This is a genomic window from Streptomyces sp. BB1-1-1, assembly GCF_031597775.1.
In the GTDB taxonomy this organism is placed as follows: Bacteria; Actinomycetota; Actinomycetes; order Streptomycetales; family Streptomycetaceae; genus Streptomyces; species Streptomyces thinghirensis.
Map to the genome: position 1 here is coordinate 1 of NZ_CP134205.1, position 451,593 is coordinate 451,593.

Annotated in this window: 399 protein-coding genes, 1 tRNA gene and 16 pseudogenes; 262 read left to right on the forward strand and 154 right to left on the reverse strand. The window is 69.5% G+C overall.

Features of this window, described 5'->3' with window-relative positions; all coding sequences use genetic code 11:
- Positions 1-953: 953 nt before the first annotated feature.
- Together RI578_RS40555 and RI578_RS40560 are read left to right on the forward strand one after the other, a co-directional pair.
- On the forward strand, positions 954-1,580 hold the full coding sequence (locus tag RI578_RS40555; protein WP_310876027.1) for a hypothetical protein: 627 nt from the start codon (positions 954-956) through the stop codon (positions 1,578-1,580).
- A gap of 128 nt (positions 1,581-1,708) precedes the next feature.
- A complete protein-coding gene (locus tag RI578_RS40560) occupies positions 1,709-2,002 on the forward strand; it encodes a hypothetical protein (protein ID WP_310876028.1) in 294 nt (97 codons plus the stop codon).
- A 351-nt stretch (positions 2,003-2,353) separates the two neighbouring features.
- On the opposite strand, the gene RI578_RS40565 is transcribed toward RI578_RS40560, so the two are convergent.
- The 13 genes from RI578_RS40565 to RI578_RS40625 all read right to left on the reverse strand — a co-directional run bounded on the left by RI578_RS40565 (position 2,354) and on the right by RI578_RS40625 (position 11,983).
- Positions 2,354-2,830 (reverse strand): hypothetical protein, encoded by a 477-nt coding sequence (locus tag RI578_RS40565; RefSeq protein WP_310876029.1) that lies wholly within the window; start codon positions 2,828-2,830, stop codon positions 2,354-2,356.
- A 445-nt stretch (positions 2,831-3,275) separates the two neighbouring features.
- A complete protein-coding gene (locus tag RI578_RS40570) occupies positions 3,276-4,262 on the reverse strand; it encodes a hypothetical protein (RefSeq protein WP_310876030.1) in 987 nt (328 codons plus the stop codon).
- A gap of 57 nt (positions 4,263-4,319) precedes the next feature.
- On the reverse strand, positions 4,320-4,592 hold the full coding sequence (locus RI578_RS40575) for a hypothetical protein (RefSeq protein ID WP_310876031.1): 273 nt from the start codon (positions 4,590-4,592) through the stop codon (positions 4,320-4,322).
- Between the two features lie 523 nt (positions 4,593-5,115).
- Positions 5,116-5,640 carry a hypothetical protein gene (locus RI578_RS40580; RefSeq protein ID WP_310876032.1) on the reverse strand — a complete coding sequence of 175 codons (525 nt, stop codon included), beginning with the start codon at positions 5,638-5,640 and terminating at the stop codon, positions 5,116-5,118.
- 40 nt (positions 5,641-5,680) lie between these two features.
- Positions 5,681-6,262, reverse strand: coding sequence for a hypothetical protein (locus tag RI578_RS40585; protein WP_310876033.1), 582 nt, complete (start codon positions 6,260-6,262; stop codon positions 5,681-5,683).
- 226 nt (positions 6,263-6,488) lie between these two features.
- A complete protein-coding gene (locus RI578_RS40590) occupies positions 6,489-6,617 on the reverse strand; it encodes a hypothetical protein (protein ID WP_310876034.1) in 129 nt (42 codons plus the stop codon).
- A 385-nt stretch (positions 6,618-7,002) separates the two neighbouring features.
- Entirely contained in the window at positions 7,003-7,830 is an 828-nt protein-coding gene (locus RI578_RS40595; protein ID WP_310876035.1) for a hypothetical protein, read from the reverse strand.
- Positions 7,827-8,267: a hypothetical protein gene (locus RI578_RS40600; protein WP_047181660.1), complete on the reverse strand. Its 441-nt coding sequence runs from the start codon at positions 8,265-8,267 to the stop codon at positions 7,827-7,829. Before RI578_RS40600 ends, RI578_RS40595 begins: the two co-directional genes overlap by 4 nt.
- An 8-nt stretch (positions 8,268-8,275) precedes the next feature.
- Positions 8,276-9,289 carry a hypothetical protein gene (locus tag RI578_RS40605; protein ID WP_310876036.1) on the reverse strand — a complete coding sequence of 338 codons (1,014 nt, stop codon included), beginning with the start codon at positions 9,287-9,289 and terminating at the stop codon, positions 8,276-8,278.
- On the reverse strand, positions 9,286-9,459 hold the full coding sequence (locus RI578_RS40610) for a hypothetical protein (protein WP_275539179.1): 174 nt from the start codon (positions 9,457-9,459) through the stop codon (positions 9,286-9,288). Before RI578_RS40610 ends, RI578_RS40605 begins: the two co-directional genes overlap by 4 nt.
- A gap of 60 nt (positions 9,460-9,519) precedes the next feature.
- The gene (locus RI578_RS40615; protein ID WP_310876037.1) at positions 9,520-11,067 is read right to left on the reverse strand and encodes a DUF2637 domain-containing protein; all 1,548 of its coding nucleotides are present in this window, start codon (positions 11,065-11,067) and stop codon (positions 9,520-9,522) included.
- Positions 11,064-11,348, reverse strand: coding sequence for a hypothetical protein (locus tag RI578_RS40620; RefSeq protein WP_275539177.1), 285 nt, complete (start codon positions 11,346-11,348; stop codon positions 11,064-11,066). Before RI578_RS40620 ends, RI578_RS40615 begins: the two co-directional genes overlap by 4 nt.
- Positions 11,345-11,983 carry a WhiB family transcriptional regulator gene (locus RI578_RS40625; RefSeq protein ID WP_310876250.1) on the reverse strand — a complete coding sequence of 213 codons (639 nt, stop codon included), beginning with the start codon at positions 11,981-11,983 and terminating at the stop codon, positions 11,345-11,347. The genes RI578_RS40620 and RI578_RS40625 overlap by 4 nt, the downstream gene beginning before the upstream one ends.
- Positions 11,984-12,131: 148 nt before the next feature.
- Between RI578_RS40625 and RI578_RS40630 the strand changes: the two genes are divergently transcribed.
- The 26 genes from RI578_RS40630 to RI578_RS40755 all read left to right on the forward strand — a co-directional run bounded on the left by RI578_RS40630 (position 12,132) and on the right by RI578_RS40755 (position 45,578).
- Positions 12,132-12,908 (forward strand): GntR family transcriptional regulator, encoded by a 777-nt coding sequence (locus tag RI578_RS40630; RefSeq protein WP_310876038.1) that lies wholly within the window; start codon positions 12,132-12,134, stop codon positions 12,906-12,908.
- Positions 12,909-13,094: 186 nt separating this feature from the next.
- Complete coding sequence (locus tag RI578_RS40635) at positions 13,095-13,223, forward strand: hypothetical protein (protein ID WP_310876039.1); 129 nt, start codon at positions 13,095-13,097, stop codon at positions 13,221-13,223.
- A gap of 808 nt (positions 13,224-14,031) precedes the next feature.
- Positions 14,032-15,600, forward strand: a complete 1,569-nt coding sequence (locus tag RI578_RS40640; protein ID WP_310876040.1) for a hypothetical protein — start codon at positions 14,032-14,034, stop codon at positions 15,598-15,600.
- A gap of 2,412 nt (positions 15,601-18,012) precedes the next feature.
- Positions 18,013-18,966 carry a hypothetical protein gene (locus tag RI578_RS40645; protein ID WP_310876041.1) on the forward strand — a complete coding sequence of 318 codons (954 nt, stop codon included), beginning with the start codon at positions 18,013-18,015 and terminating at the stop codon, positions 18,964-18,966.
- A 180-nt stretch (positions 18,967-19,146) separates the two neighbouring features.
- Positions 19,147-19,413 carry a hypothetical protein gene (locus tag RI578_RS40650; RefSeq protein WP_310876251.1) on the forward strand — a complete coding sequence of 89 codons (267 nt, stop codon included), beginning with the start codon at positions 19,147-19,149 and terminating at the stop codon, positions 19,411-19,413.
- Positions 19,410-20,534 carry a conjugal transfer protein gene (locus RI578_RS40655; RefSeq protein WP_310876042.1) on the forward strand — a complete coding sequence of 375 codons (1,125 nt, stop codon included), beginning with the start codon at positions 19,410-19,412 and terminating at the stop codon, positions 20,532-20,534. The genes RI578_RS40650 and RI578_RS40655 overlap by 4 nt, the downstream gene beginning before the upstream one ends.
- A gap of 17 nt (positions 20,535-20,551) precedes the next feature.
- A complete protein-coding gene (locus tag RI578_RS40660) occupies positions 20,552-20,893 on the forward strand; it encodes a hypothetical protein (RefSeq protein WP_310876043.1) in 342 nt (113 codons plus the stop codon).
- Complete coding sequence (locus RI578_RS40665) at positions 20,890-21,453, forward strand: hypothetical protein (protein ID WP_310876044.1); 564 nt, start codon at positions 20,890-20,892, stop codon at positions 21,451-21,453. The genes RI578_RS40660 and RI578_RS40665 overlap by 4 nt, the downstream gene beginning before the upstream one ends.
- 42 nt (positions 21,454-21,495) lie before the next feature.
- Positions 21,496-24,099, forward strand: a complete 2,604-nt coding sequence (locus RI578_RS40670; RefSeq protein ID WP_310876045.1) for an ATP-binding protein — start codon at positions 21,496-21,498, stop codon at positions 24,097-24,099.
- Complete coding sequence (locus RI578_RS40675; protein WP_310876046.1) at positions 24,096-26,552, forward strand: hypothetical protein; 2,457 nt, start codon at positions 24,096-24,098, stop codon at positions 26,550-26,552. The genes RI578_RS40670 and RI578_RS40675 overlap by 4 nt, the downstream gene beginning before the upstream one ends.
- Positions 26,553-26,627: 75 nt before the next feature.
- Positions 26,628-27,299, forward strand: coding sequence for a hypothetical protein (locus RI578_RS40680; protein WP_310876047.1), 672 nt, complete (start codon positions 26,628-26,630; stop codon positions 27,297-27,299).
- Positions 27,292-28,749, forward strand: coding sequence for a peptidoglycan DD-metalloendopeptidase family protein (locus RI578_RS40685; RefSeq protein WP_310876048.1), 1,458 nt, complete (start codon positions 27,292-27,294; stop codon positions 28,747-28,749). Before RI578_RS40680 ends, RI578_RS40685 begins: the two co-directional genes overlap by 8 nt.
- Positions 28,750-28,972: 223 nt before the next feature.
- Entirely contained in the window at positions 28,973-29,458 is a 486-nt protein-coding gene (locus RI578_RS40690) for a hypothetical protein (protein WP_310876049.1), read from the forward strand.
- Positions 29,459-29,491: 33 nt separating this feature from the next.
- A complete protein-coding gene (locus RI578_RS40695) occupies positions 29,492-31,963 on the forward strand; it encodes an ATP/GTP-binding protein (RefSeq protein WP_310876050.1) in 2,472 nt (823 codons plus the stop codon).
- Positions 31,960-32,973: a replication-relaxation family protein gene (locus RI578_RS40700; protein ID WP_310876051.1), complete on the forward strand. Its 1,014-nt coding sequence runs from the start codon at positions 31,960-31,962 to the stop codon at positions 32,971-32,973. Before RI578_RS40695 ends, RI578_RS40700 begins: the two co-directional genes overlap by 4 nt.
- Positions 32,974-33,009: 36 nt before the next feature.
- The gene (locus RI578_RS40705; protein WP_310876052.1) at positions 33,010-34,353 is read left to right on the forward strand and encodes a ParB N-terminal domain-containing protein; all 1,344 of its coding nucleotides are present in this window, start codon (positions 33,010-33,012) and stop codon (positions 34,351-34,353) included.
- The gene (locus RI578_RS40710) at positions 34,350-35,465 is read left to right on the forward strand and encodes a DUF4417 domain-containing protein (RefSeq protein WP_310876053.1); all 1,116 of its coding nucleotides are present in this window, start codon (positions 34,350-34,352) and stop codon (positions 35,463-35,465) included. The genes RI578_RS40705 and RI578_RS40710 overlap by 4 nt, the downstream gene beginning before the upstream one ends.
- Positions 35,466-35,545: 80 nt before the next feature.
- Positions 35,546-35,947, forward strand: coding sequence for a hypothetical protein (locus RI578_RS40715; RefSeq protein WP_310876054.1), 402 nt, complete (start codon positions 35,546-35,548; stop codon positions 35,945-35,947).
- On the forward strand, positions 35,947-38,574 hold the full coding sequence (locus RI578_RS40720) for a hypothetical protein (RefSeq protein WP_310876055.1): 2,628 nt from the start codon (positions 35,947-35,949) through the stop codon (positions 38,572-38,574). The genes RI578_RS40715 and RI578_RS40720 overlap by 1 nt, the downstream gene beginning before the upstream one ends.
- Entirely contained in the window at positions 38,574-40,850 is a 2,277-nt protein-coding gene (locus tag RI578_RS40725) for a hypothetical protein (RefSeq protein WP_310876056.1), read from the forward strand. Before RI578_RS40720 ends, RI578_RS40725 begins: the two co-directional genes overlap by 1 nt.
- A 20-nt stretch (positions 40,851-40,870) precedes the next feature.
- Positions 40,871-41,338 (forward strand): hypothetical protein, encoded by a 468-nt coding sequence (locus RI578_RS40730; RefSeq protein ID WP_047181645.1) that lies wholly within the window; start codon positions 40,871-40,873, stop codon positions 41,336-41,338.
- 158 nt (positions 41,339-41,496) lie between these two features.
- A complete protein-coding gene (locus RI578_RS40735) occupies positions 41,497-41,925 on the forward strand; it encodes a hypothetical protein (protein ID WP_047181644.1) in 429 nt (142 codons plus the stop codon).
- Positions 41,926-42,170: 245 nt separating this feature from the next.
- A complete protein-coding gene (locus RI578_RS40740) occupies positions 42,171-42,674 on the forward strand; it encodes a hypothetical protein (RefSeq protein ID WP_310876057.1) in 504 nt (167 codons plus the stop codon).
- Positions 42,675-42,751: 77 nt separating this feature from the next.
- Complete coding sequence (locus tag RI578_RS40745; protein ID WP_310876058.1) at positions 42,752-43,189, forward strand: hypothetical protein; 438 nt, start codon at positions 42,752-42,754, stop codon at positions 43,187-43,189.
- Positions 43,182-43,955 (forward strand): GP88 family protein, encoded by a 774-nt coding sequence (locus RI578_RS40750; protein ID WP_047181766.1) that lies wholly within the window; start codon positions 43,182-43,184, stop codon positions 43,953-43,955. Before RI578_RS40745 ends, RI578_RS40750 begins: the two co-directional genes overlap by 8 nt.
- 264 nt (positions 43,956-44,219) lie before the next feature.
- Positions 44,220-45,578: a hypothetical protein gene (locus RI578_RS40755; protein ID WP_052659002.1), complete on the forward strand. Its 1,359-nt coding sequence runs from the start codon at positions 44,220-44,222 to the stop codon at positions 45,576-45,578.
- A gap of 169 nt (positions 45,579-45,747) precedes the next feature.
- Here RI578_RS40755 and RI578_RS40760 read toward each other — a convergent pair whose 3' ends face one another.
- Positions 45,748-45,990, reverse strand: a complete 243-nt coding sequence (locus RI578_RS40760; protein ID WP_047181642.1) for a hypothetical protein — start codon at positions 45,988-45,990, stop codon at positions 45,748-45,750.
- Positions 45,991-46,134: 144 nt separating this feature from the next.
- Positions 46,135-47,730, reverse strand: coding sequence for an ADP-ribosylglycohydrolase family protein (locus tag RI578_RS40765; protein ID WP_310876059.1), 1,596 nt, complete (start codon positions 47,728-47,730; stop codon positions 46,135-46,137).
- 306 nt (positions 47,731-48,036) lie between these two features.
- Here RI578_RS40765 and RI578_RS40770 point away from each other — a divergent pair.
- The 42 genes and pseudogenes from RI578_RS40770 to RI578_RS40975 form a co-directional block, all read left to right on the forward strand.
- Positions 48,037-48,510: pseudogene (locus RI578_RS40770) on the forward strand (HU family DNA-binding protein); the annotation flags it as partial.
- A gap of 87 nt (positions 48,511-48,597) precedes the next feature.
- Positions 48,598-49,413: a hypothetical protein gene (locus RI578_RS40775; protein WP_047181640.1), complete on the forward strand. Its 816-nt coding sequence runs from the start codon at positions 48,598-48,600 to the stop codon at positions 49,411-49,413.
- Between the two features lie 26 nt (positions 49,414-49,439).
- Positions 49,440-50,210 carry a hypothetical protein gene (locus RI578_RS40780; protein WP_310876060.1) on the forward strand — a complete coding sequence of 257 codons (771 nt, stop codon included), beginning with the start codon at positions 49,440-49,442 and terminating at the stop codon, positions 50,208-50,210.
- Positions 50,211-50,394: 184 nt separating this feature from the next.
- On the forward strand, positions 50,395-50,745 hold the full coding sequence (locus tag RI578_RS40785) for a hypothetical protein (RefSeq protein ID WP_310876061.1): 351 nt from the start codon (positions 50,395-50,397) through the stop codon (positions 50,743-50,745).
- Positions 50,742-51,347 (forward strand): hypothetical protein, encoded by a 606-nt coding sequence (locus RI578_RS40790; protein ID WP_275539145.1) that lies wholly within the window; start codon positions 50,742-50,744, stop codon positions 51,345-51,347. Before RI578_RS40785 ends, RI578_RS40790 begins: the two co-directional genes overlap by 4 nt.
- A 62-nt stretch (positions 51,348-51,409) precedes the next feature.
- Positions 51,410-52,393, forward strand: coding sequence for a hypothetical protein (locus RI578_RS40795; protein WP_310876062.1), 984 nt, complete (start codon positions 51,410-51,412; stop codon positions 52,391-52,393).
- Positions 52,390-52,848, forward strand: coding sequence for a hypothetical protein (locus RI578_RS40800; RefSeq protein WP_310876063.1), 459 nt, complete (start codon positions 52,390-52,392; stop codon positions 52,846-52,848). Before RI578_RS40795 ends, RI578_RS40800 begins: the two co-directional genes overlap by 4 nt.
- 69 nt (positions 52,849-52,917) lie before the next feature.
- Complete coding sequence (locus RI578_RS40805; RefSeq protein ID WP_310876064.1) at positions 52,918-54,279, forward strand: hypothetical protein; 1,362 nt, start codon at positions 52,918-52,920, stop codon at positions 54,277-54,279.
- Positions 54,280-54,299: 20 nt separating this feature from the next.
- Entirely contained in the window at positions 54,300-55,610 is a 1,311-nt protein-coding gene (locus RI578_RS40810) for an Eco57I restriction-modification methylase domain-containing protein (protein WP_310876065.1), read from the forward strand.
- 130 nt (positions 55,611-55,740) lie between these two features.
- On the forward strand, positions 55,741-56,298 hold the full coding sequence (locus tag RI578_RS40815) for a hypothetical protein (RefSeq protein ID WP_310876066.1): 558 nt from the start codon (positions 55,741-55,743) through the stop codon (positions 56,296-56,298).
- Between the two features lie 187 nt (positions 56,299-56,485).
- Positions 56,486-57,160, forward strand: coding sequence for a GNAT family N-acetyltransferase (locus tag RI578_RS40820; protein ID WP_310876067.1), 675 nt, complete (start codon positions 56,486-56,488; stop codon positions 57,158-57,160).
- Between the two features lie 93 nt (positions 57,161-57,253).
- A complete protein-coding gene (locus RI578_RS40825; RefSeq protein WP_310876068.1) occupies positions 57,254-57,487 on the forward strand; it encodes a hypothetical protein in 234 nt (77 codons plus the stop codon).
- Between the two features lie 219 nt (positions 57,488-57,706).
- Positions 57,707-58,174: a hypothetical protein gene (locus RI578_RS40830; protein WP_310876069.1), complete on the forward strand. Its 468-nt coding sequence runs from the start codon at positions 57,707-57,709 to the stop codon at positions 58,172-58,174.
- Positions 58,175-58,248: 74 nt separating this feature from the next.
- The gene (locus RI578_RS40835; protein ID WP_310876070.1) at positions 58,249-58,557 is read left to right on the forward strand and encodes a hypothetical protein; all 309 of its coding nucleotides are present in this window, start codon (positions 58,249-58,251) and stop codon (positions 58,555-58,557) included.
- A 119-nt stretch (positions 58,558-58,676) separates the two neighbouring features.
- Complete coding sequence (locus RI578_RS40840) at positions 58,677-59,042, forward strand: hypothetical protein (RefSeq protein WP_310876071.1); 366 nt, start codon at positions 58,677-58,679, stop codon at positions 59,040-59,042.
- 138 nt (positions 59,043-59,180) lie between these two features.
- The gene (locus tag RI578_RS40845; protein ID WP_310876072.1) at positions 59,181-60,194 is read left to right on the forward strand and encodes an N-6 DNA methylase; all 1,014 of its coding nucleotides are present in this window, start codon (positions 59,181-59,183) and stop codon (positions 60,192-60,194) included.
- 49 nt (positions 60,195-60,243) lie between these two features.
- Positions 60,244-60,597, forward strand: a complete 354-nt coding sequence (locus RI578_RS40850) for a hypothetical protein (RefSeq protein WP_310876073.1) — start codon at positions 60,244-60,246, stop codon at positions 60,595-60,597.
- Between the two features lie 13 nt (positions 60,598-60,610).
- Complete coding sequence (locus RI578_RS40855; protein WP_310876074.1) at positions 60,611-61,606, forward strand: DUF4007 family protein; 996 nt, start codon at positions 60,611-60,613, stop codon at positions 61,604-61,606.
- Positions 61,607-61,768: 162 nt separating this feature from the next.
- A complete protein-coding gene (locus tag RI578_RS40860) occupies positions 61,769-62,377 on the forward strand; it encodes a hypothetical protein (RefSeq protein WP_310876075.1) in 609 nt (202 codons plus the stop codon).
- 121 nt (positions 62,378-62,498) lie between these two features.
- On the forward strand, positions 62,499-63,170 hold the full coding sequence (locus tag RI578_RS40865) for a hypothetical protein (RefSeq protein WP_310876076.1): 672 nt from the start codon (positions 62,499-62,501) through the stop codon (positions 63,168-63,170).
- A 412-nt stretch (positions 63,171-63,582) separates the two neighbouring features.
- Complete coding sequence (locus tag RI578_RS40870) at positions 63,583-64,032, forward strand: hypothetical protein (protein WP_310876077.1); 450 nt, start codon at positions 63,583-63,585, stop codon at positions 64,030-64,032.
- Positions 64,029-64,388: a hypothetical protein gene (locus RI578_RS40875; RefSeq protein ID WP_310876078.1), complete on the forward strand. Its 360-nt coding sequence runs from the start codon at positions 64,029-64,031 to the stop codon at positions 64,386-64,388. The genes RI578_RS40870 and RI578_RS40875 overlap by 4 nt, the downstream gene beginning before the upstream one ends.
- A complete protein-coding gene (locus RI578_RS40880) occupies positions 64,385-65,155 on the forward strand; it encodes a DUF6884 domain-containing protein (RefSeq protein ID WP_310876079.1) in 771 nt (256 codons plus the stop codon). The genes RI578_RS40875 and RI578_RS40880 overlap by 4 nt, the downstream gene beginning before the upstream one ends.
- A gap of 1,036 nt (positions 65,156-66,191) precedes the next feature.
- Positions 66,192-66,764 (forward strand): hypothetical protein, encoded by a 573-nt coding sequence (locus tag RI578_RS40885; protein ID WP_310876080.1) that lies wholly within the window; start codon positions 66,192-66,194, stop codon positions 66,762-66,764.
- Positions 66,765-66,839: 75 nt separating this feature from the next.
- Positions 66,840-67,010 carry a hypothetical protein gene (locus RI578_RS40890; protein ID WP_310876081.1) on the forward strand — a complete coding sequence of 57 codons (171 nt, stop codon included), beginning with the start codon at positions 66,840-66,842 and terminating at the stop codon, positions 67,008-67,010.
- Between the two features lie 52 nt (positions 67,011-67,062).
- Positions 67,063-67,620: a hypothetical protein gene (locus tag RI578_RS40895; protein ID WP_310876082.1), complete on the forward strand. Its 558-nt coding sequence runs from the start codon at positions 67,063-67,065 to the stop codon at positions 67,618-67,620.
- A complete protein-coding gene (locus RI578_RS40900; RefSeq protein ID WP_310876083.1) occupies positions 67,617-68,522 on the forward strand; it encodes a hypothetical protein in 906 nt (301 codons plus the stop codon). The genes RI578_RS40895 and RI578_RS40900 overlap by 4 nt, the downstream gene beginning before the upstream one ends.
- Positions 68,523-68,600: 78 nt before the next feature.
- Entirely contained in the window at positions 68,601-69,260 is a 660-nt protein-coding gene (locus RI578_RS40905; protein WP_310876084.1) for a hypothetical protein, read from the forward strand.
- A 339-nt stretch (positions 69,261-69,599) separates the two neighbouring features.
- The gene (locus RI578_RS40910; protein WP_310876085.1) at positions 69,600-70,568 is read left to right on the forward strand and encodes an SAV_2336 N-terminal domain-related protein; all 969 of its coding nucleotides are present in this window, start codon (positions 69,600-69,602) and stop codon (positions 70,566-70,568) included.
- Between the two features lie 244 nt (positions 70,569-70,812).
- Positions 70,813-72,876: an NAD-dependent DNA ligase LigA gene (gene ligA, locus RI578_RS40915; RefSeq protein ID WP_310876086.1), complete on the forward strand. Its 2,064-nt coding sequence runs from the start codon at positions 70,813-70,815 to the stop codon at positions 72,874-72,876.
- Positions 72,877-73,109: 233 nt separating this feature from the next.
- Positions 73,110-74,873: a hypothetical protein gene (locus RI578_RS40920; RefSeq protein ID WP_310876087.1), complete on the forward strand. Its 1,764-nt coding sequence runs from the start codon at positions 73,110-73,112 to the stop codon at positions 74,871-74,873.
- A gap of 100 nt (positions 74,874-74,973) precedes the next feature.
- A complete protein-coding gene (locus RI578_RS40925) occupies positions 74,974-75,435 on the forward strand; it encodes a hypothetical protein (protein ID WP_047181620.1) in 462 nt (153 codons plus the stop codon).
- 175 nt (positions 75,436-75,610) lie between these two features.
- Positions 75,611-76,540 carry a hypothetical protein gene (locus RI578_RS40930; protein WP_310876088.1) on the forward strand — a complete coding sequence of 310 codons (930 nt, stop codon included), beginning with the start codon at positions 75,611-75,613 and terminating at the stop codon, positions 76,538-76,540.
- A gap of 148 nt (positions 76,541-76,688) precedes the next feature.
- Positions 76,689-77,303, forward strand: a complete 615-nt coding sequence (locus tag RI578_RS40935) for a TetR/AcrR family transcriptional regulator (RefSeq protein ID WP_052658995.1) — start codon at positions 76,689-76,691, stop codon at positions 77,301-77,303.
- Between the two features lie 45 nt (positions 77,304-77,348).
- The gene (locus tag RI578_RS40940) at positions 77,349-77,738 is read left to right on the forward strand and encodes a hypothetical protein (RefSeq protein ID WP_047181618.1); all 390 of its coding nucleotides are present in this window, start codon (positions 77,349-77,351) and stop codon (positions 77,736-77,738) included.
- A 112-nt stretch (positions 77,739-77,850) separates the two neighbouring features.
- Positions 77,851-78,249 carry a hypothetical protein gene (locus RI578_RS40945; protein ID WP_310876089.1) on the forward strand — a complete coding sequence of 133 codons (399 nt, stop codon included), beginning with the start codon at positions 77,851-77,853 and terminating at the stop codon, positions 78,247-78,249.
- 30 nt (positions 78,250-78,279) lie between these two features.
- Positions 78,280-78,636, forward strand: coding sequence for a hypothetical protein (locus RI578_RS40950; RefSeq protein WP_047181616.1), 357 nt, complete (start codon positions 78,280-78,282; stop codon positions 78,634-78,636).
- 252 nt (positions 78,637-78,888) lie between these two features.
- The gene (locus RI578_RS40955) at positions 78,889-79,536 is read left to right on the forward strand and encodes a hypothetical protein (protein ID WP_310876090.1); all 648 of its coding nucleotides are present in this window, start codon (positions 78,889-78,891) and stop codon (positions 79,534-79,536) included.
- A 205-nt stretch (positions 79,537-79,741) separates the two neighbouring features.
- Positions 79,742-80,719, forward strand: a complete 978-nt coding sequence (locus RI578_RS40960) for a hypothetical protein (protein ID WP_310876091.1) — start codon at positions 79,742-79,744, stop codon at positions 80,717-80,719.
- A gap of 131 nt (positions 80,720-80,850) precedes the next feature.
- Entirely contained in the window at positions 80,851-81,534 is a 684-nt protein-coding gene (locus tag RI578_RS40965) for an HNH endonuclease family protein (RefSeq protein WP_310876092.1), read from the forward strand.
- Complete coding sequence (locus RI578_RS40970; RefSeq protein WP_310876093.1) at positions 81,531-82,523, forward strand: hypothetical protein; 993 nt, start codon at positions 81,531-81,533, stop codon at positions 82,521-82,523. Before RI578_RS40965 ends, RI578_RS40970 begins: the two co-directional genes overlap by 4 nt.
- The gene (locus RI578_RS40975; RefSeq protein WP_256726305.1) at positions 82,516-82,893 is read left to right on the forward strand and encodes a heme biosynthesis HemY N-terminal domain-containing protein; all 378 of its coding nucleotides are present in this window, start codon (positions 82,516-82,518) and stop codon (positions 82,891-82,893) included. Before RI578_RS40970 ends, RI578_RS40975 begins: the two co-directional genes overlap by 8 nt.
- Positions 82,894-83,001: 108 nt before the next feature.
- On the opposite strand, the gene RI578_RS40980 is transcribed toward RI578_RS40975, so the two are convergent.
- From RI578_RS40980 to RI578_RS40990, 3 genes are all read right to left on the reverse strand, one after another.
- Positions 83,002-84,252 (reverse strand): hypothetical protein, encoded by a 1,251-nt coding sequence (locus RI578_RS40980; protein ID WP_310876094.1) that lies wholly within the window; start codon positions 84,250-84,252, stop codon positions 83,002-83,004.
- Positions 84,253-84,537: 285 nt separating this feature from the next.
- On the reverse strand, positions 84,538-85,242 hold the full coding sequence (locus RI578_RS40985) for a beta-ketoacyl-ACP reductase (protein WP_310876095.1): 705 nt from the start codon (positions 85,240-85,242) through the stop codon (positions 84,538-84,540).
- A 44-nt stretch (positions 85,243-85,286) separates the two neighbouring features.
- The gene (locus RI578_RS40990; RefSeq protein ID WP_047181612.1) at positions 85,287-86,105 is read right to left on the reverse strand and encodes a helix-turn-helix domain-containing protein; all 819 of its coding nucleotides are present in this window, start codon (positions 86,103-86,105) and stop codon (positions 85,287-85,289) included.
- 149 nt (positions 86,106-86,254) lie between these two features.
- On the opposite strand from RI578_RS40990, the gene RI578_RS40995 reads away from it, so the two are divergent.
- The 17 genes from RI578_RS40995 to RI578_RS41075 all read left to right on the forward strand — a co-directional run bounded on the left by RI578_RS40995 (position 86,255) and on the right by RI578_RS41075 (position 104,381).
- A complete protein-coding gene (locus RI578_RS40995; RefSeq protein ID WP_047181611.1) occupies positions 86,255-87,127 on the forward strand; it encodes a helix-turn-helix domain-containing protein in 873 nt (290 codons plus the stop codon).
- A gap of 70 nt (positions 87,128-87,197) precedes the next feature.
- Positions 87,198-88,169 (forward strand): MBL fold metallo-hydrolase, encoded by a 972-nt coding sequence (locus RI578_RS41000; protein ID WP_310876096.1) that lies wholly within the window; start codon positions 87,198-87,200, stop codon positions 88,167-88,169.
- A gap of 311 nt (positions 88,170-88,480) precedes the next feature.
- Positions 88,481-89,008: a hypothetical protein gene (locus RI578_RS41005; RefSeq protein WP_310876097.1), complete on the forward strand. Its 528-nt coding sequence runs from the start codon at positions 88,481-88,483 to the stop codon at positions 89,006-89,008.
- A gap of 438 nt (positions 89,009-89,446) precedes the next feature.
- A complete protein-coding gene (locus tag RI578_RS41010) occupies positions 89,447-90,025 on the forward strand; it encodes a hypothetical protein (RefSeq protein WP_310876098.1) in 579 nt (192 codons plus the stop codon).
- A complete protein-coding gene (locus RI578_RS41015) occupies positions 90,019-90,990 on the forward strand; it encodes an ATP-binding protein (RefSeq protein ID WP_310876099.1) in 972 nt (323 codons plus the stop codon). The genes RI578_RS41010 and RI578_RS41015 overlap by 7 nt, the downstream gene beginning before the upstream one ends.
- Before the next feature lie 18 nt (positions 90,991-91,008).
- Positions 91,009-91,704 (forward strand): SAF domain-containing protein, encoded by a 696-nt coding sequence (locus RI578_RS41020; protein ID WP_047181608.1) that lies wholly within the window; start codon positions 91,009-91,011, stop codon positions 91,702-91,704.
- The gene (locus RI578_RS41025; protein ID WP_047181607.1) at positions 91,704-92,525 is read left to right on the forward strand and encodes a hypothetical protein; all 822 of its coding nucleotides are present in this window, start codon (positions 91,704-91,706) and stop codon (positions 92,523-92,525) included. The genes RI578_RS41020 and RI578_RS41025 overlap by 1 nt, the downstream gene beginning before the upstream one ends.
- The gene (locus RI578_RS41030; protein ID WP_310876100.1) at positions 92,522-94,084 is read left to right on the forward strand and encodes a CpaF/VirB11 family protein; all 1,563 of its coding nucleotides are present in this window, start codon (positions 92,522-92,524) and stop codon (positions 94,082-94,084) included. Before RI578_RS41025 ends, RI578_RS41030 begins: the two co-directional genes overlap by 4 nt.
- A complete protein-coding gene (locus tag RI578_RS41035) occupies positions 94,081-95,010 on the forward strand; it encodes a type II secretion system F family protein (RefSeq protein ID WP_047181605.1) in 930 nt (309 codons plus the stop codon). The genes RI578_RS41030 and RI578_RS41035 overlap by 4 nt, the downstream gene beginning before the upstream one ends.
- Complete coding sequence (locus RI578_RS41040) at positions 95,007-95,906, forward strand: type II secretion system F family protein (protein ID WP_047181604.1); 900 nt, start codon at positions 95,007-95,009, stop codon at positions 95,904-95,906. Before RI578_RS41035 ends, RI578_RS41040 begins: the two co-directional genes overlap by 4 nt.
- A gap of 27 nt (positions 95,907-95,933) precedes the next feature.
- Positions 95,934-96,131, forward strand: a complete 198-nt coding sequence (locus tag RI578_RS41045) for a hypothetical protein (protein WP_310876101.1) — start codon at positions 95,934-95,936, stop codon at positions 96,129-96,131.
- Positions 96,131-96,550 (forward strand): pilus assembly protein, encoded by a 420-nt coding sequence (locus tag RI578_RS41050; RefSeq protein ID WP_310876102.1) that lies wholly within the window; start codon positions 96,131-96,133, stop codon positions 96,548-96,550. Before RI578_RS41045 ends, RI578_RS41050 begins: the two co-directional genes overlap by 1 nt.
- Positions 96,547-96,984 carry a TadE/TadG family type IV pilus assembly protein gene (locus tag RI578_RS41055; protein WP_310876103.1) on the forward strand — a complete coding sequence of 146 codons (438 nt, stop codon included), beginning with the start codon at positions 96,547-96,549 and terminating at the stop codon, positions 96,982-96,984. The genes RI578_RS41050 and RI578_RS41055 overlap by 4 nt, the downstream gene beginning before the upstream one ends.
- 12 nt (positions 96,985-96,996) lie before the next feature.
- Complete coding sequence (locus tag RI578_RS41060; protein WP_275539082.1) at positions 96,997-97,434, forward strand: hypothetical protein; 438 nt, start codon at positions 96,997-96,999, stop codon at positions 97,432-97,434.
- 5 nt (positions 97,435-97,439) lie between these two features.
- Positions 97,440-101,279 (forward strand): LysM peptidoglycan-binding domain-containing protein, encoded by a 3,840-nt coding sequence (locus RI578_RS41065; RefSeq protein ID WP_310876104.1) that lies wholly within the window; start codon positions 97,440-97,442, stop codon positions 101,277-101,279.
- A 190-nt stretch (positions 101,280-101,469) separates the two neighbouring features.
- Entirely contained in the window at positions 101,470-102,978 is a 1,509-nt protein-coding gene (locus RI578_RS41070; protein WP_310876105.1) for a DUF2637 domain-containing protein, read from the forward strand.
- A gap of 116 nt (positions 102,979-103,094) precedes the next feature.
- Complete coding sequence (locus RI578_RS41075) at positions 103,095-104,381, forward strand: hypothetical protein (protein WP_310876106.1); 1,287 nt, start codon at positions 103,095-103,097, stop codon at positions 104,379-104,381.
- Between the two features lie 95 nt (positions 104,382-104,476).
- Here the strand turns inward: RI578_RS41075 and RI578_RS41080 are convergent, their stop codons facing one another.
- Both RI578_RS41080 and RI578_RS41085 read right to left on the reverse strand, forming a co-directional pair.
- Positions 104,477-104,896 carry a DUF6233 domain-containing protein gene (locus RI578_RS41080; protein ID WP_310876107.1) on the reverse strand — a complete coding sequence of 140 codons (420 nt, stop codon included), beginning with the start codon at positions 104,894-104,896 and terminating at the stop codon, positions 104,477-104,479.
- Between the two features lie 67 nt (positions 104,897-104,963).
- The gene (locus tag RI578_RS41085) at positions 104,964-105,197 is read right to left on the reverse strand and encodes a hypothetical protein (RefSeq protein WP_310876108.1); all 234 of its coding nucleotides are present in this window, start codon (positions 105,195-105,197) and stop codon (positions 104,964-104,966) included.
- 292 nt (positions 105,198-105,489) lie between these two features.
- Between RI578_RS41085 and RI578_RS41090 the strand changes: the two genes are divergently transcribed.
- The 7 genes from RI578_RS41090 (at position 105,490) to RI578_RS41120 (ending at position 111,009) form a co-directional block, all read left to right on the forward strand.
- Positions 105,490-106,458, forward strand: coding sequence for an ATP-dependent DNA ligase (locus tag RI578_RS41090; RefSeq protein WP_310876109.1), 969 nt, complete (start codon positions 105,490-105,492; stop codon positions 106,456-106,458).
- A gap of 98 nt (positions 106,459-106,556) precedes the next feature.
- Entirely contained in the window at positions 106,557-106,997 is a 441-nt protein-coding gene (locus RI578_RS41095; RefSeq protein WP_310876110.1) for a hypothetical protein, read from the forward strand.
- Between the two features lie 98 nt (positions 106,998-107,095).
- Positions 107,096-107,578: a hypothetical protein gene (locus RI578_RS41100; protein WP_047181595.1), complete on the forward strand. Its 483-nt coding sequence runs from the start codon at positions 107,096-107,098 to the stop codon at positions 107,576-107,578.
- A 132-nt stretch (positions 107,579-107,710) separates the two neighbouring features.
- Positions 107,711-108,430, forward strand: a complete 720-nt coding sequence (locus RI578_RS41105; RefSeq protein WP_310876111.1) for an A24 family peptidase — start codon at positions 107,711-107,713, stop codon at positions 108,428-108,430.
- Between the two features lie 289 nt (positions 108,431-108,719).
- Positions 108,720-109,079 (forward strand): SH3 domain-containing protein, encoded by a 360-nt coding sequence (locus RI578_RS41110; RefSeq protein ID WP_256726299.1) that lies wholly within the window; start codon positions 108,720-108,722, stop codon positions 109,077-109,079.
- A gap of 245 nt (positions 109,080-109,324) precedes the next feature.
- Positions 109,325-110,167, forward strand: coding sequence for a tryptophan synthase subunit alpha (trpA, locus tag RI578_RS41115; protein WP_310876112.1), 843 nt, complete (start codon positions 109,325-109,327; stop codon positions 110,165-110,167).
- Between the two features lie 212 nt (positions 110,168-110,379).
- The gene (locus tag RI578_RS41120) at positions 110,380-111,009 is read left to right on the forward strand and encodes a GNAT family N-acetyltransferase (RefSeq protein WP_310876113.1); all 630 of its coding nucleotides are present in this window, start codon (positions 110,380-110,382) and stop codon (positions 111,007-111,009) included.
- Positions 111,010-111,680: 671 nt separating this feature from the next.
- Here RI578_RS41120 and RI578_RS41125 read toward each other — a convergent pair.
- Together RI578_RS41125 and RI578_RS41130 are read right to left on the reverse strand one after the other, a co-directional pair.
- Entirely contained in the window at positions 111,681-111,914 is a 234-nt protein-coding gene (locus RI578_RS41125; protein ID WP_031036245.1) for a DUF397 domain-containing protein, read from the reverse strand.
- A complete protein-coding gene (locus RI578_RS41130; RefSeq protein WP_047181592.1) occupies positions 111,911-112,816 on the reverse strand; it encodes a DUF5753 domain-containing protein in 906 nt (301 codons plus the stop codon). Before RI578_RS41130 ends, RI578_RS41125 begins: the two co-directional genes overlap by 4 nt.
- Before the next feature lie 182 nt (positions 112,817-112,998).
- Between RI578_RS41130 and RI578_RS41135 the strand changes: the two genes are divergently transcribed.
- Genes RI578_RS41135 through RI578_RS41155 form a run of 5 tightly spaced genes read left to right on the forward strand, consistent with a single transcriptional unit; the run spans position 112,999 to position 117,811 of the window.
- Entirely contained in the window at positions 112,999-114,483 is a 1,485-nt protein-coding gene (locus RI578_RS41135; RefSeq protein WP_310876114.1) for a hypothetical protein, read from the forward strand.
- Between the two features lie 49 nt (positions 114,484-114,532).
- On the forward strand, positions 114,533-115,534 hold the full coding sequence (locus RI578_RS41140; RefSeq protein ID WP_399063415.1) for an asparaginase: 1,002 nt from the start codon (positions 114,533-114,535) through the stop codon (positions 115,532-115,534).
- Between the two features lie 31 nt (positions 115,535-115,565).
- Complete coding sequence (locus RI578_RS41145) at positions 115,566-116,045, forward strand: PCC domain-containing protein (RefSeq protein ID WP_310876115.1); 480 nt, start codon at positions 115,566-115,568, stop codon at positions 116,043-116,045.
- 60 nt (positions 116,046-116,105) lie between these two features.
- On the forward strand, positions 116,106-117,302 hold the full coding sequence (locus tag RI578_RS41150) for a hypothetical protein (protein ID WP_310876116.1): 1,197 nt from the start codon (positions 116,106-116,108) through the stop codon (positions 117,300-117,302).
- Positions 117,303-117,313: 11 nt separating this feature from the next.
- Positions 117,314-117,811 carry an NUDIX hydrolase gene (locus RI578_RS41155; RefSeq protein ID WP_047181588.1) on the forward strand — a complete coding sequence of 166 codons (498 nt, stop codon included), beginning with the start codon at positions 117,314-117,316 and terminating at the stop codon, positions 117,809-117,811.
- Positions 117,812-117,833: 22 nt separating this feature from the next.
- On the opposite strand, the gene RI578_RS41160 is transcribed toward RI578_RS41155, so the two are convergent.
- Both RI578_RS41160 and RI578_RS41165 read right to left on the reverse strand, forming a co-directional pair.
- Positions 117,834-118,874: an aldo/keto reductase gene (locus tag RI578_RS41160; RefSeq protein ID WP_310876117.1), complete on the reverse strand. Its 1,041-nt coding sequence runs from the start codon at positions 118,872-118,874 to the stop codon at positions 117,834-117,836.
- Positions 118,871-119,272: an ATP-binding protein gene (locus RI578_RS41165; RefSeq protein ID WP_310876118.1), complete on the reverse strand. Its 402-nt coding sequence runs from the start codon at positions 119,270-119,272 to the stop codon at positions 118,871-118,873. Before RI578_RS41165 ends, RI578_RS41160 begins: the two co-directional genes overlap by 4 nt.
- Positions 119,273-120,118: 846 nt before the next feature.
- Here RI578_RS41165 and RI578_RS41170 point away from each other — a divergent pair.
- The 22 genes from RI578_RS41170 to RI578_RS41275 all read left to right on the forward strand — a co-directional run bounded on the left by RI578_RS41170 (position 120,119) and on the right by RI578_RS41275 (position 139,633).
- Entirely contained in the window at positions 120,119-120,760 is a 642-nt protein-coding gene (locus RI578_RS41170) for a hypothetical protein (protein WP_310876119.1), read from the forward strand.
- Positions 120,761-121,046: 286 nt separating this feature from the next.
- On the forward strand, positions 121,047-123,281 hold the full coding sequence (locus RI578_RS41175; protein ID WP_310876120.1) for a nitrate- and nitrite sensing domain-containing protein: 2,235 nt from the start codon (positions 121,047-121,049) through the stop codon (positions 123,279-123,281).
- Complete coding sequence (locus RI578_RS41180; protein WP_310876121.1) at positions 123,278-123,718, forward strand: roadblock/LC7 domain-containing protein; 441 nt, start codon at positions 123,278-123,280, stop codon at positions 123,716-123,718. Before RI578_RS41175 ends, RI578_RS41180 begins: the two co-directional genes overlap by 4 nt.
- A 5-nt stretch (positions 123,719-123,723) precedes the next feature.
- Complete coding sequence (locus RI578_RS41185; protein WP_310876122.1) at positions 123,724-124,080, forward strand: DUF742 domain-containing protein; 357 nt, start codon at positions 123,724-123,726, stop codon at positions 124,078-124,080.
- On the forward strand, positions 124,067-124,648 hold the full coding sequence (locus RI578_RS41190) for an ATP/GTP-binding protein (protein WP_310876123.1): 582 nt from the start codon (positions 124,067-124,069) through the stop codon (positions 124,646-124,648). The genes RI578_RS41185 and RI578_RS41190 overlap by 14 nt, the downstream gene beginning before the upstream one ends.
- 33 nt (positions 124,649-124,681) lie before the next feature.
- Entirely contained in the window at positions 124,682-125,941 is a 1,260-nt protein-coding gene (locus tag RI578_RS41195; protein ID WP_310876124.1) for a cytochrome P450, read from the forward strand.
- On the forward strand, positions 125,938-126,351 hold the full coding sequence (locus RI578_RS41200) for a hypothetical protein (protein WP_310876125.1): 414 nt from the start codon (positions 125,938-125,940) through the stop codon (positions 126,349-126,351). Before RI578_RS41195 ends, RI578_RS41200 begins: the two co-directional genes overlap by 4 nt.
- A 125-nt stretch (positions 126,352-126,476) precedes the next feature.
- Positions 126,477-127,181 (forward strand): hypothetical protein, encoded by a 705-nt coding sequence (locus RI578_RS41205; protein WP_310876126.1) that lies wholly within the window; start codon positions 126,477-126,479, stop codon positions 127,179-127,181.
- Between the two features lie 5 nt (positions 127,182-127,186).
- Entirely contained in the window at positions 127,187-127,873 is a 687-nt protein-coding gene (locus tag RI578_RS41210; protein ID WP_310876127.1) for an HAD family hydrolase, read from the forward strand.
- 239 nt (positions 127,874-128,112) lie between these two features.
- On the forward strand, positions 128,113-129,951 hold the full coding sequence (locus RI578_RS41215) for a glycoside hydrolase family 15 protein (protein WP_310876128.1): 1,839 nt from the start codon (positions 128,113-128,115) through the stop codon (positions 129,949-129,951).
- A 101-nt stretch (positions 129,952-130,052) separates the two neighbouring features.
- The gene (locus tag RI578_RS41220) at positions 130,053-130,574 is read left to right on the forward strand and encodes a LuxR C-terminal-related transcriptional regulator (protein WP_310876129.1); all 522 of its coding nucleotides are present in this window, start codon (positions 130,053-130,055) and stop codon (positions 130,572-130,574) included.
- Complete coding sequence (locus RI578_RS41225) at positions 130,571-131,926, forward strand: MFS transporter (protein ID WP_310876130.1); 1,356 nt, start codon at positions 130,571-130,573, stop codon at positions 131,924-131,926. Before RI578_RS41220 ends, RI578_RS41225 begins: the two co-directional genes overlap by 4 nt.
- Before the next feature lie 97 nt (positions 131,927-132,023).
- A complete protein-coding gene (locus RI578_RS41230) occupies positions 132,024-132,314 on the forward strand; it encodes a hypothetical protein (protein WP_310876131.1) in 291 nt (96 codons plus the stop codon).
- Positions 132,311-132,733 (forward strand): hypothetical protein, encoded by a 423-nt coding sequence (locus tag RI578_RS41235; protein WP_310876132.1) that lies wholly within the window; start codon positions 132,311-132,313, stop codon positions 132,731-132,733. The genes RI578_RS41230 and RI578_RS41235 overlap by 4 nt, the downstream gene beginning before the upstream one ends.
- Positions 132,730-133,032, forward strand: coding sequence for a helix-turn-helix domain-containing protein (locus RI578_RS41240; protein ID WP_310876133.1), 303 nt, complete (start codon positions 132,730-132,732; stop codon positions 133,030-133,032). The genes RI578_RS41235 and RI578_RS41240 overlap by 4 nt, the downstream gene beginning before the upstream one ends.
- Positions 133,029-133,640 carry a DUF6624 domain-containing protein gene (locus RI578_RS41245; RefSeq protein ID WP_310876134.1) on the forward strand — a complete coding sequence of 204 codons (612 nt, stop codon included), beginning with the start codon at positions 133,029-133,031 and terminating at the stop codon, positions 133,638-133,640. Before RI578_RS41240 ends, RI578_RS41245 begins: the two co-directional genes overlap by 4 nt.
- Positions 133,637-134,569, forward strand: a complete 933-nt coding sequence (locus tag RI578_RS41250; protein ID WP_310876135.1) for a hypothetical protein — start codon at positions 133,637-133,639, stop codon at positions 134,567-134,569. Before RI578_RS41245 ends, RI578_RS41250 begins: the two co-directional genes overlap by 4 nt.
- Positions 134,566-135,387, forward strand: a complete 822-nt coding sequence (locus tag RI578_RS41255) for an endonuclease/exonuclease/phosphatase family protein (RefSeq protein WP_310876136.1) — start codon at positions 134,566-134,568, stop codon at positions 135,385-135,387. Before RI578_RS41250 ends, RI578_RS41255 begins: the two co-directional genes overlap by 4 nt.
- A 400-nt stretch (positions 135,388-135,787) precedes the next feature.
- Positions 135,788-136,681, forward strand: coding sequence for an endonuclease/exonuclease/phosphatase family protein (locus RI578_RS41260; protein WP_310876137.1), 894 nt, complete (start codon positions 135,788-135,790; stop codon positions 136,679-136,681).
- 26 nt (positions 136,682-136,707) lie between these two features.
- On the forward strand, positions 136,708-137,604 hold the full coding sequence (locus RI578_RS41265; RefSeq protein ID WP_310876138.1) for an endonuclease/exonuclease/phosphatase family protein: 897 nt from the start codon (positions 136,708-136,710) through the stop codon (positions 137,602-137,604).
- Positions 137,601-138,320: a DUF6302 family protein gene (locus tag RI578_RS41270; RefSeq protein WP_310876139.1), complete on the forward strand. Its 720-nt coding sequence runs from the start codon at positions 137,601-137,603 to the stop codon at positions 138,318-138,320. Before RI578_RS41265 ends, RI578_RS41270 begins: the two co-directional genes overlap by 4 nt.
- A gap of 20 nt (positions 138,321-138,340) precedes the next feature.
- On the forward strand, positions 138,341-139,633 hold the full coding sequence (locus RI578_RS41275) for a transcriptional regulator (RefSeq protein ID WP_310876140.1): 1,293 nt from the start codon (positions 138,341-138,343) through the stop codon (positions 139,631-139,633).
- Positions 139,634-139,702: 69 nt separating this feature from the next.
- On the opposite strand, the gene RI578_RS41280 is transcribed toward RI578_RS41275, so the two are convergent.
- The 10 genes from RI578_RS41280 to RI578_RS41325 form a co-directional block, all read right to left on the reverse strand.
- Complete coding sequence (locus tag RI578_RS41280; RefSeq protein WP_310876141.1) at positions 139,703-140,806, reverse strand: class I SAM-dependent methyltransferase; 1,104 nt, start codon at positions 140,804-140,806, stop codon at positions 139,703-139,705.
- Between the two features lie 72 nt (positions 140,807-140,878).
- Complete coding sequence (locus RI578_RS41285) at positions 140,879-141,448, reverse strand: nitroreductase (RefSeq protein WP_310876142.1); 570 nt, start codon at positions 141,446-141,448, stop codon at positions 140,879-140,881.
- Positions 141,445-142,719: a cation:proton antiporter gene (locus tag RI578_RS41290; RefSeq protein WP_310876143.1), complete on the reverse strand. Its 1,275-nt coding sequence runs from the start codon at positions 142,717-142,719 to the stop codon at positions 141,445-141,447. The genes RI578_RS41285 and RI578_RS41290 overlap by 4 nt, the downstream gene beginning before the upstream one ends.
- 69 nt (positions 142,720-142,788) lie before the next feature.
- Positions 142,789-143,655, reverse strand: coding sequence for an arginine deiminase family protein (locus tag RI578_RS41295; RefSeq protein WP_310876144.1), 867 nt, complete (start codon positions 143,653-143,655; stop codon positions 142,789-142,791).
- 126 nt (positions 143,656-143,781) lie between these two features.
- The gene (locus RI578_RS41300; protein WP_310876145.1) at positions 143,782-144,216 is read right to left on the reverse strand and encodes a GFA family protein; all 435 of its coding nucleotides are present in this window, start codon (positions 144,214-144,216) and stop codon (positions 143,782-143,784) included.
- A complete protein-coding gene (locus RI578_RS41305) occupies positions 144,216-145,046 on the reverse strand; it encodes a DUF3865 domain-containing protein (RefSeq protein ID WP_310876146.1) in 831 nt (276 codons plus the stop codon). The genes RI578_RS41300 and RI578_RS41305 overlap by 1 nt, the downstream gene beginning before the upstream one ends.
- Positions 145,043-146,368 carry a JmjC domain-containing protein gene (locus RI578_RS41310; RefSeq protein ID WP_310876147.1) on the reverse strand — a complete coding sequence of 442 codons (1,326 nt, stop codon included), beginning with the start codon at positions 146,366-146,368 and terminating at the stop codon, positions 145,043-145,045. The genes RI578_RS41305 and RI578_RS41310 overlap by 4 nt, the downstream gene beginning before the upstream one ends.
- A 73-nt stretch (positions 146,369-146,441) precedes the next feature.
- Entirely contained in the window at positions 146,442-147,587 is a 1,146-nt protein-coding gene (locus RI578_RS41315; protein WP_310876148.1) for an inosamine-phosphate amidinotransferase 1, read from the reverse strand.
- Positions 147,588-147,700: 113 nt separating this feature from the next.
- Positions 147,701-148,747, reverse strand: a complete 1,047-nt coding sequence (locus RI578_RS41320; protein ID WP_310876149.1) for a fatty acid desaturase — start codon at positions 148,745-148,747, stop codon at positions 147,701-147,703.
- A 134-nt stretch (positions 148,748-148,881) separates the two neighbouring features.
- Positions 148,882-149,259: a hypothetical protein gene (locus RI578_RS41325; protein WP_310876150.1), complete on the reverse strand. Its 378-nt coding sequence runs from the start codon at positions 149,257-149,259 to the stop codon at positions 148,882-148,884.
- 501 nt (positions 149,260-149,760) lie between these two features.
- Between RI578_RS41325 and RI578_RS41330 the strand changes: the two genes are divergently transcribed.
- The 19 genes from RI578_RS41330 to RI578_RS41420 all read left to right on the forward strand — a co-directional run bounded on the left by RI578_RS41330 (position 149,761) and on the right by RI578_RS41420 (position 172,123).
- A complete protein-coding gene (locus RI578_RS41330; protein ID WP_310876151.1) occupies positions 149,761-150,639 on the forward strand; it encodes an amino acid--tRNA ligase-related protein in 879 nt (292 codons plus the stop codon).
- Positions 150,640-150,670: 31 nt separating this feature from the next.
- On the forward strand, positions 150,671-151,543 hold the full coding sequence (locus RI578_RS41335) for a TauD/TfdA family dioxygenase (RefSeq protein ID WP_310876152.1): 873 nt from the start codon (positions 150,671-150,673) through the stop codon (positions 151,541-151,543).
- 52 nt (positions 151,544-151,595) lie between these two features.
- The gene (locus tag RI578_RS41340) at positions 151,596-152,732 is read left to right on the forward strand and encodes a hypothetical protein (RefSeq protein ID WP_310876153.1); all 1,137 of its coding nucleotides are present in this window, start codon (positions 151,596-151,598) and stop codon (positions 152,730-152,732) included.
- 540 nt (positions 152,733-153,272) lie between these two features.
- On the forward strand, positions 153,273-155,138 hold the full coding sequence (locus RI578_RS41345; RefSeq protein ID WP_310876253.1) for an ABC transporter ATP-binding protein: 1,866 nt from the start codon (positions 153,273-153,275) through the stop codon (positions 155,136-155,138).
- Positions 155,139-155,245: 107 nt separating this feature from the next.
- Positions 155,246-156,721, forward strand: coding sequence for an NUDIX domain-containing protein (locus RI578_RS41350; RefSeq protein ID WP_310876154.1), 1,476 nt, complete (start codon positions 155,246-155,248; stop codon positions 156,719-156,721).
- 5 nt (positions 156,722-156,726) lie between these two features.
- Positions 156,727-157,248 carry an HIT domain-containing protein gene (locus tag RI578_RS41355; RefSeq protein WP_310876155.1) on the forward strand — a complete coding sequence of 174 codons (522 nt, stop codon included), beginning with the start codon at positions 156,727-156,729 and terminating at the stop codon, positions 157,246-157,248.
- Positions 157,245-158,279, forward strand: coding sequence for a phosphotransferase (locus RI578_RS41360; protein ID WP_310876156.1), 1,035 nt, complete (start codon positions 157,245-157,247; stop codon positions 158,277-158,279). The genes RI578_RS41355 and RI578_RS41360 overlap by 4 nt, the downstream gene beginning before the upstream one ends.
- Positions 158,263-159,654, forward strand: coding sequence for an MFS transporter (locus tag RI578_RS41365; protein WP_310876157.1), 1,392 nt, complete (start codon positions 158,263-158,265; stop codon positions 159,652-159,654). Before RI578_RS41360 ends, RI578_RS41365 begins: the two co-directional genes overlap by 17 nt.
- Complete coding sequence (locus tag RI578_RS41370) at positions 159,651-161,003, forward strand: protein-L-isoaspartate O-methyltransferase (RefSeq protein WP_310876158.1); 1,353 nt, start codon at positions 159,651-159,653, stop codon at positions 161,001-161,003. The genes RI578_RS41365 and RI578_RS41370 overlap by 4 nt, the downstream gene beginning before the upstream one ends.
- A complete protein-coding gene (locus tag RI578_RS41375; RefSeq protein WP_310876159.1) occupies positions 161,000-161,866 on the forward strand; it encodes a methyltransferase domain-containing protein in 867 nt (288 codons plus the stop codon). The genes RI578_RS41370 and RI578_RS41375 overlap by 4 nt, the downstream gene beginning before the upstream one ends.
- Positions 161,866-163,305, forward strand: a complete 1,440-nt coding sequence (locus tag RI578_RS41380; protein ID WP_310876160.1) for a phosphotransferase — start codon at positions 161,866-161,868, stop codon at positions 163,303-163,305. The genes RI578_RS41375 and RI578_RS41380 overlap by 1 nt, the downstream gene beginning before the upstream one ends.
- Positions 163,302-164,345 carry a GNAT family N-acetyltransferase gene (locus RI578_RS41385; protein WP_310876161.1) on the forward strand — a complete coding sequence of 348 codons (1,044 nt, stop codon included), beginning with the start codon at positions 163,302-163,304 and terminating at the stop codon, positions 164,343-164,345. The genes RI578_RS41380 and RI578_RS41385 overlap by 4 nt, the downstream gene beginning before the upstream one ends.
- Before the next feature lie 17 nt (positions 164,346-164,362).
- Positions 164,363-164,995, forward strand: coding sequence for a M15 family metallopeptidase (locus RI578_RS41390; RefSeq protein ID WP_310876162.1), 633 nt, complete (start codon positions 164,363-164,365; stop codon positions 164,993-164,995).
- Between the two features lie 43 nt (positions 164,996-165,038).
- Entirely contained in the window at positions 165,039-167,402 is a 2,364-nt protein-coding gene (gene fxlM, locus RI578_RS41395; protein WP_310876163.1) for a methyltransferase, FxLD system, read from the forward strand.
- A 2-nt stretch (positions 167,403-167,404) separates the two neighbouring features.
- Positions 167,405-168,265 (forward strand): hypothetical protein, encoded by an 861-nt coding sequence (locus tag RI578_RS41400; RefSeq protein WP_310876164.1) that lies wholly within the window; start codon positions 167,405-167,407, stop codon positions 168,263-168,265.
- Between the two features lie 26 nt (positions 168,266-168,291).
- Positions 168,292-169,176, forward strand: a complete 885-nt coding sequence (locus RI578_RS41405; RefSeq protein WP_310876165.1) for a glycosyltransferase family 2 protein — start codon at positions 168,292-168,294, stop codon at positions 169,174-169,176.
- 41 nt (positions 169,177-169,217) lie between these two features.
- The gene (locus RI578_RS41410; RefSeq protein ID WP_310876166.1) at positions 169,218-169,994 is read left to right on the forward strand and encodes a PIG-L deacetylase family protein; all 777 of its coding nucleotides are present in this window, start codon (positions 169,218-169,220) and stop codon (positions 169,992-169,994) included.
- Between the two features lie 44 nt (positions 169,995-170,038).
- Complete coding sequence (locus RI578_RS41415; RefSeq protein ID WP_310876167.1) at positions 170,039-171,142, forward strand: NUDIX domain-containing protein; 1,104 nt, start codon at positions 170,039-170,041, stop codon at positions 171,140-171,142.
- 87 nt (positions 171,143-171,229) lie between these two features.
- Complete coding sequence (locus tag RI578_RS41420) at positions 171,230-172,123, forward strand: carbon-nitrogen hydrolase family protein (protein ID WP_310876168.1); 894 nt, start codon at positions 171,230-171,232, stop codon at positions 172,121-172,123.
- A gap of 329 nt (positions 172,124-172,452) precedes the next feature.
- Here RI578_RS41420 and RI578_RS41425 read toward each other — a convergent pair whose 3' ends face one another.
- Positions 172,453-173,484, reverse strand: coding sequence for an XRE family transcriptional regulator (locus RI578_RS41425; protein WP_310876169.1), 1,032 nt, complete (start codon positions 173,482-173,484; stop codon positions 172,453-172,455).
- Between the two features lie 322 nt (positions 173,485-173,806).
- Complete coding sequence (locus RI578_RS41430) at positions 173,807-175,111, reverse strand: helix-turn-helix domain-containing protein (RefSeq protein ID WP_310876170.1); 1,305 nt, start codon at positions 175,109-175,111, stop codon at positions 173,807-173,809.
- A 211-nt stretch (positions 175,112-175,322) separates the two neighbouring features.
- Here RI578_RS41430 and RI578_RS41435 point away from each other — a divergent pair, with 211 nt between their 5' ends.
- From RI578_RS41435 to RI578_RS41455, 5 genes are all read left to right on the forward strand, one after another.
- Positions 175,323-175,457 carry an albusnodin family lasso peptide gene (locus tag RI578_RS41435; protein ID WP_310876171.1) on the forward strand — a complete coding sequence of 45 codons (135 nt, stop codon included), beginning with the start codon at positions 175,323-175,325 and terminating at the stop codon, positions 175,455-175,457.
- Positions 175,458-175,540: 83 nt separating this feature from the next.
- The gene (locus RI578_RS41440) at positions 175,541-177,346 is read left to right on the forward strand and encodes an albusnodin/ikarugamycin family macrolactam cyclase (protein WP_310876172.1); all 1,806 of its coding nucleotides are present in this window, start codon (positions 175,541-175,543) and stop codon (positions 177,344-177,346) included.
- Complete coding sequence (locus RI578_RS41445) at positions 177,339-178,067, forward strand: lasso peptide biosynthesis B2 protein (protein WP_310876173.1); 729 nt, start codon at positions 177,339-177,341, stop codon at positions 178,065-178,067. The genes RI578_RS41440 and RI578_RS41445 overlap by 8 nt, the downstream gene beginning before the upstream one ends.
- 4 nt (positions 178,068-178,071) lie before the next feature.
- Positions 178,072-178,635: a GNAT family protein gene (locus RI578_RS41450; protein ID WP_310876254.1), complete on the forward strand. Its 564-nt coding sequence runs from the start codon at positions 178,072-178,074 to the stop codon at positions 178,633-178,635.
- 175 nt (positions 178,636-178,810) lie between these two features.
- A complete protein-coding gene (locus RI578_RS41455; protein WP_310876174.1) occupies positions 178,811-179,548 on the forward strand; it encodes a phosphotransferase in 738 nt (245 codons plus the stop codon).
- A 181-nt stretch (positions 179,549-179,729) separates the two neighbouring features.
- On the opposite strand, the gene RI578_RS41460 is transcribed toward RI578_RS41455, so the two are convergent.
- Entirely contained in the window at positions 179,730-180,569 is an 840-nt protein-coding gene (locus RI578_RS41460; protein ID WP_310876175.1) for a sugar nucleotide-binding protein, read from the reverse strand.
- Between the two features lie 399 nt (positions 180,570-180,968).
- On the opposite strand from RI578_RS41460, the gene RI578_RS41465 reads away from it, so the two are divergent.
- The gene (locus tag RI578_RS41465; protein ID WP_310876255.1) at positions 180,969-183,698 is read left to right on the forward strand and encodes a DEAD/DEAH box helicase; all 2,730 of its coding nucleotides are present in this window, start codon (positions 180,969-180,971) and stop codon (positions 183,696-183,698) included.
- Positions 183,695-184,726: a hypothetical protein gene (locus tag RI578_RS41470; RefSeq protein WP_310876176.1), complete on the forward strand. Its 1,032-nt coding sequence runs from the start codon at positions 183,695-183,697 to the stop codon at positions 184,724-184,726. Before RI578_RS41465 ends, RI578_RS41470 begins: the two co-directional genes overlap by 4 nt.
- A 382-nt stretch (positions 184,727-185,108) precedes the next feature.
- Here the strand turns inward: RI578_RS41470 and RI578_RS41475 are convergent, their stop codons facing one another.
- The 4 genes from RI578_RS41475 to RI578_RS41490 form a co-directional block, all read right to left on the reverse strand.
- Complete coding sequence (locus RI578_RS41475) at positions 185,109-185,285, reverse strand: hypothetical protein (protein WP_310876177.1); 177 nt, start codon at positions 185,283-185,285, stop codon at positions 185,109-185,111.
- 393 nt (positions 185,286-185,678) lie between these two features.
- Entirely contained in the window at positions 185,679-187,271 is a 1,593-nt protein-coding gene (locus RI578_RS41480) for a hypothetical protein (RefSeq protein ID WP_310876178.1), read from the reverse strand.
- A complete protein-coding gene (locus RI578_RS41485; RefSeq protein WP_310876179.1) occupies positions 187,268-188,332 on the reverse strand; it encodes a bifunctional DNA primase/polymerase in 1,065 nt (354 codons plus the stop codon). The genes RI578_RS41480 and RI578_RS41485 overlap by 4 nt, the downstream gene beginning before the upstream one ends.
- Positions 188,329-190,701 (reverse strand): hypothetical protein, encoded by a 2,373-nt coding sequence (locus RI578_RS41490; protein WP_310876180.1) that lies wholly within the window; start codon positions 190,699-190,701, stop codon positions 188,329-188,331. Before RI578_RS41490 ends, RI578_RS41485 begins: the two co-directional genes overlap by 4 nt.
- A gap of 929 nt (positions 190,702-191,630) precedes the next feature.
- Between RI578_RS41490 and RI578_RS41495 the strand changes: the two genes are divergently transcribed.
- On the forward strand, positions 191,631-192,881 hold the full coding sequence (locus RI578_RS41495; RefSeq protein ID WP_310876181.1) for a Fic family protein: 1,251 nt from the start codon (positions 191,631-191,633) through the stop codon (positions 192,879-192,881).
- A gap of 175 nt (positions 192,882-193,056) precedes the next feature.
- On the opposite strand, the gene RI578_RS41500 is transcribed toward RI578_RS41495, so the two are convergent.
- Together RI578_RS41500 and RI578_RS41505 are read right to left on the reverse strand one after the other, a co-directional pair.
- Positions 193,057-194,271 (reverse strand): hypothetical protein, encoded by a 1,215-nt coding sequence (locus tag RI578_RS41500; protein WP_310876182.1) that lies wholly within the window; start codon positions 194,269-194,271, stop codon positions 193,057-193,059.
- A complete protein-coding gene (locus tag RI578_RS41505; protein WP_310876183.1) occupies positions 194,268-195,359 on the reverse strand; it encodes a ParA family protein in 1,092 nt (363 codons plus the stop codon). The genes RI578_RS41500 and RI578_RS41505 overlap by 4 nt, the downstream gene beginning before the upstream one ends.
- Positions 195,360-196,704: 1,345 nt before the next feature.
- On the opposite strand from RI578_RS41505, the gene RI578_RS41510 reads away from it, so the two are divergent.
- Positions 196,705-197,607 carry a hypothetical protein gene (locus RI578_RS41510; protein ID WP_310876184.1) on the forward strand — a complete coding sequence of 301 codons (903 nt, stop codon included), beginning with the start codon at positions 196,705-196,707 and terminating at the stop codon, positions 197,605-197,607.
- A 79-nt stretch (positions 197,608-197,686) separates the two neighbouring features.
- Here RI578_RS41510 and RI578_RS41515 read toward each other — a convergent pair whose 3' ends face one another.
- From RI578_RS41515 to RI578_RS41540, 6 genes are all read right to left on the reverse strand, one after another.
- Positions 197,687-198,442, reverse strand: coding sequence for a hypothetical protein (locus RI578_RS41515; RefSeq protein ID WP_310876185.1), 756 nt, complete (start codon positions 198,440-198,442; stop codon positions 197,687-197,689).
- Entirely contained in the window at positions 198,439-198,960 is a 522-nt protein-coding gene (locus RI578_RS41520; protein WP_310876186.1) for a hypothetical protein, read from the reverse strand. The genes RI578_RS41515 and RI578_RS41520 overlap by 4 nt, the downstream gene beginning before the upstream one ends.
- 77 nt (positions 198,961-199,037) lie before the next feature.
- Positions 199,038-199,352: a hypothetical protein gene (locus RI578_RS41525; RefSeq protein WP_310876187.1), complete on the reverse strand. Its 315-nt coding sequence runs from the start codon at positions 199,350-199,352 to the stop codon at positions 199,038-199,040.
- Positions 199,353-199,417: 65 nt separating this feature from the next.
- Complete coding sequence (locus RI578_RS41530; RefSeq protein ID WP_310876188.1) at positions 199,418-200,092, reverse strand: hypothetical protein; 675 nt, start codon at positions 200,090-200,092, stop codon at positions 199,418-199,420.
- A gap of 98 nt (positions 200,093-200,190) precedes the next feature.
- Positions 200,191-200,823, reverse strand: coding sequence for a hypothetical protein (locus RI578_RS41535; protein ID WP_310876189.1), 633 nt, complete (start codon positions 200,821-200,823; stop codon positions 200,191-200,193).
- A gap of 317 nt (positions 200,824-201,140) precedes the next feature.
- Positions 201,141-201,728, reverse strand: a complete 588-nt coding sequence (locus RI578_RS41540) for a hypothetical protein (RefSeq protein WP_310876190.1) — start codon at positions 201,726-201,728, stop codon at positions 201,141-201,143.
- Between the two features lie 249 nt (positions 201,729-201,977).
- On the opposite strand from RI578_RS41540, the gene RI578_RS41545 reads away from it, so the two are divergent.
- From RI578_RS41545 to RI578_RS41560, 4 genes are all read left to right on the forward strand, one after another.
- On the forward strand, positions 201,978-202,490 hold the full coding sequence (locus tag RI578_RS41545; protein ID WP_310876191.1) for a hypothetical protein: 513 nt from the start codon (positions 201,978-201,980) through the stop codon (positions 202,488-202,490).
- Positions 202,491-202,530: 40 nt separating this feature from the next.
- Complete coding sequence (locus tag RI578_RS41550) at positions 202,531-203,364, forward strand: hypothetical protein (protein ID WP_310876192.1); 834 nt, start codon at positions 202,531-202,533, stop codon at positions 203,362-203,364.
- Positions 203,365-204,127: 763 nt separating this feature from the next.
- Positions 204,128-204,466, forward strand: a complete 339-nt coding sequence (locus RI578_RS41555; RefSeq protein WP_310876193.1) for a hypothetical protein — start codon at positions 204,128-204,130, stop codon at positions 204,464-204,466.
- 29 nt (positions 204,467-204,495) lie between these two features.
- Entirely contained in the window at positions 204,496-204,717 is a 222-nt protein-coding gene (locus RI578_RS41560) for a hypothetical protein (RefSeq protein ID WP_310876194.1), read from the forward strand.
- 101 nt (positions 204,718-204,818) lie between these two features.
- Here RI578_RS41560 and RI578_RS41565 read toward each other — a convergent pair whose 3' ends face one another.
- From RI578_RS41565 to RI578_RS41575, 3 genes are all read right to left on the reverse strand, one after another.
- Positions 204,819-204,980 carry a hypothetical protein gene (locus RI578_RS41565; protein ID WP_310876195.1) on the reverse strand — a complete coding sequence of 54 codons (162 nt, stop codon included), beginning with the start codon at positions 204,978-204,980 and terminating at the stop codon, positions 204,819-204,821.
- A 101-nt stretch (positions 204,981-205,081) separates the two neighbouring features.
- Positions 205,082-205,474 carry a DUF6354 family protein gene (locus tag RI578_RS41570; RefSeq protein ID WP_310876196.1) on the reverse strand — a complete coding sequence of 131 codons (393 nt, stop codon included), beginning with the start codon at positions 205,472-205,474 and terminating at the stop codon, positions 205,082-205,084.
- 77 nt (positions 205,475-205,551) lie between these two features.
- Positions 205,552-206,184, reverse strand: a complete 633-nt coding sequence (locus RI578_RS41575) for a hypothetical protein (RefSeq protein WP_310876197.1) — start codon at positions 206,182-206,184, stop codon at positions 205,552-205,554.
- A gap of 265 nt (positions 206,185-206,449) precedes the next feature.
- On the opposite strand from RI578_RS41575, the gene tap reads away from it, so the two are divergent.
- The 16 genes from tap (at position 206,450) to RI578_RS41655 (ending at position 224,625) form a co-directional block, all read left to right on the forward strand.
- The gene (gene tap / locus RI578_RS41580) at positions 206,450-208,990 is read left to right on the forward strand and encodes a telomere-associated protein Tap (RefSeq protein WP_310876198.1); all 2,541 of its coding nucleotides are present in this window, start codon (positions 206,450-206,452) and stop codon (positions 208,988-208,990) included.
- 18 nt (positions 208,991-209,008) lie between these two features.
- The gene (gene tpg, locus RI578_RS41585) at positions 209,009-209,587 is read left to right on the forward strand and encodes a telomere-protecting terminal protein Tpg (protein WP_310876199.1); all 579 of its coding nucleotides are present in this window, start codon (positions 209,009-209,011) and stop codon (positions 209,585-209,587) included.
- Positions 209,588-209,625: 38 nt separating this feature from the next.
- A complete protein-coding gene (locus RI578_RS41590; RefSeq protein ID WP_310876200.1) occupies positions 209,626-212,034 on the forward strand; it encodes a Helicase associated domain protein in 2,409 nt (802 codons plus the stop codon).
- Positions 212,035-212,172: 138 nt separating this feature from the next.
- Positions 212,173-212,898 (forward strand): hypothetical protein, encoded by a 726-nt coding sequence (locus RI578_RS41595; protein ID WP_310876201.1) that lies wholly within the window; start codon positions 212,173-212,175, stop codon positions 212,896-212,898.
- Positions 212,899-213,150: 252 nt separating this feature from the next.
- Positions 213,151-213,432, forward strand: a complete 282-nt coding sequence (locus tag RI578_RS41600; RefSeq protein WP_047181531.1) for an HU family DNA-binding protein — start codon at positions 213,151-213,153, stop codon at positions 213,430-213,432.
- A gap of 199 nt (positions 213,433-213,631) precedes the next feature.
- The gene (locus RI578_RS41605; protein ID WP_047181530.1) at positions 213,632-213,838 is read left to right on the forward strand and encodes a cold-shock protein; all 207 of its coding nucleotides are present in this window, start codon (positions 213,632-213,634) and stop codon (positions 213,836-213,838) included.
- Between the two features lie 55 nt (positions 213,839-213,893).
- Positions 213,894-213,967, forward strand: a tRNA-Met gene (locus RI578_RS41610).
- Positions 213,968-214,037: 70 nt separating this feature from the next.
- Positions 214,038-214,712 carry a hypothetical protein gene (locus tag RI578_RS41615; RefSeq protein WP_310876202.1) on the forward strand — a complete coding sequence of 225 codons (675 nt, stop codon included), beginning with the start codon at positions 214,038-214,040 and terminating at the stop codon, positions 214,710-214,712.
- Between the two features lie 162 nt (positions 214,713-214,874).
- Entirely contained in the window at positions 214,875-216,413 is a 1,539-nt protein-coding gene (locus tag RI578_RS41620; protein WP_310876203.1) for a serine/threonine-protein kinase, read from the forward strand.
- Positions 216,410-216,814 (forward strand): hypothetical protein, encoded by a 405-nt coding sequence (locus RI578_RS41625; RefSeq protein WP_310876204.1) that lies wholly within the window; start codon positions 216,410-216,412, stop codon positions 216,812-216,814. Before RI578_RS41620 ends, RI578_RS41625 begins: the two co-directional genes overlap by 4 nt.
- A gap of 148 nt (positions 216,815-216,962) precedes the next feature.
- Positions 216,963-218,489 (forward strand): hypothetical protein, encoded by a 1,527-nt coding sequence (locus RI578_RS41630; RefSeq protein WP_310876205.1) that lies wholly within the window; start codon positions 216,963-216,965, stop codon positions 218,487-218,489.
- Between the two features lie 342 nt (positions 218,490-218,831).
- Positions 218,832-219,617 (forward strand): hypothetical protein, encoded by a 786-nt coding sequence (locus RI578_RS41635; protein ID WP_310876206.1) that lies wholly within the window; start codon positions 218,832-218,834, stop codon positions 219,615-219,617.
- 14 nt (positions 219,618-219,631) lie between these two features.
- Positions 219,632-220,057, forward strand: a complete 426-nt coding sequence (locus tag RI578_RS41640; RefSeq protein ID WP_310876207.1) for a hypothetical protein — start codon at positions 219,632-219,634, stop codon at positions 220,055-220,057.
- Between the two features lie 495 nt (positions 220,058-220,552).
- On the forward strand, positions 220,553-221,590 hold the full coding sequence (locus RI578_RS41645; protein WP_310876208.1) for a hypothetical protein: 1,038 nt from the start codon (positions 220,553-220,555) through the stop codon (positions 221,588-221,590).
- A 364-nt stretch (positions 221,591-221,954) separates the two neighbouring features.
- Positions 221,955-224,021, forward strand: a complete 2,067-nt coding sequence (locus RI578_RS41650; protein WP_310876209.1) for a hypothetical protein — start codon at positions 221,955-221,957, stop codon at positions 224,019-224,021.
- Between the two features lie 34 nt (positions 224,022-224,055).
- A complete protein-coding gene (locus RI578_RS41655; RefSeq protein ID WP_310876210.1) occupies positions 224,056-224,625 on the forward strand; it encodes a hypothetical protein in 570 nt (189 codons plus the stop codon).
- 405 nt (positions 224,626-225,030) lie between these two features.
- On the opposite strand, the gene RI578_RS41660 is transcribed toward RI578_RS41655, so the two are convergent.
- The 3 genes from RI578_RS41660 to RI578_RS41670 form a co-directional block, all read right to left on the reverse strand.
- On the reverse strand, positions 225,031-225,540 hold the full coding sequence (locus tag RI578_RS41660; protein WP_310876211.1) for a hypothetical protein: 510 nt from the start codon (positions 225,538-225,540) through the stop codon (positions 225,031-225,033).
- A 156-nt stretch (positions 225,541-225,696) separates the two neighbouring features.
- Entirely contained in the window at positions 225,697-226,335 is a 639-nt protein-coding gene (locus tag RI578_RS41665) for a GNAT family N-acetyltransferase (protein WP_310876212.1), read from the reverse strand.
- Positions 226,336-226,409: 74 nt separating this feature from the next.
- Positions 226,410-226,796 carry a hypothetical protein gene (locus RI578_RS41670; RefSeq protein WP_310876213.1) on the reverse strand — a complete coding sequence of 129 codons (387 nt, stop codon included), beginning with the start codon at positions 226,794-226,796 and terminating at the stop codon, positions 226,410-226,412.
- 235 nt (positions 226,797-227,031) lie between these two features.
- Here RI578_RS41670 and RI578_RS41675 point away from each other — a divergent pair, with 235 nt between their 5' ends.
- Genes RI578_RS41675 through RI578_RS41685 form a run of 3 tightly spaced genes read left to right on the forward strand, consistent with a single transcriptional unit; the run spans position 227,032 to position 232,441 of the window.
- Positions 227,032-230,874, forward strand: coding sequence for an SNF2-related protein (locus tag RI578_RS41675; protein WP_310876214.1), 3,843 nt, complete (start codon positions 227,032-227,034; stop codon positions 230,872-230,874).
- Positions 230,871-232,082 (forward strand): hypothetical protein, encoded by a 1,212-nt coding sequence (locus tag RI578_RS41680; RefSeq protein ID WP_310876215.1) that lies wholly within the window; start codon positions 230,871-230,873, stop codon positions 232,080-232,082. Before RI578_RS41675 ends, RI578_RS41680 begins: the two co-directional genes overlap by 4 nt.
- A 56-nt stretch (positions 232,083-232,138) precedes the next feature.
- Entirely contained in the window at positions 232,139-232,441 is a 303-nt protein-coding gene (locus RI578_RS41685) for a hypothetical protein (RefSeq protein WP_310876216.1), read from the forward strand.
- A gap of 63 nt (positions 232,442-232,504) precedes the next feature.
- Here the strand turns inward: RI578_RS41685 and RI578_RS41690 are convergent, their stop codons facing one another.
- From RI578_RS41690 to RI578_RS41705, 4 genes are all read right to left on the reverse strand, one after another.
- Positions 232,505-233,086 (reverse strand): hypothetical protein, encoded by a 582-nt coding sequence (locus tag RI578_RS41690; RefSeq protein ID WP_310876217.1) that lies wholly within the window; start codon positions 233,084-233,086, stop codon positions 232,505-232,507.
- A gap of 146 nt (positions 233,087-233,232) precedes the next feature.
- Positions 233,233-234,549 (reverse strand): hypothetical protein, encoded by a 1,317-nt coding sequence (locus RI578_RS41695; protein ID WP_310876218.1) that lies wholly within the window; start codon positions 234,547-234,549, stop codon positions 233,233-233,235.
- Positions 234,550-234,634: 85 nt separating this feature from the next.
- On the reverse strand, positions 234,635-234,952 hold the full coding sequence (locus RI578_RS41700; protein ID WP_310876219.1) for a hypothetical protein: 318 nt from the start codon (positions 234,950-234,952) through the stop codon (positions 234,635-234,637).
- Between the two features lie 251 nt (positions 234,953-235,203).
- Complete coding sequence (locus tag RI578_RS41705) at positions 235,204-235,770, reverse strand: hypothetical protein (RefSeq protein WP_310876220.1); 567 nt, start codon at positions 235,768-235,770, stop codon at positions 235,204-235,206.
- Positions 235,771-236,631: 861 nt separating this feature from the next.
- Here RI578_RS41705 and RI578_RS41710 point away from each other — a divergent pair.
- The 6 genes from RI578_RS41710 to RI578_RS41735 all read left to right on the forward strand — a co-directional run bounded on the left by RI578_RS41710 (position 236,632) and on the right by RI578_RS41735 (position 240,041).
- Positions 236,632-236,883: a hypothetical protein gene (locus tag RI578_RS41710; RefSeq protein WP_310876221.1), complete on the forward strand. Its 252-nt coding sequence runs from the start codon at positions 236,632-236,634 to the stop codon at positions 236,881-236,883.
- A gap of 110 nt (positions 236,884-236,993) precedes the next feature.
- Positions 236,994-237,161, forward strand: coding sequence for a hypothetical protein (locus RI578_RS41715; protein WP_310876222.1), 168 nt, complete (start codon positions 236,994-236,996; stop codon positions 237,159-237,161).
- Complete coding sequence (locus tag RI578_RS41720; protein ID WP_310876223.1) at positions 237,161-237,373, forward strand: hypothetical protein; 213 nt, start codon at positions 237,161-237,163, stop codon at positions 237,371-237,373. The genes RI578_RS41715 and RI578_RS41720 overlap by 1 nt, the downstream gene beginning before the upstream one ends.
- Before the next feature lie 438 nt (positions 237,374-237,811).
- Positions 237,812-238,285, forward strand: coding sequence for a hypothetical protein (locus tag RI578_RS41725; protein ID WP_310876224.1), 474 nt, complete (start codon positions 237,812-237,814; stop codon positions 238,283-238,285).
- Between the two features lie 160 nt (positions 238,286-238,445).
- On the forward strand, positions 238,446-239,555 hold the full coding sequence (locus tag RI578_RS41730) for a DUF4262 domain-containing protein (protein ID WP_310876225.1): 1,110 nt from the start codon (positions 238,446-238,448) through the stop codon (positions 239,553-239,555).
- Positions 239,556-239,597: 42 nt separating this feature from the next.
- Positions 239,598-240,041, forward strand: a complete 444-nt coding sequence (locus RI578_RS41735; RefSeq protein WP_310876226.1) for a hypothetical protein — start codon at positions 239,598-239,600, stop codon at positions 240,039-240,041.
- A 225-nt stretch (positions 240,042-240,266) separates the two neighbouring features.
- Here the strand turns inward: RI578_RS41735 and RI578_RS41740 are convergent, their stop codons facing one another.
- Together RI578_RS41740 and RI578_RS41745 are read right to left on the reverse strand one after the other, a co-directional pair.
- Complete coding sequence (locus tag RI578_RS41740; protein ID WP_310876227.1) at positions 240,267-241,106, reverse strand: hypothetical protein; 840 nt, start codon at positions 241,104-241,106, stop codon at positions 240,267-240,269.
- Between the two features lie 85 nt (positions 241,107-241,191).
- Entirely contained in the window at positions 241,192-241,737 is a 546-nt protein-coding gene (locus RI578_RS41745) for a hypothetical protein (protein ID WP_310876228.1), read from the reverse strand.
- A gap of 188 nt (positions 241,738-241,925) precedes the next feature.
- On the opposite strand from RI578_RS41745, the gene RI578_RS41750 reads away from it, so the two are divergent.
- Positions 241,926-243,275 (forward strand): XRE family transcriptional regulator, encoded by a 1,350-nt coding sequence (locus tag RI578_RS41750; RefSeq protein WP_310876229.1) that lies wholly within the window; start codon positions 241,926-241,928, stop codon positions 243,273-243,275.
- Positions 243,276-243,312: 37 nt separating this feature from the next.
- On the opposite strand, the gene RI578_RS41755 is transcribed toward RI578_RS41750, so the two are convergent.
- Complete coding sequence (locus RI578_RS41755; protein WP_310876230.1) at positions 243,313-244,113, reverse strand: GNAT family N-acetyltransferase; 801 nt, start codon at positions 244,111-244,113, stop codon at positions 243,313-243,315.
- Positions 244,114-244,356: 243 nt separating this feature from the next.
- Here RI578_RS41755 and RI578_RS41760 point away from each other — a divergent pair, with 243 nt between their 5' ends.
- The 4 genes from RI578_RS41760 (at position 244,357) to RI578_RS41775 (ending at position 249,317) form a co-directional block, all read left to right on the forward strand.
- Positions 244,357-245,397, forward strand: a complete 1,041-nt coding sequence (locus RI578_RS41760; protein ID WP_310876231.1) for a hypothetical protein — start codon at positions 244,357-244,359, stop codon at positions 245,395-245,397.
- 19 nt (positions 245,398-245,416) lie between these two features.
- Positions 245,417-246,493, forward strand: coding sequence for a 3'-5' exonuclease (locus tag RI578_RS41765; protein WP_310876232.1), 1,077 nt, complete (start codon positions 245,417-245,419; stop codon positions 246,491-246,493).
- Between the two features lie 336 nt (positions 246,494-246,829).
- Complete coding sequence (locus RI578_RS41770) at positions 246,830-247,402, forward strand: hypothetical protein (protein ID WP_310876233.1); 573 nt, start codon at positions 246,830-246,832, stop codon at positions 247,400-247,402.
- Between the two features lie 91 nt (positions 247,403-247,493).
- Complete coding sequence (locus RI578_RS41775) at positions 247,494-249,317, forward strand: RNA-binding domain-containing protein (protein WP_310876234.1); 1,824 nt, start codon at positions 247,494-247,496, stop codon at positions 249,315-249,317.
- A gap of 21 nt (positions 249,318-249,338) precedes the next feature.
- On the opposite strand, the gene RI578_RS41780 is transcribed toward RI578_RS41775, so the two are convergent.
- Together RI578_RS41780 and RI578_RS41785 are read right to left on the reverse strand one after the other, a co-directional pair.
- A complete protein-coding gene (locus RI578_RS41780) occupies positions 249,339-249,668 on the reverse strand; it encodes a WhiB family transcriptional regulator (RefSeq protein WP_310876235.1) in 330 nt (109 codons plus the stop codon).
- A 265-nt stretch (positions 249,669-249,933) separates the two neighbouring features.
- Complete coding sequence (locus tag RI578_RS41785) at positions 249,934-251,364, reverse strand: hypothetical protein (RefSeq protein WP_310876236.1); 1,431 nt, start codon at positions 251,362-251,364, stop codon at positions 249,934-249,936.
- A 374-nt stretch (positions 251,365-251,738) separates the two neighbouring features.
- On the opposite strand from RI578_RS41785, the gene RI578_RS41790 reads away from it, so the two are divergent.
- Positions 251,739-254,438: a hypothetical protein gene (locus RI578_RS41790; protein ID WP_310876237.1), complete on the forward strand. Its 2,700-nt coding sequence runs from the start codon at positions 251,739-251,741 to the stop codon at positions 254,436-254,438.
- Positions 254,439-254,605: 167 nt separating this feature from the next.
- Here RI578_RS41790 and RI578_RS41795 read toward each other — a convergent pair whose 3' ends face one another.
- The 10 genes from RI578_RS41795 to RI578_RS41840 all read right to left on the reverse strand — a co-directional run bounded on the left by RI578_RS41795 (position 254,606) and on the right by RI578_RS41840 (position 265,718).
- Positions 254,606-255,613 (reverse strand): hypothetical protein, encoded by a 1,008-nt coding sequence (locus tag RI578_RS41795; RefSeq protein ID WP_310876238.1) that lies wholly within the window; start codon positions 255,611-255,613, stop codon positions 254,606-254,608.
- Positions 255,614-255,844: 231 nt separating this feature from the next.
- The gene (locus tag RI578_RS41800; protein ID WP_310876239.1) at positions 255,845-256,207 is read right to left on the reverse strand and encodes a hypothetical protein; all 363 of its coding nucleotides are present in this window, start codon (positions 256,205-256,207) and stop codon (positions 255,845-255,847) included.
- A gap of 64 nt (positions 256,208-256,271) precedes the next feature.
- Positions 256,272-257,033, reverse strand: coding sequence for a GntR family transcriptional regulator (locus RI578_RS41805; RefSeq protein WP_310876240.1), 762 nt, complete (start codon positions 257,031-257,033; stop codon positions 256,272-256,274).
- Positions 257,034-257,122: 89 nt separating this feature from the next.
- Entirely contained in the window at positions 257,123-257,803 is a 681-nt protein-coding gene (gene lexA / locus RI578_RS41810) for a transcriptional repressor LexA (RefSeq protein ID WP_310876241.1), read from the reverse strand.
- Positions 257,804-258,041: 238 nt separating this feature from the next.
- Positions 258,042-258,935: a nucleotidyltransferase domain-containing protein gene (locus RI578_RS41815; protein ID WP_310876242.1), complete on the reverse strand. Its 894-nt coding sequence runs from the start codon at positions 258,933-258,935 to the stop codon at positions 258,042-258,044.
- Between the two features lie 332 nt (positions 258,936-259,267).
- A complete protein-coding gene (locus tag RI578_RS41820; protein WP_310876243.1) occupies positions 259,268-260,143 on the reverse strand; it encodes a hypothetical protein in 876 nt (291 codons plus the stop codon).
- 168 nt (positions 260,144-260,311) lie between these two features.
- A complete protein-coding gene (locus RI578_RS41825) occupies positions 260,312-261,175 on the reverse strand; it encodes a M48 family metalloprotease (protein ID WP_310876244.1) in 864 nt (287 codons plus the stop codon).
- Positions 261,176-261,258: 83 nt separating this feature from the next.
- Positions 261,259-263,034 (reverse strand): group II intron reverse transcriptase/maturase, encoded by a 1,776-nt coding sequence (gene ltrA / locus RI578_RS41830; protein WP_310876245.1) that lies wholly within the window; start codon positions 263,032-263,034, stop codon positions 261,259-261,261.
- 783 nt (positions 263,035-263,817) lie between these two features.
- Positions 263,818-264,333 (reverse strand): hypothetical protein, encoded by a 516-nt coding sequence (locus RI578_RS41835; protein WP_310876246.1) that lies wholly within the window; start codon positions 264,331-264,333, stop codon positions 263,818-263,820.
- A 26-nt stretch (positions 264,334-264,359) separates the two neighbouring features.
- Positions 264,360-265,718 carry a hypothetical protein gene (locus RI578_RS41840; RefSeq protein ID WP_310876247.1) on the reverse strand — a complete coding sequence of 453 codons (1,359 nt, stop codon included), beginning with the start codon at positions 265,716-265,718 and terminating at the stop codon, positions 264,360-264,362.
- Between the two features lie 122 nt (positions 265,719-265,840).
- On the opposite strand from RI578_RS41840, the gene RI578_RS41845 reads away from it, so the two are divergent.
- Complete coding sequence (locus RI578_RS41845) at positions 265,841-266,104, forward strand: hypothetical protein (protein WP_310876248.1); 264 nt, start codon at positions 265,841-265,843, stop codon at positions 266,102-266,104.
- Positions 266,101-266,466, forward strand: a complete 366-nt coding sequence (locus RI578_RS41850) for a hypothetical protein (protein ID WP_047181493.1) — start codon at positions 266,101-266,103, stop codon at positions 266,464-266,466. Before RI578_RS41845 ends, RI578_RS41850 begins: the two co-directional genes overlap by 4 nt.
- Positions 266,467-267,734: 1,268 nt before the next feature.
- Here RI578_RS41850 and RI578_RS41855 read toward each other — a convergent pair.
- Positions 267,735-268,647, reverse strand: a pseudogene (locus tag RI578_RS41855) (IS5 family transposase).
- 4 nt (positions 268,648-268,651) lie between these two features.
- A complete protein-coding gene (locus RI578_RS41860) occupies positions 268,652-269,050 on the reverse strand; it encodes a hypothetical protein (protein WP_079159903.1) in 399 nt (132 codons plus the stop codon).
- Between the two features lie 145 nt (positions 269,051-269,195).
- Between RI578_RS41860 and RI578_RS41865 the strand changes: the two genes are divergently transcribed.
- From RI578_RS41865 to RI578_RS41915, 11 genes are all read left to right on the forward strand, one after another.
- Positions 269,196-270,127, forward strand: a protein-coding gene (locus RI578_RS41865) for an IS5 family transposase (protein WP_399062982.1) whose coding sequence is annotated in 2 segments (ribosomal slippage) — positions 269,196-269,574 and positions 269,574-270,127 — 933 coding nt in all. Because the reading frame shifts where the segments join, the coding sequence is not laid out codon by codon here.
- A gap of 1,076 nt (positions 270,128-271,203) precedes the next feature.
- Positions 271,204-271,836: a hypothetical protein gene (locus RI578_RS41870; protein ID WP_310875611.1), complete on the forward strand. Its 633-nt coding sequence runs from the start codon at positions 271,204-271,206 to the stop codon at positions 271,834-271,836.
- Between the two features lie 590 nt (positions 271,837-272,426).
- Positions 272,427-272,723 carry a DUF3732 domain-containing protein gene (locus RI578_RS41875; protein WP_310875612.1) on the forward strand — a complete coding sequence of 99 codons (297 nt, stop codon included), beginning with the start codon at positions 272,427-272,429 and terminating at the stop codon, positions 272,721-272,723.
- 2,664 nt (positions 272,724-275,387) lie between these two features.
- A complete protein-coding gene (locus tag RI578_RS41880; RefSeq protein ID WP_310875613.1) occupies positions 275,388-278,258 on the forward strand; it encodes a CRISPR-associated endonuclease Cas3'' in 2,871 nt (956 codons plus the stop codon).
- A gap of 315 nt (positions 278,259-278,573) precedes the next feature.
- Positions 278,574-280,115 carry a type I-E CRISPR-associated protein Cse1/CasA gene (gene casA / locus RI578_RS41885; RefSeq protein WP_310875614.1) on the forward strand — a complete coding sequence of 514 codons (1,542 nt, stop codon included), beginning with the start codon at positions 278,574-278,576 and terminating at the stop codon, positions 280,113-280,115.
- On the forward strand, positions 280,115-280,744 hold the full coding sequence (gene casB, locus RI578_RS41890) for a type I-E CRISPR-associated protein Cse2/CasB (RefSeq protein WP_310875615.1): 630 nt from the start codon (positions 280,115-280,117) through the stop codon (positions 280,742-280,744). The genes casA and casB overlap by 1 nt, the downstream gene beginning before the upstream one ends.
- A gap of 206 nt (positions 280,745-280,950) precedes the next feature.
- Entirely contained in the window at positions 280,951-282,114 is a 1,164-nt protein-coding gene (gene cas7e / locus RI578_RS41895) for a type I-E CRISPR-associated protein Cas7/Cse4/CasC (protein WP_310875616.1), read from the forward strand.
- The gene (gene cas5e / locus RI578_RS41900) at positions 282,111-282,920 is read left to right on the forward strand and encodes a type I-E CRISPR-associated protein Cas5/CasD (RefSeq protein ID WP_310875617.1); all 810 of its coding nucleotides are present in this window, start codon (positions 282,111-282,113) and stop codon (positions 282,918-282,920) included. Before cas7e ends, cas5e begins: the two co-directional genes overlap by 4 nt.
- The gene (gene cas6e, locus RI578_RS41905) at positions 282,917-283,561 is read left to right on the forward strand and encodes a type I-E CRISPR-associated protein Cas6/Cse3/CasE (protein WP_310875618.1); all 645 of its coding nucleotides are present in this window, start codon (positions 282,917-282,919) and stop codon (positions 283,559-283,561) included. Before cas5e ends, cas6e begins: the two co-directional genes overlap by 4 nt.
- A gap of 24 nt (positions 283,562-283,585) precedes the next feature.
- The gene (locus tag RI578_RS41910; RefSeq protein ID WP_310875619.1) at positions 283,586-285,148 is read left to right on the forward strand and encodes a Mu transposase C-terminal domain-containing protein; all 1,563 of its coding nucleotides are present in this window, start codon (positions 283,586-283,588) and stop codon (positions 285,146-285,148) included.
- Complete coding sequence (locus RI578_RS41915; protein ID WP_310875620.1) at positions 285,145-285,954, forward strand: ATP-binding protein; 810 nt, start codon at positions 285,145-285,147, stop codon at positions 285,952-285,954. The genes RI578_RS41910 and RI578_RS41915 overlap by 4 nt, the downstream gene beginning before the upstream one ends.
- Positions 285,955-286,376: 422 nt before the next feature.
- Here the strand turns inward: RI578_RS41915 and RI578_RS41920 are convergent, their stop codons facing one another.
- Positions 286,377-287,603, reverse strand: coding sequence for a hypothetical protein (locus RI578_RS41920; protein WP_310875621.1), 1,227 nt, complete (start codon positions 287,601-287,603; stop codon positions 286,377-286,379).
- A 526-nt stretch (positions 287,604-288,129) separates the two neighbouring features.
- On the opposite strand from RI578_RS41920, the pseudogene RI578_RS41925 reads away from it, so the two are divergent.
- Positions 288,130-288,975: pseudogene (locus RI578_RS41925) on the forward strand (IS5 family transposase).
- Positions 288,976-289,148: 173 nt separating this feature from the next.
- Here RI578_RS41925 and RI578_RS41930 read toward each other — a convergent pair.
- Positions 289,149-289,313 carry a hypothetical protein gene (locus RI578_RS41930; protein ID WP_310869179.1) on the reverse strand — a complete coding sequence of 55 codons (165 nt, stop codon included), beginning with the start codon at positions 289,311-289,313 and terminating at the stop codon, positions 289,149-289,151.
- A gap of 543 nt (positions 289,314-289,856) precedes the next feature.
- On the opposite strand from RI578_RS41930, the gene RI578_RS41935 reads away from it, so the two are divergent.
- On the forward strand, positions 289,857-290,060 hold the full coding sequence (locus RI578_RS41935; RefSeq protein ID WP_310869178.1) for a hypothetical protein: 204 nt from the start codon (positions 289,857-289,859) through the stop codon (positions 290,058-290,060).
- Between the two features lie 10 nt (positions 290,061-290,070).
- Here the strand turns inward: RI578_RS41935 and RI578_RS41940 are convergent, their stop codons facing one another.
- Entirely contained in the window at positions 290,071-291,162 is a 1,092-nt protein-coding gene (locus RI578_RS41940) for a hypothetical protein (protein WP_310869177.1), read from the reverse strand.
- 458 nt (positions 291,163-291,620) lie between these two features.
- On the reverse strand, positions 291,621-291,890 hold the full coding sequence (locus RI578_RS41945; RefSeq protein ID WP_310869176.1) for a DUF6207 family protein: 270 nt from the start codon (positions 291,888-291,890) through the stop codon (positions 291,621-291,623).
- Between the two features lie 208 nt (positions 291,891-292,098).
- On the opposite strand from RI578_RS41945, the gene RI578_RS41950 reads away from it, so the two are divergent.
- Positions 292,099-292,602, forward strand: a complete 504-nt coding sequence (locus RI578_RS41950; RefSeq protein WP_310869175.1) for a lamin tail domain-containing protein — start codon at positions 292,099-292,101, stop codon at positions 292,600-292,602.
- Between the two features lie 91 nt (positions 292,603-292,693).
- Here RI578_RS41950 and RI578_RS41955 read toward each other — a convergent pair whose 3' ends face one another.
- Positions 292,694-293,353, reverse strand: a complete 660-nt coding sequence (locus RI578_RS41955; RefSeq protein ID WP_310869174.1) for an HNH endonuclease family protein — start codon at positions 293,351-293,353, stop codon at positions 292,694-292,696.
- Positions 293,354-294,790: 1,437 nt separating this feature from the next.
- Here RI578_RS41955 and RI578_RS41960 point away from each other — a divergent pair.
- Positions 294,791-295,027 carry a DUF397 domain-containing protein gene (locus RI578_RS41960; protein ID WP_310869173.1) on the forward strand — a complete coding sequence of 79 codons (237 nt, stop codon included), beginning with the start codon at positions 294,791-294,793 and terminating at the stop codon, positions 295,025-295,027.
- 84 nt (positions 295,028-295,111) lie between these two features.
- Positions 295,112-296,050, forward strand: coding sequence for a helix-turn-helix transcriptional regulator (locus RI578_RS41965; RefSeq protein ID WP_310869172.1), 939 nt, complete (start codon positions 295,112-295,114; stop codon positions 296,048-296,050).
- Positions 296,051-296,159: 109 nt separating this feature from the next.
- Here the strand turns inward: RI578_RS41965 and RI578_RS41970 are convergent, their stop codons facing one another.
- The 3 genes from RI578_RS41970 to RI578_RS41980 all read right to left on the reverse strand — a co-directional run bounded on the left by RI578_RS41970 (position 296,160) and on the right by RI578_RS41980 (position 298,514).
- Complete coding sequence (locus tag RI578_RS41970) at positions 296,160-296,963, reverse strand: SAM-dependent methyltransferase (RefSeq protein WP_310869171.1); 804 nt, start codon at positions 296,961-296,963, stop codon at positions 296,160-296,162.
- Between the two features lie 233 nt (positions 296,964-297,196).
- Entirely contained in the window at positions 297,197-297,985 is a 789-nt protein-coding gene (locus tag RI578_RS41975; RefSeq protein ID WP_310869170.1) for a hypothetical protein, read from the reverse strand.
- A gap of 313 nt (positions 297,986-298,298) precedes the next feature.
- Positions 298,299-298,514, reverse strand: coding sequence for a hypothetical protein (locus RI578_RS41980; protein ID WP_310869169.1), 216 nt, complete (start codon positions 298,512-298,514; stop codon positions 298,299-298,301).
- A gap of 729 nt (positions 298,515-299,243) precedes the next feature.
- Between RI578_RS41980 and RI578_RS41985 the strand changes: the two genes are divergently transcribed.
- The 4 genes from RI578_RS41985 to RI578_RS42000 all read left to right on the forward strand — a co-directional run bounded on the left by RI578_RS41985 (position 299,244) and on the right by RI578_RS42000 (position 303,979).
- Entirely contained in the window at positions 299,244-300,353 is a 1,110-nt protein-coding gene (locus RI578_RS41985; protein ID WP_310869168.1) for a hypothetical protein, read from the forward strand.
- 180 nt (positions 300,354-300,533) lie between these two features.
- Positions 300,534-301,130, forward strand: a complete 597-nt coding sequence (locus RI578_RS41990; RefSeq protein ID WP_310869167.1) for a helix-turn-helix domain-containing protein — start codon at positions 300,534-300,536, stop codon at positions 301,128-301,130.
- A gap of 24 nt (positions 301,131-301,154) precedes the next feature.
- Positions 301,155-303,257 carry a hypothetical protein gene (locus RI578_RS41995; protein WP_310869166.1) on the forward strand — a complete coding sequence of 701 codons (2,103 nt, stop codon included), beginning with the start codon at positions 301,155-301,157 and terminating at the stop codon, positions 303,255-303,257.
- Positions 303,257-303,979 carry a helix-turn-helix domain containing protein gene (locus tag RI578_RS42000; RefSeq protein WP_310869165.1) on the forward strand — a complete coding sequence of 241 codons (723 nt, stop codon included), beginning with the start codon at positions 303,257-303,259 and terminating at the stop codon, positions 303,977-303,979. The genes RI578_RS41995 and RI578_RS42000 overlap by 1 nt, the downstream gene beginning before the upstream one ends.
- Positions 303,980-304,961: 982 nt before the next feature.
- Here RI578_RS42000 and RI578_RS42005 read toward each other — a convergent pair.
- Entirely contained in the window at positions 304,962-305,615 is a 654-nt protein-coding gene (locus tag RI578_RS42005; protein ID WP_310869164.1) for a hypothetical protein, read from the reverse strand.
- Positions 305,616-305,785: 170 nt separating this feature from the next.
- Complete coding sequence (locus RI578_RS42010; protein WP_310869163.1) at positions 305,786-306,589, reverse strand: hypothetical protein; 804 nt, start codon at positions 306,587-306,589, stop codon at positions 305,786-305,788.
- Between the two features lie 434 nt (positions 306,590-307,023).
- Here RI578_RS42010 and RI578_RS42015 point away from each other — a divergent pair, with 434 nt between their 5' ends.
- Together RI578_RS42015 and RI578_RS42020 are read left to right on the forward strand one after the other, a co-directional pair.
- Positions 307,024-307,287, forward strand: coding sequence for a helix-turn-helix transcriptional regulator (locus RI578_RS42015; protein ID WP_310869162.1), 264 nt, complete (start codon positions 307,024-307,026; stop codon positions 307,285-307,287).
- A gap of 170 nt (positions 307,288-307,457) precedes the next feature.
- Positions 307,458-307,790, forward strand: a pseudogene (locus tag RI578_RS42020) (DUF6083 domain-containing protein); the annotation flags it as partial.
- A gap of 165 nt (positions 307,791-307,955) precedes the next feature.
- On the opposite strand, the gene RI578_RS42025 reads toward RI578_RS42020, so the two are convergent.
- Positions 307,956-308,246, reverse strand: coding sequence for a hypothetical protein (locus RI578_RS42025; protein WP_310875991.1), 291 nt, complete (start codon positions 308,244-308,246; stop codon positions 307,956-307,958).
- Between the two features lie 47 nt (positions 308,247-308,293).
- Between RI578_RS42025 and RI578_RS42030 the strand changes: the two genes are divergently transcribed.
- From RI578_RS42030 to RI578_RS42040, 3 genes and pseudogenes are all read left to right on the forward strand, one after another.
- Entirely contained in the window at positions 308,294-308,770 is a 477-nt protein-coding gene (locus RI578_RS42030) for a hypothetical protein (RefSeq protein ID WP_310869161.1), read from the forward strand.
- A complete protein-coding gene (locus RI578_RS42035; RefSeq protein ID WP_310875626.1) occupies positions 308,767-310,251 on the forward strand; it encodes a UvrD-helicase domain-containing protein in 1,485 nt (494 codons plus the stop codon). Before RI578_RS42030 ends, RI578_RS42035 begins: the two co-directional genes overlap by 4 nt.
- Before the next feature lie 61 nt (positions 310,252-310,312).
- Positions 310,313-310,539, forward strand: a pseudogene (locus RI578_RS42040) (IS5/IS1182 family transposase); the annotation flags it as partial.
- On the opposite strand, the pseudogene RI578_RS42045 reads toward RI578_RS42040, so the two are convergent.
- A pseudogene (locus tag RI578_RS42045) lies at positions 310,511-310,845 on the reverse strand (ankyrin repeat domain-containing protein). The pseudogenes RI578_RS42040 and RI578_RS42045 overlap by 29 nt on opposite strands.
- A gap of 73 nt (positions 310,846-310,918) precedes the next feature.
- Here RI578_RS42045 and RI578_RS42050 point away from each other — a divergent pair.
- Positions 310,919-311,278: pseudogene (locus tag RI578_RS42050) on the forward strand (IS5/IS1182 family transposase); the annotation flags it as partial.
- Between the two features lie 36 nt (positions 311,279-311,314).
- On the opposite strand, the gene RI578_RS42055 reads toward RI578_RS42050, so the two are convergent.
- The gene (locus RI578_RS42055) at positions 311,315-311,767 is read right to left on the reverse strand and encodes a TspO/MBR family protein (protein WP_310869160.1); all 453 of its coding nucleotides are present in this window, start codon (positions 311,765-311,767) and stop codon (positions 311,315-311,317) included.
- A gap of 194 nt (positions 311,768-311,961) precedes the next feature.
- On the opposite strand from RI578_RS42055, the gene RI578_RS42060 reads away from it, so the two are divergent.
- A complete protein-coding gene (locus tag RI578_RS42060; protein ID WP_310869159.1) occupies positions 311,962-312,285 on the forward strand; it encodes a hypothetical protein in 324 nt (107 codons plus the stop codon).
- Between the two features lie 167 nt (positions 312,286-312,452).
- A pseudogene (locus tag RI578_RS42065) lies at positions 312,453-312,654 on the forward strand (transposase); the annotation flags it as partial.
- Positions 312,655-312,684: 30 nt separating this feature from the next.
- Here the strand turns inward: RI578_RS42065 and RI578_RS42070 are convergent.
- The 4 genes and pseudogenes from RI578_RS42070 to RI578_RS42085 all read right to left on the reverse strand — a co-directional run.
- Positions 312,685-313,194, reverse strand: coding sequence for an SMI1/KNR4 family protein (locus tag RI578_RS42070; protein WP_310869158.1), 510 nt, complete (start codon positions 313,192-313,194; stop codon positions 312,685-312,687).
- A 357-nt stretch (positions 313,195-313,551) separates the two neighbouring features.
- Positions 313,552-315,451, reverse strand: a pseudogene (locus RI578_RS42075) (SMI1/KNR4 family protein).
- A 130-nt stretch (positions 315,452-315,581) separates the two neighbouring features.
- The gene (locus RI578_RS42080; RefSeq protein WP_310869157.1) at positions 315,582-316,121 is read right to left on the reverse strand and encodes a GNAT family N-acetyltransferase; all 540 of its coding nucleotides are present in this window, start codon (positions 316,119-316,121) and stop codon (positions 315,582-315,584) included.
- Positions 316,118-316,687, reverse strand: a pseudogene (locus RI578_RS42085) (hypothetical protein); the annotation flags it as partial. The pseudogene RI578_RS42085 and the gene RI578_RS42080, both read right to left, overlap by 4 nt.
- A 42-nt stretch (positions 316,688-316,729) precedes the next feature.
- Between RI578_RS42085 and RI578_RS42090 the strand changes: the two are divergent.
- Complete coding sequence (locus RI578_RS42090) at positions 316,730-317,002, forward strand: hypothetical protein (protein ID WP_310869156.1); 273 nt, start codon at positions 316,730-316,732, stop codon at positions 317,000-317,002.
- 54 nt (positions 317,003-317,056) lie between these two features.
- Positions 317,057-317,357, forward strand: a pseudogene (locus RI578_RS42095) (transposase); the annotation flags it as partial.
- Here the strand turns inward: RI578_RS42095 and RI578_RS42100 are convergent.
- The 6 genes and pseudogenes from RI578_RS42100 to RI578_RS42125 form a co-directional block, all read right to left on the reverse strand.
- Positions 317,329-317,896 (reverse strand): annotated as a pseudogene (locus tag RI578_RS42100) (formylglycine-generating enzyme family protein). The pseudogenes RI578_RS42095 and RI578_RS42100 overlap by 29 nt on opposite strands.
- 90 nt (positions 317,897-317,986) lie before the next feature.
- Positions 317,987-318,112 (reverse strand): hypothetical protein, encoded by a 126-nt coding sequence (locus RI578_RS42105; RefSeq protein WP_310869155.1) that lies wholly within the window; start codon positions 318,110-318,112, stop codon positions 317,987-317,989.
- 32 nt (positions 318,113-318,144) lie between these two features.
- The gene (locus tag RI578_RS42110) at positions 318,145-319,833 is read right to left on the reverse strand and encodes a WD40 repeat domain-containing protein (protein WP_310869154.1); all 1,689 of its coding nucleotides are present in this window, start codon (positions 319,831-319,833) and stop codon (positions 318,145-318,147) included.
- The gene (locus RI578_RS42115; RefSeq protein ID WP_310869153.1) at positions 319,830-320,138 is read right to left on the reverse strand and encodes a hypothetical protein; all 309 of its coding nucleotides are present in this window, start codon (positions 320,136-320,138) and stop codon (positions 319,830-319,832) included. The genes RI578_RS42110 and RI578_RS42115 overlap by 4 nt, the downstream gene beginning before the upstream one ends.
- 70 nt (positions 320,139-320,208) lie before the next feature.
- Positions 320,209-320,628: a peptidase inhibitor family I36 protein gene (locus RI578_RS42120; protein ID WP_310869152.1), complete on the reverse strand. Its 420-nt coding sequence runs from the start codon at positions 320,626-320,628 to the stop codon at positions 320,209-320,211.
- A gap of 591 nt (positions 320,629-321,219) precedes the next feature.
- Positions 321,220-322,368: a dihydrofolate reductase family protein gene (locus RI578_RS42125; protein WP_310869151.1), complete on the reverse strand. Its 1,149-nt coding sequence runs from the start codon at positions 322,366-322,368 to the stop codon at positions 321,220-321,222.
- Positions 322,369-322,594: 226 nt separating this feature from the next.
- On the opposite strand from RI578_RS42125, the gene RI578_RS42130 reads away from it, so the two are divergent.
- The 13 genes from RI578_RS42130 (at position 322,595) to RI578_RS42190 (ending at position 339,003) form a co-directional block, all read left to right on the forward strand.
- Complete coding sequence (locus tag RI578_RS42130; protein ID WP_399059184.1) at positions 322,595-323,278, forward strand: histidine phosphatase family protein; 684 nt, start codon at positions 322,595-322,597, stop codon at positions 323,276-323,278.
- A gap of 838 nt (positions 323,279-324,116) precedes the next feature.
- The gene (gene ribA / locus RI578_RS42135; protein ID WP_310869150.1) at positions 324,117-324,713 is read left to right on the forward strand and encodes a GTP cyclohydrolase II; all 597 of its coding nucleotides are present in this window, start codon (positions 324,117-324,119) and stop codon (positions 324,711-324,713) included.
- Positions 324,710-326,089 carry an FAD-dependent oxidoreductase gene (locus RI578_RS42140; RefSeq protein ID WP_310869149.1) on the forward strand — a complete coding sequence of 460 codons (1,380 nt, stop codon included), beginning with the start codon at positions 324,710-324,712 and terminating at the stop codon, positions 326,087-326,089. Before ribA ends, RI578_RS42140 begins: the two co-directional genes overlap by 4 nt.
- Before the next feature lie 64 nt (positions 326,090-326,153).
- Positions 326,154-327,392 (forward strand): glycosyltransferase, encoded by a 1,239-nt coding sequence (locus RI578_RS42145; protein WP_399059182.1) that lies wholly within the window; start codon positions 326,154-326,156, stop codon positions 327,390-327,392.
- 11 nt (positions 327,393-327,403) lie between these two features.
- On the forward strand, positions 327,404-328,669 hold the full coding sequence (locus RI578_RS42150; protein WP_310869147.1) for an MFS transporter: 1,266 nt from the start codon (positions 327,404-327,406) through the stop codon (positions 328,667-328,669).
- Positions 328,666-329,973, forward strand: coding sequence for a glycosyltransferase (locus RI578_RS42155; RefSeq protein WP_310869146.1), 1,308 nt, complete (start codon positions 328,666-328,668; stop codon positions 329,971-329,973). Before RI578_RS42150 ends, RI578_RS42155 begins: the two co-directional genes overlap by 4 nt.
- 55 nt (positions 329,974-330,028) lie before the next feature.
- Positions 330,029-330,604, forward strand: coding sequence for a disulfide bond formation protein DsbA (locus RI578_RS42160; RefSeq protein WP_310869145.1), 576 nt, complete (start codon positions 330,029-330,031; stop codon positions 330,602-330,604).
- Between the two features lie 51 nt (positions 330,605-330,655).
- Positions 330,656-331,807 carry a Gfo/Idh/MocA family oxidoreductase gene (locus RI578_RS42165; RefSeq protein WP_310869144.1) on the forward strand — a complete coding sequence of 384 codons (1,152 nt, stop codon included), beginning with the start codon at positions 330,656-330,658 and terminating at the stop codon, positions 331,805-331,807.
- Positions 331,713-332,990, forward strand: coding sequence for a DegT/DnrJ/EryC1/StrS family aminotransferase (locus RI578_RS42170; RefSeq protein ID WP_310869143.1), 1,278 nt, complete (start codon positions 331,713-331,715; stop codon positions 332,988-332,990). The genes RI578_RS42165 and RI578_RS42170 overlap by 95 nt, the downstream gene beginning before the upstream one ends.
- On the forward strand, positions 332,987-334,345 hold the full coding sequence (locus RI578_RS42175; protein WP_310869142.1) for a thymidine phosphorylase: 1,359 nt from the start codon (positions 332,987-332,989) through the stop codon (positions 334,343-334,345). Before RI578_RS42170 ends, RI578_RS42175 begins: the two co-directional genes overlap by 4 nt.
- 18 nt (positions 334,346-334,363) lie before the next feature.
- Positions 334,364-336,265: an ATP-binding cassette domain-containing protein gene (locus RI578_RS42180; protein ID WP_310869141.1), complete on the forward strand. Its 1,902-nt coding sequence runs from the start codon at positions 334,364-334,366 to the stop codon at positions 336,263-336,265.
- The gene (locus RI578_RS42185; protein WP_310869140.1) at positions 336,265-338,058 is read left to right on the forward strand and encodes an ABC transporter ATP-binding protein; all 1,794 of its coding nucleotides are present in this window, start codon (positions 336,265-336,267) and stop codon (positions 338,056-338,058) included. Before RI578_RS42180 ends, RI578_RS42185 begins: the two co-directional genes overlap by 1 nt.
- A 54-nt stretch (positions 338,059-338,112) precedes the next feature.
- Complete coding sequence (locus tag RI578_RS42190; protein WP_310869139.1) at positions 338,113-339,003, forward strand: fructosamine kinase family protein; 891 nt, start codon at positions 338,113-338,115, stop codon at positions 339,001-339,003.
- A gap of 59 nt (positions 339,004-339,062) precedes the next feature.
- Here the strand turns inward: RI578_RS42190 and RI578_RS42195 are convergent, their stop codons facing one another.
- Positions 339,063-339,965, reverse strand: a complete 903-nt coding sequence (locus tag RI578_RS42195; RefSeq protein WP_310869138.1) for a glycosyltransferase family 2 protein — start codon at positions 339,963-339,965, stop codon at positions 339,063-339,065.
- A 93-nt stretch (positions 339,966-340,058) separates the two neighbouring features.
- Between RI578_RS42195 and RI578_RS42200 the strand changes: the two genes are divergently transcribed.
- Positions 340,059-341,027 carry an LLM class flavin-dependent oxidoreductase gene (locus RI578_RS42200; RefSeq protein WP_310869137.1) on the forward strand — a complete coding sequence of 323 codons (969 nt, stop codon included), beginning with the start codon at positions 340,059-340,061 and terminating at the stop codon, positions 341,025-341,027.
- A gap of 5 nt (positions 341,028-341,032) precedes the next feature.
- Here RI578_RS42200 and RI578_RS42205 read toward each other — a convergent pair whose 3' ends face one another.
- On the reverse strand, positions 341,033-342,205 hold the full coding sequence (locus RI578_RS42205; RefSeq protein ID WP_310869136.1) for a glycosyltransferase family 4 protein: 1,173 nt from the start codon (positions 342,203-342,205) through the stop codon (positions 341,033-341,035).
- A gap of 202 nt (positions 342,206-342,407) precedes the next feature.
- Here RI578_RS42205 and RI578_RS42210 point away from each other — a divergent pair, with 202 nt between their 5' ends.
- Positions 342,408-342,767 carry a hypothetical protein gene (locus RI578_RS42210; RefSeq protein WP_310869135.1) on the forward strand — a complete coding sequence of 120 codons (360 nt, stop codon included), beginning with the start codon at positions 342,408-342,410 and terminating at the stop codon, positions 342,765-342,767.
- On the forward strand, positions 342,760-343,683 hold the full coding sequence (locus RI578_RS42215; protein ID WP_310869134.1) for a histidinol-phosphatase: 924 nt from the start codon (positions 342,760-342,762) through the stop codon (positions 343,681-343,683). The genes RI578_RS42210 and RI578_RS42215 overlap by 8 nt, the downstream gene beginning before the upstream one ends.
- A 4-nt stretch (positions 343,684-343,687) precedes the next feature.
- On the opposite strand, the gene RI578_RS42220 is transcribed toward RI578_RS42215, so the two are convergent.
- From RI578_RS42220 to RI578_RS42270, 11 genes are all read right to left on the reverse strand, one after another.
- Positions 343,688-344,749, reverse strand: a complete 1,062-nt coding sequence (locus tag RI578_RS42220; protein ID WP_310869133.1) for a hypothetical protein — start codon at positions 344,747-344,749, stop codon at positions 343,688-343,690.
- A 982-nt stretch (positions 344,750-345,731) separates the two neighbouring features.
- Entirely contained in the window at positions 345,732-346,532 is an 801-nt protein-coding gene (locus tag RI578_RS42225; RefSeq protein ID WP_310875625.1) for a glycosyltransferase, read from the reverse strand.
- Between the two features lie 66 nt (positions 346,533-346,598).
- Positions 346,599-348,032 carry a condensation domain-containing protein gene (locus RI578_RS42230; protein WP_310869132.1) on the reverse strand — a complete coding sequence of 478 codons (1,434 nt, stop codon included), beginning with the start codon at positions 348,030-348,032 and terminating at the stop codon, positions 346,599-346,601.
- A gap of 19 nt (positions 348,033-348,051) precedes the next feature.
- Complete coding sequence (locus tag RI578_RS42235; protein ID WP_310869131.1) at positions 348,052-350,154, reverse strand: carbamoyltransferase C-terminal domain-containing protein; 2,103 nt, start codon at positions 350,152-350,154, stop codon at positions 348,052-348,054.
- Positions 350,155-350,237: 83 nt separating this feature from the next.
- Entirely contained in the window at positions 350,238-351,401 is a 1,164-nt protein-coding gene (locus RI578_RS42240; RefSeq protein ID WP_310869130.1) for an AMP-binding protein, read from the reverse strand.
- A 343-nt stretch (positions 351,402-351,744) separates the two neighbouring features.
- A complete protein-coding gene (locus tag RI578_RS42245) occupies positions 351,745-352,443 on the reverse strand; it encodes a cyclase family protein (protein ID WP_310869129.1) in 699 nt (232 codons plus the stop codon).
- Positions 352,430-353,713, reverse strand: a complete 1,284-nt coding sequence (locus RI578_RS42250) for an argininosuccinate synthase domain-containing protein (RefSeq protein ID WP_310869128.1) — start codon at positions 353,711-353,713, stop codon at positions 352,430-352,432. Before RI578_RS42250 ends, RI578_RS42245 begins: the two co-directional genes overlap by 14 nt.
- Complete coding sequence (locus RI578_RS42255) at positions 353,667-354,800, reverse strand: TauD/TfdA family dioxygenase (protein WP_310869127.1); 1,134 nt, start codon at positions 354,798-354,800, stop codon at positions 353,667-353,669. The genes RI578_RS42250 and RI578_RS42255 overlap by 47 nt, the downstream gene beginning before the upstream one ends.
- A 27-nt stretch (positions 354,801-354,827) precedes the next feature.
- Positions 354,828-355,880: a Gfo/Idh/MocA family oxidoreductase gene (locus tag RI578_RS42260; protein WP_310869126.1), complete on the reverse strand. Its 1,053-nt coding sequence runs from the start codon at positions 355,878-355,880 to the stop codon at positions 354,828-354,830.
- Between the two features lie 25 nt (positions 355,881-355,905).
- Entirely contained in the window at positions 355,906-357,201 is a 1,296-nt protein-coding gene (locus RI578_RS42265) for an aminotransferase class I/II-fold pyridoxal phosphate-dependent enzyme (RefSeq protein WP_310869125.1), read from the reverse strand.
- A gap of 49 nt (positions 357,202-357,250) precedes the next feature.
- Complete coding sequence (locus RI578_RS42270) at positions 357,251-357,553, reverse strand: acyl carrier protein (protein WP_310869124.1); 303 nt, start codon at positions 357,551-357,553, stop codon at positions 357,251-357,253.
- Positions 357,554-358,052: 499 nt separating this feature from the next.
- On the opposite strand from RI578_RS42270, the gene RI578_RS42275 reads away from it, so the two are divergent.
- Positions 358,053-359,267 carry an MFS transporter gene (locus RI578_RS42275; RefSeq protein WP_310869123.1) on the forward strand — a complete coding sequence of 405 codons (1,215 nt, stop codon included), beginning with the start codon at positions 358,053-358,055 and terminating at the stop codon, positions 359,265-359,267.
- Between the two features lie 27 nt (positions 359,268-359,294).
- Here RI578_RS42275 and RI578_RS42280 read toward each other — a convergent pair whose 3' ends face one another.
- The 13 genes from RI578_RS42280 to RI578_RS42340 all read right to left on the reverse strand — a co-directional run bounded on the left by RI578_RS42280 (position 359,295) and on the right by RI578_RS42340 (position 372,783).
- The gene (locus tag RI578_RS42280) at positions 359,295-360,506 is read right to left on the reverse strand and encodes an MFS transporter (RefSeq protein WP_310869122.1); all 1,212 of its coding nucleotides are present in this window, start codon (positions 360,504-360,506) and stop codon (positions 359,295-359,297) included.
- A 14-nt stretch (positions 360,507-360,520) separates the two neighbouring features.
- Positions 360,521-361,468: a glycosyltransferase family 2 protein gene (locus RI578_RS42285; protein WP_310869121.1), complete on the reverse strand. Its 948-nt coding sequence runs from the start codon at positions 361,466-361,468 to the stop codon at positions 360,521-360,523.
- A gap of 30 nt (positions 361,469-361,498) precedes the next feature.
- The gene (locus RI578_RS42290) at positions 361,499-362,701 is read right to left on the reverse strand and encodes a Gfo/Idh/MocA family oxidoreductase (RefSeq protein ID WP_310875622.1); all 1,203 of its coding nucleotides are present in this window, start codon (positions 362,699-362,701) and stop codon (positions 361,499-361,501) included.
- A 316-nt stretch (positions 362,702-363,017) separates the two neighbouring features.
- Positions 363,018-363,761 carry a deoxyribose-phosphate aldolase gene (gene deoC / locus RI578_RS42295; RefSeq protein WP_310869120.1) on the reverse strand — a complete coding sequence of 248 codons (744 nt, stop codon included), beginning with the start codon at positions 363,759-363,761 and terminating at the stop codon, positions 363,018-363,020.
- Between the two features lie 61 nt (positions 363,762-363,822).
- The gene (locus tag RI578_RS42300) at positions 363,823-365,217 is read right to left on the reverse strand and encodes a condensation domain-containing protein (protein ID WP_310869119.1); all 1,395 of its coding nucleotides are present in this window, start codon (positions 365,215-365,217) and stop codon (positions 363,823-363,825) included.
- Positions 365,184-366,281 carry a hypothetical protein gene (locus tag RI578_RS42305; RefSeq protein ID WP_310869118.1) on the reverse strand — a complete coding sequence of 366 codons (1,098 nt, stop codon included), beginning with the start codon at positions 366,279-366,281 and terminating at the stop codon, positions 365,184-365,186. Before RI578_RS42305 ends, RI578_RS42300 begins: the two co-directional genes overlap by 34 nt.
- Complete coding sequence (locus RI578_RS42310; protein ID WP_310869117.1) at positions 366,278-367,294, reverse strand: aminoglycoside phosphotransferase family protein; 1,017 nt, start codon at positions 367,292-367,294, stop codon at positions 366,278-366,280. The genes RI578_RS42305 and RI578_RS42310 overlap by 4 nt, the downstream gene beginning before the upstream one ends.
- Positions 367,284-368,306, reverse strand: a complete 1,023-nt coding sequence (locus tag RI578_RS42315) for a Gfo/Idh/MocA family oxidoreductase (protein WP_310869116.1) — start codon at positions 368,304-368,306, stop codon at positions 367,284-367,286. Before RI578_RS42315 ends, RI578_RS42310 begins: the two co-directional genes overlap by 11 nt.
- Positions 368,303-369,499, reverse strand: coding sequence for a hypothetical protein (locus tag RI578_RS42320; RefSeq protein WP_310869115.1), 1,197 nt, complete (start codon positions 369,497-369,499; stop codon positions 368,303-368,305). Before RI578_RS42320 ends, RI578_RS42315 begins: the two co-directional genes overlap by 4 nt.
- 107 nt (positions 369,500-369,606) lie before the next feature.
- Positions 369,607-369,882, reverse strand: a complete 276-nt coding sequence (locus RI578_RS42325) for an acyl carrier protein (protein ID WP_310869114.1) — start codon at positions 369,880-369,882, stop codon at positions 369,607-369,609.
- Between the two features lie 5 nt (positions 369,883-369,887).
- Positions 369,888-371,003, reverse strand: coding sequence for a radical SAM protein (locus tag RI578_RS42330; protein ID WP_310869113.1), 1,116 nt, complete (start codon positions 371,001-371,003; stop codon positions 369,888-369,890).
- A 67-nt stretch (positions 371,004-371,070) separates the two neighbouring features.
- On the reverse strand, positions 371,071-372,333 hold the full coding sequence (locus RI578_RS42335; RefSeq protein WP_310869112.1) for an MFS transporter: 1,263 nt from the start codon (positions 372,331-372,333) through the stop codon (positions 371,071-371,073).
- A 54-nt stretch (positions 372,334-372,387) separates the two neighbouring features.
- Positions 372,388-372,783 carry a peptidase inhibitor family I36 protein gene (locus RI578_RS42340; RefSeq protein ID WP_310869111.1) on the reverse strand — a complete coding sequence of 132 codons (396 nt, stop codon included), beginning with the start codon at positions 372,781-372,783 and terminating at the stop codon, positions 372,388-372,390.
- 859 nt (positions 372,784-373,642) lie between these two features.
- Here RI578_RS42340 and RI578_RS42345 point away from each other — a divergent pair.
- From RI578_RS42345 to RI578_RS42365, 6 genes and pseudogenes are all read left to right on the forward strand, one after another.
- Positions 373,643-373,804, forward strand: a complete 162-nt coding sequence (locus RI578_RS42345; protein ID WP_310869110.1) for a hypothetical protein — start codon at positions 373,643-373,645, stop codon at positions 373,802-373,804.
- Complete coding sequence (gene rfbA / locus RI578_RS42350) at positions 373,801-374,685, forward strand: glucose-1-phosphate thymidylyltransferase RfbA (RefSeq protein ID WP_310869109.1); 885 nt, start codon at positions 373,801-373,803, stop codon at positions 374,683-374,685. The genes RI578_RS42345 and rfbA overlap by 4 nt, the downstream gene beginning before the upstream one ends.
- Before the next feature lie 23 nt (positions 374,686-374,708).
- Entirely contained in the window at positions 374,709-375,743 is a 1,035-nt protein-coding gene (gene rfbB / locus RI578_RS42355; RefSeq protein WP_310869108.1) for a dTDP-glucose 4,6-dehydratase, read from the forward strand.
- A 371-nt stretch (positions 375,744-376,114) separates the two neighbouring features.
- Positions 376,115-376,555, forward strand: a complete 441-nt coding sequence (locus RI578_RS42775) for a transposase family protein (protein WP_310875623.1) — start codon at positions 376,115-376,117, stop codon at positions 376,553-376,555.
- A complete protein-coding gene (locus tag RI578_RS42780; RefSeq protein WP_310869106.1) occupies positions 376,492-376,914 on the forward strand; it encodes a transposase family protein in 423 nt (140 codons plus the stop codon). Before RI578_RS42775 ends, RI578_RS42780 begins: the two co-directional genes overlap by 64 nt.
- A 116-nt stretch (positions 376,915-377,030) precedes the next feature.
- Positions 377,031-377,809: pseudogene (locus RI578_RS42365) on the forward strand (IS5 family transposase).
- Here the strand turns inward: RI578_RS42365 and RI578_RS42370 are convergent.
- Positions 377,804-378,091: a hypothetical protein gene (locus RI578_RS42370; RefSeq protein ID WP_310869105.1), complete on the reverse strand. Its 288-nt coding sequence runs from the start codon at positions 378,089-378,091 to the stop codon at positions 377,804-377,806. The pseudogene RI578_RS42365 and the gene RI578_RS42370 sit on opposite strands and share 6 nt — an antisense overlap.
- Positions 378,088-378,246: an adenylyltransferase/cytidyltransferase family protein gene (locus tag RI578_RS42785; RefSeq protein ID WP_399062979.1), complete on the reverse strand. Its 159-nt coding sequence runs from the start codon at positions 378,244-378,246 to the stop codon at positions 378,088-378,090. The genes RI578_RS42370 and RI578_RS42785 overlap by 4 nt, the downstream gene beginning before the upstream one ends.
- 275 nt (positions 378,247-378,521) lie before the next feature.
- Between RI578_RS42785 and RI578_RS42375 the strand changes: the two genes are divergently transcribed.
- The 3 genes and pseudogenes from RI578_RS42375 to RI578_RS42385 all read left to right on the forward strand — a co-directional run bounded on the left by RI578_RS42375 (position 378,522) and on the right by RI578_RS42385 (position 381,674).
- Complete coding sequence (locus RI578_RS42375) at positions 378,522-379,532, forward strand: LacI family DNA-binding transcriptional regulator (RefSeq protein ID WP_310869104.1); 1,011 nt, start codon at positions 378,522-378,524, stop codon at positions 379,530-379,532.
- Positions 379,533-379,880: 348 nt separating this feature from the next.
- Positions 379,881-380,484, forward strand: a pseudogene (locus tag RI578_RS42380) (helix-turn-helix domain-containing protein); the annotation flags it as partial.
- Positions 380,485-380,906: 422 nt separating this feature from the next.
- The gene (locus RI578_RS42385) at positions 380,907-381,674 is read left to right on the forward strand and encodes a phage Gp37/Gp68 family protein (protein WP_310869103.1); all 768 of its coding nucleotides are present in this window, start codon (positions 380,907-380,909) and stop codon (positions 381,672-381,674) included.
- Positions 381,675-381,685: 11 nt separating this feature from the next.
- On the opposite strand, the gene RI578_RS42390 is transcribed toward RI578_RS42385, so the two are convergent.
- The 4 genes from RI578_RS42390 to RI578_RS42405 form a co-directional block, all read right to left on the reverse strand.
- Positions 381,686-382,801 carry a three-Cys-motif partner protein TcmP gene (locus tag RI578_RS42390; protein ID WP_310869102.1) on the reverse strand — a complete coding sequence of 372 codons (1,116 nt, stop codon included), beginning with the start codon at positions 382,799-382,801 and terminating at the stop codon, positions 381,686-381,688.
- 164 nt (positions 382,802-382,965) lie between these two features.
- The gene (locus tag RI578_RS42395) at positions 382,966-384,099 is read right to left on the reverse strand and encodes an IS630 family transposase (protein ID WP_310869101.1); all 1,134 of its coding nucleotides are present in this window, start codon (positions 384,097-384,099) and stop codon (positions 382,966-382,968) included.
- A gap of 36 nt (positions 384,100-384,135) precedes the next feature.
- Positions 384,136-384,468, reverse strand: a complete 333-nt coding sequence (locus RI578_RS42400; RefSeq protein WP_310869100.1) for a glyoxalase superfamily protein — start codon at positions 384,466-384,468, stop codon at positions 384,136-384,138.
- Positions 384,469-384,535: 67 nt separating this feature from the next.
- Positions 384,536-385,467, reverse strand: a protein-coding gene (locus RI578_RS42405; RefSeq protein ID WP_399062982.1) for an IS5 family transposase whose coding sequence is annotated in 2 segments (ribosomal slippage) — positions 384,536-385,089 and positions 385,089-385,467 — 933 coding nt in all. Because the reading frame shifts where the segments join, the coding sequence is not laid out codon by codon here.
- A gap of 97 nt (positions 385,468-385,564) precedes the next feature.
- On the opposite strand from RI578_RS42405, the pseudogene RI578_RS42410 reads away from it, so the two are divergent.
- Positions 385,565-386,491: pseudogene (locus RI578_RS42410) on the forward strand (IS5 family transposase).
- Here the strand turns inward: RI578_RS42410 and RI578_RS42415 are convergent.
- Positions 386,486-387,265, reverse strand: a complete 780-nt coding sequence (locus tag RI578_RS42415; RefSeq protein ID WP_310869099.1) for an alpha/beta hydrolase — start codon at positions 387,263-387,265, stop codon at positions 386,486-386,488. The pseudogene RI578_RS42410 and the gene RI578_RS42415 sit on opposite strands and share 6 nt — an antisense overlap.
- 368 nt (positions 387,266-387,633) lie before the next feature.
- On the opposite strand from RI578_RS42415, the gene RI578_RS42420 reads away from it, so the two are divergent.
- Positions 387,634-387,816 (forward strand): hypothetical protein, encoded by a 183-nt coding sequence (locus tag RI578_RS42420; RefSeq protein ID WP_310869098.1) that lies wholly within the window; start codon positions 387,634-387,636, stop codon positions 387,814-387,816.
- Between the two features lie 56 nt (positions 387,817-387,872).
- Here RI578_RS42420 and RI578_RS42425 read toward each other — a convergent pair whose 3' ends face one another.
- From RI578_RS42425 to RI578_RS42435, 3 genes are all read right to left on the reverse strand, one after another.
- Positions 387,873-389,198, reverse strand: a complete 1,326-nt coding sequence (locus RI578_RS42425) for a UDP-glucose/GDP-mannose dehydrogenase family protein (RefSeq protein WP_310869097.1) — start codon at positions 389,196-389,198, stop codon at positions 387,873-387,875.
- Between the two features lie 71 nt (positions 389,199-389,269).
- Positions 389,270-389,707, reverse strand: a complete 438-nt coding sequence (locus tag RI578_RS42430) for an NUDIX domain-containing protein (protein ID WP_310869096.1) — start codon at positions 389,705-389,707, stop codon at positions 389,270-389,272.
- 28 nt (positions 389,708-389,735) lie between these two features.
- Positions 389,736-391,502 carry an asparagine synthetase B gene (locus RI578_RS42435; protein ID WP_310869095.1) on the reverse strand — a complete coding sequence of 589 codons (1,767 nt, stop codon included), beginning with the start codon at positions 391,500-391,502 and terminating at the stop codon, positions 389,736-389,738.
- Positions 391,503-391,827: 325 nt separating this feature from the next.
- Between RI578_RS42435 and RI578_RS42440 the strand changes: the two genes are divergently transcribed.
- The gene (locus tag RI578_RS42440; RefSeq protein ID WP_310869094.1) at positions 391,828-393,204 is read left to right on the forward strand and encodes a sporulation protein; all 1,377 of its coding nucleotides are present in this window, start codon (positions 391,828-391,830) and stop codon (positions 393,202-393,204) included.
- Positions 393,205-393,601: 397 nt separating this feature from the next.
- Here RI578_RS42440 and RI578_RS42445 read toward each other — a convergent pair whose 3' ends face one another.
- Positions 393,602-397,069, reverse strand: a complete 3,468-nt coding sequence (locus RI578_RS42445; protein WP_310869093.1) for a DNRLRE domain-containing protein — start codon at positions 397,067-397,069, stop codon at positions 393,602-393,604.
- 610 nt (positions 397,070-397,679) lie between these two features.
- Here RI578_RS42445 and RI578_RS42450 point away from each other — a divergent pair.
- Together RI578_RS42450 and RI578_RS42455 are read left to right on the forward strand one after the other, a co-directional pair.
- Positions 397,680-404,738: a polymorphic toxin-type HINT domain-containing protein gene (locus tag RI578_RS42450; protein ID WP_310869092.1), complete on the forward strand. Its 7,059-nt coding sequence runs from the start codon at positions 397,680-397,682 to the stop codon at positions 404,736-404,738.
- Positions 404,739-404,764: 26 nt separating this feature from the next.
- Positions 404,765-405,229: a hypothetical protein gene (locus RI578_RS42455; RefSeq protein WP_310869091.1), complete on the forward strand. Its 465-nt coding sequence runs from the start codon at positions 404,765-404,767 to the stop codon at positions 405,227-405,229.
- A gap of 177 nt (positions 405,230-405,406) precedes the next feature.
- Here RI578_RS42455 and RI578_RS42460 read toward each other — a convergent pair whose 3' ends face one another.
- Both RI578_RS42460 and RI578_RS42465 read right to left on the reverse strand, forming a co-directional pair.
- Positions 405,407-405,838, reverse strand: a complete 432-nt coding sequence (locus RI578_RS42460; protein WP_310869090.1) for a tyrosine-type recombinase/integrase — start codon at positions 405,836-405,838, stop codon at positions 405,407-405,409.
- A 724-nt stretch (positions 405,839-406,562) separates the two neighbouring features.
- A complete protein-coding gene (locus RI578_RS42465) occupies positions 406,563-406,841 on the reverse strand; it encodes a hypothetical protein (protein WP_310869089.1) in 279 nt (92 codons plus the stop codon).
- 296 nt (positions 406,842-407,137) lie between these two features.
- Here RI578_RS42465 and RI578_RS42470 point away from each other — a divergent pair.
- Both RI578_RS42470 and RI578_RS42475 read left to right on the forward strand, forming a co-directional pair.
- Positions 407,138-407,682 (forward strand): annotated as a pseudogene (locus RI578_RS42470) (IS5 family transposase); the annotation flags it as partial.
- 11 nt (positions 407,683-407,693) lie between these two features.
- On the forward strand, positions 407,694-408,461 hold the full coding sequence (locus tag RI578_RS42475) for a transposase (protein WP_310869088.1): 768 nt from the start codon (positions 407,694-407,696) through the stop codon (positions 408,459-408,461).
- Positions 408,462-408,545: 84 nt separating this feature from the next.
- Here the strand turns inward: RI578_RS42475 and RI578_RS42480 are convergent, their stop codons facing one another.
- The 8 genes from RI578_RS42480 to RI578_RS42515 all read right to left on the reverse strand — a co-directional run bounded on the left by RI578_RS42480 (position 408,546) and on the right by RI578_RS42515 (position 420,066).
- Positions 408,546-408,719, reverse strand: a complete 174-nt coding sequence (locus RI578_RS42480; protein WP_310869087.1) for a hypothetical protein — start codon at positions 408,717-408,719, stop codon at positions 408,546-408,548.
- Between the two features lie 288 nt (positions 408,720-409,007).
- Positions 409,008-409,634, reverse strand: a complete 627-nt coding sequence (locus RI578_RS42485) for a chorismate mutase (RefSeq protein WP_310869086.1) — start codon at positions 409,632-409,634, stop codon at positions 409,008-409,010.
- A 98-nt stretch (positions 409,635-409,732) separates the two neighbouring features.
- On the reverse strand, positions 409,733-411,052 hold the full coding sequence (locus tag RI578_RS42490) for a TIGR02679 family protein (protein WP_310869085.1): 1,320 nt from the start codon (positions 411,050-411,052) through the stop codon (positions 409,733-409,735).
- Entirely contained in the window at positions 411,049-415,287 is a 4,239-nt protein-coding gene (locus RI578_RS42495) for a TIGR02680 family protein (RefSeq protein WP_310869084.1), read from the reverse strand. The genes RI578_RS42490 and RI578_RS42495 overlap by 4 nt, the downstream gene beginning before the upstream one ends.
- Positions 415,284-416,555, reverse strand: coding sequence for a TIGR02678 family protein (locus RI578_RS42500; protein WP_310869083.1), 1,272 nt, complete (start codon positions 416,553-416,555; stop codon positions 415,284-415,286). The genes RI578_RS42495 and RI578_RS42500 overlap by 4 nt, the downstream gene beginning before the upstream one ends.
- A gap of 2 nt (positions 416,556-416,557) precedes the next feature.
- A complete protein-coding gene (locus RI578_RS42505; RefSeq protein WP_310869082.1) occupies positions 416,558-418,135 on the reverse strand; it encodes a DUF2397 domain-containing protein in 1,578 nt (525 codons plus the stop codon).
- A 222-nt stretch (positions 418,136-418,357) separates the two neighbouring features.
- Positions 418,358-418,897 (reverse strand): hypothetical protein, encoded by a 540-nt coding sequence (locus RI578_RS42510; protein WP_310869081.1) that lies wholly within the window; start codon positions 418,895-418,897, stop codon positions 418,358-418,360.
- Entirely contained in the window at positions 418,894-420,066 is a 1,173-nt protein-coding gene (locus RI578_RS42515; RefSeq protein ID WP_310869080.1) for an ImmA/IrrE family metallo-endopeptidase, read from the reverse strand. Before RI578_RS42515 ends, RI578_RS42510 begins: the two co-directional genes overlap by 4 nt.
- 564 nt (positions 420,067-420,630) lie before the next feature.
- Between RI578_RS42515 and RI578_RS42520 the strand changes: the two genes are divergently transcribed.
- The 5 genes from RI578_RS42520 (at position 420,631) to RI578_RS42540 (ending at position 430,577) form a co-directional block, all read left to right on the forward strand.
- Positions 420,631-422,532, forward strand: coding sequence for an ATP-binding protein (locus RI578_RS42520; RefSeq protein WP_310869079.1), 1,902 nt, complete (start codon positions 420,631-420,633; stop codon positions 422,530-422,532).
- Positions 422,533-422,604: 72 nt separating this feature from the next.
- Positions 422,605-423,774 (forward strand): exonuclease SbcCD subunit D, encoded by a 1,170-nt coding sequence (locus RI578_RS42525; protein WP_310869078.1) that lies wholly within the window; start codon positions 422,605-422,607, stop codon positions 423,772-423,774.
- Between the two features lie 41 nt (positions 423,775-423,815).
- The gene (locus RI578_RS42530; protein WP_310869077.1) at positions 423,816-427,169 is read left to right on the forward strand and encodes an SMC family ATPase; all 3,354 of its coding nucleotides are present in this window, start codon (positions 423,816-423,818) and stop codon (positions 427,167-427,169) included.
- Positions 427,166-428,200: a hypothetical protein gene (locus RI578_RS42535; RefSeq protein ID WP_310869076.1), complete on the forward strand. Its 1,035-nt coding sequence runs from the start codon at positions 427,166-427,168 to the stop codon at positions 428,198-428,200. The genes RI578_RS42530 and RI578_RS42535 overlap by 4 nt, the downstream gene beginning before the upstream one ends.
- A gap of 124 nt (positions 428,201-428,324) precedes the next feature.
- Positions 428,325-430,577 carry a Helicase associated domain protein gene (locus RI578_RS42540; protein WP_310869075.1) on the forward strand — a complete coding sequence of 751 codons (2,253 nt, stop codon included), beginning with the start codon at positions 428,325-428,327 and terminating at the stop codon, positions 430,575-430,577.
- Between the two features lie 433 nt (positions 430,578-431,010).
- Here the strand turns inward: RI578_RS42540 and RI578_RS42550 are convergent, their stop codons facing one another.
- Positions 431,011-431,283 carry a hypothetical protein gene (locus tag RI578_RS42550; protein WP_310869074.1) on the reverse strand — a complete coding sequence of 91 codons (273 nt, stop codon included), beginning with the start codon at positions 431,281-431,283 and terminating at the stop codon, positions 431,011-431,013.
- Between the two features lie 423 nt (positions 431,284-431,706).
- On the opposite strand from RI578_RS42550, the gene RI578_RS42555 reads away from it, so the two are divergent.
- Together RI578_RS42555 and RI578_RS42560 are read left to right on the forward strand one after the other, a co-directional pair.
- Positions 431,707-431,973 carry a hypothetical protein gene (locus RI578_RS42555; RefSeq protein ID WP_310869073.1) on the forward strand — a complete coding sequence of 89 codons (267 nt, stop codon included), beginning with the start codon at positions 431,707-431,709 and terminating at the stop codon, positions 431,971-431,973.
- Complete coding sequence (locus RI578_RS42560; protein ID WP_310869072.1) at positions 431,970-432,671, forward strand: restriction endonuclease; 702 nt, start codon at positions 431,970-431,972, stop codon at positions 432,669-432,671. The genes RI578_RS42555 and RI578_RS42560 overlap by 4 nt, the downstream gene beginning before the upstream one ends.
- A gap of 131 nt (positions 432,672-432,802) precedes the next feature.
- On the opposite strand, the gene RI578_RS42565 is transcribed toward RI578_RS42560, so the two are convergent.
- Complete coding sequence (locus tag RI578_RS42565) at positions 432,803-434,224, reverse strand: Twin-arginine translocation pathway signal (RefSeq protein WP_310869071.1); 1,422 nt, start codon at positions 434,222-434,224, stop codon at positions 432,803-432,805.
- Positions 434,225-434,431: 207 nt separating this feature from the next.
- On the opposite strand from RI578_RS42565, the gene RI578_RS42570 reads away from it, so the two are divergent.
- The 6 genes from RI578_RS42570 to RI578_RS42595 all read left to right on the forward strand — a co-directional run bounded on the left by RI578_RS42570 (position 434,432) and on the right by RI578_RS42595 (position 440,157).
- Positions 434,432-434,578, forward strand: a complete 147-nt coding sequence (locus tag RI578_RS42570; protein WP_310869070.1) for a hypothetical protein — start codon at positions 434,432-434,434, stop codon at positions 434,576-434,578.
- 15 nt (positions 434,579-434,593) lie between these two features.
- Positions 434,594-435,799: a JmjC domain-containing protein gene (locus tag RI578_RS42575; RefSeq protein ID WP_310869069.1), complete on the forward strand. Its 1,206-nt coding sequence runs from the start codon at positions 434,594-434,596 to the stop codon at positions 435,797-435,799.
- Positions 435,796-436,707, forward strand: a complete 912-nt coding sequence (locus RI578_RS42580; RefSeq protein ID WP_310869068.1) for an aldo/keto reductase — start codon at positions 435,796-435,798, stop codon at positions 436,705-436,707. Before RI578_RS42575 ends, RI578_RS42580 begins: the two co-directional genes overlap by 4 nt.
- Positions 436,685-437,539: a hypothetical protein gene (locus RI578_RS42585; protein ID WP_310869067.1), complete on the forward strand. Its 855-nt coding sequence runs from the start codon at positions 436,685-436,687 to the stop codon at positions 437,537-437,539. Before RI578_RS42580 ends, RI578_RS42585 begins: the two co-directional genes overlap by 23 nt.
- 130 nt (positions 437,540-437,669) lie before the next feature.
- Positions 437,670-438,938 (forward strand): hypothetical protein, encoded by a 1,269-nt coding sequence (locus RI578_RS42590; protein ID WP_310869066.1) that lies wholly within the window; start codon positions 437,670-437,672, stop codon positions 438,936-438,938.
- A 121-nt stretch (positions 438,939-439,059) separates the two neighbouring features.
- On the forward strand, positions 439,060-440,157 hold the full coding sequence (locus tag RI578_RS42595) for a hypothetical protein (RefSeq protein ID WP_310869065.1): 1,098 nt from the start codon (positions 439,060-439,062) through the stop codon (positions 440,155-440,157).
- 77 nt (positions 440,158-440,234) lie between these two features.
- On the opposite strand, the gene RI578_RS42600 is transcribed toward RI578_RS42595, so the two are convergent.
- From RI578_RS42600 to RI578_RS42625, 6 genes are all read right to left on the reverse strand, one after another.
- The gene (locus RI578_RS42600) at positions 440,235-441,305 is read right to left on the reverse strand and encodes a restriction endonuclease (RefSeq protein ID WP_310869064.1); all 1,071 of its coding nucleotides are present in this window, start codon (positions 441,303-441,305) and stop codon (positions 440,235-440,237) included.
- A complete protein-coding gene (locus tag RI578_RS42605; RefSeq protein WP_310869063.1) occupies positions 441,305-441,988 on the reverse strand; it encodes a hypothetical protein in 684 nt (227 codons plus the stop codon). Before RI578_RS42605 ends, RI578_RS42600 begins: the two co-directional genes overlap by 1 nt.
- Positions 441,985-444,828, reverse strand: a complete 2,844-nt coding sequence (locus RI578_RS42610) for an RNaseH domain-containing protein (protein ID WP_310869062.1) — start codon at positions 444,826-444,828, stop codon at positions 441,985-441,987. The genes RI578_RS42605 and RI578_RS42610 overlap by 4 nt, the downstream gene beginning before the upstream one ends.
- Positions 444,818-448,150 carry a hypothetical protein gene (locus tag RI578_RS42615; protein ID WP_310869061.1) on the reverse strand — a complete coding sequence of 1,111 codons (3,333 nt, stop codon included), beginning with the start codon at positions 448,148-448,150 and terminating at the stop codon, positions 444,818-444,820. Before RI578_RS42615 ends, RI578_RS42610 begins: the two co-directional genes overlap by 11 nt.
- The gene (locus RI578_RS42620) at positions 448,140-449,309 is read right to left on the reverse strand and encodes a hypothetical protein (RefSeq protein WP_310869060.1); all 1,170 of its coding nucleotides are present in this window, start codon (positions 449,307-449,309) and stop codon (positions 448,140-448,142) included. Before RI578_RS42620 ends, RI578_RS42615 begins: the two co-directional genes overlap by 11 nt.
- 1,139 nt (positions 449,310-450,448) lie before the next feature.
- Complete coding sequence (locus RI578_RS42625; protein ID WP_310869059.1) at positions 450,449-451,018, reverse strand: hypothetical protein; 570 nt, start codon at positions 451,016-451,018, stop codon at positions 450,449-450,451.
- Between the last annotated feature and the right edge of the window lie 575 nt (positions 451,019-451,593).

Below are 451,593 nucleotides of genomic sequence, written 5' to 3' on the forward strand. Positions count from 1 at the left end.
CCCGCGGAGCGGGTACAGAGGGGCGCAGAGCGCCCTCTGAAAGACCGTCAGCGCAGAGCGCTGACCGGCCGGCCTGGAGGCCGGCCGAGGAGCCGGCCCGCGGGGCGGGCCGGAGGGCGGTGCGGCCTCGAATGCGGTTTCTCTTTCGTGTGGTTGGTGTTAAGGAATGGCTGGCTAGGTGGGAGGGGGTTCCCTCGTGGTCCTGGCGGGCCTTTTCTGTGGTTTCTCTACGGGTTTTCGGGTTGTCCCGGTGGTGTTTCTCTGCGGGTGGTCCCGATTTCCTGTGCTGCCAGATAATTCTAGGGGTTCGAGCCCTTGAATTCAAGTTGTGCGGCGGGAATTGACGGGGTGTCCGCTCCCCGGTGCCCGGGGGCTGTTCCGGCGGGGCCGGGGTGCCCCTGTGTGGGATGTAGCAGCAGCCTACAGGGGTCATGGCGGTTGGGGAAGGGGTTCGGGTGTCGTGGCTTCACGGGGTCCTGTACGGCTTTCCGGGGCGCGTGTGGGGGTGGCGTTAGATTCAGGGTCCGGTATTTGGCGGCGTGTTAGATCCGATGGCCCCGGTGTGTTAGATCCGGGGCCGCTCCAATCGGCGCGTACGGGCTGGGCGTTAGATTCGCCGGTTGGGCGGAGGTGAGTTCCGGGGGTGGCGTTAGATTCGCGTTGCGGGACCGTCCGGGGGGTGGATCGGGGGTCGCACGAAAGTGCGGCCGGGTGGCCGCTGGTGACCCCGGCAGGGTCGGGATGAGCCGGGGGCGGGTGCGGTCGGTCGCCGGGCGAGGCGGTCCCAGGGGGGTGAGGTTTCTAGATGGGTACGGGTTTGGTTGAGCGTGTGGGGGTGATCCCGTTCCGATGTTGCGTATTCATGGTTCGGTGTGTATTGTAGTTATCACGAGGTCGGGGGAACGAAGAACCGGCCGAGAAACCACCTACTGACCCTGTTGGAGGGGATCTTCATGTCCGGTACCCAGACGTTCACCACCCCGGCCGGTAACACCTACTCGTACGCCGTCGAGACGGGCGAGAACGGCGAGGCGATCTACGACCTGTCCCGCGTCCTCCAGGACGGGGTGTTCCCCATCGGCACGGTCGTGGTCCACCCGAACTGGGAGCTGTTCCCGAAGACCGAGGGTCTGCTGAACGTCCAGTTCGGCAAGGGCAGCGCCACCGACCGCCACGAGCGGACCGACGCCCCGAAGCTGGGCGACATGGAGCTGCCGTACGTGGTCGGCAGCCACCTGGTCAACCCGGCCGACCTGACCGCCGAGACGGACAACGGGAACGCGCCGCTGCTCAAGTTCCGCAAGCGGATGCTGGGGGCCGCCTTCGAGACCAGCGCCCCGGCCGAGAACGCCAGCCCGGAGACCTTCGAGAAGGTCCGCGACCTCGTCACCGGCCTGATCACCACCTACCAGACCGACAAGGCCACCCCCGCCCGCCAGGCCACCTACACCAAGTTCCTCAACACCCAGCGCGCCGAAGCCGTCCAGGCCCAGATCAACAAGCTCGACGACAAGGCACAGGCCCTCGCCTTCATGCGCGCCGAACTGGTCGAGAAGCTGAACGGCTACAAGACCGCCTAACCCCCCAACAACCCACGGGGCGGCCCCCAACCCCCACCAAGGGCCGCCCCGCCCCCCACGCCCCCACCAGGGGCCCCAAGGGCCCCGCCCATGCCAACGGTCCATCACCATCCCCGTAAGGACTTCCAGTGACGCAGCCGATCTTCACCACGAGGGAATGCGAATTGCTCGACGAAGCGCTTGGAGCGTTCAGCGACACCTATGGTGAGGCACTCAGCGACGACGCTGCGACGGAGCTGGAAGAACTGGGCTTCAAGATCTGGCGCTTGGGGCCTGAGAAGCAGCGCTCCCCGCAGACTGAGGTACGCGTCTGCCCCGGGTGGGGTGAGGAGTGCGGCAACAAGACGGAGGGGAACGCGGACCTCTGCGCCGATTGCCGTATGGCACGGCTGGACACGCAGTCCCCCCGGATTCCCCTGTAGCCCTTCCGTGGGGCGGCGGTAGCTCCCAGACCAGGGCCGGGCGGCCTTGCCCTCCAAGGGCCGCCCGAGCCCGCCCCAGGCCCGGCCCTGGCCCCCCCACCACCGGGGCCGGGCCGCCCCCGCCCCCGATTACTGGTAACGCTCACCTGTCTGCACCGAAAGGCCCCCTGATGACCGATAGCGAGATCACGGAGTTGCTTGCCCGCGCAGCGGGTGGCGACCGCGAGGCTGCCGCAGCGTTCGCACGAGCGCGGGCGCTGCGACTCCATGCGGCGGAACGCGTCAGCGCCAGCGGCCGGGCGGCTGCTTGGCGGATGCTGCGGCAAGTTTCGTAGTCTCGCGTGCCGCGCGTCACCCGGCGCGCCCCCGCCCCCCTGCTCGCCCCCGCTCAGCGTTTCGCTGGGCGGGGCCGCTTGCGTTCCGCAGCTTCGGCGATCTGCTCAACTCCCTGGCGCCCTCGAACCCGTCTCGGCTCTCTACCTCGTGCTCACAGTCCCTGGCGCTTCCTCCGTTCTCTGTTCTCCCCGACTGTCTCAGTGCTTCGTGGTCTATCTGTGTCTCGTCTGTCGTTGTCTGCTTCGGCTGTTCCTCTACCTCCTCGGCTCTTGCGCTCCTCGGCTTCTTCCTCTCGCTTGCTGTTGTCGTTCTGGTTGCTCCCGCTCTTCGCTGCTCCTCCTTCCCTCGCTCCTTCCGTCCTGCTGCTCTCTCATCCGTCTCCCTTCCTCCTCCCTCCTCTGCCGGCTTCCTCCTTCCTGTCGTTCGTCTATGGCTCTTCGCTGTTGTCCTCAGTTCCCTTATGGGTCTTATAGAGAAGTAGTCGGCGCGCACCGGCCCCCTTGACCGTGCCGCTGAAGTGCAGTTTCACCTGTCGAGTGCGCAGCGTGGGGGCAAGTTGTGGGGCAAGGCGAAGGGCAAGTTGTAGGGCAAGTTGTGGGGCCTGTTGCAGGGCAAGTTGTAGGGCAGGATGGTCTTTTGGGGCTCTTAGCAGGGTTGAGTCGAGCCGTTGGGGGGGGGTGATTTCTCTCCCCTGTGGCATCTGCGTGGGGGAGAGAAATCACCCCCCTCCGGCTAGTGGGTTCTCTGGGGAGGGGGGAGAAATCTCCCTCCGTCAGGGGGGAGATTTCTCTGTTGCCGTGGTGGGAGAGATTTCTCCCCCACTTGGTCTTGGGGGGAGAAATCACACCCCCTTGGTGCGTGCCGGAGGGCGGGGCGCCGGCGCAGGTCGGGCGTGCCGCTCGGCACCGGCGGTCGTGCGGTCCTGGACGCGGTGGGGTCACGCTTCCTGCGGCGTCAGGGCGGTGGCTGGCGCGCCGTTGGGAGAGCGTCCGTCGAGGCAGAGTTCGCGGTAGCCGGGCGGGTAGGTGAAGCCGTGGCCATCGCAGGTGGCGCAGTCCGGGGCGTGGGCGGTGCCAGTGCCGAAGCAGAGGACCGGTTCTTGGTGGACCGGGGTGTAGATATCGTCGCCTTGGTGCTCCCAGGTGAGCACGGTGAGGACTTCGCCGGTGCCGTAGCAGTGTCCTGGACAGTCACGGGGGTGCGGGTCGTCGTCTTCCTCCTGGTCGTCGAGGTCGCGGAAGGCGTCGCGGAGGTAGGCGCGGGCACGGAGGTCATTCAGGGCGGCCCGGCGGTCGAAGGTCCGCAGGGCGTGGCCAGCGTTGGCGGCGGCCGCCGCTGCGGCGCTGTCGGTCGGAGCTGCGGTGGCGGCCCAGTCGAGAAGGAGTCCGCGGGTCATGAAGTGTCGCCGTTGCTCGCTGGCCACGTCGACGGCGTGGAAGCGGGAGGTGAGGCCGAGTTGGGCCCATGCGTAGGCGTCGAGCATGTGGCGCACCAGCCGGGGGCCGGATCGGCGGAAGGGGCGCTTGGTCGGCCGAGACTCGTCAGCGGGATGGGGTGCTCGGCATGCGTCGCTGTGGGTGTGGTGATGGAGCCGCGCGTATTGGGCTCGCAGGTGGTCGAGACCGTTGTGGGGGTGGTCGTCGAGGGCCAGGCCGTCGACCTCGCGGAGGGCGGCGCCGTGGTCGCGGGCGGCTTCGTAGAGGTCGGGGTCTCGGGTACGCAGGGCTAGGACGTCGATGAGAGCGCCGGCGTGCAGGAGCTTGAGGCGGCGCAGGGCGGGGACGGTGTTGCTGTCGGGGTCGTGTTCGAGAGTGTCGGTGAGGCGGTAGTGCGCCCACCGCGCTTCGAGGATGAGTCGGGTGACGGACGGTCGTTCGTCCTGGTAGGCCTTTACGGCGTGTTCGGGGTGGTGGCCGACGGGCACGAGGGTTCCCTTCAGGGTGATTGCTGGCGGTTGTGCTGGGCCTGGTCGGCCCACGCTTCAGCAGGGCGTTGCAGGCGAGGGCAGGATGGCGTCGGTCAGGCGGTGAAGGCGTTCGTCCTGCGGAGCTGCGGCCTTGAAGACGCTGTGCGCGGCTCCGGCGGGGGCGTGGGGCAGTGCGAAGACGCGACCGCGGTCGAGGACGGCGAGGAGGCGTGCGGCGTGGTGTTCGCATCCGTCGGCGCCGGCGTTGTCCGCGTCGAGCACGGTGACGACGGCGGGGCCGGCGCAGGGGGTGTGATCCGTCGGGAGTGCGGCGAGGCAGCCGGACATCGGTCCTCATCTGGTGGGCTGGGTGAAGTGACTGTGGGGTGGAGGGCTGGGGAGATGGTGGCGGGACGGAGCCTGCGCGGCGGCTAGCGCCGTTCTTCGTCGAGGAGGTGCGCGTGTCCCCAGGGGTTCGGTTCCGGAACCGGGCGTCCGTGTGCGATGTCGCGGAGGCGCTCGCGGCGGCGTTCTTGTACGTAGCCGCGGCAGTGCAGGGCGTCGTGCTGGGAGGTGGGCCAGGACGAGGCTGTGGCGCACCAGGGGCAGTGCGGTTTTCGGGTCAAGCGCCGGCTGAGGGCAAGAGCGAGCAGGGTGACGGCGACTCCGAGGACAGTTCCGAGAACGAAGGGGTGCATCTGGTGTCTCCCACTGGGTGATGCGGGGCCACCGGGTGGTGGCCCCGCATCGAAGGTCGTCGGGGGCGGGTGTGCTGGGGTGGGTAACTGATCGCGTGGCAGCGGGTCGCCCGGGAAGCGGGTCAGGTGTGCCTCGCGGGGGCTATGTGGCGTCGGTTTTCGTTCCGTTTCGATCACCACCAGTGCCGGAACAGGTAGTTACTGCGCGGGAGTTCGCCGCGTCGGATGAGATCGGCGAGGATCAGCTTCAGCGACGGGGAGAAGGCACGATCGGCGAAGAATCGGTTCTCGAATACGGCGTTCTCAAGGTCTTGCGTTTCAGGCGGGTTCGCCTCGACAGTGGCTGGCGTGTGCTCGTCAGCGACGCGGATACTCAGCCAGTAGTCCAGCTCGGTCATGCCGGTCTTGACGACGCTCTCACCGATGCGGGAGTCCCAGCCCAAGTACAGCTCGGCGTCGTCGAACTGTTCGAGTGCCTCCTCGTAGTCCCCGTCGGAGGCAAGTTCGTACAGCTTCACGCTGTCATTACCGATGTGCTCGTCGTCCCGCTGGCATCCGCGCAGCGAGTTGTACGGCTTGCCGTAGACGCGCTCGGCGATGGCTTCGATCGGGATGTAGCCGTTCCCGGCCGTCGCATGATCAGCGTGTGGCTCCAGCATGTAGATGCTGAACGACGTGTACTCCGGTACACGGGGCATGACGAATACTCCTGATAGGGGTCGAGGTCTCCGGGGTCGGTCAGATGTGGTCGTGGAGATCGGTGTCGTTGTAGGTGGTCTCGGAGACCGTGACCCAGCCGGTTCGGTCGCCGTCGCGGAGCTGGAGCTCCCACTTGCCCGGTTGCCAGCGCTGGCCGGTCTGCTTCCGGCCGACGTGGTGGCGCTGGCACTGCTTGGTGGGCTGGCTGCTGCCGTCTGTGGTCGAGCCGGAGGAGTCGGGCCTGGCGGTGCCGGAGGTGCCTCCGTTCGTGAGCGACTTGCCGGGCGGGGTGCCGCCGGACGAACCGCCGGAGCCGTCGGGGGTGGTGTCGTTGTTCTTCTTGCCGGTGCTGCCCGACGAGCTGGACTTGCCTCCGCTGGAATTGCCTCCGCTGGAGCCGCCGATGCGGCCCGCGAAGGCGGTGGTGGTGAACGAGCTGGTGCGGATGGTCGAGCAGTCTTGGCGGTACACGTCCTCGTACTCGGGGATCCAGCGACCGGCGTAGCCGCGCTTGTCGATGACTTCGCCGTGCTCGACGGGCTTGTTGGCGCAGCCGGTGAGGGCGAGGAGCGCGGCGGCCGCTATAGCGGTGCCGAGCGTCAGGGTGCGGGGCGTGGTCACGGTGGACTCCAGGAAGGGTGTGTGGGTGCGCTCATCTGCTACAGGTGTTGTGCGCGAGCGGCGTGTGACACAGAGGCGGAACTTTCTCCGTGAAGACCACAGTACACAGTGAAACATGAATAGGCAACGTTCGCTTGATGAGTATGAATCTGCTCTTCACCGTGAGACGTTGTTGGAACTGCCCGGTTGCGAGCGCGCCTGAGCGCCGAGCGGGCGATCGCGGGCGTCAGCGCATGGACTGGATGATCCAGGCGAGCAGGCAGACTGCGGCGATGGCCGCCCACATGCGCAGGGCGGCCGGATCCTTGGCGACTGGCTTGGCGTTGGACTCGAACACCTCAGCTGTCGGGATCATGCCGGGATGGTCGCTGTCGCGGTGCTCGTCGCGCTTGGCGGACGCCTGCTCCTTCGGTAGCCACCCGGTCGTGACCCCGCACGGGCCGCACTCATACCGCCATGCCACCGCGGGCTCCCCTTCCACCGGTCCTTTCGGATGTGGTTCGACGGTACCGGGCGGCGGCGCACTGCGGGAGGAGAACAAGCCGATAGGGCCCGGTAGATGAGATCGGTAGAGGCTTCTACCGTTGGGATAGATCCGCAGGTCAGACGGTCGTAGATGTGGCCGATAGATGGCCGGCGGGGCCCCTGTGGGGGAGGGGAGAGGCAGCTGGCCGAAGGAGGTTTCGGGCACCCGGGAGCTCCCTCTGGGCGGCGGCGAGGGGGCTCCCGGGTGGAGGGGATCAGTCGGCGTCCGCAGGGGCCGCGAGGAAGGCGACTTCGGGGGGCGGGGCGGGCGTCCCGACAGGGGGCGCGGCGGGGGCGTTCGGGGTGAGGTCGGGGACGAGCTGGGCGGGGATCCGTAGGGCTCTGCCGAGGGCCTGTTCGAGGTTCTCGACGTGCACCCCGAAGTAGTTCCTCCCCTGGATGCCCATCTGGGTTCGGACGGGGATGCCGAGGGACTTGCACTTCTGCCTGATCATGGGTTCCGTCCAGTCGGCCAGGATTCCCTCCTGGTGGATCCGCTTGAGGAGGGTGTCGGTGTGGACGCCCTTGCGGCCCTGGCGGACGGCGAAGGCGACGCTGTGCTCGATGAACACTGCGAAGGCGGCATCGGCTTCGGCTGAAGTGACCTGCGCCGGCGTCGTTTCGGGGTCCTGCTCCCCCGGCGTTTCATGATCGTTCTTGGTGGCGCTCCCCTGCGGCTCTTCCGCCGCGGCAGTGGCGTGTGCGACTTCCAGGTCCTTCACCGTGCGGCCGGCCGACAGACCGGTGCGAACGGCGACGGTCGTGACGATGACGAGACCGGCTGCGCCGTATACGTACCAGAGGCCGGGATGCTTCTCGGTGAAGTAGAGAGCGATGTAGCCGCCAAGGCCGAGTGCACCGAGGCGGACGAGGAACCCGCCTCGCTCTTGGTCGCCGGCGCGCAGCCAGGCGCCGACGTAGCGCAGGGCGACCATGGTGGCGCTGGCGACGACGGGCACCTCGCGTACGAACGGGATGTGCTCCACCCTGATCGTCCGCCGTTTCTGCTTGGCGGTGTTCGTCGTGTCTGACTTCCCGGTCATGCGCCCACCAGGGACAGTCCGGCAGTGGCGACGGCAACGACCGCCCGCCAGATGGAGCCCTGCGCGGCGGCCATGGCGGCTGCGGTGAGCATCCCCCACAGGGCGCCGGTGAACGGCACGATGGGGGCGAAGGCGGACAGCACGAGCAGGATGATCACCACGGCAGTCATGCCGATGGGTCCTAGGTCAGGGTTCGCGGCGATCTGGCGTGGGATGTCCTGGACAGCGGTGCCGAGGTCGTGGGGCCAGGAGTCGGCACGCAGGAAGGCGAGCTCGGCGAAGAAGCCGATGGCCTGGGCCGGTCCCCGGGCCAGCTTCTTCTTGCCCTTGCCCCAGATGCCGTAGATGAGCGTGACGATCAAGATGATGCTGACGGCGGTGGCGGACATCGGGCCGAGGGCGCTGGTTCCGGCCCCGGCGGCGAGCAGGCTGGTCACGGGAATCCTTAAAAGGTGGAGGGCAAGAACAGCAGGACGGCGATGCCGGCGGAGGCGACCGGGATATGAGTGAGGAAGCGGACCGCGGCGCAGAACGAGGGCAGCCGGTACAGCCATCTCTCCACGAAGGCGGAGATGCCGCCGCCCACGACTGCGGCGAGCAGGATCACGCCGCCACCGACGATGAACGGGGTGGACGGCTCGTTGCTGCTGGCGGCAGCGTCGTGCATGACGGCGAGCGTCCACTGAGGCAGCCCGGCGTCCCACTGGGCGGTGAACACGCCCCAGCTCCAGGCACCGGCGGTTGCGGCGGATCCGTTGTGGAGGATGAACCGCTGCAGCGGTGTGAGCGACGCCCACCAGGCGGTGAGAGAGCTGCGGTTGCGGCCCGGCCCGGTCCTCTCCCCTGCAGATGCCGACGGCTCCTGGCCAGTGCCGTAGTAGTGGTTGTGCACCTCGTAGGTGTCCGGGTCCGATGCCTGCGGATCGGCGCTCTTCCGTACGCGGAACCAGTCGGGCCCGTCGCCCTCCGCATCCGCGGCGGCCGGGTCTTCGGCCTGGTCGTCGCCCTTGCGCCGGCGCCGAGAGATGCGAGGCGGCCAGGCGCTCTTCGCCTGCTCGCCCGTGGACTGCGACTCCGATGGCCCGGCCGGGTCAGGTGTGGCGTCCTGATTCTCGGCGGGCATCGGCCCGTCGGCCGGGGCCTGCTGCTGGAGGTCCGTCAGGTCGATGGTCTGCCCGGGAACGGGCAGTCGTCCGCCGGGCGACATCGAGATCCGGCGGGTGGCACCGGCGGAGTCCAGGGCGTGGTCGGGGCGGGCAGCGCCTGGCTCGGGCTCCTCCTCGATAGGCTGCTCGGCGTGGCCGAGCGGCCGGACACCGATACGGGTCAGCAAGCGGCGCAGTTGCGTCTCGTCGTCCGGCGTGTCGCTGTCCGTCTCCGGGGTCTGGGGCGGTTCGTTGTCGGGGGTGCGGGAGTGGGCCCGGCTGGTCCGGCCGCGGGTGGAAGGGGTCGTGCTCACTGCTCGCTCCCTTCGTGGGAGGCGGGGCGTCGCACGAGGGCGAGGCGGGGCCGGCCGTGCTGCGGGGCGGCGGCGGATCGGGCCGGCCGGGCGGCTGTTGCCGGGCGGCGGGCCGGGGCGATGAGGGCGAGGGCCTCGTTGACGTGCTGGTCGAAGGTGGTGGCGGGCATGTGTGGTCCTCACGGTCGTGCTCGCGGGCAGCCCTCCTGGGCGCCCTGCGGAGCGGGGCGTCAGGGTCGGCTGCCGGCGGCGGGGACGAGGAGGCCGCTGTCGTGCTGTTCGAAGTGGTCGCCCACGGTCGGGTCGAGGTGGAAGAGCTCGTCGAGAGGCGGCTGCGGGCCGGCCGGTGCCGGGGCGGGCTGGAGGTCTTGAGGGCCCGCGGCCGACGGCGATGGCTCGTTCGCGAGGGCGAGGGCCTGGTCGAAGTGGTCGGGCTGCTCGCCGTCGGTGACGCGCGCGGCGGGATGGGCGGCCAGAGCCTTGGGCAGCCACTCGGCCCGTGTGTCCACGAACCTCTTGGCCCGCGGGTTCCCGATACCGAGAGCGGCAGCGATCCGGTTGATGCCCCAGGCGGGCTTGCCGTCATCCTTGAACGGGACGGTCTGGACGAAGGCGGCCATGACTTCCTCGTCGGTCTTGCGCCCGGCGGCCATGTCCTCATCCTGCTCGGCATCGACGTCCGCGCCAGACGACGTGACGTCCTCGTCGACGGTGTCCTTCCCGGACTCGTCTCTCTGCCCCATCCCGTCCTTGACCTGCACCTCTTCCTCGTCATCCGAGCGGGATGACGGAACGGGATGAGGGCCGGCCGCCTGGGATGGGATGGTCGGGATGGTGCCGATCAGGGTGTTGAGGATGCCCTCGAAGGCGACGGGATTGCGCAGGTTCATCCCGGCGATGTCGGACTGGCGTACGCGCAGCTGCAGCCGGGCGACGACGCGCTTCAGGATGGCGGGGTCGGAGCATCCCGCTCGCTCGCTGGCATCCTGGGCGCGGCCGTCGGCATGCATCTCGGCGAGGCGGTATGCCCAGCGGGTCATCCTGCCGGCCTGCTTGACCGCGTCCTGGGCACGGCGAAGCCGGTACCAGCGGTAGGCGGCCCGGGAGATCCGGACCTCGGCGGTGGCTTCCTCCTGGGCCAGGTCCTGGCGGGCGGCGAGCAGCAGCGCGACGCGGAAGGCCTCGACGGGGTGGAGCAGGCGCACCAGGGCGATGCGTCGGTCCGGGCGTCCGCCCTTGTTGCGGGCGGCGCGGCGCTCCTCGAGCGAGCCGATCTCCCAGAGCACGGCGGCCAGGACCGGCCAGACCGCGCGGACGACGCCGCCTAGGAGGGAGTCGGCTTCGGACGCGGAGAAGACCGAGCTGATGCCGGCGAGGATCCAGAAGAGGGCCCCGGACAGGCCTGATCCGTCGCCGTCGCGGGCGCGGCGGCGGGCTCGGCGGCCGCAGACCATCGCCGCGACATCGAGTGCGACGAAGGGCAGGAGGTCGAACGGGGCTTCCAGGCCCATCTGGTGCTGGCCGACCCGGCGCAGACCGGTGGCCGACAGGGCGGCCGCGGCCGCGGCGATGACGACGGTGAGGAGGTCCTCGACCCGGCGCCCGCGGCGGTCGACGGCCGCGGCGCGCTCGCTGTCGGCGAGCGCGGCCGAGGCGATGCGGCGCCGGCGCAGGGCGATCGCCGGCCCGAGGGTGAGGACGAGCGCCCCGAGGACGAACTGCCAGCTGCCGAAGAGGTCGGCGAGAGCCGCGCCGTGGGGGGCGAGGTCGGGTGTCACGGGGAGTCCCTCCGGGCGAGGTTGCTGGCCGCTTCGGCGGCCTGGGCGCGCAGCGGGTCGTCGTTGGGCGGGGCCGGGTCCTGGGTGACCCAGTTCCTGTAGGCGTCGCGCTCGGCCCTGGCCTGGCCGAGCAGGACCAGGAGCAGCAGGGTGAGCGGGTTGACGGGCGGTATGTCGGCGCCGGCCGGTACGAGGACGGGAAGTAAGAGGACGTCGTCGCGGCGGGCGAGGGCGCTGACCAGGGCGCGGTTGAGGGCGTAGACGTCGCCGGCGGAGTTCATGCGGCGGCTGTCCAGCCGGCGGTGAGACGGTGGGCGGCGACGAGCTCGTCGCGGTGACGGGCGGCCTCGCGGATGTTCTCGATGTTCTCCAGGCGCTTCTCGGGCTTCCCGGAGGTGCCGAGGTACTGGCCGGCGAGCCGCTGCAGTTCCGCCCCCGCAGCAATGCGGGCGCGCTGCTGCTCGCCGGCCTGCTCGTCGGCGGCGCGGGCGCGCTCGAGCCGGGTGCTCTCGGCCGCCAGCCGGCGGTCGAGCTTCTCCGGGTCCAGCCCGCCGCGAACCCCGACGGTGTCCTCGTCGCGGAGCGCGAGCTCGGCGCACGCGGCCCGCACCGGGCAGACGGTGCAGTGGTCGCGGACCGTGCGGGTGCGGCGCTGCTGCCAGTCGGCGTCCGGCTCGCCGTCCTCCTGGTAGAAGTTGTCGACGTCCGGCTGGACGGTGTGACACACCGAGTGGGCCATGGCCCGGCGCAGCTGCGGGGCCCGCAGCTGCTGTGCGATGAGCCGGCCGTCGTGACCGGCCAGGTATCGGCCGGCGACGAGGGAGTCGACCGGCACGCTCTCGGCGATGTACGCGGCGACGCCGTCCTCAGGGTTCACCCGCCGACGGGCCGGCGTCGGGGGGTGGGCTGCCATCATGGTGTTCACGCGATCTCATCTCCTGTGACGCTCTGGTGGGTGGTGAGGCGCGTTCGCGGCCTCCGGGGGGACCAGCCCCGGGGGTCGCTCTTGCTTTTCCACGCGCCATCTGCCTTAACTGCCTTAATGCAGATGCGTCAGATGATGCATGCTGTCGGCGATCACGTCAAGGAAGAAGGTCCAGCGGATGAGCCGTGAGCTCTGGCGGGTGCGGCAAGATGTGCCCATGCCCATGACGTCCCATCACCCGCACGAGCAGGTCGCGGCCGCGCTGCGCGCCGACATCCTGAGCGGCAGGCTGGCCCCGGGCGAGAAACTCCCCGGTCAGCGCGAGTTGGGTGAGAAGCTCGGCGTCGCACCGAACACCGTGGCCCAGGCGCTGCGGCTCCTCGAGGAGGAGGGCCTGGTCGAGACGGCCCCCCGCCGCCGCAGTCGGGTCCTGCAGCCGGCCGCCGCCATGGAGGTCTGGCTGCACGAGGACGGGCTGTTGCGGCCGGCGGATTCCGCCGGCGACAGCCACACCAACTTGAGGCGCGGAGACCCTGGCACCGATGCCCCTGCGGTCGAGGCTCTGGACTTGGCACCGAATGCCGTCCTGTCCATCCGGCAGGCGGTACTGCTGCAGGCCGGCACTCCGTGGGCGCTGCAGACTCTTTTCACCCCGGACCCGCTCGCGGTGAACTCGGCCGAGGCCGCCACCGTCGCGCCGTTCACGGTGGGCCCGCTGCGGCGCGAGGACAGCCACACCAGCAGCTGGGGCGCGAGGCCGGCCACCACCGAGGAGTGCTCGCTCCTCAAGTCCAAAATCGCCACCTCGGTGTTCGAGGTTCGAAGGACCGGTTTTATGAATGAACGCCCAACTTCATTCCTTTTGACGGTAGTACGGGCAGATCGGGTGACTATTCGTACGAGAAGCGCTAGTTAGCAGCTTTTGAGTCAAGTGCTCCTATTTCGCCTCGCTTTTCGACGTCGAATGGGCAACGCGCCGAGAGCATGTGCGCGGCGGCGGTCAGGGGATAGGGTGACTTCCGCTTGATCCAATACGCCTCACCTCGGGCCCCGGCGCACAGCGCCGAGGAGGAGCCCGGTGAACCGAGAAGGCGGTTCTCCCATGACCAGCACCGCACAGACCCCGAGCGGTTCCGCCGCGCCGGGCGCGGCGCTGCCGTGGGCGCTGCCCGGCGCGACCGGGCCCAGAAACGCGAAAACCCCCTGGAAGGGGGAGTTGCGGATGTCGTAGGTCTTCCGGGCGGGCGCCTCTAGCAAAGGCTGCTCCTCGCCCCTCTCCGCCGGCTTCGGAGTTAGCAGCTCCTCTGCCGGCCGTCACCGCTCAGTCCTGGGTTAGCGGCCCAGTTGAGCGAGGGCCAGACCGAATGGTCCGGCAATCACTGCCCTCCAGCAGCAATCCCCCCCGAAGGGGTTCGTCGTTTCCCGGGGCGACCCGGGAGAACGGGGTCCATCTTGCAGTACACCCATGCCCTTTGTCAGCTCGGACGCCATCGAAGCAGGTCGTTCACGGCGGTTTTTCGCCCATCCGTGACGCCAGCACCACGCTGCGTGCGCGCTCTCGCGGTCGGCGTTCCGGCCGGGATCGGCCGCGGCGCAGAGCGGTCCGGCGATCTGCCCTCGACCAGTCCCGGTCAGCCCCCCTTGACCAGCAAGGTCGGCGCCTCGCTCCCTACGCCCGGCCGTCGGGCCTTCACTGCCCCGGTCAAGGGGGTGGTCAAGGGGGTCTGCTGCCACCCCGGACGCCCCCTTGACCCGCAGGTCACAGGCTCGTCAGGGATTTTCTCGGCCGGACTGTCACACCGTCGGCTTTTTCGACACCCGTAGCAGCTGAAGGACCCGTTTCTTCAGCTTCCGCCCGAGTGCCCCTGGCCAGACCCCAGACCGCGTCCTTGCCGGACGCCGTCGAGACCCAGCGCACCCGAGTCGCCGCCCCGCGGCGCCGGTGCGCCAGGAGAAGTGTGCCCCGCACAGCAGCAGTACCGAGCAGCCCGCCGCCGGCGGGTGATCAGACGCGTCCGCAGCGTCGCCAGCGGGTCAAGGTGCCCCTGCGCCTCGTCGTCAACCCGCACTACGCCGACGTCGCGGTGACCGCGTACGTGAAGATCGCCGCGCTGGCGTTGCGTCCGGAGGGCTGCACGGCGGCGACCGTGACCATCGCGGAGTACGTCGGCCTGTCCAAGGCCTCCGTCGAGCGCGGCATGACGCAGCTGATGCACCCCGGGCCCGACGGCGTCGTCGAGCTGTCCTCGACCCGCCGTTCGCTGCCCGGCGGGTGCGGTACCTCGGCGGTGCGCCGTACCCGGCCGCTCTCCCCGGCCGAGCGGTTCGTGTGGATCCCCGTCGCGGCGTCCGAGGACCTCACCCCGCGACAGCTGCGCGCGTACGCACTCATCGCCTACGCCCAAGCCCAGAAGATCCCGCTCACCGAGTCGGAGATCGCAGGGGCGCTGCACCACTACAGCGGCCGACGGGCCGGCCAGCCGCTCACCACCGCGGCTGCGGGGGAGATCGTCGACGAGCTGGAGGCGACGCGGTGGATCACTGTGGAGCGGCGCGCCGGCGTACGCGGCCGCCACCACTTCGTCGCTCACGACATCCCGCCCGCCACTCAGGACCCGGGCTGTGGACAACCGTCCTCCACGGACGTCGCGCCCTCCTCCACTTCTGGTCCTGGTGAGGGATCGGGTTCGTCGGCTGGTGAGGGATCACTCGCGACTAAGGAAGAACCTAGGACTGACCGACCTGATGACGAGCGAGCCCTCTTCTCACCCGCCGTAGGCGAAGTACAGGTAGGTGAAGGTGTGGAAAACCGCGCTGCGCAACTACCGCGCGGCACGAACGAAGGCGAGCTCGCGCTTCGCGCGGATGACCACCAGACCCCGTTGACCAACCCCTTGACCAAGCCCTCGGGCACCCCCTTGACCAACCCCACCCGCGCCTACAGCGGGCCTCAGCTGACCATCAGTGCCCGGGTGCACGGCGTCCTCGAGCCGGTCCAGTGGCTCTACCGGCAGACCAGCATCTACATGCAGCGGCGCATCGCCCGGGAGGTCGGCCAACAGTTGCGCTCCGGCGTCGACGACGCCCGTCTGCGGCAGCGTCTCCAGACGCGGGCCGCCCGGGCCTTCACCGACGAGATCCGCGATCCCGGCCGGTGGATCCTCGGTGTCGGCCTGCCCCACTGGGGCTGCGGAATCTTCGACTGCGAGGCCGGCGTCCTGTGGAGCAGCGGCCGCCGGTGCTCCGTGTGCGAGGAGATCGTCCGCGACCGGCGCCGCGCCACGGCGCAGCCCGAGCCGCCCACCCCCGGCATCGTCCATTCCGTACCTGCTCGGGTTCCCGTCCAGCCGTCCACTCCTGCGGCTCCTCGGGGCCGGTGCCCGGAGTGCGGCTGCGCCGTCCTGGTGCTGAACCGCGCCAAGCCGGCCCCAAGGTGCAAGCCGTGCCGAGAGGAGCACGAGGGTGGACGGGCCAGCGGCCCGTTCCCGTCGACACACTTCGAAGTGTGCGCGGGATGGGACGGCAGTGGATGCACCCGGCCGGCCCTCGGCTCCACCGGGCTCTGCGTCCGATGCCGGACCCGCCGGATGGAGCGGGCCGCATCATGAGCCGCCCTCTCCCCCCGTCAAGGATCGACACTCCCAGGTGGCCCCGAGCCACAGCCACGGATCGCATTCTGTTCCGGCAGGCGCCGGCGGGCCGAAGCTGGGCCCGTCAACCGCACCGCGGCGCCCGGTCGGCCATTCAGACCAGGGATTCCACGTAGCGTGGAGGCCCCCTTGACCGGCTTCCCCCACCCGCCGGGGTCCTCCTTGACACGCGGTCCGGGTCAAGGGGAACTCCACCGTCCATCGCCTGGCGCCGCGGTACCTCGAAGTCATCGGCAGGGAGTGGGACCGAGGGCCGTGGCCACAGAATGAGTGGACACCACCGAGCCCGATGCGACGGCGATCTCCGTCCCGGTCCACTCGCACAACCCGCCATCCATCGCCCACTCCACTCCACTGAGTGGGCTCCACCGAGTGCGGGGTGGAGCCCACTCAGTGGAGTGGAGTGCGTCCCCACCCCCGCCATTGGCCATCGGCCACTCCTCCCGGTGGACGACACCCGATGGACCGGCCCGTTCCCTCCATTCAGTGGACTCCACTCGATGTCCCCGGGTCCCAGTGCATTGGTGGTGCCACCGATGGGAACCGGCGGACAAGGCGAGAGACGGCGTCTGCCCGGAGCCCAGAGGGCATCGTGGAGAAGCGGGAGCATTCCGCCCGCCCCGAGGTGCCCTCGCACTTCTCTCCCTCCTTGACCAGGTTCACCGCGCGAGCTCCCCACCCCCTTGACCGGCTTTGCCTCCCCCCTTGACCGCGGACTCGGGCCTGTTCATTTCCCCTTGACCTCGGCCCAGGTCAAGGGGAAACCCGGCGGCCGCTCACCGTCCAGGAACTGATGTGGCTGGGACGCAGCACCGACGACAGCGGTAGCCGATTCGACGCGGACCAGCCGACCAACGGACGAGCAATGGGGCGGACGGGCTTCCCCTGGGCGCGCATACCGGTGCACGCGGAACGCCGTGCAGGAGTGATGACGGTTCCGGGGCTTCAGCCCGACGTCGCGATGGCGTCCATCGTGATGGACCGAAGTGTGGGCGGCCGACGCCCCGCGGGCCTGAGTGTGGATGGGCCCGAACACTCCGCGATGGGTTCTGGTCCACCCACTCGATGTGCTCCATCCAATCCAGTGGGCGGAGCGGGCAGCCGGCGTCGAAGTCCACCCACTGGGTGGGCTCCATCCGGGACTCGGTTACACCTTGGTGCCCACCCGGGTGGAGTCGACCCACGCCACCGGGTGTCGTCCACCGACCCATGCAACTCCGGTGGGCGACACAGTGGCCATGGCCCACCCACGCAGTGGACTCCACTCGATCCCCCGGGGCCAAGGGGGAAGGCGGCGTCAGCCCGAGGTGTCGGTGGAAGGTGAAGCAGAGCGTGTCAGCTCACCGAGACGGCCCCGGCAAACGTCTTCTGATGACGTCCTTCTGCTCTCTCGCCCCCTTGACCGGGTTCACCGCGCGAGCTCGCCACCCCCTTGACCGGCTCCCTTCTTGGGGGGTCCATCCACTGCCGGTGGCCTTCACCCCAGCCTCCGATCGGAATGGGGCCCCCAGCCACCTCCCCCTGCGGACACCCCCTTGACCACTCCGCCCACCCTGTGGCCATGGCCCCTTGCCCACCCAGGTATCCGGAGCGGGCCGGGACTTCGGGAAGCGGCACGTGCCGCCACCCGGGCGGGTCGTACGCGGGCGGCTTCTGGTGACGCCCCCTTCTGCCCTGTCCACCCCTTGACCGGCCTCTCTTCCCCCCCCCTTGACCATGGGCCTGGGCAACTGCTGTTTCCCCTTGACCTCGACTCAGGTCAAGGGGAAACAGCATGGGCGTCCCCAACCCCGCCACCGCGGAGGCTGGCGTGCTTCACCGGCACCGGGGGCGGGTCCAAAGAGTGCGCGACGGCGTGCCCCGGGGGGCCGGGCAGCGACTCTCCCAGCGCACATCGGAGCGGTACAGAACGACGTCCAGATGTGAAGGCAGCCCGCGGGTCTCGAACCGAGTTGGCGATGGCGTCCATCGCGACGGCGATGGATGGATGGGTGGGTGGGAGCGCCAAGCCCACTGGGCGGCCGGTGCGTGGATGTACGCAGCCCTTCAACGAGGGCGCGCTCCATCCACTCGGTGGGCTCCACCCGATCCAGTGGATGAGCCGGCATCGGCCCCGAAGTCCCTCCACTGCCAGTGGCCCCCACCCGAGTGGGGGCCACTCCTTTCCACCCCACCCGGTGGGCATCACCCCCTTGACCACTCCGCCCACCCCTTGACCACGGCCCCCTTGCCCACCCGGGCCACCCAGGTGCCGAGGCCTGTTTCCCCTTGACCTCGTCGCGCCGCGAGAGCGGTCAGACCGCGGTCAAGGGGGGTGTCGGGAGTGTGAGCGCCATCGAGACCAGATGGCGCGAAAGGACGGACACGGACGTGGCCACCACCCAGCACACCCCGGCACTCGACTCCTCCGAGTCCACGACCCGCTACGACACGCTCACCGTGATGAACCGCGACTGGGTCGCGCTCTGCCGCGACCTCCGGGCGGCCGACCGCGTCAAGGCGTGGGCCGAGGAGCACCCGGACCTTGCCGGAGCGGCCGGTCCTCAAGACGTGGTCGACAAGATCTCCGCCTACCACCGCCGCGGGGACCTGGACGGCCACGACCGCGTGATGCACCTGCTGGTCGAGCGAGCCGGCGGGATCGGCTTCGACGCCCACCTCGCATGGCGGGTGGCCGTGCGAGTCCTGCTGCCCAAGGCGGTCTTGATGGCGAAGACGCAGCGGAGGTCCTACGGCCTGCCGTGGGACGACGTGTGCGCGACGGTGCTGGGCGCGGCATTCGAGGTCGTCCGCACCTACCCGCTCGACCGGCGGCCGCGGCGGATCTTCAACAACCTCGCGCTCGACACCCTGCAGCTGACCCGCCGCACTCTGGCCGCCTGCCTCGACGACGTGGAGGACGTCCAGGAGTTCGCCGCCGGCGTCGCGCCCCTGGCCGAAGCCGAGTGCCACGCCCGATACGCGCACGTCGTCTCCAGCGAAGACCCCGACACCCCGCACCGCACGGTCGAGCTCGCCGACCTGCTGGTGCGGGCAGCCCAGATGGAGCTCGTCGACGTCAACGAGCCGGCCCTGTCGCGTCATGAGACGCGGACGGAGGTCCTCGACCTGCTGCTGTGGGCCGTCGAGGTCGGAGCGCTCAAGGAGTTCGAGGCGCAGCGCATCGCCCGGTACTACCTGTCCACCTCGCAGCGCCCCGACCAGCGGCACATGACCACCCGGTCCATGGGCCACGAGGGAGACCTGCTGCGGCAGCACGCCAGCCGTGCCGTTCGCACACTGCGCGCGAAGTCGGACCTCGCGCAGTACCGCGCCGCGGCCTGAGAGCCGCCGACGCCCCTCGGATCGGGCGCCGCAGAAGTTGCTCGAAAAAACCTCAGCCCGACTGTCACACCGCGCGCTTCCTCAACACCTGTAGCAGGCGAGAGGGCCGCCAGATCGGTCCAGCCCCACCTGAACGCCCCCGCCCACCCTTTCGACTCCGGGAGAACCGACGTGACCACGATGTCCCCGGCCGGCACCGGCCGACAGCTGCTCGACGCCGACGAGGCCCGTGTGGCCCGTGCTTCGCGCGAACTGACCAAGATCGCCGCTGCTCTGGTGAGCCGGCCGATGGACCGTGACCTGCATGAGCAGATGCGTGCCTTCCTCGACAGGGAGTCGGAGGCATCTCTGGCGTCGTGGGACGTTCTGCTGCAGCGCACGCCAGACCAGCTCAAGGAGCGCATCTCAACGGTCCTGACCGTCCAGGCCCTGCGGACGGCGTCGTGAAGCGGCAGCGTCGGCCGCGCAAGGCGGCCAAGAAGCAGCTCGTCGAGGCGGAAGCCTGGGACGACGAGGTCGAGGAGCTCCCGGAGACGTCGGCGGACGAGCCGGATGAGACCGGGTGGAAGACGAGCACGGCCCAGATGGCCGGCCTCTCCCGGCTGGTCCGTGCCGGTGTCTGGGTGCTCGTTGTCTCCGGCCCGGCCCTCGGCGCACTCGCGTTCCTGTCCTCGTCCGCTCCCGCCCAGGGCGCGGCCAAGCCGGTCGCCGCGGCGTCGCCGGCATCACCGGTCGGGCCGGCCGGCTTCGCCGAGCTGTTCGTCGCCGCCTATCTGCAGGCCGGCCAGGGCACCGAACGGGACCTGGCGCCGTACTACTCCGGCTCCGTCGCGCTCGCGGTCAAGCCCGGGACCCGTACGGCCACGCAGTCCACCGTGATCGCGTCCCGCGAGGTTCAGCCCGGTTACTGGTCCATCACCGTCGCCGCGGACGTCACCGCCCACGACGACAAGGGCAAGTCCAAGCGGCTGGGCGTCCAGTACTTCCGCGTCGGGATCCAGGCCACTGGCCCGGCTGGTGCCGGCGGCACCGAGCCGGGTGCCACCGCCGGCTACGCAGCGACGTCGCTGCCGTCGCAGGTGGCCGCGCCCACCGCGCTCAAGCCGGGCGGCCTGGCGTACGAGACCGACCGCGGCTCGAGCAGTGCGGACCCGTCGGTCGAGACCTCGCGCGGGTTTCTGGCCGCCTACCTGACCGGTACGACCGAGCTCGACCGGTACACCTCGCCCGGTACGCGGCTCCAGCCGATCAGCCCTGCGCCGTACGCCGCGGTGAAGGTGACCGGCGTCCAGGACGACTCGTCCGGCCCGGGCCAGCAGAAGGTGCCGGCCGACGGCACGGTGCTGCACCAGCTGGTCCAGGTCGATGCCACGGACCAGGCCGGCAGCCCGGTCTCGCTGAGCTACGCGCTCACCCTCAAGTCCCGCGCCGGCCGCTGGGAGGTCGCGTCCGTCGACGACGCCCCGGCGATCCGCGCGAGCAGCCCGCCCTCGGCGGCGCCGCACACCACCACCCCTGGCCCCGACGCAGCTGCGGCAACTCCCTCGCCGTCGCCGTCGAACTCCTGAAGAAAGAGGAAACGTTCATGCACACCCTGGCAGCAGCCAACCCGGACCACGTCGTCCTTGCCGGCGACGTCCTCGACTGGGCCAACACCAAGACGGGCCAGGTTCGCGCGCTGGTTCTCACCGTGGCCGCGCTCATGGCGATCATCGCCGTGCTGATGGCCTGGTGGAAGACCCGCTCTTTCGTCGGCACCCTCGTGGCCTTTGTCCTGGCCGCCCTCGTGCTGTGGGGCATCAGCAACCTCAACGTCCTGCAGACCAAGGTCGGCTCGGAGATCAACGACACCGCGGGCTCGGCCTCCGTCGTCGACATCACCGGCGGCGCACCCGCGCTGGCGGGTGAGGGCTGGCGGGTCGCGTGAGCGCCTCGGAGGAGGAGCTGGTCGGGCACTCGTACACGCGAGCCCGTCGGCACCCGCTCGTCATCGGCAAGCTCCCGGGAGCCGGTCGGCTCCCGGGAGGGCCCTACACGATCACCCAGGTCATGACGATGGTGATCAGCTTCGGGCTCCTCGTCATGACCAGGGACCTGTGGGCCCACTTCGGCGCCATGAACTTCATCCTCATGGCACTGATCCCGTGGGGTCTGGCCTGGGTGCTGCGGTACGCGCGGCTCGACGGCCGGGACCCGGCCCGCGCCGTGCGCAGCCTGCTCATCTACTCCTCCACTCCGGCCCAGGGGCGCCTGGCCGGCAAGCCGCAGCGGGCCGCTCGACCGCGACTGGCCACCGCCACCTGCACGGTGCGCGTCCGGTCCGCCGAGCGGCCCGCCCCGGCGGCCGCCACGAAACCCGTCCCGCAGCCCGCTCCCGCGGCCAGGCGAGGTGCCCGCCCGGTCTCGGTACCAGCTGCAGCCACGGCGGGCCGGACAGAGCCGAAGACCGGGCTGCAAGCCCTCCTCGCCTCCCTCGACGAGCACTGACCCACCGCCTCGTCCCACCACCCGCACAGAAGGAAGAACCCCATGCGTCTCCCCGTCCGGCACATCAGCGGCCACCTGATCTGGACCACCGCCGCCACCGTGTGGGCGGTGTGGCGCGTCGACACCGAGAACTACACCCACGCCAGCAAGTCCACGAAGCGCGAGCGGCTCGACGCCCTGGAGTCCCTCTTCAAGTCCCTGCGGGGCGAGGCCCTCCTGCTCAGCCTGTGCCCGAGCGTCGACGCCGCGTCGGTCGTCACCCGCATGACCGCCGGCGTCGACCTCGACGCCTCCCCCGAGTACGTCGACCTGGCCCTCAAGGTCCTCGACCAGCTCCAGGACCTCGAACTCACCGGCCGCGTCGACTTCCTCGCCGTCCCCCTGCCCCACCTCGACTTCAAGCAGAGCACCAAGGCCGTCTTCTCCTCCCTCCAGGTCGAGGTCATGGGCGCCCTCGGCCTGCCGGTCGCCCCGATCTCCCTCGCCGAGGAACGCCAGCGCCTGGAGCAGGCCAACCGCCTGGCCGCCGGCTGGCCCTCCGGCATCAAGATGCGCCCCGCCACCGAGGCGGAAATCCTGTGGATCTACGGGCACAGCGCCCGCCGCGGCCTCGCCGAGCCGCTCCTGCCCGAGGACGGCGCCCCGCGCGCCCTGCGCGGCCGCGGCCACACGGTGACCGCCCACACCCAGGTGATCCTGGACGAGGGCGGCCGCGGCACCCGCGCCTCCAAGGGCCCCACCAACCCCTTCAAGCGCCGCTACCTGCGCGCCACCAGTGAACACGGAGACTCCTACCAGGCGTTCTGCGTTCTCTCTGAGATGCCGGAAGCCTTCCGGTTCCCCGGCAGCGAGTACCTGGCGGCGCTGGACGAATTCAACTTCCCCGTGGACTGGGCCGTCCGGCTGAACGTCGAGGCCGGCTCGAAGGCGGAGCCCAAGAGCCGGCGCCAGCAGCGCGAGCTCGCACACCAGCGCGGCGAATACGACGGCGAGACCTCCGGCGTGCCGGCCTCGCTCGACAAGGCCTCCTTCGCCTTGGACGAGTACCGCGACCGGCTCACCGCCTCCAGCACCGAGGTAGAGATCCGCGCCACCGTCGCCACCTGCGTGTGGGGCACGACCCCCGAGGAGGCGGACGAGAAGGCGACGTCGCTGGCCAACCACTTTGGCGGCAACGACTACACGCTCGTGAGGCCCACCGGCGACCAGGTCGCGCTCTTCCACGGAATGCTGCCCGGCACCAAGACCCCGGGGCCGATGCTCGACTACACCCAGTACCTGCTGGCCAGGGACTTCGCCATGTCGATGCCGTTCTGCGGCGCCGGCCTGGGCGACGACTCCGGCAGCCTCTTCGGCCTCCAGCTCAACGGCGGCGGCGTCCGCCCCGTACTGGTGGACTTCTCCCACGGCCCCCGCGTCAACGCCTCCGCGTCCGCCGCGTTCGTCGGCGAGCTCGGCTCCGGAAAGTCCGTCGCGATGAAGTGCGCGATGTACAGCATCCTGACCACCGGGCACCGCACCGGCCGGCGCAACTCCCGCGGCCGCGCCCTGGTCATCGACCGCACCCCGCAGCAGGAATGGTCGCGGTTCGCGCTCGCGTGCCCCGGCACGACGCAGATCATCAACGTCGACGAGAACGCCGGCGTCAGCCTGGACCCCCTGCGCGTCTTCCGCGGCCCGCGCGCCGCCCGCTACACCGAGTCCTTCCTCACCCCGCTCCTGGACATCGGCTCGATGAGCATCGAGGGCATCACCCTCGCCGAGGCGATCGAGGCCACCCGGCTCGGGCCCAAGCCGAGCATGACCGCGCTGATGAACACGCTCGCCGGTCGGGCCCGCACGCCCGACCCGGAGGAGCCGAACGACAACGCGGTACGCGCCGCCGCCTCCGAACTCGTCCGGAAGCTGCGCTCGCTGGCGAAGAAGGACCTCGGCCGCACCATCTTCGACCCGACGCTTCCGGTCGTGCGGATCACCGACTCCGACAGCATCGTCTTCGCCGTCGACCGCCTGGGCCTGCCCACCAAGGAGGAGCTCTCCGAGCACCGCCTCCCGAGCCTGGAGGTCGAGAAGCGGTTCGGCTGGCGGCTGATGTACCTGATGACGGCTCTCTGCCGCGAGATCGCGTTCGCCGACCCGAACGAGTTCGCCGGCGTCTTTCTCGACGAGTGCTGGTGGCTCACCTCCTCCGCCGAGGGCTCCAACCTCATGCTTGAGCTCATCGCCGACGGCCGCAAGCACAACGCCGGTGCCTTCGCCGGCAGCCACGACCCCTACGACATCGGCCCCAAGTCCGAGATCGGCGACAAGATCCGGGCGCTGCTCAGCCACATTTTCGTCTTCCGCCACCGCGGCAAGGCCCTGGCCGCGCGGTGCCTGGAGTTCCTCGACCTCGACCCGACCGACGACGAGATGCTCAAGGTCATCACCGAGAACCTCTCTCCGCTCAACGTCAGCGAGACCGAGCGCGCCCTGCGGGCCGGTGAAGGCCTGTATCGCGACCTCCGCAAGCGCATCGCGGGCATCAAGGTGCTGATCCCTGCGGACGAGAACGCGGCCGCCGCGATCACGACCACACCCGGGCAGGCCACCGAAGAGGACGACGAGGCCGTGGAGTTCGCCAAGGCGGACGGAGCCCTGGCATGAGTCGCATACAGGGAAGGGGCATCAAGCGGCGCCTTGGTCTGATCGCCGTTCTGCTGGCCGTGTTCACCGTGGTGCTGGCCCCTGCGGCGACGGCGGACCCGTCGCCGTCGCCCAGCACGTCCGCGCCGGCCGCCGGCCCGGCCGGCAAGAACTTGAACCAGAAGCCCAAGGACGGCAGCGACGGCCTCCTCCAGCCGTTCAACGTCACCGACAAGGACGGCGTCCCGATCAGCTCCTACACCGTCAAGACGGACACGGGCGGCTGGAAGGACATCGACCTCAAGATCTGGAACATCGTCGCCCAGCTGCTCTTCGGCGTCTCGAAGTGGGTCATCGGCTTCACCTGCTGGCTGATCAAGTGGGCGCTGAACTTCGGGCTGGCCAAGGTCATGGTCGGCCCCGTCGAGGACATCTCCAGCACCATTAAGAGTCAGGTCATCGACAGGCTGGGGCTCCCCGGCCTGTTCCTGACGTTCGCCGGCTTCTACTGCGGCTGGCTGATCCTGTTCAAGGAGCGCTCGCGCGGCTTCGCCGAGATCGGGGTCTCCTTGGTGGTCGCGGCGCTGACCACCACCGTGCTGGTCTCTCCGGCCCAGGTGCTGCTCGGCCAGCACGACCAGGCGCAGCCGCAGGGCTCCACCATGCTGCTCTCGGAGGAAGGTCTGCTGGGGAAGTCGAAGGACTTCACCCTGGAGGTCGCCTCCATCGTGCTGGCCGACGACCCCGCGAGCGCCCAAGGCAGCGCAGACCCCAACAACGTGGCCAAGCCGATCACCGACGCCCTCGTCGAAGCGTTCATCGTCAAGCCCAACCAGCTCATGGTGTACGGGCAGACCTTCGACGGAGCGTGCGACAAGGCGTTCCGCGAGTTCAAGCTCGCCGAGTTCAACCTCGACCAGCTCGGGGTGAACTACTGGGAAGCCGCGATGATGGACTCGGTCTACGACACGAACTTCATCGGGCAGCTCACCGAGAACTCGGAGAAGTTCGAGGCCGCATGCGGGGACGTGAAGCCCAAGGCCAAGCGGGCCTCGGCCGACCTCGCCTTCTCCGCTCTGTTTGTCGCGATCGCCGCCGTCATCGTGGCCGTCCTCATGATTCTGGTTACCGGCACGTTCCTTACCGCGCAGGGCTGGCTGGCCTTCGAGGCGATCCGCGGCCACTGGGCCCTCACGGCCGGCATCCTGCCCGGCGGTGGCCGCGCCACCCTGTGGCGATGGTGCTCCGCGATCACCAAGGCCGTCCTGGGCATCATCATCGCCATCCTCTTCCTGGCGATCTTCATCCTGATCATCTTGGCCCTGATCGACGCGGACACCGGCGACGTCCTCGCCGTGAAATTCATCGTCATCGACGTCACCGCCGTCGCCGGTCTGGCCGGTCACAAGCGCATCAAGCAGACCGCCCAGAGCATCGCGGTCAACCTCAATCGCAAGCTCGCCAACGCCCGCGTCGGTGGTGCCGGCCGCCGGTCCGTGTTCAGCAGCCCCGGCCGTTACGCCGAGACCGCCCCCGGCCTGAAGCAGATGTGGGGCGAGGCCCGCGGCGAGGCCCGGCGCGTGAGCAGGCCCGTCGGCCAGGGCCTGAAGGCCGCCAAGAACACCTGGGTCGGTTCGCCGCAGGCCAATCGCAAGGCCAGCCGGCTGCGGACCGCGGCCCGGCTCGCCACCAACGCCGCCGCGGCCGTCGGCACCGGCGGCGCGAGCACGGCCGCGAAGGTGGCGGCGCAGCAGGCGGCCAAGCAGACCCTGAAGAAGCGGCTTGCCACGGCCGCGGCGAACAAGATGTCCCAGACCCGGGGCGGTAGGGCCACCATGGCCACCGGCAAGGCGGCCGCCGCCACCGCCAAGTACGGGGCGAAGGCGACGAAGTTCGCCTTCATGGCCACCGTCGGCGCGCCCGTGGGCGTCCCGCGCGGCGTTGCCGCTACCAAGCGGGGCACAGCTGCGGCCACCGCCCGTGCGGGGCAGGTGCGCGACCAGCTCAAGGCCGTCAAGGAACGCACCGTCGACAAGAAGGTCCAGGAGGCCAAGGACTTCGGCGCCGAGTACAAGCGCAACGTCGCCACGGCCGGCAGGTTCGTCGCGCAGCAAGGGACGAAGGCGCAGGTCAACCTCGGCTTGGCACAGATCCAGTCGAATGGCAGCACTACGAATCCTCCCGGCCCCCGGGCCGGCGCCATCGCGCCGAAGACCCCCGGAGGCGCGCCGTCGGCGGCCGGAGCCAAGACGCCTGGCAAGCCCGCGTCCAAGTCAGCCGGCGCGAAGACACCAAGTTCGATGAAGCCCCCGGCCGCCGGGCCAACCGCGGTGCCGAAGATGCCGACCCCGCCCACCCCTGCGCCGCCGACACCGCCGGCTGCGAAGAAGTCGACGCCGGCCAAGCCGCCGGCTTCGCCCCGAGCCATCCGGCGCGCCACCCGGCCGCCCGGCCCGCCCAGGCCCCGGCCGTAACCGGACTGCGGCCGGGGTCCACCAGGCCCCGGCCGCCCAGATCACCGCACCAGAACCACCTCACAGGGGACCCCCATGCCCAAAACCGATGTCGCGCTTGTCCGCGCCCAGCGCGGAACGATCGCGCTGTTCGCCGCTGCGGCGGTCCTGGCAGCTATCGGTGTCGCCCTCTTCCTCGGACTCGGTGATGCCGATCGTTCCGCGGCCCCGCACTCCGCTCCGCGCACAGCCATGCCCTCGGCAACCACCGGGAGCAGCTCCGGCAGTGCAGACCCGGCGACAGCATCGCCCGTCGCCGAGCCGACCGAGTCTCCCGCCACCTCGGCGCCGAGTCAGCTGCCCGCTCCCATGCAGGAGGCAGCCCGGGCCTTCACGACCGCGTGGGCAAGCCACGACGCCCGCCCCGGTCACGACAGCACGTACGGCGACGCGTCCCGACGTGCCGCCGCCCTTGCCGACGGTGATCTCGCCGATGACCTGCGCAGCCACACCAGCGGCAGCGCCGGCGGGCGGCAGTGGCAGGACTGGAAGGACCGCCAGGTCCAGGTCACCGTGACGGTTCTGCGGGTCTCACTGCCGGACGGGGCGCCCGCCCCCACCGAGGACTCCGGCTTCGCCCGTGTGCTCTACAAGCTGACGGAGACGCCAGCCAGCGGCCCTGCCGTCGCGTCGGAAGAGCACGTGGCCCTCAAGCTCCGCCGTACCGCCGACGGGAGCTGGCGCGTCGTCGGGTTGCCCAATGTCTGAACAGGGCGAGCCCAAAACCCTGCGCCGAGTGCTGATAGCGGCCTTCCTCTCGTGCCTGCTCGGTCTCGGTCTGATCATGGCCGCGGTGCTGGCACTGACGTCGGCGATCGGTGAGGACAACACCAGCGACGCACTGGAGAACGCCGGGTTCGGCGGCGGCCTGTCGGACACCAAGGACATTCCCGACTGGCTGCGCCCGATCATCCTGGACGCGGTACGGGACTACGGCTGCGCCGAAGTCACACCGTCCCTGATCGCCGCCCAGCTCTACCAGGAGTCCACCTTCCGCAAGAACCCACCCGACGGCGGAGCCGGCGCACTGGGCATCGCCCAGTTCATCCCTTCCACCTGGGCAACAGAAGGCATCGACGCCAACAAGAAGGGCGGCGCGGATCCGCTGGACCCTGAGGATGCAGTCCCGTCGATGGTGTCTTACGACTGCAAGCTCGCCGATGAGATCCGCAGTGTGCCCGGCGATGTCGTCGACAACATGCTCGCCGCCTACAACGCCGGCGGGTACAAGGTGAAGAAGTACGGCGGGATCCCGCCTTACGAGGAGACCAGAAGGTACGTCCGCGAGATCCGCGACCGGGCCGAACGGTGGTCGGCGCCGATGGACGGCAAGGTCTCCGGCGGTCTCGACAAGGTCGTCGCCGGTGCCAGAGAGGCCCTCAACACTTCCTACCTGTTCGGCGGCAGTTGCAAGCCGAACTTCACCGGCGCCAACCGGTGCGACTGCTCCAGCCTGGTCAAGTACGCCTGGAGCAAGGTGGGCGAGAACCTCCCCCGCAGCACCTACGACCAGGTGAAGATCGGCAGCAAGGTGAAGTCGGTGAACGACCTGCGCCCCGGCGACCTCATCTTCTCCGACGGCAGCGCCTCCAGCCCGGAGCACGTCGCCATGTTCATCGGCGGCGGAAAGGTGATCGACGCGCCGCACACCGGCGCCAAGGTCAGGATCAAGCCCCTGTCGTACTGGAAGGACCGGATTCTGATCATGAAGCGTCCGGACTACACCGAACCCGCCACCGGCGGCAGCTCGGGCGGTTGGGTCGCCCCGGTCGCCGACAAGCACATCGGCACCGGCTACCGGGTCTCAGGGTCGATGTGGTCGAGCGGCTACCACACCGGTATCGACTTCCCGGTGCCCACCGGGACCGCGATCCGTGCGGTGGGCCCGGGAACCGTGGTCACAGCCGGCTGGAACAGCGCGTACGGCTATCAGGTGGTGATCAAGCACGGGGACGGCATGTACTCGCAGTACGCGCACCAGTCCTCGCTGGCCGTGGTCGACGGCCAGAAAGTGAAGGGCGGCGACCGGATCGGCTACTCCGGCGCCACGGGCAACGTCAGCGGTGCGCACCTCCACTTCGAGATACGCACCGGGCCCGAATACGGATCGGACATCGATCCGGTGGCCTACCTCCGTGGTCACGGCGTCAAGATCTGACCCGCCGGCCGGCGTCATGTGCCCTTGCGAGGGGTCGTGCCGCCGGCCGGCGCAACCTCGCGAAGAAATTCTCAGCGGAGTGTCACACCGAGCCGGATCTCGACACCTGTAGCAGGTGAAAGGCCCGTTTGCTCTCTGGAGGTGCCGCTGTGCTCCCGACTTCCCCCGTGCCCGCTCCGGCCGCCGCGGCACCGCCGCTCGCCTCGTCCTCAGGCGGTGAGCGATGAACACGACCGATCTCGTCAACGGCGCGATCGGCTTCCTTGGGGACCTTCCCGGCCATGCCGAGCGGCTGACGGACACGGTGATGGCCAACGCCTGGTGGGTCGCGCTGCTGGCCCTTGCTGTCGGTGGTGCCGCTGCCGCAGTCCGCTGGGCCCTTTCCCGCGGCCCGATGTCCGAGCGAACGGCTCTGGAGGTGCTGCCGACCACGGGCTTCGACCCGAATCCGGAGGAGGTCATCCGCTTCGGACACCAGATGGCCCGCGCGCACAAGAGCGTGTCGCGCTGGCTCGTCTCCTCGACCCGCACCAGTGCTCTGCGTGTCCGCTTCACGTGCTCCAACGGATCGCTGTCCATGAGGGTCGAGGGCCCGGACCGGGCGATGTCGGTGCTGCGCCACCAGGGCTACGCCCAGGTCGAGATGCGGCCCGTGGAGGCAGACGGCCGTGCTGCGCGCGAACGGCCGCAGATCCGGCTCGGCTCCTGACGCCCCGCGACCCACACCACAGACAGGTAGATCATGACCATCGCACCAGACACGACCGACGCTCCGCCCGTCGATCTTGCCAAACCGGAAGCGGACGACCGCGGCAAGTCGGCTACCCGGGAGATGCACTACGCCCGCGCCGAGCTCGCCCTTGCCCTCCCCGACCACCTCGCCCTACGCGAAGTGCCGCTCACCCCGGATCCGCTCGAGGCACTGGCCAACGCGGTAGCCGACGTCCGCGAGGACCTCGGCGAGAGCGCTGACGTTGTCCTGGACCTCGTTCCCGTCACTCCGAACCGTGTCAGCAGCCGCCGTCGGCGCCTGCTGGCCCATGCCCGCCGTAACCCCTCCGACGGGCCCGCCATACCCGGCATGCCGCAGCAGCGCACCAACCGGTTCGGCTTCGACCTCGGACAGGTGATGTCCGAAATCGCCACCGAGATGAAGGGCAACCAGGGCGGTGGCGCCCGCCAGCGCCCGCACCACCAGCAGCGTGCCCACCGCGTCACGGACATGAAGGCCGCCATGGGCAAGCTGGTCCCCGGTGCCGAACCCGTCTTCTCCATGCAGCTACTCGTCCGCACCTGCGCACGCGACGAGTACCGGGCCCGGATGCTGCTGGACCAGGTCCTCGCCGCTCTGGAGCCGTGGTCCGGCGACAACCACCTCCGCCCCGTCGGTCTCCACCTCGGTGTCACCCGCGTCCGTGCGGACCACTGGATCTATCGAGGCAAGTTCGACCGCCGCTTCGAGACCGGGCTCTTCGTGCCGCGCCGGCACTCCTGGGTGACCGCGCAGGAGATCGCCGGGCTGCTCAAGCCGCCCACCAAGCACAACATGGCCCCGAACATCACCCGCTCGGGCGGGGTCGTCCCGCCGCCCCCCGCAGCGCTCCCGACGTGGACGGGCCAGCGCGGTCTGCTGCCCCTGGGGTGGGTGACCAAGTCCGGCGGCGGGGAGCGTCTCGCCGGCGTCCCGCTGAAGTACCTGCTCTTCGCCCTCTTCCTCGGCAAATCCGGCTTCGGCAAGACCGAGATGTCGCTCGTGCAGGCGATCGCGATCGCCCACGGCGGGTTCGGCGTGCTCTTCCTCGACCCCCACGGTGACGGGTGGACCCGTGCCCGGCCGTACCTTGCGCACAAGGAACTGGCCGACCGAATCTGGGAGATCGACCTCACGAGCCCCGAGCTCGACAAGATGGTCGGTTCCTGGAACCCGCTGTCCATGGAGCGCCGGCGCGAGGCCGAGATCCCCGACATCGTCCAGTACATCGTCACCGGCTTCTCTGCCGCAGTGGGCTGGAACGATGCCTCAGCCCGCGCCAAGACCATCTTGACCCGGGCAGTGGAATCCCTGGTGTACCTGTCGTGGCAGGTTTGCCGGGCCGGACGGCCGGACCTGGCCCCCACTGTCTTCCAGATCCGCACGATCCTCACCGACGACGTATGGCGCATGACTGTTCTGCCGTACCTGCCAAAGGACGTGCGGGACTTCTGGGAGCAGACCTTCCCGGGGTACTCCAAGGAAGCCATTCCGATCGTCATCGGCATCATCGAACGGCTGTCCTCTTCCAACGCCGTCAAGGCGTTCCTGGGATCGAGCCGCTCGACGTACGACATCCGGCACGCCATGGACACAGGGAAGATCGTTTTCGTCTGCCCTGCGGGCACCGGTGACGTCGACCGCATCATCAGCTCCCTGCTGGTCTACGACCTCTTCCGCGCCGGCCTCTCGCGACGCGACACCGCGCCTGACCAGCGGCGCGACTTCTACGCCTTCATCGACGAGTTGACGAGCGTGGACGGCGCGGCCAAGGGCACCCTGGCTCAGATCACCGAGCAGTTGCGCAAGTACAACGTGAAGCTGCTTGCCATGACGCAGATGGCGCAGCGGTTGAGCCCCACCACGAGGCAGGGCCTGCTTCAGAACCTGTCCATCCTGTCGACGACCGCCTCCGACGTCGACGAGGCCGCTTTGGTGACCCGTCGCTGGGGCAAGAAGGTCGCCTCCGACACCATCGTTCAGCTCAACCGGTACAACTACGTGATGTCCGTGACGCTCGAAGGCGGCACGACCGATCCTTTCCGTGTCCGGGGCGCCTCGGTGGAGGACCTGTACGGCGACTACTACCGGCCGCAGAACGAGGAGCGGCTGGCGCGAGCCATCGACGAGAACCTGCAGCGGCGCTCGGTCCGTGAAATCCTCGCCGACCTGCGCCGCCTGGACTGGCGGCTGCGCCGGTTCATCGTCACGCTCGACGTCCCGCCGGACGACGACCCCGACGTCGACCTGCCGCCGGACGAGCCCGACTTCCGCGAGACCGCACCGCGCGCCCCCCAGGGCCCGAACGGACCGGCCAACGGCCCAGCGTCCGGCGGCGGGGCGGCCAAGCCGCGGGTCCACGACAGCGAAGGCCCCGTCATCAGCGGCACGGACCCGGCCCCGGCCGGTGAAGCCCCCGACAACGTCCACCCGATCAACCCCAACCAGTCGAGGCTCGGATGACTGTCCCCCCTGTCGAAGCTGCCGCACCAGCACCCACGCGCAGCTTCCACGCGATCGGCACTGAGGTCCTGGGGCTGCTGTATCAGCACCGGGTGCTCTCCACCCAGCAACTGCACGTGCTGCTGACGCTGCCCGAGAAGCGGCCGGCCCGTCCCGTGTACCTGCGCTGGCAGCTCGGCGAGCTGCACCAGGCCGGGCTGGTCGGCCGGATCCGGGCCCAGGGACCCGGCGGCCGCGGGCGTGTGCGGAGCCAGCCCTTCCTGTGGTTCCTCACCGACGCCGGTGCCGCGTCGGTGGAGGAGGCCGGAGAGTTGCCCTCCCGGCCGTACCGGGTCTCGCCCGAGTCGGTCGCCGGTGCCCGGCAGGCGCACACGCTCGGCGTGAACGAGGTCGGTGTTGCCTTCGTCGAGTGGGCGCGCCGGCTCGGTCACGAGTGCGGTCCGCTGGACTGGACCCCAGAGGTCGCCAACCGGATCCGTGACGGGCAGCGCCGCTTCGAGGACGACCACGTCATCAGCGACGCCGTCCTCAACTACGTGCACGTGGAGCGTGGTGGCCGACGCACGATGCTCAGCTTCTTCATCGAGTTCGACCGCGCCACGATGACCTCCGCGCGGCTCGCCGCAAAGTTGCAGGCGTACGGCCGGCTGTACGAATACGTTCCGCAGAGCGCGGACCGCAGGCGCCGGACCGTGAACGCGACCCGGCCGGCGTGGATGTACAACTACCCGGTCTTCCCCCGAGTGCTGGTGATCCTTGATGCGGCACCGCCGAAGGCCGGGGAGCCCGACCGGCGCCCGCAGCGCCTGGCCGCGCGCACCGAAGACCTCTACACGCGCGCCAGCGCGGATGTCCGCCTCGGCCGGCTCAAGGGTGACATCAGCATCGGCGTCACCACCCTGCAGCAACTCCAGGAGCACGGGCCCTTCGCCCCGATCTTCACTCCGCTGCTGCGCGGCACGCCGTCTGCCCGCCCTGCCCCCACCGACCTCTACCTGGCCACGAAGTGACCGGCCGCGCCCCGCGGCCCTGAAGGAAGCAGCGCCATGACCAGTACCTCGCTCGCGGCTCCGCCGGACGGCGGGAGCATGATCCGGCTCACCGAGATCCTGCACCGCAGCGTCAAGCTGCGGCAGCGGCGATTCGAGATGCTGCCGCTACGCGGGCAGGGTGCGCCCTTCACCGAGCCCCACGCCCGCAACCCCTCCGACTCACTGCCTCCGTCCGAGCTCGCCGACCTCATCTCCTCCATGTCCGTCATCGGCCTCCTGGAGCCGGTCCTGGCCGAGGAGATCGTCGTCGACGGCAAGGCGCCGACGATCCGCCTGGTCACCGGGGAGCGCCGCCTGCGCGCGATGCGCTGGGGCGCCGTCAACCGGCCGGACAACCCGCACTTCCAGGCGCTGCCGGCCGTGGTCTGCCCGGGCCCGCTGTCCGAGGAGGAGCGCCACATGTGGCGCTTCGTCGAAAACTTCGCCCGCGAGCCCCTCCGCCCGGGCGAGCAGGCTGCCGCATTGCTGTACCAGCGATGCGCCATCCTCGTCGGCAAGCTCCTGAAGGCCGGCAAGCCCGTGCCGCAGGAGGTCTACGCGATTCCTGACCCGGCCGAGCGGTTCCTTGCCCTGGAGAAGATCCGCGGCACCGACAGTTCCTGTGCCGCCCCCTGGAGCGAGGTGCTGGACCGTCTCGGTCTGCAGCTCAACGAGCGCAAGGCCGGCGAGCTCGTGCGGGCCTTCCGCGCGCTGCCTCGCGACCTCACCGAGGAGATGGACGAGGCCGCAGTCCGCCTGAACACCCGGATCCGGTTCGCCGAGCTTCGCAACGGCCGGGCCCAGGCCGCCGAGGGCATCTGGGCGGCGCTGAAGTCCACCAAGCGGCTCCACCTGCTGCCGACCGCCGTGAACGTCGGCCTGGAGGAGCCCGAGCTCGGGCCAGAAGAGATCATCACCGAAGCCGAGGAGCGGCAGGACGCGGCGAACGCCGACCGCCGGGCGAAGCTCACCCGGGTCCCCACCCGGATGGAGGGCCAGGAGGAAACCGAAGAAGGCGACGACGCTGCTGCTTCGCCCCTCGGCGTGGACGAAGCGGCAGCGACCGCGGAGCCGGACAGGCCGTTGCAGCCTGCGGCGCCGGCACCGGAAGCCGCCCCAGAAGCGATGCCGGCCGACGCCGCCCCGAGCCGTCCGGCTGTGGAGCCCAACACGATCCGCACCGCGCTGGACGGCATCCGCGGGCTGCTGGCCGAGGTCCGGGCCGGCAAGGAGATCGCGCGGTACGACCGCGGCTCCCTGCGCCTCGCCCTGCGCGAGCTCCACGCCCATCTCAACGACGCGTCCGCCGACGGCGCGACGGACGACGACGCAATCACCGAAGGAAGCGAAGCAGCATGACCAGTGTCTCCTTGCCCATCCCGACCGTCGGCGTTCCCCTCCCGGGCCGCGGCTGCGACTGCAACAGCTGCGCCTTCTACGCCGGACCCGACGGCCGGGGCGGTCCGGCCACCGTCGAGCCCTTGTGCACCGGCCAGAACTCGGACTGCCGGTTCTGCGGGTGCTCAGCAGCCGAGGCCGACGCACCGGCGAACGCGTGCGTGACCCGCAAGTGCCCGATCCGGTGCGGGAGCCGGACCGACATAGCCGGGTGGATGGCGGACGTCGGCGGCACCCTGACCTTCGACGACATCAGCGTCGACAGCACGCTGCCCGCCGGCCTGCCGTCCTTCATCCCCATGACCGACGGCTCCGCGGTCACCAAGCTCGACGCCAGCCTGAACTGGCCGGCCTACGGCGTCGGTCTGCGGCGCGTGTTCTCGCCCGACACCCACACGCTCTACAAGCGGTTCACCGAGCAGACCGCCCGCCAGGCCCTCGCCCTCAAAGACCACCAGAAGGCCGTGCTGGTCGGCTACGGCGAGGACCCGCTCGTCGAGGCCTTCTGGACCCGCCGCGGCACCGACAGGCTCATCGAGCGGATCGCCGAGCAGGAGTGGGACCTGGTCCTCTCGTGCAACTACAGCATCTACGGGGACTGGCCGCGCACGGAACACCTGCTCAACATGCGTCGATCGCTCCTCCTCGCGCAGGAGTTCGCCGAGGCCGGCGTGAACGTCGTGCCGAACTGCTATTGGTTCCGGCTCGAGGACCTCCAGCGCTACGTCTCCTGGATCGAGGACACCCAGCCAGCCGCCATCGCCATCAACGTGCAGACGGTCCGCGACAACGCCGACTGGGACAGCTGGGAGCGGCCCGGTCTGCACTTCCTGGCCGAGAACCTCCCCGAGGACATGCCGGTCTTCCTCACCGGTCTGTCCCGGGCCAACCGCATTGCCGAGATGGCGCAGATCTTCGGCCCCCGGCTGACCCTGATCTCGCAGAACCCGCACCAGTACGCCCTGCATGGCGCGATCATGACGGCCAACGGTCGCGAGGACGTCCACGCCCGGAGCGAGGACGCCTTCGCCGCTACGGTCCAGTACATGGCCTCGCTCCTGCCCGGCCGCTGAAAAATTCTTCGCGCGCACTGTCACACCGGCGGCTCCTCCCACACCTGTAGCAGGTGAAAGCACCTTTGGGAGGAGCCTCCGTGACGACCGAACCTGACACCACTGAAACCCAGACGGCGGAGCCGTCGACGGCCGCTCCGGCCTGGCGACTGTGGATCCTGCTCGTCTGGCACCCCGCGCTCGGCCTCCCCGTCGACCCCGTCGCCGTGCTCGGCCTCGACGAGAGCCGCCAGCCAGCCGAACGGGTCGTGCGCTGGGTCCCCCTCGTCTACGAGTCGGCCGCCCCCTGGCGCGAGCGCCTCGGCGAGACCACCACCAGCCAGGACATCGAGCGCTGGATCGCGCAATCCGGGGGCACGTGCTCGCTCGAACCGGCGGACGTTCCGGAGGGCGCGCTCGACCTCACGCACGCAGCCGACCTCGTTCTGGACGGACTGCTCGCCGAGGTCTTCCCTGCGCTCCCGCCGCGCGGTGATGTCTGATGGGCACCGGCAGCAAGTCCTCGCACGCTTCCTACGCGGTGGGACCCACCACGGCATCTGAGACCGACGATGTGGTGGCCGAGGCGCCTGCACAGGCGATGTCCGATGAAGAGGTCCAGGCCAAGGCCGACCTCATAGTCGCGATGGACCTCATGGGGGAGCTCGCCGACCCGCCGTTCGCCCTCGATCCCGAGGACGAGGTCCCGACGGACCCCGTCGAGCGGTACGACCTCTTCGTCGGCCAGGTTGAACAGGCTCAAGACGCCATCGAGAAACTGAAGGAGGCGGGCGCTTCCGACGAGGAGATCGAAGCCCACACCAAGGCGCTGAAGGCGCAGACCCTGGCCTACCTGAACTCGCTCGACGAGGATGACTTGCGCGAGATCGCCGAGGCCAAGGGCTTCGAGCACCCCGCTCTTGTGGGCCTGTCCGGCAAGGGCCAGCACCCCCTCATCCACTGGCTCGACCCTGCATACCCGGGCGACATCCCGTCCAAGGCGAAGATCCAGGCCGCCGCGCTCAACCGGTACAACGAGCTGCTCGCTGGCAAGACGGTCGGTGGAATGACGCTGGCCGACCTGCACGAGATCGAGGGCACCGACCCGCCCCTCAGTGGCGGCGCATGGAAGGCCACGCCGGACGAGGTCACGGCCTCCGCCCAGGCAGTAACCGCGTCGATCGACGCCTGGACCGACGCGTCGAAGACCTACGGGCCCCAGTGGCAGGGGAAACAGGCCGAGGCCCTCCAAACGATGCTCGCGGCCGAGCAGAAATTGGCCTCGGCCGACTGTCCTGAGCTCGGCGAGGACCTGGCCAAGGCCAAGGCCGAGGCCAAGTTGGCGGTTGACGAGGTCCTCACCCATAAGTACATGCACCCGAAGGTGGTCCAGCCCTCGGTGCAGGAGGCTCTCGCTACTGGCCAGCTGAGCGAGACCGAGGCGACGCACCTCAGTGGCCAGCAGCTCGTGACACTCATGCGGCCGAACACACCCGAGAGTGAAGTGGAGTCGCTGAAGGCCGTGGCGGCCAAGCGACAGGAGCAGCTGTCGAACCTCGACGCCGGGTACGCCGCGCACATTGCGGTGGCGCCCGAGGGCGGGCAGCCCCTGAACCTCCCGTCGGCCGGCGACCCGGGCGCACCGCAGACGATCGCCGCCTGGGCGAAGAACGCCGGCGACGTCCAAGACATGCAGATGGCCGTGAAGGGCTGGTACGCCTACACCCAGCAAGGGGGTGCCAGCGACACCCCGTACGCCGAGCATCCGGCCCTCGGGCCAGGGAAGTACCTCCACCCCAGCGATCTGACGAACGACTTCAAGGCGTGGGCCGCGAAGCAGAAGCTCTCCGACCTGCGCGGCGTCGCGGCCGAGCTGGGGATGGACAACAACGCCAAGGCCACGCGTGCCCAGGTCCAGAACTACATTGCCGCGAGCTTCAACGAGAAGTACGACCAGCAGGCGATCAAGGACAAGGTCACTGCGGACGTCGCCAAGAAGGAGGCGGCCAAGGCCGCCAAGGCTGCGGCCGCGGCAGCGCCTTCGATGAAGCCCGACGGCGGCTTGGCCTCGGACGAGGCGGTCCAGGCCCTGGCGAGCAAGCTGCCTGCGAATGCCACCGGCTCCGGAGCGAAGCCGGCCACTGCTGCGGCGAAGCCGCTGAAGGCGCCGAAGCCGGGCTCCTTCAACGCCAACGTCCAGGCCATGATGGCAGCAGTCCAGCACGCCAAGGCGACCCACCAGGACATGCCGGCCCGCGTGGACGCCAAAGAGGTCGCCAGCTGGGCCTTCGGCCCCGGCACCACAGCGTCGAACCTCGGCGGAACGTACGCCAAGACCATCCACGCTGCGCCCGACGGCTCGCAGTGGATGTTCAAGGCCGACCACAACCACGGCGGTGCCCTGGGGCACACCGAAGCCGCCGCGTCCCACGTCCTGTCGCTGGGTGGCGTGCCGGCTGTGCCGGTGTACCACCACAAGAAGGCCGACGGAACGGTCGGCTCTATCCAGCCGCTGCTCAAGGACGCCAAGCCGTTCACTTCCAGCCCGAGTCAGTGGACACAGTCCCAGGTCGACGCGATCGTCCGGTCGCACGTGGGGTCGTGGCTCGTCGGCGAACACGACGGTCACCAGGACAACTGGCTGAGCACGCCCTCCGGCGGCCTCGTGCAGATCGACCGCGGCCAGGCCTTCAAGCACTTCGGCGCGGACAAGCTGTCGGTCGACTACGCCCCCAGCGGCGGGGGCGGGTTCACTCCCGTCCACCAGAAGCTCTACCAGGCAGCCCTGGGCAGTGGTCTCGCCAGCGGGGTCAAGATCAACCCTGCCGCCGCGCACCCGGTGATCAAGAAGTTCGAGTCCATGCCGGACGCACAGCTGCGCTCCATCCTGCACTCCACCGCGCACGAGGGCGCCAAGAGTGGCGTGGCGTGGGTGCCGCAGATGCGCAGCCGGGCAGCGAAGGCACTGAAGATCCCGCAGTCCCAGGTCAGCAACGACCAGATCGCGACCGCGTTCCTGGACCACGCCGTAGAGAGGAAGAACAACTTGCGCCAGAACTTCTCCGACTTCTTCGTCAAGCAGCTGGGTCTGCCCTCCGGCGCCTCCCTCAAGCACGGCGGTGGTAACTGATGGGAACCGGATCCAAGTCGAGCCACCAGAGTTACGCGGTCAGTCCCACCGCGCTCGCCGAGGCCCCCGCTGCCCCGTTGGACATCACCGGCGCGCCGGCAGCGGCCGAGGCGGCAGACCTTGCGGGCGCGGCCGTGGGACCTGCGGGGGACCCCGCGTTCGAGGTGCCGGAACTGCCCGAGCCGCTTGTCGAGTCGGCTCCCCCTGCGGAACTTCCGGCCGGCGACGACCCGCTGGCGGAGCTGGACACGCTCGTGGGCACCGAACCCGAACCGGAACCCGAGCCGGCCGTGTCCGCCGCACCGCCGGAGGAGGAAACCGCAGAGGCGTCTGCCGAGGCCGAGGGCGTCGCAGCCGAGGGAGAGCTGCAAAGCGGCGGTGAGGAGCCGTCTGCGGAGGAAGCCGTGCTGCTCCAGGCCGAGGACATCGAGGAGGTCCAGGAGGAAGAGGAGGAGGAGGAGACGGACCCGCCGCTGACGCCGGTTCCGGCGGCGCCTCCGGTGGGCGAGCCCACTGGTACGCCGATCCTGGTGGGCGGCGACGACTTCATCAACTCCGAAGCAACCCTGGTCGCCTACGACTCCTCGGACGGTCCACGGGAGGTGCTGCTCACGCACATATCCGAGGAGGCCGAGGAGAAGCTGCTCGATGCGCTCAGCATCCCCGGCACGCACATGGAGGAGATCCAGGTCGAGGAGGAGGTCAAGGAGCGACTTGACCTCGACAAGCAGAAGAAGCTGGCCGAGCTGACCAAGACCGCCATCAGCTCAGTGCAGCACAAGCTGAAGACCGGCTCCGAGATGTCGGAAGCATCGATCGCCAAGCACCAGGCAGCCTACGACGCAGTCGCCGACGTCCTTCACAACCCGTCGATCAGCGACGACGAGAAGGCCATGGCCCTGCACTACCTGCACCAGCTGAACGTCGTGAAAGACAAGATCGACAACGGTGGGGCGCCCATGCCGTGGATGGACGCCTACGAAGTGACCTCAACCAAGATGGTCACCAAGCAGATACCGGTGCCCGACGGGGATCCGGAGCCCGGCACGCTCGCCGCGACAGTCCGCAAGGCGAGCCGGATCAAGGCAAACCTCGACCCGGCGACCGGGCAGACGTCGTGGGACGGTGTCACCCGCTCTTCCGCCAACGGCACGGAGTACGAGATCGACATGGGCGACGGCTGGAAGGCCGTCTACCGCCCGTACAAGGACAACGACCCGGCGAACACGGAGTTCTCGCTGCGGGGACAGCTCGAGGTCCACGCCCCTGCGGGCGCCGGCCACGGTAAGGACCTCGTGGAGCGGCTGGAGCAGCTGCACCTGATGAACAAGCCGATGACCGCGGCAGAGGGGGAGTGGACGTACCTGGCGAACAACATCCGGGCCCAGGGGTTGGAGGGCTCGGCCGGCATGAAGGGCGCCATGGAGACGGCCCAGGGTCTCCAGGATCTTCAGGTCCAGGAGATCGTTCACCAGCGCATGGAGTCCCTCATGGGTCTCGACAGCGACGCCCTGCAGACGGCGATGAAAAGGATCCACCTGGAGGCATCCCACAAGGTGCTGCCGATGAAGGTCGAGGTCGTCCGAGACGCCGTCGCAAAGGCCTCCGGATTCGCCAGCGGCGCCGAACTCGCGGCCAGCCCGGGCTACGAGCCGACGCCGTCGACCGGCGGCAAGTGGCTGACCTGGTCCCGCTTCGACGTGACCGGAAAGAAGGCGGAGGTCCAGGGCGCGTTCAAGGGCCGGTCGCTGACCCACAACCTCAACGGCGGCGATCTCGCCAGTCTCCTCGGAACGGGGGTCCTGGCCTCTACGGAGAAGCGTGCAGTGATGGGCATCGGTGGCGGGCTCGGCATGAGCGAGCAGTCCGACAAGATGACCGGTGGTGCCAACTCGGTGTTCCTGCGGGTCAAGAAGACGCCCAGCTCCCCGGGTGGAGGCCGGCTGATCTGGGACGACCCAAGCGTGCTCATGCAGCGCAGCGACTACTACGCCTACAACGGCGACCACTACGGCGCCATCAACCCCGCGCACCACAACTACAACGCCGGGGCGATCACGCGGGACCCGATGAAGATCGCCAAGTTCTCCGGCAGCAGCAACGAAATCATGTTCCGCAACGGGATCGACCTACTCGGGGCCGAGGCCCCCAGCCGAATCGTGTGCCACACCGCCGCGGAGCGCAACAGCATCCTCGCTTCCCTCACCTCGCGGGGCATCACCCAGCTCGGCGGGAAACCCGTCGAGGATGTCCTGTGCACGGAAGCCGACTACTAGATCTGACCAGGAGCGATTCGATGACAGCAACACAGCAGCAGTGGCGCCAGCGGCTCTCGGACCTCGTCGCGGGCAACCACAGCCCGACCGGCGACCCAGTGGACGCCGGCGCGCGCCTGGTCGTGTCGGACCCCGACGGGACGGAGGTCTTCCGTGCCGCCCTCGCCCGGCACCACCGCTACGAGGACGACGGCGACCAGGTCATATGGATCAGGCCCCTGGTCGGCGGCCAGGACACCGGGAGCGGCTACCTGTTCAACCTCGGCCTGGCCCGGCGGCGATCCCTTCCGGTGGCGCGTGCTGACGTCGTGGACGACGGAGTGGAGATAGACCTGACCACAGGGCAGAAGGCACGGATCGAGCCGGCCGACGGCCCCGAGCTCGAGCAGCTCACCCGCTGGGACGACTTCACCAACCGTCTCTCCCCGGAGGAGGACGCCGCACTGGGTCGACTGGATGCCGACTCCTGGCACGGACGCTATGCGTGAACGGCCCCGTCGCCGGTGCCGAAGAGCGACGGCGGGGCGTGTTGGCATGATGTCCCCGCGGCCGACGGCCGAGAAGACCACTGGCTGGCCCCCACGCGGGGATGGCCGGCTGAACGACCCGGCCGAAGAGCCGGCCCGCACTCGAGAGGAGGAGACCCATGGCAGACCGAGCGCACCCGGTGACCGAGCAGCGGCACGCTGACCTGCGGAGCCCACTCCTGGAACACGAGCGCGACCTTCCCGTCGACGTGAACTGGCTGCGCCGGCGCGCCAAGCTGTTCGCGACCGTGTCCGGGCGCGACTTCCACCTCGTCACCGATCTTGTGGCATACGCCTCGATCAGCGGCATGCCCTACCTCTCGCACTACGCCGCCCAGGTGTATCTGGGCCCGAAGACCGCACGGCTGCGGGTGCCGTTGATGGCCATCAACCTCAAGCTGGTTACCACGCGCGAGGAGGCCGATCGCGCCCTGGCGCACGAGACCATGCACCTGGTTGTTCCGTCGTACGGTCACAAGGCGGCCGCCTTCGCCCGGGCCCAGCTCTTGCTCGACCAGGTCGGACAACTCACCGCCGCGCCGGCGTAGACCCGCGGCAACCCGGCCGGCCGCCGCCGCTCCCCCTGTACGTCTTCCCGGGCAGAGCAGTGGCTGGCCGGCCACCCCTTCACTCTCAATGTTGCGTATTCTATTTCCAATATGTACTGTGATCTGTGTCGGGCGGAAGTTTCCGCCGACCGGAGCCGCTGTTCGCGGCCTCCGAATCCAGTCCCGGTGACCATGACGCGCGCCAGTGTGCCGATCACGGGCCGGTCCTTCTTCTCGGAGACGCCATGCCGAGCACCATGAGGAAGCCCTTCAACCCCATCGAGGCCGCAGCCGTCAAGGCCGCGGTGGAGCGCGCACAGACCGGTCAGGCCAGCCAGATCGGCCCGGACCCGGCCCTCCACAGCCATGACGCCGAGCTCCGCTGGGTCGAAGCGGTACTCCGCCACCGCCTCTCGCTCCACTCCCTTGGCCGCCCGATCGGTATCCGCACCAGGGACGACGACACCCACCCGCTGGTCGTGGACGGCGTGCACTTCCCCGCGGTGGCCCTGTCCATCTCCTTCGCGGACAGGACGCTGGACTTCCTGGCGACCTATGACGACCGCCGCCGCCTCGTCTTCGACCTCCTCGCCCCGTGCGCCCTGTGCGGCAAGCCGGTGCCCACTGAGGAGATCAACTCCCTGGGAGACCTGGGCGACTACCTCCTCCAGTCCCGTGGGCTCGGGGGGTCCGCCCGCCAGCGCACCTCCCCCGCGCACGCCGCCGACTGCCCCGCACGCGGCGACTGATCGCGCTTCCCCCTCCCCCAACGGGCGCCCCCGGCTGAATACAGCCGGGGGCGCCCTGCATGGAGCGACACCTCACCATGACGACAGCCACTCCCCCCTCCGATGCCAGCAAAGAGCCGGTGCAGCCCACCCCTGACACGCACGGCCCATTCGGCCGGGTGGTCACCGCCCCCGAAGACAGCCCGACGCCGGCGTCTTCGACGTGGGTGACGTGGCTGCTGTTCATGGTCCCGCTGTGCATCGCCGAACTGCGGGACCTCTCAGAACCCGACATCGAGCGCCTTTCGACGCGGGCCGCCGACCTGATCGCCAGCCACGGCGACGACGCCCAATACGGCGGCCACCACCAGCGCAGCGCGCGCACCGCCATCGCCCAGGGACTTGCCGTGCTCGCGAGAGCCGACGGCGGCGTGACCGCGCTCGGAATCCACGCGTGCATGCGCCCGCACGTCGGATGCCCCGGCACCTCACCCGCCCGCCCCTCCCCTTCGAAACACGAGGAACGAGATGTCTGAGAGCACGAAATCGACTGGCCGCACCACCCCTAAGCGGCTCCTCACCCAGAACTCAGACCTGAGGAGGATCGGTGTATTCAATTGGACTCTGCCAGCTTTTGTGATCGAAATGCCCGACGGAAGCCATTTCAACGTCTGCCCTCAGGCTGGCGTGTGTGCCCAATTGTGCTACGCCCGGGTCGGCACCTATCGGTTCAAGAATGTTCGCGCAGCACACATTCGGAATCTCCTCCTCTGCCGGGACAATCCGGAGGAGTTCGAGAGGCAGATGACGGAGGAACTCAGGCACAAGCGGTACGTCGACAAGTGGATTCGCGTACATGATTCAGGCGAGTTCTTTTCCGACGAGTACCTTCTCACCTGGATGCGCATCATGCGCAGCTCACCGGGCGTTCGCTTTTACTGCTACACCAAGGAAATCAGCCGTTTCAAGAGGCTTGTCGTAAACGATGCTCCTGATAATTTCCTCTGGTGCTACAGCCTCGGAGGGAAAGAAGACCACCTGATCGATGTGAGCACCGAGAGGCATGCGGACGTCTTCCCAGACGTCGAGGCACTGATCGCCGCCGACTATACCGACCAGACAGAGTCGGATCTTCTGTCGGTCCTGAGCGATTCCCCGCTCGTCGGAATCCCGGCGAATCGAATTCCGCACCTTCTCAAGAAGCAGGGGTCGGAGACATTTGGAAGCCTTCAGCGGGCGCGCGACGAGAAGCTGCGTGCGAAGAAGGCAGTCGCGGGCCAGAAGTTCACGCTGGCGCACTGAGTACTCGCGGGGGTGTTTTCGGGGCCGGGCGTATGTGCGCCCGGCCCCGAAAACCACCCCCGCGGGCGTGCGACGGCGCCACCTCGGGGAGGCGTTGCGTATTGTTCTACCGTGATGTACTTTAGCGCCTGCCCCTGCGCGATCGGGGCCGGCGCAGTGGAGCCGACGGTGCCGGCTCCACCTCGAGCTTGACCGACCAGGCCCCCACCCGCGGGGCCACGACCACGGCCTGCGGGTTCACTGCCGGTCCGACAAGGAGTAACGGTGATTCCCGCCGACGCTGATGAACTCGTGACCTCACAGGACATCGCGGAGAAGTATGAGGCCAATGAGGGCAATGTGGCCTACTGGACCACGCTCCCGGGTTTCCCTGAGGGCTGGCCGTCAGGTCCGGGACGGACCTTGGTCCGCGATGCCGCGCTGGTGGACGAGTGGCTGAAGGAGAACCTGCCGGTCCACTGGGCCAAGGGGCAGGACTCGGACAACCCGTTCGGTCTGCCCGCCGGCGGGCCGAAGGACTTGGTGACGCTATCGGACATCTGTGCCTGGGAGGGCAAGGCCCTCGGGCGGACGGAGCCAGTGCCGGAAGCCACTCTGCGAAGTTACATGTCCAAGAAGCCGCCGAAGATGCCCGGCCCTGACCGCGTGCCTGGAGACGGGAAGGCCCCCGAGGTCACGGAGCGAAGGTGGTTCCGCGAGACGGCCTACGCGTTCGTGAACCGCCCGCGGCGCATGCGCCGGCAGACGAAAGCCGAGGAACCGGTGAGCACCGCGCAGGCCCCTGCAGCCGGCAGTGCGCTTCCGAGCCGTTCGTCCACCGCGCGCACGGAGCACCTGGACGCCCAGGCCATCGCGACCACATACAGCGTCAGCGGGCAGACGGCCCGGGGGTGGATCCGCGCTGAGGGGTTCCCTGAGGCTGGCGAGCGCGGGTACAACGCGGCCGACGTCGACGAGTGGGTGCGCGAGAATCGCCGGCGGACCTGGGTCACGGCCCAGCGCCGCGCTCAGCTGTCCGGCCACGCGTGGGCTGGGCCGTCGGCAGCTGACGAGGACGCCGGCGCTGAGAAGAAGCGCGCCGCCCCGGCGCCGGCGGCAGAGCCGGCCGCCGAGGCGCAGGGCGAACAGGCGCAGCTCACTGCGGAAATGATCGGTCCGCGGTACGGCGTCTCCGAGTACACCGGCCTCCAGTGGACCAAGGTCAAGGAGAAGCGCGAGGGCGACAAGGTCGTTCGCCGGGCTTTCCCTGCACCTCGGAGCACGCAGCCGCGTACCTATGACCAGCGCGAGGTCGACGCGTGGGTGGAGAAGCACCGTCCGCATGTCTGGGCGGCGTTCAAGGGAACCGGGCCGGCTCTGGTCCACGATCTGCCCGAGGGAGATCCGCGGGACCTGCTGGACATCTACGACTTCGCCGAGGTGCTCGGTATGACCACCCGGGGCGAGGCACTCGCGCGCGAGACCATCCGCGCCTACCACGCCCGTGGACAGGTCCCGTACGCCGACCGGACTGCCGATGACGGCAAGAAGCCTCGGGTCTTCCAGGATCACTGGTATCGCGAGACGGTCTACGGGTTCGTCCTCAGTCGCAGGGGGTCCGGCCGCTTCGGTCCCAGGCGCTAAGAGGCTTTCATGGCCGCCGACCGGCTGCCGGCTGGCTCGGCGGGCCGGCCCCCGGGACGGGAATCGGTAGGGCGGACGGTCCTGGACATGCGAGAGCCCGCCGGTCGTCTGACCGGCGGGCTCTCGGCGTTCGCGTGCTGCTGGAGGCTTCGCTCTGGCGTGGGGTGTTCTATCGGGTACTCCCGGGTTCGTTGTCCGCCGAGACGACGAGGGCGTCGAGTTCCTCATCGCTGATGAGGACGAATGCGGTTGCCGGGACCCGAGCGACCTGCGCCTCGTAGCCGACGTTTCGTAGGCGCCGCGTGAGCGACTGTGCCTCGTACGGTGCGAGGACGTACTTGCTCTCCGGCGGATCGGCTAGAGCCGTGACGCGGTAGATCCATTCGTGACCTGCCTCGTGCGCGGGCATCATCGTTCCATTCGCTCGTGGTGACGACCTCGTGGTGACCGTCACCAGTTCTGTCCCCTGTGGGGATGTCGTGCGCGGGCATCGCTGAGCGCGGCCTCCGGGTAGAGGCCGCGCCTGTGGCTTCAGCGCTGTGGCGCACCGCCCGTGTCAGCTGCGCTTGCGGAAGAAGCGACGGCGGGGACGGGGCTGCGGCGGGTACGGCGGCTGCCCGGCCAGCTCATAGACGGCGTCGTGGAGCTGCGGGTGCGCCAGGAGGGTCCAGTGCTTGCCCAGGGCCGCCCAGACGTCCGTCAGGGCGGTGCGGGGGTCCGTTCCCAGGAGCGTGCTGTACGTCGCTGCCACGGCGGGGGTGCGCGAGCGGCCTGCGACGCAGTGGAGGAAGACCCGCTTGCCTTCCTTGCGGAGCCGGAGAACTTGGCGGGCCGCCTGGTCGAGGGCGTAGTGAAGGTTGGGGTTCTCGCCTTGCTTGTCGACCAGCCAGACGCGGACGTGTTCGACGTCGGTCCCGGAGAAGATCGGCCCCTGTCCGACTCGGCACAGGGAGACGACCGCATCGACCGGCGGTGTGCCAGCGAACTCAGTCATGGGGAGGTTCCCGAGCAGGACACCGGGGTCGTCAGGGTGCTGTGTGGCGTACTCCTTTCCGGCGTAGCCGGGGATCTTGACGCGCGGGGCCGAGGGCCATCCGTCGTTGTCGTCCATGCCCTTGCGGGCGGTCAGGACGGCCAGGCGGACGAGATCCGGGGCGGTCATTGTGGGCCAGCCATTCACGGCCTGCTGCCAGGCGAGCGGGATGGCCGAGACGCCCCAGCGCGCTCCCAGGAGGGCACCCGCGATCGCGGCCACGGTGTCCGTGTCGTTTCCCGCCCGGACGGCCGCTTCGGTGGCGAGCTGGAAGTGCTGGGCGGGGAACGATCCACGCTCCGGTGCCAGCTCGGGAACGGGCGTGCGGGTGATTGCGGACCACGCGGCCTGGAGGGCGGTGACGACATACCCGTTGCGGTCCCAGTGGTGCGGCGGGTTCGCCTCGGCCTCGTCCAGCCTCGCGTGCCAGATCTCCTGCCGGTCCTCGGGGAGCAGTGTGATGCCGTCGCGGACGCCGTCGAAAGTGCCTTCCAGCACGGCGGTCCGAATGCCCGCGCACCACAGGATGCACGCCTCGACGCACTCGGGGTCGCTGTGGGTGAGGGAGCTGATCACGGTGGCGGCCCGGACCATTCCGTCCACGTCGTCCAGGTAGGCGAGGGCCACGATGCCGGTCCGCATCAGCGAGCCGTTGCCCGCACTGAACCGGGTGCGGGCGGTGTAGGCGTCGGCTTCCGCCGTCATGGCCTGGGCGGGCGTGCCCGTCTTGTGGCTCTTCGCGGCGCGGAGCACGCCGCTGGTCTGGTTTCCGATGTCGCTTGCGCCCCCGTCGCGCCAGAAGTGGAAGTTGCGGGCGATCTGGTCGAGTGCGGTCGGGTTGGTGAGGTCGGTGCCGGTGGACGCGACGGCGGCGATGCACACGTGCATCTGAGTGTCGTCGGAGTACTCGCCTGGCTTGTAAGGGCCCAGCCCGCCACCGATCATGGCGGGTTTCTCATCGGAGCCCAGTCGGCGGGCGAACTCATAGGGAACGCCTAGGGCATCACCGCAAGCAGCGCCGAGAAGGACGCCGGCTGCGCGGTCGGTGGCGTGGATGTTGAGCGAGTGGGCCGCCGGGGCCGGGGTGGAGGTTGTGAGGGCAACGAGCTTGGCGTTCACGGGGGTTCTCCCGAAGTCATGTACTACGTGCGTGGTCTGAGGAGGGCGGGGGCGGGGAGGGCGGCGTGAACTCGCCTGGCGCTCAAACCCGCTGTCGCTACGTCAGAGTGACACGACCGAACTACTTTCGTCAACATGACGATTAGCGTTGCGTATTACCTATCCAATGTGTACTGTCATTGTTGTCGGAGGCGCTCGACCCGTCCTGGATGACGCGCCCCGCTTCCCTACGTCGGCTCCGCGCCCTGAACGTCAGCGGCCCCAGCTCCGGCATCGAAGTGCACGCCAACTCACAGGAGTTCCACCATGAACAAGGCCCAGCTCGTCGACGCGATCGCGGACAAGATGGGCGGTCGCCAGCAGGCCGTCGAAGCTGTCGACAACGTGCTCGACGCCATCGTCCGGGCCGTCGTCGCCGGAGACCGCGTCTCCGTCACCGGCTTCGGCTCGTTCGAGAAGGTCGACCGACCGGCCCGCTACGCCCGCAACCCCCAGACCGGGGAGCGGGTGCGGGTCAAGAAGACCTCCGTCCCCCGCTTCCGGGCCGGGCAGGGCTTCAAGGACCTGGCCAGCGGTGCCAAGAAGCTCCCCAAGGGCGGCGAGGTCTCTGTCAAGAAGGCTCCCAAGGGAAGCCTCACCGGTGCCTCCGCCGTGGCGAAGAAGGCGATGACCAAGAAGGCCACTCCGAAGAAGACGGGAGCGGCGGCCAAGAAGACGGGCCCGGCCATGAAGGTCGGGCCGAAGAAGCCCGTCAAGGCCGCCCCCAAGAAGTCGCTCGCCTGATCCACCCTCGCCGGGCCCCCCTCCCGGCATTCCCTGCTCGACGGCCGGGCGCTGGTGCGCCCGGCCGGACCGGAGAAACCTCTGATGAACTACTTCGTGATCGACGGCACCCGTGTCGTCTCCGCTCATCGGACGCTGGCCTCCGCCCGTTCCGCGGAAGCGCAGGGACCCGGGCGCAGTACTGAGCCCGGCCCGCTGTTGGACGGTGAACCGGCCTGGTGGACGCGGGCGCGCCCGAGCGGCGGTGTGATGGAGCTCGGCATTGTTCGGGCCGAGGCGACCGATCTCGGCCTCCGCTTCGAGTTGCGCGCCTGCCAGGCGCCGGCTGGCTCCTGCCGCCACAGGCCATGCGGCACCTACACCACGTGGGCCGTGAGCCGTTGGTACGGCCTCCTCAGCGAGCTCGCCGCCTTCGTGCCCCTGTCGTGGATCTGGGTCGGCAAACGCAGCAGCGACCCCCGTGGCGACGCCCCGCAGTTCCTTACCGAGGGCCAGGTCCTCGTCGACCGCCTGGTCGCAGAGAAGCAGGAACCCCTGCGGATCGTCGAACGGCCGCCGGCCGACTCCCGGACCCTGGACGAGCGGGCCGAGACAGCTCACGCCCTCGTCGTGCGGTTCCTGGCGAAGCATTTCGGCCCCGCTCCCGGGCAGGACTCTGTCACGGTCCGCCCGGTCCTCCACGGCCGGGATCTGCATCTGAGGCTGGACCCGTCCGTCTCGCCGGACCTGCCCGTCTGCGGAGCCATCCTGCCGGGCCGCGGCAGTGACACCGCCGGCACCGAACCGCATGTACGCACCTGCGACCAGTGCTTCGGGCGCGCCCCCATCGTCCCGCCCCCCGTTCTCACCGCCGCCGAGTACGACGCGTGGACCGCATACATCCACCAGCCCGGCTCGTGACCGGCGAACCGAGGAGGGACTCCGTCGTGACCGAGACTTCAACCGCCGTCCTTGCCGGCTCGCCCAAACAGTTGGCGCTTCGCCTGCTCCGGCGCAGGGCCTTCACTGCCGGGTACCTGACACAGGTGATCGACCTCGCCGTACGAGAGGTGGCTAGCAGCCAGTTCGACGAACCCGATGAGCGCGAAGCGGCCCAGGTCCATCGGCGGCTGACCCGCTACGCAGCGAACGGGCAGCCCGGCTCCGCCGAGCTCGCCCGCGCCATGCTCGACGTCAAGCACGCCCTGGACCTGGTGCAGCACAGGCACTACCGGGCCTCCGGCGTTCCCGAGAGCGGCATCACCACGACCGTCTCCGCGGAGCAGCTGCTGGAGCTGGTCACCGAAGCCGGCCGGGACCGAGCACTCGCTGCGCAGGGGGGAGCCCTGGTCGTCCTCGCGCAGAACGAGGAGACCAGCACCGTCTACCGTCCGGTGTCCGCCGTACAGGCAAAGGCTCTGCGGCAGGCGGCGCGCAGCGCGAAGGAGGAGGCGATCCGCCTCTACGAGGGGGCGGTTGAGGTGCTGCGCCCGCACGTGCGCATGGCCGACTGGAGCAAGGACGACGGATACGGAGTCGCCGTCGACGTGGCGCGCGACGGAGTGTCGGTGCAGTGGTGGCCGGCCGCGCTGCCCGAGTCCCGGGCGCTCTGGGAGCAGGGAGGCATCCGGCAGCTCTGTGTGTCGCTGCTGGCGTCCCGTTTCACCGTGTCCGAAGGAGATGACGGAGCACCTCACGCCGTGATGTTGCGTCTTTAGTTTTCAGTGTGTATTGTTCTGGTGTCTGGTCGATCGGCCGCTCTCCCCTTCAAGCCCGTGTTCCGGCCCGCGCCGGCGCCGTGAGGGCGGCCGCCAGGCACTGCACCGCTGCGTGGCCATCCCGCAGCCTTCCACCTCACCGCCCTGGGCCGCCGCAGCGCCCGCATCGAACTGGGAGACCGCCATGGGCCCGAGCAACCCCCAACCGCGCCGGACGGCGCCCCTCGACTCGCTCAGGAAGCTGGCGCCGGGCGCCGAACTCGTCAAGGTCCGCGCCAACCCGCACAACTGGAGCCAGGCCGAGCTCCTCGCCGCGTACACGTGGCCGCAGCACCAGGGCGACCGCCTGGTCCCCCTCGACCGCGGCACCTACCCGGACGACTCACACGACACCGCTCTGACCATCGGCGAGTTCCTCAGCCGGTACCAGCAGCTCCCGGTCGTGCGTGTACTCCAGGCCAGCGACGCCGCCTACACCTTCCTGGTCGAGCTCGCCCGCCCCTCCTGGGAGCTCGCCGGGGGTGATTCCCAGTGAGTGCCCCGGCGATCCCCGCAGCGTGCGCGCACCGTCCCACCCATGGCGGCCTGGTCGTCCCGTACGTCTCGTTCGAGCACAACGGTCTGCCGGTCTTCGGCGGGCTCGACCCGCTCAAGCGTGCCCGGGCCTTCGAGAACGGCCTGTGCCAGATCTGCGCACGGCCGCTGGAGCGGTGGTTCTACGTGCTGGTCCGCCCCCAGGACGTGAGTGTCGGGTATGCGCCGGAACCGGGGCTCCACCCGCCGTGCCTGATGTATTCGGAGAAGGCGTGCCCGATGCTCAACGGCACCAGCGCGACCTACCGTCCGGGCGGCGTCATCTCCCGGCACCCGGCGGGCCGTCCGTGCGACGACCCGGCCTGTTCCTGCCCCGCGACGGCGCCCACTGCGGAATCCCAGCTGCGGGCCGGGCGCAAGGCCGACGACTGGGACGCCTGGATGCTCTCGACGCCCCAGTACGAGCTGCGCCGGGATGACCGCGGCGGTGCCGTGGGAATCCAGCTTCCTTCCGGCCCGAAGCGCATCCGCCGCGTGCGGGTGTCTGCCGAGCGCAAGCGCGCCCTCGCCATGGTCGCGGCGCTCCTGGAACTGGGCGCGTAGCCCTCCCCCTTCAACGCCCGGCGGGCGCGCCCGTGCCCGCCGGGCCACCCACGAGGATGACCATGCTCGCTGAACGTTTCCGCCCCTCCGACATCGAAAGCCTGGTACGCATCGCCGGCGCCCTGGCTCACTCCCCGGCCGCCGCCGAACTTCCCCCGCAGTACCGTGAGCTCGCCCAGCGCGTTCACGCCGAGATCGTCGCCGAGAGCTCCGGTCGTAGGTCCCCGGCCGTCTCCGCCTTCCTGGGGCCTCGCCCCGGTGAGCAGGTCTGGATGCTGCGCCTCTGGACCCGCCACGAGGACACCACGGCGCCGTACGCCACCAAGGGCGCTGCCCTTGCGGAGCTCGCCACCCACGTGCGCAGCAGCTGGGCCAACGTGGGCGGCCAGGGCGACGTACCCGACGAACCTCCGGCCGACGACGCCGAGGCGATCGACCTCTACTACGGCCCCGACGGCGACGCGGTACCCGATCAGGGCTTCGAGCTGTACCCCGAGGAGATCGGACAGCCGCAGCGCTCTCGGGTTGTTCCCTTGGACTTCGCCTTCCCCAACGCTGTGACGGCCGAAGGCCTCAACCGCGGCGCCGTCTACTACGCCGCCGATGACGACGGACCGTCGTGCATCGAGGTGGCCGGGGTGCTCGTCTTCGGCTACGTGGACGCCGAGGACGGCGTCGTACGGGTCTCGGTCCACACCGACAGCGCCGATCCCGAGCATGTCGTCCGGCCGGACGGGTCCGTGCCGCTGCGCGTCGTCGTCGAGGACACCGTCGTTCTCGACGACAGCAACCACTACGCCCCGCATCCCCCCGTGCTGGAGCAGCTCCTGGACGCTGCCGACCCAGTGCAGGCAGCCGTGATCCGCATGGTGGCGGCCTCGGCGGGGCTGATGTGGAGCTGTCCGGACTGCCAGTGGCCGAACCCGCGGGCGACGGAGCAGTGCGAGCGCCCCGGCTGCGAACACAGGGTCAAAGCGGTGGCGATCGGTGCGCAGGCGGCAGCTCTCACCCCGGCGCCGACTCTCGCACTGGAGGGGCCGCGATGACCATCAAGGCCTACCCGCCGGCGCCCAAGCACCTCCGCGCCGCATGCGTCCATCCGTCGGGGCACCTCACGTCGCACGGCAGCCGCACGACGCTCCAGGTCTACCTGGACGATGGGCTGGTCTACCGCAACGACGCCGACGGCTACCGGCTCCCGGCGGCAGTGGCGCAGGAGCAGGGCGTCGGACCGTACGTCATCACCGGCGCCGGGCGGCGGGCGATCCTGAACGACTCCCAGCTGGCGGCCGTCGACTCCGCCGACGAGGGCAGCGCGCTGCGGGAGGTCAGCTGGCCCACTGCCGTCGCCCTCGCCCGCCTCGGCCTCGTCGAGTACCGCGACGCCGACGGTGTCCCGCAGCCCACCGACGGCGACGACGGCCGCAGCGGCCCGAAGCACCGGCCCTTCCTCACCCCCGCGGGCGTCGAGGCCGCACGCGCCGCCAAACCCCAGTCCTGATCCCCCGTTCCCCCGGCGGGTGCGGCCCTTCCCGGCCGCACCCGCCCTGATCCCCGCAGGTACGCGCCCATGACTTCCCTCACCCTGTTCGATCCCGACCTCGACGAGGCCGGTCCCACCACGTCGCCCGGCGGGTCGGCTCCGGCCGAGGTTGCCTCCGCAGAGGCTCTGCAATCCTTCCGCGCGACGAAGCACAAGTCGCTCAACTTCGGTCTTGGCGTCGACTCGACGGCCCTGGTCCTGGCGATCATCGACGATCCAACCGCCTTCGGGATCGCCGAAGACTTCTCCGACTTCTCGATCGTGACGGCGATGACCGGGTTCGAGTTTCCCGACACGATCGCCGACGTCGAGAACCACGTTCTCCCGCTGCTCCGGGGCAAAGGCATCCGGTACACGCAGGTCGCACGGGCCGGGCGTCCGGACTCGGCAGGTGTCGAAGTCCTCTCCGACACCACGAACCCCGGCAAGGTGTTCAGCAAGGGCCCGTGGACGCTCATGGACGAGATGGAGGAGAACGGCACGGTCCCCCAGTATGCCGGCGGCCACGTATGCAGCCAGAAGCACAAGGCCTTCCCGATCGACCGCCTCCAGCTCCAGCGGTCGGGCGGGCAGACCGTCGGCAAGCTCTTCGGTTACAACGCCGACGAGCACAAGCGCGCGGTCAAGGCCAACAAATTCCAGGCCGAGCGCAACCAGACGGCGGGCTACGAGACCTTCGCCCTGGACTACCCGCTGCTCAGGCTCGGCTGGGCTCGTCAGGACGTGCAGGGCTACGTGAAGGACCGCCTTGGAACTGACATGGCCAAGTCATATTGTCCGGTATGCCCGTTCTCCGGAGTCTGCTCGCCCCAGCCGGACCACCTGAAGCGGCTGCGGAAGTACCCCGACCTCGCGGCGCGCGTGCTACGCCTGGAGTACCTGGCGATGGCCCTGAACGACAACATGTCCCTCTACAAGGACGACACTCTGTTCAGGCGGGTCACCGACAACCAGAACGCCGAGGCGCTCGGCCGGTTCAACGCCCGGCTGGACGAGGAGACGTGGGCGGTCTACCGGCTGCGGCGTGCCTACACCCCCGGCCGCCGGCCCGAGTGCAAGACCGCTCACGGTGACCGTTGCGCCAAGCCCGAGTGCCGCGACAGCGGCATCAAGGGCACTGTCTACCGGTCCGTGGAGACCGTCCGCACCGGCAGCCGCACCGAAGTGGGCGCCTTCCTGCACAACGCCGCCACGGCCCTGGACCGCCCGGTCGAGCACTCCACGACAGCCCACGGCGTCGGCATCGACCGTGTCCGCACTCGCGTCCGCCCGGACTCCAAGACGTACGGCACGGTCGAGGACTTCTACGTGACCGCCCCGGCCGGCGTGCAGGACAAGGCCCGCCCCGGTTTCGCCGGGGTGTGGGCCTCGATGACCACCGACCAGTAACCCCACCCTTGCGAGGAGAGATGACCACCCGCACCCTGCCCCCGGCTTCCTACGACAGGCTCACCGCCACGGTCGCACGCGACACCGGAGAGCGGCGCACGGCCGCCCTATGGATCCATGCCGCGGCCCTCGTCCGCCACGCCTACGACCACGGCCTGGCCCCGGCCGACGACCGCCCACCGGGCCCGGACGGCCTGCTGAAGTCCCTGGAGAACCTCGCGAACTGCCACCCCGCCCTGGCCCCGCTCGCCGATCCGGCGGTACTGCCCCTGTGGGAGCAGCCGCTCGGCGCTGCGGCCTGGGCCGCCGTCGAGGAGTTCTGGGACCGGCACCCTGCCCTCGAAGACGAGCGTCGCGTGGACGGCTACGCGCTGGGCGACGCCTACCAGTTGCTGTCCGAGGAGGCCCGCAAGGGGCGCGCCCTGTGTCAGACGCCGCCCTGGGTCGCCCGTCTCCTGCTGCGCCTGTCGCTGGAGCCGGCCATGGAGGAATGGGGGCCGGCCGACGTCCGGATGATCGACCCCGCCTGCGGGACCGGGCACATCGCCGTGGCTGCATTCCACATGGTCCGCGTCCCGCCGGTGCACGGCCGCCGGCGCAGCCCGGTCGGGCACGGGCCACGGGCCGTCGAGCGGGCGCTCGCCGCGGTGTCTGGTGTGGACCTCGACGCGTACGCCGCCGCACTGACCGCCTACCGTCTTCTGGCGTGCTCCGCGCACGTCCTCGGTGTGGGCCTGGACCGCGTCCCGGCGTCGTGGCCCGTCAACGTGGCCGCCGCCGACTCCCTGCTGGACCGCACCGAGCCCCTGCTGGCAGCCGGCGCCTACCACGCGTGCGTGGCCAACCCGCCGTACATCACCCCGAAGGACCCTGTCGTCCGCGACCAGGTCCGCGCCGCCTACCCGCAGGTGGCGGCCGGGAAGTACTCGCTGGCTCTGCCCTTCACCGCGCTGATGCTCGAGCACTTGGCCGTCGCGGGTGGATTCGTGGCGCAGTTGACCGCGAACTCGTTCATGAAACGGGAGTTCGGCAGGCGCTACGTCACCGAGTTCCTTCCTCGCTTCGACGCGCGCTGGATCATCGACACCTCCGGCGCCTACATCCCGGGGCACGGAACGCCCACCTGCATCCTCGTGCACCGGGCCCGACCGCCGGTCGGCGAAACGGTCGCGGTCATCCGGGGCAACTGCGGAGAGCCCCACGTTCCGGAGGACCCCGCGCGAGGGTTGGTCTGGAGAGCGATCGAGGACGCGGTCGACAGCCGGTTGGCCTGGGACCGGTTCCAAGCGGGTGCGGAGCTCGCACGGCGCGGTGGAGACAGCACCACTTAGATTCGTTGCCTATTCTCGTTTCATTGTGTATTGTCATTTACAGGTCGGGCAACGCCCCACCACACCAACCCACTTGACGAGCGCAGCTCTAGGCGTCGCGCCGTCTCAGCGCATCCGGGGACTGATTCAAATGAAGCGGAACAAGCCGCTCATAAAGCGCCGCAAGGCGGGGACACAGAGCGAGCGGCGGAGGCCGTACCGGCGGCAGGAGAGCGCCACTTCCTACTGGGCGCTGGCCGTGCCTCAGGCGTTCACCGGGACCGGCCAGACTGTCCTCGACATGACCGGAGCGGTGCCCGCGGGCGCGGACGAGTCAGACCCCGACGACCCGCGCTACGGCTCCTCGCTGCGCTGGCGGCTCGACCGCGACGGCCAGACCCAGTTCGTCTACGGCACACAGGTGTGGGGGCGGTACCGGAGCGAGAGCCTGTCGGCCTACGGCAAGCGCATCTCTGAAGGTTTCCGCCGGTCACTCCCCACGTCGCCGGACGTCTACCACGTATTCGTCGCGGCCCGGCCGGGATGCGAACGCGGGACGCGGTGCCCTCTCACGCGGCACTGGTACACGGCCATCGAGGCCGACCTGTCGACACACCGGCCGGATCGATGCCCGATAGGCGTCCTGAACGACGGGCCGCCCTGGCGCCTGATCGGCCGTACCGTCCCTGACGGCCGCCACATCTACTGACGTCCCTCGGCACAGCGCTCCGGGCCGCACTGGCAGCCCCCTCGGCTCCGGTCGGCCCGGCCCCTGGGCCCGAATCCCGCGCACGATCCACCGTCACCGAGCCTGCCGTTGAGGACCCCTCCGGCCGCCCTTTCTTCCACCACCGCAGAGGCGACGTGCCGCGCCTCGCATCACCCCAGGAGCCTCCATGGGTACCACCCGCACGCGCCTGCCCGGCATCACCCTCCGCGACGCGGCGCCCGCCGACGCCGACGCCGTCATGCGGCTCCTCGCCGACGTGAACCCCGACGATCCCGACGCGTTCGAAGACGTCCGGCCGAACCTGTCCCTGCCTCAGGAAGGGCCCCTCTCCCACTTCCGGGCCCTGATGGTCGTGGCCGAAAGCAATGAAGGCGAGACGCTCGGCGTCCTCCTCGCAGGCCCCCCGCTGTGGCTCTTCGACCATCCCGGCGTCGACGTGGCGCTGGCGCACCTTCTGGCGGAACGCATCGCGATGATCACTGCGGTCGCCGTGACCCCCGAGCAGCGCGGGCGAGGCGTCGGGTCCGAACTCGTCCGGCATTCCGTACGTCGCTTCACGCGCGCCGGCTACGGCCTGCTGACCCTCAACTGCTTCCCTGGGCTGGAAAGCTACTACCAGGGCCTCGGCTTCTCGATCATGGACGGCCTGAACGTGTCCCTCGGCCCCCTGAACGCGGTCGGGCACCGCTGGGGCGACACCCGGGTGGCCGCCCGGCTCCTGGACCGATACACGACCTTCGCGGACGTCCCTGGTCTTACTTCCCCGGTCGTCTCGGGCATCCTTCCCAACACCCGGATGGCCCGTGGCGCGTACTTCGACGGGGAGCAGTTTCGTGCCTGACCCGATCACGGCCCGGGCTGCTTGCCCTCCCGGGCCGCAGAATTCACCTACGGATGCAGGTGTCGGCCGGCATCCAGAACTAAGGAGGAACTGATGCCGGTTGTCCACGGCAAGAGTCTGAACCCGTGGGGCCGTTGGGCGCTCCGATGGGGCGTGCCGAGTGCGGTCGTCGCCCTGGTGAGCGTGTGGGTGCCGGAGCCCGCGAGCGTTGTCGGCGCGATCATCGCGGTTGGGGTGGCGCTGGGTGCGCTCCTGGTCTTCGTCGGCACGATGCCCCGTCGGCAGCCTCCGGCCGAGCGGCGGGCGCGCAGGGGCGCCGGCGAGTAGGAAGGCTCCGGCGCCCCGGCTGGCGCGCCGCATACCCTGGGAACTCGGTTGGTGGGCCGGGCAGGTGATTGCCCGGCCCACCGTCCCGAGATTGACCCCGGACGCATGTACAACCACCCAAGATGTTGCTTATTCGCGTTTCAATGTGTAGATTGATTGCATCGCTGGCGGGCCTTCGAGGCCACGCCGCACAACCCCCTTACTGCTCTGGAGTACTCCGTGCTTGCTGTCGTCCACGAGGTAGAGGTAGACGCCGCCCTTCTCGCCTACCGGAGGGGCTGGGCCGACGTCTGGCTGACCTTGGTAGACGTCACCACCGACTTGATGCACCTGGCCAGTCACATGCGCGCCGACGTCGAACGCTGCCTCGACGGCGACGCGAAAGCGCGGCTCGACGAACGGCCCCTGGCCGCCATGCCGAACCTCGCCCCGTCCGTCGCCCCGATCCACAACACGGACGACTCCGCCGCCGGGGACCACCTCTTCGACGTGTACGTGCACGCCAGCGACGCCGCCGCCGCCCTCCGCGTGCACATGGCGGACGACGCCTACCCCACCTTCTCGAAGGCGCTGCACGTGCTGCTCAACGATCTGCGCGCCTACGCCCAGAACCTCGGTGTCGACTTCGACGACGTCATGCGCGCGGCATCCCAGGCCCACCGGGTCGACCAGCGCAAGGCCAAGTAGCCGGGCACCGCCCCGGCGCCGCAGCCCGCGGTGCTGCTACCCCACGAACGATCCCGTCAGGAAGGACTTTCACCATGACCACGCCCCTGATCCCCTCCACGGACACGGGATACCCTCCCCGCGGATCGATACGGATGTACCTCGACCGCGGTGAGCACCCCGCGACCCGGATGCCGCTCCTCGGTGCCGATCTCGACAACCCGCCCGCCGTCTGCGGAGGTTGCGCCAACAAGGTGGTGAGGCAGCTCGACGACGGTCGAGAGCGTCTCAAGTGCGGGCTTCGGGCTCACGGAAGGCGCAGAGGCCGCGGCCCCGATCTGCGTGACTCCATGCCCGCGTGCGTGAAGTACGCCGCCGCGTCCACCGCACCGCGCAACACCTGACCTGCCTGACCGCCGCGCCCGGGTCCCCTCCGCCGGAACCCACGCCGGTCCCATACGCCGAGAGGCGGTGGGCTCCGGGCGCGGCAGGTTCTTCCGCAACCGCCTCCGGAGACGTGATCATGCTGCCCGGCCTCACCCAGCACATCGACTTCCAGGCCGCCCACAACGACTACACCCGCGGGTTCCTCGTAGTGAGCAAGGCCGACCACTCCACCATGTACGGCTACGTGTGGGAACACACCCTCTCGGACGGCACCACCACGTGGGTCGCCCAGCCGGACGCGGCCAACGATGCTTCGCGCATCCCCGGGTTCCAGTCCCGGGAGTGGGCCGGTGAGTTCCTGTACGAGCGCGAATGGCCCAAGTTCATCCGTCGCGAAAACGCCGAGGCCGACACCCTCCGGCAGCCGGGGTGCACCGAGCGCGCTCCGTGCGGGACGTGCTCCCTGTGCGAACCCGACCTGGCCTGCCGCGGAATCCTCTGAAAGAGCCGGGTGCCGCTCGAACTGCATCCGTCACCCCAACGTGCAGGTCCGAGGGCCGCGAGCGACGCCTTCCGCTCGCGGCCCCGGCCTCGGCTTCCTTTCCTGACCACAACACCCCACCCATGCCCTGGAACCCTCATGTCCGCTGATTCCACTGCCACCGTCGTGACCGAGGCCATCGACCAGGTGCTCACCCACGGGGCACGCAAGTGCACCGATCCGAGCTGCGCCCGGCACGTCGGCACGACCGACTGCCCCCCGATCTCCATCAGCCGTAGCCCCGGCTCCGTCCTCGGCGAAGCGGTCGCCGAGGCCTGGCACTCCGCCGGCGGCAGTCGGCTCGACATCCCCGCAGGGGTCGTCGCTGCCCTCGCCCTGTGGCCCCAGAAGTCCCCCGGTGCCGAGGCCGCCGACACGATCGCCGCATACATCGCCGCGCAGCCCCCGCGCGTGCTGGTCCGAGGCCTGGCCGATAGCGCCAACTTCTACTGGGGCCTTCGCCCCGACCTGTGGACCGCCGCCCGCCCGCTGTTCGACTGGACCAGGGAGGACCTACACGACACCCACCTCGCGGGCGTACGCGCCGTGGCCCGTGCCGCGCTGCGCCACGGAGTCCTTCAGCACACGGGAGACACCGACCCCGCCGAGCGGTCCCGGACCGACCTCATGTCCTGGGTCATCACGAGCCTGCGCCACCACCACTCCCGGCGCAGCCTCGGCGAGTACCACACACCGCCCGACATCAGCGATCTGATGGCCAACGTGCTGGCCGAAGGCAGCATAGGAAAGCGACCCCGTCAACGCGGCGAGTGGGCGCTCGAGCCGGCCGCCGGCACCGGAGGACTCTTCCGCTCCGCCGCACAGGACCTGCGCCGCGACGGAGAGGACCCTGCGGAACGCGGCTGGGTCATGCTCGAACTCGACCCCCTGGCCGCCGCCGGAGCCGCCGTCAACACCCTCGTCTGGGAACTGGGCCCCCGTGCGTTCGTCGGCTGTGGAGACGTTCTCGCGCAGCCCGACCTGGCCGAGGAAACCCTCGCTCAGGCGCGCGGCATGGCCCGTCACTGCGACGACGTCAAAAAGCTGATCGGTTTCGCGATCGCCACCCGCACCACCAACCAGCTGCTGGACGCCCTTACGGCCAGCAGGTAGCCGCTCCGCCCGGCCCACAACCCCGTGGGCCGGGCCCGAAGGAGGAACCATGGCGGAAACCCACGACCACAGCGAAACCCAGGGCGTAGCCCGGGCGCTGCGCGTCGTCCTGCCCGCTCCCAGTCGTACCCGTGTGTACACGCTGTCCTGCGGATGCCCCGACGCCGAGGGCGATCTCTCCTGGTACATCGACACCGAGGCCCGGTCCTACGAACTCGACCTCTCCCCCGCCGCAGCCGACGCGAGGCAGGTCCGCCTTACCAGTCGACCGCTCATCGGTGACGGCACCACCTGGAGCGAGGAGTTCCTCATCTGCGACGCCCCGGCCCACTGGGCCCACCCCCTCGCTCGTCTCGTCGCCCGGCTCACCCTCTCCGACCGCAGCCCCCTCTCCCTCGACTGAGCAAAGGACCCCCGTGTCGAATCGCACCGCCATGACCGGTTGCCTGCCAGCCTTCGGCCGGCACCGCGGCTATCCACCGCGCTACGGGTGGCTGCGCAAGGTCTACGACGCCCTGCTCCAGGACCCAGCCGCCCTGCGCCGCCCCGACGCGACCGTCGTGCTCGGCGTCGGCAAGAGCATGGTCCCGTCCATGGCCTTCTGGTCCCAGGCCTTCGGGCTGGCCGCCCGCAACGGTCAGGATCTGGTCCCCACCGACCGCGCCCGCTGGCTCCTTGAAGACGAGACCGGCGCCGATCCCTACCTTGAACTCGACAGCAGCCTGTGGCTACTGCACTGGTGGTTGGTGAGCGCCGAGCAGTGCCACGTGCCCAGCTGGCGGTATCTCTTCGGATACTCCCCGCTCAGCCGGTCCAGCCGCGCGGAGACGCAGGGGCGCCTGGCGGCCGCCGCCGAAGCGGCCGGCCACAAGACCCCGGCCCCGTCGGTACTCGCTTCGGACATCGCCTGCCTGGTGACCATGTACGCTCCCGGCGACCACACCGCCGCGAACATCGAGGACGAGCTCTCCAGCCCTTTCCGCACCCTCCACCTGCTCGACTCCGAGCCTCCCGCCGACCGCACAGCCGACCGAAGCCACCTCGTGGCGCTGCTGCGCACGGCCGGCCGCCACTGTCCGGCGCCCGTTCAGGCATACGCGAGTCTGGACTTCGCGGCCCGGACCGCAGGCCCTGTGGCCGGCTCCATCAGCCTGGCCCGGCTCGCCTCCGACCCCCTCGGGCCAGGCCGACTCCTTCTCACCGGCACCGCCGACCTCCGCCGCGCCCTGCATCAAGTCGCCGATCGGCAAGCGGATCTGGCCGTCGTGCAGTCGGGCGACGGGCAGGAGACGCTCGCCTATTCGTGCTCGCCAGCTCTCCTCGCCGAGGACGTCCTGGCCGACGCCTTCCCCGCGCTGCGGCCGGCCCCCAGCAGTGCTTCGGAGAAGGCGAGTTCTCCAGCCCGGTCCTGATGGACTCCGGCTTACCGCAGGCGTAACCCGGCTCCGAAGAACACAACAAGCAACGTTGCTTATTCATATTTCTATGTGTATTGTCATCCGTGTTGGTGGCGCTCGCCTCCCGGCTTGAGCGCCCCGCCTTTCCCTACCGACGAGACAGGCCAGGAGACACGCATGCGCATCAAGACCGGCGGGCAGCACCAGGGTTGGACCGTGGTCCACCAGGCGCGGCGCGAGTGGCGCGGCTCCTTCGAGGGCGTGTGGCTCGGTGTTGACGAGTCCACGGGGCACTGGATCGTCGGCCGCCAGCACGACGGGCAGTCGATGGACGACGGCTTCGACGCGGATGGCAACTGGTCCACGTCCCGGCACTTCCGCGACGGCAACGCGTACCTCAACATGCGCCGAGCCCTGGCGGCGTACGACGAGGAGGCCAGGAACGCGAGCGACGTCTGGGACAGAATGTGGGACCAGCGTGCCCACGAGGCCGTCGCCCGGCACCTGGCGCACCGCGTTCCCTTCTCCGCGCCGGTCCAGCTCGCGGCCGGATGGATCGGGCGCGGCCTGACCGGTTTCCACCCCCCGATGGGGTCGACGATCCCGCTCGACGGGCCGGTCGCCAAGTACGAGCTGGTCCGCTACCTCCAGGGCCAGACCCGGTTCGACGAGATCGTGACGGAGCCGGGCTCGGTCTCCGAGCAGGAGGCGTACCAGCTGATCATCAACGCGACGGGGCCAATCCGGTTCGTTTGCCGCGGGGTGACCTTCTACCTGAGCAAGTGAGCCAGGCGGCACGGACGCGGTGCCGCCGCGAGCACCGCGTCCGTGCCGCCGGACCACAGGCCGCCAGCCACCACGTACACACCGAAGGCGAGGACGCTGCCCCTTGGGGCGGTCAGACGAAATGGAACACAAGAACATCACCGGCCACGACGGCGCCGTTCACGAGGGACTGCTCAACAGCCACACCGGCTTCCTGATTGACGTGGCCTGCGAAGCGGGCCGGTACTCGGTCGTCCACCACTACGAGAAGCTCGATCCAGCGCGCGTCACCGACGCCCCGCTGTCCTGCCCCGCATGCGTTGCCGCGAACTCCCCCGCCACCGCCCAGCTGCACCGCGGACGTCTGGCCCTCCGGTACGCCGAAGACGTCCTCGCCCTCGCTGACAGCCGCAAGCGCCCGCCCGCCCAGGACGACGAAGGGCTGCGGCTGGCCTTCGTGTCACTCGCAGCGGAGAACCCGCCGCCCCGGAGCCTTTACGAGCTGATCAGGGAGCATGTGAGCGACATGCTGACCGATCGGGCCCTGGCCGTGCCGGAAGGGGTCCCAAGGGTCCTCGTGCCCTACAAGCGGTACACCGGCGGCACGGTCCAAGCCCCCGTCGCCCCTGGGGACCGCCTCATGCACTACAGCGCGGCCGGCGGGTACTTCCAGTACGTCTGGGTCGATGGGCTCGAAGATTCTCCGGACGGAATCGTCGTCACGGTCCACGAGAAGGACCGGCGTCCGGTCACGTATTCGGCGTACGAGCTCGGCCGACGGTACTCGAAGCTCGACTGGGCGCCGCTGCCCTAGCAGGCGTCGCCGAGCAGTGATCGAAGCTGACGACCGCGGTCTGCCCGCCACCAGCCCGGGTCAGGCCGGGCACGTCATGTCTCCGCTGCTATCGCCCCCGGCCCGCCGGCGCGCGCTGGAGTAGCGCCCGTCCCTCGCAGCCAGGTCAGCACCGCATGCTGGGCGCCGCCCGAGACGGGCCCCGGGCCGCCGCGTTTCACTTCCGGATCCCGGCGAGGCGCCGTCGCCCGCCCGCCCGCCCGCCACCCGGCGTCTGCAGAGCACTCCGCGATGTCCACGGCCGGTTCCGGCCTGCTCGCCCGCGGCACGCGCCGGGATCCCTTCGTTCCCTCACACCACCGCAACGGATACGGCCCCCGACCGTCCCGTCACCGGGCCGTACCCTCGCCCGAATCCGGAAGCGCCCCACACCATGACCACCGACCGCCCGCACGTCGCCTTCCTGGCCCCTTCCGTGCCCGCCCGGCCCCAGCCCGGCCGGGCCAACGACGGGGAGGCGGACCGCTCGGAGGACGTGGTCCTGACCGCTTACCTCTTCCACCTGACGGCCAAGGGACACCGTGTACTGCGGCACCGCGTCGTCACGGATCCCGCTCTGGCGTCCACCGACCTCTTCGACGCGACCGCCGGAGAACTGGTGATGGCATGCCACCGCACCCACTATCGCGCGCTCATCACCGCGTACGGGGTGATCAGCGACTGCGAGCGGTTCTTCTCCCCCGCCCACTGTGCGCTGCTGTTCACGATGGAGCCGGGCCCGGTCGCACGGGAGTTCCTGTCCCGCTACAAGATCGTCGCGATCTGGCCCGAGGGCGAGACCTTCGTACGCGCGGACCCGGCAGCCGAGGCAGGCGGGGCGTGAACCGCCAGAGCTTCGGGCCGCCGTCGACGAGAGCGGAGGAACGCGCGTGGCGCGCGGCCGGTCTCCTCGTCGACGTCGCCGGGCGCGCACTGCCGGCCACGGTCCGGCCCTGCGCGTTCTGCGACGGCGCGGACATCGGCGACACCTGCCCGGCGTCCCTGATCTGCCCCACGTGCAAAGCCGCGCCCCGACAGCGGTGCCGCCGGCCGAGCGGCCACACTGCCGAGCAGTGGCACATCGGACGCGTCCGCGCCGCGGACCTGGAAGACCAACGCCGCGAGGAAGACGGCGACACCACCCTGCCCGCCCGCTGGGCCGACACCCAGCCGGCGCCGACCCCCTCACGAGGAACATGATGACCACCGACCACACCCACAACAGCCCTGCCGGCACGTCCCTTTCGCCAGGTGCCCGGGCCCGGCCGCGTACGGCCGGAACCCCCACACCCCGCATCACCACCGCCCAACGCCGCGCCCTCCTCGCCGGGGCCAAGGACCCTCTCGGGCTGCTGCCCAAGTCCGTCAACCTCCGGACCCTGGTGTCCCTCGCCGATGCCGGCTACGTCGGCCTGGACCAGAGCCGCGACATCCTTCGTGGACAGGAGGCGACGCGGGACCAGCTGGACGTCTGGGGCGGCACTCTGACCGAGGCCGGCTGGCAGCGGGCCCGCGCCGAGGGGGCGGGCAGGTTCCGGATCGTCGTCGTCGGCTGCGGAAAGGCCAAGCAGGACCGCCGAGTGACCGCCGGTGCGATGTACGTCGGAACCTTCCACGGCTCCTGCCGGGAAACGGCCAAAGCCCTGCTTCAGGACGGCGGCCGCCAGTACATCCTTTCCGCCGCCCACGGGCTTCTGGACCTGACCACGGAGATCGCCCCCTACGACATCACCGTGGGCGACCCCGGCAGCGTCAGCGCGGACTTCGTGCAGGCGCAGGTCTGGGAACGCGGCATCGAGTCGGCGGAGGTGACGGTACTGGCCGGCAGCAAGTACGTGGCCCTCGCCCGGCAGTCCTGGCCGGGCCTTGAGGCACCGCTCGCCGGAGCCGGCGGGATCGGGGAGATGAAGCAACGCCTCTCCCAGATCCGTCTCGCCGCGCGGGCCGAAGCCGGGCAGGAGCGGTGAGCGCGCCGCTCGGGCCCGCTCCGGCGCGGTGGGAAGCCATGGCTGCCGGCAGCGCCGAGGGCTGGGCTCAGCGGTGGAGCGGCGGTGTACCGACGTGGGTGCATACGTCGCAGGGCGGCTTTGACCGGCGTCGCTACGAGGTGGTCGAGCTGGCGGAGGCGCCCGCCCGGGAGTACATCCAGGCGAACCACTACCTGTCAGGGTGGCCGCCGGCGGTCCACCGGTTTGGGCTAGTGGACCTCGAGGCAGCAGGGGGCGACGACGGCCAGGTGGTCGACGGCCACCCGTTGGTGGGTGTCGTGGTCCTGGGTGTTCCGATGAGCCGCCGGGCTCTGACCAGGGTTTTCCCGTCGCTGGAGCCGTATACGGAGGCGTTGGAAATGTCGAGGGTGTGCCTGTCCCCCTCGGTGGCGAGCAACGGGGAGAGTTTCACGGTCGCTGCGGCTCTGCGTCTTGCTGCGGGCCACGGGGTGCGGGGGGTGGTCACCTACGCGGACCCCGTCGCACGGCTTCGGACCCTGCCGGATGGGCGCACCGCCGGCTCGCCCCGAGGGCACCTGGGTGTTATCTACCAGGCCCTTTCCGCAACGTATACGGGCCGCAGCACTGCGAGGACGGTCATCGTGCTGCCGGACGGCCAGGTGCTCCCGGCCCGGTCGATCGCCAAGTTCGTCACCGGAGACCGTGGTGCTGACGGGTTCGAGCGCCGCATCATGGCGCTGGGCGCCTCGCAGCGCCCTGCGGGGGCCGACCGGCGTGCCTGGCTGCGCACCGCGTTGGAACAGATCGGGGCCAGGCGCCAGAGGCACCCGGGGACATATAGGTATGCCCTGCCCGTTGGCCGTACTCGGGCCGAGCGGTCGAGGGCGGTCTTCGGCATGCCAGCACTCCCCTACCCGAAGTGGGTAGATGCCCGTCGACCCAGCTAAAGCATGTTGCGTATTCAGTAATCGATATGTAATGTGATTCTTGTGATCGAGCGACGTACCGCTCTCACGCACACCACCATCTTGAAACCTCACCCAGAGGAACGACCGTGGACACGTCCATCCCCGACCGCAAGGCTGCTCGCTTCACCGCAGCCGCGGAATCCGGCGTCAACATAAACCCCGCACGTGAGTGCACCCTCGCGGACCGCGCCGCATGGGCCCACGCGGCGCTGGAGGCCTACAACAGGCAGGCACCCAAGGCCCTGTTGCCCGTTCCCAAGCTGGCCGAGCGCGTACGGCTCGGCGTCCTCGCGGCCGAGGCCATGGCCCAGATCGCCTTCAGCATCCCCGACGACCGGGTCGTGGACGACCAGGAAAGCGCCGATCGCGTGATCGGAGATCTGGTCGCTCAGGTCTTCTGCCTGACGGACAGGCGGGTCACCCCCCATGAGCTCCACCAGGCCGCCGAGGGGCTGCGCAGCGAGGCGTACCCCGTGAAGCTCGATGTCCTGTGCGCCGTCGCCGCCGCCGGGGCCGAACGAGAGGCCGCCATGCTCGCGGCGCTCCTGGACGCGGCCGAGTCCTTCGGGTGCGACGTCCCCGGCATGGTGGACAGCGCTCGCAACTACTTCGAAGACCTCAAGGCAGAGGACGAGGAGGCCGAGGCGGCGCGCGCCTGAGCCACGCCTGGGAGCGAGGACCTCGGCCCAAGCGGCCGCGCTCGCTCCCGGCTGGGTCGCCACGGAGCACACCCGATGAAACTGATCATCCCCGCCTTCGACCAGCACACCGGACGTGAGCGGCAGAACACCGAGACCCGCAGGCGCATGGGCGAAGTCTTCGGCCTGGCCCGCGGCTTCGAGGTCGGCACCGTCCTCGGCCTTCACCGTGGCCGGCCCCTCCGCCACGACGCACCCCCGAACTGACCCGCTGGGCGCGGTACATCCGTCAGCGCCCGCCGCCCCCAGGAAGGGCCCCATGGACACCATGCCCCCGAACACCCGTACTCAGCAGCACTGGTACCTCGCCACCCTCGGTCACGAGGCGCTGTTGCGGGAGCTCGCCCCGCTGGATCTCCCCGCCTCCGTCACCCACGATCCGCTCACACTCGCCGGACGGTGCCTGATCGCCGACCCGATCGGCTACCCCGAAGCCCACCAGGCCGCAGAACGGGTCCTGACCCCGCTGCGCACCGCCCAGACGTTCACCGCCACAGTCCCGGACGAGGACAACGCCCTGGAGCACACCGGCGTCGTGCCGGTCCTTGAGGAGCGCCAGGCCGGAGCAGTCACCGGCTGGTACGCCGAACTCCTCCTCTTCGAGCACAGCTCGCTGCTCAACAAGGCCGCCTACCGCCTGTCCCGGATGCCCGGAGACCCGACCTGGATCATCGACAGCGACTTCCAGCACAGCGGCCGCCCCGGGGTGCTGCGGCCCTTCGGCTCCCGGCGCCCGGGCAGCAAGCGGACCCTCCTGCCGCCGTTCGTCGCCGAGCTCGACCGCCTCATCGCGCAGGGGCCGGGGAGCGCGGCGTGACCCTGTACGGCATCCCGCCCGGCGGCCTGCGCCGCGCCATGGCGCCCGAAAGCGGGCGGGACCACGCCCACGCCATCGCAGACGCCGCGCACGCCTGGTGGACATCCAACCGCGGGGGCTCCGGCGACCGGGCCATCGCGGTCGGCACCCTGGCCGCGCTCGCCCTCTGCGCGCCCTCACGACCGGACGGCCCCGACTACGGCCCGCTCCTGCTCCCCCTCGACGACGAACAGCTCGTCGACACCCTTCGAGCGGGATGGAACTCGTTCTGGACCTACGACCCGGACCTGACCGAGGCCGCCCGCCCGCTCCACGACTGGCTCTCCCACCCCACCGACAGCGACGTCCGCGGCCTGGCCGACTATGCCCGGACCCTCGTGCGCGCAGGGCTGCTGGAGTACTGCTCCGACACCGCCCGCGCCGAGTCCGACGATGTCCTCGGCCTGCTCATCACCCGGATGCGCAGCTACAGCGAACGACAGTCGACCAGCGAGTTCTTCACCCCGGCGATCGCCGCCGACAACGTCGGCGACATCCTTCTCTCCACCGACCGCAGGCCCGGCGATCTGCTCCTCGAACCCGCGGCCGGGACCGGCACGATGACCCGGGCCGCCGCTGCCACGATGCGGTACTTCGGCGCCGACCCCGCCGAGTACCGCTGGTGGCTGAACGACCTCGACCCACTCAACGCCGCGTGCTGCGCCGTGAACGCGCAGCTCTGGAGGCTCGGCCAGCACGTGACCGTCTCCTGCGGCGACGCCCTGAAGCATCCCCGGCTTCTGGAGGAGGCCGCACAAGGGCGTGCCGAGCGGGCGAGCGCCGAGCAGAAGGCCCGGCCGGTGCTGTATCCCACCACGACCCGTCCGCCGTTCTGGCCGTGGCAGTTCGTTCCGCCCTCCTGACCCGCCGCGGCGGCCGTGCCGCATCCCGCGGCCGGCCGCCGCTCACCTCCTCATCCCTGCACGAAACGGAGCCCTCTCATGGCCATCAACACCACACCGCCGCCCGCCATCGCCACCTTGGCCCCCGATTCCGAGGGACACGGGACGGTCTTGCGGATCGTCTACGCCCATCACCTGGACGGCGAGTCCCTGGCCTTCCAGCTCTTCCACCGGTACGTCCACCGCTTGCAGGCCGGCACCCAGCTCCCGGACGAGATCACCCGCGCCGAGGTGATGGCCCTCCTCGGCGAACAGGGCGCGGACTGTGCCGAGGGCTGGCACTCCTCTGCGAACGAGCCCACCGAGGAGGCATCGGACGAGGCGTGGCTGTGGGTCCGCGCGCAGGTGAACCGCTTGTTCCCCGGCCTGTCCTGGAAGGTCGAGCCCGACCGTCGCATGAACATCCCTGGTGTCGACGCCGACAAGGTCGCAGACATCGTGATCCGGGCACGCCCCCTGGCATCGGACGTGACCCGCCCCGCGACCATGTTCGATCCCACGCTCACCTACTACGCGGACGGAACGCACGTGGTCATGCGGGCCCGGGGGACGGAACGCTCCGGGCACACCTTCGGCATGGCGGAGGGCGCCGCCCCGTACGCCTTCCAGGCCGTGCGGTGGGATGACGGCGGCGCTGACCTCATCGCCCCGCACGTGCTGCATCGCGTCGAGGGCCAGACCCAGGACGGCGCGGCTTAGGCGACCACAGGGGCCGGCGTCGGGAGGGCCGCGCCGCCACTCCTGGGCTTTTCCGGCGACCAGGTTGGCCGAAAGGGTAGACGCAACGGGGCAGGGTGGGCAGGTACTTGTGACGACCCGACCCAGGAGTGAGTGTTGCGTATTTTTATTTCAGCATGTATTGTAGTTGTCGTGAGGGCGGGAAGCCGCCCACACCAAAGCCAATTCCGAAGGAGCCGCGCTTCGCGCGGCTCGCCCTGGCCGTGGCTCTCCCCTCGGCGGCCGGGGCCGTGAGGCCCGGACCGACACCCCCCGTCCGGTCCGGGCCTCGCCCCCTCACCAAGGCCCCAAGGAGACGACGTGACCATACGGACGAACACGGCCGCAGCCCTGAACAGGGCTCCGGCGGATCGCCTCCAGCTTGTCTTCGATGCCGGGCCCACGATGTCAATGTGGGGACCGCTGCTGCGGGAGCTGCGCCAGTCCCTCACCCGGAGTGGCCCTTTCCAGAGTGTGACGGTGGCCGTTCTCAAGGCCGATGGCACGCTGCGAGGACGACAAGGCGAGGACGACCGACTGGTGACCCTCGTGCTCAGCGACTGCTCCGGCCCCCAGTGGCACCCCGGCCCGGCCGGTGAACGCTGGTACAAGACTCTGCGCAGCTGGGCGCGTGTGCGCCCGGTGGCGGTGGTTCAGCCGCTGCCGGAGCGCATGTGGCAGCGCACGGCGCTGCCCGGGACGCCCGGCAGCATCTACGCCCCGGCCGCCGGAGCCGCCAACTCCGCACTGAGCTTCACGGCGTACGACAGTGCGCCCGACACGGGGGCGGACAGCATCCCTGTTCCGGTTCTGGAACCCGCCTCTCCTTGGCTGGAGAACTGGTTCGCGCTCCTCGGCGGCGGTGTCGAGGTCCCGGCGGCGGTCGCTTTCATTCCGCCCGCACTTCCGGCCGAAGGGACCGCCTCTCTGGCGGGGTGCGCTGCTCAGGAACTGGTCCTCCGCTTCCGCGCCACTGCTTCCCCCGAAGCGGTCCGTCTCGCGGGGTACTTGGCGGCAGGCGTCCCCCACTTGCCGGTGATGCAGTTGGTGCACCGCTCGATCGGGACGGCTCCGTGTCCGAGCCACTTGGCCGAGGTGATTCTGAGCGGCCTGCTCCGTGCCGTTCCCGGGCGCCCCGGTACTTACGCATTCCGAGACGACGTTGCCTCCGTGCTGCTGCGCTCAGTGCCGCGTTCCTCGCTCGCTCGCACGGTGGCTCTGCTGCGGCAAGTTGAGCCGTCGATGCGGCGCACCCTGGTGAGCGCGGAGGCTTCGCGACTCCTCGGTTAGGGACGCGGTTTCCGCATCCACTCGTCGGCGTCACCGTTCGCCGCCCTCTTCACCCCTCAGCACTGCCTGGCCGAACAATCCTCTGCTACCTCCTTCTCTTCACCCGCTGTATTCGGGGCGCTGGGCGTGAACCGCCCGTCCCGGCATCAAGCCAGCCGCTCATCTTCGGTGACCCGCGTTGCCCTATGTGCCCTTGCACCCGGGCGCGCGGCCACTGTCAGACCCTTAAGAGAGGATCACCCTCATGACGACTCTTCCCGCCGCTCAGGCGCAGTCTGCCGTGTCCAACCGCATCGAGTACGAGGCCGCGCTCCAGCTCCTGCGCGAGGCCTCGCAGGCGTACTACGGTGACGGCGACAGCGTCCTGGACGATGCTTCGTACGATCAGCTCCGACGGTCGGTGCAGGCCTGGGAGGAGGAGAACCCCGCCGAGGTCTCCCCGGACTCCCCCACGGGGCTCGTGGCCGACGGTGCAGCGCCCGTCGGCGACGTCGCGCACACCACTCGCCTCCTGAGCCTGGACAACGTCTTCGACGCCGAGGGCTTGGTGACATGGGGCGCCTCGGTCCAGCGCCGTCTGGGCCGCGCGCCGCAGGGCGGGTTCACCGTGGAGCCGAAGATCGACGGTGCTGCCGTGGCCGCTCGGTATCGCGACGGCCGTCTGATGCAGATCATCACCCGCGGTGACGGCAGTCACGGCGAGGACATCAGCCACGTCATCGGACAGATCGACGGCCTCCCCGAGCGTCTGGCCGATCCGGTCACCGTCGAGGTCCGCGGCGAGGTCGCCTTCACCCAGGAGCAGTTCGAGAAGGCGAACGAGGTCCGTGCCGCTCACAACGCCCAGGTCTTCGCCAACCCCCGCAACGGCACGGCCGGGACGCTGAGGGCGAAGGACCGGCCGTACCGGCTCCAGATGACGTTCTGGGCCTACGGCGCGGTCGAACTGGACGGCGTATCGTTCCTTCCCGCCGGAGCCACGCACGCCGAAACCCTGGCCGCCGTGGCCGCGGCCGGCATCCAGACGACCGCGGACTCCCCGGCAGGGCTCCACCTCGTCGCCGACCTGGCCGGAGCACAGGAGCAGGTTGACGCGATCGCCGCCATGCGTGCGGACCTGCCCGTCGGAATCGACGGGGTGGTGATCAAGCTGAACGACACAGGAGAACAGACGGCGGCCGGGTTCGGCTCCCGCTTCCCCCACTGGGCTATCGCGGTCAAGCTCCCCGCGGTCGAACGGCAGACCGTCCTGGAGGACGTCGTGTGGGAGGTGGGCCGCACCGGGGTCCTCGCGCCGACCGCGATCCTCACCTCGGTGGAGATCGACGGCTCCAACGTCACCCGGGCCACCCTCCACAACCCCGCCGACATTCGCCGGCGCGACCTCCACCTCGGCGATACCGTGACGGTCTACAAGGCCGGCGACATCATCCCCCGGGTGCAGGGGGCCGTGGTCCAGCTGCGTCCGGAGGGGGCGCGCGAGGTGCCGCTGCCCGAGGTCTGCCCGAACTGTGGTGGCGAGATCAACAAGGCGCAGAAGCGGTGGCGATGCGCGAAGGGCACCGCGTGCGCTCTCCCGGCGTTGATCGAGTACGCCGCGCAGCGCGAGATGCTCGACATCGACGGCCTCGGCAAGACTTACGTGGCGGCCCTGGTCGCGTCTGGCAACGTGGACGACGTCGCCGACCTGTTCACCTTGACGGCCGAGCAGCTCACCGAGGCGTCCAAGAGTGCCAAGCGGGCCGTCAAGCTCGCCGAGCAGATCGAGGCGGCCAAGACACTCCCTCTCAGCCGGGTCTTCTGCGCACTGGGCGTGCTCGGCACCGGGCGCAGCATGTCCCGGCGCATCGCCCGGCACTTCGTGACCATGGACGCCATCCGGCAGGCTGACGCTGCCGCTCTGCAGGGCGTCGAGGGCATCGGCCCCGAGAAGGCCCCGGTCATCGTCGAGCAGGTTGCCGCACTGGCGCCGGTCATCGACAAGCTGATCGCGGCGGGCGTCAACATGACCGAGCCCCAGGGGGCGCCGACGGCGGAGGATGCAGGTCCGCTGGCCGGGAAAGTCGTGGTGGTCACCGGCAAGATGAGCGGGCGACTGGAGGCCTACGGGCGGTCCGAGATGAATGCCCTGATCGAGAAGGCCGGCGGCCGCGCGGGCAGCAGCGTCAGTGCGAAGACGTCCATCCTCGTCGCCGCGCCGTCCACCGGAGGCAAGCCCAGCTCGAAGGCAGTCAAGGCGGCCACTCTCGGCGTCACGGTCCTCACCCCCGAGGACTTCGCCGACCTGGTCGCCGACTACCTGGCCTGACGCAAAGGGGCCGAGGCGGCCATCGCACGGTAAGCGCGATCCCGTCTCTCGGCCCCTGCGCGGTCCAGTGCATTGAATGGCCGCGCCATGGACGGGTGCTCACACCCGCCAGGCGCGGCCTCCACTTCAGTCGATGTTGCGTATTCCTATTTCAATGTGTACTGTCATGCCATCGCCTGGTGCTCGGCACCCGCGACCTCTCCCCAAACACCCCACGTCCAGGTAGGGATGACATGCACTCGAACATGCCCGAGTTGTCGGATTCCGAGCTTCTGGCGACCGTGGCTCGTGCCACCAAGCGGACTCCGGTCAAGCCCAACGACCTCCTGATCCTCACCGAACTCCAGCTGGAGCTGTACCGGGAGCTGCACGCCGCTGCCGGTCAGCTGGTGCGGCCGCCGGTCGCGGCAGAAGTCCCACCGGCATCCTCGGCGCGGGTACGGGGCGCCCTCGATCGCATCCTCACCGAAGAAGAGGAGATGGCCGTCTTCCGGCAGGTGTACGACCACCTTGCAAACGCGGCACTGGGCGACCAGCGGGCGGCGGATCAACTGCTGACGCTGTCCGGCGGCCAGCACGGCCCGGGCGGCGCGTTCCTCAAGCGCATACTGCGGTTCGCGGCGGCCGACGCGTACCCGAACACGGTCCAGCTGCTCGTTCTCGACTTCCTGAAGACGACGGACCAGCAGACCCTTCGCGCGGTGCTGGCGCAGCTCGCGGGCATGGAATGGGCACTCGATCCGAACGACAGGCACCAGCGGATGATCATCGACCCGCCGGACGTCGTCGTCGATGACGCCGACGCCGAGGTCCGCCGGTTCCGCGAGCTGGGGCTGCGCCCCGGGGAAGCCACCCCGGGCCGTAGTCTCGCACGCGCGGACAACGTGGCCTGGGAGACTCCCGACCAGCACCGCATCCGTACGTGGCGCCGCCGGTACGTGGAAGCCCACAGGCAGAGTCTCGACTGGGCGCAGACGAAGGCCGAGGTGTACCGGCGTGAGCGCGAGCGGCTGGCACCGTACGGACATCCGGACGGCCTGGAGGCGGCAGTGGTGACGCAGCTGCGCCAGGAAGCCGACCGGGCCTCCTCCGCCCGCCTCTTCCAGATCGGCGACTCCCTCGGCCAGATGGCACTGCGCCGCGTGGTGCGGCGAACGGAGAAGAGCACGACCCCGTTCGATCCCGCACACCTCCCCGCCTCGCGCGGCATGCTGTTCCTCGACACCCCCCTCGCGCTGCCCAACGGCCGACGCATCGTCGGCTATGTATGGGGCCCGTGGTCGCCCCCGGCGGAAGAAGGCTGGTTCCTTCTGCGTCCCGACCGGCTCCTGGAGCCGGTGGAACCTCCGTCCGATGACGCCCCCTGGACATGGGTCACCGCGCTGACATGCGACGAGTCGCTGCTACAGCTGCCCTTCTCGCCGTACGAGACCTTGCTGGCGCGCCCCGGTGAGGTTCTGGAGCCCGAGACCCGGCTTCGCGACCCGCACGCCCCGGAGCGGTACCTGAGCGGATCGGGCCGCCAGGGCGGCCAGGAGCTGATGCTCCGCCACGTGCGGGCCCTGTGGGAGCTGCTGACCCAGCACAAGCGGTCCACGGTGCGGGTCCTGGCCCACCAGGTTCACCAGCTCAAGCCCAGCAAGCGCGAGGCCGAACGGCGACGGGGCATCTGCGACTCCGGCCAGGTCGAGAACTGGTGGGTGGACCCGGACGCGGGCGAGCGCTTCCGGGAGGAGCAGCCGTGCCAGGCACGCGATGGCGGAACCGGCCGCACGCTGGCGGTCCGCTACTGGAGGGAGGAGCACGAGCGCCAACAGTGCCCGAACTCCCACCGACACGCCCTCCTGGAGACGGAGAAGCCCGGTAGCTGCCCGCACTACGAGATCACCATCCCCGAGCACCCCGTAGGGCCCGCCGACGCTCCTTGGTCCGACCGGCTGCGCCGCGCCCGGCTCCGCCGCCCCTCGGCGACGCCCCGGCGCGCCGCGAACGCCTGACACTCCCCCTTGTGGCCGGGCGGGCCCCGTCCCGCCCGGCCAGGTTGCACGACCCGTGCGCCAAGCCCAGCAACCCGATCGTCTTCAGCCGAGGAGAGCCATGTCCGAAGACTTCCGTCCCCGCACCGTCCAGCACCGCCGTTGCCAGCCGCTGCACACCGTCTACGGATTGGTGGCGCTGCTCGCCGGCTGCGGCGTACTGGTGGAGCAGCCCGTCATGTGGCTGTTCGTCGTCCCGGTCGCTGTCCTTGTCCTCGAAACGCGCCGGCTCGCCCGGCACCGGGCGTGCGCCGTCCTCCGCAGGCGGGACGAGCGCAAGGTAGCCCCGGCTCGCGCCCACTGGGTGTGGGGCGCTGCCGCGGCCGTTCTGGACACCGCGCTGGTGGCCGGAGCCTTCGCCGTCTGCACCGTGCTGCTGCTCGGCCATGGTGAGGCTCTCGTCCTGCGCGGACGGGCAGCGGACTACCTGGCCCTCGGCGCAGGGGCGGTGTTCGCCGGCGCGCATGCCCTCACGCACCGCATGTCCGCCCGGGCCCCGAAGGCGCCGCGGCCCGAGGCGTGAGAAGTGCCCCCGTCACTCTGTGCCGGGGCATCGCCCAGCATTCTCTTTTCTCAAGTCCTCGGGGGACCGTCACACTGCGCCTCGGCCGTGGTGTCCCTGATCCGCGTGTGGTGCTCCCTGCGCGATGCCGGCCCCGGGCGCCGACCGGAGCCCCCGGAGCTGGCCGTCGGAGGAGATGTTCGCCGGCCTCGGTCTGGATCCGGCCGGGCCGCCTGCACAGCTGGGACACGACCGCGTCGACGCGCTGCTGATCGCCGGTGTTGTTCCGGGCGAACACGCCACTGCCGCTGTCGAACTGAACGGCGGCGAAGGCGACTTCTCCCGGTGGATCGACACCTTCCACGCCGAGAACGCGGACGCAGCCGCCAGGGCCGCGCGAGCGCAGATCGAAGGCGGCGGGCCACCAACCCGCCGGATGTTGCGTATTTATATTTCAGTATGTACAGTCATGCGTGTCGGGCCCCCATCCATCCAGGCAGTGCGGCCGGGACGACTTCGACCCACTACGCCTAGGAGGTCTCTCATGGCAGGCGTCGAAGACACCTTGAGCGAGATGATCCGAGAGAGCCCCTGTTCGGTACTCAATCGCACCCAGGCCCTCCACCACGTCCTGGTGGTACTCGGCGCCGGCTACGAGTGGCGGGACGGCGAGGTCGTGCGGCGACACGGCCGGGACGGACGCGACTGCCGCAGCACGCACGAGCAGTTCAAGCTCCCCGCCGACCACGTCGCCCTCTTGCGCGAACACGGGAGGGCAGTTGAGCAGCAGTACGTGGACGGAACCTGTCCCGCCGAACATCTTCGTACACATGCCGCAGAACTGGCCCGCACACCCGGCCCGCTCGGACAGGACCCGTACCCGGCCAGCCCCGGCGCTCCGCTGTTCAACGTGCCGGCGGATGCCGCAGCCGACTGGGTTGAGGCTGCCCGCGAGATCGCCGCCGTCGTCGTCCCCCTCTGGGAGGCGCCGTCCGACTACGAGGTAGCCGTCCACGCCTCCCTCACTCCCGAGCAGCGCGCCTGGGTCGACGGCCAGTGCTCGCGTGCACTCGCCCTCCTCGAGCGCCGCTTCGGCTCTGAGGTGCTCCCCGCAGGCGGAAGCTGACCCTCGGCCGGCGGCGGGAGTTCGTGAATCCCTGCCCCGCATGTTGCCTATTAACTTTTCAGTGTGTAATGTGATTACTCGTCGGGTCCGGCGGCACCGCCCCAGACCTGGTCCGCTCCCCTTCCTCCCTCCAGCTCAGGAGACGGCTGTGCCCAACCGCATCGTGACCCGCACCCCCGAGCGCCGCGTGCCCAACCAGCGCGGCCTCCAGACCCGCCAGAAGCTGCTGGACGCGACGATCGAGCTTCTCGCCACTCGGCCCTACCGCGACATCAAGGTGATGGACATCGCCCGAGCGGTGGGCACGTCGCCCGCGACGTTCTACCAGTACTTCACCGACATTGAGGGCGTCGTCCTCGAAGCGTCCCGGCTCCTGGTCAAGGAGACGAACGCGGCACTCGCCGGTTTCGAGGACGGCGCCTGGTCCTCGGACGGACTGCCCGGCGCCGCCCGGCTCGTCGACGCCGTACTCGACGGCTGGAGCGGTCACCTGCCGGTCATGCGCGTGCTGACCGCCGTCGCGGCCGAGCGGGACCCCCGCTTCGTCAAGGCGTACTTCGCGGCCACCAGGCCCCTCGTCCGGGCCCTGACGGCGGCCGCGCCCAGCGGCGAGGGCAAGGAACTGGTCCACGCCCTCGTGTCCGGCCTGACAGCCGCCACCGGTCACGAGAACGCCGGAAGCGTGCAGGGACTGACCAAGCGCCAGCGACGCCGGGGGCTCGCCCGCCTGGTCCACGCCGCCGTGACCACCACCGGTGCCTAGAGCCACGCTCCACCACCAGCCCGGCCGCAACCCCAGGGGAACACCGTGATCCAGCCAGCCTCTCTCGCCATCGGCTTCGGCCTCGGCATCCTCAGCGTCCTAATCCGCGCCCTTGCTCTGCGCCTCCGGCCACCTCGCTGCCCACTTCCCCTCTCGGTCGCCTCACCGAGCCCGGAACTCGTCACCGCCCTGTCTGCGGCCGTCGCCGAGCGCTACCCGAATTACGGCGGGTTCGACTACGCCGTCATCAGCGTCTTCGAGCACAATGCACCGGGGAACACGGTGCAGCTCCACCCCTCGCGGGGCCCCCACCGGGGCGCCATACGCCTGGACCCCAGCGATCCGAGCACCCCTGACGGCAGGGCCGCCCAACTGCTGGCCGAGATGAGCCTGCCTCACGTCGGCGTCCTGGCCATCCCACTCGGCCCCCGCTGAAACGGCCCGCGCCGCCCCGACTCCGAGGTGGCGCCCGGCCGCCCCCGTGCCTGCCAGCCACCGCAACCCGCCCCCTTCCCCTCACCGATCCCCGACCCGTCAGCGAGAAACCGTGACCACCCCTTCCCTCCAGCTGTTCAAGTACGGACGCTGGCTGTTCGACATCGACGGGGCCATGCGCCTCCTGGAGAAGCGCCCCCGCACCGCAGAGCAGGCCCCCGTGGACAACTGGTCGGCCGCCTACCATCTGAGCCTGCTCAGGCCGGACTACGACGGCCCGTCCTGGTGCCCTGTCTTCGGCCCGGACCAGTCCCACTTCAGCGCCGAACACGCGATGGGCACCGACCTCGGCCAGCCGGTCATCATCGCCACCTTGGAGTTCGACAGCGGCCCGGCTCGCCTGCTGATCGACGGAGTGCACCGCATGTACCGGGCGATGGTCGAAGGCCGCCCAACGCTCCCCGCGCACGTCCTGACCGTCGCCGAGACCGCGACGATCCGCGTGCACTGACTCCGCCCTCCTCACCCTCGGGAGTTCCCCTTGACCTCCATCGGCACCGCCCGCCATTTCCAGCCCCACGGCACGCCCGGCCACGTATGCCGCGATCACAACCGGGCAGTCCTGGCCCCGGCCGTCGCTGTCGAGGCCCTCCGCCAGGGCCTTGGGCCCGACCTGACCGACGCCCAGCTCGACCAGTGCGCCGAGATCGCCGAGCGCAACCCGCTGTCCGACACCTCCCGCGCTGCCGTCCGTACCGCGCTGCAGCCCGCGCTGAGCGCGCGCCATTCCCCGGCGACCGTGCATCATCAGCTGTTCAATCTCCCGCCGGGGCACCCTCTGCGGGTCCGCGTCGGCGACCTCGAGTACTTCCTCGTCCCCATCCCGATCACCCTGTGAGTCGCAGCCGGGCGACCGGCTGGCCCTGACGGGTGGGCACCAGAGCAGGACCACGCTCACGACGGTGGCGGCCGGATCCTCGCGCTCGTCCAGCTCGCCGACCAGTACACCGAGAGGTCCGTGCGGAACCCGGTCTCCGATACCTCCCGCGCGGCCGTCCGTGCCGCGCTGGCGCCCGCCCTGTCCGTGGACAACTCCCCGCAGCGGCGCTTCACGTTCCCGTTGCACCACCTTGTGAGAGGACCGACTGTTATGACCCGCCTGATCAATACCGGAAGCTACGCCCGACAACTACTGAGCCACAGAGCCCGCGTTGTCATTGGGGATGCCCTGGTCGCGCTGGAACACAACTTCCACGAGGCCATCTCCTGGGGAAGCCTGCCGGTCACCTGGATGCAGATCCGCCTTCCGCATCCGGAGATGATCGGCCCACAGCCCGACCAGCCCGACAGCCAAGCTGTCGCAGTCGAGGAGCTGGACGTCCCTGGCTGGGCGCATGACGGCGGGCCGAAATTCCAGAGCGCTATGGAGAAGTACGGGCAGGCGCTGCTCGACGACTCCGCAGGGCTGGGCCCCGACTCCCGAACCGACCCGATGGGCCCGGTGGTAGGACTGCTCGCCCTCGCCGAGCGATGGTCACTCGAACCGGGCGGAGTCATCGAAGGCGTTGACATCGAGGACACTCCCGGGGCGCGGCGACAGCGCAGCCTGACCGCGGTGCTTGCCGACGGCACGGTCCTAGCCGTCACCCGCACCGCAGGCGTGGCAACGACGCACCGCGCCCAGAACCACATCTCCCGGATCGCCCAGGGCCGCACTCTGGCCCCCGCCCTGTGGCTGATGGGACAGGGCACGGGCGTCTTCCCGCTGGAAATGCCCCCGCCGGGGGAGCGCGTATGAGAGGCCGCCGGAGCAGACGATCACCGCGCTGCCCCCCACACGGGCCCCCGCAGCGCGGCATCACCGAATTACGCTGTGCCCCGCCGCCCTCGCAGGCGGCGGGCGGCCCGAACCAGACATCCCCCACCAGCGCGTCCGGCCCCGGCCTGACGCGTTTTGGCATGATCCCCCTCTACCGAAATCCGGTAGCTGACAAGGGGGACCCATGCCCGTGCGCCTTCGCCACGCCCTTCCGACCGTGCTCCTGGCTGGTGCGGTCCTGATTTCCGGCTGCGTCGGCTCCGACAGCGACCCCAAGGCCGACCGTCAGGCGACGGACAGCACCACCCCTGCGGCACGGCCCTCGACCTCGACGGCGTTGCCGGACGGCATCGTGAAGATCGGGACCGCGCTGCCGGTCAGTGACGGAGGGTGGACGGTGACGTTGCAGGGCCTCGAGCGGCTGCAGGCCGTGGCCGGCGTGCCGGCAGGCTCGAGCGCGTACACGGCGCGGGTGACCGTGGCCAACCAGCGCGCCCAGGTCGCGACCGCGCCGCGGACCACCGTCACCGCTCGGTACGGAGTTCTCGGCCGCACCGCTGCCGAGGCCACCGACAGCAGCGCATCCTCTTCCAGGGACGAGCCGCAGCAGGTGCGCCCCAACGGGTCCGTCTACAGGGACGTGAAGCTGGTGCTTCCCGACCAGGCCCAGGGTCTGCCGGTCACGGTGACCGTGGAGGCGACCGAGGAGGGGCTGGCCGAGCCAGAGCTGCTGTTCTTCGAGGGCGCCCTGCCGGGCGATGCCGCCGGCTCCCCGGCCCCGCAGGCGCCGCAGGGTGCGCCGGCCGGGCAGTCGGTCGCGCCGCTGGGGCAGTGGAACGGCCAGGTGTCCGTGGGCAAGGTGACGGTGAGCGGCAAAAGTGCTTCGCGCACCGGGAGCCTGGAGCTGAGCGTGGTCAACCGGTCCGGCGACCCGATGTCCGGCCTGGGCACCACCCTGCGGATCCTGACAGGTCAAGAGCTGCACCTGGCCGCGACCGTCCGGCCGGTGTATGGGTACCGCGACGCCGCGATCGCCCCATACCGCACCGCCACGCAGACCGTCTCCTTTCGCGTTCCGGAGACCGCGGTCGGGGGCCCGGTGACGGTCGAGGCAGTCGACGCGGGCGGCTCCAAGGTCACCTTCGAGGGGACGCTCGGCTGAAGGAACCCAGAAAAGTTCGGGCGGACTGTCACACCGCAGGACCTCGCCACACCTGTAACAGGTGAACGGTGCCCTCTCCGACCCGAACAGGACTCCCTTACATGGCCCCTCGCCTCCTGGCCGTCGGCCTCGTGCTCGCCGGCGCGCTTGCCGCCTCCGCCTGTGGACCGCTCACTACTCCCGGCTCCGCCGCCGATGCCGCGCCCGCTCGCGGCCCGGCCGCGGCCGGAGACGGAACCGCGCTGGCCCATCTGAACAACCTGACGGTCCGGGCCCAGACCTCCCTTGCCGGATACAGCCGCGACGCCTTCGGACCGGCATGGAGCGATGCGGGCACAGTCGAGATGTCGGGGAACTCCTGTCCGACGCGTCAGGACGTGCTGGCACGCGACTTGGACGACATCGTTCGGGCTGAGGACGGCTGCACCGTCATGTCCGGCGTTCTTCACGACCGGTATACGGGCCGGACGATCGACTTCAAGCGCGGCCCTCGCACGTCGATGACCGTGCAGATCGACCACGTCGTCCCGCTGGCGCTCGGGTGGCAGTCAGGAGCCCGGAACCTGACCGCCGAGCAGAGGCTGAACTTCGCGAACGATCTTGAGAATTTGGTTGCTACCGACGGTCCGACGAACGCCGGCAAGGGCGCCAAGGACGCCTCTGCGTGGATGCCTCCGCGCGCCGAGGTGCACTGCTGGTACGCGACCGCGCAGGTCCGCGTGAAGACCAAGTACCGCCTGTCGGTCACGCCGTCGGAGAAGACGGCCCTGCGTACCGCCCTGGAGTCCTGTCCGGCCGAGGCGGCCCGGCGATGAGGCCGGCCGTACAGCCGCTGCCCTTCGACGCAGACCTCCACCGGTGGAACCACGCGGTCCGGGAAGCCTCCCGGCTCCACCACGCCGTGCGCGCCGAGCTCGGTGGCCGGCTCCCGGACCCGGCCACCGAAAAGGCCGCCGTGGAAGCACTGCTGATACGCGAGCGGACCCGGGGCGGCTGGCTCCGCTGGGATACCTTCGGGCCGGACCGCGCGGGTGCGCTGCGTGAGGTGGGACTCTTCGACCCGGAACAGCACCGGCTGGGGCGCTGGGCGTGCCGGACGGTGTGGGGGCGTCGCGCTGCCCTGCGCATCTGGACGCTGGGAGGCCTCGGCCTTCCCCGCCCTCTCCCGGTCGGCCGGACCGCGCTGTTCACCGTGACCGCCTTCGCCGCTCTGGGCCCGGCGACCTCCCTGCTGCCGGCGGTCACCGGTCTCCTCACGGCCGGCGCGGTCGGCGTGGCCGCGGCCGTCGGACTGCCTTCGGCCGTCAGGCGCTTTACCCGGCGTCGCGTGCGCGTGGTCGAGACGAGCGAGGCGTACGCGGCGGTCTTCTTCGGGATGCTGGCTGACGAGCAGCGTTTGCGCATGCTCGCCGAGCGCAGCGAGCGCTATGAACTACTGCGTGTGGCGGCGGTACTGCCGCGACTGGTGTGGGACGCGGCCGGGCTCGTGCCGCTGGCAGCGGACGACGTGGAAGCCCGCGGCCTCCTCCTCGGATACGCGCAGGCGCTCGCGCTCCTGGTCGACCAGGCCGTCGAGGTCGAACGGCAGGAGGAAGCGGTGGAGTCGGCGATCCGTGACGACCGCGCTGCCGCCGCGCCCGTAAGGCCCGCGCTGCCCGAAGGGCTGCTGCCCCGGCACCTGCTGGACGAAGCGCGGCTGGAACTGGAGGAGTTGGAAGCGGGACTGCGCCATGCCCGGGAGGTACTGGGCGGGGCTCAAGACGACGGAGCTCGGCCTGCAAGGAGCGGAGAGAGCGATGAGTGAGCACGAGCAGACCGGCCGGTCCGTCCCGTGGCGGGAGGCGAATCCGGAGGCATACGCCGAACTGAAGCGCACCTGGGGGGTGATCGGGCACAGCAGCGTCCTGATGGTGCTCAGCCTGAGCCTGATCGGCACGTCGCTGACGCTGAGCTACCTGCACTGGCCGGGCTGGCTGGAGACCTTCGCGCGTCTGGGGACCAGCGGCGCGGCGGTGGGTTGTGGCGCGGTTGGTCTGTGGCGACTGGTCCGGGCCCTGTTCCGGTCGGTGCGGGCGGTCATCCGCACGCGCCGGCGCGGCGCCGAAGGCAAGGCCCAGGGGGCGACCAGCGAGGAGTCCGTGCCCGAGACCGCCCCGACGGCCGAGTCGTCCTGAACGGGGAAGGGGGCGCCGTGTTCCGGTCCGAGAGCTTCGCGGTCGGGTTCCTCACCGGCGCCGTCGCCTGGTGCGTGCCGTACGTGCGTGGCCTGGGTCGGCGCGGGTTCATTCGAGGGCTCGCTCTCGGGCGTCGCAGATGGCCTCCCACTCGGCGAAGGTGGAGCACTGCTCGGCGGTGCGCGCGCGGCGGGCCCGGTCCGCCTCCGCGAACGAGGCAAGGATCCGGTCGCGGATGACGAAGCCGGGCAGATCGGGTTCCGCCGCGACGGGCGGCGACAGGCTGGTGAGACGGGCGCGGACGGCGTCCATGGCCGCCAGGAAGTCCGCGTTTGGCGGGACCCCGCAAGGAGTGTCCTCTCCGGTGTCGGGGTCGGCGGTGGGCTCGTCCTGGCCGTCGGTCTCGCTCCAGCGGGCCATGATCACGCTGGCCGGTGAGGCCGGGCGCCGGGGCACGCGCCAGACCGAAAGGTCGGCGGCGATGTCGGCGGCGGAGAGGCCGGTGGCGATCCAGGGCCGTAGTGCGAAGGCGAGGCGGCGCAGGCTCTCCCCCTGGGTCCAGGGCACCCGGGGGCGTACCCAGGCGGCGACCGAGACGGCGTGAGCAGCCTGGTCGGGGCTGGCCCGGTAGGGCTCGGGGACTTCGTGTCGGCGGGGAGGTCGCGGCCGCGAGCCGCAGGGCGCGCTGGTGTTGTTCTTCTTCCCTCTCATCTCAGCTGTAGGACGTGGGTGGTTGGTCTTACAGGAAGGGGTGTCACGGTGATCGCGGCGGGCAGGGCGGGCGCGTCGGCGGGCGTCGGCGATGGCCATCTGGCGTCCGTGATCGGTGAATCCGATGTGCCGGGCGTGGTAGCCGTGGCCGCTCACGCGGTGGCCGAGGGCGTCGTCCCAGGCAGGCGGGACAACGGCGGCGTAGATGGTGGCGGTGCCGGCCCATTCGCCGCTTCCGGCGGGACGGGTGTTGGTACGGCTTCCGTGGACGGTCCAGACGAGGAGACCGAGCTCGCGCAGAACGGCGATGTGCCGCTCGAGGGTGCGCCGGCTGATGCCGAGGCGGCGCCACATGGTGTCGCGGCAGTAGGCGACGTGGCCGTCGGCGTTCAGGCGGGCGGCGAGGTCGCGTGCGACGCGCAGCGTGGTGTCGCCGGCCTTGGGGTGCAGGCGCTGGGTGATGGCCCAGGTGGCGGCGCGCAGGAAGTCACCGCGCCGGGTGCGCCGGGACGCGGTGGTGCCGACCTCCTGGTCCGCGTGCTCACAGACTGGGGTGAATCGGTTGTTCGGGGATATTCGGTTTTGTCCGCGCGGAGGGCACGGCGGAGCGGCGGCTGCGTGGACCGGCGCGTGGGCATGCTGCATCATGGGCAGGGCACGCCCTCCTTTCGGGCATGCGCGAGCCCCTCTTCGGTGGGGCCGGGTTCTTCGGGAACCAAGTGATCCGCCCTGGCTGGGGCGGTGTTGCCCGGTCTGCGGACCGGGTTCTTCACCTGGCGGGCTGGACACTCGCCGGGTGGTGGCAGAGGTACGGCGGGCGGGCCGAGGTGCTGGACACACCGAGGTCCTGCTGCCGCGGGGCAGCCCACGGGGGACTGCCTCCTGTCAGATCATGCGTTCATCGAACTCCAGGGTGGCGGGCGGTCACGGCGGTCAGTGGCCCATGCCGGCGCCGCCGTCGACGGGCACCACGGCACCGGTGATGTAGGCGGCCTGCTCGGAGGCGAGGAAGGCGACGGTCGCGGCGATCTCCTCGGCGCGGGCGAGGCGGCCGAGCGGGATCTGGGCCTTGAGGTTCTCGAGCTGCTCCTCGCTCAGCGCCTCGCTCATGGACGTCTCGGTGAGGCCGGGGGCGATCACGTTGAAGGTGATGCCGCGGGAGCCGAGTTCGCGGGCCATGGAGCGGGCGAAGCCGACGAGGCCGGCCTTGGAGGCGGCGTAGTTGGCTTGGCCGCTCTCGCCGCGCAGGGCGACGGCGGAGGAGATGTACACCACGCGGCCCTTCTTCGCGCGGAGCATGCCGCGCGAGGCACGCTTGGTGACGCGGAAGGCGCCGGTGAGGTTGGTGTCGACGACGGAGGTGAAGTCGTCCTCGCTCATACGCATCAGGAGCTGGTCCTTGGTGATGCCGGCGTTCGCGACGAGGACCTCGACGGGGCCGTGCTGCTCCTCGACCTCCTTGAACGCGGCGTCGACCTGGTCGGTGTCGGTGATGTCGCAGCGGACGGCGAGCAGGCCCTCGGGGGGTTCGCCCGAGCGGTAGGTGACGGCGACGCGGTCGCCGGCCTCGGCGAGGTGGCGGGCGATGGCGAGGCCTATGCCGCGGTTGCCGCCGGTGATCAGGACTGAACGGGACACGGAATGGCGCCTTTCTGTACTGCTCTGTGGGGGTTCGTAGTCAATCAACTGGCCCGGCGCGCGCCGGAGCGGGTGAGGTGTCCGCTCATCGCCGCGGCGGTGTCCATCACGGCGGTCACGTACCGGGCGCGGGTCGCGGCTCTTCGCATGGGCCCGTCCTTGGCCAGCAGTGCGACCGAACCGGCGACGGCCGAGCCGTACCAGACTGGCGCGGCGATCATGGTGCGGCCCGGAAGCGGGGAAGGGCTGATCGCGTGACCTTCCTCACGGACGTACGCGGTGTCGATCTTGTTGGCGCCGACGGAGCCGAGACAGGCGAGGATCGCCATCCCGGCGGCATCGGCCTCCAGCGGCGCTGACTCAAGAGAACGCAATGCGATCTGAGGGGATGTGAGGATCTCGTCAGCGTGTGGGCCGTATGCCCGTTCCGCGCAGATTCTCATCGGAGTGCCGATCAGGTGTGGTCGGTAAACAAATGCGACCTGGCCTGTTCTCGACTGTAGTGTGACGATCTCGGCCCTCACCGCAGGGGAGGGCGTGCCGGCCTGGAGGGGCTGGGAAGGTGTCGAAGGGGAGGAACCGTGCAGCGCGTCAGTCAGCGCGTACCGAGCACGCGGCCCCCGCTGTTCGACGGCGCCCTCCCGCATCAAGGCTTGCAGATACCGGTGAGCGGTCGGCGCGGGAAGGTCCGCGGACTCGGCAACCGAGGCCAGAGGGTGTTCACCCGGCCCGAGGCAGATCAGCGCTCTGAGCACCGCCATGGTGCGTGCCACGGCGCCGCCGGTGCGGTCGGGCGGGGTGGCAACGGGATGCAGCAACGCGAACTCCCCCTCGCGGTTGTGGAGGACCTTCGCGTCTCCCACAACGCGGATTCGATCCAGTGGCCGATTCTTACCGGCCAAGATCCTGCTCACCAGGCTCTGAATTTTCCGGTCCTCGAATTTCAGGAGCGAGCGCTTCCGGTATATCGCGGGGTCAGCACGGGGATGGCGACACGGGGAAAGGTTCGAAGTTGAATCAGAAGGAGGCGTTGCAGCAGCTGCTGCAATGGAAGCGTAAGCAGATAGACCCGGTCGAGCTCGGCTGGCCCAAGCGCACCGGCCGGGGCCGGCGCGCGCGCGGGCTGTCGCAGGCCCAGGTGGCGCAGGCGTTGTTCGTCACGGAGAAGACCTACGCCGAGTTCGAGCGCGGAAACACGTCCCAGCCGAGCACCTTGTTCCTCGACAGCGTGGCCAAGGTGCTGAACATGGAGGAGCGCGAGCGGACCGCGCTCTACGTCTACGCGATCGGCTACGAGCCCCCGTTCCCCATGGATCCGTGCGCGGGATCGAACGTCGACCCGGCGTGGCAGGTGGCCGTCAACGGCGTGTCCGGGCAGCCCTGTTACATCAACGACGTCGCCTGGAACGTGCTGGCCGCGAACGAGGACTTCAAGCGGATGTTCCCCCAGCCCGAGGGGAAGTCCCCGAAGCTGCCCGAACGCAACCTGATCCGGTGGATGCTCCTGCGTGAGGACGCCCGCGAGCATCACCTGGTCGACTGGGACACACGCTGGGCGCCGCAGGTCGCAGCCCAGCTGCGCACGGCGGTGGCCGCTCACCCCGAGAACGAGGATCTCCGGCTGCTGGACAAGGAGGTCAACGACGACGCGGTGGCGGGGCCGATCTACCGCGACCACAGCCTCGCGTACATCCACCCCGACGGCGATGCCCGACCGATGCGGCATGCCGGCTACGTGGCCCCGCGCGGCACCGAGGACCACCGCACCCGGTGCTGCGAGCGGCATGCGCCGTCCCAGCTGGGCACCGTCACCATGTGCGCCGCCCAGCCGTTCGGCAGCCCGGGCGCCCGCTTCTTCCTCCTTCCGTTCACACCCCACCCCTGACGCCTGGGCCCGCGGCCGCCGGGGCGGAGAGATTTCGTCCGGGCGGCCGCGGCCCGCACAATGCATGCCCATGGCTACCACTGACCTGAAGCAGATCGCGCCCGGCGTCTTCGTCTGGCAGCCCGGGCACGGGGCGACCTGGGGCCTGGCCAACTGCGGTCTTGTCGTCTCCGGGGGCCAGGCCCTCGTCATCGACACCCCCTACACACCCGCCCTGACCGATGCCTTCCTCACCGCGGCCCGCACCGCCGCGGGCCCCGGCGTCCCGCTGGACCGGGTCGCCGTCACCCACGCCAACGGCGACCACACCTGGGGCCTTCAGCAACTTCCCGGCGCGGAGGTCTTCGCCACCCACGCCGCACTCGCGCACCAGTGCCTGGAGCCGAAGCCGCAGCAGCTGCAGGCGCTCATCCACGACACCGACCCCGGTCAGCCGCTCGGCTGGTACTTCCGGGAGCACTTCGGCAGGTTCGACTTCGCGGGCATACAGGTTCTCCCGCCAACCACGACGTTCACCGGACGCCACGACCTCGGCGTCGGCGACATACCCGCGGAGCTCCACGAGGTCGGACCGGCCCACACCGTCGGCGACCTCGTCGTCCATCTGCCCGAGCAGCGCGTGGTCTTCGCCGGCGACATCGTCTTCGCGGGAGACCACCCCTCGCACTGGGCCGGCCCCCTGGAGCGCGTCTCCGCAGCCTGCCTGCGGATCCTGGACCTCGACCCCGAGTGGATCGTGCCCGGCCACGGCCCGCTGATGACCCCCGACGGCCTGCGACGCTACGTCGCCTACCTCGACGACCTCGCGGACCAGGCATACGTGATGCACGGCCAGGGCCGGACCGCCGTCGAGGCGGCCCGCATCCTGATCAAGGAGGACCGCTACCCCGGCCTCGGCCTTCCCGAGCGGCTCGCGATCACCCTCAGCACCGAGTACCGCCACCTCGACCAGGACTCCACCGCCCCGGACCTGCTGGAGCTGATGGACCACGCGGCACGCATCGCCTGGGACCGCTCCTCGGCCGGCCCCCTCACACCCTGATCTGATGCCCGGTGACGGCATCCCGCCAATTCCGGCTGGTGAAACAGCGCAGCCCACTCCGTTCCGATCATTGAAATATGAACCGCTTGGGGCGCGCGGGGCTTGCTCCGCGCCGCGCGGAGCCGGTCAACTACCGATGTCGGCGCGCCGTGCATGCACGGGGGAGCGCCCACCCAGGCACCGAGGGCACTCCCACGCCCGTTGACGTGCGCGGTCGAGCAGCACTCCGTTGCTGGACTCGATTCCGGATGCCGCCGCCGGCCCCCCGGCGGCGGCATCCGCTCGAAGCCGCCTCGCCCCAGGGAGAGTTCATGAGCCCCGCCACCGCCTTGCCGGTCCCCGCCACCGTCCCCGAGTTCCTCGCCCCACGCATCGAGAGCCTCCGCCAGATGCTGCGCGCCGGCCGGTGCGAGGAAGCCCTGACGGTCGCCCGGACGCTCAGCGAGGAGCTCGCCGAGAGCCACGGCCCCCTGCACAACTACACCCTCCACGCCTTCGAGCTCGTCGCCTTCTGCGCCCAGCTCGCCGGGCATCCCGCCATGGCCACCGAGGTCTCGGTGTACGCCGCCGGTGCCTGGCAGCGGGTTTTGGATGCCGAGCACAGCCAGATCCGCCGGCAGGCCCGCAACGGCGCGGCCTCCTGGCTCACCGTCACCAACGCGCACGACGCCGTCAGGACCGGCACGTCTCTCCTGGCGCTGCTGCAGTCGGTCTACGGCAAGGACCACCCCTCCACGCCCTTCGTCGAACGTCGACTTAACGCCATCACCGGCGCCGACCAGGAAGCCGCGCGGAACGCTCTGCGCGCCTCGGGACCGGCCTTGCTGATCAAGCCCTAACACCCTGGCCACGGCCTTTTCGAACCGCCCGCGCCAGCGGCATATACCGGAAGTGCGTCTACCGGAAAAAACGGAGCCTGGCAGCACCTGATCTTTCTGGCCAGAATCAGGCTCGGACTGATCGCGTTGTGGGAGACGCCCAGTCCCAGACCGCGAGGGGGACAGTCGCGTTGAACCAGACCACCGCCGGCTCCGCAAACAGCCTCGGCCACCAGGCCGCTCCTGCCGCGCGCCTCGGCGCGCCCGGAGCCGTACCTGTACCCCCCGGGCCGCAGCGCACCGCCGGCCTGCCGGCAGGCATCCGGTGCCCGGCGGAGCCCGGCCTCGCCGCACGTCCGGCCCCTGTCACCCCCGGCTTCGGCCGTGCCCTTGCCTGAGGCCACGCCTCCGTTTTCTACGATCCAAGCCGTCACCACTACTCACAAGGGGGATACGCCAGTGTCGATCTCAAACGCTTCCGGCACGAACCACTGGCTGCGTCGTGCGGTGGTCGCGGCCACGGCTCTCAGCGTCGCGGCCACGGCCGCCGGCTGCGGGAGCGGCGAGAAGGAGAAGCCCGAGGCCTCGAGCAGCCCGAGCGCGAGCAAAAGCACCGACCCGCAGGCCGCGGCCAAGGCCGACGTCCTGGCGGTCTACCGCAGCTACTGGGACGCGCAGGTCAAGGCGTACGCGAAGGCCAGCCCCGTCGGCACGGACCTGGACAAGTACGCCTTCGACAAGGCTCTCGGCAAGGCCGAGTCCGAACTCGTCGCGCTCAAGATCAGCGGCAACGTCATCAAGGGCGAGCCGAAGCTCTCCCCGGAGGTCACGGCGGTCAGCCTGGACGAGTCGCCGAAGAAGGCCACCATCACCGACTGCGTCGACGTCACCAACTGGAAGCTGCTCAAGGAGAAGACGGGCGACGAGGTCAAGCTGCCCAAGGAGCGGCTCACCCGCTTCGTCACCACGATCTCGGCCCGGACCGTCGGTGAGAAGTGGATGATCGTCGAAACCCAGCAGCAGGACCGCACATGCTGACCCGCAGGGCCGCGGCGGTCATATCCGCGCTCGCCGGCATCGTCTACCTCCTCCTCCCCGCTCAGGCGTGGGCGGACGGAGGCGACACGGACGTCGGCTCCTGCAACAGCTCCTGGGTCTGCGCCGGCGTCGAGGTACCCGGCACAGGCAGCGGGGGCGGCGGCAACGGCGGCACGGGCGGGCACGGCGGCGGAGGGGGCGGCGGAGGCGGCGGCAAGGGCGACGGCAAGACGTGTGCCACAGGCGCGACGACCGTTCCAGGAACCGCGGGATGGGAGTGCCACATTCCCGGCGTCGGCACCTGGAGCGAGGCCTACGCCTGCTACATCCGCAAGCTCGACCCGCAGCCCCCGAAGTCCGACCCGATCTGGGACGGCCACACCACCGGCGCCATCTACGGCTTCGCGTGCATGGCGCAGATCCACGCCCGCCCCACACCCACCGACGGTTTCGCCCGCTGGTCCGAAACCGATCCGCTGGGCCAGCAGGGCCCCACGGCAGCCGAACTGGCGCAGCGGGCCCTGAGCATGATGCGCCTGGACGGTGCCAAGGTCGGCAGCGCACCCCCCGCCGGCTCCAAGGGCTTGGTCGGCATGCCGGTGTGGCTGTGGACCGAGGAGACACCCAACACCTGGGGCCCGCAGTCCACGACCGCGGCCGCCGGAGGCCTCTCGGTGACCGCGACCGCCCACGTCAAGTCCATCACCTGGTCCATGGGCGACGGCTCGTCCGTGACCTGCACCAAGCCCGGCACTCCGTACCAGCAGTCCTTCGGGAAGAAGGAGTCCCCGGACTGCGGCCACACCTACACCAAGGTGCCCGACGGCGGCTCCTACAAGGTCACCGCGACGACTACCTGGGTGATCGACTGGACCGCCACCAACGGTGAGACGGGCACGCTGCCGAACGAGACGCGCAACGCCGGCACCGCGATCAACATCGGCGAACTCCAAGTCGTCAACTAACGAGGAAGCACAGCAATCATGGCGACGACATTCGCGAAGAAGAACACGGCTGCCCAGCCCGCCGCGGCAGCCCCCGGCGGCCCTGTCCCCATCACCCAGGACGCCCCCCGGCGCCGGCGCCGCCCGGTTGTCGTCGGCGCCGGCCTGGCCCTGGCGGCGGTCGGGGCGCTCCTCGCGGTGTGGCAGGTCGACGAGGCCGGGAACCGGACTCCGGTGATCGCCCTGGCGCACGACGTCAAGGCGGGCGAGAAGGTGAAGAAGAGCGACCTCGTCGTCGCACAAGTCGCTCCCGATGCCGCCCTCGCGCCGGTCCCGGTCAGCCGCAGCGGTGACATCGTCGGCAAGACCGCCGCCGCCGACCTGCCCAAGGGCACGCTCGTCACCGACTCCTCGGTGCGCGAGGGCAGTCCCGTCGCCAAGGACCGCGACACCGTGGGCATCCTCGCCAAGCCGGGACAGCTCCCGGCGCAGCGACTGCGCGCCGGCGACGCGGTCGCCCTCGTCCACACGCCGCAGGACGACGCCGATGTGGCGAAGGGATCGTCCACGCAGAAAACCGCGGACACCATCAACGCGATCGTCGTGGGTGTCTCGGCGCCGGACGCGAACGGTGCGGTCGTCGTCGATGTGGCGGTCGCGGGCACCGACAGCGCGCCCCTGGCCACCTGGGCCGCCCGGGGCGCGGTGACCGTCGTGCTGAAGGCGGCCGGCTGATGGCGGTCATCGCGCTGGTGTCGGGCAAGTCCAGCGGGGTCACGTGCTCGGCGCTCGCCCTCACCCTGGCCTCGCCGAAGCCGTCCCTGCTCGTGGAGGCCGACCCGGGCGGCGGCACGGTCCGTGCCGGATACCTGGGCGGCGAGGGCAGCGCAGCCGTCGGTCTGCACCGCCTGGCGGCCGCGGACCGCCAGGGCACCCTCGCCCGTGAGTTCTCCCAGCACTTCGTCAGCCTGGACCGCGACAACAGCGGGCAGCGGCTGCTCCTGCCGGGGCTCACCGATCCCACGCAGGCCGCTTCCCTCAGCCGCACCTGGGACCCGATCTCCCGTCTGTTGAGCGTGATGGACCAGACCGGCCACGACGTGATCATCGACGCCGGCCGCATCCTGACCGAGTCCGAGTCCCGGCTGAGCACGACCCGCTACCCGACGCCTCTGCTGCACCGCGCCGACGTCGTGCTCATGGTCGTGCGGACCACCCAGGCCTCCATCGCGGCCGCCGCGCCCGCGGTGCGGGTTCTGCGGGAGGAACTGGCTCACCACGGGACGGGTTCCGACGCGCTGGGGGTGCTCCTGATCGAGGAGGGCTCCTTCAACTCCAGCCAGGTCCAGCAGCACTTGCAGGCACCCGTGGTCGGCATGCTCGCGTGGGACCCCGACAGTGCCGACGTCCTCACGCACGGGGCCTACAAGAAGATGCCGCGGACCTTGCTGCGCTCCGCACGGACCGCCCACCAAACGATCAACGAACTGGTGACCAGGCGCCGTGTGCAGCTGCGGCCGGCCGGATTGCCGACGGTCGCCGGGAGGGCTTCATGACCGACATCAGGCCGGAGACCCCGGCCCCCGACTACACGACCCTTTTCACCCAGGCCCTCAGCGAAACCAGCCGGCAGAGCGCACCTGTCCTGCGACCGGTGCCCGCCCAGGTCTCTCCTGCCCGCCTGCCCGAGGACCTGCGCGTCTCCGACGCCTCCGGTCCGGCCGCGCTTCCGGTCGGGCATGAGGTGATCGCCGAACTGCGGTCCCGGGCCAGCATGAAGATCGGCGAGGCCGCGGGCGCAGACGCGTCCATGACCGAGCAGGACCGCCGGCAGCGCGGCCAGTCGATCATCAGGCAGGTCGTCTCGGAATGGGCGACAAAGTACGCGGCCAGCGGCACGGACCTGAGCCCCGAGCAGGAAAGGGCTGTACGAGAGGCCGTCTTCGACGAGCTGTTCCGCGCCGGCCGTCTCCAGCCGCTCCTGGACGACCCGCACGTCGAGAACATCATCATCTACGGCGACAAGGTGCGCGTCGACTACGCCGACCGCCCGACGATGACGTGGGACCCGATCGCGAAGACCGACCGGGACCTGATCAACCTCATCAACCACCTCGCGCGGATGCAGGGACAGGGTGAGCGGGCGCTGACGCCCGCCACGCCGAACCTGAACCTCCGACTGGCCGACGGCTCCCGCCTTGCCGCCTCGGCGTACGTCACGCCGAGGCCCAGCATCGTCATCCGCCGCCACCGCACCCGCGGGCAGGGCCTGGACGACCTGGTCCGCTGGGGCACCATCGACTCCTGCCTCGCGCACTTCCTGCGCGCTGCGGTCCGGGGCCGCAAGAACGTCATCGTGGTGGGCTCCCAGGGCGTCGGAAAAACGTCACTGCTGCGCGCCATGGCCCGGGAGATCCCGCGCACCGAGCGTGTGGGAACGCTGGAGTCGGAGTACGAACTCCACCTCCACGAGGACCCGGACGGTCCCGAGGTCGTCGCCTACGAAGGGCGCGAGTCGAACGGTGAGCGCGGCGCGGACGGCAAGCTCCAGGGCGAGCTGAACCTCTCCGACCTCTTCCCTCAGCTGCTGCGCATGTCGCTGCGGCGCGTGATCGTCGGTGAGGTCCGCTCCAAGGAAGTCGTGCCGATGCTGCACGCCATGAACGAGGGCGAGGGCGGGTCGATGGCCACCCTTCACGCCCGCAGCCCTCAGCTGTCGATCGAGCGTCTGGTCACCCTGTGTCTGGAAGCCGGCATCGGCATGACCGAGGCGCTGGCCAACCGGCTGATTGCCCAGGCCGTGGACTTCGTCGTCTACGTACGCCTGGTCGACGAGAGCGAACTCGTCGCCCCGGACGGCAAGCCCGGGCGCAAGCACCGCTTCGTGTCCCACGTCATGGAGGTCACGGGCATCGGCGAGGGCGGCCGGCCTTCGTACCAGATGGTCTTCGCCCCGCGCGAGCAGGACGGCCGACGCGAACCCCGGGCCGTCCCGCACGGGAACATCTCCCAGACCAACCTGGAAGACCTGGTGCGCGCCGGCCTGGACCGAAGTGTGCTGCAGCGCCCGTGGGGCGGCTGGGGCGCGCCGCTGGAGACGGTGGTGCCGCTGTGACGCTCACCCTCAGCTCCCTGCTCGCCGCGCTCGCGGGTCTTGCGGCTGTCGGCGGTCTCGTCGTGGCCGTGGCCGGCGGCGTGGGCTGGGCGCCCTCGACGACGGTCCGGCGCCGCAGCCGTCTGGAGCGCAAGGTCCGCGGCTTCTTCGTCAAGGACACCCGTACGCCGACGTCGTGGTGGGCGCGCGGCCAGGTCCGGCTGGCCGGCGCAGTGGTGGCGGGCCTGGGGGTATGGCTGTTCACCGGGTGGCTGGTCGGCGGCCTGCTCACCGTCGCTGTCGTGACCGGCCTGCCCTGGCTGTTGAACACCTCCGGCTCCGGCAAGTCGCAGATCGAGAAGCTGGAGGCGATCGAGGAGTGGGTGCGGCGCATGTCCGACATCCACACCGTCGGTGTCAGTCTGGAGGCCACCATTCAGCGCAGCCTGGAGACCGTGCCGAAGGCGATTCGCGAGGACGTGCGTCTCCTTGTCTCCCGTCAGCAGGCCGGCTGGGTTCCCGAGCATGCCTACCGGGCCTTCGCCGACGACCTGAACGACGCCATGGTCGACGAGGTCGCCGCCCTTTTGATCCTGCACGTCACGGACCGCGGCAGCGGCCTGAGCAAGGCCCTGCGCGAGCTTGCCGGCGCACTTCAGCACGAGGTCCTCTCACGCCGGGAGGTCGAGGCCGACCGGCAGAAGCCGCGCACCAACGACAGGTGGGTGACGATCTTCTGCCTGGGGATCTTCGGTGTCACCGCGTTCTCCGGCACCTACGTCGAGCCCTACAACACCGTCACGGGGCAGCTCGTCCTCGTCTTCGTCGCCATCGCCTTCGTCCTGGTCAAGGTCTGGATGCGCCGCATGGCGATCATCGAGCCCGCGCCCCGGTTCCTGTCTCCGGCCGACCGATCCGGCGGCCAGATCACCGAGGAGACGCCGTGAACCTCTCTCCCTACGCCGTCATCGGCGGCGCCGTCGCCGGTCTCGGCCTGGTGATCGCCGCTCGCGGCGTCCTCCCGGGCCGGCCCGACCTGGGCGACGTCCTGTCGAGGATGGACGCCACCCGGCTGGAGAACCTCGAACGCAACCGCGACAGCCAGGCCAACACCCTGATGGAGAAGGCCGGAGTCTTCCTGCTGCGCACCGTCGGGGACGGCACCCTTCGCCTGCCCCGTCAGCAGCTCGAACTCGTGGGCCGCTCCCCGGCCGCACACCTGGGCCGCAAGCTCGCACTCGCCCTGTACGGACTGCTGCTTCCCGTGCTGGTGGTGAGCCTGGCGAACCTGGCCGGCTACCCCTTCCCCGTGGCGATCCCGGCGATCGCCGGACTGGGGCTCGCGGTCATCTTCTGGCTGCTGCCCGATCTCCAGCTCAAGCAGCAGGCCGTGGAAGCCAAGGAGGACTTCCGGTACGCCGTCAAGGCATACCTGCGCCTGGTCCAGCTCGAGCGCGCCGCGGACGCCGCACCCACCCAGGCCCTGAAGAGGGCCGCGGAGGTCGGTGAGGGCTGGGTCTTCGCCAAGATCCGCGACACCATCACCCGCGCCGAACTCGAGGGCATCAGCCCGTGGGAGGGCCTCAAGCGTCTCTCTCTCGAACTCGACGTCCCCGAACTCGGAGCGCCGGCCGACATCATCGCCATCGCCGGCGAGGAGGGCGCAGCCGTTGGCGACACCCTCGGCGCGCAGGCCAAGTCGCTCTCCGGTGCCCTGGTCACCGCTGCGAAGGCCCAGGCCAACATGGCCTCGGAAAAAATGGTGATGCCCGTCGCCATGCTCGTGTTGATCATGACCGTCTACATCGGCTACCCCGCGATCTCGCGGATCATGGCCAGCTAACTCCCGCAAGAGACAAGGAAGAACACGATGGGTACCGACCCGAACTTCGCTTTCCTGAAGGCCTTCTTCGCCGCCCGCATCGACCGGCTGCGCGACGCCCGCGACGACCGCGGCGCCATATCCATCGAGACCATGATGATCATCGCCGGTCTCGTGGTCGCCGCCGGTGTGGCCGTCGCCGTGATCGCCACCAAGATCAGCGAGAAGGCGGCCACGATCAAGTGATGCCCCTCCGCAGGACTGTCCGCCGCTGGTCCCGCGCGCTCGCCCAACGCGACGCGCGGGACCGCGGAGCCATGTCCCTGGAGATGCTGATCATCTTTCCCGTCGTGGTGATGGCCATCCTGCTGGTCGTACACGTCGGGCTGTGGTGGCACGCCAAGAACGTGGCGATGTCCGCCGCCCAGCTGGGAGTGGAGTCGGCACGTGTCCGCGGAGCATCAGCGGGCGCCGGCACCACCGAGGCCCGCGAGTTCCTCTCCCGTGCCGGCGGCAGCATCTCCGGCACGTCGGTGAGCGGAAGCAAGGGAGCGACGGTGACGATCCGCGTGACCGGCTACGTCGACACGATGATCCCCGGTCTGAAGCTCAGGATCGACCAGCACGCCGACGCGGCCGCCGAGCGTGTCACGGAGGCCCGGTGACCATCATCCACAGACTCAGGGACGACCGCGGCTCGCTGTCGCTGGAAGCGGTCATCCTGTTCCCCGTCCTCATCATGGTGCTGCTCCTGGTCGTCGCATTCGGCCGGATCGGGTCCGCCAACAACGCCGTCGACACCGCAGCCCGCAACGCGGCGCGCGCCGCATCGCTGGAACGCACCGGCGGGTCCGCCAGCACCGCCGGATCGCAAGTGGCGCGCAGCGTGCTGACCCAACAGGGTCTGCAGTGCACCGCCACGTCCGTCTCCGTGTCCACCGGCGGGTTCGCCGCACCGATCGGTGAACCGGCCAGCACCACGGCCACAGTCACGTGCACCGTGCGGCTCTCCGACATCGGACTGCCCGGCCTGCCCGGCGCCAAGACGATGACCAGCACCTTCACCTCGTCTATCGACTCCTACCGCCAGCGCGGCTGACAGGACCACCGCATGACACCCGCCCGCTTCGCTCTCACCTCGCGGATCCGTCACGCCCTGCGCGACGACCGCGGTGCGATGAGCCTGTTCGTCCTCGTCACCATCGTGGCGCTCTTCCTCGTGGCCGCACTCGTCTACGACGGCGCCGGGAAGCTCCGGGCCCTCACCCACGCCGAGGGCGTCGCGCACGAGGCAGCACGAGCCGGCGGCCAAGCCGTCGACGCGGGCAAGGCCATCTCCGGCCAAGGCGTCAGCGTGGACCGCAACGCGGCCGTGGCCGCCGCCCGGACCTACCTCAGCCGCGAGGGCGTCAACGGCTCGGTCCGGGTGAGTGAGGACGGCGGGTCCCTGGAGGTGACCGTGACCGAGACGTACACCGCCCTCTACCTCGGGGGCGCCAGCGGAACAGTCACCGGCACCGGCAGCGCCAACCTCGTCTACCAGGGGTAGGGGTCATGAGAAACCGAAGCACCGCAGCAACGATCGCCCGCGCGCTCCTCGCCCTGGTCGCCCTGGTCGCCCTCGTGGCCGGCGTCCCCGCCGTGCTGCTCGGCATCGGCGTCCTGCCCGACCACGTCCCGGGCGTCGGCGAGATCACCACCGCGCTCACCAGCCCCGACACCGGCCAGCTGTTCCTGGGCGCGGTCACCCTCATCGGCTGGTACGGCTGGATCAGCTTCGTGATCTCCGTCGTGCTGGAGACGGGCGCCGCGCTGCGCCACGTCCGGGCGCCCCGCATCCGCATGCTGGGGGGCTCCCAGCAACTGGCCGGCGCCCTCGTCGGCGGCATCCTCATCCTTCTGCCCGCAGGGACGGCCATGGCCACCCCGGCCACCGCTGCGCCTGCCGCTTCGGCCACCGCGGCCACGGCATCCGTGAGCGCCGGCACGCAGACCGAGACGCCGGCCCCGGCTTCGTCGACCTGGCGCGGTCCGGTCCACCACGTCCAGGACGGCGACACCCTCTGGGACATCGCGGAGAAGCGCCTGGGCGCCGGAATCGAGTGGCACCGGATCGTCGACGCCAATGACGGCGTACGCCAGGCGGACGGCTCCCTCGTCACCGCCGACACCACCGTCCTGCAGCCCGGCTGGATCCTCCGCCTGCCCGCCGACGCTTCGCCCGCACCCTCCGCCGATCAGGGCGGAGCCCGGACACAGACCGCCGGCTCCAAGGCCGCGTCCGAGACCCACACCGTCCGCGCCGGCGAGACGCTGACCGGCATCGCCGAGGACGAGCTCGGCGACGCCGACGCCTACCCCCGGATCGTCGAGGCGAACAAGGGCGTGGAGCAGGACGACGGGCGCGCCCTCGGCGACCCCGACGAGATCTACCCCGGCTGGGAGCTGAAGATCCCCGCCGCGGCCGGCAGCGACCCAAGCGACTCGAAGCCGGACCAGGCGCAGCCCCCGCGTGAGCAGCCCGCCGACCAGGGCAAGGCCGAGGAACGGCCCGGCGCCGAGCAGACACAGCCGCCCGCCCAGGAAAAGCCGGGCCCGGGCGCCGACCAGGGGGAGAAGGGCGAGACGGCCCAAACCCCCGGCCAGGGCTCGGACCAGGACAGCCAGGACGGTGGACAGCCGACCGAGCAGCCGAGCGAGCAGCCGCCCGCGCAAAACCCGGCACCCGACCGCGAGCGGGAGCAGCACGGCACGCCCACCCAGGCGCCTGAGGCGCACGACACCGCGGAGGCCGCCGACAGCGGTGACCAGAGCGTGCAGAGCATCGCCGCGGCGGGCAGCATCCTGGCCGCAGCCGTCCTCGCGGTCGTCGCGGCCCGGCGCGCGCGCCAGCAGCGCCGCCGACGCCCCAAGCGGCGCATCCCGATGCCCTCCGGTGCAACCGCCGACTTCGAGAAGCAGCTGCGCGTGGCGTCCGACATCACCGGCGCCGCGCTCGCCGACCGCGCCCTGCGCACCCTGGCCGCCAACTGCCGTCAGGCCGGCCGGCCTCTCCCCGAGGTCGAGGCGATGCGCATCACCGCGCGCGGCATCGAGCTCCACCTGGCAGCCGTCACCCCGACCGTCGCACCGTTCACCGAGCACGAGACCAAGCCGACGGCGTGGGTGTGCCCCGCCCGCGGCGCGGCTCTCCTCAACGAGGACGAGGCCGCCGACATCACCGTGCCCTACCCGGCCCTGGTGAGCCTGGGCGAGACCGAGGACGGCGACACGGTCCTGGTCAACCTGGAGGCCATCGGCCTGCTGCGCCTGGCCGGCAGCCCGGCCGACGTCCGCGCGGTCATGCTCGCCCTGGCCGTCGAACTCGCCTCCTCCCGGCTGGCGCCCGACACGCAGATCGTCCTCGCCGGTGCCGGCAGCGACCTGCACCACCTCTACCCCGACCAGATCGAGCACCACGCAGACCTCGGCCCGGCCACCACCGACCTCCAGGCGCACGACGCCTTCCAGCGCCAGGCCCTTATCGACGGCGGCCACGACCACCTGCGGGCCGCCCGGCTGGGTGAGGACGGCGGCGACACCTGGATCCCCCGCATCCTCATCGCCACCGCCCCGCCCACCGGCCCGGCGGCCGCCGAACTCGAGGACCTCCTCGCCTCCCGGCCCCGCACCTCGGTCGCGGTCGTCACCGCCGCGGGCGGCGAACTCGACCTGCCCGGCGCCTGGACCCTGCCCGCCCAGCCCGGCACCCTCGTCGAACTGCCCGACCTGGACCTCGCGGTCAAGCTCCAGCACCTGGATGCCGACTCCTACGACCGGCTCGTCCAGCTGATCGCCACCTCCAGCCGCACCGACGACGTCCCCCCGCCGCCGTGGACGGGACACACCGGACCAGCCGACACCAACGGCCCCCGCTCCACCGTCCCGGTGGGCGAGGACTCTGCGCTCGCTCCGGAGACCACCGCCGCCCCCGCAGTGACCACCGCGGTCGCCACGCAGGGCAGCGGCCTGGCGACCGCTCTGCCGGCCTTCACCGCCTTCTCCCCCGCCCTGACGCCCGACGAGGGCCCGGCAGACCGTGGCAGCAGTGACGGCTGGGAGGAAGAGCAGGACGGCAGCGCTCTGTCCCCCGCGGTCGCGGGCTCCCCCACCCTCGACAAACAGCCCGACGAGGACGCCGACAGCAACTTTGCGGGCGAGCCCACCGGCTGGGAGGTGCCCGAGCCTGCCGAGGACGACGGCGCCCCCGAGGAGACGTCCGCGCTGGGTGCCGAGGTGTGGGACACCGCCGAGCCGGAGCAGGACTTCGAAACGGTCCTCGGCGAAGTGCTCGGCGAGCGGGACGACGACTCCCCGGTGCCGCCCGACGGCGAAGAGGCCGGCTCCGGTCTGTCCGCCGCCGCGCTCGGCGACGGCCCGGACGAGGAGGAGAGCCCGGAAGACGGCTCGGCCCTGGCCGACGACAAGGACGATGCCGAGTCCGGTCTGACCGCGGCCGCGTTCGCTGTGACCGCGCCAGCCGCGACAGCGACCGAAGCACGGATCATTCCCCGCCCCAGCGCCGCGACCTCCACCGTCCTGGCCGCGCTGGCCACCCCGCCGGCCGAGCCCGAAGGCCCCCAGGTCCAGGTCCTCGGCCCGGTGACACTGACCGGCGCGCAGGGCCGGGTGGGCAGCAACCGGCACAACCACCTTCTGGAGATCGCCGCCTGGCTCGTGCTGCACCCGGGCCTGGGCCGCCAGGACCTCGACAACGCGATCTGGCCCGGGCTGCGCAAGACCTCCAGCACCCGCAACACCGCGATCTCGCGGCTGCGCTCCTGGCTCGGCCCCAACCCCCATCTGCCCGCCGACGACCCCCAGGGCGCCTACCTTCCCGCGGTCACCGAAGGTGTCTACCGCCTCGGGCCCGCGGTCACCTCGGACTGGGACCGGTTCAAGGAGCTGTACCAGCAGGGCATGCACCACGACGGGCAGGACGCCGACGTCGCCCTCGCCCACGCTCTGGCCCTCGTGCGCGGCCGCCCCTTCGCGGACGTCGACCCCTCCAAGTACTGCTGGGCAGAGGCCGACATCCAGGAGATGATCAGCGCCATCGTCGACGTCGCCCACGAGCTCGCCGAGCGCCGCCGCCAAGTCCGCGACTACCGGGCGGCGGCCCAGGCCGTCACCAAGGGCATGCTCGTCGACTCCCAGAGCGAGCTGCTCTACCGGGACCTCTTCACCATCTGCCACGAGATGGGCGACCGCGAGGGCCTGGAGCGCGCCGCCGCCCAGCTGGCGCGGATCAACATGGAAGAGGGCGTTGATTCTTCGCCCGAGACCGTCGGCTTGCTCCGCACGCTCCTCAAGGGCGAGAGGATCAAGCCCACTCTGGGGTCCGCGGCCTCATGATCCGTCGCAGATTCACTGACCTCCGGTGTCACACCGCACCGCTCGATCACACCTGTAGAGAGCGAGGGGCCTCTTCGGCCGTTCATCCGACGAAGGAGACCGCGCACATGAGCCGCCGCCGGCAGCACGCCTTCATCCCGCCCGCCGGGCCCACCACCCCGGCAGGCCTCACCAGGGAAGGAGGCCGCCGATGACCACCTTCCAGTGGGCGCTGCCCGCCGGCCTCGCCGTGGGCGGGATCGGCGCTGCGGCCGCCGTCGCCATGGTGCTCGGCAACCGGCGCAGAGCCGCCGAGCAGAACGCCACCGCCGAGGAGCGCGCCCAGCTCGCCCTCCAGCGCCGCAATGCCTGGCAGCGCCGCCTCGCCGTGATCGCGCTCGGCATCGGCTGTCTGATGATGTTCGTCCTCGCGGGCATCGCCGCCTGGCTCTCCTTCGGGGCGCAGCGCGAGTACGCCCATGCGCACAACGGCGGTGACTGGGACGCGGCGACCGGGTTCGCGCTGCTCCTGGACGCCGGCGCCCTCAGCCTCTCCCTCATCCGCTTCTTCGAGGCCCTGACCCTGCGCTCCTCCGCGATCACGCGGATCCTGCTGATGGGGTTCGTGTCCGCCTCGGCGGCGATGAACCTGCTCCATGCCCCCGGGGCGGGGGCCGGCAGCGCGTTCCTCGCCGTGGTCCCGCCGCTGGTGTACGCGATCCTGCTCGAGATGCTGCTGTACAAGATCGAGCAGGTCATCATGGGCCGGCAGAAGCGCCGCAAGGCCGACCGGGACCGGGCCTACAGCCTGCTGCTGTGGTTGCCCTGGCCGATCGGCGCGCCGGTCAGGATGTGGAAGGCGTGGCGGGCCGAGCTCCTGGGGACCGTCGACAACGTCCGCGTGATCGGCTCCCACCGCCCTCGCCCCTCGGCCCCTGCGGCAGAGGTGACCGTGGAGCGCACCGCCCCGGCGCCCGTCATGGGCCCCGCCACGGCCGCCGCGGTCGGCGCGGCTCCGGTAAACGCGCTGCCGGTCAGCGGCCCGCAGGCCACCGCCGAGAAGGCCGAAGAGCCACCGGCGCGCGTGGCGGTGCCACCAGCCTCCCCGGCATCCGCGCCGCCGACCCCGCCGCAGGATGAGAAGGAGCCGGCCACGCAGGAGGTCCGGGAGGCCCCGGAGCCCGCTGCGGTGGCCGAACCGCGCTCCCAGGCCGCTGCCGAACCGAAGCCGGAGCCGGTGGCGGAGCCCGAGCCAGAAGCGGAGCAGGACCCGGAACCTGAGCCGGAGCCTGCCGCGGAGAGCTCCATGGCCGGTCAGTCCGATGAGGAGGAGCCGCTGCCGGGTGAAGGCGAGGACGCCCTCGGCGACGAGGAGGGGGAGGAAGAGCACGAGGGCGAGGAGCCGGACCCCGAGCACGACAACCCGCCGGACAACGAGGAAGACGAAGAGGCACGGGAGCGGCTGAGCATCGACATCGACCTTTCCGTGCTGCCGAAGAACCTCACCCAGCGGCAGCGGGCCGAGCGGATCTACGTCGCCCACCAAGCCGCCGGCGTAGCCCTGCTGCAGGCCGACCTGGGCAAGTGGGCCGGGTACAAGAACCCGAACTCCGGCGGCAACGAGTACCGCCGGCTGGAGAAGGAACACGGCCCCATCGTGGTCCGCGAGGGTGCCACGCACGTCGACCTGAACTGGTCCCACCAACCCGTGGCGGCCTGACTGCCCGGCTTCCGTCTCCCCCGGCCGGTAGGACCGAGCCGGGGGAGAATGCCGTGTCGGACCGTGCGGGTAGCCTCAGAGTCGACACCACACCGGGTACAGATAGGGGGCGGCCGGTGAGCAGCCGCTGGCATCGGGCGATCGCGGAGCTGAGCGCCCAGGGGGACGCGGCCCGGGCCGCCGCCCAACGCGTGCAGGATGTTCCTAGCGGGCAGCGCACGACCGCCGTCGCGATCTCCTACGCGGCCGAGACCGACTATCTGCGCAGCGCGAGCACGCTGCTGCGCGCGCACCTCACCGACCGGCGTCCGCCCCGGCGGCTGCCGGTCGCCCGCGTCTGGCCCTGCCTGCGCGATGTGTGGAAGGACCGGGCGCTGGACCGGCTCGGCGGGGTGTGGCAGGCCGTCCCCCGGGACGCCGCCCTGGCACGGATGCGCAGCGCCCCGTCCGATCCTCTCCTCACTGCCGTCATCGACCAGGCCGAGTCCCTGCAGGCCAGCCTCCGCGGCGACCGGCGGGTGGACCGGCTGTACGAGTCGTACATCCCTGACCGGACGGGCAGTACCGCCGGTCTGCTCGGCGCGGGGCGAACGGCCCCCACACTGCCCGGGTTCCCCGACCCCGGACACCCCCTAAACCGGGTCTTCCCCCGCGGCGGGGCGACCGGCACGCGGATCCAGCCCGGCCGGGAGGCCGAGTTCAACCAGCTGAGCACCGACCGCTTTGCTGTGCACGCCAGAGCTCTCGCCTTCGGCGACGCGGTTCTCGCTCTCCTTGCCGAGCACCGGGCGGAGGGCGCCTCGCCGGATCCGGGACGGCTGCGCGGTGCCGGCCGCTGGGTAGGGCGCGAGCAGCAGTTGGTAGCGGACCGGCCGAAGTGGCCGGCCAAGCTCAACGGCTACCAGGGCGCGACACTCGCCGGACTCGGCTGGCTGGTACTCGCATGCACCGGGCTGCCGCTCACCTTCGGGCAGCGAGCGGACATGCTGTCCCACTACACGCTGCTGTTCCTGGCGGCCGGCCTCATCGCCTGCACCGGAACAGCCCTGATCCACCGGCACGGCCCAAGGCTGATCGCCGCGCCCGGGCCCCAGGCCCTGTTCCCCGGAATCGTCGCGGCAGTGGTCGCCTTCACGGTGTGGCAGGGCCAAGGGCCCGTCGCCGACTACTACTTCGCCGGCCCGTACGACCGCTACGACCGCGAGTACGCGGACGGCTGCCTCGCCGCCAGCCCTTACCGGCACGACGCCGTCCGGGCCATGGTCGACGACGGCGTGCTGACCGTCACCCCCGTCGAGGGAGGCGCGACGCTGCGCCTGGGACCGGCCGAGGACGGCGGTACGCACCCACTGCGCCCGCTTGACCGGGCGACCCGGGCGGTGCTCGACGAGTACGGGTGCTGACCCTGTCCCGGCCGGGCGCCGGATTTGGCAGTGCTGAGGGCGCGGGACAGATCGCCCGGCCGGGGGTAGCGCACCGTGGCCGGGGTGCGTGAGGTTCAGCCGTAGCCCTGGCCCAGGTCCAGGGCGGGGATGAGTATCTCGGCGGCCGGGCAGTCATGGCACGCCTTGGCTCCGGGCCGCATCAGAGCATCCAGTGCTTCGAGGGCGCCGATCTCACGTCCGCCTCCGGCAGCTGCCGGGCAGGCGGCGTCATGGACGACCGTGCCGCGGCGGCCGGCGGGCCGGACGATCCAGCCGGTCGGCCTGGGCGGAGGCATGGTCCTGGGGTCTCGGTGGTTCGGGACGTTCGACAGGTCGACTCCGTCGATCGGCCGCAGCTGCTGGTCGGTGACCCACACCGTGTACTCGGCGGCATCGACGCCGTCCTCCGTAGCCACCCACGAGGGCACGCCGATGCGGTAGCGCCACGGGTGCCCCTGGGCGCTTTTGAACCTCTCGTACAGACGTACCTCCACGGTCTGCTCGTCGGGTAGGACGAGCAGTATCCGGGCAGGCAGAGATCCGGGGCGGTCGTTCACCGGGCTAGGCGGCGGGGGCCTGCTCCAGCGCCCGGGCCTGCCGCCGCAGGCCCTCAAGGTGGGCTCTGCCGACGGTTCCCGCCCAGTGGGGGTGGAACAGGACCCGGGCGGACAGGTGCAGCAGCTGACGGCGCCGCACGGTGGTGCAGGCGCGGGGGTCGGCCGCGAGCGCCCGGTAGGCGCGGAGAAAGGCGATCTGCGCCTGGACGAGGTCGGGGGGATAGATCTGCTGCTCCATGACGCAATTCAATCAGGTGTTCGAATTCTTCTTCGAGTCGGCGCGGCACTCGGGAGCCGTGGCGTCAGGACTGACCCTTCGCCGCAGGCCAAGGAGCCGTCGTTCCCCGAGGGAGCAGGCTTGCCGCGGCCCCGGCAGCCCTCCCTTCAGCGGGACGCGTGCGGATGGAGACCCCGCATCGTGCGCCGCCCGAGGCGAGAGTGCAGGATCCGTTCTCCCCGGAGCGCCGTGCCGGCGACCAGGCGGCCCGACACGACGAGCGAGCGGGACGCGCGGGGCGTAGGAGTGGAGGGTGCACCTGTCCCCGCCCATCGAGCCGATGCTCGCCCGCTCCGTCACCGCACTGCCGCCTGCGGGGGCCGGGCCCGCGCTGTTCGAGCAGAAAGCCGACGGGTTCCGGACACTGGTGTTCGCCGGCCCCAAGCCATTCCTCCAGTCCAGGCGGGGCGCGGATCTGGGTCCCGCGTTCCCGGAACTCGTCGCGGCCGCGGCCGCGCTCGGCGTCGAAGCGGTCCTCGACGCCGAGCTGGTCACGGTGGGAGCGGACGGGCTCGACTTCACCGCGCTGCAGGAACGAGCCCGGCGCCGGGGTGCCACCGCCAGGCGGGCGGCGCTGGAGCGGCCGGCCCACCTGATCGTCTTCGACGTGCTCGAGATGTCCGGTGCTGTTCTCCTCAATGAGCCGCTGTGGCGGCGCAGGGACGCCTTGGAGGACCTCTTCGCCGGACGCCGGCTGACAGCACCGTGGGCGCTGTGCCCGCAGACCTTGGACCGGGAGCTCGCCCTCGGCTGGCTGGACCCGGCCTGGGGAACGGCCGGGATCGAGGGAATCATGATCAAGGACCCGGGTTCGCGATACCGGTCCGGAGAGCGCGGGTGGATGAAGCTGCGGACCCGCCTCACGACGGAAGGGATCATCGGCGCGGTCACCGGCGCCGTGGCCGCGCCCCGAAGTCTCCTGCTCGGCCGGCTCGACGCGGCGGGCCGGCTCCGCCTGGTCGCCCGCTCCACCCCGCTGCCCCGCAAGGCGGCCGCCGAGCTGGGCGCCGCCCTGCGGCCGGCGGGAGCGGAGCACCCCTGGTGGGGCCGCACCTTCTCGGCCGGGTGGGGAGTGAAGGAGCCGTTGGCCTTCCACCCCGTGGCGCCCGACCTCGTCGCCGAGGTCGAAGCCGACACCGCTCTCGACCTGGGCCGGCACCGTCACCCGGTGCGCTACGTGCGAATCCGGGACGACATGACCCCCGGCGACGTCCGGGCGTGACCCCCTCCCCCGGCCGGCCGTGACGCCGCGGAACCCATTGCGCGCAAGTATCCGCAAACCCCTGGCTCCGCCGGACCCCGGCGGGCCAGACTCGCGGCATGTCCGTACGCGTCTTCCGCCACGTCCACCAGGAGCACAGCCACCGGACCCTCGCCGGCACCGTCGAGCCGCCGGCGGCCGAGGCCGCCCGGTGGGACGCCATGCTCCAAGCGGTCGCCATCGCGCGGGGACTGCCCGCGGACAGAGGGCAGGAGCTGTACGAAGCGTGGGTCGCAGCCGAGCGGCCGGCCGCATGCCCGTGCACGCTGTGCAGTACCGTCCGCCAGGCCTTCGAGACCGAGCGGGCCCGCGAAGCCGCAGGTGCCTACCGGGGAGAGAACGGATTTTGGATCTTCCCCAACGGGCTGCCCGACGGAGAGAAGCTGACGGGGTCCTACCAGGTCGCCGAGGGAGTCTGGGTGAACGCCGACGAGCCGCACCCGGCCTCTCCGGGCGGCACGGGGAGCGACGCTCAGCCTCACACCCCGGCCAGAGGATGAGAGTCGGGTCACAGTCGTAGCGTCCGATCCTGGACGCTGGCCCTGCCCTCCACTGGTCATGATCAGAGCCTCACCCGCGACCAGGAGGGGGTACCGCTGTGCCGGTCCTGCGCCAGATCACCACGTGCACCGAGCCGTCGACCGTCGTCATCGAACGCCGCGTCCGCGCACGCGACCGGTCGCTGGACTACCGGCTGGAGGTCTGCCGACGCCACCGCTGGCTGGCGAGCAACTGGACCGGACGGCGCAGCGCCGAGGGGGCCGGCGGACGGTGCGGCACGGTCACCGACTACCGCCCCTACACCCAGATCGTGCAGTCCCACGCCGCCCTGTGGCTGGTGCCGTTGACCACCAACGGCCCCCAGGACCACGACGGCGACCTCGCGGCCGCGCTGCGCGCGGGACACGAGTTGCTGACCGCGCACCGGGAACCGACCGGCGTGGCGATCGCGCTGGAACACGCGGCGAGGATCGCCGAGGCGGTCACCGCCGGCAGCCTGCCCCTGGCCGACGGGCAGGCCCAGGTCCTGGCGGCACTCAGCGCGGCGGAAACCCTCGATGCCGGAGCACGAGGCGCCTGACCTGCTGCCTCACGACGTCCACAGCCCGGCCACCGTCCCGGCAGCGCGGAGAAGGGGCACTCGCACGGGGGTCGTAGGGTTCAATCCGACCGGCCCGTCACGGGGAGGCCGGCCGTGAACGAGGAGTCCGTCTTGTCCGCCCTCAGTGTTGCCCTGACCGCCGCCGTCGGAGCCCTGGCCGGCGCTGCCGCGCGCCCCGTGATCTTCGCCCGGTCCGTGCCGGCGCCTACGGCCGCACGCAGCAACTGTCCGCACTGCGGCATCGCCGTCCTCGACCGCCGGCTGCCGCTCCTGCCCTTCTCCGGTCGCTGTCCGGCGTGCTCAGAAACGATCGGACCGCGCCCCCTTGCGCCGGAAGCGGCGGCCGCGATCGCGTTCGCCGTCGTCGCGGCGGGCGGGGCGAGCGGCTGGTTCGCCGCCGCTCAGTACTGGGTGGCCGCGTGCGGCGTCGCGCTGGCTCTGATCGACCTCGCCGTTCAGCGGCTCCCCGACATCCTCACCCTCCCCGCCTGCGCCGGAACGCTCATCCTGCTTTCCGCTGCTGCGATGGCGGGCGAGTCCGGGAGCCTGGGCCGCGCGGCAGCCGCCGCTGCCGTACTCACCCTCGTCTTCCTCCTCATCGCGCTCACCGGCGCAATGGGGCTCGGAGACGTCAAGCTCGCGCCGGCCATCGGCGCGCTCCTGGGCTGGAGCAGCTGGACGATCCTGTTCTGGGGAGCGGCTGCGGGCTTCGTCGTCGGCGCAGTCTCGGAGGTGGCGCGGATGGCGGCCGGCCGCGCCCGCCGCACGCACGTCTCCTTCGGCCCCTACATGGTCATCGGAGCCCTGGCCGTCTCCGTCGCCGCGGCCTGACCCCCGCCCCGAATTCCCGGAAGTGCCGCTTCCTGTAATTGCTCTTCCTGAATAGCGATTACCGGAACGGCTCTCACCTGACCCCGCTATTCCGGCATGCGATTTTCCGCAATGAGCGGAGCCTGGTCAAATTCTTTGCGCAGCACGAAGATCGAACCCGGAAACAGACACATCGCGTTCCGGACCATTCTTCGCCAGCCTTCGCCGCACCTCATCAGTGCCGAGGCGGAGAGGCCCTGCGCAGGTCCGGCGAGCGAATTCGGGCCGACGACACCAGGAAGAGCCGCCCATGCATACCCTCACCCGCCGCGTCGCGACCGTGGCCACCACCGGCGCGCTGCTCCTCGGCGGCGCCGTCGCCACCGCCTCCACCGCGAGCGCCGCGACGGTCGGCAGCGGAGCCTGCACCCACCAGATCAAGCTCAACACCGACGTGTACACCACGGTGAAGTTCCGCACCGGTCCCGGCACCGGCTACACCGCCACCGGCCAGCTCTCCCGGGGTACCGACGTGTACTGGCAGTGCAACAAGGGCGACAACGGCAAGCCCGGCGCCTGGGGCTACGTCACCGTGAAGTCCGGCGCTCACAAGGGCAAGAAGGGCTGGGTCGCCGCCCAGTACATCAACGTGCCCATGCAGCTGGACTGACCCCTCCACCCGGCCGGCAGAGACGACCTGACCCGAACTCTGCCGGCCCCTCCCACGCCTGAGCCGCCACCTTGTGCAGGCTCAGGACGACGCGACGGCGGCCCGGCCCACTGTGACCCCGGGCCGCCGTCGGCGTACCCGCATCCGGAGCCCGGCCCCCACCTCGCAGCCAGCCTCCGAGGCAGGCTCCCCCGCCCCGGACCGGACCACCGCCGACCGGGCGGCCGAACTCCAGGACGGGCACCATGAACCTCACCTCCTCCCCACCCGGCGTCCCGGCATCCCGTCTCGAGCAGGCACTGGCCAACGCCCGCGGCCACGGACGGGCCGCCCTCGCCGCCTACCTCCCCGCCGGCTACCCCACGCTCGACCAGAGCCTCGACGCCCTGCATCTCCTGGCGACGACCGCCGACGTGATCGAGATCGGTCTGCCGTACACCGACCCCCTCATGGACGGACCGGTCATCCAACACGCCGCCGCACAGGCACTCCGGGCCGGATTCCGCACCGAGCACCTCTTCACCACCGTGCGCGAACTCGCCGCCGCCTCCCGCACCGCGCTGGTCGTCATGACCTACTGGCAGCCCGTCCATCACCACGGACCCGCCCGGTTCGCCCAGCGACTCGCTGCCGCCGGCGGGGCCGGCGTCATCATCCCCGACCTGCCCGTCGAGGAGGCCACCGACTGGCTACGCGCGGCCCAAGAGCACGGCCTGGACACCGTGTTCGTGGTCGCCCCGAACACCACCGACCAACGCCTGACCCGCGTATGCGCCGCCGCCAGCGGCATGATCTACGCCCCCGCAACGGCCGGCGTCACCGGCAGCCAAGGCCCCCTCCACCCCGGCCTGCACACCTTCGTCGACCGCCTGCGCACCCTCACCCACCTCCCCATCGGCGTCGGCATCGGCGTCTCCACCCCACAACAGGCAGCGCTCGTCGGCTCCTACGCCGACGCGGTCATCGTCGGCTCCGCATTCATCCGCGCGATCGAGACCTCTCCCGGGCCAGCCGGTGCCCTCCAGGCCGCCCTCCTCGCCCAACGCCTCGCCGACGGACTGCGCCGAGCCGTGCCCACCGCGGCCTGAACGAACGCCAGCCGGGCCGGCCCGGCGGCCGGCGACTTCGTCGACCTGGACCGCTTTCCGGGCATCCCTCCACGTACCGGCATGGTTCATTCAGAGTTTCGAAGTGCTCCGGCGGGAAAGTTGTAGCTACCAGCCAGTAGGCCTCTAATGTTCCGCCCAGCACACCAACTTGTTGACCCGCTCGTGGACGAGCACACTCAGGAGCGGACCGCATGCTCGCGATGCGACCAGCCACACCGGACGACCAACCCCGCCTCGCCGAGATGATCCAGGCCCGCTCCGACTGGATGAAGGACAAGCAGCTCCCGAACTGGCACAGCTGGGGAAAGCACGTCCACGAACTGGCCAGCAACTGCACACGACACCCGAGCGAGATGTGGGTCCTCACCAGACACGACGACCACATCCTGGGCTGCACCACGATCCTTCGCACCGCCGCGCCCTGGACCTGGACCACGACCGAGGCCGCCGAAAGCGCCTACTACCTCAACGGCACCGTCACAGACCCTGCCGAACGCCACCGCAAGCTCGGCGCAGTCATCGCTCACTGGGTCGTCGACCGTGCTGCACGCGAAGGCATCAGCCGCGTACGTCGAGACTGCAGCTCCCCTGCTCTCGCCGAGTACTACCAGCAGCAGAACTTCCAACTCATCCGCCAGGTGTCGGCTCGCGGAGGACACACTTCGTACGCCTTGGAACGCAAAGCAACACGAATTCCCGAGCTTGCCAGCTGGGTTGCCTCAGAAATTTCTACTTCAGAAAGATCTGTGAAGCCGAGGACGCTTCTGCTCCCGCCCGAGAAACGAACAGTGGGAACGGCGCAATGCCTCTCGCGTTCCTGAGCAGTACGGGAGCGAACCGGGAGCGCCACCCCCCAAGCCTCGATCTTTCGTGACGTCCAATGGCTTCTTTGACGGGAGATGCGGCTGCGAGCGGAGCAAGGCAACCGAGGAGGGGTACCGCTGTGTCGGTCCTCGCCAGATCACCGCGTGCACCGCGCCGTCGGCCGTCGTCATCGAACGGCGCGCCCGCGCACGCGACCGTCGGTCGACTACCGGCTGAGGTCTGCCGACGCTACCGATGGCTCGCAAGCAACTGGACCGGACGGCGCAGCACTGAAGGAACTGGCGGGCAGTGCGGAACCGTCGTCGGCTACCGCCCCTACGCCGAGATCGTCCAGTCCCATGCCGCCGAATGGCTAGCACCATTGACCGCGAACGGCCCCCGAGGACCACGACGGCCTCGCGGCCGCGCAGCGTGCCGGGTACGAGTTGCTGACCGCGCACCGGGGGCCGGGGACCGACCGGTGGGACTATCACGCTGAAGCCGCCGCGCGGACCGTCGAGGCGTTCCGCGCCGGTGCCCTGTCCTTGACGGTGGGGCAGGCCCAGAGCCTGGCGGCACTCAGCGCGGCGGAAACCCTCGACGCCGGAGCACGAGGCGCCTGACCAGTTCGGGCCGGCCCCATCTGCCATGGGGCCGGCCCGTTGTCGTGCGGTGGTTCAGGCTGGAGTCACAGACCGAGGATGAAGTCGAAGTCCGTGTCCTTCGCGCCGAGCAGCCACGCCTTGGCCTCGGCCGGGGTGTAGACGTGGGGCAGTCGATCGGGGTTCTGCGAGTCACCGACCAGGACGTACCCGTCCACGACGGCGACCCGCACGCAGTTTCCGCCGCCGCCGCTGTACTTGGACACCGTCCAGTCGACCGATGCGAGGTCGAATGAGGACGGGTCCGGCTTTTCTGTCACTGTTCTAGCTCCTTGATCTCTTTCTTGAGGCGCGTGCGCGTCTCGTCGGGGTCCAGCGCCCGCTCCCACAGGTTGGTGAAAGCTGCTGTGTAGCGCTGCACATCTTCTTCTCCGTCGAAGTACAGCGAACTGACCATTGTCTCCACCCACACGACCTGTCGTGCGGCCTCGGGGAAGGCCATGACGACGAATGGACCTGCTGCCCCCGGGTGTAGTCCGACTGCCTCCGGCAGGATGCGGATGGTGTTGCGGGAGTCCTCGGACTCCTCCAGACTGCGCTCCAGTTGTCGACGTGCCACGGCTCGGTCGTCGACGGATGAGCTTAGGACTCGCTCGTCTACCAGGGCGCGGAACTCTGAGAGTGCGCCTTCTCGTACCTGCTGTTGACGGTCCATACGGACGTCGACAAGCGCCTTGACCTCGGAAGGGCGTAGATCGGGTCTCATCTGAGCGATGACACTGTAGGCGTAGTCCTCGATCTGGAAGAGGCCCGGCCAGATGTCGCGCTCGAAGTTCGACAGGGCAGTGGCCCGGCGCTCCATCTTCAAGAAGCCCTCGAATTGCATGGGGCCCAGGAGGTGAGCGTTACGCCGCCAGAGGGCGGGGCGCGGGCGGCCCGCGGGGGTGGTGTCCGCACTCAGAAGGGCCAGAATCTCTGACTGTTCCGTGGCGCTGGCCTGGTAGACCTCAAGCAGCGCCTCGACGAGGTCGCGGGCGACACGGCGGCGCTGTCCGCCCTCCAGCCTGCTCAGCCCGCTCTTGTCGATCCTGATACCGCGACGGACCAGCACTTCATGGCCGGCGACGTCACCTTGGGTGAGGCCGCGCCGCTCGCGCAACTCCTCAAGGCGCAGGCCGACTTCGCTGAGGGTCAACGACCACGGCGTCTTCGCTTCTGGCATGGTGGCCAGTCTGACGGCTCTCCACGGCACCTACAAGCAAAATGGCTAAGCAATTTGCTCGACCATATTGCTAAGGACTCGCCCCAGGGAGCATCCTAGCCATGGTCACGAAGTGTGCAGCGCCCGTCGCCACGCGTGGAGGCGCTCCGCTGCCCGTATACGCCCAGGGAGGAGCTTCCGCGATGCGCCGGACGCTGTTCAGCCTCCTTCTGAAGGACCGGGACCTTCTTGGGTGGGAGGCGTTCTGCGTCCACTTCGCGGCCACTGGTCGTGATCTCGCGCGGGAAACCGGCAACCGTCGGCTGGCCACAGCCAGCGTTGGGCGCACCACGTTCGACAGGTGGTCGTCGGGCACATGGTCCGGTCGTCCTCGCGGCGAGGCTGCTCAGATTCTGGAGCGCATGCTCGGGCACACTGTCGAGGAGCTGTTCAACCTGGCGCCCGAAGCGAGCGAGCCAACGGCACCGTTGGAATCGGTGGCTGCGCGGATCGGCGCACGCTGGCCCACATCCACGGTGCTGCTCCCTGCCGGCGGGCCTGCTGGGCTCTGGGAGATCTCCGGACAGCAGCGCCTGGACGGAACCAGCGCCGCCATCCATCTTCTTCCCGTCATCAGACGAGACGGGGAAGCCAGCGTGCATGGGCTGGACCCTGACGGACTACGCGACCTGGAGCGGTTCTTACGGCCGGCGCGCCGTGGGTTCCTTGTCGGCGTCGAGGACAGTCGGGACGATGTCAACGTGTACGTCCGCGACGCTGCGGGCGCTCGGAGGCCCACTCTCCCCGGATCGCCTGACACCGGGCCGATGTCGATCCCCTCGGCGTACCTCCTGGACGACCTCTCCTACGGCATTCTCTGGGCGCTCACTCAGCTCGATGACGGCCTCTTGTCCGATGATCAGGCGCTCGACGCAGAACAGAACCTTCTCGACGCCTACCTGTCCATGCCCCGCTCGGCGCCCAGCCAGCTGCTCGTTGACCTGTCGACCGTCGGCAGTAGTTGGATGGGATCGGCGTTCTGTGCCCGGCACATCCAGCAGGAACTGACGGACGCGAGCGAAGTTCCGATCTTCTGGACTCGTGAGCAGACCGGTGAAGAGGCGGCCTGCTGGCTGTTCTTCCGACACAAGCTGGAGTACCTGCGAGCACTTGAGCGATTCCACAGCGCGACAGCGCAGACCGTCCGGGTGTTCTGTCTGCCCGAGGCCGTGGTGGCGCGCTCGGAGAAGTACGAGCGGATCTTGCTGCTGCTGGCGATCGCTCTGATGGAGCGCTGCGGGATCCGCGTGAGGGTGGTGCCGAAGACGGAGTACTCGGAGATGGACGGGGTAGCCCTGGTGCCCGGTCAACGGGCCGTCGTGGCCAACTGGGTCCGGGCCCCGGGCGGTGCGCTGTGGGCGGCCCGCACTACGTCATCCCGCGGAGATCTGCGCTCCTACGCCACCGTGTTCGCCGACGCGCAGGGAGCCGACGTGCTCGCGGGCGAGGATCCGGCGAGCCGCCTACGGTCCCTCGCGGACTACCTCGGCCTCGACTGGAACTGGCTGACCGCCCGCTGCCACGCTCTGGGCGAGTACGGCGTGGCCGGCCTCGTTCGGCCCCGCAGTCGTCTGCTCACCGTAGAAGCGCTGGATGAGACCCTGCTCTTCCTCGGCAAACTCGGCTAGTCCCGCGATGACTGCCGTCCGCGCAGCCACCCCGTCCGAAAGGCCCTCCGTGCTCTCCGCAGACCCTGCCCCGAACCGCACCGTCCTGGTGCTCACCCTCGGCGGCACCATCGCCATGACGCGCACCGCAGCGGCCCCCGGCGTCACACCGACGCTGACCGGCTCCGACCTGGTGGGCGCCGTTCCCGACCTCCAGGACACCGCTGGAGTCACGGTGGAGGACTTCCGGCAGGTGCCCGGGGCCTCCCTGACGACCGGCGACATCGTCAGCCTCGCCGAACGGCTCAGCAGGGCCGAAGGAGAGGGCTTCGACGGGGTGGTGGTGACGCAGGGCACCGACACCCTCGAGGAGACCTCGTACCTCACCGACCTCTACTACCCGGGCTCGATGCCGGTGGTCTTCACCGGCGCGATGCGCAATGCCGCGTCGGCCGGAGCCGACGGTCCGGCGAACCTCCTGGCCGCCGTGCAGACTGCAAGCAGTTCAGAGGCTCGGGGCGCCGGGATCCTCGTGGTCCTGGGTGACGAGATCCATGCCGCCCGCCACGTCCGGAAGACGCACACGACCAGCCCGGGAGCATTCGCATCGCCGAACACAGGGCCGCTGGGCCACGTGGTGGAAGGGATGGTGCGGTTGCACCGGCTGCCGAAGCCGATCGCTCCCCTGCCGCTGCCGATCGCTCCCCTGCCGCAGGTGGAGATCGTCACCGCATCCCTGGGTAGCAACGGGACGCTGCTGAAGGGCCTGGAGAACGAGATTTCCGGCCTCGTGGTGGCCGCGTTCGGCGTCGGGCACGTCCCCAAGAGCTGGTGCGGCCCGCTGGAGGAGCTGGTGGCCGCCATGCCGGTCGTCCTCGCCACTCGCATCGGCGCCGGCCCCGTCCTGACCTCGACTTACGGCTTCGACGGCTCCGAGCGCGACTTGCTGGCCCGTGGCCTGATCGGGGCGGGAACCCTCGACCCGTACAAGGCCCGGCTGCTCCTGGCCGCCCTGCTGGCAGCCGACACGCCTCGCACGGAGATCGCGAAGGCGTTCCTCGACCGCTCCTGACCATCATCGACCAGCACAAAGGACACCCACCATGCGCTTCGCCCAGGTCCGCACCGGCAGGCAGTTCGTGCTCGCTCTCGACCACGGGGAGGACTTCCTGGAGGGCCTCACGCAGTTCTGCGCGGACCAGGACATCCGGGCCGGATACATCCCGACATTCGTCGGCGGCCTCCGGGCGGCCCGGCTGGTGGGCTCGTGTGAACCCCTCGCCGACCCCGAGGCCCCCTTGTGGGAAGAAGTACACGTCGAGACGCTTGAAGCGCTCGGCGGTGGGACGCTCGCCTGGGACCCCGAGAAAGACTGCCTGGCCCCACACATCCATGTCGCGGCCGGCCTCAAGGCGAAGTCCGCCGAAGGGCGGGTGTCGCACCTGCTCGGCGCGACGGTGCAGTTCATCTGCGAGATCCCCATCGTCGAAGTCGTCGGTGACGTCGACGGGCCGGCCCTGACTCGCCGGCGCAGCGCGGACCTGTACGACGTACCCCTGCTCGGCTTCGGCAAGAGCAGCTGAAGGCGGAGTGTGACGATGCGCAGGGCAATCCGATTCCCAGAGGTGGTGGAGACCCACCGCATGCGCATCTTCGAGACTTTCACGGTCCACTTCAAGCAGGCGGCCAAGGAGGTTGCCCAGCTCGACGGCAACGCCTCCCTTGCCTCCGTGTACGTCGCACGGTCCACCTGGGACCGCTGGATGGCCGGAGACATCAAGGGCCTTCCGCGACCGACGACGTGCCGTGTTCTGGAGCACCTGTTCGGCGAGCCGGCCAATCAGCTCTTCGGTTCGCTGGAGCCCGAAGTAACGACTACGGCTCCCATGGCGGGGAACGACTCGAGCTCGCCTCACCTGGCCGCCATGGAGTCGTTCCGCCTCGCTGACCGCCAGCTCGGCGGGGGGCACGTGTACCGGTCTGTGGTGCACTACCTCAACACGGTCGTTGCCCCGGCCCTCTTCGGTGCAGCGGACAGAGACGAAGACAGCGAGACCGCTTTCGGCGCGGCGGTTGTCCTCACCGAGATGGCAGCCTGGATGGCCCACGATGCGGGCCGAGACGACCTGGCATCCGGCCACTTCAATCGTGCCCGTCGGCTGGCGCAGAGTCTGACCGACGTGGCGGCGGGTGCGAACGTGATGGCCGGCATGAGCCACCTCGCCCTGCAGACCAGTCAGGTCGATGCCGCGGCAGATCTCGCCCGCAGCGGGCTCGCGCGCCTCGTGGCCGGCCCGCAGGTGCCGACCCTCAAGGCTCGCCTGCACGCCATGGAGGCCCGGGCGCTGGCGCAGCTCAATGCCGAGTCCGAGGCGCAGCGCGCGCTTGATTCGGCACGCGAAGCCCTGGCCCTCGCGCGGACGGCGCCGCCGTCCAGATGGGTCGCTCCGTTCGACGAGGCAGCACTCACCAGCGAGGCAGCTTCTGTTCTCCTGGATCTTGGCGCGCTCAAAGCGGCAGCCAAGGAAGCGGAGCACGCCTTGGCGCTGCGGGATGCGAGCCGGGTCCGCAGCCGCGCGTTCGGGCAGGTCACGTTGGCGCGAGTTCTCCTCGCGCAGGGGAGGCCCGACGCCGCTTGCTCGGTCGGCATGGAGCTGCTGAACGCCAGCCAGTCGGTGACGTCTCTGCGCCTCAGCCATCAACTCGACGCTCTGCAGGCTGATTTCGGCCCCTACCGACAGATCCGCGAGGTCCGCGAGCTCCTCTCACGGATGACCGCCACGGCACAGCACCGTAGATTGCTGCTCGGCAGTCTCGCGCTCCCGGAAGGTCCGCAGTGAAAGATGCACCCATGCCAGGCGATCCCGGCCGTGAGGCCTACCTGGCCGAGGGCAATGCCCAGCAGGCCCGGAAGCGTGCCGCTGCGGACGCGCTGATCCGGGATCACGCCGGGAGGCTGCTTCTGGTGAATCCGACCTACAAATCGGGCTGGGATCTGCCCGGCGGCATGGCCGAAGACAACGAGGCCCCCGAGGACGCCCTTCGACGCGAGCTCAGGGAAGAGCTCGACCTCGCGGTTGCCGATCTTCGGTTCCTGGTCGTCGACTGGGTCGGGCCCCATGGCCCGTGGGACGACCTCCTCGGGTTCGTCTTCGACGCCGGCGTCCTGTCAGCCGAGCAGGTTGCCGGACTCAAGCCGGTCGACGAGGAGATCTCCGAGCACCGCTTCTTCGAGATCCCGGAAGCGCTGCCGTTGTTGCCAGAGCGCCAGCGCGCTCGGACCGTCAACGCCCTCCAGGTCCTGGACGACGGGGTTCCGCGCTACCTCCGCGATGGAGTCGCTCTCTGAAGGAGCCCGTCCGCTCGGATGATCACACGATGACTTCCACGGATGGAGCGCGCTCGTCGGGCTTGAACAGCGCGCTCCGCACGCGGGCGAATACCTCTTCGGCGAAAGCGAGTTCCTGCTCGGTGAGGGGTTGGCCGAGGAGACCGTGGTCGTGCCGGTGCTGCTCGTCGCCGATGCCGAGAATTAGCACAGCGTTCTGGACACGCTGAAGGATGGCCCGCAGAGCGACCCGGGCCAGATCCTGCGGAGACGAGCCGAACCGGCCGGCCAGCTGTGCGAGACCGTGGGTGACTGCTGCAGTTACCGCCCCATGGCCGGGCTCCGTGTCCGGCCACACGGCCAGAGCACGCTCCACGCAGCCGCCCGCGAGCACCCCATGCGCCAGCGGGGAGGCGATCACCAGACCGACGCCGTGGCGCACAGCGAAGGCGCCGAGATCTTCACCTTCCCCGAGATCGGCCAGCGGCAGCAACGCGCTCGCCTGCGTCCAGAGCACGTCGGGGCGGATCCGGTCGAAAAGGTCCAGGAAGCGACCTATCGAGCGTTCTGAGGAGCGAGATCCTGGGCCTCGCAGCCCGATAGCTCGGATCTGGCCGAGATCGCGTAGGGCCCGCATCTGCTCGATCACAGGGTCGAGGTACCGGTCGCCAAGCCCGAAGTCGTAGGACTCCAGGGTGTAGAGGGCCAACTGGTCCAGATACAGGTTCTCCAGGGTCTGCTCGAGTTGGTGGCGGACCCGCGGGCCGGCGTAGGGGTGCGGAGCAGAACCCTGCATCCGGCCGACTTTGCTCGCGACTTGGACTCTGTGACCCGGGTGCTCCTTGAGAACTTTGCCGACCAGTCGCTCGGCGTGGCCGCACCGGTGGCTGTCGGCTGTGTCGAGCAACTGCATTCCGTCATCTTTGCCGCCGGCTTCCAGAGCGCGCCGCAGCCCGTCGAGTAGCCGTGCGTCCTGGGGGTGAGGGGCGCTCGGGGCCCAACGGGAGGTTCCGCTGCTGATGCCCAGAGGCCGCACCGTCAGGTCTGGGGCCAAACGGCGGGGCGCGAGATCGCTCAGTGTCATCGGTCAGCGTCTCCGGCCCGGTAGAGGAAGATCGCGATGACCCGCTTCCCCTTCTTGTCGCGCTGGACTCCCCAGGCGCTCGCCAGTACGTCCACCAGAAACAGGCCTCTCCCGCCTTCGTCGTATTCATCGGCGGCCGGTGGTACCCCCGGCACCGCGGTGGTGTCTTCACCGTCATCCCGAACCTGGATTGCCACTCCCCAGTCGTACACATCGAGGGAGATGTCGAGCGCTGCTCCCGCGTGCTCGACGGCGTTGCCCACCAGCTCGTCAGCCACCAGGACCACGTCGTCCGTGTATTCGCTGTCGGCCGTCCCCGCGAGAGCCGTGCGGACTATGTGCCGGGCGGCGCTCTGCGGGGCTTCGAGGCCGTAGAGGTCAATCGCAGCGTGCGTCACCTCGCGACCGCCGTCGCGTCCATGGACACATGGCAAGACAGTGCTGGTAGGACCAAGCACGGTGGGATCACTCCTCGCTGCAATCGCGATGCCCGGGGCACGGACGGGACGTCCTGCTGAATACCGTGGCGCATGTCGCGGCGAGGGTGATAGCGAAACCCGCCCCCACTTCTCCCCACTTCACCGACGCCTGATCGCTCTCCCGGCGCGCGCAGAGACGCACCAAGGGAACCGAAGCGGGAACAAATAGACGATATTCGTACGCTTGGCACGAGTCGAGATGTTTCAGTAAGCGGCTGCCGCCCATTCTCCCGTCCAGCAGCGATGCCCCCATTCGCGCGCCAGATGCCACCTCACCTGGGCAGATACCAAGATGGGGGTCTCAGAGGCCGCGCAGATCGCATTTACCTCACTTTCGGAAATCCTGTCAACCGCTTCCAGGGAAGTGGGGCGAAGTGGGGCGGCGAAGCTGATCTCCAGCGGCGGTGTCACGCAGAAGAGCATCAACGTCGGGGCGCGTGCCCGAATTCATCACTATTGTCCGTGCCTTTCTGGGATCTGAAGGGGGGTTTCAGTCGTCCTCCGTGCACTCGAAGTGGGGAGAAGTGGGGTCCGATTTCGCTATCGGAGCATGCCGGGGAACGGCAACGCTATTCGCAGCTCCTTCGCCCCGCCGTCCACGGAAAGGTTGCCGTGATCACTCTCATCGCGTCGGTTCTTGGCGTCCTGCCCGTTGCCGATGTCCGCGAGGGCAGTTCGGCGGGACAGCAGGATGCGGCACGGCTTCGCCTCGGCCGGCCTCGGCGTAGCGGTGCCGACACAGGCACCGCACTGAACCACCAGGTCGTGGAAGACCGACCGGCCTCTTCCCGCCCCTTGATCGGAGACAACGTGTACTCGGCATTGCGTCCGAAGCGCGACTCGCGTGGACGCCCCTCTTCCCGCGCCTTCGAGATCGGGCGGCGCCACCCCCTCGGCACCGTGCACGCTGTCGAGGACCTGGTGGAACGAGTGATGGGCACTTCGCCGCTGCCCCGCGACGACAACGACGTCATGCTGCTCCTCGTAGGGCTGCGCCAGCAGCTCCCGCACCTGGAGCAACTCCTGGAAGGCACGGACACGGCCCCGGCCCTGGTCATCCAGGCACGCCGTATCCGTGGGGAGCCGGTGCCGGATGGACGCATGCCCCTGGTGATCCTCACCATCCGGCTCGCAGAGATCGCCCAGGCCCTGATCGACGCTCTCCGTGTGAACGCCCTGCCGCGTCGCACGGACACACAAGGCCCCCTCCCCTCCGGTGGCCAGGCAGTGGACGCCCGCCAGAACCCGGGCGAGCCGGAACGGACGGAGCCGATGCTCCTCCCCGTGCCCGCCCGGATGCTGGAGTCCGGCCCCACCCGAACCCGTTCGCAGCACAAGTCGAGTCGCGTGGCCGAGTTGGTCAGTACCGCGGCGGGTTCGCCGGGGGACTGCAGACCGCCCGCATAGACCCGAGCTTGGCGACACACCACGCCCCGCCCGTCGCCGGTGCTCGCCCGTGGGCTTTCGGCTTCCGACTCTGGGGGATCGCTCGGCACACCGCCGGCCCGGTCCCGGAAGCCGAAAGCAAGTGGCAGATCCCCCGTGCTGCCGCCCCGGCTGCCGCGGTTCCCAGGCCCCCCGCGGCAGCCGGTCCACACCCTTGCCCGTTTCCCCCGACCCTTCGTCCGAGGACTCCATGACCCCCGACATCTCCCCCACTCAGCCCAGGCGGCGCAGAAGGCGCCGACTCGTCGTGACCGTACGCGCCCGGCTGGTGATGGTCGCGGTCATCACGGTCGCCGCCTTGATCGGCGCAGTCGCGGTGAACGCGTGGCCGGACTGGCAGCGGCAGGACAGCCTGCGGCGCGACTCGGCCACCGGCCGCCTCGGAGGAGAAGCGAGCCTGCCTCTCTTCGTGGGTGCGCAGAGCGAACGGAAGCTCACCGCGGCGTACCTGGCGCATCCCACGGCCACGAACAAGAAGGCGCTGGACAAGCAGCGGCAGTTGACCGACCAGGGCATCGCGAGCTTCAAGACGCTGTCCGGCACCACGCTCAAGACGGACGAGCGGCGCCGCTGGGAGTACGTCGAGGACATCTACACGCGGCTGGAGAAGCTCCCGCAGACCCGGCAGGGCGTCGACGCCCGTACGGAGACCACGGACGAGGCCACCGGCTACTACACCGACCTCATCGCGCGGATGATCGCCTTCTATCAGGCCCTGTCCGCGATGGATGACGGGCCGCTCGCGCTGGAGACCCGACCGCTCGTTGGCCTGTTCTGGGCCAGTGACGCGCTCGCCCAGCAGGACACCCTGCTGGCCGCGTCCGTGCCGTCCGGCCGGATGACCCCCGCCCGCCGAACTGCGTTCGCCTCCGCCTACGGCACGCAGCAGGTGATGTACGAGCGGTGGATCGCCCCATACCTCCCTGCGGCGGAGAAGGCGCAGTACGACGCCATCGTCGCCAGCGCGGACTGGAAGGCGCTGCTGCGCGCCGAGCAGGCCGTGATCAACGCACCCGACGATGGTGACGGCGCCGACCTGCAGAACATCACCGCGCTCAAGGACTGGGACGGAACCTACGCCCGGGTCAGCCAGAAGGTTGCCGCACTGAACCTGGCCCGCACTCAGGGGCTGCTCGCCCACGGCTACCAGCGGGCGGACGAAATCCGGGCCCAGGTGCTCTGGCTGGTGGGTGGCAGCCTGCTCGCCATCATCGTGATCTCCGCGCTGATCGTCGGCCTCCTGCGGACCGTCATCCGGCGCTCCCGCCAGGTCAGCGCCCAAGCGACAGCCGTGGCGACGGAGCACCTGCCGGCCATCGTCGATGCCCTGCAGCACGGCCAGGCTGCCGACATCGCCCTTCTTCCGGGGGAACCCGCCTACGTCGGGGATGAGTTCACGCGCATCGAGAGTGCGGTTCATTCCCTGGCTCACCAGGCCGCCGACGCGGCCCTCACGCTCTACCAGGAGCGACAGGGGTTCCAGCGGTTCAGCGGCATGGTCGCCACCCGGGCCGCGGGCCTTTCCCGCACCCTGCTCACCGACCTGGACGCCCTGCAGCAGCGGTACGACTCCGATCGCGAACTGGTCGGCCACCTCTACGCGCTGGAGTACACCGCCACCCGCGAGCGACGCCTGCTGGAGAACCTCCTGGTCCTCTCCGGGGGGTACCTGGACGAGGACTCCGACCGTCCCCTGTACATCGCGGACATCGTGATGAGCGCGATCAGCGAGAGCGCCGGCATGGGGCGAACCCGAGACGACGTGCGCGCCCAGGCATGGATCAAGGCCGCAGCGGCGCCCGAGCTGATCCACCTGCTGGCCGAACTCATCGAGAACGCAGTGAAGTTCTCCCCGAAGGAGTTTGAGGTCGTCATCCGTGTCACGGGCACCTCCGCCGGCATCGCCATCGAGGTCGAGGATCGCGGGCAGCCGATGTGGCCGGGTCACCTCGCCCAGCTCACCGCCCGTCTGGCGCACACCCCGCTGTACCGGGAGCTGACGGAGACGGACCAGCTCGGGCTGTTCGTCGTCGGCCAGCTCGCTCAGCGCATGGGCCTGACGGTGACGCTGCGGGACTCCCCCTACGGCGGGGTGACGGCCATCGTGCTGGTGCCCTGGGCCCTGCACGCCGAAGCCCCCGACCAGCCGGAGACCAAGTCCGCTCCCGCAGCGTCCGAGCTCGTCACCAGAAGCGGCCTGCAGCTCCGTCGGCCCCAGGAACCCACAACGGCACTGGGCGGGGCGCAGTCCCCGCCCCAGACGGCTGCCTTGCCCGCCCCGCGCCCAGCATCGGCCGGCGCGGACGGACAACTCCCTGAGCGGCACCCGGGTACTCACCTGGCCGCGCAGCTGCGCGCCGACGCGTCGGAGGGCTCCACCCCGCCGGCCACTACCACGCCCCCGCCCTCCGCCGCGCACGACGGCGGCATGTTCGACGCCCTCGACGACATCAAGCACACCAACCCAGGAGATCAGCGATGAGCCTCATGCAGTCCCCGAACACCGTGGCCCCGAAGAAGCCGGGCGAGGAGAAGCAGTTCGACAACCTCCGCGACCAGCTCGCGACGAACGTGCCCATGGCCATCGGCATGCTGCTGCTGTCCACGGACGGCCTGGCTCGGTGCGCGTACGGGCTGCCCGACGGCCAGGACGACACGCTCGCCGCTGCCGCCTCCGGCCTGGCCAGCCTCGCCAACGGAACGGCTAGGGCGCTGGAAGGCAACACGTCCAAGTTCAAGCACGTCAACCTCACGCTGGAGCGCAATCACGTGATCGCCACGACGTGTGGTGAGGGATCCGTGCTGGTCGTGGTGCTCCCCCTCGACGCCCGCCTCGGTGACGCCATGCGCGAGACGGTTCGCATCGCCGGCGCGTTCAAGCCCCGGATGGACACCGCGCCCCGCGCGGCCGGGAGCTGACCACGATGGCCCCGCACCGCGGGGTCCGTCCCTTCACCTGGACGGCCCCGCGCCTGGCCGCACCGAGCGCGGAAGACGGCAGGCGGATCACCATGCAGACCCTGATTCGTACGACCGCACCACCGGACCGGCTCGCCAGTGTCCCGGAGAAGTGGCAGACGGTCCTGCGTCTCGCCGACCGTCCCACCGGCATCGCCGTCGCTGAGATCGCCGCCAACCTCCGCATCAAGCTCACCCCCACCGCTGCCCTTGTCGCCGAACTCGAGAACCGCGCACTCGTCACCCACCAAGGCCTCGTCGGTGACAACGGCCCCGACACCGAACTCCTCCTCAGAATCAGGACCGGACTTGAAAACCTCTGATCACCGCGACCCGCCCGCGCAGAGCGTGAAGATCCTCATCGCCGGAGGCTTCGGCGTCGGCAAGACCACGCTGATCGGCGCCATCAGCGAGATCACCCCGCTGCGCACCGAGGAGCGCCTGAGTCAGCTCAGTACCACCGTCGACGACCTGGCCGGCACGCCGGACAAGGACACGACGACCGTCGCCATGGACTTCGGCCGGATCACCTTCGACTCGGACGTGCTCATGCTCTTCGGCACCCCGGGGCAGGACCGGTTCTGGTTCATGTGGCCGGACCTCGTCGAGGGTGCCAAGGGCGCGATCGTCCTGGTCGACACCCGCCGGCTCGAGGCGTCCTTCCCCGCCCTCGACTTCTTCGAGGAGAAGGGCGTGCCGTACATCGTCGCCGTGAACTGCTTCCACCGGCAGCAGGACTTCAACCGAAGCCAGATCGCCGCGGCCCTCAAGACGGTCGACGAGGACGACGTCGTCATGATCGACGCCCGTGAGCGCGCCTCCGTACGCGACGCCCTGCTCGCCGTGCTCGACCGGGCGATCTCCCGGTCCCGCGCCGCCACGACCGCATGACCATCGCTGACCAGCCCTCGACCGGGAGAAGCCATGCAGAACAGCACCGCGCCCACCAGCTCCCTTCGCTTGTTCGACGACCGCGTGCTGGCCGACCCGTACCCCGCGTACGGCGCCCTGCGGTGCACCGGCGCCGCCGTGCACCTGGAGGAATACGGCGTGTGGGCCATACCCCGGCACGCCGACCTCGACGCGATCCTCAAGGCCCCGGACGTCTTCAGCTCCGAGGGCGGGATAGCCCTCACCGCCCTCGCCAACCGGGAGATCCTCGCCGGTACGGTCCTCGCCTCCGACGGTGCGCAGCACGCCAAGCTCCGGCGCGTCCTGTCCAAGCAACTCGCTCCCCGCGCGATGAAGGCCCTGGCCCGCCGGATCACCGACCGCGCCGAACGCCTGGTGGACCAGTACACGCAGCCGGGCCGGTTCGACGCCGTCGCCCTAGCACGCCACATGGTCTGCGACACGGTGATGGAGCTGATGGGCCTGCCCGACGCGGACAGAAGAGTGCTGTTGTCCGGCGCGGCGGCGACGTTCGACGTGTTCGGCCCGCACGGCGACCGCTACCAGCAGGCGCTGCCGCTGGCGTCCCGCATGGTCGAGATGCTCCACGAGAAGCTGATCCGCGAGAACGTGCCCTCCGAATCGTGGATGGGGGCCATCTTCGAAGCCGTCGATGCCGGGCAGATCGAGGAGGACGACGCCGTACCGCTCGCCTCGGCCTACACGGCCGCGGCCATCGACACCACCGTCCTCGGCCTCGCCGACTGCCTCGTTCAACTCGCCCGGCACCCGGAGCAGTGGCAGGTCCTCCGCCGCGACCCCGTCCGCTGGGCCACGCCCGCCTTCCACGAGGCTCTGAGACTCGAGGCCCCGATACAGGGCTTCGGGCGGCTGCTGACCAAGGACGCCGACATCGGCGGCGTCCACCTGCCCGCGGGCGACCAGGTGTGGCTGCTGTACGGCTCCGCCGGCCGTGACCCCCGCCACTGGGGCGACGAAGCCGACGAGTTCAACGTCAGGCGCCTGCGTAACCACCAACACCTCGCCTTCGGCGGCGGACCGCACCTGTGCGCAGGCATCCCGCTCGCCGAGCTCCAGGCGCGAACCGTCCTGCGGGCCCTGGCCGCCCGCTGCTCCCACCTCACGCTCGACGGCGAGCCGGTCCGCGTCCTGAACAACCTCCTGCGCGGCTACAGCAGCGCGCCGCTCGCCGTCGAACTCGCCCCCCGCCCGTCCGCCTCCGGCGCCCCGGCCCGCTCGACCGAGACGTGCCAGCAAGGAACCGTGACATGACCCTCGCAACCCTCGTGACTCGCACCGCTTTGGAACCGGAACCCGATCTCGCCCTGGCCCCCCGGCCGCGCCGGGTGGGGCCCGACTGGGAGGTCCTGCTCATGTCCGAGCGGCTCGGCCGGCTCCTGACGAGCGCCCTGGCGGGAAGACCTGCCCGGACCGCTCCTCTGGGCTGGGTCTTCGCGCACGCCGGGCAGTGGGGGATCTTCCTCCCCCCGGAGTCCGACGAACCCGCCTGGCCGCCGGACACGACCTACCTCCAGGCGGGCACCAGTCTCACCCTCCCCACGCCCGGAGCCCGGCCAGACGCGTGGACCGGCGCATCCGGATGGGTGAGCCGGGACGGCAACCGGCTCAGCCGACCGCTGCTGGTCCACCCCGTCCTCACATCCCTCGCAGCCGACGCATAGGGCCCCGCCTCCGCTGCCCAACAGCAACACCCATAACCGCAGCCAGCCGACCCGGAGACGCGCCGGCCACCCGAGCGCACCGCAGACACCGAAGCCGATCCGCACCGTCTGACCAGGAGACGTCCGTGCAAGCCCTCAGCGCCCCACCTTCCACGAACCAGACCCCCGAGCGGCGCAGCCCCCTGTACATCGCCCCCCTCGCGGGCGAGTTCGAGTGCGACGTCACCGTGCTGTTCGACGAGAACGGGCACGTCTACTTCGCCGACGAACGGCCCGAGGACCGCGACGTCGACGGCCTGCTCTGGGAGCGGTGGGGCGGGAGTCCGACCGGCGAGCCGGACTGGGCCGCGCACCACCCCGCGCGTCAGCGCGAGGTCATGGACGGGCGGCCGTTGTGCGGGGTCTGCCAGGGCGACCCGGACCGCGACGAACGCGGAACGCTCTGGCTCCTGAACGCCGATGAGAACACCCAGGCGCTCGTGTCCTTCCCCACCAGCATCACGACCGCCACGCCCGCGGTCTGCGTCCCGTGCGCCCGGCGTGCCCTGCGCGCGTGCCGGGAACTTCAGGGCGGGTTCATCGCTCTGCGCGTGCGCGAAGCCCCAGTCATCGGCGTGCGGGGCACCCTGTACTCCCCCACCGACCCCCACCCGCAGCCCAACCAGGTCGTCCGCTTCGGCGATGACGCCCTGCACCGGCTGGTCGCCCGCCAGCTGATGCGCGAGCTGACCAACGCCGAACTCGACGTGACCACCCTGGTGGCGGCTGACTTCCCCACGGCCTGCCCAGCCGGGGTCGCGCTGTCGGGCCCTGGCCCGGTGTGGGGGTGACCACGATGCACAAAGCGGCACTCTTCGACCTGGACAGCACTCTCACCGACCACGCAACGGCCTTCGCCAGGTGGGCGGAGGAGTTCTGCGCTTCCACCGGCATCCCCTTGTCCGCGCTGATGAGAGCCGAGACGCTCCATGGCGGCGCCCGCCACGCGTTCTTCGCCGACCTCAAGAACACCTTCGGACTCCGGCGCTCCATCGCGTCCCTTCACGCCGACTACCGGCGACGCTCCGCCGAGCTCGTGCCCTACCGCCCCGAGGTCTGCACCGCCATGCAGCAACTCGCCGACGAGGGCTGGGAACTGGGCGTCATCACGAACGGATCGCCCGACGCGCAACGCCGCAAGCTCGAAACCGCTCACCTGACCCGCTACTTCGCCTCGGTCGTGATCTCCGGCGAGTACGGCATCCGAAAGCCGGACGAGGCCCTGTTCCAGGTCGCACTGGACGACCTGGGCGTCGACAATCCCGCCCACGCGGTGATGACCGGCGACAGTCTCATCGCCGACATCGGCGGCGGGCAGCACGCGGGGCTGCGCACCGTATGGATCGCCAATGGACGTACCCGCCAGCACCTCGACCCGGAACCCACCCACGTGGCGCACGACGTGGTTGAGGCGGCCACCTGGCTGCTCGCCAACCCGCCCCGTCCGGAACGACCCTCTCCCCTCGCTCTTGTGGGCGGGTGATTCACCTGTGCGAGGCAAGGACATCGCCCGGCTGGCCACCTTCCTGATCGCCGTCGCGGTGATCACCACCGCCGCGCAGCTGCCCACCCCGCTGTAATCCGCGCCGAAGCGAGGCCGCGCAGCATCTGCTCCGCCGGCCTCACCGCACCCCGTGGCTCCCGCGATCCGCGGGCGTCGAGCCGCACGACACGACAACCACCGCGGTCCCCCCGCAGGACCATCGAACAGAACGGACTTCCATGGCTGGGCGTATCGAGGACTACGCACTCATCGGCGATCTCCAGACTGCCGCGCTCACCGGCCGCGACGGGACGATCGACTGGTTGTGCCTGCCCCGGCTGGACTCGGAGGCCGTGCTCGCCGGACTGCTGGGCACCCCCGACAACGGCTACTGGCACATCGGGCCGTCGGTGCCCGAGACCAGCTCGCGCCCCGCGGCCGACCGCCGCTCCTACCGCGGCGACACGCTGATCATGGAAATGGAGTGGGACACCCCGACCGGCACGCTGCGCGTCACGGACTTCATGCCGCCGCGCACGCACGCCGACGACACGCCGCGCCTGGTGCGGATAGCCGAAGCCGTCACCGGAACCGTCGACGTCGATGTCGCCCTGTCCTTGCGCTTCGACTACGGCAAGGTCGTGCCCTGGGTTCAGAAGACCGCTGACAACCGCACCCGCGCGGTCGCCGGCCCCGACGCCGTCTGGCTGGATACCGATGCGGAAACCCACGGCGAGTCGCTGACCACACGCTCCCGCCTCACGCTCGCCGAGGGCGAGCGCAGTACCTTCACTCTGAGCTGGCAGCCCTCCTACAAGGGCGCGCCCGACAAGCTCGACATCGACCAGGCCTTCGAGGACACCGAGAAGTTCTGGACGGACTGGGTCTCGCGGTGCACCTACAGCGGCCCTTACCGGGCCGCGGTCATTCGCTCACTGATCACGCTGAAGGCACTGACGAACCCACTGACCGGAGGGATCGCCGCCGCGGCGACCACGTCGCTGCCGGAAGAGATCCGCGGTGTCCGCAACTGGGACTACCGCTACGTCTGGATCAGGGACGCCGCGAAGATCCTCTCCAGCCTCATGCGGGCCGGTTACCTCGACGAGGCCCGCGCCTGGCGCGAGTGGCTGCTGCGCGCGGTCGCCGGCGACCCGGAGAACCTGCAGATCATGTACGGCATCGCCGGGGAGCGCGAGATGCCGGAGACCACGCTTCACTGGCTCGTCGGCTACGAGGGGTCGGCACCGGTACGCATCGGCAATGGCGCCGCCGGCCAGCGCCAGCTGGACGTGTACGGCGAAGTGATCGGGACCCTGCACCTGGCCGCCCTGTTCGGTCTGGAACGCGACGAGACCAGCAACACCCTTCTGACCAAGCTCGTGGAGTCGGTCGAGACGCACTGGCGTGAGCCTGACGCGGGCATCTGGGAATCACGCGGTCCCGCCCAGCACTTCGTGCACTCCAAGGTGATGGCCTGGGTCGCGGTCGACCGGGCCGTCAAACTCGTCGACGACGGTCATGCCGACGGCCCCGTCGAGCAGTGGAGGACGCTGCGAGACACCATCCACCACGATGTCTGCACCAACGGATACGACGCCGAACGCAACACCTTCACCCAGTACTACGGCAGCCAGGACCTCGACGCCGCGCTGCTGCTCATCCCCCAGGTGGGCTTCCTGCCGGCGGACGACGAGCGGGTCATCGGCACCATCGAGGCCGTCCAGAGGGAACTCTCCACCTCCGACGGGTTCGTCCTGCGCTACCCGACCAACGGTGACGACGTCGGCATGGACGGGCTGCCGGGTGACGAGGGTGACTTCCTCGTCTGCGCGTTCTGGCTGGCCAAGGACCTGGCAATGATCGGCCGCTACGCCGACGCACGCACCCTGTTCGAGCGCCTTCTCAGCCTGAGCAACGACGTCGGGCTGCTGGCCGAGGAGTGGGACTCGAAGCTGCAGCGGCAGCTCGGGAACTTCCCGCAGGGCTTCAGCCACTTCGGCGTCGTGGAGGTAGCCCTCGAACTGGAACTCTGTGACCAGCGGGCATCGCTCCCCGCGCTCGAGGGAGCGGCCTGATGAGTCGGAACGCTCTTGCCGAGGGCTCGCCCCCAAGGGGCGCCGCGCCCGTTCCGGGTCCCGCAGGTGGCAGCTTCGTGGCCCCCCAGGGCGTCGTGGTCGTGACCGCCGACCGCATCGATCGAGCCTGCCATGACGCTCTGAAGTCCCACTACGAGCGCCACCCCGACGTCCCGGTCGTCCTGATGGCCGACCTCGTCGGCGCTCACGACATCGTCGCTGTCGCGCCGTACGGCGTGGCAGCGGTGGTGCGCACCTCCGAACTGCACGACGACCCGGACCTCCTTCAGCGCGTGAAGGCTCTGGCCGCCGATGGCGGGCACCGCCTCCCGCCTGGACTGGGAAGCAGCATTCGGACCGCCGCGGCCGAGCCGACGCGTCAGCAAACGCTCGGGCAGCCCGGCATCCTCTTGAAGCCCTCGGAGGTCGACGTCCTGCTCCTCGTGGCTGAGGGGCTGACGCGTATGGGCATCGCCCGGCGGCTCGGCCGAAACCCCGAGCAAGTCCGGTCCACGCTCAAGAACATCTTCGTTCGGCTGGGCGTACACCAGCGGGCCGAAGCAGTCGCTTACGCCGCCCGCGCGGGCCTTCTGTGGACCATGTCCGACCGGGAGGCACGGTGAGTCCTCTGCCCCCTCAGCCGGCATCCGTCGATGCTCCCGTTGCCCCTTCCTCGACACCGGCGCCCTCCCTGCGCGGACACCGCAGCTTCCGGACCTACTGGCTGGGCGAGGCAACAGCCCTGGCCGGCTCGTCGGTCTCCGCAGTCGCGCTCCCGGTGATCGCAGCGATGGAACTCGACGCCACTCCGGGCCAGGTCTCCACGCTCGCCTCCGCCATGATGGCGCCCGCGTTCCTCCTCGCGCTGCCCGCTGGCGTCGCGGGCGACCGCTTCTCCAAGAAGCAGCTGATGGTGGGCACCGACCTCGCGGCGGCCGCGGTGGTCACGGTGGTCCCCGCCTGCTGGGCCACCGGCACCCTGTCCATGCCGGTCCTGTACTGCGTGGCGCTCCTGCTGGGGGCGCTGACGGTGCTGCACCAGGCCGCGGCGATCGCCATCGTGCCCGAGCTGGTGGAACCCGAACTCCTGCCCGATGCCAACGCCCAGGCGATGGCGGCCTTCGCCGTCGCCGGATCCGCCGGAACCTACGTCGGGACCGCCGCGGTCAGTCTGCTGGGCGCCGCCCGCTGCCTGCTCCTGGACTCCGCGTCCTACCTGATCAGCGCCTGGTGCGCCTCGCGTATCTCCACCGTCCACGCAGCCCAGCATTCAGCCGTCCCGCACGCCGGGATGATCACGTCGATCCGTGAGGGCATGGCGCACGTACTGCGAGATCCGCTTCAGCGGCCCCTGGTCCTGACGATGGCCTACCACGCGTTCGCCGAGGCCATCGTCACGACGTACTTCGCGTACTACCTGCTGACCGAACTCGACTACGGCGACATCGGTCTCGGACTGGTGCTGGGCGCGGTCGGGGTCGGCAGCCTCGTAGGCGCCCTGGGTGCCAGCCGGATGGTGCGCCGGCTGGGACCCGGAATGGTCCTGCTCGTCGGCTTCGCCGCGTACCCCATATGCGGGATTCCGCTCCTTCTCGCCCGCTCCGGGCACGGATGGTTGATCACCTTGGTCGCCGCCAGCGCCGTCAAGGCGGTAGCGGTCACGGCGGCGGCCTCCACACAGCGGTCGCTCCGCCAGCAACTGTGCCCATCTCACCTTCAGTCCCGTGTCCAGCAAACCTCCGTGTGGCTGGTTGCCGGGGCCCGGCTCCTGGCGACCCTGGTGGCCGGCGCCGTCGCTGCCGTGGTCGGTGTGTGGGCCGCGCTGCTGACCGGCACGGTGCTCCTCCTCAGCCCCGTTGCACTGCTGTGGGTCTCGCCCGTCCGCCAGCTGCAGGTCATGCCCGGCGGCGCCGCCACAGCGCTGCCCGCTCAGATCAGTCGACCGATGGAAGAAGGCGGAGCCCGTGTCCGCTGATCGCGCTCGGTTCGACGCCGCCTCTTCCCTCGTGCGGCTGCAGAGCACTCGCCAAGCCTTCCCCACGTCCTGTGCCCCCGCATTGAAGGAACCTCCCGTGAAGGTCTCGATTGCACCAGACCGCATCCCCCTGGGCCGCCAGCAACAGGCCGCCGTTCCGCGACAGCGTCCGCGCGCTGAACACCGTGAAGAGGTGTCGGCGGCACTTGACCTGCGCGATCTGCCCTTACGCATCTCGGTGGCGGTGGCGGGCATTCTCCTCGCCGTGCGTGCTCCCCTTCCGGGGCTCGTCCCGACTGGGCAGTACGCCGTCTTCCACACCACCTCCGCACGGCCCCAACCGGTGTGGCCGTGGCCTGAGTTCAAGGTCGCTGGCGGCCCGGCATGACCACTGTGACGACTGCTTTGGACCGTGATGCCGCGGTGTCTCGCCTGGGCTTGCTGCGACGCGCGCAACTGGAGACGGTCCTGCGACGTGAATCGGGCGAGAAGCGGATCGCTCTGTACGTACTGGTCGGCTTCCGGGAGGATCCCGCTCCCCGTCTCGCCGCCGCGCAGGCCCTCGCGACCCGCCTGGGCTGGACGGTCGCCGATCGCACCTTCGACATCACGGGACCGACCGGCCCGGCCACACGCCCTCAGCTCGCCCGGCTGCTCGCCGCGGCCCTGCGCCGGGAGATCCACGGCATCCTCGCCGCCTCCCGGCTCGACATCAGCGACGACGACAAGGAGTACGAGGCGATGCTCGAGCACATCCGAACCCTCGGAGCGGGGCTTGCCCTCGCGCGTGAGGAGAGCGTCCTGTGACCTCACCGAGAACGCCCGCGGCCGCCGTGGCGACACGGAGCCCGGAGTCGACCCCTCCCCCCGGACGCCTCGATCTGCCCTTCATCGAGACAGGCAAGAAGCTCATCGGCGCCGCGCGGGCGAAGTTCGCGAAGAAGGTCGTGGCCGCCTACCGCACCCCGGGCCGCACGGTCACCATCCGGGAGATCTGCGAGGTGACAAACCGGTCCTACGGAGCCATCCATTCCCTCCTGAGCGAAGCCGGGGCCACCAAGCACGGGCGCCGCACCGCCGGCACGGAAGAGCAGGTGAGCTCGTGAACGACCCCCACCAGCCCGAACCGGGCTACCCCGCTCTCGCGGAGGACCTGCTGGACCGCGCGCAACGGGCCAAGGAGCACTGGCGCACACCCGGCGCCGAACGCCTCGGCATGTCACCGCACGCGCTGGCGGCCCTCGCCCAGACCCAGCACGACAACGCCGCCGGGCTGAAGCGGATCGTCGAACGGCTCGGGCAGTGGCCGGGCCGCAGCACCGTGGGGGCGGACGCCTGCCAGGCCGCCGTGGACATCGCGGTGCACGCCGACCACGACCCGGCGCTTCAGCGGACGCTACTTGGTCTGCTCCGGAGAGCCGTGGAAGCCGGTGACGCCACCAGCGCCCAGCTCGCTCACCTGCACGACCGCTGCCTGGTCAACGTGGGGCAAGCCCAGATGTACGGAACTCAGCACTGGTACCGCCCCGACGGGCTCCTCGAGCCGCACCCGATCGCCGATCGCGCGCAGCTCGACACCCGCCGGGCCGGCGCGGGCCTGCCGCCGTACACCGAACAGACCCGCCGTCTGCGTGAGCGGCACGGGCCGCTCGCCTCCTTATCCGTCTCCGCTGCAGCGGAGCCCGCCCCTCTGCCCGAAAGGAACGCGGCATGAACGCAAGCACGATCACCGCGCTGAACTGGAACGTCGAAAAGGGCATCAACTGGGAGGAAGCTGCGACCTGGGTGCAGCTGCAGGACCCGGACATCTTCTTCCAGCAGGAGGTCCAGCCCGGACAGCTCGACGTCCTCGCCGAGCGTCTGGGCATGGACGGGTACATCGCCGTCCACCGGCCCGGCAGCAACAACGACAACGCCATCTTCGTCAAGCGCGGCGGCCCGCTCGCCTTCGTCGAGGAGTACGAGCAGAGCTGGGCCCCCTGGCATGCCCCGGCCAACATCGCGGTGAGACTGCGCGACGACGATGGCACCTTCAGCCCGCGGCAGATCAACTGCGTCAGCGGGCACGCCTGCTACTGGTCCGCCGAGTACCGGCTGACCGAAGCGAAGTGGTGCTCCACCCTGGCCAAGCCCGGCTGGCTCGCCCTCCACTTCTGGGACTGGAACAGCTACCGCGCCGACGAGGGCGGTCCGTGGGAGGACTACGACGACCTCGCCTTCGTAGCCAACCGCACCTACTTCGACGGCGGCCGCCGTCACACCGACGACCGCCCGGACCGCGAGATGCTCGCCGCCGGATACGTCGAGATGGGCCGCCACGCTGCCGAGCACCTCGGTCAGCCGGATGCCCTGAACCCCTCCTCCGGCTACCGCGACCACCCCGGTCGGCCGAAGGGCCCCAGGTACTGCATCGACCGCGGATACCTCAGCGCGGAACTCGCCCCCGCCCTGACCAGCTACACCGTCTGCGACACCCCGGAACTGCGCCGACTGTCCGACCATCTGCCCCTGCGCGCCGAGTTCGACTTCGCGCAGATGCGCACCATCCTGCACCGGCCCGCCGCCATGTATCAGCCGCACGACAACCGGCACGCCGCGTCCGCCCACGGCCACCACCAGGCGGCTGCCGGCGGTGCGGCATGACCATCACCGTTCGGCTGGGTACGTACAACCTGCTCAACGGCGGCGGTGAGCGCTGGCGCGCCCAGGCGGAGTTCCTTCGGGCGCAGAACCTGGACGTCCTGTGCCTGCAGGAGGCGAAGAGGTGGGACGAGGGCGGTCACGCCCGCATGCTCGGCTTCGCCGAACTTCTCGGGATGCAATCCCAGTTCGCTCCGTCCAACAGCCACAAGTGTCACCTGGTCACCCTGTACCGGTGGCCCCGCGTGCGGTGTACGGCGTTCCACCCCGATGTCGCAGAAGGCACCTTCCACCATGCCGTCTCCCGTGCCCACCTCACTGTGGACGGTCACGAACTCACCGTGCTCAACACCCACCTGGCCCCGTTCAACGGCAGCAGCCGCACCCGCGAAGCCGACTGGCTGACCGAGTACGGCGCCGCCGGCCGACGCGTCGTCCTGGCCGGAGACCTGAACGTCCAAGGCCTCGTCGACGAGGAGCTGGAGGACTGGGGAGTCATTCCGGCCGAACTGCACTCCCGCCACCGGTCGCAACTGCCCGACGGCAGCTACGGCGCCAGTGACCGCCTGGCGATGGCCAAGCTCGTGAACGCCGGTTTCACCGATCCTGTCGCGGCGCTCGGCATCCCGGTGCCACGCACGGCCGGCTACTGGAGCGACGCTGAGCGGTGGGACCACCGCTCGGATCACATCCTCCTCGCGCCGGGCCTCGCTCCCGCCCTGACCGGGTGCGAGGTCCCCGATACCGAGGAAGCCCGGGGCCTGAGCGACCACCTGCCGTTCATCGTCACGCTGGAACTGCCGCAGGCGGGGGCAGCGTGATCCACTTCAGGCGCCCTGCCCCTTGTGCCGCCCTCACTGCCGGTGTGGCAGAGCAGACGTGGCGGCCCATGCGGGCGCGCTCCGGCCGCGTCAGCCGGGCGTGGAGACGATCGGACTCTCCTGGTGTCGTCGTGCTGAGTCCGATCCCGGCCGGGGCGTCACGGCCCGTCCCGTTCATCACCCTGCACGAGGGCGCACGACTGTCCCGGCAGTCCCTGACCTCGCCTCGGCCCTGCGGTGCCTGGAGGCCTTCGCCGACGACGCAGTCGCCGAGGTCTCCGACCGCTTCCTGGCCATGGCTCCCTTCGGCCACGCGATCTTCCACTGCGTCCTCACCCCCGCCCGGGTGAGCCCCGCCGCGTCCGCCCACTGTCGAGACCACGAACAGGGATTGCCGTCTGTGACCAATGAAGTGCGCATCGCCTGCTGGAACATCGAGCACAACGGCCGCGGCCGGAGCGGAGGGGAGGACCACCGCGACCTGGCCCGAGACATCCTCGCCTCCATCGAACCGCACATCGTGCTGCGCCAAGAACTGACCGGCGCGTGGGACCGCGGGAAGGCCGACCTGTACGCCGAGGCCAATCGGCTCGGCGGCCTGGTCCCGTTCATGCCCGCGCCGCGGGAGGGGCGCAGCAAGAACCCGGTCGGCGTCATGGTCGACCCCACCCTGTTCCTCATCGACGGCTACTTCGAGCACGACCTGCCGTGGAAGCCGATCTGCAACCCCCGCGTCCGCCTCAAGGGCTGCTCCAAGTCGCTCGACCTCGCCTCGGCGCACCTGTGCCACTACGACCCGGACCTGCGCGCGACCGAAGCAAGGCGGCTCACCACCCTCGCCGATCATGGCCGCAGCGCCCTGGTGGGGATGGACGCCAACAGCTACCCGCGCCAGACAGAGCTGGAGTCCGTGGCGCTCCCGGACTGGGACACGGTCGAGGACCGCGTCCACTTCCAGCACCGCACCATCGAGCGCGACGGCCGGCGTGTCTCGGACACCCGGCCGGACGAGATCCTCTCCGGCGGCAACCCCGTCTTCACCGACCTCGGCCTGCACGCCGGCACCATCCTCGGCCAGCCCGGCGCCCTTGCGGCGACGTCGAGCCTGAAGCGCAACGATCAGGGTCCCGCCCAGCGCATCGACCGCATGTACTGCACTCCCGACCTCGCCCCGGCCCTCCTCGCCTTCGACGTCCTGGCCACCGACGAGGTGCGGGAGGTGTCCGACCATGCCCTGCTGGTCGCGCGCTTCGATCTCGACGTCCTGCGCCAGGTCCTCACACCCGCCCGCTGACACTTCGACCTCTGGGGGAAAGCTCCATGCTCATCAACGCAGCGATCTGCAACTTCGAGAACAACGGCGGCGGCGACCGCGCACTGTGGCAGCGGATGCACGACAAGCTGTCCTCACTCGACCTGCATCTGCTCCTGCGACAGGAGATGTGGAACGCCCAGGACAACGGCAACGACCTCGCGAACGCGGCCGAAACCGTGCTCGGCATGACCGGCCTGATCGGCCCGGAGTGCTGCACCGCCCTCTACCACGACCCGGACCTCTTCACCCCGGTCAGCGAGTACCCCAAAACCGGCCCCGTGTGGGCGCTCCCGCCGACCGTCTGCAGCTTCCAGCTCGCCGGAACGGCCCCCGCCGCGGCCCCGCTGATCGTGGGCTCCTACCACCTCAACTACTGCTCCCCCACGACGCGCCTGGCGGAGGCCGAGTGGCTGACCAAGTGGAACGACAAGTGGGTGAAGGACGGCGACCGGTACGTCCACTACCCCGCGCTGCTCGGCGGCGACAACAACAGCTACCCCGTCGTCGGCACCCCGGGAGATCCGGCCCTGCCCGTCCTGGAGGAGATCCGGGACGAGCCCCACCGGGCGCACCGCTCCTACTGCGGGGCAGACGGCGTGCGCCGGATGGACGACCGACCCGACGACACCCTGCGCACCGCCGGTCTCCAGGACGTCGCCCGCCACCTCGTCGCGGCCACGGGCGACACCAGCGCGGTCGCGCCCACGGTCGACGCCTGCGACACCCACGGCCCGGACGCGCGGATCGACCGGATCTACGCCAGCAAGCAACTCCTGCCCGCCGTCCGCGAGGTCGAGGTCGTCGACATGAAGGGCCTGTCCGACCACCACACGGTTGTGGTGCGCCTGGACCGGGACACCCTCACCGAAATCCTCAACCACCCGCTCACCCGGGCGGCGTGACCGATGCCCACGATGCGAAGCCCGCACCTTCCATGCCCCGCTTCCCGCTGGCGCACATCGCCGCTCCGCTCTGCCGCCCTTCACCTGAAGAGTGCGCTGAGGACTACGCCTGGTTCTGGGAACGCCTCGCCGACCCGAACCTCCTCAACGGCGCGGTTGGTGTGAAGGTGGACGGCGCCGTACTCCTTGCGGTGCCCACCGGCGGTAGCCGCCGCGGCGGCTACCTGTCGGTGGGCACCGTGGCCGATGCCGTGCGCGTCTGGGCTGCCCTGCGGGGCCGGCCCGGATTCCCGCGCGTCCGCCTCGGTCTGTCGGTCCACCGAGACACCTGCCACACCGTCGACTGGGGCCCGGTCCAGCCCAGGGACGACGCCGAACGGGGCCGGCACTTCGGGTACGCACCGTCCGCCATCGACGCCTTCGTTCGCCGCCGCTCGATCCCCGACCGCCCGGCGGCCCAGGTAGAGCACGACTCGGACCAAGGCGACGGGCGGTCCTGGAACCAGGATCCGCTGAAGTCGACGCTCCGCGATCTCGGCGGCTGCCTCGCCGTGATTCTGCTGGGCGTTCTGATCACCCTGCTCGTCTCAGCCGCCAAGGTGAACGCCACCGGCCCCACCCCTACTTCCCCTCCTCCCCCGACGTGGGCGCCAACTTTCCCGGTTGGCGCCACTTCGCCCTCTCCACTGACCTCACGACGATGGGCGGCGCGATGACGAAGCCGGGATCAGCGAAGGTGGAGCGCAACGAGGTCTTACTCAAGCATCTGGAAACGCTGGACTGGTCCATCAGCGGCTTCGCCCGCCGGATCGCCGCTCGATGCAAGGCCATCCACCTGCCCTACACGGTGGTCACGAGCACCGTCTCGCGATGGTGCAAAGGCGCAACCCCCAGCGCCGACCTCGCGGCCGCCGCGTGCCATGTGCTGTCCAATGCCCTGCACCGGGTGGTGACGCCGGAGAGCCTGGGCTGGCCGTCCGACACCGGCCTGGTCGCGGCGCAGTCGCTGGAGTACCTGGATGTCCCTCACGCCGTGCGGATGCTCTCGAAGCTGTGGGCCCTGGACGCCATGCGCCGGCGCAACGTCGTCAAGAGCGCATTCTCTCCGAGCGTCTTCGGTCCCGCCTCGAGGGAAGCACTCGTCATGCCGGCCGACGCCGTGATCGGTGGTCACGGGCAGCACAAGGTGACTGCGGCGGACATCGACCTTCTCGACGAGCAGACGCGACTGTTCGGCAAGCTCGATTCCCAGCACGGCGGGGGCAAGTTCCGCGGCGCGTTCGCGTCGATGATGGACACGCACGCCACGCCGATGTTGAACGGGAGCTTCTCCGCCAGGACTGGGCGCCGACTGTACGGCAGCGTGGTGGACGCTGTCCTCGCGATGGCCTCGATGGCCTACGACGACCAGCTTCCCGGTCTCGCCCAGCGTTACGACCTTCAGGCGATGCGGCTGGCCCAGGCGATCGGCGACCGCGCCCGCGTCACCCGGGTCCACATCCATCAGGCTCGGTTGGCGGCGACGCAGGGAGGCCAGTCGGATGTGCTCGCTCACGCGCGTAGCGCTGTGCTGGCGGCCCAGGGGGCCCCTCCCTTGGTCAGGGCCTACGCGTGCGTGACCGAAGCCCGGGCGTGGGCGCTGAACGGGCAGGCGGACCAGGTCGTGGCGGCAGTGAAGCGGGCCCGCGAGTTCTTCATCCGCGCGCAGAGCAGCGCCGGCCCGGCCTGGCTTGAGTGGTTCGATCTGCGTGAGCTGGAAGGACAGGCGGCGTGGGCGTTCGCCGTCGCCGGCTTGGCCGAGCAGGGCACTCAGTCCCTCAAGGAGGCGTCGGCCCTTCCGTCGGACCGGACACGCGACACAGTGGAACTCTTGATCACGGAGGCCGTGCTGGCGCGGCTGCGCGGTGACTCGGCCGAGCACATGACGGCGGCGAGGCAGGCCTCCCGGGCGTCGCAGCACCTCATGAGCCGGCGGCTGTCCGAGCGCCTGGACCGCCTGAACGCGGGCGAGCCGCTACTCGACTTCTGAGGTTTTCGGCCCCCGCCAGCACGCCCCGCGCCCGGGGCCGCGATGTACCGGGCGCGGCCTGGCGGCCGGTCAGCCCGCGGGGAAGAGATCCTGGTAGATCGCGTGGGACCTGAAGGCGCCGCCGTGGTGCGGGGAGATCAGGGAGCCGCGGTGCTGTTGCCCGCCGACGGTGCGCAGGACAACCTGGAGCTGATAGTCCGGATGAACACGGTCGTCGCTGAGGGCGGCCGTGAAGGTGAGCTCCAGGACGTCCCCAGGCTCGACCGACACGGGGCTGTCGAAGAGCGGCAGGTAGATGGTGGCCCAGTTCGTCTTCATGCGCAGTGCGTCGAGCGGCTCTTCGTCCGGCATGCACCAGAGGTTGAGCCAGGTGAGCACGCCGTCCACAAGGCCGGGCCGCGTGATGGCCAAGTGCGTGGTCGTACGCTGCTGCGTCTGCAGGTCACCGTTGAAGTCGAGCACCTCCACGGGAGCGCCCTCGGAGAGCAGCGCGTCGGCGGGCGGGTTCTCGACCCTGAGCCGTACGTCGAAGGGGCTGCCGTGCCAGCCGAAGATGCTTCGCAGGTACGGGAGTGCGGCCTCGGCGAACGCCACGGGCTGTTCGGGGAGCAGGTCGGACAGGCGGACCGCGGCGGCCTGGGTGACGGCGCGGTGGGGGATGACCAGGCCGCCGGGTTCCAGGAGGCGGGTGCGGGCGTCGGCCAGGACGGCCGCCGCGCCTTCGGCGCCGGCGAGCGAGCCGATGATCTCGGCGACGCAGACATCGGCGCGGGGGGCGAAGCGGAGTCTGGTCGACTCGCCGAGCAGTAGCGTGATCCGGTCCGAGGGCTCGAGGGCCGGCAGGTTGGCGGCCGCCTTGTAGAACGCGTCCTCGATGACCTCGATGGCCACCGCGTGCCGGGCTCCGGCCTGCACGCCTTCTCGTGCCCAGAGCAGGTCCTGGCCCGTCCCGATGTCCAGGATGCGCCGGCCCGGTGCCAGGTACGCCAGTGCCGCCCGGAACCGGTGGTTGCGCTCGTCGTCGGTGATCATGGTCGTGTAGAGGAACGGGTCGTAGATCGGGTACTCCCCCACGCTCGGCCACAGGGCGGGGCGGCCCTCTCGCTCGGGGCCGGGGTCGACGCGCACGCCCACGGTGTGCCCGGGGATCTCGATGTGCTGGATGTCGCGCATGGTCTGCCTTTCGCGGAGGTATCGGCGTCCGCCCAGCCCCACTGCCGACGTGTCGTGTGCTGGGTGAAGGGTTCAGATGCCGGTGGTGTGCCAGGTGATCCTGGTGGGGGTGTCGAACGGCCGCCGGTCGGCGGCGTCGGAGGCGTACCGGGTCCCGACGTAGAGCCAACCCAGGAGCTGTTCGCCGTCGTCGACGCCGAGGTACTTGTGAACCTGGGGTGCCTGGATGGCGGCGCCGGTGCGCCAGATCGACGCGAAGCCGTGGCTGTGCAGGAGCAGCGAGAGGGTGGTGACCATGCCGGTGGTGGCGGCCAGTTGCTCCCACTCGGGGACCTTCGGGTGGTTGGGCACGGGCCGGTGCACGATCGTCAGGATCAGGGGCGCGCGCTGGGGCTTCTCGGTGGCGCGGCGGGCCTGTTCCGGGGTGTCGGCGGCTTCGCCGAGCGCGTCGCCGAGGCGGGCCCGCTCGTCGCCGCTCACCGCGACCAGTCGCCAGGGGCGAAGCCGCCCGTGGTCGGGTGCGGTGGCTGCGGCCTGGACGAGGCGCTCCAGGTCGGCGGGGCCGGGGGCGGGTTCGGTCAGGCGGGGTGCGCTGCGCCGGGTGAGGACCGCGTCCAGGACCGGGTTCGGGGAGCGGGTCATCGGATCGCCTTCCGGGCCGGGACGCTCTCGGGATTGTCGTGGGGTGCCGGTGAGGTCATTCGCGGGTCGTCGCCGGCCACGCGCCGGAGGATCGGGGCGGTGGCCGCGGTGGTGATGACGGTCATGATCACCAGGAGGGTGAACAGGGTCTCGGTGATGACGCCGGTCTGCAGGCCGATGCCGAGGACGACGAGTTCGGTCAGGCCGCGGCAGTTCATGAGCGTGCCGACGGCGGCCGACCAGCGCCAGTCGGAGCCGGTGAGCCGGGCGGCGCCGGCCGCGCCGCCCCACTTGCCGATGATGGCGACGGCGAGGATGGCCGCGCCCCAGGCCCACTGTCCGGCGGGCAGGTGGGAGAAGTCGGTGTGCAGGCCGGCGTCGACGAAGAACAGCGGCAGCAGGAGTGGCAGGACGACGGCGCGGATGCGTGCGGCGCTGCGCTCGACGGCCGGCAGGCCGCGGGGGGCGGCGGCGCCGAACAGGAACGCGCCGAAGGCGGGGTGCACGCCGATCTGGTCGGTGGTGTAGGCGCTGAGGCACAGCCCGACGAAGAGGAGGGCCAGGACGAGTTCGTCGCCGGTGCGGCCGGCGCGCTCGAGCAGGGTGCGCAGCAGGGGGCGTATGAGGGCGAGGCCGGCGGCGTAGGCGGCGGTGAGGGCGAGGGTGGTCAGGGCCGACAGGGCGGTGCCGGTGGTGGCCAGGGCGACGGCGGCGGTGAGCAGGCACCAGGCGAGGGCGTCATCGGTGGCGGCGCAGGCCAGGGCGAAGGTTCCCAGGGGGGTGGTCTCCAGGCCGCGGTCGGCGAGGATCCGGGCGAGGACCGGGAAGGCGGTGATGCTCAGGGCGACGGCGACGAACAGGATGAACGGCAGCCGCTCGACGCCGTCCGGTGCGAAGTGCGGGTAGAGGGCGGCGGCCAGGGCAGCGCCGAGGGCCATGGGGAGCAGGAGGCCGGTGAGGCTGACCGCGGCGACGGCGCCGCGGGTGGTGCGCAGGCTACGCAGGTCGAGTTCCAGTCCGGTCAGGAACAGGAAGGCCAGGAGGCCGAGGGTGCCCAGGGCGGAGGTGACGGGCAGGACCGAGGTCGGCAGGAGGTGGTGCTGGACGGTGGGGGCGAGCCAGCCGAGCAGCGAGGGGCCGAGCAGGATTCCGGCAAAGATTTCGCCGATGACCGGCGGCTGGCCGAGCAGCCTGACGGCGCGCCCGCCGGCCTGGCAGGCGAGGACCACGACCGGGACGGCGAGGAGCACGGGCAGCAGCGGGTCGGACACGACAGCTCCAGGAATCGGGCGAAGGACCGCACCGCGCGCGGCACGGCGGCGGGGCGGGATCGGGGTGGATCAGGCGCGGGTCAGCGGCAGGGTGGTGCAGCGCAGCGAGCCGGGAATCCGGGTGACCTCGCTGTAGTCGACGGGGAGGACCTCGAGTCCGCGTGCGGTGAGCTCCCGCGCGATGCGGTCGCTGCCGGCGGTGACGATCACGGTGTCCGGAGCGATCGCCAGGACGTTGGCCTGGACGGCGCGGGCCTCTGTCTCGGTGACGTCGATGAGGTCGAAGTGCTGCTCGAACCAGCGCAGTTCGGCGGGCGGGAAGACGTCGCGGTGGATGAGGGCGGTGCCGGGCGCGACGATGGTGAAGTGGTCGTCCAGGTGGACGATGCCGCGGGTGGCGAAGCGGACCGGGCGGACTTCGCGATCGACGCCGTGGTGGGCCAGCGCCCGCTGCAGCGCCCCCGCTCCCGCGGGGGACGTCTCCTCCCCGAGGCCGACCAGGACGGTGCCGGTGTGCAGAGCGATGTCACCGCCCTCGATGGTGCCCTCGTCCAGGTTGGCGACGTGCGGGGCGCCGGTCAGCAGCGGGGCGAGCGCGTCGGCCTCGGGGAGGCGGTGCGTGGAGTTCAGACGCGCCATGACCAGGACGTGGTCGATGACGAAGGCGATGTCGCGAGGGTAGTGCTGGACCGGGCAGCCCGGCGCGGCGTCGAGGAGGGTCACCGTGGTGCCGCGGCCGCGGAGGAGGCCAATCAGGGCGTCCTGCTGAGTGCGGACGGTGGCCGGGTCGTACGGCTTCCAGGAGCTGGTGGTCATCTGGCGGGTCAGGACGGGGTGGACGTCGGGGCCGTCGAGGTCGGGGGTGACGTCGCTCGCGTAGCGCATGGCGACGTGGCGCAGCGCGCCGTACTCGCTGGTGGCGTGCGGGGTGAGCACGATGGGTCTCCTGGGCCGGGGGCGGGACGGTCGGACGGTGAGCCGGACGCGGCGCAGACGGTCCCAGGAGGGTGCGGGCCCGGGGCCGGCAGGTCAGGACTGCCGGCCCCGGAGGTCTCGCGGGTGTCAGCCGACGGGGCTCTTCTTCTGCGTGTCCGGGACCTGGGGCAGCCAGTGCACGGCGTTGTCGCGGAAGGACTGGTTGATCGGCACGAGGTCGTCGCCGCTGGTGTCGTCCAGGGCCGTGACGACGATGCCGATCTCCGGGACGCCGTTGTCGATGGCGGCGAGGCGGCTGAAGCAGTTCGGGCAGCAGCTGCGCTTGGCCTCGCCCTTGAACGTCTCGAACCAGATCTGCTCGCTCTCACCGGTCCAGGTGATGTTCTCGGGGGCGAAGCCGGCCCACCACATCATCGGGCCGCCGCCGAGCTTCTGGCAGTGCGGGCAGCTGCAGGTGTGCGGGTAGACGGCTTCGCCCTTGACGGTGAAGCGGATCTTTCCGCACAAGCATCCGCCGGATCGCTCCTGGGCGGCGGCGACGATGTCGGGGGTGGCGTTCATCAGTTCATCTCCGAGGCGCGGTGGGCGAGTTGAGCCCACCAGTGTGTCATCCCCTCGGTGATCGTCAGCCAGCCGTCGAGGGCCTGGGGCAGGTCGATGTGGAAGAGTTCACTCTCCTTGATGAACCTGGCCAGGCCCTCGATGTGGGCGGCCTCGACGCTCATGCCGCCGACCTGGGCGGCCTCGTGCTCGTCGTCGAGGTGGAGCTCGTAGTAGTAGTGCAGGGCCTTGAGCTCGCTGCCGCTGCGGCCGATGGTCAGCTCGCCGTAGCGGTTGGTGATGTCGCGCAGGATCTCGGTCTCGGCGATCGCGACGGCTTCGGTGGCGTAGTAGGCGCCGGCGATGTGGCTGGGCATGTGCGAGCCGACCATCCACTGGTGGAGGTTGACCAGCGTCTCGGTCTCGGGGGCGGGCACGTGACCGTTGACGAGCAGGCCGAGGTCGGAGAGGAGCGCGTTGGTGTAGAGGACGTAGTGCGCGGGCACCTTGCCGCGCTCGCCGCCCTCCTCCAGGTGGTTTCGGCGCAGCTCGTGCGCGAGCTCGGGGCAGTAGCCCTCCACGGCCGTGGCGGCCGTCTTGAGGTACTGGGCGTTGTAGCGGGCGAACACCGAGAGCTCCTCGATGTACATCCGGGCCTGGGCCTCGTTGAGGTCGGCGGCGCCGACCTTCTCGGCGATCCGCGCGTACGTCCAGTCGACCAGCGGGGCCAGGTGCGCGGTGACCAGGGCGGTGCCGGAGGTGAACTTGCCCAGCAAGGTGCCGTTGACGGCGCTCTGCGTCTCGGGATGGGCCTTCAGATAGGCCTGGACGAGGCTGTTGTCGGGTGTCATGCGTCGGCGTCCTTCGGGTCGGAGGGGCGGGGGGTCAGGAGCAGGCCGCCGGTGGCTCCCAGGGCGCGGACGGCCGTCAGGAGCTCGGCGTTGTCGGGCAGGACGAGGGTGTCGCCGCGATTGAGGGCGGTGACGGTGTCCTGGTCCAGGCCCGCGCCGTCGAGGGTGACGCCCACCTGGTGGCCGCGCAGCAGGACCTGGTGGGAGTCGCCGTCGTCGCTGAGCAGGGTGGTCACCTGGTAGGGGGCGATCACGCGGATGCCGGCGCCCGGCGTGACCTGCTCGGGGTCGAAGGCGTCCGCGGCCTCCTGGCGGGAGAGGTCGCCCTCGACGAGTTCCCAGCCGCCGTTGCTCAGCAGGGTGGTCCACCGCTGCTCGGCGTGCTGGCGGGCGGCGCTGCGGACTCGGTCGGCGGCGAGGAGCAGGAGTTCGCGGCCGACGCCGACCAGCCGGTCTGCGACGGCGCCGGGCCCGGCAGTCGTGTCCGCCATCGCGGAGGGCTCGTTGAGCGGGTCGTCGGGCCCGTCCCCGGCCAGGTCGGCGAGGACGTCCGGGATGATGCGGCTCTGCAGGAGCTGCGCGTACGGGTAGGTGTACAGCGGCATGGCCACCGAGACGGAGAAGGTGTCCTGGGTGCCGACGTGGAAGACCCGGCGGGGCAGGAAGAGGGCGTCGCCCGGCTCCAGCAGGAAGTGCTCGGCCTCCTCCAGCAGCGCACGGTAGTCACCGTAGGTGGGCTTCTTGCCGCCGGTGAGCTTCTCGTACTGCTCGGCGGGCCAGCAGTAGAAGTTCTTGGCGTTGGGGCCGAGGTGGACGAGGAAGGCGTCCTCGTAGCCCTCGTGGATCCCGAAGGCGGTGCCCGCGTAGTTCCCGGCGAAGGCGACCTGTTCGGCGCCGCCCAGCGGCAGGCCCCACCCGTCGATGAGGGTCTTGAGGAAGGTGCCGAGACCGGCGGCGAGGGCAGGGCTGACGGTCTCCAGATTGTTGACGACCAGGGAGAACCGTTCGGCGCCGGCCAGGTCCTGCATCCACGGCACGAAGGCGTCCACGCCCCCGTCCCAGGATCGGACGGTCAGCGCCTGGGGCAGGAGGTCGTCGCGGCGGTCCTCGCCGACGTAGACGCGGGCGTGCGCCTTGATGTCGGTGCCGGCGGCGTGGGCCCGGCGGATGGCCTCGAACCCGGTCAGGACGTCGTCCGGGCCAGCCGCGGTGGCGGGGATGATGCCCTTGAACAGGAAGGGCGTGGTCCGCCCGGTGGTGTGGTCGGGGAAGGTGCTGGTCCAGAAGGTCTGGTCGGGTGGCCAGGGGTAGGCGGTGTCCATCGAGGATCTCCTGACGTCGGGGCGGACTGCCGTGTTCGGGGGTGCCGGGGCGCGGTGGCGAGGGGGTGCCAGGTCAGCTGAGGTAGTCCTCGGGGCCGCCGCGGCGGACGGTGTCGAGGGTGAAGCAGTGGAAGCCGCCGCCGAACAGCCGGCGGTGGCGGTGGCGGACCGGGACGACGGTGAACCCGCGGCGCTCCAGGACCTCGATCAGCTCCGGGTAGAGGGAGTTGACGACGACGGTGTTCTCGTCGATGGACAGCAGGTTGATGTCCATGTACCGGCTGCCGATGGGGATGACGAAGCCGAGGTCGCTGTAGTCCGGGAAGTTGCTGTCGTCGGTGTCGGGGGCGTAGATCACGTCCCAGGACTGCATGGCCTTGGGCAGGTACTTCAGGTAGGCCGGGGAGCGCAGCAGCATCAGGCCGGGGCGCAGCGGGACCAGGACGCTGTCGATGTGGTTGTCGGCCATGGCGTCCAGGCGGTGGAACCGCAGGTCGCGGATGTTGTCCCTCAGCCAGCGCAGGGCGAGTTCGTGGTTGTGGTTGGCGACGTTGACCAGGACGTCGCGGCCCAGGCGCATGCACTGCGCGCCGTCGAAGACCATCTCCAGACCCAGGCCCTCGATCGCGCCGGCGCTCTCGCCATCGGTGGCGCGGCTGACGTCCAGGTTCTGGCGGGTGAAGTAGGCGGTGTCCAGGGAGTCGCGGGTCAGAGCCGGGCGCGGCATGTTCAACCAGTTCGCCCCGGCCTCGTAGTAGCGGTAGAAGGCGGGCTTGAGCAGGTCGTTCTCGAAGATGCGGGCGCGGACGTGGGGCGCGGTCTCCACGATCGTGTTGCCGAGGATGATGGTCTGGTCGCGGACGTTGAGCGGCGGGGTGGCCCGGGCGTCCCAGTGCGGGGAGCGGATGTCGATGTCCTTGCCGGGCGCCGCCGGCCGCAGGACCTTCACCCCGCATCCGGTCAGGGCCTCGGCCAGGCCGGCGATGTCCTCGTTGAGCTCGTCGACCAGCTGTCCGGGGATCGGCAGCAGCTCCTCCCCCGACGGGCTGGCGTGCCGACGGAGGACCGGGGCGACGTTGTCGTAGAAGAACAACCGCCACGAGGTGTCGGTGTGGTGGGCGTCGTAGTACTCGGCGCGGCCGAGGAGGACTTCGTCGAGCCGGGTGAATTCGTCGAAGCTGTTCAGGGCCGGCGGCGAGGTGGGCGCGGGCTGGGGCATGGTGGGCCGCCTCCTCGGCGGCGAGTGACGGCGCGCCCTCGCCTGCGGCGCGCGGGTGCGCGGCCGGGGTGGGCGGTGCCGTACGGGGTTTCGGAGGTCGGGCGAGGACGAGGTCAGGCGGCTGAGGCGTGCCGGGGCGGGGTGCGGGCGGCACCGGGAGCAACGGCGAGCCGGGCGATGATGTCCTCGATCACGCAAGGCTGGTCGGGTGTGGAGCGCCGCCGGAAGAAGTAGCCGGAGCACCACGGCACTTCGCCGAAGCGCGGCAGGTGCTCGGCGGTGAGGGCCCGGGCCTCGGGCAGGCGCCGCCAGGGGATCTGTGGGCACCAGTGGTGGATGGGGTGGAACATGTCGTCAAGGTGGCCGCCGAGCAGGTGCCGGGTCAGCCGGTGGGAGGTCCAGCCGCGGGTCTGCAGGAGGACGTCGCCGTTCTCGATCAGCCCGGCGTGGTTGCCGAGGTCGGTGATCCAGGTGACGACGGGCCGCACCAAGACAAGGGGGAGCAGCCAGTAGAGCAGGAGGTAGGGCACGCCGCCCACGGGCCACAGCGCGGCAAGGACGCCGGCCCACAGCACGGCCCGGGTAGCGAGGGCCCGCCAAGTCTCCCCCGGCGCGCGGGTGAGCAGGGTCAGCACCGCGGTCTTCGGCAACCGCCACAGGGCGTTGCGCACGATGACTCGCAGGACGAAGGCGCGGCGGCTGGGCACCTGGCCCGCGGCGCGGATGTTGCCGGCGCGGTAGGACTGGAACATGGGGTCGTCGTCCGAGCCGAGCTTGGCGTGGTGGACGTAGTGGCTGCTGCGGTAGGGCTCGAAGCCTTCGCCGAGCAGGCCAGTCAGGAGGTAGCCGACGATCCGGTTGGCGCGGCGGGTGGCCATGAGTTTGGAGTGCACGCACTCGTGGCCGAGGTTGGACAGGTGGCGCTGGCGCACCCCGATGTAGCAGACGGCGAGCAGAGGACCGACGACGTGACCGATGAGGTGGCCGACTATCGCTGCGGCGGCGATCGCCATGAGGTCCCAGGCGACGTCCCACAGTCCGATGGTCGGGCGTCCGCAGAGCTTTTCCAGGTCGGTGATGAGCTGCTGGCCGAGGGCCTTGCGCACAGGGCCGGAGGCTCCGGTGCCGTTGCGGGTCCTGCCAGCGGCGGGGCTGCCCATCAGGTTCTCCAGTCGACGTGGTGCGGATGAAAGGAGGCCGGACTCCGGCACGCCCCCCGAGGGGCAGGCAGCACGGGCGACCTGCCGTTAGGCAGGCGCGCCGGAGCACGACGAAGGGGTGGATCAGCCGCGGGTCAGGCGGCGACGAGGGCGCTGTCGGGGCGCATGCCGGCCTTCAGGCCGGCGGCGTCCGGGCGCATCCCGAGCTTCAGGTCCGCGGCGTCCGGCCGCATGCCGGCCTTCAGGTCCGCGGCGTCCGGCCGCATGCCGGCCTTCAGGTCCGCGGCGTCCGGCCGCATGCCGGCCTTCAGGTCCGCGGCGTCCGGCCGCATGCCGGCCTTCAGGTCCGCGGCGTCCGGCCGCATCCCGAGCTTCAGGTCCGCGGCGTCCGGCCGCATGCCGGCCTTCAGCACGGGGGCGTCCGGCCGCATCCCGAGCTTCAGGTCCGCGGCGTCGGGGCGCATGCCGGCCTTCAGGCCGGTGTCCGGGGTCATACCAGCGGTAGTGGTCATCGAGTTCTCCCTGCTCGGTCGCGGGTGATCCGCGATTCCGGGTGATCGGGCTGTGGAACTGCCGGGCCGCGGGTCCGGTGAGGTGCTGAACCGTCGGCTCGGCACGCCGTGGCATGGGCGCACGCCGGTGGAGAGGGCCGCGCCGTAGCACGTCTTCTCCATCTGTGGAGGAGCGTTGCGTGGCGGTCAGCCGGGCGCTTGGCCAGTCACGCTAGAACTCGGCTGGGGAGGGCCGCAACGGCTCTGGCCGTTGCGTCGGTTGCACGGGACCGTTGCGCATGCGTTGCGCCCACAACTCTGTTGACCTGCAACAACGCCGAACTTTCTTCCTGAGCGAGCCCCATTTTGGGCTCGTTGGACGCGGCGGAGCGGGTGGGAGGGCTTCTGCTGCGTATGCGGGCGCGGCTACTTTGTGGCCTCGCCGAGAAGCCACGCGACAGATCACCGTGGGGCCCGGCTTCCCGCGAACTCCGCCCGGAAACACCGTCCTTGGGAGTGCCCGTGCTCAACCCCGTCGTTATGAAGTCCGACCTGCTGTTCAGCCTGCGGGACACCCTCCGCGCGGAGACCTTCGTCGAGGTGACCACCCCGACCATGCGCAGAGCCGACCTCGGCCCGGGACGCCGTCTGCCGGTGGACCACGGCAGCGGGCGTTTCCTGCGGGCGATGATCGGCCCGGCCCTGCGCGTGAACCTGGAGCACCACCGGCGAATCTTCGAGATCGGTGCGTGCTTCCGGCCGGAGAAGCCCGACGAGCTGCACGCGCCCGAGTTCCAGATGCTCGACCTCTACGCCGCCGGCGAGGACTTCAGCTTCCTCCTGACGCTCGCCGAGGCGCTGATCGGCCCGCACCTCCCGTACACCCTGCAGCGCGTTTCCGTCGCCGGCCACGTCCACGATCAGTTCGGCATCGACCTGCGCCGCGAGCCCCTCGGGGACCTTCCCGCTCAAATGGCCGCCCACCTGGGCATGAGCGCGGACGTGCCGTTCAAGACAGTGCTTGGGCAGTACGTGGAACGCGAGGTGGAGGTCCAGAGCACCGGCGCCGCGCTGTTCCTGACCGAGTACCCGGTCGGCGGGGACGAGCCGTGCGCCCGCCTGGCACCCGGCACGACGGCCGTCCTCAACCGCTTCGAGGTCCTGGTCGACTGCATCGAGGTCGTCCACGGCTACGAGGACGAGCCCGACGGGGCCGCGTTCATCGACCGGGCCCGCGCGGTGGACCTGTACGACGACGAGCAGGCCCTGGCCAGGGAGGCGATTGACTCGGGACGTGTGCCGGCCAGCAGCGTCGGACTCGGCATCGGCATCGAGCGGCTGTGCATGGCCGCCTCCGGCGTCAAGGACATCCGCGTCTTCCAGCCCTCGCTCCAGTTCTGACCACCCAGGTCACCGTCCGGAAGGAGTAGCGATGGACCTGTCGCTGCGCCCGCTCGACGAGAGCGGCTTCGGCGCCATCGTCGATGCCAACCTCGCGATCCACGCCGAGAGCCTCGCGCCCCAGCTGGCGACGGCCCTGCACCAGCACCGGCTGCTGATCGTGCCCCGCCAGCACCTGAACCACGCCGACATGCTGACCGTCGCCTCCTGTTTCGGGACGGTGGACACCAGCGTCGATCGCCGGTACGCCGTCGGCGGCTTCCCGGGCCTGACCGTCATCAGCAACATCGTCGAGGACGGCAAGCACATCGGCATCTACGACGGGGACAACGAGGAGGAGTGGCACGCCGACAACAGCTTCAAGCCCCAGCTCACCTCGGCGACGATGCTTTACTCGGTCATCACCCCCGCACGCGGCGGTGAGACCCGCTTCGCCGACGCGACCCGTGCCTACGCCGGCCTCCCCCCGGCGGTGCGACAGCGGATCGAGAAGATGCGCGCGGTGCACTCCATCGAGCAGCTCGGCGCGCTCCAGAGCCAGGCCAGCGGCGGACAGTCATCGGCAGCGGCCGGGAGCCTCGCCGGCCACCCGGAGGTCGAGCACCCTCTCGTCCTGACCCATCCGGTCACCGGAGCCCGCTCACTGCTGCTCGGCTCCATGGTGATCCGCTGCGTCACCGGACTCTCCGATCAGGACAGTTACGCCCTGATCGACGAACTGCTGGAGCACACGACCAGCGCGCCGTACCTCTACAGCCACCACTGGAGTCAGGGCGACCTCGTCGTGTGGGACAACCTCGCCACCCTCCACACCGCCTCCCCATGCGACAGCTCCCGCCACCCCCGCCTGCTGTATCGCGCTGCCGTTCGACAGCATGCGGATCCCCGTGGCTCCGAGGGATGACCGGCGGCGAGAACACGCTGTCTGCGCTCGTCGCCAGCCCTAGTGTTTGCCCATGACCGCGAAGGCCGTGAAGGTGCCCCTGAAGGAAACCGCCCTCAACCGCGAGCGCATCACCCAGATCGGACACCAAGTCCACAGCGTGTGCCCAGACTTCGACGCGGGCACGTTCGTACAGGACGTGATGTCCGACCTGCCCGGCCTGGAGCTGAAGGACCGGATCACTCGGACCAGCCAGGCACTGCACACCCACCTTCCGGTCACAGGCACCGAAGCCCTCGACGTCCTGCTGCGCTCGCTGCCGCCGACGCCCGAGGCCGCCGGCATCACGAACGACTTCGGATGGCACACCTACTCCCCGCACTCCGACTTCGTCGCCCGCTACCTGCGCACCGGCGAGTACCTGGCCCAAGCCCTCGACGCCCTCGCGCACTTCACCCGGTACTTCTCGGCAGAGGTCGCCGTGCGGGACTTCCTCAACACCTTCCCCGACGAGACGATGAAGGCCGTCGATGCCTGGTCCCGCGACGAGGACCACCGGACCCGCCGGCTCGCGAGCGAAGCCACCCGCCCTCTTCTGCCCTGCGCACCCCGCATCTCCCTGCCCGCCGATGCGGCGCTCCCCGTGCTCGACCGGCTCTACGCCGATTCCAGCGCCTACGTCCGCACCTCCGTCGCCAACCACCTCCACGACCTCGCCGGCACGCAACCCGAACTCGTCCTGGCCACCCTCAGGCGGTGGAAGGAGACCGCCGGCGCCTCCGACCAGCACTTCGCCTTCATCGCCCGGACGGCCCTGCGGAGCAGGCTCAAGAAGGGCTCGCCGGACGCCTACGCCTTCCTCGGCTACCCGCATGACGCACCGCTGGAGCTGACACCTCTCGTCCTGGAACGCACCGAGCTGGCCGACGGCGACGTGCTCAGCTTCTCCGCTGCCCTCACCGCCACCGTGGCCGTCCCGGTGGATGTCATGTTCGTGATCTCCTCCACCACGCCCACCGGCAAGCCGCGCGAGAAGGTCTACTTCCTCAGCCGCACCACCGTCCAACCCGGCCGGCCGCTCCTTCTGTCCAAGCCGCACAAGCTGCGGTCGACGGCCACCACGAAGGTCACTCCTGGCCCGTACACCGTCGCGATCCAAGTCAACGGCCGCCGCTTTCCCCCTGTGTCGTTCACGGTCATCTCAGCATGATCCGCGACCGGCCCCCCACCTGATCTGACCGCTCTCCGCCCAGGCCGTGCCTCTCCTCGCCACGGCCCGGTCAGCCATGCCCCGCACCGCGGCCCCGGTCGGCACGGCAATCCCCCGAAGGGGTGACCCGGCCGCGTCGAACAGATTTCACGGCCTGCCGCCGCACCCTGCCCGCCCCAACACCCCGATCAGAACATGTGTTCACGAAATGAGCCGTGACGGAGCCCGATCCGACGCGTTCTTAGAGCACCAGTGCCACTTACCCGCCCAGATGGAGAACATCGTGAATCCCGCCCCCGCCCCCGTGCATCAGCCCTCCGGATTCGAACGACGGCCTGCCCCCGCGACGGTGCGTCGTGTTGACGACACCCGCTCCTCAGCACGTCTGGATACGAGGTGGGCGGCATGAGTGAGTCGACAGATGAAACCGCCGAGACCGTCCCGGGGCCGCGCCCCACCCCCCTTCCGCCCGCCCCGCCGACCAAGGCGCCGGAAACGGCGCCTGCCGCCGGCGCGGAACAGAATTCCCCCGTCCCGGAGATGCGGTACGTGGACCTGACCGGCAGCCGGGAAGCGGCCGGCCGCTCCATCCGGATGCGCGACATGGCCCGGCGCCTGCCCCAGCTGGTCCGGCGCTCCCTGGCACTCGCCTGGCGCGTCGACCGACGGGCCACCACCGGTCTCCTGCTGTGCCAGACGGTCGCCGGCGTCATGCAGGCTCTGGGCCTCATCGCGATCAGCGGCACCCTTACCGCACTGCTGACCAGCGGCGACGTCTACCACCGGCTCCTGCAGGCATGGCCGTCCGTAGCCCTGCTGGCCACCGCCACCGGCGTGCGGGCACTGCTGGGGATCACCGTCAGCTGGCTCTCCTCCCGGCTGAGCCCCCTCATGTCGCGCGAAGCCGAGCAGATGCTGATCACCGGCTGCGCCGGGGTGGAGCTTTCCGCCTACGACGACCCCGACTTCAACCGCGACCGTGAGGCCGCCGATCGCGGCGCCCAGGTCACCGGCGACCTCATCGACGAGGGCCAGGACCTGATCGCCTCGGCCGCGTCCTTCCTCGCCGGAGCCGTCGTCCTGGCCGGGGTGAGCTGGGTGCTCCTCCCTCTCCTGGTCGCCGCAAGCCTTCCGCAGGCTCTCGCCCAGGTCAGCGCCGCCCGAGTCCGCTACCTGGCGAACCTGCGCAGCAACGGCGACAACCGCATGCTGTCGGTGCTGCGGTGGCACATCTTCACCCGCGAGGCCGCCGACCAGATCCGCGCCGGAACCATGGCCGGTTTCCTCTCCGGCCGCTACCGGCAGACGGTCGCCCGGATCAACCGTGAGGACCGGACAGCGGCCGACAAGGGCGCCCGCATGTCGCTGGTCGGCGCCCTGTGCGGCGGCCTCGGATCGGCTGTCGTGTGGGCGGCGGTGGTGTGGCTGCTGGCCACCGGCCGCATCAGCGTCGGCCACGCCGGCACGGCCGTGTTCGCTCTGCAGACGGTGGGCCAGTCGGTGCGCGGGCTGGTCGCCGTGGGGGCCCGCGCGGTGCGTACCGGCCTCTACATGGACGACTGGACACGGTTCCTCGACCTGGCCGGCGGCTACACCATGCGCCGCGGCGAGCACCGGCCGGCACCGCCGGACGAGATCGAGATCAAGCAGGTCTCGCACCGCTACGCCGGGAAGGACCACAACGCGCTGTCCGACGTCTCGCTCACACTGCGCCGGGGCGAGGTCACCGCACTGGTCGGCTTCAACGGCTCGGGGAAATCGACGCTGTCGAAGCTGGTCAGCGGCCTGTACCTGCCGAGCGGCGGACAGGTGCTGTGGGACGGCGTCGCCACCGATGATGCCGACCCGCAGGCGCTGTGGCAGCAGGTGGCCCTGGTGCCACAGGACTACGCGCACTGGCCGCTGACGGTCCGCGAGAACGTGACCCAGGGGCAGCCCACCGCCCGCGGTGACGCGGCGGTCCGCGAGGCATGCGAGGCCGCCGACGCGGATGAGGTCGTCGACAAGCTCGGCGCCGGCCTGGACACGCTCCTGGCCCGCGAGTGGCTGAACGGGGAGGAGCTGAGCGGCGGCCAGTGGCAGCGCATCGCACTCGCGCGGGCCTTCTTCCGCGAGGCCGGGCTCCTGGTCCTCGACGAGCCGACCGCGAACCTCGACCCCCGCGCCGAGTACCGGATCTTCCAGCGGCTGCGGGACCTGGCCCGGGACCGGATGGTTCTCCTGGTCACGCATCGCATCACCAACGTCGCCATCGCCGACCGGATCGTGGTCCTCGACGAGGGCAGGGTCGTGCAGGAGGGCACCTACAAGGACCTCGCCGCGCAAGAAGGCGGCCTGTTCCAGCAGTTGCTGTCCTACCAGGTGACCTCGGAGCCGGACGGCGAGAGGCACGGGACCCGCGCGTGAAGGATCCCGGCACCACTTCCCTCGCTTCGCCCGGGCTCACGGCCTCGGCTGCCCCGCCCGCCCTCGACCCATCCACCAGTCCTTCCGTGCTTCTTCGAGGTGTTGACGTGCCGATCACCCGCTCCCACATCCGCGCGACCCTCGACAGCTACCTGACCCGGCACCCGCACGAGCGAGAGTCTCTGGCCGGGCTGTTCGCCGTCCTGGAGGGGCCGGACGACCCGTCCAGTCGGACAACGCTTCCCGGGCACGTCACGTGCAGCGCGGTCGTCATCGACCGAGACCGGCGCGTACTGCACATCGTCCACAAGGCCACGGGGCTCCTACTCACCCCGGGCGGTCATGCCGAGGCGGACCGGAGCCTGCTGGCCGCGGCTCTGCGGGAGGTGTCCGAGGAGACGGGCATCCAGCCCGGTGACCTGTGTCTGACCCCGCAGTTCCTGGGGGCGCCGATCGATGTCGACGTGCACGGGATCGACGCCAATCCCGCCAAGGGCGAGCCGAGCCATCAGCACTTCGATTTCCGCTTCGCCTTCTACGTCAGCCCCGAGCAGCTGCCGCCGCTCAGGCTCCAGGACGAAGAGGTCTCGGGTGCCCGGTGGCTCGGGTTCGCCGACGTCAGGTCCCCGACGCTGCGGGCCAAGCTGCTGGACGCCCAGGCCGAGGGGCTCGACGGGCAACCGGAGCCCGTCAATGCGTCGGCTTTGGTCCATGACGGCTTCGGACGCTACCTGCTTCATCTCAGGGATCTGCGGGAGGACATCTGGGCGCCCGGGGTCTTCGACCTTCTGGGTGGCGGGCGGGAGATGGGTGACCGGTGCCTGGAGGCGACCTTGCGGCGGGAGCTCGCCGAGGAGGCCCCCGGCCTTGAACCTGTGGACCTGGCGCCTTACGCAGTCGAGGAGGCGACGAGCGTCGACGGCCTCGCGGTGCCGATCAAGGTCTACACGGCGCGCTGGAACGGGCACCCCGACACGGCGGACCTGCAAGAGGGCGTTCTGTTGCAGTGGTTCACCCCCGACATGCTGGACCGGCTGCGGCTGAGTCCCGGCCTCGGCAACCTGATCCGCCGCCATGCGGCCGAGCATCCCCCGGCCGGCAGCCCGCCGGACCGCATCCGCCCTCTGCACGAAGAGGCACCCGAGGGGACCGAGCTCCACATCGTCGGTGTCCACCTTCACCTCCAGGACGAACGGGGCCGGATCCTCCTCGGACTGCGCCATCCCGACTCGGTCTTCGCGCCGGACGAATATCACTTTCTGGCAGGTCACTGCGAGAGGGAGGCCGCCGTCAGCTGCCTGGTGCGCGAAGCCCGGGAGGAGGCCGGGCTGATCATCGATCCCGGCGACGTCGAGCTCGTGCACGTGATCCACCACGTCGACTCGCCGACGGCGCGGGCACGGATCGCGCTCGTCTTCCAGGCCCACACCTGGTCCGGCACCCCGCAACTCCTGGAGCCCGACCGGTGCGTGGCCTGGCGGTGGTTCAGCCCGCAGGATCTTCCGGCGAAGGTCGTGCCGTACACCCGCCTGGCGATCGAAGGCATCGTCGCGGGCCGCCCGTACACCCAGACGGGCTGGTGAAACCTGTGCCGCTCCCACCGACACCCAGCGCCTCCTGGCCTGACGACTTCCTCGCGCACCGTGCCGGCCACGACTGCCCGATGTGCGGCAACGACTGGACGGCCGACGACATCGGTTGGGGGATCCTTCTGCACCGCGGCGAGGTCTCCCAGTCCTACCTCTGGCGCTCCGGGCAGGTCCGGGGCTACTCGATCACCATCGTGACCGCGCGGCACGTCGCCGAGCCCACCGAACTCACCGGCGACGAAGCCGCCGCGTTCTGGCGCGACACTCTCGTCCTGGGCCGCGCACTCGAAGCGCACTACCAGCCTCTGAAGATGAACTACCTCCTGCTCGGCAACGCCATTCCCCATGCTCACCAGCACGTCGTTCCGCGACGCGAGGCGGGTGCGGACCCCGCGCCGGGCGGCCCTTTGCCCTTCGACGTGCTCGACTTCGGACGCCAGGACGAGGATCAACTGCAGTCGGACGCCCGAGCGCTGCGCCGGCTGATGAACGGCCCCGGCAGGCCGGAGGCGGGGCGATGAAACGGCAGTCCGACGTCATGGTCGCGGCGGGATTCCTGGCGATGCACTACGGCATCATCCCGACCGACGTCCGCGAGGGACCGTCAGGGACAGCCACGCGCAACTACGTGGCCAGGGACGGCGACGGCCGCCGGTGGTTTGTGAAGGTGTACCCGGACCATGCTGATCTGGGCGCGGAGCGGCGCGCCCTCGAGCTCGCCGAGTTCGCCGCGCTCGGCGGGGTCCCGGTGCCGACGATGCGCCGCACTCTGGACGGCGACCTCATCGCCGTCCACGGCGGCCCCGCGGTGTCCGTCGCCGCGTTCGCCGAGGATGCCGAGACGGCGGAGGGCGGTCTGTCCGGCGGGCGGTGGGCCTCCGTCGGTGCGATGGTGGGCCGACTGCACCGCACGCTCGCGCGGCATCCGGACGGGCCACCGCGCCGCGCCGCCTCGCATGAGGTCTGCGACGTCCAGCGAGGCCGCCGGCGCCTCGAACGGCTTATCGCCCGCTGGAAGGAGCAACCCCCGAGCTCCTCGTTCGGGACGTGGGCGAGGGACACCGCCCGGCAACGGCTGGATGCGCTTCCCGCCACGGCATCCCTGCTCGAAGCGCTCCCCACAACCCTCGCCACGCAGATCGTCCACGGCGACCTGTCCTCCCTCAACCTGATGCTGAGAGGCGAGGAGGTCGCCGCGGTCATCGATTTCCGTCCACCGACACATCGCAGCCCGATGTGGGAACTGGGTCGCATCGTGCTCGATCCGCGCACGGTCCTGACCGCATCGGACTGGCTCACCGGCCTGGTCACCGCCGTCGCCGCCTACCGGGGGACCAACCCGGCCATGCCGGACCAGGACCTCCTGACGGTGCCCCGGGTGGCGGCCGGCTACCTGGCCTGCTCGGTGTACCCGCTCTCCGAACCGCTCGACGACCCGCCCGCGGTCACCCCTCAGCTGGAGGCGTACGGGCGAGCCCGCCACGAAGCGCTGGGAGTGCTGTGCGCTCGCCTGGACGAGGCGGAGGAGGTGCTCCGTGACCTCCTCACCTGACTCCGCCGCACCACCCGAGCCGTCGCTGTGGAGGCACCGCAACTTCCGGACGTTCCTGATCGGACAGAGCGCCAATGTGACCGGCAGCTCGATCAGCTCGATGGTGATCCCCGTGATCGCCGTCCTGGAGCTGCACGCCACCACCTCTCAGGTGGCCTGGCTGGCGTTCCTGGGCTTGCTGCCACCCGCGTTGCTCGCCCTCCACGCCGGGGCGCTCGCCGACCGCCATTCCAAGAAGCGCCAGATGATCATCGGGGACCTGGTGAGTGCGGCCGCGCTGACCACGGTGCCGGTAGCAGCCGCCCTCGACGTCCTCACCCTGTCCCAGCTCATGGCCGTCGCCGCAGTGCAGGGTGCCGCGGGCGTGGTGCACGACGCGGCGGCCATCAGCATTCTGCCCAGCCTGGTCGACCGGTCCCTGATCCAGCGGAGCAACAGCCGCGTGGGCACTCTGTTCGCGATCGCCGCCACGGCCGGAAGCCACCTCGGTGCCGCCCTGACCGCCCTGGTCGGACCGGCCCGGGCCCTTCTTGGAGACGTCCTCTCCTACCTTGTCAGCGCCTGGTGCACCGCACGCGTTCACACTCCTGAGGCCGACCGGGTACAGGCCGGGGAACGCCGGCTGTGGGCGGAGATCGGCGACGGCCTGCGATACGTACGCGAGGACGAGCGCCTGCGCACACTGACGCTGGTCAACGCGACGACGTCCCTCGCACTCGCGCTGCTCAACACCTTGTGGGCGCTGTACCTGCTGCGGACCCTCGCGATGAGCACCACGGCGTTCGGTGTCGTGCTGGGGCTCGGAGCCCTGGGCGCGGCCACCGGGGCACTCCTCGCCCCCGCCCTCGCCCGACGGTTCGGGCCCGGGCCGATGATGCTCGCCGCGCTCGCCATCACGCCGGTGACCCAGGTTCCGCTGCTGCTCGCCTCCCCCGGTCTCGGATGGGAGATCGTGATCGGTAGTGCGCTGTTCGTGCAGTTGGTGTGCGCGGGCGCGGCAGGCACCACCCAGAGGTCGATCCGGCAGATCATCACCGACTCCGGCATGCAGGCGCGGATGCAGGCGGTGAGCACCTGGCTGACCGCCGGTGCCCGTCCGGTCGGAGCGCTGCTCGCCGGCGCGCTGGGAACATGGGCCGGCGTCCGGTCGGCCCTGTTCATCGGTGCCTGTCTGCTCATCGTGCCGCTGCTGGTCCTGGCCCTCTCTCCGCTGCGCGGCCTGCGGCAGATGCCCGAAGCCTCGCGCGCGCCGAAGGAGCCCGCGCCTGCCGAAGAGCTCCCGCGCGCCGGTCCCCCACGTCAGGTGCCTGCCCTTGGGACGGCACCCGCCGCAGACATCCACACCAAGAGTTCGTCGGACGGAGGCGCACCATGACCGAGCTGAACGCCGAGGACACCACACGAAGGCCCGCGGCTCCCGCCGCCCACGTTCCAGCAAGGCCCACCACCGCCGTGCTGCCCCGCACCAGGACCGCAGAGGCCGCGGAGGTCACTCGGTCCGGGGACGAGGCCCGAGATCATGGCGATGCTGCCGCGGCCCGGGCGGCGATGGTCGCTCGCCTGGAGCAGGCCGGCGACCTTGCTGCCGGACCGGTCCGCGAGGCGCTGCTGGCCCTGCCTCGCGAGGTCTTGATGCCGCAGGCGTATGTGCGGCGCAGCACGCCGGATGAGAAGCCGCCTCGATGGGACCTGCTGGACTGGGCCCGGCCCGGTGACCGGGAGGAGCTGCTGGGTGTCCTGTACAGCGGGGACAGTGTGTCGGTCCAGCACGAGGGTGAGCCGCTCCTCGGCCGGGACGGCGGGCCTCGGTGCGGGGGCTCCATGACGGCGATGTCGAGCACGATGGGCATGACCGCCGGTCTGTTGGACGTGTTGGACCTGCGGGGTGGGCAGCGGGTTCTGGATGTCGGGACCGGCGCGGCGGTCACCGCCGGGGTGATGTGCTTCGTCTGCGGGGACGGCGGGGTCGTCACGCTCGACGTCGACCGCCATGTCGGTGAGGCAGCACGGGCGCGGCTGGCCGACCTCGGATACCGGCCCGCCGTGGTGTGCGGGGACGGGACGGCCGGTTGGCCGAAGGGTGCGCCGTTCGACCGGATCTTCGTGTCCTTCGCCGTACCCTGCATCCCGCCTGCCCTGGTGGACCAGCTCTCCCCGGGCGGTCGCGCCCTGATGACGTTGGGCACCTCGTCGCCGTCCTGGCCGGGCCTCGCCGTGATCACCAAGACCCCCGCGGGCGAGGTGGTTCCGGAGCTCCGCGCGGTGGAGTTCGGGCATCGCGGCGGAGCGGGCTTCGAGCGGCTGTTCCTGTCCGCCGACTTCCGTAAACGGATCGCCACCGGCGAGGGTCGTTGGACCCAGCGCAGCCGCCTGGTGCCCCCGGCGGACACCGATCGCGGCATGTGGCTGGCCCTGGACCATCTTCACCCGGGCCTCGTCCGCAACTTCGGCGCGGACGACCTGACGATCGGCGCACCGGAGTGCGGGTCCTGGATGCGGGCGCGCCCGGTCGGGCACCGGCGCTGGGAAGTGACCGTCGACGGGCCGCGGGACATCTGGGCGGAGATCCACGACGTCGCAGAGCGATGGCGTGCGGCAGGCTCCCCCGATCGCTTCCGTCTCGTTTTCGACGAGGACAACGGGCAGAGAGCCGTCTCCTCTTGCGGACGCCTGTCCTGGCAACTGTCCGCCCCCCACCCGCTCGATGAGGAAGCCACCTCGTGACCTATCCCTACGGCCCTCTTCCGGACCTCTACCCGGAGCAGGAGGCACTGTTCGCGGCCGCGGCCGCGACGTATGCCCGCTACCGGCCCGGCCTGCCCGACACCGCGGCGCACCTGCTCGCCGACGTCCTGCGGGGCCGGCCCTCTCCGGTGCTGCTCGACCTGGGGACCGGAACCGGGCAGGTGCCCCTGGCGCTGCTGTCCGCCGGCGCACTCCTGACGCACATCGAGGCGGTCGACGTCAACGGGCAGATGCTGCACCAGACGGGGCAAGCCCTCAGACCCCTGCTCGGCGACTGCACCCTCACTCTGGCCCACGCGGTGGCCGACGACTACGAGCCGCTGGCGACGCTGCCCGGTGAACCCGACTCAGGACCGGACCTGATCACCTGCTGCCGGTCCTACCACTGGATGAACGGCTCCGCGGTCCTGGAGATGGCCGACCGGGTCGCTACACCGGGCGGCGCCGTGGCGATCATGAGCGACGGGAGTCTGTGGACCCACGACGCCGACTGGACCCGTGCGCTGCGCGAGGTGATCCAGCACTACCTCGGCCCCGAACGCAGGGCCGGCGCGCGCAGTTTCTACGCCCCGCCCCGTCGTCGATTCGAGGAGGACCTGGCCTCTTCGGCGTTCAGCGACGTCACCGAACACCTCTTCCCCGTCACTCGCACCTGGGCGCCGCAGGAGGTACTCGGCTACCTGCGCACCACGTCCTTCGCCGGACAGGAGCTGTTCGCCGAGCGGCACCGGGCGTTCGAGGACGAAGCCCTCGCGCTGCTTCACGCGCACGCCGCGGCCGGGGCTCTGGTCGAGGAAACCACGTTCAGGGTTCTGCTCGCCCGGCGCCCGGGGGATGCGTGATGAGCGCGGGAAGACACACCGAGGCGGTGGACGTCCACCTGATCCTGCGCAGGGACACCGCGCAAGGGCCGGAGATCCTGCTCTCACGGCGGGCCGGGCAGGTGTACGCCGCCGGCCTGTGGCACCTGGTCAGCGGGCACTTGGACGGTCCGCACGAGGATGTCGTCGCCGCGCTGGTCCGCGAGGCGCGGGAGGAGAGCGGCATCGTCATCGACCCGGCCGACGTACGGGCAGCCGTGACCGTGCACCACCGCGGCCCCGGCGGAGCCTCGCGCACCGGCTACTTCTTCGAGGTCCGGCAGTGGCAGGGCGAGCCCCGGATCGAGGAACCGGACGTCTGTGACGCGATGGACTGGGCGCCCTTGCACGCCCTTCCCTCTCCGATGGTGGCGTACTGCCGTGCCGGACTGGACGCCTACACCGCCGGTGCGTGTCTCGGTGTGCACTTCCAGCTGCCTGGCGACACCATCGCCTTCGACCCGAGCACCGACCGCTTGCGCATCGTGCCGGACGCAACCGGCCGGGCAGACTCCAGCCGTCCCGACCCCGCAGTCGTGGACTTCGCGGAGCGGGCAGTCGGCCGGATCAACCGCTGGGAGGACACCTCCTGGGCGCGAGCCAACAGCCGCGTGTGGCGGGCGACCGGCGCCCAGGGCGGCACCTGGTACGTGAAGATCCACCCCAGTGATCGTTTCCACGCGCGGGAAGTGCGAGGACTGCAGACCTGGGCGCCGGCGCTGCGCGGGGCCGCGCCGCGCCTGGTCGCCTCCGACACGGCGCTGCGGGCGGTCGTCCTGACCGCGGTGCCGGGCCGCCCGCTGCACGGCGCCGTCCTCGACCCGCGGGCCGAGCGCCAGGTGTACCGGCAGATCGGGGAGCTGGCCCGGCGGATCCACGATGTCCTGCCGCCGACGCCGGCGCCGGCCGGCAGCGGCCCGGCCGTCGGCAAGGCCGACCGGCACTTGGCCGGTGCCCGACCGTACCTGGAGGCGGGGGACGAGGAATTCGTCCGCGTGCTTGTCCGCCGAGCTGTCGACCTGCGCCCGCTGGAGTGGGTGGAGACCCACGGCGACCTCCAGCTCCGTAACGTGCTCCACTCCGCCGGCGACTCCCGCACGCCCGAGGGCTCTGTCGCGGTCATCGACCTTGAGCGCAGCGAGCCGGGACCGGCCGTGCGCGACCTGGTGAGGCTGTTCAGCGCCATCGACGGTCGCGACGACCTGATCGAGGCGTTCATGGCCGGCTACGGCAGGCCCTTGAGTCCCGACGAGTACGCCCGCCTCGTCATCGACTCGGCTCTCGACGCGGTGTCTGGGATCGCCTACGGCTGTGCGCACGGCGATCCGGAACTCGTGGAGCGCGGCCGGCGCACCTTGGCCCGGTTGCGCGCCGCCGGCCCACACCAGAGCGAGCCCCCGGCAACAGGAGATGCTTCATGAACGCTGACACGGCACTTACCCCAGCAACCGATCCGCAGGGCACCGCGGGCCGGCCGCCGGTCCGCGCCGCGACCACCACCGACGCCGAGGCCATCATCCGGATGCGCTCCGCGCACGTCCTGTCCAAACCCTTGGACGAGGACTGGATCCGGCGGTGCACGCAGGAGCTGGCACCGCGGCTGACCGATCAGGGGGACGCGCGGGCCTTCGTCATCGACGCACCCGACGGCACGATGGCCGCCTGCGCCCTCGGCCTGATTCACCCCGTGCTCCCGGCCCCGGCCTACCCCCGGGGCCTGGCCGCCCGCGTGCACGTGGTCGCCACGCACCCCGACCACCGGCGCCTCGGCTACGCGCGGGCCGTCGTCTCCGCGCTCCTCGACCACCTCGCCGACGTCGAGCAGGTGACTCTTTTCGAGCTCCACGCCAGCGTGGAGGCGCAGCCGCTCTACCGCGAGCTGGGCTTCACGGGCAGTCCGGCACTGATGCGGATGACGCGGCTCGAACAGTCGGCCGCGGCAAACACGGAGCTGGGCAGTCCTGGCCGGCTGCCGGCCGAGCAGTACGCCGAGACGGTCCTGAAGGCCACAGCGTTCGCCTGCCTGTACTTCACCGACGAGAACGACCGGCCGCTGCAGCTGCACTCCGTGTATTCCCCCGCGCATCCCTGGCAGCTGGTCGGCGGCACCATGGACCACGGGGAGCGGCCCTGGGAGACGGCCGTACGCGAGTGCCGGGAGGAGACCGGGCTGCCTGTGTCCGGCCCGCCCCGGCTGCTGGCCACCGTGTACGGGCTGCCCGGCGCCGAGTGGCCCTACAGCACGATTGGGATGATCTTCGACGGCGGCCGTCTCACCGCGGCGCAGATCCGCTCCATCACCCTGGATCCGCAGGAGCACGACGAGGTCCGCGTCCTGCCCCTGGAGCAGTGGGAGGGGCTGATGCCGACCCGTGACTTCGCACGCCTGAGCGCGGTGGAGGAGGCCCGGCGCACCGGGCAGGCAGCGTACTTCGGCACCTGGGACTGGGGAAACGCGTGAGCAGCAACGTCGTGTTGATGTCCGACCCGCGAGTGGCCGCGATTCCCGTGCAGGAGTGCGGCGAGGACCTCGTCGACGTCCGCGCGCACGGTCTAATAGTCGACGACCGCAAACGCGACGAGACCGGGGCCTTCGCCCACGTCCGGCGAGGGGTCCTCACCCGGCTGCTGCACGCCCAGTCGCTGCTGCCCGCCGGCGTGTCGTTGCTGTTCATCGAGGGCTTCCGGCCGCCGGCTCTGCAGGCGAGGTACTTCGAGGAGTACTCCGACCAACTCGCCCTCGCCCACCCGGCATGGTCGGCCGCCGAGATCCGGGAGGCAGCCAGCCGCTTCGTCTCGCCTCCGGAGATCGCGCCGCACTCCGCCGGCGCGGCCGTCGACGTGACGCTGATCGACCACGTCGGCCGTGAGCTGGACATGGGCACTCGCGTCAACGCCTCGCCGGAGGAGTCCAACGGGGCCTGCTACACCGAGGCACCCGGAATCAGCGACCGGGCGCGCACGAACCGAGCCACGCTGAGCCGGGCGCTGACCCCCGCGGGCTTGATCAACTACGGCACGGAGTGGTGGCACTGGTCGCTCGGGGACCGGTACTGGGCGCTGCAGACCCAGCAGACCGCCGCCCTCTACGGCCCCGTCGAACTGCCCTGACACCGCACCAACCGCCCTGCTTTTCACGAACAAGGAGCGATCTGTGGGACACACCCGGGCTGACTGGTCCGAGCACTACACCGAAGGGCGCAACTTCCGCCGGCTCGGAAACGAGGAGAGGAGCCTGCTCGCGGAGCACGCCCCGGCTCCCGAGGGGGGCCGCGCACTCGACGCCTGCTGCGGTACCGGCGAGCTGGCCGCCTACCTCGCGTCGCTCGGCTACACCGTGGACGCCGTCGACTTCACGGACAGTGCGATCGCCCGGGCCCGCGAGGAGCACGCCGGCATCGAGGGCGTGCGCTGGTTGCGGCTGGACATCGAGCGCGACGACTCGGCCCCGCTGCACGCCGAGGGGTACGACCTGATCACGATGCGGCTGGCGTATCCGTTCGTGAGGGACCGCGGCCGGATCGTTCACGGGCTGGGCGAGCGGCTGCGCGACGGCGGCGCGCTCGTCGTCATCACCCCGACCGTCGAGAACACCCCGTCGGAGCGGCGCGACATCGCCCTGGACGAGGACGAGCTCACGCTGCTTGGCGCGGGATGGGCGACGGTGGAGCGGCTGGACGCGGACGGACTGGCCTTCCTGGTGCTGCGCGGGCCGTGCCACCGCGACACCCGAGCCATCGAGAAGCGTCCGACCACCGGCCACGCGCTGACCGGCGCCCTCGCTGTCGTCACCGACGACGGCGGCCGGGTCCTTCTCGGCCGCTCCCACCTCGGCATGCTCGAGCTGCCCGGCGGCAAGACCACCGGCCCGGAGGACTTCGCCTCCGCCGCGGTGCGCGAACTTGCCGAGGAGACGGGCCTGGTCGCCGACCCGGGCGACGCGCACGTGGTGACGATGTTGGTCGATGACAGCCACGGCATTCCGCGGCTCACGGCCGTCGTCCGCATCACGACGTGGACGGGGACCCTGACCACTGCGGAGGCGGACAAGTTCGACCGCTGGGAGTTCTTCGACCTGCACGCTCTCGCCTGTGTCGGCGACGTCTTCGTCCCGGCCGCACTCGCCATCGACAGCGTGTGGCCCGGCGTCATCCCGGACCTGCCGCCGGTGGTCTCCTACCCGCTCGCCGCCGATCCGTCGCCCGTGCCGGGCGAGCCGGCCGAGGCCGTCCGGCTGCGGCAGGCGATGGCCCAGACGGTGATCGACGGAGGCTGGGCCCCGTCCGAGCCCGTCCGCAGCGCGCTGCGCACGGTGCCCCGCCATCGTTTCGCCCCGGAAGTGAACCTGGCGGACGCGTACGACGGCGGCGACCGGGCCGTCATCACCCGGCGCGACGAGACCGGGAGGGCCATCAGTTCGGTGTCCGCGGCCTGGCTCCAGGCCGACATGATCGAGAGCCTGCGTCTTCGGCCGGGCGCGATCGTGTACGAGGCGGGATCCGGTGGCTACAACGCCGAGCTGATCGCCCACGCCGCCAACGGTCGCGTGGTGAGCGTCGACATCGACCCGTGGGTCGTCCGCCGCACCCGCGCCTTCCTGACGGAGGCCGGCAGCGGACGCGTCACCGCCGTCGAAGCCGACGCCGCCCTCGGCGCGCCCGCCCACCTGGTACCCCGCGGCGGCTTCGACGGCAGCGTGATCACCTACAACTGCTGGGACATCAGTCCGCCATGGCGCGATCAGCTGGCCGAGGGCGGGCGCCTGGTCATGCCGCTGGAGATGGGCGGCTACACCCGGGCGATCGAGTTCGAGCGGCGCGGCGAGGTGCTGCACGCCCGCCGCTTCACCTACTGCGGCTTCGTCCGCGACCAGGGTCAGCAGGGCCGCCCGGCCCCGGTCGTCCCCCTGCTCGACGGAGCGCTGGCCCTGCGCTTCGACGACGGCCCCGCCGTCGGCGCTCAGGGCCTGGAGGAGGCGCTGCGCGGACGGCGGCACGAGGTCGCGACCGGCGTGACCATGAGGGCTGCGAACTCCTACTTCGGCTCCCTTCAGCTGTTCGCGGCCACCACCGTGCCGGGCTTCTGCCGGCTGGCCGCCCACCAAGAGCCCGCCGAGCCTGTGACCGGCATCGCGAAGGACCGCGACGCCCCCGCGATCCTCGGCGAGGCCTCGCTGGCCTACCTGATCCACGTCCAGACCAAGGACAGCGACCGCCGGGAAGACAAGGAGTGGGAGTGGTTCGCGTACGCCTTCGGCGAGCAGGGGCCCGAGCTCGCCGAGCGGCTGGTGGCCACGGTGCTGGCCTGGGACCGGCACATCCGCGCCGAGGCCAACGACGAGCACGCCGATCCCGTCCTGTCGGCCTACCCGGCCGGCACGCCCGACGATGCGTTGCCCGCCGGTGACGTCCTGGACAAGGTGAATTGCCGGCTGGTGTTCCGGTGGCCGGGGCGTGACGTTGTGCTGCCCGGGCCCGTTGAGCGTCCGGTGGCCGACGCCGTGGCGGAGGGGGTGTGACGGTGGGACGGACCTTGCGACAGGCGGTGTTCGTCGCCCCGGCGGAGCGCGACGAGCTCGACCGGATGCGGCGCGCGCACGCGGCCGCCGCCCAGCAGTTCCGGATGTCCGCATCGGGGCCGGAGGTATGGGGGTGGCAGGGCCGCACCCTAGGGCGCCGGGCCGGGGACTGCTGGCTGCGCATCGTCTCCGCCGAGGCCGGAAAGGCGGGCGGACGGCTGTGGGAGGGGACGGCGACTGCGGACACGCACCTACCCCGGTCGGTGCCACGGCCACGGCTTCGCGGCGTTCTCGACTGGGTCTCCCGGGACGTCGCTTACCGGGCGGAGCTCACCGAGTACGTCTCCGCCCCGCCGGTCACCAGCGGCACGCCCGTGCTCGACCAGGATGTCGCTCTGCCCGACTCGTGGTGGGCGGAGTTGAGGTCCGCGCTCGCAACGCTCGCGACGGTGCCCACCGGCCGGGAGTCGGTACGGCAGAACTGGGTCGACCGGAACTTCCGCCGCTTCCTCGGTATCGACCCCGTCCGGATCCGGCAGACGACGACCGGGCACGCCGATCTGCACTGGGCGAACCTCACCGGCGCGCCCCTGATCTTGCTGGACTGGGAGAACTGGGGTCGGCTGCCCGTGGGCTACGACCTGGGGCTGCTGCACGCGTACTCGCTGGCCGCGCCGGCGACCGCCGCCCGGATCCGGCGCGAGTTCGGCCACGTCCTGAACACGGACGCCGGCCGGGCCGGGGAGCTCATTGCCCTCGGGCAGCTCCTCCAGGCGTGCTCCCGGGGTGTTCACCCTCACCTCGCTCCGCTCGTCGCCCGCCAGGCCGAGCACCTGACCGGTATCCCCGTCCCCACGCCCTGACCGGCCCCGACGGCTTGGAGGAACCCATGTCCCGCCCGCGCGTCGACGTCGTCGTTCTGACCATGAACGATCGCCCTGCGGAGGAAGTAGCCGCGCAGTCGACCCTTCGTGCCCAGAGCGGCGTCGACGTGCGGGTGGTGGTGGTCGGCAACGGCTGCGCGCCCGAGGTCGTGCCACCCGGTGCACTTACCGTGTGCCTGCCCGAGAACCTCGGCATCCCCGGCGGTCGCAACGCCGGCGCCGACGCGCTACGTGAGGCGGGCGATCCGGCCGAGTGGCTGTACTTCCTCGACAACGACGCCAGCTTCCCCCGCGCGGACGTCCTCGTCCGGCTCGTCGCCGAGGCCGAGCGGCATCCCGAAGCCGCCTGGGTGCAGCCCCGGCTGACCGGACCGGACGATGGGACCACGCCGCGCCGCTGGGTCCCCCGGCTGCGCGCCTCGAAGCCGGAACGGCCGGGGAAGGTCGCCTCGATGACCGAAGGCGTCGTCCTGATCCGGCGCGACGCCTTCGACGCGGTCGGCGGGTGGGACGATCAACTCTTCCTGTATCACGAGGGGTTCGACCTGGCCTGGCGGCTGTATGAGGCGGGCTGGAGCGGCTGGTACGCGGCGTCGATCCGCATGCACCACCCCCTCACCGAACCCGCCCGCCACGCGCTGTACCACCGGCTCGCCGCCCGGAACCGGATCTGGATCGCCCACCGCAACCTCCCCGCCCCACTCCTCCCCCTCTACCTGAGCGCCTGGACCACGATCACCCTGGCTCGGGCCGTGCGCCGCGGCGGACTGGGCCAGACACTGCGCGGCATGCGCGAAGGGTGGACGAGCCGGGGCACGCAGGGGCGGCGTCCGATGGGCTGGCGCACCGTCTACCGGCTCACCGCCGCCGGACGGCCGCCGATCATCTGACCTCGCCGTCCCGTCCGCCCCTACGAGGAGTCCTCTTCGCCATGAACCAACCGCCGTTTCCCTCGCTGATGGGGGTGTTCGCCCATCCCGACGACGAGAGCCTGCTGGCCGGCGGTGTGCTCGCCCAGCACCACGCCGCCGGCGCCCGCACCGCAGTCGTCACCGCCACCTGGGCGCCGACGAGCCACCGAGCCCCCGAACTCGCCGACGCCCTGAACGCCTTGGGCGCCGGGGCCCCGCGGCTGCTCGGCTACGCCGATGCCCGCAACCCCGCCTCCGCCCCCGACGGCGCCGTACGCCTCGTCGACGCGCCCCTCGACGAAGCCGTCGGACGGCTGGTCGCACACATCCGGGAGATCCGGCCCGACGTCGTCGTCGGCCACGACGCCCTGGGCCAGCTCACCGGGCACCCCGACCACCGGCGCGCCCACCAGATCACCCTCCTCGCCGTCGAGGCCGCCGGCCTGCCGTACCTGTATCCCGACGCCGGCGAACTCTGGCAGCCAGCGGCCCTGTACGCGGCCACGCACTCGGATTCCGGTGTGGGCCGGCTCGGCCCGCTCCTCCAGAGCGTCGGGAAGACGCTCCTCGCGGTGCCGGAGGCGTACGTGACCACGACCGTCGACGTCTCACCGTGGGCCACGGTGAAGATGGAGGCGATCCTCGCGCACCGCAGCGAAGTCGTCCGCGAGCGGCCCCTGCCCGGTCTGCTCGCCCGCCTGCCCGAAGCAGAACGCGACGAGATCATCAGCACCGAGTACTTCACCCGGCTCACCCCCGGCCCCGCGCCGGGTGACCCTCATCGGCTTGTCGCCTGACCGACCGCCCTCCACATGGTCCCTCCCGCACGATCGGAGACGAGATGACCGTCACGCCTTCCCCTGACACGCCACCCAGCACGATGATGACCGACGAGGAGTACGGGGTCTTACGCGCCGCGGCCGCGCTATGGGCCGGAACGTCCGTGGTGATCACAGACGAACGCGGCCGGATCCTGGTCCAGCGCGTCGACTACCGCACGACCTGCCTCCTGCCCGGAGGCGCCGTCGACAAGAACGAGCCTCCGGCCCCGGGTGCCGCGCGGGAACTGCGCGAGGAACTCGGCGTCACCATGACCGTCGACCGCGGGCTCGCCGTGGACTGGGTCAGCGCCGACAGCCTCAACGCGCCCGCCAGCATGCGCTTCCCCGGCGAGATCCTGCACGTCTACGACGGCGGCACGTGGGACATCGAGCAGATCGCCGCCATGCAGCTGCCCGACCGAGAGATCACGTCCGTCGAGTTCGTCGAACCCGCCCGGCTGCCGGACCTGATGTCTCCCGGCGACGCCCGCCGGGCCCTGTCCGCCCTGCGCGCCCGCATCAACGCTGCCGGGCCCGTCCTGCTGGAGAACGGTCTGCCGATCGCCCCCACCGTCCTGGACCGGGCCGGCGCCCTTCGCACCGCCCGTGCCCGGCACCACCTGCCCTTCCACGCCGGCCCCGCCCCAGAGCAGCTCTCGGTGGTCCAGGTCTGGGGCTGGCTCCTCGGACCCGACGGCCGCGCCTTGGTGCTTCTGGAACCGGACACCGGCGCGGCCCTCCTGCCGGGCGGTGCCCCCGAACTCCTGGACCGCGGCGACCCGCTCGCCACACTGCGCCGGGAGGTACGCGAGGAAGCCTCGGCCGAGTTCGGTGCACCGCTGTTCCTGGGCCACCTCTGCGACCCCGACAAGCCGTACGCCCGCCTCCGCTATGCCGCGCCCCTCACCCGTCTGGGCCCGCCATCCGTAGACCCGGCCACCGGCCGCAACCACATCCGGGTCCTGGCCACACCCGAGCAGGCCCTGGAGCTCTTTGACTGGGGTCTCCCGGCGGCCGACCAGCTCGCCGCCGTCCACCAGGCCCGAGTGAGGCTCGGGATCCCCCGTGCCGCGCGGCAGCCCCTCACCGAACTGCCGGTCGCCACCGACCTCACCATCTTGTAGCCCCCGGCCCATCTCGAAGCGAGGACTCGCATGAGCAACACATCACCCGCCCTGGGCAGCAGTAGCGGGTCGCGTAGCGTCCGCTCCATGCCGAGGACGTTGCGACTGGCTGTCGCGCAGAGCACCGTGCCAGAGGACCCCACCGACCGCGGCGCACTGCGGGCGGCCGGGCAGGAGATCCGGGCCCTGATGGCGGAGGCAGCCGGGGCGGGTGCGCAGCTGGTGCAATTCCCCGAGGGGGCGATCGTCTATCCGAGCAAGCACGTGATGGCGGCTGGCACAGACGGCGAGCTGGTCCCGGCCGACTGGCGCCGTGCCGCCTGGGACGTCATGCGCGAGGAGGCCGAGTCGATCGCTGCGCTGGCTGGGGAACTACGGTTGTGGACGGCGTTCGGTTCGCTGCACCCGCTCACGCCGCCGAACAGGCCCCACAACAGCCTCTTCATCGTCTCCGACCGCGGCGAGCTGGTCGCCAGGTACGACAAGCGGTTCCTGTCGCATACCGAGGTCTCCTACCTGTACACCCCGGGGCGCGAGCCGTTGGTCTTCGAGGTGAGCGGCTTCCGGATCGGCTGCGCGCTGTGCGTGGAGGCGCACTTTCCGCCGCTCTTCGAGGAGTACGAGCGCTTGGGCGTCGACTGCGTTCTGCTCTCCGTGATGGTCGACGATGCTCCGAGGGCGCGCGTCGCCCAGGCCTACGGGACGCTGTACTGCTACTGGGTGGGCTACGCCGTGCCAGCCCAGTTCAGTGCCACGGTGCCGTCCGGGATCGTGGCGCCCGGCGGCCGGTGGCTGGCGCAGTGCCCCGCCGACGGGCAGCCCGCTCTGGCGGTCGCGGACATCGACCTCGACTCGGCCGACACGGACATCGACGTGGCCCTTCGGTACGCCCGACCATGGCGCCGCCGGGCGCAGGACGGGCTTTACAAGGACCGGCTCGTGGCTGGGGACCCGCGCAGCGACATTCGCACAGCCTTCTGAGGACAGCCCGTTCGCCCTCACCTCTGCCCCTGTGGCTAGACTCCTTGGTCATCCGGCAACGGACGCCCGTATGCCGCGGTCACAGGCACCCCCAGCCACGCACCATCCATGAGGGCCCGGCTGACCGGCGAGCCCGTAACGCCACTGCCCAGGGCTGCGGGCGTCCTGGAAGCTATGAGCCTCTGGTAGCCGAGCCGAAGGTCCTCTCGCGAGCTTCTCCACACTCAGCTTCACCCGGGCCAATCATCTGTGCACCGGTGTCCGCTCGCGGTCTGGGATGTTCCAGCAGAGTGCGCACCACCCAAGGGGGCCGGCTCAGTGCCTCCTCCTCAGGCGAGAACGCCGCTGCGTTCCGCGAGACCGCGCAGTTCCGTTGATGTAGGGCCGGAAACCAGCAGGCTGGAGATCAAGGACTTCGTCGCCGGACGGGCGTGGGTCTCCTGCGGAGCACATCGCTCGGCGGCGAGCAATGTGCGGACGCAGTCGTTGCGGCGGCCGAGGCGGTCATAGGTGACGGCGATGTCGCCGAGGGCACGAGAGCGGCGCTCGACGCTGGGCAGCGCCTTCAGCGAGATCGCGCGAGCGGCATCGAGTGCGGCCCGTGGATCACCTGCGTGATTCTCGGCGCTGATCTTGTGGAGTTGCACGGTGAGAGGGCTGAAGCCGCCCCCGTAATCGCGCAGAAGGGTCGCGCCGCCGAGTTCCTTGGCGATGGCGGCGGCTTCGTCGGTCAGCTCCCGCATCCCGTCCCGGTCTCCTCGGCGTGCGAGGGTGTACGACGCACTTTGGACCAGGAGCCCGCGTACTGCGGTGCCGGTTCGTCCGATGCCTCGTAGATCCGGGTGGTCAGCGGCGGAGAGCGCGATCGACAACGCTTGGTCGTGCCATCCTGCCTTCCTGGCGAGCACGGCCAGCTGACGGGCGGATTCGGCGACCGCGAGGATGTCTCCTGCTGCCTCGGCGAGCTGCCGCGCGCGGTCGGCGGCCATCCAGCCGAGCTGCTGCTCGTCCATCTTCACGAACATGCGGGTGGCCAACAGGTAGCTCTTGGCCAGGAGGGTGTGCGGCTCCGTGTCGGCGACGTTGGTGAAAAGCGCGTGGCCGCCGCGGATGAGGCGGGGCAAGCGCACGGCGAGGGATGCGTAGCGGCAGGCGTCGAAGTCTGCGAGCGCGCGTGTGAAGTCGCTGGAGAGCACCTCGGAGGACGGCGCGGCCACGGTCGTGCCCAGTCCGAGCATCGCGTCCCTGATGCGGGCGACGAGCAGCTCGCCGAGCAGGGCCTCGTCGGCCTGCGCGGTTCCGCTCTCGAGCAGTGGGTAGCCGACCGTTGCGGCGACTGTGGTCGTCAGGCCCGCGAGCAACTTCCGTCTGTGCACCGGATCATCACCGCCCTCCCAACCCGGTCTACCCAACCTACTGGCGGGGAGTCGAGGGAAGGCGTGGTTGCGCCGATCGGCGGACCAAGTCGAACTTTCGGCCGGGGCACGGGCGGCGCCAAGCCAAATGTTTCGTGCGGGAGTTCGAGAGCGTCTGCGAACGCACGCAGTACGTCGACGTCGGTAGCCCCTGCACCCCGCCGCTGGCCACGATCCCGGTACTCGACTGAACGAAAGTGCGGCGCTCCGCGCAGCTGAAGCCAGCTCGCGAGCCTGCTGTGTCCGAGTGATCGGCGCCGCTACGCGGCTACGACATGGCGCGTGTCCTGGTCGCGGCGACGAGTTCGCGAACGCCGCTGGTGTGTGGGTGACGCTGGGCGAGGTCGGTGACGATGGCGCGAATGCTGGGACGGTCGCGGACCTCGGCAGGAGCAGTGCGATGGGCAGCGAGGAGAGCATGGGCGGTCTGCTCGGGTTTGTTCCAGCGCCACCAGGCGCGAGCCATATCCGTGTGGAGTCGGCCGCGGCGTTCGGCGGTGGCGAACTGGCCGGCGTGGAGGTTCCGCCCGGCGTGGACGGCGGCGCCGGCGTCGCCGAGGGACCACAAGACACCGACCTTGTAGAGGGTCACGGAGGCCGGGCTGACGGCGAAGGTCGGCCCACCGGGTTGTTCCGGGAGAAGAGCTGCGGCGCGCTCGGCGTCGCGGATCATCTCCAGGGCCCGGTCGCGGTCGCCTGCCTCAGCAGCGGCGTAGGCGACGGTGCAGAGCATCTGTGCGAAGGTCCGGGCCTGCGCGGGGGTGGTGAGTCCGGTGGTCTCGACCTGAGCGGCGGCGTGGAGGGTGACGCGCTGGGCGGTGGCGGCGCGGCCGGCGTGGCGCAGGACGATGCTGAAGGCGCGGGCGGACGCCGCACCCGCCAGGGGGTCGCCGGAGATGCGCGCATAGGTGTTGGACCGGTCGGCCGTGATCCGGCTGGCGTCATAGCGGCCGACCTTGGACAGGGTTTCGGTGGCCAGGTCGTAGCAGGCGGCGAGTCGGGCGTAGTCGGCGGCTTCGCCTTGGTCGGCGCACGCCTCGGCGGTGGCCAGGAGGTCGGGCAGCGCCTTGATCAGGTCGGCGTGCGCGCCGCGATTGAACTGAGCGCGCGTCAGGCGGTACTGGACGGCCAGGCGGTCCGCGCTCGGTGCGGCTGCGGGCGCGGGCAGCAGAGCGAGGGCCTCGTCGAGGTGGTCGAGAGCCAGCGCGGGAACGGCCAGGCCGACGGCAAGGAGGGACCGGCGTTTCATCGGGTCCTCCTCGGATACGGCCGGGCGCTGGGCGCTGGCAACTGTAGTGTCCCGGAGCGGTGTTACGCCGAGAACCGCGGCAAGTACCCCCGCAGGGATGACGAGGGCTTCGGCGAACCGCTTGAGCATGTCCAGGTCGGTCGCCGGCCGCTCGGCGGTCTCGAGACGGCTGACGGCTGAGGCGGAATAGCCGGTCGCCGTGCCGAGGTCTGCCTGACGCCAGCCGTGCTGCTGGCGGGCCCAGCGGACCAGCCCCCCGACGTCGCCGTCGGCGACGAGCTTCTGGGCGCGCGGAGAGTTCCAGTCCGGTACCTGAGCACGCATGGCCGCCCCCTTCGGGAACACCGGACATCAGCCAGCTCACGGTAGCTGGACGGTGACACCCGGTCGAGGCCGTGTGCGCAGCGCGCAAACGGCTTGCTTGCGGCGGAAATTTGCTCGGCGTTCGGCCGAGCCGGCGGTGTCCTGGTGAGGCACCACCCGTCGGGCACCGCTCGGCGGCACCCATCTGCTCTTCCGTATGGAGGGAGTCGTCATGGACGACCGGACCGCACACCCCACCACCCCCGCCGAGCCGGAGCTCGTCGAGCTCGGTGACCTCGTGGCCCTGACCCAGGGCCAGGGCGGCGGCCAGAGCGAGGACAAGCGCCGCGCCTACAACTGCGCCTGACCGACTACCCCGTGCGGCGTGGCGCCCCGGTTCCCGGGGCGCCACGCCGCACGGCCAGCCACCAGACCAGGAAGGGGTTCATCGTGATCTTCGGAGGGTTCACGCGCGGATCCGGCAGCGGGCTCCGGCCGCCCGGAGCCGCATGTCTCGGCCCGGACGGTTTGCTCTGGCAGAACGGGACGTTCGGCGCCCGGTCGTTCGGCACGCCTGCCGGAGGCCGGGTCACGGTGCTGGGATGCTGCAGCGCCACCGACGCCGAGCTGCGCTCGCTGACCCACCGGCCGCTGCCTAAGGACGTCGCCTGGCGGTGGTCCGGCGCGTACACGGTGGTCGAGCAGCGCGGACGGCACACGGTCGTGCACACTGATCCGGCCGGAGCGCTGCCGCTGTATGCCACCCGCTACGAGGGCGGTTGGGCTTGGTCGAACTCGGCGCGCGTCTTGGCCGACCTCATCGGCGCCGGGGTGGACGCTGTACGGGTCGCCGTCGCGGTGCTCTTGCCGCACGTCCCTGCCGCGGTCGGCACCAGAACGTTCTTCGCCGGCGTGCAGCAGCTCCCTCCCGGCGCCCGGATCAAGCTCGCCGCGGGCCGGGACCTGCGGGGGGCGACGGTGTGGTGCCCCGATCCCGTCCCGGGGCCGGCCCACCAGCGGCTTCGCTCCGCGCTGAAGGACGCTGTCCGGCTGCGGGTTGCGGGTGATCCCGATCTGACCTGCGACCTGTCCGGCGGTCTGGACTCCTCCTCCCTCGCCCTACTCGCCGCGACCGCCCTGCCCGAAGGCAGAACGCTGAACGCGGTCACCGTCCACCCGGCCGGCCAGACGAGCGGCGCCGATCTCACGTACGCGCGCCTGGCCGCCGCCCACCACCCGCATTTCGCCCACCACCTTCTTCCCCTGGGCCCCGAGCACCTGCCCTACACCGACATCACCGCCGTTCCGGCCACGGACGAACCCGTTCCGTCCACCCTGACCCGGGCCCGGCTCGAAGGGCAGCTGCGGTGGATGCACGACCGGTTCGGCAGCCGGACCCACCTCACCGGCGACGGCGGCGACAGCGTGCTGTTCCTGCCGGCCGCGCACCTGGCCGACCTGCTGAGCCACCGCCTCTACCGGCGGGCCGCCGCAGAAGCCACAGGCTGGGCCCGGCTTCGCCACAGCCCCGTTCTGCCGCTGCTGCGCGACGCGCGTGCCCTGACCCGCATCAACCGCGCCCAGGCCCTGACCGACCTCGCCACCGCGCTGGAAGACGGCGCCTCGACGGCCCGGGGTGACGTCCGCTGGTTCCCGGCCCCGCCGCTGCCCCACTGGGCCACGGCCGACGCCGTCCGGCTTCTGTCCCGCGCCGCCCACCAGGTCGCCGCCGAGGCCGATGCGCTGCCCGGTCTCGACATCGCGGTACGGATCCTGGTGGACGAGGTCCGCGAAGTCGCCCGGACCGCGGCCGCCGACGCCCAGCTCGCCGCGGCGTCCGGCATCGAGCTGCACAACCCCTTCGTCGACCCCCGCGTCGTCGACGCCGTACTGCGCACCGATGTCCGGGCTCGGCCCCCGCTCCACGCCTACAAGCCGGTGCTCGCCCACGCCATGGCCGACGTCCTCCCGGAGACACTGGCCTCCCGGATGACCAAAGGCAGCTTCAACGCCGACCACTACACCGGGCTGCGCGCCAACCTGCCGGAGCTCCAGCACCTGGCCGACGGCCGCCTCGCCGCTCTCGGTCTCATCGACCCAGCCGGGCTACGGGCGCACCTGGCCCAGGCCGCCGCCGGCATCCCGATGTCCCTCGCACCCCTGGAGCAGGCCCTGGCCGCCGAAGCGTGGCTCCGCACTCTCGACCACACGGCCACCACCTGGTCGCGCCCCCACAATGGAGCCCGTCGTGGATGACCTGCCCTCGTTCGTCACTTGTCCGCCAACTGTCCGCGCGGTCGACTTCGGCCACGTCCTGGTCCTCATCGACTACCGCACCGGCAGCGTCCAGGCCCTCCAGCCCCCGGCCGCAGAACGGTGGAAAGCGGTCTCCCGCACCGGAGCCCTCGACCGCATCGCCCCTGCCCTCGCCCGTCGGCTCCTTACCCTGGGTCTGCTCACCCCCGCCAGCGGGCCGGGACCGTGGACGCCTGCGCTGACCGCTTCCTCCGCTCAGGCGAGCTGGGGCAGCACCGAACATCCCGCAGGTATCACCCGGCCGCCCCGCGGCCCGCTGGCCGAGACGCTCACGGCCGCGGCCGCGCTCGCCACCGCCTTCGGCGTCACCCGCCACTCCCGCACCGGCATGCTGCACGCCCTCGCGCTCCTGTCCGTTGCCCGCGCCACGACCGTCCGAGCCGCGACACTCCAGGAGGCGACCAGCGCCGTCAACGCGGTACGGCGCGCCGGCTGGTACTCCCCCGGCCGCACCGCGTGCCTGGAGGAGTCCGTCGCCGCCGTCCTGCTGCTGCGTACCCGGCGCCTCGGCGTCCGCTGGTGCCACGGAATCGCGTCCGACCCGATCCGGCTCCACGCCTGGGTGCAGACTATGGACGGCGACGACGTCGCCGAGCCGTCCTCGACCCGCGCCTACACCCCCGTGCTCACCATCGGAGACCGCCATCACCAGTCCCGCTGACCCGATCATCTGGCTACGCACCGAGACCTGCGGGCTCGGGCCCTACCGCGCCGACCTCGTCGAGACGTACTGGCGCTGGGAACAGGAACCCGCGCTCCTGGTCGGGTACGGGCGCCAGGCCCCCGAGTCCCTGGAAGCCCGCACCGAGGGCATGGCCCACCAGCTACGCGGCGAGAACATTCGCTTCACCATCTACGACCTCTCCGGCGACGAGCCCGCCCCGGCCGGGGTCGCGACCCTGCTACCCGATCCCAGCGTCCGCACGGCCGAGTTCGTGGTCATGGTGGGGCCGGAGGTCCGCGGCCGGGGCCTGGGCACCGCCGCGACCCGGCTGACGCTCGACTACGCGTTCCACGTCACGAATCTGCGGATGGTCTGGCTCAAGGTGCTCGCGCCGAACCTGGGTGCGATCCGCGCGTACGAGAAGGCCGGCTTCCAGCACGTCGGCCCGATCCGGCAGGCTGGGTACTGGCTCGGCCAGGTGTGCGACGAAATCGTGATGGACGCTCTGGCCGCAGAGTTCACCGGGACTTCGGCTATCACCCCTGCGGTGGGCACGTCGCCGTGAGCCAATGAGTCCGGCCGACGACGACGGCGATTGAGTCATCGGGCCGAGAAGGCTGCGTACGAGCGCCCTGTCGTGCGCGCATCGTCCAGTCGCTTGTCGGTGACGCAGCGCCATCGGTGCGGCGGTCGAGGTGGCTGCTGCGCCGATTTCAGATCTATGTACGAGGGTGACTGTCATGCCTGATGCGTCCAGTGGTGTGACCATGCTTTCCGGTGGGCGGATGACCAAAGGCGTCATTCGGGTTGATGATTCCGTGCTCAGGCCGGTGACGGAGTCCTCTGGTTTCGTCGCTGCCCTGCTGAAGACTTTCGAGCAGCAGGCATTCGATGGTGCCCCGAAATATCTCGGGCAGGCTGACGGAATGGACATTCTCAGCTTTCTCCCGGGTGAGGTCCCGGCGCGTTTCCAGGTGTGGGAGGACGGTCAGGTGGCGGCTGCCGGAGCACTGCTGCGGGCCATGCACGACGCGACGCGAGGCAGCAAGCTGGCCGGCCGCTCACCAGTGGTGTGCCACCACGATGTCGGCCCGAACAACGCCGTATTCGTCGACGGCCTGCCCACCGCTTGGATCGACTTCGACACTGCGGCGCCCGGCTCGCCCTTGGAGGACCTCGGTTACGCCGCGTGGACCTGGTGCATCGCGTCCAAGTGCACCGTCCCGGTGGAGCGGCAGGCAGAGCAAGTGAAGATCCTCACCGACGCCTACGGCCTCCAGGGCCCGGAGCGTGGCGCCGTGGTCGACGCCATCCTCGAGCGACAGGCGCGCAATGCACGGTTCTGGGCCGAGCTCATGGCCTCTTCCGAGACTGCCTCCGCCGAACCCGAAGTGCTGGCAGCGAGGATCGAGTGGAGCCGCGCGGAGTTCGCGTTCACGGCCGCGAACCGGTTGGTGTTCGAGGACGCGCTCGCCTGAGCTGTCCGTCGGGCTCACGCGGTGGGCTGAAGAATGACCGGCGTCGGCCGAGACCTGCTCGAACGTCTCCATCAGCTTGAACCGTCGCGGTCCCCAACGACCCCGCGCCAGCCGAGTTCCCACTGCGCGCAGGATCGTCCAGCACGCTCAGTTCCGGACTACGGCTATTCGCCCTCGGGAGTCAGCGGTCGAAGTCTGGGTGCCGAAGGAATTCCCGGGCTCCGCGAAGGCGGGTGGCGAGGTGCTTCTGGGTGACGCGGCTGTCGAGGCGCACACTGAGTCCGCCGGGGAGGCCGCTGTCGGCGCGGCGGCCGCTCGGCAACAACGACGGGTCAAGGCCGTCCCGTTGTGCGATGAGGGTGCCGAGTTCGAGGCGAGTGATGGCGTCCAGACCGGCGAGGTGAAAGACGCCAGCCGTATCGGACAAGGTGAGTTCCCACAGTGCGGCGGCCAGGTCGCCGACGTGGACTGGGCATCGAACATCGTCTGTGAACAGAGCCCCGTCCCGCGAGCCGGCTGCCAGGGCGTGCACCAGGTGTTCGTGCTCGGATTGGCCATCGCCGATGATCAGCGAGGTCCGCGCGACGACGGCGCCCGTGCTCAGGAGCCGCACGGCCGTCTCGGCTGCTGCTTTCGCTGCCCCGTACGGCGTTACTGGGTCGGGTGAACACATTTCGTCGTAGGGGCCGTTTCTGAGACCGGAGAACACGGCGTCGCTCGAGACGTGGATCAACTTGATGCCCCGTTGCGCCGCGGCTTGGGCCAGGCGCATCCCGCCCTCGGCCGTGACTGCCCACTCGGCTCCACCGCTGCTCGCGTTGATGATCGCCGTGGGGCTGGTGACATCCAAGACCTCGTGGAGGTTCGCAGGGTTGCGCAGGTCGAGGCGGTGCCACGACACACCGGTGCCCTCGCCGGGGCGCGAGCGGAAGGTGGCGGCTGTCTCCAAGCCCGCTGATCGTCCCTGGCGGGCCAGCTCTGCGCCGAGGAATCCGCTGCCGCCCACAATCAATACCGTCACGGCATCCCACGCTAGGACAAGGAAGCCCGTCCTGGGACGGAACCGCATGAAGTGCCTGACGGGCATTCTGGCAGCAGACTGCGACGGCCCGCGGGCCGTCGCTTCTCCAGGCGCCTTGTCGTCTTGAGCACCGGCGTCCGAGGTTCAGGCTTGTGTAGGTCGTGGACCTGCCAGTTGCAGCGCGGACAGGGGGCGTCATCGCGCCCTCTTCACTCGATCGGGTCTTTCCAACTGCATTTCGCCCTCCCAGGTCCGGAGCATCCGGCAAACTCCGCTTCGTCGTGTGCCCTTCGCGTAAGGGGTGTGGTGGTTGAGGGGAGTTCACCTGCTGTGGGTCGCTACCGCCTGATCGAGTACGCGGCGGTGTTCGACCCTGCCGATCCTCCGCGTGCGGGCCGGATGGTTTTCTTCAGGCCCGTGGCGTCGATGGGGGCGCCTGAGAAGGTGACCGTTCCCCAGGGCGCCGTGCTCGGGGAGCGGGAGACGACGGTGGTGCGGGCCCGCCGTGACGGTGTCCGCTCGGCCCGGGCACCGTACTGGTGGATGCCCATCGACGCCGCGCTGCCGGTACTCGCGCGCAGCCGTCTCGACAGTGAGGGTGACGAGAGTTGCCAGTTCTGGGGGGCAGCCTCCTTGTTCGCCCTCCAGCTGCTGGCGCGCGGCCGGCTCTTCCCGGACGTGACGGCCGCGGGTTTCGACACCTGGCGCAGCACGGCTCATCTGCCGGACGAGCAGGAGTACTTCGATGTCCTCGCAGAGTCGATGCCTCCGCAGGCCCGTGCCCTGCCGTTCGGCGCGAACAGCTATCCGCTGTCCGTTCCCGAGCGCTCGTTCTTGCTCGGCGCGTTCCTCGACGCGGCTGCCGACTCCTTCGCGCGCCCTCCTGGCGGCTCGGGGGCGTACGCGGCCCGCGCTCCGCAGCACGTTCCGCACCTGACGCTGGGGGCGCAGGCCCGTCCTGCGGGGGCGCCGGTCAGTGTGCAGATCTCACTGCGCCTGGAGATCGAGGACATCGGCGACACCGGTGTGCGGGCCGTGGTCCAGGTGCAGGACGTCGACCCGCCCCAGGACCTGGTGGACGCCGGCGCGCTGTGGCGTCGCCCGGCGCCGCCGGGGTCCTCGGACGCGGCCCGGAAGGAGGGCACCCTGGTCGCTCTCCGCGGCGCCACGCGCGCCTGGTCGCCACTGGAGCGCCTGCTGGACGCAGCCGTTCCGGACGCTCTGGAGGTACGCGCCGAGGAAGTCGACGATCTCTTCGGTGACGCGGTGGACGACCTGATCGCCGCGGGCTGCGCGGTGCACTGGCCCCGCGATCTGGTCCGCTCCCTGACGATGCGGGCCGTTCTGGGCCCGAAAACGCCGGGGGCCGCCCCGTCCGGCCGACTGGGTCCGGACGCGCTGTTGGGTTTCCGATGGCAGGCGGCGCTCGGGAAGGACGGGGACCTCACCGAGGGCGAGATGGACCGGCTGGCCGAGGCGAAGCGGCCCTTCGTACGGCTACGCGACCAGTGGGTCCGTGTCGACGCGGCCGTCTTGCGCAAGGCCCGCCGCCGGAAGATCGCCGACCTCGCCGCCTTCGACGCCGTCGCGGCGGCGCTGACCGGCCAGACTGAGGTGGAGGGCGAGGTGATCGAGGTGGAGCCGGCAGGGTGGCTCGCCACCCTGCGCACCGTGCTCACCAGCCCGGTCCCCGAGACGGTGCCGCCCGATGCCCTGGCCGGCACGCTGCGCCCCTACCAGCGGCACGGCTTGTCGTGGATGCAGCAGCTCACCTCGAACGGGCTGGGCTGCTGTCTCGCCGATGACATGGGTCTGGGCAAGACCATCACCCTGATCGCACTGCACTTGGCCCGGCAGGAGACCGGCGCGACTCGAGGTCCGACTCTGGTGGTCTGCCCGGCCAGCCTGTTGGGCAACTGGGAACGCGAGGTCAGCAGGTTCGCTCCCGCGACGGGCGTACGCCGCTTCCACGGCCCGGGCCGCACGCCGGACGGCCTCGACGAGGCCGGCTTCGTCCTGACCACCTACGGCACGGCCCGGCTGGATGCCGAACGGCTCGCGGGTGTGGACTGGTCGCTGGTCGTCCTGGATGAGGCCCAGCACGTGAAGAACGCCGCCTCGTCCACGGCCCGCGCCCTGCGGAAGATCCCCTCCCGCGGCCGCGTCGCGCTCACCGGCACACCGGTCGAGAACAACCTCTCCGAACTATGGTCGGTACTGGACTGGGCCACCCCCGGGCTCCTCGGACCGCTCAAGGCGTTCCGGACCCGCTTCGCGAAGCCGATCGAGGCGCGCCGTGACCCTGCTGCCACCGCAGAACTCGCCACGCTGATCCGGCCGTTCGTGCTGCGCCGGCGCAAGAGCGATCCTGGCATCGCGCCGGAGCTGCCTCCCAAGACCGAGACGTCTGAGTTCGCGCGCCTGACCCGCGAGCAGGCGGTGCTGTACGAGGCGGTGGTCCGCGAGACGATGGCCAAGATCGAAGCGGCTGATGGCATCGCCCGCCGCGGCCTGGTCCTCAAGCTCCTCACCTCGTTGCGGCAGATCTGCAACCATCCGGCCCAGTACCTGAAGGAGGCCGACTCCGCCCGGCTGGCCGGCCGTTCGGGGAAGTTCGACCTCTTCGAGGACCTGTTGAGCGTCATGCTCGCCGAGCAGCAGTCGGTGCTGGTCTTCACGCAGTACGTCGAGATGGCCCGCTTGGTCTCCGCCCGCCTCGGTCAGCAGCACATCGATCACCGCCTCCTGCACGGCGGCACGCCGGTAGCCGGCCGTCCTGCTCTTGTGGATGCCTTCCAGAGCGGCGACTTCAAGGTGTTCCTGCTGTCGCTGCGGGCCGCTGGCACCGGCCTGACTCTCACCCGCGCCCAGCACGTCGTCTTCCTGGACCAGTGGTGGAACCCTGCCGTGATGGGCCAAGCCGCCGACCGCGCCTACCGCATCGGCACCCGCCATCCCGTCCAGGTCCACAGCCTGATCAGCGAGGGCACTGTCGAAGAGCGGATCGCCGAGCTCCTGGCCGCGAAGAAGGATCTCGCCGACTCCGTCCTCTCTGACGTGAGCAGCGGATTGACCGAGCTGAACGACGAGGAGCTCTTCGACCTGATCGCGCTCAGGAGCAGTGGATGACCCTCACCGACCACAACCCCCACCGGATGCGGTTCACCCCCTTTGACCCGCTCCCGGGGGGCGAGCTGTGCGAAGGTGCCGGCGGCCGCCTCTGGCTGGAAGCGCTCTCGCCCCAGGCCAGGGGCACCGTGAAGAGCCCCTTCGGCCGCGCCCGCGCCTATGCCCGGACCGCCGCCGTGACGCACCTGGTGATCGAGCCCGGCATCATCCGGTGCTGGATCAACGAGACCACCGGCATCGCCCCGGCCCCGCGCACGTACGTGCCCCAGCCCAACCCGACGATCCACATCCCGGTCCTGGACCACGGGCAGTGGCGCGACCTCACCGTGATCACCCGCCACCTGACCGACCGGCTCGTACGCATGCCGGCCGAGGACGTCCTCCAAGAGCTCGTTGTCGCAGGTGCCCGCAACGGCCTCCGCCTCCTGCCGGCCCTCGGCCAGTGCCGCGCCTCATGCGGCTGTTCCAGCCGCAGCGCCTGGTGCAAGCACGCCGCCACAGCCCTGATCCAGGTCGCTCGCTGCCTCGACGCGATGCCCCTCGTCCTTCTCCTGCTCCGCGGCCGCCCCCCGGTCGACTTCTTCACCGGCCTCCAGGACCCCGACCACCCCAGCCTCCAGCACCACGATCACAGGCACGCGCCGCTTCCGCCGGTCACCTCCGCCCACATCGCCTTCCACGACGGGGAACAGGCCACTCGCCCGCCCCTCCCACCGATCGTGAGCTCTCCCGACCAGCCGGCCGTCCCCGGCGTCCGCGGTTTCGCCGACCACAGCCTTGCCGGGCTCGCCAGCGACACAGCCCGGCGGGCTCACTCTCTTCTGCGCACGCTGACCGAGGGCGTCACCACGGCGACGGCACGGCCGACGGACATCTTCGCGGAGGCGGAGCCGGGCGGTGGTTCACCGGTCTCGCCCCAGCTCCCTCAGATTCCGCTGCAGCAGCGGCTCAGAGAACTCCAGGAGGCCACGGGCATGACCAAGGCGGAACTGGCCCAGGCCGTCCGCGACTGGGGCCTCAACGGCTGACCCCGCCGCGGTGACCTATCGGGGCGGCTCTGCCGGGCGAAGGCCGTCCGGGGACGCGGAGGGGAGTTGGTGGTCACCCAGCTGGCTTCCCGGCGGCCAGAGGCGGCTTGAGGTGAGGGCCGAAACCGAACTGCCGCACAGCAGCGCCGCAGGGCCCCGTACTCGACAGCGCGCTGTGCCCGGGCCAAGAGCCGGCCCCGACACAGCAGTGCCGATCTCATGCCGGTGGCGGCGCCGTTTCCCGCTGCGGTTCCACGGGCGAGGCCCAGTTGCAGGAGCTGCTCGGGACCGGGGCAGATGGGCTTCGTCGGTGGTCAGGTGGCAGGGCCGGCGCCTCAGTCCGCCGGCTTCCTCGGCGAGACCGTCATCGACGAGCGTGTCTTCACGGACGGCGGATCGCGGTGCGGTGCAGACCGCCGGCTAGGGCGGTGACGCGTGCGCTCGGACCGGTGACGCTACCGAATGACGCTGCCCCCGTTCCCTCGACCTCTGCGTTGACCTGCTTCTTTGCCGTCCGGGCGATCGAGAGGCGGACGCTGATGACGCTCTGGCGCACCATGCCTCTATCTTCTTCCCTCCTCCTCCTCCTTCTTCTTTTCAGAGAGATGGGGAGCTAGAGCGTCATAGCGTCATAGAGCCGGTTGGTGGGAGAGAAACCCCCAGGTCGGCGCCGGTGAGGGCCGGGTATCGGGTGCGTCATGGGAAGCGTCAGCACCGTGTCATCGCTGCGCGGGCGAGGCCGTTCTCCGGCGACCCGTCGGCCGTCGACAACGGGCCCGGTCCAGCGCGCAGCGGCCGGGAAGGCAGGCTGAAGTCCCAGAAGGTGCCTTCGGTTCGCGCGGGCCGGTCTCCCGACGGTGTCCGGGACGTGCTGAAGGCCCGCGCGTCTCGGGTGGGCGGCGGGTTCGGTGACGGTGTGAGGGCTGGTTCGCAGCCGTACGGGGGCCTGAGGTCAGACCGGTGGTCCGGAGTCCGGACGAAGGGTGATGAGGAAGCCGCGGGTGGCGCTGGTGCGGGGCAGCTTGCGGATGTCGATGCCGCGTTGACGCAGGGCGGGTGCGAGGGAGGTCAGGCGGGCGGAGAGCAGGGCGGTGGTCTTGGGCCAGGCCTCGGGGATGGGCCCGGGTGGTCGCAGCACTTCGTCGATCTGGCCGGTGGTGGCCCGCCACTCGGTGCTTCCGGCGGTGGCGGACCAGCGGGTGAGGGCGGTGGCGACCGGGTCGGCGTCGATGACGTCGTCGGTGACCGCGTCCTGGGAGCCGGTGTAGGTGGACAGGGTGTCCCAGCCGGTGACCGCGTCGAGTGCCCACAGCAGTTCGGCCCAGTCGGCCATCCGCGGCTTCTGGTCGAGCTGGTCGGCCGCGTCGGGCAGGCGCGCCCACACCGCGGCCGCCAGGTCGAGCAGGCCGCCGAGGATGCGGCCGTGGGCGGCGCGGTAGCGGCGCCACAGCTCGTGTTCGCTGCGCCGGGCCTTGGGGTCGATGGCCTCCAGGGTGAAGGGGAGCAGGCGTTCGGCGAGGTCGGGCTGGAGGGCGCCGACGTCGATGCCGGTTAGCAGGACCGGGCGTTGGTAGGCCCAGGAGGTGACGTCGTCGTCGGTGTAGACCTCGCGCTTGGCGACGGAGGCCCCGGTGACCGCCCGGCACAGGAAGTCCGAGAGCCACTGGGGGATGCCGGCGAGGTTGTCCAGGCCCATGGTCCACCCGGCGGACGCGGCCACCGCGCCGTCGTCCTCGCTGCGCGGGACGTTGCGGACCTCGGCGCGGATCCCGTCGAGTACGCGCAGCAGCTGCCGGGCGGAGGTGGTCTTGGCGGTGCCGCGCTCCCCGTTGAAGTACGCGATCGGGCGGGGCATGTCCGGGCGCAGTCCGGCCAGCAGCCAGGCGACCGCCATCCGCCAGGACGGCTCCGCCAGCGCGGACAGCTCGCGCAGCAGTCCGAGTCCGGCCTGCCAGCCGCCCGGATCGCGTTCGGGCATGGGGAGTTCGCCGGTCAGCCGGGTGCGCCGCCACAGCGGGCCCTCGCCGGTGGGCGGGGTGGTCACCGACCAGGTGCCCGGCTCGATCAGCACGCTGAGTCCGTCGGAGCGGCCCAGGTCGAACCAGGTCGCCTGGTCGTCGGCCGGGTCGGGAGCGATCCGCAGGCAGACCGGCTGTTCCTCGGCGTCCAGGGCCAGGGCGTCCATGGAGGCGATCGCGTCGGTCAGGCAGCCCTGGGACGGGGAGCGGCCGGTGCGCAGGACGTAGGCGCGGTTGAGGAGTTGGCGCAGGGAGCCGGTTCCGCCGAAGCCGCCCTTGGCGCGCAGCGGGCGCGCGATCGGCGGCCCGTCCACGGGCACGGCGTACGCGGTCTGGTCGTGGCGCACCAGCTGGTACTGGTCCATGCCCAGGTGCAGCAGGATGTCGGCCTGCGACAGCTTCGGCTCCCGCTCCGCGGGCCGGGCCCCGTCCGGCCCGCCCGCGCCGGCCGATTCGGCCGGGTCGGCGGGTTGGGGTTCTCGGGCCGGGGAGGGCAGCGCGGCGCGGGAGGTGAGGGGGTGGTTCATGACCGTGCTCCCGGGCTCGGGATGGTGCGCGGCGAGCGCATGCCCGCCTGAAGTGCGCGGCGGAGGGTGGACTGGGCTTTGGCTTCGCCGGGGTCGACCCCGGCCTGGGCGGCGGCGTCGGTGAGCGCCTGGTGGACCTGGTCGTGCTCCAGCAGCCCGGCGCCGACCAGCTGACCGAGCCGGAACCCGGCGCGGTTGAGCGTGTCGTTGCGGCCGGCGCGGGCCGATGCCACGGCCTCGAGTTCGCCGCGCAGCGCCGCGGCGGCGTACGCGGAGGCGTCCCGCGTACCGCTCTCGCGGGCGGGATGGGGAAGCCGGACTCGGCGGGGCGGGCCGGTGGCCACATCGCGGTGGCGCAGCCCGACGCGGTCCAGCTCCAGCGCGACCCAGCGCGGCAGCCGTGCCGGCCGCTCCTGGTGCCCGACCATCCGGTAGCGGCCGGCCGCGGTGACGGTGCCGGGCGCGACTGCGGTGGACCAGCCGGCCCGTACGTCGACCTGCCAGCCGAGCCGGCCCGCGCCCTGCACGTACCGGCTCGTCTCCCCGGCCTGGTACCACAGGTGGATCCCGCCGGACGGGGTCTGCACGGTCAGCGTCGCCGGGGCCTCCAGCAAGCTGCCCGCCCGCCGTACCCGGCACAGCAACTCCAGCACGTCCACCCCGCTCCGCACCCGGCCCAAATCTGTGTCCCGGTGCTGGGTCAGGTCCACGCCCGGCAGCAACAGCGCCTGCTCCGGCGGCGGACGGTCGTGGTCGTCGAGGTCGAGCACCACCAGGCCGGACGGCCCCGCGGCCACGCCGACGCCGAAGTCCCGGCCACGCCACCAGCGGTGGATCAGCTCCCGCTCCCGCGTCGCCGCCCGGACCCCGTGGCAGTACCGCCCCTCCTCACGGCACGCACACCCATCCGCATCGGGGAAGCCGCACGGCGGGCGCGCCCCGGCCGACGGCGGCCGACACCGGCGGCAGTTGCCCGCCGGACGCTTCGACCCGGGCAGCAGCGGATGCACCCACCACCCCCGCTCAGCGCACCGCAGGGCCACCTCCAGTCCCCCGTTCACGCCGCACTCACCGCCTCCCGGCACCCGCCCGCCGCCGGCTGCGGCACGCGGATCTCGTCGTGCAGCGGACGCGCCGCCAGAGCCGCCAGCCGCTGCCGCCATCCACCGACCTCCTCCGAAGCCGGGGGCCGCTCCGCAACCCGGATCTGGCCGAGCCGCTCGGCGAGAAGGAGCTCCGCGCAGCGCTGCCGCGCCTCCTCGGCCGCCGCACGGGCCTGCACCTCACCGCCGCGCCGCGCCCGCTCGACGCCGAAGACCCGTTCCGCCTCCGCCCGGGCCTCCTCCGAGGCCAGCAGAGCGTCCATCGCGCGGGCCCGCTCCTGCCGCAGCAACTCCTCGGCGAGGGTGCGCGCCTCCCAGGCCACCGCGGCCTCCGGCATCCCCTCGCGCCGCAACCGCCCCGCCAACCGGCCGACTTCGTCCTCCAGCCGGACCCGGCACGCGACCAACCGCTCGGCCACCACGCCCAGTTCCCGCACCGGCCCGCTCACCACGGCCGCGACCTGCGCCGCCTGCTCCACAGCCGCACGGGCCGTGCGGTTCTGCGAACACACCAGGCACAAGCCACCTGCCTCCGGCACCCCGCACTCCTCGCACGGCCGGGCCGCCAACGCGGCCTTCGCCGACTCGAGCTCTTCACGCTGCTGCGCCCAGACCACCTCGCGGCGCGCCCGCTCCACCGCAGCCTGCTCGCGCCGGACAGCGTCCCGCGCGGCCCGCTGCGCTACCTCCCGGCTCAGCCGCCGCTCAACCTCCGCCCGCGCCTCGGCCGGCGTCAGGCGGGGCAGCTCGGCGGCGACGGCCCGCGAGACCTGGTGCCGCAGCGCCCGGCGGTCCCCGATCAGCAGCTCGCAGCTCGGGCACACCAGCCCAGTGTCCATCCGCACCTGGTCGTCGCACGCCATCGCGTAGCACTCCGCCCGCTGCGGCAGACCCCGCGACAGCAGCCAGCCGACCGGCTCACGCACCCGCTCACCGTGCTGAGCAGCAAGCCGTCGCTCCAACCGCTCAGCCAGCACCACCGGCGCCTGCTCCGAACCCACGATCCCGGCCACCCGCCGCAACTCGGCCTGGAGCGCCACCCGCACCCGGGTGCGCCCCCCGGCATGCCCGATCCGGGCCCACTCCAGCCGGACCGGGTCCAGAACCCGCTCCAAGCCCCGCGGCAGCGACCACCGCAGCGGCACCGGCTTCGCAACCACCGGCTCAGGAGCCGTCTGGCACTCCCCCGCTCGATCCGCCTGCTGTTCCCCGCGAAGCGGGCCACCCCGGCCACCCGGCTCGTCGACCACGCCGATCCGGCCCGAGCCCGATCCGCATTCGGTCTCGCGCCCGTCCGCGCGCTCCGGCAACGGTGGGAACTGCGATGCGGCTTCGCCGGAAAAGCAAGACGAAGCAGCACCAGAACCACCATGAGCAACCACCGGCGCGTGGTCGGCGTGGAGCAGCGCACCACCAGTCTCCGCCCCGGAGGCCTCGATGCCTTCTTGATCCTTGCATTCCCCCAGGTCAGAAGCGTTCTCCGAGTCAGTCCGGAGAACCTCGGTAGCCTCCTGATCCCTGAGTGCACCATCACCTCCGCGGTCCCAGCCGCCGTCCACGACCGCGAAGAACCCCTCCTGGACCCACCCCTCCCCCGGCTCCTCCGGCCCTGCTTCGTCCAACCCCGAAGCGCAGTGCACGCAGACTCGAACCTGTTCCGGGGCGACGTCCTCAGCCTGTTCAGCCTCGGCCGGATCGGGCACGACCCGCAGCTCCGCAGCAGGACTCCGGCCGTGGGCGGCCGCTACCGCCGGCACCACCATCCGGATCCGGGCACCAGGCACACCCCGGCCCCGCACCTCCAACAAACCCTGCTGGATCAGCCCGTCCACTACCCGGGCCGCCTCCGCGGTGGAACACCCCAACATCCGCGCGACCGTCGCATCCGCACGATCCCAGCCAGCCGCCACCGCCCCGCCCACCAGCCGTACCCGCCCATCCGACCGGGCAGCCAGCACCAACCGCAGCAACGCCAGCCGCTCCGCCGCCGCCCCTCGACCCTGCCGAGCACCAAGCAGACCCGCAGGCGTCTCCCGCTTACCCACCGGCGCCCAACCCGGCGCGAACAGCGCCTCGCACAACGCCAACAGGACAGCCAGCTCACGCTTCTTCAGCACCAGGGCCTGCGGGTTGCCCCGGGCTTGAGCGGCAGTCAGTGGCAGTAGCTCCCAACGAAGGCCATCAACCCGACGCACCCCGTCCACCGTCTTCGTCACGACCTCCGTCGCCACCGTGCCAGAACCACGCAGCCCAGGCAGCACCCGATGATCGACGTAGGACTTCGATACCCCCAGCCACCGGGCCAGCTCCCCCGCGCGCAGCTCCAACCGCGACTCTCCCGCCGGCGACTTCGCCAACAGGACCGTGGCACCCAATACCTCGGCGAGTGGGCGCTGGTAGACCGCTCGGTCTGATAGCAGGGCATCGAGAGCGCTTGAGAGCCGCTGCCTCATCTTCGGGCGCAGCACCAGCGGTTCGGGAAGCCCTTCCTTGTCGGAGGAACGGGGTGTGCTTTGCCACCGCGGATGAGTCGACGTCCATCGACCACCCTCGGATGTCCTTTTTGTTCTGATTTGGGCATCGTCCGGGGGAGACTCGTTCGAGGCTCTTTTTGGCAATACGGGACTAGCCCTATGGTTGGCGGCTATGATCTGCTCCAGAACTGCATAGGGATGAAGGCACAACGCGACCGACCGCTCGACCGATGGACGGAGAATTCCTGGTCAGCGGGGGTGAAGTTGAGATCCGCTTGAGGGCGGAAGGGTCAGGTCAGGTTGCCGTTGGCTTCTCCTCCCCTTGCGGCATGCGGGTGGCACCGCAGGCTGCAAGTGACGCCGACGAAGTCGGCTCGATGTGGCAGACACGGAAATGCTCAGGGTGGCGACCCCGAGCGGTGGTGATGGGTGACTTGGCGAAGTCACCCGGTGAGGCGACCCGATGGGTCGCCTTTTCGCTTTCGCCCCGAGCCTGAAGACCACTGCGGTGTGACCGTGGCGACGGTCCCAACGTTGACCCTGCCGAGGCGTGGCGTGCCTCGTGCCGGCCCGAAGCGCGTGAGTCCAGAGCCTCCACAGGACGGCATCCGGCGAGAAGAGCGCGAGCCCCACTCTCCGGAACCACCCCATGCATCACACCAAACATCACGGGGCACACACTATCCTTAAATGGATCTGCTTGAGGCTGAACCTTTGGAGCGTGTCTAGTGGCAAGGTTTTCGGAACGGCCCTGGCCGTCACAGCCTGGCGTGACGCCTGGTGTGGAGGAGCAGGACCTCCGGACGTTCGCCGCGTACGAGCCGGATCTACTTCGGGGGCGCCAGCTCCGTCTGTCAGCCGAACTTGCTGCAGAGGTTGCCGAAGTGGACCGGCTGGTTCGTGCCTTCAACGACGCCGCGCCGACCAGTCCTCATCTGGAGTCTCTGGCCCGTTTCCTTCTCCGGTCGGAGGCGGTGGCGTCCTCGCGCATCGAAGGCGTGGTGGCTTCCGCCAGAGCAATCGCTCACCTTGAGTTGATGCTCGCGACCAAGGCCGGCGATGATCAGCGCACCCACCGCGGCATCAGCGACAGCGCACGCGAGGTTGTCAACAACGTTCTGGCCCTGCGCCGTGCCGTCACTGCGCTGTCCGAGACCGAGGCAGTGTCGGTTGACGACATCAACGGCCTACAAGCCGCCCTGATGGTGGAAACAGAGCAAGACGAGTCATCGGGGTTTCTAAGGACCGTTCAGAACTGGGTAGGAGGCAACGCTTACGGGCCGCACGGAGCGGAGTATGTGCCACCCACCCCTGACGCGGTAGGTCCTCTCATGGACGATCTCGCTGCCTTCATCTCTGAAGATCACCCGCTGCCCCTCGTCCAGGCCGCCCTTGTTCACGCGCAGTTCGAAACGATCCACCCCTACAACGATGGCAACGGTCGAACCGGTAGAGCCCTGATTCACACGGCACTCGCCAGGCAAGGCCTCGCGGTTGGACATGTCCTGCCGATCTCCATGTCTCTCTTGGCTCATGCTCGCGAGTACATCGCCGGCCTCAACGCGTTCCGTTACGTGGGTGAGCCCGACAGCTCCGCCGCGGCCGCTGGAGTTGATGCTTGGATTCGTGTGTTCCTGGCGGCTACCCGCGATGCCGTCGCAGAGGCTCGGCGCTTCACCGACGAGCTAAGCCAGATGCGGAGGGCCTGGTACGCGAAACTCGCCCACTACAGGGAGGGGCAGGGACTCCGTGGACAGCCTCGGAAGGGAGCTGCAGTTGTGCGGTTGATGGAGCAGCTCCCTGGCGTGCCGATTGTGACCGCGAGGGCTACGCAGTCGTTGCTCGGCATCTCCTTCGTCTCTGCCTCGAACGCCCTGGAGGAACTGGCTGGAGCCGGGGTCGTGCAGGTGAAGGAGGTGGAGCGAGGGACGCGTGCCTACTTGGCCACCGACGTGCTCGACCTGATCAATGGTGCCGAGCGTCGGCTGACGTACACGAAGTGGGACCTGCCCGAGCTCGACGCGTGGGTGTGACGGTTTCCTTTAACCCGGTGCGGCCTCGGTTAAAGGGAAAAGTGACTGAGGGTAGCCGGGTGTTTGCCTAGTGAGCCTCATGGTGCGCTGCGGCGGTGCGCCATGAGGCTCTCGGCCCCTGTCCCACGGATAGGAACAGGGGCCGAGAGGGAGATAGGCGGGCTGGGTTCGCTGCTTACTGAATCGTCGTGACCAGGTGCTTCTGGAAGAACTCCGACAGGTGCGTGCGCTCTCCCGGCAGGCTGGCAACGTACTCAGCAAGGCAGGCACTGACGATCTCGAAGGGCTTCGCCTGGATCCCCTGGATTGAGTCCATGAGGTCCATCATGCGGGTGAGGCGAGCGTTGACATCCTTGCGCAAGGAGCACACGGGCCGGTAGTTGTCCATGTTGGCGCTCTCGGGGTCGCTGAGGATGTACCTGCGGTACGCGAGACCCTTCTGGGCGAGTTGCCACACGTAGTCCCGCTCGTCCTCCATGGCTTCCATGTCGATGCCATCCGGGTCGAGCGGCCTCAGCACCGGTTCCAGCGCGGCATCGACGTAATGCGCTGGAGTTAGCTTCGGTCGCTGGAACGTCAACATTTTCAGCAGAGCCATGTCGGCGGTGCGCTGGGTGCCGACCTGGTCTGCCGTGAGGCCGTAGAGGTTGATGTTGCGGTTCTCGAAGGGCACAGCGTTCAGCTGAGAGGCGCTGTACACGGTCAACAGCGAGGCGTAGCCCGGTGCTTGCTGTGACAACTCAAGCATCGCTTGCTCATTGCGCTGGCGCGGCTCGTCCGGGTTGAACGGTTCGGCGGGCCTGCGTCGACCAGGCCGCCGGGCCGGGAGTCCGGACAAGGAAGCCGAGGTACGCAAGGCCGGCGCCGCACGCCGGTCAACTCTGGCCAATTCCGCCGTTTGCTCGGTGGGAGCTTCCTGAACCTCGACCGTGGACCGCCCGGAGGCGCCCTCCAGGGAAGAAGTTTCACCTACCGATCCGCTGCTCGGCTCTCCCGACCCGTGCGACGTCTCCCGCCCATTCTCAGCGGAGTCCCCCGCAGAATGGCCAAGTTCACCACGGAAAGCAGCGGGACCAGGTGTCGGGGTCGGCGACACGGTGACGCGGCTAGCAGTGGGCGAAGGTTCAGACTCGTCCGCAACAGGGCTGCGCTCCGACTCTTCGTCCTGCTGCGGAGGAACAACAGCCTTAGCAGCGGTCGACTTCGCCGTCGTCGGAGGCACGAAGGCGCGGACCGGGCGGAAGTCGTCCTCGTCTTCGTCATCGTCGTCGCCCCCGAGGTTCAGGTCGGGAACGATAAGGTGCTCCTTCTTGTCCGCCTGCTCACCCCGTTTGGTGTTGGCCTTGGGGCCGGTTCCAGTACCCGCCGTGCCGACGGTGGACTTGCTCATGACGCTCCCTGCATCTGCTTCTCACGGAGTTCGGCGTTGCGCTGGCGCACCCGGGTGATCACTCCTCGTGCCAGGTTCGAGTAGTCGTCCGCAAGATTGACGGACGACTGTGCATCCACGTAGCGACCGTTCTCGTCCCGAGGCCGGGGGACCAACTCGCCATTTTCGTCGCGGAGTTGCCCCGTGGCCGCCAGTGCGAACTCGCGGGCGGGGCGGCCGTGGTTGCGGCACAAGGTAGCGATGGAGCGGGCATCGCGTACGTACTCGTCCAGAATCAGTCCAGGATCCATGCCAGCGTCTGTAAGCAACTTCTCGATCTTGGCACGAACGTTGGTCAGCTCCGTGGTCGGCTCGCCCTTGACCTTTCGGAAACCCAGGAAGGCGATCGCAGTGAGCTGCGCCTCCGGGTTGAGGCGCCGGTTGGCGCGAATAAGCCGTGTGACGGTGGACAGACCCCGCAGAGCAGCATTGTCCGTGTTGTGAATGGGCGAGACGAGATGGGTGGATGCCGCCAGGCCGGCTCGCTGGATGGCTTTGTCGCCCGGGGCGAAGTCGAGCACGATCCAGCGGTACAGGTGGGAGATCTGCGCCAGAAGCAGAGCCAGCAGGAGATAGGCGGCGATGGCGTGAGTGTCGGCGAGCTTGTTGATGCGACCGGCGATATCGGAGCAGTGCCTACCCGAGATCGTTGCATCCAGGAACGGCCGAACGTTCTTGACGACCTTCAGGGGACCATCGTGAGTGATCGCATCACGGAGGGCCTTCCCGTGATCATTGAAGGCCGTTGCGTCCAGTCCCAGATCAGTCCTTCCGTCTCCGTTGGCATCAATCTCCATGTAGAGGACCGGAAGGGCGGACTTTCCTTGGCTGTCGCGGTTCGCTTGTTCCTCAGCCAACATGTAGGCCAAGTTGGTGGCCAAGGTGGTCTTTCCTTCGCCGCCCTTACCGATGGTGGAACCGATGACGTTCCGCAGGTAGGGGCGTAGCTGCTCGACGAGCGCCGCGAGCATGGCGTCATCTGACATGTCGTCGAACTCGGCGATCGCATCGAGTCGACTCTGCAGTTCGTTGTACTCGTAAAGTTCCAAGGCTTCTCCGCCGTCGCGAGATGGTCACGAGAACCACGCGCTGGCTAGCCCACAGTGGATGCTGTGATCCGCAATCGGCCCGCGTGTCCCTTCATGCTCGGGCGTGACCATACACGGGGCAGCGAGCGTGTGTCACGTCACGTCACATCGACGTGTCGCTCGACGTGTTGAGACCCCCAAGATCATTCTTCGCTTTCCTTGCTTCTAGCCCCTAAAGGCACAGAAACCCAATCTATTTACCAATGTAGAACCTATTTCAGTACGCGGACAATCGAGGAAGAAGGTGTTTATGGAAATGCCGATCTTCGCAGGTGAGTGCCTGAGTGAGTAAGTGAGTGATGTATGTGAATTTGTGAAACTCGCAGGTCAGGGGCCATTTTGCCATCTCTTGACGATTGGGTGGGCGGCCGGACGCTGGGCTTGGTCGAGACGTCACGTCTCGCTTCAAGGTCTACTCTGGCAGGTGAGCCGTGAAATACCGTGTGTGCGGAACGGTCAACTGGCGACGAAGTGCCTTACCGGCCGAAGCTGTTGCGTGAGCTTCGCCGGTCACCTCGAATTTCTGCACAGTCCGTGGAGTCGTCCGCCAAGAGACTGCACCTGAAAACTTGCGCCTTACAGGTGCCAGGGGCTGGCAACCACGCACGCGCCGGGCCCGGAGCTGCCAGCGTGGGCGCTCAGCGTGCTTGGGCGCTGAGGGATCGAGGGGGACCCATGGGTTAGCGGTTGCGCTGCCCCGCCCCGAGAAGGCTTTCGGTGGCGAGCTGCGGCTGGCCGGTCATCGGTGATCGAGCCCGGATCGATCACCGACGTCTCGCCGTTGGCCGTCACGGCCGCAATCGCGGGGAGCATGGTGGGAGTGGCCGGGGCCTGCCGCGTGCAGGGCACGGTGTAGAGGTCGTGCGGCAGCTGGCACGCGACTGCGCAGGCGTTCGACGCCGCTGGCGAGGGGAGCAGCTACGCGATCGGCTTCGACCTGTTGGCGGACAGGAGAAGCTCTTCAGCACTGCCGGCTGGGATTACGCCGGAGGCCGACCAGCGCTTCACCAACCTGGGGCTCTACGGGGCGGAATATGACGGCTTGCTGGTCAGGCCAGGGTGTTGTTGTAGGCGAGGTGGCCAGGAGCAAGCCCGAAGGGCGGCCGAGTACATCGTCGGGTCCTCCGTGCACCCGGTACAGGGGCGGTGCCACGGCGGTGGGCGTGAAAGCTCATGGGGAACGTCTCGTGTCAGCGCGAGAAAGTGCGCTGCCGGGTGTCACACCGCGGTCGGGATCAGCACCTGTAGCAGGTGAAGGGGCGCTCGCTCCTTCACCTGCTGTTGTTCTCGACCCAGGAGGGTTTCGTTGACTGTCGCTGTTCCGACCTCGTCCGTACTGCCCGAGGGCGTCCTCGCTTTCGTCCGGCATCCGCCGGCCGCCCGTCTCGCACGCTTTGCCCAGGCACGCCAACTGCTGGGCGAGCCGGGGGTCCTGCCTCTGCTGGAGGAGGCCGTGCACGTTCCGCAGCTGCGTGCGGGTGTCCTCGCACTGGCTCAGGTCGATGTCTGCGATGCCCCGGACACGGTGTTCACGACGCGGGCCGAGCACTGGATGCGTGTCGCCCGGACCACGTGGCAGGAGTCGGCGGCGTTCCTCGCCGACGTGGCCTGGCAGGCGCGGCGCGACGGCCGCCGCGTGAGCGAGGAGATCCCCAGTGGTGCCGCCCCTGCCGGCGACGCCGTGACCGCCCGTACCCGTATCCATCTTCTGGGGCTCGCGCTGCGCTACGACTTTCGACGGGTCGCGCTGGAAGAGGTGCTGCGCGCTCACCGCGGTCCCTGGGACGTCTTCAGCCACGCGCTGTTCGCCTTCGCGCTGCTCGGCCAGTCGAAGCCGCAGGGGCTGCAGGCCATGGAGGACGTCCTGGCCGACGCCGGCGATGACGTGAAGGTCCTTCACACTCTGCTGCACGGGTTGTGGCTCGGCGATGGACTGCCCCAGCGCCACCAGCACATGCTGGGGATCCTGTCTCGTCCGCCGTTCAGGGGGCGCACCGACGCTGTGGCGCTGTTCCGGGAGGCCGGCGTCCTGCGGGAGATGCGGTGCTTCGGTGAGGCCCTGGCCACCATCGACCGGGCGCTGGAACTGCTGCCGCCCGGCGACCCGGGAGTCCATGACGACCTGGCTCGGGAACGCGCGCTTGTTCTCCTAGCCCGCGACGTGTGCGACCGGACGCACGACGCTTCCCCGGTGCCGGCGAGCGGGTGACGGCACGCCGTTCGGTGGGACACGCCGGGCTGTGCCGTCCGGGCGGAGGCCCGGCCGAGGCCGGCCGGACCTCCGTGCTTCACTCCGGCATGTCCGCGTAGGCGAGGTGGGCCAGCCGCAGCACCGTCGGACTGCCCAGGAGATCATCGGGGTCCCCGTGGGCACGGTAGAGGGCCAGTGCCGTGTCGGCGAGGGTGAGCAACTCCTCCCGAGAGAAAACGACGTCGGGGTTCAGGGCGTGCGAACGGCCTTCGTCGAGGTCGTCAAGGATGAGTGCCAGGCGCTGAAGGAGCGGCCTGGCCTCCGGCGGCAGCGGCGTGCGGGCGTGGACGGCATGGTGCTGCTGGTCGAGGGTGTGGCAGGCGAGGGCCAGGAGCACCAGGTCCGTCGTGGTGAGGTCGTCTCGTGTGACGGGCAGGACGGCGGAGTCGGCCAGGCCGAGCGCCTTCCACACCCCCGTGGGGGCGCGGCCGCCGGGACCGGGACTGGGGCCGGCGGCGCACCGAGGGCAGTGGCCGGAGTCGGTGAGGAACTCCGCGCACTCGGCGGCGTCGCACAGGCCGGTCTCGGCGAGTGTGGTCACGGTGAAGCGCAGCCACAGCAGGCCGTCGCCGGTGCACACGTTCAGGGTGTCGGAGCGGGTGCTCCATACGCGGCCTGCGGGTTGGGCGCGCAGCACCCGGCGGGCGGCCAGCAGGACGTCCAGGCCCGGCAGTTCCTGTTGGTCGCGGTTGCCGGGGGACTGCCAGCCGTTGCCGGCACGGACGTGGACGGTGTAGTCGGCGTCGGGGTCGATCAGCTGGCGGGCGCCGGCGTAGGCGCGGTCGAGGGTCATGCGCGGGCTCCGTGGGGGAGGGGGTGTTCGTTCTTTCCGCCGTTGTTCACCTCGACGAGCAGCAGACCGGGCGTATCGGCCTGGTCTTCGATGTGCACGTAGGGGACAGGTGCGTGGGCGCCCCACTGGGCGCGGCGGATGAGAACGCTGACGCCGTGGACCTGGATCTCGTAGACGTCGCCGGGGGCGTCGTCCTTGGGGGATGGGGCGGCCACGGTGATCAACGCCTCGCGGATGCGGTGGAGTTCGGGGTCGGTTGTGAAGGTCCCAGGGGCCGTCGGTGTGGGGGCGGGGGAGTAGGTGGCGGGGTCAAGTGCGAGGAGGGCGTCAGCGACCGCGGAGGACAGGCCGCTGGGGAGGAGACTGGAGTTTTGCATCAGGGCGAGCTTGTCGAGCGGGGTCTGCGCGCGGGCGATCGCTTCGAGCACCTCCTGGTCCTCGGCGTCGTCGCACGCCCAGTGCCGGGCTTCGGCGAGGAGGGCTTCCAAGAGGGAGAGGGCTGCGTCGTGGGGGTTCATTGGGACCTTGGGTCGGGCGGGGCCGGGCTTGCAGGACTGGGCCCCGATACGGAAGGAGGGTGCGGTGGGGGCTTGTGTCAGGTGGTGGCCGGTTGCTTGTCGGCGGACCGCTGGGCGAGAGCGGCGCGGCCCGGTTCGGTGATCAGGCAGACGTTGCCCTGGTACTCGGCCAGGCCCGCCCGGACGAGCCGGGAACAGGTTGCGTGGGTGTGCCCCCGGGTGCCGACGAACCACGCCATGGCGGTGGAGTCGAGCGGGCAGGTGTCGATCTTGGCGAGGGCGTCCCACATCGATGGCGTCATGCGGTGGGCGGTGGATTCGGTGACGGCGACCGTGACGGTGGTGCGCGTGACGGCGGTCAGGATGCTGGTGGTGGTGAGGGTGTTGCCCATGGCGGGGGTCCTTCCGGGGGGGCGGGGGCCGTGCGGCGGACGCGGCCTCCGACGGGCGGGCTGGGTCAGGCGATACGGAGGCTGGGCGGGGCGAAGGTCACCGTGAGGACGTCGTCGTCGCCCACTTCGTGCTCCAGGGCGTGGTCGACAAGGAAGTTCCGGCACTGGCCCGCCCAGCCGAGGTCGACGGTCCGCTGGGTGCCGTCGGCCAGGACGACCTGGGTTTCGTCGGCGAGCCAGACGTAGCCGTTGTCCTGCTCGGTGGTGTCGAAGGCGGCCGAGACGGGTGAGCCGTGTTCGGTGAGGGTCTTCTCGTCCAGTGCCGCACGGACGGCGCCTTCCACGTGCCGGGGCAGCACCTGCTCGATGTGCGCGTTCATCAGGCGCTCCGCCCAGTGGTAGACGGCCAGCAGCGTTTCGAACGGCAGCTGGTCGTCCAGCTTGACGGGGGCGGACTTGAGCGAGTCGCGGATCAGGTCCACGACGGCGTTCGCGGCGTGCTCGGTGTCCTGGGCGGTTTCGGTGGTCTGGAGTACGGCCAGCGGCTGGGAGTCGCCGGCCTGGAGGGTCAGGTTGCCGTTCGCATCCACGGCGACGACGAAGCCGATGTGCTTGCCGTCGCGGTGCCGGATCGAACCGGTGGTCCGCGAGGGCCTGGTGTGCACGAACTTCCAGTCGTGGCCGAGAAGGTCGATGATCGCCGCGCCGAGTACTGGAAAGACGGAGACGGTGCTGGTCATGCGGGTGAGTCCTTCTGAGAGGGGAGGTCGAGGCGTGGCCCGTATGGGTGAGGGCGGGCGGCGCGCGTCTTCGTCCCGGCGCGCGGCGACGCTGGGGGTCAGGCCAGGGCGGGGTCGCGGATGATGTCGGCGACTCGCTGCGCGAGTGCGGGCAGGTCCTCACCGGCGGTGTCCCAGAGGATGTGCCGGTGGTCGTCGCCCTCCACGTACAGCTCCGGGCTCATGTCGCCGACGTCCCCGACAGCCAGGAGGTAGTCCTCACCGACGGAGTGCTGGATGAGACCGCTGGTGTTGTGAAGGCCGGGCTCCGCCCACCAGCCGCTTCCGAGGAGGTGAGCAGCAGAGCGGGCGATCGCGAAGACGCTGAACTCGTGCGCGGCACCGGGGTTCGGGGTGTCGCTGCGGACCGCGTCGTCGAAGAGGGCGACGGCGGCGAGGACGGCGTACTTGACGGTGCGGACGTCCAGCGGTGCGGGGGCCGTGCTGGTGGCGAAGCTGTAATTGACGTTCTGGATGTGCTCGTGGGCGTGGTCGCAGGCGAAATAGCTGTCGGTCCACGGCCCGGGGACCTCATGGCTGCGGCCGGCGTAGTGGCCGGAGTTGGCGTAGGCGGTCATCTTGCTCACGGCGCGGCTCAGGTCGCACAGGGTGCTGGCGGTCGGGTCGGTGACGAACGGCGTCAGTGCGGTGCGGACGGCCGTGGCCAGTTCGGATGCGGGGGCAGGGTTCATCGGTGCTCCGTACGGCGGCAAGGGGGAGCGGCGGTGCGGCTCCGGAGGTGTGTGGGGTGGAAGGGAACGGCGCCCTCAACACCCATAACACTACACATTGAAATGCAAATAAGCAACACAGGTGAGAGGTGGAGGCCGTATCTCTGCCCTCAGGGGAAGCCGGCCACCGAGCGCTCCTGCCCGTTCACGGGGCCTGTGGAGCACCGCCGTTCAGTCCGTCAACGAGAAGATGAAGCCGCCGGTGGCCCGGAGCCGCTTCCACGAACTACGCCCGGAGCACTGCGCACTACGAGGTGGCTGGCGGCTGGCCGGGGTGGTCAGGCAAGACGGACGACGCCGAGGTGAACGCTCTGGCCGCACGGCAGGCTTCCTCGCCCGTCCAGTCCGCTGTCGGTCCGCCACGTCCGGACGCTTTCCAGTCCCGCCCCGGCGGCAGCGGCGACGCTCTTCAGGTCGTCACCGCACACGGCTGTCGCCAGCAGCCGGACCGTGAAGCCCTGACCGTCGTCCTCCACCCACAACTGGGCCCCAGGCAACAACTCCTGGTCCAGTGCGGCCGTCCACGGGACCAGCGTCCTTAGCAGTCCGGCTCCCGCAGCCGTCGATGTCGCGCGGAGCCCGGTCGCGGCGCCGCGCACCGGGGCGTCCACGGCGGCGACCAGGACCACGCCGTCGTCCAGATCCGCCGTGAGCACGCCGTCGTCACGATCGTCGGTCCGGCCGGCCGCCTCGCTGCCCGTCACCGCTGCCAGCCGCGCCATGCTCACCGAGGCGGCCGGCCCGCTCGCGCACACCTCCGCCTGCACGTCGCCCTCGCTCATGCACAGCCGGACCGGCTCCAGCGGGCCGCATCCATCCAACAGGCGGGCAACCGCTTCCACGCAGCGGGCCAGGGAGAGTGACATGGCCGCCATTCTCGCCTCCGCGAGGCCGAGGCGTTGCGTTGTCCGGCCAACGGGTCTTCGTCCCCGCGGCAGGCCCTCCGGTTTCGGACAACCCCGGAGCCAGGCTGATGCGCGCGGCTAACATGACCGGGCCAGGAGAGCCGGTCCTGGCGGGATTCTCCCCGCGAGCGCGGGGACGCGGCCCGCTCCGGTACGGGCCGGTCGTCATGCCCGCCAAGGGCTCCCGCCGCCTCCTGGAGAAGCCGTACCGTGCGCACCCTCACCATCCCGCTGAACGCCGCCTCGCCGCGCGCCTGTCTGGTCCTGGCCGACACCCCGGCCGGTGTCGCCCTCTGGCTGTCCGAGCCGGATTTCCGCACCGTCCGCGACCAGCTCGTGCACACCGCAGCCCTCGCCCGGCACCACCTGGCAGAACTGGGCGAGTTCCTCCTCGGGTGCCCGGAGCCCGACTACGAGGCCGGCCCCGGCCACGACCGGGCCACCTGGCTCGCTCACTTCGTCGCCGGCAGGCCCCGGCCGCCTTACACCGTCCTGGACCTGCGGCTCAACCGCGGCCGCGTGGACGTGCGGTCCGGCCCGCCACAGGGCCTGCTGCGCAGCCTCGGCCCGACAGGCAGCCCTCTGCTGCTCGCAGCCCTCAACGTCCCCGTCCTCCAGGCCGGCGAGAATCCGGCAGATCACGCCGCCGGGGCCAGGACGTACCTCGGCCACGTCCACCATCTCGGCGACCGGCTGGCCCGCACCCGCCCCGCGGCCGCCTGAGCCCTCTCTCACCGTTCCTCCCGCAGAAGGGGAAAAGTCCATGACCGCCAACCGCCCCACCGTCCTGGCCGACACTATCCGCCCGGCCCTGCCGACCCCCCTTCACGCCAGGCTGTGGAACCAACTGGCCCGAGGCGTCTTCCGCGGCTCCGTCCGCCGCGACGGGGCCCCCGGGAGGCGCCTGCTCGACCTCGCCCGCCAGTGGGAAGAGGAGGGCCTGGTCACCGTTCACGCCCTGGGCCGTGGCGGCTGGGTCGCCGACCTCGTACCGGCCCTGCGCCAGCCGGCCGAGCCGACCAGGGCGCCCGCGGTGCGGCTCGGCGTCCTGGGTGACCAGTACCTCGACCGGACACGGGAATCCGACTTCGACCGAGCAGCCCTGGACGCCGTGAAACCCGCCGTCTGCGACGTCTTCGGAGACGGAGCCCGCCACTTCACCTACGAACCCGTGCGCACCGACTCCGGCGAGCTGGCGGGGTGGACGTGGAAGCACCTCCACCGCGCGCACTGGGTGACCGTAGACGCGGAAGTCTCCCCCAACGACATCACCGACGAGGAGATCGCCGACTGGAACGCCGCGAAGTGGCCTCACCGACGGCGCGCTGCCGAGCCCTCGGTGGATCACCCGCCACGGCACCCTCAGCACCGACGTCCGCTACCCCCACCTGCACACCCAGCGGCTGCGCGAACTGACCGAGCAGACTCCCGCGCAGCGCGAACTCATCGAGATGAGCTACGCCCACGCCGTCGCGAAGGCATCGACCATCCCCTCCTGACCCCGGGCACGCTCCCGGTCGGCGGTCAGCTGCCCGCGGCAGCCGTGGGCCGGGTGTCGGTGACCGGCCTGAGCCACGGCACCGCGTCGTGGGCGTAGCTCTGGAACTGCGGGACGAGGTCCGAGGAGTCGTCCAGGGCACTGAAGTTGAACGCGATGCTCACGGCGCCGTTGCCCAGGGCGCACAACTGGCTCCCGCAGTCGGGGCAGCGCCCGCGCCGGGTCTCCTGCGGGTAGGTATAGACCCGGGCTGAAAGCCGCGACGGGAGAGGGGTTCCACGGGACGCGTCGGCCTCATCGCAGCGCTCGTGGAACCCGGCGTCGTGGACACGGGAGCGGTGAATCCGTCCGGACGGAGCCCGCGTTCCGGCCGTTCAGGCAGAGGCGGAGAAGCACGCCGACCCCGAGGCGCGTGCGCTGCTCCTTCACCGACAGCAGCGGATGGTCCTTGAAGCGACGGCCGGCCCGACCTCGCTTTCGTCGTTGCAGAAGCGCGCAGCGACCAGACCCCCCGGGCAGGTAGTAGCGGTACATCTGAGCGGTCTGGATGACCACATTCACTGTCATCCAGACCACGTCACACGGCTCTGAGCTGCAAGAAAAGGCCGATCAGTACCACGTCCCGCCAGGCGGGAGAAGCGGCCGAACTTCTTCACCGGGGCCCGCCGGGCGGGAAGCGACGCCGGGCCGGACGCGAATGTCATCGCTCTCCGGCAGCACGCACACCACGACCCGGACGCCACCAATCAGCACCACTGAGTATCACCACGCGCCAAGAGACGAGCACTACCAAGGAAGCACCGCCTACAGCAGCCCCCGGCATCCGTCGGGGGCTTCGTCGTGCTGCCCGGAGGAACCCATCGTGCCGACCTTCGAGACCCTCCCCCGCTTCACCGTCGACCTCCATCACCTCACCCCCGCCCAGCGCCGGCGCTTCCGCCGCGTCGTCCTGGACGCCTTCGTCCCCGACCTGCGCGCCGGCCGCCAGTTCCGCCCCGGCTTACGGATCAAGCGCGTCCGCTGTGCCCCGGGTGTCTACGAATTGACCTGGGCGCCGGACGGCCGCGCAACGTGGTCATACGGCCGCGAGCGGATCGCGGGACCGCACATCGTGTGGCACCGGGTCGGGACCCACAGCATCCTGGACCGATCCCTGACCGAAGGCCGTCTTGCGGGGCAGGGTCGCCGGTTGGTTGGCTGATCGTCCCGATGACCAGGAGGGGACACAACGTGGCAGCGAGCGAGACCGTGACCGAGTCGGATCACCTGAAGTCGTTGATCATCAGCACCGCGTCGGCGCTCTGGGAGGATAAGGACGCGCTGGGCAAGTTCCTCGACGTCGTCCGGCGCAGCGAGACCTTCGCCCCGCTCGCCGACACGCTGGAGCGGTCCGAGGTCCGGCCCGCGAAGCCCTCCTTCTACGGCGTGACCAGCCGCGAGTTCCAGGAGTGAGCCCCGGCCGGGCGCGCCGGCCTCCGTACGAGCACAGAACGGCGGTGGCCCCTCATCACCCCCTGCGGGTGGGAGGCCACCGCCGTTTCCAGTGGAAACGCTCAGGCCGCCAGATCGACGAAGCCGAGGCGCGTCATCACCTTCCGGTAGTCCACGGAGGGCACCGAGTTGGGCAGGAGGATCGGTAACGGCACCTCGTCCTCGTAGAGCTTCTTGGCGTCGGCCGAGTACCGGATGTAGGGGAGCGGCACGAAGCTGTACATGCCTTCCGGAGGAGGCCGGTCGAGCGGCTGTCCGAAGCCGCGCCCTCGGTCCGGGCGCCTTCGCGAAGGCGCCCGGGCGGCAGTGGGTTTCGCGGGGCCGGTCAGTGGTGGGCCTTCGCCGCCTCGGCGGTGAGCTCGTTGTGCACACGCAGCGCCGCGGTCGCGTACTCCACGGGCGACGGGTTGGTGCCCTGCACGCCCGTCAACGCCGCCAGGAAGCGTGCGTAGAGGATCTGGTCGGCGTCGTCAACGGCATCCTCGATCAGCCTGAACGCGCTCGTCGTGAAGCGCTTGAGGGCCAGCGGCCGTGCCTTGCGGCCGGCCATCCCCGGCCTGTTGTCGCGCTCGACCACGCACTCGGCGTGCGTCTCCGTCACGGCGACAACGCGCAGCATCCGCTCGCGGTCGACCATGTCGGGGGCCATGTCCTGCCACAGCTGCCGGGCCCGGACGGGGCCGGCGGCGGAAGAGACGGGGGAGGGGGTGGCGCTCATGGAGAACTCCTCAACGGGGGCGAAGGGTTGGTGCCGGGCGGCGGGCGCGCCCGGGGACGAGCGTAGGAGCGGGGGCCTCAGGCCGTGGCCCTGGGGGCGGGAGCCTTGCGGATGCGGAGGTTCTCCGCCTGGATCTCGGCGCAGAACCTGCCGATGAGCACCCACAGCGGCATGGACAGCCCGTCGAGCTGGTCATGGAGGAGCCGGGCGGCTTCGTGCATGCCGTGCTGCGCGCGGACCACGTCCGTCTCGTCCAGGCGGCGCACCGTGCGCTCAAGGCACCGGCCGGCGCGAAGCACGTGGTCGTGGGCCTCGCGGCTGACCGTCTCCAGCCGCAGCGGGTGTGCCGGGGTGAACCGGGACGGCGGCGGCGGGGCCGGGTCGAACGCGGTCAGGCGGGCCGCGCTGAAACGCGTCGCCCACAGCTCCGCCATGTAGACCGCAGCAGCCTGCCAGGCGGCCTCGTCGTGCTCGCCGGTGCGTTCCTGGAACGTCGTGATCGCCCGGTCGAGGAGGGCCTCGGCGCGCTCCAGCGCGGAGCCGTGGCCGAGACGGAAGTCCTCCAGGGCCTTGGCTGCCTCGATCACGTGCACCTGGGCTGCGGGGGCGTGATCGGTGAGACTGCGGCGCATCAGGATGTCGCCGGCCTCCACGACGATCCTCGACCCCTCAGCAGCGGGTTCCCCTGGCTTGGGGGACAGAAAGGGCATGGTGCGTACTCCTCGGGTGTCATGTCGGACGCGGGAGGAAGGTCCCGGCGGGCCAGAAGACGGGCAAGTTCCGGTGTGCACGGCCTCCTTGGGCGCGACCGCTGTCTTCGCGGACGGCCCTGACCAACGAGAGATGACAATACATCTTGAAAAGTAATCAAGCAACGGTCACAATACATATTGGAACACCAGCAAGGCGCTTGCGCCGACTGCGACTGCTGCGTTAGATTCGCGTTAGATTTGAATGGTGAGAGTGGAGGTGGAGATGGGGGGCAGCGACCCGGTAGCGGCCGTACTCGACCGGATCCCGTTCGACGGCCCGGTGCCGCCCCTGCCGGACCCAGCGGAACGCGTCAGGCTCCGCGAGGCGTTCGGCTGGACGGTGACGCAGATGGGCCAGGCCAACGATGTGCGCCGCGAGACGGTGTGGACCTGGGAATCGGACCCTCCCCGCACACCGCGCGGCGAGAAGGGGCAGCGGTACGCCAGGATCCTCGCCTACTTCGCCGCCGAGCTCGCCCGCGCTGGTGCGCAGGACGACTCCGCCAGCCTGGAACCCGGACTCGAGCCCCAGCCTGCGCCCGACGCGGCCGCCGCGGAGGCGACCCCTCTCGAGCTCGACTTCGACTTCGACATCGAGGACCCTCCCGAGCTGTCCTGGCCGGACCCCGATCCCGCTCCCGTCCTCACGGAGACGGCGCAGCCAGAGTTCGACGCGCCCGAATCCTTCATGCACCTGCCGGAGGGGATCACCCGGCTCTGCGTCCGCTGCGGGCAACCGACGTCGAGCGTCGTGGACGGCCAGCCCCGCCACGTGTACCTCCAGGCCATGGCCGCCATGGGCATGCCCCGCTGCGGCACCCGGCCCACCGCCCAGGCCACTCCCACCCCCACCCCGCGGAACGAGACGCCGACGCCCACGCCCACCGTGGCTGCCACAGCCTCCGCCACACCGGCGGCCGCCGCACGGGCAGCCGCCGTACCGGGCGCCGCTCCTGCTCCGGCGCTACCCGCTGCCGCCGCACCCTCTGTACCCGCCGCCCCTGCGCCGGCCGCGCCGCGCCGCCCGGCCGCCACCCCGGCCTCCCGCCGCAAAACGGTGAAGAAGCCGGCCGTAAAGCCGGTGCCCCCGGAGTACGCCGACGGCCCGCTGGCCGTCCTCGACATCACCGACGGCTCCCTGACCGCGCACCTCGTCGACGGCCGCACGCTCCCGTGCCCGGCCAAAACCCTCCAGGCCCTGGCCACCTGGGCACTGGACAAGAAGAAGATCCGCCTGGGGGCAGTCAAGCTCCACGACAACGGCTTCGACCAGGACCCGCTGCTCGTCCTCACCGAAGGAGCCGTGGCCCACTTCAGCCTGCCCACCGACCTCGCGGACCAGGAGGACCTGCGCCTGCCGGCCGACGACAGAATCGTCAAGAACATCACAAAGGCCGGCTGGGAGCTCACCAAGTCCGGCTTTGGCCCCTGGGCCAGGATCTTCAAGCGCCTCGACGGCAAGCGCCACTGCGTGCAGCTCGCCCTCGTGCCCTGGGGCGCGCTGGAGACCCGTGCCTGGGGCAAGGCCGGGGACCTGTCCGCAGCCGACCTCGCCGCCATGCTCGGCACCTACGCCCGCCTGGTCATCACCCCCCGCGGCACCCTCGCGGTCACCGGCGACGAACTCATGACCGCGCTGCGCCCGCCCACTAAGGCCGAGTGGAGCGAGAAGGAGAACAAATACGTCTCGGCGAAGGTGCCCCACACCCTCCACACCGTCGTCGAGCCCGCCCCGTGCGAGGCACCCGACGAACACCCCGTTGTCGCCGCCGACTACCCCGAGGAAGGCTCCCGGCCCGCCAGCGAGGCCCTCGACGAGGAAGCCTGCATCTGGGTCCGGCCCGCCGAACTGATCACCGACGACGAACGGGCCCGCACCCACGTCGCCGCCCTCGACGTACAGGTGGCCTTCCTCGCCGCCTGCCGGCGCCTCCACGTCGGCACCGGCCCGGCCATCCACTACCCCCGCAACCCCGACTTCGCCCCCGACCTACCCGGCTCCTGGTACCTGGACCTCTCCCACGTCGAGACCGACCCGCGCCTGCCCAGTCCCTTCACCTCCAGCGGCGCACGCCCCGAAGGCCCCGCCTGGTACGCCACCCCCACCGTCGCCTACGCCGTCGAACTCGGCGCCGACGTCCGCCCCGTGGAAGCCTGGGTCCGCGAGACCCACAGCCCCTACCTCCAGCCCTGGTACGACACCCTCCGCAACGCCTACCTGACCGTGATGGCCGACCTCGGCGTCACCCAGGACCTCGACGACGAAGCCTTCCTCGCGGCGATGGCCCGCTACAAGGACGGCGACCCGCTCCTGGTGGCCCTGGCGAACGCCATCAAGGCCACCGCCAAATCAGGGATCGGCAAGCTGCGCCAGCGCCCCAACCTCGGCCTCGACCACGTCTTCGGAGCCCCGTGGCCGGCCCTGAAGCGGCTGACGTGGCGGCCCGACATCCGCGCCATGATCCTGTCGAAGGCGCGCACCAACATGCACCGCAAGATGTACAACCTCGCCACCACGGCGGGCCGTTACCCCCTCGCAGTCAACAACGACTGCGTCGTCTACGCCGTCGACGGCGTATCCCCGCTGCCCCTCCTGCTCGGCCCCGACGGCGAGCCGATCCGGGGCGGGTTCCGTCTCGGCGTCAACCCGGGCTCGGTCAAACACCAGGGCTCCCAGACCATCGACTGGGCGCTGGACCTGCTCGTCGACGGAGTGAACATCGCCAACGAGATCAAGGACGTCTCGCTCGTCCGCGTGGCCTGAACAGGAAGCTGACTGACTGTGGGACTGATCGAAGACCGCCTGGGCGAGGCCGCCGAGACCGCCTTCTCCCAGCCGATCCCCAAGACGCTCGGCGCACGGATCCGCTTCCTGCTCAAGCAGGAGAAAGGCGTGAGCCGCGCCGAGGCCGCCCGCGCCGTCGCCGAGAAGATCGGCAAGTCCCAGCGCACCGTCGAGCGCTACCGCGACGACAAGATCAAGACCGCGAAACCGGAGACCGCCGCCCTCATCGAAGCCACGGTCAAGCAGCTCTGGCAGCCGATCGTCAAGGCGAAGAAGCTCCAGGACGCCATCACCACCGGCGGGATCAAAGTGGATGTAAGAGGAAAATTCGGGTTCAAGTCTCCCAAGGGCACCACCAATGACCCCCGCTACCGCCGCCTGACCCGCCGTCTGGACGCCACCACCGCCGCGGCCCTCTTCGAAGCCAAAGAGGCCGGCGCCTCGGAGGAAGACCTCGCCCAGATCGTCGCCGACGGACTGCGTGACGACTACTTCACCGACGGCGGCTCGCGCGCCACGTCCCTTCAGTCGGTCGCACTGACCAGCATCGACCACATCAAGTTCAGCATCACCTGACCCGCCGCCCGCACCCGGCTGAGAGGACCGGCCACCCCGTGACCGCGACCATCACCACCCCGCCGCCCAGGATCAGGCTGCGCCCGCACCAGTCCAAGGCCGTCCACGCTGCGCACACCGCGCTGCGCCTCACCGCCCGGACCTCCGTCGTGATGGCCTGCGGCACCGGAAAGACGTACGTCGCCGCGCGCACCGCCGCCCGTGTCGCCCCCCAGGGCACCCGGCTGGTGCTGCTGCCCACGCTGGAGCTCCTTGCCCAGACCATCGACGACTGGCGCACCGCCGGCATGACCGGCCCGGTTCTCGCCCTGTGCTCCAAACGCCCCAACACCGCGGGCGAGTCCGTCGCGTTCACCACCAACCCGGCCGCCTTGACCGCCGCAGTCCGCCAGAACCCCGGCCTGACGGTTTTCGCCACCTACCACTCCCTGCACCGTGTCCAAGACGCCCACCACCGCTTCGGTCTGCCCACCTGGTCGCTGGTGGCTGTCGATGAAGCCCACCGCACCAGTGGTGACGTGGGAAAACGCTGGGCCGCCGTCCACGACGACGAGCTGATCCCCGCACACAAGCGCCTCTACCTCACCGCCACCCCGAGGATCTGGTCGGCCGGCGAGCCCGGTGACGACGAGGACGACTCGCTCGTCGCGTCCATGGACAACCCGGCCCTCTACGGCGACACCTGCTTCCGTCTCCCGCTCGCCGAGGCCATCGACATAGACCTCCTTGCCGACTACCGCGTCGTCGTCATGGAAGTTCACGAGGCCACCATCCGCACCCGGCTCGGGATCTCCGACAAGGCCACCGAAGCCGAGCTGCGCCAGGCCGCACTCCAGATCGCCGTCCTGCGCGCCATGGCCGAGCTCGACCTGCGCCGCGTCGTCTCCTTCCACCACCGCGTCGACGACGCCCACGCCTTCGCCGCCACCCTCCCCGAAACCGCAGCCCGCCTCTACGCGCTCGACGAGACCGGAACCAGCTGCCCCGACCCGGGGGAGCTGTGGGCGGCCGGCCTCGACGGCACCCAAGACCCCGCCTACCGCCGCGAGCTCCTGGACCGCTTCGACGGCCGACCCGGCGAGTTCCTCGAACCGGCCCACCGCACCGTGATCGCCAACGCCCGCCTTCTCGGCGAGGGCGTCAACATCCCCAGCATCGACACCGTCGTCTTCGCCGACCCCAAGGAGTCGATCGTCGACACGGTCCAGGCCGTCGGACGCGCCCTTCGCCAAAAGCCCGGCCAGGGGAAGAAGGCCACCCTCATCGTCCCTGTCTACGTCGCCCCCGGCGAAGACGCCGACGACCTCATGGGCTCCAACCTGTACCGGCCGCTCTGGCGGGTCCTCCAGGCCCTGCGCGCGCACGACGACCGCATCGCGGACCGTCTCGCCGTTCCCCAGCAGCCCGCCCACCCGGCCCCGGACAACGACGAGGAGACCGGCGTGCCCGTGGACGTCGTCTTCGACCGGCCCTTCCCCGCCGACACCATCGCCCAGGCGTTCCGGCTGCGCGTCCTCCACCCCCGCGAGGCGTCCTTCCGCCGCGGCCTGGAAGCGGCCACCGCCTACCAGCAGACCTACGGGCACCTCGACGTCCCCCGCCTCTACGACGACGAGAACGGGTTCGCACTGGGCCGCTGGATCAACCGCATGCGCAAGGCGTACGCGGCCGGCACCCTCAAGCCAGCCCAGATCAAGTCCCTCGAACACCTCGGCATCATCTGGAACCTCCAGACCCAGGCCGCCGAACGCGGACTCCTCCACGCCCGCAACTGGGCCGCCCGCCGCGGCCACCTCGCCGTTCCCAGCGACGAGATGATCGGCGACTACGCCTTCGGCCGCTGGCTCACCAACCGTCGAGCCGCCGCACGCACCCGCGCGGAAAACGGACTGGAACCCGACCCCACCGACACCGCGCTCGCCGAGATCGACCCGTACTGGAACCCTGCCTGGCCGATCACCTGGCAGCGCCTCTACTACACCGCCCGCGCCTACGCCGAGGCGAGCATCGTCCTCGACGACCTCCCCGCGGACTTCATCACCGACGACGACGAACCCCTCGGCGAATGGGTCCGCGCCCAGAGCACCGACTACAGCACGCTCCACCCCGAGCAGCTCCGGCTCGTGCGCGAACTGGGCGTCACCCTGATCGAACCCGCCGAAGACGAGCCGCCGCAGCCCACCGGCCGCGCCGCCCGCCAGCAGAGGCAGCTCGACAAGGGCCTGGCGGCCGTCGCCGCCTTCCGCGACCGCGAAGGCCACGTCCACATCCGCCAGCGCGACACCGTCACCGTCGACGGTGAGGAGTACAAGGTCGGTCAGTGGCTCAAGAACCTCCGCAAACGCTGGGACACCCTGCCCCCCGAACACCTCCAGGCCGTCACCGTCGCCGGCATCACCCGCCACCCGCAGCCGCCCGCCACGCACACAGCCACCCCCGGCACCTGAACCAAGCTCCTCGAAAGACCCGGCCCGCCGCCGGCGAAGCTCCCGGCCACGAACGGTACGCACCCACCCCGTGCTCAATTCGTCGGCCAGCTACCGCAGCCGGGCGGACGACTCTTCCCACCCACCCAGGAACCCTCCATGCCCGCACCGCAATACCGCGTGACCATCGACCCGTCCGTACCGGCGAGCCAGGCCGCCCTCATCGCCGGGGTCCCGCCCGAGCTCCTGCCTCCCGCGCACGGAGACGTCCCCGCGCGCCCCGCGTGGGCCGGCAAGCGGCCAGGTCTCTTCGACCGCGGCGAGTCCTACCGCTGGTTGTGCTACCGAGACGGCTACGCCGCAGCCGTCACATACCGCGGCCGGTACCAGGTGGAGGAAGTGCGCGAACTGCCGGACGACCTCAAGCCCCTCCAGGCCAGGATCGCCGCGGTCACCGAGGCCGGCACCTCCCTGCGCGACGAGGAGACACGGCTCACCCTCGCCGCCGAAGCGCGCGCACTCACCCAACTTCTCGCCCGGCACGCAGAGCTGTCCGAGCGCAGCCACACCCTCAACGCCAGCACACCGGCCCTCGCCGATCCCGCGGCCGACCACGTCTTCCGCGACCGCCTCACAGCAGCACTCAAGGCGGTCGAAGACCGCATATCCCACATCGAGGACGCTCTGCAGACCGCCCGGGCCTCGGACCTCGCCGAAGCCGAGGCGGCGCAGCGTGCGGCAGCCGTCCCCGAGGCGCAACGGCTCAACGACGACGCTCTCGACCTCCTTGCACGGGCATCGGCCGGCTCGCTCGCCACGCACCTGCCGCGTCAGCACTCCTCCCACCCGCCTGCCCCTCCCACGACCGCGCCGGGACAGGACTGACCCCTCCGCACTCCCGCGCTCGGGGCCCCGCTGCACGACAGATCAGCCGCGCTGCCCGCGACGGTCAGCCCGGCGTTGGCGGCAAGTGGATGCCTTCGGCGCGCCATGCGGGAGCGAGGTCGGTGTCCGGTCAAAGTGGGGGTGGGCCACGCCCCGAGCGGCCTCACTGTCAGACCCCGGTGACAGGATGACGGCACAAGCGTCGCGTCCGCCCAGCAGGCGCGGCAACCCGAACAGCACGGAGTACCGCACATGAACCGCAGTGAGCTGATCGAAGCCCTCGCCGAGCGAGCCGAGGTCACCCGCAAGGACGCCGACGCCGTCCTGGCCGCACTCGCCGAGACCGTCGGCGACGTCGTCGCCAAGGGCGACGAGAAGGTCACCATCCCCGGCTTCCTGACCTTCGAGCGCACCCACCGTGCCGCTCGCACCGCCCGCAACCCGCAGACCGGCGACCCGATCGACATCCCGGCCGGCTACAGCGTGAAGGTCTCCGCGGGCTCCAAGCTCAAGGAAGCCGCCAAGGGCAAGTAGCCCGCCGTGCGCGGGCAGCGGCTCATCACCGGAAGGCCATGTTCCCCGGACTCACGGCGCAACGGCATGCCGCGACCACGCGGAGCAGGGTAGACGTGCCGCCCACGGGGTAGAACGGACGGCGGACGCCTTCCGGTGACGGGCGGCTCCACCTCCAGACCAACCGGGAAGCGCCCGGCGACATCGAAGGACAAGCAGCATGGCCAGCGGCACCGTGAAGTGGTTCAACGCCGAGAAGGGCTTCGGCTTCATCTCTCAGGACGACGGCGGACCGGACGTCTTCGCGCACTACTCCAACATCTCCGGCAACGGCTTTCGCGAGCTCAACGAAGGCGAGCAGGTCACCTTCGACGTGACCCAGGGCCAGAAGGGCCCCCAGGCCGAGAACATCGTCCGCCGCGGCTGACTCCCGAAAATGCGCGCCACCCCCCGGACCTCACTGTGTAGAGTGGCGTCACCGACGCGGGGTGGAGCAGCTCGGTAGCTCGCTGGGCTCATAACCCAGAGGTCGCAGGTTCAAATCCTGTCCCCGCTACTGACCGACGGGCCCGGCATAAAGCCGGGCCCGTCGTCGTATCCGGATACCGCGCTCTCCCTGGGCGTCGATGACGATCCTCGTCGAACGCCCGGCAGGCTGGCTGTACGAAGGGGCATGCTCCGGCCAAGAGGGGGCGTTGTCGGAGGCGGGCAGTACTGTCCGCACAACCGACGAGATGGGGGACAGGGTGGCTGGGGGCAACTTCCGCGATCGTGCAGACGAACCGGCTCTGCTGTACGTGATACGGCACGAAGGGCTCGCTGCGCTCAAGGTCGGGGTGGTGGGTGCCGCTTCCCGAGAGGTGCGGCTGAGGGCTCACGCGCGGCAGGGCTGGGTGACAGAGATGGTGACGGAGTTCGAGACCGGACGCCAGGCCCTGCAAGCTGAGCGTGCCGTGCTGGGATTCCTTCGGGAGTGCGGGGCCACCGACAGGCTGCCGCAGAGGGAGATGCCTCAGGGCGGGTACACGGAGACAGTCGCACATGCCGACCTGGTAGATCTCGACGGTGACCTTCTTCAAGCGATCGCTCAAGCGGCCGGCCGCATCATCCGCCGAGCCCACAGTCCTCTGCACCAGTGGACTCGCGACTACCTCGCTGCCGGGGAAGCCGCGCTAGACCTGATCGACGAAGGGCACAAGGCACTCGCCAGGAAACGTCTCCAAACGCTGCTGGAACTGGGCGAGGAGATGGTCCGCCACCTGGGGCCCCGCGAGCCGCAGGAGGCGCCTGCGTCCGTGTGATCCGACCGCGCCCGACCTGACCGCAGCCCTCGGCGTCGACATCGCACTCAGCCCCGGCGAGGCGTTTTCGTATGCTCCGCCGGACCGGGGGCACGCCCTTGCCCGCGGCGCGTCTGGAGCCAGCCGGCTTCAGAGCTGAGGCACGCAGGGCTGGAGGACTTGATGCGCGGCACGACGGTCGCCGGCCGGTACCGGCTGAAGGAGCCGATCGGCAACGGCGGCATGGGCACCGTGTGGCGCGCCGAGGACCTCCACCAACACCACGACGTCGCCCTCAAGATCATCTCGGTGGGGGAGGGGGACCCGGTGCGGGAAGCGGCATTCCGCCGCGAGGCACAGGTCGCCGCCCGACTGTCCCACCCGAACGTCGTCGCAGTCCGGAACCACGGCGCCGGCGACCTCGACGGCCGCCGGATCCTCTTCCTGGCCATGGACCTCGTCGACGGACGGCCGCTGAACATGCTCACCGGCCGCCTGCTCCCTGTCGCCGAAGCCCTGACCTGGGCGATCCAGATCAGCCGGGCGCTGGAGACCGCCCACCGGCGCGGCATCGTCCACCGCGACCTCAAGCCGGCCAACATCCTCATCGACCAGGCCGCCGGCAACGCCGCGAAGCTGTGCGACTTCGGTATCGCGCGCCTGGCCGAGGCCACCCACCACACCCTGACCGTGACCGGCGTCGCCATCGGCACCCCGGCCTACATGTCGCCCGAGCAGGCGCGCGGCGACACCACACTGGGCTCACCCAGCGACCTCTACTCGCTCGGCTGCCTCCTCCACGAGCTGCTCACCGGCTCCGTCCCCTTCACGGGCACGGGCTGGCAGGTCCTCAACCAGCACGTCCACGACGAGCCGGCCCCGTTGTCCGCCCTGCGCTCCGGCGTACCCCGTGAGCTCGAGCAGCTGGTCCTGGAGCTCCTCGACAAGGACCCCGACCGCCGGCCGACTGCGGCCGACACCCGCACGCGGCTCACCCGGCTGCACACCGAGCTGGCCGCCTTCGCCGACGCACCCACCGCCACAGCGCACCGGCACCCGCCCACGTTGGTCGCCACCACGACCTCCGCCGGCCGCCACCGTGAGCCGCTCGCCCGCGGAACCGCGGTGTGCGCGGCCGGCCTGACCGCGGCCGTCGTCACTGGTGCCCTCTCGCTCACCACCACCGTGCCGACGCCCTGGACGACTGGGATCGGCATGCTCGCCGGGCTGCTGCTCGCCGTCCTCTACCTCCTCGACCCGCCCCAGACCCCGCGCCCCGGGCAGCTGAGGATCACCACGGCCGCCCTCACAACCCTGCTGCTCCTCACCGGCGGCGTGGCGCTCGCCGTCCTCGCCACCGACTTCTCCCGGTGGGAGACCGCCCTGACCATCAGCGTCCTCGGCGGGCCCACCATGGTCGCCTGCGCCAGCGGTGTGCGCCGCATGGTCGAGCACACGCTCCACCGTGCGGCCTGGCACGGCGACCTCGCGACGACCGCCGGCGCCCTGCAGACCTCCACTGTGCTGATCGCCGCCCACCACGCCGGCCTTCCGCCCCTCACCCTCACAGCCGTCACCGCCGTGCTGTGGCCAGCCACAGCGCTTCTCACCGCAGTCCTCACATCTCGCCGAACCCACCGCGTCCCTCACCCGGCAGCCCGGACGGAAGCCGCCGAACTCCGGCGTGTCACCCGACCCCGAACCGCCGTTACCCCCACATGAACGACGCCACCACCGTCTCCGGCGAGACCATTCCCGGCCCCGTGATCGACCAGCTCCTAGCCACCGTCGCCTGCGCCGACGGTGCACGCGCCATCGCCCACACCACCCTCACGGAGGAAGCGGCCTACACGTACTGCCTTGCCTACGGGCTGTCCGGCGGCCGCGACCTCGACCACGACGCCCACAGCGCCGGGATCGGCAACCTCCTCGGTCACGCGGTGCCGGCGGCCGTCGCCTTCGCCCTGCACCACCTCGGTGCCCTCCTGCCCGACCTGACCACCGAACAGTGGGAGCGCCTCGATGCCGCCGCCACCAGATTGCACCTGAAGATCTGCGAGGACCTGACCGGAGCGAACGGCACCGGCGACGAACCCTGCGCCCCTGCCGATGCCGTGAACTGAGCCCGGTCGGCCCGGCGAAGCGACGGGCGTGCAGCACATCCCGCCGGCGGCAAGGCCGCGGTCGGCGCCGATGTCAGTGGCCGCCTCTATGCTGCGCCGCACAGCGAGGCACGACCCCGCTCACCCTTCACGAGCGGGGAGTTGGAGCATGGCGCGCACCGGCCGGCCACGGAAGGACCCCCGCGAACCCGAAGAGATCATGCAGGCAGCGGGCCTGGAGCCGCTGGAGCCCTACCCCGGCAGCTCCGCGCCCTGGCGGTGCCGCCATACGGCGTGCGGGCGGGAGGTGACCCCACGCCTGAGCAACGTCACCAAGGGACAGCGCGGCTGCGTGTACTGCTCCGGGCGGGCCCGGATCGAGCCCGAGGCCGCGGCCGGCGTGATGCGGGCGGCCGGCCTGGAGCCTCTGGAGGCCTATCCCGGCAGCGACCGGAAGTGGCGGTGCCGTCACCTCGCCTGCGGACGCGAGGTCACACCCACCTACATCCGGATCAACTCCGGTGCCGGGCCCTGCCGGTGGTGCGCGCCGAACGCGCCGGTCGAACCGGACGTCGCCGCGGCCGACATGCGGGCCGCGGGCCTGGAACCCCTCGGCCCGTACCCGGGAGTAGACACACCATGGCCCGTCCGATGCCGGGCGTGCGGAGCGCCCGGAAAGCCCACGCTGGGCTCCATCCGGCGAGGTCAGGGCGGCTGCTACCCCTGCGGCCGGCGCAAGGCCAACGAGTCGATGCGCCACGACGCCGAGACCGCGGCCGCGGTGATGCGGGCGGCGGGCCTGGAACCGCTGGAGCCGTACCCCGGCACCGCGTTCCCGTGGAAGAGCCGCTGCACCAAGTGCGGGGCCATCGTCTCCCCCCGCCTGGGTTCCCTGACCGGCCGGAGCCGGCGTCCGGCCTGCAAGCGGTGCGCCGACCGGGCCAACGGTGAGGCGCAGCGCCACGACGAGGACCTGGCCGTCGCCGAGATGCGCGAGCACGGATTCGAACCCCAGGAACCGTACCGCGGGGTCAATTACCCCTGGCGGTGCCTGTGCCACGGCTGCGGCACCATCACCTCACCGACCTTCGGATCCATCCTCGCCGGCCAGAGCGGATGCCGACGCTGCGCCGACCTCCGCTCCGCCGCCGCACGACGCGAAGACCCCGAGCGCGCCGCCGCCTCCATGCGCGAAGCCGGTCTCGAGCCCCTGGACCCCTACACCACGACCATGACGCCCTGGCGCTGCCGCTGCACCACCTGCGGCCGCATTTCGACCCCGACCCTGGCCAAGATCCGCAGCGGCCGCAGATGTAAGTACTGCGCCCGCTTCGGCTTCGACCGCGCCGCGCCCGCTCGCGTTTATGTCGTCACCCACGCGCAACACGGCGCCGTCAAGATCGGCGTCGCCGGAGCCCTTCAACGCAACGACCGCATCGCCCAGCACCGTCGCCGCGGATGGGCCCTGTTCTACGAACATCACGTGCCCACCGGCGACGACGCCCTGTCCGTCGAGCAGACGATCTTGCGGCGCCTACGGGCCACCGGGCACGGCGTCTTCCTCACTGCCGTCCAGATGCCCAATGGCTGGACCGAGACGTTCGACGGCACCCGTGTGACAGCCGCCCAGCTTCGGGACGCGATCCGAGAACACCAGACCACCCCAGCCCCTCCCGAGCCGCTGACCCTGTTCTAGCTGTCCGGCCGAGCCAGGTGAGCGAGCCGACCCCAGAGGCGGCGGGGTGGTCAGGAGGCGGGGCTCCGCCGCGCGTTGCACTTCCTCGCCGGTCGACTGTTCCACCTCGGCGGCCGCCAAGGCGTCGGCTGTCGTGCGGCAACCGGATCGAGGAATCTGGCGCTTCGCGCGCACTGGAGTCCTTACCTCGGCATAGCGGCCGTCGGCCTCCGCAGCCTGACCGGCGAACAGACCCGACTCACGCCACGTGGAAGCTGCGGATCGAGCCTTGGCCACCTCTTCCAGCTAACACTGTATGTCTATTACCTAGACATGTCTATTCTTTAGACACATGATTGGGTGGTGAGTACGGAACGAGAGAAGGCGCTGTCAGCACTGCGCGAGTGGTCCGTTCCAGGCCGCCGCGCGGACCTGGTCGCAGCAGCGTGGAGGACGGGCGCCACGGTGGTGGCCATCGCCGAGGCCGCCCGCGCCAAGAGCCGCCAGACCATCTACGACGACCTCAAGTCCCGGGGCATCGATCCCCGCGACCGCCCGAAGGGGAAGAACATGACCGCTGTGACCGTCGAGGGCTTCAACGGTGTCGATGACGACCAGCCGGGAGGTCCGCTCTACGACGCTGTCGTGGCCAAGCACGAAGGCCGGGCAGCGGCGCCCGACTCGCAGGAGTTCGGCAGGATGCTGGCACTGAGTATGGCGCTGGGACAGTACAACGACCTGCGGGCCAGCCTCGCCGAAGAGGAAGACGCCCGTACCGAGCGCGACCGCGCTCTGCACCTGGTCGACGTCCGGTGGGAGGCGCTGGCCGACCCGAACAGCAAGGGCAGCTGGCTGCACGGCCACCAGGCGTACGTCCGGGCCGAGGACGACGCCCACCGGGCCATCGAAGCATGGAAGGTTGCCGCCGAAACTTTGACGCGCCTGGCGTCCCTCCGTCGCGGGGAGGACGCCGACAGGTTGGTCGACGCCTACGAGCAGTTCATCCTCCCCGCTGGCCACCCTCCGGCGGACAAGCCTGACATCGACGCCGAAGCAGAGGCCGCCCAGCTGCACGAAGCACTGCACACCCAGCACGCCCGCCGCCAACGCCTCGCCGCCGAAACCGTTAGCCTGGCCGCCCGGAACTGACCATGGAGAGCAGCATGCTCGACCGATTCACCATCGACGACGGCCACCACCTGGCGGAGATCGTCATCGACGAGGACGCCTCCACTGCTGCCGGCACGGCCCGCTTCCGAGTCACGTGCTCCTGTGGCAGGATGCCCCGCCAGCCGGCAGGAACCCGTGAACAGGCCTTGTCCACACATGTCGCCCACGTCAGCACCAAGGTCAGCCCGTCCAAAGGGCCGGAGTGGCTCCCCGTCGGCGCGCGCCTCGTCGTCCTGGCGGCAGTCATGCTGATCATCTGGGGCGCTTGTTACGTCACCGGCCAGAACGTCACCCACGACCACGATCTCACCGGCGCTACCGCCAAGGCCGTCCTCGGCGGCTTCCACCTCCTCGGCCTCACCCTGGCTATCGGCCTCATGGTCGCTGTCCGGCGCTACATCGCGCCCACCCGCGCATGACAATTCAGCCCACTCAAAGGCCATTTGAACCGGCTCGGCGGGCGGGAGCGGTGCGCGGGCCGTGGCTGGCACGTCTTTCCCGCACCGGGGACGCCAGGGCATGCCACCCGCCGGATCGGTACCGGGCAGCACGGACGTCCCGCCGTGTCCCAGGGTCACCCTTGCCGACGGGGGTGGTCTCCCGCCGGGCGGCCTTCGGGAACAAGTCGTCTCCCGCCGTGCTGGCCCTGGCGGCATGGGGTGCCCGTCTGGCGGGAGAGGGTCTGGCCGGACAGCCCCGCCGCCGGTCATGATCGCCGTATGGGTGCAAGCGCATGGGATACCGAGACAAAGCGACCGATCCACGTAGACCAGGGTGTTGAGGGCCTGCCGATCGGTCTGGCGGGCGGCCGGTACCTGTGCAGGGCCTGCACGGATCCCGTGATGCTCAGGGGAGCCCGGCCCGAAGCGAAGGTCACGCCACACTTCGCCCACCAGGGGGGAGGCCCGTGCCGCATGCCCGAGCGAGAGGCACAGATTGACGCGGACGACCAGGTCGTCATCCAGCTGAGCCACCAGATCCGGGCCCTGCCCGGGGTCACCGGCTGCACCCTCGCCTCCCCCGGAGACGACCCGCACCAGCCGATCGGGCTGCCGCCGGCCGTCATCGCGCAGTGCGGCGACACCACCGTGGTCATTGAACGGCCCGGCACCCTTCCCAACCCGCCAGCCGTACGCCGACGCATCCTCGCGGTACGCGAGCACCACGTCGGCGCCACACACGTCTGGTTCCTGCGGCGCGACCCCGGCCAGTTCGGACAGCTTCCCAGCCACACGGTCCGCCTGAGCGGACGCGACGTCGAGCACCAGCGCGTCGCCCCCACCGAGCAGCAGCTGGCCATCCTCGACGCCGGCGGGCACGTGTACTGGCTCGACGGGAAACTCGTGCTGGTGCCCTACGGCTACCACGCCTTCCGGCACCCCGCCCGCCCCGAGCAGGACTGGACTGCCTGGCCGAAGTGGCCGCGCAACAAGGACCCTCGGGACGACTGGCGGCTCAGCAAACCCCGTCCGACTCCGACCGCGGACTGCTGGGGACTGGTCCCGATCGCCCTGTCCTCCCTGACCCGCACCCGGGCGGTCTTCCACCCCGCCGACGCACACAAGATCATGAATGAGCTGTACGCCGCCCAGGAGGGCCGCTACCGCTGGCGCGAGCGACGAGCCCGTGAGGTGTACGCCGAGCGGCACGCTCCGCCGCCCGTCGCGCCCACCCCTGTGGCCGAAGCTCCCGCCGAAACTGCGGCAGAACCGGCTCCAGCACCCGAGCACCCGCAGCCGACCGGCCAGCAGGACACCGAGATGCCCCTGCCTGAGAACATGATCGCGACCCCCGACCCGTCCTCAAATCCCGCGCCAGCCTTCCCTCCGCGGCCTGTTGCCCCGCCTCCGATCCCCGCGCCCCCGCAGCATCTGCCCTCCGTACCCCCGGCGCGCCGGCAACACCGGTGGACAGACGCTCTCCGCATTCTGCGCCGACGGCGTGAGCGCTGACGCGCTCCAGCAGAACCGAACCAGAGAAGAGCGGTGGGCCCAGTACCGAGTCGTGCCGATACTGGCGACGAAGGAAGTGAGGCCCTCATGCTGCAGGTCGAACCGGGTGTTCTCGACGTGCTCATGCCCGCGGCGAAGGGCGCCGCTCCCCATGAGCCCATCGCCGCGGTGCTCGCGGCTGCGGACATCGCCCCGCCCGCTCCCTGAGACGTCCCGCCACACGGAGCTCACCAGAGGCGGTGCCCGACGCCGACTTCACCCAGCGCCCCAGCGCTCTTCAAAATTCGTCCGCTCTGGCTGTCACACCGCGCGCCATCCGCACACCTGTAGCAGGTGACAGCGGACCTCACAGCGGGAGTAGCACGTGATCCTCACCCACACCCTCACCCCGTACACGCCCCGGCAGCAGCAGAGCCTTCGCACGACCGAGACGGCCGTCTCCCCGGTCGCCCTGCGCCAGATGGCCACGGGCGAATCCGAAGAGACGGCCCGAGCCGAGCTCACGGACCTCGAGCACCTCATCTCGACACCCGCGCCCGAACAGGTACGAGGAGAGGCACGGATCTTCCACGCGCTGATCGCCGCTTACGGCCGTCACCGCACCACCCTCACCGGCGGCCCGTTCGGCATCCGCAGCCTCACCCCCCGCCTCGACGAACTGGTGGTGCGGATTGCGCCCGCCCAGCTGGACCGGTGGATCGACGCCCTCGCCTACCGGGAGGGAGGAACAGGCGTCGCAGGCCTGCGCTGGGCCGGCCGCCGAGACGGAATCGTCCTGACACTGCCCGGGATGGTGATGGTCCTCGCCGACATCAACGAGACCGACTGGCGTGCCGCGCTCGGCCGCCGGTCCGCCGACCAGAGCAGCCTGATGCCGTACTGGATCCCCCAGCTCCTCCGTGAACCCGAGTACGCGGCCACCCAGAACGCCGAACTCGCGGGCATCGCCGATCACCTGTGCGCCACCCTGCGCCGGATCCGGCTCCTCGACGCCCTCACCCGAATCAGCGGTCACGTCCACCTGTTCACCACCCGCCACCACGGCAACCTCCACCTGTTCGAGGCATGCGAGGCCACCCCTACCGTCCTGCCGCTGTGGACCTCCCGGTCCGTCCCCCTGGCCCTGTGGCCCACCGGGCCAATTCCTGCCCCGGGCCCTGCGGACCCGTGCACAGCTGTCCTCGACCTCCTCACCGAGATCGAACCCGCCCGCGCGCCCTCCGGCGCCGAGCACCCCGCCGCCCGCGCCCTCTGCCACATCGCCGGCCTCAACGCGGACCCTGACGTGGTCCAGGCCGCCGAGCACGTTCTCGACGTCGCCACCCGCGTCCTCGCCGACCCCGCCCACGCCGGCGTATACGCTGCCGGCGGCTGGGCGGGCAGCTGCCGCACGTACCCCGAAGGCACGGTCCACGGAAGCGACCCCTGCCTTCCGCCTGGCGCCGAGATCGTCGCCGACCTCCCCGAGAAAGATCTTCAGCGCCTCGGCCGGCACTTCTGCAGCCGACCCTCGGACGCCTCCCGATCCGACCTCATCAGCGCCGGCCAGGAAGAACTCGTCCACCTGCTCGACTGGGCGCTCGCCGCCGCGACCCGCCCCGCCAATCCGGACTGGACCCGCGACAGCGCCGACGGCACGCTTCAGCACACGCAGCCACTGCCCGACCGCGACGGAGTCCTGACTCTGACCGCGACCACTACTGGCGTCTACCGCGTCAGCCTGGACGCACTGGGGCTGAGCGACCTCGCCGACGAGGACGACACAGTGGAGTGGGAGCGCGAGGCCGCGCCCTCGCAGGCCGCCGCCGTCCTGCTGGCCGAACACGCCGCGATCGAAGCCGCGGTCTGCCTTCCCTTCCAGCGCGAACACCGCAAGCAGCGCCTCCTGCTGCCCGCCGCGGTGTCGGCCGAGCCGACCATCCGGTCCGTCATCGCCGGCGCCGACTACGTTCTGGGGTTCTTCACCCTCGCCAGCGTCCTCGGCCGCCTCCACGACCGCGTGGGCGCAACCCAGGGAGCAGCCGACGGGCACTGGCGAGGAGATACCCGCTCCGACAGGCCCGACTGCCCGGCCACCCTCACTGCGCTCGTCAGCGACTGGTTCGCACTGCCCTCACCTCGCCACGACGAAGCCGCCAACACCACCTCGGTCGACAACCCCGTCTACCTCCGCCACCTCGCTGCCCACCGCGCGGCGCTCGACCCGTTCGTCACCCGCTACCTCGCTGCCGCCGACAGCCTCCCCGGCGAGCGCACCTTCGAAGAGCGTCACCTCGCCGGCTTCGCCGCCCTGCGCACGACCGATCTGTCCGCCCTGGCGGTTACCGAGATCAGGCCCGTCGGCGAACGGCTCCTCCGCCTGGTCAGGTCTCTCCCGCAGGACCCCACCCAGCTGACCGCCTGGTACGAACACCACCTCGACCAGGCCTGAACCCCGCCGACCCAAGGAAGAGGAGAACCGCACGATGAGCGATCAACTGCCAGACTCGGCAACGTTTCTCGGACCTACAGGACGGGGGAAGCCTCCTCTGCCGGTCGACGCCGACGCCGGCCAGATCGCGGCCGTGCTGAGGCGCGCGCTGCACACCGTCGAATGCCGTGAACTCGGATCGGAGGCCGCCCAGCAGCAGTTCGGACCGTTCGCGGACACCGCAGACAGCCGTGTGACCGTGCTCATCGACGAGGACGAGTTCCGAGTCCGCCACCCGGGCCACGGCGAGCTCCACCAGCTGGCGCGCGCGGTCCGGAAACGAGGTCCGGCTGTGAACGTCGTCCTGGTGCCGCCCAAGCCGATCATGGTGGTCATGGACGAGATGGCCCACGTTGTCAGACTGGTCGACGAGTCGGCCTCCGGCGCCGCGCTGGCCGGGCGGCCCCGGCGGGGGCACGGGCTGGATCGGCTGCTACAAGCGGTCCGGTGGTGTCCGAATGGTGCTCGTGAGCTGGGGGACGAGCGGCGACGGCGCGGACCCGAAAGTGGTGGTCGACGCGTTCGCGGTGGCGGACATGCGTACGCGCCGGGCCAGGAGCGGTGAGTTGCTACGGATTGAGGCAGACACGACCTGGGGAATGCACCCCTGGAGGAAATCTCCTCGGGCCGCCGTTCGGAAACTGGATACGCTTTCGCAGCCGGCCTGTGTGCCGACCTTCAACCGGGCATGGCCCGTGCCGAACCAGGGGGACCAGATGACCACCGAGATTTCACGCACAGGAGGACCCGGGCCCGTAGGCGCCCCCGGCAAGCCCGTCGTCTACTTCAGCGACGAAGCCTCCGCCGTGATGAGGCCCCTGCCCGGCCCGGCCCGGCGCCTGCAGTCGCCCTTGGAGACCCTGACTTGGCAGGAGCCTCCAGTTCTGGAAGTCGGGGACGACGAACCGCAGTGACCGGGCTGGGTGGGAAGCAGACGTCGGTTCTCACCAAGGGCTGAGGACAAGCCGCGCTACGCGTACCTGTTCAGCAGGTCGCAGATCTCCTGACCGGTGATGCGGCCGGTGTCGCAGAGGAGCTGCGCTGCCTCCGTGATCCCCCGCCAGTACCGGAGCATCAGCTTGCGACTCTCGTCGCATGCCTTGCGGACCGACGACTCATCCGTCGCGAGTTGCTCCATGGCTGCGAAGTCGTGGCGGGCGCCGCTCCGGGCCGCGAGGCTGCGCTCTGGGGTCCACAAGCGCGTTTCCCTCATCCACTGCTCCTGGGCCAGGAGACCACCGTGGAGGAAGATGAGCTGGGTGTGCTGGGCGGTGTGATCAGGTACCCAGGAGATGTCGGTGTAGGCGTCCGTCGCCGCGCCCGGTGTGATCGTGAGTTCGCAAGCGTCGACGGAGCAGTTGCCTGTGGCCAGGCCCGTAGCGGCGTGCCCGATCTCGTGGATCGCGGTATAGAGGCGGTACTGGTGGTCGGTGAACCTCAAGGTCTCGCTGATCGTCTGCTGACGTCCCCCTTCACTCATGGTTCACATTCTCGCTTTCCCGTGTGATCAGCGTCCGGCCTTTTCGTCGGCCTGCTGGGTCAGTTTGGCGTGTGCCCCTTGGTTCCGGTGCCGTGGCCGCCCGGCACCGGAACCAAGGACGTGCGGGTATGCGTACTGGGCCGGGCTGGCGGGACGTCAGTCGGACAGTGCACCGGTGATGGTGGGCATCCCCTGGACCGTGGTGATCGAGGTGGTAGGGGTGAGGACCTTGAAGGCGTGCTTCCACCCCCGGTCCACGAGGCTGAGAAGTTCTCCCGTGGGTAGCTTCAGCGACAGACGGTTGTGGCTGGTGTAGCCGAGCCGTCCGTAGAACTTCGTGAGACTTCGCTCGTGGCGCAGCGTCAGGGCCGTGTATCCGGCGTCCCGGAACGTCTGCTCGGCGTGCTGAAGGAGCGCGCGGGCAATTCCCTGGTTCCGGTAGGTGGGAACCACGGCGAGGCCATGGACGGTGGTGATGCGCTCGACGATCCTCCGGTGCATGATCTTGGGCGAGCGGTTCGGGTCGGACATCCACTTGGCGTGGCCGCACGCGATGGCTCCGACGGGAGCGCCCTTGCTGTTCTCGGCGATCAGGAAGTGGTTCCTGCGGTGGGAGAGCGGGCCGTCGTCGCTGTCGGTGAGGGCGTGCCGCATGGGGTCCAGGGCACCGGGCAGTTCCTCGGCCCGCAACTGGAGGTCGACGAGCGCAATCAGCTCGACGAGGGTGTCACCGTCCTCTTGAGTGGCGGTACGGATGCGGATGTCGGTGTCGGTGAGGGCCATGAGGGTGGGCATGGTCGAGTCCTTGGTGCTGGCAGCCGCACTGGGCGTGGCACGGCTGGAGGAGATGGGGTGCGGGCAGAAGGGGGTCAGCCGAGGGGGGTGCTCCAGCCGAAGAAGAGCCAGCGCGGCTCCGGCCCGTCCGTTTCGAGCAGCAGCGCTCCGGCGCCGCCGGAACGGACGCACAGGGCGTCGTCCTCGATCAGGCGGTCGGCCAGCCAGTCGGCGTCGTCCTCGTCGAGGGGGGCGCCGTACGGGACGGGCGACGGAAGGGAGGCGTTGAAGTAGCCCGCCATGACGGGGCCCAGTGCGGAGCGGCTGCGCACGACGGTGACGCGGTCGACCTTCGTCAGGTCCGCGCGCCGCGAGAACGGGTCGACCGGAAGTTTCCGGTCCTCGGCGGCATGGTTCGCGAAGGCGCTCTCGGCGCTGGGGCCGCTGGCGGTGAAGCGGAAGACCATGGGTTCCAGGTGCATGACGATCCTCGCAAGAGCGGGCGCCGTGTAACTGCCGGCGCACAGATGGGAATCCCGGCGTGATGCGGGTGAAGTGAGGGGGAGCCGGTATCCAGCGACATGACCAAACTACATATCGAAATGAGAATAAGCAACACCCTTGGGTGGGGTCCTCGTGTGTACGGCGCGGACCCGACGCCTGCGCAGGTCACAATGGAGGCGGTCTCGACGGCGTCCGGTTACTGGGGGAGTGTCTTTGTCCATCGACCGTCTGCAGCCCATCAGCCCTGCAGCGCTGGCCACTCGAAACCCGCACCCCGAGATCCCGGCCTCCCGCGCCGAGACCACCGAGGGCCCGACCTTGTCCCTGATGAACGCGGAGACCTTCCGCGGCTTGCTGCAACGCGCTGTCGCCCAAGGCGCTCCCGCGGCGGCGATCGCCGCCGAAGCCGTGCACCGCATCGCCCGAGGGCACCTCGACGTCGCCGCCCTGCGGACGGTGCTCCTCGATACGGCCGAAGCACAGGACTGGGCGCCCGTCCGGCAAGCCGCCATCCTCGCCGTCGCTGCCAGCCCGGCCCTGGCGCCGAGCATCATCTCCATGCACGCCCAGATGCTGAGAACGCCTGCCGCGACCGTCCGGGAGGGGCAGGGGGACGACGGCCTGCCGTTCTTCGTGGCGCAGGCCACCTTCGCTCCCACCGGCCGCGACCTCACCGGCAGCGTTCAGCAGGCCCGCACCCGCAAGGCAGCCAGGCAACAGGCCATGGCCGCCCTCATCGCCGCACTCGCCGGCCTGCCTGACCCACTGGCCGATCGTGCGGTGCAGAACTGGAGCTGGGATACACCCGCCGTCCCGCTTCGGGCCGCCGCTCCGGCCGGGGAATCCAACGCCGTCTCGGTCCTGAACGAGTTTCACCAGGCGGGTCACATCACCCGGCCCGACTACCGGCCCCCGACCCCGTCCCCCACCGGCTTCGCGGCCACGGTCACCGCCGTACACCGCGGCCAGCAGCTCATCGGCGAAGGCACCGGATCCAGCAAACGGCAGGCCCGTGCCGAAGCTGCCGACCGTCTCCTCAAAGCCCTGGAGAAGGCCCTCGGCGCCGACGAACCCCAGCCGCAGCCGGCACCCGAGCCGGCGACCACACCCCTGCCGCCCGCAGCACCCGCGCCGCCCGCCCTCAGCCAGGAGCCACCGCCCGCCCTGACCGCGGGTCCAAGTGACCTGTTCGCCGCGCATCGCGCGATCGAGCAGGCCCTCGCGGACGGCGCCGCCCTGACCCTGCTGCCTTCCCGCCACCCCGCCCGGGCCTCATGGATGCTGTTCCAGCCCGACGGCACACACCTGCAGCTGCTCGACAGCGTGCCGGCGCCGCTCCAGCCGGTCACCCGCGACCTCGTCCTTGCCGGGACCGGCGGCATCATGCCCCGCCGCGCCACCGTGACCGGCGTCGCTGTCCCGGTCGGTCTCGCCCTGCCGGCCCTGCTCACCCCCCGGGAAGGCGAACACGCCTCCGTCACCGGCTGGCGCCCCTGCCTCCGACTGGCCGTGGCGTGCGTGGCCCAGCAACGCGTCTACCCCGCCCTGACCGCCGACGGCCAGGGCTGCTGGCGCATCGGGCCGATCACCGAACCGCTGCGCACCGCCGTCACCGCGGCCGCCGCCCTGATGGCCCCCGAAGGGCACTGCCTCCTCGCCGGCACCAACCCCATCCGCGTTCCGTCCCCCGAGCACGCGGCGTGGCCCCTGCTCGACGCGGTCGCCGACACCCTCCTGCGCACCCCCGCCGCCGCCACGCTGCTGGGCTCCGGCCCGCACACCGGGCCAGCCGGCCAGGACGCCGATCCGACGCCGGAACTATGGAGGTGGGCGGACGCGATCGAGGACGGCGTCGACCCCCACCCCTCTCCGCGCCTGGTGCTGCGCATCAAGGACCCCGACGCAAACGGTCCGGTTCCAGCCGCTCCGGCCGTTCTCCACCTGGCCGCCGGTGACCAGGACGAGACCGTCGCGGCGATCACCGTCTGGGACGGACAGCGCACCCACGCCGACCTCACCCCCGCGGCACTGCCCGGCGTGCGGCGCACGCTACGCCGCGCCGCCCGCCACTTGCCGCCCCTGGCCCAACTCGCCGCCCAGGAACGCCCCCACCGCCTCTCCCTGACCGCCGAGGACCTGGCCCATCTCCACGACCACGCCACCACCCCGCTCGGCGAGGCCGGCATCACCGTGCAGTGGCCTCCCACCCTCCTCGGAGCCCTCACCGCCACCGCCGTTCTCGGCACCCGCGACCCCGCCCACGAGGACGAGGGCACGACGGGCAGCGGCTACCTGGCCCTGAACCGGCTGGTGGACTGCCGCTGGCACATCAACCTCGACGGCGAACCGTTGACTGAACAGGAGATGACCGCACTCGCCGACGCCGCCTGGCCGCTGATCCGGCTGCGCGGACGCTGGCTCCTCGTTGACACAGTCACCGCCGGTCGAGCCCGAGCCCGCGACCTCGCGCCCCTGCCGTCCCTCGACGCGCTGACCGCCGCCCTGTCCGGCACGCTCACCCTCGACGGCGAAGCGCTCGAAGCCCGACCCGCCGGCGCGCTGGCCACCCTCATCGACGCGCTGCGCCAAGCCCCCGACGATCCCCGACCCACCCCGCCACCGACCGCTCTGAAAGCTACGCTGCGCCACTACCAGCAACGCGCCCTGGGCTGGCTGGCGAACATGGTCGACCTGGGCTTCGGCTGCTTGCTCGCCGACGACATGGGGCTCGGCAAGACCCTGACGACCATCGCCCTGCACCTGAACCGCGCCGAGACCACCACCGGTCCGACGCTGGTGGTCTGCCCGGCCTCCCTCATCACGAACTGGGAACGCGAGATCGCCCGCTTCGCGCCCTCCACCACGGTGGTGCGCTACCACGGCGCCGGCCGGACCCTCGATCGGGACGCCCTCGAACCCAACACGGTCGTCATCACCACCTACGGCACCGCGCGCCGCGACACCGCCGCCCTCGCCACCGCCGAGTGGGGCCTGGTCGTCGCGGACGAGGCCCAGCACATCAAGAACCCCACCTCCGCCACGGCCAAAGCGATGCGCGCCCTGCCGGCCCGCAGCCGGATCGCGGTCACCGGCACCCCGGTGGAGAACAACATCACCGAGCTGTGGGCCATCCTCGACTGGACCAACCCCTCCCTCTTCGGCACCCGCAAGGCCTTCCGCACCCGCTACGGCGCCGTCGAGAAGGACTCCACCTCACCCGCCGCAGCCCAACTCGCCCGGCTCATCAGCCCGTTCATGCTGCGAAGGCGCAAGTCGGATCCCGGCATCGCGCCCGAACTGCCGGGCAAAGTCCACCACCACCGCATCGTCGCCCTCACCGACGAGCAGACCGGCATGTACGAGGCGACTGTCCGCGACACCATGGACGAGATCGCCACCAGCACCGGGATCCATCGCCGCGGCCTGGTCCTCAAGCTGCTCCAGGCGTTGCGCCAGATCTGCAACACTCCAAGCCTCTACCTCAAGGAGCCGCTGGAGGACATCGACCCGGCGGACCTCGTCCGCCGTTCGGGCAAGCTGGCAGCCCTGGACGACCTCATGCCCACCCTGGCCGAGCGTGGCGAAGCGTCACTCATTTTCACGGGTTACGTGCAGATGGGCCGCATCCTTGAACAGCACCTCCGTGCCCGAGGCCGCTCCGTACGCTTCCTTCACGGCGGCACACCCCAGGCCCGCCGCCAAGACCTCGTCGACGCCTTCCAGAACGACCCCGACCCCGCCCCGGTGTTCATCCTGTCGGTCAAGGCGGCCGGGACCGGACTCACCCTCACCCGGGCCGAGCACGTCGTCCACTACGACCGGCCCTGGAACCCCGCCGTCGAGGACCAGGCGACCGACCGCGCCCACCGCATCGGCCAGCACCGCACCGTGCAGGTCCACCACCTGATCACCGAAGGCACCGTGGAAGACCACATCAACGAACTCCTCGCCCGCAAACGGGCCCTGACCGAGGCGGTCCTCACCTCCGGCGAGAGCGCCCTCGCCGATCTCGACGACACCGAACTCAACGCGCTCGTCGCCCTGGGGTCCCGATGACCGGCTCCGGCAACATCCGCAACATGGCCCCCCTCGTCGCCGCCTGGAAGCAGGCCTTCCACCTGGCGACCAACGGCTCCGTCTCCTACGGCAAGGGCCTCAACCTCCACCGCAACGGCGCCATCGCCCAGATCCATGCGCAGCCCGGCCGCCTGACGGCTGCCGTGACCGCGAAGAAGGCCACCCACCGAGCCGCCCTGCTCCTGCCCGAACTGACTGAAACGCAGTGGGACACCCTCGCCGGCCGTCTCGCCGGCAACACCCAAGCCGTCGCCGACCTTCTCGCCAACCGGGTTCCCGCCGCCATCGCCGACCCGGGCCACGCCCGTGGCATCGCCATCGTGCCCGGGGCCGAAGAGATCGCCTTCTCCTGTTCCTGCCCCACCGGCCGCACCGGCCGCGTGTGTGACCACAGCGCCGCTCTCGGCCACGCCGTCACCGAACGGCTCGCCGTCACGGCTTCAGTCCTCCTAGGCGCCCGCGGCATGTCCGCCCGCGCCCTCGCCGGCCTCGTACGCGACCTCGTGGCTGACACCGACCCCGGGACCCTCCCAGCGGACGCCGTCGGAACCGTCCGCGCCGACCAGCTCTACTCCCTGGCGGCTCACCGGGCCCCGCACCCCATGCCCGAACTCGACCTCGACCCCGTCGTCCCGGTCACCACCACCCTCGACGACCCGCCCGTTCCCGGTCCCCGCGCGCAGGACCTGGCCTGGATGACCCAGGACGCGGCCGACCGCGCCCGCGCCCTCCTGTCCGCGGCCTCAGATCAACCCCATGACGACCTTGCCGACACCGTACGGATCATTGCCACCCCGCACGGTGTCGACCGGCTCCAGGCCGCCGCCGACGCCACCGGCCTCACCGAAGCCGCGCTGCGCGCCATGATGATCGGCTACCGCCACGGCGGCCCGGCCGGCGCCCATGCCGCCCTTGCCGCGACCACAGTCCCGCCGAGCACGCTGGAACAGGCCGCAGAGGCCCTCCGCACCTCCCGCGCCGTTGCGCTCGGCGTCATCGACATCGTCGACGGAGCGATCACCGACTCGACCGCCGGCGTCCAGATCCGACCCGGTCTCGACGGTCGGTGGTACCCCTTCACGCTCTGGCGAGCCGATGAGTGGCGCCCCGCCCCCGGAGCCTGCGACGATCCCGCCGAAGCCTTCCGTGCCGCGCGGCGCGCCCGCGCCGCGCGACCACTCAGGTGATAGCCCGGCCCCCGGCCCCCAGCTGACCAGGTCACCCACTCCGAAAGGTCCACCGCATGCTCTTGGACTCGCAGACCGGTGTAGGCGTCTACCAGTTCATCGTCGACCGGCTCGAGGACCGGCGCCGCGAAGAGTACCCCGACGGCCGCGAGGCGTACGAGGACAGCTGGACCGCCGCCCACGATCTGGAGAAGGCCTATGCCGAGGCCGTACATACCGGCGACTCCGACACAGCCGAACGCCTTCTCCATGAGCTCATGAACATGGCCGATCCGTGGCAGAACCATCCGCACCACCCGGCCAAGCACACCCGCGAGGGGCACCAGCCCCGGAACGCCGAGCCCGGCAGCCGGTCCTAGGGACACGCGCTCGGCCGCTGCATCAGCGGTCCGGACTTCTTGAGCAGGCGGTCTAGTGCTGCATCAGGCAGCGTCAGCGAGCGGGGACAGCGTCACGCCGAGCTGATGCTCCGGCTCGGCATGCGGAACACCGTCCGCGCCCAGGAACAGGTAGAAGTACGCCGTTGTCAGCTGCCTTGGAGCCGACGGCCCGCCCACGGTGCTCAGGTTGCCGGCAGAGTAGAAGTGCGGCAGCCAGTCCGGACCCACGATCGCTTCCACCCAGGCCCGCGCCTCCGCCGGGTCGACTGCCTGGCGGGTGCCGAGTTGCTTGTGCTTCGCCGCGACCGACAGCGTCAGCACACTCCCCTCCCGGCCCGGCCGCTCCAGGAGTACCGCCTGGTCCAGGATGTCCCCGACGATGGTCAGGACGGCATGCCGGTCGGTCACTGAACGCACTGGCCCGAAACGGTGCGGCACCGTCTGTCCGTTCGCCCGCATCTGCTCCAGCACAGCTGCGGGCACTACGGAGGCCAAGCCGCTGTCGGCCGGGTCGGTGGAGAACAGGTCCCGGCGAAAGCGCCGCAGCTCTTCCTCATGCTTACGCAGCACAGTACGAATATCCACACACATGCCGTCAACGGTACAAGCCGCCCTGCGGCGCATCGCATGCGCATGCTCCGTGCCTGCGGCCCTCGCGACTAGGGAGCCCGTGAGCGACTGTGTCAGCCGCGTGCTCGCGGCACAGTCGGGCGACCACCTCCGGAACCACCTGGTCGGCGACCCCCTCGGACAGCACCTCCATGGGAAGGTCACCGGCCCGAGGCCCCTGGGTTCGGGATCCGGTAGACCGGGGTGGTGGGCGCGAGGGGCAGGTCGGGGCGGACCCGGGCACGGAGGAAGAAACGGCGCTCACGGCTGAACGTGATTCCCTCGACCGCGCCGTCCTTGTAGACCGGCCCGACGAGACGCCCGGCGCTGTCGCGGATGCCGATCCGTACTCCAGGTTTCCAGTGTGCTCGCCTCCATGTGCCGAGGGTGAGCGGTCCCCGGGAGCCCACCGGTGCGGTGCGCTGCTCGGGCGGCCCCTCAGGCGGAGGGGTGAAGTCCAGGAGCCGGACTCCATGGAAACCGCCGGCCCGTCCGGCCTCGCTCGTGGCGATCCTGCCCAGAGTGCTGCGCGACGGTTGCGTCCCGGGGTCCGGAAGAACGGGCGGGGACGTCCACCGGGCGAACGCGAGCTGCGCGGCGTACCCGTACAGCACACGACCGCCGGCGTGGTCGCCGTACGCGGTCGGCTGCAGAACCTGGCACCGCTTGCCCGCGGCGTCGAGGCAGGAGATGAGGAGGAATCCCGACGTCGTGTCGAGCCGACCATCGGCCTGGGCGGCGAGCAGGCCGCCGAGGATGACCGGTTCCGGTCCCACGCATACGCCGGCCTCGACGAGCGCGGCGAGCTCGTCGTCATCGGCTTGGGCCGCGCGCAGGGGGACGGCGTCGTGAGTGATCAGCGACCAGGGGGCCGGCAGCCGCAGAGCGTCCCGTGTCGATTCGTCCAGCGGGGCCGTGGTGACCACGTCCAGGGCGAGCGGGGCGGGGACCATGTGCGCCGCGGCGAGATAGGCCGCGGTACCGGTCAGTGCGCGCAGCCACCGCACGGATAGGTGCTGCTGAATCGCGTAGGTGCTGATGCGGAAGTCCTGCTCGTCCAGCAGGCCGGACCGCAGCGCGCCGACGTCGGCCGGCACCAGGCCGGACAGGTCCGAGGGCAGGCGGCGATGGATCCGGGCAAAGCGCCGCTCGAGCTTCCACTGCTCCCGCTGGGTCGCCAGTGCGGCGGCGGTGACGTCGACCACTACGTTGCCCGGGCCGCTCACCGCGAGGATGAGCTTCGACTCGTGAGGGAGCAGCTCCCAGTCGATGTCGTGCTCGTCCGCGAGCCGTTGTGCCTCTCCGCACTCCGTGACCACCCGCTTCCACAGCACCGCCAGTTGCTCGTCCCAGGATCCCGACCGGCCTGGCCCTGCACCGGGACCGAGAAGGAACTCCTTCCATGCACCCGAGCCAAGGTCGGTGACGGTGAGGTCACCGTCACGCGCACCTGGGGACGTCGGTTGCGCGAAGGCCATGTCAAGGAGGTTTCGAACGCTCATACAGGCATCAACGACCGCGCCCGGCTGGGAGGCACTCCTGTCTGCGGCCGTGGGCGCCTGGTCACTCCTCGCGTTGCTGCTGGGCCTCTTCGAGGGCGCGCAGTGCGGCCTGGCGAGTCTGCTCAATACGGGCAGGGTCCCGGGAAATCTGATCCCTGTCGGCTTCCGCGCCGCCGTCAGCCGCCGCCATCACGGCGTCGAAGGCATTCCGCCGCGCGGTCTCATTCAGCGGTGGGCGACCGCGCAGCACCCCGATCGTCATCAGCGTCCGCACGTCGTCGCTCGTGGTGGGCCGCATTCGGCCTTCGACCAGATCGTCCAGCCTCCAGCTGTCCGCGATCTCTTCCCACGTCACGTCCGGCATCGTCTCGTCGCTCATATGTTCCCCATCCGCTGCGAGAAGAAGGAGTCAACCACAGCAGCCGACCGCGTCCCAGGGCCGCTCAGGACCTTGCCGACCTGCACCCGATGACGGTGGAGGTCCTGCGCGAGCTGCCAGCCGACTACCCGGTGCGGGTGCTGGACCGCAACCTTCAACAGCCGCGGGCCCGAGTGCCTGCCGAGGGACTGGGAGCGACCGGCCGTCGGTGAGGCGGGACCAGGCGGAGACCCCTCGTCGACGGCGGCGGCTCACTGCGAGGTGTCGCTCTGCGACAGCCGCCGGGTCTGCTCCAGCAGCAGTTCCACCTGCTGCACCAGTTCCCGCGGCACAGTGGGAAGAAGGTACGGGTTCAGATGCCGGTCCCGCTGCGCCCGCATGGCGTCGACGACCCGCTCCTTGTCCCGCAAGTTCCGGTGCGCCTCCATCGCCCTTTGCGTCTCGGCCCTCAGTTCGGTGAGCGGCTCGCCCAGATCGACCGGCAGTACCCGGTGGCCCTGCTGGGTGGCCAGGGCGCTGGCGTCGGTCACGGCCACCGTCTTGTCCATGCCTCCGCGTACCAGCCCGGCCGTCACGACTGAGGGCTGCGTGACGGCGGACGGGCCGCTCTTCACGACGCCCGGGGCGGGCCGGGAGTGGCCCTCGGTGAGCATACGCACGGCTTCTTCGCGGCCGGCCTGGTCGAGCTTCGCGGGCAGCTGCCCCGCTTCGGCCGCGGCCTTCACGCGTTGCAGGGCCTTCTGGTAGCCGCAACTGGTGGTGCGGTTCAGCGCGCGGGCGATCCGCTCCTGATTGGTGGTGTTGTGGGACGGGGCCATCGCCTCTCCTTCGTCGCGCCCTGGCGTTGCGGTTCGTCCCACCACGAGCTTGGCCAGGGTGCGCGGGTTCGGAAAAAGGGGCACCGGTCGTCGCTCGCACCCGCGCGGCAGCACGGTTCACCGATATCCCGGGGGTGGGCCCGGGCCGGCGCGCACAAGCGAGGTGCGCTGCGCCGAGCATAGCGGCCGGTACCGACAACGCCCCTGGCCAGTTCCCAACTCCGTTTCACAGAACAGCGATTTCCCATCTTGTTTGGCATCCGTCCGGGGGCTGTCACAGGTCAGCTCACCTGTCTCAGCGCAGGAGGAACGGGCCTTATCGAAGATGAGCGGATACCGGTTCGCATCACCGAGGTGAACCGGCTTCTGGTTGGCAGCACACCGAAGGTCGGGCTGGAGCCGGACCGTTCCACGCCTTGCACAGGATCCAGAACTCGATCTGTTGCTTATTTGGTTTCCAATGTGTACTGTTGTTCTTGTGGGGCCGGGCCCGCAGAACCGGCCGATAAGCCACCTGACCAGCAGCCGTCGCCCGCGGCCTCGTCGAGGAAGTCGACCCGACCCGGGTCACCGGCTGCATCTGCCTGTAAGCCCCGAGCCACAACAGGACAGCCCCTCCCCAAAGGCAGTCCGCGCCCATCCACACCGCTCCGACGATCCTGAGAGCTCGCGTTGTTCTATTTGATGACATGCCCCTGCTGTGGCCGTCCGACCATTTTCCACGAGCTGGAACGCCACACCGCTCCGAGCATCCTGATCGACCCCGAGACGGGCTTGCCGCCCGGTGTATCTCCGGACGGCCACCGTGCGCCCCCTTCACCAGCGGCCGCATCCAGAGCCCGCAAGCAGCCCCTGTGCCAGTTGTGCCTCGATGACGTACAGGCCGGCGGCGAGGTGACCTTCGCCGTACGACTGAAGGGCGAGCAGACCGCGATGGCTCTCGCGCACGAGATGCCCCTCCTCGACGACGAGGGCCGAGTGATGGCCGTCCGCTGTCCGTCCGCCGGGTGCGGAGCGGTTGTCGACCTGATCAACGGCCAGCTGGAGGGACACTCCGTGCGCGGCCAGAAGTGCCGGATGTCGGGCGTGCGGGTGGTGGTCGCTGAGGAGTGAAGCGGGAGCTGAGCAGCCTCACGTGGCTGATCTTCAAACCCTCTCGGACCATACCCGAGCCCCAGTAGCCGCCCCCGCTCGCCGGGGCGCGTAAGCAAGAGGACCGCGTCTTGAACACCAAACTCAGCCCCTCCGAACAGGCCGAGGTGGAAGAACTTCTCGAACGTTGGAACGAGGCCGTCGAAGGCGACAGTAACGACGCCGAGCACGAAGTCGGCGTCGACATGTCGGAGCTCCTGTGGAGGCTGCACGGTGGTCTGTCCGTGCGTGAACTCTGATGGCCATCTACCGCCCCGGCGAGGTCAACTGCGGCCATTGCAACGAACCAACCGGGATCCCGGCTGACGACTGGGCCGGAGAAACCCGCACCGAGGGCGAATATGTCGCCTCCGTCGGCCCCTGTGTGCGCTGTGCGGTTCACACCTACGGCACCCTGACCCGCTGTCCCGACGACTGCCCCGACTGCGCGGAGAACGACGACGAGGCGTAAGGCATCGGGGCGGATGAGGAGTTGATCTCAGCATGAGTACCCCTGTCCCTGGAACCGGGGCAAAGAAGCGTCCCGCGAGGCGTCGCAAGGTCAAGAACGCTCGGACCGGCTCCGTGGGGAGCAAGATCCTGCCGGGCCGGTACAGCGACGAAGGTGAAAAAGGGCCGTGGTTCCGCCGTCTGGTTCGCCGCGCCGAGACGCGCGACTGGCAGCGTGAGACATCGCGGCTCTGACGGTCATCGTCGACCAAGTCTTCGGCCGTCGCGCCGGAGAGCCGCCCATACGCCTCACGCCGCCGGACCCGCTCCCCGCGGGTACCAGTGCGCCGGCTGAGCAGCCGAACGCGCTCTGCTTCGCCTCTGCCCTCCCGACAATGCGCGGCCCTGCCCTCCCCCTCTACGTGCGCGCCCACCGTGGCGCTCGAACCTAGGAAGAAACGTGTCTGCTGATCTGCAGCTCCGTGTCCACTCGGCTCCCGCCGCCGAACTCGTTCCACTCCTCGACCTCATGCGGGAGCACGGACTCCGCGGCGAGTATGAGCGTGGTCCTACCGAGGTCCTCACGCTGGGGCAGGTCTACCGCACCCGGGAAGCCGTGCTGGGACTCTGCGAGGAGGTCGCCACGCGGTTGGAGGAGGACGCCCCGAACGCGGTGTTCGAGTTGTGGCAGGACCCTCACTGGAGCGCCGACGGGCACTACCACGCTTACGTCCCCAAATTCGGTCATTTCGAGGCTGGTTGCGATGCCGAGGGGGTCCCGCATGTCAGCGTGCATGACCTCATCCAGAGGCTGAGCAACAGCCCGGAAGCGCCGCTCGGCGACTGGATGGCGGGCGAGGGAGCCGGCCTTCTCGGCGTCGCGGTGCTCGCCGTGGTGGGCCAGTACCGAGCGCAGCAGTCGTCCGGCTCCTGAGCCGGGGCCTTCCCCCTGTATCCCCCGTCGAGGCCGGATGCCGGTGATGCATGCGGAGGCGAAGCGCCACCGCTCAGCGATCGCCCGAGAAATCGACGACCCACTCATCGGCCTGGGCCTCCTCGGCCGCCCCACCTCTCGATTCACTGGAGTACTGATCATGGCGGACATCCGCATGCGCTTCCTCGGGCATCCCTGGGAGCGGACCACTGTCTCTGCCGGTTCGGGGGGACGTGAGGAGGTGTTCGTCGCCCTCTTCCTCAGGGCGATGGAGACCGTGCCTGAACTGCGCGCCTTGCCCGACGACCTGGGGGCGTACACCGTGCGCTGGGACGGTGACGAGGTGTCGATCTGCCACCCGGACGTCGAGCAAGTGCTCTTCCGCGCCCAGCTCGAACCTGAGCGCTCCGCGCAGGGAGGTGATCCGGTCATGACGCGGCCGCCCGAGCTGTGGCGCGAGGAGCGCGCCGACGACTTCTACCCGGCTCCGGCGGTGCTGGCCGAGATCCCGGGCCTGTGGGCCACGGTCCTGGAGCCGCATGAGCACAGGGTGGTCCGGCTGCGGTACTTCTCCGCCTGGGGCCAGTGGTACGTCGTTGAGGTTGATGACGCGAGCGGCCAGGCCTACGGATGGTCGTGCCTGGGCGGTGACCTGTCGCAGGGCCGGTGGGGCCTTATCGATCTTCCGGCTCTGGAATCGTGCCGTCCGGACGGCGATCCTTCTCAGCTGGTCGCTCGCGATCTGGATTTCACGCCCGCCGTCGCGGCCAATGTTTTGCCGGAGGGCCGCCCTCACGATTCTTGTGGGGAAGCGGATTGCCCTGTGTGTCCGCCCGATTTCATGACGGAGTATGTTGCTCGGCTGCGATCCGTGATCGCCGAGCACGGATTCGCCGTCCAGGCCGTTATGGCAGATGAAGGTTCTGCTGCCTATTGCTACACCGTCGGTCTGCACGAGTCTCTGGGACGCGAGTTCGTCATGGCCGGGCTGGACGTCAGGGCGATGCAGGGCGTGCTCCATAGCGTCGTCGAGCGGTTCGCCGGATCGTCTGGTCCGGTTGCCGGTGAGGTGCTGGACGGGCTGCTCGCGAACGGATTCCAGCTGCTCATGCGCCCCGTGGAGTCCTTGGAGCCGTTCGCGATGCTGCGGGCGGTGTACGGCAGGGAGATCGCCGTGCCGTACTGGCAGGCCGTGTGGCCCGATCGTGACGGCATCTTTCCGACCGACGCCTCTTGCTCGCTTTCCCCTCGAACCCAGCCACTTCTTTAGCCCTACCTACTTTCGACTTTGCGCATTCTAGGAGGTATTTTTATGCGCCAGCCTGAACCATTGAGTGCCATTGCGGAGCTGCGGCTCTTCCTGGATTTCGCCGTTCCTCTGTGCGGCGCTGACATCGCGTGCAAGCTCCGGCAATGGGGCCACTCTCGCGAGGAGGCTGAAAACTGGCTGCGTGGTGAGGCCGAGCGCGCTGGCGGCAGCCTGGGCGAGAACGGTGATGTGTTGCAGTTCAGCGATGGTCGGCCTCGGTCGGGGCGCGCACAGGACCGTGTGGTCCGGACGGCGAGTGAGCTTGCGCGCGGTGTGGCGGCGGCGGCGCTGCTTGCCCAGTTGGAGGGGAAGCGCGGGGTCGAGGCGTTCGGTGGCTTCTACGGTGTCCCCGCTGCGGTCGACACGGCGCGCGTCCAGGGCGGGGAGGACGGTGCAGTCGGTGACGCCGCTCGCGGCACCTGTCCTGCGCGGAAGCCGGTCGCCTGAACGCCCTGTGGCGGCCTCCGCACCGTGCTCGTCCTTGCTTCCTCGTCCTGGCGGCCGGGAAGTCGGGTCTGCGGGAATCCGTGCAGGCGCTCTCGGGTCACCCGTTAGGCTCGCCGTGGCCCGTGCCGGAATGGAGTGTGCGGGACAGGCCCCGGTCCCCGTGACGGGACGCAGTACGGCCGGGGCCGTCACTCCCCGGGCGCAGGTCGTGCGGTCGTCGGCGGCCTAGTCCAGGCGGGAGAAGTCGAGGTCCACCAAGAGCTCCTTCAGGTCGACCTTCTCGTCGTGGCAGAAGCCCCGGAGCTCGTCCCACATCTCGTAAAGGCCCTCCAGAGCGCCGCTGAGCAGGGACAGTTGCCCGCGGTCCTCGTCGAACTCCTCGTCGTGGAGGTAGACCATCTCCGCCTTCTGCAGCTCGCGTACGACGCTGAGCAGCGTCGTACGGTCCGCCGAGAAGCGCCTCAGCACCAGTTCGAAGTCCGTGCTCTCCTCGTGCACCACGAGAGCGAGGACCTGTCGGGCCATCCTTGTGAGGCCGCCGACCCGCCGCGCGAAGCGGTTGACCAGTTCGAGGGTCTCCTGTTCGTCCTCCGGATCCTGGTTGGCATTCTCCCAGGCGAAGAAGCGGCGCATGGTGGCGGCGGGCCGGACCCGGGAGTCGTTGACGGTGTCGCGGAACTCGGCCTCGATGGCCTCGACCGTGTACCGGTACCTGGCCTCGTGCTTCTGTTTGACTGCCCGCAGGTATTCGACCGTGTAGTCGTGCCGGGTGACGCTGCTGTCGATCAGGTCGTGGTGCACCCCGCACAGCAGCATCAAGTTGCCGAAGTCCCGCAGCTGTTCGACGTCCTGGCCGTCCCATTCCTCGTGCCGGGCGCTGCCGGGTTCGGCACCGATGATGTGGGCGATCTTGCCGACCCAGGCGCCCTCCTCCGTGACCAGCCGCGTTGAGCAGTGCGGGTCGCCCCAGGCGCACTCGTTGCCGGAGAACGCCCACAGCCGGCGCGCGACGCCGGACATCGGCTCCTTGCGGTTCTTCTCGGAACCGTTCGTCCGCTTGGCCACAACCCGCCCCTTCCTGCGCCCTGCCGACAGCGCGCAGCGTAGTCCAGCTCTGTCAGGTGCGGCGGGCGTGCTGCATGTCCGGCTGCTACCAGCGCACGGTCGGCCGGGGGCGGGCGGTGAGTTCGGCCTGCTCTGCGACGGCGACGAGGCGGTCGGCGGTCTCTTGGCCGACCGCCTCGGCGAGGCAGTCGAGGTTCGAGACGATCAAGAGCCAGGAACGGCGCGGCAGCAGGCTCAGGCGGGCGACGGCATCCGCGAGCGCTCCCGCCTCCAGGGCCATCATGGCCTGAACATCGGCCGGATCCGGCTTCAGCGGAACCTTCGCCTCGCGCACCAGGTCGACGGAGAGGGTCAGGTCGTCGATGACTGTGACCGCGGTGGTGTTCTCGATCATGCCGGGCTCGTAGCTGCGCCCGAGCTCGTGGGCCTGGTGGACGGTGATGTTCTCCTCGCGATAGCCGGCGGCCAGGAGACGGCGCAGCCCGGCGTAGGCGGCGTAGGACTTGCCCGACCAGTGCGGACCCAGGAGGAGCAGGCGGGCAGTGTCGCCGGCCAGGATGGTGGAGCACCACTGGGCGATGGCGGGGTGATCGGTCTCGGCGTCGCTGAAGAGCGGGGGTACGACGGGCATCGGCCCAGCGTATGCGGCCGTGTAGCTGGCGGTCGTGCTGGGTCTGATGCCGGGCGCTGCTGGCTGTCCGGGCTCCGGCCGGGGCTGTTCTGGTGGGGGTGAACTTCGGGCGTTGTCGCCCGCCTCCGTGTCATGGCCGGGATGATGTGACACGTGCGGGGCCGCGGCGGCCGCAGGATGGGGGCAGGGTGAGCAGGTGGGGGAAGCAGCAGGACCGGTTGGTGGTGCGGGCCGTCGACGTGCTGTCGGGTGTGCTGAGCGGAGCGGTTCCGGAACCGGCCCGCCGTGTCGTCGCCTCCCGGGCGTTGCTGGCCGTCGAGGAGTGCCTTTTCCCGATGCACGAGGAGCTGGTGCTGGCGGAGAACGCGGACGCGGCGGCTCAGAAGACTACCGATGAGCAGTGGGCGGACGACGCCGCGGTGCGCCGGTGGATGACCGAGACGCTGGCCGAGCACGCCTCGTCCTACAACGAGCTTCACGAGGTGTGGGAGGACGATCCGGAGTACGTCGAGCCTTGTGGGGAGCACCCGGTGTGGGCTCTGCTGGAGCTGTCCCCCTTCGTACGGCGTCTGCGGCTGTTGCAGGAGGCCGCCGCGAAGACCTCGGTCGGTCTGGGCGGCGACGTCGGTGTCGGCGCGCACCAGATCGGGCACTGGGCGGCTGGCCGCTCCCGGCCCGGGGATCGTGAGCGGGAGGCGCTGGCGGGGGCGCTGGGTGTCCATCCGGCGTGGCTGCACGCTTCGCGCGACGAGCAGCCCGATGTGCAGCTGTACCGGTTCGCGTCCTGCCCGTGCGAGAAGCCGACCGGCATGGCGCGCTTCGGTCTGGGCCGGGAGGAGCCGGGATGGTACGACAGCCCCGCCGAGCAGGATGCCGCCGTGCACTGGTGCGGCTGTGGGCAGGCCTGGGTGAAGGACGCGGCCGGGTGGCTGTTGCCGCTGCCTCCGGGGGAGGAGCCGACACCGTCCGACGAGGGCTTGGCCGACCTCGGCCATTCCCTCGGTCGCGGACCGTCGGTGTCGCTCGACGAGCCGTGGCCGCGTGCACTGTGGCAGCCCCCAGTCGGCAGGAAGGGCCGCGCCCGCACCGCCTACCGGGTCCCCGAACTGCTCACCCGGGAGCCGCAGGCCCTGCCCGAACGGCCGGATGTCCCGCGCGTGGTCGTGCCGGAGCCGGTGTGGGGTGCCGGTCCGGCGGAGCGCCTTGCCGCGAACGTGACGTGGTGCCGCATGTGCCGGGTCTTGGCCGGCGCGCCCACGGGGGTGGCCGGCGGCCCGTGGGTTCTGCTGCACCGCAGCGAGCCGGGGCGCGGACTGAGCACCTGGACCTACCCCACCGAGAAGGACGCCCTGCACCACGGCGCCCATCTGGCCATGACGTACCTGCAGCTGGACGACGGTCCCCTCGACCGCGTGGCGCTGGACCTGTTCACCGGTCAGGCGCACGCCCAGGTCATCGCCCGCTTCCTCGAACTGCACCCGCAGACGACCCAGTTCGAGGTCGCCGAACTCGTCCCCATGCGCGCCGACGAGTTCTGAGCGCCGACAGAGCCCCTTGGCCGCGCCGGGTGGGCGGTCAGGCGTCAGCCGACGTCAGCCAGGCGATCCACGCGCCGTCCTGTGCCCGGCCCAGGTGAAGGTCCGGCGTGTGTTCGGCCACTCGGGCGCAGATCCGGCCGTAGGCGCCGTGGCGAGCAGGGCACAGCCGGGCCAGTTCCTCGGGAGCGAGCGCCGAAAGGTCGTCGGGAAGGCCCTGGCCGGCCGCGGTCGCGCGCGCCTGCGCGCCTCGGTGCCGCTCGACGGCGTCCCGGCGCTCGGCGAGCAGGCGGAACCAGCGCAGATCGCTGTCTTCCTGGTCGCCCGCGGGGGTGTAGACGCACTGGCGCGCACCGTGCTCGTCGAGCTCGTCGACAACCGTCATGCCGATCGCCTCCAGCATGCGGCACGAGGCGCGGTTGGCCTTCTGGGTGACCGCGACCAGCGGACCACCGCCGGGGACGGCATCCGTCCACCAGGTGACGGCCGCGGCGACGGCCTCCCGGCCCATGCCTTCGCCCCAGGCGACGGGGAGCAGTTGGTACGAGATTTCGGCGCGGCCCTCGCACCTGTGGTCGGCGCCGATGGTCACCAGGCCGACCTGGCGCTGGTCGGCGACGCGGACGACGGTGAAGGCGCCGGCCGTCGTCGGGTAGGCGGCCTGCCGGGCGACGACGCGATCCTGCGTGACCGGGCCGCCGAGGTGGGCGCGGACCCGGTCGTCGGTCAGCAACTCGTCCAGCAGAGGACCGTCTTCCCGGGTGACCGGGCGGAGAAGGAGACGGTCGGTGCGCAGTTCGGCGGGCCAGACACGGCTCAGGGCGGTACTGACGGATTCCATGGGTGCCACGTTGGCAGCGTACGGCGCCGCCCGGGGCTGGCTTCGTTCAGAGACTGCACCGGCGGGTGGCCGGGCTTGCGGCCGCCGGCTCGCCGGGCCTGGCGGGTGCCGGGCGGCCGCAGGAATCGCACAGCCGGTCGCACTTTCGGTTCAGGTTCGATCGCTGGCGGGGTGGTGTCAGTGGCGGCTGCCAGGCTGACCGGGACAGACAAGGCCGTTCGAAGCAGCAGAAGAGGGCACACCGTGGACCCGTTCAGGGGCTGGAAGAAGTACCCGCGCGTCATGGAGGGCGCTCTCGCGTGCGCCGGCTACGCGGATGCCGAGTTCGCGGTGCGCCGGGCGGAGGCGCGGGGCGCGACTGAGGCCCGGTGGACATGGATCGGCGGCGCTGCGGAGCTGACCGGCGAGGAGTGGCCCAACGGGCTGGAGCTGGTGTGGGACTCGTCGACGGGCTGGGCGTACCGGGAGCGGGGCGGCGACAAGCTCGACGCGCTGCCGGTGCCGGTGCTGGCGGCGCCGGACGCGGTCATCGGACTGCTGCCGGCCCTCATGGACGGGCGCCGCGACCAGCTCCCGGCATCCGAGGACCGGTGGGAGCACGCCGCGCTCCTCACGCAGTGGGTGGAGTCGGCCGCGGTCCTCGGAGACGACAAGTACGACGCGGCCTACCAGCGGGCCGAGGAGGAAGCCGCGGCGTTCGACCGGTGGCAGGCCGAACTGGACGGTGACGCCGTGCCCACTGCGGCGCCGTCTCCCGCGGAGGCAGAGGGAACCGCCGGGGCCGCCCCCCGTGAAGGCGGTGACGCGGGCGCTCCGGACGCTGCGGAACAGGCCCGGCGCGCGCACGTGGACGTCATCCTGCGGTGGGCCCTCCAGGCACGCGATGACCGCGGTCACGCCCCGGACCCAGAGGTGTTCGGGGCGTTGTGCGATTTCTTCACCCGCGCCGTCGTCTTTCCCGGGTCGATGGAGCTCCACGACGGGGACCGCCACACCAGCGACCCGTCGCGTGCCTTGGCCCACCTGCTCGTCCAGCACCTGGAGCACTTCGACATGGAGCTGGAGGACCTGCCGGAGCTGCCGGTGCCCGACACGTCGGGTGACGCGACGGCCGAGTGTGTCGCCGCGGCACTGCGCTCCAGCCGATGGTTCAGTGACGCGGCTGCCGGAACCGACCAGGCCGGCCGCCTGGTGATGTTCGAGACCGTCCTCGGCGCCCGGGGCGTTCTCCACCTGGCCGACCAGGCCGACCAGGCCGACCGCGACGACGGCTCTCAGGCGTAGGGACTGAAGGGACTCGGCGATGCAACCGCAGCAGACGGACATCCAGGCCACGGCCTCTGTGCCCGTGCCCTCACGGGAACGCACCGAAGGTGGTTTCGGCCCCGAGCAGGCCGCCCGCTACCTGGGCCTGCACCGTCGCGAGTTCGCCTACCTCATCGAAGCCGGGCTCCTCGCTCCCGCCGGGCGCAGCTCCACCGGGACGCTGCGCTTCGCCGCCTCGGCGCTCGACGCCGTCGCCGCCGCACCGCTGGACTGGGCGGCAGCGCGCAGTGCCGAGGCTCGTTGCCCTTCGCCCTGGCGGGAGCTCGCCGGGTCCGCCTCCGAGCGAGCCTGCCTGGTCGACGGCGTCACGGCCGCCTTGCGTGCCGCAGGAGTGGACGCCTGGGCGCGGTACACCTCGGCGACGGACCGGTGGTCGCTCGACTGGGCACCGTCGCGCGGTGGCGGGCCGGGCCGCGAGGAGGTCGTTGAGCTGCTGCCGCTGCGGCTCGTTCGGGCTGTCGATGCTCAGCGGCTGGTGCTGCTCGGCCCGGTGGGCCAGACCATGCACTGGGCCCACGACATGCTCCAGCCGGGCGTCGCCTGCGTCCTCGACGTCGAGACCACCGGCCTGGGGCCTGCGGATCGCGTGATCGAGGTGGCCGTCGTCGACGCGCACGACGGCTCCGTCCTCATCGACACCCTCGTCCACCCCGGCCCGGACATCACCATTCCGCCCGGGGCCACCCGAGTGCACGGCATCACCGACAGCATGGTGGCCGGCGCCCGGCCGTGGAGCGCCGTCCTCCCCGAGGTCCTGGCCACGGTCGACCGACGGGTCGTCCTTGCCTACAACAGCGACTTCGACAGGCGGATGTCCGTCGGCCACGCCCGCGCGCTCGGCGTCGATCCGAGCCGGCTGCACTCGGTGCAGGCGTGGCAGTGCCTGATGAAGCGCCGATCGATGTGGCTGGGCACCAGCACGCGCCTCCGGCTCGGCGGCCGGCACCGCGCCCTCGGTGACGCGGTCGCGGCCCGCGACCTTCTGCTGTCCCTGCGGGAGCGGCCGTCGCACACCCTGCCCGCGCCGCAGCCCGACCGGAAACCGTCTGAGTGAGCCCTCGGTGCACCACGATGTCTACAAGGACGGCATTCGAGAGGGGCCCATGAACCCGCATCCGTCAGGCACCCACCCGCTGTACGGGTACGACTTCGAGACTCGCACCGCCATGTGCCGAGCCTGCTCCGTTTCCGAGCTGGATCTCCTGCCGGAGGAAGCCGGCCTCTGGCACGCGGGCCACCAGAGGTCATGCAAGGGCGCCCCGGGACAAGGACCCGAGGCCGTCGTCCTCTCCTTCCGGACGAAGCCTCAGACGATCCGCTGATCCCCACCGCGAACCGCCGAGTTCGCTTCCCGAGCCCTCATTCGCCGAGCACCGCACAGGAGTTGCCGATGTCAGACACCACCGCGCAGTCCCGTCCTCGCAGCACCGCCTTCACCCTGCTCAGGATGACCGCTCAGAGAGAAGCCACTTATCACGGCGCGGGCGGCGAAGGGCCGCCGCCGGCCGACATGGAAATGTACGGCGCTCTGACGGCCGCACTGGAGACCTGGCGGGACGCCGGCAGGCTGCGCCCACAAGCCCTGGTCCTGATCGAGTGGCTGGCCACCGAGCACGCCGGGTACCGAACCCAGCTCGTCGGCGGGGACCAGGACCGGTTCGACTCCTGGCTTCGCGCATTCGGCGACGAAGTCAGCCTGACCCAGCGCCATCCGCACCCCGCCGGCCCCACCTGCGTGGAGCTTCTCACCGTCGTCGCCTCCGCGCCGGCCGGTGAGCGGCCCGAGGAGCGTGCGGCACGGCTCGCCGTCCCCTTCCTCGCCTACCTCCGGCCCGGCTCCGAACTCGAAGACGCCCGCGAGATCGCACTGAGCTTCGCCCTGTGGGCCGGGCAGGACCTGGCCGCCCTGATGCAGTACGACTCCCAGCGAATCGTCGGCTACACGCAGGCGCGCACCAGCTGACTGGAACGCGGACGGCCAAGGCTTCCCTCCCGCCGGGTGCGGTTGCGAAATCCGGCCGCGGGAGGCCGGTGCGCCAGTGGATACTGCCGAGGTGGTGAACGACTTGAAGAGCGCCCTGGCCGAGCTGGAGGCCCATCGGCCCGGCTCTCTGCTCGGGCTGCGCGAGACCCAGTGGCTCGACGCGAAGAAGGCTCCGTACCGGGTGGCGGACGATCCGAAGGCGGTCGAGGAGCTGACCAAGGACGTCGCCGCTTTCGCCAACGGGGGCGGCGGGGTCATCGTCGTCGGCATCGCCACCCGACTTGAGCACGACGAAGAGGTCCTGGACCATGTCGTCGGCGTCGACCCGGCTGCGGTGAACGTGGACCAGATCCGCAAGCTGATCCGCCAGAGGGTCTCCCCGGCTCCCCGCGGCGTACGCATTGGATGGTCGGGGGCGGAGGGCGACGAGCGGGTGCTGTTCATCGAGATCCCCGCGCAGACCGATCATGCGCTCTTTGCCGTGCCGGCCGTGGTGGGCAAGCCCGGGGCTCCGCGTCCGGACACGGTCGCGGTGCCGATGCGGGACGGGGACAGCACGTACTGGCTGCCCCGGGCCGAGATCGTGCAGCTGCTCTCCGCCGGTGTCCGGGCCTCCGGCGTGCCCACTGTCCTGGCTCTCGCCGACCTCGTCCGGCAGGCCGTGTCCGAAGCGGGGCCTGACAGCGGGCCGCGGGTCGGCCAAGGCCTGCCGGACCGTGAGCGGGAGATGAGGGCGGCCTACGAGGAGCTCGCCGGCGCGGGTCTGGGGAAGCCCGGCGGGGAGGCCTGGGCGCAGGGCGCGGCCGCGCTGCAGGATGTCCGGCACGAGGTCGACGGTGAGCCGGGCTGGGTGCTGTGCCTGGTCCCCGATCTTCCTGCGGTCGTCGTCGCCGAGCCGGTCTGGCAGGCGATTGTCGAAGCCGGTCGGCGGGCGCCGGGCGGTCAGGATCCGCTCGCGGCCGTCGGATTCCCCCGCCCGCCCGCGGGCACGGCTGCCCCGTGGGTGATCCCGGCCGACGCCCGGCGCGTGGACCTCGACGGCGGCTTGTGGGGTCCGGGGCACGTGACGTGCTCGGGACGTGGCGTGTGGCGGTGGCAGCCGGATCCCCGCTTCAGCCTGAACCAGGGCCGCTCGGCGGAGATCGGGACCGGCGGCCAGACACCGGCGCTGCGCCTGCGGGCCCTGGTGAACCTGCCCTGGGCCGAGGCGAGCACACTGGAGATCAACAAGTCCCGGCGCACGCAGCTCGAGCAGCAGCTGCCGCACAGTGCGGTGGCCAGCGCGGTGACGCTCCTGTCCCGCCGCCGGGGCGCAGAGCTGCCCGCCGCCCGGTGGGAGCGGGGGCCTTTCGGTAACTCGGGCCGGTCCGCCGGCTACACGTGCACGATTGCCGGGCCCGACGGCACCCCGGCTGTGACGGCCTCCGTCATGCTCGCCCTGCCCACCACGATGGAGTCCACCGTGGTCGCCTGCGCGGACGTCCTGATCGAGAACCCGGAGGCGTGGGCAGTAGCCCTCCGACCCGGCTGTGACACGCAGCTGGGCCTCGACGAGGTCCAGGCCGTGCTGCTCGCCGCGTGGGAGACAGCCGCCGAGCTGCTGCCCGACATCGTCGGCGCCCCCGCCAGCCTGAAGTGGGCCGCACCGCCCACCACCGAGCTGCGGATCACGAGCGAACAGCCCGCCGAGAACGGCGTCCTGCCGGTCCTGGACACCCTCGTCGACCTGGGGCCCCTCGGGCCGAACGACAACGGCCCCAGGCCGAAGCTGGCCGTCACCATCACCGCAGCGCCGGCCATGGACCGGGCCGAGCGGCAGCACCTGCTCCGGGAGGCCCTGGTGCACATGGCCCACGCGTTCGGGTACGTCGACGCCGAGACCGACGTGCTGTAGGGATCTCGTCGGGGCGGGCCATCAAGCAGTGGCTTCCCAGTCCGGCGCGTCATCGTCGGGGCGCACGAGCCGATCATGCTCGGACCGCGCGGCCTCCAGCAATCGACGCCAGGACGTGACCAGCGGACGCCGCCGCAGGAGGGCCCGCCGATCACGCTCGGTCATGCCACCCCAGATTCCATGCTCGATCCCGTGGTCGAGGGCGTAGGCAAGGCACTCGGTGCGCACCGGGCAGCCGGTACAGAGGGCCTTGGCCCGGTTCTGGGCCGCGCCCTCGACGAACAGCTCGTCCGGGTCCGCGGTCCGGCAGACCGCTCTCTCGCCCCACGTCTCCGTCGCATCCCCGCCCACCCCGTCGCCATCCTCTCCCAGGTCCTGCCCGCGCCCTCCCCTGGGCGGACGCAGTCCGGAAACCGTACGGCACGCCCATGGAGCATAGGAGATCGCCGACTGACGGCAATCCGTTCGGGTGACGGGGACTTGACGGCGGTCCTGCTGGTACTTGGTGTCTCCGTAAGTGGCCGAGCAGCTGGTGTTGGTGGAGGCCCGCCCGATCCCGGACCTCCTCAACGCCGAGCAGGTCTGACGTGTCCCGTCGTCCTCCGGCGTCTGCTGGCTACCGGCGCAGGCGCGAGAGCAGGCCGGGCCGCCCGGACGCCTTCGGATCGGCACCCGGCGCGGCGATCTCGGGAGGCTGCGCGACGCCGGTGTCGCCGAAGACGGCATGTCGCACGGCATCCCAGTCATCGCGGCGCCACCAGTCGAACAGGCGGGCGCTGCCGATCACCGGCACGGTCAGCGCGTCGGCGAACGCGCGGTCGGTGTAAACCTCGGTGTCCCGCTGCGCAGGGTGGAGCTTGATCTGGTAGTTGACCACCAGGACGCCGCCGTCAACAGGCTCGGTCCCGGTCAGACCGGGCCAGGTGTTCAGGTGCTTGAGGAGTTTGTCGGGCAGGCTCTGCGGTGGCCGGTTGTTCGCCGACTTCACCTCGACCAGGACTCGGCGGCTGCCGAACTCGGCCAGCAGGTCTGCCGACTTGGTGCCGTACACGTCGTCGAGGCGGGTCACTGCGGCGCCGGCCGCCACGAGGACGTCGTGTACCGCATCCTCCAGCGGGCGGCCGGTGCCGAACAGCAGGCCGTCGCGCAGGGGATCGGCCACGGCCCGCAACGCGGTGAGTTGCTGCTGCAGCTCGGTCTGCCGCCGCTCGTGGGCGCGCTGTTCCTCGGCGATCGTCTCGAGCAGCCGGGCTTCGGCGTCGGTGGCGAGTGCCGGGTCGCGCACCAAGGTCGAGCGGGCTCGGGTCAGCGCGCCGGGCACGTACGCGGGCAGCGCGTGATGGACCAGCCACTCCACCAGCAGATGCTGGTCGGTGCCGTGGGGAACTACGAACCACCGGGCACTGCCGCCCGTCGGCATCCAAATCCCCGCCACCGGGTGGCCGAGGCCGTCGACCAGGATCGGGCGCAGTTCCCCCTCCCCCGGCGGCGGCCACATCCTGGCAGATCCGGGGTGCGAGGGCCTGTCCTTGAGGTAGGTCAGGCGGAACCAGGTGTCCGGGGGACGGTTGAGTAGCCGGGTGCCGAGTTCGTGTTCGGCGTGGTCCAGGCCGTCAGCGAGTTCGGGGTTCACGTTGGTGGGGAGCGGGTTGGCGGAGATCGAGCCGTAGTAGTGGGGCAGGTGGATGCCGGGGGCGACGTGTCCGGAGAAGACGTTGTGCCTGCGTTCGCCCGCGCCGGTGCAGGCGACGACGAGGGCGGTCTCCCCACGCTTCCGGGCTCCCGCGGCGTAGCGCTTGTAGGGCTCAAGGCCGGTGGCGGGTCCGAGGACGGGGGACAGGACGGCTGCGCAGTCGCCCGTCTCCTGATCCTTCCACCGCGGCTCCACCCCAAGCGCCGCCCAGTCCACCACGTTCGGCCGCACTGCCGGGGCGGGCCCGGGGCCCGCCCCGGCGGACGTGCCGATCACGTGGGGCGCCGGGGACGCCGGGGGTTCGCCGGCGATGTGCAGGGGGATCGGGACGGCGCTCGGGCCGGACGGGCTCATGGTGGACACGGTAGCCGCCGCCAGGGCGTGGGCCCGCGTTAATTTTCCCTGAGACGCGACCTGCCCGGCCTACCCACCGACGCGATGCTGATGGGCACGCTCGGCCCGCCCATGGTCTGGCCGTCGTTGCCCACGGAGGGCTTGGCGTACCGCGTCCTTGGCCAGCTGGCTGCCCGGTAGCATCAGGGGGAAACGCACCTCACCGTGACGTGCCGTGCCCGGACCCACCTCCGGGCCGTGGCGAATCCAGCTGCCGCTGGAGGGTGATGCAGTGGTGATGCTTGGCGCTTCCAATCATCGTGTGACCGCCCCTGTACGCGCTCTGGCTCCTGTCGTGGTGGGGCGGCACGGACCGAGAGCGCGCAGGAGCTGTCGTGTCACCGAAGCACAGTACGCATCCCACCAACCGCCGGCAGATCGCCAAGGCCCTCGACGCGCAGACGCAGATGGGCTACCAGCGCGCGTTGCAGCGCGTCGTCGACGCCGCTGAGAAGGGGCTGCTGCCCGAGGTTCTGGACGAGGCCGGCCGCGCCGAGGCCGTGCGCCTCCTCGCCGAGCAGGGCGCACTCGAGCCGGATCCGGGCCCGTTCCTCGCGAAGGACTACCTGAAGGCCCTCGTCGAGGAGTTCCGCCGTCTGGGCTGGGGCGCGGGCGATGCGACCGACGTGGAGTGCTTCGGCCTGACCTCCTACGCCGGGCCCGTCGCTGGGCTGAGCCTGTCGGTGGGGCGCGCCGACGACGAGGACGACGGCGCCGAGCGTGACCCGGACGACCCCGGGCAGTGCGATCTGGCCAAGCCGCTCTACCTGATGGCGATGTGCCCGGCCGGGAACGCCACCGTGGACGATTTCGAGGACGGCCTGGCCGACTGCTCCACCGAGCCGGTCCGGGCCACCGCACGGCGCCTGGACACCGGGCTCGGCCGGACCCGGCTGGCCAGGGTGCGGGGCATGGAGGAACACTCCACCACGCCGTGCCCGATCTGCGGCGACCGCTACCCCGCCCATCACCTGCTGGGGAACTCGCCGAGCGCCGCGCCGGTCTGCCCCGCGTGCGTCTTCGACGGCGACCAGCCCTACCGCACCGACCTTCCGTACCTCGCCGTCCAACTTGACCGCCTCCTGTACGAGGATCTGTCCGCCCCGGCGGGATGGGACGCGGTCGCGGCCGTTCTCGCGCTGACGTGCGGTGCGAACCTGCGCGCCCGGCTCGACCGCGCGCTTCGGGAGCGTGGCGGCTGGCCGATCGTGATGGAGCGCTGGGGCGAGCCGCTGGTCCGCTCCTGGATCTGGCTGCCGCCGCCCGCCGACCGTCATCCGATGTTCCGGCGCCTGGGTGCCGGCGCGAACCTGACCGCGCTCGTCGACGCCGTCGACCGCCACGACCCCACCGCCCGCGCCGCGGCGAAGGCTCTGTGCCGCGAGGTGGGCGTGCGCTGGAGGGACGCGCTGTGGCCGGCCGCGATCGCTTTCGCGGTGGCCCTGACCACGCAGGCCTGCGAACGGGACCGCCACCGCACCCCCTACCACCTCGTCCACTCCCTCAGCGACGGCCTCGGCCAGATCATGAAGCCGTTCGCGGTCACCGGGGACGCCTTCAACGTCGAGAGCGGCCTGACCGAGCTCCTCCAGTGCCAGCTGCTGCCGATGCTGCTCGGGCACAGCCTGGACGAGGAACCCGACGACCCGCGGCGCCGCTACGGAGCAGGGGGCGACGACGAGCGTCCCGCCGCCACCGGCGCTGATGCGCGGATCAGCCACAGCATCGACCGGGCGAACCAGGTCGCCGTGATCCTGGGCACGCTCCCCTTCACGCCGCCCGGCGTCCCGGCCTGGGACGGCGCGCCGGTCACCGGGCCGGACGCCGATGGCCTGGGCAGCACCGCCCCGGTCGGCGAGCCGTGCGCGGCGCTTCGGGCCGAGGCCCGGCGGCAGGCCGCCGAGACGCTCTACGACGCGGGCGGCCCCCTGCTGGTCGACGCCGACCACGCCTGGGCACGCGAGGGCTGGTGGGTCCCCTCGGACCACAGCCGGCACGCGGTGCGCCAGGCACGGCAGTTCCTGGGCTCCCGGACCCGGGTCCTGGCCCTGTGGTACGGGCCCGGCGCCCAGTTCCCCGAGCCGGTACAGGTCTGCGTCGAGGTCACCGACGTCCACCCGCACAGCACCGGCCCGGCGGACGTGCCCTGGCTGAGCGTGTGGGACGGCCACTCGCACTTCGGGATGACCCTGTCCGACCTCGCGCTCATCCGCCGCGCCGAACCCAGTGAGGAACTCACCCAGGTCTGGCCAACCCACGACGACGCCGATACCGGCCACCAGGACGCCGCCGTGCCGGACGTGCCCGCGGGTACGTCCGGCACGGCGGACGGGGCGCTCCCGACGGCCGAGGAGCTATGCCTGCTGACCGACCGGTTCCTGCACCTGGCCGGGCACCGGCTCGGCGAGGGCTGGAAGAGCGTGGACGAGAAGGCCTACGCGGCCCACCAGCGCCTGGAGAAGGCCCTGGAAGCCGAGTACACCGGCTTCGCGGCCACGTCCGTCAAGGTCTGGATCAACTTCTTCGACACCGCTCACTCCTGCCCCACCGGCCCGGGCCAGCCCCTCCCCCCGTACGCGCTGACCGGCAAGCCCTACGAGGTGGAGTTCACCGTCCACGCCCACGACCCGTCCTGCGGCTGCGGGCAGGAGTACGGCTTCGGCGAGTTCTCCGACCGCGTCTGCCAGCTCCTGATCGTCCTGTGCCTGTACGGGGGGCTGATCGAAGCCCACCCGATGGTCGAGACCGCAGGCGCCCCCGAGGAGGGCCGGGCCGCGCTGCGGGACATCACCTGGAAGGTCGACGGCCCCGACGGCTACGACTTCCGGGAGGTCCAGCGCCGGGTGATCCGCGACGTCACCGACGCCGACTCGCCCCTGAACACCGACACCAATCCGGCCTACATCCCGCCGTACATGGCCGCGGACGGCTGGTACCTGCCCGAAGGCGGCACCTCGATGATGTTCCACGGCCGCCGGCACGGCCACGAGGGCAACAACGAGCGGGAGGAGCGGGAAGCCGATAGCCCAGCGTGACCTCGGTGTGCTGGCGCACGCCGACCTGGAGCGGCTGGGGATGGCGCTCGCAGCGGTGACCGAGGCCACACTGAGCCTGATGTGCTCGGGCGGGGGCGGGAAGTTGTGTGGCGGCAGCCCTTTCGGGGAGGGGTGCTGACATGGGCCTTGACGGTTCGTCGTGTTGCTCAGCCGGTGGCCGAGCAGCCTGGCATCGACGGCAGCAAGGCCTCGCCCGTCAGAGCGCTGATCCGTCGCCGGATCGCTGCGAACATCTCCGCCCGCTCTTCCTTGACCGGGTAGTCGAAGCGGTCGTAGCGCAGCTGGAGGGCGGCGGAGCCGTCCGGGGACTTCAGGAGGACCAGGCCCAGGCTCTCACCAGGGATCAGGTCGCGGTGCCCGCGCAGTTCCAGCGGCAGACCGTGCTCCGGGTCGGTGAGGGCCTGGACCAGCTCGGCGCGGCGCAGACCGGTGTCGGAGGCGTGGTCCAGTTCCAGGATCCACCACTCCCCCAGCCGGGACTCGTGGCCGGTGACCACGTGGGGGACGGCGACGGTGTGGAGGAGGCCGAGGCGGCGCAGCAAGCCGCTGGGGAGCCAGGCCGCCTCGCGCCAGGTGGACTCATAGGTCAGGGGCTGGCGCTCGTCCTCCCAGCGCCGCTCGTCGGCGGTCCAGGTGTCTTCGGCGAGCCAGCTGGCCTCGCCTCCGATGTCGTGGGTTCGCTCGGCAAGGGTGGTCTCGGCCTTCTGGAATGCGCGTCGGGACACTCCGGTGAGCCGGATGCTGGTCGGCTGTCCGAGGCGGCGGAGCTCGATGCCGCGGTCGGTGCGTGCGGTGATCCGGACCCCGTTGAGACCCTGGATCTCATCATGGCCGGTGCCCGCCTGCACGCGGCCGGGCAGCAGCGCGGCCAGCAGGCCGTCGAGGCTCGCGTTGCTCTCCAGGTCGAGCCGGATTCCCTCCGCGGTGGGCTGTACGTACCGGATCCCGAAGGGGAACTCGAAGAAGTCCCGCTGGTAGCTGAGGATCCGGTAGAACGCCTCGGACTCGAGCAGGAGTTGCGCCTGGTGGGCAGGGGCTGGGATGAGAGGTGCGTGGCGGGGAAGGCCGGCGACGACGTCGCACGCGACCTGGCGGGGAGCACCGGTGTAGAGGGCGTAGGTCCGGGCGCGGCTGCTGATCCGGGTGTCCGGCATGGGGGTACCTTTCGCTCCGTTCCGTCGGCCCGCGGAACATGAGGAACAGGCACTGGTGTGCGGTGGTGCGGTCGGTGGGATCTCTGATCGAAGCCGAGCTTCTTCGCCTCCGCCTTGAACCAGCGGGCCGAGGTTCGCGTGAGGAGCAGCAGACCGATGCCGCAGGGCGCCACTGTATCCCTCGGGTTCGGCTCGCAGGGGCGACACGCCGCCACGCAGTTCGGGCGCGGGCTACAGGGGGGACGCGACCGGCTGGAGATGGTTCTCCGCGGCGAGTCGACTGCGGGCCGTGGCTTCTTGTCGCAGCGCCGTCCTCAGGTGCCACAACGAGATCACCGGCAGGAGGCTGCCGAGCCGCGCCACTGCCCGCAGTACCTCCGCCGCCTGGACCAGGGGTTCGGCAGCCGCCCGTGACCGCTCGTTCCTTCGGTCCTCGCGCAGACGGTCCACGATCTCGTCCAGCAGATGCGCCAGCTCACCCGCTCCTGGGTCCTCCGGCACATCAGCCCCCCACCACTGGAGCGCCGCCTCCAAGGCCGTGAAGGCGTTGGTGCGGTCGAGCGGCGGCCTGGTCTCTGCGTCCCCGTGCGTCACGCTCCCCATCGTTCACCGCCGGACTTCTTCTCGGGGCGGAAACGGAGAATCGGCTGGTCTCGCATCAGGCCGAGGCCCCGTCCCTTTCATGCGCTGCAGTCGGTACGGGCATGCCGCGGCGCCGGGCCTCGCGGATGAGGACGTCGAGCTGAGCACCGGCCGCTTGGTAGGCGTCGGCGGCACGGGCAAGGCGCTGCTCGGCGGCGGCCAGGTCGGCGGCGAGTTCTTCCTCGGTTCGCGGCCGCTCCCGAGAATCCGGCCGTGCTGACAACGCCTGCTCGCCGAGCAAGGGCTGCTCGCCCTGTCGCGCGGTGCTGCGGACGAACACGCCCCTGCCCTTGACCGCGTAGACCAGGCCCTCGCGTTTGAGTACGCGCACCGCGTTCTGTGCGGTCGAGTTGGCGATGCCGAAACGGTCTTGGAGCTCCCGTGCGGAGGGAAGCCGGCCGCTCGGAAAGTTCCCGGACCGTATCTCCTCCCTGAGCAGGTCGGCCGTACGCACGTATGGGGGCCTGGGGTCGTGCTCGGCGGTGACCGCGGCGTCGGGGAAACGGGAAGGCGCCGTCCCGGCCGCCGGCGGAAGGCCGGGGTGCGTGCCGCTGACGTAGCTGCCCCGGCCGAGCACGGAGTAGACCAGTCCCTCCCGCTTCAGCACTCTCAACGCGTTCTGCACGGTTGAGCTGGATACCCCGAAGCCTTCTTGGAGTACACGTGCCGATGGCAGTTGACTCCCGGCTGGGTACTCCCCGCTGTAGACCTTGGCGCGCAACACCTCGGCCGCCTGAAGGTAGGGCGGCCTTGGGTCGTCTTCCAGCGGCAGAGTCATGGTCATACGGTATGCAGCGCCGCTCCCGGCCGTGAGCTCGCGCACGGCCGGGGCGGGAGACGCCTGTCCGGGTTCCACTGCGAGGATCGTCAGACGGTGCGCATCACGGCGACGACCTTGCCCAGGATGACCGCGTCATCGGCCGCAAGCGGCTGGAACCTGGGGTTGTGTGCGACGAGCCAGGCGTGGCCGGCCGCGTCGCGCTGGAACCTCTTCACGGTCGCCTCGCCGTCGAGCATGGCGACGACGATGTCGCCCGGCTCGGCGACTTGCTGACGCCGTACGGTGACCACGTCGCCGTCACAGATGGCTGCCTCGATCATGCTTTCCCCGGACACCTTCAGAGCGAAGAGCTCGCCGTCGCCGACCAGCTGGCGCGGCATGACGTAGGTGTCCTCGACCATCTCCTCGGCAAGCATCGGTGGACCGGCCGCGATCCGCCCGACCAGAGGGACCTCCGCCGCTGCGGACTCGCCCTCCGGCCGCTCGTACGCCTCCTTTGATGCCTTGAGGGGGAGGCAGTAGGCGCGAGGACGGTGCGGGTCTCGACGTAGTTCTCCCTTGCGTTCCAAGGCAAGGAGCTGGTGCGCGACGCTGGAGGTGCTCTTCAGGCCGACGGCCAGACCGATCTCACGCATCGAGGGCGGGTATCCGCGGTCAGCGACAGAACGGGCAATGCAGTCGACGATGGTCCGCTGCCTGTCGGTGAGCCCATCGGGACCCCGGCGGATGCCTGGAGGCCGGCCGGGTCGAGCGTCGGTGATGGTCATGTGCCCCCCTTACGATCTTGCGTCTCTGGACAGTAGCCCCACCCGCCGACAAACGGAACATCGTTTCGACGCACGCGAGCGATCCCGTGAACGAGGATGTGAGGCCCGGGGCTGAGGCACGGCCGGGCCGGGCTCTCACCGGTTGACTTCGGCGCCATCGCTGGTCTCAGCCTCCTGGAGGCGAGGTGCTTGATCGCGAGGTGGGCGCGCTTCGCGTCGCGGGCTGCCCCCTCGGGGGTCAGCGTCGGAAGACTGCTGCCTTGGGCCCAGGTTTGATCACCAACGCGTTCAGCGGGCGCGACCGCGTGGGCTGCACGACCTCCAGCCAGCCGTCGGCGCGGGTGACGCAGTACGGGATGCTCTGGTAGTTCTGCCACTTCCAGTTGATCCACCAGCGGGGCTCACTGCGGTGTCCCGCGAGGCGCCGCGATGTGGGCAGCCGCTGACCGGCCAGCTCGACGTCGTCGAACTCGACCGCGAGTTCCTTCATGAGGGCCAGACCCGCCAGGGCCGCGCGGCGCAGCGGGCTGTCGTCGTTCCACCGGCGGAAGGCCCAGCGCATGTCCGGGGTCGCCAGCAGACTGGTGTCGTCCGGGGCGTCGGGGAGCATGATGCGGGAGATGGTGATGGCCTCCTGCTGCTGCCACCCGATCAGTTCTGCCCGGACCGGGCGGGGGATGTGCCGGTCGAGGCCTTCGAAGGCGTCGATCATGTCGTGGCGCTCAGCCCGGCCGGCTTCAGGGTCTTCGGCGATCGCGTGGAGCACGCCGAGCGCTTCGGCGAGTGTGTCGCCCCGTTGCCACAGCGGGAGCATGAAAGTGCCTTCGGCCTCCAGTTGCTCGCGCGCCGCGTCCTCGAACTGGAACTGCAGCCCGCGCGATGACCCGGCGAGCGCGCGGCGCAGCGGCGCGTAGGGGTTGCCGCCGGAGAAGATGGCCTGGACGACGGCCTGCTTCATCCGTTCGTCGCGCTCGAACCGGACAGCGACGTCGACGTCGTGGGGCTCGAGGGCGCCACGTGCGAAGCTGCCGAACAGCCACACCTGCCGGACCAGCTGGAGGGGCCATTCCTGGGGGCCGTCGAGCCGGTGGAGCATCGCTTCGACCAGTTCGACAGCTCGCGTGCGCTTCATGTGGCTCCCTCGATCTCCGCTGGCCACCAGGGTAGTGGCCGGACCATGATGTCGTTGCGGGACGGACGCCGGGCTGATGATCAGGCCGGACCGGCGGAGGGAGTATGCCCCCGGACGCAGCGCACGGGGGGACGCGGCGTCCAGGGGGACTGCTGCTCAACGTACCGCGCCAACCCGCGCCTTATCGCACATATCGGAGAATCGGATCGCGGGTCTTTGACCGGTGCGCTGTCGTACAAGGAGAGCTTCGTGGCCGGCGCCGGCTGTTTCACCGCGGCGTGAAGGCTGCCGTGCGCGCCGGAGCTGCCCGGGGCGGGCGGCTACGTCTGGGGCTAGAGAAGGTCGTTCAGGGTCCGGCGCGAAAGGTTCAGGGCGTTCGCGGCCCTCGTGGCGTTCTCGTCGTGTGCCACGTAGACCGTCCTCGCGGCGTTCCGTCGGCTGGTGCCAATCTCCTGTTGGACCGTCGTGCGCACGAGGGTGCCGATGACGCGGGTGGCGTGCTCGTACTCGGTCGCGACGTCGCGCGCTCCCCAACAGGCTGCCACCTGGCGCTCGCGGTCCGATTCCGAGTCGGGCGTCTGGAAGTCGAGCAGGTCCGTGAGGTCCCGGGCGGCGCGGGCGGCGCGGGCCAGCAGTGGCAGCTCGCTCTCGTCCGCCAGCAGCGACCAGTCAGCCCGATAGATGAGGAGAGCGGCATGCTCGGAGGTGCACTCCACCCACTGGTCCGGCTCGCCGTCGTACTGCGAGGTGGTGGCCAGCAACCACTGGCCGCGCCGGGTCACCCACAGGCTGAACGCGCGCCTCTCCTCGCGCAGCGCCTCGTCGTCCTGGTCCAGGACCCTCCGAGTGGTGCCGAGGTCGAACCATCTGGCCTTCTGCCAGGGGATGTCCTCCGTAGTGGAGGCGTCGTCGTCTACCGCGGCGGTGATCACGGCCCAGTTGACGTCGTCGCCGGGCAGGGTCGGTTGCCCCTGCTCATCCCGGATCGAGTAGTCCGCCCTGGCGAGGAGAGCACGCGTCGCCTGGTCGTCCAGCTCGTGACTGCCGATGAAGTCGGTCGCGTCGTCCCAGGTGAGCGCGGTCAGCTTCTCCGACGGCCTCCGCCCGTGGTGCACGTCGCAGTCCCAGCCATCTTCTCCCAGGACGATTGCGGTATCACCGTGCCTGTTTCCACGCTCGAACAGCTCCTCCAGCAATGCGGCAGTCACGGCCACAGTCATGGTGCGTCCCCCCTACAGCCGTGCAAGGAGCGGCCTTCTGAGAGTTGAGCGGGGGCGTCCAAGCGCCACGGCCGGTCAGGTGGGATTGCGCAGGCGGCTGGCCATTGGGGCGGGTTTGGGCGCAGCGTGGGGCGCTGCGAGGACACGGATGCCGGATCAGCTGGCCGCGGCCGTATGCAGCGGGTGTTGCTTCTGGCCGAGTCCGTCGCTCAACGGAACGTGTTCGGCCCACAGAATCCGCAGGCGCTTAGGTGGATGGGTGCGCACGCTTCGGGCCGTCACCCAGATCCGTTGCAGGAGGGCGCGGTCGCGCTCTCGCTCGAGGTCCTCGCGCCACATGTCGGCCACCGCAGTCCGGCCGCAGGTACGGACGGCCGCGAAGTCGCAGGCGAGTTCGCCCCACCAGAAGAACAGGGCGTTCAACATCCAGGCGGCCGCTGCGGTCAGGACGAAGACGGGCAACGACAGGAAGCCGGCGGCCAGGGCGACCGTCGCCACGAAGGTGGACTCGGCGGCGATGCGCTTGCCGGTGTCGCGGCGCTGGAGATGGGCGAGCTCGTGCTCCAGGACTGCGGGAAGGTGGGCGGTGTGCCGAGGGTGGAGCCACCGCATTCCGAGCCAGACGTGTCCCCGGCGGCCATGGCCGGTGGAGCGGGCATCGGCCCAGCTATCGGTCTCGTCGGAGGTGGCCAGGGTGACCTTCTCCAGCCCGCGCTCGGCGGCGGTGCGGCGTACGTGCTCGGTGGTCTGCCGCATCCTGGCCGCGAAGTGACGGTAGAGGTCGCTGTCGGAAGGGCGAGGCTTACGGCCTGCGTGGGGCTGCCAGGTCAGCGCCTGTGCCGACGGCCCCATGGCGATCGCCGACTTCTGACGGGCGCGCCCCTGCGCCGCCCACAGTCCGCCTGCCGCCGCCGCGACGACTACGGCGATCCCGGCCGCCGGCCCGCGCAACTGCGTCATGACGGCCTCGCTGATGATCGCGGTTGCCACCACGGCCTGCCCAGCGTGGCGTTGCAGCATGTCCCCCAGTGTGGCGGGTAGCCCCGCGCCTTCAGACACGGGGCCCCCTAAGAACCGTACGAGCGACTCTCACCGCATACGGCTCAAGCAGACCACGAGGGGTCGGCAACCGCAGTTGCTGGTCGGGAACGCCGTCCATCCCCCGCATGATGCAGGCGATGGCAGTCGGCGTGGACCAGGCGGAGATTCTTGACGTCATCGCTTCCACCATCACGACGATAGACCAAGTGATCTGCGTGTAGTGAGTGCCTCATGGCTTCGAACCATTGCACCCAATCTCTCACGTTGTCTGGTTCGTATTCTGCCCCGACAATGAGCACTTGTCGACAAAGTGCACAGAGGCCCTTTTGCCGAGCCGCCAAGTATGACTTTCGCGCCGTCATTCGAGGCGGCTTCTTCTTCGCGTTCCGCTGGCGCCAGTAAGTCTTTAGGCTTGGGTCGTCGGGTGACGCCTTCCCCTTGATGGCTACATGGCGCGTGATCTCCGTGTAAAAGGGGACCAGCAGATTCCCAGTTTTGGGATCGCGGAAGCGATTTTCACCGAAATATCTCCTCCATATCCAACCCTTTGTCTTCCGTGGATGCATCCGCATACCCCACTTGAACAGGCATCGCTTTAGATACCAGTCCAGATTGGCATACGTTCGACTAGATGATGCTCCGCGGTAGTAGTTGGACCATCCCCTGGTGTAAGGGTTGAGTGCTCCGATCAGTGACGCAGCTGGCACTCCGCGGTGTTTCATCACGGACAGCTTGACTCTTCTCTTCGCTCTCGCGACGGAATCCTTGCTGGGTGTAACCAGGGTTCTCTCGTCCCCCCTTTTGCTGGCCGCGTACCGCCTGATGGTAAATCCCAGGAAGTCATAGCCTTCGTAGAGGCTCCTGACTGAGGACTTTTCCTCGTTAAAGGCAAGCCCTCTCGGTTCGAGCCATTCAACCAGTTTGGATTTGACCTCGTACGCTTCCTCGGCCGTTCTGCATAGCACAACGAAGTCGTCGGCGTATCTGATCAAGATGGGCGCCTCCCTTTGGGCGTGCCCTTCTGGGGAGTAACGGCACCCAGCCGCCTCTTCCATTCCATTTAGCGCGATATTAAGAAGCAGGGGACTAATTACTCCGCCTTGCGGCGTCCCCTCCTCGGTGCGAGTAAGTATCTCGCCTTCTACGACGCCGGCCTTCAGCCACGCCTTGATGAGCCCTCCGCCGGGGAAGTCCCCGATAGCGTCCATCAACTTGTCGTGGTTGATGCGGTCGAAGGCCGCAGAAAGATCGGCATCAAGCACCCATGGCCGCGTGGGAGGGTATCCCCGTCTGCCAGTTCCAGCGTGCCACAGGTAGTGAACTGCATCGTGGGCGCTTCTTCCGGGCCGAAACCCGAACGATTTTCGATCAAAGAGGAATTCCCATTGCGGTTCCAACGCATTTTTAACGCGGGCTTGCATGACCCGATCTCTAATCGTTGGAATCCCCAGCGGTCTCTGCTTGCCGCCACTTTTAGGGATGTAGACCCTTCTGACGGGCGCGGCACGCCAGGGTTGCGTCGAGTAATGAATCTCGCTAGCCAACTTCTGACGTTTCGTCGGGGTCAAAGCTCTTTCCCCGTCGATGCCTGCCGTCTTTCTTCCCTTGCTGATTTGCGTCACCCTTCGCACGCTTGTGAGCGTGTTGCTGTGGCTACGCAGCATCAGCTTCGACAGGTTCTTAACCTGCCTCCAGTTTCCTTCGCTTGCCGCCCGGAAGATCCGCTGCCTCAACCGCCGTACGTTCGCATTGGCTTTTCCCCAGTCAACTAGAGTCCAGTCCGTTAGAGCGCCCCGGCGTCCGTTCACTGCAAAGGAGCCCGCATTCGTAAGTTTCATGCTGCCCTCCCGTGTCTAACTTCTCGCTGGGTTCCGTTGGTCTTGCTTGCTTCATTTCCAGGTCTTACCAGGCTCACGTCAGCACCCTTTCAGGTCAGGGGAACGACCCCATATCCGGACAGTTATCCCAGAAGTTGGCCACTATCTTTTGGGTTTCCTGTTCCCTTTCAGGACTCCGGCCTTCGCTTTTTGAGCCATCCTGTTCCCGCTGCCCCTTCGTTCGGCCTTGCGGCTTTCCCTACCGATCAAGTCGGAGGGCATCGGGGTTTCCGTGTTCCGCATGAGATAGACACGACCGGGTAGGCCGCCCTCTATGCCCCGGGATCCCAAGGTGTGCCAAGCCACGCCACATGCAACGTGACCCCTCGTGCTCCCTCCTCCAGGAGCTAGATCCTTTAAGCCCGTATTCCGCCACCGAACTTCCGGTGATCACGAGGCTTTAATAGACAGAGGGTTCGTGTTCCTCGACCTCCCGACCTTTCTCTCTCCTGTGCCAGCGGGGTGGCCCCTCCGGCCTTGGGCACTACAGGTCAGCTCGGCACCGAGCCGTTACCAGCTCCGCACCTGACCCTGAGAACAGCGCTTGCACACTGCGCCGGGTGCCAACTCATCACGTTCAGGCCCGAGTCGGCACCACTACCTCAAGCGACTTCACGTCGCACCATGGTGATCACCGTAGTCGGCGAACGTGGCCGTCCGGCAGGGCTCGGTTCCGCTCCCCTTCACCGCGGCAGCGCACCTCTGCGTCTCATGGCGAACCGCGGCGACCGGTCTGCCGGTCGGCTACGGCGTCATTCGGGCAAGTCCTCGAACAAACTGCACCGTCTCGGGCTTCAGGCCCTCGGCCTCCGCTTCACGGGAGATTTGCCGGGCAGCCGTCACCGCCGCTTGCCGGGACAGGAGACGAGTGTTGAAGGGGCTGTAAGCCGACAGGAGGGCGGTGCCAAAGTCGTGTGCTGCGCGGGACAGCTGGGAGTGGTTGTCCGGCAGGGTGGCGGCGAAGTCGAGATCACGGGCCTTGTCGGCGATCGTCCTCTGCTCCGCGCGGACGGACTGTGCCGCCTGCCAGGCGAAGTAGGCCACGGCGATGGCAGCCGGCATTACCCCGGCTGCGCCCTCCGCCGTGGTCAGTTCGCCAATGCCCATGTCGAGCCACCACAGAAGGAACGGTGTCAGGGCGAGAGCGAGCGCTGGCCAGGCAAGCGCCGACCACCACACCGCGACGGTCAGCCGACGGCGCACGCCACCCGCCGTCAGGGGCAGTGCAGGGGCTTCTTCGTCCGGCGTATGGATCATCATGCCCTCTGGGTCCGACACGGCCGGCTTCAGGTGCTGACGGCTTCGTCTGATCCGATGCCGGAGGTGAGGAGGGTGAAGACCCGATCGTCGCTCCGGACCTCCTCCAGGATCGGCGCCCAGAGGCTCCTGCGCCCGTCGCCGAGGTGGCTCGTGAGGGTGTAGAGCTCGACGAGGTAGCCAGGCATGGCGCGGCCCCAGCACTGGTCGTTTTCGTTCCACTCCGTGAGGACTTGTTCCAGCTCTGGCAGGGACAGGAAGCCGGCGCAGGGGAGGACGGCCTTCTCCGCGACTTCTTGCCCGCGGTCGAAGGTGCCCACGTCCTTGAGGAGCGCCGGGAGAAACGGTGTGAAGTACGGATCGGGGCGCTGCTCGATGATGTCGGCGCGGGGGATGTACCAGAGGTTGGAGAACGCTGTGGTGAGGGCGGGCAGCGTCTTGCGGAGTTCGGGGTGGGCGACCAGGGCCAGGGCTTTGGCCTCGGCGGTGGTGATGTCTTTGTGCGGCGCCCGGGTGCCGATCGTCTCGATCTTGGTGTTCAGGAGGTTGCGCACGGGGGTGCCCAGGGAGGCCCAGAAGGCCGGGAGGTCGCCGAGCCGGCCGAGTGCCTGGAGCTGGACGGAGGGTTCGGCCGTCTCCAGGCGGGTCATCTGCTTGGCGACGGCCTTCTTGACGAGGTCGGCGTCACGTGCGGCGAAGCTGCGCAGGCACTTGGCCATCCGGTCGGCGAACTTCTCCGGTTTGATCTTGATCGCGGGGTCTTCGATCGCCAGGACAGCGAACTTGGCTGCGGCCTCGACAACCTTGGACCTGGCGCTGGGACGGACACGGTCGAAGAAGGTGTGGGTGAGGTACTCGGTGTCGTAGACGAAGCCGGGGTCCACGACGTGCTTGAGGAAGCTGTTGACGATCTTGCGGCCCTGGCTCGGTGGATGGATGAGCACGGCGTCCAGCGCGGCCGCGAGGTGGGCGCGGGCATACTCCATCGTCGGCTCGTAGAGCTCGCCGAGGGGACGGATGGACGGGTGCGCGCACAGGTGGCGGTCGTCGCGGATCCGCTCCAGCTGCTTGCGCTGGGTGAAGTCGATCAGTTCGAGCTTCTCCGCCGTGTCGAGCAGGGTCTTCTCCAGGCCGAGCATGATCGGGATTGCTTCGGACTCCGCACTGCCCTGCGCTCGCTCCACGTCGGCGACCAGGTCCTTCGCGTGGCTCTCGCCCTCTTCGTGGAGGATCTGGGCCTTGGCGATGAGGTCGGCGCAGACAGCTGTCCACGTCAGGACGATCGCGCCGCGGGCCGAGCCGGAGGCGTAGCAGCGGTACGCCTCGCCGACGAGGGGACGCAGGTCCGGATTGAACACGCGGTTCACGCGCTCTTCAAGGTCGATCATGTTGCCCCTCCCGGCGCGCCCGTCCCACTTGCCCCCGGAATAATCCCATCTTCCGCTCCGGGCCCCGGACCGGCCTCTCCATTTGCTATGTGCTGGTACCGGCACATAGCTACAGTGTGGGTATGGCAAAGCAGACGAACATCCGCCTGGACGACGCCGTCAAAGCCGCCGCCGAGGACCGGGCCAAGCGGCGGGGCCTGAGCCTGCAGGGGTACGTGGCTGATCTGATCGAGGCCGACGTGAACCAGACCCGCGCGGCCTTCATGGCCGGCGCCTCGTCATTCCTGGCCGCGTACACGGACTTGTTCGACGCGGAAGTCGGCGAGGACCGGTACCCCGGCCTCCCTGACACCACGGCGGAGACGGCATCGAGGGACGCCGCGTGAACCTTCGCGTCGACCTCGCGTGGATCCTGGCGGTGGCGCAGCAGATTCCGGGAGATCCCCAGGTCGTCGACTACGGCGTCCCGGTCGCGGCGGAAGCACGCCACCGGGCGGAGATCCTTGACCGCGAGGTCTACCCCGAGCCCCATCACAAGGCCGCGGCGCTCCTGTGCGAGCTGGCGAGAAACCCGAGCCTGGAGAAGCGGAACCTGCTGTTCGCGGCCACGGTGACCGCGGCCTACCTGTCGGCGTGCGGGATGCCGGTGAGCCCTGGCCTGGACACCGTCCTCCCACTGGCCCGCGCCGCCCGGGACGGTCTCCCGGTGCGGGAGGTCGCCGCTCAGATCAAGACCTGGACGAGCTGACCCTCTCGTCGGGCCGCGGGATCTCCCCTGACGTACAGGCCGTCGCGGCTACGCTGGCCGACGGCCGCGAGGCACCGGGTGCCGTGGCTTCCCCGGTGTCGACATCGGTCCGGTCCGGTGGTGGGGTCAGGTGCTCTACCAGGGCGAGCAGCGTCAGCAGGCAGATGGCTCCGATGAGGATGGCGGTCCAGCCGAGGGCCGATGGCGTATTGCGGGTGCCGATCGCGGTAGGCGTGAGCACCACCATCGCGGCGACCACGCCGCACGGAAGGACCCATTGCCGTCTCATGACCGGGTACCCGGGACCGAGAGGTCGGCCTGGTGCCCATCGCACGCGCGGTTGATCTGTCTCCGCGAAGACGACGCAGTTCTCATCGCAGATGAATGTATACCGGTTCGTCTCACCCGAAGATGGACCGCGCAGGCCAGAGCTTGGTCCACGGGGCTCGCTGCGAGGCGGCCGCTCACGAGCTGTCCAGCCCAGCCTCGCCGGCTCTGGTCATTGCCCCGTACGTCGGCAGCTCCGCGTGTGCGGCAACCGGGGGCCGGTGCCGCTGGGCAGGTCCCGCACAGGGCGTGAGCGGTCCGTCCGCGCCACCGTCTCTACAGCGCGCTGTGCGCGTGCGGTGCGCTGTGCCTGCGTCCCCGCACCTCCGCCTGCCCACCCCCGTCCCCGGCGCGTCAGAGCAGAGAGGGGCGCGCGGCGCCAGCAGGTGTGCGCCCTGCCCGAGGCCCGGCCGAGCCCGTACCGTCGCAAGGCCGGGCGAAACCCCCGAGACGGCGGTCTGTGAGGACGGTGGCGTGGTGGAGCGCAGGACGGTACTGAGCGCCGGGCTCTACGCGGCGGCACTGTGGACGGTTGGCACGACCCAGGCGCTGGCCGGCGGACGCGGCCAGCGCCTGGCTGCTGACTCTCACGTCCGCGCCGCACGCGATTCTCATTGAGATGTCATCTGAGAGATGTCCGTGGCCCGCTAGTTGTAGGGGTGTCATGAGTTTGCTTCAGACGCAGCATGAGAACTGCTGATGCAGGCATCTGAGAATCACGAGTTCAGTCCACTGAGAATCACAATACGACGCCGGCTGTGACCTGCTGTTTCGCGCTGAGCGGTGGCGAGATGGTCTACACAGGCTTCGCAGCCGACTGCGCTCGCACGTGCTGTACCTGGATCAGCCGACGATAAAGTCACTCCCGCTCGCGCGGACTATGCAACGCCGCGGTAACCGCCCTGGGCAGGAAGTGTGGGGCACCCCCGCCTGCGCGGGCGCTAGGTCGTGTCTGACAAATGATCACGCTGTGGTGTCGCGGAGCCACAAGATGAGCGAGGCCAGGTGCAGTCCTGACTTATAGCGGACGGCGAGCTTGTCGAAGCGGGTCGCGATTGCGCGGAACTGCTTGAGTCGGTTGAAGCAGCGTTCGACCACGTTGCGGCCTTTGTACTGCTCTTTGTCGAAGGCCGGTGGTCGTCCGCCGCGGGTGCCGCGTCGCTTGCGGTTAGCCACCTGGTCTGATCGTTCGGGGATGGCGGCCCGGATGCCGCGTTTCCGAAGGCTGGCTCGGATGGCCCGTGAGGAATACGCCTTGTCGGCCAGCACCCGGTCGGGACGGCGTCGCGGCCTGCCGACCGTGGCGCGGGGTACCTTGATGGCGTCCAGTACCGCGTCGAACATCGTGGAGTCGCGTTCACGTTCCCGGCGGTCACGACAAACGACAGGGGCAGGCCACGGCCGTCCGCTGCCAAGTGGACCTTTGTGGTCAGTCCGCCGCGGGACCGGCCGAGGGCCTGCCGCGCCGCCGAGCGTTGTGGATCTTCCAGTTTGTCCCCGTCCAAGTCCCCTTTTTCCCGGCTCCGGCGGAGTGCTGGTGAGCCCGGTTGATGGTGGAGTCCACCGAAACTGTCCACTCCAGGCGGCCGACCGCATCGTCACGGACCTGAACGTGCTCCAGCAACCGGGCCCACGTGCCGTCGGCTTCCCACCGGGCGAACCGCTCGTAGACCGTCTGCCACGGCCCATAGCGCGTCGGCAGGTCCCGCCACGGAGCCCCGGTCCGCAAGCGCCACAGCACCCCGTCGATCACCTGCCGGTGGTCCCGCCACGGCCACCCTCGACATCCAGCGCCGGCAAGAGCGGAGCTATCCGCTCCCACGCCGCATCCGTCAACTCACCACGACCAGCCACAAGATCAAGTATGAGACTTCGCTGCATTGGGGCAGTCCACGACTTCAGCGAAGTAGGGCCAGCCGTTCACTTTGAGGTTCTGCACCGATGGCCGGGTGTCCAGAGCAGGCGCCGCGGCGTCGAGCAGGCGTCGAACCGTTCCGGGCTCGTAGAGGTTGAGCCAAGCGCGGTCCGGGAGGCGCACGACCGTGCCCGCCTCGAAGTGCGAGTTCGAAACGATTCTGTCCGGGCCCGGGGCAAAGACCAAGGCCAATCGACGTCGAACGCCCTGCGCCGTGACCTCTGGGAAGAGTGAAAGCGTCAGCCGGCAGTCAGCGTAGTCCGGTTTCACTCGCTGCCGGACAGTCCAACACCAGACAGCCTCGTCGACCACGAGGTGGCGGACACGTCGATCGTTCCCCATCGGGCCAGCGTAGATCGTTGGCTTGGACGAATGGCTTTTTTTAGACGACGCGGTCACCCCCATCGTGATCGTTTGTCAGACACGGCCTAGGCGCTGTTTCTCGGATCTCCTGACTTGGGCGGGGTGTTGGGGTCAGGCTGGCTTCATGGGTCGTGGGGATCTGACGAACGCGGAATGGGCTCGGCTGGAGTCGTTCTTACCTCCTGGCGGTGCGCGGGGAGGTCGGTGGAGCGATCACCGTCGGGTGATCAACGGAGTGCTCTACCGGGTGCGGACGGGGGTGCAGTGGCGGGATCTGCCGGAACGGTTCGGGCCCTGGGAGACGGTCTATAAGCGGCATCGCCGCTGGTCAGCGGATGGAACGTGGAAGATGCTGCTGTCCCGTATCCAGGCCGCCGAAGATGCCGCGGGTGGGATCGACTGGGACGTGTCGGTGGACTCGACCGCAGTGCGGGCCCATCAGCACGCCGCCGGTGCGAGGAAGAAGCCGTCGGCCCTGGATGCTCAAAAGGGGAACGGCCGGGGGACGAACCAGGCCGATCCGGTGCTGCGGAAACTGGCCTTCCGCCTGGAGGAGGTGGTCAGATCGGCGAATGCCTGGGCCGCTCCCGCGGCGGATTCACAACCAAGATCCATCTCGCCGCCGACGGACGATGCCGGCCCCTCGCCTTCGTTCTGACGCCGGGACACTACGGTGACGGCCCTCAGCTCGAGCAGGTGCTGGAGCGGATTTCCGTACCCCGATCCGGAGTGGGACGGCCCCGCAGCCGGCCCGACCACGTGCTGGCCGACAAGGCCTACACGTCCCGAAGCAACCGGCGCTACCTGCGACGACGCGGAATCCGGCACACCATCCCCGAACGTCTCGACCAGCAAAGGCACCGGCACAACCGAGGATCTCAAGGCGGTCGGCCCATCGGATTCGACCGCGAACACTACAAGAAGCGCAACACCGTCGAACGTGCCATCAACCGACTCAAGGGCTTCCGCGCCGTCGCCACACGCTACGAGAAACGCGCCTACATCTACCTCGGCACCGTCGCCCTCGCAGCCCTCATGGTCTGGCTCCGCACATGATCCGAGAAACAGTGCCTAGTGAGGGCTCCACCGCACCAATCGGCACCACTGACGAGGGACGCGGGTCACTCCCGCTCGCGCAAGCGCTACGTCCCGCGAAGAGCTGCGGCGCGAGTCACTTCCGCTCGCGCGAGCTCCAGAGGTCCTCGCGGTAGTAGGAGCCGACCATGACCGGGTCATCCCCGCTCGCGCGGGCGCTACGAAGTACCGAGGCGAGCCAGGCCGCAGCGCGGGGGTCATCCCCGCTTGCGCGGGCGCTATCCTTCGTGACTTGGTCATTTTGACGCGGCCTGCTCCGCTTTTGCTTAGGACGGGGTAGGGGAGTGGTGGCGCATCTGCGCTCGAGCCGTGGTGAGCCGGGCGGTTCGAGGCGGGCTCGATGGAGTGCATGGCTGGTTGTTGTGGCTATTGGGCGTACTCCAGGGCGAGGCCGGGGTGCGACGGTATTGACCACCGTTCGTCGGGAAGCTGAAGTTCGAACCTCGTGCGCTCGAGCGCGTCCCGCCCGGTCCGCACCTCCGGCAGTCGCTTGACCAACTGCTGCTCGAATCCGCTCAGTACAGCGTGGTGATCCCTCCCCAGTACATCGGGATCCAGTGTGCTGGAGCGTAGGAGCGGCAACCGTGACGGTGGACGGAAGGCCGCACGCCCACGCTGCTCGAAGACCTCAACGGAGTACGCCGGGCGGGCAGTCGGCGACTAAGCAGGAAACCTCCCGGCGTAAGCCGAGAAGCCCCCGCCTTTAGGCGGGGGAGAGTGTCACGTCCGGTCCAGCGCGACCGGGATGTGTGTGATCTATCACTTTTTGACGGGACAGTGCTGAAAGAGACATCTGCCGGGCCTTGTAGTAGGGCTTCACCGCCCTTCCAGACCGCTACCTACCAGGAGGAGTACAGACTGTGGACCCATTACGTCCCGTGCCGCCGCCCGTGGGAGTCGAGGGTCTCGACTACATCGATCTGCAGTACCCCGTTGCCAACATCACCACTCGGCTCTCGACACGGACGCATACCTTTCCGCCCCGCACATCTCTCTCCGGCCACGAGCAGGCGCTACTGGGGGCCGTAGCGGTGGAGATGGCACGGAGATACGCACTGTTCTACGGGCCGGTGACCAGCCTGCTGGAGGGCCAGCACTCGGCAGTGCACGGGCATCACGAGGTGGTCGAACACGTTGCACGCCACACGCTGGGCATCCGCGGCGTGAACAGTCCCGAGTGGCGAGAGGCCGCCTCCACGGCGCTGATGGGCGACTGGGTGCCGATGCTGCACGAAGACGACGCCGGACTCCTGATCCCCCGGCACGTCAAACGGGAGGCCGAACGCCCCCACACCCAGCTCCAACCACTGTGGGAGCACAAGGTCAAGGGCCGCCGGGTGGCCCTGCTCGACGCGCCGACCACGGACGGACTCACCCTCGGCGACCTGGCGGCCGACACGGTCCGGCCGTACGGATCCTGCACCGATCAGACCATCAATGATCCGCGTGTAAGGGAGATCCTGGCCGCGCTGGACCCGGATGAGCGGGATGTCGCCCTCCTCTATGTCCGTGACTCTTCCGTTCGCAGTTGGACCGAGGCCGCGCGACGCAGCGGCGCCACAAACCCCAAGCAGTTCGGTGAGCGGGTGCGACGCAGGTTGCTCCGGCTCGGTGACCGGCAGCGCAAGCATGGGGCCGCTGGAAAGCCACGATCGGCGGAGGAGGCATGAAAGAGGACGTCGTGACCCCTCACGACGTCGTGCCGGCGTCTACTTCGCGGTGGCTCAGCCTGATCGGCGCCCTCACCGCGTTGACGTCAATGGTCGCTGTCGTAGTTCTGGCGCTCGCCCACTGTTCAGAAGCGATCGTTCCCGTTGTGGCGGTCGGTGCGACTGCACTCACCACCGTCACCGCATCCGGACGGCCTGGCGGGCAGGCGCAGAGGTGAGACTCTCGCACGCCGCAGGGGCGGAGGGGGCCGGCACGCCCACACGCAGGCAGTGACAGAAGGCGGCGGCGCGGGACCGCAGGCATGCCGCAGACCGCGCCGCCAAGCACAGCGCAGCGGCTGGCCTGGCACTCTGTGCTGTGGCAACGGGCGTTGCGCTGCTCATGCGTTGGCGTATTCGGCGAGCCCGCCTACGGCCGGGACGGTGGCGGTCCGTGAAGCAGGTGACCAGGCCGCGGCACCGGGCTCACCAGCCGACGTGCGTTCTCGACCTGACCCTTGAAAGGGTCTGCAGGCACCGAGGCTCAGGTGATCGCGGGACGGCTGCCACACGAGGCCAGGCCACCGCCTCGGAGGGCTGATCGTGCAGCCATGGGTCCGAACTGCGGCTCGGGGCAGTGGGCAGTCATCGCCAAGGCGGAGGAGGACCGGCGCGCAGCGCCGAGCAGAGCGCGATGCCGAGCCCCGTCCGATACCGGCCAGGTCAGCCGCCTGACCGTCGTGACCGACACTGAACAGGCACCGGCCCCCCTCTTCCGCATCGGCAGTGGAGAGAACTGGGTCGGCTCCCACGTCAACGTCCATCTCGCTCTGCATCGTTGCTCCTCCCCGCAAGGCCGTCCCGTTCCGCGCATCCTGATGCTGGACCAGCCGACCCAGGTCTGGTAACGGTCGGAAGTCGACCAAGCCTCAGAAACCCTCGAGGACCACACGGACCGGGCAGCTGTGACCTGCTTTTTCCTTCTGAAGGTGTAGTGAGATGGTTCCCACACAGGCTTCATACCGACCGCGTTCGCGTGTGTTGCACATGGGCCGGTCGACTATGAGTCACTTCGGCTCTAGCGGGCCTTGTGTGCTGGTTAGCCGCTGAGAATGAGGCACCCCACACGCGGGGCTGCCAGGAAGTCTCGGTGACTCGGCCGACGACGGCCGAGTCACCCCTGCTCGCGCGGGCACTACGGGTCGGGCCCTGCCAGCCAAGAGCTCCAGGAGAGTCCCCCCGCTCGCGCAGGCGCCACCTGGCGTTCAGCCCGTTCAGCAGGTACGCGTACGAGTCATTCCCGCTCGCGCTGGCTCTATCTCATCACCGTGGGCATCGTGGTGGCCGGGGAGTCATCCCCGCTCGTGCGGGCCTTACGCCGACGGACAGATACTCGTGCCCGCGGCCACCGAGTCATCCCCGCTCGCGCAGGCGTTACCCTCTCTGACCTGGGCATTCTAGCGCAGTTTGCCCGCCTTTTGCATGGTTTGGGTAGAGGAAGGATGATGCGACCGAAGACCTCGTACTGCCTCCGGGGCGTGCTTCGGAAGCCGCCCGCCCACTAATGAACTTGTCGCTGTCACCCGGCACCGACGATTCGCCGCCTCCGCGACCGGATAGATCACGAAGTCGCACTTGAGTGTTAGCCGGTCGGGTTCTGCCCGGCACTATACCGATGCTGCGGCAGAGTCGGCCCTGCTACACGAGGCACTCCCGCTACCGCGGGCTTCCGCCAGCTCCTCTCTGCGGAACGCAGTGCTGCTTCAAGGTCGCTCGCGCGTCTCTGATAGCCGGGTGATCACCTGGTAGGGCTGGGCAGCACGGGTCGCTCCCGCCCGCGCGGGCGTTACGAGTACAGCAACGAGGATGAGACGAGGCCGTTGGAGGCCACGCAGCTTGCGCGGGTTCTCTCTGGTCAGAAGGGCGCGGGCCCACTCGATGGACGAGTCACTCCCGCTGGCGCGGGCTCTGCAGACGACGGCTGATCCGGTAAGGGTCGTACAGGGACACTCCCGCTCAACGGGCTCGGCAACGCTGCGGTCACCGTCCTGGACAGGAAGTCTGGATCATCCCCGCTTCCGCAGGCTTTATCTCATCGTCCAAACGCGCGGGTTCTTCAGGCCGTTGGCCACCCGGATCGACACCAGCGTTGGGTCACTCCCGCTCCCGCAGGCGGTACGAGACGGCGGACAACATGCTCACCTCCCGGGCCGAGTCACTCCTGCTCGCGCAGGCGCTACTGCGGGCTCCGTCCGATCCGGTTCGCCACCCTCGAGTCACTCCCGCTCGCGCGGGCTCCACGCCCAAGACACTCGTCGTCGACCGAGGCAAAGTCGAGTCACTCCCGCTCGCGCGGGCGGTACGGCGTATCGAAACGGGTGTTGAGCGAGAGCCGGGAGTCATCCCCGCTCGCGCGGGCGTCACCCTCTCTGACCTGGGCAACCTAGCGCATTTGCCCGTCTTTTGCTTGGGTTTGGGTAGAGGAATGATGATGCGACCGACGATCTCGTACTGCTTCCAGGCATACTGCAGAAGTCGCCAGCCAGCCGATGACCTTGTTGCTGGCCCCCGGAAGCGACAGCCCGCCGCCTCCGCGGCCGGATAGATCACGAAGTTTCCCACGGCCAACGCGGCAAAGACGCTGGACGCGGTGCCCCCGCTCGCGCGGGCGTTCCGCTCTTCCGTGGCGCAGGCGAGCGATCTCCAGGCCACGGTAGGGGCTGCCGCATGTATGTGTCCGGCCGCGGTGTCCGCCGTCCGTTCCGGGAGAGTGGCAACCCGATGGCGCCCCGGGGTGCCGCCGCTCGTGCGGACGCTGCGTCTTCTGCTTGTTCGTCTTCTTACTGATGGTCGTGTCACTCCCGCTCGCGCGGGCGCTACCTGATCATCGACGTCACCGACCCGAATCCTGCCGAGTCACTCCCGCTCGCGCAGACGCTACTCCACCAAGGTCGCGCGGATCATCGTGCCCGTCGAGTCATCCCCGCTCGCGCGGGCGCTACCGGTGGCGAATCGTGGGCCGGGACGCGGTCGTCGAGTCATTCACGTTTCCGCGGGCTGCACTGGCCTGGTTCATGAGTCGCTGGCTGAGCAACTCTGATACGCACGGACTGTACTACTTACGTGCAAAGTCTGCAGCCACGGAAGGCCAATTCCACTCCGCTCACGCAGGCTCCACCCCATTGTGGAAACGCACTGGAGTACGTCGCCGAGTCCCCCCGCTCGCGCGGGCGCTGCGGCGCCGGCTACGTAGAGCTGCTGCCGGTGCGCGGGTCACCCCCGCTCGCGCGGGTGCTGCGACTGCGAAGGCGGCCGCCGTGTCTACCTCGCCGGGCCACTCCCGCTCGCGCGGGCGCTGCTGGTCGGCGCTGTGGGCCATCGCGAGCAGCGGCGGGTCACTCCCGCTCGCGCGGGCGCTGCCCTCTCCGGCCCGGCCGTTCTGGCATGGTGTGCCTGTCATTTGCTTCTGACTGGCTGGGAGATGATGGCACACGGGACTGGATGCACGGCAGGAATCTCTGCTTTCTGGCGTTCGTGGTCTCGTGAGCAGCACGGGGTGGCAGCGTTGGGGGATGGGAGTTGTTGAGGATGCCCGGTACGACGGCGTTGACCGTCGTCCGTGGGGGAAGTTCGACCGCACGACGCTGAGGGTGTACTCGCTGTTGTTCCACTTGATCGATGTGGGGGCGGTGGCCGGGGTGCTGTGGGACCGGTTTGTGACCCCGAGCCAGCGCCGGGTCGTCAGCGCAGGCCTCAACATGCCGCAGGAGCAGGCGCGTTCAGTGGTGTGTTTCGTGGCTGCCATGCACGACATCGGGAAGCTGATCCCGTATTTCCAGGCTCTCGAGCCTGCGGCGTATGTGCGGCTGGGGGAGGACCTGCTGGCAGACACGGGCCCGGTGGTGCATGTGCCGCACGCGCGTGCGTCGATGCATGTGGGGCTGCAGCTGCTGGGGGAGCTGGGATTCGCCGTTGGCGGTAACGACAGTCCCGCTGTGCGTGCAGCTCAGTGTCTGGGCGGGCATCACGGCCGGTTCCTGCAACTCGACGTGGACGGGGCGGCGTCCGCCCGGCGGGTGGAGGCCACGTTGGGCGGGCCCGCGTGGCAGGATCTGCGCCGCCGCTACGCCCGGCTGCTGTGGCACCTGTTCGGCGTCGATGAGGCTCCGAATCGGCTGTCGGTGGAGGCTGCGGTGCTGATCACGGGGCTGACGATGGTCGCGGACCGGGTCGCGAGTCAGCGCCGGTACTGGGTGCCCAACGCGGACACGCCGTCCTTCGGCGCTGCCGAGCACCATAGCCGCGCCCGTCGGCAGGCCGAGGAGGAAGTGGAGCGGCTCGGCCTCGCCCGCTTCGCACTGGACCAGATTCCGTTCACCACCGCGCACCCGGGGCTCACGGAGCCCACCGCTCTGCAGCGTTCGGTGATGGAGGAGTTGCCGCACCTGGTCGCCGAGCGGGGGAGCGGCATCGCGGTGGTCACGGACGCGATGGGCACGGGCAAGAGCGTGGCCGCGCTGGAGATGGCGCGGATCTTCAACGGGCACTGCGGTACTCAGGGGGTGGCGTGGCTGCTGCCGGCGACGGCCGCCGCCGACCAGGCCTACGAGGTCCTGGACCGGTATGTGCGCGCCCACCAGGTCGAGTACGCCCCGGTGACGCTGGTGCACCACCACAGCGACCTCAACGAGGCATACGCCGGCCGGCGCCTGTCCCCGGATGACAGCACTGTCCTGGACGGCCCGCCCGACGTCCCGTTCACCGACGGCCAGGACGACCTCGGCGCCGACGACGAGAGGGAGTACGGCCCGGGCACCGCCGGGCCCGACCGGTGGCTGCGCGGCCGGGACAACGCCCTGTTGGCCCAGTACACCGTCTCCACCACCGACCAGGCGCAGATGGCCGTCCTGCCCGTCCGCCACAGTGCGCTGCGCATGCTGGCCCTGTCGGGCAAGACCGTCGTGGTCGACGAAGCCCACGCACTGGACCCGTTCAGCCAGCTCCAGCTGCTGCGCCTGCTGCAGTGGCTGGGAGCCCTGAACTGCCCGGTCGTTCTGCTGTCGGCGACGATGCCCGCATCGACCGCCACCGAGCTGGTGCGGGCCTACCTGTCGGGAGCAGGCCGTACCGGTCTGCACGGTGCCTCGTTCGCTCCCGGCTACCCCGGGTGGCTGTTCGCGGACGCGGCGACCGCCACCGCCCACCGCATGTCCGGGCCGGCCCAGGATGAGCAGCGGGCCGCCCAGCGCAGGACCGCCCGCATCCGCGTCCGCCCCGTCACCTACCGGCGGCTGGGGCCGGCCGGCCGTGCGGTCGAGGCGGGGGAGCGGCTGGCGGTGATCGCCGACGTGCTCCAGGCGGTCATCCGGCACGGCGGGTGCGCGGCCGTGGTGTGCGCGACCGTCGCCGACGCGCAGGACACCTACGCGTCCCTGCGCCGCATCTGGGCCGGCCCTGCTGACGACCTGGTCCTCGTCCACGCCCGGGTGAGAGGGCGCCGACGGCAGAACACGCTGGAAGCCATCCGCCGCCGACTGGGGCCGACGGGCCGGCGCCCGGCCCGGCGCGTTGTCGTCACCACCAGCCTCCTCGACGTGAGCCTGGACATCGACGTCGACCTGATGGTCAGCGATCTTGCTTCTGTGGCGCGTCTGCTGCAGCGTCTGGGCCGCCTGGGCCGCTTCACACGCCTGTGGACCGGACAGGAGCGCCGGCCCGTCTGGTGGGAGGACGGTGACAACATGCCGACGCTGACGGTGCTGGATCCGGTCAACTCCCGCGGTGTGACCGCTCTGCCGCCCGGCTGGGACACGGCCGAGCCCGCTGTCGCTCTCCATGCGACCGCCCGGCTCCTGCCGTCCCTGGAGAAGGAGCCGCTCGTCGTTCCCGACGATGTCCAGGCTCTCGTCGAACACGTCCACGGCGTCACCTCCGGGTTCGCGGCAGAGACGACACGGCTGCAGCAGATGGCCGCCGCGCACCAGTCCCGCACCGGCCGCCAGGAGCAGCTCAGCGCAGTCCACCTGGTGCCCCCGGCCAAACGGGTCTCCTCCCTGGCCGACCTGCACCGCCAGCACCTCACCACCGCCCAGGCAGCCACCCGGCCCGGCCTCCTGCCCCGCCGGCTGCTGCCCTGCTACCGCAGCGCCGACGGCACCCTGACGCTCGACGCAGCAGGCCTGCTGCCGCTCCCGGACCAAGAACACTTCAGCCCGCGCCACCTGCGCAGCATCCTCGACCACTCACTGCCCGTCCCGGCCGCCTGGGTCACCCGCACATCCGCCCGGCATCAGCCGCCCGCCAGCTGGAAGCAGCACCCCCTGCTCGCCGACATCGTGTTGCTGCCCACCGATTCCGTAACCCGTGAGAGTGAACACCGTTTCGGCCACCACTGGCTTCGCCTGGACGAGGAACTCGGCCTCCAACACCGCAAACAGCAGTAATCACAGAGCGTGAAGCATGGCGCCGAAAGCATTACGCCATTGCTTGATCGTCGGACTTTCTTACCGGTCGTGAGACGCGGCGGCGGCATGATTCGCTGTACCCGCAGCCCATCGAACCCCTGGCCGCACCTCGCACATCATTCCGCTGCCCGACAAGGGCATTGGTGATGGCCCGTGCGCAGCAGCCGGCCATGCGCGGCACATGCTGCCGTCGTGCCCCGACAGCGACGGGCCGCGCGAGAACACCCCGGCCCATGGCCGACCGCACCCCCTCACCACATCATCCGCCCCTTCGGTTCTGCGAAAGACACGCTCTTGTCCCCGTTACCCCCATCCACCACCACGTTCAGCGCGGCCGATGCCCCCTGGATCGACGTCCGCACCGGCTACCAGTACGACCAAGTAGGCCTGCGTGCCCTGTTCCTGAACGCCCACCGCATCGACGACCTCGCTCTGCCGCACCCCCCGGCCGCCTCAGCGCTCCTGCGGATCGCGGTCGCCGTCGCGGCCCGCATCACCGGCCTCGACGACCCCGAACTCACCGCATCCCAGTGGAACGCCCTGCGCCGCAGCCGCCTGGCAGAAGGCCGCTTCGACCCGGACGCCGTCCACGCCTACTTCGGCCGGCACGTCTGGGACGTCTTCGACCCCATCAGGCCCTGGCTGCAGGACCCCTCGCTGCGCACCCAGTGCGACCACAGCACCGGCATCAACGTCTTCGTGCCCGGGCGTCCCGCCGGCAACAACCTCGCCTGGTTCAGCCCGCACGGCCACCACAGTGCCGAGCCCGTTCCCACCGCCGAGGCTCTGCAACTCCTGCTCATCCACCACTACTACGGGCGTGCCGGCACCGGCACCCCCCGCACCCTGGACGGCGTCACCAGCAAGAAGCAGACCAGCGGGCCCCTGCGCTCCAGCGTGTCCTTCCACCCTCTGGGCCGCACCCTGCACGAAACGCTCCTGGCCGGTGTACCCGCCTTCACCGGCGACGACCAGCCGCCAGGCGCGGACGCCTGCCCCTGGGAAGAGGCCGCACCACCCGGCCCGCAGGCCGCCTCCCACCGCCCGGTGACCTGGCCCGGCCGGCAACTGACCGGACTGAGCCGCCACGCGATCCTCCTCGTCCCCGGACAAGACGGCACCACCGTCACCGACGCCTACCTCACCTGGGCCACCCAGCAGCCCAAACCCATCACCACCGACCCCTACCTCGCCTACCGCATCACCCCCGAACGCAAGAACGTCGCCCGGCGCCGCACCGTCCACCGCGCCGACGCATCCCGCGCGTGGTGGCGTGACCTGGAGACGCTGCTCCTGGCACCCGACGAACACGGCACACACCGCCGGCCGGCCGTCTTCGACACCCTCAACGACCTTCCCGAACCCGTGCGCCGCAGCCTGCGGATCCGCGTCCACGGATTCGACCAGGACGGCAAGGCCGTCGACCGGCAGTGGTACACCGCCCTCACCCCGCCCCTGCTGAACTGGACCCAGGAACACGACCCGGTCAAAGCCCAGCGCATCGCCGAATGCTGCCGGGAAGCCGAACAGACCGCACAGCGGCTGGCAACCGTCGCCAAACAAGCCTGGGACACCGCCACCCACAGCCGCACCACACAGCCATCCTGGGCGAAGAGGGCACTCACCCGGTACTGGCCGAAGGCCGAGACGGTCTTCCGGCGGCTCCTGGACGAACCCGACACTCCAGCCGCCACCGCCTTCGCCGACGCCGCCGCCACCGCACTGCGCGAGACCACCGAAGCCGCCCGGACCCGCCACACCTTGGCGGCGCGCGCCGTCGCCCACGCCGTCAAAGACCTCTACCGCCGGCCCGCCCCACCCCGGAAAGCCGCCTGATGCCCACCGCCACCGAACACCGCGCCTCCTGCGACGCGTTCGTCGCTCACATCCACCTCCTGTGCGCCGAAACCGGCGTCCGCGTCCGCCTCAGCCGGGGCAGAGGCCGGCCCGTAGAGGAATGCGCCCCCATGGACCGCTACCTGGCCCGGCGCACCGCACACCGCCAAGGGCGCCGCGCCTACTACACCGTCGCGAGCCTCATCGCGATGGCCGGACCCCAGTCCCACACCCCCGGCGTACGCCCCGACCACGACCCCGGCCCGCTCAGCCCGGAAGACGACCCCACCGGCCTCCTCGTCGCCCCCACCCAGCCGGCGGCGGAGCCGGACCCGGCGGCCTGGTTCGCCCGGCCGAACCTCGGCGCCACCCTCGCCACCGCCGTACACCGGGCAGGCCACGGAGCTGAGCGCACCGAAAGCCTTCTCCACCTCCTGACCCGCCTCAGCGACGACCAACTCCACCGTCGGCTGCCCGCACCCGTCACACGACTCCTCAAAGACGGCATCACCCCTGATTGGGGAGTCCTCCTGCACGACCTGGTGCAACGCCCCTACCGCCGTGACCAGGTAGGACTGCGCTGGCGCGACGCCTTCTACCTCGCCGCCCCCGAACCCCGGCGCACCTGAAGCACGAAGCGGCGACAGCTCGCTCCGGCCAACACCCCGCACAGGCCGCCGGCAACTCCGGCGCCCGCCCGACCGCCACATCGCCCGACGGCGCATGACTTACCGGTCACCAGCACCTCACCGCACCGCCCTCTCTTGTTCCGGCAGCCCCGTCCGCGGGCTGCGCCAGCGGCATGCCCGCCGCCCCACCGCGAAAGAGCCCTCTCATGCACACCCCCGCACGCTTCCTCGACCTGCACGTCCTCCAGCCCGTGACCGCGGCGAACCTCAACCGCGACGCCGACAACGACCCCAAGACCATCTCCTTCGGGAACACGACCCGGGCGTTCGTCTCACCCCAGGCATGGAAGCGCCCCATCCGCCTCAACGTCGAACAGGACCTGGGCGAACACGCCGCCCGCACCCGCATGGTGCCGCCCCTGGTCGCCCGGAAACTGCAGGAAGCCCAGTGGCCCGAGGACCTCGCCACGTTCGCCGCGGCCCAGATCGTCCACTCGGCCAAAAAGGACGGCCTGCAGCACAACGACCAGGAGGGCTACCGCACCCAGGCGATGCTCTACCTCCCGACGGACGTCATCGACGACCTCGTCGCCCTGTGCGAAAAGCACCGCACCGACCTCGAAGAAGCACTCGCCGCCCACACCCCCAAGAAGAAGATCGCGCCGGTCCTGCCCGCCAAAGACCTCGCCGCCCACCTGACCCGCCGCACCGCCAGCATCAACCTGTTCGGACGGATGCTCGCCGAACTGCCCGCCGGCCACGTCGAAGCAGCCGTACAGATGGCCCCCGCCTTCTCCGTGCACCCAAGCGACCCGCAGCCCGACTTCTTCACCGCGGTGGAAGACCTCCCCCAGAGCGGGGACTTCGGCAGCGCCCACCTCCAGACCGCGTTCCTGACCACCAGCGTCCTCTACCGTTTCGCGACGATCAACATCACCGACCTCCACGCGAACCTCGGCCCCGCCACCACCGCCGCCACGGTCAACGCTCTCGTCGAGCTCTTCGTCCAGCACTTCATCCTGAGCATGCCCGGCGGCAAGAAGACCGCCACCGCACCGCACACCGTCCCCGACCTCGTCCACTACGCCGTCCGCGACCGCCGCTCCGTCTCCTACGGAGCCGCCTTCGAACAGCCCGTCACCGCCCCCGCCCAGGGCGGCTACACCGCCCCCGCCCGCCAGGCGCTCGCCGACTACGCCGCCACCATCAGCCGCCTGCTCGGCACCCGCCACCTCGTCGCCCACGGACACACCAGCACCCAGGCCAAGCCCATCAAGGACCTCGGCGCCCGCCACCCATCCTTCGACGACCTCGCCGCCGCCTGCGCCGCCGCCGCGACCGCCGACCTCACTCCCGCGGGCCGGCCGTGACCGGCCTCGTCCTGCGCCTGGCAGGCCTGCTGCAGTCCTTTGGCGAACGCGGCGTCTTCCACTACCGCGACACCTGCGCCTTCCCCACCCGCTCCGCACTCATCGGCATGTTCGCCGCCGCCCAGGGCCGCCCCCGCGAACACGCCCTCGACCCCTACCCCCACCTTCGGACATCAGGCGACACCACCGCCCCGAGCCACCGCGACCTCACCGTCACCATCCGCATCGACCAGCCCGGCACCCCCTACCGCGACTTCCACACCGTCGGCGGCGGCCACCCCCGCGACCAGAGTCTCCTCACCGGCAACGGCACCCGGCGAAAACCTGCCGCCTCCACCCTCGTCTCCCACCGCGACTACCTCACCGGCGCCGTCTTCACCGTCGCCGTCACTGGGCCCGTCGCCCTCATCAGCCACATCGCCGAAACCCTCGAACGTCCCCGCTTCGGACTCTTCCTCGGCCGCCGCGCCTGCCTGCCCGACGAACCCCTCGTCCTCAACCCGGACAGCCCAGACCCCGTCAACGAACTTCTCACCCGCACCCCCCTCACCCGCAACCGGCCCCCCGCCCCCGCCGACACGCACCTGCCCACCACCTTCGTCTGGGAACACCCACCCCCAGGCGCCGAACCGACCACCCCACCCGACCGGGAAAGCACCAGCGAACCCCTCAACCTCACCCGCCACGCCCGACGCCACGTGCCACGCCCCCTGTGGATGACCACCGAAGCCCTACCCGCCCACCTCTACGCAGGCCCCCGACCCCTCGACGCCCTCACCACGTACAAGCACGGAGCACCCGCGTGACCAGCCTCTCCCGCCTCATCCTCGACCCCGGCCATCCCGCGGTCAGAGCAGACCTCGCCGACGTCGACAGCATCCACAAGACCCTGATGCGTCTGGTCCCCGACCACGCCGGCCCCACCCCCCGGGCAAGGGCCGGCCTCCTGTTCCGCACCGAACCCGGACCCGATCCGGTCCTCCTCGTCCAGACTGCCAACCCGCCCGACCTCACCGCCCTGCCCGCCCACTACGGCACCGCCCGCACCCTCGACCTCACCCCTCTGCTGAACTCCCTCACCCTCGGCCGCACTGTGCGCTACCGCATCACCGCCGCCCCCACCGTCGCCCGCTCCGCAGGCAACCCCACCCCCCACCCCGTCACCGGAAAGCGCCGCGGCAAGATCACCCACCTCACCGGCGACGACGCCCTCGCCTGGTGGCAGCGCCGCGCCACCGCCGCAGGCCTCGAACCCGTCACCATCACCTCCCTCCCACGCCCCTTTCCCCGCACCCGCGTGACGCGCTCGGCCCCCTACTTCACGCTCACCCAGTTCGACGGCCTCGCCCGCATCACCGACACCACCCCCCTCACCGACGCCCTGAAGAACGGCATCGGCCGGGCAAAAAGCTACGGAGCCGGCCTGCTCTCCCTCGCCCCGGCCTGACCCCGACCAGAAAGCACACCCCGGATGCCCCACCCGCCCGACCACGACGCCCTGCGTGCCGCAGCCATCTACCGCCTCTACACCCTCGAGCAGTCAGAGCGGCTCACCCGCACCCGGATCGTCGGCGTCGCCGACGCCTTCGGCGTCGACCCCCGCACCGTCGACCGCTGGCTCGCCAACGCCCGAGCCAACCACGGCACCTACCAACCCCCAAGCCGCCGCACCAGCTTCGTCCTCACCCCGCACATGCTCGACGCCGTGGCCCGCTGGCGCGGCAACGCCACCGCCGCCTGGAGAGAACTACGCGCCGAAGGCCACCCCGTCCCGTCCCTGCCCACCTTCCACCGTGCCACGAACAAGGCCCTCACCCCCGGCATGCGGGCCGGCCTCCGCGCCGGGGAGAAGGCCCGCCGGCGCTTCGACGTGTCCGGTGAACGCGAACGCCACCACCGCAACTACGCCTGGGAAACCGACCACGTCGAAGCCAGCGTCAAAGTCCGCATCGAAGGCCACATCCGCAAACCCTGGATCACCTTCTTCGTCGACTGCGCCACCTCAGCCATCTGCGGCCTCGCCATCAGCCCGCAACGCCCCAGCCGCGAAGGCGTCCTCGTCGCCATCCGCGACGCCATCCTGATCGACGAACACCACGGCCCCTTCGGCGGCATCCCCAGGTACGTGCGCGTCGACGGCGGCAAGGAATTCCTGTGCGCCACGGTCACCGACGCACTCGGCGTCCTGGGAACCGAAATCATCGCCCTGCCTCCCTTCACCCCCGAAGGCAAAGGCAACGTCGAAGCAGTCAACGGAGCCGTCAAGAAGACCCTGTTCGCCGGCATGCCCGGCTACACCCACGCCCCCGCCCTCCGCGGTGGCAAACCCGTAGACCCCGACCAGCCACTGCTTCACTTCGAAGCGTTCGTCGACCGGGTCCTCACCTGGGTCCACCACTGGAACCACGAGAACACCCCCAAAAGCCTGGGAGGCCAGACTCCCCGCCAAGCCTGGGACGCCGACCCCACGCTCATCGACACCGTCACTGCCGAAGACCTCCACACCTACACCCTCGAACGCCACGGCAAGCCCCTGACCATCAACAACGGCGGTGTCCGCTGGCGCAAGCGCAACTACATCGCCGACTGGATGCACGGCCGCGTCGGCGAAAAGGTCCACCTGCGCTACCTCCCGCACCACGACCACCGCGTCGAGCTCTACGACCCCCACACCGGCCGCCACCTCGGCGCCGCCGTCATGGCCCAACAAGCCACCCGGGAGCAAGCCCTCAGCCTCAAACAAGCCCGGCGCCGCGAAGCCGACCGCCTGCGCGCCCAACTGAAGAAGGCCGAGAGGAACCGCAACGAACGCTTCGCGGCCGCAACCCGCCCCACACCACCCGTCCCCCTGGACACGATGCCCGAAGAAGAGGCCCTCGAGCACCTGCGCACCCTCGACGGCTTCACCCCGGCCGCCGAGGCACTGCCAGACCTCATCAAGCTGCCCGAACCCGACGCCGCGCTGACCCGGCCCCTCGACCCCCGCACCACACCGCCATCCACCCCGTCCGCACCACCCGAGGAGCAGCCGTGACCGCCCCCGCCACCGCGCCCCGCCCCAGCCAGCTCCCACCACCCAGCCAGGACCACTACCTGGGCCTCACCGGAGCCAACGCCATGGCCACCAAAGCCGTAGCCGAAACCGAAACCCGCATCCTCAAGGCCATCAAACACAACGCCCTGGTCTGCATCCACGGACACGTCGGCCTCGGCAAAACCTTCGCCGTCCACACCGTCCTGCGCCGCCACGCCCCCGAAACGACCGTACGGCTGCGCTACAACAACGGCGCCAACATGAACGAGATCCGCACCCAGCTCTGGCGCCGCCTCGACCTGCCCGGACCACCCCCGCAGTCCGTCGGCCCCTGCGACCAGCAGATCCACGACGCACTCGAAGCCGAGCCACGCGTCCTGCTCATCGACGAAGCGCAAGGCCTCGGGACCAAAGCACTGGAGTACTTCCGCACCCTGTGGGGCGACGACGCACGCCGCGCCCCCATCATCCTCGTCGGCAGCGGCAACGCACGGCAGAAGATCCTCAACAACCCCGCCCTGCACTCCCGTATCCTCGACTGGTACCAGTTCAGCTCCCTCACCCCCACCGAAGTCCAGGCCGTCATCCCCGCCTACCAGCGGATCTGGGCCGATGCGCAGCCCGAACTGATCCTGTACACCGACGACATGGCAGGCCACGGATCATTCAGGAACTGGGCAAGAATCACCCTCCTCCTCCACGATGCCCTCGAAGAGAACCCCGGACTCACCCTGAACAAGGACCTCATCCGCTGGGTACTCAGCCGTATCGACCCCACCACTCGCCACACCCCCCAACGCAGATGACCGCACCGGGGCCCCTATTTAGAGCGAAGTCGGAGTGCGGACGTGCCGCAGCGGCTCCGCCGTTTGACCGACCGCGGCCGCTCCTCACAAAACCTTGAGACGAATGCGCCCAGACCGTGTGGGAGCGTCTGGGTCCGCCCTCCGGACGCTACTGGTGATGGTGCTCGTCGACGTCGAGTCCCGCCGGCCGGTAGATCTGCTGCCTGACCGGGAGACGTCCAGCCTGGCCGCATGGCTGGCGAACCGACCCGAGATGGAGATCGCCTGCCGGGACTGCGCGCCGTTCTTCGTGGAAGGCACCCCAGCCGGGGCACTCCAGGCGACGCAGGTCGTCGACCGCTGGCCGTGGTCAGTCACAGCGCCGGTTCCCCCAGCACTGATGCGCCACCGGACCCTCGCTCATGAGTTGGCCCCGCAGGACGTCAGCGGCGCGCGGCCGCGGTCGGGCACGCTGGGCGCATGCGGTCGAGCTCGTCGTAGATCTGGGCGCGTAGTTGGGCCCGCGGCACGGTGAGTTGCAGGCGTCCGTAGCGCGTCTCGAACCGGGCCAGATGCGTGCGGATGTGCTGGTAGAGGTCGGGGTGGCGGCGCACGAGTTCGTCGTAGGCCTGGTCCCCGGCCTTCTTCAGCAGCTCGTAGCTGGGATCCTGGCGCTCGGCCATGGACATGCCGTCGTTGAGCGCGGTGATCAGCCGGACGGACTCGGAGCGGCGTTGCAGCAGTGCGGCGAACAGGCGTCGCCGGTCGTGGAGTTGTCCGAGTTGTGCGGCGCTTCGCGGCGGGCTCGTGAGCGTGAGGTCGTGCAGGTGCTTGGTGTGGGGGTTGGCCGCGCTCGGGGCGGTCTCGGCGAGGGCCTCGGTGAGCTGGTCGCGCCACCGGTTGAGCACCAGAGGGTGGCACAGTGCGTCGTCGCGGGCGTCCTGCTGTGCGGCGTCGGCGATGAGACGCCGCCGGAAGGCCAGCCCGTCGAGCTCGATCAGCTCGCGCACCGCGTCGGTGAGAGGGGCGGCGAGCCATCCGTTGTCGATGCAGCGTGTGATCTTTTCCGGGATGGAGCGGATGTGGACGGCTGCCGAGGGCGCGACCCCCGCGTCCGCAGCGAGGCGGCGTACCAGCGCCTCCTTCTCGTCCGGGAGGTACCGGCCCAGCCACGCCCGCGCCAGACGCCGGGAGTCGTCGGTGGCCGCGGGGAAGGGGAGAACCCCCGCGGCGGTGAGCTCCGCGATGCGGTGTCTCTTGAGGCGCCGCTCCGCATCGCGCAGCCTGTCCCGCACGGCCCGCTCCTGCACGGCCAGATCCTCCACTTCCTCGCGACGCCTGCCGGACAGGACGCAGACCTCGCGCCGGATCTGCCGGTCGTGCATCGCGTAGGTAAGGGCATCGATACTCTGCTCGATGCGGTCCGGACCGAAGAGCAACTCGTCCAGACCGGTGCGCTGAAGCCCGCACGCGTGCGCCGTGACCACCTTTGCCAGGTCAAAGAAGCTCACGTTGACCAGATCCGCCAGCTCATGCAGGGGGAGCCGCCACGGCTGCTGGTGCGGCACACGGGTGGCCTTGAGACCCACTCCGGAGAGCACGGGACCGGCCCGGTAGCGGACAGGCCGCTCGTGCGGCTCGGCCAGGTCGAGGGCGAAGCGCATCTTCACATAGCGGACGGTGCGGCCGCGATGCAGGGCGGCCGTGGGACGGTCCCGCAGAGTGCGGCACGGGGCGCGCCTGGCCGCCCCGCAGGTCGGGCACACGATCGTTGCGACCTCGCACGAACGCACATTCCACAAGACCCGTAGCGCCGGGGAGGTATAGAGCGCACCGTCGGCCCGCACGGCGACATCAATGCTGGAGCACATGGGCCGGAGGCTGCCAGGCGCGACCTGCTTCCTGACCGGGCCGCGCCGCGCAGGCGCTGTGAACAACCCGGAAGAGGACGCTCACGTTCCAATCCCGAACTCACGTTCGTATTGTCGCCGCACCATGGGGTGAACTTCGCCGACAGGCCTCCAGGACGGGCGCCGGAGCGCACCCTGACATGCATGCCCTTCGTGGTCGGCGCCCTTCGCCGGTGTGCCGGTGGGCGAGTCCGGTCACCGGCACAGCCCTCGCTGGCCTCCTCCGTGCGCGGCTTGGAGTCCGGCTAAGCCATTTGGTTTGGATCAGCCGGTCGTTGGTCCGGGTGTGCCGTTGACTGATGCGCAGTGGGCGCGGATCGAGCCGTTGCTCCCGGACCGGACGCCGAAGCGGGGTGGCCGCTGGCGGGACCATCGGGAGGTGATCGACGCGATCGCCTTCAAGTTCCAGACCGGTACCCAGAGGGTGCACCTGCCAGAGAAGTACGGCAACTGGCGGGGCGTCTACAACCGGCTGCGGATGTGGGCCGTCGACGGCACGTGGGAGCGGGTGTTCACCGCCCTGGTGGCCAAGGCCGACGCGAATGAAGACGTCAGCTGGGCCGTGTCCGTGGACTCCACCATCGTGCGCGCTCACCAGCACGCGGCCGGGGCCCGCAAGAAGGGGCGCCAGCCGACGAGCCGAACGATCACGCCATCGGCCGGTCTCGCGGCGGACTGACCACGAAGATCCACCTCGCGGCCGACGGCCGGTGCCGGCCGCTGGCGTTCGTCCTCACCGCCGGCCAGGCCGGCGACGCACCCGCCTTCACGGACGTCACGGCCCGCCTGCGGCGTTCCCCGCCCTTTTGGACGGCCCCGCACCAGGCCGGGCCTGCTCCTGGCCGGCAAGGCGTACTCCTCCCGCGCGATCCGCGACCACCTGCGCAGGCGCGGCATCCGCACGGTGATACTGGAACGGGCCGACCAGCAGGCCAACCGGCGACAGCGCGGACAGGCCGGCGGCAGACCGCCGGCCTTCGACCGCGAGGCATACAAGCAACGCAACGCCGTTGAGCGGTGCATCAACCGCCTGAAGCAGTGGCGCGGCATCGCCACCCGCTACGAGGAGACCGCCACCATCTACCTCGCCGGACCTCATATTGCGGGTATCTTCCTCTGGTCCGCCCGCTGATCCAAACGAGGCCTAGACCCTCTAGAGGCCGCGGCGCTAGGCACAGTGCTGTGACTAGGCATCTAGCAGCGGCACTCATTCGCGGTTCCCTCCCCATGGGCGAGGTGTGCTGACGGTGTGGCAGTGACACCTGCCCAGTGAGCGCAGCGGGCCCAGCTGGCGAGAGTTCCAGGTCATCGACCAAGCAGGCTGCTAAGCACCTCCTTCGAGGCCGCGCGCCGTTCGGGGTTGCGGGACCAGACGGCTGGCACGGCGACCAAGAGAAGCAGGACGAGGATGAGGATTTCGATGGTGAGGGCGGGGACCAGGCCACTGCTTGCGCCTGTCAGGAGCGCCATGATTCCGCCACCACCTGCGACTGTGAGAGGACCTGGGAGGCTGATGCGGTTCGTCGCGCTGGCTGCAGGCGGCTGAGCGGATTCTCGCCGCGTAGGCTCGATGTTGATGATTCCTCCTCGATCGGGACGGTCATCGATCAGCGGCCCTCCGTCGTGAGCGGGGGGCCGCTCCCTGATGATGCAGCGAGTTGACATCGTCCTGTTGAGGTGTGGATTACATCTACTTGTTGCACATGGCAGCTCGGGCGATACATTCGCCCGCTACCAGCGCACCCTCCAGCATCGTCCTGTTCCTCACTTGGGTCCGCTGTGCGGGTTGCTCTTCGAGGGCAGCCGAAGAGTGCTCAGCCTTGAGGCCCCACATCATTACGGTTGGCACTCACGAACGACGGGTGCCGACATCAGGCAATATCAGGTTGGCTGAAAATCGAATGCCTCGTTCAGGTCCTGGACCGAGAACCCTCCTTCTTCCTCCCGCTGTGGCAAGCCGTGGACGTAGTACTACGCGCCCTGCCCATGGTCATGGTGGAAGGACCAGACTAGGTGGTCGCGGCAGCCGAGGAACTGCGGGACGCATCGTGCGAAATAGCAATGGTTCTTATGGACATCCTTGAGGCACGCGGCAACGGTCTCGACGTAAGCAGCCTGCGGGAAGACCTGGTTGAACAGCAGAACTGGCTCGACACGCTCATCTCGGCTTTCGCTGTCGCCGTCCGTAAGGTCCTGGACCTGCAGACGGACGGGTAGAGGCCCGCCGTCATCGGCCACCATCCGGGCGCTCCGTATCGGAGAGGTCTGCCGCCTCCTTTAGGGTGCCGGCCCCCCCCTCACAGCCGGACCGGGTCCGGCGCTCAAACGCTCCGCGGCCCTCCCCGACGGAATCGGTCGAGCACAGGGACCACAGGCTGCGCAGACTGTCCACAAGCACCTGGGCAGGGCGTGATCCCGGCGGGTGAGCCCGGCGCGCGGTCGTCCATTCCACGAGCATGCGGCCCGCCATGCGAGCCATCCCGGCGGATTCCACCTCGACATGGCGAAGGCGTCCCTCCGACGCCATGCGTCCCACAGCGTCCAAAGACTCACACACCTGCTCCCGCAGGAAGCCCAGTTCCTTGTCGGTCACGGCCAGGAAGGTGCTAAGCCGCTCTGCCCCCGATGTCTCGCCGCGGTCCGCGAGCTGTTCGCTGTGGTAGTGCGCGGCGAGCAGCCACGCTGCACGCGACTGCTCGGGTGGTCCGTCGAAGGCCATGGCCGACCGCAAGTCGGCCATGAACACGCCGTCGTGCGTCGGCAGGGCCGGCGCATTCAGCCAGGTGAGCACGCCGCAGACCCGCCCATCGAGCTCGGTGCGTGATGCAGTCACCAGATCCCGGCGGCGCCGGAGATTGGCCCTCATCTGCTGGACAGCCGATCTGTTGTCCATGTCCACGGAGGCTGCCGCCTCTGCCCAGTCGTACCACGGCCCCTCCTGCCCGCGGTGCTCGGCCGGGATCCGTTGCAATGCCTCGTTCTCCCTCTCACGGGCCTTGCTGTAGTAAGGAAAGTAGGCCTTGAGCAGGGCTGCACGTACAGGATCCAAGGGCACCGGGACCTGGTTGAACCACGCCAGCAGTGCCAGATCATCATTGCTCCGGCACCGCGGAGCGCAAACCAGAAGGCCCGCAACGAGAGCGACTGTCTGCGGCGCGTGAACCGTGCGTCCACCGATCGTCACCTGCGTCTCTGAACGCCGGGGTACCAGCCCGGCCGTACGCCATCGCTCCAGCTGGTACGGGCTCAGCTTCAGTCCGGACACGGCGACGATCCGGATCAAGTGGCTGTCGGCCGCGCCAGGTTGTGTTCTCACCATGTGCTCAAGGTACGAAAGGGCATAGCCGAATCCGCGGGCGTCAGCGCGGGGCACTGGACGCCATGGACGGTCTACCCGACGGCCTTGTGCCAGCTGGCGGTACCGCGCCCGCATCGGCGGTGCTCTCGGTCGTCGATGGACATCCTCGGCGTCAGGCTCGTCCGCCCAACTGTCGTGAAGGTCGTTTGGACGCTCAGAGGCCTGTGGTTCAACCCGAGACTCCACCGCCGGCGCCAGGGCGGCGTCCCTGGTGGAATATCTCGTTCTCTCGGCTCCACTGGGCAGTATGTGGTTGCAAGCGGGCATCGGTGGGGTCAGGGCAGCCCACAGCTGCTGCGGGACAAGTTGAGGTATGCCCAGGGCGCAGCCAGAGAGTGAGATGTGTGGTCGGTGGTGAGGACCCGGCGCCAATCACCGCGGTCACGCCGTAGCCGCCTCAATAGCAGCTGTGGGCGGCTTCAGGGCGGATCGAGGGGCGACTGGCGCAGGTCGAGGTAACAACGCAGTCGCACACCCGGCTGCCCGGCCTCGCGAGTTGTGCATTCCACGGATGTTGTGGCCCATCGGGAGGCCAGGGCCGTGTGAAAGGCGAATGCAGTCGCGTCGTCGGCTGCGGCGACATCGACCACGATCAGCCCGGGTTCGGACACGTGTACTTCGTTGATCGCTTCCATGCCCGGGACGACGCCTCGCTCAACACGGCGGTTCTGGATGCTGTCTGTATTCACCCTCACGAGCGTGCCTGGGCCGGATCGGCCGCATCAGTTTACGAGCGGGATACGTCGTGCATCGCCGTTTATCCGGGGACGCGTCGCAGGAGGAATCCGCCTCGTCCGGGCAATGAGTAGTCACGTTTTCTCCACTCGACCTCCACTACCTGATCACGTCCGGTAGGCTCCGGGCGCTCCATTCGCACCACTGAAGGGGGGATTCCTCATGCGCATCAGGCGCACTCTGACCGCTGCCGCGACCACGGCGGCCATCACCGCTCTCGGCCTGGCCATGGCCGTTCCGGCGCAGGCCGCCGAGTATTCCTCGGCCCTGAAGATCAAGGGCGTGCAGTACGACGCCCCGGGCCGGGACTCCAACAAGTGCTCTGGCGGCAACACCGCTGCCGAGTACCTGACGATCAAGAACTACTCGAAGACGGCGACCGTGAACCTGAAGGGCTACAAGGTCAAGGACGCCGCCGGCAACTCCTTCACCTTCAAGAACAGCCACACGCTGCATCCCGGCGACCAGGTGAGCCTGCGCGGGGGCCGCGGCACCGACTCGGACGCCAAGAACGTCGTCTACCGCCAGAACTGCAACTTCATCTGGAACAACGACAAGGACACCATCTACTTCTACAAGCCCACCGGGGCCCGCGCCGACGTCCACGCCTACACCCAGAAGGCCAACGACAAGGACCGCAACGGCTACATCACCTACCACGGCTGAATCGGCCCCCCACGGGAAAAGCGGCCGCCGGGCACACGCCCGGCGGCCGATCCGCTTGCGTATCACCGCCCGCCCTGCGGCGAGCTGGGAACTATGCGACGGGCTCGTAGGCCACGCTCTGCTCCGGGCAGCCGATCGCAGCCTCCTGCAGGGCTGCCACCTCGGTCTCGTCCGCGCTCAGGTTCCAGCGCAGCTTTGTGCCCACCCACTCGGCGATGTACCGGCAGTGCACCTCGGTGGCCGGCGGCAGCCACTGGGCCGGGTCCTGGTCGGCCTTGGACCGGTTCGAGCGGGCCGTGACCGCAACCAGACTGGTGGCCGAGCCCTGGTCGTTGGCGTACGCCTCACGCCGCTCGGATGTCCATGCGGAGGCGCCGCTGTCCCAGCTCTCCGCCAGGGGCACCATGTGGTCGATGTCGAGTCCGGAGGCCGAGGTCACCCACACCTGGTCGTAGTAGGACCACCATTGTCCCCCCGACAGCCGGCACCGGGGCCCGACCGTAGGCGGCTCGACGGCCTCGTCGAGCAGGACCTCGTTGCGGGTGGAGCAGCCGTCGGCCGGATCGTCGCCGGTGTTCCAGTGGCGGAAGGCGTCACGGTCGTAGCCCTCACGGGACTCGGCCGCGACCGGCAGGCGGCTGACCGCTTCAGCGAGCGGCAGCGTCTCCGCCGCGTGGACCGGCGTGGAAGCGGCGACGGACAGAAGGGCGAGGGACGCGGCGGCCAGGCCGCGCAGCACAGAGATGACCATGGACCGTTGATAGCGGCCAACGCCGGGGCGCGATCAGCCATTTGCCGAGTGCGCCGCCCGTGTGAGTGGAAATGTCATACCGGCTCCAGCCTCGATCCAGCCGCAGCTGATCACTGAATGAATGGAGCTGCTTCCTCCATGAGTGCCCGCAGCTGCTCGAGCGACGGCCGTAGCAGGCCCTGGCCACGGTGTACTCGGCGTGGCAGAAGCGCCTGTGCCCTGCGAAGTGCGCCGGCGCCCGGCGCGGGAATGATCTCCTGGGGCCTGCTGTGCATAGGGCTGCCGCGGACGGATTTGGATGCCGCAACGTCGGCAACTCCGTTCTTGGAACTATCGGTCGTCCTCGATGTCCCGTGGGGACGGTTGTCTTCCCATGCCAGGTCGAGGACGTAGCGCTCGGTGTGTGCGGTGTGCCGCCAGCTGTCCGACAGGGGGGCCGCCGTCCAGACGCGGCCAGATCTCGCAGTGCCGCTTCGCGAAGGCTGCCCATGGCCTGGCGGCAGGTCCATCAGGCAGCTCCCCGACGCACACCTGGGCGGGGCAAGTCCGTCTCTCTGCGGGGCCAAGGCCGAGCTGATTGACGACCAGGGTTCCGGTCTCGGACTGAGAGGGTGATTAAGAGGCGGCCTTCGACCTCGCCCGGAGCGGAGGGAGGGTCTCCCGGATACGGATGCCGACCTGGCCGGAGTGTTCGCCTGAAAGCTGTAGAGCTACTGATGGTAGCCGTTCCCGGCCACTACCAGCTGGCGTGCGAAGCCCATGGCGGCTGCGTCGTCGAGGTAGGCGTCGGCATCCTCTGCCTCGATGAAGCGAAGGCCATGGAGGGCTCCCATACTGTTCGACCAGGAGTCTCATGTGCGAGCCTCCCTCTCAGCGGGTGATCTTGACCTAGGACGGGTGGCCGCCCAGCATCCGGTGGAGGTCTACATCGAGTGGAGCCGGCGCAGTCGGCCCGTACGAGTGCAGCCGCACGTCAGAGCCGTTGTCAGTGCCGGCCGCTAGCGTTGCCGCATGCCTGAGAACGCTCAACTGGACACGCACTCAAGCGCCAGCGCGCTGCGGGAGCCTCATCGCGCCGCAGAGACCCGAAAGTCAGCGTGTTCATCGAACATCGGTACGTCTTCTGCTGCCTGAGTGCTCGGCCCTGCCTGAACGAACAGCCCGCGCCTGCTCATGTACAGGCGCAGGGCGCGGTCGTTGCCCTGGCATGCCTTCAGTCGCATCACGCCTGGTCGGCGCGGTGATATCTGTTCACCGTGTGCCTCTTTCGGGGGACACCGCGTCGCCGCTGAGGCGGCTACGATCCTGGCAACCCACCCTCCGTGCAATTGCATATGGGATCCCATGTCCCGCGAAGCAATGCAGAGGTCCGTGTGCGGAGCCCTCGAGGGACTCGTTCGGTGGGGCATCGTCGAGCGACCAGAGAAGGTGACGGCTGTGCAGTACCGCAACGGGCTTCCGGCGCAGAACATCAGCGGAGCGCTGTGGATCAAGAGCAGTCACAGCAACGCTACGGGCGGCAACTGTGTTGAAGTGGCGGCCTTGCCCGGCGGGGGAGTGGCCCTGCGCAACTCCCGTGACCCCCATGGTCCGGCACTGGTGTACTCCCCGGCGGAGATCACCGCGTTCCTGGCCGGGGCCAAGGCCGGCGAGTTCGACCACCTGACCGGCTGACGGGCCGACCGCAACCGTCGGACACGCAGTATGCGAGTCTGCGAAACTGGCGCGGATCCAAGGCCGTTTCGCAGGGGGGCTGGCATGTCCGACGGTTCCGGTTCCGGGTTGCATGAGGCCGCCGCGGCACCGGTGCCCGGGAGCACCGGGCAGAACGCCAGGCCGGAGGTGGCGGCCCGCCTGCTGGGGGAGGCGCTGCGCCAGGCCCGCAAGGAGCGCAATCTCGCTCTGCGGGACGTGGCCCCGGTCATCCGCGGCTCGGTCTCCAAGCTCAGCCGTCTGGAGCGGGGTGAAAGCCCGCCCAAGGACCGCGACGTGCGGGACCTGGTAGCGCACTACCGGCTGGCCGGCGACCGGGTGCACGAGATCGAAGCCCTCCTGCAACAGGCCAAGGACAACGCCTGGTGGCAGCAGTACAGCGACGTGACGCCCAACTGGCTCAAACGGCTGATCGGTCTCGAGGCCGGCGCAACCCGCATCTACTGCTATGAGAACCACGTCGTCCCGGGCTTGCTGCAGACCATGGAATACACGCGGGCCCTGGTCACCAACGGTCTGCCCGGAGCGGGGCCGGAAGAGGTGGAGCGCCGGGTCCGGCTCCGCCTGGAACGCCAGCGCATCATCCGCAGCCCTCAGCGGCCCGACATCATCGCCATGCTGGACGAAGGGATCCTCCTGCGGCCCGTAGGCGGGCCTGCTGTGATGAGCCGCCAACTCGACCATCTCATCCAGCTGTCGGACCAAGGCCGGATCAACATCCGCGTCGTGCCCTTCGACCGCAGCGCCAGCGCAGCACCCAGCTACCCCATCACCCACCTGACTTTCGGTGACGGCGGGCCCTCGGAGCTCGTCTATGTGGAGTTGATCGACAGCGCGATGTACCTCAGCAGGACCGCCGAGATTGAGCAGTACCGGCTGGTCCTGCTCAATCTGGCGAAGGCCTCGGCCCGAAGGAAAGACAGCCGGGCCATGCTGGAGCAGGCACGGGACCGCTATGCGGCCCACGCCGAGGAGCCAGTCTGACCCCGCCTTGAAGATCCGCCTTGCAGGCGGGTATCCAGCTGCTCCCCAGCGCCGGCCTGCCCGATCGGCCACTTGTTCACAGGATTTGGATGCGGCTGGCGCGAGACCGTCACAGCTGGGCTACCCCGCCCCACTCCACCCACTCGTCGCTGTGAGCGCGGGGCGGGAGACTGTCGTCCGGCCGCCAGTCGGTCACGTCCACCAGGCCCGGCTCCAGGACCTGCATCCCCTCGAAGAAGGCACGGACCTCCTCTTCCTCCCGCACCCTGCCCCAGTGACCATGGGTCGCCCCGTCCATCAGCGAGGTCACTCTCTCCCGCACCCCGGCGTCAGCACTGACGAGTTGGCAGACCACCAGGAAACTCCCCGGGGCGAGCCGCTGGGCCACATCGCGCACCAGTTCCCCGGGACGGTCGCGGTCGGGCAGGCAGTGCAGCACGGAGATGAACAGGGCGGCAACGGGCTGGGTGAAGTCGATCAGGTGCCGCACTTCGGGGTGAGTGAAGATCGCTTCCGTGTCGCGCATGTCGGCATCGATGACGACGGTGCTGTCGTTCTCCTCCAGCGCCGCGTGCCCGTGAGCCAGCACGCTGGGATCGTTGTCGATGTAGACGACCCGGGAGCTGGAGTCGATGCGCTGGGCGATCTGATGGACGTTGTCCTGCGTAGGCAGGCCGGATCCATGGTCGATGAACTGGCGGATCCCGTAGTCCTTCGCCAGTACGCGGACGACCCGCTGGAGGAACTCGCGGTTGTTGCGCGCCAGTACCTTGGTGCCTGGCGCAATCTGCATGAGCTTCTCGCACTCCTGGCGGTCGGAGGCGTAGTTCTCGATCCCTCCGAGCAGCCAGTCGTACATCCGCGCCACGCTTGGCACGCTCACGTCAATACCAGTTGTGTTGTTTTCCGCCATGTACGTCAAGAAGGGCCCCCAACCGTCCGCATCGGTGAATCGCCCATGCTAGAACCGCACAAGACGGCATCCAAGCTGACCGGCGGAAAAAGACCCCATCGTGAAATGAGCCCTTTCTGGCGCGAAAAAAGGCGCCCCGGAGCATTCCGGGGCGCACGCCGCCTGCTGACGGTCACGGAGGACCCGCTGAGGCTGGCCCGACCGCTGCCCAGGCGCCACAAGCCGCAGTGATCTCAGTCGCGCTCCGGCACGGTCTGCGCCCGGCAACGGCCGCAGACCGACTCCGCAGGACGGGAACCGTGCAGACTCACAGCAGCCTGACGGACCGCCTGCCACAGCGGCTCGACGTCATCAATGCGCCCGCCCAGAGCACGCACCAGGCGGGCAGTCGCCGGCCAGGGCAGAGCGTGCCGGCCGGCCAGGACCTGACGCAGACACTCCACAGGCAGCAGCGCCTGCTCACCGAGCCTGTGCAAAGCAGGGGAACCGGCTGACAGATGCAGACCGCGCAGTGCAGCCGCCAGGCAGCCGACAGCTCCCTGAGCAGGCAACCGAGACGTCATCAGCGTGCCGGCGGCACTCTCCCACAACAGTCGCAGATCCTCCGCCGTGCCACCGAACACACCGGCTAATGTGTACACCTCAGGCCACGACGGCACGGCGTCACCGTTCAATGCCTGGAGCACGTACTCCGGCTGGAGCCCCGCCCGCTCGGCCGCCTCGTCCACCACCACGCCTGAGCTGATCTGCAGACAAGCCAGGGCGTCCGCCAGGCGCTGGACGGCGCCGCGCCGATCCGCGGCCTGCCGGGGCGGGAAGAGGGCCCGCAGCGCAGGCGTACTCCAGCGGGCGCTGGCCTGCGCCGCGGTGATGCCCGCGGCCGCGCCCACCTCCTCCCAGCTCGCGCCTGCCTGCTGTGCCTCATGCACCACTGCCGCCGTACAGCGCTCCGCCTGACGGTAGACACTGTCGATGATCTCCAGCTGAGCCCGCAGCGGAAGCTGCAGCCTCTGGGAGGCCATCAGCCGTCCGGTGAGAGCCGCCAGGTGACGTGCGCTGCGCGCGGCACTGGGAACCGCCAGCGGCTGACCGCGCTGCGCGTTGCGCGCCCGCTGCGCGCGCCTGCGGCACAGCTCGTCACAGTAGTCCCGGCGCCGTCCGCGCCCTTCCCGCAGACGCAGCGGCTGCCCGCAGTGTCCGCACTTCTTCCGCTGAACCGGAGCTCGCACTGCCCTCTTCCGCCCCTCCGTGTGAAGTCGATGCACGGCGGTGCCTGCGCGGCGCACCGCGCAGGCACCGCCGCCGGAGCGCTTGGCTCCGGCAGGCAGCAGATCCCTACAGCCGAACGCGCAGGTAGCGGAAGGAGGACTGGGCCGCCAGGCCGGCGGCCGGCAGCAGCAGCCAGGCGTCCCGGCCGCCGGATCCCAGCACCCACACGACGATGATCACCACCAGGACGAAGCTCAGCCGCAGGCGGACGTCCAGGGCATCCAGGCAGGCGTTTTGTGGAATGACGGAGCGCGAAATGGTATTTTCGCGTCCGCGGGGCATGCAAGGCATACCCCGGAAGAAGCGGGCGTTCATATGGTTAGCAGCCTTTCTGACTGAGCGTCCGCAACAGGGTCCCGGTGGTGTGGCGACACCCCCGGGGCCCGCCCGCGTTTGGGGGCGTACGGCACTTTCTGGGGAGGAAGTTACCCCCTCCCGTGCGTCGTCGTCACGTTAACCCGGAGATCCAGAAGGCAACCGTCACGCAAAAATGCACGTGCAAGTCTCGCTCCGTTCGGCCCAGTTCTCCGGTCTGGTGAAAATCTGTCCACGCGACACATCTGACGCCCCTGGAACGGACAGATCTCGACCCTTCCGTTCAATAAGGCGAGAGAACCGGCCAACCCTTGACGGACAGTCAATGCGGGGCCGAAGGGTGCTCGTCAGCAGCAGATCTCCGCATTCACCCGTGGGAGGGATGCAAAGTCCAGCGGAGGACGATCTTCCATTCATCTGCACGTGCAGATGCAAAAAACAGAGGCTCCGTGACACGTTCCGAGGCCTGCCCCTTCGCATTGTTGCCTCAGGTAACCCCCTGCTCCAAACGGTGGACGCGCAGAGTCCGTCCGGCCGCCGCCCGTCCACGCAAAACAAGAGCGCCACCGGCACGTCGTGATGCACCTTCGGCCGATCGCGCTCGCCGCCCGCCCGGCACCGCCACAATGGGGCGACGCGGCACGGAGGGCGATCGAGCAGGTCGCCGTGCGGCGGCAGTCCGAATCGGGGGAGCGCATGGCACCACGCAGAATCACAGAAGCCCAAGCCGTCCAGGCGCTGATGGAACGCGGCGCGCGGCCCCTGGAGGCATTCCCGGGAACCCAGCACCCCTGGCGGTGCCAGTGCCTGACCTGCGGCGAGGTCCACACCCCCCGCTACAGCGACGTCGTCAACAAGGGCAGCGGCGTCTGCCGCGGAACCTGCCGCTCCCGGAAGATCTCCAACAGGCTCAGGCGTGACGGCACGCAGGCCGCCGCCACCATGCAGCGCTGGGGCTGGCTGCCCCTCGAGCCGTACCCGGGCGCAGCCAAGCCGTGGCGCAGCCGGTGCGCACAATGCGCCGCCGTCAAGATCAAACGCCTCTCCCACGTACGCAACGGACACGCCCGATGCAACCACTGCGCCGGGCGCGCCCTCGGCGCAGTGGCGGCAGCGGAGATCATGACGTCCGCCGAACTGGCCCCTCTTACCGCCTATCCGGGGCAGCAGATGAGACCCTGGCTCTCAAGATGCCTGCGCTGCGGCCACCTCGGGACTCCCACCCTCGCGTCGGTACGCCTGCGAGGCCACCAGTGCTGGGCCTGCAAGGCCGCCGCCTTCCCCGTTCGTCACCCCCTGGACGAGCAGCAGGCGGTGGCCTGCATGATCACGCACGGACTGGAGCCGCTGGAGCCGTACTCCGGAGACGTCAACGCCCCCTGGAGGTCACGCTGCACCACCTGTGACAGCGACTCGGCACCCGTGCCGGGGAGCATCCCCGGTCACCACCGTGCCTGCCCTGTCTGCGCGCGGCTCGACATCAGCCCGGTGGAGCCGGGCTACCTCTATCTCGCCGTCCACGATGACCTCCGGGCCCTGGGGTGGGCGGTGGCCCAGGGCCGGCACCGTCTGCACTCCATCGGCCGTTCCTGGCGGCCCCTGGCCCGCTGGCACCTGGCCGCAGCCCAGGACGCCTGGGCTTTCGGACGTCACCTGAAACAGCAACTGCGTGGCAACGGCTGCCCTCCTGTGCCGAAGGCGGACGCGGCACCCGATATGGCCTGGGCCCAGACGGTCTCCCTCGAGCACGTGTCCACCGGAGGCGTGGTGCGCATCGTCGAGGACGTGGCGGGACCCGCTTGCTGACACCGCAGCAGGCCGTAGTCCACCCGATGAGGCCCACTCGCCGCTGGCGCCCTGCGGGGACGCCAGCGGCGTAAGCGGGGGCAGACGCTGCATGCACGGCTCATCTTTGACTCCTCTTCGGACGCCCACTAGCATCCTCAATCAGATAAGTGATTAGGCATGCAGGAGAGGGCGGGAAAGGTGCTACTGACAACGGGACAGGCCGCGGAAGAGCTCGGATGCGCCATCACGACCTTCCGGCGACTCGTCAACGCCGGACTCCTGCCCGGACTGTCCCGTCGCGGCGTCCGTGTCATGGTCCCGCTCGAAACCGTCCAGGCACTCAGCACCCGCCACCACGCCCCCCTGGATCAGCTGTCTTCCCCGGAGGTCGCCGTCCTGCGCGTCGACACTGCGCGGCCCGCCGACGACCCGGACCGCGCCTGGAGAGGCTTCGCCTCCTCCCTCACCCCCGACGACCTCGTCAGAGCCCTGCGCGGCTGGTGGCGCTGCGACCCCGCCGGGGTAGCAGCCGGACAGGTGCTGCCGGTCACCCTGTCCGGCTACGTCGTGGCCGTCCTGACCGGTCTCCAGCGGTGGGAGAAGAACGCCAAGGGACGGCACGCCTTCCCCGACGCCCGCCTGGCCGGGTACGTCACCGACCTGGCCACTCCCCACACCACCATCACGGCAGAGTCGGCAGCCGACCGGTGGCTCGCCGAGCTCCTGCTCGGCACGCGGCTCGTCTCCCACTCAGGCGGAGCCGTCGCCTACGTTCCCACCCGCACAGCCGCGTGACTTGCCGGTCAAGGAGGCCTGCTGATGGACGCTCAGAGCTACAACGCCGCGCTCGCCGAACTGCGCGCTGTGCGGGACAGGATCAAGAAGTCGCGGGCGGAACTGACAAAGCTGGAAGCCGACCGCGACCAGCGGATCACCCGCCTTGCCGCCTACAGCAAAGCCAAGGCCGAGCGAATCGCCCCGGCAGCAGGGATGAGCGTCGCCGACATCGTCGCCCTCGCTCCGGAGCTGGCCCCGGACGACCTCGCCGCACCCGGCCAGGCCCCGGAGCCCGCCACGCCCCCCGAGGCCGCCGCCGCTGAGGCCGACGCCCGGCCGGCTGGCTCCCCGCAGGCAGTAGCGCCCGCAATCAACGATGCACAGAGCACCCCACCAACCCCGCGGCCCTCCGCAGAACCAGCGGACGCCTCGGCCAAGCCCATCACGGACGCGCCGCGGGCCCTGCCGGCCCTTCCCACAGGGGAGGCGGGCGATGCCTGGTTCACCCACACCTCAAGCCTTGCCTCCACTCGCCCGAACTTCACGCAGCAGGCCCGCTCCACCGTCTTCCTCGACACCGCCACCGGCGTCCTCGCCCACCGTCAGCACATTCACCACCTGGACCTCGCAGGCCGCACTGCTGCAGATATCCTCACCGCCGTTTTCCACGCCGTCCCCGACGGCGTGGAGCGGATCTACATCACCGCTGGCGACCCCTGGCACCGCGACGCCGACCGCTACCCCTACCTCCGCGACGCCGTCACCGCCTGGCTGAACGCCCCCACTCCCGGCTGGCGCACCGACACCGGCCGCGGCCGCGACCGCATGGCCGGACACTTCGTCCACGCCCGCAACCCCGTCGGCCGATACCAGCGCGACGACGGCAAGGCCCACGTCGAGATCCGCTCGGTGGGGGAGTGGTTCGACCTCGACGACCACGACACCCCGGCCACCGTCCGCGACGCCTTCGTCCTGCTGTGGCAGGCCCTGCGCCGCCACTGGAGCGACGCCGTCCTGATGGGCTCGCCCTCCCAGACAGGCCGGGACCTGTGGACCCGCACGATCCCCATCCGCGGCCAGCACGCCGACGGCTTTCCCGTCCTGTCCGAAGAATTGCGCGGCCTGCTCCACGCCACCGCCGGCCAGGGCCGCAACGAACTGATCACCCCGCCCCGCGTCCCCGAAAAACTGCCCGCCCTTGTCGAGTACGACCGAACCTTCGCCTACGCCAAGCACACCTGGAAGTCCCCGGTCGGCGCCCCCCGCCGCATCACCGCCGCCACCTTCGCCTCCTGGAGCGAGAAGGAACAGATCCGCGCCCTGTACGGCTGCGGCCACTGGCACGTCCGCGTCACCGTGCCCGACGGCTGGAACCACGTCGGCCTCCTCCCGGCGCCTGCCCCGGGCGACCGGGCCTGGCACTACCCCGCCACTGCCGGCACCACCTTCACCACCTGGGCCGGAGGCCCCGAACTCCACACCGCCCTGACCAACCCCCTTCAGCCGTGGAAGATCGAAATCCTCGACGGCATCCTCTGGGAAGACGGCAAGCCCCTCGACGACTGGGCCAAGAAACTCAAAGACACCTGGACCAACCTCACCGCCCAGGCCCAGATCCACGGCGACCCCCAGCAGGCCCGCGCCGCCCACCTCGCCTCCCGCGCCGTACGCGCCATCCTCCTGTACGGCATCGGCTCCTTCGCCCAGCGTCCCCGCATGGTCACCGGCACCACTCCCCGCACCATGGAACGCGACCTGCCCCCGGACGCTGAGATCATCGGCTTCGACGACGAGCAGATCACCTGGCAGCGCCCCACCGGCTTCAGCCGCGACCCCAACGCCCACCCAGAATGGGCCGCCGCCATCTGGTCCGGTGCCCGCGCTGCCCTCCTCAGCCAGCGCCACCGCGACGACAACGCCTACGCCGGAGCCCTGCACACCCCGCCCGGCACCGTCGTCGCCTTCCGTACCGATGCCCTCTACCTCACCCAGCACCAGAACTGGCCCTATCACCACCAGCCCGGCGACTACCTTCTGCGCGGCCACCTCACCGGCCCCGTCACCGCTCCCACCACCGAGGAGGAACTCCTCACCCTTCGGGACGCTGGAAGGGCCACCCACGCCATCACCCGGCAGGAGGCCTGATGCCGTCCCGCACTCGTCGCCGACGCTCCTCGCAGGACACAGGGAGGAACGAAGCCGCTCAGCTCGCCGACCGGCTCCAGCAGGCTGGCTACACCAAACGTGACATCGCCCGCATCATCGACCGCGACCCCTCCCTGGTCTCGCAGTTCTACTCCAGGAACAAGGGCGCAGCCTTCGTCCCCGCCCTGCGCCAGGTCCTCACCGCCGTCGAAACCGGCGGGGTCACCGACCTGCCCGAACTTGCCGCCATCGCGGCCCGCCACACCACCCGCCGTACCACCGCCTCCGGCACCCGCGCCCGCGTCCGCACCAAAGCCCTGCTGATCACCCCGACCGGCTCCGGCACCGGCCGCGTCGCCTCCCAGGCCATCGCCTCCGGGTCCGCCCGCCTGCGCCCCCTTATCGCCGAAGCGGCACGCCGCGGCCTGCGTCTGGCCTTCACGGTCCGCCTCGCCAAGACCGCCTATGTGCATCCCTCCGGCAGCCGCACCGACTCACCCGGGATCCGCCGCGATGTCACCCAGCGCGCTGACCACACCGAAGAACGCTCCTACGGCTCCGCCCAGACCGGCGGCTTCGATGCGACCGATTTCGCCCGCCGCGTGGACGCCGCCGGCGGTGACGTTACCGCCGCCGTGCACCAGTGGCTCTCGGAGACCGGCCGTATCCGCCCCGAAGCCCAGATTCTCCATCTTGAAGTACGCACTTGGCGTTCTCGCTGACGGCGGCCCTGTGTACTCGTGCGGCCAACGGCTCCCCACCGTGTGCGAGGCGTAGAGCGAAGGTTCCTCCCGTCTGAACTGGAAGGGAATCGGTCGGTCACGGGGCGGTCCGTTCCACCTCTGGCGGATGCAGAACCAAGTGAGCCTCTCGTATGAACGCACCCAGAGCCTCGTTCATGGGCTGAAGCTGCTGCCGACCCCGTTCCAGCGGCTCATCATCGGGCCAGTGGACCGAGTACGACGCGATCCGTTCAGCATCCCTCGGGGACAGAAGGCCAAGCTGGACGGCCTCCTTCAGCGCATTCGGGTGCACGCCGTCTCTGAGCAGAGCGACCAGCGCGGCCAAATCCTCAAGCTCAGAAGCTCCGCGCGGGAACCGGCTTCGTTCCTCTTCCCAGCGGCGCGCCGGATCCGTTCAACCTGCTGGTCCACGTGCAGGACCGCCTCGGACCGCGCCTCGGGCGAACTCTGCATACACAGTGCGGCGGGCTGTGAGTGCCTGCTGGTCGGCGGCGCTTCGGGTCTGTTCGTCGGACGGCTTGCACAGTGGCCTTCGCGTCGGCCCGGGCACCGAAGTAGCCCAGTGGCGCAGTCGCAAGTGCGATGACGGCCGCCACCGCATCAGGTGAGAAGACGGCCGCCACCAGAATGGTGGCATGATCCCCTCACGAGGAGGACAGGGAACCCAACCGGCCAGGGCCCTTGGGACTTTGGCGGAACGACGGCTGCCGCCATGCGGAAGCGCAAGCGATGGACGTCATGACGCAGTGCATCGGGCGCGATCCAGCCGTGGCCGGCCTGCTTGACCCAGGTGGGTGGCTCAGCCGTGATATCAAGCAGGGCCACAAGCCGGAGAGGGCGGACGTCCTTGGCTCCCCGCCGCCCGCTCCGGGCCAGGCCCGTCGTGCCAACGCTATGTCGCCGGTGATGTGACAACGACACAGCCCGGTCTGCGGGCGGTGAGCGCAGCGGGCTTGGGCTTCTACTTGATCTTCTCGGCTTGTGCAGCGCCCTCGGAACCAGCAACGGGCTCGGGCCCACCGGTGGCGGTGTAGTAGACCGAGGAGCCCTGCTTGGTGCGCTGGGCACGCTGCTTGGCAACGAGACCTTCGAGCGTGTTGCGAACCACGGTGGTCTGGACAGCACGTTCGGGATGGGCCTGGTTCAGCCCGGCAGAGACCTCTGCGGCGGACCGCGGTTCACTCTGCGCGGCAAGGTGACGGCGGACGAGTTCGACGAGGGTGGGCGCGTCGCTCTTCGCCGCTTTTGCCTTGGCCGGAGCCTTGGCGGCACGTGCCTTCTTGGCGGCGACGGGCTCCTTGGCCGCTGTGCGACCCCGCGAGGCCGTGGTCCTCGCGGTCTGCGAGCGCCTGCTGCCGGTAGGCTCAACGGCCGTCTTCTTGCGGGGTGAGGGCACGGTGGTGCTCTCAGCAGCCGGCGCGGGCACAGTGCCGGCCAGTGCCTGCTGGATGTTCACCAGAACATTGTGGTCCTGCTGCAGGGCGGTGAGCTTCTCCTGCAGCGTGGCGATGTCCGCGCCGATGCGCTCCTGCTCCTTGGCATTGCGCTCGAGGTCGCTGGCCACCTGGACGGCATACTGCGAGGCCACTTCGGTTGTGTTCGATGTCTCCAACATGGTGCTGTTCTCCTTGGCTGCGTGAGGGACGTGGAGAGGGAAGGTGACTGCCGGACGCGGATGCGCTGGCTGCTCCTGAGAGGAAAGCCGCAGCACCAGTCGTGCATACCCCCGTGCGGAGATAGTACGGATGAGAGATGAGGATTGGCCCTCTCGGACCGCATCCATGCTCACCGCCGTTCTGGACGCCGCGGGTTGCAGTATTCAGCTGTCCGGTCTGCCGAGCACTGTGGTAGCTGTTGCGGGAACTGCCAGAGCACTTCACCGGTGTCATGGTGGTGATGCCAAGATGCGAGGGTGCGAGCCGACACCAGCCGGTCGAGCAACTCCATGGTCTGCTGCGGGGAGTGCCCGCACAGGCGGGACACAGCGTCCAAATCCTCCGTGCGTAAGGTATGTGACGCGAGCGCGAGAGCGGTCAGCTGCAACACAGCGGGAGCCGCAGCCGGCACCACCAGGGGCGTCGGGTGCAGCGCCCAGTGAGCGGCGCGGCGCCGCGCGCCGCGGCCTGGCGCCTGGTCGAGCACGGTGGCGTCCAGTAGCCGTACGGCCACGGATCCGGGCCGGGGACTGGCCGTCTCCAGCCATCCGGCCTGAGCCAGCTCCAGCCACAGTTCCCGGCGCCCGCGCAGCCGCATGCTGCGCAGCATCCCGTCCGCGACAGTGACATGTCCCCGGGTGTCCGAGCGCAGGGCGCATTGCAGGGCGAGCAGCCGGGCAGCGGGGGAGGTGAACTGGGGGAGCGTGGCGGACAGGTAGGTGAGCATCTCCCGCACACGGGCCCGTTCGTCGGGCCCCGGAGACAGTCCGTGGCGGGCGCGCCGCAAGATGCCTCCCGCCGGCTTGGGCCGGCGTGCGCCGAGCAGCGTATCCGGCACGACGGCGGTCTCGCTGGTTGCTGCGGCGCAGGCGGCGCAGGCGTCGGCCAGGCGCCAGGAGCGCCCGCCGGCCTGGCGGGTGAGCGCCAGGAGCACCGGCCCCCCGCAGCCTCGGCTGCGGGAATGCCACGTACAGCCCAGGGCGCGGCACTGGCACGTGCGCAGGTGCCCGGGCAACGCCTCGGCGCGAGCGTGGCTGGCCAGATGTGTCAGGGCCGCCGAACGGGCCGAGGACACATCCACCGGGGGTGTGTGGGCCTTGCACTGGATGCAGAACAGTCTCGGCCCTCCCGCTCGCGGGCGTAGCTCGACTGTCCAGACGCGCCGCACCGCGGCCTGTGTACCGGCCAGCCTCATCGGCTCGTCGTCCTCCCGTGAACACAACTGGTGTGACAGGCGTCTTGGCAGCAGGCGCCAGGACGGCCAGAACGCTAGTGCAGATTTCCGCACCGTGAATGTCACCCTCATCAGCGCAGATAGTGCAGAAACCCGCACTGACAGGGCAGGGTTCTGCACCGTCGGATGGTGGAGTGACGATCTTGCCCCCCGATCCCGACTTCAGCGCACTACGCGTGGAATTCGCACGCCTGCGGGGCGAACGCGGCTGGACCTTCGACGAACTCGCCAACCGCAGTGGCCTGGCCCGCCGCACCCTCATCGACCTCGAACACGGCCGAACCCCCGGCAACCTCACCACCTGGCACGCCCTCGCCCACGTCTTCGACGTACCCATCGAGCACCTGCTTGCGGCGCTCTGCAGCAACCACACCCCGCCGGGCGGCAACGACACCTGACCAACCGGCCACGCCCTGAAATTCGCGCCGCAGCGAATCACCCGAAGAGGCGAGAGAGAGTCGCACCCGCATACGTACCTTCGCTCATACGTTCGCGAGTGTTGGGCCGTTCGCGGGGTCCTCGGCTGTCGTTGCGCCGATTACAGTGTGTCGCCTGACACGGTCCGCGCATGCGTTCCCACCTCACTCGCCTGCACGGCATCCCTCACACCGTGCGCCCCCGCAGGCGACCGCTACGAACAACCGCCACTAGCCCAGGCCGCTTTCCGACTGCCGGGCAAACCCGCCGCTGCTCCGCCTGCGGCAACCCGATCGAGCTCTTTCCGCGCGCGGATCACCGACTCATTGCCCTGCACCCCGCAGAACTGGCCTCTGCCGTAATCCCCGAGGACTGCCGCTGGCACCTCAGCGCAGGCATCGCCCACCCCAGCGGTGACGGCAGCCCGTGGTGCCGTATCCCACACCGGCTCGTCTGCCCCCGCCGAACGGACGCGTCGCAGTCCCGGCCCCATCTGGACGCCCTCCGCCTCCGGCTCGCCCTGCGAACCCGCCGCCTGATCGACACCGGCCTGCTCACCCCCGCACCGCACCGCTCAGAGCAACCGTCCACCACCCCTGCCCGCCCGGTCGTACGAGCCCTACTGACCCTCTACCTGGCCAGCGCACCACTAGACAACATCCGCTGCATCACACAGCGTCCTCACCGTCCCCTGTGTGGCCAGCGCGTCCTGGACGCCGGCTTCCCGGCAGGCACCTGGCGGCTCCTGCCCGTCGGTCCTCAGTACAGCCGAGGCCAGTCTCCGCCCCCGATGGCCGTCTACGACCTCGACCGACTTGACCCGGTCGAGCAACTGCGCTGGCGCGCTCAACACTGCCCGGACCACGTAGCCGTCCCCGTCGAACTCGACCAGACCGAATGGCAGGTCTTCGACCCCCTCCTGCACGCCGATCACATCCACACCCATCTTCCACGCCCGTCCCGCCGACCCTGCCAAGGAACGTGACGATGCCCCACCACGCCCTGGAAGTCGTGCTCACCCGTTCCGCGCGTCCGGCCGAACTCCGCGCAGCCACCCGCTCCATCCCACTCGCAGCCAACCACGACGCCACACGCCTGATGGCACTCTGCCCCGGAAAGACCGCCCGGCGAGCCGCCCACCGCCTGCGCCAGCGAATCGGCACACACCTGCCCATCGACGTCATCACCACCCGCTACCCCGACACGCATGGACAGGTTCTGCTCAACGTCTCTCTGCCGCCTGCCACTCGAGCCATCCTCGGCCGAACAGCAGAGGAGGCCGGTCAAACCCCCGAACAGACGCTGGAACGGATGCTGCACCACAAGCTGACCCAGTACGACAGGGAGGAAACCGACCGTCTCAATCGCGCTGTGAAACACCTCCTCACCGGTACAACCCCCGCCCACTTTCTGACAGCTGTCGGCCACGCGCTGACCCGTTCCCCCGGAGCAGCACCATGGTGACCGCCACACACGAGCAGACCGCCGCAGCCGACACTTTCCGCAACGGCGACCACCTGTCCCTGCAGGCCGGCGCCGGGACCGGCAAAACCACCACCCTCAACCTGCTCGCCCGCACCACCAGCCGCCAAGGCCGCTACCTCGCCTACAACCGGGCCATCGCCCAGGACGCCGCCGCCCGCTTCCCCTCCAACGTCCGGTGCAAGACCGCCCACTCCCTGGCCTACGCCGCCCTCGGCCACCGCTACACCCGCCGCCTCAACGCCCCTCGCCGTCCCGCCTGGCAGACCGGGCAGGCCCTCGGCATCACTAAAGTTGTCCGCATCGCGGACCGCGAGATCACCCAGAGAGCCCTCTCCAACGCCGCCCTTCGCACCGTCAGCCGCTTCTGCCACACAGCCGACGAGACCATCACCCACTGCCACGTACCCCACCTGCGCGGCCTGGAAGACACAGACCACCACACCCAGCTTGCCGAGCACATCGTGCTTTTCGCTCACAAAGCCTGGGCTGACCTCCAACACCCCGACGACGGCGCTGTCCGCTTCGACCACGACCACTACCTGAAGATCTGGGCGCTCACCCGCCCCCGGCTCGACGCCGACTTCCTCCTCCTGGACGAAGCCCAGGACACCAACCCCGTAGTCGAACAGATCTTCCTCAACCAGCGCGACCACGCCCAGCTGGTCATGGTCGGCGACTCCGCACAGGCCATTTACCACTGGCGCGGCGCCAAAGACGTCATGACCGGCTTCCACGGCACCCAACTCGCCCTGTCCCAGTCCTTCCGGTTCGGCCCTCACCTCGCCGAGGAAGCCAACCGCTGGCTACGACTGGCAGACGCCCCGATCCGCCTCACCGGCACCCCCTCGGTCCCCACCGACCTCGGCCCCGTCACCGACCCGGACGCCATCCTGTGCCGCACCAACGTCGGAGCCATGGCCGAAGTCATGACACACATGGATTCCGGGCTCAGGGTTGCCCTCGCCGGTGGCGGGGACAGCCTCCAGGCTCTGGCCCTCGCCGCCCGCGACCTGAAGGAGGGACGTCGTACCAACCATCCCGAACTCGTCCTCTTTCCCTGCTGGGGGGATCTGCAGGACTACGCCACCCACGACCCGGCAGGCCGCGACCTTCTGCCTCTGGTCAATCTCGTCGACACTCACGGCGCCGACGCCATCCTCACCGCCGTCGCACACCTCGTCCCGGAACGCCAGGCCCAGGTCACCGTCTCCACGGCACACAAGGCCAAGGGCCGCGAGTGGCAGCGAGTCCTCGTCGCCAGCGACTTCGACCGCACCGAGGTCACCCACTCCGACCCCGCCTGTGCCCCATCTCCTGCCGCCGACCCCGTCGACGACGCCGAAGCCCGCCTGGCGTACGTGGCGGTCACCCGCGCACGCCAGCGTCTCGATCTGGGAGGCCTGTCATGGATTCACAACCATCCTGACGGCACCGGGCCATACCCCGATCAGCGCTCATAGAGGGGCGCGACCGGCCAGTGGACTGCGCACTCCTGTCCGCTGGCGCATCGACGCAAGCCAGCACCTGCGGAAATGGCTGTCCCAGCGCGGCATCCGACACCGCATCGCGCGCAAGGGCGTCGAGAACTCAGAGCGACTCGGGCGACACCGCTGGAGCGTTGAACGCACCATGGCCTGGCTGGCCGGCTGCTGACGACTCCACGGCGCTACGAACGCGAGGCCGACCACTTCCTCGCATTCACGAGCATCGCCTGCACCCTCATCTGCTACCGGCGTTTGGCCCGCTGACGTGGGCCCGCAGCAGCTGCACCGCCAGGTCGTGGCCGTAATGATCGGCCATGTCCATGGGAGTGCGACCATCAGGACCTGCAAGTTCCGGGTCAGCCCGAAGGACAGCAGCACCGCAGTGGTATGCACGGCCAACGGCTGGCCGCTCTGGAGCGAGCCATCGCCCTCGACGTCGATCGCATGCGTCAGCAGCGTCCTGTTGCTGAAGACCTCATTGGGATCGGCACCATTGGCCAGCAACCGGGCCAAGGTCTCCGCATCCTCGTGCTCCACCGCGTGATGGGCAGGCGTCCAGTAGGCGCTCACCAAGGCATTCAACCGCCACCGCAATGCGTCTGCCAGCGACTATCCACACCGGAAACCACCAATTGAGATGACGTCTAAAGAAGTCCTCTTCCGGCTGCGGCTGACGCGCCTTGAAATCACCATCGTCTGGGCCGACTCCGCCAATGCCGGACAGCTCGTGACCTAGGCGAAAATTCACCTGAACCTGACGATCAAGACCGTCAGCAGCCCGAAGGACGCCTCCGGATTCGTCGTTCTGCCCCGGCGCCGGGTTGTCGAACGCTCACACGTCTGGGTCATGCACGCACGCGACTACGAACGCGACTACGAACGGCTCATCCAGCATCCTGAATTGTTGATCACCTGGGCTGCGATCACGCTCATGACCAGGCGAATCACCCGCCGAAGCTCCCGCAGAAGCGGGCAATCGAACTCTCGCGAAGCGCAACGGGACTGATCAATCCGGCGGTGACGGTCACCACCGCCAGCGTCAGGAATTAAGCCGCCACAGAGCGCGGGTCCACGCAACGTCGTAGAGCACCCACGCGAAATAGACGCTGACGAGAACCAGGGACAGTGGGTCTTCGGCGACGGCTGCCAGTAGAGCGAGCACCGGGACTGCGAACGCGATCATGCCGATGAAGGCTGCCCGCGCGCTGCGGCGGCCGAAGAAGAGCCAGTTCCAAGCCTCGTTGCCGACCAATACCACGAACGACAGCACGATCGCAGCCACGTCACTTCGGTCGAACGCCCGGTACAACACCACGCCCATCAGGACGTAATAGATCAAGCCCACCACCAGGAATCCCTGGAACGGAATCATCCACCCAGGGCGACGCAGTTCCCGAAACCAGCGCAGAGCGTCCTTCGGCACCCAAAGGTTCCCCAGTACGGCCGACAGCACCACGCTGCTGATCGTCACCAACGCCGCGATCCAATCCACGAACCGCAGTCTAACCGTGCAGCAACCTTCCAGCCTCCGATCTGGAGTGGTAGCCAATCCCTCCGCTCATCGGCACCAGCCGAAGGACATCACTGTCTGCTACGAGGTTGAGAAACAGGTACTGACCTTGTCGTCTAACCTGCGTCCTATCTTGGCCGTTGCCGGTCGCGGTAGCGGTCGGCAGGATGACGGGCATGGCTGTGTCACCAGCAACACGTCAGCTTTGCAATGCCACGTTTCCGGATGCCGAAGCAGCGAGCGTTCTGGCGCTCCTCGATCTCTATGCGGGCACGGAGCGTGAACGTGTGCATCAGGCTGTTGTCCGGCTGAGCGGAGGACGACTCGGCAGGCTTCGCATGTGGCTGGATGAGGCCAAGCGCAACCCGGAGACCGTTCTGTGGTTCGGTGAGTCGCCCTCCGATGTCTCGCAGGACACACACGCCTTCGGAGTGGAGTTCATCAACGGCTTTCTCGACAGGCACCTCGACACTCCCGCGGAGCGTACGGACGACGAGTGACAGATGCCTGCCTCCATGCCGCGCCGGGTCATCGAACGATGCCTCGAACTTGGTCGGTATTTTCGCAGTTCAGCGGACGTGAAGGCGGCCTTCGTCTGATCCTGTGCTCCGTCACAGAGTGGATCAGCGCGAAGGCCGTGGTCGTGAGTTTGGTGCATCGGGGTGTCCTGCGGGATGCGTTCGCGGAAGTGTCACACTTCCGGTCGGAGCTGTACGCGTGCATGACCGCGCGGGGGCGACGCCTTGTTCGAGTTGTGCGACGCGTTGCTGTGCACGGACGGGCCGGTCCGCACGCTGGTCCATCTCGCGCTCGCGCCGGAACACCGCCGTGGGCACGGGGCTCTTTACGGCGGGCTCAACCAGGGCCGGTACCGCCGGCTGGACCGTTAGGGCAGTCCTTCAGCAACTGGGGCAGTCCACGACGGGTGGCGGATGTGGGAAGGTGCGGTTGCCCTCCAGCCAGTCCGCCAACCACTCCGCCAGGGTGAACCGCTCGACGAAGAAGCGGTGCTGTTCACAGCGCGCATTCGGGTCCCACCCCCACATGCGGCCCTCTGGCGTGCTGAAGTCGACATGCCACCATATCGCGCAGCCCAGTGTCACCAACGGTGGTACATGACGCGGCTGGAGCGGAGCTTCCGGCTCGGACACGGAATCGCGGTCACGTACAAGCTGGAGGAGCGACTCCTCATCGCTGTACCACTCGCCCGCGTCGGTAAGGGACAGAATGCTCCCGTCAGGGCCGAAGCCGCCGTTGGCGACCTCCAGGTACAAACGCCGCAGCAACTCCGGCATGGGATACCCCACGACGGCCTCAACCTCAGCGACTGCCTGGGGAGGCACAGGCGGCGGTAGCTCATGGGCTCTTGCATAGGCCCGAACTCGTTCCACGATCTCGTCGTCGGTCACCCACCGATGATCAAGGCCAAGATCCCGGCTGTCTACTGCCGTTCCCTGGACTGCCACCGCACCCAAGGAAACCTGTGTGAGTCATGGGCAACCAGTACAGCGTTTACGTTGGGACAGGAAGGCTCGCATCCGGGTTTTGACCTGGCCGCAGGTGCGGTCAAGGACGGATCGAAGTCGGCCCCTATGGCTTCGACGTCGCATCCGGCAGTGTTGCCCTCGCCGTGGACGTGGCCGACCCGCTCAGCTCAGCGAAGTGATCGGCCTCAAAGAGCGTCGTGCGCGATCCGCGATCAGCCTGAGTCGTGGGCCACGGTCGGGGCGTCGTCGGCGCCGGTGGACCCGTGTCCCACACCGCGTTCAGGAGGGGTGCCATCCGACCCTGATGTAGGCGTAGCCCTCGCCCGCGCGTGGCGCCCTCGTCCATGACCGGGTGGTGAAGGTGCGCAGCCTTCCCCGGGTCAGCGCGAAGCGGGGGAGGGAGAGCCCGAGTTCGGTGTGCAGGGCCTCCAGCACGCGCAGTTCGCCGTCCAGCTCGGTGCCCTCCGGGCGGAACAGGTGTGCGGGTTCCAGGGCCTCCGGTATCGCGCCGGAGCGCTGGATCTGCGTACCCCGTACGGTGAAGGCGTAGAGCTCCTCGCCGTGTTCGGCCACCGACAGGTGGAACGCGGCGGGCTGGTCAGGCAGGGAAGAAGGCGCCGGCTCGCGCCACACCACGACCGCGCGGCCGGAGAGGGACGCGGCCGCTGCGGGGGACACGAACCGTTCGTTCAGGTGGTGGTGGGAGTGGCCGTCGAATGCGAAGGCCCATCCTTCACCCGTGCGGCCGACAGCGACGACGGCCCGGTCCTCCCAGAGCTCCACACCCTCGCGTTCATGGGGCTTGGGCGCCCGCCAGGAAGCCCTTCGCGGATCCACCGGTGCGCTCAGTTCGGCGCCCTCCTCGCCGATCAGGGAAGGCAGGCGGGTCGGGTCGATCCCGTCGGCCCAGACACAGCGGTAGCCGTCGAACGGCTGCCGGTTCGCGTCCGGGCCGGTCAGCCAGGCGAGGCCCGGCGGGTCGAGATCGGGCACCGGCTCGGGAGCGGGTCCCGTCTGTCCGGCTCGCGGTGTTCCGAGGAGCTCGCGCCCCCGTTCGGGCGTGACCAGCGGACCCAGGACCGGATCGGCCAGCAGCCCGATCGGGGCGATCAGCAAGGGGCCCGGTGCCTCCCACGCAGGGAGTGCGTTCCGCAGCAGCCGCCACGCCGTGTCGCCCGCGCCCCACAGGGCCTGCTCCCGGGCCTCGGCGACGGCTTCGCCCCAGGTGCCGGGCGGCGCGTAGCGGTGAGTGCCCTCGCGCATCGCCCTCAGTACGGCCTCCGCGGTCTCCCGGGCCACCCCACGGGCGGCCATCATCCCCAGCCAGTGGTCGTCCCCACCCAGCCGCCATGCGCCGCTCGCCGGACTCATGGCCTCAACGGGCAGGACCTCCGGCAGGTAGCAAGGGTCCGACGACAGGCTGTCGTAGCCGAAGGAGCCGAGCGGATCCAGGAGGTGCCGGATCTGGTGGAGCAGGACGGCGCTTCGCGGCCGTCCGAAGGACAGCGCCTCCTCGAGCCGGGGCAGGGCATCCTCGTACCGTCCACGCAGGGCCAGCCGACGGGCCTCCTCCACGTTGGCGTCCTGAGCGCGCGTGGTGGCGTTCACGAAGTCGGGTCTGTCCAACCCGGGCGGAGTGGAAGCCGCGGTACATGGCCTCCATGTACGCGCGGAACGACGGGTAGCGGTTCGGCAACTCACCATCCCAGCCGTGGTAGACGTAGAGCGCCCACTCGCCGTCCTCATCGGTGTCGCCAGGGTCGAGCAGGGCGTACGACATGTCGGAATCCGTCTCGAGCCGCAGCGCCCGTTTCCACATCCCGGCCAGCAGGGCCTCCTCCTCGCTCGGATCGGGGCCCAGCATCTCCTCGTAGAGCGAAGTCATGTCGTACGGATCCTGGAACCAGTCGACGTCCGAGGTTCCGCCGAGCTGGTAGATCCCGGCCGTCTGGTCGACGTGCCACCCGTCACTCGCGGCCAGAAAGGCCCGGTAGGAGGGTGGCAGGCGCCGCCCCAGTCGCCGTTCGGCTGTGGCTATCGCCACTTCGTCCGCGCCGGGTCCGCCCAGGGGAACGAGGGCCTCTTCATTTCCCTTGTCTTGGTCGGCGTCCGTGCGCGGAACCCACTCCTCCTGCCACCGGCCGAGGAAAGCGTGCCAGTTGAAACCGTCGCTGCTCATGGCCGGATGGTGCCATCGGGCACCGACAACGGCGGCACCGTGGCCGCGCCGCCCGGCCTGCGGGCGTGGCGATGACGTGCTCGGCCTCCGAAGCCGTAGCGCGTGCAGACTTCAGCCCCCCTCGCCGCGATCAGCGAACGGCGCGAATCATCACGGTGAGGACGGGCGACGCCGGTGACGGCTGGCTTCGCCCGATGTCCTCGTACCCCCACGACCGGTAGAGCGCGTGGACCTTTCCGTCCCCAGCGGCCGGGTTGACCATGAGCGTGACGAACGGCTCGTCGCGCGTGGCGAGGAGGGCGTCGTGGATGCGCCGGGCGGCGCCGGTCTTCCGCCACGCCGGCCGGACTCCGATCTCCTTGAGGGCCACGGCCGGACGCTCGGTGTACTCGTCCGCCGGCGCTGGACTGGTGCGCTGCCAGTAGCGGTCGCCGTGTCCGATGGCGTTGCCGTAGGCGTAACCGACCGGGTGTCCGTCCGCGTAGGCGAGGACGGCCGTGAAACCCGGCTCGCCGCCGTGTCGGTCCAGGCGCTCGCCGAAGGCGGTGACCGCGTAGTTCGGCAGGTGGAGGAGTGGGGCGCGCACATCGGCGTAGACGTCGAGGAGGTCGCCGCGGGCGGTGTCGAGGGTGGTGAACGTGCGCAGTTCGATGGCGGGAGCCGTGGTCATGCGGCCATCCTCCAGGTGGCGGTGTGCTCGGTCCAGGCCTGCACGGTGGAGCTGCGGGGCGCGGTGGCACGCAGCGCGGCTCCGAACTCCTGCAACATGCGCGTTACCCGGGCGTGCTGGGTAGCCGCGTCGGCGGGGACCTTCATCGCGGTGGTCGCGGCGGCGTCGGCGGCGCCTTGCGCGAGTTGGGCGTGTGCGAGACGGGTGGTGGTGATGGCCCGGGACCGGACCATGTGGGGGCGCAGAGCGGCCAGGCAGCGGTGGGCGTGGTACTCGGCGGTCGGGTGGTCGCCGAGTGCCAAGTGGGCGGACAGGGCCAGGGAGTGCAGCTCGGCCTGGTCGTAGAAGGCGAGCATCCATACAGGCCGGTAGTCGCCCGGGTCGGCACGCAGCATGGCGTCCTGCGCCTGGTCGAACGCACGACGAGTGCCGGTGCGGTCGTGCGCCGCGCCGTGGATCGCCGCCTGCCGGGCCATGCCGAGGGAAGCGAACATCGGGTCGCGGCGCGTGATGTCCAGGTTGCGAGCGACGTCATTGGCGGCGAACGCGTCGGCGGGTCGGCCCATTGTCAACGGCCTTGTAGTTCTCCCCAGTCACCCTGGAAAGAGGTGTTGCCCTGCTGGATTCCGTTCCTCGGAGGACGCCCGGTCGACCGAGGGCTCGCGGTCCTCGCCGCTTCGCTGGGAGCCCTCGCGGTCACCGTCCTGTGGTGGGTCCTCTTCTTCGGAGGACTGCTGACCTCGCCCAGCCCGGACCCCAGCATCTCGGCCGGTGAAGTGCTCTTCGCCGCCGCCCACGCCCCACTGCTGCTGTGGGGCCCGCTCCTGGCGGCGGTGACCTGGTCGTACCACCGACGGCACAAGGCTTGTTCGAGGGTGTGAACCAAACTCCGGTTCCGTCCCTGTCGGGGGATGGGGCCTGGTAGGACGCTGGGTGTGACGCGGAGGCAACTGAGCCACGTGCAGTGGGAGTTCATCGAGCCTTACCTGCCGATCGGTGAGTACGGTCCATACCCCGGCTGCGGGACCAGTTCGAGGGGGTGGTCTGGCGGTTTCGGTCCAGTGCCCAGTGGCGGGAGATGCCTGGTGAGTTCGGCCCCTGGCCCACCGTCTACGGACGCTTCCGGGTCTGGAGGGACGCCGGAGTGTGCTGCTGGAAGGCCTGATCGCCGAAGCCGCCCATCGGGGTGCGACGGACCTGTCCCTGGTCAGCGTGTCCGGCAGCGGCACATCCGGGGCGAGCTGGACGCGACAGCGCGATCGGGGGGGCAACCGAACGGCGCACGGCTGTCGGGGTAGATCCCGACGGGGGCCTCCAGTGGGTCCCGCCTCGGCGGTGTTGGCACATTCCGGGCGAAACTCTTCTCCCCCGGATACTCCCGGCCGTCTCCACCGGAGGCGGCGTACTCCCATTCTGCCTCCGTGGAAAGCCGGAAGGCCCGGCCGGCGCGTTCGGCCAGCCACCGGGTGTAGGCGTCGGCCTCCTCCGGCGGCATCGTCCACACCGGGCGGTTGGAGAGGTGAGCCGGGTACACCCCCGAAGCGCCACGACGTCGGCAGCCACTGCGCGTCCGTGTTCTCCAGGAACTCCCGGTACTCGGCATTGGTCGCTGGGTACCGCCCGATCCTGAACTGCGCCACGTCAACGACGTGTTCGGGGTCTCCTTGCGGATCCACTCGGGCAGCACGCCCACATGGCGCCACCTCTCGGCCACCGCTGCCACCCGCGCGGGATCCCAGCCCCACACGGAACGTACCGGCCGGCACCTCAACCATCGCCGGGTCCGTCGCGGAGATCCTGGGGTCCCCGAGCAAACCGAGGAGGGAGCCGGCTGAGAGCCGCTCGACGAACGGCAGTGAGCGGTCCTAGGCCGCGGCCGCCAGGTGTTCCGGCTCCCGGTCGGCGAGCTTGCGGTGGGCCTCGGCCAAGAGGAGGCCGTCCGTGCGCGAGACGAAGGACCAGGGCAGTCCCATCGCCTCGCGGTCGGTCACGTCATTGGGATTGGCCGGGAGCCCCGCCTGCGTCATCCCTGCCCCAGAGGGATCTCGTAGACGTTGCTGTCGTAGGAGCCGGCGAGGAAGGTCCTCGCCTCGCCGTCGTAGTGCAGCGAGGAGATACCGGCCGTGGTGGGGCGGGTGACCGTCGGCCAGGTTCCGTCGGCGCGGTCGTGGACGGCAACCAGCCCGTTGTAAGAGCCGGTGGCGATGTAGCGGCCGTCCGCCGAGGCGCTGACGCACTTGATCGAGTGGTCGTGCGGGGTGTCAAGCGTAACGGCGTCCCTGCCGGTCCATATCCGCAGCTTCAGGTCGCGGCTCACACTGGCGAAGGCTCCGTCACCGAGGCCGACGCAGCCGTTGGCGATCTTGTCGTGGGCCTCCGGTGCGCGTCCCGTCTCGGTGAGGGAGGAGATGGAGAACCACGCCGCCTCGGCGTCCGCCGAGACCGAGAAGATCGAGTCGCCGCTCACCGCGATGCCCTTGACCGCGTTCCCGTGCAGGTTCAGCGTCGTCTCCAGCCGGAACTCTCCGTCGGGCTGCAGGGAGAAGACCAGGCCCTCCCCCGTGTACGTGCCGATCACCACGTGCGGCAGCCCGTCGCGAACCCATGCAGCTCCGCAGTTGAGGGGCGAGCGGTGCTGGTGCAGCACCTTGCCGCTGAAGGCGTCGAAGATCGCCCCCATCTGGCCGCCGGTGACCACGCGGCCCCCGACCTCGGTCAGGAAGTTGCAGAGACTGCCGGTCCTGGCCCGCTCCGTGCCGTCCTCCCGGAGGGTGCCGGCGTCGCCGATGGTGAGGCGGGCTCCTCGGCGGGCGATGACGGCGTTGACACCGGGCGTGTCGTCCACCCCGTCCAGATCCCAGGAGGCGTCGTCGATGCGGTAGGTAGCGTATGAGGTGCCGAACGTCGCGAACACCAGCGTGTTGCCGTCAAGGAACGCGCACGAGCGGGGCCACACGTCACTCGGCAGCGACGAGGAGGCGACGGGGGCCAGCCCGTCGGAGGTGTCCCAGACCCGCAGTGTCCGGTCGTAGCTGAGGCTGACCAGCAGGTCCCGGGCCGAGTTGTAGACCAACCGCTTGATGCCCGCCTCGTGCGCCGGGTGCATGGTCGTGCCCTCGTCCCGGACCAGGACGATCTCACCGTCGTCGTTACCCGCGTAGACAATGCCGTTGGAGGCCAGGGCAACTGTGTCCGTCTCGACTCCGCCCAGGTCGACGTCCGCCACCTTCGCGCCTGTGCTCAGCGACCAGCGCTTGATCGTGCCGTCGTCACTGGACGAGATCAGCTCGTCCCCAGCACCGGCCCACTCGACGGAGATGACGTCCGCGGTGTGCCCCTCGAAGACGGCCCGCAGCTCCCCGTCGAAGGCGTACACCCGCACCCGGTGGTCGCGCGAGGCCGTGGCGATCAGTGGCTCGGTCGGGTGGAAGACCGACATCTCCACGTCGTCGTCATGTTTCGAGAAGACCGTGAGAAGCTTCAGGTCTGGGAGCAACCACAGCCGCGCCGTGTAGTCGCTGGAGGAGGTCAGCAGGTACTTGCCGTCGGGGCTGAAGGACACTTGGTTGGCCAGGTGGTCGTGGACCCCGCGGGCCAGAGGTTGCCGGTCGGCGGCGTTCCAGAGCACGACTTGGTTGTCGTATCCGGCGGTGGCCACATAGGTGCTGTCGTATGCGGCGATGCCGCTGATGGGGCCGCGGTGGCGTATCACGGGAGTATCCCTTCGAGAGCAATAGTGTGACAGGTCTTGGCTGCCTTGGCCTTCAGATCCCAGTAGTTGTCGGGGTTCACGTGCGGCGACGGTGGACAGCACCTTGCGCAGGCGGATGCCGTGCCGACGCGGAGACCGGGTTCGCGCACCACCAGATCACTCGCACGCTCTCGAAGGGCGATCAAGGACAGCCGCGGCGACAGGGCCTCCTGGATCTCGGTCGGTTTCACCACCCCGAGCTGCGGTTTCACCACCCCGAGCTGCCAGGAAGCCCTGTCTCCCTGCCCGCGGCCGGCAGTGATCACCCGGTCGAGCCTCCCGGCTGCCGCCCGTCCCTCGGGACCAGGACGACGGGGCAGCTACTCAGGGCGCCGGTCAGTTCGTCCGGCCGGGTACCCAGGCACTCAGCGGGACGAAGGAGCCGAGGTCCCCGATGCTCGCCCCCGCGTCGATGCGGCTCGGGCCGCCCAGGCAGTCGTCGCTCGGGAAGAGGGCCGCACTGGTGGTGTGGGTGTTGGTCACGGACTCGACCCGTCCGGCCCATCCGTGGTCGACGAGGCTGACGCAGGTGCCGCTGCTGGTCAGCGAGGAGAACGTCAGGAGTTCGCCTCCGAAGTTCTGCCCGGAGTACAGGCACAGAGCACTGGAGGGGCAGTCGGCCGACTGGGCGGCGTGGGCCGTGGCAGGGGGGAGGGCGAGCATGCCCAGCGCGGCCACCGACACGATTCCGGTGGCTGCCAGGCGCGTTCGGGAGGGGCGAGCGGACGTGCGGTTGCCTGCGGCGAGCTTGTTCATCTCGTGAAGTCCTTCGTCGTTAGGCGATCAATGGTCGTTGTTGCCAGTGATGACGGCCATGGCTCCGTGGCAGCCGTGACCGTTGAACCGATGGGTTTGGAGAGACTCGTGTCCGCAGAGCGGGACACGGCGGGTGACGGGTGAGCTCCTCGTGCTCACTTCCGCGGGAAGGTGAGCGGTGCGGCAGCGAGGTGTCTTTCACCCCGGCACGACCGCAAACGTAGATCGCGGAGGCGGGCCGGGAACAGCGACTTTCCCGCCTTGGCGCCTGGGGGCAGGATTTCCCGTTTCTTCGCTATGGGGTGGCTTCCGGCGGGCTCGGTGGCCAGGTGGTCGCGCCCTGCGGACCGAGGAAGTCCGGCCGCGTCGTCGCAGCTCAGGCCAGACACGGCGACCCGCATGTTTCGCTTGTGGGTTAAGAAAAGGCGTGTGCTTACGTGGTTGGCTGATTGACGACTCCGAGCACTGCGTCGGCGGCGCGGCCCGCACCGGGTTCGGCCCCGGCCCCGAGGCTCACCTCCGGAAAACACCGACGACGGATACGGCCGGTGTCCGCGAACCGGTGGGTGCGGCATGGCCGGGGTTCCGCGGTCAGCCAGTGCCGAGTAGATGCGTGTTGGCCGCCTTCGCGTCCACGGCGAGTTCGGGCAGCTCCACCACCGTCACCCCGGCCGCCCGGAGTCGCTCGACGCCCACGCAGTCGTCCACGAACAGTGAGGGTTCGCGCCAGGCGATCACGACCCGCAGGAGACCGGAGGTGAGCACGAGCTGAGCGCACGGATGCGGGCGCGACCGGCGCTGGGAGCAGGGTTCCAGGGTGGTGTAGATCGTCGCCGTCCGCAGCCGCGGATCACCGGCCGGCAGCTTCGCGAGCGCTGACTCCTCCGCATGGACGTGCGGATCGCCCTCGCGACTGTATCCGTGGGACAGTTCGGTGCCGTCGGCACCGACGATCACCGCGCCGACGGAGTACGCGCCCTCGGAAGGAGGGCACTTCCCGGCCAGTTCGATCGCCTTGCGCATCCAATGGAGGTCACGCTCACGGGTGGGGCCGGCTGCCGGGACCCGTTCCTTCGGCGCGTAGCGGAGCAGCACGACATCGCCGGTCGCCCTCGTCTCCAGCAGCCGCATCCGCGCGGTGGGGCCGCCGGGGTAGTCGGCCGGGCCGAGGAATCTCGGCGCCCCTGGCTGTCCCACGAGCAGCGGGGCGACGGCCAGGTGCAGCTCGTCGGCCAGGTCCTGTGCCATCAACTGGGTGTGCACAGTGCCCCCGCCCTCCACGACGAGCCGCTTGACGTGCCGGCGGCCGAGTTCGTCGAGGACCCGGCCCCAGTCGAGCTCGGCGCCGGTGCTCACCACGTCGGCCAGTCCGTCCAGATCCGTCCGGACCCTCTCGAGCGCGGAATCGACGGTGAGGACGAGCTTCTTGTCCCCGTGCCGCCAGAACATGAGGCCGGGGTCGAGCCGGCCGGAAGCCGTGACGGTGACCTTCAGCGGATGCGCGGGCAGGCCGCGTGCCAGCCGGGCGGCTCGGCGTTCCTCGCTGTTCACCAGGAGACGTGGATTGTCGCGGCGCAGGGTCGTGGCGCCGACCAGGATCGCGTCGGCGCCCGCCCGCACTTCGTCCACACGGTCGAAGTCCTCAGCGTTGGACAGCAGCAGTCGCTGGTCGGTGGGGTCGTCCAGATAGCCGTCGACGCTGCTCGCGGCGGACAGCACGACGTACGGGCGGCTGGTCATCGGATCATCCGTTCTGTTCTGTGAGGATTCACGCTGGAGCCCGGTCCGCCGCGGCGGACGTACGGGCGGTGTCCGGGTACGGCCGGGGATCCCGGGCTCTGAGAAGGTAACAAGCCTGCACCATAAGGGAGTTGGTGAAACGGTCTGCGTCGCCTTGATGGCTGGAACCCAGGGCTAGCCTGTGCGGATGACCTCGACAACGAATCCGTATCCGGACGCTGGACCCGTGACGCCGACGCACGTCCTTTCGGGCGGCAGCGGGTGGGCCTCCCCGGGGGAGAGCGCGGAGCCCCGTACGACCCTGCTGATGCTGCGTCACGGCGAGACCGCCCTGACTCCGGAGAAGCGCTTCTCCGGGAGCGGCGGCACTGACCCCGAGCTGTCCGACGTGGGGCGGTGGCAAGCGGACCGCGCCGCCGGGGCCACGCTCCTGGCGGGCGCCGGCGTCGAGGCGGTGGTCTGCTCCCCGCTCCGGCGCTGCCGTGAGACCGCCGCGGTCGTCGCCCGCCGGCTCGGCCTGGACCTGGTGGTCGAGGATGGACTCCGGGAGGCCGACTTCGGAGACTGGGAAGGGCTGACCTACGACGCGGTGCGGTCCCGTTTCCCCGAGGACCTGGCGGCGTGGCACGCGTCGACCGGGACGGCGCCCACCGGGAGCACGGAGAGTTTCGCCGATGTGGCACGGCGGATGGCCGGGGTCAGGGACGACCTGATCTCCCGGTACCGGGGCCGGACGATCCTGGTCGTCAGCCACGTCACGCCGATCAAGGTGCTGATACAGCTGGCGCTCGGAGCACCCGGCGCATCGCTGTTCGCCATGGAGCTGGCCCCGGCGTCCTTCTCGGGTGTTTCTTGCGTCGGATTGAAGGCATCCATGCGCGTTTTCAACGACACGTCGCATCTGCGCTGAAAGCGCCGCTACGGGAAGTCGGTGCCCCGGCGGGCCGCGGCCTGTCGCCGTGCTCCGCCGGTGCTCGCGTGAAGCCGTGCGAACGCCTCCGACCCGGGGTGTTCCGGGTCCGCGGGTCCGGCCTGCCGGGGCGGCCGAACAGAGGCCGGGACAAGGTCTGTTGACGCGGGCAAAACCTCCGTGCAAGGCTCGTGGGAGCGCTCCCGAGTGGCAGGCTGCGGGAGCGCGTGTTCTATGTCCGTATCGGGGCCCATGCATTGACGTAGCGTCACTTTGGTTGTCGACGGGGGAATCGAACGCTGTCATGGCTGCACCAGAACATCATGATCATCTCAGCACCGTAGGTTTCCGTACGCGTCGGACACGGGGACACCTGCCCCTGGCCGGCTTTTCCCACGGTCCCTGACGGCCGTTGTCAGCAGAGTGACGCCACGCCTCAGAGGCGCGTCCGCCTGCTGTCTTTGACCCTCACCATCACGCGTCGGTACTGGCCCGGCCCGCACCGGACGAACTCTCGGAAGTCCTGGTGAGCACTGGTGTGCGCACCGATCAAGGCCGGCCGATGACGCAGTTCGCCTCCAGGCCGTGCACGCCCGTGGCATCGGCGCATGCCCAGCACGGCCACCCATGCCGTCCCGCGGTCACCTTCGCTTCCATGCGGTGACCGCCGGGACGGGCCGGTCGCGGTGCCGCTGCCGCCCGCCCGGCATGAACTCACTCACGCACGAGATGCACACAACGCCGTTCTGTGAGAAAGGAACCACGGATGACCCAGGTCACGCATGCGGTGAAAGGCGATCAGGACAGGTTTTCGTTAACCATCCGCACCACGGTGAAGATGCCGATCGCCCTTCCGGACGGATCGGAGGCCATTCCCACCGTCCGTTCCTTCCGGGGGCTGCCGCCCGACTGGCCCGTCGACAAGGAACCCCTCGCCCTCGTGTTCGGCGACCCCGGCCCCGTGCCGCTGGTCCGCCTGCACTCGGAGTGCCTCACGGGTGATGTCTTCGGATCGCTGCGCTGCGACTGCGGTCCGCAACTCGCCGAGTCCTTAGCGATGTTCGCGGCTCAGGGCGGAATTCTTCTCTACCTCCGTCAGGAGGGCCGGGGCATAGGCCTCTACAACAAGCTGGACGCCTACGTCCTCCAGGACTCGGGCGTCGACACCTTCGAGGCCAACCGGAAGCTGAACCTGCCGGACGATGCGCGGGACTACGGGGTCGCGGCCGCGGTCCTGTCCGCCCTGGGCCACGACGAGATCCGGCTGGTGACGAACAACCCCGACAAACAACGGCAACTGTCGGAGCACGGCATCAGAGTGGCCGAGTCCGTGCCGACGGGTTGCCACGTCAACCCCTTCAACGACCACTACCTCCGGACGAAGGTGGACTTCGCGGGGCACCGGATCGCCTTCGAACCGAGGACCGCTTCGTGAACCCCTCGCTGGCCGAACGCCTCGAGGAACTGTGTCCCCGACGGGTCGTCACCACCGGACACCCCCGCTACGACGAACTGCGGGGCATGTTCAACGGCATGCACGACCGACAGCCGGCCGTGATCTGTCTGCCGGTCGACAGCCGCGAGATCGCGGCTGTCGTCCTGGCCGCGCGTGAAGCGGGTACGACCGTCACCGTCCGGGGAGGCGGACACAACGTCGCGGGATCGGGCTCCAACGACGGCGGCCTCGTGATGGACCTCAAGCTGATGCGCGGTGTGACGGTCGACCCGGTACGGGCCCTCGCCTGTGTACAGGGCGGTGCCACCTGGGACGACATCGACGCCGCCGCCGCGCGGTACGGGCTCGCCACCACGGGAGGCACGGTGGGGTCCACGGGCGTCGCTGGGCTCACCCTGGGCGGCGGGCTCGGCTACCTCACCCGCAGCCTGGGCCTGGCCTGCGATCGGGTGGAGTCGTACCGGATGGTCACGGGCGACGGACGACGACGGTGGATCGACGCCGAGCACGACGCCGAGCTGAACCGGCTGCTGCGAGGCGCGGGACACGGCCTCGGGGTCGTCGACGAGTTCACCTTCCGGCTCGCGCCCGTGCCGCGTGTGTACGGAGGCCGGTTCGCCTATCCGCTGCGGTACGCGACCCCGGTCATGGCGGCGTTCACCGAGCTGATGGCGGACGCGCCCGCGGACATGACCTGCCTGCTGATGCTCGAACCCTGGGGTGACCCGGCCGTCCGGTCCGTCGTCGCCAACGTCTTCTACTCCGGCGGAGACGAGGCGGTCGTACGACGGATCGAGCGCATGATGGCCTGTGCGCCTCTGACCGGCAAGGACTTCGGTCCCCGCTCCTACCTGTCCATGCAGGCCTCACTGGGCGAGACCGACTTCGGCCTACGGCACTACTGGTCCACGTCCTCGCTCACCGCGCTGCCCGGAGAACTGGCCGAAGGGCTCGTCGACCAGTACGCGAGCGGCGGCTGCGGAGACGGCGTCGAGGACACGGTCATCATCACACCGCTCGGCGGGGCCGTGCCCGACGCCGAGGAACCGGGGGCCATCACCTTCCGCGACGCGGCGTACACCGTGCTGGCGATGGCGATCTGGCGTGATCCGGCCCAGGACGACGCCCGGCGGGACTGGGCACGCGGCATCAGCCGGCTGACCCGTCCCTGGTCCCTCCACGGTGAGGGGCACGCCGACTACGTCAATTACGCCAGCGATCCGGTCGACCTGGACCGTCCCGGCCGGATGGCCGACGACACGAGCCGGTCCATCCAGGACGTCAGACGACGCGTGGATCCCGACGGCGTCTTCGGACCGGCGCATCCCGCCCTGTCGGTACCCGCTCCCGCCTGAGCGCGGCTCTGACCCACAGCGAAGGACAGCGATGACGCAACCACCCGATGCGCAGGTTTCCGTGGTGATACCGACCTACAATCGGGCCGAACTTCTCCGGCAGCAACTTCACGGGCTCGCGCGGCAGCGGTTCGCGCCGGAACGGTTCGAGGTGGTTGTCGCCGACGACGGGTCGTCCGACCACACCGCCGAGGTGGTCGAATCGTTCGCCACCAGACTGAGGATCGTCTCCTATAGGCAGGAGGACCTGGGTTTCCGGGCCGCCGCCGTACGCAACGGCGGCGCCCGGCTGGCTGGCGCCCCCCTGCTCGTCTTCCTCGACACCGGCGCCCTGGTCGGACCCGACTTCATCGCCGAGCACGTCTCGGCACACGAACACGGCGAGGCCGTCGGCCGGTTGGTGCTGGGCTACACCTACGGCTACAACCCGTACCGGCCGTTCCCGGGGCTCACGGAGGCCATCGCCGGCAACGAACCCGAGGAGGTGGTACGTACCTACGCCGACCAGGCCGAGTTCCGGGACCTGCGCCACGACGACCTGGAGAAGGTGGGCTTCGACCTGAGGCGTCTTGCCGCCCCCTGGATGAACGTGTGGGCGCTCAACATGTCCCTGCCCGCAGCCGACTTCCACGCGGTCGGCGGCTTCGACGAGGACTTCCGTTCCTGGGGCGGGGAGGACCTGGAGTTCGGGTTCCGCGTCCACCGGCGGGAAATGCCGATCGTCCTGTCGCACCGGGCGTGGGCCCTGGAGAGCCCGCACGAACGGGACTTGGACGGCAATCGCAGCAGCAACTGCGCCAACTCCTGGACCTTGTGGGAGAAGCATCCCTCTCCGGTCATGGAGCTGTACGGGGCGATGTATTCCCGCAACCACTACGACCCGCCGCTGGAGTACGAGTACCGGCGACTGCTCGACTGGACCGAGCAGGCCCGCGACATCGACGTACGCCAGGAGGTGACGCGTCTGGTGGCCGAACCGCTGCCGGACGGCAGCCGGCCGACCCGGGTGGTGGTCATGGGCGCGGGAGGCCTGCGGACCCTCGGCGCTTCCGGCAGCGGCGTGGCGTGCACGTTCGTCGACTTCGACGAGTGGCCGGAGGACGACGTGGCGGCGGACGGCGCGACGGCCCTGCACGCGGTCGGCCTGCGCACCGTGCTCGAACCGGGCTCCGCCGACCTCGTGGTGATCACGTCCCGGCTGCGCGGACTGTGGGAACGCTGGTCCGGCGACCTCCTCACCGAGGCCCGCCGGATCGGCGGCGCGGTGCGGGTCGCCTTCCTTGACGGGAACGGCCCACGGTGACCGGAAAGGCCATGCGGAGACCACTGGCCGACACCCCCCAGCGGAAGATCATGCTCGGTGTCCTGCTCGTGGACACGCTCGCCGCCGGGGCCTTCTACCCCCTCACATTCCTCTACCTCACGCTCAGCACCGATCTGCCGGTCGCACAGATCGGCCTGATCCTGACCGGGGGCGGTCTCGTCGCCCTGGTGCTGAATCCCGTGGCCGGCAGTGCGGCCGACCGCTGGGGTGCCCAGCGAACCCTCGTGCTGGCCAACGCGTGCTGCGGGCTCGGCTACCTGGGACTCGTCGACATCCACGGCTGGTTCCAGCTGGTCGCGGCGGTCGCGTTCATCTCCTTCTCGCAGCGCCTGTACTGGGTCGGCTGGCCGGTGTTCATCGCGGAACAGGTCGCCGAGGGGGAGACGCTGGACCGCTGGTTCGCGGTCGTCAACGCCTTCAAGAGCGCCGCCCTCGGCCTCGGCGCGGCGACCGCCGCCGTCGCTCTCGCCGCCGGTGACGTAGGCACGCTCCGGGCGATCCTGATCGTCGCCGTGGCCGCCTCCTTCCTGTCGGCCGTGGTGTTCTTCCGGCTGCGCATGAACCCGCAGGACGCCGTGGGGGACGCGGACGGCCCCGGGGGCCCGGACGCGGAACCGGCGGCCGGGTCCGGAGGATGGCGGATGGTTCTGGGAGACCGCCCGTACGTCGCGATGACCGTGGCGCACACCGCGCTGACCGTGGCGTGGCTGCTGCCCAGCGTCGTGCTGCCGTTCTACTTCGTCGACACGCTGGGCCTGCCTCCGTGGGTGCCCTCCGTGGCGTTCGCGGTGAACACGGCCATGACCGTGCTGTTCCAGACGGTCGTCTCGCGTTCCCTGGCAGGCTTGCGGCGCACCCGGGCGGTGCTCGTCGGGGCCTGTGCCTTCCTGCTCGCCTTCGCCGTGTTCGCGGGCGCGGGCAGCGGCTCCCGGGCGGTCGCGACGGGGCTCGCGCTGGTCGGCATCATGCTCTTCTCCGTCGGCGAGATGTCCGCCGGTCCGCCGGCCCAGTCGCTGTCGATGGAGGCCGCGCCGGTGCCGCTGCGCGGCAGGTACTCGTCGGTCTTCCAGATGTCGTGGACCGTCTCCAGCGTCGGCGGTCCCGCCGTCGTCGGCGCGCTCCTGCAGTGGAACAGCCTGGCCCTGTGGCTGGTACTGGGCGCACTCGTCGCGCTCGGCGGACTGGGCTTCGTCGCCTGCGAGAGGGCGTTTCCCGCACGTGTCCTGTATCCCGAATCGAAGAGGAGCAACACATGACCTCGGACGGACCGCGCATCCTTCACGTCAGCACCACCGACAAGCTGGGTGGGGTCAGTGAGGTCGTCCGCAGCGAGCTGCCCTACCTCGTCGAGTCCGGATGGCAGCCCCGATGGGTCACGGCGAACGATCTGGACGAGGCCCACGACGCCGCGTTCGTCCTGCACAACGCCCTGTACGGCGTGCCGGTGGGCGACTTCCCGGAGGACCGGGTGCGTTCGGGCGTCGAACGGTTCCTCGGCGCGAACGCCGAAGCCGTGGTGGCGGCGGCCCGGGACGCCGACGTGGTCGTCCTGCACGACCCCATGGTGCTCAACCTGGCGGCCGCGATCCGCCCCGTGACGCCGAGGATCGCCTGGCGCTGTCACGTCGGCTCCGAGCACCTGGACATGATCGACCAGGACGCCGTCTCCTTCCTCCGGCCTCAACTGGACGTCGTGGACCACCTATTGTTCCCGCATCGCGGCCTGATCTGGCCGGGCTGGGAGGACGACGAGCGGATCCTCGTCGTCCCGCCGGGAATCGACCCGCGATCGTGGAAGAACCGGGACCTGCCGGAGGAGACCTACGCCGCGCTGTGGTCCGACGTCCACGCGGCCCGCGGCACCGCCGGGCCGGCGGACATCGGCGGGGAAGACACCCATATCTTCCTGGACGATCACGGCACCGGTGGCCTGCGCGCCCCCGAGTCGCCCTTCGTGCTCCAGGTGTCCCGCTGGGACCCGCTGAAGGGACAACTCGGCGTGGTCCGGGCCTTCGCGGACCTGGCGCGGCAGGAGCCGGACGTGGAGCTCGTACTCGTCGGCCCGCACATCGACGACCGGGAGAACTACCCGGTGAACCGGAAGGTGTGGGGAGAACTCATGCGGGCCCGCGAGGAACTGGCGGGACCAGTGCGTGAACGGGTCCACGTCTGGCGGTTCGGCCCGCTGCGGCGCACCGGCGAGGACCTCGCGCTGAACGTACTGCGGCGGTACGCCCGGACGGTGGTGCAGAACAGTGTCCGGGAGAGCTTCGGACTGACCGTGGCCGAAGCGATGTGGCGGGGCGCCGTGGTCGTCGGATCCGACATCGACGGCATCAGCGAGCAGATGGAGCACGACGTCAACGGTCTCCTCACGCCCTACACCGACGGCGGTGGACCGTGGGCGGAGACGGTCCGTAGATCGCTGACGGACGAGGCCGGCCGGCTCCGCTGGAGCAAGGCCGCGCGGGCCACGGTCGAGGAGCGTTTCCTGTCCCGCGCCGGAACGCTGCGTCAAACGGCCGCGTTCACCGGTGCTTCCCGAGGCGCCGGCCGTTGACCGGCCCACAGCCGAGAACGACAACTCCGAACTGGAAGGGCGCACAATGGGCGCGATGATGTGGTTCGATCCCACCTGTCCCTTTACCTGGCGCACCTCGCGCTGGCTGCGGTCCGAGGCGGCCGTCCGGGGCGAGAAGGTGACCTGGCGGCTGATGAGCCTCGCCGTCCTCAACGAGGACCGGGACGACGTCCCGAGCCAGTACCGGGAAGGGCACCGGCGCGGGGCGCGCGTGCTGCGCGTGCTGGCAGCGGCCGCCGAGCACGGTGGGAACGAGGTGGTGGACGCCCTTTACACCGAACTGGGAACCCGCGTGCACGACAAGGCCGGAGAGTGGGACGACGGGACCATCGGCCGGGCGGTGACCGCGGCCGGCCTGCCCCTTGGACTGGCGGACGCGGCCGATGACCCGGCGTGGGACGCGGCCGTGAGGGCGTCCCACGAGGAGGGGCAGGGCCGGGTGGGCCAGGAGTCGGGCACCCCCATCGTGGCGTTCGGTGACACCCCCGGCTTCTTCGGCCCGATCCTCACCGCCGTACCGGCGGGGGAGGAGTCCGCCCGTCTCTACGACAGCATCGCCGCCCTCTCCGCCGTCACCGCCTTCAGCGAACTGAAGCGGGCCCGGGCCTGACCGCCCGCGCCCTCTCCTGCTCACCGGCTGAGGTTTCTCCATGAATGTCACATGATTCGCTGGAAGGGGTCGGTCAACTTGCCAGGCTCACCTGTCATTCGCTGTGCCGTCATCGGCGCCGGCCACAGGACCGTGGACGACTACGTACCCGCCCTCGTCGGCCTGTCCTCACGCATCGAACTGGTCGCGGCGTGTGATGTGGATCCGGCCGCGGAAACGCGTCTGACGCAGGCACTCGCCAGGAACGGACACGCCGCCCGTCCGAGGTTCTTCTCCGATCACGCGTCCCTGCTGGATGCTGTGGACCCCGGCCTCGTCATCGTCGCCACACCGCACCACACCCACCACGAGATCACTCTGGAGCTGTGCCGCCGCGGTATCCCCGTGCTGAAGGAGAAGCCCTTCGCCCTGTCGCTGGCGGAGGCCCGGGATCTCGCTGCGGCCGTCCGGGAACACGACGGCCACCTGAGGCTTTGCGTCCAGCGGCGCCATCACCCGCTGTACCTGGGGGCGAAGGAAGCGCTGGGACGGATCGGTGCCGTCAGGCACTTCGACGCCACCTACCAGCTCAGTACCGACGCCTACCAGTCCGGTTGGCGGGCCGAGGCGAAGACCTCCGGCGGCGGGGCCATCATCGATATGGGGTACCACATCATCGATCTGCTCCACTGGTTCTTCGGCATGCCGTCACTCGTCTACGCGAGCGCGGCGCCCAAGCTGGTTCCGGACGCCGCCTACGACATCGAAGAGACCACCCTGTCGACACTGACCTATCCGAACGGTGTCACCGGGGTGCTCCGTCTCTCGCTCTGTGAGTCCAGGAAGAGCGAGTTGATACGCGTCTACGGTTCCGACGGGCACATCGAGCTCACCCGGGACCGTCTCGAGCGGTTCGACCGCTCGCATCACCTGGTCGAGCGGCTGACCGGTGAACGTTCCTGGGATCCGGCGTCCGGCGTGCTGGTGAGCACGCTCGACCACCTCTCCGACCCGGACTTCACCGAACGCGAAGTGCAGGACGGTGTACGCGTCACTGCCACCATCGAGTCGCTCTACCGCTCCATTTCCCTACAGACCTCCGTACGACCGCTGCACGAGGAGACTCAGGATGCCCGTTTCGGATCTGGCCATCGACGGGGGACAGCCGGTACTGAGCCGGTCGACGGAGTATCCATGGCCGAAGCGGCGATCGGAGTGGTCTGAGCGCGTTCTGAAGCAACTGGAGAGCGGCAAGCTGTCGCTGTACGACCGCTCCGGTGTGGTGGCGGAGTTCGAGGACGCCTGGTCGACCGCGCATGACCTTCCGTACAGCCTGGTGACCAACTCCGGTACCGCGGCGTTGCATTCGGCGTTCTATGGCATCGGCCTCGGCCCCGGCGACGAGGTTCTCTGCCCGTCGTACACCTTCTTCGCCACTTCCGCCTCGCTGTTCCAGCTGGGCGCGCTGCCGGTGCTGGCCGACTGCCGGCCCGACGGCTCATTCGACCCGGAGGCCGCGGCGGGGCTGGTCACCGAGCGCACGAAAGCGGTCGTCATCACGCACATGTGGGGTCTGCCGTGTGACATGGACGCTGTCGTGGCCTTCGCCGAGGAGCACGGGCTGGCACTGGTCGAGGACTGCTCCCACGCGCACGGCGCGACCTACCGGGGGCGCCCGGTCGGCACCTTCGGCGCGGCCGCGGCCTGGAGTCTGCAGACCCAGAAGCTCGTCGCCGCCGGCGAGGGCGGCGTGCTGGCCACCCGCAGCCGGGAAGTGTACGACCGGGCGCAGTTGCTGGGGCACTTCAACAAACGGGCGATGAAGGAGATGGATCCGCAGGGGCCGCTCTATCCGTACTCCGTGACCGGTCTGGGCCTGAAGTACCGGGCGCATCCCCTGGGCGTCGCCTTCGCGGTGGGCCAGATCGCCGAACTGCCGTCCTGGATCAAGGGGAAGCAGGTGTTCGCGGAGGAGATCGCGGGACTCTTCGGGCGGATCGATGGGGTCATGCCGCTGACGCTGTCGACGCCGGAGCGGACCTCGGCCCACTACGCGCTGCTCTTCGACGTCGATCCCGACCGGGTTCCGGGCGGCCGGGACCGGCTGGTGGCGGCGTGCAACGCCGAGGGGCTGGACGACGTCGACATCCCGAAGGCGACGTCGCCGCTGCACACGCTGCATCTGTTCCGGCATCCGATGTCGCCGGTGACCACCTACGACCGGGCCTGTGTGCGGACGGAGTTCCCGGTGGCCGAGCGTCTCGCGGCGCGCACCTTCAAGATCTCGGTGCCCTGTGCCCCGGCGGGCTTCGAGGAGGAGGACGAGCGGTACCTGGCCGCCGTACGGGCCGTCACCGACAAGGTCGCCGCCCATCTGGCGTCCGGAGCGCGGAAGGAGCCCGCATGAGTCCCGTCCCGTCGGCCGGTGACCTCAAGGACGCCGCGGCGTCCGCCCGGGTCATCGGCTCGACCAACCGCAAACGCGCCGGAGCGGTCCTGGACGCCGGGGAGATCGAGGGCGTCGTCACGGACTACGTCCACGGCCGGATTCCGGATTACCAGATGGCGGCCTGGCTCGCGACGATCGCCTGCCAGGGGTTGTCCACGGCGGAACTGGCGGCCCTGACGCGGGCCCACACCATCGGCGGTGGCCGGCTGGACCTGAGCCGGGTGGACGGCCCGGTCGTGGACAAGCACAGCACGGGCGGCGTGGGGGACACCACCACACTGATCGTGGTGCCGGTGGTCGCGGCGTGCGGTGTCCCGGTGGCGAAGATGACCGGCCGGGCCCTCGGCTTCACCGGGGGCACGCTCGACAAACTGGAGTCGATCAAAGGACTCCGGACCACGATCCCGATCGAAGAGATCGTGCCGATGCTCACCTCCGTCGGCATGGTCCTCACCGGCCAGAGCGCCGATCTGACACCGGGTGACGGCGCCACCTACGCGCTGCGCGACGTCACCGGCACCGTGGAGAGCATCCCGCTGATCGCGGCCAGCATCATCAGCAAGAAGTTCGCCGTACGGGCCGACGGGCTGGTCCTCGACGTCAAGACGGGCGCCGGAGCGCTGATCCAGGAACGGGACCGCGCGACCGAGCTGGTCCGCACGATGCTCGACCTGGCCGCCGAGTTCGGGCTGAGCGCGCGGGCCGTGCTGAGCGACATGAGCCAGCCGCTCGGACCCGCGGTGGGCAACGCGCTGGAGATCCGCCAGGCGCTGGCCGTACTCCGCGGGGAGCGCGTCCCCGGACTGTGGGACCTGTGCGCGACGGTCTGCCGGCTGATGCTGCGGAGCGTCGACGCCGCGCTCACCGACGAGCAGGCCATGGACAGGATCGACCGGGTCCTCGACGACGGGTCGGCGTACGAGATGTTCGTGCGGTGGGCGGTCGCGCAGGGGGCGGACGCCGCCGCGCTGGAGGCCGAGCGGCTGCCGTCCGCCGGGCGGCGGATGACGGTCACGGCGCCCGGATCGGGCTGGGTCACCGGGATCGAGCCCCGCTCCGTGGGCCATGCGAGCCTGCTGCTCGGGGCGGGGCGGCTGACGTACGACGCGCCCCTGGACCACGGCGCCGGTGTGCTGCTGCGGCGCCGGGTCGGGGACCGCGTCGACAAGGGCGATGTCCTCGCGGAGCTGTGCTACGACGGCGGTGACGTCGCCGCCGCTCGGTCGCTGGTGGAGTCGGCGTTCCGGCTCGGTGACACGAGGGTCGTCGCGCCGGCGACCGTGCAACGGGTCTTCGAGCCGGGAGCGGCCTGAGATGCGCGGAGGTGCCCGATGGGGCGCCGCCTGACCGGTTCCGGCCGGGCAGCGCCGGGCGCGCGGCGGGCCGGGCTGCGGCGGATCGCGGGGCTGCTGCCTGCGGCCGGACGCGGTCCGGTGGCGGCGACGGTGGCCTGCGACGTGTTACTGGGCGTACTGCCCGTGGTGTTCGTGGTCAGCAGCAGTGTGATGGTGGGCCGGGTGCCCGCCGCACTGGAGGCGGGCACCGGCTCGGCACGGTGGTCGGGGGTGCTGACGGCGTTCGTGGTGGCGTCCGCCGCGTTCACCGCGCAGCAAGTGCTCGCCACGGTGCAGGGGATGCTCGGTGAGCTCGTCGCCAGACGGGTGGACGGGGCGCTCTTCGACCGGATCATCGCGGCCTCGCTGCGCGGACCGGGCATCGGTCCGCTGGAGGACCCCCGGCTGCTGGAGCGGCTCAGCGAGGCGCGGCGGGAGCTGGAGACCGGCGCGGACAGCCCCGGGAAGGCGTGCGCCGGCCTGCTGCATCTGCTGGCACGGGGAATGCAGCTGGCGGGCTGTGTGGGGGTCATCGGGTTCTGCTTCTCCTGGATCGCCGGGCTCGCGGTCTGCGTCGCCGTGCTGGCGATGCGCCACTCGCTCCGCCACGGACTGCGGGGTCACATGGCGAGCTGGGCGTCGCTCGTGGGGCGCCGGCGGGAGGAACGCTATCTGCGGGATCTGGCCACGCGCGCCGCGGCGGGCAAGGAGATCCGGATTTTCGGGTTGGCCGGCTGGCTGCGCGACCGGCACCGCGCGGTGGCCCTGGAGTGGATGGCACCGGCCTGGGCGGAGCGCCGTCGCCTGCTGCTGTGGCCCCATCTGCGGTACACCGCCTTCGGCCTGGTGGTCACGGCGACGGTGCTGGCGGCGGTCGCGGCGGCCGGAGCGGGCGGGGCCACGCTCACCGGGCTGGCGCTGGCGACGCAGGCCGTGCTGATCGGCGTCCGGCTCGGTGAGTTCTACCCCGAGTCCGACATGCAGACGATCCTCGGGACGAACGCCCATGACGCGTTGACGGCGTTCGAGGAGGGCGTGGCCAGTCACCCGGCACGGCCGGACAACCCGGAGACCCCGCAGGCGCCGCCGCTCGACCTCCGGCGGGAGATCGCCTTCTCCGGGGTCTCCTTCGGTTACCCCGGCCGGGAGCGGCGCGTCTTCGAGGGCCTCGACATGAGGATCGAAGCCGGGAAGTGCACGGCGATCGTCGGCGCCAACGGCGCCGGGAAGACCACGCTGATCAAGTTGCTCACCCGGTTGTACGAGCCCGACGAGGGCCGGATCACCATAGACGGCACACCGCTCGGGGACTGTCCGGCGGAGGTCTGGCGGTCCCAGCTCGCGGTCGTCTTCCAGGACTTCAACCGGTACGAGACCAGCGCCTTCGACAACGTGGGCTACGGCAGCGTCCACCGCAAGGACACCACCGGGGCGCGGCGGGAGATCCGTACCGCGGCGGACGAAGCCGGTGTGGCGGATGTGCTGGACGCGCTGCCCGGCGGCTTCGGCACCCCGCTGGCAGGGCACCTGACCGGCGGCACCGAGCTGTCCGGCGGGCAGTGGCAGCGGGTGGCGCTGGCCCGCGCCCTGTTCCGGCTGCGGCACGGCGCCGGGGTCCTCATCCTCGACGAGCCCACGGCCAGTCTGGACGTACGTGCCGAGGCCCGCTTCTACCAGGAGTTCGTCCGCCCCGGAGTGACCACCGTGCTGATCTCCCACCGCTTCGCCACCGTGCGGCACGCCGACCACATCGTCGTCCTGTCGGGCGGCAGGGTGAGCGAGCAGGGTTCGCACGGCGAACTGATGCGCGCGGGCGGCGAGTACGCCCGGATGTTCCGGCTCCAGGCGTACCGTTTCACCGAGATGCGCCCCCCGTCGACCCTGCCGGGAGCACGGTGATGAGCGGCGGTCTGCACCGGGCTTCCGCGGACCTGCTGAGGACGTGCTGGCGGCACAGCCGCGCCAGGACGCTGACAGCGCTCGGACTGATGCTGGCCGGCGGCGTCGCGATGCCCCTGGCGGGGCTGGGGCTGCGTGGGCTGTTCGACGCGGCCCAGCAGGGCGCGGCGGGGCGGGCGGTGGCGCTGGGGGTGCTGGTCGCCGTGCTGCTCGTCGCCGCGCTCACCTGCGGACACTTCGCGCACATCGCGTACTTCGAGCTCGCCGAGCTGAACATGCTGCACTACGGCGACGAACTGATCGTCCTCGCCAACGGGACCGCCGGCCTGGACAGCCACGAGGACCCGCGCCGCGCCGACCTGCTCGGGGTGCTGGAACGAGAGGTCGCGCAGACCCGCAACACGCTGCAGGCGCTGCTGTCCCTGGCCGGACTCGGCTGCGGGCTGCTGCTCACGGTTGTCGTGCTGGCCCTGCTGCATCCGTTGCTGCTCCTGCTCCCGCTGGCCGCCGTACCGCCGCTGCTGGCGGGGCGGCACGCCGAACGGCTCATGGACGACGCCAGAGGCACGGCCGCCGAACCGACCCGTCGTGCCCTCAACCTGGTCCGCCTGGCGACCGACGCCTCCTCCGCCAAGGAACTTCTCGCCTACCGGCTGGAGCAGGAGGCGCGTGGCAGCCACGCGGAGCTGTGGGAGCGGGCCGGTGACATCCTGTGGCGGGCGGAGCGCCGGGCCGCCGTACTGCGGGGCCTGAGCCAGCTGGTGTTCGCCGCCTGTTATGTGGGCGCGGTGCTGCTGATGCTGCGTCAGGCGGTCGCCGGACGACAGTCGGTGGGCGACGTGGTGCTGGTCGTCGTGCTCGCCGCGCAGGCCAACACGCAGGTCGCGCAGACCGTGGCGCTGGTGCCCGATCTGCAGCGCCTGACCGGGGTGGACCGGCGGATGCGGGAGCTGCGGCAGGCATGCGAACCGGAACAGCCGCCGCCCGCCGCGGCCCGTGCGGCGGCGGTGCCGCGACGGCTGCGGCACGGCATCACGTTGAGCGGGCTGTCGTTCGCGTATCCGGGTGCCGCGAGGCCGTCACTGCGGGACGTGGACCTGCACCTGCCGGCCGGCTCCGTGGTCGCGGTCGTCGGCGAGAACGGGGCGGGCAAGTCGACGCTCGTCAAGCTGCTGTGCGGGCTCTACCGGCCGACCGCTGGGAGCGTTCTCGTGGACGGCGTCGATCTTCGGCGGATACCGCCCGAGAAGTGGCGGGCCCGGACCGCGGCCGCGTTCCAGGATTTCGTCCGGTACGAGTTCACGGTCCGGCAGGCCGTCGGCGTGGGCGATCTGCCCCGTGCCGGCTCGGAAGAGGCCGTGCGGACGGCTCTGACACGCGCGCGGGCGGCCGGTGTGCCCGACGCGCTGCCGGAGGGGCTGGCCACCCGTCTCGGCAGGAGCTACACCGACGGGGCGGAACTCTCCGGCGGCCAGTGGCAGAAACTGGCGCTCGGCCGCGCGTTCATGCGGGACGGGCCGCTTCTGATGGTTCTGGACGAACCGGCCTCCGCCCTCGACGCCGAGGCGGAGCACGCCCTTTTCCAGCGCTATGCGGCTCAGGCCGGAAGGTCGGCGGCCGACGGCGGGATCACGCTGCTGGTTTCCCACCGTTTCTCCACGGTGGGAATGGCCGACCTCATCGTCGTGGTCGAGGGCGGCCGGATAGCGGAATCCGGGGACCACGCCACACTGCTGCGGCGCGGCGGTCTCTACGCGGAGTTGTACACGCTTCAGGCCCGCGGCTACCGATGAACTGGCCGGAACGGTTCCCTGGTGTGTGCGGGGAAAATGTGGTGTGATTTCCGGGTGTCTGACGAAGAGATACTCATCAAGCGTCTCCATGAAGCGGGATACGCGGCCAAAGAGGTGGAGAAAGCCACCGGCGGAGTGGTCGCAATTGCCGGACTGGTGACCCTGGAGGACGATTCCCAGTTATTCGCGAAAACGCTTCTCGGGCCGGAACGGGACATTTTTCCCGTCGAAGCCGCCGGTCTGACGGAGCTTCGCGGAACCGGCGGGGCGATCACGCCGGAGGTGCTGTGCGCCTCTCCTCGGCTGCTCGTGCTGGAGAAGATGCTGCCGCGCCGCGACGACGAGCGTTTCTGGGAGCGGCTCGCCCGCACGGTCGCCGCCCTGCACACCTCCACGACCGCCGAGCGGTTCGGCTGGCACCGTCCGGGCTGGCTGGGCCGGCTGCGCCAGGACAACACCTGGGACAGCGACGGCCACGCGTTCCTCGCGGAGCGGCGCATCCTGCGCTGGCTGTCGGAACCCCTGGTCGAGGCGGCCTTCGACGCCGCGGAGCGGCAGGCTCTGGAACGGCTCTGCGCGGCCCTGCCCGAGCTCGTGCCGGACCGGCCCCCGTGCCTGACCCACGGCGATCTGTGGCAGGAGAACATCGTCGCCACCGCCGACGGCGCGCCCGTGCTCATCGACCCCGCGGTGTCCTACAACTGGCCGGAAATCGACCTCAGCATGCTGTGGTGCTCCCCGCGCCCGCCCGCCTCGGACCGCTTCTTCGCCGTGTACGAGGAGATCACCGGGATCGACGACGGCTGGCGGGACCGGATGGACCTCTTCCATCTCAGGGAACTCCTGAGCGTCATCGCCCATGACGACGACGACTGGGGAGCTGCGGAGGCCGTACGGAAGATCATCGCCCCGTTCCGGCGGGACGGCGGCCCGGCGACGGTGTGACCGGCGTGCCACCGCCGGACTCCCTTGCCCGGAGAACCCGGTGGTACCGGGCCGCCACCCTACTCCAGGGCCGCCTCGGCGGTGCGCCGTTTCTCCCGGCGGGCGGCGTCGTACGCCCGGAACCGGTGGCGAAGCGCGGGCCCCGTGTCCTCCCAGCCGGGGTAGTCCGTGTAGTCGAGGGAGCAGTGCGCGAAGCGGAACCCGGGGTCGTCCACGTCGATCCTGCCGCCGTTCTTCCCGAGATGATCGAGGAACCGCTGCGACTCCCCGACGATCGACCGGTGCAGCAGGCGCCACTCGCCCGACGAGTAGGCCGCCACCCGCCGGGTCAGGCGAGGTCGCGCGGAGGCGGTCCACTTGAAGTGGTGAACCTGGGCGTAGATCTCCTCGACGGGAACGCCCCTGCCCGTCCAGGCGTAGTGCTGGCCCAGATCGAGTTCGACCGTGCCCCGGACGAGAGTCACCTTGGTCGGCCGGCCGTCCAGCAGCCCGAGGGTGAGCTGGCCGGCCAGCGGATACTGGCGCCACAGCGGCTCCCCGCCGTGCGGCAGCGGGCCGGTGAGCCGGCCGTCGGCGCTGACCCGGTCGAGGAAGGCCCCTTCGACGAAGTCGAACCCGTGCTCTTCGCAGTAGGCGGCGACCTCGGCCGGTGATCTGTCGTAGACATGGAACTCGTCAAGGTCGGCGACGATCCACCAGTCGTCCGGCCAGACGCTCATCTGCTTCCGGATGAGCGCGGCGTTGAGATCCTCGTGCCACGGGGCCACGCAGACGTCGGCGAATTCGTGCCCGGCCTCCCGCATCATTTCCACGGAAGGACCCAGCGTCGGGTCTGCGCGGCTTTCAACGTGGCGTATCACATGAAAGCTTTCGACCCCCAGTTCCCGATAATGATCCAAGGAATAGGGCAGCAGGGAAAGGTCGCCGCCCACCACAGAAACGAAGCGTAAAGTCACGCCCATTACTTTCTGGGCGTCCCGGGTGTTCTGTCAAGGTGGTGCCGTACTCCGCGACGGCCCGTGCGGTGAGGAGGACGTGTGAGTCCGAATGTCCGAATGGGATGGTTTCTGGCGCATGAGGAATGGCAGCCCGAAGCGCTGATACAGCAGGGAGTGCTCGCCGAATCAGCCGGCTTCGACGCGCTCTTGGTGTCCGACCATCTCCAACCCTGGACGGACGTCGGCGGAGCGGCCGGATTCAGCTGGGCGACGCTGGGCGCGCTGGCCGCGTCCACGCGGACGGCGACGCTGATGACGGCGGCCGTGTGCCCGCTGTTCCGGATGCATCCGGTGCTCGTGGCGCAGGCGGCGGCGACAGTCGGGCGGATCTGCGGCGGCCGGTTCGAGTTGGGCGTCGGTATGGGGCAGGCGGTCAACGAGCAGCCCCTGGTGGGGTCCCTGCCGCCGTACCGCGAGCGGCTCGCGCGTACCGAGGAGGCCCTGCGGCTGATGGATTCGCTGCTGGCGGGCGCCGAGGTGGGCTCCGACGGGCCGTACTACCCCGTGTCGTCGATGAAGCTGCACAGTCCGCCCCCCGGGCCGGTCCCCGTTCTGCTGGCCGCGTCGGGGCCGAGGTCGGCCGAGGCCGCCGGGCGGCTGGCGGACGGCGTGATCACGTCGGTGAAGGACGTCGGCCACACCCGGCGGACCGTCGTCGACGTGGCCCGGAAGGCCGCGGCGGCGGCCGGCCGCCGGCCGCCGAGGGTCGTCCTCACCTGCTTCCTCGTCTTCGCCCGCAGTGACGCGGAGGCATGGGAGGCCCTGCGGCCCTGGCGCGGTATGCGCACCCCGCGCCGGCTCCAGGAGGGCAGCCCGCGCCGGCTGCGCGAGGACGCCGACGCGATGGGCCACGAGGGCGTCCTCCAGCGGTTCCCCCGCTACGACGACGTCTCCCGGGTGGTGGAGTTGTGCCGGGGGATCATCGACGGGATCGCCCCCGACATACTGGCCCTGCAGGTGGCGGCCGTCGACGGTGCCGAAGCGCTGAAGCGGCTGAGCGAGGTACCCACCCGGCTGCGGGGGTGACGCGGCTACCGGTCCAGGGCGGCGAGCAGGGCCTTCTCCGTCCGTTCGGCCATCCTCTGGAGCGTGAAGTGCGTCAGCACCTGCTCGCGAGCCAGCTCGCCCGTGCGGCGGCGCAGCGACTCGTCGGAGAGCAGCTCGAACAGGGCGTCGGCGAGGTGGGAGGGATCCGGGGACGGCACGAGGAAGGCCGATCGCCGGTCCCGCACCAGTTCGTCGATGCCCGGGAAGTTGCAGGTGAGCAGGGGCCGTCCGGAACTCATGGCCTCAAGCATGACCAGGCTCAGCCCTTCCCCGGTGCTGGGCTGGGCGACGACGTCGGCCAGGGCCAGCACGTCCGGCATCCGGTGGAACGTCACCTCGCTGTCGATGCGCACCGCCTCACCGATCCCGAGCCGGTCGATCTCCTCTCGCAGCTTCCCCGGATAGTCGCCCGAGGAGGAACTGACGGCGCCCGCGATCAGCAGCCGGGTGCGGGGCAGCCGGGTGTGCACCGGCGAGAACGCCCGGATGAGCTCCAGGATCCCCTTGCGCGGCTTGAGCTGCGCGGCGCAGACGACGACGAGGTCGTCCGGACCGTATCCGTAGCGCCGGCGGATCCGGTCCGTGTCCCGGTCCGGGCGGAATCTTTCCGTGTCCACCCCGTGCGGGATCAGCCGGGTGACTGCGGCCGATCCGTGCCGGCGGGCGCGGTCGGCGTAGTTCTCCGCGCAGGCCAGTACGAGCGAGGGGCGCAGGATCTCGTGGACGACCCGCAGCCGGGCACTGCCCAGGGGCTGCGCCTCCGGCTCGTGTTCATGGAAGGTCGCCACCCACGGTATGCCCCGGTCCACCGCGATCCACTTGCCGGCCAGGGCGGCGTCGAGGGTGTTGGTGAAGACCAGGTCCGGCCGGAACTTCTCGGAACAGGAGGCCAGTTCCGGTGCCAGCGAGAAGGCCATCTGCTCCCATAACACCTTGCTGGGGTCCGCGAGCAGTTCCCGGTACCCGGTGAGCCGGTGGACCGCCACCCCGCGTGGATCCCCCTCCACGGCCCGGCCGGCCGGGTCCTCCCGCGGCGCGTCGGTCACCAGCATGATGTCGTGACCCCGGCCGGCGAGCCCTTCCGCGATCACATGCGCGTACGTCTCCGCACCTCCGATGGTGGGGTGGAAGCTGGAGGCGATCATCAACACTCTCATGTCACTCCGTTACCGCCGGCATCATCCCGCACCGATCCATGCCCCCTTCCCCATGGCCTTACGCCGAGTCGCCGGGCCCTTCTCGATCAGCCGGTTCACATATTCGGATCACCATGTCCACACGCACGTGGTACTGATATACGGGCCGCCGAGCGGCCGTGTTCCGCCATGCCCTTCCCGTACGAAGGCGAGGTCACCACCGATGATCAGCGACGCGCATCCGGCCGGACCTCCGGTCGGCGCGACCCTCACCGAGTGCCAGGAACTGACCGGGGCGTTCCGCCGGCGCGTGAACATGCCGGTCACCGCGGACGTCGCCCTGCTCGACGCGTCCGCCGAGCTGGGGGAGCTGGCCGGCGCCTACCTGAAGAACTGCGGGTACGCGCCCTCGGCCACCAGCACCCCGCCCTCGGACCAGGTGCGGTCGGAGTTCGGCGACGTCCTGTTCGCGTTGTTCGGCTTCGCGGACGCGGCCGGGCTGGACGCGGGCGCCGAGTTCGCCGCGACGCTCGACCGGTACGAGGCGCGGTTCTCCGGCAGGACGGCCGAGCGGCATGGGTGACTATCACGTCCATCTCCATCCGCACACGCCCCGCCCGGACAGCCCGCCGCCGGGCGTGTATCCGAAGGGGCACGTCGACGCGTATGTGGAGCGGGCCCTGTCGCGCGGAGCGACCGAGGTTGGCTTCACCGAGCACATGCACCGTTTCGTGGACCTGGAACCCGTCGCCGCGGGGTTCTGGGACACCGGTGAGTCGGCCGATCTCTCCGAGCGGTCCCGCCGGTACTACTACGACGAGCTGAATCTCCGTCTGGACCGCTACACCGAGGCCGTCCTGGGCGCCCGGGACCGAGGGCTTCCGGTGCTGCTCGGGCTCGAGGTCGACTTCCTGCCCGGCCGGATGGAGAAGATCCTCGACATCCTCGCCTCGTACCCGTTCGACTATCTCATCGGGTCCGTGCACTGGATCGGCTCCTGGGCCGTGGACCACGACGGGATGACGGACGAGTTCGAGCGCCGCGGGGTGCGGCGTTCGTACGAGGACTACTTCCGGCTCGTCGCGGACCTCGCCGAATCCGGCATTGTCCAGGTGCTGGCCCACCCCGACGTGGTCAAGAAGTTCGGTCACCGCTGCGAAGAGGAGCCCGTCGACCTGTACCGCCGCGTGGTCGACGCCGCACGGCGTGGCGGCGTGGCGTTCGAGGTGTCCAGTGCGGGTCTTCGGTACGAGGCGGGGGAACCGTATCCGGCGCCGACCCTGTTGCGGATGTGCCACGAGGCGGGCGTGCCGATCACCCTGGCCAGCGACGCCCACTACCCGGACCAGGCGGCGGACCGGTTCCGCACGCTCGTCCGCTACGCACGCGCCGCCGGACACCGCAGCCGACTGAAATTCGGCACCGGGGGCGAGCCGGAACTCGTGCCCCTGCCCGACCCGGACGACGACGGCGCCTGGCCGCCACCGGACGGTTCGTGAGCCGTCAGACGGCCAGACCCACGCGGACGGCGTCGCGCACCACCGGCGTCAGGACCGCGGCGGCCTTGGCGAACAGCGGGCGCGGTACGCGGTTGCGCACCGCGCCCAGCGCCATGGTGCCCAGCGCGCGGCGCCCCACCCGGGTCTCCATGCCTTCCCCCGCCGGGGACGCCCCGGCAGCGGCGGCACAGACGCCGAGGCCGAACGCGGCGAGCCACAGCTCGGACAACAGGTGCTCACCGATCAGCCGCCGCGCGTGTCCCGTGTCGCGTTCCCGGCGCAGGGCGTCGCCGGCGAGCCGCAGGACGTGGTCCTCGCCGAAGCCGAGGTCCGCGAGCGCCGCCAGAGCCGGCACCTTGCGCCAGCCCCCGTCCGTCGTCGGGTCGCGGAAACGGAAGTAGGCGCCGGGCTCGCCCCACCAGGCCAGCACGGGAACCGCGTCGATGCCCGTGACCGACCGCCGTGGGTCGACCCCGGACAAGGAGGTGGCGCCCGCGGTCCAACAGGTGGCGCAGCGCATGCCGTGACGGCTGTTGCCGGTCAGGCTGGTGGCGTCCCGGTGCTCGACCGCGTTGGGCACGGCGACCTGCGGGGTCAGGCCGGCCGAACGGAGGTAGCGGCGCAGCGTGACGTCGTCGGGCTCGTCCCCGCCGAGCGCCTCCTCGAACCAGGCGCTGACGTCCTTCGCGAGGGCCACCGGCATCACGACGGCCTGTGTCGGCACGTAGTCGTCGACGACCTCGGCCCAGCCCGCCCCGCAGAGCGCCGCGACGCGCGCCACGGAGGCGGTCCAGGAGCCCCACTCGACGAAGAGGGAGGACACACCCTCGGGGTAGTGCTCGATTAACTCGCCCACGAGGTCGAGGAAGTTGCCGGTCAGCCGGACATCGTCCTGCAGCACCAGATGATGGGTCGCCCAGGGCGCCGCCGCGGCCCACGCCCTGCGGGCGGACCGCAGTGAGCCACGCTCGCCCAGCGGCCCGGTGTCGCAGACGACACGGATGTCGAGGTGCGGGTGGGCGTCCCGCAGTCGCTCGGCCATGCCCAGCCGCAGCTCGTGGGTCATGACCGCGATGGATAACCGCCAGTTCTGCTCGGGCAACTGTCCAGCCTTTCAGGAGTGAACGACACCGCACGACCTCCTGATTGTCGCGGCTCGGACCGTTCCGGTGAAGACATGGCAGTGCGGACCGAGCCGACATGCACAACGGCGTTCTCCCATACGGGACTTCCCGCTCGAAGCATGCGGTGGCCCCGTGCGTCCGGCAGACCGGATGTGCCGCCCCGCAGACAGTGCGTGGCCGGCGGCCTGCCGGGCGGGCGTGGCCGGGGGTGGGCGCGGCGGGGACCCCTTCAGGACTCGCCGAACAGCACCCAGAACGCCATCAGGCCAAGAATCCGGTCACCGCCAGTGCCGGGAGTCCGAGGATCGCGGCGGCCACCCCCACCAGGTACTCTCCGGGGTGCCTCCGCCGTCCCGGTGTTCGCCGTCGCCCGCCGTGTCTCCGTCATGAGCCCACCGCTCGAATCTCAACAGCCCTGCAGAGCAGCTTAGTTGACACTGAATCAAAGGTCCGGACCAGCTTGCGGATGGAGACCGACACGCTGCACACCAGGCACCGGCCCTGGGCCCACAGCCAGGTACCCCGGAGGAGATCCAGGCTCTCTTCTACGGCCCGCTGGTACCTCATTGTGCCGCTGAACGCGGCGCCAGGCTCGTCGACGACTGGGACAAGAGCCCGCTGGCTGCCTTCGATGAGGGAGATCTTGTGCCTGGCCGACGTCCTGGCCGCTCATCAGGACGTCACCGATGCCGCGTTTCTCGGTGCAGGGGCGATGTCGTCTTCACCACCGCCCACCGCGCGTGGGTCCCTCACCTTCCAGGAAGGCAATGGGCAGACAACTCTTCCGCCGCCCCCAGGAGTCGGCAAGCCCTGCGGCCTGCGGCCCGCTTCGGGCTGATGTGGTGCCCCGTGCCCCGGACGGGGAGGGGGAGTCGGCCGCCGGACGGACCGGCGGCAGGGAAGGGGGCGAGGATGCCGGACGGGTCACCAATCCGCCGGCTCGTTTGCCTCCGGCGCTGTTGAGTATCCGCCGAGCTGGTAAATCAGTGTCGCCTGTTCCGTGGCACAGATTCTGATGTTCTTGGCTAGCAAGTTCTCGTTGAAAAGGTCATCCTCGCCCAAAGACATCGTCCGGTCCGGCGGTCTACTCATGTTGCTGAAGCGGATACCCCGTACTAACTCCGTTTCGAGAAGCCACGCACTCTGGTCCACCGACCGGACTGATGTGGGCCCGTCGTGTGCGTCGACGCGATCCTTGAATACGTTAGAACCTGGCTCAACTACTCCGAGCTCTTTCATCCGCTGATACTCCCGGCGTCCATTCTCCTCACCGAACGCCCACGGGTCACGCTGCTCGAGATATGGCTCTCCGTCCGGGTGAATCACACGCGCCCACGAGTGCACCGCCGGACTGCCGGACTCGCGTGCCTTCATCAGGAGGCTGTGCAGATGTGTTTCGTCCCATTGGTTGTCGTCGTCGAGATAGGCAACCCAAGGTGTCTGCGCCAGCTCCGTCCCGACGTCCCGGACGGACGCGATGCGCCGTGGCCCGTTCCTGTCGTCCGGACCTCGTTGCGCCCAGCGCGGCCACACGGTCGCGGGTAGGTCCCGCCCAAGGGCCAGCCAGGTGTCGGAGCAGTCGTCCACCATGATGATGTGCGTTCGCACATGCTGGCAGCATTGCCGCTGGACGGACTCGATCGCCCGGCTCAGTAGGGCTGGCCGTCTCCTCGTCGGTGTGACAACAGTGACCAGGCCTTCCAGCTGGGATGCGCATCCCCCCACCGTCTCTCCTTCGCCTCGGCGACTCGCCAGCCCGAGTGTGCTGGCTTTCTCTGTCCGGTCGGCCAATTAGCCGACCGCTTTCCACACGGGCTGCCCGCTGTCGTCGGCTATCGCTCGCAGGACCTCAAGAAAGCTGGTGATACGGCCCTTTACCTGTGACTCGTCGTAGAAGGTGCGGTTGAAGTTCAGAGTCCCGCCCTGGCGGCGGCTGTCCACCAGCATCCAGGGCTGCGCCTGTCGCCACCAGACCGGCATCGCCTCGCTCGGAACGTCACCCAGCCGGGGGTATTCGTCCACACCCGGCAGCGGCGCCGGTATGACCTCGAGCTCATGGTCGACCCGCAGCGGACCGGGGAACGACTCACTCGACTCGGGTACGACGGACTGGAAGTAGGAGTCGAAGAGATGGAGGTCCGACCAGGGCCTGGGTCGATGGGCCTCACCGAGCAACTCCACCAGGTTTCGGTAGCCCGTCCGCGCCAGCCTGGCATCGGCCAGTGCTCGGTGCACCTGTTGCACGAAGGCTTCCAAAGACCCCTTCCAGTCGATGTTCACGGGGACGAACACGTCCTGGCCGAACTGTCCGACCAGCGCCCGCTCAGCCTTGCTGTGACGGCCCAGCGTCACCGTGCTCACTACCACCTTGGACGACCCCGAGACGCTGGCGACCACGAGGTAGTAGGCCGCCATCAGGACGACGTACTGCGTCGTGCGAAGCCTGGTCGCACAGTCGTCCAAGCGCGCCGACACCTCGGAGGACACACTGAAGTCGATGGCGGCCGGGTCAATCAGCAGGTCGGAAGCGGCTGTGTCCCGGGGGTCGATGGACAGGGGCCGGGGCAGCGGATGGAGCCGGCTCACCTGCTCCTGAATGCGCGGGCCACGGCCCCCGTACTGTCGCTCGTGCAGATTCAGCAGGTCTCGATAGCCGTAGGACACCGGCGTGGGCGGGCGAGACAGCCCGAGACGTGCGCTATAGCACGCCATCAGATCCTGCACCAGGATCCGGTCCGACCAGGCGTCGAACAGGAAGTCTGGAAAGCTGACGCACAGGATGCTGTAGTCCTCCGACAACCGGAGGAGACACGCGCGCCACACAGGGACCGCCACCAGGTCGAAGGCACGCACGCTCTCCAGGTAAAGGACATGCGCTACTAGTGCCTGCCGCTCGGATGGCGGATGATGCCGGAGATCCTCGACGTGTAACTCCGCCTCGACGTCCTCCACGATCTCCACCAGCGGATCGAGACCGGTGGTCTTGAACCGCATCCGCAGCATCTCATGCCGTCGCGTCACATCCGCGAGAGCCTTCTCCAACGCGTCCGCGTCGACCTGACCACCGAGGCCACGCGTCAGCAGAGCCGTGAATCGAGACCCACCCGGATCCCCCGGCGACATCTCGTGCATCCGCTCCCAGAGCAGTTCGTATCCCCGAGGCAGCGGCCCGACCACGCCTGTGAACGACATGCTGTAAGTCCCCAATCCCGTCAGCCGGCGCATTGCCCGATGTGGAGGTTGTTCAGCGCCCTACCGACCGCGGCAGTATGAGCTTGTCCGGTCCGACCGGGCCGGGATACGGGGTGTGTCGCCGGGCTCCGTCGGCCAACGGAAGCCGCCCGAACGTCCACCGCGTTTCGAACGGCAGGCGGCCGGCCCGCAGTGTCACCGCTCCAGCCCGGTAGGCGTACTTGACCAAGCGTTCAGCGATGCGCTCGGGCGGCTCCGAGTCCGGCTTGAGTCCGGCTGCCTCGACGGCATCCCGCAGGCTCCGCGCACCGTCGAAGCGACACAGCAGGCGGGCTTCCTCCTCCGTCACGCTCAGCGTCCGCTCACCGTTGGTTAGGACGGACCTGCCTTCGTTCTCCGCAACGGTCCAGCCCGGGGCGAGGTCGGGACGGATCCGCTCGTGCTCCGGGTACACCACGCGAATATTGTGGATGTACAGGGCGTCGAGATCAGAGGACAGGAGGCACTGGATTGCGTCCGCCGGTGTCTCCACAAGTGGCATGCCGCGAATGTTCAGCGATGTGTTGAGTACCAAGGGGACACCGGTCGTCTCGAAGAAGCTCGCGATAAGCCGGTGGTACTGCTCGTCGACGTCCGGGGCGACGATCTGGATGCGGGCGGTCCCATCGACGTGGCAGATCGCCGGCACCATCTGCTGCCACTCCTCGCGTACGGGGCAGCAGGACAGCATGAACCGTGTGTCAGCGGCCGTACTGGTGTCGAACACCTTGTTCACATGGCTTTCGAGCACGCTCGGCGCGAAGGGCCGGAACATCTCGCGCATTTTGACCTGCTGGTTGATTCGGTCACGCATGTCCTCGGGCCTCGGATCGGCGAGGATGCTCCGGTGGCCGAGAGCACGCGGCCCGTACTCGCTGCCCCCCTGGAACCAACCGATCACAGCTCCCTGCGCCAGTTCGGCGGCCGTCCGGTCCGTGAGGCCATCGGTATCGATCACTTCGTAGGACGCACCGACAGCGTCCAGATACTCGACAATGGCGGTGGTGTCGTAGCCCCGCCCCGTGTACGAGTGCGAGATTGGCTTGAGGTCGCGTGCCTTCCCTGCGTTCACGTAGCCGTAGTACGCGAGCCCGACTGCTTGGCCGTTGTCACCAGCGGCCGGTTGGACGAAGATCCGGTCGAAGATCCCGGAACGGGCGAGGACTCCGTTCGCCACCGCGTTCAGGCCCACTCCGCCGGCGATGCAAAGATTGCGTTGACCTGTCCGGCGCTGCACCTCCCCGCACAGGCCGAGCATTCCGCGCTCGAGCTCGCTCTGCACCTTCCATGCCAGATCCTTCGCGAAGGAGCTGATATTCGCCGAGTCCGGTACGAGACTGAAGCTCTGGTCGTTCAGAAATTCGGCGTAGCCCATGCCGACGATCCAGTCGAGGAACGGCCGGAAGTCGAAGCGGCCTTCGCCGAGGTGGAACCATTCGCCGGCCAGTTCTGGACGGGGGCCACCATAGGGCGCGAGGCCCATGGTCTTTCCCGCATCCGGCACGCCGGCCCTGGTGTTGTAGAAGCCGAGGAACGTGGTTATGTACTCGTACATCCAGCCGAGGCCCGGGTTGAACAGGTTTTCGGCTCCAAAGTCGGTCCTGACCGGTGCGTACCGATTCTTCAGAATGGTGGAGTGGCGTCCAGTTCGGGTGAACGTGTACGCCGTTTCGGCCTCGTAGCCTTCCTCCGTCCACGTGCCGTCGCCGTCGACGACCAAGACCGCTGCTTCCTCGAACCCGCTTGCCCAGAACGCGGACAGGGCGTGCACATAATGGTGCACGCTACCGCTCGGCTCACGCGCGACCACCAGGCGTTCTGGGTCGCGGACTGGAAGGTTGAGCCCGGCCATGGGCGCCAGGTAGTCGTCGGCGATCACGATCTGGTCGACATCGTCCAGGCCGATCGAACGCGCCTGGAGGCAGTAGCTGATTGAGGCCCACGGGTAGTACCCGAACCGTTCCCCGAACTCCTCCCACAGGCCGTGGTAGTTCCTGATGGCCCCGTATTTCACCCTGGTGAGCCGCTCTTCTTCTATGGCCGTGACCACGCTCCCGTCGGCGATGAGGCAAGCGCCTGGGTCGTGCGGGCCGGTGTACACCCCGAGACTGAGCATTGAGCACCCTTCGGCCGTGGGCAGCAGTCTGCCCGCAGGCGATATTCGTCGTATCGTCGGAAGGAACACAGACTGTTGCGGACTCAATCGGCTGGTGCGGTGGCTGGCTTGGGTGCCGGCAGAAACTGCACAGCCGCGTTCCGGTCGATCTTCCCGGTGGACGTTCTCGGGAGTGGTCGGTCGGCGAACACGATGCGAAACGGTACGGCTGCGGGCTCGATCCGGGAGGCGCAGAATCGTCGGACGTCGACGCTCGACACCGTGTGGTCCGTGTCCGTCCTGATCACCGCGGCGACGCTGGTGTCGCCGTTCCTATTCCACGGCAGCGCCACAGCCTCCACGATGGCCTCCATCCGCAGAAGCGCGTCCTCGACATCTTCAAGGTCAACGCTGACCCCTCGCACCTTCACCCGGCAGTCGCGCCGGCCGATGAAGCACAGTGTTCCGTCGTCTTGGCGCTCGACGAGATCTCTGGAACGAAAGTAGGTGCTGCCGGATGCACTGGGACTGATCTGTGCGCCCTCGACGAAGCTGCCTTCGTCTCTCCCCGCCGGGTCGATGTACCCGGCTGCCTGAAACGGCGTGGCGACGTACAGTTCGGCGACACCAGGTCCGACAAGTTCGCCACCGCCGTCGGCGACGAGCCGGATGTCGACACCCGGTAGCGGCTCGCCGAGGGGGATTTGGTCGGACACCATCTGCTCATCGTCCAGTATGGCTACGAGCGAGTCGTTCGTCTCGGTACTTCCGTACACGTTGTAATAGGTGGCCGAGGGGAACATGTCCCTGACGGCCCGGCGCGTCGGTTGCGGCGTGTTGTCGCCAGTCATGATGACGTGTCGAGTGGTCAGCTCATCGCCAGCTGCCAGTGAGAGCAACCCGCGGGCGAGCAGTTCGTACAGGACCGGAACGCCTTCGATCACGTCCGGCTGCCACCTCCTGACGAGCTGCGCCAGGTGCTTGGCGTCGCGCAGCGTCGGTCCCGTCGCCCCGATCACAGTGCCGCCGCGGGACAATGTCGTCCATACTTCGAGAAGTGACAGATCGAAGTTGAGAGGGGCGTAGCTGAGCACCTTGGTGCCATCACCGATACCGAACATGGTGGCCGCCCAGTCCGCGAATCGGCAGAGCGCGGGATCACCCAGGGGTACCAGCTTCGGATGCCCGGTCGAACCGGAGGTGCAGAACACGAGGGACGCCCGAGGCCAGAGCGTTTCTGCGGACGGTTCGAGCCGCTCGATGCGCATATCCTCCGGCCGGGCGCCGGGCCAGGCGATCTGAGAGCAGCCGGTGTCCCGTAGCGATGTCTCCCTAACCGAAGACGTCGCCCGACCGGGCAGCAGTACGACCGGACGACCGGTGCGTAGGGCCCCGAGTACCAAGGGGATCGCACCACCGTCGGTGTCACACACGACGGCGACTGGTCCCGCTGGGCCTCGCGCCGATATGAGCGCGTCGGCGTGCCGGTCGGTCAATTGGTGCAGTTGTGCGTAGCTCATGGTCATGTCGGATGTCGCCAGCGCCACACTTTCCGGCTGATCCTCGAAGGCCCGGCGGATCGAATCGACCAGTGTAATGACTCTCCTCCCTTCAACGGGTTTTCGGGGTGGCGTGCGGAGCGCCGTCCCGGTCGACGACCCCGAACGCCCGAACGGAGCACGTACCGAGTCCCACCACCGCAAGCGGCGGCGCGAAGAACCGGAACCCGGAGGTCGGCAACTTGTCCAGGTGATGGAGGTGCTCGACGATCGGGATTCCCTGCTCCAGCAGCAATGAGTGCGCCGGCCGCGACCTGTCGGTCATCGAGTCAATGTTGACGGAGTCGATCCCCACGACCGCGGGCTCCAGTTCCACGAGGAGCTCGGCCGCGGCGCGTCCCAGAAAAGGATGAGTATCCGAGAAGTACCGGCCTGTGCCCCAGTGTGCGTCCCAACCGGTATGGAAAAGGACGGCCTTGCCTGCTACAGCTGCCCTGTCGATGGCTTCCGGGCCGACCTCACCCGTCTCCTTGGTACGTACGACGACACCTTCGACATCGACGACTCGGTCGAGGGCGACCCCGGATGTGTCTGCACCGTCGCTGTACCTGTGGAATGGCGCGTCCAGGTAAGTTCCCGTGTTGGCCACCATGCTGATGCGGCCTATGTGGAACTCCACGCCGTCGGCGTACCGCGTTCGCGACTCCTCGCGGGACATCTGGGTCGTGACCTCCGGACCGGGCAGCCCAGGGTAGGTCACCATGCCGTGGCGGACTGGGTGACTCAGGTCCACGATGTCAGCGGCCGTCATACTTCGGTTTCCTCTCGCTGGGGTGTACGTCCTCGGCCGTGCGGCCGTGATCCGGTCCGTCGTCGGTGTCGTCGCGTCGCAGTTCCTCGATGTGCGCCAGCGTCGCAATCAGCGACCCGTGCGCGCCGGTGTGGTCGCTGGGCCACCCGGGGCCGGTGAGCCGGTGGCGATAGAGGCCGTGCGGCGACTCCAGCCGCTCGACGCCAACACTTCCCGCGAAGATGCGCAGGCGCACCACTCCGGTGACGATGCGGTCCAGTTGTTCCAGCGCGTCCCGCACGCACTGGGTCGTGTGGTTGTACCAGCCGCCCTCCACGACGGAGTGCGTCCAAGCCGTCGCGAGAAAGTTCCGGACGGCGTACTCCTTTCCCTCGAAGACCGCGTTGGCCAAAGCGCGATGCGCGGTGGTGATGACGGATGCCGCCGGTGCTTCCCTGACCTCGTGGTTCTTGCCCCTCATGAAGGTGTCTTCGAGTCCGGAAAACCGGCCGACCCCGCGGGCGCCCGCCATTTCGTTCAGCTGTGGGACCAACGACGCCAGGGGCATGCCCTTGCCGTTGAGCGAGACTGGCAGGCCGCGATCGAATGCCAGCTCGATCACCTCTGGTCCGGCCTTAAAGGCGGTATCCGGCGTGGCCGACCACTGGAAGACATCGGAGTCCAGCTCGTTCTCGGGGCTGTCGAGGCTGCCGCACTCGATGACTCGGGCCCACGGGTTGGTGTCGATGCTGTGTACGCCGTGGGGGAACTCGATCCCGATAGAAGTGAGTTCGGAGACCATGCGCTCCCGGGACACCGCCGACTGCAGAAAGGGAGCTGCGAGTGGCAGCTCAGGGCTGAAGTGGGCGATTGCGGCCGACAGCCGTACGCCGCTGTTCTGCATGGCTGTCGCGCTGTGGCAGATAGTGTCACAGTCGCGCTGCCGGGCGACTTGCGCCGCGAGCCGTCCCATCAGGGGCCGGGAGATGCTCGAGCCGATCGGGTAGAGCCCTTCGTAATAAGCGTCGGCGTGAATCGCGGCTGGCAGGAATTCCCGGAAGAACTCCTCTGTGGCATCGACTCGCTCTACCTCCACACCGAGGGCGTCGGCCCGTGCTGTCGCGGCCGGGTCGGCATTGGTTCCCAGGTCGATCACCAGGGCCAGAGGGTTGGCGGAACGGTCCACCAGCCACTTGAGGAGATACGTTCCGTCAACGCCACCCGAGTAGAGGACGAGAGGGCGATCAGGCACCTTCTCCGAGAGGTCCTCCAGACTCGTCGTGAGCAGCATCGCGGCTCCCTTCCCTCGTATGGGTGTCGGCACCGGACAAGCGGGAAACGTGCGGGGGAACGCTGCGACGGATCACCCGGGAGTAGGGCGGTCGCCCGGCTTCGGATCGACGAAGATCGTTGATCGCGAAAGCACGGCGCAACCAGCGGTCACAGCCGTCGAAGCGAGGCACGAATGCCGTCCGGCCGTGGACCGCCGTGCGGTTGTCGACCACCAGTAAATCGCCAGGACGCAGCCGCACACCCACCACGGACTGCCGCAGAGCATCAAATAGCTCGGTCAGCGCCGTCTGGGCGCTGACCGTCGTGGCCTCCATACCGTGCAGATCAACGACCATGCTCTCGGCTCCGCCCGAGTCGCTTAGAACGGGGATCGGATCGCAGTAAACACGCTTGCCAGGGCCGACGAAAGACGAACTGTAGGCGACCCGGAAGTACGGCTGCCGGAGGATCTCGATGGCGTCACGCGATACCAGAGGGAGAGCGTGGCGCATGCCGGCGACCACCGTCTGGGCGCGATCGTCGCGGTCAGGTCGGAGACACAGCAGTGTGATGAAGTCAGGTCTGGTGGGATGGAATCCGTTCTCTGTGTGCAGTTCCAGGAGTGAGCTGCCGACGTTTTCCTGCCGAGCTTCCATTCCCGGCTTCGGGACGACGTCCTGAACCAGCGCTCCAGCCTTTTCTTCAGCGTACGAGATGAGATCACCCAGTACGCTGAGGATAAGCAACTGTACCGTCGTGCATATCGGTATGTCGGCAGGCTGTCTCGACGGCAACTTATCTTCGTCAGTCGGTGTGTCCGGCAGTACCGGATCCAGCGGCAAGCCGCTTATCACCAGGGCTCCGTGATCATTGCTCGTCCAGCGGAAATGGGTGAGTTCTTCCACCAGTCGGGCGGGCAGATGGCGGGCGCCGGACACCATGGACGAGAGCGCGGCGTTGCTGTCCAGATCTGTGAACGGAGTACCTTCGGCAATTTTTCTGCAGTCCGCCGTCAGCGCCGATCGCTCCTGCCCGTCCAACGTGAACGGCGGGAGGAGCTCAGGAAAGAGGTTACCTGACTGATCCACTGAGATGCGATTCGTCATTGTACGGACTTTCCGAGGATGTGGCATCTACGCATTTCTGGCCCGGTCGTAGATCTCCGCTATCATCTGTATGTCGTGAATTGCGTCCTCCGCGCTGCACCGGCTCACCCTCTTCGCCGCCAGAACGTCGGCAAAGTGCTCAAGCTCGCGTTTGAACGGATCCTCGTACGATCCTTCGTACACCTGCGAACGTAGCGGTCCGTGCGACCCTTCCGAGAACGAGTGGTGCACGGTCGCCGGCGTGTTCTTGAGATACACCGAGGGGTACGTGAGCGTGGTCTGTGACATAGGGGTGGAAACGTGAAACTCCTCGCGGTAACCGCCCGACAACCCGGTCATCACGGCCAACGTCATCGAGGCAGTGTCGCCGTCTTCGGATTCCCACAGCGCGTGAACTCCGCGGCGTCCGAGGAGAGGAGTGGCACTCTTCAGGTGGAATCCGGACCGGAAAACATGCCGCAGGCAGTACAGCTCATGTGTGGCGAGGTTGTGGAGCACTTCCTCGAACAAGTACGGCCAGGTCGGTTCGGCCGCCGCAGTGTTGTCTGCGGCGGGTGATGTGCAGTGCGTGACGCTGTGATGTGCCCGGTAGAAGTAGTCGTCCGGCAGCACGGCGGTACTCGTGATGAGCCGTCCCGGCGGTTGTTCATTCGCCAGCCGGTGGAACTCGTCGAAGGCCGTGTCGAAGATTCTGCTGTACCCCACCATGACGGTCAGCCCCGCCGCCCGGGCATGCTCGGCGATCCGGCGGGCGTCGGCGACCGAGTAGCAAAGCGGCTTCTCGACGAAGACGTGCTTCCCTGCGTCCAATGCCTGTTCCACGAGGCCGGCGTGATCACCGGAGGTAGCGATCACCACAGCCTCGACGGCTCTGTCCTCGAGGACATACCGCGCGTCGGTGTGAGCGTTCTCCACACCAAACCGGTGGGCGACCGACTTCAGGACTTCAGGGTCGTTGTCGCATACGGAGAGCAGTTGGAACCGGTCATCCAGCTCGCGCAGATTCGGTAGGTGCATGATCTGCGCTATTTCGCCGCAGCCCACGACCCCGACCGCTGTCGGCTTGTCCGGCAGTGTCATGCAACCTCACATTCCTCTGCACGCCTCATGGCACCATCAGCGCTTCGGAACGGAGCGCGTCGACGTTCGTCATGACCTTGTCGATGGCCTGGGCGATGTCGTCCATGTCTGCCGCGGTGCCCAGAAGGGCCCGGTGCGGGATGGTGAGGAACAGCGAGCGGGCCTCGTGTGCGTTCGGCAGTTCGAACCGGGTGGGGTCCAGTAGCGGTAGCAGGGCGGGGTCGTACTTGTGCGGAGACCGTCGCGGGTCGTAGAGGCGGCAGGCGTTGAGTGGCTCGTGCAGCGGTTCGCAGTGCAGACGCAGCTCCCTGCTCAGGGTGCTCAGCGCCCGATCGACGGAAACGCCCTCGATGACTCCCGGGTCGAGCCGGATGCAGTACCGGTAGTAGGCCCTCTTGGTGACCCCTGGCCTGGCCTGGACCGAGTGTGCGTAGCCCGTCTTCTCGATGAGCGAAGACAGATGTGCCGCGTTCGCCGACCGCCGTTCGTTCTCCGCGTCGAGGCGCCGCAGACCACCGAGCAACAGCGCGGACCCGATCTCCGTCAGACAGAGATTACGGCCCTGCACCGTGCCGACATCTCGGAGATTGGGCTCCCGCACGCCGGGATCGTCGGCGTATCGCCGGCCATCGGCGCGGTACTCCACGAGACGCTCGTAGAGATTCGCGTCCCGGGTCAGGCACGCACCGCCTTCCCCCGAGGTCAGCAGCTTCGACTCCTGCATGCTGTAGGCGGACACGACTCCGTAGGTGCCTACGCGCGCGTCTCGATACATGGCGCCATGGGCCTGGGCACAGTCCTCGATGAGTGCCAGACCGCGCCGCTCGCAAAGCGACATGAACGCGTCAATGTCGGCGATGCTGCTGCCGTAGTGGACGAGGAGCACGGCCTCGGTCCTGTTCGTGATAGCCGCCTCGGCCGCCTTCGGGTCCATGCAGAGTGTTTCCGGGTCAACGTCGACCAGGACCGGCACGAGCCCCAGGTTCGCCGCCGCCGACGCGCACGCCACCCAGGTGAGGCCCGGCACGAGTACTTCGGCGCCGTGCGAGAGGCCGAGCGCTTCGAACGCGATGGTCAATGACGCAGTGCCACTGCTCGTGGGGACGCAGTGGGGTACGCCGTGATACTGCGCGAAGGCGTCGGCGAACTGCCGCTCATACAACTGCTGGCCGTTGTGGTCCTCGCTGATCGCCCACCGCCCCGACTCCAGGACGTCTGCAAGGATCGCTTTCGTATCGGGATCGAGTCTGGGCCATAACGGCCATTCTGAGGTCCTTACGGGGTTCCCGCCAAAATCTGCGAGCAGAGTACGGTCAGGCAACGTTTCTCCTGCTGGTCTGATGAGAACGGCTCAGTTCGATCGGCGGTTCCTACCGTTGCGGCAAGCCGTCAGTGATCCGGAGAAGGTCCTGGACAGTAATACTGGTAGCGCCAGCCATCAGGTCGGAAATGTCCACTTCGGTGGAATATCGCGACTCCAATCTGGCGAGTAGGTCCACGATCATCAGCGAGTCCAGGCCGACCCCGTCATGACCAAGCGGCAAAGACGGTTCCAGGCTGATATCCGTGAGGTCGCAAGCGAACTCCTCCTCGAGTATCACGCGAATCTCGGCCAGACGTGAGGATGTAGTACCCACAAGCGCGCTGCTTTCTGATGCCCGGAAAGGAGACATGCACTCACCGTGTTAACCGGCGGCGCCCTAAACGGGGTGCCCGGCGCCGTACGCAAGGCACACGCCGTTGGCACTCTTCCGGTTGAGGGCGATGGGACGGAAGGCCTGCTCCGAGGTCATTTACTCGTCATTGTCAGACTTCGCAACGGTCAGCTCGACACCGATCGGATCTTGGGGCCCAACAGTACCTACCCGTCACAGGGGGAGGAAGTCGAGTTCTGGCCAAGGATATTGGCCTCCATGCGACTCCGCTCCGGTTCTGACCAGCCTGAACGCTTTATCCGGCCAGATCGCCCGTGGCGCAAGTCGGGGCATGGCGGACTTCCGGAGCGCTTCTTGACGGGACGCACAGTCCGTTCGTAGCGTATCGCTCAACGATCTCGGATTTTTCACGGTACTGCGCCTCACGCAACGCCGGCGAAACGGCGTGAAGGGCTATTTCAGCATGTCGGAATTAGGCCGAGACAATAATCCCCCGGTGCGCCGTTCAGGCAGCCCTGTGGAGCTGGAGGAGACAACATCCGCGCGCGCAAAGCGACGCGCGCGCTTGGCCGTCGGCCTGCTCTACATCATCATGAGCATGCCCATCGGAGGGTGGGCGGCTCGTGTGCCGGAGGTACGCCGACAGGTAGGCGCGGACGACGCACTGTGGGGGCTGGCCAACACTGTCCCGAGCATCGGGAATATCGTCGGCCTCTGCACCATCGTGTTGCTCGTCGGCCGGGTGAGAAACGTGGTGCTCGCATTGGCTGGCGCCTGTCTCGTCCTGCTCACCGTGCCGCTCATGGCAGCATCGCCCAGCTTCGGTGCGGTGGTTCTGGGGCTGACAACGTGGGCGTTGGTAGCTCACATCATGGACATCCCCATGGGCGCCATGGCATTGGAAGTCCAGAGCCGTTACGGACGGCCGCTCATGGGCAGCTTCGATGCCTGCTTCGGGTTGGGAACGCTGGCCGGCGGAGCGACCGGTACCGCGGCGGCGGCGTTCGGCGTTCCGCCCTGGGTGCAGTTCACTGTCTCCAGCGGGCTGCTCGGAGCGTGCCTGGCTGCGGTGGCTCGGTGGCTTCCGGAGGAGGCCACCAACTCGGCGAAGACCGCTCGGATCCCCCTGCGCAGACGGTTCAACCGAAGGATGCTGCCCATCGCCATGATGGCCTTTCTGACGGGATACGTGACCGAGTCGTCGATCCTGTGGAGCGCAATCTACGTAACGGACACCATGCGAGGAGGGCCGGTTCTCGGCGGAGCTACCTACACGGCCGCCGCCACGGCGGGGACACTTGCCATGCTCTTCGTCGACCGCGCCACGGCCCGCCTCGGCGCGGTACGCATCGTCCGCCTCTCCACATTGTTCGCCGCCGCCGGGTTCGGACTCTGCCTCATCATCGCGAACCCAGTGGCGGCGATCATCGGGTTCATCGTCCTCAGTGTGGGGATGGCTTGCGTCAACCCGAACGTCTACACCTTCGCAGGGAACCAGGAGGACCTCACCGCGAGCGAAGGAGTCTCGGTCGTGGAGATAGGGCAGATGCCCGGAGCGACGGTGGCCGCGCCGGCGTTGATCGGTGTGCTGAGCGGTGCAGTCGGTCTGCGCGCCGCGCTGGGCTCGATCGTAATAGCGAGCATCCTGCTTGCTGCCCTGGTCGGGCGGATTCGGTACGTCGACCGCTCCCCAGAGCAGCCTCCCGGTGAAGTCGTGGGGTCACCGCAGTAGCGGGCGGTGCGGTCAGGGCCCAACCGATCACCCGGAGGGCCGCTCAGCGGGCCGGGAGTCCTTGGAGGACCAGGTGGTGATGATACGAGAAGCGAGAGCGACGAAGAGCATGAGCAGGACCAGCAGACCCAAGGCCGTCGGCAGCCCCAGCAGATGGGCCAGCAGCCCGATCAGCGGCGGGCCGCTGAGTAGACCGGCGTAACCCAGCGTCGCAACGGCGGCGACCGCCCGGCCCGTCTCGTGCGGGAAGAGGTTCCCTGCCACCTTGAACATCTGCGGCATCACACACGCGAGGCCCGCGCCGAAGACCCCGAACCCGATGACCGCCGCCGTGCCCTGGTTGCTGAGCAGGCCGGTACACAACCCCCCGCTCGCGAGCAGCGCGGAGCAGGTGACCAGGCGCTTGGCACCGATCGACGCCGCCAGCCGGTCCGCGACGAGCCGGCCGCTCGCCATGGCTACGGAGAAAAACATGTAGCCCGTCGGGGCGAGCGCCGCGGACAGCGCGACATCCTCCCTGAGATAGACCCCACTCCAGTCAGCGATCGCTCCCTCGGCGAGCAGGCACGCGAAACAGCAGGCGCCGAGCAGCATGAGACGGCCGTCTAGCCGTCGCACTCGCTGCCGCGCGCCACCCGGCGCCGGGGGCTGCCCAAAGGCGGCGGTCCGCACCTGGCCGCGCCCGCATGCCAGCGCACCTGCCATTAGGGCTCCGGCCAGAACGGGGAAGGACACGGCCGGTGCGACATCGAGGCGCACGGCAAGGCTTCCCAGGGCGGATCCAAGCAGACCACCGACGCTGTAGGCGGCGTGAAATGAGGTGATGATCTGTCGACCATAGGCCCGGTCCACCGCGACGGCCTGAGCGTTCATCGACACGTTGTACGCACCGCCCGCGAGGCCGAAGAACATCAGCGAGGCCATCAGCACTGTCAGGTTCGGTGCCAGGCCGGGCCCGACGAGACCGATTGACACGGCGGCCGAGGCCCACCTGCTGACGGAGTCCGCGCTCAGCTGGTCGACATAGCGCCCGACGCTGGCGAGCCCCAGCACGGTGCCCACCGCGGCAACCAGCAGGGCGGCGCCCAGGAGCCCGTCGCTGAGCCCGAGACGCTCCTTGATGTCGGGGATGCGGGCCACCCAGGAGGAGAAAGCGACACCGTTGATGAAGAAGTAGCCCGAGACCGAACGGCGCGCACGGCTGAGCTGCCCGGCGGGGGAAGATGACTGCAGTGCCATGATGAGATCGACGGCTACCGGACGCCGACCTGGCCGACCGCACCGAGGATCTCCCTGGCCACATTGTGCTGGCCTTCCCGTTCCATCGTGAGCGCGAGGCGCCGCAGGAAGGCGTTCTTGAGACCGCGCACCTCGTGGAGCTGGATGGTCTGCCGTTGCAGGGATATGGAGATTGCTTCGAAGAACCCGTCGGTGTCGACCTCGGCCTTGCGCTGGTAGTAGTCCGCGCCGATGCGGTTACGGTCGGACGACCCCGCTATTTCCTGCGGCACCCGGTACAGGCAGCCTATGGACGGCAGGTAAGCGACCGAGGTCCCTCCCGCGGCCATCCTGAACCAGGCGTGTGCGTCCTCGGAGGCCCGTACATGAGGGAAGGGGTGGTTGACAGCCAGTTCGGTGCGCACGGCGACTGTCGAAGTGAGCGTGGTGTAACCGGTGTCGACGCCCATGCGAATCCATGCACGGGGGCCTTCGACCGGATCCACCCGGTGTGACTCGATGATCTCCAGCAGCGACGGTGTGAGACGCGTCGTCGGAACGCCACTGCCGTGCTCGTCGATGACGGAGAACGTCGAGTACACGAAGTCCACGTCGGGCCGCTGCTTGAAGGCGCGGCGGGTCACCTCCAGACGCCTGGGGTGGGCGATGTCGTCTGCATCCTGGAATAACACGAAGCGCGATCCGCGCTCCTTGGCCCATTGAACGCCGACATTTCTGCAGAATCCCTGGCCGCGATTCACCGTCTGCTGAATGACGAATATACGATCCGGGTGTAGGTCCTGGAGTATCTTGATCCGTTTTCGGTCCCGCGCCCCCGGTGAGGCGTCGTCAACGATGACGAGCTGCCAATCAGGGTCCGTCTGCTGGTGCAGACTCTTCAGAGTCTGCACCAGATAATCTTCCGCCCTGGCGGCGTCTGCATAGTGCGGCATGACGAAGGTCGCAGTTGCCGGAGAAATCATCTTCTTACTGCCTCCATTCACGGAGAGTCGTCAGTGCAAAGCCCACGGCATCGGCCGTGGTTCATCGAATTTGGAAGTGATCACTGTTTTGGCGCCGCCCGTCGATTGGGCGATGGCCAGGGTGATCTCCAGGACATGCAGAGCGTGCCGGGCCCCCAGTACCGGAGCCCCGTCTCCGACCACCGCCGCGCCCATGTCCGCGACCCCGCGTGCGAAATCCATGTCATGGGTGTCCTGGTACCGGAAGCGGCGGCCGGCGGGCCGGGCGAGGGGAACCACCTGGTGCTCTGTCAGGTAATGGTGCGCAGAGTCGGTCCCGCGCACCCGCTTGCGCAGGGTCACCTCGGCTTCGTAGTCCCAGCATTCCGAGGTGGCCAGCACCCCTTCGTCCCCGACGATCTGCAGGGTGTGGTTCTCGGGGGCCACGGTGCTGCACGTCAGCCGGGCCACGACCCCGGAATGGAAGGTGATGCACGCCGACGTGAAGTCGGCGGCGAAGAAGCCTGGCCGCGAACCGTCCAGCTTCTCCGGTTGCACGAGAGCCGCGAACGCCACGACTTCCGCAGCTGGCCCAAAGAACGCGGTGAGCCAGGTCAGGTAGTACCCCGCGTGCTCCAGCGTGGGGCCGACGCGGAATTCGTCGGCGTAGGGCCAGGGGGCACCCGACGGGCTGATCCAGTCTCGGTAGGGCATCTGGTGGATGGCTCCGTCGTCAAGCTCCGCGTAAACCAGACGCGGTCGGCCAATGGTGTCCTGCCGCAATGCCCGCCACAGGGTCTGGGCGGTCTCCCCGAGCAGGGAGCAGGGCGCGGACGAGAGGATGAGGCTCCGCTGCTCGGCAAGCGCCACCAGCTCCTTGGCCTGCTCCCACTCCTGTGCGAAAGGCTTCTCCGAGTAGACGTGTTTACCCGCCTCAAGAGCACGGCGAGACACGTCGTAGTGGCTGTGCGGATTAGTGAGGTTGACAACTATTTCTACAGAGGTGTCGTGGAGTATTTCCTCCAGCGAAACGTACAACGGCACACCGTAATGGGCCGAGAACTTTCCCGCACGCTCTGCACTGGCATCGTAAACACCGATGAGCCGAAGGTGCGCATAATTGGGAAGGGTGGCCATATAGAAGTCGGCCACATAGCCACACCCCACTAACGCAATACCGATGGAACGAGTCAAGATTCTCCCCCATGATGCCCCGGTCGGGAGGACTCGTCCAGGCCGGGCAGAACTGAGCACAGTTGACTTTGTGGGTGTGAATCATCCAACCTCGGACGCCACCTTCAGGTCAATGCTGTTATTCGGTGATCGCATCACTTGTCGGCCTGGAACAGCCGCCCGAAATGGTGACCTTGTGTGGGTTCTGTCCGGAGGGGAAAGGGCAGGGGCCCGTCGCGGGGATCGCATTCGACAGGGCGCCGCCGACCGGCATACCAGTGGGCATTGGCCAACCGTCACGGCTCGCGGAACGCCGGTCCTGGCTGGACAGGACTCCCGCCGAGAGTTGACTCGATTCCGCCGTCTGCTGTCCGCCTGTTGGCGCCACGGGTGGGCCTCACTCGGTCGGTTGGCTCGCTTCCGGTTGCCCGGTGTGGCGCATAGCCAGTTCGTCGAGGATGGCGGCAGTGGCCGTGGCTCCGAAGCGGCTGGCACCCGCTTCGAACATGTCCAGCAGGGCGTCGAGACTACGCACTCCACCGGCCGCTTTCACACCCATGTGGGGAGGGGCCTGCGAGCGCATCAGCCGTACGTCGCTCAGGGTGGCTCCCGTGGGGGCGAAGCCCGTAGAGGTCTTCACGAAGTGCGCACCGGCGGACTCTGCTACGACGCAGCCCCGGATCTTCTCCCGGTCCGTCAGGTAGGCGTTTTCCAGAATGACCTTTACCAGTCCGCCCTGAGCGGCCTCGACGACGGCCGCTATGTCGGCACTTACAGCGGCTTCGTCCCCTGCTCGGAGCCGGGCGATGTTGATGACCATGTCGAACTCCACAGCACCGTCCGCCAGCGCTGCGTGCACCTCAGCGGTCTTGACCGATGTCACGGACGCACCGTGCGGGAAGCCGATCACCGTCCCCACCGCAGTGCCTGTCCCGGCCATTTCCCTGGCTGCTGGCCCAACGTCGGTGGGTTTGACGCAGACGGAAGCCACCGCGTACCGGGCAGCCAGTGCACATCCTGTGCGCACCTCGGGCCAGGTGAGTTCGGGCCGCAGCAAGGAGTGGTCGATCATTTTGGCCACCTCGGCCACTCCGAGTCCGCTGGTACGCGTGAGGGCGGCGAGGGTGAGGTCGTCGGTCATCGTGGCTGTCTCCGGAGGTCTGGATATACATGGTCGGTACGGGGAATTCGCCTGGCTGGCCCTACGGTGCCTGTTCGGTGAAGGCCTTGAGCAGCGTCAGATAATCGGTGAGGAACGCGTCTGCCCAGCGCGGCCCGAACCGGGATTCGTCCGTGCGCAGTTCCACGAGGACATGCTCCTTCCCGTCCCGCACGAGCAACCGCACCCCTCCTCGGGGCACCTCGTTGCGCGGAATCCGGATCATCGTCACGCGCAAGGACTCGTCAGTGAACGACCAGCCGGTCCCGGCCTGTGAAACGTCGAAGTTGACGTACGCGGGCACTGCGCCGGGGTCGCCCCGATGGCGCACGCCGTAGCGCTGTGGATCAAGTTCCCGGGTCATCAAGGCGTGCGGCAACTCCTGGTGCCGCAGGACGCCGAGGAGCGTTCCGGTCTCACGCCGAACGAGTTCGGTGAAGGGGGGCGCGTCGCTCAGGTCGGTACGCAGGACGCACGGCGTGGCGAAGTACCCGACTGAGTGCAGCACATCGTCGCGATGGCGATTGCTGATCGAACCCATGACTGCCACGTCACCGGCCTGGTCCGGGTTCATGCCGAGAGTCAGTCGGCGTCGGCGCATGACGTCCTTCAGGGCGGCGGCGAACACCGCCGTCAGGGTCACGCGTTGTCGCCGCACGGCCTGTCGCAGCCGACCGCACGACGACGGTTCGATCGTGGCCCGGCGCACCAAGAGTTGATGGCTCGGTGCCGGCTGGAGTGCGTCGCTTGCATGGGGATCGTGTAAGTGGGAGGGCGGAATGGCCCCGACACCGTCGAGTTTGCGGCGCCAGTACGACAGGAGTCTGTCGAGGGTCGGTCCCCGCAGGTGGAGGCGCTCAGAGTGGGCGAAGTCGAGGAACTGCGTGCTGATGGCGGCCAGCGCCTCGGTGTCCGCCGCGTAGATTCTGAACAGGTCCTCGGCCATGATCCGGCAGGACTCACCGTCGACAATGATGTGGTCGATCACGAACCCCACGACGTGCAGAGCCGGAGAGATCCGCACACACAGCAACCTGACGAGCGGGCCCTTCGCCAGGTCGAACGGCACCGCAGCGGCCTCGGCGATCACGGACCGGGCACGATGGAGGCTGGTGGAGTCGTCGGCCCCGACATCGACGACTTGGAAGCCAGCGTCCTGGGGTGCGCGCAACTCCGCGGCCTCATCGCCCCCGGGGCGGCCTGGGAAGACGAGGCGCAAGCTCTCGTGACGCTGCTGGAGTGCCAGATACGCTTGCCGGAGCCGTCCTGTGTCCAGCGGGCCTTCGACGACGCAACCGAACGTCAGTACGTTGTTCTGGAGGTGCACATCCCGCCCGGCGGCCAGCCGTTCCTCCTGCGTGAAGGACGCCTGCAATGCCGCTCTGCGATCTGCGTGCACCAGTTTCATCGCATACATGAGGATCCCTTCCTGGCGCATAGCGCCTCCACCATGTCGAGTGGGCGCGCCGGTCCCGTGCCTGCGGTGAGCAGAGCCTCGTGAAGGGGCCGCAAGTATTCGGCGACGAAGCCGGCGTCCTGCCACTGCTCGAACCTGATGCCGAAGCCCAGGTCGCACCAGAGGCGGGCGTTGTGCTCCTCGTGCTGTCCCGAGGGTTCGAGCAGGACGAGGGGCGTGGCGGACCACAGGGAGTCCAAGAGAGTACCGCCGCCAGGTTTGCTGACCATGGCTATGGCCTCGCGGGCCAGGTCGAAGGAGGAGTGGTGAGCGGTGCCGCGCCGGAATTTCACCGTGCGAGGGTCCTGTCCGGGAGCGAGGTGGCCGAGCGGCGGATATCCGTCGTCGTGCCACGGATGCCAGGACGGGTCCATCAGGTACGCGCGGGTTCCCGCGGGCGCGGACGCGGCCTCATCCAGCTCGTGGACGACGAGGTCGAGAGCGTGCCCCGCGGCGGAGAGATCTGCCGCGCGCTGCCGATAGGTGCCCATACCCCAGCCGCCGCCGTGCACAAGGAGCCGTCCGCCGCGTTCTGGCCACCGCACCGGCGGCCGGCGGGTGACCGGGATCGTGCAGGGCAGGTCGCTGCTGGCCGACGAGGCGAGCCGGAAGACCTGCGTGCCGACCGGGGAGGGCGCGGCGCGCTGGAACGACGGGGACTCCACGGAGTCGACTTGGCAGATGGTCACCTCCGGCACCCGTAGCCCCAGGGCGGACAGGCGACCCAGCGCCCCAAGCCAGAATCCGGAGAACACCACCACACGCTGCACGCCGAGCTGCCTCCAGCGCCGGTGCAGCGCTACGAGCGCCGCGTCGTCGATGGCCTGGGCGGGGTCGGCGGCAAGACGCTGCCCTGCCCGGGCGACGCGAAAGTCCCGGTGAAACAGGCTGCGGGAAGCCTCGACCATGCGGAGCCGGTCATCGGGAAGCAGCCGCTCGATCACCTCCACGACGACCTTCGCTCCACGTTCGCCGAGGCGGGAGGCGAGCAGCAGCCCCGGTACGTGAACGCCGAGGGCGACACCCGAGGTCAGTATCGCGATCACGAGCGGCCGACCAGGGCGGAAGCCACCGCGTCGAGACTCACTACCAAGTGGCGTCCTGCGTGCTGCTGGGTCCAAGCCCGCTGTTCGGCGGAGTAGCGCCGGGGCACCACCTCCACGAGCATGATCAGGTACAGGTAGCAGCGATAGAGGTGAAGACGCAGGCGTACGGAGTCGGTGAACGTCACGTTTCCCCCCGCTGCCGCATACCCGGCCAGGAAGTCTTCGTCCTGTTCGATGTCACCGAACAGCGAGAGGGAGACGAACTCGGCGACCGGGTCGCCCCAGAACATCCGCTCCGCGTCAATCACTCCGCTGAGGTTCCGGGCTCCCGGCGCGCCGTCGAGCAGCAGGTTTCCCTGCCACAGGTCGAAGTGGACCAGGACTGGACGGGGCACGTCGGCCAGCACGGGTTCGGCCGCGGCGAACACCTCGCGCACCCGTTTCACGGGATGGGGCAGCTGGACGTCGTAGCGCACCGCATCGTCCAGGACGGCGGCTGTCATGGCCGCGAATGTGTGCCTCCAGTTGGCGGCCGGCGGGCCGAAGGGCCGGGCGGGGTAGCCGTACTCAGGGCCGGTTGCGGTGTGCAGCCGGGCGACGACTTTGCCTAGTTCCGCCCGCAGTCGCGTCCGTTCACCTGGGCTGAGGGATGCGTCGGTCTCGTGCCATGGGACACCGGAGCATTCGGTCATGACGAGGCCCGCCACGACGGGCGGCTCACCGACGGACTCCACATGGATCAACCTGGGCACCGGTACGTCCGGAATGTTCAGCGCCGCTGCGTAGTACTCGGTCTCACCGCGCAGCAAATTGTGCTCGTAGGCCAGCGTCGCCCCGCTGCCCGGGGACGGCGGTCGTTTCACGACCCATCGGCGGCCGTCTCGGAGCACCACGCGGAGAAGAGAGTTGTAGGTCCCTCCGGCCAGCGGCGCGCACTGCGCCACGTCCGCCGGTGTGACCGAGACCGATGCGAGCAGGGCGGCGGCCCCTGGGGCGAGGTCCTCAGGTCTCATGTCTGCTCCCAGTCAAAGATGACGGTGTGATTTCACGTCGCGCAGTCCGGTGGAGGCGCTCCATCGTGACGATTCTGGGCCGGGCCGCCGCCAACTGAGCGCCCCAGTGCCCCCCTCGGCCGCTCATCAGGTCGGCGACACGGTCGAGTTGCTGTACGTAGTACGACACCGGCTCCGTGCGTGTGATCTCCGTACGGCCCGTTGTGGTGCGCACGGCGACGTTCAGCGGCACCGCACCCGCTGTGGGCAGGAGGACACCGCGGACGCGGACGCGCGCCTCGTCGAACTCGAAGACGTGCTCAGCGGTGTGACGTGCAGCGAAGGAACACGACAAGGTGGCCTTTGCCGCGCCCGGCAAGGACAGCTCCGCTTCGAACGCGTGGTCGACGCCATGGGGCTCTACGCTTCGCGCCGTGCCAGTGCCAGCGCCGCTGGCCGGGGGCAGTCCGACGGTGTCCTGGAGCGCCTGGAGCCAGTAGCTCGCCGAATCGAGGAAGATGCCGCCGCCGAGCTCGGGTCGTAGGCGGAATCCGCCGGAAGCGGGTGGCTGGAAGCCGAAACGGCTGTGCAGGCCGTGGAGCCGGCCGAACCGCCCCGCTTCCAGCATGTGCCGTACGACGTCGCTCCAGGGGTGGCGGAGGGTAGGGAGCGCCTCCAGGACCTTCCCGCCGCCGAAGTGTTCGGCGTCCCGTAGCGTGTCGCACTCCGTGAGGCCCAGGCACAGGGGTTTTTCAACCAGCACCGTCTTTCCTTCAGCGATGGCCATCCGGGCCCAGTGGGCGTGGGCAGAGTTGTGCAGCGAGACGTAGACGATGTCGACATCCGGTGCCGTCACCACGTCCTCGTAGCTCGAGAGCACCCTGACCCGGTGCCGTTGTCCGAACGCCGAAGCACGGTCCCTGTCGGACGCCGCCACAGCACGCACGGTGATGTCGCGTCGTTCCCGGCTCGGGGTGATCACCGCACGTACGGCGATGCCGGTGGCGCCGATCAGGCCGATGCCCCAGGTCATGCTGCCCCCGCGAGGACGACCCCGGCCGACGAGGCAGCGGCCCGGGTGCGTATCCGCAGGCGGGCGAACGACTCCGGCGGGCAGAAGACAGCGCAGACCAGGCGCCCCCGGGAGGCGGCGAGCGAGCCGCCCACCAGGGGAAGGACGCCGGGTGCGCTCCCGCCCGCGTAAAGCAGTTTCTCCGCGCGCAATGCCCGAAGGAAGTGGTCCATGGCAAAGCCGTCCGGGACGGCCACGTTCTCCTGCCATAGGTGGCTGCGCAGACCGTACTCTCGCACACGCTCATCGAGCCGAAGGTTCAGACCGCCCATGGACATTCGGGCATTTATCTCCAGAACAGGGACCCAAGTTCCGCTCCGGAGCACCATGGAGTCCACGCACACGGGGCCGAAGTACCCTGCCGCCGCCAGTTCGCGTGCGACGGTCTCCAACACGTCCGGGTGGGGAGGGTGCCGCAGTGCGCTCGTGAGGGCGCGGGGTGCCGGCCCGGACATTTCATGGCGGTAGCCAGAGTTGACCAGGCTCTGCACACCGAGTAGCCGCCAGGAGCCGTCACGGTCGAGATGGAAATGGGTGGAGAAGTCCGCGACGCGGTCGTAGCGCGGCTGCACCACGAGCTCGACGCGCAGCCCTCGCTCCTCCTGGCCGCGCAAGTGCTTGCTCAGCCGGGCCAGCCGCCGGTCGGAGGTCACCTCGAAGGTGCCCCGGCCAGCTACCCCGTAAGTATCCTTGACGAGAATGACCGGGTGGCCCTGGTCAGCGGCGGATTGCACTGCCGTGTGCAGCTCTGCTGTCGAGCTGACAACATGACCGGCACCCACCAGTCCATGCCGGACGGACAGGCGGCTGGACCACGCCTTGCTGTTGACCTGGACCACGTCATCCTCGCACGGTACGGCGTTCGCGTGCCCGGTCAGTCGGGCGAGTTCGGCGGTCGCGGGAAGGATCGCGTAAGGGCTCAGGCGGCGGTATTCGCTGATGGCGCGCAGGAGTCCGGGGTTCTCGAGCAGTTGGTGCTCAACGTCGGCGGCACCGTCCACGTCACCCACGTAGCGATGCACGCATCCGAATCCCGCCGCTTCCAAGGCCCGAAGATGAGCCTTGTCTATCGCCCTTCGGGTGATCAGCAGATCACCCGGCGTGGCTGCAGCGAATAGTGCCTCGTCCATGCAGGCCACGAGACGGTCGGCCATCGGGTCGGTTAGCATGGGCAGGGACGCGAGGCCGCCCGGGCGCCAGCGCCGTTCAGCGTCGAAGGAACCGAAGTGCACGGCCTCTCCGCTGGACGGGCACCCATGGCTCACTGCTCGCGTACCAGCGGCATAAGGACCTCCACAGTGAAGAACCTCACCGACCTCAGGTGGTCCAGCCGCAGGTTCTCGTAGTCCAGCTCTACGTCGAACTCGTCCTCGACGCGCAGCAGGAACTGGATGGCCTGCAGGGAATCCAGGCCGAGTTCCTGGACCATGTCCGCGTCCATCGTGACCTGCTCCGGCAGGATCTTGCCCGCCAGTACCTCCGTCAGCACGTTCCGCACTCGGGACTCCAGCTCGGTGATCTGGGCCGCTCTGTTCATGGGCGTCACACTCCGTTCAGATAGAGAAGGATGCACTTGGAGCAGACCGGCATCATGCCGGTCTCGGCGAGGACGGAGCGAACACGGCGGAACCGTTCGCTCTGCCACAGGTCCGCCGTCGAGTGCTGGTAGAGATTGCCCACCACGAACTCCGGAAAGAACTTGCACGAACTGACGTTTCCGTCGGCGTGTACCTCCATCCGGTTGGTCACGGCGAGGCATCGAGTGCGTCGCTGTGCCGGCCGGGAGGTGCCAAGGATGAACGATTCGACCTCGTCAGGCTCCAGCTGCGGCTGGTAGCGCACCCGGGGACGCCAGACCCGGCCGGCCAGCCGTGCCATGGAGTCACGCAGTGCCGGCAGCAGTTCGGGAGGCAGTTGGTACGTATACGAGTGCCAGGTGGGGCGTGCGGTACCGGTGTCGGGTGACAGCCACGCGAAATGCTCGCTGTAGACGGAGTCCATCGACTGCGCGACATCGGGGCTGATGTACCAGGGGAACTGGAAGTAGACGGTGTTGACGTCGAGTTCCTCTGCCCATTCCATGAACTCATACATACGGTGCACCGTCACGTGCGAGACCATGCAGGAAAGAGACAGTTCGCCATGGAAGTCCCCCCTGTGTTTGAGGTCGAGCATCGTTTCGATGTTGCGCGTGGTGCGCTCGAACGTGCCCCTGCCGCGCAGTTCCTCGTGATCCGCACCAAGACCGTCCAGGCTGACCAGCAGGTTGAGGTCTTGCCCGATCCGTAGCAGATCGTCCATCCGGCGCTGGAACAGCAACCCGTTAGTGCACATGTTCACCGTGCGCGGGAAGCGCTCGATCAGTCGCGACACATCAGTGAACCGGCTGTGCATCAGCGGCTCGCCGCCCCATAGGAAGAGCTTGCCGTGTACCGGTGCGGTGGCTGCCAGCACGTCCTCGACGATGGACAGGTCGAGTTCGGTGCGCTGCTTGTCGATCCCCCAGTCGCGGAAGAAGCCCTGCTCGTTCCACTGGTAGCAGTGCGTGCAGCGGAGGTTGCACTTGTAGGTGAGTTGTAGACTGACCTCGCGGGGGACGTCCGAGGCGTAGCCTGCGTCCCGGCGCAGTCGCGCCCGCGACTGCGACCGGATCGACACCGTGTGCTTGATGTCGGAGAACTCCTTGGTGGTGAGCGTGCGACTCGTTCGCGGGTGCATGCTGCTCCTAGGTGTCGCGGGCTTTTTGAGTGTCAGCGGTCGGTCCGGCCGGATCGCTCCGTTCCCTGGGCGGCTGCACGGCGGGCAGGGTGCGTACGGAGGGAACCAGTAGCAGCGCCGTACAGCCCAAGAGCAGGGCCGCGGAGGAGATGAGCAGGACGGTCGTCGCGCCTGTCAAGGCCGTGGCCGCACCGGTGAGCGCTCGACCCGCGGGCATGAGCCCGATGGAGCCGATCACGTCGTAGGCATGAATACGGCTCAGAGCATGTGGCGGCGCGTGCGACTGCACCGAGGTCGCCCACACAACTGCCCAGTAGGCATTGGCGGCGCCGCCCGCTACCATCGCCGCTGCCACTAGGGCCGCCGACAGGTCGAAACCAATCACGATCGGGAGCGGCGTGAATGCGAGCAGCGCCAGCAGTCCCGTCCGTAAAGGGCGGACGGGAGCGGTCCACAGAGCGAGCAGCCCACCGATTACAGCGCCCAGACTGAAAGCTGATATTAGCCAGGCGTAGGCCGACGGGCCGAACCGGTCGATGAGCACGATGGCTTTCAGCACATCGAACGGGCCGAAAACCACCAGGCCGAACAGCGAGAACACCGACACTACGGACCACAACCAAGGCCGGGCGGTGAACTCGTCCCAGCCCTCACGCAGTTCCTTCCAGACTTTTGGCGGGGCCTCGACAGGATCGGAGCTCTTCAGCCGGATGCGTGCGATCAGCCAGGCACTCGCGGCGAACGTGCAGGCGTCCAGGACAATGACGATCGCGGCGTCCGTGACTGCAATGACCACACCGGCCAAGGCGGGCGCGGCGAGTGACACGACGGACTCCACGGTGCGGACCGTGGCATTCGACTGCCGCAGCCGGTCCGGCGCCAACTGCCGCAGCATGCTGGCGACGCCCGGCTGGAAGAACGCCTGCGCCGCCCCAGAGCCGAGCGACAGCACCAGGATCTGCCACAAGGACGGGCGTCCGGTCAGGAGCAGCAGCGCCAGAAACCCCTGGAACACGGCGCGGACAACGTCCGCGACGACCATGGGGGTCCGGGCACTGAAGTGATCCAGAATCACTCCTCCGAATGGCATCAGCAGTACCACGGGCGCCAGGGAGGCACCCATGACCACACCGACGTCGGAGGCGCCGAAATCCTGCTGGATCATGGCGGCGGCGAGCCCGATGGGGAAGACCGCGTCGCCGGCCCGGGAGAGCGCTCGGGCTACGACGAACCTGCGCAGTCCGAAGTCACGCCCGAGAACTCTCCTCATGGTGGAGCGTTCGCCTTTCGTCGCGGGGGCCGTGGGGCCGGGCGGGGCGTAGTCTCAGTAGACCTGCACACTCTGTGGCTGGAAGGGCAGCGAGGGCGTTGCATCGGTGACGCCCACCGCTCTGCCGGTGCAGTCAGGATTGGGGAAGAGCGCGGCGGTTCGCGCCGCCGTGTTCACGGCCGATCGGGCTCTGTTGCCCCACCCATGCTCCACAAGGTCGACGCAGACGCTCGCGGAGGGGTCGAGGGACTGCACCGTGAAGCGCTCGCCTGAGTAGTCAGCGCCTTCGAACAGGCACAGTGTGCGATTGAAGGGACACGCCGTCCCGGGATCCTCCTCGGCGCTGGCATGCGCCAGTCCGGGCGCGGCCCAGAGGAGGCCGGCCAAAGTGGTGGAGCCGACCAGGGTACGAGCTAACCGTGCCCCGTTACCCGTGCTGCTTGAGAACATGCTGATGATTCCCCCTCGCCCGTTGGCTTCGAGTGAGGTGGCACGAAAGCGCGACGCGCCGTTTCGTAATGGAGCGGCGTGCTCGATGACGGCCGGATAATTCGAGCCGGCGAATCCGGGATTGAGACCGGCCGTGAGCCCGTGGCCCGTCAGCAGAAGGGGCGGGCGCCCTCCTTGCCACCTCACGGAAGTGAAGCGCGCCGATTTCCTCATGTCAACAGTGCCCCCTGAACGGAATGAAGCAGATCTCGAGACCCGCAGACCAATACGACGTCAGTACGTCCGAGGTGCTTGCAGGTGTTCGCAAGTGTTCAAAAACTGTGACCGAGGAGCGATCCCGCAGCACTCCTCGGTCATCTTTACCGGCGCTGTCGCTTGCACGCCGATGGGGCTGCGCATGCTGGCGTCACAGCGCTGAGCTGCAACGTTTTACGCAACTTCCTTGATGATCTCCGACCGAGTGCCCACAGGGCGCCTGACGAGAAACCGTCAAACCGCACCATAGAGTCCTGAATCGGGCACGGCGAAGGTGGCGTGAAAGTTGTTGTGAATTTTTGTTGCGACATCTACGTTCTTAGGCATGGCGAATCATCAAGAGAAGAGACTTTCTCGATCTCACCACGTGTGATGTGGCCCTCCAAGGGAAACTGCTGTACGAACTCTTCGGCGATGAAGAGCTTGACCGTGTCCATGTGCAGAGCGTGCCTACTCCTTTGTTGCACCTGCGATATTTTCTGAGGGCTGTTCTGTTGCGTGGCGGGACCCTGTAGCGGGGCTTCCGCATTCCCTGAAAGGGAGTATCCGTAGCGACTCACTAGTGTCCCGCGGCGGTCACCCGACGGACGGATGCAGGAAGGTCATGAAAGTTTTCACCGAGCTGCGTGACACCTTCGACCCTATTGACGACTCCGGCCATTCCGGTTCCCTAGCCCTCGACCGGCGGCTCCTCGAGGGAGCGGCGGGGCTGCCTGGCGAAGCCGTCCCGCGGATCGAGGAGCTGTTGCCGAAGCCGATGCCATGAAGGGAATAGTCCTGGCCGGCGGAAGTGGTACCCGGCTGTACCCACTCACGCACGCCATCTCCAAGCAGCTCCTGCCGGTCTACAACAAGCCGATGGTCTACTACCCACTGTCGGTGCTGATGCTGGGCGGCATCCGCGACATCCTGGTAATTTCCTCGCCGGAGCAACTGCCCATGTTCCATGAGCTGTTGGGCGACGGTCGCAGACTCGGTCTGTCCCTCTCCTATGCAGAACAACCCCAGCCTGACGGCATCGCGCAAGCCCTGGTGATTGGCGCTGATCACATCGGCACTGACCCCGTAACGCTGGTTCTTGGCGACAATGTCTTCCATGGCCCCGGCTTCTCCCGACTGCTCCGGAGCCGGCTGCCGCACGTCGATGGAGCCCTTCTCTTCGGATGCTCCGTCAGCGACCCCCAGCGGTACGGAGTGGGGGAGGTCGCAGCGGACGGGCGCCTGCTCTCCATCGAAGAGAAACCCGCCCAGCCACGGTCCAACCTTGCACTCACGGGGCTGTACGCATATACCAATGACGTCATCGACATTGCCAAGAACTTGCGTCCCTCGGCACGCGGCGAGCTGGAGATCAGCGACGTCAACCGCGCCTACCTCGACCAGGGCAGAGCGCAACTGGTCAATTTGGGGCGCGGGTTCGCCTGGCTGGACACTGGCACACACGACTCTCTGCTCCAGGCCGCGCACTACGTACAAGTAGAGGAGCAGCGGCAGGGTGTGCGGATTGCCTGCCTCGAAGAGATTGCCTACCGGATGGGCTTCATCACCGCGGAGCAGTGCCAGGAGTTGGCCTCCCGCTTGAGACATACCAGTTACGGCCGCTACCTCCACGACATCATGAATGAAGAGCGAACATCTAGCGATTGATAATCGGATGAGAAGGGCGATTCGTGCACATCGTCGTCACCGGAGGAGCCGGCTTCATCGGCTCGCACTTCGTCAAGCACGTGCTCGGCGGCGCGTACCCTGCTTTCCGCGCCGCTCGTGTCACCGTGCTCGACAAGTTCACCTATGCGGGCAGCGGCACCAACCTCAGTGACGTGACCGATCATCCGCTGCTGACCATTGAGAAGGGCGACATCTGTGACGGCCCTCTGGTAGATCGCCTGCTGGCCGACAGTGACCTCGTGGTTCACTTCGCAGCTGAGTCGCACGTCGATCGGTCGATCGCCGCAGCGGACGTGTTCGTGCGCACCAATGTCATCGGTACCCACCGCCTACTCGAAGCGGCACTGAAAGCGCAGTTGACCCGTTTCGTGTGCATATCCACCGATGAGGTCTACGGATCGATCGGGGGGACCGGCCGCTGGGACGAGCGCGCTCCGCTGGCCCCCAACTCCCCTTATTCCGCCTCCAAAGCCTCCTCCGACCTTCTCGCTCTCGCCTATTACCGGACCCACGGCCTGCCTGTCTGCGTCACCCGCTGCTCCAACACCTACGGCTCCTACCAGCACCCGGAGAAGGTCATCCCCCGCTTCGTGACACAACTGCTCCAGGGGCATCGGGTCCCGCTGTACGGAGACGGCTCGCACGTCCGGGATTGGCTGCACGTCAACGACCACTGTCAGGGTGTGGCCCTCGTGGCGGCGGATGGTCGGCCGGGGCAGGTGTACAACATCGGGGGCGGGACTGAGCTGACCAACCGGGACCTCACCCAGCATATCCTTGCGCTGTTCGGCGCGGACTGGTCCCGGGTTGACAACGTACCCGACAGAAAGGGCCACGACCTGCGCTATGCCCTGACGACCGACAGAATCTCTGGGGAGCTGGGGTATCGACCTGCCGTGCCTTTCGAGGACGGCCTGGCACGAACCGTCGCCTGGTACACGCGTCATCCGGAGTGGTGGAAACCGCTACGCGCTGTGGACACCTACCAAGGAGTCGCCCGGCTTCGAGAGGCTCAAGAGCCCCTGCCCCCTCCGTGAACGTGCGCCCAGCAGCGGTGTCGGTGACCTCCTCGATTGTCAACATAATTCCGGCTTGAGAGACCGGCCATCTCCACGATGGCTTCACACGGCTTTCGCCGCCAGTGCGCCCCCCGTTGCCAGCTTTCGAAAGCGTCCGAAAGCCGCAGCGTCGTCCTAACGAGCTCGTGCACCGTAAGCGGTGAGACGTCGAGCTCCTGATGGTCGATCATGGTCATGTGGTGGGGAATGCGTCTCGTGCAGCGATCATCAGCAACCGGAGGATCACGGGCCTCTCGGCTGCTGTGATTGCTGAACTCGTTGCTGAGGTAGGTCCGTTGTGGCACGAGCGGCACCAGGCCAAGCTCGCGTCCCGGCCACGGAAGCGGGCAGTGGGCGCCGGCGCGAAGCACCAGCTGGTGTTCGTCGACCGTCTCCTGGCCACGCTCGTGCATCTCCGTCACGCCGCCACGCATGACGTGCTGGCCAGCTGGTTCGGCGTCGACCGCTCCACCATCACCCGGGCTATCGGCGAGGTGCGACCCCTGCTCGCCGAGCGAGGCTGCACCATCAGCACCGGAGTGCGGCTGCGGACCCTCGCCGAGGTCATCGACCATATCGGCGCCAGCGGGAAGACCGGCATCATCGACGGCACCGAGATCCGGGTCAGGCGCCCGGCTGCCGGACGCAAAGACCGGGACAAGTTCATCTCCGGCAAGAGCAAGCAGAACGCGGTCAAGACCATGGTCGTCACGATGGCGACGGCCGGATGCTCTTCTGCAGCCCGACTCAGTACGGCAGCTGCGCGGACATCACCCATGCCCGCCAGTTAGGGCTGGTCAGGCTCCTGGAGGGCGGCCCGGCAGCCGAGATCCTCGCGGATGCCGGCTACCAGGGCCTGGGAGCCCAGACCGGTGGGCGCGTAGTGACACCGCCGCACCGCAAGTTCAAGAAGAAGGCTCCGGACTGGTACGAGGAGATGCACGAGCGCCAGCGCAAAGCGCACTCCTCGCGGCGCATCCGCGTGGAGCACGGCATTGCGCACCTGAAGAACTGGCGGGCGCTGGCCCGCCACCTCGGCCGCCGCGAGCACATCAGCGACACCGTGAAAAGCCGTCGCAGGTCTGTTGTCCCATCAGCAGACCGCGGACCTGATCCCGGCACGGCAGGTGTGATCACCAAGTACCGCTGAGGTCCTCGACGTCTCACCGCTTACGGTGCACGAGCTCGTTAGGTAACTTGTCCGGCCCGACTTGTCCTGGTCGGGCATGACCGAGGTGATGAACCGGCCGTTCGTGTCGTGTAACGATTCGGCCGTGGGTCGTGGACGACGGCTTGTGGGCGCAGATCGAACCGTTGCTCCCGCCCTGGCCGGAACGGTCGCCTGCGCCGAATCCGGTGGATGACCGACTGTGTTTGCAGGGCATCCTGTATGTCTTGCACCAGGACATTGTCTGGCAATTCCTTTGCCTATGGAGCTGGTATTCGGCTCCGGACGGACGTGCTGGCGGCGCCTGGACCGCTGGCAGAGAGTCGGCGTCTTCGAGCAACTGCACCGCGTGCTGCTCGCCGAGTTGAACGCGGCTGGCGAGCTCGACTGGTCCCGCGCGTGCGTGGACGGCTCCCACGTCCGCGCGCAAATGGGGGTGCTGCGACCGGTCCGTCGCCGGTCGACCGGCGGAAGTCGGGCAGCAGGAACGATCTGATCTGTGACGGCAAGGGCACCCCGCTGCGCGTCATCACGACCGCTGCCGTCGAGGTATCCCGCCCGTTGCCGGGCGGCCCGGCCGACCGCGCCGGCGTCCCGGCTCCGTCTTGGGCGACAAGGGGGCCGTCCAGCGCGAACTGCGCAAACGCCGGATCATGCCGGTGATCTCCCGCAGGGGGCTCCGGACATCAAGGGCCTGGGCAAATGCCGCTACGTCGTCGAGCAAAGCTTGGCCTTGCTCCACCAGTTCAAACGCCTCGCCGTCCGATGGGAGCGCCGCCTTGAACTCCACGACGCCTTTCTCTCCTTGGCCTGCAGTCTGATTTGCTGGAGGCGACTCAAGAAGGCCGGACCCCGAGACCGTGTTACGCGCCTATGACGTCGCCGTGCCCCCTGACGAAGGGGCCGCCGTGCGACACCGTCGGATGAGCTCGGTCGTGGAGACGCCGGCTGTGTACCGCACAAGGCGTAGCTTCCCTGCATCGGCCACTGGGCCGAAGACTTCTTTGAGCGCCTCCGCCGTGAGGTCGTCCTCGTGTACGACCACGTCGATGCCGTGCAGGTCCAGGAACCCGTTCGTGACACGGTAGGGCGCGTTCGCGAGTACCACGTCGACGTACCGGCATGCCTCAATCACCGCGACCCGCTCCGCGAGCGTCATGATGGCTTGCGATTGTACCTGGCCACGACCTTGTCAGAGAGCACCCCGGCGATCAGCCGCTCCCCGGAAGCTCGCGCAGCCCTGAGCAGCGCGACGTGTCCCGGGTGGAACAGGTCCCCGACCATGCCGACGTATACGTTCCCGTGCTCAGCCATGCCTGTTGCCGTCTCGCTGGTGCCGAGTCGACCAGGACTGGGCTAATCGCCCGGCTCCGTCAACCGTTCGCGGTCGACGCCCAAGCGGCTAGGGAAGGCTCACTAGAGATCCTGTTACGAGCTTTTAAGGTATGCCTCTGCGCACCGGCTTGCCGGTCCGGCCGGGCGCCGAAGAACCCACCGGATAACCTGAACCACGGCCTCTTGCGGCGATCAGTCGGCGCGGACGGCGCCATAGCGGTCCGTGCCGTTCGAGATGACGAGGGAGTGGGGCAGTGGAGGGACGACGGGCGACGCTCGAGGCGGTCGCGGCGCGCGCCAGGGTGGGCCGGAGCACGGTCTCGCGCGTCATCAACGGTTCCGAGCGGGTCAGTACCGCCTCGCGTGAGGCCGTACTCCGGGCTGTCCGCGAACTGGGCTATGTTCCGAATTCGGCGGCCCGCGCCCTGGTGCGCCGGCGCACTGACACCGTCGCCTTCGTCGTCGCCGTCGAGCAGGAGCGGGTCTTCTGGGAAGAGCCCTACTTCTCAGCCATCGTGCGGGGTGCAACTGCGGGTCTCGCGGACGAGGGGATCCAGTTACTGCTGGCCATCGCCGAGTCCCAGCAGGACCGAGACCGGCTGGCCACCTTCCTCAAGGCCCGACACGTCGACGGGGCCCTGCTCAGTTCATTCCGCGGCGACGACCCGTTGCCAGCTGACGTCGAGCAGTCCGGGACGCCCACTGTGCTGGTGGGCCGGCCTACCGGCTACATCCCGGACTGGTCCGTCGACGTAGACAACATTGCAGGCGCCCGGTTGGCTACCCAACATCTCGTCGAGCGGGGCCGGCGCCGGATCACGACCATCACTGGACCCCAGGACATCCAGGCCGGCATGGACCGCTGTGCTGGTTTCCACGACGTGCTTTTGGAAAGCGGCTTGTGCCCTCTGGCACAGGCGCACGGCAGTTTCACGCATGCTTCGGGTGTCGCAGCGATGCGACAACTATTGGATCAATCACCAGAATTGGACGCTGTGTTCGCCGCATCCGACAGCATGGCCACCGGAGCACTGCACGTCCTGCGGCAAGCGGGGCGCCGGGTACCCGAGGACGTGGCCGTGGTCGGGTTCGATGACTCGCCCGTCGCCGCCGATACCGACCCGCCACTGACATCCGTTCGTCAGCCCCTGGAAGAGATGGGTCGGGAGATGGCCCGCCTGATGATCGCCCGGCTCAACAACGAGCCCGTGGCGGAAACCAAGCTGGTTCTGAATCCCGCACTGGTCATCCGACAGTCCTCCTAACGAGTTGGTGCGTGATAGTGGGTGAGGCGTGTTCAGCCTGGTCGTGGCCTGTTCTTCCAGCGCGAGAGTGTGCGGTTCGGTTCAATGGCCGTGCATCTGTCAGGCGCTGGGCCCTGTCGGTAGGTTGTCGTCAGTTGGCCTCGCCCTGTGTTCGGCGGGAGTGCGCGTCTAGATAGGACTGTCCGGTCTGGGTGATGCGGTACTGCCAGGCGCTGGCGTCCTAGATGTACTGCCCAGCCAGGTTGGTCGAGTTTGTGCGACGACACGGTCTGAATCTGTAGGACGACGAAGGCCTCCGGTTGTGGAGTGGAGCTGTCGAGGAACCGCTCCGCCAACCAGGAGGCCTTCGTGTCTCACGCTAACGCCGCTCTGACGCCCCGTGCCCGACTTCGCCTGGCGCGTCTGATCGTGGATGAGGGATGGCCGGTCGCCCGTGCGGCCGAGCGCTACACCGTGTCCTGGCCCACCGCCAGGCGATGGGCCGACCGGTACGCCCAATCCGGGCCGGCCGCGATGGCCGACCGGTCCTCACGGCCTCACCGAAGCCCGGCCCGGACCACTCAGCCACAAATCCGCAAGATCGTGCACCTGCGCTGGAAGCAGCGACTGGGACCGGTCCAGATCGCCGGACGGCTGGGCATGCCCGCCTCGACCGTCCACGCCGTCCTGACCCGCTGCCGGATCAACCGCCTCTCCCACATCGACCGCGCCACCGGGGAGCCGGTCCGCCGCTACGAACACCCCCCACCCCGGCGCCATGCTCCACACCGACGTCAAGAAACTCGGCAACGTCCCTGACGGCGGCGGATGGCGCTACGTCGGACGCGTCCAGGGCCGCAGAAACCGTGCCGCAACACCCGACAGGCCCCGCAACAAGTACCGCGGACCGCTGCTGGGAACCGCCTTCGTCCACACCGTCGTCGACGACCACTCCCGCGTCGCCTACGCCGAGCAGGTCACCGACTGACCTGCAGGTGTGCTCCCGCTGGCTCTTCGCGCTCTCCGCTTCCGTGGCGTCCTCGCCGTTGTCCGGAGAAAACAGCGAACGCCGGTGACGGCACGGGCGCCCTTCGCGCATCCTGACCGTGCCCGGGTCGCGTACGAACTTGAGGCCACTCGTATCGCTGCCCTGCGCCGTGTGCGCCGGGAACAGGCCGGACGGACTACAGCCGAGCTGGGGCAGCCGACTTGAGCGCTGGAATGTCACCGCAGCGATATTCAGACTGAGGTTCGAATGTGGAAGTGTGGGGTCGGATGCGGTCGGATACCGGCGTAAGTGTCCCGCGACTCCGGCCGGGGAGGCATCGTTAGGCAGCGCACGGTGGCCGTCGGCCAGTGCAGTGATGTCGGAGACATGAGGGTGGGAGGGGACCGGTGAGCGACCGCAGCTCCATCGAGTGGACCGAGGCGACGTGGAACCCGACGACCGGTTGCGACCGGGTGTCTTCTGGCTGCGATCACTGCTATGCACTCACGCTGGCGAAGAGGCTCAAGGCGATGGGGTCGGCGAAGTACCAGAACGACGGCGACCCGCGTACCTCTGGCCCCGGCTTCGGGCTGACGCTGCACCCGGATGCGCTTGCCGTGCCGTACGGGTGGAAGAGTCCGCGGACCGTGTTCGTGAACTCCATGAGCGACCTGTTCCACGCGCGAGTCCCGCTGGACTACGTGCGGCGGGTCTTCGAGGTGATCGCGGACACTCCGCAGCACACGTATCAGGTGCTGACCAAGCGGGCGCGGCGGCTGCGGTTGGTCGCCGACCGTCTTGAGTGGCCGGCCAACCTGTGGATGGGTGTGTCGGTGGAGACTGCCAGAGAGCTGCCGCGCGTGGACGACCTGAGGCTCGTTCCTGCAGTTGTGCGGTTCCTGTCGTGCGAGCCGCTGCTCGGGCCGCTCGCGAGCCTGGATCTGACTGGCATTGACTGGGCGATTGTCGGCGGGGAGTCCGGGCCGGGCGCCCGGCCGATGCGTGAGGAGTGGGCCGCTGGCATTGTCGACAGGTGCCGGCGCTTCGGTACGGCGCCGTTCGTCAAACAACTCGGATCCTGCTGGGACAAGACGCACCACAAGGACATCGCTCGATTTCCCGCTGCCCTGCAGGTCCGGGAGTACCCGCAGCTCAGGGACAGCACCCCGGTCTGACCGGGGCCGTGTCAAGCCGCGTCGGGCAGGTCGATCCAGCTCTTGCTGGTCAGCTTGCCCGACGACTGGACCACGATGGAGCCGTCCTGCCGCATCTGCCGCACCGCCTTCAGTGCGTGCGTGGGCATCCAGCGGGCGGTCTCGGTCAGCAGCCACTGGCCGACAGTCTCCACCGTGGCCATGCCGGCCCCGAGGCGCTGGGAGACCAGTTCGATCAGTTCCGGGTCACAGGCGTCGAAGGCCTGGAAGAGATCGAGCTGCCCGGCTGGCGTGGCGCCGCGGGTGCGGGGGTCCTGGAAACTCTCGCCGTCACGGTCGTCGACCTTCCACATCGCCTCTTTCATTGCCTTCAGTCCCGTGTCGCTGCCGGTGCCGAAGACCAGGTACAGGGGCTGACCGGTACGGGGCACGAGCCTGAACTGCAGCTGATAGCCGAACCCGGCCCGGCGCAGCGCACTGCGGTAGGTGCCCAGCCACGCACGCCACCGCTCATCGGGCCGTGCCTCGTCCGCGGCCGGCGTCCAGTGACCGCGGCCTCCGAAGACCTCGTCAAGGATGTCGGCGTTCAACTCTTCGCGGCGGCTGAACCAGTTGGGCCCGAACGTGGTGATGACCTCGCTGGAGCGGTTGTGGGCGATCCGGCGGGTCACCTCCAGCGGCACGTTCACGCTGCCCCAGCTGTCGAAGATGCCGAGGATCGGATTGCCCCAGGCACCCAGTTCGGTCAGCACCGGCAGGCTGTCCCGGCCCGCCTCGCCGCGCCGGACCTCCACTCGCACCGGCAGGTCGGCAAGCTTTCCAAAGCGGTCCGTCAGCTCGGCCAGGAGATGTTCGTGGCGGGCCCGGTCCTTCTCGATGAAGACCAGGTGCACCCGTCGCGGGCTGAGGTTCATCCGGTCGACGGCGGTGTGGTGCAGAAGCCGGTCCAGGATGAACACCGGTGACCCCGGTTCGCCGCCCTCGTAGCGGCCCGGGCCAGCGAACGCGTCCAGCAGTGTCACCCGCGGCCTGCTGTAGCCGGTGCGCTGGGAGGTCTGCAGCAGGATCGGCCACCAAGCATCCAGGTACCGCTGGTATAGGCGGTGCTTGGCTGCCGTAGCAGGCTCCAACGGCCACAGAACACCCATGCCGGCCCCCTCGGACAACAGAATGTGGCACTGATTGTCCGCTGAGTGCCCGTCAGGCACCAGAGGGCGTTCGGGCCCGTCTGGTGAAACCTGGCCACGCGGGAAGCACCGTTCGGCATCTCCGTTCACCGCACTCATGCGGGAGGCGCCGGACTAGTGCCGCATCAGGCAACGTTCGCCCTGTCGACCACGGCCCGTAGCCGTTGGTCGTCGGCATGACGGTTTCGCCAGATGATGTAGCGGCGGATCATGCTGCCCTGCTCCTTGTGGCTGGCGTGGTCGGTGCCGTCGAGAGTGAAGTAGCGCAGGGCGGTGAATTGGGCCTCGATGCGGTTCAGCCACGAGCTGTTCGTGGGCGTGTAGGCGAACTCGACGTTGTTGGCCGCGGCCCAGTCGCCGACCCGGCTGTCCTTCTTCGTGGTCAGGTGCGGGGAGAAGTTGTCGAGCACGATCGCGACGCGGATCTCCGGCGAGTAGAGGCTGCGCAGGTAGCGGCAGAACTCCAGGAACCTCGTCCGGTTCTTCGTCGGCTTGATGTGGCCGTAGAGCTTGTCCTTGCCGAGGTCGTAGGCGGCGAACAGGTGCCTGACCCCGTGCGGACGGGTGTAGGTCGCCCGCCTGCGGGGCCTCGGCTCCCGGCCGGGGTCCTTGTGCCGTCCTCCGCGCTCGGCCCACTGCCGGCCGGGGTGGGGCTGAAGGTTGAGCGGGCCGAACTCGTCCAGGCATAAGACGACTTCGGGTTCGCCGTCCTCGGGTATGACCTCACCGTCGGCGATCGAGTAGAGGTGCTCGACGCGGGCCTTCTTGGCGGCGTAATCGGGATCGCGGGAGGTCTTCCAGGTCTTTATGCGTTGAAACGACACGCCCTCCTCGCGGAGCAGGACCCGAAGGCCCTCGTGGCTGATGTCGTCGACCACCCCCTCGGCGACCAGGAAGTCGGCCAGCTTGGCCAGGCTCCAGGTCGAGAACGGCAGACCGTGCTCGGCCGGCCTGGACTTGGCGATCTTCTTGATCTCACGCCGCTCGGGCAGGGTGAATGTCCGGGGCCGACCGCCTTTGTACTTCGGGTAAAGGGAGTCGAAGCCGTCGGCGTTGAAGTTGTGGATCACATCCCGGACCCGGTCCGCGCTGGTGAACGTCACCTCGGCAATCTTCGCCACGAGCATGCCCTGCGCGGACAGCAGAACCATCTGCGCCCGCCGCCACGTCACCACCGACCCGCTGCCCCGACGGATGATCCGCAGCAGGCGCTGCCCCTCGTCGTCATCGATCTCGCGGACCCGTACTCGCTCAGCCACCAGCACAGCTTCCCTGCCGCGCGCTGCCGGCGAGTGTCATTCCGTCGGCGTGCCGATCCGAAGCCGGTTGCCGTCAGGGTCGCGCAGCTCAATCTCACGCGCCCACGGAGCGTCCGTCGCCTGCACACCGAACTCGGAGGCGATGGCCTCGACATCATGAACGCGGAGGTAGACCAACGTGTCGGGACGGGCATCTCCCTTGTGCTCAGACAAGAACAACCGCACCCCGCCCCGGGCGACCTCGACGAACGCGGGAAGTCCCGGTTCGAAACGGTGTTCCCACTGCTTGGCGAAGCCCAGCCGCTCGTACCAAGCGACCGCCGCCGCAGCGTCCTCGACGCGAAGAATGGGAATGACTTCCTCGTCCATAGAGCCATCGTCGCAGACCGCCCAGGGCGAACGTTGCCTGATGCGGCACTAGGCACTGTTTCTCGGATCATGTGCGGAGCCAGACCATGAGGGCTGCGAGGGCGACGGTGCCGAGGTAGATGTAGGCGCGTTTCTCGTAGCGTGTGGCGACGGCGCGGAAGCCCTTGAGTCGGTTGATGGCACGTTCGACGGTGTTGCGCTTCTTGTAGTGTTCGCGGTCGAATCCGATGGGCCGACCGCCTTGAGATCCTCGGTTGTGCCGGTGCCTTTGCTGGTCGAGACGTTCGGGGATGGTGTGCCGGATTCCGCGTCGTCGCAGGTAGCGCCGGTTGCTTCGGGACGTGTAGGCCTTGTCGGCCAGCACGTGGTCGGGCCGGCTGCGGGGCCGTCCCACTCCGGATCGGGGTACGGAAATCCGCTCCAGCACCTGCTCGAGCTGAGGGCCGTCACCGTAGTGTCCCGGCGTCAGAACGAAGGCGAGGGGCCGGCATCGTCCGTCGGCGGCGAGATGGATCTTGGTTGTGAATCCGCCGCGGGAGCGGCCCAGGCATTCGCCGATCTGACCACCTCCTCCAGGCGGAAGGCCAGTTTCCGCAGCACCGGATCGGCCTGGTTCGTCCCCCGGCCGTTCCCCTTTTGAGCATCCAGGGCCGACGGCTTCTTCCTCGCACCGGCGGCGTGCTGATGGGCCCGCACTGCGGTCGAGTCCACCGACACGTCCCAGTCGATCCCACCCGCGGCATCTTCGGCGGCCTGGATACGGGACAGCAGCATCTTCCACGTTCCATCCGCTGACCAGCGGCGATGCCGCTTATAGACCGTCTCCCAGGGCCCGAACCGTTCCGGCAGATCCCGCCACTGCACCCCCGTCCGCACCCGGTAGAGCACTCCGTTGATCACCCGACGGTGATCGCTCCACCGACCTCCCCGCGCACCGCCAGGAGGTAAGAACGACTCCAGCCGAGCCCATTCCGCGTTCGTCAGATCCCCACGACCCATGAAGCCAGCCTGACCCCAACACCCCGCCCAAGTCAGGAGATCCGAGAAACAGCGCCTAGGCCGTGTCTCTTCGATCAGTTGAATTGTTGTTGTGGTCATGCTCAGCAGGGGGGATCTCGCAGACGGCGAGTGGGTGGTGCTGGAGCCGCTGCTGCAGAGGAGCAATAACCGCTGTGGGCGGTGGCGGGACCACCGGCAGGTGATCAACGGGATCATTCACCGGCTCGCCACCGGCTGTCAGTGGCGCAGCCTGCCTGAACGCTTCGGCCCATGGCAGACCGTCCACAAGCGGCATCTGATGTGGTCGGCCGACGGTACCTGGGAGAAGCTGCTCCAGCATGTTCAGGCCGTCGCCGATGCCGAGGGTGACGTCGATTGGGACATCAACGTCGACTCCACCTCGGTGCGGGCCCATCAGCACGCCGCCGGGGCGCCGAAGGCCCCGCCATCCACCGTCCCAAAGGGGGCCGCACAAAGATCAGTTCACGTGCGCGCGCACATGCGCCTACGCCTGTTCTGGGAGGAGGCGGTGCGGCAGACGAGGCTCTCGGCCGGTCTCGTGGCGGGCTGACCACCAAGGTCCATTTGGCGGCCGACGACAAGTGCCGTCCGTTGTCACTGGTCATCACGCCGGGGCAGCGGGCGGACTGCACGCAGTTCGAGCCGGTCATGGACAAGATCCGGGTCCCGCGGCTGGGGGCTGGGCGTCCACGGCGGCTGCCGGACAGTGTGGCGGCGGACAAGGCGTACAGCAACGGCGTGATTCGCAGATCTGCGGCGTCGCGGGATCCGACACGTGATCCCAGAGAAGATCGATCACAAGGCCGCCCGCCGCAAGCGTGGTTCACGCGGCGGGCGCCCCGCGGGCTTCGACAAGGCCCGGTACCGAGCGCGCAACTCGGTGGGGCGGGCGATCAACAAGTTGAAGCAGCTCAGGGCCGTGGCAACCCGGTACGACAAGCGCGGTTACGTCTATCTCTGCACCGTCACCGCCGCCGCGCTGCTCGTCTGGCTCAGGTCATGACGCCAGGAACGGCATGACGGTGGCCGCCAGGCGGGGGTGGGCCAGGATGTCGTAGTGGCTGGCGCCGGGCAGGACGGCCAGCTGGGCGGCGGAGCGGCCCGAGCCGTCGAAGCCGGCGTCCCTCAGCCCGCCGCCGAGCAGGGCGAAGAACTCCACCATGTGCGCGGGGCGGATGGCGTCGGCGTCACCGAAGACCAGCAGGGTCGGCGCGGTGATGGCGGGGATCTCGGTGCTCCAGTCGTAGTCCTGGTGCTTGAGTTCGGCCATCTTGCCGACCAGCACAGGCCAGTCCTGGGGCCGGGGCGCGAGCCGGGAGTAGAGCTCGTAGATCGGGGACTGCTTCATCGTGTCGGCGGCCTGGGAACTCATCTGGTCCATCGCCGCGACGACTTCCGGGTGCCAGCCGTCCCGCCGGCAGGGCGTGGAGACAACCACGAGCCGGCGCACCGCATGCGGGTGCTGGATCGCGACCCGCAGTGCGACATCCGCACCTGTGGAATAGCCCAGCAGGTCGGCTTGCTCGACGCCGAGGTGCTTGATCAGAGCGACGATGTCGTCCGCCATCAGCTCAGGGCGCAGCGAGCGGTCGATGTCCGCCGTGCGCCCGTGACCCTGCAGATCAACCAGGATCACCCTGCGGCTCTCCGACAATGCCGGCACCAGCGGCGCGAACATCTCTCCCGCTCCCAGCCCGCCGTGCAGCAGGATCAGGGGCTGACCGGAGCCGTGCTCCTCGAAGTGCAGGGACAGGCCGTTGACCTCTGCGTAGCTCATCGCATCACCTTTCGTCATGATCACTGCGCGATAGACCGTAGCGGCCCGTGAAACTCATCGGTCACCCCACAGACGACAGCCATAGATCGAAGAGACACGGCCTAGAGAAGCTAGGACTGGCCAGTGGCCATGCTGCTGCGAGCGCCGCCCCGCATGCGGTGAAGGCGGGAGAGCCGGGCAAACCGAAGTCACAGCTGGGTCGTATGGCGTGCGTTCGGACCGAGAGGCGCTCTGGATGGCGAACTCCGCTGGTGACAGCATGTTGCCAGGTGAGATAGGGGAGTTCGTACGAGCGGAGTGAGGATGCGTTCGCGGACCTCGATGTTCTGACGGGGCGGAGGTACTGGATGACGGTGAGGAGGTCCTCGGTGTCCAGGTGGCGGTCGGCCGGGCTCTCGTCGGCCTCCTGGCTGGTGCCGGGCGAGGACGTGCAGAGGGGGACGAGGCTGCGGCTGGGCGTGTTCCCCGAGGACCGGCAGGCGGCGCATCCGGGGCGAGCTGGACGCGGCGGCACGATCGGGGAAGGCCGCCGAAGCGCCGGCGACCGCTGACGAGGGCAGCGGCCGCCGGGCTTTTCCTGCAACGAACGCTCCGACCAGTAGGACAATCAGGCGGAGGGCCGCCCCAGAGCGCGGAAGGCCCACCCGGCCGCCCGCCAGGTGTCGGCGTTGAGGGTGCCGCGGCCGTCGACGACCCTGGGGGCGTTGGCGCGGGCGGCCAGGCGGTGCGGGTCGATGTGGGAGTACTGCGGCCACTCGGTCAGGTGCAGCAGTAGATCAGCGTCCTGGACGGCGGCGATCGGGTCGTCGACGTAGTCGAGCTCGGGGTGGGTCTTGCGGGCGTTGTCGAGGGCCCGGGGGTCGGTGACGGTGACGGTGGCGCCGAGCTCGTGGAGCTTCTGGGCGACCGCGAGGGCGGGTGAGTCACGGATGTCGTCGGTGTTCGGCTTGAAGGCGGCGCCCCAGACGGTGATCCGCTTGCCCATGAGGGTGCCGTCGAGCTGCTGGCGGGCGAGGTTGACCATGCGCTCGCGGCGCCGGTTGTTGATCGCGTCGACCTCGCGCAGGATCGTCAGAGCCTGGTCGACGCCGAGTTCGCCGGCGCGGGCCATGAAGCCGCGGATGTCCTTGGGGAGGCAGCCGCCGCCGAACCCGAGTCCGGGCCGCATGCCGCGGCGTCCGATCCGGGCGTCGTGACCGAGGATGTCAGCGAGCTGTCCGACGTCGGCGCCGGAGGCTTCGCAGATCTCGGCGATCGCGTTGATGAAAGAGATCTTCGTGGCGAGGAAAGCGTTCGCGGACGCCTTGGCCAGCTCGGCCGTCGCCCAGTCGGTGACGATCGTCGGTGTTCCCGCTTCGATGGTCTTCTCGAAGCACTGCCGCAGCACGGCTTCGGCCCAGGATTGCTCGGACTCGAAGCCGAGGACGAGCCGGTCGGGGTGGAGCGTGTCTTCGATGGCGAACGACTCACGCAGGAACTCCGGGTTCCAGGCGACCTCGACCCGGTCGCCGGCGGGTGCGAACTCATGGAGGAGATCGCGGACGCGGGGGGCGGTGCCGACCGGGACGGTCGACTTCACCGCGACGACGGCCGGCTTCGTCAGGCGGGGTGCGAGCTGGCGGACGGCGGAGAAGAGGTGGTCGAGGTCGTAAGCGTGCTCGCCGGGCTTCTGGGGGGTGCCGACGCCGATGAAGTGCAGGTCGCCGAAGGCGGCGGCCTCTGCGTAGGAGGCGGTGAACTTCAGACGCCCGCTGGCGGTGTGGCGGGCCAGCATCTCGTCGAGATCGCGCTCGTGGAACGGCGCCTTGCCGGAGCCCAGTATCGCGACTTTGTCCATGTCGCAGTCCATGCCGAGGACCTCATGGCCGAGCTCGGCCATGCAGGCCGCGTGGGTGGCGCCAAGGTAGCCGCAGCCGATCACCGTGAGCTTCATGAACGGGAGTTCCTTCCGAGGTGGGCCGCCCTGACGGCCCACCTCATACCCCGTCCGTGAAGGCGGGGTGATCAGGTCGGCCGGGTGGCCAGATAGCGGTCGATCCCGTCCCGGACGAACGGCGGGATCGTGAGGATGCCGAGATGTTCAGGGGCGAAGAACTGGAGCTTGACGCCCTCTGCGAGGGGAAGCGTGGTCTCGTCGCCGTCCCAGGAAGCGGCGAAGAACGTGATCACCTGGCCGGATCCGTGCTCGTCGCGGATCTCGAACAACTCGGTGAGGTCGTCGACGGCCAGGCCGGCTTCCTCGTCGAGTTCGCGGACGATCGCGGCGGCCGGGTCCTCGTCGGGATCGCAGCCGCCGCCCAGGACGCTCCAGTGATCCGGCCAGGCGATCACGCCGGGCAGGTCGTCACGCAGGTGGAGAAGGAGCTCGCCGCGGCGGTTGGCGATGATCGCGACCGCTCCGCGGGCGGGGGCCGGGCTGTCGGCAGTGGTGTCCTGGTGCATTCGGACACCGTAGTGAGGTGGGGGATCGTCATGCGGCAGCCCTTACTGCCTGGCCGCAAAACCAGACGGCTGCCATGAGGGCCTGCATCTGGGTGCGGTCGAACCGCCCGCCCGGCTTCAGGCCGCCCTCCAGCAGCGGCCGAATCGCGGCCGGGGCCTCCGTCAGGGCGGTGTGGATCTGGGCGTCGGCCCAGGCAGCCAGCGGCCCGTTCAGCCAGGCGGGGGCCGGGGAAGCAAAGCCGAGCTTGTCCCGGCTGCCCCAGACCTCCCGCGGCAGACCCAGGGCCTTCGCGGCGTCCCGCAAAATGCGCTTGCCCTCGGCCGGGTGGGCGATCTTGTGCTCGGCTGACAGCCGCCAGGACAGCTCGACCAGGTCGCGGGCGAGGTAGGGGGAGCGGCGCTCTAATGCGTAGGCGGAGGCGAGCTTGTCGCTGGTCATCACCAGCGGCCGCCAGGCCGTCGCCAGGTCGGCGAGGGTGAGGCAACGGGCCAGATCCCCGCCGGACCTGTCCATCGCGGTGGCGATGAGGTCGCGGATCCGCCCCTCGGGGTCGGGGCCGCGCAGGACGAGCCGGGTCACCGCCTCCGCCGGATCCAGCTTGTCTCCGGCGGTGCGCATAAGTTTCGCGGCCAACGGCCGGTAGGCGTCCATCCCGGCGGCCAGGACGGCGTCCGGGTCGAAGAGGACCAGGGCGTGGCGGATGTAGCCCATCAAGAACTCGTCCGGGCCGAGCCCGCCGGCCGCGACCTTCAGCCCGAGGCCGGCGATCTTCCGGTAGGCCATGTACTCGGAGAACGTGGACGCGTTGCCCATCGGGTAGTCGAGCGCGGACATCATGTGCGGCAAGGCCCTGGTGAAGTCGATCGGGCCCGGCTCGACCACCACGAGTTCGGCCCCGATGTCGGCCGCGACCCTCGCCGCGATCACGGATTCATCCAGCCGGTCCTGGCCGGGGTAGCGGACGGTGACGCAGACCGGCGGTCGCAGCAGGTAGGCCAGCACGGACGAGTCCAGCCCGCCGGAGAGTAGGAGCGCGAAGTCGCAGGCCGGGGCCCGCAGGGGAACCTGCTCGGCCAGGACAACGGAGAACTTCGCCAGGGCCTCGGCGTAGGTCCCGGTGAACGGCTGCCGGTCCTCAAGGCGCCAGTAGACGTGCTGGTCCAGCGAGCCGGTGGCGACATCGAAGGACAGCAGGGTGGCCGGGGCCAGCAGCTGGATCCCCTGGTAGGGGGTGTCGACGCCGACCGGCGTCTCGATCGCCAGCACCTCGGGCCGCAGGACCAGCGGCGCGGAGCCGTAGCCGGTCAGTGTGGTGACCTCGGAGGCGAACGCGAGCCGACTGCCGTCCAGCCGCCAGTAGAGTGGCTTCTCGCCGAGCCGGTCGCGGGCCAGGAACAGTTTCCCGACGCGCGGGTCATAGACGGCCAGGGCGAACATGCCGTCCAGCCCGTCCAGGCAGGACGGGCCGATCCTGGTCCAGGCCCGCAGCACGAAGTGCGCGTCTGTGTCCCGAGGGCCCAGATGGATGCCCCAGGCCTTCGCCTGCTGGCGGTAGTTGTAGATCTCGCCGTTGAAGGCCAGCAGTACCCCGCTCTTACGGTCGAGGTAGGGCTCCGGCGTCGCCTGCGGGTCGACGATCAGCAGCGTGTTCATGGCCAGCACCGCCCGGCCATCGGCCGCAGCGGCGTGCATGGTGCCGTCCGGGCCCCGGTGGGCCTGCGAGGCGCCCATCGCGCCGACCGTGTGCTCGTGCCGGACGGCGTCGGCTCCGGCCAGTCCTGCGATTCCGCACATATCTGGTTCACCCCCGAGTGTGGTGGTGCCTTGGCGGCGGCCGCCGCCGGAAGGAGATCCGTTCCGGTCCCGGCGGCGGCCTGGGCTCTCATCACAGCCGCCCGACAAGATCGCCGGGAGGGCTCGCAGGGGGGCTCACAACTCGCAAAGGCGGTTCGCGGCTGGGCCAGGAGGCATATCGTCAGTAGCCCAACACGCGGAACATGTACGGCTCTTCATCCCCGGTCGAGTACGGGCCCCGTGCTCCATCAAGTACAGACATACGTGCTCAACTGCTTGTTCGAGTCGTGCGTGGTCCGGCCTGTCACCGGCAAGGGAGAAGGTCGTGGCATCGACTACCCGCCGGACCCGTCCGCCCAACGCGGACCTGGCCCGGCTCATCGAAGCCAGCGGCGCGAGCCACAAGTCTCTGGCTCTGCGCGTCAACCAGCTCGCCCATGCCGCCGGGATAGAGACCGACTATTCGCATACTTCCGTGGCGAACTGGTGCAGGCGGGGGATGACGCCGAAGTGGCCGGTCCCGAAGCTGTTGTCGCAGGCCATCGGCGAGAGGCTCGGCCGGCCGGTCACGTTGGGCGAGATCGGTATGGGCGAGGCGGAGACAATCGACGCGGATGTGGGGTTGGATTTCCCGCGAGACCCCGCCGACGCTGTCCGCGTCGCCACTTCGTTCTGGAGCTCCGTGAACCGCCGCGACTTCCTGGCCGGATCCGCCTTCACCACCCCCGTCACCAGGTGGCTCGTCACCCCCGCCGACGAGACCGCCGACCATCGCGGCGGAAAGCAGGTCGGCCGGGCCGACCTCGACGAACTGCGCGAGGCCGCCGACGATGCCCGCCGGTGGGACTCCAAATACGGCGGCGGGAACTGGAAGGCGAACTCCGTCACCGACTGCCTCGACCACCGGGCCGGCCCGCTGCTGCAGGGATCCTTCTCGGACGAGATCGGCCGTGAACTCTTCTCGGTGACCGCCGAGCTGTCCAGGCTCGCCGGGTGGACGGCATTCGACGTCGGTCAGCATGATGCCGCCCAGCGGTACTTCATCCAGGCCCTCCGCCTCGCCCGCGCAGGCGGTGACGTGCAGCTGGGCTGCTATGTCCTGACCACCATGGCCATGCAGACCCTGATGCGGGGCTTCGCGTCCGAGGCCGTGGACATGGCCCAGGGCGCCTTCGAGCGGGCCAAGGGGCAGGCTGTCCCGAGAGTGCTCGCGTTCACCAAACTGATCGAGGCCCGAGCCCATGCCCGGGACAACGATGCCCGAGCGGCCTCCCGGGCCCTGAAAGCCTCCGAGGACCTGCTGGGACAGGTCAAGGACGCCAGCGGAGACGAACCCGCGTGGATCGACTTCTATCACCATGCCCGCCTCTCGGCGGATGCCGCCGAGGTCTTCCGCGACCTGAGAAATCCCAAAGCGGCCCTCGACTGGAACAAGCAGGCTGCCGCGATGCCGACAGGCGTGTTCACCCGGTCCGTCGGCATGCGGCTCGCCATCGTCGGGACCGCCCACCTCCAGGCCCGCGACCTCGACCACGGCCTCGAACTCGGCAACCGCAGCGTCGACATCCTCGCCCGCGTCCAGTCGAGCCGGGCCAAGGACTACGTCCGCGAATTCAACTCCGCCCTCGTCCCGTGGCGCCGGGAACCGGCCGTCCGTGAGTTCATCCAACGAACCCGGAAAGAACTCGGCGTCGCCGCCTGAACCCGGAGATACCGGTATCGCAGAGCGGCGCGCACCACCGCGCGCGGTGCAGGAAGGACACTTAATGTTCCAGTATGCCCAGATACGGGCCAGCTCGTGCAGAGCAGGGCCCGTCAACGATCGGGTAGCGCGATGCCGTCACCGGGCGTCCGATGATGCCCATTCCGGAACCGAACAGCACTGCAGATGAAAGAAGCTGCGTTGACATGATCTCAGCGCTTTGCGTGCAGACCATAGGGCGATCGCACATAAGGGCCTCACTGGCAGCGAATCGGTCGTCCGCGTTAGCAGCGCTTGCCGGTCGGCTCTGAGTTGCTCCCAGGTCTCGGTCTGTGTCCTGCGCAGCGCGCCCGGGCCCCCTTGCAAGGATGGGGTCCGGGCGCTCGGCGTCGGCGGGTCATCCGATGGCGATGCGGTCCTTCCAGTAGGAGCGGGCTGTGATGATTTCTGCTCCTGCGCCGGGGAGTACGTCGGGTTTTCCGGCGTATATGCGGACCGAGCCGTCTGCGCGGACGGTCCAGACGTCGGGGACGGAGTCGCCGGTGACGTCGGGGGTGCCGAGAATGTGAGGGATGGAGGCGCGGGACCAGCCGCCTCCGGAGTACGCGATGTCCGTGCCGCCGGCGGAGTTGGCCCCGGAGGCCAGTGATTGTAGGTCGACGCCGTTGCCCGAGGCGTGGGCGATGCCCTTGCGGAGACGGAGGGAGGCGCCCGGGTCGGTGCGGTAGATCATGTCGGCGACTCCGTCGCCGGATACGTCTCCGACGGTGACGATGTCCCGCTCGTCCCAGAGGGTTGAGGTGAGCCGGGTGGCGCTGCTGATCGTTGCCCCGTGATACCCGACCAGTGCCCATAGTTCCGTGCCGGCGCGGGCGAAGAAGTCGGTCCTTCCGTCACCGGTGATGTCACCGGCTGCCACGATCTGGTCGATGGACGCGGGTGACGGGGCGCCGGCCGGAAGGATTATCTCTCTTCGTTTGTCGACGTTCACCGCGCCGTAGCCGTCGCCCGGGTAGACCCACAGCTTTCCGCCGACCCTGACGACGAGGTCCTGGAGACCGTCTCCGCCGTAGATGTCACCGTTGTGTGTGATCAGGGAGTCCTTGAAGTGACCGGAGGGTGCGGCGACGAAGCTGGGAAGACCGTCTTCGGAGCCTGGGTCCTTGGCGGGATTGGCTCGGTAGGCGCCAGGCATGGAGTAGTCGAGGTCACCGCTGGCGCGGGTGAGGTCGGGGGTGGCCTGGGACGGATAGAGTGCGAGATTGCCCGCGGCGGTCACGACCATGAGGTCGGCGAGGTCGTCGCCCGTGAAGTCGCCGGCGTTGTCGGCTTCGTCACGTGGGCTGACGTAGAAGAAGTAGAGGGTCGGGGTGGAGGCGTTGCCTGCCGCGTCGACGGCACGGATGTACAGGACGTTGGGTCCGGCTGTCGGGGGCTTGGCGTCTGTGATGGTGGTCGGGGTGGTGACGGCGGTGCCGGCGGTACGGCTCTTGGAGAAGTTGTAGTTGGAGCCGTTGAACGAGTACTCGAAGCGGACGGTGTCGGTGGAGCCGGCGTAGACGGTGAAAGCGCCCGCGGTACCGAACTTCAGTTTCGACCAGTTGGCGTCCTCGGCGTCGTTGCCGAAGCCGTTTTCCGAGCCGTCTGCGTCGGGGAAGTCGGTGGAGGTGACTTTGGGACGCTTGGGTGCGCTGGTGTCCAGGATGAACCGGCAGGGCGTTTTGGCTGGCGAGTAGCCGGATGTGGCGCCCTTGTCGTCGATGCTGCGGACCCGCCAGGAGTACAGGGTGCCGTTGGTCAGTTTGCTGGTGGAGAAGGCGGGCGTGGAGCGCAGGGCGTCGCCGCCGGCACTGCCGGTGGACACCTTGCCTGTGGAGCCGAGCACGTCGCCAGTGGTGCCCCACTTGCCGGTGGGCCAGAGGTCGAAGTCCAGGTAGTCGAGGTTGCTGTCCTTGTCTTTTGCCCGCGCGGTGAAGGTGACGCTGCCAGCGCCCATCCGGACGTACGGCTCGGTGGTGGTGCACTTGGCGTCGGGGGACAGGTCGAGGTTGGTGGGGGACGAAGGGCGGCGGTTGTAGACGAGTTCGAGTGCTGGGCCGTTGTCGCCGTTGGCCTGGAACTTCTTCCAGGCGTATCGGGACTTCTCGTCGCGGGCGCGCAGACCGAAGGTGATTTTGGAGCGGCCGAGGTCGGCGTAGTTCTGTGCGGCCTTCTTCACGTCGAAGGTCTCGTAGGCGTCGCGGCAGCCGGACTTGTAGCCGTGCGCGAAGCTGCGGGTCTGCAGTTTGTTGCCGTCGGTGAGCTTTGGGGCGTTCTTCCAGTTGGTCTTCTTGCTGATCGCTCCGGTGACGTGGACGCTCATCGACCGTGCGCTGCAGGACCAGGAGTACGTCTCCAACAGGCGCAGCTTGGCGCTGCTGATCTTCGCGCCCTTGAGGTTCTTGTCGAAGTTCATGTTGAAGAAGGAGCGCGAAGTGCCCCAGGTGTCGGACTCGAAGCCGACCCGGGCCTCGTGGGTGCCGCCCTTGTTGAAGCCCTTGCCGTTGTAGAAGGTGGCGTTGGGGTGCCGGCTGTAGGCGGTCGTCCAGTTGTCCATGTGCTTGGTGACGGACGGGTCGACGAAGACCGGGTAGGTGGTCTCGGGAGCGTTGAGGAAGTCCAGGTCCGGGGTGATGACCCAGTTGTCGCCCGAAAGGTCGGACTCCACGGTGTTGCCCAGGGAGTCCGGCGATGGCCCGTCGAGCAGTGGGAGCGAGAGCGTTGCCGCTGACCCGGTCTGCGACGGGCCGGGGGTGGGTTCGGCGGGTGCGGTGGTCGGGGCGGTTTCTGAGGGGGTGACCTCTGGTCCGTCGGTGGGTGTGGGCAGGCTTGGGGCTTCGGATTCCCGGTCGGTCTGCTCGTCCGACTCGGAGTCGTTCGTCGCCTCCTCGGCCGGCACCTCTTCCGGTATCCAGGACGCCGAGGCGCTGGGCTCGGGGCTCTCCGAGCCGGTCGGCTGGTCAGTGGCTCCGACCTGTCCGTCGGTGATGGCGGGCTGGCCGGTGGAGTCCCACATCAGCGGGGTGCCGGAGCTGGCCACGTCGTTGCCGTAGAAGGTCTCGGCCGTGAGGACGCCGGACAGCGGGTCGAGGCGGAAGGTCAGGTCTTCGGAGGTGATGCCGTACGAGAGCTGATGCGCCAGCGGGTTGGCCGCGGCCGCCCGGTTCTTGAGGACGAGGAGCTGGGCGAAGCCGTCGTTGTCCGCGGTGAGGACAAGGTCGGCGCCGGGAAAGATCTCCGGGTACAGGGCGCGAGAGCCGTCGATGATGGGTGCTGGAACCGGGCCCGGCCAGGTGAGCTGGATGGCGTACTCGCCGGCATCACCGACGTAGAGCGTGACGAGGTCGCTCGCTCCGGCCGCGGTCGACGCATTCTTTGCCAGTGACACACGCTGAACCCCGGCCCGGGAGGGCCGCTCCGCGTTCTGCTTGCCTGAACCTGCGGTGAACACCATCCGGGTGCTAGTGGCTGTGGTCTCCCAGCCGGCCTCGGTGCGCCGCAGGTCGGTGTTGATCGCGCGCCATGCGCCGTCCTTGTGGACCCGGATCGGTGAGGCGTGGAACCGCGTGGCGAGTTGGCCGTCCGGACGGGCCCAGGTGGTGGAGCGCTCGGTGCGGTCCGCTGTGACCTCGATCTGCTTGCCCGTGCGGGCGGCCTCGACGAAGGCGGCGGACTCGGTGACCGCCTTCGTCCGCTGAGGTGCAGCTTGCTGATCTCCGTCGGAGCGCGTGTAGCCGGCGTAACCGATGCCGGTCGCCGCGATTGCCGTGGCGAGGGCGAACGCCAGGGTGCGGCGTCCGGGCATACGGAACTGACTGGTTGGCATCGTGAGAGGTCCCTTTCCCCATGCCCGGCATACGGATGAACGTGTGCGGGCTCCTCCGGAACGATGTGGCCGGCCATGGCGAAGCGGACCGTTCCGTACGGGGGCGCGGGCATGGCGGGGCGAGCTGATGATGACTCATGAGCCGCCTGTCGTCACCCTGTGGATTCTTGCGCCAGGAACTCGTGCCGGGCGATGTCCGTTCTTCCGGGAGTCACCCTGCTGAGGTTGATGAGCGTCTACCGCGCCGAGAGCGGGTCTCATATCGGCACTAACTCCCCCTGGATTTCGGTATTTGAGCGCTATCAGGCTCAATCAAGTGAGACCGGGTCCATGTCGGTATGTGTCGCTTATCAGGCGGATGACACCCGATCGGCTCCCCTTCGCGAGTGATTCTCACGTTACGAACCGTGACGATGATCACTAATGGTCTGAGCCTCTAGCGTTTCTTCACATCGCTCTCACAGAATTCGCCCGATCTGTTTCGTCCTGCGCGAGGTCCCTCTCCGGCCCCGCTCCAAGTGGTCCGGGGGGACCCTCCGTGTTCGGTCGATCTCGCCTTTCCCGCAGCCTGCGCGCCCGCAGAGCTGTTGTCGCTGCAGCTGGTGCCGCGGTGCTTGTCGGTCTGCTGCCCGCGACGGCGGTGGCCGTGCCGCCGGTCCCGCCAGTCAACGGACCGGGACGCGAAGCGCTGCGCCTTGAGTCACTTGCCGAAGTCGTTCCGGCCGACGGCAACCCGGTCAATCAGGATGTCGAGAGCCTGAAGACCGATGTTCCGCAGGACAGGGAGGCGGCGCCGCCCGGCACCGCCACTCCGCTTCCCGCGTCGACCACGACAGTCACGTTTGCGTCCGGTGCCGCCCGGAGCTCGTTCGCCGCCGAGTCGCAGTCGCTGGGCCAGGTCCCGGTCACGCTCGCCCCTGCCGAGGGGCAGCCCACCCCTACCGGTGCGTGGGGTGTCACGGTGGATGCCCGTACCGACGTCACTACGCAGGGTGTGGATGGTGCGGTCATCCGCGTGGACCCGCCGGACACGGGTGCGGTGCCGGTTTCGCTCTCGCTGGACTACGACACCTTCGAGAACCTCTACGGCGCTGACTGGGGCTCCCGTCTGCGTCTGGTCCAGTTCCCTGCCTGTTACGTGGCCACTCCCGATGTCGAGGAGTGCCAGGCATACACGGAGCTGGAGACGGTCAACGACCCGGACACCAACACGGTCTCCGCGACCATTGATCCGGCCGCCGACGACGCGCTCGCCACGGCGTCCGAAGATACCTCCGCTCAGTCAGCGGGCTCCCGCCTGCTCGGCGCGGAAGGCAGCGGCGACTCCACCGTGATCGGCGCGGTCGATTCCGGAGCCGGCCCCGGTGGCTCGTTCAAGGCGACGCCCCTTGCCTCGACCGGCTCCTGGTCGCATGCCGGCAGCTCCGGGGCCTTCGTCTGGTCCTACCCGCTGACCGTTCCGGCGCCCCCGGCCGGTCCCGCTCCGACGGTCGGGCTCACCTACAACTCGCAGTCCGTGGACGGCCGCACGGGCGTCTCCTCCCCGCAGGCCTCGTGGATCGGCGAGGGCTGGGACTACGACCCCGGCCACATCGAGCGCCGCTACCGCAGCTGCAAGGACGACCGGAGAACCCTTGATGCCGGCGCCCCCAACAACACTGCCAAGACCAACAAGACCTCCGACCTGTGCTGGGTCTCGCACAATGCGGTGATGTCCCTCGCCGGCCGGACCACCGAACTGGTCCGCGTCGGCACTACCAACACCTACCGCCCCGCGTCCGACGACGGCACCCGGATCACGCTCAAGACCGGTGCGGCGAACGGCGACAACGACGGCGAGTACTGGGAGGTGACCACCACCGACGGAACCCTCTACACCTTCGGCCGCCACGAGGTCGGCGGAGGCCACGCCAACACCAACTCCGTCTCCACGGCTCCCGTCTTCGGCAACCACCCCGGTGAACCCTGCCACGCAACCGCCTTCGCCGACTCCCGCTGCGGAGCGGGGAAGCAGCAGGCATGGCGCTGGGGCCTGGACAAGGTCGCCGACGTCCACGGCAACGTGATGGTCGTCAACTGGAAGCAGGAGACGAACTACTACGCCGTCCGCGACAAGCGCAAAACCCCGGAAGGCTACGAGCGCTTCGCCTACCCCACCACCATCGACTACGGAATGCGCTCGGACGACCTGTCCAAGCCCTCCGCGCAGATCAGCTTCGGCGTCAAGCAGCGCTGCCTGAAGTCCACCACCGCCTGTGACGCGGCGAACTTCGCCAAGACCGACGACCCCGGCGCCTACCGCCCCTGGTGGGACACCCCCGGCAACCTCAACTGCAAAGCCACATCCAAGCTCTGCCCCGGCTTCCCGTCCTTCTGGACACAGATGCGCCTGGACACCATCACCACCCTCGGCGCCCGCCCCGGCGTGACCGGCCTCGCCAAAGTCGACGTCTACACCCTCCACCAGTCATTCCCCGCCGACTGGTACGACACCTCCCCAGGACTCTGGCTCAACTCGATCACCCGCACCGGATTCGGCCCCGGCGACACCACCGGCACCGTCCAGTCCAAGGACGGCGTGAGCTTCGCCGAGTACCGCGTCGGCTCCTCCTCACCGCTCCAGTCCCGCCTGCGTGACCGCCAGCTCCCCAACCTCGTCCGCACCGGCCCCAAGGACCAGCGACCCGCCTTCACCCGCCCCCGCATCGGCACCGTCGCCACCGAGGCCGGCGCCGACATCGAGGTCGAGTACACCGGCGGCTGTGCCACCCCGCCTTCTGAGGACAAGGAGAAGGCGAACGGAACCTGCTACCCCGTCCGCTGGTCCCCGGATGGCGACGAGCGGAACCCTCCCAAGCACTGGTTCAACAAGTACGTCGTCGCCTCCGTCGTCGAGACCGATAAGGTCACCAACCACGGCGTGCCGATCGTCACCAAGTACAAGTACACCGGCCCGGCCTGGGCCAAGTCCGATGACGAGTTCCAGCGACCGGCCCTGCGCACGTACAGCGACTGGCAGGGATACCGTCAGGTCGCCGTGACCAAGGGCAGCAAGACCACCTCCAGCAAGACCGGAAACGACGACCCGCAGTCGCAGTCCTACTCCGAGACGCGCTACTTCCTCGGCACCGGCGGTGAGGTCAAGGACACCACCGGCACCTACACCCTGGCCGGCGACGACGGCCGCCAGTACGCGGGCCAGGTCGCCGAAGCCCTCACCTACAAAGACTCAGGCAAGCAACTCGTCAAGCGCACCCTGAACTTCCCCTGGTCCAAGCAGACCGCCTCCCGCGCCCGGGAAGCGGAGGACGGCTCCGCCATGGACCCGCTCCTGGCCCACCGCGTCGGCATCAAGCGCACCGACGACATCCAGTCCCTCGACGACGGATGGCAGTCCAAGCGCACCCTCACCACCGCCGACGACACCTACGGCCTGGCCACCGAGGTCGAAAGCTTCGTCGTCAAACCCGACGGCAACGGCGGCGAAACGCGCTCCGAGCAGGAATGCACCCGCAACACCTACGTCCACAACACCGACGCACACCTGATCGGCCTGATCTCCCAGACCCGCACGATCGCCGTGCCCTGCACCCAGTACGTCGGCGCCAACTACGCCACCCACCTGCTGCGCTCCATCCGCACCAGCTACGACAATCTCGCCTACACCGCCACGCCGATCAAAGGCTCGCCCACCACCGTCGCCGAATCCAACGGCGACGGCGACGCACACAGCATCGTCACCACCACCACGTACGACCCGCTCGGCCGCATCCGCAAGGTCACCAGGCCCAATCAAGGAACGACCGAGAACGTCTACACGCCGGCCGATACCGGGGGCCCTCTCACCGGCCTCAAGACCATCAATGCCCTCGGCCACTCCACCACGACCGCCTTCGACCCCGGCCGCGCCCTCCCCCTCACCGTCACCGACCCCAACGGCCGCGTGACCCGGTACGAGTACGACGACCTCGGACGCCTGCTCAAGGGCTGGTCCCCGACCCGCTCCAGCGGCTCGCAGACCCCCGACGTCCAGATCAGCTACCAACAGGCCGCCGCCACCCCCTCCAGGACCAGCCCTGCCGCTGTCACGACCAAGACGCTTAAGGATGACGGCAGCTACGCCTCCTCGGTCACCATCTACGACGGTCTCCTCCGCCCGGTCCAGACCCAGAACGAGGCCCACGGCCCCGGCCGCATCATCACCGACACCTCCTACGACGACCACGGCCGCACCAGCATCGTCACCAGCGGCTACCTTGCCGCGGACCAGCCGACCACCACTCTGTTCCAGCCCAGGTCCACGACGCTCATTCCCAGCTACGTCAAGACCCAGTACGACGGCATGGGCCGCACCATCCGCCAAGCGACCTACCACGACGGCGACTTCCAGCACGAGACCTTCACGTCGTACGGGCCCAACACCGTCCACGTGAACCCCCCGGGCAACACCTCACCGGCAACTTGGACCACCACGGATGCCCTCGGCCGGGTCACTGAGATCGAGCAGTACACCGACGCCAACCAGTCGGAAACCCGGTCGACCCGCTACGCCTACGACGTCCGCGGCAACCGCTCGGAAGTCACCGACCCGGCCGGCAACAAATGGACGTACAAGTACGACGTCCGCGGCCGCCTAATGGAGGCCGCCGACCCGGACACCGGCATCACCAAGACGACCGCGTACGACGGCGCCGACCGTCCCCTCGCCACCCTCGACGCCAACGGCAAGTCCCTGCACACGACCTACGACGCCCTCGGGCGAGTGACCGCTGTCCGCGAGGGGTCAGCCACGGCCAACCCGATCAAGTCCTTCACGTTCGACGCCGCCGGCGCCCTCGGCATGCCGGTCGCCTCGACCCGCCACACCGCAGACGGCGACTACGTCGACAAGATCACCGGCTACACCACCGACTACCAACCCACCGGGCGGGACATCACCATCCCCGCCAACCCCAAAACCACCGGACTCTCCGGCACATACAGCTACACCTACGGCTACACACCTACCGGCAAGCCTCTCTCGGTCACCTACCCCTCCAAGGGAGGCATCTCCTCCGAGAAGGTAGTCACCCGCTACAACGAGGACGGCCTGCCCGAGTCCACGGCCGGCTCCAGCTGGTACACCGCTGACGTCACCTACTCCCCATTCGGCGAAGTCCTCCGCACCGTCTCCGGCTCCCAGCCCTACCGCGTGTGGACCACCAACTTCATCGACCCGCACACCGGACGCCTCCAGCGCACCGTCGCCGACCGCGAAACCGCTGCACCTCACCGCATCACCGACAGCTACTACTCGTACGACGCCACCGGCACCATCACATCGAATGCCCGCAAGCTGAGCGAAGCCTCCGGCTCCACGTGGGACACGCAGTGCTACACCTACGACGCCCTCGGTGAACTCGTCCACGCCTGGACCTCCAACATCACCCCCACCGGCACAGGCAACGGCTGCAAGACCGCAGGCGGTGCCACCTTCGGCTACCGCACCGACTACGCCGACTCGTCCGGCCCAGTCGCGGACGCCCCGAACGCGGCCACCGACACCTCCAGCCCGGACGCCTCACTGACCAGCACGCTCGCCGCAGCCGCCCCGGCCCCCGGCACGGTGGCAACTTCCGCCACCGCCTACCGCCAGGCATTCAGCTACGACTGGCTCGGAAACCGCTCCACTCTCACCGAGCACAACATCACCGACTCCACCAAAAACATCACCTACCGCTCCGGCTACGGCACCATCGGCGGAAACGGTGCAACCGGAGCGGTCATCACCCAGCCCCACACCCTGGGCTGGGTCTCCACCACCCCCATCGGCACCGGCAGCGCCTACACCTACGACCTGGCCGGCAACACCACCAAACGCGACCTCGCCAACGACACCCAGAGCCTCACCTGGACCGCCGAGAACAAGCCGGCCACTGTGACCACCGGCGCCACCACCGTCGCTTACACCTACGACACCGGCGGCCAACGCCTCCTGGAGAGCTCCAGCGAAGGCTCCACCCTCTACCTCCCTGGCGGGGAACTCACTACCGACACCACCGGAAAGATCACCAAGGCAACCCGCAACTACGCTCACCCCGGCGCCCCGACAGTCGTCCGCACCTCAAACGGCACTACCACTGGCCACACCCGCAACATCCAGCTCACCGACCATCTCGGTACCGCCAACACCACCATCCAGATGGCAGCCAACCAGCCGGTGACCAGGCGAGCCTTCAAACCATTCGGTGAGGCCCGCGGTCCCAAACCGACCTCATGGCCAGACAGGCGTAGCTACCTCGGTACCGGCATCGACGACACCGCCACCGGACTGACGCACATCGGCGCGCGCGAGTACGACCAGACCAACGGCCGCTTCATCAGCGCAGATCCGCTGCTGGACATCACGGACCCGTTGCAGATGAACGGCTACTCCTACGCCAAAAACAGCCCCATCAGCACCAGCGACCCCGACGGCCTGAGGCCGGTCACCGACTGCGACAGAGGCTGCCAGGACGGAAATAGCACCTACCGGGACTGGATGAGGCCGAACGGTGACGGAACCTGGTCCTACGCTCACGAAACCTCCGTTTATACCTATGACGTCGAGGGCGACCTCCACAGCGTCAACCGATTCGGCACCTTCCACCCGAAGATGGGCAAAAGAACCGAGGTCAAGCCGTACAACCTAAAGGCCCAGAACAACGCACTCAAGTTCATGGCCTCCCTCGTCTTCCCCGACGTCGAATCGTGGAAGAATACGCTCACCGGAGAGGCAAGCGGCTCGGACTACGCTGGCGTCGCCACGGATCTCCCCTTCTTGAAAATCTTGAAGCTGGTACCCGATTCGATTGCGAAAAGGGGTAAAGAGGCTGTCGAGAAATGGCTCAAGAAGAAGTCAAAGGAAGAGCCGTCGGGGTGTAAATGCTTCCTTCCCGGCACCCAAGTCCTCATGGCCGACGGCGAGACCGAGAACATCGAGAAGGTTGAGGTCGGCGACCAGGTCGTTGCCACAGACCCGGAAACAGGGGAGACCCGCCTCCGCAAGGTCACCCGCCTGATCGTCACCGAAGACGACAAGCACTTCAACGAACTGACCATCGAAACACCCGATGGGCCCAAGAAGCTCACCGCTACACACGAACACCCCTTCTGGGTCCCTGAGATCGGCGCCTGGGTCGAGGCCCGCAACCTGTCCGCAGGCACGACCCTCAGAACCCCTGACGGCACCACCGTCCGCGTCATCAGCAACCGTGCGTACACCAAGCACGCTCGGACGTACAACCTCACAGTCGAAGACCTGCACACGTACTATGTACTGGCGGGCGCCACACCGGTACTCGTTCACAATTCGAATGGCCTGTGCGGAACCGCAGCGCTGGAAAATGGGGACTGGCAGCACATCGTGGATCGGCACCGGCCTGGCGGTGCGAAGGTCGACGATAAGGCCGGAATCCTCACGGGCAAGGCCAAGCATGTTCGCGGTCGAATAGCGGAGACCATAAATCGAGGGACGCCGAGAGCGAACACGCCGGACCCTGAGACCGGTAGGCCCCGCGCCGGGCAGATATATGAATGGGACTTCGGTGTTCCTGTGGGCAGGGCTGGTCCGGCGAATGGCGGTGGAGAGTTGACAAGCATCCGCGTCATCGTCAACGACGGTAAAGTCGTGACGGCGTTCCCGTTCTAGACGAGCAGCGAAAAGCTGAGGGATCCGTGATTTACTTCTCTTTTGAGCCCCCGGGGTCTGGGTCGTCTTGGCGCGACACCTGGGACAAGGCGTGCAAGGTCAGCCCGGCAGCCATCAGCGAGATCGACCTTTGCTACAAGTACTTCGGGGTGCACGTAGAGCTAGTGGTCGATGGAGTTGAGGTCATATCTGGGCAGGGTTACCTGACCCTTGTGGACTTGGCCTTGTCTCTTCGTCATGCGTTGAATCGCCTTTCTTCGGGAGAAGATTCAGCGATCGGCTTCACAGAGAACGATGAAGTCATTCGACTTCGGCGTGAGGAGAATCGCGTCGTGATTACGTCATCGAAGCATGACTGGCGAGTCTCTGCCGATCACGAAGAGCTCGTAGGTGTATTCGCTGAATTTCTGCGAGAGGCGCACTCGTGTCTGATCGAGTTCATTCCTGGGCTGGCGGTTAATCCAGTGATTCGGGGATTCTCTCCGGAATAATAGATCTCACCCCCTGGAGAATTGGGGGGGGAAGTACGAAGACCCCGCCGGAGATCTCCGACGGCGTCTTCGCGCTGCTTGACGGCAACGTCAGCGGACGACGGCTGCAACAGGTGGGGCGTCAGGGTTTCCGTCCTGGCCGCCGAGAGCATGGCCCAGGGCGTCGATAGCGTGACGCTAGAGTCGGTGTTGTACGTGAGCGTAGCCGCTGGCGGTGATGCCGATGTGGGCGTGACCCAGCAGCTCCTTGATCACGACGAGATCGCCACCCTGTTCCAGGAGCAGGGCGGCGGTCAAATATCGGAGGTCGTGGAAGCGAATGCGGCAGAGCCCGGCTTGGTCGAGGAGGCTGCGGAAGCGGCGTGTGAGGTTGGCCGGGTCGAGAGGCTGTCCGGTCGGCGTGGCGAAGACGAGCCGCTGTCGCTCCAGGCCGATCCGGCCTGTTCTCGCCCCCTGTCCTGCCGCTCCTTGTGCTCCTTCGCTCGCGTTGCTGCTGCTCGTGGTGGAGCTTCGGCGACTGGACGCAGCGGGTGGGGAGGGCGATGCGGCGTTCGGAGGCCCCGGTCTTGGTGGGCAGTGTGGTGAGCCCGCCTTGCCTGGTGCGCCCATTCGCGCTCAGCAGCGGCACTCCGCGTGTCGTCCCTGCCGTTGCGACAGGAATACTGCCGGCACCCCCCACTTCGCGCGTCGCAGCACTCTTCCTGGAGGGATTCGCCCAACCATGACACTCCTTGTCCTTCCCTGTCTGCTGTTGCTCTGGTGCTGGCTCAAGTACGGCCTGCTGCCGCTGCGGTGGCAGAACTCCTACCTCGCTGGCCCCGATGCCCGTTGCAACGCGCGTGCAGGGCTGCCGCCCGGGGCCGCTGGGAGCCCGCGGCCCAGCTCTTCGAGGACGCCGGCCAGGACTGGGAGCGCCGCTCCCTGTACGCACAGCGGTTGGGGGACGTCGCTGCCAGAGGGAGCGACCGTTGGCTGAAGGCATGGGAGGAGGCCCGGCCCGAAGACCCGGACGCCGCGCTCGTGGTGGCTCGCGCCAGAATCTCGTATGCGTGGGAGCTGCGAGGCGGTGCGTACACGGACAGGACGTCGCAAAGCCAGTTCGAGTCATTCCACCGGGAGTTGCTTGCCTCGCAGACGACATCGGGCGGGTTGTGGCCCTATGCCCCGGCGACCCCACACCGCTCGTCGCTGAGCTCTGGAGGGCGCGCGGACTGGGCTACTCCCACGCGGAGACGGACGCGCTGTGGTCGCAGATCACGGGCCTGGCGCCGCATCACTTCGAAGCGCACACCAGTGCCCTCCAGTACTGGACCGCGAAATGGTGAGGCTCGCATCAGCTCGCGCGGGAGTTCGCCGAGAAGTCGGCCGCCGGTGCGCCGCCGGGGAGTCTGCTGGCAGTGCTGCCGGTGATCGCCTGGTATGAGAGCCACGTGGACGAGCTGGGTCGTGTCGGATCTTTCACCCTGATGTACGTGTACTGGTCGACGCAGCGCTCGCCGACGCAGCACTCGCTGAGCCAGATCACCCGAGGCTTGCGGAAGTACGACACCTGTTGGGGTACTTCCTGTACCTGCAGGGCCGGTACAGAGCAGCCAGGGAACAGTTCCGCCATGTCGACGGCTTCACGGAGGCACTCCCGTGGCGGTACTCACGCCTGACGCCGCTGCACTACCGCGCAGTCCGTACGAAGACGGGCCGCATGGCACTCACAGAACGCCGGCGGCGCTGACCGCCAAGCCGCACTGGACGCAGCGTGGCCCGCCCGACCGGGACGTATCGGTCGACTGAAGCCCCGTGCAGGCACACACCAGCACGTCGACGGTCCACCCCTGTGGTGATGCTGGACCGCTGGTGGGTCGAACGGGCCGTTCCCAGCGTTGTGTTCATGATGGATGACACGAGCGAAGGCAGGTCCACGACCTGCTACGCGACAGGACCCGCCGGTTCCATGGCCGCCGAGCGGAGCCAACCGCGGCCGTGGTCGACGCGCAGAGCGTCAAGACCTCGGCAAACGTCGCCGAGACCAGCCAGGGCATCGACGCCGGCAAGAAGATCAAAGGACGCAAGCGACACGTGATCACCGACACGCTCGGTCTCGTCCTGGCCGTCCTGGTCACCGCCGCGAATGTGCACGACACCACCGGCGGCAAGCTCCTGCTCGACGACCTGGCCGCGGCACATCCCAGCGTGACCAAGGTCTGGGCCGACGGCGGTACCAGAACAGCATCTTCAACCACGGAGCCCGGCTGGGCATCGATGTCGAGGTGGTACAGCGGCCACGGGCGAAGAGGTTCGAACCGTTGTCGAAACGGTGGGTGATTGAGCGGACCTTCGGCTGGCTGATGCAGCACCGCCGTCTCGCGCGGGACTACGAAGCCCTCCCCGAAAGAGCGAGGGCGATGATCCACTGGGCGATGGCTAAGGGCTGTCCCGTAAGTGATCTTGCTCTGTGATGATCTTGACTGTGTCAGGTGCGATCACGGCGTCCGAGCCGTCCCTGATAGCCCCGCTTACCGGGCTGAGCCCGCGCGCCTTCGGCAAGTTGGTGACCGCGCTGCGCCGTGAGGGCGCTGGCTCCCCGGTCCAGGGCCGGCCATGGGGACTGCCGCTGGGGGACCGGGTGCTGTTGGTCGTCGCTTACTGGCGCACGAACCTGACGATGCGCCAACTCGCCCCGTTATTTGGCATCTCGAAGTCGGCGGCCGACCGCATCATCGACCAGCTCGGCCCGCTCATCGCATTTCAGTCGCGGCGCCGGTTCGCCAAGGACGCCGTGCTGATCGTCGACGGCACCCTGGTGCCCACCCGGGACCACAGCATCGCTGAACAGTCGAAGAACTATCGCTACTCCACCAACCACCAGGTCGTCATTGACGCGGATACCCGCCTGGTCGTTGTGGTCGGTGAGCCTTTGCCAGGCAATCGCAACGACTGCAGGGCATGGGAGGAATCTGGCGCGAAGGCCGCCGTGGGCAAGACCCTCACGATGGCCGACGGCGGCTATCCGGGCACCGGTCTCCTGATGCCCCACCGCCGCACCCCGGGCGAGGCGTTGCCAGGCTGGAAGCAGGAGCACAATCGCTCGCACAAACAGGTCCGCGCCCGCGTCGAGCACGTCTTCGCCCGCATGAAGACCTGGAAGTTCCTCCGCGACTGCCGCCTCAAGGGCGACGGCGTCCACCACGCCATGCTCGGCATCGCCCGGCTGCACAACCTCGCTCTCACGGGATAACTCCCGCCGCATACGAGACCAGCGAGGTCCAAGAGAGACGGCTCCCTACCTCGCCTGCTCGGAGGTCCTCAGTCGAGACAGAATTCACATGCAGGCCGTGGGAACGGCCAGCCGCTGCGCGCCGTCGGCCGACACCAGCGCGGTCATCATGCGCGCTGCCGCCAAGGCCCGTGGTGGCTCGGTCACTTGCGGGAGCCGTCGGGAGGGAGGCGTGTTCTGCCCGGCCCGGTGCAGCAGGACGCCCTCGTCGCCGCTCACCGCAAGCTTCCGGAGCGAGCACCAGCCACTTCTGCTGCGCCCGGGTAGAGCCCTGCGGCGAGCCGGGGCGGTGATCACCGGACAGGCCCGGCGCCCTGGGGCGGAGGTGCCCTGCGTGTCCACCTGGGCAGAACATGATCAGGTTTGATCTGCTCAGGATTCGCACCAGCGTGGACTCGTCGATCGCATCGCTTCCAGTCCTGCCGTACTCGCCTTTCCCTCCCGCCCGGATCACTCGTTCAGCTCAACGAGAAGACTGGCGAGGGGAAAGGAGGGTCGAACCGTCGCTCAGCGCCGCGTCACCTGGTTGTCGGTGCAGACCGAGCGCAGGGAACGGGCCAGAGCCTTGGTGTGCAGGCCGTCCAGGTGACTGTCGTAGTGGACCTGGGTGGCGGCGAGAGCGAGTTCCGGGCGGCAGAAGAACCCGGCGCGGTCAGAGGCGGTGTCGGCCAGGGCCTGCACGAGCTCCTTGTTGATTCGGTTGATCTCTTGCCGGACGACGCCCAGGTCCGGCCGGGTGGTTGGCGCCTGGTCCGGGTGGGCAGTCCAGCGCTGGTACAGGCCGCGCTGGACGATCTTGTTGGCCTCAATCTGGTCTCGGAAGACTTGACGGACCTCGTCTGGGTCGGCGCCCAGTTGCTGGGCCTGGGCGGCCACGGCGTCGAGGACTTGTTGTTCGCGGGTGGGGTCGTCGATGGGGCTGCCGGTGCCCCACTTGGCGGCCGCGACAAGGTCGGCGGTGGTTATGCGCTCGGCGGACAGAGCGGCGATCGAGTGGAGGGGGAGAGTCGTCTGCTCGGTGGCGGTGGAGGCGGGCGCGCCATCGGCAGCCGAGGAAGGTGGGGCGGCGAACACGACGGCCGCGGTCGCGGCGGCAACGGCGAAGGTGTGCCGCAGGGGGGTGGTGATGCGCATGGTGTACATGAAAGCGCATTCTGGTAAAGGAGCGGTATGAGCGCCCCCAGGCCTGCGGCGACACGAACGGGGGTCTCTACTGCCAGAGTTGGGGGGCGTCACACGGATGTTTCATGACGCAGATCTCGAAGAAGATGGTCTAGCTGTGCTTCTTCGTGGACGGCGAGACCGCGTTGAGCCATCGTGGCCTTGAGTGACGGATCCCAGGGGGTAGGCGCGGGGGCCCCTGCCAGTGGGATAAGGCGGTCGGCGGGCAGCTCTGCAAGCGCGTTGAGGTAGTCGGTGGCATGCATGCGCCAGGGATGAGCTCCCAGCCGGATTACCCGTGCGGCGATGGCGACGCCGGGCCAATCGAAGTCGCCGTGGTAGATGACGTCTGCTCCATCGGCGATGAGTCGTCGCAGTAGTTCCCATCCTGCTGCGGACGGGTTGCCGCTGCCGCACACCAGGATGCCAGGCAGGCCGTAGCGTGCGGCGGCCTGAAGTATCTGAGGGTTCTCGCAGAAGTGCACCGTCGTCCCGGGCACCGTCAGGGCTGCATCCGGGACGGTGCGCAGTTCTTGCAGGGTCAGATGGGTTACCAGCGCAAGGTCACGTCGGGTGCGCATCATCTGGGCCCAGGGGTGCGGTCCGGGCGGGGCGAGCCGCCAGACCATGATGGTGCCCGACAGGGAGTCTGTGCTGACGCCGACCCGTTCCCACAGCAGCCGGCGGCTTGCGGCCGAGTCGGGTGACGGCAGTGAGCAGGCTGCGGCAATGGCCTTGAGGACCAGAATGCCCGTGAGACGGCCCTCGTCGAGTCCGTGGGCGTCGCCGGTCGTGTGCGCGGCGAGCTCGCTCAGCTCCCACTGCTTCACGGCCTCCGCTCCGGTGCCGACCGGGGCGTGAAGAGGGGTGTTTGTGAGGGTGGCGATGGTGCGTACGGCGCCGCTGAGGGCGGTAGAGGCCGCTTCGATGCCGGCGCGGGTGAGGATGCCGGTGCTTCTCAACTCCCCGAGCCAGTCGGCGATCCAGCCCGCCTGGGCCAGGCCTGCACCGGTGAGGTCGCCGTCCAATTGCTGCCAGAGCGCTGTCCACGCTGTCTGCTGTGCCTCTTTGGCCGACGTCCGGTCCTGCAGGGGCCGGCCGGTCAGCTCCGCGACGACGCTGACGAGGCCGCATTGAGCGGCCGATGCCCTCAAGGCCGCGTCCAGTGCTCCCAGTTGGATGCGGCGCAGGCCGGGCTCGAGCCGGGTGCCGAGCAGTCCTCCGAGCCGCTTGACGCCTTCGGCGTCGAGCTGGGCCTGCACAGTGCCGGTGGGGGACAGACGGTTGCGCTCCAGCCGTTTGCGGGCCTCCGCCCACAGCGCGGTGAGGCTGGGGTCGTTGAGGTAGCTGCGGACGGGGGCGGGCAGCTGGGGGAGGGAATGGGTGGTCATGATGCGGCGCGCAGGTGGCGGGTGCGGCCGTCCCAATGGACGTGGGTGGTCACGGCCGCGGTGCCTTCGGCGCGGCGCACTTCGTAGGTGTCCAGAGCGGGAACCTCGGGGAAGAATCCCCACAGGGCGTGGCCGGTCATGACGAAGTCGAGGTCCAGGCGGACCAGAAGCGCCATCAGTTCTCCGATGGTGCGGTGGTCGACTTTGGCGAAGGCGTCGTCCAGGAGGATCAGCCGCAGGGCCCGGCCGGTGTCGGGCAGGCTGCTGAGGTAGGCGTCGGCGGCGGCGAACAGGGTCACGTAGGACACGAAGCGGGTCTCGCCCTGCGAGAGCTTGGCCCGACGGCTGATCTTGCGTTCCTGGCCCGGCTGGGGACCGGTGATGAAGGCGTCCACGACATGCCAGGCCCGGTAGTCGAGAGCCGTGTGCAGGTGGGTGGCGTATCCGGCCTGGGGGTCAGCGCTGTAGGCGGTGTCCACGAGTGCCTTGAGCCGACTGATGAGTTCTTCGGATTCCGCTTCCCGCAGGACATGCACGTCGCGTTTCATCAGTTCCTTGATCCGCGTGATGTGTTCATTGGCCGAATCGGCCAGGCGCCAGCGGATCTTGACGCCGATGCCGTGGCTGGTGGTGATGGGCTGAAGCGAGGTGTTCATCGCCTTGATCAGATCCTCGGCCTCGAGGATGCGGTTGCGGAGTTCTTCGGCCATCCCGCCCAGCACGAAGTTGTGAAAGGCCGTGCGCTCACGCTGGGTCAGCGCGCTGCGTCCGCGGTCGCGTCGATCACGCAATTCGGCTGCGGCATCGGCGATGTGGCGCCGCCCGCCGGCATCCGTCAGTTCCACGACATGGAGTTCGTCCTCGATCGTGACGGTCACGTCGTAGGCGCCCGCGGTGTTGCGTTCCAGTACCGACTGGGCGCGTACCAGCGCTGTGGCATCGGCGGTGCTGTCCGGCCGCTGCACCGCTGCCCGGACCTCGCGCACCGCCGTCAGGACATCGTCCGCACTGACGCTCGCCGACAGCAGCACCGCAGGAGCAACCGTGCCCGGCACCAGGGCCACGGCCAGAGCCGGATGGCTCAGGCGCCGGTGCAACGCCTGGGCTTGCCGGACGAGAGCCGCCCGGGCCTCGTGTGCCTTCTCCCGGGCGCCCTGCGCTTTCTCCTTGGCCGCGGCCACCTGGCCGGTCAGGTCGAGTACCTGGCTATTGGTGCGCTGCAGGACCTCCTTGGTCTGCTTCAGCTCCCGCTCGGCTGCGTCGAGACGGTCGTGCACCTCCTGAGGACTGGATCCGAGGCTCTCCCGCAACGCGGCCAGCGCGGAGGCCTCCCGCGACCAGTCCAGGGCGGCCGACTCGGCGTGCCCCTCTGCCTCACTGCGCCGGTCGCGGACGGTGCGCAGGCGTGCCAGCAGAAGCTGTCGGCGGGCGAGATGCTTCTTGACCGCTTCGCCGGCGCGATCCACATCCCGGCACATGGTCTGCGACTGCTCCGCACAGGCCTGCATGGCCCGCAGACCGTCTACGTCGTCGGGCATTCCCAGGGCCGCACAGACCTCGCGGTGGCTGCGCTGGCGGGCCGTCCAGGCCCGCTGCATCCGCTCTGCCTCCTCCGCGAGCGCTCCTGCCTGCCTGCGTCCGGCGACGGCGTCTGCGCGGGCTGAGGTGGCCTGCAGGCGCAGCGTCGCGAGCTGCACGGAACGTGGAGCCTCCACCAGATGGGCCTCCAGGTCCCGCAGCCTGGTCTCCAGGGCTTCTTGCTGCTCACTGCGTGCCTGGGCCGCCTGCTGCAACTGTTTGAGTAGGACATCGATCTCGGCGAGACGGGCCGCGCGGGCGGCCGCCCGCGCCGTGGCGCCGATGTAGCGGGCGGTTGCGGGCCGGTGACATCCGGTCAGAGGACCGTTGCCCCACGAGCCGCCGGACGACACCCAGGTGGGGTGCCCCGGGCTCAGGGCGATCTGATCCAGGACGGCGTTGACGCGCGCCACTTCTTTGCTGTCGCTCCCGGCCGGGACCAGCAGTGTGCGCAGTGAGCGCAGTGCCGGGGGACCGCCGGTCCCCAGCAGTAGCTGGCCGCTTTCGGCGACCACGTCGCCGTCCTGCGTGAGTACGCCGTACAGCAGCCCCGAGGCCAGCAGAGCGCCCTCCACGCCGGCCCGTACGGGTGCGTCGACCTCGGGACGGAACTCCAGCAGCTGCCACAGTGCCGGTGCACCGGCAGGCGGGCTGTCCAGCCAGTCGGGCACCGCCGGCGGTACATCCCGCTCCCGGCGCAGTTCCCCGGCTTCGGCCAGCAGATGCTCGCGTTGGGCCTGTTCCTGCTGCGCCTGTGCGGCCAGGGCGGCCGTCTGCTGTGCGTGCAGGGCCCGGGCAGGCGCGGCCACCTGGTGGGCGAGGGCGTCCAGGCGGGCCAGTTCACGGTCGGCTTCCGGGCCTGCTGGCACGTCACCGGCCAGGGCTTCGACGTCGTCCAGGAGGGCGGCGACGGCCGTGCTGTGCCAGTCGACGTCGCCCAGCAGGCGCTGCGAGCGCGAGGATGCGGTCCAGGCCCGCCAGTCCACGGCCAGCTTCGCTGCCGCTTCATCGCGGCTGGTTTCCGCCTGCTCGGCTTTGTCTTCGGCCGCGGTGGCGTCTTCGGCGGCGTCTTCGGCCCGGTCCTGTGCGCGCCGTACTTTCTCGAGGGAGGACGCCAGCTCATTGGCCTCACCGGCGCGCGCGGCTGCCTGCTGGGCCCGGGTGGCCGCAGCTGAGCGCAGGGCTGGGATCGCCGCGAGCAGTTCGTCGACACTCGCGGTGATGCGGTCCGGGGCGGGGACGAGGTGCAGTGCCGCCGGGCGGCTGACGGGCTCCGGGTCGGCATCCGCTGTGGTGCGCACCGGTTCCACCACGGGATCCGGCGGCCGCACCTCGATGCCTGCAGCAGCGGGCAGCGGGGTATTGAGGCCTGCGCGGACCAGCAGTTCACCGGCCTGCTGGGCGATCTCGGCCGCCTCGTCCGCCGCGCTCTTGGTGTCCTGGGCCGCTTCGTTGCACGCGTCGACGCCGCGCTGCTCTTCTTCGCGGGCCCCTTCGGCGGTGGCCATGGCGTTGCGGGCGGCCGCTTCCAGAGCCTGCAGGGTGCTGAGGCGTTCGCTGAGCTCCCGGGCAGCCTTGTAGGCGCTCGACTGCCGGATTCCGTCAACGGTTGCTTCCAACTCCTCTCGGTAGCCGTCCAGTTCTCTGCTTTCGGCTACCGCGTCGGCATGGTCGCGGACGAGCTGAACATGTGTCTTCTCCCGTCCGCTGGCCGTCGCGTCGGTGTCCCGGGCGAGAACGGCCGCGGCTTGGGCGCGGTCACTGGCGGCGATACAGACGCCCGTGGCGTAGCGGGTGTAGACCCTGAGGAAGTCGGCGACGTGTCCGTAGGCGGTTTCGAGCCGGGCCAGCGCGGCCCGGGTCTCTTCCAGCCCGTCGAGTTCCTCACCCGCTGTAGCGATGGCCTTGTCGGACAGCGGGGGCAGGGCGTCGGAAAGGATCTGGGGCAGGCGGCCTTCGTCGATGCGATTGCCCACGTCGGGCGAGCGCAGCGTGTGCAGCAGTTGCAGCAGTCCCGTATACCGCTCGCGTCCCTGGTCGCCGTGGAGCCCGAAGACGGCCGTGCGTACCCGGTCCCGGTGGACGTCGGGAGATGAGGTCAGACGGTCCGCTCCGATGACGGCGGCCAGACCTTCCTTCGACAGAGGGACCCGGCTGGTGTCGAGAAGGACCAGGTCCTCATCGACCCGCAGGGGGGTGAGGAAGTACCAGGCCTTTGCTTCCGCGGTGCTGTGTGAGAAGCGGATCAGGGCTCCTGTGGTCACAAACTCTGTGCGCTGTTCACCGTCGGCGTCCTCCACGTCACGCGTGAGCTCCAGCCACACATATCCGAGCCGGTTGGCCTGGCCGTCGCCGCCCGCCCGCATCAGGTCCTCCAGCCGGACCTTGCCGGACCCGGTGGCATCCATGCGACGCCGGTCGGCGTCCAGCACGAACGGCAACAGCATCTCCAGGGCCCTCGACTTGCCCGACCCGTTCGATCCCCGCAGCACCAGGCGGCCGCCGGAGAGATCGAAGCGCTGGTCGAAGTAGAACCAGACGTTGACGATTCCCGCCCGGTTCAGCCGCCACCGGTACGGATGGGCCGTACTGGTGTGCGCTCGGCCGCCCGCGGGGCTGTCGGGTTTGCGCGGGCCGGGAAAGGCGAGGGCACTCACAATGCCTCCCTGAGGAAGGACTCGGTGAACAGCGCGTCGGAAGGCGGGGCGCCGGCGCTGTCGGGCGGTGTATCGGCCAGCCGTCGTGCGGCACGCGTCGGCTGGGCGTGCGGTTCGGGCCGGTAGCGGGACGCTGCCGGGTGCAGCACCAGACCTTCGGGCAGACTGCGGGCCAGCGACATGGATTCCAGCAGGGCCACAACCTCCTTCTGCAGACGCGCCGGATCGGCGATGTACGCACCGGCCCAGGCCCTGGCGTAGCGCGAAGCCAGGCCGTCCAGTTCGCTGCGGACCGTGTCCCACGGCGTCAGGAGGCCTGGGACATCTGCTGCCGCCCCGGGGACGTGGTGACCCGCCGTCGGCCGGGCCAGATCGGTCAGTGCATCGGTCAGCAGCAGCGCTGCCTGGCGCACGGTGCCCGGACCCGGATAGGCCACATCACTGAGGGCCCCTTCGGTGTCGTAGGCCAAAGCTCCCTCCGCCCTGACCTCCAGCGTCAGCCCGAAGTGCTCCTCCAGAAGGCGTGTCAGCTCCGACCGTTCCCGGGAGAGGACATCACGCTCGTCCTCCGGGAGCTCTTCCCGCTTCACCAGCGGGTTCTCCACCAGCCGGCGCCGCAGACTGCGCCGGGGCTCGGACGCCCCGCTCGGCAGCTGAGCCGCCAGGTCGGCCAGGGAGACCACATTGCGCAACGGGCGGGGCAGCACATGCGGCAACAGGGGACGGTGGATCTGCAGCACACCCTCCTCGCGCCGTTCACTCCACGCGGACAGCGATCCGTCGGTCTCGGTCAGCACCCCCCAGTCGATGAGAAGTCCGACGGCCTGGACCAGGCGGCGGTTTTCCGAGGGAGTGTCGCGCAGTTCGACACCGGCCGAGGCGGCATCGGCCCGTACCTGTTCGACCAGCGAGGAGATCAGCAGCCACTCCCCGGTACCGGGCGTGAGCAACGCGGCACAGGCAAGCGAGAACAGCGCATAGGTCTGCGGGGTGAAGGGCGGGCTGTCTCCCCGCTGGACGGGCCGCATTGGACTGTCCGGGCTCGGGGGCGTCTTCACCAGCCGGGCAAAGGAGGTCTCCACGATGAGGTGATAGCTCAGAAGCTTGGCGAAGGTGGACCGCAGCGCGGCGGAATGCCTGCGAACCAAGGCCAGCTGGTCCGGCTGCTGGTGCGACGTCAGCACAGGGCAGGCCAGCAGGGTACGGGCTGCCAGGCGCCGCTCCGCCGCCTCGTGCTGCGCGGTGGAGCCGGGGGGCCTGTTGTCCACGCTCACTGGACGCCTCCTGCGGCCGAGGGCGGCTGCTGGTCCTCTCCCGCGTCGGCAGCGTCGTCTGCCATGCTCTCACCCGCGTCGGCAGCGATTTCGTCCGGCGTGCTCTCGCCCCCTGCATCACCGGGGCTGGCCTCGTCGGCGGCCGAGGCTTTGAGAGCCAGACACACGAAGGTCGTGCCTCCGTCGTCCGATCTGATCACGGTGTCGGTGTCCGACTCCGCGACGTCCACGGCGACGTTGAGATCCACGTCGTCCACGCGCACCGCTTCTGACAGGCTGAGTTCCTTGGCCAGAGCCATGGACACCAGCTCCAGCAGCAGGTCACGGGCCGCAGGAGTGAGATGCGCTCCGTCCAGCACACCGGCAGCGGCGAGTTCGGCTCCGGCTGTCCGCCGGGCCGCGAGTTCCTGGGAGGCCTCTTCCTGCAGACGGGTGATGTCCATGCCCGGGTCGGGCACCCGCGCGGTGCGTCCGCGCGCAGTGCGGTCGCCGCGCTCCCGCAAGGAGACCGGGACATCCACCGGGCCCGCGTCCCACCACGAGGTCGAAGCGGTGTCGCGGGGGTCGGCCTCCTCGGGCCCGAAACTCACATGACGCGCCGGGTAGGCACCGAAGGCGGCCGAGAAGCCGCGGTGCGCCTCTTCGACACTGGCCTGCGCGAACAGGCCGGCCAGGTGCATCAAGTCGCTGCGCCTGGCTCCTCCGGTGCCGCCGGGGGTGAGCATGCGCCGCGCGTTGGTGAGCAGCTGTCCCAGAGCGGACTCGGCCGCGGCCCGCAGCTGCGCCGGGCCCGACAAGCCTCCCTCGCCGCCGCTGTACCAGGCCTGCAGCTCCGCCCAGTCGTTGTACTGCCGTCCGGGCAGACGCTCGACGGGGGCGCCGTCCGCGGAGGCAAGGCCCGGCAGACTGTCGAGGGCGCTGAGAACATGGTCCAGGACCGGCTGGAGGTCTTCCAGGCATTTCAGGACCGCGGGTGAGTGCCGGGAGACGTCAGTGTCGATGAGGTGGACGTATTCCAGCAACAGGCCCTTGAACGACGCGTACTCCTCACCGGCCAGGTCGTAGCGGACCAGCACGGACGACAGATAGGCGTAGAAGTCGCGGATGCTGTCAGCGAAGTACGCCTGGTTGGTGAAGACGGTGGTGACATCGGCCGCCAGGGCCTCGGCGTCGATAGTGCGGGGATGGTGTGCCTGGCGGAGGATCTTCGACAGTAACGCGGCCATGCTGCCGAGCAGTTCGCGGGCCACCTCCCGCGCGCCGTCGCGCATCTGCAGAACCTTGGTGACTTGCCGGTGGACCGTGCCGCCGAGCCGGGTGACTTGGAAACGGGCCCGGGTATAGCGCAGCGCGGCAACCGTGGGGACACGGGGGTCGCGCGCGGACGGCATGAGGTTCTTCCAGCGGACCAGGCTGGCGCAGCGGGCCTCCGCATCCTCCGGGGACAGCGTGATGCCGCGTTTCGCCAGGGCCTCGCTGACCTCCGCGGCGGACAGGTCGGTCAGCAGTGTCTGCGTGAACTGGTCCATGATGGCGAGGTATTCGGCCGCATTATCGACATTGTCGACCGTCACATACCTGAAGAGATCGCGCCGCTCGTCTGACTCGTCTTCGGGGCTGTCTTCGCCCCCGAAGTAGCCTTCCTCCACTCCCGTCCCCTCAGGCTGTTTCTGGGCCGCAGGGGGCCAGGAAGGTACCGATAGTCAGATTAGGGCGGGAAGCCCCTGCTTCCCGGCGATCGATCGACAAAGACCGAAAATGATCGAATTTTGACAGGGGGTCAGTCGGGATGCGGACTAGCGGAGCAAGCTGGAGGGACCGTCCGGTACGGAGAGGCACCGGCCCGCATCCCGCATCTGCCTCAGGAGCTTGTAGGCATCGGTGTGAGTGATGTCGCCCGCGCTGCACCCATGGGCCATCACGTCCTGCGTCTCCAGCGTCGTGATGCCCTGACGCCGGGCGTGATCGCACGCTGCGCGGTCGTCGCTGAGCCAGAAGGAGCTCCTGAAGTTCGGCCAGCGCTGGATGATGTGCAGTGTCTGGGCCTCTCCCAGATGCTGCAAGGGTGCACTGGCGGAGCCGCCGAACGCGGCCCGGCGCACGCGTTCGACCAGGTCGGCCTCGGAATCCTGGATTTCCAGAGGATCCCCGAGCCATCCCGCCGCAGCCACATCGGCGAGCCGGGCGTAGGCGCTCTGGGCCGACCTGCTTGCTTCGTAGGCGACAGCTTCAGTCCACCGTCCGCGCCCGTTGAGGATGCTCTCGAGCAGTCCGAGGGCGTCGGCGGAAGCGAAGTTGCACAGTACGGTGTTGTCGGGAAACCACCATGAGGTCACGGGAAGAAGGCCAGTTCTGCAGGGCTGGCCGCCGGGGCGTCGGGCGGCGGGGGCCCTTCCTGCGCACCGGGGCCCGGATGGAAGAGATCCAGCAGCCGGTCGGAGTCCAGTCCGGTCACGGTGGCGACGAGCCGGATGCTGATGTCACCTTTCACGTAGGCGGAGATGGCCAGTTTGGCCAGGCTGGCGGAGTACCAGCCGTCACCGGCCTGCTGGGCGTACCGCAGGTGCCGGCCGGGGTCTCCCGCGTGCAGTGCCGCCATCCGGGTGGTGGCAGCCGACCACGCGCGGCGCTGTTCGTCGGTGATGATGCCGAGCGCGCGCAGTCGTGTTGCCATCGCGCTCGGGGAGACCTGGTACTCCCAGGACAGGGAGAGCAGTCCCTCTTTGTCCAGGCTCCCTGTGTCGGCGGCGCTCTGCACCAGTTCCTTGTGCGGCATGAGCAGTTCGGCGGCGAACGCGTTGGCCCTGATTTCGGCCTGGCCCTGGTCGATGCTGGGGGCGATGTGTTCGGTCAGGGGGCGGTCGGTGGCGTCGCCGGCCAGGATGTGGCCCAACTCGTGGGCGAGGGTGAAGCGCTGGCGGGTCCACACATCCGTGCGGCCGACCAGCACGAGACGGAAGTCGCCGGTGTCCCACGACAGCCCGTCCAGGCCGTCGGGAAGGTCGGTGGCCGCAGCGATGAGGCCGAAGGCCTTCTCCCACTGTTCGGCGAGCCCTCGCACGGTGACGCCACGCGGGCTGAGGCCGATCACGGCGGAGGCGTCTTCAGCCAGCCGGGACCCCTGCGCGAGCAGATCGGGCTCACTGCGCACCGCGGGGAGCTCCGGCAGAGCCAGGTGGTGTCCCACGCCGGCCAGGGCATCGATGATCTCGGCATGGCGGAGCACCGCCGCCTTGCTGTCGTCCGGCGCTGCCCCGCCGCCCGCGCGGGTGCGGGCGGCCAGCGCGGTGGCCCTGCGCGGTTCGGTGCCGTGCAGCAGCCAGTCGACCGTGGTGTGTCCCTCTTCGGCGATGAGCGCCAGTTCCAGGGAGGTGAAACGGCGTGTGCCGTGGAGGGATTTGTTGAGTTTGTCGGCGGACATTCCTATGCGCCGGGCGAACTCCGCCTGGTGGTCGCCGACGCCGTCGAGTACCTGGCGCACTCGCGCGTTCAACGATTCCGTCATTACTCCACCGTAAGCAGGGGTTGCGAAAATCGCAATGATTTGATCATGGCCTGTCCGGCGGGGGGAGTGCGGTCACGGCGGTGCTCCAAGGCATCGGATGGCGAAGTGGTCGCGTGGAGAACGATCCGCGCCGGTTCGCGTGGCGTCGCCGTTGGTCCCCTGAAGCGTCTGCGGCAAGACCCGCGCCAGGGAAGCCCTCGGCGAAGTCCCTCCCTGCCTCGTCCGGGTCTCGCGTGCACCGCCGCTACAGGTGGCCTCCGTGATCCTTCCTCTCCGAACGGCGCCCCACCCGCCACCGCGGCACCGTGATCGCCTGGCTCTGGGACCCGGCGCAGTGCCGGACGCGCTGCCGCCAACGGCCAGGGGATCGGACGCTGCCGCGCTCGCGCACTGTCCTCGGCCTGCTCCGATTTCTCTCCGTTATCGACAAAACCTCACGCAGCAGGCATCCCGTTAGTTACGGTCTGTACTTGTTAGATAGCGCCCGATGTTTCGGTGCCCCGACCGGTGTCCACCGCCAGTCGGCAGTGCCCGGCACCGTAAGACCGATCCAGGGAACGGCCGATGACCGACTCCGACTCCGAGCCCCACGGCGCTGACAGCACCGTATTCGGCCGTGTCTCCGCACCCGCGACCAGATGGCAGTCCTCTGCAGGCCTCCTGGCCAGCGACGACGCCGCAGAGGAGGTAGGGAAGGTAGCCGGCACCGAGGACTCCACTCCTTTGAAGTTCCACGTTGCTCTTTCCTCTGACGCCTATCTGCAGCTCGACGACGTGGTCAGCACCCGCCGGGAGATCCCCGGGCGGGGCACGGTTGTCACGTCGGGCGTGGTGACCGAGGTGGTTGCCCGCCACGAGGGTGCCGCGTTCGGCTCGGACGTGTTCCTCATCGCCGATGGAATCCTGCCGGCGAACGTGCAGGAGATCGCCGAGGTCACCACCACTCGCGTCGACCCCGAGTGCTATGTCCCACCCCGTCCCGGCGAGGTCGCCATCCGGGCCGCGGGCGCGGCCCGGGACGCCGCGCTGTATTTCGACCGGATGGACGCGCGTGTTCCCGCCGGCATCGGCCGTGACGGCGAACCGATCTATCTCAACCTTGAGTTCCTTGACGGCACCCGCGGCGCCCACGTGTCGATCTCGGGTATCTCAGGGGTGGCAACCAAGACCAGCTTCGCGCTGTTCTTGATGCATTCGCTGTTCACCTCGGGTGCCCTGGGTGCCCGCGCGGTCAACGCCAAGGCCCTGATCTTCTCGGTCAAGGGCGAGGACCTGCTGTTCATCGACCAGCCCAACACCCGCCTCGACGGCGAGCTGAGCGCCACGTACGCCCAACTCGGCCTGCCCGCCCGCCCTTTTGCCTCGGCCGGCTTCTACGCTCCGCCGCTGCCAGGTGACACCACCGGCCGCCCCCACGTCACCGGCAGGACCAGCGGCGTCACCGCGTTCTGGTGGACCCTGGCCGAGTTCTGCGAACGCGAACTGCTGCCCTACGTGTTCGCGGACGTCGAGGACGAGAAGAACCAGTACACGGTCGTCGTGCACCAGGTCACCAGCCAGCTGCGCCGCGACGCCCAGCCCGCAGGCAACGACGGCGCGGTCACCATCGAAGGGAACATCCTCCGCACCTGGCCGGACCTGATCGACTTCATCTGCAACAAGGTCACCGACGACGTCACCCGCTCGGACTGGGCGGGCCCGGCCATCGGCCTGGGCACGGTGAACGCGTTCGTGCGGCGTCTGCGGTCGTCCCAGCGGCCGCTCGGGCCCCTGCTGCGCGGCGACCTGAGCACGGTCACCGAACACCCCGTTTCGCACTCCATCGACACCTCGCAGCAGCAGGTCACCGTGGTGGACCTGCACAACCTGCCGGAACGGGCCCAGCGGTTCGTCGTCGGTGTCGTGCTGGCCGCGGAGACCGCCCGCAAGGAGCAAGCCGGCCCGGGCGGGCTGCTGTTCACGATGGTCGACGAACTCAACAAGTACGCCCCTCGCGAGGGATCCTCCCCGATCAAGGACGTACTGCTGGACATCGCCGAACGCGGCCGCTCACTCGGCATCATCCTCATCGGCGCCCAGCAGACTGCCTCCGAGGTGGAACGGCGCATCGTGTCGAACTCCTCGATCAAGATCGTCGGCCGGCTCGACGCTGCCGAGGCCAGCCGCCCCGAGTACGGCTTCCTGCCCACCTCGCAGCGCCAGCGGGCCACGCTCGCCAGGCCCGGCACCATGTTCATCTCCCAACCGGAGATCCCAGTGCCCTTGGCCGTCGAATTTCCCTTCCCCGCCTGGGCCACCCGGCTCTCCGAGGTCGCCGACCCCACCTTCACCACCGGCACCCGCGCAGCCGGCCAGGCCACCGGCAGCGCGACACGACCGAACCCGTTCAGCAGGTTGCCCCAGCCAGAGAGCGATCCGTGGCCCGACGACACCGACGACGGCGCCATCGACGAGCCACCCTACTGACGTCTGCCACCTCCTCGGCGCACCAACGCGCCACGCTGCTCTGCTTCAGCCACCCGAAAAGGACCCCGCCTCGTGAAGTTCCTTCACACCTCCGACTGGCACATCGGCAAAACCCTCAAGGGTCGCAGTCGGCTCGAGGAGCAGTCACGCGTCCTGCGAGAAATCACCAAGATCGCGATCGACAACGACGTCGACGCCGTCCTCATAGCCGGCGACATCTACGAAAACGCCGCACCGACCGCGGACGCCCAGAGGCTGATCGTGTACACCCTGCTGCACCTGGCCAAGCAGGGCATCGAGGTCATCGTCATCGCCGGCAACCACGACCACGGCGCCACCTTCGAGGCCTACAGGCCGCTGATGAACGTCGCCGGCATCCACGTCTACGGACAGGCCAGAGCGGCCTCCAAGGGCGGCGTGCACACCTTCCGCGCCAAGTCCACCAACGAGCCCGTCAATGTCGCCGTCCTGCCGTTCCTCTCCCAGCGCTACGCCGTCCGGGCCGCGGAGATCATCGCCAACACCCCGTCGCAGAACGTCGGCGCCTACGACCAGCTCGTCCGTGACGTCCTGGCCAACCTGACCGGGGCGTTCACCCCGGACGCCGTCAACATCATCATGGCCCACCTGACCTGCACCGGCGGCACCTTCGGCGGGGGCGAGCGATCCGCCCAATCCATCATGGAATACCACGTGCCGGCCGCCATCTTCCCCGTCGACGCCCACTACGTGGCCCTGGGCCACCTGCACCGCCGACAGCAGATCCCCGCAGCCTGCCCGGTGCACTACAGCGGCTCTCCCTACGTCATCGACTTCGGCGAGCAGAACAACACCAACGTCGTCTGCCTCGTCGAGGCCACCCCCGGCACCCCCGCCCAGATCACCGACATCCCCGTCACGGCCGGCCGCGGACTGCGAACCGTCGAGGGAACCGTCGCCCAGCTGACCGCCGATCCCGCCGGCTACGGCGAGGACTACCTGCGGCTCGTGGTCACCCAGCCCGCCTACGCCGGCATGCGGGAGGACCTGTACGAAGCCCTCCCCAACGCCTTGCAGATCCTCATCCACCCCGATCACGCGAGCACCGGCGCCACGGCGGGGATCGGCGTTCACCAGCCGGTCAGGACACCTGCGCAGCTGTTTGCCGACTACTGCCACAGCGTCGGCGTCAGCGACGACCGGGTCACGGATTTGTTCAACCAGCTGCACGATGACCTGACCCGCTCGACCGCCCGTTCCTGACACCACAGGCCTGCCTCCGCCCGCGCAAAGGAGTCCCACAGATGCGTCCCGTTCGCCTGGAGCTCAACGGCTTCGCCGGCTTCCGCGCACCCACCGTGGTCGACTTCACCGACACCGACTACTTCGCCCTCGTGGGCCCCACCGGTTCAGGCAAGTCCACCATCCTCGACGCGCTGACCTTCGCCCTGTACGGCTCGGCGTACCGGTGGGGACGCAGCAACGCCATCGCCTACGCGCTCGCCCCCACGAGCAACCGGTGCACGGTCTCGCTCACCTTCGACGTCGGCTCGCAGCGCTACCGGGTCGCCCGCGAGGTCCGCCGCAGCGGCCAGACCATCCAGCAGAAGTCCGTCAGCCTGGTGCAGTTCACCGACCCCACCGTCACCGCGGTCGAGGCAGACGGGCCGCAGCCCGAAGTACTGGCCGGGGAGATCAAGGAACTCAACCCCGCCATCGAGCAGTTGCTCGGCCTGTCCTTCGACGACTTCTGCCAGTGCGTCGTCCTGCCCCAGGGCGACTTCGCCCGCTTCCTGTCCGCCAATGCCAGCGCACGGCAGCAGATCCTCCTCAAACTCCTCGGCGCCGCCCAGTACGAAGGCATCGGCAAGCGCGCCGGCGCCCAGGCCGACCAAGCAGCCAACGAAGCTGAGGTCCTCAACAACCAGCTGAGCCGGCACGCCGACGCTACCCCCGAAGCCGAGGCCGCCGCACAGGCGCGTGTCGAGGCCCTTGAACAGCTGGCCGTCACCGTCGACCAACTCGTGCCCCAGATCACCGCAGCACACACCCGCGCGCACGAGGCCGCCGCCCGAGCCGACACGCTGCGCGACGAGGCCACTCTGCTGACCTCCATCCGCACCCCCGACGGCATCGAAGAGCTGCAACGTCAGGCCACCCAGGCACATGCAGCGGCCCGGCAGGCCCGTGACGCCGCCGACGCGGCCGCCCAGACCCTCTCCGACGCCACCAAAGAGGCCCAGTCCGGGCCCCAGCGCACCGACCTGACCCCCGCCCGCGACCGGTACGCCGAGAGGGCAGCCCTGGCGGGGCGCCGCGACGGCGTCATCGCCGATGCGGAGCGCGCCCAGGGGGAGGTGACGCAGCGCGAAGAGCAGCTGAAGGCGTCGAAGGACGCCGTCGACGAGGCACGCCGCGTCGCCGAGGAGACCCGTGAGCGTCGCGACCACGCTCGACAGACGCACGAAAAGCTGCAGCGTCGCCACCAACTGCTGGTGGCCGTCCGCACCCCGGACGGCGTCACCGACTTGACCAGCCGCTCGGCCGCTCATGCCGACGAAGTCGAAGCCGCCGCCGGGCAGCTGGCCGCGGCCCGGGCCCGGCACGAGCAGGCTGCCCGTGCGCTGGCCGCCGCCGGCGATGGCAGCCGTCTCACGGACGCGCACCAGACGCTCGACCAACTCATCGACGTCATCGGCATGCTCACCGACGCCACCGGCGAACTGGACGCCTGTGCCGAGGCGACCAGCCGGACCGCGGAGGCGGTGGCCGGCGCGCAGGCGCGCCTGAACGCGGCCACGTCCGCGCTCGAGCAGGCCCAAGCCCTCGCTGGTGCCGCCCAGCTGCGACCCCAGCTTCAGGTGGGCCATGACTGCCCGGTCTGCGAGCAGAACGTCACCACCCTCCCGCCGCCGCTGTCCGACCCCGCGCTTCACGCAGCCGAGGAGGCGCGGGCCGCGGCCGCAGAAGAACACCGTGACCTGCTGGCCCAACACGAGGAAGCCAAAACGAAGGCTGCCGACAAACAGCGGACCGTCGACCAACTCACCACCCAGCGCTCCCTGCTCGACACGAGGCTGGCCACGCTGCTGCCCGGTCGCCCCGCCGGTGCCGACCGTGACTGCACCGCCGACCGCGGCCAACTCGACGAACTCACTGCATCCCGCGACCAGTTGACCGCTGATGAGCAGCAGGCCCGCGACGCGCTGCAGACGGCCCAAACCGCGCAGGATTCCGCCACGTCGGCGGCGACCGCGCTGCAGCGAGAACTCGACCGGGCCCGCAACGCCCTGCACTCGACACTGGGCACGGTGGCCGCCCTCGATCCGCCAGCAGCCGACACCGACGACCTGACCGCTGACTGGGCTGGCCTGGAGGCCTGGGCCCGCACCCAGACCGCCACCACAGAACGCGATCTTGAAGCCGCCGCAGCCAAAACCACCGAAGCCGAAAAGGCCCACTCGGACGCGACCATTGCGCGGGAGGCAGCCGACCGGGCGCAGTCCGACGCCCAAAGCGCTCTCACCGCAGCCGTTCGGAACGCCGTAACCGCCAACCTTGAAAAGACGAAGCTGACCGACCGCCTGAGCGAACTCGATAAGTTTCTGGACCAGGCGCCTGCGGAAGACGAACTGCCGGCCCTGTTCGAGGAATGCGCCCGCCTCGAGGCGGCCGTGACGACAGCCGCCGCTGATGCCGGCCACACACGAGAGACAGCCAAGGCAGCGGCGGCCGAACAGGAGCAGTGGCAAGAGCGCACCGCGAAAGCCCGGTCCGTGTTGACCACCAGCCGTGATGCGGTGGCGGCGCTGAATCCACCGAGTCTCGATACCGACGACCTCGCCGTCGCCTGGTCCACCCTGACCGGCTGGGCCAGCCGGTCGGTCAGCGACCGTCAGGCCGCCACCGTGTGTGCAGAATCCGACGCCCAGACCGCCCAGGCCGAAGCCGACCAGTTCCTGGCCCGCCTGGAGACACTCCTGCGCGACAACGACCTGGATCCCCACGGCCTCGGCGACGCCCCAGCGCGTGCCGCACAGGCCCCGCGGATAGTCGCGGTCACCGCCGAACGCGCCCGCAGCCAGGTCGAAACGATCCAACGCAGCCGTGCCGACGCTGCCTCGATACGAGACAAGATCGACGACGCCCGCACCCGGCAACAGGTGGCCGCCGAGCTCGCCCGGCTGATGCGGTCCAACAAGTTCCCCCAGTGGCTCGCCAACTCAGCCCTCGACACCCTGGTCGCCGGCGCCTCCAAGTCGCTGCGCCAACTGTCAGGCGACCGCTTCGACTTCAGCCACCAAAAGGGCGAGTTCTACGTCATCGACCACTTCGACGCCGACTCGCCGCGCTCGGTGCGCACCCTTTCCGGCGGCGAAACCTTCCAGGCCAGCCTGGCCCTCGCACTGGCCCTCTCCGACCAACTGGCCGGACTGGGTGGCGCCACGAAACTAGAATCAATCTTCCTCGACGAAGGGTTCGGCACCCTCGACACCGATTCGCTCCAGACCGTCGCCGACACCCTGGAAAACCTTGCCCAGGGAGAGCGGATGGTTGGAGTGATCACCCACGTCACTGCACTCGCCGAACAGATCCCCGTCCAGTTCCACGTCCAGCGTGACACCCGCACCTCCACCGTCACCCGGCAGGGCACATGACCAGCGCAGCACAGGCCTCCCGCCTGCGGTTCCACGTCGACGGCTGGGACCCCACCTACGGCTCCAGCGTCGAGAACGCCGAGAACGGCATCGAAGACTCGACAGCCAAGGTCACCCCCCACATCGAACTCGCCCCAGCCGACTGGAAGCCCATCTCGCCCTCACAAGTATCCGCCCCAGGCGCAGTCCTTTTCATCGACGGCGTCCGCCGCGTCGAAGCCCGTATCTGGATCGAGCAGCCCCCATCCGCCGAACCGGCCACAAGCACCAGCAACACAGCCCGGCACGCCCTGATGGCGCTATGCGCCTCCTACGCAGCGGGCACTGTCTGCTGCTGCCCCGGCCACGGCGCCCATCTGCTGACCATCGACTACCGACGTGGTCTGTTCACCACCGCCACCAACGCCGCCGACGTGCCCACCGCAGCCGGAACCTACAAGGCCCACATCACCCCCGACGACCAGGACCAGAACCTCGCCGTGCTGCTCTCGACGGCGCTGCAACGCCAACTCGCCGATCTCGAGGTCCTCGTCGCCACCCATGCCCGCACCGCCCTGTCCGACCATGGCGTCCCCGAAGGCTCGGACCTACTGGTCGTGGACGGCCCGCTGCGCGGCCGCACCCACCTGCCGCGCGCACTGGGATTCATCAAGTCCCACCGCACCGCCTACCTGCCGCCCGACCTCCACGCCATGATCTCCACCCTGGCCCCCGGCGAGCGCAGCCCGGTGTTCCTGATGGGCACTTCCTGGGACCGCCACGCCTGGTACCTCCGGCTGCCGTGCACACCCGGTGCCCCGTGGGCCGGGGTAGTGCGGCTGGAATGCGCCGCCGACATCTCTGCGACCGAGGCGATCGAAATGGCAAACCTCTCCCAGGTCATCCTGCCGCGATACGCCAGCATCGAGTACAAAGACACCCGGGCCCCGCAGAACCTAGTGCCAGTCGCCGGACTGGAGAGAGAACTACGCCGCCACCTGGGCAACCCCGTCCTACTCAGCCGCGCCCTCCGCATAGCATCGGCAGGCTGAGCCGCAGACGCCCGCCAGCTCCACGTCCGCAAAACCACCAGCCCGCCCACACTGTCGAAAAGATCTTCCTGCAACGCCCCCAATGACCGCCTCACCAGTTTCATCTCCCGGAGCGGCGTCCCACATGGCCACAGCACCCATCGAACTACGCCCCCACCAAAGGGAAGCCGTCTCCGCGACCACCCGCATCCTCGGCGAGCACCCCCGCGCGAGCGTGATCGCTGCATGCGGCACCGGCAAGACCCTCATCGCCGCCCGCACGACCGCCCGCATCGCCCGGCGCGGCCGTGCTCTGGTGCTGCTGCCGACGCTGGACCTGCTGTCGCAGACAATCCGCTCCTGGCACATGGCCGGCCGCAAGGGCACCACCGTGGCGGTGTGCTCGGCCCGCCAGGCCCTCGACCACGAGCCGCTCGGCGCCGACATCCCCCTCACCACGGACCCCGCCGAACTCACCACCCTCATCGCCGCACCCCGCCCGGGGCCGATCACCGCATACGCCACCTACGCTTCCTTGCCCGCCGTGATCGCCGCCCACCGCGACCACCACCTGCCCCCCTGGGACCTAGTAGTCGTCGACGAAGCCCACCGCACCGCCGGCCGCCTCGGCAAGGCCTGGGCCGCCGTCCACCACGACGACCAGATCCCCGCCGCCCGCCGCCTCTACCTGACCGCCACCCCCCGCATCTGGGACCCCGCAGAAAACCCAGACGACGACACTGACGCAGTGGCGTCTATGGACGACGAGACCCTCTTCGGCCCCGTCGCCTACCGGCTGACCCTCTCCGACGCCATCGACCTCGGTCTGCTCGCCGACTACCAAATCCTCGTCCCCGTGGTCACCGACGAAGACCTCCGCGACTGGCTGGCCACCGGACCCGGCGCTGGCGTCGACGGACTACGCCTGGCAGGCCGCCAGGTCGCCGCTCTGCGCGCCATCCACGACCACCAGCTGCGCCGCATCCTGACCTTCCACCACCGCGTCGCCGACGCCCGCGCCTTCGCCACCACACTGGCCGACACAGCCGCCACTCTCTCCGCCGACCTGCGTCCGCAAGGACTATGGGCGGACTGGGTCAGCGGCAGCCATTCCCCTCAAGTCCGCCGCCGCCTCCTGCTCGAGTTCGCCGCCCACACTGGCCCCCACGCCCCCTCCGTGCTGTCCAACGCCCGTGTCCTGGGGGAGGGCATCGACGTGCCCGCCATCGACGCCGTCGTCTTCGCCGAGCCCAAAAACAGCCCCGTCGACACCGTCCAGGCCGTTGGCCGCGCCCTGCGCCAGCAACCCGGCGCCCGCAAGAAGGCCACCCTCGTGGTCCCCGTCTACCTCACCCCCGGCGAAGACCCCGACGACCTCCTCGGCGCCGACGCCTACACCCCGCTGTGGCATACCATCCAGGCCCTGCGCGCCCACGACGACCGCCTCGAAGCGCGCCTGGCCGACCCCCGCACCCACCGGCCCACCATGCCCCCGCACGACCCCGACGCCTGGCTGCACTTCGACCGCCCCACCCAGGCCGAGGAAGTCGCCCTCGCCCTCTCCCTACGGGTTCTGGCCCCCAAGAGCGCCGAATGGCGCCGCGGCCTCACCGCGGCACGTCGCTACCACCGCACCCACCACCACCTCGACGTCCCCCAGAACTACGAAGACTCCACGGGGTACGCCCTGGGCCGCTGGCTCACCTGGCAACGCCACCTCCACACCGCCGGCAGCCTCGATGCGGCTCGCACCCAGGCACTCGAACGCCTCGGCATCATCTGGGACCCCCGCCAACAGGCCTTCGACCGGGGCCTTGCCCACGCCACCGCATACGCTGCCCACCACGGCCACCTCGCGGTTCCAATCGACCATGTCCACGACGACTTCCCCCTCGGCCGCTGGCTGGCCACGCAACGCACCCGCGCCGACCACCTCAGCGACGAACGCACCGCCGCCCTCACCTCCCTGGACCAGTGGTGGAACCCGCCCTGGCCGATCACCTGGCAACGCGCCTATCACGCCGCCCGCCAGCAAGCGGAAAGGGAAACGACCGCCTCATCGGTACAAGAGTGGCTCACGGCCCAGCAGGCTCGGGCCGACGTCCTGCACCCCGAGCAGTGCCGCCTCCTCAAGGGCCTGGGACTCGACCTGCCGGATGCGCCCGTTCCTTACAGTGAGGACAGCCAGTTGTCGGCACGTGAGCGCGCGTTCCAGCGCGGACTGGCTGCCGCACGAGCTTTCCGTGAGCGGGAGGGCCATCTCAACGTTCCCCAGCGGCACATCGAAGAGATCGAAGGCGACCACGTACGCCTGGGACAGTGGCTGAGCAACCTGCGCCGCCGCCGCTCCAGCCTCAGCCCGCAGCGGCAGGCTGCCTTGGCAGAGCTGGGTGTGTAACCGTCGTCGCTCTCGTGGCCGGGGCGGCGTCCATCGCATGGCTCTCCTCAAGCAGCATGCGGACCTGAAGAATGAGTTCTACGAGCATGTCCGCGTCGAGACCCAGCAGGTCCCGGAGACTGAATAGCGGCTACGGGAGACCGTCACCAGGCTCAGGAAAGGCCTGGCCAACAAGGAGGCGGAGCTCGACGAGCTCCGCCATGGTGACCAACCTGGCGCTCGCCAGCGCCGTCCTCATTCATGAGCAGGGCCCACTGCCGCCTTCGGCCCCTGGCACCCCGGACAACGTCATCTCGCTTCCTGCTGGCCCGGGGAGAGTCGAACAAGCGGCTGAGCACAGATATCCGTACGGGGTGGTGCATGACAGAGTCGTCCGCGACTGAGGACGTTCAGTGGTACGTCTCCTCTTTTCGAGGAGGGGAGACGTCCGCGGTCAGGCGGCGGACTGCAGGACGGTGTGGTCGGCAGCGAGCGCTCGGAGGCGGGCGGCCACGGTCTGCGGGCTGAGTGCCGAGAGGACCCACAGGGCACTGAGGCGGCAGCCGGAGGACCAGATAGGGGCTGTCGGTGGCCGGAACGGTGTCACGGTGATGGCCTGGGCCGCGAACGGAGCCTCATCGAGATAGGCCATGTCGCCGATCCCGCACAGATACGCGCGGGCGCTCGTCTGGAGCGGCTCGTGCCGCGCCCCCATTTTCCCCGCCATCACAGCTTCTTACGGAAATGGCTCGAACCGTCACTGTCTGCCCGTGAGGTCGGCCACCCTGCACGAGACATTCCTGTTCGCCTCGCGGAGCCCGCGCCCGGCCTGAATGCCCTCGTGAGCGCCTTGTACGGAGGTCAACTGCCGGTGCGCCCGCCGACCGGATGTGCGTACACGGCCCGGCAGCTGCAGGTGCGGGCCGCCGGGGAGGAGCACGCCTCGTCTGTCCTGAACTCACCTCAGAATCAGTGCTGTTGAGGGCGTCCCGTTGATCGACTGTCAGTGGCCGCCGCCAGCATGGGGGTGCTGCGGGAAAAACCACGACCACCTTGGGGGAACCACATGCCATTTGTCCGGCCGTACGTGCGCTCTGACGGAACGCCGGTACGCGGACACTCCCGATGGGCGCCGGGCGCCCGCCGGGAGATGACCATCTTCGCTGTCTTCGGCCTGGCCGTACTGGGACTCGGCAACACCTCGACCGCGAACGGAACAGACAGCGGATCGCCCACGCCGTCGGCGATCTACCCGGTCCGCTTCGACGACGTCACCGCCGACGCCTCACGGGCAGCTGTTCCACGTCCGACGGTGTCGTACCCGATCAAGTTCGACACCCCTGAGCCGCGGAAGGCGGCGCCTACACCCAGCGTGTCGTACCCGATCGACCTCTCTGCCCTGGGAGGTGGGCGATGACCCGGCGTCCACCGGCCAGGCGACAGGCGACCCCGCGGCCCGGCCGCCGACGCAGCCAGCAGGACCTACCCGTCACCGTCCTGGCCGTGGTCGCGATCGCAGCGGCCGGCCTGGTGGTGATGGTCGTCAACTGGCTGCTCGCGCACTGGTGGCTGCTGCTCATCGTCGCCGTCGTCGCCGTTCTGGGCGGCATCGGGTGGTGGCAGGAGCGGACCCAGCGCGTGCAGTGGGCGCGTGCCAGAGCGCGGGCCCTGCGCTACGGGCTGGCCCAGCTGGACGCGCTGGGCCACCGCCAGTTCGAATACGCCATCCGCGACCTGATGAACCGGGACGGCTGCACCGACGCCGTCCAGGTCGGCGGGCAGGGCGATCTGGGAGCAGATGTGAAGGCGACCGACCCGCAGGGCCGGCGCTGGGTGATCCAGTGCAAGCATCGCCGACACGGTGAGCGAGGCGCCGCTGTGGGCACCCCGGAGCTGCAGGTCCTCAACGGAACGGGACGCCCGGTCCACAAGGCGGATGTCGTGGTGATGGTGACGAACGGCAGGATCACCCAACCCGGCCGCGTCTTTGCCCGGCAGCAGCGGCTGCACCTCGTCGACCGCCAGCTGCTCGGTTCCTGGGCTGCCGGTTCGCGGCCGTTGTGGGAGCTGCTGCCCGTGCTTCCCCCACCCCGTAAACCCGCACAGCTCTCCTGAACCTCATCTGTCCCTGCCGTCGGCCATCCCCGCAGCCAGAATCCGCGAGAACAGCAACTCTGCCCAACTGGCGTAACCCAAAACGCAGTTACGGGCCCGGTCGCGGTGTTGTGTGCACGCTTTGGTCCACGTCAGCTGGTGAGAGCCTGCCCGTGGGCGTCGATAGGTGGGGGAAGCGTCCGTAGCCGTTCGGCCAGGGCGCTCGCGTCTGCGCCGGTATGGCTGGTGAGCATGCCGGTCAGGCGGGAGAGCCGGGCGCGGGCGGTGGAGCGGAGCCGGGCGGCGGGGACGCGGTCGAGGACGTCGTGCGCCCGCTGGGCCGCGTCCCGGGCAGTGCCGGAAGTCTCGGCCTGGGCCAGGACGAGGGAAGCTGCGGCCCAGCCGGGGGTGCCGCTCGGGCATGCGGCGAGCGAGGATTCCGCACAGGCGCGGGCGTCGTTGGGCCGGCCGAGCGCCAGGTAGGCCTCTGCCTGGTGCAGGGCGAGTTCGGCAGCGTCGAAGCCGAACCGGCCCGGCGCCTCGGGCTCGTCAGCGGTGTCGAGTTCGTTCATTGCCGTGGCGAGGGCGTGGTCGGCGTCGTCACCGCGGCCGGCGGCTGCGAAGGCGGGCAGCAGCGCCCACGCATGCAGCTGCGCCCGGACGCGCCCGGGTGCAGCAGCGGCGGCTCCGCGTTCGGCGTGCTCGACGGCTGCCTCCACGCGCCCAGAAGTACGGGTGACCATGCTCTGTGCGCCCCACGCCCATGCCTCAAGCCTGCGGTCGCCCGTCCGCGCCCCGTGCGCTGCGGCGGTGTCGAGGTGGACGCGGGCGCCGCTGACGTCGTCCAGGTGGTAGGCGAGGTTGCCCAGGAGGGCGGATAGCCATCCCACTTGCCGCCGCACGTCCTCGGTGGCCGGACCGGATTTCAGCGCGGGTGTCAGGAGCTTGCGGACGTCGCGGACCTGCTCGAACAGCACGTGCGGGGGATGCTTGCTGTAGTTCAGCGCGTAGTGCTCGACGGCCGCTTCGGCCAGATCGACGACAAGCGGACTGCCTTCGGGGCTGGCCAGGAGAGCCAGGTGCAGGCTCTCGCGTACCGCTGGCAGTCCCGCGTCCGTGGTCATCCGCATCGGCTCCTGTTCGTGCGGGCCGTGCCCGTCGTCGGCGGCGGTGTGAACTCGACCGTACCGGAACATGCCCGGCCCGGATGCCCACCCGTAGCGGTCCAGCCCAAGTTGCTCAGGACGGGCGCCGTAGGCACGGCACAGCATCACGGTGTACTCGTCGTCCGGCCACCGGCCCGCGTCGTGCTCCCAGCGGCACAGCATCGCGTCCGTCAGGCCGCGTGGCCGAAGCCCTGCGTCGACGTAGAGCGCGGCGACCTGCTCGATAGCGTCCGCGCGTGACCAGCCCAGCGCCAGACGCCAGGCTTCCAAAGCGGTGACCTCCACCAGCGCGGTGCGGATCTCGGTGACGGTCCGCTCGACAGTGTGATGCTCGCGCTGGCAGCGCATCCTGATGCGCTGCGCGGCACGCTGGATGGCGGCTCGGCGGGCGCGGGTGACGGTGGCCATGCGATCCCCCCGGGGCGGGCACGGACGAGTGGGCCATGCCGTGCTCACGGTATCCGCTCGGCTGCGCTCCGGGCACATGGCGAACATTGTCCGTAACGGGCAATACCCGGCTCGCAGTTGAGCAATGACGGGCCGTCAGCCGACCGGCAAAGGTGGTGGAGCGGCCACTTTCCCAGCCGCTTCCCCGACATCCAGGAGGGCAGCACCATGCCGACGAACACCAGCTCGACCCCCGCCGCAGCGGGGGAGTCCGCCGGTCTGATCCGCGGCCGGCGGGCCATCGCCGCAGCCCGCGGCCGCGGAGCGACCCCGTCCGACGGCGGCGGCACCGGCCGGTCCGACGGCAACGACTGACGGGCCGAGCCGGCGATGACGCGACTGCGCATCGCGGAGCGTCTGGGCCAGGACGACTTCCTGGGCCAGACGCTGCACCGCGACTACCGACACGTTCCCGGCGCCCTATCGAGGGCCGAACTCGGCGCCCTGTTCTCCTTCGATGTCGTCAACGACATCGTGGCCCAGCACCGGCTCCAGCCACCCCGCCTGCGCCTCGCCCGCGACGGCGACATGCTTCCCCCGCACCGGTACACGACGGCCGTCACCACCCGCCGCTCCACGGTGTGGCAGCGCGTACACCCGGCCGAGCTGCACCAGCGGCTCGCCGAGGGCGCCTCCCTCGTCATCGACCAGATTGACCACCTGCACGAACCGATCGGCGACCTCGCCGCCGAACTGGAAGGCTGGCTGCGGGCGCCCGTACAGGTCAACCTCTACGCCTCCTGGACGGCCACGGAAGGGTTCGGCACCCACTGGGACGACCACGACGTCCTTGTGGTGCAAGTAGAGGGCGCCAAGCGGTGGCGCCTGTTCGGGCCCACCCGCCACATGCCGCTGCACCGGGATGTCGCCGACCCCGAGCCACCGCCCGACGATCCGGTCGCCGAACTGGTCATGCGGCCGGGCGACGCGCTGTATCTGCCGCGCGGCTGGTGGCACGCCGTCACCGCAGACCAGGACACGCACTCCCTGCACTTGACGTGCGGCATCACCCCGCCGCACACCGGCAGCCGACTGCTGGACTGGCTCGCCGACGAACTCCTCGCTTCCGAAACCTTCCGCGTTGACCTTCCCCTGCACGCCGGGCAAGCGGCACAGGCCCAGTTCCTTGCCCTGCTCGGCAAGGAGGTCGCCACCGCACTTGAGGACCCGCACCTGCTCGACCGGTACGCCGCGGCCCAGGACGCAGCGGACGTAGGCCGCCTGCGGCCGTCCCTGCCCCACCTGGCCACCGTTCCCGCCGATGCGGGTCTGCGGGTGCGGCTGACGACCGGCCGGGCCCGGGCCACCGCGGTCACCGTGGACGGCGAGGACCTGGTGCGCATCCAGGGCGCCGGTCAGGAGGTCGACGCCGCGGCCGCGGCCGCGCCCCTGTTTCACCGGCTCCTTCAGGCCGGGTGGCACCAGCTCGGCGACCTCGCCGAGGTGGCAGGCGTGCCCGTGTCCGATGCGGCCGCCCTCGTCACCGAGCTGGTCGCGGCGCAGATGGCGACCGTCCATGCCGGGGGAGATTCGTGACTGCCTCCCTGGCGCTGGGCACCTACCGGATTCCCGGTGACGAGCTGGCCACCGCCGCCCGGCGAGCGGCCAGCTGCCCGTCCGGCTGGATCGACACCGCCCCCAACTACTGCCAGGGCCGGGCCCACCGGCTGCTGGCCCCCGTCCTCGCCGACCACCCCCAGCTGCACATCGCAACGAAGGCCGGATTCCTCACCGAGGCGGCCGCGCACGCCGCCTGCACCGCCGGCGTCATCCCCACAGCGAAGGTCCGGCACAGCATGGCTCCCGGCTTCGTCCGCTGGCAGACCGCCCGCAGCCGCACCGAGCTGGGCCGCGACCGGCTGGATGCGGTGTTCCTGCACAACCCCGAGCGCTACCAGGGCGACCGTCACGACCTGGCCGGGGAGCTGCGTGCGGCGTTCGCCGTCCTCGAAGAAGCCGCGTACGCCCAAGAGGTGGCCGCCTACGGCGTGGCCACGTGGAGCGGCTTCGCCCAGGACGCGTTCACCGTGCCGCTGCTGGACCGACTGGCCCGCGAGGCGGCCGGAACCCCTGAACACCACCTGCGTGTCCTTCAGCTGCCCGTCAGCCTGGTCATGGACACCCACCTGGGTGAGGCCCTGGGCGGCCACGGGCCGATCACCCAGGCGGCTGACCGCGGATGGGAGGTCCACGCCTCCGCCCCGCTGCACGGCGGGGAACTCCTCACCCTGGCCACCTCCGAGATCGCTGCCCTCCTCAAAGAGGGCGCCAGCGTGGCCGCCGCGTGCCTGGCGGCCGCCGCCTCATGCCCGGGCGTCGGAAAGGTGCTCCTGGCCACCGGCCGGACGGCACACTGGGATGACGCGCTCGCCGTGGCCGGCGCACCCGTCATCCCTCCCTCCACGCTCAGGATGGTCCTCGATGTACTCGCCGCCCCCCTCTGACGACGACGCCAAGCGCATGCCGGCCGCGTTCGCACACGCGGCCAACGCGCTCGGCGCCGCTGTCCACGGTCCGCAGGTCTGGGGCTGGCACGGCCGCACCCTCAGCCGCCGCGCCGACCATCCCGAGCATGGCGCATGCTGGCTGCGCCTGCTGTCCATGCCCGAACAGAAGGCAGGAGGGAAGCTCTGGGAGGGCACTGAGCGAGCCCACGCCGCCTTCCCCGCCGTCCGTAAACCCGCACTCCACGCACTGCACGACCACACCGACGACGGATACGCCTACCGCGCCGAGCTGACCGCATACGTCGACGAACCCGTACTGTCCCGAGACCCAGTCCTGCGCCACGAACTCGACCTGACCGACGCGTGGTTCACTACGATCCGCAAGACTTTGTCGACCATCGCCACGGTCCTCACCGACCGCACGGCCGTACGACAGGAATGGATCTCCCGCGCCGTCCCCGAGTACACCGGCCAACCGGCACCTCATATCCAGCACTGGGAATGCGCGCACGGCGACTTCCATGCCGCCAACCTCACCCACGGCGCCACCCTGCTCGATTGGGAGGGCTGGGGCCTGGCGCCCCGCGGTTACGACATGGCTATGTTTTACGCCTACGCCCAACTCGCCCCCGGCACGGCCACACGCATTCACCACGAGTGGGTCTCGCCCCTGACCAGCACCGCTGGCCGCGCGGCTCTCCTGGTGGTCTGCGCCGAACTGCTGCAGTCCGCATCCCGTGGCGACCACCCTGACCTGACGCCCAAGCTGCGGGCACTGGTTGAGGGGTGTGCGGCTCCTGCGGCGGGCAGTGGTCGCGTGCGGAGTTAGCCTTCCGGGCAGGTCGTGCGGCGCAGCAGGCTCCGGTGCTTGTGAATGCTTCGCCTCCATGGCGTGGCTTTAGACTGTTCCCTGACAACCTGTCACGGCATATGACGGAAGACGACAAAGCGGAGACTGGGTGCTGACGACGGCTGAGATCGTGCTGGGCCTTTCGCGTCACCTGAGCGCCTACGGGGCCAGCCAGCCGAAAGCGGACCTGGGGCAGCTCGAGTTCGCGGGGAAGATCATCGAGTTGGCTATCCGGGTCCGCGGCAGCGGAGTGAGCTCCCCGGACCGGATTGCTGCGCTCGGGCTGGACGCTGGCATCCCCAAGCGGGAGACGCAAAGAGAGCTCCTGCCGGCACTTGAGACCCTTGGCCTCATCGACCTCGAACGCGACTCCGACCGTGTTGTCCAGGCTGTGTCTGAACGCATCCCACCGCTGCCGGAGCTGTTTGTCCAGGCCGACGCCATCCTGGGGATCGCCATGCCCGAGCCGCTGGAGCGGATGGCCATGGAGGTCCTGCGGCAGACAACGCTTATGCCCATCACTCTCGACACTGCCCTGGAGACGTGCGCCCCGCTGGGCCCCGAGGACCTCGCCCGCCGCGCCATCGAGGACCTGCAGTCCCTGCATCTGTGCGCACTCCAGCGCAGCGCCGACGGGGACGAGGTGCTCTTCAACCCGAATGTATGGGCAGTCGACAAGGACCACTCCCACGCAGCCATCCAGGCGGAGAACGGTGCCGTACGTGCGGCTCTCAGCGGCCTGCTGGAGGAGGTGTCCGCGACCGCCGGGCTCCCGGAGGACGAGGTGACCTCGGCAGACAGGAAGTGGATCGACTTTGCCGTCTCCCAGGGGCTGCTGCTGCGCTCGTTGGTGACCACCGCCTTGGGCCAGGAACGGTCCTTTCTGTTCTCACCCCACATGGGACGCTCCGCCTTCGACGCACCCACCGGGGCAGACCCCTCCGGCAACGTCCGCCAGCTCATCGGCTCCATGATGTTCGCCAACCGCTATGCGAGCAACCAGCTCTTCGCCCCCACCGCCTTCCTGAGGAAACTGATCCGAGAGGGCGAGGCCGGTGACGCGTCCAACATCAGTACCGACTACTCCATGCTTGAGACCGCAGGCATCGTCCGGGTCGAGCCCGCCTACAGCTACTACAAGTTCGTCCTGCTCCAGGCGGACGTCGCCGAACAGGCCGTCACCTACCTGGAGAACACCGGCTCCAGCGGTACGGCATCAGGCGGACTGCGCGGCCAGCGCAGCTACCTCCAGCCCGAGATCGAGAGGGCTCGCCGCCTCGTCCAGCCCTCCAAGGAAGCCATCCCCAGCCCCAGCGCATCACAGGACATCCTCGCCGCGCTCCGACAGGAAATGGGACGACGCCGCTATGACCGGTAAGGCCGGGGCTTTGAAAGGTGACCTCTTGGAACGCCGGTTCGCCCGCGCCGAGTTCGCCGAGGGCTCTCTCGTGCGCGTACGCCACCCCGTCGCCCACCTGGTTGCCGGACGCACCCGCACCGTGACCGACGTCGACGTTCTCTCCATCGACTTCGATGCCCGCCTGCGCCCCCACATCGGCATCAGCGAGTGCAAGTCCACCCGAGGACAAAGCGGCGAGCAGGACCGCCTGCTGTGGCTGCGAGGACTCCAGGAGCTCCTCGCCGCGGACCGCGCCACACTCGTGCGGGAGACCGTCACCGAAGCGGGCCGGGATGTCGCCCGCCGCATTGAGGTCGACCTCATCGGCACGGCCGAGCTGACCCGACGCGAGCAGGTACTGCAGCACCTGCCCGAGCACTTCGGTGTCATCGGCGACACGCCTTTCAAGGAACAGAGCGCCGAGGCGGACCGGCAGCTGAAGAAGATCGGCGACCTCCCGTCCGGTCTCGTCGCCTTCCTCCGCCACGACGCTCTCCTGGCCGCTCCCCACCGCACACTCGGGGCCCTGATCACACTCGATGAGCTCTTGAGGAGCGGCACCGTTCTACCCGCCCCTCTTGCCCCGCTTCTGGCCGGCCACGCCCTCCAGGCCCTCCTCGCGGCAGCCCTGCGCGCCGGGGGCCGGATCGATACCGTCGGGTCCGAGGGCACCAGGCAGGAGATCGAGCAGGGCCTGGGCACAGGAGATCCCCACGACCGCCAGCTTCTGCGCGTGGCGGAGATGGCAGACACGCTTCTGCGTCAGGAGCTGGCTGCGCTTCACCGGGCGTATCGGACGTCCGGAGCTGCTGCGATCGAACGTCCTGTTCCCTCGGTGCGGTCAGCGATCTCCCAGACCCCTGCCTGGCTGGTGACGTTCATGGACCTGTCCGAACGTCTGCGACGCAGAAGTCCCATCGCCCGCCACCTGCCTCAGACCATCGACCTTGCGGTCTTCGATGCTCTGCTCGGCGCAGACGCCTGGCGAGCCCCTGCATTCGATCACCTGTTCTCTCTGGAGCATCGTCAGGCTCTTGCCATCGCCGTGACATGCGTTGAGCGCGCCGCGCCCGCGCTGGCCTCTTACGTGCTCCCCGTGCTGGACCTGCCCTACAACCGGACGGCAACCTCCGCCCTCGGTACCGGTGAGACGAGCAGCACGCCGCACGAGCTGCGCCTCGACGCCGCCGACGAATAGGGAGATGCATCCCGGCCAAGCTCAGCCCTGCCGGGTCCAGGCCGTGCCGCACAGCCGCAATCAGCCCGCCGACCCCGTCACCCAGGCAGCCACAGCCCGGTGTCGTTGCTGCGCATGGCGGTCAACCAAGAGTGCACCGCCTCGCCGTTCACCTCCTGGACGGGGTAGTTGCGCGTCCGTACCACCTCCCGGGCGCCGGGCGACCAGTCGACGGTGGCCACGAGCATGCCCGTACGGGCATGCTCCCAGGCGACATCGGCGGCCAGGGCCTTGACCACCACCTTGCTGATCTTGCGCCGTTCCCGCTTGCACTGCACGATCATCAGCGGTGGGTTCTGCCCCCCGCCCGCGGTGCCTGACTCCCAGACCCTGATGTCCACCCCGTTGTCGTTGCGACCCGGACCGAGTTCGACCTCGAAACCTGCCCTGTGGAAGTACTCCGCCACCAGCGCTTCGAACTTCCGCCAGTGAATAGCCGCCAGATCCTCATACCGGCTGGCCAGATAGGTCACGAACCGCTGATCGAAAAACTGCCCGTAGGACGCGGTCACCGAGTCGGAAGTGAACAAGTCAGCCAGATCCAGGACATCGTTCCATTCGACAGTACGAACCCATTGTCGCCACGGGTCGGAGGCATTCTTGAAGTCCTCCTCGCGGAACACCAGGTCGACCGCATCAGCCAGCACGTCCCCATGCAGGCTACGGGCTGTGTCCCGTAGCAGCGCGCGCGTAGCCGGCGAGTGAACCTCCATCGACGTCACCAGGAGCTGAGCACCGCGTTCTTGCAGAACATCCAGCGACTCCAACTGGTGCGGCGGGACCGACTCGAGCACCGCATCGATGAAACCGAGAGCCTGCCAGACCAACTTTTTATCATGCAGCCGATCCCGCAGGAGGTACTGGATGGGCCGCATGGCCTGCAGCGCACCAGGCTGGACGAACGAGTCCGCAACGCAGCGATTCATGATCTCAAAGGCCTCGCTGCGCATCCGCACGCCAGCCTCGCCCGGTGGATACAAGTGCGCATAGCCGTGGCGTTGCAGACAGTCCAGGATGTCGGTCTCTGCGATGGCCAGTCCCGCCCGGTAGCCAACCATCTCGGTCAGCCGCTCAGCCACGATGCGCCGATCGGCGCGAAAGGCCCCCATCAGCTCTCCTCCGGGGAAGAGGGATCACAGGAGCGTTGCCGCGCCATGGCCAGGTACGCCAGCCCGGCCGGGGTGAGACGGTACTGCCAGGCACTGGCGTCCTCGAGGTAGCCGTGCCCGTGCGGGCCGAGCCGGCGGGCCGCCACCCGCCCGATGTCGATCTTCGCGATGGTCTGCTCGGGGGCGGAGGCGACGGCTTCGAGTGCCGCCTGCAGCCACTCGGGCAGCAGCGACCGGTCGGGAGCCGGCTCGTCGGACGGCTCTCTCAGGGCCCGCCCGGCGGCCCGCCCGTTGCGGGTGAGGCGGACCTGGGTATGCCAGACCGGGCCGCCGGGTGAGTCCTGCGCCACCCGCCTGAGCTCGATCAGCCCCCTGCGCTGCAGAGCGGCCAGCGTGGCACCGGCGCCCGCATCGAGCACTTCACGCTGGCCCAGCTGCTGCTGGACCGGCGTGGCTTCGGCAGCCGGGTGATCGACGCCGTAGGTGATCCACCGCCACTGCTCGGCCGGCTGCCTCTCCCGGGTGGCGTGCCAACGCCGCCTCTGGGCCTCCTCGTTGTCCCGGTCGATCGCGTACAGCACCTCGAGATAGATCTGCTGACGCGTATTCAGGCCCTTGGCAAGGCCGCCTGCACCGCCCGACAGCCCGCCGGGGGGTGCAGGGGGTGCAGGCGGCGGCGTCACGAGGATTCCGACTGCTGGATCGGCTCGAGCTGGTGGGAGGGCAGCAGCACGCTGCCGAGCTTGTGGGCCAGGTGCAGTTCGATGGGCAGCATCAAAGGGTCGGCGAAGTGCGCGGCCGCGAAGCGCCTCTGGTGCGCCAGCGCCGCCCACGCCGCGGGCGAGTCGTCGCTTTGCTTGACCGCCACGAGCAGTTCCAGCAGCTGCGGATTCCACACGTCCTTCAAGGTGTCGCGCTTCCAGCCTTCCTTGTCCTTGCTGACCTTGCCCCAGTGCGGCTCGAGCCGGGAGCCGCTCGGACTGCCCGGCCCGGCGGTGGAGGGCTTGTCGGCGGTGGCGAAGAACAACCGGTCGTTGTCCTTGCTTGCCCACAGCCCTGCGCCCACACCCGCCTGCACGTCCGGCCCGCCCTTGCCGAACGCGAAGTGCTGGGCGGTCTCGTCACGGACGTTGGTCCGCAGCCGGATGTGCCGCAGCCCCTTGCAGTCGTCTGCCGCCAGCGGCCGGTCGGGATGGAAGGCGAGCCGGTCGGCGGCCAGGTGCGGATTGGTCAGCGCCGGGCACAGCGAGCGGATGTTCTGGGCCAGGGTGAACAAGGCGAGATCGCCGCCGTCACAGGACTCGGCCACACAGTCGGCGAAGAAGTCCTGCACCTCCGGCTTGTCGAAGGTACGCGGCCGGTGCCAGCCGGCCAGCTGGATGGCCGCCCGGTGATAGGGAAGCCAGCCGGAGTAGGGTAGACGTACCAGGGCGTGGGGCCGATCGGGAACGGTGGCCACAGCCAGCGGCATGACGGCCTTGAAGTCGCCGGTGCGGCGCACCACCCACAGGCCCAGGCAGGCCACGTCGGTCAACTCGTGGGCCTTGGTGCCTTGCTGGGCCGGCGGCCTGACCAAGCCTGTCTGCCGGATCAGCAAGTCACTGACCGCCCTGCGGGTGCGCTCCCTCCGGCTGCTCGCCGACTCCTTCTCCTTCTGCTCTGCGTCGTCGTCGGGGCCGTCCTCCGTCTCCTCGCTCGCGGAGGGCGGCAGCAGGTTCTGGGTAACGGCCTCACACAGCGCCGCCCCGGCCCGGACCACCATCTTCGGGTCGTGGTCCACGGATGCGAAACCGTCGGCGCCGCGCATCTCCACCAGGACGAAGCGGGCCGTCGTTCCAGCCTCGGGATGCCCGAGGCCGCGGCTGACCTGCTGCTGGCGGCTGACACCGGCAGCCTTGAGACGGTCGTTGCGGCGCTTGATGTCCGCATCCAGCTCCAGGTCGTCGGCGATCTCGCCCACCGGCTCAACGCGCAGCAGCACCTCGAGTTCTGCGGTGGTGAACCGCTGCCGCCAGGCCTGCACCCGTTCGGGCTGGCCGGCCACGTCCACCGGCAGATCCAGCGCGAACACCACCGCGTTCAGTGCCTCGTCGCGCATGGTGGTGGTGTCGCACCACAGCACGATCTCGATCCGCGACCCTGCAGCCCCGGCCAGCGCGCTCCGGTCGATGCGCAGCAGATCCGCGGCAGCGGGCCGCGTGCGGGACGGGATCGGGACGCGTTCACACGGAGCGTCCACCTCCGCGAAGTCTGCCAGGGCGGGCACCAGCTGGCTGAAGATGCGCCACTTGTCCTTGGCGGAGATACCGTCGCCGACCGCGTGCCCGGTGTTTTTTCCCAGCCCGGGCCGGTAGGGGACACCCGCGACGGGAGGCCTGGGGCGGCCCTCACCGTCAGGCCCTGGCTCGAGGAAGGCCAGCGGGTCACGGGCCACCTCAGCGGGAACGGGCAGAAACGGGAAGGAACCCAGACGCGACAGTGTGGGCACCAAGTCGTCGGCCCACCCCATGAAGCCCTGCTTCTTTCCGGCCGGGCCGGGATGCCAGGCCATGGAAGCGAGCCCGAACGGGCTGCTGGTATCCGACCAGGGGGAGGGGGACAAAAGATGCACGCCGATGTTCCGCTTCGGATCGAAGACGTTGTACCGGGCCCACCGGCGCATCCCGACCCGCACGTGCAGCCGCGGCTGCGCCGCCGTCTCCAAGCCCCTGGTTTGCACCGACAGCCGCAACGTGTAGGACCACGGGTAACGCACACCGTTCGAACTCTCGTACACATGCGGCGGCCAGGACACCAGCTCCGCCCCGTCACGGGCAGCCGTCCGCCGCCACGACGACGTGTGCACCGCCTCGGCCACTGCCTCGGACTCAGCCTCCTCGTCCTCCTGTTCAGCCGCCTGGAGGTCACCGCCTACCTCGTCCGCAGCCATGCCGGCATCCGGTGCGCCGGCCTTGCCGTGGACGACCTTCCAACCACTCGTGCACAGGTGCGCGGCCAGCGCGTGCGGCACCAGCGTGTAGTCGGAACTCTCCGGCTCATCACCCAGCCCGACGTTCAGGGTCTTGCGGGTGAAATGGAGGTCCTCGCCGCGGAAGTCGTCCAGGATGCGGGCCAGCGCGGTGATGTCGATGACCTGCCGGCGCGAGCGCCGCTCGGCCAGCTGGTTGCGGTGCATCGCGGCGGCCATCAGGCCGCCCTTGACGAACTCCACCAACTGGGTGCGGTCCGGAGTTTTCCCGCCCGCGGCCGCCGACCAGGCCAGCCACATCTCGCCTCGCCGCGCGCGGGCATCATGGGTGAGGACCTGCGGCATCAGTGCGGCGATCGCACTGTTGACAGCCCACAGCGGAATGGCCCGCACTTCCTCCTCCGCCTCACCCTCGGCCGTGGTGGGCTTGAAGATCTGCTCACGCAGCGGCCGCGCCCAGGCCGCCGGGAACTCACACGTCCAGTACTGCGCCAGCGCATGGCCGGCGAAGGACTTCAGACGAAAGGAGAGGGGCTGTAAGAAATCATAGCGCACGGTGTTGCCTCACCAGGGTGTGCAGGGATTGACGAAGGGGCCGGTACAGCGGTCCGGCGACTTGCCCGTACGGCCCGTCGAGGGCTTCATCGAGGGCGTCGAGCATGCCTACCAGCGTGCTGTCGTCGCGGGTGGGGTCGAAGGCGGCATCGCAGAAGTACACACGCGCCGTGGCGCCGCCGCGCAGCATCCGGCCGATGATCTGGTTCAGCGGAGCGATGTTCGTCCAGTCCATGGCACGCCGCTGTGCCGAGCCGACATCGGTCAGCGCATACCGCAAGGACGCCTCCAGCAGGTCGAGCCAGGTGCGGCGGGCCAGCTCGCGGAACATCCCCGCCCGCTCGCCCAGCGCCGTCTCGGGGCCGGCCGACGGCACGCCGCCGCGGATCTCCTGCACAGCCCACCGGTTCATCGTCTGCACGTGATAGCTGAGGTCTTCGGGATGCAAGTGGGGACGGACCAGATAGAACGCGGCTCCCAGCGCGGCGACGTGGTCGTCGTTGAGGATGTTGTGCCCGCGCTCGATGGCCAGCTGAGGCGCGATGAGGATCCAGGCGTCCTGCTGCTTGGCCATCGCGTGTACGTTGCCGCGGGCGATGGTCTGCCCGCTCCAGTGATGGCTGCCGGAGTCGTCGTCGGGCACCATCTGCAGGATCTGATCGGCCCATTCGGGCCGCATCCTGATCAGATGCCGCAGCACTTCCTCGGCCTCCCGGTAGCTGCCCACCAGCAACAGGACACGCTGGCGCCCCTCGGGCAGGCTGTCGCGGATCTCCTCCAGCCGGCTCTTGCGCGGCCCGCGCAGCCCGAGCCGTCTGCCGCACAGCCCGGCCAGCAGTTCCCTGAGCGCCTCCATCCGCTCCGGGCCCTGCTGGCCCGACACTCGCACCATGTACGCGGCTCCGCTGGAGGCCTGCGCCTTGACCGGCAGATAGTCCAGCACGATCCGCTCATGCAGGGGCACCTTGTCACCGGTGCGGGAGGCCAGGATGCCCGCGACGGGCACCTGCACGTCGTAGCGTGGCGAGTTCCCAGCCCAGCTGGTCGCCGACAGCAGTAGGCACGCCGGCCCCGCATCTGCGTCACCGCCCGCCCCGCTGTGTGTTTCCCGGTATAGGTGCGGCAGGTTGAGCAGCAGCCAGCGGCCGATGCCCGAGCAGCGGAAGAACGACAGGGTGCCGATCTGCTCCGCCGCGCCCTCACTCTCGCGGTACTGGAAGCCCAGCAGGTTGCCCATGGGCGATTCCGGCACCAGCGGCAGGTACTCCGCCGGCGGGCGGTGCACGAGGCTGGAGCCCATCGCCTCCAGCCCGGTCTCCATCTCCACTTCCCAGCAGGCACGGGTCAGCAGAGCGAGCTTCTCGGCGAGCAACGCGACGATCATGGTGACCTGGAACCGCACCGCCAGCCGCTCCAGCGCCTGGTCCCCGCTCAGCACCACGTCGTCCTGCCCGCGCAACCACTCCACCAAGTCCTGCGTGACCAGGCCCGGTGGCTGATACCCGCGCGCCGTCAGATCACGCAGGAACGCGCAGGAGGCATCCGCCCCCAGGTAGCGTCCGGCGGGAGCATCCAGCCACTCCACGAAGACGTTCATCCAGCGCTTGCGGCACTCCTCGTCCGAGTCCCACATGGCCGGCTGCCCGCGCCGCTTCGCCTCACCCTCCGCCAAGGGACGCGGTCGGCGGGCAATCTCGCTCGCCAGCCGCATCGCCAGCCGCAACTCGTTGAAGTAGCCCTGGCTCAGCCACTCGCGCACATGGGCGTGCTCCGCCAGCAGACTGCGCAGATGGGTCACCAGCAGACCGGCCGTGCTGATGTCGACGGACCAGTCCCGCACCGGCTCGCTGAACAGGTGCTGACCGCGGGTATGCCGCATGTGCCGCTCGAACAACGGCCGCACCTCATCCAGCCAGGCATCCTCACCCGGGCCGGCCAGCGACTGCGAGGGACTGAACGCCTGGTCCCACTGGATCTGCACCCGGTCGGCCTCGTCCACCACGAAGGCATCGCTGCGCTGCCAGGCCAGCTCCAGATACCGCATGTCGTGCTGCGACAGCTGCTCGGGCACCCGGCAATGCATCAGGCTGGCGGGCGTGGCCACCCACACGGTGGCGTCCACCAGCTCCCGCGCCGCCTCGTGCCGCCCGCACACCGGCAGCAGCGAGCATCCCACAGCGGGCTCCCGCTGCTGCCTGTCCGTCCCTTCGCTGCTCCACGGCCGCAGCCGGTGCGAGCAGGGCGCGTCCTTCAGCGCCAGCGGCTCGGTCAGCTCGGCCACGCCCTGCAACACACACGAGGTGGAGATCCACCGCAGCCGCGGATCCTCCAGCAACGCCAGACCCCGCGCATGCACGTCCACGGGACGGTGCACCTGCTGCAGGTGCCGGCCCCGGTTGGCCGCTCCCAGGATCGGCGCCGCACGCACCCCGTACCGGCACAGCGCGGTGACCATGTCCAAAACAGCCACGACATCCCCGAGGACCACCGTCAGGGTGTGCCGCCGCTGCGGCTCGGCGCCTGCCCACACGGCCGCGACGGTGATCAGGGTGGTCTTGCCGACGGCCGGCATGCCCACCACGTGCACCACATCCTGAAGCGGCAGTCTCTTCGACGCGCGCATCCGGCCGTCCTGCTGCCGCACCAGCAGATACAGGTCATCGATCCGGCGGCGCCAGTTGCGCTGCTCACCCAGCTGCGCGTCCACCGCATCCATGCGATCGGCCGTCGCGGTCAGTGCCGACCAGCGCAACGTCACCGGCTTGCGCCGCCTGCCAGCACGATGGCGCTGTGCCGGCTGCGGCACCATCCCCTCCGGGATGACCACACCGGCATCCCCCCGCGCCATGCGGTATCGCACACCCTCCTGTGCCAGGCGCACTCGCCGCAGACGATGCTGCGGCAGCACGGCCAGCGCCTGTGCGTACACCTGGCTGCGCTGGGAGGCCACCGACACCGACACCCGCCGCTCCGGGGGCTGCTGCGGGTCCTTCACGTCGAACAGGCGCAACATCTCCGGCAGCGCCTGGTACGCCTCCAGCCTCTTGTTCCACGCATGCTTGCTCTTCAGCTCGCCCACCAGCCACCGCAGTGACGACGTCATAGCCACCGCACGCTGTCGGCGCGTACGGAAGTCGTAACCGCCCATCAACGCCCAGGCATCCGCCGCGGCCGCACCCGCAGCCCACGCCTCAAGCGCGGACAGCCCCAGTTCCACCGACGCCACCAGCCGCACATCCACACGCCCCAGGCCGCGGCTCTTGGCCGTCCGACGCAGCTGATGCCCCAGCCCCTCGTACCAGCCGCTCCGGTCACGCGCCACAGACAACCTCCCCCACAGGGCCCACGTCCGGGCACGAGGCGACCAGCGCCCGGTCGGAGACCACCTCGATCTCCGGCTGCGCCCGCAGCGCCGCACTGTGCCGCTCAAGAATCTTCAGGTAACTGCGGTTGCTGCGCAGCCGATCGTGTGGAACGACCAGATACCCCTTGCGGTAGGCGTACGGATCACCCGCCCCCCAGCGGGGGAACGTCTTGATGCGTCTGGCCAGCAGATAAGGACTGTGCCAATCCTTCACATCCACCCCGACGCTGTAGCCGTCCGGCCACAACGCCACCAGGTCCAGCGAGTCCAGCTTCGGGTACAGCACCACCCGCGCTCCTCGTGCGGCCAGCCGCTGTGCCAGATCCAGCTCCGGATGTCCCGGCAGGGCCACGAACCGCACAAGCTCCGGCTCCAGCCGCCGGGCCCCCTCCGCCTCCACCCAGACCGGCCCGGGAAGATCGTGCCGCTGCCCGCACCGCCATACCCGGCACCGCACCAAGCCGTCCGCCCGCGGAACGATCCACTGCTCGCACCCTCCGCATACCGCCACGCGCCCGCTCACCGCCAGCTCCACCGGTACCGGCCCGTACGACTCTTCCATCCAGGTCGCCCACTGCGGCACATCCAGCACCGCATTCTTCGCCGCCAAAAACGCATCCGGCCCCAGCACCGCGTGCGAGGTGACGAACAGCCGCCACCGCGCATACAGCTCCGGCCGCCCCAGCAGGGCAGCGGTGTCCTTGATGTGCTTCACCAGGGCGCTCTCGTGCACCTCGGACACCACGTCCTTGGCGGCAACTGCCCACTCCAGACAGAACTCGCTCGGCTCGCCGCCGATCAGAAGCCGCTCACCCCGCACCTGTGCGTCGGGGTCGAACTCCAGCGGCCAGGCATCCACCGACTGCTCGGCGCACCACACCCCTACCAGATCCTGCACGCCGACCGGGGCGGCCCTGCCCGCCCGAACACACAAGGCAGCCAGCCGGTCCAACCCGAGCTGCAGACTCCTGTGGTACGGCTGCTGAAGCTGACGCACCCCCGCCCAACCCCGCATGCCAACCAGCCCGGATGCCACCAGGCTCAAGACCACCTCACTCGCACGGACCGCACTGGCACGCCCGGAGAACACCGGCCCCGTCTGTTGTGTCTGACTCACGCCCCAAACGGTAGAGGCCACCACTGACAGTCATCTGACGAACCGGCCAGTAACCTCATGTGACCAGCAACAGCCTTACCAGGCCAGCCCCCAACCGCCTCACCCGTCACCGCCATCCCACTCAGCCATCCGCGCCAGCAGCAGACGAAGACGGTCCGCCCGCCCGGGCTCCCACGCTGGCAGCAACATCCCGGTCGCAGGATCCAGCTGCCCACGCCACTGCGCCACACGGTCCCGCACCGACGTCTGCCACCCGTCCCACCCAGCCCCCGGCCGACTGCTGATCACCTCCACCCGCAGCGGATGCCCCAGCCTCTCCAACCGGCCTGTCAGCACCGTCACCTGAGCCTCCGTCCACGCCAAAACCCGCCGCCGACCCAGAGCCCGCTCCAACACGGCGGCACCCTCAGCCGGCGAACACGCACCCGCAGGAACGCCAGGGCCACCCACCCCAGCGAACCGCACCACCACCTCCACCAGCCTGCGCCCGTTCCCGTCCACAGCGCTCACAACAGCAGCAGCCGCCGGCCGCACCCGACCCGACGCCGTCCGCCCCCCACTCACCGCCTCCACCCACACCACCGCAAGCAGAGGATCACCCAGCACCCCCCGCGCCCAACGCCTCAGCTCCCCGCGCCGCTCCCGCAACAGCGCCTGGAAACCCGCCACTTCCCGCATCCGCCAGCACATCGGACACAACCGCTCTCCCTCCCGCACCGCAAGAGAGCGATCACAGCACGCACCACACTGCTGACACACATGCGCCATCAATCTGCGCCGCCGAGCAGAAGCCTCCAACTGCCCAGCGGACGACGCCGTGGGGCGACTCGCCTCCACGCGGTACAGCCCCACCGAGCCCCGCCGCCCCTGACGGTAGGAGCGCACGCGAGCATCAGCCGGCCCCCCAGGCACCCGGGGAAGATCCCCCGACGCCAGCTGACTCTTCGACATCAGAAACCAGGGCACCTGCGCCCAGTCCTCATACTCTGCCAGCACACCCATGCCCAAGCCTCCAACCCGCACAGTCCGTAACAGAATCACAGGAAGCGAAGTTAGCCTGCAATCCAGATGGGAGCAACTACCAAAAGCCGCCCTGAGCAGCACATTTGAAGTTTACAAACTAAAAAAAGACACGCCGGTCACCCAAGCACCCGCCTCAAACCGGCCCGCAACACATCACCCACAGTCACGATTTGATCAGCCAGTCGCTCATACTCCGCCAACGCCACCTCACCACCAGGCTCCGGCCGCCGCCGGACAATCCCCGGATACCGATCACGCCAGTCCCGAAGCGCAGCAACCGCCTCAGCGGACACCGACCAGCACCCTGCCCGCACCTGCCACGCCAACCCAGCCGGAAGACGAAACGACACAGCCTCCGGATAGCCCCCATCCCGGGCCCCCGGCCACCGCCCCATCCCAGCAAACTCCTCGCCAGCCTCCGGCCACACCCTGCACCACCCTCGAACCTCCACCTCCCGACGCACCCCAAAAACGGCAAGCGCATCCACTGTGTCCAGCACCTCACCCGCATCCCGCAAGCGCGCCACCTCCCTGCGCCAACCGGCCCGTACCACCGCGGCCTCGCTCCGACTCAAGCCCCTCACATCCCACCGGGCACTGCCCGCCAGCGCCCGCCGAAGCTCGCGGTGCCTCTCAACCACCTCCCGGAGCTCAACCCGCGTACCCAAAGCCACCTTGACCGTCATCAGCGTCGTGCCCTCACCACTCACCACCCCAGCCTCCCAGCACCTCACCACACAGACACAACAAATCCCCGCGCCAGCCAGCAGAAACCACCCCGACGATCGCTCAGTTCGAACGGTGGGAAGGCCCTCAACTTGATTCCTGTCCTGCCGCCAGGCAGGACGCATCTTTTTGCCGCGCAGGCCGTCAGGCCTGCTAACTACCACAGAAACCAACCAAGTTGGCCCGCCAGGGCCAACACAACAATCACCTGACACACAGTCGTGCCGTCAGGCACGTAGTCGGGGGAGAGGGCAACCCAAATATCTGTGCAACCACCCAGTTTTGACATCACCGGCGCCGCCAGGCGCCGGCTCTTCCCCCAGTGAGGGGGAAAGGCCCTCAACTCGGTTCCTGTCCTGCCGCCAGGCAGGACGCATCCTTTTGCCGCGCAGGCCGTCAGGCCTGCTAACTACCACAGAAACCAACCAAGTTGGCCCGCCAGGGCCAACACAATCACCTGACACACAGTCGTGCCGTCAGGCACGACGACAGTCCTTGACGGGCCGTCAGGCCCGTAGTTGGCCGTCAGGCCAAC

Coding starts and splice junctions, on each gene's coding strand:
- RI578_RS40555 (WP_310876027.1), top strand. CDS start 954: ATGTCCGGTACCCAGACGTTCACCACCCCGGCCGGTAACACCTACTCG.
- RI578_RS40575 (WP_310876031.1), bottom strand. CDS start 4,592: ATGTCCGGCTGCCTCGCCGCACTCCCGACGGATCACACCCCCTGCGCC.
- RI578_RS40580 (WP_310876032.1), bottom strand. CDS start 5,640: ATGCCCCGTGTACCGGAGTACACGTCGTTCAGCATCTACATGCTGGAG.
- RI578_RS40590 (WP_310876034.1), bottom strand. CDS start 6,617: ATGATCCCGACAGCTGAGGTGTTCGAGTCCAACGCCAAGCCAGTCGCC.
- RI578_RS40595 (WP_310876035.1), bottom strand. CDS start 7,830: ATGACCGGGAAGTCAGACACGACGAACACCGCCAAGCAGAAACGGCGG.
- RI578_RS40610 (WP_275539179.1), bottom strand. CDS start 9,459: ATGCCCGCCACCACCTTCGACCAGCACGTCAACGAGGCCCTCGCCCTC.
- RI578_RS40620 (WP_275539177.1), bottom strand. CDS start 11,348: ATGAACTCCGCCGGCGACGTCTACGCCCTCAACCGCGCCCTGGTCAGC.
- RI578_RS40625 (WP_310876250.1), bottom strand. CDS start 11,983: ATGATGGCAGCCCACCCCCCGACGCCGGCCCGTCGGCGGGTGAACCCT.
- RI578_RS40630 (WP_310876038.1), top strand. CDS start 12,132: ATGCTGTCGGCGATCACGTCAAGGAAGAAGGTCCAGCGGATGAGCCGT.
- RI578_RS40635 (WP_310876039.1), top strand. CDS start 13,095: ATGACCAGCACCGCACAGACCCCGAGCGGTTCCGCCGCGCCGGGCGCG.
- RI578_RS40650 (WP_310876251.1), top strand. CDS start 19,147: ATGTCCCCGGCCGGCACCGGCCGACAGCTGCTCGACGCCGACGAGGCC.
- RI578_RS40660 (WP_310876043.1), top strand. CDS start 20,552: ATGCACACCCTGGCAGCAGCCAACCCGGACCACGTCGTCCTTGCCGGC.
- RI578_RS40670 (WP_310876045.1), top strand. CDS start 21,496: ATGCGTCTCCCCGTCCGGCACATCAGCGGCCACCTGATCTGGACCACC.
- RI578_RS40675 (WP_310876046.1), top strand. CDS start 24,096: ATGAGTCGCATACAGGGAAGGGGCATCAAGCGGCGCCTTGGTCTGATC.
- RI578_RS40680 (WP_310876047.1), top strand. CDS start 26,628: ATGCCCAAAACCGATGTCGCGCTTGTCCGCGCCCAGCGCGGAACGATC.
- RI578_RS40685 (WP_310876048.1), top strand. CDS start 27,292: ATGTCTGAACAGGGCGAGCCCAAAACCCTGCGCCGAGTGCTGATAGCG.
- RI578_RS40690 (WP_310876049.1), top strand. CDS start 28,973: ATGAACACGACCGATCTCGTCAACGGCGCGATCGGCTTCCTTGGGGAC.
- RI578_RS40695 (WP_310876050.1), top strand. CDS start 29,492: ATGACCATCGCACCAGACACGACCGACGCTCCGCCCGTCGATCTTGCC.
- RI578_RS40700 (WP_310876051.1), top strand. CDS start 31,960: ATGACTGTCCCCCCTGTCGAAGCTGCCGCACCAGCACCCACGCGCAGC.
- RI578_RS40705 (WP_310876052.1), top strand. CDS start 33,010: ATGACCAGTACCTCGCTCGCGGCTCCGCCGGACGGCGGGAGCATGATC.
- RI578_RS40710 (WP_310876053.1), top strand. CDS start 34,350: ATGACCAGTGTCTCCTTGCCCATCCCGACCGTCGGCGTTCCCCTCCCG.
- RI578_RS40720 (WP_310876055.1), top strand. CDS start 35,947: ATGGGCACCGGCAGCAAGTCCTCGCACGCTTCCTACGCGGTGGGACCC.
- RI578_RS40725 (WP_310876056.1), top strand. CDS start 38,574: ATGGGAACCGGATCCAAGTCGAGCCACCAGAGTTACGCGGTCAGTCCC.
- RI578_RS40730 (WP_047181645.1), top strand. CDS start 40,871: ATGACAGCAACACAGCAGCAGTGGCGCCAGCGGCTCTCGGACCTCGTC.
- RI578_RS40735 (WP_047181644.1), top strand. CDS start 41,497: ATGGCAGACCGAGCGCACCCGGTGACCGAGCAGCGGCACGCTGACCTG.
- RI578_RS40740 (WP_310876057.1), top strand. CDS start 42,171: ATGCCGAGCACCATGAGGAAGCCCTTCAACCCCATCGAGGCCGCAGCC.
- RI578_RS40745 (WP_310876058.1), top strand. CDS start 42,752: ATGACGACAGCCACTCCCCCCTCCGATGCCAGCAAAGAGCCGGTGCAG.
- RI578_RS40750 (WP_047181766.1), top strand. CDS start 43,182: ATGTCTGAGAGCACGAAATCGACTGGCCGCACCACCCCTAAGCGGCTC.
- RI578_RS40760 (WP_047181642.1), bottom strand. CDS start 45,990: ATGATGCCCGCGCACGAGGCAGGTCACGAATGGATCTACCGCGTCACG.
- RI578_RS40775 (WP_047181640.1), top strand. CDS start 48,598: ATGAACTACTTCGTGATCGACGGCACCCGTGTCGTCTCCGCTCATCGG.
- RI578_RS40785 (WP_310876061.1), top strand. CDS start 50,395: ATGGGCCCGAGCAACCCCCAACCGCGCCGGACGGCGCCCCTCGACTCG.
- RI578_RS40795 (WP_310876062.1), top strand. CDS start 51,410: ATGCTCGCTGAACGTTTCCGCCCCTCCGACATCGAAAGCCTGGTACGC.
- RI578_RS40800 (WP_310876063.1), top strand. CDS start 52,390: ATGACCATCAAGGCCTACCCGCCGGCGCCCAAGCACCTCCGCGCCGCA.
- RI578_RS40805 (WP_310876064.1), top strand. CDS start 52,918: ATGACTTCCCTCACCCTGTTCGATCCCGACCTCGACGAGGCCGGTCCC.
- RI578_RS40810 (WP_310876065.1), top strand. CDS start 54,300: ATGACCACCCGCACCCTGCCCCCGGCTTCCTACGACAGGCTCACCGCC.
- RI578_RS40815 (WP_310876066.1), top strand. CDS start 55,741: ATGAAGCGGAACAAGCCGCTCATAAAGCGCCGCAAGGCGGGGACACAG.
- RI578_RS40820 (WP_310876067.1), top strand. CDS start 56,486: ATGGGTACCACCCGCACGCGCCTGCCCGGCATCACCCTCCGCGACGCG.
- RI578_RS40825 (WP_310876068.1), top strand. CDS start 57,254: ATGCCGGTTGTCCACGGCAAGAGTCTGAACCCGTGGGGCCGTTGGGCG.
- RI578_RS40835 (WP_310876070.1), top strand. CDS start 58,249: ATGACCACGCCCCTGATCCCCTCCACGGACACGGGATACCCTCCCCGC.
- RI578_RS40840 (WP_310876071.1), top strand. CDS start 58,677: ATGCTGCCCGGCCTCACCCAGCACATCGACTTCCAGGCCGCCCACAAC.
- RI578_RS40845 (WP_310876072.1), top strand. CDS start 59,181: ATGTCCGCTGATTCCACTGCCACCGTCGTGACCGAGGCCATCGACCAG.
- RI578_RS40850 (WP_310876073.1), top strand. CDS start 60,244: ATGGCGGAAACCCACGACCACAGCGAAACCCAGGGCGTAGCCCGGGCG.
- RI578_RS40860 (WP_310876075.1), top strand. CDS start 61,769: ATGCGCATCAAGACCGGCGGGCAGCACCAGGGTTGGACCGTGGTCCAC.
- RI578_RS40865 (WP_310876076.1), top strand. CDS start 62,499: ATGGAACACAAGAACATCACCGGCCACGACGGCGCCGTTCACGAGGGA.
- RI578_RS40870 (WP_310876077.1), top strand. CDS start 63,583: ATGACCACCGACCGCCCGCACGTCGCCTTCCTGGCCCCTTCCGTGCCC.
- RI578_RS40880 (WP_310876079.1), top strand. CDS start 64,385: ATGATGACCACCGACCACACCCACAACAGCCCTGCCGGCACGTCCCTT.
- RI578_RS40890 (WP_310876081.1), top strand. CDS start 66,840: ATGAAACTGATCATCCCCGCCTTCGACCAGCACACCGGACGTGAGCGG.
- RI578_RS40895 (WP_310876082.1), top strand. CDS start 67,063: ATGGACACCATGCCCCCGAACACCCGTACTCAGCAGCACTGGTACCTC.
- RI578_RS40905 (WP_310876084.1), top strand. CDS start 68,601: ATGGCCATCAACACCACACCGCCGCCCGCCATCGCCACCTTGGCCCCC.
- ligA (WP_310876086.1), top strand. CDS start 70,813: ATGACGACTCTTCCCGCCGCTCAGGCGCAGTCTGCCGTGTCCAACCGC.
- RI578_RS40920 (WP_310876087.1), top strand. CDS start 73,110: ATGCACTCGAACATGCCCGAGTTGTCGGATTCCGAGCTTCTGGCGACC.
- RI578_RS40925 (WP_047181620.1), top strand. CDS start 74,974: ATGTCCGAAGACTTCCGTCCCCGCACCGTCCAGCACCGCCGTTGCCAG.
- RI578_RS40930 (WP_310876088.1), top strand. CDS start 75,611: ATGTTCGCCGGCCTCGGTCTGGATCCGGCCGGGCCGCCTGCACAGCTG.
- RI578_RS40955 (WP_310876090.1), top strand. CDS start 78,889: ATGACCCGCCTGATCAATACCGGAAGCTACGCCCGACAACTACTGAGC.
- RI578_RS40960 (WP_310876091.1), top strand. CDS start 79,742: ATGCCCGTGCGCCTTCGCCACGCCCTTCCGACCGTGCTCCTGGCTGGT.
- RI578_RS40970 (WP_310876093.1), top strand. CDS start 81,531: ATGAGGCCGGCCGTACAGCCGCTGCCCTTCGACGCAGACCTCCACCGG.
- RI578_RS40975 (WP_256726305.1), top strand. CDS start 82,516: ATGAGTGAGCACGAGCAGACCGGCCGGTCCGTCCCGTGGCGGGAGGCG.
- RI578_RS40980 (WP_310876094.1), bottom strand. CDS start 84,252: ATGATGCAGCATGCCCACGCGCCGGTCCACGCAGCCGCCGCTCCGCCG.
- RI578_RS41000 (WP_310876096.1), top strand. CDS start 87,198: ATGGCTACCACTGACCTGAAGCAGATCGCGCCCGGCGTCTTCGTCTGG.
- RI578_RS41005 (WP_310876097.1), top strand. CDS start 88,481: ATGAGCCCCGCCACCGCCTTGCCGGTCCCCGCCACCGTCCCCGAGTTC.
- RI578_RS41015 (WP_310876099.1), top strand. CDS start 90,019: ATGCTGACCCGCAGGGCCGCGGCGGTCATATCCGCGCTCGCCGGCATC.
- RI578_RS41020 (WP_047181608.1), top strand. CDS start 91,009: ATGGCGACGACATTCGCGAAGAAGAACACGGCTGCCCAGCCCGCCGCG.
- RI578_RS41025 (WP_047181607.1), top strand. CDS start 91,704: ATGGCGGTCATCGCGCTGGTGTCGGGCAAGTCCAGCGGGGTCACGTGC.
- RI578_RS41030 (WP_310876100.1), top strand. CDS start 92,522: ATGACCGACATCAGGCCGGAGACCCCGGCCCCCGACTACACGACCCTT.
- RI578_RS41045 (WP_310876101.1), top strand. CDS start 95,934: ATGGGTACCGACCCGAACTTCGCTTTCCTGAAGGCCTTCTTCGCCGCC.
- RI578_RS41050 (WP_310876102.1), top strand. CDS start 96,131: ATGCCCCTCCGCAGGACTGTCCGCCGCTGGTCCCGCGCGCTCGCCCAA.
- RI578_RS41060 (WP_275539082.1), top strand. CDS start 96,997: ATGACACCCGCCCGCTTCGCTCTCACCTCGCGGATCCGTCACGCCCTG.
- RI578_RS41065 (WP_310876104.1), top strand. CDS start 97,440: ATGAGAAACCGAAGCACCGCAGCAACGATCGCCCGCGCGCTCCTCGCC.
- RI578_RS41070 (WP_310876105.1), top strand. CDS start 101,470: ATGACCACCTTCCAGTGGGCGCTGCCCGCCGGCCTCGCCGTGGGCGGG.
- RI578_RS41085 (WP_310876108.1), bottom strand. CDS start 105,197: ATGGAGCAGCAGATCTATCCCCCCGACCTCGTCCAGGCGCAGATCGCC.
- RI578_RS41095 (WP_310876110.1), top strand. CDS start 106,557: ATGTCCGTACGCGTCTTCCGCCACGTCCACCAGGAGCACAGCCACCGG.
- RI578_RS41110 (WP_256726299.1), top strand. CDS start 108,720: ATGCATACCCTCACCCGCCGCGTCGCGACCGTGGCCACCACCGGCGCG.
- trpA (WP_310876112.1), top strand. CDS start 109,325: ATGAACCTCACCTCCTCCCCACCCGGCGTCCCGGCATCCCGTCTCGAG.
- RI578_RS41120 (WP_310876113.1), top strand. CDS start 110,380: ATGCTCGCGATGCGACCAGCCACACCGGACGACCAACCCCGCCTCGCC.
- RI578_RS41130 (WP_047181592.1), bottom strand. CDS start 112,816: ATGCCAGAAGCGAAGACGCCGTGGTCGTTGACCCTCAGCGAAGTCGGC.
- RI578_RS41135 (WP_310876114.1), top strand. CDS start 112,999: ATGCGCCGGACGCTGTTCAGCCTCCTTCTGAAGGACCGGGACCTTCTT.
- RI578_RS41145 (WP_310876115.1), top strand. CDS start 115,566: ATGCGCTTCGCCCAGGTCCGCACCGGCAGGCAGTTCGTGCTCGCTCTC.
- RI578_RS41150 (WP_310876116.1), top strand. CDS start 116,106: ATGCGCATCTTCGAGACTTTCACGGTCCACTTCAAGCAGGCGGCCAAG.
- RI578_RS41155 (WP_047181588.1), top strand. CDS start 117,314: ATGCCAGGCGATCCCGGCCGTGAGGCCTACCTGGCCGAGGGCAATGCC.
- RI578_RS41160 (WP_310876117.1), bottom strand. CDS start 118,874: ATGACACTGAGCGATCTCGCGCCCCGCCGTTTGGCCCCAGACCTGACG.
- RI578_RS41180 (WP_310876121.1), top strand. CDS start 123,278: ATGAGCCTCATGCAGTCCCCGAACACCGTGGCCCCGAAGAAGCCGGGC.
- RI578_RS41185 (WP_310876122.1), top strand. CDS start 123,724: ATGGCCCCGCACCGCGGGGTCCGTCCCTTCACCTGGACGGCCCCGCGC.
- RI578_RS41195 (WP_310876124.1), top strand. CDS start 124,682: ATGCAGAACAGCACCGCGCCCACCAGCTCCCTTCGCTTGTTCGACGAC.
- RI578_RS41200 (WP_310876125.1), top strand. CDS start 125,938: ATGACCCTCGCAACCCTCGTGACTCGCACCGCTTTGGAACCGGAACCC.
- RI578_RS41210 (WP_310876127.1), top strand. CDS start 127,187: ATGCACAAAGCGGCACTCTTCGACCTGGACAGCACTCTCACCGACCAC.
- RI578_RS41215 (WP_310876128.1), top strand. CDS start 128,113: ATGGCTGGGCGTATCGAGGACTACGCACTCATCGGCGATCTCCAGACT.
- RI578_RS41235 (WP_310876132.1), top strand. CDS start 132,311: ATGACCACTGTGACGACTGCTTTGGACCGTGATGCCGCGGTGTCTCGC.
- RI578_RS41250 (WP_310876135.1), top strand. CDS start 133,637: ATGAACGCAAGCACGATCACCGCGCTGAACTGGAACGTCGAAAAGGGC.
- RI578_RS41255 (WP_310876136.1), top strand. CDS start 134,566: ATGACCATCACCGTTCGGCTGGGTACGTACAACCTGCTCAACGGCGGC.
- RI578_RS41265 (WP_310876138.1), top strand. CDS start 136,708: ATGCTCATCAACGCAGCGATCTGCAACTTCGAGAACAACGGCGGCGGC.
- RI578_RS41280 (WP_310876141.1), bottom strand. CDS start 140,806: ATGCGCGACATCCAGCACATCGAGATCCCCGGGCACACCGTGGGCGTG.
- RI578_RS41285 (WP_310876142.1), bottom strand. CDS start 141,448: ATGACCCGCTCCCCGAACCCGGTCCTGGACGCGGTCCTCACCCGGCGC.
- RI578_RS41300 (WP_310876145.1), bottom strand. CDS start 144,216: ATGAACGCCACCCCCGACATCGTCGCCGCCGCCCAGGAGCGATCCGGC.
- RI578_RS41305 (WP_310876146.1), bottom strand. CDS start 145,046: ATGACACCCGACAACAGCCTCGTCCAGGCCTATCTGAAGGCCCATCCC.
- RI578_RS41310 (WP_310876147.1), bottom strand. CDS start 146,368: ATGGACACCGCCTACCCCTGGCCACCCGACCAGACCTTCTGGACCAGC.
- RI578_RS41315 (WP_310876148.1), bottom strand. CDS start 147,587: ATGCCCCAGCCCGCGCCCACCTCGCCGCCGGCCCTGAACAGCTTCGAC.
- RI578_RS41320 (WP_310876149.1), bottom strand. CDS start 148,747: ATGGGCAGCCCCGCCGCTGGCAGGACCCGCAACGGCACCGGAGCCTCC.
- RI578_RS41325 (WP_310876150.1), bottom strand. CDS start 149,259: ATGACCACTACCGCTGGTATGACCCCGGACACCGGCCTGAAGGCCGGC.
- RI578_RS41335 (WP_310876152.1), top strand. CDS start 150,671: ATGGACCTGTCGCTGCGCCCGCTCGACGAGAGCGGCTTCGGCGCCATC.
- RI578_RS41340 (WP_310876153.1), top strand. CDS start 151,596: ATGACCGCGAAGGCCGTGAAGGTGCCCCTGAAGGAAACCGCCCTCAAC.
- RI578_RS41345 (WP_310876253.1), top strand. CDS start 153,273: ATGCGGTACGTGGACCTGACCGGCAGCCGGGAAGCGGCCGGCCGCTCC.
- RI578_RS41360 (WP_310876156.1), top strand. CDS start 157,245: ATGAAACGGCAGTCCGACGTCATGGTCGCGGCGGGATTCCTGGCGATG.
- RI578_RS41370 (WP_310876158.1), top strand. CDS start 159,651: ATGACCGAGCTGAACGCCGAGGACACCACACGAAGGCCCGCGGCTCCC.
- RI578_RS41380 (WP_310876160.1), top strand. CDS start 161,866: ATGAGCGCGGGAAGACACACCGAGGCGGTGGACGTCCACCTGATCCTG.
- RI578_RS41385 (WP_310876161.1), top strand. CDS start 163,302: ATGAACGCTGACACGGCACTTACCCCAGCAACCGATCCGCAGGGCACC.
- RI578_RS41390 (WP_310876162.1), top strand. CDS start 164,363: ATGTCCGACCCGCGAGTGGCCGCGATTCCCGTGCAGGAGTGCGGCGAG.
- RI578_RS41405 (WP_310876165.1), top strand. CDS start 168,292: ATGTCCCGCCCGCGCGTCGACGTCGTCGTTCTGACCATGAACGATCGC.
- RI578_RS41410 (WP_310876166.1), top strand. CDS start 169,218: ATGAACCAACCGCCGTTTCCCTCGCTGATGGGGGTGTTCGCCCATCCC.
- RI578_RS41415 (WP_310876167.1), top strand. CDS start 170,039: ATGACCGTCACGCCTTCCCCTGACACGCCACCCAGCACGATGATGACC.
- RI578_RS41420 (WP_310876168.1), top strand. CDS start 171,230: ATGCCGAGGACGTTGCGACTGGCTGTCGCGCAGAGCACCGTGCCAGAG.
- RI578_RS41430 (WP_310876170.1), bottom strand. CDS start 175,111: ATGCGTGCTCAGGTACCGGACTGGAACTCTCCGCGCGCCCAGAAGCTC.
- RI578_RS41435 (WP_310876171.1), top strand. CDS start 175,323: ATGGACGACCGGACCGCACACCCCACCACCCCCGCCGAGCCGGAGCTC.
- RI578_RS41455 (WP_310876174.1), top strand. CDS start 178,811: ATGCCTGATGCGTCCAGTGGTGTGACCATGCTTTCCGGTGGGCGGATG.
- RI578_RS41465 (WP_310876255.1), top strand. CDS start 180,969: ATGGTTTTCTTCAGGCCCGTGGCGTCGATGGGGGCGCCTGAGAAGGTG.
- RI578_RS41470 (WP_310876176.1), top strand. CDS start 183,695: ATGACCCTCACCGACCACAACCCCCACCGGATGCGGTTCACCCCCTTT.
- RI578_RS41475 (WP_310876177.1), bottom strand. CDS start 185,285: ATGGTGCGCCAGAGCGTCATCAGCGTCCGCCTCTCGATCGCCCGGACG.
- RI578_RS41480 (WP_310876178.1), bottom strand. CDS start 187,271: ATGAACCACCCCCTCACCTCCCGCGCCGCGCTGCCCTCCCCGGCCCGA.
- RI578_RS41500 (WP_310876182.1), bottom strand. CDS start 194,271: ATGAGCAAGTCCACCGTCGGCACGGCGGGTACTGGAACCGGCCCCAAG.
- RI578_RS41515 (WP_310876185.1), bottom strand. CDS start 198,442: ATGACCCTCGACCGCGCCTACGCCGGCGCCCGCCAGCTGATCGACCCC.
- RI578_RS41520 (WP_310876186.1), bottom strand. CDS start 198,960: ATGAACCCCCACGACGCAGCCCTCTCCCTCTTGGAAGCCCTCCTCGCC.
- RI578_RS41525 (WP_310876187.1), bottom strand. CDS start 199,352: ATGGGCAACACCCTCACCACCACCAGCATCCTGACCGCCGTCACGCGC.
- RI578_RS41530 (WP_310876188.1), bottom strand. CDS start 200,092: ATGACCAGCACCGTCTCCGTCTTTCCAGTACTCGGCGCGGCGATCATC.
- RI578_RS41535 (WP_310876189.1), bottom strand. CDS start 200,823: ATGAACCCTGCCCCCGCATCCGAACTGGCCACGGCCGTCCGCACCGCA.
- RI578_RS41540 (WP_310876190.1), bottom strand. CDS start 201,728: ATGTCACTCTCCCTGGCCCGCTGCGTGGAAGCGGTTGCCCGCCTGTTG.
- RI578_RS41550 (WP_310876192.1), top strand. CDS start 202,531: ATGACCGCCAACCGCCCCACCGTCCTGGCCGACACTATCCGCCCGGCC.
- RI578_RS41565 (WP_310876195.1), bottom strand. CDS start 204,980: ATGTACAGCTTCGTGCCGCTCCCCTACATCCGGTACTCGGCCGACGCC.
- RI578_RS41570 (WP_310876196.1), bottom strand. CDS start 205,474: ATGAGCGCCACCCCCTCCCCCGTCTCTTCCGCCGCCGGCCCCGTCCGG.
- RI578_RS41575 (WP_310876197.1), bottom strand. CDS start 206,184: ATGCCCTTTCTGTCCCCCAAGCCAGGGGAACCCGCTGCTGAGGGGTCG.
- tap (WP_310876198.1), top strand. CDS start 206,450: ATGGGGGGCAGCGACCCGGTAGCGGCCGTACTCGACCGGATCCCGTTC.
- RI578_RS41595 (WP_310876201.1), top strand. CDS start 212,173: ATGCCCGCACCGCAATACCGCGTGACCATCGACCCGTCCGTACCGGCG.
- RI578_RS41600 (WP_047181531.1), top strand. CDS start 213,151: ATGAACCGCAGTGAGCTGATCGAAGCCCTCGCCGAGCGAGCCGAGGTC.
- RI578_RS41605 (WP_047181530.1), top strand. CDS start 213,632: ATGGCCAGCGGCACCGTGAAGTGGTTCAACGCCGAGAAGGGCTTCGGC.
- RI578_RS41615 (WP_310876202.1), top strand. CDS start 214,038: ATGACGATCCTCGTCGAACGCCCGGCAGGCTGGCTGTACGAAGGGGCA.
- RI578_RS41620 (WP_310876203.1), top strand. CDS start 214,875: ATGCGCGGCACGACGGTCGCCGGCCGGTACCGGCTGAAGGAGCCGATC.
- RI578_RS41625 (WP_310876204.1), top strand. CDS start 216,410: ATGAACGACGCCACCACCGTCTCCGGCGAGACCATTCCCGGCCCCGTG.
- RI578_RS41630 (WP_310876205.1), top strand. CDS start 216,963: ATGGCGCGCACCGGCCGGCCACGGAAGGACCCCCGCGAACCCGAAGAG.
- RI578_RS41640 (WP_310876207.1), top strand. CDS start 219,632: ATGCTCGACCGATTCACCATCGACGACGGCCACCACCTGGCGGAGATC.
- RI578_RS41645 (WP_310876208.1), top strand. CDS start 220,553: ATGCCCGAGCGAGAGGCACAGATTGACGCGGACGACCAGGTCGTCATC.
- RI578_RS41655 (WP_310876210.1), top strand. CDS start 224,056: ATGAGCGATCAACTGCCAGACTCGGCAACGTTTCTCGGACCTACAGGA.
- RI578_RS41660 (WP_310876211.1), bottom strand. CDS start 225,540: ATGAGTGAAGGGGGACGTCAGCAGACGATCAGCGAGACCTTGAGGTTC.
- RI578_RS41665 (WP_310876212.1), bottom strand. CDS start 226,335: ATGCCCACCCTCATGGCCCTCACCGACACCGACATCCGCATCCGTACC.
- RI578_RS41670 (WP_310876213.1), bottom strand. CDS start 226,796: ATGCACCTGGAACCCATGGTCTTCCGCTTCACCGCCAGCGGCCCCAGC.
- RI578_RS41680 (WP_310876215.1), top strand. CDS start 230,871: ATGACCGGCTCCGGCAACATCCGCAACATGGCCCCCCTCGTCGCCGCC.
- RI578_RS41685 (WP_310876216.1), top strand. CDS start 232,139: ATGCTCTTGGACTCGCAGACCGGTGTAGGCGTCTACCAGTTCATCGTC.
- RI578_RS41690 (WP_310876217.1), bottom strand. CDS start 233,086: ATGCGCCGCAGGGCGGCTTGTACCGTTGACGGCATGTGTGTGGATATT.
- RI578_RS41695 (WP_310876218.1), bottom strand. CDS start 234,549: ATGGCCTTCGCGCAACCGACGTCCCCAGGTGCGCGTGACGGTGACCTC.
- RI578_RS41700 (WP_310876219.1), bottom strand. CDS start 234,952: ATGAGCGACGAGACGATGCCGGACGTGACGTGGGAAGAGATCGCGGAC.
- RI578_RS41705 (WP_310876220.1), bottom strand. CDS start 235,770: ATGGCCCCGTCCCACAACACCACCAATCAGGAGCGGATCGCCCGCGCG.
- RI578_RS41720 (WP_310876223.1), top strand. CDS start 237,161: ATGGCCATCTACCGCCCCGGCGAGGTCAACTGCGGCCATTGCAACGAA.
- RI578_RS41730 (WP_310876225.1), top strand. CDS start 238,446: ATGGCGGACATCCGCATGCGCTTCCTCGGGCATCCCTGGGAGCGGACC.
- RI578_RS41735 (WP_310876226.1), top strand. CDS start 239,598: ATGCGCCAGCCTGAACCATTGAGTGCCATTGCGGAGCTGCGGCTCTTC.
- RI578_RS41745 (WP_310876228.1), bottom strand. CDS start 241,737: ATGCCCGTCGTACCCCCGCTCTTCAGCGACGCCGAGACCGATCACCCC.
- RI578_RS41755 (WP_310876230.1), bottom strand. CDS start 244,113: ATGGAATCCGTCAGTACCGCCCTGAGCCGTGTCTGGCCCGCCGAACTG.
- RI578_RS41765 (WP_310876232.1), top strand. CDS start 245,417: ATGCAACCGCAGCAGACGGACATCCAGGCCACGGCCTCTGTGCCCGTG.
- RI578_RS41770 (WP_310876233.1), top strand. CDS start 246,830: ATGTCAGACACCACCGCGCAGTCCCGTCCTCGCAGCACCGCCTTCACC.
- RI578_RS41785 (WP_310876236.1), bottom strand. CDS start 251,364: ATGAGCCCGTCCGGCCCGAGCGCCGTCCCGATCCCCCTGCACATCGCC.
- RI578_RS41795 (WP_310876238.1), bottom strand. CDS start 255,613: ATGCCGGACACCCGGATCAGCAGCCGCGCCCGGACCTACGCCCTCTAC.
- RI578_RS41805 (WP_310876240.1), bottom strand. CDS start 257,033: ATGACTCTGCCGCTGGAAGACGACCCAAGGCCGCCCTACCTTCAGGCG.
- lexA (WP_310876241.1), bottom strand. CDS start 257,803: ATGACCATCACCGACGCTCGACCCGGCCGGCCTCCAGGCATCCGCCGG.
- RI578_RS41815 (WP_310876242.1), bottom strand. CDS start 258,935: ATGAAGCGCACGCGAGCTGTCGAACTGGTCGAAGCGATGCTCCACCGG.
- RI578_RS41825 (WP_310876244.1), bottom strand. CDS start 261,175: ATGCTGCAACGCCACGCTGGGCAGGCCGTGGTGGCAACCGCGATCATC.
- ltrA (WP_310876245.1), bottom strand. CDS start 263,034: ATGAAACTTACGAATGCGGGCTCCTTTGCAGTGAACGGACGCCGGGGC.
- RI578_RS41835 (WP_310876246.1), bottom strand. CDS start 264,333: ATGATGATCCATACGCCGGACGAAGAAGCCCCTGCACTGCCCCTGACG.
- RI578_RS41840 (WP_310876247.1), bottom strand. CDS start 265,718: ATGATCGACCTTGAAGAGCGCGTGAACCGCGTGTTCAATCCGGACCTG.
- RI578_RS41845 (WP_310876248.1), top strand. CDS start 265,841: ATGGCAAAGCAGACGAACATCCGCCTGGACGACGCCGTCAAAGCCGCC.
- RI578_RS41860 (WP_079159903.1), bottom strand. CDS start 269,050: ATGGGGAACGATCGACGTGTCCGCCACCTCGTGGTCGACGAGGCTGTC.
- RI578_RS41870 (WP_310875611.1), top strand. CDS start 271,204: ATGGCACGGAGATACGCACTGTTCTACGGGCCGGTGACCAGCCTGCTG.
- RI578_RS41875 (WP_310875612.1), top strand. CDS start 272,427: ATGGGTCCGAACTGCGGCTCGGGGCAGTGGGCAGTCATCGCCAAGGCG.
- RI578_RS41880 (WP_310875613.1), top strand. CDS start 275,388: ATGGGAGTTGTTGAGGATGCCCGGTACGACGGCGTTGACCGTCGTCCG.
- casB (WP_310875615.1), top strand. CDS start 280,115: ATGCCCACCGCCACCGAACACCGCGCCTCCTGCGACGCGTTCGTCGCT.
- cas7e (WP_310875616.1), top strand. CDS start 280,951: ATGCACACCCCCGCACGCTTCCTCGACCTGCACGTCCTCCAGCCCGTG.
- RI578_RS41910 (WP_310875619.1), top strand. CDS start 283,586: ATGCCCCACCCGCCCGACCACGACGCCCTGCGTGCCGCAGCCATCTAC.
- RI578_RS41930 (WP_310869179.1), bottom strand. CDS start 289,313: ATGGCGCTCCTGACAGGCGCAAGCAGTGGCCTGGTCCCCGCCCTCACC.
- RI578_RS41940 (WP_310869177.1), bottom strand. CDS start 291,162: ATGGTGAGAACACAACCTGGCGCGGCCGACAGCCACTTGATCCGGATC.
- RI578_RS41950 (WP_310869175.1), top strand. CDS start 292,099: ATGCGCATCAGGCGCACTCTGACCGCTGCCGCGACCACGGCGGCCATC.
- RI578_RS41955 (WP_310869174.1), bottom strand. CDS start 293,353: ATGGTCATCTCTGTGCTGCGCGGCCTGGCCGCCGCGTCCCTCGCCCTT.
- RI578_RS41965 (WP_310869172.1), top strand. CDS start 295,112: ATGTCCGACGGTTCCGGTTCCGGGTTGCATGAGGCCGCCGCGGCACCG.
- RI578_RS41970 (WP_310869171.1), bottom strand. CDS start 296,963: ATGGCGGAAAACAACACAACTGGTATTGACGTGAGCGTGCCAAGCGTG.
- RI578_RS41975 (WP_310869170.1), bottom strand. CDS start 297,985: ATGGCCTCCCAGAGGCTGCAGCTTCCGCTGCGGGCTCAGCTGGAGATC.
- RI578_RS41980 (WP_310869169.1), bottom strand. CDS start 298,514: ATGCCCCGCGGACGCGAAAATACCATTTCGCGCTCCGTCATTCCACAA.
- RI578_RS41985 (WP_310869168.1), top strand. CDS start 299,244: ATGGCACCACGCAGAATCACAGAAGCCCAAGCCGTCCAGGCGCTGATG.
- RI578_RS41995 (WP_310869166.1), top strand. CDS start 301,155: ATGGACGCTCAGAGCTACAACGCCGCGCTCGCCGAACTGCGCGCTGTG.
- RI578_RS42000 (WP_310869165.1), top strand. CDS start 303,257: ATGCCGTCCCGCACTCGTCGCCGACGCTCCTCGCAGGACACAGGGAGG.
- RI578_RS42005 (WP_310869164.1), bottom strand. CDS start 305,615: ATGTTGGAGACATCGAACACAACCGAAGTGGCCTCGCAGTATGCCGTC.
- RI578_RS42030 (WP_310869161.1), top strand. CDS start 308,294: ATGCCCCACCACGCCCTGGAAGTCGTGCTCACCCGTTCCGCGCGTCCG.
- RI578_RS42060 (WP_310869159.1), top strand. CDS start 311,962: ATGGCTGTGTCACCAGCAACACGTCAGCTTTGCAATGCCACGTTTCCG.
- RI578_RS42080 (WP_310869157.1), bottom strand. CDS start 316,121: ATGACCACGGCTCCCGCCATCGAACTGCGCACGTTCACCACCCTCGAC.
- RI578_RS42120 (WP_310869152.1), bottom strand. CDS start 320,628: ATGAACAAGCTCGCCGCAGGCAACCGCACGTCCGCTCGCCCCTCCCGA.
- RI578_RS42125 (WP_310869151.1), bottom strand. CDS start 322,368: ATGACCAGCCGCCCGTACGTCGTGCTGTCCGCCGCGAGCAGCGTCGAC.
- ribA (WP_310869150.1), top strand. CDS start 324,117: ATGCCGATCGCCCTTCCGGACGGATCGGAGGCCATTCCCACCGTCCGT.
- RI578_RS42150 (WP_310869147.1), top strand. CDS start 327,404: ATGCGGAGACCACTGGCCGACACCCCCCAGCGGAAGATCATGCTCGGT.
- RI578_RS42155 (WP_310869146.1), top strand. CDS start 328,666: ATGACCTCGGACGGACCGCGCATCCTTCACGTCAGCACCACCGACAAG.
- RI578_RS42160 (WP_310869145.1), top strand. CDS start 330,029: ATGATGTGGTTCGATCCCACCTGTCCCTTTACCTGGCGCACCTCGCGC.
- RI578_RS42165 (WP_310869144.1), top strand. CDS start 330,656: ATGATTCGCTGGAAGGGGTCGGTCAACTTGCCAGGCTCACCTGTCATT.
- RI578_RS42170 (WP_310869143.1), top strand. CDS start 331,713: ATGCCCGTTTCGGATCTGGCCATCGACGGGGGACAGCCGGTACTGAGC.
- RI578_RS42175 (WP_310869142.1), top strand. CDS start 332,987: ATGAGTCCCGTCCCGTCGGCCGGTGACCTCAAGGACGCCGCGGCGTCC.
- RI578_RS42180 (WP_310869141.1), top strand. CDS start 334,364: ATGGGGCGCCGCCTGACCGGTTCCGGCCGGGCAGCGCCGGGCGCGCGG.
- RI578_RS42185 (WP_310869140.1), top strand. CDS start 336,265: ATGAGCGGCGGTCTGCACCGGGCTTCCGCGGACCTGCTGAGGACGTGC.
- RI578_RS42195 (WP_310869138.1), bottom strand. CDS start 339,965: ATGGGCGTGACTTTACGCTTCGTTTCTGTGGTGGGCGGCGACCTTTCC.
- RI578_RS42200 (WP_310869137.1), top strand. CDS start 340,059: ATGGGATGGTTTCTGGCGCATGAGGAATGGCAGCCCGAAGCGCTGATA.
- RI578_RS42205 (WP_310869136.1), bottom strand. CDS start 342,205: ATGAGAGTGTTGATGATCGCCTCCAGCTTCCACCCCACCATCGGAGGT.
- RI578_RS42210 (WP_310869135.1), top strand. CDS start 342,408: ATGATCAGCGACGCGCATCCGGCCGGACCTCCGGTCGGCGCGACCCTC.
- RI578_RS42215 (WP_310869134.1), top strand. CDS start 342,760: ATGGGTGACTATCACGTCCATCTCCATCCGCACACGCCCCGCCCGGAC.
- RI578_RS42220 (WP_310869133.1), bottom strand. CDS start 344,749: ATGACCCACGAGCTGCGGCTGGGCATGGCCGAGCGACTGCGGGACGCC.
- RI578_RS42230 (WP_310869132.1), bottom strand. CDS start 348,032: ATGCGCCGGCTGACGGGATTGGGGACTTACAGCATGTCGTTCACAGGC.
- RI578_RS42235 (WP_310869131.1), bottom strand. CDS start 350,154: ATGCTCAGTCTCGGGGTGTACACCGGCCCGCACGACCCAGGCGCTTGC.
- RI578_RS42240 (WP_310869130.1), bottom strand. CDS start 351,401: ATGCGCATCGAGCGGCTCGAACCGTCCGCAGAAACGCTCTGGCCTCGG.
- RI578_RS42245 (WP_310869129.1), bottom strand. CDS start 352,443: ATGACGGCCGCTGACATCGTGGACCTGAGTCACCCAGTCCGCCACGGC.
- RI578_RS42250 (WP_310869128.1), bottom strand. CDS start 353,713: ATGCTGCTCACGACGAGTCTGGAGGACCTCTCGGAGAAGGTGCCTGAT.
- RI578_RS42255 (WP_310869127.1), bottom strand. CDS start 354,800: ATGACGAATCGCATCTCAGTGGATCAGTCAGGTAACCTCTTTCCTGAG.
- RI578_RS42260 (WP_310869126.1), bottom strand. CDS start 355,880: ATGACACTGCCGGACAAGCCGACAGCGGTCGGGGTCGTGGGCTGCGGC.
- RI578_RS42270 (WP_310869124.1), bottom strand. CDS start 357,553: ATGTCTCCTTTCCGGGCATCAGAAAGCAGCGCGCTTGTGGGTACTACA.
- RI578_RS42280 (WP_310869122.1), bottom strand. CDS start 360,506: ATGGCACTGCAGTCATCTTCCCCCGCCGGGCAGCTCAGCCGTGCGCGC.
- RI578_RS42285 (WP_310869121.1), bottom strand. CDS start 361,468: ATGATTTCTCCGGCAACTGCGACCTTCGTCATGCCGCACTATGCAGAC.
- deoC (WP_310869120.1), bottom strand. CDS start 363,761: ATGACCGACGACCTCACCCTCGCCGCCCTCACGCGTACCAGCGGACTC.
- RI578_RS42300 (WP_310869119.1), bottom strand. CDS start 365,217: ATGCGCCAGGAAGGGATCCTCATGTATGCGATGAAACTGGTGCACGCA.
- RI578_RS42310 (WP_310869117.1), bottom strand. CDS start 367,294: ATGAGACCTGAGGACCTCGCCCCAGGGGCCGCCGCCCTGCTCGCATCG.
- RI578_RS42315 (WP_310869116.1), bottom strand. CDS start 368,306: ATGACCTGGGGCATCGGCCTGATCGGCGCCACCGGCATCGCCGTACGT.
- RI578_RS42320 (WP_310869115.1), bottom strand. CDS start 369,499: ATGGCCGACCGTCTCGTGGCCTGCATGGACGAGGCACTATTCGCTGCA.
- RI578_RS42325 (WP_310869114.1), bottom strand. CDS start 369,882: ATGAACAGAGCGGCCCAGATCACCGAGCTGGAGTCCCGAGTGCGGAAC.
- RI578_RS42335 (WP_310869112.1), bottom strand. CDS start 372,333: ATGAGGAGAGTTCTCGGGCGTGACTTCGGACTGCGCAGGTTCGTCGTA.
- RI578_RS42340 (WP_310869111.1), bottom strand. CDS start 372,783: ATGTTCTCAAGCAGCACGGGTAACGGGGCACGGTTAGCTCGTACCCTG.
- RI578_RS42345 (WP_310869110.1), top strand. CDS start 373,643: ATGAAAGTTTTCACCGAGCTGCGTGACACCTTCGACCCTATTGACGAC.
- rfbA (WP_310869109.1), top strand. CDS start 373,801: ATGAAGGGAATAGTCCTGGCCGGCGGAAGTGGTACCCGGCTGTACCCA.
- RI578_RS42780 (WP_310869106.1), top strand. CDS start 376,492: ATGCTCTTCTGCAGCCCGACTCAGTACGGCAGCTGCGCGGACATCACC.
- RI578_RS42370 (WP_310869105.1), bottom strand. CDS start 378,091: ATGACGCTCGCGGAGCGGGTCGCGGTGATTGAGGCATGCCGGTACGTC.
- RI578_RS42785 (WP_399062979.1), bottom strand. CDS start 378,246: ATGGCTGAGCACGGGAACGTATACGTCGGCATGGTCGGGGACCTGTTC.
- RI578_RS42390 (WP_310869102.1), bottom strand. CDS start 382,801: ATGGGTGTTCTGTGGCCGTTGGAGCCTGCTACGGCAGCCAAGCACCGC.
- RI578_RS42400 (WP_310869100.1), bottom strand. CDS start 384,468: ATGGACGAGGAAGTCATTCCCATTCTTCGCGTCGAGGACGCTGCGGCG.
- RI578_RS42415 (WP_310869099.1), bottom strand. CDS start 387,265: ATGAGCTACGCAGAGGTCAACGGCCTGTCCCTGCACTTCGAGGAGCAC.
- RI578_RS42425 (WP_310869097.1), bottom strand. CDS start 389,198: ATGAAGCTCACGGTGATCGGCTGCGGCTACCTTGGCGCCACCCACGCG.
- RI578_RS42430 (WP_310869096.1), bottom strand. CDS start 389,707: ATGCACCAGGACACCACTGCCGACAGCCCGGCCCCCGCCCGCGGAGCG.
- RI578_RS42435 (WP_310869095.1), bottom strand. CDS start 391,502: ATGTGCGGAATCGCAGGACTGGCCGGAGCCGACGCCGTCCGGCACGAG.
- RI578_RS42445 (WP_310869093.1), bottom strand. CDS start 397,069: ATGCCAACCAGTCAGTTCCGTATGCCCGGACGCCGCACCCTGGCGTTC.
- RI578_RS42460 (WP_310869090.1), bottom strand. CDS start 405,838: ATGGGCGCACCAGGCAAGGCGGGCTCACCACACTGCCCACCAAGACCG.
- RI578_RS42465 (WP_310869089.1), bottom strand. CDS start 406,841: ATGGCGGAACTGTTCCCTGGCTGCTCTGTACCGGCCCTGCAGGTACAG.
- RI578_RS42485 (WP_310869086.1), bottom strand. CDS start 409,634: ATGCGCATCACCACCCCCCTGCGGCACACCTTCGCCGTTGCCGCCGCG.
- RI578_RS42490 (WP_310869085.1), bottom strand. CDS start 411,052: ATGACCACCCATTCCCTCCCCCAGCTGCCCGCCCCCGTCCGCAGCTAC.
- RI578_RS42515 (WP_310869080.1), bottom strand. CDS start 420,066: ATGACGGAATCGTTGAACGCGCGAGTGCGCCAGGTACTCGACGGCGTC.
- RI578_RS42520 (WP_310869079.1), top strand. CDS start 420,631: ATGACCGACTCCGACTCCGAGCCCCACGGCGCTGACAGCACCGTATTC.
- RI578_RS42530 (WP_310869077.1), top strand. CDS start 423,816: ATGCGTCCCGTTCGCCTGGAGCTCAACGGCTTCGCCGGCTTCCGCGCA.
- RI578_RS42535 (WP_310869076.1), top strand. CDS start 427,166: ATGACCAGCGCAGCACAGGCCTCCCGCCTGCGGTTCCACGTCGACGGC.
- RI578_RS42540 (WP_310869075.1), top strand. CDS start 428,325: ATGGCCACAGCACCCATCGAACTACGCCCCCACCAAAGGGAAGCCGTC.
- RI578_RS42550 (WP_310869074.1), bottom strand. CDS start 431,283: ATGGCGGGGAAAATGGGGGCGCGGCACGAGCCGCTCCAGACGAGCGCC.
- RI578_RS42555 (WP_310869073.1), top strand. CDS start 431,707: ATGACCATCTTCGCTGTCTTCGGCCTGGCCGTACTGGGACTCGGCAAC.
- RI578_RS42560 (WP_310869072.1), top strand. CDS start 431,970: ATGACCCGGCGTCCACCGGCCAGGCGACAGGCGACCCCGCGGCCCGGC.
- RI578_RS42565 (WP_310869071.1), bottom strand. CDS start 434,224: ATGGCCACCGTCACCCGCGCCCGCCGAGCCGCCATCCAGCGTGCCGCG.
- RI578_RS42570 (WP_310869070.1), top strand. CDS start 434,432: ATGCCGACGAACACCAGCTCGACCCCCGCCGCAGCGGGGGAGTCCGCC.
- RI578_RS42575 (WP_310869069.1), top strand. CDS start 434,594: ATGACGCGACTGCGCATCGCGGAGCGTCTGGGCCAGGACGACTTCCTG.
- RI578_RS42585 (WP_310869067.1), top strand. CDS start 436,685: ATGTACTCGCCGCCCCCCTCTGACGACGACGCCAAGCGCATGCCGGCC.
- RI578_RS42600 (WP_310869064.1), bottom strand. CDS start 441,305: ATGGGGGCCTTTCGCGCCGATCGGCGCATCGTGGCTGAGCGGCTGACC.
- RI578_RS42625 (WP_310869059.1), bottom strand. CDS start 451,018: ATGACGGTCAAGGTGGCTTTGGGTACGCGGGTTGAGCTCCGGGAGGTG.